This window comes from Actinoplanes subglobosus (genome assembly GCF_042650585.1).
Classification (GTDB): Bacteria; Actinomycetota; Actinomycetes; order Mycobacteriales; family Micromonosporaceae; genus Actinoplanes; species Actinoplanes subglobosus.
On sequence record NZ_JBHSBL010000017.1, the window covers coordinates 64,042 to 402,629 of the forward strand.

299 protein-coding genes, 7 tRNA genes, 1 other RNA gene and 5 pseudogenes are annotated in these 338,588 nt (G+C 69.6%); 162 read left to right on the top strand and 150 right to left on the bottom strand.

The features are described from left to right. Nucleotides 1-22 precede the first annotated feature (22 nt). On the bottom strand, nucleotides 23-1,084 hold the full coding sequence (locus ACFO0C_RS18200) for an iron-containing alcohol dehydrogenase family protein (RefSeq protein ID WP_378067846.1): 1,062 nt from the start codon (nucleotides 1,082-1,084) through the stop codon (nucleotides 23-25). After that, a complete protein-coding gene (locus ACFO0C_RS18205; protein WP_378067847.1) occupies nucleotides 1,072-1,803 on the bottom strand; it encodes a phosphocholine cytidylyltransferase family protein in 732 nt (243 codons plus the stop codon). The genes ACFO0C_RS18200 and ACFO0C_RS18205 overlap by 13 nt, the downstream gene beginning before the upstream one ends. A 122-nt stretch (nucleotides 1,804-1,925) precedes the next feature. Here ACFO0C_RS18205 and ACFO0C_RS18210 point away from each other — a divergent pair, with 122 nt between their 5' ends. From ACFO0C_RS18210 to eccB, 3 genes are all read left to right on the top strand, one after another. Continuing rightward, nucleotides 1,926-3,020 (top strand): aminotransferase-like domain-containing protein, encoded by a 1,095-nt coding sequence (locus ACFO0C_RS18210; protein ID WP_378067848.1) that lies wholly within the window; start codon nucleotides 1,926-1,928, stop codon nucleotides 3,018-3,020. Between the two features lie 82 nt (nucleotides 3,021-3,102). After that, the gene (locus ACFO0C_RS18215; RefSeq protein WP_378067849.1) at nucleotides 3,103-4,218 is read left to right on the top strand and encodes a magnesium and cobalt transport protein CorA; all 1,116 of its coding nucleotides are present in this window, start codon (nucleotides 3,103-3,105) and stop codon (nucleotides 4,216-4,218) included. Nucleotides 4,219-4,256: 38 nt separating this feature from the next. Continuing rightward, nucleotides 4,257-5,573 carry a type VII secretion protein EccB gene (gene eccB, locus ACFO0C_RS18220; protein WP_378067850.1) on the top strand — a complete coding sequence of 439 codons (1,317 nt, stop codon included), beginning with the start codon at nucleotides 4,257-4,259 and terminating at the stop codon, nucleotides 5,571-5,573. 7 nt (nucleotides 5,574-5,580) lie between these two features. Here the strand turns inward: eccB and ACFO0C_RS18225 are convergent, their stop codons facing one another. Further along, nucleotides 5,581-6,120: a hypothetical protein gene (locus tag ACFO0C_RS18225; RefSeq protein ID WP_378067851.1), complete on the bottom strand. Its 540-nt coding sequence runs from the start codon at nucleotides 6,118-6,120 to the stop codon at nucleotides 5,581-5,583. Between the two features lie 167 nt (nucleotides 6,121-6,287). Here ACFO0C_RS18225 and ACFO0C_RS18230 point away from each other — a divergent pair, with 167 nt between their 5' ends. After that, on the top strand, nucleotides 6,288-6,812 hold the full coding sequence (locus tag ACFO0C_RS18230) for a peptidylprolyl isomerase (RefSeq protein ID WP_378067852.1): 525 nt from the start codon (nucleotides 6,288-6,290) through the stop codon (nucleotides 6,810-6,812). Nucleotides 6,813-6,834: 22 nt separating this feature from the next. After that, nucleotides 6,835-7,737, top strand: coding sequence for a rhomboid family intramembrane serine protease (locus ACFO0C_RS18235; protein WP_378067853.1), 903 nt, complete (start codon nucleotides 6,835-6,837; stop codon nucleotides 7,735-7,737). Here ACFO0C_RS18235 and ACFO0C_RS18240 read toward each other — a convergent pair. Beyond that, on the bottom strand, nucleotides 7,730-8,125 hold the full coding sequence (locus ACFO0C_RS18240) for a PH domain-containing protein (RefSeq protein WP_378067854.1): 396 nt from the start codon (nucleotides 8,123-8,125) through the stop codon (nucleotides 7,730-7,732). The genes ACFO0C_RS18235 and ACFO0C_RS18240 overlap by 8 nt on opposite strands. Nucleotides 8,126-8,238: 113 nt before the next feature. Between ACFO0C_RS18240 and ACFO0C_RS18245 the strand changes: the two genes are divergently transcribed. Beyond that, nucleotides 8,239-8,664 (top strand): hypothetical protein, encoded by a 426-nt coding sequence (locus ACFO0C_RS18245; protein WP_378067855.1) that lies wholly within the window; start codon nucleotides 8,239-8,241, stop codon nucleotides 8,662-8,664. Here the strand turns inward: ACFO0C_RS18245 and ACFO0C_RS18250 are convergent. Together ACFO0C_RS18250 and ACFO0C_RS18255 are read right to left on the bottom strand one after the other, a co-directional pair. Then, a complete protein-coding gene (locus tag ACFO0C_RS18250) occupies nucleotides 8,661-9,533 on the bottom strand; it encodes a transketolase family protein (RefSeq protein ID WP_378067856.1) in 873 nt (290 codons plus the stop codon). The genes ACFO0C_RS18245 and ACFO0C_RS18250 overlap by 4 nt on opposite strands. Then, nucleotides 9,530-10,162 carry a transketolase gene (locus ACFO0C_RS18255; RefSeq protein ID WP_378067857.1) on the bottom strand — a complete coding sequence of 211 codons (633 nt, stop codon included), beginning with the start codon at nucleotides 10,160-10,162 and terminating at the stop codon, nucleotides 9,530-9,532. The genes ACFO0C_RS18250 and ACFO0C_RS18255 overlap by 4 nt, the downstream gene beginning before the upstream one ends. 46 nt (nucleotides 10,163-10,208) lie before the next feature. Here ACFO0C_RS18255 and soxR point away from each other — a divergent pair, with 46 nt between their 5' ends. Continuing rightward, complete coding sequence (gene soxR / locus ACFO0C_RS18260; RefSeq protein ID WP_378067858.1) at nucleotides 10,209-10,652, top strand: redox-sensitive transcriptional activator SoxR; 444 nt, start codon at nucleotides 10,209-10,211, stop codon at nucleotides 10,650-10,652. A 28-nt stretch (nucleotides 10,653-10,680) separates the two neighbouring features. Here the strand turns inward: soxR and ACFO0C_RS18265 are convergent, their stop codons facing one another. Continuing rightward, complete coding sequence (locus ACFO0C_RS18265) at nucleotides 10,681-10,824, bottom strand: hypothetical protein (protein ID WP_378067859.1); 144 nt, start codon at nucleotides 10,822-10,824, stop codon at nucleotides 10,681-10,683. 163 nt (nucleotides 10,825-10,987) lie between these two features. Between ACFO0C_RS18265 and ACFO0C_RS18270 the strand changes: the two genes are divergently transcribed. From ACFO0C_RS18270 to ACFO0C_RS18290, 5 genes and pseudogenes are all read left to right on the top strand, one after another. Continuing rightward, entirely contained in the window at nucleotides 10,988-12,331 is a 1,344-nt protein-coding gene (locus ACFO0C_RS18270) for a hypothetical protein (protein WP_378067860.1), read from the top strand. Nucleotides 12,332-12,373: 42 nt separating this feature from the next. Further along, nucleotides 12,374-13,621, top strand: a pseudogene (locus tag ACFO0C_RS18275) (YfjI family protein); the annotation flags it as partial. A 306-nt stretch (nucleotides 13,622-13,927) separates the two neighbouring features. Beyond that, nucleotides 13,928-14,116 carry a helix-turn-helix transcriptional regulator gene (locus tag ACFO0C_RS18280; protein ID WP_208469128.1) on the top strand — a complete coding sequence of 63 codons (189 nt, stop codon included), beginning with the start codon at nucleotides 13,928-13,930 and terminating at the stop codon, nucleotides 14,114-14,116. Continuing rightward, a complete protein-coding gene (locus ACFO0C_RS18285) occupies nucleotides 14,113-15,510 on the top strand; it encodes a tyrosine-type recombinase/integrase (RefSeq protein ID WP_378067861.1) in 1,398 nt (465 codons plus the stop codon). The genes ACFO0C_RS18280 and ACFO0C_RS18285 overlap by 4 nt, the downstream gene beginning before the upstream one ends. 855 nt (nucleotides 15,511-16,365) lie before the next feature. Next, nucleotides 16,366-17,187, top strand: a complete 822-nt coding sequence (locus ACFO0C_RS18290; protein WP_378067862.1) for a hypothetical protein — start codon at nucleotides 16,366-16,368, stop codon at nucleotides 17,185-17,187. A 666-nt stretch (nucleotides 17,188-17,853) separates the two neighbouring features. Here ACFO0C_RS18290 and ACFO0C_RS18295 read toward each other — a convergent pair. Continuing rightward, nucleotides 17,854-17,938 (bottom strand) — tRNA-Ser (locus ACFO0C_RS18295). Nucleotides 17,939-18,005: 67 nt separating this feature from the next. Between ACFO0C_RS18295 and ACFO0C_RS18300 the strand changes: the two genes are divergently transcribed. The 4 genes from ACFO0C_RS18300 (at nucleotide 18,006) to ACFO0C_RS18315 (ending at nucleotide 21,755) form a co-directional block, all read left to right on the top strand. Continuing rightward, on the top strand, nucleotides 18,006-18,968 hold the full coding sequence (locus tag ACFO0C_RS18300) for an NAD(P)H-quinone oxidoreductase (RefSeq protein WP_378067863.1): 963 nt from the start codon (nucleotides 18,006-18,008) through the stop codon (nucleotides 18,966-18,968). Nucleotides 18,969-19,129: 161 nt separating this feature from the next. Further along, complete coding sequence (locus ACFO0C_RS18305; RefSeq protein WP_378067864.1) at nucleotides 19,130-19,738, top strand: DUF4352 domain-containing protein; 609 nt, start codon at nucleotides 19,130-19,132, stop codon at nucleotides 19,736-19,738. A 233-nt stretch (nucleotides 19,739-19,971) separates the two neighbouring features. Further along, nucleotides 19,972-20,916 (top strand): C40 family peptidase, encoded by a 945-nt coding sequence (locus tag ACFO0C_RS18310; protein ID WP_378067865.1) that lies wholly within the window; start codon nucleotides 19,972-19,974, stop codon nucleotides 20,914-20,916. A gap of 308 nt (nucleotides 20,917-21,224) precedes the next feature. After that, nucleotides 21,225-21,755, top strand: coding sequence for a YbhB/YbcL family Raf kinase inhibitor-like protein (locus ACFO0C_RS18315; RefSeq protein WP_378067866.1), 531 nt, complete (start codon nucleotides 21,225-21,227; stop codon nucleotides 21,753-21,755). Nucleotides 21,756-21,810: 55 nt separating this feature from the next. Here the strand turns inward: ACFO0C_RS18315 and ACFO0C_RS18320 are convergent, their stop codons facing one another. Further along, the gene (locus tag ACFO0C_RS18320; protein ID WP_378067867.1) at nucleotides 21,811-22,524 is read right to left on the bottom strand and encodes a class I SAM-dependent methyltransferase; all 714 of its coding nucleotides are present in this window, start codon (nucleotides 22,522-22,524) and stop codon (nucleotides 21,811-21,813) included. A gap of 373 nt (nucleotides 22,525-22,897) precedes the next feature. Between ACFO0C_RS18320 and ACFO0C_RS18325 the strand changes: the two genes are divergently transcribed. Next, nucleotides 22,898-24,778, top strand: a complete 1,881-nt coding sequence (locus ACFO0C_RS18325; RefSeq protein WP_378068501.1) for a hypothetical protein — start codon at nucleotides 22,898-22,900, stop codon at nucleotides 24,776-24,778. 135 nt (nucleotides 24,779-24,913) lie between these two features. Here ACFO0C_RS18325 and ACFO0C_RS18330 read toward each other — a convergent pair whose 3' ends face one another. Beyond that, entirely contained in the window at nucleotides 24,914-25,690 is a 777-nt protein-coding gene (locus ACFO0C_RS18330) for a hypothetical protein (RefSeq protein ID WP_378068502.1), read from the bottom strand. A 335-nt stretch (nucleotides 25,691-26,025) separates the two neighbouring features. Between ACFO0C_RS18330 and ACFO0C_RS18335 the strand changes: the two genes are divergently transcribed. Further along, complete coding sequence (locus ACFO0C_RS18335; RefSeq protein ID WP_378067868.1) at nucleotides 26,026-27,555, top strand: peptide deformylase; 1,530 nt, start codon at nucleotides 26,026-26,028, stop codon at nucleotides 27,553-27,555. Between the two features lie 5 nt (nucleotides 27,556-27,560). Here ACFO0C_RS18335 and ACFO0C_RS18340 read toward each other — a convergent pair whose 3' ends face one another. After that, nucleotides 27,561-28,670, bottom strand: a complete 1,110-nt coding sequence (locus ACFO0C_RS18340) for a globin domain-containing protein (RefSeq protein ID WP_378067869.1) — start codon at nucleotides 28,668-28,670, stop codon at nucleotides 27,561-27,563. Between the two features lie 107 nt (nucleotides 28,671-28,777). Between ACFO0C_RS18340 and ACFO0C_RS18345 the strand changes: the two genes are divergently transcribed. Then, on the top strand, nucleotides 28,778-29,551 hold the full coding sequence (locus ACFO0C_RS18345; RefSeq protein WP_378067870.1) for a CPBP family intramembrane glutamic endopeptidase: 774 nt from the start codon (nucleotides 28,778-28,780) through the stop codon (nucleotides 29,549-29,551). Here ACFO0C_RS18345 and ACFO0C_RS18350 read toward each other — a convergent pair. Then, nucleotides 29,509-30,126 carry a hypothetical protein gene (locus ACFO0C_RS18350; RefSeq protein ID WP_378067871.1) on the bottom strand — a complete coding sequence of 206 codons (618 nt, stop codon included), beginning with the start codon at nucleotides 30,124-30,126 and terminating at the stop codon, nucleotides 29,509-29,511. The genes ACFO0C_RS18345 and ACFO0C_RS18350 overlap by 43 nt on opposite strands. 910 nt (nucleotides 30,127-31,036) lie before the next feature. Between ACFO0C_RS18350 and ACFO0C_RS18355 the strand changes: the two genes are divergently transcribed. After that, a tRNA-Ser gene (locus tag ACFO0C_RS18355) sits at nucleotides 31,037-31,127 on the top strand. A 40-nt stretch (nucleotides 31,128-31,167) separates the two neighbouring features. After that, a tRNA-Arg gene (locus ACFO0C_RS18360) sits at nucleotides 31,168-31,240 on the top strand. A 195-nt stretch (nucleotides 31,241-31,435) separates the two neighbouring features. On the opposite strand, the gene ACFO0C_RS18365 is transcribed toward ACFO0C_RS18360, so the two are convergent. From ACFO0C_RS18365 to ACFO0C_RS18390, 6 genes are all read right to left on the bottom strand, one after another. After that, the gene (locus ACFO0C_RS18365; protein ID WP_378067872.1) at nucleotides 31,436-32,140 is read right to left on the bottom strand and encodes a hypothetical protein; all 705 of its coding nucleotides are present in this window, start codon (nucleotides 32,138-32,140) and stop codon (nucleotides 31,436-31,438) included. Between the two features lie 27 nt (nucleotides 32,141-32,167). Further along, nucleotides 32,168-32,908 carry a phosphotransferase family protein gene (locus ACFO0C_RS18370; protein ID WP_378067873.1) on the bottom strand — a complete coding sequence of 247 codons (741 nt, stop codon included), beginning with the start codon at nucleotides 32,906-32,908 and terminating at the stop codon, nucleotides 32,168-32,170. A 162-nt stretch (nucleotides 32,909-33,070) separates the two neighbouring features. Then, a complete protein-coding gene (locus tag ACFO0C_RS18375) occupies nucleotides 33,071-33,241 on the bottom strand; it encodes a hypothetical protein (protein ID WP_378067874.1) in 171 nt (56 codons plus the stop codon). Further along, complete coding sequence (locus tag ACFO0C_RS18380) at nucleotides 33,238-34,362, bottom strand: radical SAM protein (RefSeq protein ID WP_378067875.1); 1,125 nt, start codon at nucleotides 34,360-34,362, stop codon at nucleotides 33,238-33,240. The genes ACFO0C_RS18375 and ACFO0C_RS18380 overlap by 4 nt, the downstream gene beginning before the upstream one ends. Beyond that, a complete protein-coding gene (locus ACFO0C_RS18385) occupies nucleotides 34,355-34,606 on the bottom strand; it encodes a hypothetical protein (protein ID WP_378067876.1) in 252 nt (83 codons plus the stop codon). The genes ACFO0C_RS18380 and ACFO0C_RS18385 overlap by 8 nt, the downstream gene beginning before the upstream one ends. After that, on the bottom strand, nucleotides 34,603-34,854 hold the full coding sequence (locus ACFO0C_RS18390) for a hypothetical protein (RefSeq protein WP_378067877.1): 252 nt from the start codon (nucleotides 34,852-34,854) through the stop codon (nucleotides 34,603-34,605). The genes ACFO0C_RS18385 and ACFO0C_RS18390 overlap by 4 nt, the downstream gene beginning before the upstream one ends. A 594-nt stretch (nucleotides 34,855-35,448) precedes the next feature. Here ACFO0C_RS18390 and ACFO0C_RS18395 point away from each other — a divergent pair. Continuing rightward, a complete protein-coding gene (locus ACFO0C_RS18395) occupies nucleotides 35,449-36,012 on the top strand; it encodes an NUDIX hydrolase (RefSeq protein WP_378067878.1) in 564 nt (187 codons plus the stop codon). Here the strand turns inward: ACFO0C_RS18395 and ACFO0C_RS18400 are convergent. The 3 genes from ACFO0C_RS18400 to ACFO0C_RS18410 all read right to left on the bottom strand — a co-directional run bounded on the left by ACFO0C_RS18400 (nucleotide 36,009) and on the right by ACFO0C_RS18410 (nucleotide 38,303). Then, nucleotides 36,009-37,385 carry a helix-turn-helix domain-containing protein gene (locus ACFO0C_RS18400; RefSeq protein WP_378067879.1) on the bottom strand — a complete coding sequence of 459 codons (1,377 nt, stop codon included), beginning with the start codon at nucleotides 37,383-37,385 and terminating at the stop codon, nucleotides 36,009-36,011. The genes ACFO0C_RS18395 and ACFO0C_RS18400 overlap by 4 nt on opposite strands. A 163-nt stretch (nucleotides 37,386-37,548) precedes the next feature. Continuing rightward, nucleotides 37,549-37,791, bottom strand: a complete 243-nt coding sequence (locus ACFO0C_RS18405; protein ID WP_378068503.1) for a tyrosine-type recombinase/integrase — start codon at nucleotides 37,789-37,791, stop codon at nucleotides 37,549-37,551. After that, nucleotides 37,680-38,303: a hypothetical protein gene (locus ACFO0C_RS18410; RefSeq protein ID WP_378068531.1), complete on the bottom strand. Its 624-nt coding sequence runs from the start codon at nucleotides 38,301-38,303 to the stop codon at nucleotides 37,680-37,682. The genes ACFO0C_RS18405 and ACFO0C_RS18410 overlap by 112 nt, the downstream gene beginning before the upstream one ends. A 130-nt stretch (nucleotides 38,304-38,433) precedes the next feature. Between ACFO0C_RS18410 and ACFO0C_RS18415 the strand changes: the two genes are divergently transcribed. Further along, nucleotides 38,434-39,366: a pyridoxamine 5'-phosphate oxidase family protein gene (locus tag ACFO0C_RS18415; protein ID WP_378067880.1), complete on the top strand. Its 933-nt coding sequence runs from the start codon at nucleotides 38,434-38,436 to the stop codon at nucleotides 39,364-39,366. An 82-nt stretch (nucleotides 39,367-39,448) separates the two neighbouring features. Here ACFO0C_RS18415 and ACFO0C_RS18420 read toward each other — a convergent pair whose 3' ends face one another. Together ACFO0C_RS18420 and ACFO0C_RS18425 are read right to left on the bottom strand one after the other, a co-directional pair. After that, complete coding sequence (locus ACFO0C_RS18420; RefSeq protein WP_378067881.1) at nucleotides 39,449-40,099, bottom strand: hemerythrin domain-containing protein; 651 nt, start codon at nucleotides 40,097-40,099, stop codon at nucleotides 39,449-39,451. After that, a complete protein-coding gene (locus tag ACFO0C_RS18425; RefSeq protein WP_378067882.1) occupies nucleotides 40,069-41,331 on the bottom strand; it encodes an MFS transporter in 1,263 nt (420 codons plus the stop codon). Before ACFO0C_RS18425 ends, ACFO0C_RS18420 begins: the two co-directional genes overlap by 31 nt. 182 nt (nucleotides 41,332-41,513) lie before the next feature. Between ACFO0C_RS18425 and ACFO0C_RS18430 the strand changes: the two genes are divergently transcribed. After that, nucleotides 41,514-42,371, top strand: coding sequence for an EamA family transporter (locus tag ACFO0C_RS18430; protein ID WP_378067883.1), 858 nt, complete (start codon nucleotides 41,514-41,516; stop codon nucleotides 42,369-42,371). On the opposite strand, the gene ACFO0C_RS18435 is transcribed toward ACFO0C_RS18430, so the two are convergent. Then, nucleotides 42,294-44,516 carry a histidine kinase gene (locus tag ACFO0C_RS18435; RefSeq protein WP_378067884.1) on the bottom strand — a complete coding sequence of 741 codons (2,223 nt, stop codon included), beginning with the start codon at nucleotides 44,514-44,516 and terminating at the stop codon, nucleotides 42,294-42,296. The two genes, ACFO0C_RS18430 and ACFO0C_RS18435, sit on opposite strands and share 78 nt — an antisense overlap. A gap of 68 nt (nucleotides 44,517-44,584) precedes the next feature. Here ACFO0C_RS18435 and ACFO0C_RS18440 point away from each other — a divergent pair, with 68 nt between their 5' ends. From ACFO0C_RS18440 to ACFO0C_RS18455, 4 genes are all read left to right on the top strand, one after another. Beyond that, nucleotides 44,585-45,229: a response regulator gene (locus ACFO0C_RS18440; protein ID WP_378067885.1), complete on the top strand. Its 645-nt coding sequence runs from the start codon at nucleotides 44,585-44,587 to the stop codon at nucleotides 45,227-45,229. 69 nt (nucleotides 45,230-45,298) lie between these two features. Then, nucleotides 45,299-46,054 (top strand): AfsR/SARP family transcriptional regulator, encoded by a 756-nt coding sequence (locus ACFO0C_RS18445; RefSeq protein WP_378067886.1) that lies wholly within the window; start codon nucleotides 45,299-45,301, stop codon nucleotides 46,052-46,054. Beyond that, nucleotides 46,054-47,232, top strand: coding sequence for a cytochrome P450 (locus tag ACFO0C_RS18450; protein ID WP_378067887.1), 1,179 nt, complete (start codon nucleotides 46,054-46,056; stop codon nucleotides 47,230-47,232). Before ACFO0C_RS18445 ends, ACFO0C_RS18450 begins: the two co-directional genes overlap by 1 nt. Nucleotides 47,233-47,326: 94 nt before the next feature. Then, entirely contained in the window at nucleotides 47,327-49,633 is a 2,307-nt protein-coding gene (locus ACFO0C_RS18455; protein WP_378067888.1) for an Ig-like domain-containing protein, read from the top strand. 50 nt (nucleotides 49,634-49,683) lie between these two features. On the opposite strand, the gene ACFO0C_RS18460 is transcribed toward ACFO0C_RS18455, so the two are convergent. Beyond that, a complete protein-coding gene (locus ACFO0C_RS18460) occupies nucleotides 49,684-51,729 on the bottom strand; it encodes an Ig-like domain-containing protein (protein ID WP_378067889.1) in 2,046 nt (681 codons plus the stop codon). Between the two features lie 168 nt (nucleotides 51,730-51,897). Here ACFO0C_RS18460 and ACFO0C_RS18465 point away from each other — a divergent pair, with 168 nt between their 5' ends. Then, complete coding sequence (locus tag ACFO0C_RS18465) at nucleotides 51,898-54,144, top strand: Ig-like domain-containing protein (protein WP_378067890.1); 2,247 nt, start codon at nucleotides 51,898-51,900, stop codon at nucleotides 54,142-54,144. 53 nt (nucleotides 54,145-54,197) lie between these two features. Here ACFO0C_RS18465 and ACFO0C_RS18470 read toward each other — a convergent pair whose 3' ends face one another. Both ACFO0C_RS18470 and ACFO0C_RS18475 read right to left on the bottom strand, forming a co-directional pair. Continuing rightward, nucleotides 54,198-54,938, bottom strand: coding sequence for a hypothetical protein (locus ACFO0C_RS18470; protein WP_378067891.1), 741 nt, complete (start codon nucleotides 54,936-54,938; stop codon nucleotides 54,198-54,200). A gap of 16 nt (nucleotides 54,939-54,954) precedes the next feature. Further along, complete coding sequence (locus tag ACFO0C_RS18475) at nucleotides 54,955-55,200, bottom strand: hypothetical protein (protein ID WP_378067892.1); 246 nt, start codon at nucleotides 55,198-55,200, stop codon at nucleotides 54,955-54,957. 749 nt (nucleotides 55,201-55,949) lie between these two features. Here ACFO0C_RS18475 and ACFO0C_RS18480 point away from each other — a divergent pair. After that, the gene (locus ACFO0C_RS18480) at nucleotides 55,950-56,957 is read left to right on the top strand and encodes a helix-turn-helix transcriptional regulator (protein WP_378067893.1); all 1,008 of its coding nucleotides are present in this window, start codon (nucleotides 55,950-55,952) and stop codon (nucleotides 56,955-56,957) included. Between the two features lie 10 nt (nucleotides 56,958-56,967). On the opposite strand, the gene ACFO0C_RS18485 is transcribed toward ACFO0C_RS18480, so the two are convergent. The 20 genes from ACFO0C_RS18485 to ACFO0C_RS18580 all read right to left on the bottom strand — a co-directional run bounded on the left by ACFO0C_RS18485 (nucleotide 56,968) and on the right by ACFO0C_RS18580 (nucleotide 79,784). Next, nucleotides 56,968-57,990 (bottom strand): hypothetical protein, encoded by a 1,023-nt coding sequence (locus tag ACFO0C_RS18485; protein WP_378067894.1) that lies wholly within the window; start codon nucleotides 57,988-57,990, stop codon nucleotides 56,968-56,970. Nucleotides 57,991-58,011: 21 nt separating this feature from the next. Continuing rightward, nucleotides 58,012-58,143, bottom strand: coding sequence for a hypothetical protein (locus ACFO0C_RS18490; protein ID WP_378067895.1), 132 nt, complete (start codon nucleotides 58,141-58,143; stop codon nucleotides 58,012-58,014). 143 nt (nucleotides 58,144-58,286) lie between these two features. After that, nucleotides 58,287-58,943, bottom strand: coding sequence for a GOLPH3/VPS74 family protein (locus ACFO0C_RS18495; protein WP_378067896.1), 657 nt, complete (start codon nucleotides 58,941-58,943; stop codon nucleotides 58,287-58,289). After that, nucleotides 58,940-61,468 (bottom strand): class III lanthionine synthetase LanKC, encoded by a 2,529-nt coding sequence (lanKC, locus tag ACFO0C_RS18500; protein WP_378067897.1) that lies wholly within the window; start codon nucleotides 61,466-61,468, stop codon nucleotides 58,940-58,942. The genes ACFO0C_RS18495 and lanKC overlap by 4 nt, the downstream gene beginning before the upstream one ends. A gap of 36 nt (nucleotides 61,469-61,504) precedes the next feature. Further along, nucleotides 61,505-63,148, bottom strand: a complete 1,644-nt coding sequence (mpaP, locus tag ACFO0C_RS18505) for a daptide biosynthesis intramembrane metalloprotease (protein WP_378067898.1) — start codon at nucleotides 63,146-63,148, stop codon at nucleotides 61,505-61,507. 2 nt (nucleotides 63,149-63,150) lie between these two features. Further along, complete coding sequence (locus ACFO0C_RS18510) at nucleotides 63,151-63,894, bottom strand: ABC transporter permease (protein WP_378067899.1); 744 nt, start codon at nucleotides 63,892-63,894, stop codon at nucleotides 63,151-63,153. Then, complete coding sequence (locus ACFO0C_RS18515; RefSeq protein ID WP_378067900.1) at nucleotides 63,887-64,618, bottom strand: ABC transporter ATP-binding protein; 732 nt, start codon at nucleotides 64,616-64,618, stop codon at nucleotides 63,887-63,889. Before ACFO0C_RS18515 ends, ACFO0C_RS18510 begins: the two co-directional genes overlap by 8 nt. Continuing rightward, a complete protein-coding gene (locus tag ACFO0C_RS18520) occupies nucleotides 64,615-64,797 on the bottom strand; it encodes a hypothetical protein (protein WP_378067901.1) in 183 nt (60 codons plus the stop codon). The genes ACFO0C_RS18515 and ACFO0C_RS18520 overlap by 4 nt, the downstream gene beginning before the upstream one ends. Nucleotides 64,798-64,926: 129 nt before the next feature. Next, nucleotides 64,927-65,094 carry a daptide-type RiPP gene (locus ACFO0C_RS18525; protein WP_378067902.1) on the bottom strand — a complete coding sequence of 56 codons (168 nt, stop codon included), beginning with the start codon at nucleotides 65,092-65,094 and terminating at the stop codon, nucleotides 64,927-64,929. A 50-nt stretch (nucleotides 65,095-65,144) separates the two neighbouring features. Continuing rightward, nucleotides 65,145-65,330: a daptide-type RiPP gene (locus tag ACFO0C_RS18530; RefSeq protein WP_378067903.1), complete on the bottom strand. Its 186-nt coding sequence runs from the start codon at nucleotides 65,328-65,330 to the stop codon at nucleotides 65,145-65,147. A gap of 49 nt (nucleotides 65,331-65,379) precedes the next feature. Beyond that, on the bottom strand, nucleotides 65,380-65,565 hold the full coding sequence (locus tag ACFO0C_RS18535; protein ID WP_378067903.1) for a daptide-type RiPP: 186 nt from the start codon (nucleotides 65,563-65,565) through the stop codon (nucleotides 65,380-65,382). A gap of 66 nt (nucleotides 65,566-65,631) precedes the next feature. Then, entirely contained in the window at nucleotides 65,632-66,807 is a 1,176-nt protein-coding gene (gene mpaC, locus ACFO0C_RS18540) for a daptide-type RiPP biosynthesis dehydogenase (RefSeq protein ID WP_378067904.1), read from the bottom strand. Further along, entirely contained in the window at nucleotides 66,804-68,054 is a 1,251-nt protein-coding gene (gene mpaD, locus ACFO0C_RS18545; RefSeq protein ID WP_378067905.1) for a daptide-type RiPP biosynthesis aminotransferase, read from the bottom strand. The genes mpaC and mpaD overlap by 4 nt, the downstream gene beginning before the upstream one ends. Next, on the bottom strand, nucleotides 68,051-68,863 hold the full coding sequence (gene mpaM, locus ACFO0C_RS18550; protein ID WP_378067906.1) for a daptide-type RiPP biosynthesis methyltransferase: 813 nt from the start codon (nucleotides 68,861-68,863) through the stop codon (nucleotides 68,051-68,053). Before mpaM ends, mpaD begins: the two co-directional genes overlap by 4 nt. Continuing rightward, nucleotides 68,860-69,867 carry a daptide biosynthesis RiPP recognition protein gene (gene mpaB, locus ACFO0C_RS18555; RefSeq protein WP_378067907.1) on the bottom strand — a complete coding sequence of 336 codons (1,008 nt, stop codon included), beginning with the start codon at nucleotides 69,865-69,867 and terminating at the stop codon, nucleotides 68,860-68,862. Before mpaB ends, mpaM begins: the two co-directional genes overlap by 4 nt. A 93-nt stretch (nucleotides 69,868-69,960) precedes the next feature. Continuing rightward, nucleotides 69,961-70,908, bottom strand: a complete 948-nt coding sequence (locus ACFO0C_RS18560) for an LLM class flavin-dependent oxidoreductase (RefSeq protein WP_378067908.1) — start codon at nucleotides 70,906-70,908, stop codon at nucleotides 69,961-69,963. 210 nt (nucleotides 70,909-71,118) lie between these two features. Continuing rightward, nucleotides 71,119-75,441, bottom strand: a complete 4,323-nt coding sequence (locus tag ACFO0C_RS18565; RefSeq protein WP_378067909.1) for a golvesin C-terminal-like domain-containing protein — start codon at nucleotides 75,439-75,441, stop codon at nucleotides 71,119-71,121. Between the two features lie 304 nt (nucleotides 75,442-75,745). Next, the gene (locus ACFO0C_RS18570; RefSeq protein ID WP_378067910.1) at nucleotides 75,746-76,117 is read right to left on the bottom strand and encodes a hypothetical protein; all 372 of its coding nucleotides are present in this window, start codon (nucleotides 76,115-76,117) and stop codon (nucleotides 75,746-75,748) included. 104 nt (nucleotides 76,118-76,221) lie between these two features. Then, on the bottom strand, nucleotides 76,222-77,448 hold the full coding sequence (locus tag ACFO0C_RS18575) for a calcium-binding protein (RefSeq protein ID WP_378067911.1): 1,227 nt from the start codon (nucleotides 77,446-77,448) through the stop codon (nucleotides 76,222-76,224). An 89-nt stretch (nucleotides 77,449-77,537) separates the two neighbouring features. Beyond that, nucleotides 77,538-79,784 (bottom strand): galactose oxidase-like domain-containing protein, encoded by a 2,247-nt coding sequence (locus ACFO0C_RS18580; protein WP_378067912.1) that lies wholly within the window; start codon nucleotides 79,782-79,784, stop codon nucleotides 77,538-77,540. Between the two features lie 155 nt (nucleotides 79,785-79,939). Here ACFO0C_RS18580 and ACFO0C_RS18585 point away from each other — a divergent pair, with 155 nt between their 5' ends. The 3 genes from ACFO0C_RS18585 (at nucleotide 79,940) to ACFO0C_RS18595 (ending at nucleotide 86,423) form a co-directional block, all read left to right on the top strand. Then, nucleotides 79,940-81,919: a hypothetical protein gene (locus ACFO0C_RS18585; RefSeq protein WP_378067913.1), complete on the top strand. Its 1,980-nt coding sequence runs from the start codon at nucleotides 79,940-79,942 to the stop codon at nucleotides 81,917-81,919. 206 nt (nucleotides 81,920-82,125) lie between these two features. Further along, complete coding sequence (locus ACFO0C_RS18590) at nucleotides 82,126-85,653, top strand: immunoglobulin-like domain-containing protein (RefSeq protein ID WP_378067914.1); 3,528 nt, start codon at nucleotides 82,126-82,128, stop codon at nucleotides 85,651-85,653. 125 nt (nucleotides 85,654-85,778) lie between these two features. Beyond that, complete coding sequence (locus ACFO0C_RS18595) at nucleotides 85,779-86,423, top strand: fasciclin domain-containing protein (RefSeq protein ID WP_378067915.1); 645 nt, start codon at nucleotides 85,779-85,781, stop codon at nucleotides 86,421-86,423. Nucleotides 86,424-86,486: 63 nt separating this feature from the next. On the opposite strand, the gene ACFO0C_RS18600 is transcribed toward ACFO0C_RS18595, so the two are convergent. Then, nucleotides 86,487-87,680 carry a chitinase gene (locus ACFO0C_RS18600; RefSeq protein ID WP_378067916.1) on the bottom strand — a complete coding sequence of 398 codons (1,194 nt, stop codon included), beginning with the start codon at nucleotides 87,678-87,680 and terminating at the stop codon, nucleotides 86,487-86,489. Between the two features lie 11 nt (nucleotides 87,681-87,691). Beyond that, on the bottom strand, nucleotides 87,692-88,978 hold the full coding sequence (locus ACFO0C_RS18605) for a chitinase (protein ID WP_378067917.1): 1,287 nt from the start codon (nucleotides 88,976-88,978) through the stop codon (nucleotides 87,692-87,694). 150 nt (nucleotides 88,979-89,128) lie between these two features. Between ACFO0C_RS18605 and ACFO0C_RS18610 the strand changes: the two genes are divergently transcribed. Next, the gene (locus tag ACFO0C_RS18610; protein ID WP_378067918.1) at nucleotides 89,129-89,782 is read left to right on the top strand and encodes a Bax inhibitor-1/YccA family protein; all 654 of its coding nucleotides are present in this window, start codon (nucleotides 89,129-89,131) and stop codon (nucleotides 89,780-89,782) included. Nucleotides 89,783-89,803: 21 nt separating this feature from the next. On the opposite strand, the gene ACFO0C_RS18615 is transcribed toward ACFO0C_RS18610, so the two are convergent. Continuing rightward, complete coding sequence (locus tag ACFO0C_RS18615) at nucleotides 89,804-90,952, bottom strand: outer membrane protein assembly factor BamB family protein (RefSeq protein ID WP_378067919.1); 1,149 nt, start codon at nucleotides 90,950-90,952, stop codon at nucleotides 89,804-89,806. Nucleotides 90,953-91,049: 97 nt separating this feature from the next. Here ACFO0C_RS18615 and ACFO0C_RS18620 point away from each other — a divergent pair, with 97 nt between their 5' ends. Further along, the gene (locus ACFO0C_RS18620; protein ID WP_378067920.1) at nucleotides 91,050-91,472 is read left to right on the top strand and encodes a hypothetical protein; all 423 of its coding nucleotides are present in this window, start codon (nucleotides 91,050-91,052) and stop codon (nucleotides 91,470-91,472) included. A gap of 53 nt (nucleotides 91,473-91,525) precedes the next feature. Here the strand turns inward: ACFO0C_RS18620 and ACFO0C_RS18625 are convergent, their stop codons facing one another. Together ACFO0C_RS18625 and ACFO0C_RS18630 are read right to left on the bottom strand one after the other, a co-directional pair. Beyond that, the gene (locus tag ACFO0C_RS18625) at nucleotides 91,526-92,347 is read right to left on the bottom strand and encodes a tyrosinase family protein (RefSeq protein WP_378067921.1); all 822 of its coding nucleotides are present in this window, start codon (nucleotides 92,345-92,347) and stop codon (nucleotides 91,526-91,528) included. Nucleotides 92,348-92,350: 3 nt separating this feature from the next. Further along, the gene (locus tag ACFO0C_RS18630; RefSeq protein WP_378067922.1) at nucleotides 92,351-92,758 is read right to left on the bottom strand and encodes a tyrosinase family oxidase copper chaperone; all 408 of its coding nucleotides are present in this window, start codon (nucleotides 92,756-92,758) and stop codon (nucleotides 92,351-92,353) included. Nucleotides 92,759-93,131: 373 nt separating this feature from the next. Here ACFO0C_RS18630 and ACFO0C_RS18635 point away from each other — a divergent pair, with 373 nt between their 5' ends. Further along, a complete protein-coding gene (locus tag ACFO0C_RS18635; RefSeq protein ID WP_378067923.1) occupies nucleotides 93,132-94,379 on the top strand; it encodes a family 16 glycosylhydrolase in 1,248 nt (415 codons plus the stop codon). Between the two features lie 61 nt (nucleotides 94,380-94,440). Here ACFO0C_RS18635 and ACFO0C_RS18640 read toward each other — a convergent pair whose 3' ends face one another. Continuing rightward, on the bottom strand, nucleotides 94,441-95,643 hold the full coding sequence (locus tag ACFO0C_RS18640) for an LCP family protein (protein ID WP_378068504.1): 1,203 nt from the start codon (nucleotides 95,641-95,643) through the stop codon (nucleotides 94,441-94,443). A gap of 128 nt (nucleotides 95,644-95,771) precedes the next feature. Between ACFO0C_RS18640 and ACFO0C_RS18645 the strand changes: the two genes are divergently transcribed. Next, the gene (locus ACFO0C_RS18645) at nucleotides 95,772-97,175 is read left to right on the top strand and encodes a chitinase (protein ID WP_378067924.1); all 1,404 of its coding nucleotides are present in this window, start codon (nucleotides 95,772-95,774) and stop codon (nucleotides 97,173-97,175) included. A gap of 77 nt (nucleotides 97,176-97,252) precedes the next feature. Next, nucleotides 97,253-97,864: a dihydrofolate reductase family protein gene (locus tag ACFO0C_RS18650; protein ID WP_378067925.1), complete on the top strand. Its 612-nt coding sequence runs from the start codon at nucleotides 97,253-97,255 to the stop codon at nucleotides 97,862-97,864. Nucleotide 97,865: 1 nt separating this feature from the next. On the opposite strand, the gene ACFO0C_RS18655 is transcribed toward ACFO0C_RS18650, so the two are convergent. The 4 genes from ACFO0C_RS18655 to ACFO0C_RS18670 form a co-directional block, all read right to left on the bottom strand. Then, on the bottom strand, nucleotides 97,866-99,761 hold the full coding sequence (locus ACFO0C_RS18655) for an Lcl domain-containing protein (protein ID WP_378067926.1): 1,896 nt from the start codon (nucleotides 99,759-99,761) through the stop codon (nucleotides 97,866-97,868). A gap of 86 nt (nucleotides 99,762-99,847) precedes the next feature. After that, nucleotides 99,848-100,252, bottom strand: a complete 405-nt coding sequence (gene sodN / locus ACFO0C_RS18660) for a superoxide dismutase, Ni (protein WP_378067927.1) — start codon at nucleotides 100,250-100,252, stop codon at nucleotides 99,848-99,850. Continuing rightward, on the bottom strand, nucleotides 100,252-100,749 hold the full coding sequence (locus ACFO0C_RS18665) for a flavin reductase family protein (RefSeq protein ID WP_378067928.1): 498 nt from the start codon (nucleotides 100,747-100,749) through the stop codon (nucleotides 100,252-100,254). The genes sodN and ACFO0C_RS18665 overlap by 1 nt, the downstream gene beginning before the upstream one ends. 74 nt (nucleotides 100,750-100,823) lie before the next feature. Then, nucleotides 100,824-101,954, bottom strand: coding sequence for an Ig-like domain-containing protein (locus tag ACFO0C_RS18670; RefSeq protein WP_378067929.1), 1,131 nt, complete (start codon nucleotides 101,952-101,954; stop codon nucleotides 100,824-100,826). A gap of 113 nt (nucleotides 101,955-102,067) precedes the next feature. On the opposite strand from ACFO0C_RS18670, the gene ACFO0C_RS18675 reads away from it, so the two are divergent. From ACFO0C_RS18675 to ACFO0C_RS18705, 7 genes are all read left to right on the top strand, one after another. Next, nucleotides 102,068-103,759, top strand: a complete 1,692-nt coding sequence (locus ACFO0C_RS18675) for an ABC transporter ATP-binding protein (protein ID WP_378067930.1) — start codon at nucleotides 102,068-102,070, stop codon at nucleotides 103,757-103,759. Beyond that, entirely contained in the window at nucleotides 103,756-104,529 is a 774-nt protein-coding gene (locus ACFO0C_RS18680; protein WP_378067931.1) for an energy-coupling factor transporter transmembrane component T, read from the top strand. The genes ACFO0C_RS18675 and ACFO0C_RS18680 overlap by 4 nt, the downstream gene beginning before the upstream one ends. After that, a complete protein-coding gene (locus ACFO0C_RS18685; protein ID WP_378067932.1) occupies nucleotides 104,526-105,086 on the top strand; it encodes an ECF transporter S component in 561 nt (186 codons plus the stop codon). Before ACFO0C_RS18680 ends, ACFO0C_RS18685 begins: the two co-directional genes overlap by 4 nt. A gap of 107 nt (nucleotides 105,087-105,193) precedes the next feature. Next, nucleotides 105,194-107,290, top strand: a complete 2,097-nt coding sequence (locus tag ACFO0C_RS18690; protein ID WP_378067933.1) for an AAA family ATPase — start codon at nucleotides 105,194-105,196, stop codon at nucleotides 107,288-107,290. 154 nt (nucleotides 107,291-107,444) lie between these two features. Continuing rightward, nucleotides 107,445-107,999 (top strand): hypothetical protein, encoded by a 555-nt coding sequence (locus ACFO0C_RS18695; protein WP_378067934.1) that lies wholly within the window; start codon nucleotides 107,445-107,447, stop codon nucleotides 107,997-107,999. Nucleotides 108,000-108,220: 221 nt separating this feature from the next. After that, nucleotides 108,221-110,059, top strand: coding sequence for a site-specific DNA-methyltransferase (locus ACFO0C_RS18700; RefSeq protein WP_378067935.1), 1,839 nt, complete (start codon nucleotides 108,221-108,223; stop codon nucleotides 110,057-110,059). A gap of 3 nt (nucleotides 110,060-110,062) precedes the next feature. Next, the gene (locus ACFO0C_RS18705) at nucleotides 110,063-112,216 is read left to right on the top strand and encodes a DEAD/DEAH box helicase family protein (RefSeq protein WP_378067936.1); all 2,154 of its coding nucleotides are present in this window, start codon (nucleotides 110,063-110,065) and stop codon (nucleotides 112,214-112,216) included. Here the strand turns inward: ACFO0C_RS18705 and ACFO0C_RS18710 are convergent. The 4 genes from ACFO0C_RS18710 to ACFO0C_RS18725 all read right to left on the bottom strand — a co-directional run bounded on the left by ACFO0C_RS18710 (nucleotide 112,122) and on the right by ACFO0C_RS18725 (nucleotide 116,016). Continuing rightward, on the bottom strand, nucleotides 112,122-112,883 hold the full coding sequence (locus ACFO0C_RS18710) for a heme ABC transporter ATP-binding protein (RefSeq protein WP_378067937.1): 762 nt from the start codon (nucleotides 112,881-112,883) through the stop codon (nucleotides 112,122-112,124). The genes ACFO0C_RS18705 and ACFO0C_RS18710 overlap by 95 nt on opposite strands. Continuing rightward, nucleotides 112,880-113,893 (bottom strand): FecCD family ABC transporter permease, encoded by a 1,014-nt coding sequence (locus ACFO0C_RS18715; RefSeq protein ID WP_378067938.1) that lies wholly within the window; start codon nucleotides 113,891-113,893, stop codon nucleotides 112,880-112,882. Before ACFO0C_RS18715 ends, ACFO0C_RS18710 begins: the two co-directional genes overlap by 4 nt. A 140-nt stretch (nucleotides 113,894-114,033) precedes the next feature. Next, nucleotides 114,034-115,119, bottom strand: a complete 1,086-nt coding sequence (locus ACFO0C_RS18720) for a heme/hemin ABC transporter substrate-binding protein (protein ID WP_378067939.1) — start codon at nucleotides 115,117-115,119, stop codon at nucleotides 114,034-114,036. Nucleotides 115,120-115,224: 105 nt separating this feature from the next. Next, entirely contained in the window at nucleotides 115,225-116,016 is a 792-nt protein-coding gene (locus ACFO0C_RS18725) for a hypothetical protein (protein WP_378067940.1), read from the bottom strand. A gap of 142 nt (nucleotides 116,017-116,158) precedes the next feature. Here ACFO0C_RS18725 and ACFO0C_RS18730 point away from each other — a divergent pair, with 142 nt between their 5' ends. The 3 genes from ACFO0C_RS18730 (at nucleotide 116,159) to ACFO0C_RS18740 (ending at nucleotide 119,341) form a co-directional block, all read left to right on the top strand. Next, nucleotides 116,159-117,310: an HtaA domain-containing protein gene (locus tag ACFO0C_RS18730; RefSeq protein WP_378067941.1), complete on the top strand. Its 1,152-nt coding sequence runs from the start codon at nucleotides 116,159-116,161 to the stop codon at nucleotides 117,308-117,310. A 262-nt stretch (nucleotides 117,311-117,572) separates the two neighbouring features. Next, nucleotides 117,573-118,565 carry a WxL protein peptidoglycan domain-containing protein gene (locus ACFO0C_RS18735; RefSeq protein ID WP_378067942.1) on the top strand — a complete coding sequence of 331 codons (993 nt, stop codon included), beginning with the start codon at nucleotides 117,573-117,575 and terminating at the stop codon, nucleotides 118,563-118,565. A gap of 110 nt (nucleotides 118,566-118,675) precedes the next feature. Continuing rightward, nucleotides 118,676-119,341 (top strand): biliverdin-producing heme oxygenase, encoded by a 666-nt coding sequence (locus ACFO0C_RS18740; RefSeq protein WP_378067943.1) that lies wholly within the window; start codon nucleotides 118,676-118,678, stop codon nucleotides 119,339-119,341. A 222-nt stretch (nucleotides 119,342-119,563) separates the two neighbouring features. On the opposite strand, the gene ACFO0C_RS18745 is transcribed toward ACFO0C_RS18740, so the two are convergent. Beyond that, a complete protein-coding gene (locus tag ACFO0C_RS18745; protein WP_378067944.1) occupies nucleotides 119,564-122,938 on the bottom strand; it encodes a DUF4132 domain-containing protein in 3,375 nt (1,124 codons plus the stop codon). 58 nt (nucleotides 122,939-122,996) lie between these two features. Between ACFO0C_RS18745 and ACFO0C_RS18750 the strand changes: the two genes are divergently transcribed. Next, a complete protein-coding gene (locus ACFO0C_RS18750; RefSeq protein ID WP_378067945.1) occupies nucleotides 122,997-124,082 on the top strand; it encodes a threonine aldolase family protein in 1,086 nt (361 codons plus the stop codon). A gap of 10 nt (nucleotides 124,083-124,092) precedes the next feature. On the opposite strand, the gene ACFO0C_RS18755 is transcribed toward ACFO0C_RS18750, so the two are convergent. Continuing rightward, complete coding sequence (locus ACFO0C_RS18755; RefSeq protein WP_378067946.1) at nucleotides 124,093-125,028, bottom strand: Lcl C-terminal domain-containing protein; 936 nt, start codon at nucleotides 125,026-125,028, stop codon at nucleotides 124,093-124,095. 181 nt (nucleotides 125,029-125,209) lie between these two features. Here ACFO0C_RS18755 and ACFO0C_RS18760 point away from each other — a divergent pair, with 181 nt between their 5' ends. From ACFO0C_RS18760 to ACFO0C_RS18775, 4 genes are all read left to right on the top strand, one after another. Further along, a complete protein-coding gene (locus ACFO0C_RS18760; protein ID WP_378067947.1) occupies nucleotides 125,210-125,875 on the top strand; it encodes a hypothetical protein in 666 nt (221 codons plus the stop codon). Nucleotides 125,876-125,975: 100 nt separating this feature from the next. Next, nucleotides 125,976-127,118, top strand: coding sequence for a Gfo/Idh/MocA family protein (locus ACFO0C_RS18765; protein WP_378067948.1), 1,143 nt, complete (start codon nucleotides 125,976-125,978; stop codon nucleotides 127,116-127,118). Next, nucleotides 127,115-128,245: a dihydrodipicolinate synthase family protein gene (locus ACFO0C_RS18770; protein WP_378067949.1), complete on the top strand. Its 1,131-nt coding sequence runs from the start codon at nucleotides 127,115-127,117 to the stop codon at nucleotides 128,243-128,245. Before ACFO0C_RS18765 ends, ACFO0C_RS18770 begins: the two co-directional genes overlap by 4 nt. Beyond that, a complete protein-coding gene (locus ACFO0C_RS18775) occupies nucleotides 128,242-129,033 on the top strand; it encodes a sugar phosphate isomerase/epimerase family protein (protein ID WP_378067950.1) in 792 nt (263 codons plus the stop codon). Before ACFO0C_RS18770 ends, ACFO0C_RS18775 begins: the two co-directional genes overlap by 4 nt. A gap of 70 nt (nucleotides 129,034-129,103) precedes the next feature. Here the strand turns inward: ACFO0C_RS18775 and ACFO0C_RS18780 are convergent, their stop codons facing one another. After that, nucleotides 129,104-129,385, bottom strand: a complete 282-nt coding sequence (locus tag ACFO0C_RS18780) for a hypothetical protein (RefSeq protein ID WP_378067951.1) — start codon at nucleotides 129,383-129,385, stop codon at nucleotides 129,104-129,106. Between the two features lie 198 nt (nucleotides 129,386-129,583). Here ACFO0C_RS18780 and ACFO0C_RS18785 point away from each other — a divergent pair, with 198 nt between their 5' ends. Both ACFO0C_RS18785 and ACFO0C_RS18790 read left to right on the top strand, forming a co-directional pair. After that, the gene (locus ACFO0C_RS18785) at nucleotides 129,584-129,910 is read left to right on the top strand and encodes a TfoX/Sxy family protein (RefSeq protein WP_378067952.1); all 327 of its coding nucleotides are present in this window, start codon (nucleotides 129,584-129,586) and stop codon (nucleotides 129,908-129,910) included. Between the two features lie 97 nt (nucleotides 129,911-130,007). After that, nucleotides 130,008-131,594 carry a LamG-like jellyroll fold domain-containing protein gene (locus ACFO0C_RS18790; RefSeq protein ID WP_378067953.1) on the top strand — a complete coding sequence of 529 codons (1,587 nt, stop codon included), beginning with the start codon at nucleotides 130,008-130,010 and terminating at the stop codon, nucleotides 131,592-131,594. Between the two features lie 4 nt (nucleotides 131,595-131,598). Here the strand turns inward: ACFO0C_RS18790 and ACFO0C_RS18795 are convergent, their stop codons facing one another. Beyond that, the gene (locus ACFO0C_RS18795) at nucleotides 131,599-131,937 is read right to left on the bottom strand and encodes an ArsR/SmtB family transcription factor (protein WP_360322964.1); all 339 of its coding nucleotides are present in this window, start codon (nucleotides 131,935-131,937) and stop codon (nucleotides 131,599-131,601) included. A 243-nt stretch (nucleotides 131,938-132,180) separates the two neighbouring features. Between ACFO0C_RS18795 and ACFO0C_RS18800 the strand changes: the two genes are divergently transcribed. Together ACFO0C_RS18800 and ACFO0C_RS18805 are read left to right on the top strand one after the other, a co-directional pair. Further along, entirely contained in the window at nucleotides 132,181-132,552 is a 372-nt protein-coding gene (locus tag ACFO0C_RS18800) for a hypothetical protein (protein WP_378067954.1), read from the top strand. A gap of 9 nt (nucleotides 132,553-132,561) precedes the next feature. Continuing rightward, nucleotides 132,562-133,281 (top strand): YqjF family protein, encoded by a 720-nt coding sequence (locus ACFO0C_RS18805; protein WP_378067955.1) that lies wholly within the window; start codon nucleotides 132,562-132,564, stop codon nucleotides 133,279-133,281. A gap of 71 nt (nucleotides 133,282-133,352) precedes the next feature. Here the strand turns inward: ACFO0C_RS18805 and ACFO0C_RS18810 are convergent, their stop codons facing one another. The 3 genes from ACFO0C_RS18810 to ACFO0C_RS18820 form a co-directional block, all read right to left on the bottom strand. Continuing rightward, nucleotides 133,353-133,964 (bottom strand): biotin transporter BioY, encoded by a 612-nt coding sequence (locus tag ACFO0C_RS18810; RefSeq protein ID WP_378067956.1) that lies wholly within the window; start codon nucleotides 133,962-133,964, stop codon nucleotides 133,353-133,355. 144 nt (nucleotides 133,965-134,108) lie between these two features. After that, on the bottom strand, nucleotides 134,109-136,085 hold the full coding sequence (locus ACFO0C_RS18815) for a M4 family metallopeptidase (RefSeq protein WP_378067957.1): 1,977 nt from the start codon (nucleotides 136,083-136,085) through the stop codon (nucleotides 134,109-134,111). Nucleotides 136,086-136,253: 168 nt separating this feature from the next. After that, on the bottom strand, nucleotides 136,254-136,850 hold the full coding sequence (locus ACFO0C_RS18820) for a DNA mismatch repair protein MutL (RefSeq protein WP_378067958.1): 597 nt from the start codon (nucleotides 136,848-136,850) through the stop codon (nucleotides 136,254-136,256). Between the two features lie 36 nt (nucleotides 136,851-136,886). Between ACFO0C_RS18820 and ACFO0C_RS18825 the strand changes: the two genes are divergently transcribed. From ACFO0C_RS18825 to ACFO0C_RS18850, 6 genes are all read left to right on the top strand, one after another. Then, entirely contained in the window at nucleotides 136,887-137,573 is a 687-nt protein-coding gene (locus tag ACFO0C_RS18825; protein WP_378067959.1) for a response regulator transcription factor, read from the top strand. Then, nucleotides 137,570-138,874 (top strand): HAMP domain-containing protein, encoded by a 1,305-nt coding sequence (locus tag ACFO0C_RS18830; RefSeq protein ID WP_378067960.1) that lies wholly within the window; start codon nucleotides 137,570-137,572, stop codon nucleotides 138,872-138,874. The genes ACFO0C_RS18825 and ACFO0C_RS18830 overlap by 4 nt, the downstream gene beginning before the upstream one ends. Nucleotides 138,875-138,979: 105 nt before the next feature. Next, nucleotides 138,980-139,783: a lytic polysaccharide monooxygenase gene (locus ACFO0C_RS18835; protein WP_378067961.1), complete on the top strand. Its 804-nt coding sequence runs from the start codon at nucleotides 138,980-138,982 to the stop codon at nucleotides 139,781-139,783. Continuing rightward, entirely contained in the window at nucleotides 139,780-140,397 is a 618-nt protein-coding gene (locus ACFO0C_RS18840) for a DUF305 domain-containing protein (RefSeq protein WP_378067962.1), read from the top strand. Before ACFO0C_RS18835 ends, ACFO0C_RS18840 begins: the two co-directional genes overlap by 4 nt. A gap of 52 nt (nucleotides 140,398-140,449) precedes the next feature. Continuing rightward, nucleotides 140,450-141,535: an outer membrane protein assembly factor BamB family protein gene (locus tag ACFO0C_RS18845; protein WP_378067963.1), complete on the top strand. Its 1,086-nt coding sequence runs from the start codon at nucleotides 140,450-140,452 to the stop codon at nucleotides 141,533-141,535. A 203-nt stretch (nucleotides 141,536-141,738) separates the two neighbouring features. Further along, nucleotides 141,739-142,962 (top strand): MFS transporter, encoded by a 1,224-nt coding sequence (locus tag ACFO0C_RS18850; RefSeq protein WP_378067964.1) that lies wholly within the window; start codon nucleotides 141,739-141,741, stop codon nucleotides 142,960-142,962. Nucleotides 142,963-142,980: 18 nt separating this feature from the next. Here ACFO0C_RS18850 and ACFO0C_RS18855 read toward each other — a convergent pair whose 3' ends face one another. Together ACFO0C_RS18855 and ACFO0C_RS18860 are read right to left on the bottom strand one after the other, a co-directional pair. Then, nucleotides 142,981-143,634, bottom strand: a complete 654-nt coding sequence (locus ACFO0C_RS18855; RefSeq protein ID WP_378067965.1) for a transposase — start codon at nucleotides 143,632-143,634, stop codon at nucleotides 142,981-142,983. Beyond that, nucleotides 143,556-144,203 (bottom strand): winged helix-turn-helix domain-containing protein, encoded by a 648-nt coding sequence (locus ACFO0C_RS18860; RefSeq protein WP_378067966.1) that lies wholly within the window; start codon nucleotides 144,201-144,203, stop codon nucleotides 143,556-143,558. The genes ACFO0C_RS18855 and ACFO0C_RS18860 overlap by 79 nt, the downstream gene beginning before the upstream one ends. Before the next feature lie 29 nt (nucleotides 144,204-144,232). On the opposite strand from ACFO0C_RS18860, the gene ACFO0C_RS18865 reads away from it, so the two are divergent. From ACFO0C_RS18865 to ACFO0C_RS18890, 6 genes are all read left to right on the top strand, one after another. Then, nucleotides 144,233-146,821, top strand: coding sequence for a Z1 domain-containing protein (locus tag ACFO0C_RS18865; protein ID WP_378067967.1), 2,589 nt, complete (start codon nucleotides 144,233-144,235; stop codon nucleotides 146,819-146,821). A gap of 14 nt (nucleotides 146,822-146,835) precedes the next feature. Beyond that, on the top strand, nucleotides 146,836-147,810 hold the full coding sequence (locus ACFO0C_RS18870; protein ID WP_378067968.1) for a PD-(D/E)XK motif protein: 975 nt from the start codon (nucleotides 146,836-146,838) through the stop codon (nucleotides 147,808-147,810). 308 nt (nucleotides 147,811-148,118) lie between these two features. Beyond that, the gene (locus ACFO0C_RS18875) at nucleotides 148,119-149,729 is read left to right on the top strand and encodes a hypothetical protein (protein WP_378067969.1); all 1,611 of its coding nucleotides are present in this window, start codon (nucleotides 148,119-148,121) and stop codon (nucleotides 149,727-149,729) included. A 61-nt stretch (nucleotides 149,730-149,790) separates the two neighbouring features. Then, a complete protein-coding gene (locus ACFO0C_RS18880; RefSeq protein ID WP_378067970.1) occupies nucleotides 149,791-150,633 on the top strand; it encodes a hypothetical protein in 843 nt (280 codons plus the stop codon). After that, entirely contained in the window at nucleotides 150,630-151,436 is an 807-nt protein-coding gene (locus ACFO0C_RS18885) for a DUF6339 family protein (protein ID WP_378067971.1), read from the top strand. Before ACFO0C_RS18880 ends, ACFO0C_RS18885 begins: the two co-directional genes overlap by 4 nt. Before the next feature lie 82 nt (nucleotides 151,437-151,518). Beyond that, entirely contained in the window at nucleotides 151,519-151,965 is a 447-nt protein-coding gene (locus tag ACFO0C_RS18890; RefSeq protein WP_378068505.1) for a very short patch repair endonuclease, read from the top strand. Here the strand turns inward: ACFO0C_RS18890 and ACFO0C_RS18895 are convergent. Further along, on the bottom strand, nucleotides 151,894-152,997 hold the full coding sequence (locus tag ACFO0C_RS18895) for a DNA cytosine methyltransferase (RefSeq protein ID WP_378067972.1): 1,104 nt from the start codon (nucleotides 152,995-152,997) through the stop codon (nucleotides 151,894-151,896). The genes ACFO0C_RS18890 and ACFO0C_RS18895 overlap by 72 nt on opposite strands. Before the next feature lie 452 nt (nucleotides 152,998-153,449). On the opposite strand from ACFO0C_RS18895, the pseudogene ACFO0C_RS18900 reads away from it, so the two are divergent. Beyond that, a pseudogene (locus tag ACFO0C_RS18900) lies at nucleotides 153,450-154,289 on the top strand (phosphoribosylaminoimidazolesuccinocarboxamide synthase); the annotation flags it as partial. Between the two features lie 30 nt (nucleotides 154,290-154,319). Here ACFO0C_RS18900 and ACFO0C_RS18905 read toward each other — a convergent pair. From ACFO0C_RS18905 to ACFO0C_RS18920, 4 genes are all read right to left on the bottom strand, one after another. Then, nucleotides 154,320-154,610: a DUF3040 domain-containing protein gene (locus ACFO0C_RS18905; RefSeq protein WP_378067973.1), complete on the bottom strand. Its 291-nt coding sequence runs from the start codon at nucleotides 154,608-154,610 to the stop codon at nucleotides 154,320-154,322. Between the two features lie 55 nt (nucleotides 154,611-154,665). Continuing rightward, nucleotides 154,666-155,283, bottom strand: a complete 618-nt coding sequence (locus ACFO0C_RS18910; protein WP_378067974.1) for a malonic semialdehyde reductase — start codon at nucleotides 155,281-155,283, stop codon at nucleotides 154,666-154,668. 543 nt (nucleotides 155,284-155,826) lie between these two features. Then, complete coding sequence (locus ACFO0C_RS18915; protein ID WP_378067975.1) at nucleotides 155,827-156,162, bottom strand: winged helix-turn-helix transcriptional regulator; 336 nt, start codon at nucleotides 156,160-156,162, stop codon at nucleotides 155,827-155,829. Between the two features lie 147 nt (nucleotides 156,163-156,309). Next, entirely contained in the window at nucleotides 156,310-156,609 is a 300-nt protein-coding gene (locus ACFO0C_RS18920; protein ID WP_378067976.1) for a hypothetical protein, read from the bottom strand. Nucleotides 156,610-156,883: 274 nt separating this feature from the next. On the opposite strand from ACFO0C_RS18920, the gene ACFO0C_RS18925 reads away from it, so the two are divergent. After that, nucleotides 156,884-157,774, top strand: coding sequence for a helix-turn-helix domain-containing protein (locus ACFO0C_RS18925; RefSeq protein WP_378067977.1), 891 nt, complete (start codon nucleotides 156,884-156,886; stop codon nucleotides 157,772-157,774). A 102-nt stretch (nucleotides 157,775-157,876) separates the two neighbouring features. Here ACFO0C_RS18925 and ACFO0C_RS18930 read toward each other — a convergent pair whose 3' ends face one another. Then, a complete protein-coding gene (locus ACFO0C_RS18930; protein WP_378067978.1) occupies nucleotides 157,877-158,113 on the bottom strand; it encodes a DUF397 domain-containing protein in 237 nt (78 codons plus the stop codon). 266 nt (nucleotides 158,114-158,379) lie between these two features. Between ACFO0C_RS18930 and ACFO0C_RS18935 the strand changes: the two genes are divergently transcribed. Together ACFO0C_RS18935 and ACFO0C_RS18940 are read left to right on the top strand one after the other, a co-directional pair. Beyond that, the gene (locus ACFO0C_RS18935; protein ID WP_378067979.1) at nucleotides 158,380-158,628 is read left to right on the top strand and encodes a hypothetical protein; all 249 of its coding nucleotides are present in this window, start codon (nucleotides 158,380-158,382) and stop codon (nucleotides 158,626-158,628) included. After that, nucleotides 158,621-158,983, top strand: coding sequence for a hypothetical protein (locus ACFO0C_RS18940; RefSeq protein ID WP_378067980.1), 363 nt, complete (start codon nucleotides 158,621-158,623; stop codon nucleotides 158,981-158,983). Before ACFO0C_RS18935 ends, ACFO0C_RS18940 begins: the two co-directional genes overlap by 8 nt. 131 nt (nucleotides 158,984-159,114) lie before the next feature. Here ACFO0C_RS18940 and ACFO0C_RS18945 read toward each other — a convergent pair whose 3' ends face one another. The 4 genes from ACFO0C_RS18945 to ACFO0C_RS18960 all read right to left on the bottom strand — a co-directional run bounded on the left by ACFO0C_RS18945 (nucleotide 159,115) and on the right by ACFO0C_RS18960 (nucleotide 163,756). Further along, nucleotides 159,115-159,936, bottom strand: coding sequence for an SAM-dependent methyltransferase (locus ACFO0C_RS18945; protein ID WP_378067981.1), 822 nt, complete (start codon nucleotides 159,934-159,936; stop codon nucleotides 159,115-159,117). An 81-nt stretch (nucleotides 159,937-160,017) separates the two neighbouring features. Continuing rightward, a complete protein-coding gene (locus ACFO0C_RS18950; protein WP_378067982.1) occupies nucleotides 160,018-161,592 on the bottom strand; it encodes a GGDEF domain-containing protein in 1,575 nt (524 codons plus the stop codon). A 143-nt stretch (nucleotides 161,593-161,735) separates the two neighbouring features. Continuing rightward, a complete protein-coding gene (locus ACFO0C_RS18955; RefSeq protein WP_378067983.1) occupies nucleotides 161,736-163,331 on the bottom strand; it encodes an MDR family MFS transporter in 1,596 nt (531 codons plus the stop codon). Continuing rightward, nucleotides 163,328-163,756 carry a MarR family winged helix-turn-helix transcriptional regulator gene (locus ACFO0C_RS18960; RefSeq protein ID WP_378067984.1) on the bottom strand — a complete coding sequence of 143 codons (429 nt, stop codon included), beginning with the start codon at nucleotides 163,754-163,756 and terminating at the stop codon, nucleotides 163,328-163,330. Before ACFO0C_RS18960 ends, ACFO0C_RS18955 begins: the two co-directional genes overlap by 4 nt. 105 nt (nucleotides 163,757-163,861) lie before the next feature. Between ACFO0C_RS18960 and ACFO0C_RS18965 the strand changes: the two genes are divergently transcribed. Beyond that, on the top strand, nucleotides 163,862-164,470 hold the full coding sequence (locus ACFO0C_RS18965; protein ID WP_378067985.1) for a TetR/AcrR family transcriptional regulator: 609 nt from the start codon (nucleotides 163,862-163,864) through the stop codon (nucleotides 164,468-164,470). Nucleotides 164,471-164,521: 51 nt separating this feature from the next. Here the strand turns inward: ACFO0C_RS18965 and ACFO0C_RS18970 are convergent, their stop codons facing one another. Then, nucleotides 164,522-165,955, bottom strand: a complete 1,434-nt coding sequence (locus ACFO0C_RS18970; protein WP_378067986.1) for a cellulose binding domain-containing protein — start codon at nucleotides 165,953-165,955, stop codon at nucleotides 164,522-164,524. A gap of 142 nt (nucleotides 165,956-166,097) precedes the next feature. Next, nucleotides 166,098-166,655, bottom strand: a complete 558-nt coding sequence (locus ACFO0C_RS18975; protein ID WP_378067987.1) for a TetR/AcrR family transcriptional regulator — start codon at nucleotides 166,653-166,655, stop codon at nucleotides 166,098-166,100. 89 nt (nucleotides 166,656-166,744) lie between these two features. On the opposite strand from ACFO0C_RS18975, the gene ACFO0C_RS18980 reads away from it, so the two are divergent. Next, the gene (locus ACFO0C_RS18980; protein WP_378067988.1) at nucleotides 166,745-167,494 is read left to right on the top strand and encodes a dienelactone hydrolase family protein; all 750 of its coding nucleotides are present in this window, start codon (nucleotides 166,745-166,747) and stop codon (nucleotides 167,492-167,494) included. Here ACFO0C_RS18980 and ACFO0C_RS18985 read toward each other — a convergent pair. The 14 genes from ACFO0C_RS18985 to ACFO0C_RS19050 all read right to left on the bottom strand — a co-directional run bounded on the left by ACFO0C_RS18985 (nucleotide 167,487) and on the right by ACFO0C_RS19050 (nucleotide 183,490). Next, the gene (locus ACFO0C_RS18985) at nucleotides 167,487-167,909 is read right to left on the bottom strand and encodes a VOC family protein (RefSeq protein ID WP_378067989.1); all 423 of its coding nucleotides are present in this window, start codon (nucleotides 167,907-167,909) and stop codon (nucleotides 167,487-167,489) included. The two genes, ACFO0C_RS18980 and ACFO0C_RS18985, sit on opposite strands and share 8 nt — an antisense overlap. Before the next feature lie 38 nt (nucleotides 167,910-167,947). Then, nucleotides 167,948-168,289 carry a hypothetical protein gene (locus ACFO0C_RS18990; protein WP_378067990.1) on the bottom strand — a complete coding sequence of 114 codons (342 nt, stop codon included), beginning with the start codon at nucleotides 168,287-168,289 and terminating at the stop codon, nucleotides 167,948-167,950. Nucleotides 168,290-168,303: 14 nt separating this feature from the next. Then, complete coding sequence (locus ACFO0C_RS18995) at nucleotides 168,304-169,926, bottom strand: DUF2334 domain-containing protein (protein WP_378067991.1); 1,623 nt, start codon at nucleotides 169,924-169,926, stop codon at nucleotides 168,304-168,306. Next, nucleotides 169,926-171,107, bottom strand: coding sequence for a non-hydrolyzing UDP-N-acetylglucosamine 2-epimerase (gene wecB / locus ACFO0C_RS19000; protein WP_378067992.1), 1,182 nt, complete (start codon nucleotides 171,105-171,107; stop codon nucleotides 169,926-169,928). The genes ACFO0C_RS18995 and wecB overlap by 1 nt, the downstream gene beginning before the upstream one ends. Nucleotides 171,108-171,143: 36 nt before the next feature. Further along, nucleotides 171,144-172,472: a glycosyltransferase gene (locus ACFO0C_RS19005; protein WP_378067993.1), complete on the bottom strand. Its 1,329-nt coding sequence runs from the start codon at nucleotides 172,470-172,472 to the stop codon at nucleotides 171,144-171,146. A 278-nt stretch (nucleotides 172,473-172,750) separates the two neighbouring features. Next, the gene (locus ACFO0C_RS19010; protein WP_378067994.1) at nucleotides 172,751-173,584 is read right to left on the bottom strand and encodes a hypothetical protein; all 834 of its coding nucleotides are present in this window, start codon (nucleotides 173,582-173,584) and stop codon (nucleotides 172,751-172,753) included. 122 nt (nucleotides 173,585-173,706) lie between these two features. Then, entirely contained in the window at nucleotides 173,707-174,333 is a 627-nt protein-coding gene (locus ACFO0C_RS19015) for a GTP-binding protein (RefSeq protein ID WP_093622394.1), read from the bottom strand. Then, nucleotides 174,311-174,772: a DUF742 domain-containing protein gene (locus tag ACFO0C_RS19020; RefSeq protein WP_378067995.1), complete on the bottom strand. Its 462-nt coding sequence runs from the start codon at nucleotides 174,770-174,772 to the stop codon at nucleotides 174,311-174,313. Before ACFO0C_RS19020 ends, ACFO0C_RS19015 begins: the two co-directional genes overlap by 23 nt. Beyond that, a complete protein-coding gene (locus ACFO0C_RS19025) occupies nucleotides 174,769-175,215 on the bottom strand; it encodes a roadblock/LC7 domain-containing protein (protein WP_093622396.1) in 447 nt (148 codons plus the stop codon). Before ACFO0C_RS19025 ends, ACFO0C_RS19020 begins: the two co-directional genes overlap by 4 nt. Then, complete coding sequence (locus tag ACFO0C_RS19030) at nucleotides 175,212-178,175, bottom strand: sensor histidine kinase (protein ID WP_378067996.1); 2,964 nt, start codon at nucleotides 178,173-178,175, stop codon at nucleotides 175,212-175,214. The genes ACFO0C_RS19025 and ACFO0C_RS19030 overlap by 4 nt, the downstream gene beginning before the upstream one ends. Then, the gene (locus ACFO0C_RS19035) at nucleotides 178,162-179,277 is read right to left on the bottom strand and encodes a hypothetical protein (protein ID WP_378067997.1); all 1,116 of its coding nucleotides are present in this window, start codon (nucleotides 179,275-179,277) and stop codon (nucleotides 178,162-178,164) included. The genes ACFO0C_RS19030 and ACFO0C_RS19035 overlap by 14 nt, the downstream gene beginning before the upstream one ends. A 498-nt stretch (nucleotides 179,278-179,775) precedes the next feature. Further along, nucleotides 179,776-181,446: a DUF885 domain-containing protein gene (locus ACFO0C_RS19040; protein ID WP_378067998.1), complete on the bottom strand. Its 1,671-nt coding sequence runs from the start codon at nucleotides 181,444-181,446 to the stop codon at nucleotides 179,776-179,778. Nucleotides 181,447-181,467: 21 nt separating this feature from the next. Next, entirely contained in the window at nucleotides 181,468-182,529 is a 1,062-nt protein-coding gene (locus ACFO0C_RS19045) for a PHP domain-containing protein (RefSeq protein ID WP_378067999.1), read from the bottom strand. Between the two features lie 16 nt (nucleotides 182,530-182,545). Beyond that, nucleotides 182,546-183,490 carry a DUF4034 domain-containing protein gene (locus tag ACFO0C_RS19050; RefSeq protein ID WP_378068000.1) on the bottom strand — a complete coding sequence of 315 codons (945 nt, stop codon included), beginning with the start codon at nucleotides 183,488-183,490 and terminating at the stop codon, nucleotides 182,546-182,548. Between the two features lie 96 nt (nucleotides 183,491-183,586). On the opposite strand from ACFO0C_RS19050, the gene mtnA reads away from it, so the two are divergent. Beyond that, complete coding sequence (gene mtnA / locus ACFO0C_RS19055) at nucleotides 183,587-184,549, top strand: S-methyl-5-thioribose-1-phosphate isomerase (RefSeq protein WP_378068001.1); 963 nt, start codon at nucleotides 183,587-183,589, stop codon at nucleotides 184,547-184,549. Here the strand turns inward: mtnA and ACFO0C_RS19060 are convergent. Genes ACFO0C_RS19060 through ACFO0C_RS19070 form a run of 3 tightly spaced genes read right to left on the bottom strand, consistent with a single transcriptional unit; the run spans nucleotide 184,546 to nucleotide 186,872 of the window. Beyond that, entirely contained in the window at nucleotides 184,546-185,118 is a 573-nt protein-coding gene (locus tag ACFO0C_RS19060; protein WP_378068002.1) for a DinB family protein, read from the bottom strand. The two genes, mtnA and ACFO0C_RS19060, sit on opposite strands and share 4 nt — an antisense overlap. A gap of 40 nt (nucleotides 185,119-185,158) precedes the next feature. Continuing rightward, on the bottom strand, nucleotides 185,159-186,103 hold the full coding sequence (locus ACFO0C_RS19065) for a prephenate dehydrogenase (protein WP_378068003.1): 945 nt from the start codon (nucleotides 186,101-186,103) through the stop codon (nucleotides 185,159-185,161). Nucleotides 186,104-186,113: 10 nt separating this feature from the next. After that, a complete protein-coding gene (locus ACFO0C_RS19070) occupies nucleotides 186,114-186,872 on the bottom strand; it encodes a M23 family metallopeptidase (protein ID WP_378068004.1) in 759 nt (252 codons plus the stop codon). 84 nt (nucleotides 186,873-186,956) lie between these two features. On the opposite strand from ACFO0C_RS19070, the gene ACFO0C_RS19075 reads away from it, so the two are divergent. The 4 genes from ACFO0C_RS19075 to ACFO0C_RS19090 all read left to right on the top strand — a co-directional run bounded on the left by ACFO0C_RS19075 (nucleotide 186,957) and on the right by ACFO0C_RS19090 (nucleotide 188,666). Next, on the top strand, nucleotides 186,957-187,355 hold the full coding sequence (locus ACFO0C_RS19075; RefSeq protein ID WP_378068005.1) for a hypothetical protein: 399 nt from the start codon (nucleotides 186,957-186,959) through the stop codon (nucleotides 187,353-187,355). 104 nt (nucleotides 187,356-187,459) lie between these two features. Then, nucleotides 187,460-187,627 carry a hypothetical protein gene (locus ACFO0C_RS19080; protein WP_378068006.1) on the top strand — a complete coding sequence of 56 codons (168 nt, stop codon included), beginning with the start codon at nucleotides 187,460-187,462 and terminating at the stop codon, nucleotides 187,625-187,627. A gap of 92 nt (nucleotides 187,628-187,719) precedes the next feature. Beyond that, nucleotides 187,720-188,223 carry a tRNA adenosine deaminase-associated protein gene (locus tag ACFO0C_RS19085; protein WP_378068007.1) on the top strand — a complete coding sequence of 168 codons (504 nt, stop codon included), beginning with the start codon at nucleotides 187,720-187,722 and terminating at the stop codon, nucleotides 188,221-188,223. Nucleotides 188,224-188,249: 26 nt separating this feature from the next. Beyond that, on the top strand, nucleotides 188,250-188,666 hold the full coding sequence (locus ACFO0C_RS19090) for a nucleoside deaminase (protein ID WP_378068506.1): 417 nt from the start codon (nucleotides 188,250-188,252) through the stop codon (nucleotides 188,664-188,666). A 7-nt stretch (nucleotides 188,667-188,673) separates the two neighbouring features. Here ACFO0C_RS19090 and deoD read toward each other — a convergent pair whose 3' ends face one another. Beyond that, nucleotides 188,674-189,387: a purine-nucleoside phosphorylase gene (gene deoD / locus ACFO0C_RS19095; protein WP_360323075.1), complete on the bottom strand. Its 714-nt coding sequence runs from the start codon at nucleotides 189,385-189,387 to the stop codon at nucleotides 188,674-188,676. A gap of 115 nt (nucleotides 189,388-189,502) precedes the next feature. Here deoD and ACFO0C_RS19100 point away from each other — a divergent pair. The 4 genes from ACFO0C_RS19100 (at nucleotide 189,503) to ACFO0C_RS19115 (ending at nucleotide 193,267) form a co-directional block, all read left to right on the top strand. Then, nucleotides 189,503-189,592, top strand: a tRNA-Ser gene (locus ACFO0C_RS19100). Nucleotides 189,593-189,935: 343 nt separating this feature from the next. After that, nucleotides 189,936-190,145 carry a hypothetical protein gene (locus ACFO0C_RS19105; RefSeq protein ID WP_183224254.1) on the top strand — a complete coding sequence of 70 codons (210 nt, stop codon included), beginning with the start codon at nucleotides 189,936-189,938 and terminating at the stop codon, nucleotides 190,143-190,145. Between the two features lie 185 nt (nucleotides 190,146-190,330). Further along, nucleotides 190,331-190,672, top strand: a complete 342-nt coding sequence (locus tag ACFO0C_RS19110; RefSeq protein ID WP_378068008.1) for an STAS domain-containing protein — start codon at nucleotides 190,331-190,333, stop codon at nucleotides 190,670-190,672. Nucleotides 190,673-190,780: 108 nt separating this feature from the next. Continuing rightward, nucleotides 190,781-193,267: a hypothetical protein gene (locus tag ACFO0C_RS19115; RefSeq protein WP_378068009.1), complete on the top strand. Its 2,487-nt coding sequence runs from the start codon at nucleotides 190,781-190,783 to the stop codon at nucleotides 193,265-193,267. A 189-nt stretch (nucleotides 193,268-193,456) separates the two neighbouring features. Here the strand turns inward: ACFO0C_RS19115 and ACFO0C_RS19120 are convergent, their stop codons facing one another. Together ACFO0C_RS19120 and ACFO0C_RS19125 are read right to left on the bottom strand one after the other, a co-directional pair. After that, a complete protein-coding gene (locus ACFO0C_RS19120; protein ID WP_378068010.1) occupies nucleotides 193,457-195,304 on the bottom strand; it encodes an ATP-binding protein in 1,848 nt (615 codons plus the stop codon). A 98-nt stretch (nucleotides 195,305-195,402) separates the two neighbouring features. Continuing rightward, nucleotides 195,403-195,490: transfer RNA gene (locus ACFO0C_RS19125), tRNA-Ser, on the bottom strand. Nucleotides 195,491-195,574: 84 nt separating this feature from the next. On the opposite strand from ACFO0C_RS19125, the gene ffs reads away from it, so the two are divergent. The 9 genes and pseudogenes from ffs (at nucleotide 195,575) to ACFO0C_RS19170 (ending at nucleotide 206,893) form a co-directional block, all read left to right on the top strand. Next, nucleotides 195,575-195,670: signal recognition particle sRNA small type (gene ffs / locus ACFO0C_RS19130), an RNA gene on the top strand. A gap of 83 nt (nucleotides 195,671-195,753) precedes the next feature. Beyond that, nucleotides 195,754-197,322: pseudogene (locus tag ACFO0C_RS19135) on the top strand (DNA polymerase III subunit gamma and tau); the annotation flags it as partial. Between the two features lie 2,689 nt (nucleotides 197,323-200,011). After that, nucleotides 200,012-200,311 (top strand): YbaB/EbfC family nucleoid-associated protein, encoded by a 300-nt coding sequence (locus ACFO0C_RS19140; protein WP_378068507.1) that lies wholly within the window; start codon nucleotides 200,012-200,014, stop codon nucleotides 200,309-200,311. Nucleotides 200,312-200,315: 4 nt separating this feature from the next. Further along, a complete protein-coding gene (gene recR, locus ACFO0C_RS19145) occupies nucleotides 200,316-200,909 on the top strand; it encodes a recombination mediator RecR (RefSeq protein WP_378068011.1) in 594 nt (197 codons plus the stop codon). Nucleotides 200,910-201,066: 157 nt separating this feature from the next. Beyond that, entirely contained in the window at nucleotides 201,067-202,728 is a 1,662-nt protein-coding gene (locus tag ACFO0C_RS19150; RefSeq protein ID WP_378068012.1) for an ABC transporter substrate-binding protein, read from the top strand. A gap of 100 nt (nucleotides 202,729-202,828) precedes the next feature. Further along, nucleotides 202,829-203,833, top strand: a complete 1,005-nt coding sequence (locus ACFO0C_RS19155) for an ABC transporter permease (RefSeq protein WP_378068013.1) — start codon at nucleotides 202,829-202,831, stop codon at nucleotides 203,831-203,833. Beyond that, complete coding sequence (locus tag ACFO0C_RS19160; protein WP_378068014.1) at nucleotides 203,830-204,783, top strand: ABC transporter permease; 954 nt, start codon at nucleotides 203,830-203,832, stop codon at nucleotides 204,781-204,783. Before ACFO0C_RS19155 ends, ACFO0C_RS19160 begins: the two co-directional genes overlap by 4 nt. An 8-nt stretch (nucleotides 204,784-204,791) precedes the next feature. After that, the gene (locus ACFO0C_RS19165) at nucleotides 204,792-205,784 is read left to right on the top strand and encodes an ABC transporter ATP-binding protein (RefSeq protein ID WP_378068015.1); all 993 of its coding nucleotides are present in this window, start codon (nucleotides 204,792-204,794) and stop codon (nucleotides 205,782-205,784) included. After that, nucleotides 205,781-206,893 carry an ABC transporter ATP-binding protein gene (locus tag ACFO0C_RS19170; protein ID WP_378068016.1) on the top strand — a complete coding sequence of 371 codons (1,113 nt, stop codon included), beginning with the start codon at nucleotides 205,781-205,783 and terminating at the stop codon, nucleotides 206,891-206,893. The genes ACFO0C_RS19165 and ACFO0C_RS19170 overlap by 4 nt, the downstream gene beginning before the upstream one ends. A gap of 55 nt (nucleotides 206,894-206,948) precedes the next feature. On the opposite strand, the gene ACFO0C_RS19175 is transcribed toward ACFO0C_RS19170, so the two are convergent. The 6 genes from ACFO0C_RS19175 to ACFO0C_RS19200 all read right to left on the bottom strand — a co-directional run bounded on the left by ACFO0C_RS19175 (nucleotide 206,949) and on the right by ACFO0C_RS19200 (nucleotide 213,641). Continuing rightward, nucleotides 206,949-208,325: a calcium-binding protein gene (locus ACFO0C_RS19175; protein WP_378068017.1), complete on the bottom strand. Its 1,377-nt coding sequence runs from the start codon at nucleotides 208,323-208,325 to the stop codon at nucleotides 206,949-206,951. A gap of 163 nt (nucleotides 208,326-208,488) precedes the next feature. Then, nucleotides 208,489-210,015 (bottom strand): beta-N-acetylhexosaminidase, encoded by a 1,527-nt coding sequence (locus tag ACFO0C_RS19180; RefSeq protein ID WP_378068018.1) that lies wholly within the window; start codon nucleotides 210,013-210,015, stop codon nucleotides 208,489-208,491. Nucleotides 210,016-210,043: 28 nt separating this feature from the next. Beyond that, a complete protein-coding gene (locus tag ACFO0C_RS19185) occupies nucleotides 210,044-210,292 on the bottom strand; it encodes a hypothetical protein (protein WP_378068019.1) in 249 nt (82 codons plus the stop codon). Further along, nucleotides 210,292-210,894, bottom strand: a complete 603-nt coding sequence (locus ACFO0C_RS19190) for an HNH endonuclease family protein (RefSeq protein ID WP_378068508.1) — start codon at nucleotides 210,892-210,894, stop codon at nucleotides 210,292-210,294. The genes ACFO0C_RS19185 and ACFO0C_RS19190 overlap by 1 nt, the downstream gene beginning before the upstream one ends. A 70-nt stretch (nucleotides 210,895-210,964) precedes the next feature. Then, nucleotides 210,965-212,686, bottom strand: coding sequence for a 2-isopropylmalate synthase (gene leuA / locus ACFO0C_RS19195; protein WP_378068020.1), 1,722 nt, complete (start codon nucleotides 212,684-212,686; stop codon nucleotides 210,965-210,967). A gap of 184 nt (nucleotides 212,687-212,870) precedes the next feature. Next, complete coding sequence (locus tag ACFO0C_RS19200) at nucleotides 212,871-213,641, bottom strand: hypothetical protein (RefSeq protein WP_378068021.1); 771 nt, start codon at nucleotides 213,639-213,641, stop codon at nucleotides 212,871-212,873. 187 nt (nucleotides 213,642-213,828) lie between these two features. On the opposite strand from ACFO0C_RS19200, the gene ACFO0C_RS19205 reads away from it, so the two are divergent. Both ACFO0C_RS19205 and ACFO0C_RS19210 read left to right on the top strand, forming a co-directional pair. Continuing rightward, nucleotides 213,829-215,094 carry an aspartate kinase gene (locus tag ACFO0C_RS19205; RefSeq protein ID WP_378068022.1) on the top strand — a complete coding sequence of 422 codons (1,266 nt, stop codon included), beginning with the start codon at nucleotides 213,829-213,831 and terminating at the stop codon, nucleotides 215,092-215,094. Nucleotides 215,095-215,102: 8 nt separating this feature from the next. Beyond that, on the top strand, nucleotides 215,103-216,167 hold the full coding sequence (locus ACFO0C_RS19210; RefSeq protein ID WP_378068023.1) for an aspartate-semialdehyde dehydrogenase: 1,065 nt from the start codon (nucleotides 215,103-215,105) through the stop codon (nucleotides 216,165-216,167). 1,129 nt (nucleotides 216,168-217,296) lie between these two features. Here the strand turns inward: ACFO0C_RS19210 and pyrE are convergent. Beyond that, nucleotides 217,297-217,824 (bottom strand): orotate phosphoribosyltransferase, encoded by a 528-nt coding sequence (pyrE, locus tag ACFO0C_RS19215; RefSeq protein ID WP_378068024.1) that lies wholly within the window; start codon nucleotides 217,822-217,824, stop codon nucleotides 217,297-217,299. 176 nt (nucleotides 217,825-218,000) lie between these two features. On the opposite strand from pyrE, the gene ACFO0C_RS19220 reads away from it, so the two are divergent. Continuing rightward, nucleotides 218,001-218,291: a hypothetical protein gene (locus ACFO0C_RS19220; RefSeq protein ID WP_378068025.1), complete on the top strand. Its 291-nt coding sequence runs from the start codon at nucleotides 218,001-218,003 to the stop codon at nucleotides 218,289-218,291. 135 nt (nucleotides 218,292-218,426) lie between these two features. Here ACFO0C_RS19220 and ACFO0C_RS19225 read toward each other — a convergent pair whose 3' ends face one another. From ACFO0C_RS19225 to ACFO0C_RS19235, 3 genes are all read right to left on the bottom strand, one after another. After that, complete coding sequence (locus ACFO0C_RS19225; RefSeq protein WP_378068026.1) at nucleotides 218,427-218,894, bottom strand: DUF2690 domain-containing protein; 468 nt, start codon at nucleotides 218,892-218,894, stop codon at nucleotides 218,427-218,429. A gap of 346 nt (nucleotides 218,895-219,240) precedes the next feature. After that, nucleotides 219,241-219,317, bottom strand: a tRNA-Pro gene (locus ACFO0C_RS19230). Nucleotides 219,318-219,391: 74 nt separating this feature from the next. Continuing rightward, nucleotides 219,392-220,285 (bottom strand): metallophosphoesterase, encoded by an 894-nt coding sequence (locus ACFO0C_RS19235; RefSeq protein ID WP_378068027.1) that lies wholly within the window; start codon nucleotides 220,283-220,285, stop codon nucleotides 219,392-219,394. A 24-nt stretch (nucleotides 220,286-220,309) separates the two neighbouring features. Between ACFO0C_RS19235 and ACFO0C_RS19240 the strand changes: the two genes are divergently transcribed. Next, complete coding sequence (locus tag ACFO0C_RS19240; RefSeq protein WP_378068028.1) at nucleotides 220,310-220,762, top strand: GatB/YqeY domain-containing protein; 453 nt, start codon at nucleotides 220,310-220,312, stop codon at nucleotides 220,760-220,762. A 66-nt stretch (nucleotides 220,763-220,828) separates the two neighbouring features. Here ACFO0C_RS19240 and ACFO0C_RS19245 read toward each other — a convergent pair whose 3' ends face one another. Beyond that, on the bottom strand, nucleotides 220,829-223,246 hold the full coding sequence (locus ACFO0C_RS19245; protein WP_378068029.1) for a transglycosylase domain-containing protein: 2,418 nt from the start codon (nucleotides 223,244-223,246) through the stop codon (nucleotides 220,829-220,831). 309 nt (nucleotides 223,247-223,555) lie between these two features. On the opposite strand from ACFO0C_RS19245, the gene ACFO0C_RS19250 reads away from it, so the two are divergent. Further along, on the top strand, nucleotides 223,556-223,858 hold the full coding sequence (locus ACFO0C_RS19250) for a WhiB family transcriptional regulator (RefSeq protein WP_041832981.1): 303 nt from the start codon (nucleotides 223,556-223,558) through the stop codon (nucleotides 223,856-223,858). Nucleotides 223,859-223,895: 37 nt separating this feature from the next. On the opposite strand, the gene ACFO0C_RS19255 is transcribed toward ACFO0C_RS19250, so the two are convergent. The 3 genes from ACFO0C_RS19255 to ACFO0C_RS19265 are packed head-to-tail and all read right to left on the bottom strand — an operon-like array spanning nucleotide 223,896 to nucleotide 226,904. Beyond that, nucleotides 223,896-225,026: an ArsA family ATPase gene (locus ACFO0C_RS19255; RefSeq protein WP_378068509.1), complete on the bottom strand. Its 1,131-nt coding sequence runs from the start codon at nucleotides 225,024-225,026 to the stop codon at nucleotides 223,896-223,898. 48 nt (nucleotides 225,027-225,074) lie between these two features. Beyond that, nucleotides 225,075-226,025, bottom strand: a complete 951-nt coding sequence (locus tag ACFO0C_RS19260) for an ArsA-related P-loop ATPase (RefSeq protein WP_378068030.1) — start codon at nucleotides 226,023-226,025, stop codon at nucleotides 225,075-225,077. Nucleotides 226,026-226,067: 42 nt separating this feature from the next. Further along, nucleotides 226,068-226,904 (bottom strand): Rv0361 family membrane protein, encoded by an 837-nt coding sequence (locus ACFO0C_RS19265; RefSeq protein WP_378068031.1) that lies wholly within the window; start codon nucleotides 226,902-226,904, stop codon nucleotides 226,068-226,070. A gap of 132 nt (nucleotides 226,905-227,036) precedes the next feature. Here ACFO0C_RS19265 and ACFO0C_RS19270 point away from each other — a divergent pair, with 132 nt between their 5' ends. The 5 genes from ACFO0C_RS19270 (at nucleotide 227,037) to ACFO0C_RS19290 (ending at nucleotide 233,214) form a co-directional block, all read left to right on the top strand. Next, entirely contained in the window at nucleotides 227,037-227,192 is a 156-nt protein-coding gene (locus tag ACFO0C_RS19270; protein WP_093619400.1) for a DUF4177 domain-containing protein, read from the top strand. After that, a complete protein-coding gene (locus ACFO0C_RS19275) occupies nucleotides 227,189-227,680 on the top strand; it encodes a RidA family protein (protein ID WP_378068032.1) in 492 nt (163 codons plus the stop codon). Before ACFO0C_RS19270 ends, ACFO0C_RS19275 begins: the two co-directional genes overlap by 4 nt. A gap of 95 nt (nucleotides 227,681-227,775) precedes the next feature. Continuing rightward, nucleotides 227,776-228,588, top strand: a complete 813-nt coding sequence (locus tag ACFO0C_RS19280) for an MBL fold metallo-hydrolase (protein WP_378068033.1) — start codon at nucleotides 227,776-227,778, stop codon at nucleotides 228,586-228,588. Then, nucleotides 228,585-232,187 carry an adenylate/guanylate cyclase domain-containing protein gene (locus ACFO0C_RS19285; protein ID WP_378068034.1) on the top strand — a complete coding sequence of 1,201 codons (3,603 nt, stop codon included), beginning with the start codon at nucleotides 228,585-228,587 and terminating at the stop codon, nucleotides 232,185-232,187. The genes ACFO0C_RS19280 and ACFO0C_RS19285 overlap by 4 nt, the downstream gene beginning before the upstream one ends. A gap of 31 nt (nucleotides 232,188-232,218) precedes the next feature. Then, nucleotides 232,219-233,214, top strand: a complete 996-nt coding sequence (locus ACFO0C_RS19290) for a serine/threonine-protein kinase (RefSeq protein WP_378068035.1) — start codon at nucleotides 232,219-232,221, stop codon at nucleotides 233,212-233,214. Nucleotides 233,215-233,218: 4 nt separating this feature from the next. Here ACFO0C_RS19290 and ACFO0C_RS19295 read toward each other — a convergent pair whose 3' ends face one another. The 3 genes from ACFO0C_RS19295 to ACFO0C_RS19305 form a co-directional block, all read right to left on the bottom strand. After that, on the bottom strand, nucleotides 233,219-235,225 hold the full coding sequence (locus tag ACFO0C_RS19295; RefSeq protein WP_378068036.1) for an ATP-binding protein: 2,007 nt from the start codon (nucleotides 235,223-235,225) through the stop codon (nucleotides 233,219-233,221). An 11-nt stretch (nucleotides 235,226-235,236) separates the two neighbouring features. Beyond that, entirely contained in the window at nucleotides 235,237-236,583 is a 1,347-nt protein-coding gene (locus tag ACFO0C_RS19300; protein ID WP_378068037.1) for a carboxyl transferase domain-containing protein, read from the bottom strand. A gap of 161 nt (nucleotides 236,584-236,744) precedes the next feature. Then, the gene (locus ACFO0C_RS19305; protein ID WP_014447921.1) at nucleotides 236,745-237,422 is read right to left on the bottom strand and encodes a Crp/Fnr family transcriptional regulator; all 678 of its coding nucleotides are present in this window, start codon (nucleotides 237,420-237,422) and stop codon (nucleotides 236,745-236,747) included. 207 nt (nucleotides 237,423-237,629) lie between these two features. Here ACFO0C_RS19305 and ACFO0C_RS19310 point away from each other — a divergent pair, with 207 nt between their 5' ends. The 5 genes and pseudogenes from ACFO0C_RS19310 (at nucleotide 237,630) to ACFO0C_RS19330 (ending at nucleotide 242,216) form a co-directional block, all read left to right on the top strand. Then, entirely contained in the window at nucleotides 237,630-238,796 is a 1,167-nt protein-coding gene (locus ACFO0C_RS19310; RefSeq protein ID WP_378068038.1) for a CapA family protein, read from the top strand. Between the two features lie 46 nt (nucleotides 238,797-238,842). Then, nucleotides 238,843-239,619: pseudogene (gene nth, locus ACFO0C_RS19315) on the top strand (endonuclease III); the annotation flags it as partial. A 134-nt stretch (nucleotides 239,620-239,753) separates the two neighbouring features. Next, nucleotides 239,754-240,293 (top strand): TlpA family protein disulfide reductase, encoded by a 540-nt coding sequence (locus ACFO0C_RS19320; protein WP_378068039.1) that lies wholly within the window; start codon nucleotides 239,754-239,756, stop codon nucleotides 240,291-240,293. Further along, the gene (locus ACFO0C_RS19325) at nucleotides 240,290-241,009 is read left to right on the top strand and encodes an NUDIX hydrolase (RefSeq protein ID WP_378068040.1); all 720 of its coding nucleotides are present in this window, start codon (nucleotides 240,290-240,292) and stop codon (nucleotides 241,007-241,009) included. The genes ACFO0C_RS19320 and ACFO0C_RS19325 overlap by 4 nt, the downstream gene beginning before the upstream one ends. Before the next feature lie 28 nt (nucleotides 241,010-241,037). Further along, the gene (locus tag ACFO0C_RS19330; RefSeq protein ID WP_378068041.1) at nucleotides 241,038-242,216 is read left to right on the top strand and encodes a MarP family serine protease; all 1,179 of its coding nucleotides are present in this window, start codon (nucleotides 241,038-241,040) and stop codon (nucleotides 242,214-242,216) included. A 625-nt stretch (nucleotides 242,217-242,841) separates the two neighbouring features. Here the strand turns inward: ACFO0C_RS19330 and mycP are convergent. Together mycP and eccCa are read right to left on the bottom strand one after the other, a co-directional pair. Further along, a complete protein-coding gene (gene mycP / locus ACFO0C_RS19335) occupies nucleotides 242,842-244,116 on the bottom strand; it encodes a type VII secretion-associated serine protease mycosin (RefSeq protein WP_378068510.1) in 1,275 nt (424 codons plus the stop codon). Between the two features lie 225 nt (nucleotides 244,117-244,341). Next, nucleotides 244,342-248,292 (bottom strand): type VII secretion protein EccCa, encoded by a 3,951-nt coding sequence (gene eccCa, locus ACFO0C_RS19340; RefSeq protein ID WP_378068511.1) that lies wholly within the window; start codon nucleotides 248,290-248,292, stop codon nucleotides 244,342-244,344. Nucleotides 248,293-248,448: 156 nt separating this feature from the next. On the opposite strand from eccCa, the gene eccD reads away from it, so the two are divergent. Further along, nucleotides 248,449-249,864: a type VII secretion integral membrane protein EccD gene (gene eccD, locus ACFO0C_RS19345; protein ID WP_378068042.1), complete on the top strand. Its 1,416-nt coding sequence runs from the start codon at nucleotides 248,449-248,451 to the stop codon at nucleotides 249,862-249,864. 73 nt (nucleotides 249,865-249,937) lie between these two features. On the opposite strand, the gene ACFO0C_RS19350 is transcribed toward eccD, so the two are convergent. Then, the gene (locus ACFO0C_RS19350) at nucleotides 249,938-250,447 is read right to left on the bottom strand and encodes an inorganic diphosphatase (RefSeq protein ID WP_317789739.1); all 510 of its coding nucleotides are present in this window, start codon (nucleotides 250,445-250,447) and stop codon (nucleotides 249,938-249,940) included. Nucleotides 250,448-252,823: 2,376 nt separating this feature from the next. Between ACFO0C_RS19350 and dacB the strand changes: the two genes are divergently transcribed. The 6 genes from dacB to folE all read left to right on the top strand — a co-directional run bounded on the left by dacB (nucleotide 252,824) and on the right by folE (nucleotide 260,306). Then, the gene (dacB, locus tag ACFO0C_RS19355; protein WP_378068043.1) at nucleotides 252,824-254,575 is read left to right on the top strand and encodes a D-alanyl-D-alanine carboxypeptidase/D-alanyl-D-alanine endopeptidase; all 1,752 of its coding nucleotides are present in this window, start codon (nucleotides 252,824-252,826) and stop codon (nucleotides 254,573-254,575) included. A gap of 136 nt (nucleotides 254,576-254,711) precedes the next feature. Then, nucleotides 254,712-255,752, top strand: a complete 1,041-nt coding sequence (locus ACFO0C_RS19360; protein ID WP_378068044.1) for a zinc-dependent metalloprotease — start codon at nucleotides 254,712-254,714, stop codon at nucleotides 255,750-255,752. Nucleotides 255,753-255,754: 2 nt separating this feature from the next. Then, on the top strand, nucleotides 255,755-256,729 hold the full coding sequence (tilS, locus tag ACFO0C_RS19365; protein WP_378068045.1) for a tRNA lysidine(34) synthetase TilS: 975 nt from the start codon (nucleotides 255,755-255,757) through the stop codon (nucleotides 256,727-256,729). A gap of 64 nt (nucleotides 256,730-256,793) precedes the next feature. Then, nucleotides 256,794-257,369, top strand: coding sequence for a hypoxanthine phosphoribosyltransferase (gene hpt / locus ACFO0C_RS19370; protein WP_378068046.1), 576 nt, complete (start codon nucleotides 256,794-256,796; stop codon nucleotides 257,367-257,369). Nucleotides 257,370-257,646: 277 nt separating this feature from the next. Further along, the gene (gene ftsH, locus ACFO0C_RS19375; protein WP_378068047.1) at nucleotides 257,647-259,662 is read left to right on the top strand and encodes an ATP-dependent zinc metalloprotease FtsH; all 2,016 of its coding nucleotides are present in this window, start codon (nucleotides 257,647-257,649) and stop codon (nucleotides 259,660-259,662) included. Continuing rightward, on the top strand, nucleotides 259,662-260,306 hold the full coding sequence (folE, locus tag ACFO0C_RS19380; RefSeq protein WP_378068512.1) for a GTP cyclohydrolase I FolE: 645 nt from the start codon (nucleotides 259,662-259,664) through the stop codon (nucleotides 260,304-260,306). Before ftsH ends, folE begins: the two co-directional genes overlap by 1 nt. 47 nt (nucleotides 260,307-260,353) lie before the next feature. On the opposite strand, the gene ACFO0C_RS19385 is transcribed toward folE, so the two are convergent. The 3 genes from ACFO0C_RS19385 to ACFO0C_RS19395 are packed head-to-tail and all read right to left on the bottom strand — an operon-like array spanning nucleotide 260,354 to nucleotide 263,893. Next, on the bottom strand, nucleotides 260,354-260,614 hold the full coding sequence (locus tag ACFO0C_RS19385) for a hypothetical protein (RefSeq protein WP_378068048.1): 261 nt from the start codon (nucleotides 260,612-260,614) through the stop codon (nucleotides 260,354-260,356). A gap of 10 nt (nucleotides 260,615-260,624) precedes the next feature. Further along, complete coding sequence (locus ACFO0C_RS19390) at nucleotides 260,625-261,299, bottom strand: hypothetical protein (protein ID WP_378068049.1); 675 nt, start codon at nucleotides 261,297-261,299, stop codon at nucleotides 260,625-260,627. Continuing rightward, entirely contained in the window at nucleotides 261,296-263,893 is a 2,598-nt protein-coding gene (locus ACFO0C_RS19395; protein WP_378068050.1) for an FtsK/SpoIIIE domain-containing protein, read from the bottom strand. The genes ACFO0C_RS19390 and ACFO0C_RS19395 overlap by 4 nt, the downstream gene beginning before the upstream one ends. A gap of 191 nt (nucleotides 263,894-264,084) precedes the next feature. Between ACFO0C_RS19395 and ACFO0C_RS19400 the strand changes: the two genes are divergently transcribed. The 5 genes from ACFO0C_RS19400 to ACFO0C_RS19420 all read left to right on the top strand — a co-directional run bounded on the left by ACFO0C_RS19400 (nucleotide 264,085) and on the right by ACFO0C_RS19420 (nucleotide 266,668). After that, nucleotides 264,085-264,417 (top strand): hypothetical protein, encoded by a 333-nt coding sequence (locus ACFO0C_RS19400; protein ID WP_378068051.1) that lies wholly within the window; start codon nucleotides 264,085-264,087, stop codon nucleotides 264,415-264,417. Further along, nucleotides 264,414-264,731, top strand: coding sequence for a hypothetical protein (locus ACFO0C_RS19405; protein WP_378068052.1), 318 nt, complete (start codon nucleotides 264,414-264,416; stop codon nucleotides 264,729-264,731). Before ACFO0C_RS19400 ends, ACFO0C_RS19405 begins: the two co-directional genes overlap by 4 nt. Continuing rightward, a complete protein-coding gene (locus ACFO0C_RS19410; protein ID WP_378068053.1) occupies nucleotides 264,728-265,723 on the top strand; it encodes a WXG100-like domain-containing protein in 996 nt (331 codons plus the stop codon). The genes ACFO0C_RS19405 and ACFO0C_RS19410 overlap by 4 nt, the downstream gene beginning before the upstream one ends. 20 nt (nucleotides 265,724-265,743) lie before the next feature. Then, complete coding sequence (locus ACFO0C_RS19415; RefSeq protein ID WP_378068054.1) at nucleotides 265,744-266,028, top strand: hypothetical protein; 285 nt, start codon at nucleotides 265,744-265,746, stop codon at nucleotides 266,026-266,028. Between the two features lie 130 nt (nucleotides 266,029-266,158). Beyond that, on the top strand, nucleotides 266,159-266,668 hold the full coding sequence (locus ACFO0C_RS19420) for a hypothetical protein (RefSeq protein ID WP_378068055.1): 510 nt from the start codon (nucleotides 266,159-266,161) through the stop codon (nucleotides 266,666-266,668). A 3-nt stretch (nucleotides 266,669-266,671) separates the two neighbouring features. Here the strand turns inward: ACFO0C_RS19420 and ACFO0C_RS19425 are convergent, their stop codons facing one another. Genes ACFO0C_RS19425 through ACFO0C_RS19455 form a run of 7 tightly spaced genes read right to left on the bottom strand, consistent with a single transcriptional unit; the run spans nucleotide 266,672 to nucleotide 274,741 of the window. After that, nucleotides 266,672-267,274 carry a hypothetical protein gene (locus ACFO0C_RS19425; RefSeq protein ID WP_378068056.1) on the bottom strand — a complete coding sequence of 201 codons (603 nt, stop codon included), beginning with the start codon at nucleotides 267,272-267,274 and terminating at the stop codon, nucleotides 266,672-266,674. Then, on the bottom strand, nucleotides 267,271-268,389 hold the full coding sequence (locus ACFO0C_RS19430) for a M23 family metallopeptidase (protein WP_378068057.1): 1,119 nt from the start codon (nucleotides 268,387-268,389) through the stop codon (nucleotides 267,271-267,273). Before ACFO0C_RS19430 ends, ACFO0C_RS19425 begins: the two co-directional genes overlap by 4 nt. Then, a complete protein-coding gene (locus tag ACFO0C_RS19435) occupies nucleotides 268,386-268,928 on the bottom strand; it encodes a hypothetical protein (protein WP_378068058.1) in 543 nt (180 codons plus the stop codon). Before ACFO0C_RS19435 ends, ACFO0C_RS19430 begins: the two co-directional genes overlap by 4 nt. A 5-nt stretch (nucleotides 268,929-268,933) precedes the next feature. After that, nucleotides 268,934-270,862 carry an MFS transporter gene (locus tag ACFO0C_RS19440; protein WP_378068059.1) on the bottom strand — a complete coding sequence of 643 codons (1,929 nt, stop codon included), beginning with the start codon at nucleotides 270,860-270,862 and terminating at the stop codon, nucleotides 268,934-268,936. A 1-nt stretch (nucleotide 270,863) separates the two neighbouring features. Beyond that, entirely contained in the window at nucleotides 270,864-274,076 is a 3,213-nt protein-coding gene (locus tag ACFO0C_RS19445) for an ATP-binding protein (protein WP_378068060.1), read from the bottom strand. A gap of 37 nt (nucleotides 274,077-274,113) precedes the next feature. After that, the gene (locus ACFO0C_RS19450; protein WP_317789765.1) at nucleotides 274,114-274,476 is read right to left on the bottom strand and encodes a hypothetical protein; all 363 of its coding nucleotides are present in this window, start codon (nucleotides 274,474-274,476) and stop codon (nucleotides 274,114-274,116) included. 1 nt (nucleotide 274,477) lies between these two features. Next, complete coding sequence (locus ACFO0C_RS19455) at nucleotides 274,478-274,741, bottom strand: hypothetical protein (protein WP_378068061.1); 264 nt, start codon at nucleotides 274,739-274,741, stop codon at nucleotides 274,478-274,480. Nucleotides 274,742-275,103: 362 nt separating this feature from the next. On the opposite strand from ACFO0C_RS19455, the gene folP reads away from it, so the two are divergent. From folP to ACFO0C_RS19495, 8 genes are all read left to right on the top strand, one after another. Next, complete coding sequence (gene folP, locus ACFO0C_RS19460; RefSeq protein ID WP_378068513.1) at nucleotides 275,104-275,916, top strand: dihydropteroate synthase; 813 nt, start codon at nucleotides 275,104-275,106, stop codon at nucleotides 275,914-275,916. Nucleotides 275,917-276,013: 97 nt separating this feature from the next. Then, a complete protein-coding gene (gene folB / locus ACFO0C_RS19465; protein WP_378068062.1) occupies nucleotides 276,014-276,376 on the top strand; it encodes a dihydroneopterin aldolase in 363 nt (120 codons plus the stop codon). Beyond that, nucleotides 276,373-276,900, top strand: coding sequence for a 2-amino-4-hydroxy-6-hydroxymethyldihydropteridine diphosphokinase (gene folK / locus ACFO0C_RS19470; RefSeq protein WP_378068063.1), 528 nt, complete (start codon nucleotides 276,373-276,375; stop codon nucleotides 276,898-276,900). The genes folB and folK overlap by 4 nt, the downstream gene beginning before the upstream one ends. A 56-nt stretch (nucleotides 276,901-276,956) precedes the next feature. Then, entirely contained in the window at nucleotides 276,957-277,424 is a 468-nt protein-coding gene (locus ACFO0C_RS19475) for a DUF3180 domain-containing protein (RefSeq protein WP_378068514.1), read from the top strand. A gap of 140 nt (nucleotides 277,425-277,564) precedes the next feature. Beyond that, a complete protein-coding gene (locus ACFO0C_RS19480) occupies nucleotides 277,565-278,800 on the top strand; it encodes an ABC transporter permease (RefSeq protein ID WP_378068064.1) in 1,236 nt (411 codons plus the stop codon). Between the two features lie 16 nt (nucleotides 278,801-278,816). Beyond that, a complete protein-coding gene (locus ACFO0C_RS19485) occupies nucleotides 278,817-279,107 on the top strand; it encodes a hypothetical protein (RefSeq protein WP_378068065.1) in 291 nt (96 codons plus the stop codon). 55 nt (nucleotides 279,108-279,162) lie between these two features. Then, nucleotides 279,163-279,654 carry a hypothetical protein gene (locus tag ACFO0C_RS19490; RefSeq protein WP_378068066.1) on the top strand — a complete coding sequence of 164 codons (492 nt, stop codon included), beginning with the start codon at nucleotides 279,163-279,165 and terminating at the stop codon, nucleotides 279,652-279,654. Nucleotides 279,655-279,754: 100 nt separating this feature from the next. Further along, nucleotides 279,755-280,996, top strand: a complete 1,242-nt coding sequence (locus tag ACFO0C_RS19495) for a hypothetical protein (RefSeq protein ID WP_378068067.1) — start codon at nucleotides 279,755-279,757, stop codon at nucleotides 280,994-280,996. A gap of 4 nt (nucleotides 280,997-281,000) precedes the next feature. On the opposite strand, the gene ACFO0C_RS19500 is transcribed toward ACFO0C_RS19495, so the two are convergent. Together ACFO0C_RS19500 and ACFO0C_RS19505 are read right to left on the bottom strand one after the other, a co-directional pair. Next, the gene (locus ACFO0C_RS19500) at nucleotides 281,001-282,140 is read right to left on the bottom strand and encodes an NADH-quinone oxidoreductase subunit D (protein ID WP_378068068.1); all 1,140 of its coding nucleotides are present in this window, start codon (nucleotides 282,138-282,140) and stop codon (nucleotides 281,001-281,003) included. Between the two features lie 44 nt (nucleotides 282,141-282,184). Then, entirely contained in the window at nucleotides 282,185-283,165 is a 981-nt protein-coding gene (locus ACFO0C_RS19505; protein ID WP_378068069.1) for an SAM-dependent methyltransferase, read from the bottom strand. Between the two features lie 150 nt (nucleotides 283,166-283,315). Between ACFO0C_RS19505 and ACFO0C_RS19510 the strand changes: the two genes are divergently transcribed. The 11 genes and pseudogenes from ACFO0C_RS19510 to ACFO0C_RS19560 form a co-directional block, all read left to right on the top strand. Beyond that, the gene (locus tag ACFO0C_RS19510) at nucleotides 283,316-284,209 is read left to right on the top strand and encodes a Rossmann-like and DUF2520 domain-containing protein (RefSeq protein ID WP_378068070.1); all 894 of its coding nucleotides are present in this window, start codon (nucleotides 283,316-283,318) and stop codon (nucleotides 284,207-284,209) included. Next, nucleotides 284,181-285,014: a pantoate--beta-alanine ligase gene (gene panC / locus ACFO0C_RS19515; RefSeq protein WP_378068071.1), complete on the top strand. Its 834-nt coding sequence runs from the start codon at nucleotides 284,181-284,183 to the stop codon at nucleotides 285,012-285,014. Before ACFO0C_RS19510 ends, panC begins: the two co-directional genes overlap by 29 nt. Further along, the gene (gene panD / locus ACFO0C_RS19520; protein ID WP_378068072.1) at nucleotides 285,014-285,445 is read left to right on the top strand and encodes an aspartate 1-decarboxylase; all 432 of its coding nucleotides are present in this window, start codon (nucleotides 285,014-285,016) and stop codon (nucleotides 285,443-285,445) included. Before panC ends, panD begins: the two co-directional genes overlap by 1 nt. Nucleotides 285,446-285,530: 85 nt before the next feature. After that, on the top strand, nucleotides 285,531-286,436 hold the full coding sequence (locus tag ACFO0C_RS19525; protein ID WP_378068073.1) for a septum formation family protein: 906 nt from the start codon (nucleotides 285,531-285,533) through the stop codon (nucleotides 286,434-286,436). Nucleotides 286,437-286,498: 62 nt separating this feature from the next. Further along, the gene (locus ACFO0C_RS19530) at nucleotides 286,499-288,193 is read left to right on the top strand and encodes an L-aspartate oxidase (RefSeq protein WP_378068074.1); all 1,695 of its coding nucleotides are present in this window, start codon (nucleotides 286,499-286,501) and stop codon (nucleotides 288,191-288,193) included. Nucleotides 288,194-288,278: 85 nt separating this feature from the next. Further along, nucleotides 288,279-289,142: a carboxylating nicotinate-nucleotide diphosphorylase gene (nadC, locus tag ACFO0C_RS19535; protein WP_378068515.1), complete on the top strand. Its 864-nt coding sequence runs from the start codon at nucleotides 288,279-288,281 to the stop codon at nucleotides 289,140-289,142. A 138-nt stretch (nucleotides 289,143-289,280) separates the two neighbouring features. Continuing rightward, entirely contained in the window at nucleotides 289,281-290,039 is a 759-nt protein-coding gene (locus tag ACFO0C_RS19540; protein ID WP_378068075.1) for a type III pantothenate kinase, read from the top strand. 51 nt (nucleotides 290,040-290,090) lie between these two features. Beyond that, nucleotides 290,091-291,599, top strand: coding sequence for a lysine--tRNA ligase (gene lysS, locus ACFO0C_RS19545; RefSeq protein ID WP_378068076.1), 1,509 nt, complete (start codon nucleotides 290,091-290,093; stop codon nucleotides 291,597-291,599). A 95-nt stretch (nucleotides 291,600-291,694) separates the two neighbouring features. Then, a complete protein-coding gene (locus tag ACFO0C_RS19550) occupies nucleotides 291,695-292,051 on the top strand; it encodes a histone-like nucleoid-structuring protein Lsr2 (protein WP_378068077.1) in 357 nt (118 codons plus the stop codon). Between the two features lie 348 nt (nucleotides 292,052-292,399). Next, nucleotides 292,400-294,925: an ATP-dependent Clp protease ATP-binding subunit gene (locus ACFO0C_RS19555; protein WP_378068078.1), complete on the top strand. Its 2,526-nt coding sequence runs from the start codon at nucleotides 292,400-292,402 to the stop codon at nucleotides 294,923-294,925. Nucleotides 294,926-295,002: 77 nt separating this feature from the next. Beyond that, nucleotides 295,003-295,137, top strand: a pseudogene (locus ACFO0C_RS19560) (DUF4291 family protein); the annotation flags it as partial. Between the two features lie 137 nt (nucleotides 295,138-295,274). On the opposite strand, the gene ACFO0C_RS19565 reads toward ACFO0C_RS19560, so the two are convergent. Next, nucleotides 295,275-296,171: an A/G-specific adenine glycosylase gene (locus tag ACFO0C_RS19565; protein ID WP_378068079.1), complete on the bottom strand. Its 897-nt coding sequence runs from the start codon at nucleotides 296,169-296,171 to the stop codon at nucleotides 295,275-295,277. 126 nt (nucleotides 296,172-296,297) lie between these two features. Here ACFO0C_RS19565 and ACFO0C_RS19570 point away from each other — a divergent pair, with 126 nt between their 5' ends. Further along, nucleotides 296,298-297,035, top strand: coding sequence for an adhesin (locus ACFO0C_RS19570; RefSeq protein WP_378068080.1), 738 nt, complete (start codon nucleotides 296,298-296,300; stop codon nucleotides 297,033-297,035). Between the two features lie 8 nt (nucleotides 297,036-297,043). Beyond that, nucleotides 297,044-297,553, top strand: a complete 510-nt coding sequence (locus tag ACFO0C_RS19575; protein WP_378068081.1) for a 2'-5' RNA ligase family protein — start codon at nucleotides 297,044-297,046, stop codon at nucleotides 297,551-297,553. Between the two features lie 677 nt (nucleotides 297,554-298,230). Here the strand turns inward: ACFO0C_RS19575 and disA are convergent. The 3 genes from disA to ACFO0C_RS19590 form a co-directional block, all read right to left on the bottom strand. Beyond that, nucleotides 298,231-299,412, bottom strand: coding sequence for a DNA integrity scanning diadenylate cyclase DisA (disA, locus tag ACFO0C_RS19580; RefSeq protein ID WP_378068082.1), 1,182 nt, complete (start codon nucleotides 299,410-299,412; stop codon nucleotides 298,231-298,233). Between the two features lie 83 nt (nucleotides 299,413-299,495). After that, the gene (radA, locus tag ACFO0C_RS19585) at nucleotides 299,496-300,917 is read right to left on the bottom strand and encodes a DNA repair protein RadA (protein ID WP_378068083.1); all 1,422 of its coding nucleotides are present in this window, start codon (nucleotides 300,915-300,917) and stop codon (nucleotides 299,496-299,498) included. 35 nt (nucleotides 300,918-300,952) lie between these two features. Next, on the bottom strand, nucleotides 300,953-301,630 hold the full coding sequence (locus ACFO0C_RS19590) for a hypothetical protein (protein ID WP_378068084.1): 678 nt from the start codon (nucleotides 301,628-301,630) through the stop codon (nucleotides 300,953-300,955). A 670-nt stretch (nucleotides 301,631-302,300) separates the two neighbouring features. On the opposite strand from ACFO0C_RS19590, the gene ACFO0C_RS19595 reads away from it, so the two are divergent. Then, nucleotides 302,301-302,753, top strand: a complete 453-nt coding sequence (locus tag ACFO0C_RS19595; RefSeq protein WP_378068085.1) for a DUF6023 family protein — start codon at nucleotides 302,301-302,303, stop codon at nucleotides 302,751-302,753. A gap of 820 nt (nucleotides 302,754-303,573) precedes the next feature. On the opposite strand, the gene ACFO0C_RS19600 is transcribed toward ACFO0C_RS19595, so the two are convergent. Then, nucleotides 303,574-304,350 (bottom strand): hypothetical protein, encoded by a 777-nt coding sequence (locus tag ACFO0C_RS19600; RefSeq protein WP_378068086.1) that lies wholly within the window; start codon nucleotides 304,348-304,350, stop codon nucleotides 303,574-303,576. 349 nt (nucleotides 304,351-304,699) lie between these two features. On the opposite strand from ACFO0C_RS19600, the gene ACFO0C_RS19605 reads away from it, so the two are divergent. The 8 genes from ACFO0C_RS19605 (at nucleotide 304,700) to ACFO0C_RS19640 (ending at nucleotide 311,455) form a co-directional block, all read left to right on the top strand. After that, nucleotides 304,700-305,185 carry a CarD family transcriptional regulator gene (locus tag ACFO0C_RS19605; protein WP_014447856.1) on the top strand — a complete coding sequence of 162 codons (486 nt, stop codon included), beginning with the start codon at nucleotides 304,700-304,702 and terminating at the stop codon, nucleotides 305,183-305,185. 68 nt (nucleotides 305,186-305,253) lie between these two features. Beyond that, nucleotides 305,254-305,949, top strand: coding sequence for a 2-C-methyl-D-erythritol 4-phosphate cytidylyltransferase (ispD, locus tag ACFO0C_RS19610; RefSeq protein WP_378068516.1), 696 nt, complete (start codon nucleotides 305,254-305,256; stop codon nucleotides 305,947-305,949). Between the two features lie 9 nt (nucleotides 305,950-305,958). Next, nucleotides 305,959-306,450, top strand: coding sequence for a 2-C-methyl-D-erythritol 2,4-cyclodiphosphate synthase (gene ispF, locus ACFO0C_RS19615; RefSeq protein WP_378068087.1), 492 nt, complete (start codon nucleotides 305,959-305,961; stop codon nucleotides 306,448-306,450). A gap of 32 nt (nucleotides 306,451-306,482) precedes the next feature. Continuing rightward, a complete protein-coding gene (locus tag ACFO0C_RS19620; protein ID WP_378068088.1) occupies nucleotides 306,483-306,869 on the top strand; it encodes a PPOX class F420-dependent oxidoreductase in 387 nt (128 codons plus the stop codon). A gap of 18 nt (nucleotides 306,870-306,887) precedes the next feature. After that, complete coding sequence (locus ACFO0C_RS19625; RefSeq protein ID WP_378068089.1) at nucleotides 306,888-308,015, top strand: tetratricopeptide repeat protein; 1,128 nt, start codon at nucleotides 306,888-306,890, stop codon at nucleotides 308,013-308,015. Nucleotides 308,016-308,189: 174 nt separating this feature from the next. Beyond that, nucleotides 308,190-309,032, top strand: a complete 843-nt coding sequence (locus tag ACFO0C_RS19630; RefSeq protein ID WP_378068090.1) for a hypothetical protein — start codon at nucleotides 308,190-308,192, stop codon at nucleotides 309,030-309,032. Nucleotides 309,033-309,260: 228 nt separating this feature from the next. Continuing rightward, nucleotides 309,261-310,640, top strand: a complete 1,380-nt coding sequence (locus tag ACFO0C_RS19635; RefSeq protein ID WP_378068091.1) for an outer membrane protein assembly factor BamB family protein — start codon at nucleotides 309,261-309,263, stop codon at nucleotides 310,638-310,640. A gap of 668 nt (nucleotides 310,641-311,308) precedes the next feature. Continuing rightward, nucleotides 311,309-311,455, top strand: a complete 147-nt coding sequence (locus tag ACFO0C_RS19640; protein ID WP_378068092.1) for a hypothetical protein — start codon at nucleotides 311,309-311,311, stop codon at nucleotides 311,453-311,455. Between the two features lie 165 nt (nucleotides 311,456-311,620). On the opposite strand, the gene ACFO0C_RS19645 is transcribed toward ACFO0C_RS19640, so the two are convergent. Beyond that, the gene (locus ACFO0C_RS19645; protein ID WP_378068093.1) at nucleotides 311,621-312,925 is read right to left on the bottom strand and encodes an ROK family transcriptional regulator; all 1,305 of its coding nucleotides are present in this window, start codon (nucleotides 312,923-312,925) and stop codon (nucleotides 311,621-311,623) included. Nucleotides 312,926-313,060: 135 nt separating this feature from the next. Between ACFO0C_RS19645 and ACFO0C_RS19650 the strand changes: the two genes are divergently transcribed. Next, entirely contained in the window at nucleotides 313,061-314,275 is a 1,215-nt protein-coding gene (locus tag ACFO0C_RS19650) for an MFS transporter (RefSeq protein WP_378068094.1), read from the top strand. Nucleotides 314,276-314,284: 9 nt separating this feature from the next. Here ACFO0C_RS19650 and hisC read toward each other — a convergent pair whose 3' ends face one another. Together hisC and ACFO0C_RS19660 are read right to left on the bottom strand one after the other, a co-directional pair. Continuing rightward, entirely contained in the window at nucleotides 314,285-315,364 is a 1,080-nt protein-coding gene (gene hisC / locus ACFO0C_RS19655) for a histidinol-phosphate transaminase (RefSeq protein WP_378068095.1), read from the bottom strand. Then, nucleotides 315,361-316,359: an RDD family protein gene (locus ACFO0C_RS19660; RefSeq protein WP_378068096.1), complete on the bottom strand. Its 999-nt coding sequence runs from the start codon at nucleotides 316,357-316,359 to the stop codon at nucleotides 315,361-315,363. The genes hisC and ACFO0C_RS19660 overlap by 4 nt, the downstream gene beginning before the upstream one ends. 171 nt (nucleotides 316,360-316,530) lie before the next feature. On the opposite strand from ACFO0C_RS19660, the gene ACFO0C_RS19665 reads away from it, so the two are divergent. From ACFO0C_RS19665 to ACFO0C_RS19675, 3 genes are all read left to right on the top strand, one after another. Next, entirely contained in the window at nucleotides 316,531-317,016 is a 486-nt protein-coding gene (locus ACFO0C_RS19665; protein WP_378068097.1) for an Lrp/AsnC family transcriptional regulator, read from the top strand. 62 nt (nucleotides 317,017-317,078) lie between these two features. Beyond that, the gene (locus ACFO0C_RS19670; RefSeq protein ID WP_378068098.1) at nucleotides 317,079-318,368 is read left to right on the top strand and encodes a hypothetical protein; all 1,290 of its coding nucleotides are present in this window, start codon (nucleotides 317,079-317,081) and stop codon (nucleotides 318,366-318,368) included. Nucleotides 318,369-318,429: 61 nt separating this feature from the next. Next, nucleotides 318,430-320,094, top strand: a complete 1,665-nt coding sequence (locus tag ACFO0C_RS19675) for a fumarate hydratase (RefSeq protein WP_378068099.1) — start codon at nucleotides 318,430-318,432, stop codon at nucleotides 320,092-320,094. A 21-nt stretch (nucleotides 320,095-320,115) separates the two neighbouring features. Here the strand turns inward: ACFO0C_RS19675 and ACFO0C_RS19680 are convergent, their stop codons facing one another. Then, complete coding sequence (locus tag ACFO0C_RS19680; RefSeq protein WP_378068100.1) at nucleotides 320,116-320,715, bottom strand: hypothetical protein; 600 nt, start codon at nucleotides 320,713-320,715, stop codon at nucleotides 320,116-320,118. Nucleotides 320,716-321,053: 338 nt separating this feature from the next. Between ACFO0C_RS19680 and ACFO0C_RS19685 the strand changes: the two genes are divergently transcribed. The 5 genes from ACFO0C_RS19685 to rlmB all read left to right on the top strand — a co-directional run bounded on the left by ACFO0C_RS19685 (nucleotide 321,054) and on the right by rlmB (nucleotide 329,717). Continuing rightward, nucleotides 321,054-324,002 (top strand): AfsR/SARP family transcriptional regulator, encoded by a 2,949-nt coding sequence (locus tag ACFO0C_RS19685; RefSeq protein WP_378068101.1) that lies wholly within the window; start codon nucleotides 321,054-321,056, stop codon nucleotides 324,000-324,002. A gap of 31 nt (nucleotides 324,003-324,033) precedes the next feature. Further along, a complete protein-coding gene (locus ACFO0C_RS19690; protein ID WP_378068517.1) occupies nucleotides 324,034-325,389 on the top strand; it encodes a class II fumarate hydratase in 1,356 nt (451 codons plus the stop codon). A gap of 53 nt (nucleotides 325,390-325,442) precedes the next feature. Beyond that, nucleotides 325,443-327,095 (top strand): S8 family serine peptidase, encoded by a 1,653-nt coding sequence (locus ACFO0C_RS19695; protein WP_378068102.1) that lies wholly within the window; start codon nucleotides 325,443-325,445, stop codon nucleotides 327,093-327,095. Nucleotides 327,096-327,174: 79 nt separating this feature from the next. Then, a complete protein-coding gene (cysS, locus tag ACFO0C_RS19700) occupies nucleotides 327,175-328,590 on the top strand; it encodes a cysteine--tRNA ligase (RefSeq protein ID WP_378068103.1) in 1,416 nt (471 codons plus the stop codon). Beyond that, nucleotides 328,590-329,717 (top strand): 23S rRNA (guanosine(2251)-2'-O)-methyltransferase RlmB, encoded by a 1,128-nt coding sequence (rlmB, locus tag ACFO0C_RS19705; RefSeq protein ID WP_378068104.1) that lies wholly within the window; start codon nucleotides 328,590-328,592, stop codon nucleotides 329,715-329,717. The genes cysS and rlmB overlap by 1 nt, the downstream gene beginning before the upstream one ends. A 4-nt stretch (nucleotides 329,718-329,721) precedes the next feature. Here the strand turns inward: rlmB and ACFO0C_RS19710 are convergent, their stop codons facing one another. The 4 genes from ACFO0C_RS19710 to ACFO0C_RS19725 form a co-directional block, all read right to left on the bottom strand. Further along, on the bottom strand, nucleotides 329,722-330,843 hold the full coding sequence (locus tag ACFO0C_RS19710; protein ID WP_378068105.1) for an outer membrane protein assembly factor BamB family protein: 1,122 nt from the start codon (nucleotides 330,841-330,843) through the stop codon (nucleotides 329,722-329,724). A gap of 202 nt (nucleotides 330,844-331,045) precedes the next feature. Next, entirely contained in the window at nucleotides 331,046-331,483 is a 438-nt protein-coding gene (locus ACFO0C_RS19715) for a hypothetical protein (RefSeq protein ID WP_378068106.1), read from the bottom strand. A gap of 76 nt (nucleotides 331,484-331,559) precedes the next feature. Next, nucleotides 331,560-331,961, bottom strand: a complete 402-nt coding sequence (locus tag ACFO0C_RS19720; protein ID WP_378068107.1) for a hypothetical protein — start codon at nucleotides 331,959-331,961, stop codon at nucleotides 331,560-331,562. Between the two features lie 265 nt (nucleotides 331,962-332,226). Continuing rightward, nucleotides 332,227-332,823, bottom strand: a complete 597-nt coding sequence (locus tag ACFO0C_RS19725; RefSeq protein ID WP_378068108.1) for a TetR/AcrR family transcriptional regulator — start codon at nucleotides 332,821-332,823, stop codon at nucleotides 332,227-332,229. 76 nt (nucleotides 332,824-332,899) lie between these two features. Between ACFO0C_RS19725 and ACFO0C_RS19730 the strand changes: the two genes are divergently transcribed. After that, nucleotides 332,900-333,724 carry an alpha/beta fold hydrolase gene (locus ACFO0C_RS19730; protein WP_378068109.1) on the top strand — a complete coding sequence of 275 codons (825 nt, stop codon included), beginning with the start codon at nucleotides 332,900-332,902 and terminating at the stop codon, nucleotides 333,722-333,724. A gap of 300 nt (nucleotides 333,725-334,024) precedes the next feature. On the opposite strand, the gene ACFO0C_RS19735 is transcribed toward ACFO0C_RS19730, so the two are convergent. Then, nucleotides 334,025-334,101 (bottom strand) — tRNA-Thr (locus tag ACFO0C_RS19735). 137 nt (nucleotides 334,102-334,238) lie between these two features. On the opposite strand from ACFO0C_RS19735, the gene ACFO0C_RS19740 reads away from it, so the two are divergent. Beyond that, a complete protein-coding gene (locus ACFO0C_RS19740) occupies nucleotides 334,239-335,327 on the top strand; it encodes an ABC transporter ATP-binding protein (protein ID WP_378068110.1) in 1,089 nt (362 codons plus the stop codon). A gap of 62 nt (nucleotides 335,328-335,389) precedes the next feature. Here ACFO0C_RS19740 and ACFO0C_RS19745 read toward each other — a convergent pair whose 3' ends face one another. Then, a complete protein-coding gene (locus ACFO0C_RS19745) occupies nucleotides 335,390-336,985 on the bottom strand; it encodes an outer membrane protein assembly factor BamB family protein (RefSeq protein WP_378068111.1) in 1,596 nt (531 codons plus the stop codon). Between the two features lie 111 nt (nucleotides 336,986-337,096). Between ACFO0C_RS19745 and ACFO0C_RS19750 the strand changes: the two genes are divergently transcribed. Then, nucleotides 337,097-337,516, top strand: coding sequence for a GNAT family N-acetyltransferase (locus tag ACFO0C_RS19750; protein ID WP_378068112.1), 420 nt, complete (start codon nucleotides 337,097-337,099; stop codon nucleotides 337,514-337,516). A 131-nt stretch (nucleotides 337,517-337,647) separates the two neighbouring features. Here the strand turns inward: ACFO0C_RS19750 and ACFO0C_RS19755 are convergent, their stop codons facing one another. Beyond that, nucleotides 337,648-338,130 carry an MSMEG_6728 family protein gene (locus ACFO0C_RS19755; RefSeq protein WP_378068113.1) on the bottom strand — a complete coding sequence of 161 codons (483 nt, stop codon included), beginning with the start codon at nucleotides 338,128-338,130 and terminating at the stop codon, nucleotides 337,648-337,650. Nucleotides 338,131-338,588 lie beyond the last annotated feature (458 nt).

The following is a 338,588-nucleotide window of genomic DNA, read 5'->3' on the forward strand; positions in this document are numbered from 1 at the left end:
GGGGGGGCGCCCGGTGCCGTGGTCAGAGGGTCGCGATGACATCGTTGTATTCGGCCAGCTTCTGCCGGGTCTCCTCCGGCGTCAGGGCGAGGTGCTCGAGGATGGTGTACCGGTCCGGGCGGGTCCGCGGCGCGAACTCGATGACCCGCGCGAACTGGTCGGCGTCGAGGCCGACGTCGGACGGCGTACGCGGCAGCTGGTGCCGGGCCAGGCAGTCGGACATCTGCTTGAGCCGGCGCTCGTCGCCCCGCAGGAACGTGCAGAACAGCGCGCCCATGCCGGCCAGTTCGCCGTGTGAGGCGGTGTCGGGGTAGAGCGAGTCGATGGCGTGCATGATCTCGTGGCAGCCGCCGCTGGACGGCCGGCTGCTGCCGCACACCGCCATCGCCAGGCCGCTGGAGATCAGAGCCTCGGCGAGCACCGTGACGAACGCGTCGTCGGACATGTCGCCGGGCATCGTCAGGACCGCCTCGGCACCCATCCGGGCCAGCGAGGCGGCCAGGCCGTCGACCGGTTCGCCGCGGACCTGACGAGCCAGCTCCCAGTCGGCGAGGGCGCTGATGTTGCTGATCACGTCGCCGATGCCGGCCCGGTTGACCAGTTCCGGTCCGTGTTCGACGAAGTCCAGATCGACGATGACGCCGAACGGGATGTGCACCCCGTACGACCCCTTGATGCCGTCGTTGACCAGGCTGGCAACCGGGGAGGCGATGCCGTCGTTGGCGAGGCTCGTCGCGACCGAGACCATCGGCAGGCCCCAGCGGCTCGCCGCGTATTTCGCGGTGTCGACGGTCTTGCCGCCGCCGATGCCGACGACCGCGTCGAAGTGGCCGGAGCGCAGCTTGTTGGAGAGCTCCAGGGCGGCGTCGAGAGTGCCGCCGCCGGTGACGTAGATCTCCGCCGAGTTCAGCGAGGGGCGGAGCAGGTCGACGACCTTCTCGCCGAGGCCCGGCCCGACCACCACGGCGACCTCGCCGCCGGACGAGATGCGCCCGTCCGCGAGGATCTTGCCGAGGTCGGCGACCGCGCCCCGCCGCACCTCGATGTGCAGCGGGGTCTGGACGCTACGGGCTAGTAGCGGCATGCGATGTCCCGAGCCTTCGCCAGGTCCTCGTGGTTGTCGACCTCGACCCAGGAGACCTCGCCGATCTCCGCGGCCCGCACCTCGTTGCCACGGTCGGCGTAGAGCTGGAAGCCGTCCTCGTAGAACTGGTTCGGGTCCTTCTCGAAGGTCGCCTTGAGCGCGTCGGCCAGCTTGCCGGCCGCGGACGCCTCGATGATGTTGGCGCCGATGTACTCGCCGTAGGCCTCGGCCGGGTCCATCAGCTTCGTGATTTTGGTGAGCTGGCCATCTTCATTGAAGACGGTCTTCATCTCCTCGTCAGCAAGCTTCTTCACTGTGTCGACAGCGAGGAGGATGCTCGGCCCGCGCTTGGCGAGCAGGGTGTGCTCGACGCTGACCGGGTGGACGGTGTCGCCGTTCACCATGAGTGCGCCCTGGGCGAAGTGGTCCCGGGCCAGCCACAGGCTGTAGGCGTTGTTCCACTCCTCGGCCTTGTCGTTGTGAACCAGGGAGATCTTCACGCCGTACTTCTGCTCGAAGCCCTCGACGCGCTCCTCCACCGCGCCGGCGCAGTAGCCGACGACGATGGTCACCTCGGACAGGCCCGCGGCCGCGAGGTTGCGGAGCGAGATGTCCATGATCGTGGTTTCCCCGTCCACGGGGACCAGCGCCTTCGGGAGCGTGTCCGTGTACGGGCGCAGCCTGCGGCCGGCGCCGGCGGCGAGTACCAAACCGATCATGGGGGTGGTTCCTTCCAACGCGATGAGGGGTGCCCAGCGAGGATAACGGCATGTGTCCCATCCGTAGGACTCGCAAGGGGCACACAGAAAATGGTATAGACCCGGCTTCTAAGCTGTCGGGTATGACCGCTGAGCAGCTGATCTCCTTTGCCCGTGGCGCTCCGTCGCTGGACATCGTCGACGTCGAGGGCCTCAAGGCCGCCGCCACGCGCGCCTTCGACGCCGATCCCGCCGGGGTCACCGCGTATGGCACCTCCGTCGGATACCTCCCGCTGCGGAAGTGGATCGCCGACAAGCACAATGTCTCCCCCGACCAGGTCATCGTGACCAACGGTTCGCTCCAGGCCGACGCGTTCCTGTTCGGGCACCTGGTCAAGCCCGGTGACGACGTGGTCGTGGAGAAGCCGACCTACGACCGGACGCTGCTCAACCTGCAGAACCTCGGTGCCAAGGTGCACCAGGTCACCGTGCAGCCGGACGGCATCGACACCGACGAGCTGCGGGCGCTGCTCGAGTCCGGGGTGCGGCCGAAGCTGGCGCACATCATTCCGAACTACCAGAACCCGGCGGGTGTGACGCTCTCCGACGAGAAGCGGCGCGCGCTGCTGGCCCTGGCCGAGCAGTACGAGTTCGTCATCTTCGAGGACGACCCGTATGTCGACATCCGGTTCCGTGGCGACGCGCTGCCGTCGATGCTGTCGCTGGACACCAACAGCCTGGTCGTGCACGCCTCCAGCTTCACCAAGACGGTCTGCCCGGGCGTGCGTGTCGGTTACCTGGTCGGCCCGGCCGCGTTGATCGACGCGATCGCGAAGAAGGCGACGAACCTCTACATCTCTCCGGGCATGGTGTCCGAGGCGATCGTGCACCAGTTCTGTGTGTCCGGCGACATCGAGAAGTCGGTCCAGACGGTCAGTGCCGCGCTGGGCGAACGGGCTCGGGTGCTGGCCGAGTCGATCCGCAAGCACATCCCCGGCGCCACCTTCACCGAGCCGGACGGTGGCTACTTCCTCTGGGTCGACCTGCCGTCGGACGTCGACGTCGACAAGCTGTTCCCGGCCGCGATGAAGAAGGGGGTCGCGGTCGTCAAGGGCAGCGACTTCCTGCTGGAGGGCGGCAACAGCTCGCTGCGCCTCGCCTACTCCGCGGTCACCGTCGACCAGATCGACGAGGGTGTGCGGCGGCTGGCCGAGGCGATCGAAGAGGTACGGGGCTGACGTGTTCCGCGCCGGGTGGACTCATGTTCGCCCGGCGCGGGTACCCTCGGCTGGTTTGTCGTCGCACCGGGGGAGGTCGAGCATGACGGAGCGTTCGTGGACTCGTGGCCGGCCCCTGGGCAAGATGTGGGCCGACCGGATGCGGGGCCTGCTCAACAACGGTGACAATCCGGGCCAGGTCAGTTTCGACGGCCAGACCCCGTCCTCGGTGGTGGACTGTGGCGTCTACCTCGACGGCAAGCGCCTGCCCGGCGAGTTCAGCCCGGATCAGGCGCTCGCCGAGGCCGGCCGGCAGGACGGCGCCTTCGTCTGGCTGGGCCTGCACGAGCCGGCGGAGCTGGAGATGAAGGCGATCGCCCAGGTCTACGGTCTGCACGAGCTGGCCGTGGAGGACGCGGTCAAGGCCGAGCAGCGCCCCAAACTGGAGCAGTTCGGTGACGTGCACTTCCTGGTGCTGCGCACGGCACGGTACGTACCGCACCAGGAGCTGACCGAGAGCTCACAGGTGGTCGAGACCGGTCAGATGATGATCTTCATCGGTGAGCGGTTCGTCATCACGGTCCGGCACGGTGACGCCTCCGAGATGGCCCCGGTCCGCGCCGACCTGGAGAAACAGCGGGCCGCGCTGCTGCAGCAGGGTCCGTGGGCGGTCGCCTACGCGGTGACCGACCGGGTGGTCGACCACTATCTCGAGGTGGCCGACGATTTCGAGGCCGACCTCGACCTCATCGAGGAGGGCGTGTTCTCCCGGGACCGCATCGCCCCGATACAGCAGGTCTACCAGCTCAAACGAGAGCTCGTGGAGTTCCGCCGGGCGGTCGTCCCGCTGCAGCGGCCACTCGCGTCGATCACGTCGAGCCAGGGCGTGGTGCCCAAGGAGATCCGGCGGTACTTCCGGGACGTGCAGGACCACCTGACGCGTACGGTCGAGCAGGTCTCCTCCTACGACGACCTGCTCAACTCGATCCTGCAGGCCCGGCTGGCGCAGGTGACCGTCGACCAGAACAACGACATGCGCAAGATCGCGTCCTGGGCCGCCATCGCCACCGTGTGGACCGCGTTCGCCGGCGTCTACGGCATGAACTTCGACTACATGCCGGAAACCGACTGGAAGTACGGATACCCGGCCTTGATCGCGCTGTTGTCGCTGGTCACGGTCGTGCTCTACCGTGCGTTGCGCCGCAACGGGTGGTTGTGACCCCCCACGGGATCGAGAACGGCCGCTAGAGTGCCGTGGTGCCGTCGCGTCAGGATGAGCTGCACTCGTATCAGTACTCGGTGCAGCGTGTGGTCGCGGCGCTGGTCTCGCACGACCCGGATCCACACCGGTCACCGCTGCGCCGGGCCGGCGTCACCGCGCTCGTCGGCCTGCTCGTCGCCGCGCTGACGGTCGGTGGCTTCGCGGTCTACGGGCTCTTCACCGGTCACAGCATGGCCGAGGCGAACGACACGACAGCGGTGCTGGTCGAGAAGAACAGCGGAGCGCGGTACGTCTACCTGAAGTCCGACGGCAAGCTGCACCCGGTGCTGAACTACACGTCCGGCCTGCTGCTGATCGACGGGGACACGCCGTCGCTGAAGACGGTGCCGGCCGACAAGCTGGCCAGGATCCCGCTCGGCGCGACGCTCGGCATCCCGGACGCGCCGGACGCGCTGCCGGCCGCGGTGAACCTGCTCGGCGGGGCCTGGTCGGTGTGCACCGACACGGTCGCTGGACGGCCGCGCAGCACGCTGGTGGTCGGTACCGCGATGTCCGGCGGCAGCGCGCAGGCCGGTGGACTGCTGGTGCGGGACGCGTCCGGGCGTACCCATCTGGTCATCGCGGGTAAGCGGCACCTGCTACCCGCCGCCCGCGTCGACGCGATCGAGCGTGCCCTCGGGTGGTACGGCACACGTCCCTGGCTCGTCTCGACCGCCTGGGCCGACGCGGTGCCGGCCGGTCCGGATCTGGCCGCGCCGGTGATCCCGGCCGGGCGGAAGAGCTCGGTGATCGCCGGCCGCAAGGTCGGTCAGGTGCTGACCGGTGACGGGAAGACGTTCGCCGTGGTGCTGGCCGACGGCATCGCCGCGCTCACCGAGATGCAGGCGAGACTGCTGGCAACCACGCCGATCAAGGTGGGTGCCGAGGTGTTCGTCAAGTTGCCGCCGTCGGACGTGCAGCTGGGCGGTGCGGCCGAGGGCCTGCCCGCCACGGTCCCCACGCTGGCCCAGGCGCCGGCGAGCGCCTGCGTCACCATGCCGGGTGACACGATCACGGTGAACGCCACGATCCCGGCCGGCACCGCCCCGGCCGGCAAGGCCCGGGTCGACCTGGTGCATGTGGCCCGCGGCAAGGGCGCCCTGGTGGAGGCGACCGCCTCACCGGACGCCCCGGAGGGCAGCGGCACGGTCAGCCTGATCACCGACGCGGGTCTGTACCACCCGTTGGCGAGCCGTGACCTGCTGAGCCGGTTCGGGTACGGGAGTGTCCGTCCCGCCCGGATCCCGGCGCAGCTGGTCGCGTACCTACCCGCCGGGCCGGCCCTGGATCCGGTGCGGGCCGGCCGGCGGTAGTCGCCACTTACCGGGGTTCCTGCTTGTTCTTGCTCTGCTCGGTGGCGGTGCCGTTCGCGCTACCGGTGTAGGCGGTCGGCTCCATCGGCTCGAACGCGGCGTCGTCGGCGCCGGAACGGGACGCCGGCTCGTACTCGTCCCACTGCGCCTCACGGCGGCGACGGGCGACATACGCGGCGCCGACACCGATGGCGGTGCCGATCAGCGCCCAGCCGGCGAGGCGGCCGGCCCGGCTCTTCTTGCGGCCCATCGCCTTCGCCGCCTTCTTCTGGAGCTTCTGGGCCTGCTTGCGCTCGGCCTTCAGCTCCTTGCGCGTCGCCTTGCGGGTCGTCTTGCCGGCCTGCCGGACGTTCTCCGACGCGGCGGTCAGTGCGGCGAGCGCACTGTCCCAGCTCTGCGAAGCGGCGTCCCGTGCCGCGCTGGCGGCCGGTTGGACCCGATCCCGTGCGGCATTGATCTTGGGTGCGACGGTCGCGCTGGTCTCGGTTGCCGCGATCGAGGCCGCGCGCTTGAAGTGGTCGACGCTCTGCCCGAGCTCATTGCGCATCCGCGCTTTCCGGCTCCGTCGGCGAATCGTTGCGAACACCAGTGCCCACCTCCTGTGGTTTCTCCCAGCCATGTTGCCTTCTCGGGTACCCCCGCGCGGCCGGATCCCCGACATGGGGGAGGATCCGAATTGCACGAGAACAGCCCATCACGATGACGGGAGTACCCGTGGCCGAGAACCTTTACGCCACCCTGCACACCAATCACGGTGTGATCCGCCTGCAGCTCTTCCCGGACCACGCTCCGGCGACCGTGCGCAACTTCGTCGAGCTCGCCGAGGGCACGAAGGACTACAAGGACCCCCGGACCAACCAGCCGGGCAGCGGGCCGTACTACGACGGCACCATCTCGCACCGGGTCATCGCCGGCTTCATGATCCAGCTGGGCGACCCGACCGGCACCGGCCGCGGCGGCCCGGGCTACCAGTTCGGCGACGAGTTCCACCCGGAGCTCTTCTTCGACCGGCCCTACCTGCTGGCCATGGCCAACGCCGGCCCGGGCACCAACGGCTCGCAGTTCTTCATCACGGTCGCGCCGACCCCGCACCTGAACCGTCGGCACACCATCTTCGGTCAGGTCGCGGACGACCAGTCGGCGAAGGTCGTCGACTCGATCGCCAACACCCCGACCGGCCCGGGCGACCGTCCCCGCGAGGACGTCGTCATCGAGCGAGTGGTGATCGAGCGCTCCTGAGCCTCGGGGTACCTTTGGTGCCATGAGTGAGGCTCCGTCGACGGCTCCGGCGTGCTATCGGCATCCGTCACGCGAGACTCTGCTCCGGTGCAGCCGGTGTGATCGTCCGATCTGCACCAGTTGCATGAATGACGCGGTCGTGGGCCATCACTGTCCCGAGTGCGTCAAGGAGGGCCGTCGCAGCCAGCGACCGGCGCGCACCGCCTTCGGCGGTAGCCGCGCCGGTCAGCTCGGCTACGTCACCACCTCGATCATCGTGATCAACTCGTTGGTGATGATCGTGTCGGCGATCCTGGGTGGTCCGCGCGCCATCGTCGGCGGCGGCACCTGGAACCTGTTCGGCAGCAGCACCCCGTTGACCGAGTGGGGTGCCGTTCTCGGTTACGCCTGGTATGACGAGGCGATCCACGGCGTCGCGGCCGGCGAGTGGTACCGGTTGTTCACCGCGATGTTCGTGCACTACGGCGTGGTGCACCTGCTGCTCAACATGATGCTCGTCGCGCAGGTCGGCCGTTATCTCGAGGTCCAGCTGGGCCCGCTCCGGTTCGCCGCGCTCTACCTGCTCGCCGGTCTCGGCGGCAACGTGGCGGCCTACGTCTTCCAGCCCGGCAACCAGATGTCCGCCGGCGCCTCCACTGCCACATTCGGCCTGATCATCGCCGTCATCGTGGTGAACCGGCGGCTGGTGCGCGACTCCGGGCCGATGATGTCGACCCTGATCATGAATGTGATCTTCACGTTCACCGTGCCGGGCATCTCGATCGCCGGTCACCTCGGTGGTCTCGTCACCGGTGGTCTGGCGACCGCGGCCCTGGTCTACCCGAAACTGCCACACCGGTCGGTCAAGCAACTCGTCGGCTGTGCCGTGCTTCTCGTGATGATCCTGGTGGCGGCCTGGATGCGGACGTCGGCGCTGCTCAACTGACCGGGCGCAGATCGGCCAGCGTCATCGCGACCTCGTGCGGGTCGGCGTTCAATTGCGGCTCACTCAGGACGTATATGGCTTCGCCGGTGTCGATCTCCAAAACGTCGCTGCGGCGGGCGCGCTCCACCCGTACCGCCTCGATTTGATCCCATGGAACATGCCGCCGCCGCCCGAACCCGGTGAGCACGGTGATGCCCGCGTCGTCCGCCGCGAGGCGGACCGGATGGAGCAGATCGCGCGCCGCCCAGACGATGATGCCGGTCGCGACGGCTCCCGCGAGCAGCCAGCGGGCCAGGTCGTCGCGGGCGAAGACGGCGACCAGGGCGGGCAGCGCGGCCGCCCCGATCAGCTTCGCGACCGGAAGCGCCGGTTTCACTCGCCATTGCATCGCATCACTATCGCAGAATGGCACCGACGACTTTCGCGGCGCCGCTGTAATCCGATATTCAGCGGCGACGCCCGCCTCTTCCTCGATTCATACTCCGTTAACACTGCATGGACGTGTTCTTGAGTACGTTCCACCCCGCGGCTGAGGCAGCCGCGGCCTTGCCGGCGGCGAACCGGCATCTGCCGATCTTCCGGAGCTGCGTCGACGCCGACGAACCCGCTCTCTTGGTGGCGCGTTGCGTGCGGCCCGGCGCCCCGCTCTCCGGTGACTGGCTCCTGCTGATGACCGCCCGCCGGCTGGTCGTCACCCAGGACACCCGGCCGCTGCACCGGCTGCGCCTGCACCTCAACGCGAACCTGCGCCACCTGAGCAACGTGACCTGGTGCCTCGATCTGTCCCGGCCGGGTATCGAGCTGTCGGTCACCGCGATCGACGGGGTGCGCGAACGGTTCCGGATGCGGCTGGGCGACTCGGACACCGTGTGGCGGGCCGAGTCGCTGCTGCGTGAGGCGTTCACCGCGAAGCCGGTCTGCGTCTAACCTCGCAGGAACGCCTCGATCGAGCGGCGCAGCCCGGCCGGGTCCAGGCCGTGAGCGCGGGCATGGTCGTGCCGGCTGCCGTACCGTCGCACCTCGGCGCGCCCGACGCCCAGATGCAGTGACCGGTGCGGCAGCCCGCTCAGCGTCTCGCTGACCAGGTGGGCCGAGGTTCCCTTGGCGTAGGGCTCGACGACCACGATCTCACCGGTACGCATGGCCGATCGCAGCCCGGCGGCGTCCAGCGGTCGTGGCGTGCCGGTGTAGGCCACCGTCACGTCCAGGTCACGGGTCGCCTCCAGCACCGGATCGAGCATCGGGCCGACGGCCACCACCAGCGGGCCGCCCTGCCGCAGTACATGCAGGCCGGCTCCGGGGTGGGAACGGCTGTTCTCCTGCGTGGAGAGGCGTACGTAGACCCGGTCGTCGTGCCGGGCCGCGTCGCGCAGGATCGCCGCCACCTCCTCCGGATGCCCCGGCACGTGCACGGTCCAGCCGTCGAGGGTGTCCAGCAGAGCCACGTCGCCCGTTGACTGGTGCGTGTAGCCCTCGGCCGCCGCGTCGTACGAAGCACCGATGCTGACCAGCACCGCACCCACGTCCTGGTGCGCGAAGTCGAGCTTGATCTGCTCGTAGGCCCGGTCGATCAGGAACGGCGCGTACGAGTGCAGGAACGGCCGCATCCCGGTGAGTGCCAGCCCGCCGCCCACCCCGGCCATCAACTGCTCGCGGATGCCCACGTTGAGGACCCGGTCCGGATGGCGCCGCTGCACGCCGTCGAACGAGCCGGCCGAGATGTCCGCGAGCACCAGCGCGGTCCGCGGGTCCTCGTCGAGGATGGCGGTGGTCGTGGCGATGAAGGTGTCTCTCACAGCGCCGCCACCACCAGACGCGGCCGGTCCTCGACGATGCGCAGGGACCGCTCGATCTCGTCGCGGTCACGCCCGTTCACCACGGAGACACCCCAGTTCGGGAACCGTGCCGGGATTCCGCCCGGCCAGCCGTGCGTCGAGCTGCGGTTGTCGATGACGATCGCGGTGAGCGGCAGCCGGATCGCGGCCGCGTAGGCGATCGCCTCGTGGTTCGATCCCTCGTCCAGTTCCGCGTCGCCGAGCAGCACGAACGTCCGGGTGTCGAGGTAGCCCTGGGCCCGCAGGCCGAGCGCGGTTCCGACGGCCAGGCCCAGTCCGTGGCCGAGTGATCCGGTGCCGATCTCGACACCGGGGATCAGCACCCGGTCCGGGTGGTGGCCGAGCGGGCTGTCCCAGCCGCCCATGTCGTCGAGCCACTCCTCGGGGAAGAAGCCTTTTGCGGCGAGGACCGCGTAGTAGGCGGCCGGCCCGTGGCCCTTGGAGAGGAGGAACCGGTCACGGCCCGGATCGTCGGCCGTCTCCGGAGTGATACGTAACACTCGGTCGTAGAGAACCCACAGGACATCCAGCGTGGAGTGGGCGCTGGGGGAGTGTTTGACATCCGCGGTGACTCGGCTCAGCAGCTTCATGAGTCTAGGCTGCAACTTGAAGTTCACTTCAACTCAAGGGAGTCTCATGGAGACGCTGACCATCGGCGAACTCTCCGCCCGCAGCGGCGTCGCGCCGTCGGCCCTGCGCTTCTACGAGCGCGAGGGGCTCATTCACGCGTCACGCACCAGCGGCAACCAGCGACGGTACGACCGGGCCGAGCTGCGCCGGGTGTCGTTCATCAAGATCGCCCAGCAGGTCGGGGTGTCCCTGGACGAGGTCCGCGAGGCCCTCGACTCGCTGCCGGAGAACCGCACCCCGACCAAGGCCGACTGGTCCCGGCTCTCCGCACGCTGGCGTTACCGGCTGCAGGAGCGGATCACCGTTCTCGAACGGCTCCGCGACGAGCTCAGCGGCTGCATCGGGTGCGGCTGCCTCTCCCTCCAGCGGTGCAAGCTGGCCAACCCGGGCGACCGTCTCGCCGCGGGCGGCACCGGCCCGCAGCGCATCCTGAACCCGACGATCTCCTAGACGAATCTGAAGAACCGACCGGTGGTCGTCAGCTCCCGCGGCCGTCCGGCGCGGCTGCCCGGGCCGCAGCCACGTTGCGCTCGTCGGACTCGATGAGCGTCGCACGGACCCGCCCGGCGTCGGCCCGTCGTGACAGCACGCCGAGCACGTCATGCCCCTGACCGGCGCACATGCTGACGACCCTGAGCGACGGCTCGGGCCGTTCGTCGAGCCATCGTGCGACAAGGTCCTGAACCACCCGCAGCCGCCGGGCCAGGGCGGATCCCGGGTCCGCGTAGTCCCGGCGCCGTGATCGATATGATGGCGGTCGATTCATCTACGGGGGAGGAATCCGCGTGTCAAAGCGCATTGGCATCACTGCGCTCGTTTTCACATCACTGCTGCTCGCGCCTACGGCGGCCCACGCCGCGGTGGCTGACGGGCTCTCGCTCGAGCTCTACGACGTGACCGCCGGCATCGGCACCGCCGGCAAGAACTCGACAGTCGTCCTGGTGAACACCGGCGACGAGCCGGTCACCTTTCCTTCGCTGACGCTGACGGCCGACGTCGGTGACCTGCGCGGCAAGGCGGTCCTCTCCGGCGGGCCCCGATGCGGCGCCGAAGGGCCGACCTTGACCTGCGATTTTCCGGCCCTGACCGTTCGTGCCCACGGTTACGAGCCGCTGGACAACCTCATCGTGCGGCCGATCGAGGGCGCGCGGGCCGGTGACACCGGCGCGGTGACGGTCACCGTCGGCGAGCTGACCGGCACGTTCGACGTGGCCCTGGCAGACCTGGTCGGTCTCGCCGCCGAGCCCGAGGTCGGCACCTCCGGCGCGCCGGGCTCGACCGCCACGTTCGCGCCGGGCGTGACCAACACCGGCGACAAACCGGTCCAGGGCGTGGTGTTCAACGCGGGCGCCGGATCGCTGAACGTCGAGTTCGAGCACCGGTTCAGCAACTGTCTGTATGCGCCGGGCGAGTTCTACTGCACCATCGATGACGTGCTGGAGCCCGGCAAGACGTACGTCCCCTCCGAGGGTGTGCCGCTGAAGATCCTTCCGAGCGCCCCAGCGCCGATGCGGACCACGAGCGGGTCTCAGTACCAGACCGCGACCGACGCCGTGAAATGGGTGGAGGAGTTCAAGGTCCGAAACCCGGAGTACATCGCCGGCACGGGCGGCCCGCTGCGACTGGTCGAGAAACCCGCGACGGCGAGGCTGGCCGGCGGCGCTCAGACCGATCCCGAGTGGTCCGACGACTACACCACCGTCAACGTCGACGTCACCGGTGAGAACCTGCCGGATGAGGCCGCAGTTGGAGCGTCGGCGCGCGGCCGGGTCGGCAAGGTCGTCGACGTGCGGGTCGGTCTGCGCAACCGGGGCCCGGCCCGCATCGACACGGCGCGTATGGACGTCCTCGTCAGCTACCCGTCGGTGGAGGTGGCGATCCCGTCCGGGGCGACTGTCGTGTCCTACGATGATCAGCTGTGCCGCCCGTCGAACGGGGCGTATCACTGCCAGTTCGGGGACCTGGAGGCCGGCCAGAAGTCGACCGCGCTGTTCCAGCTCAGCATCGACACCGCGGGGACGTCGACCGGCTCGGTCACGGTCACGACGGCCGACTACTGGGGTGTCCCGGGTCCGGACCGCAACCGTGACAACAACACCGCCACCATCACGGTGACCGGTCGCCCCTGATCAACGAACGGGCCACCTCCCTGTCGAGAGAGGTGGCCCGTTTCCGTGTTCGCTGCCATGGTCGGCCCGATCCTGGTCGCCGAGAAGGCGCTGATCGAGCGGACCGCACCCGCGATCATCGAGGCGGAACTCTCCGCCAAGGTCGCGGGCAAAGCGTCTGAGAAGGCCGCTCTCGCCGCCGCCAACGCCGACCCTTCCGGCCGGGACACGTTGATCGCCGAAGCGACTGCCGCAGCGATGAACGCCGAAGCGATCACCGTTCCGGTGAAGCCGCAGTTGGTTGCCGACGACGTCACCAGCGAAACGGCCCAATCGATCCTCGCCGAGCAGGGCGGCCGGTTGGCCGTCCTGTCCCCGGAGGGCGGCATCTTCGCCACCATCGCGGGCCGGTACTCCGGTACCCCGAACCTGGAGGTGTTCCTCAAAGGACACGCCGGAGACATGATGCGCGTCGACCGGCTCTCCCGCGACGGTGGCCACGTCGACAAACCCGCGTTGACGATGGGACTCGCGGTCCAACCGGAGATCCTTCGCGACATCGCGGGCATGCCCGGCTTCCGGGGACTCGGCCTGCTGGCCCGGATCCTGTTCTCCGTGCCGGAGAACACGGTCGGGTTCCGCAAGATCGGGGCCGACCCGATCCCCACCGAGACCGCCGCCCGCTATCACGCCAACCTTCACGCCCTGGTCCTCACCCTCGCCGAATGGACCGATCCGGCCGTGCTGGTTCTCACCCCGGACGCCAACGACGCCGTTCTCAACATCGAACGGCAGGTAGAGCCACGGCTCGCCCCGGGCGGTGCATGGTCACACGTTGTGGATTGGGGGTCGAAGTACACCGGCGTGGTTGTGCGGATCGCCGGACTGATCCACCTCGCCGAGCACCTGCGCGACCGGTGGGGAAAGCCGGTCGACGTCGACACCATCCGGCGGGCCGCCCTGATCGGCGAGTATTACGCCGCTCACGCCCTGGGCGCGTTCGACGACATGGGTGCCGACGGGGCCACCCGCAACGCCCGAACGATCCTGGCGTGGATCGAGCGCACCGACACCCGGGCGTTCACCAAACGCGAGGTGTTCCGCGCGCTCAAGTCGTCACAGCTCCCTGCGGCTGGTGACTTCGACGCCCCGCTGTCGGTGCTTGAAGCTCACGGCTACGTCCGGTCCCTCGACCCGCCCGCCCCGAAGCGGGCCGGGGGCCGGCCGCCGTCGCCGAGCTTCCTGGTCAATCCCGAGGTTCACCGACCGGCCGCGACCGTGCATCCGCTCACCGCGCGCCGGGCCTCGTAACCCCTCTGCCAGAACTGCCACAACCGCCACAACCCCCACCGCCGAGAGGTTCTGGCAGTTGTGGCAGTTCTGGCACGGCACCTTGGCCCGCACCGCCCACGGCCGACACGCGACCGCGAGAGCCGGACAGCGGCATCGGCGCATCCCTCAATGCCTGGACGCGTAGATCTCGGCTCAACGTGGCTCTCAGGCCGCTTTAGAAGCTTTTGTGTTGCTTCGCGTAGCTGCATTTCACCCCTTGCCGCTGAGCGTCCACATCGGTCGCTGAGTGGGCTGCTCAACACCTCGTCAGGGAGGCCGGAACCCGTGGCCAGCGAATTTCTGACCCTCGACGAATTCCTAGCCCAGATGGCGGTTCCCCGATCGACGTTCTTCCGCTGGAAGGCCATCGGTCAGGCACCGCGCCACTACAAGATGCCCAACCGCCAGATCCGCATCCGCCGCACCGAATTCGAGTCCTGGCTGTCCGCCCGAGAGGAACCGCAAGCAGCATGAAGATCAGCTTTGACGTGAGAGTCTGGAACATTCAGGAACACAAGGGATCGGATCGCAAGACCGGCAAACCGCGGAGCACATACCGCGTTCGATGGACGGTGGCCGGCAAGGTCTTCGGCGACCGTTTCCAGACGAAGGCACACGCGGAGAGCTTCCGCGCAAAGCTGATGAGCAATCAGCGTGAAGGTGTGGGGTTCGACGAGGCCAGCGGACTGCCAGAACCGATGGCGCGCGAACTCAACTCTCGATCGTGGTACGACCACGCGGTCGCGTTCGTCGACATGAAGTGGCCTCGCGCGGCAGCGAAGCAGCGCATGAGTATCGCTGAGGCGCTGGCGAACGTCACGCTTGCCTTGCTTCGAACGGACCGCGGTGCGCCCCCGGACAAGGAAATTCGTCGAGTCCTATATGTCTACTCCTTCAACAAGACTCGACGGGATGCCGGGCCGCCGCCGAACGACCTCGCCCCCACGGTCGGGTGGCTCACCGCCAACACGATCAGCCTGAACGACATGAAGGACGCTGCTGTGGTTCGCAAGGCTCTCGACGTGCTGTCGCTTCGGCTGGACGGAAAGCGGGCTGCGGCAAACACTATCGCTCGGAAACGGGCCGTCTTCTACGGCGCGCTTCGGTATGCCGTCGAGTTGCGCCTACTGGAGGTGCATCCGATGGACAACGTCCAGTGGATCACGCCGAAGTCCGATGATGAGGTGGACCGCCGTTCGGTGGTCAATCCAGGGCAGGCGCTTTCTCTGATCGCCGTAGTGGCGGACCGGCATCCGCACCTAGTGGCGTTCTTCGCTCTGCTCTATTACGCGGCGCTTCGACCGGCTGAAGCGGTGCACCTCCGCATCGAGGACTGCGAGCTACCCGAGGAAGGATGGGGCATGCTCCGCCTTTCCGGATCGACTCAGCACGTCGGGCAGGGATGGGGCGACGACAGCGAAGCGATCCGAGAGGACCGTGAGCTTAAACACCGGGCGAAAACCGCTGTCCGCCCGGTGCCCGCACCGCCGCCGCTGGTTCGCGCGCTTCGATGGCACATCGCCGCCTTCGGGCACGCTCCGGACGGCCGTCTGTTCGTCACCCAGGGGTACGGCCATGGCCCGGTGTCAAGGGAGACGTACTCCCGGGTGTGGCGAGCGGCGCGACGCATCGCGTTGTCACCGGCGCAGCAGAAGACGCCGTTGGCGAAACGGCCGTATGACCTCCGACACGCAGCAGTCTCGTTCTGGCTCAACGAGGGAGTACCCGCTACCCAGGTCGCCGAGTGGGCCGGACACAGCGTGCACGTCTTGCTGAAGGTGTACGCCAAGTGCATCGAGGGCCAAGACGAAGCCGCCCGCCGGCGCATTGAAGCGGCGTTGAACAGGGAGGATTGGCCCGCCGCGTGAGGTGGAAGCGCCTGGATCGTGGTCGCACTCCGATCGGATCGAACGGCCAGGTCGGTTCTGTCCAGCGTGAAGAGCAACGCATCGGGGCTCGGGCGGCGCGAACGGTGCCGGTCGTATGGCTGGTGTGTCGCAGTGAGACTGCGGGCACTACGCGTGGTGAGATGGACCGGTAACTATGGAAGGCGTCATATCGAGGGTCACCCCTCGATCCTCCGTGCGGGCATGGCTATATGGGCCGTAGTCAATGCAACTCCGCCCGATAAGAGGAAGGTTTGTCCATGCCAAAGCAAACCCCCGGTTCCACTCGCCGCAAGGGCCGCCTGTTGGGCTTGACACTCGCTGGGACCGTTGCCGTCGTGGTGGCCGGTGTGGTGGTGACGACATCAGCCCAGGCTGGAGCGGAATCCGCACCGGCTAGCGGAGGCGATGCCGCATATGAATCCGTTCCGTCCGCGGTTGCGGAGCCGGCGGCGACGGCGACGGGCGCGCCTGGTCCCCTTACCGCCGAGCAGGTTGCGGCGGTAAGGGCCGAGACTATTGCGCGGGCCGAGGCGGAGCCTCCGGCCGACGTGCCGGTGCCGATCGTTAAAGAGTGAAGCCCTGCCTAAGGCGCTAAGAAGGTGAGTCTGGCCTGGCGGTTGTCCTGTGGACTGAATCGCCAGTCCGGTTTCCTTGCTAGGCCAATCCGCAAGGTTCCGAGGCAGTTCGATCCGTGGCTGGCCGGAGGGGCGGCGCTTCGCCCCTTCGGCCATGCCTTCTGGTGGGGAGCTCTGCGGCGACCGGGCGACTGTAATGCCAGTATCACACTCGGTGATATCGATGGACCTTAGTGGTGGCCCACCGAAGACTGTGGACATGAAACTGCAAGATCTCCTGGTAAGGGGCTTGTCAACCGTCACCGTGGCGATGATTGCGATCGCCAGTGGTGTTACCTCGGCCCAGGCTCAACCGCAGCCCTCGCCCACCGACAGCGCGAACGTGGCGTACGTATCCCCTCCTCTCGGGGGAGCGTCGACCGGACCGTCGTCACTGCCCTTGTCCACCTCGACGGCGACAGGATCGCCGCGTTCAGGTGTGCGCACGCTCGATACCACATCTGACATCTCGCCCGAGACGATCGCCCGGGTCAGGGCTGCGCCTATTGCGCAGGCCGAGTCTCAGCCCCCGGCTGAAGTGCCCGGGGTCGGGCAGCAGGCGGTGGGCGCGCAGGCGGCAGCAGCGGCGGCGGAATACCCGGCTTATGCGAACGTCTCCCGCGAGTCCAGCACGCCGGCGCCGTCGCGTGCGACTTTCCGCGGGGTGGACACGTGGCGCCTTCCGGGCGAGACCTACCTGTTCGCCGATCTTCCGAACTTGCCCGACAACTACGTCAGCATCGGCAAGTGCGTCCTGGTCATGCAGGATGACGGCAACCTCGTGCTCTACGACACCGGCGGCGCATACAACCCGAGCGCTGCCCGCTGGTCTTCGGGTACCTATGGCAACGCCCACGCCTACGCCAGGTTCCAGTCCGACGGCAACTTCGTCCTCTACGACAACTACAACCGGCCGCTGCGTAACCGGCTCCCGTCGAACACGTACGGCAGTGGTTTCAACCTCCATGTTCAAGCTGACTGCAATGTGGTCGTCTACGCCCCCGTCTGGCTCGCCAAGTGGGCGACTAATACCAGCTTCTGACTCGTCTCGTCTGAGACCACAGCCGAGACTCGACTTCACTGAAAGCTGGCCTAACCGGCCCTGGGAGACGAGGGGCAGTCACCGTCGCGTCAGCGGGCAAGCGACTGCATAGGGCGTGGTCATTAGCGTTAGTGCCGTCAGATACCGGTGTTCTTCTACTCCGGCGGCCGTGGGGCTGAGGTACCCGTGGCCGGAGTGACAGATGCCCTGATCGGGACCGTTGGTTCTGGCCAGGGCATCTGTCTGGAGGGCGGTCGGCAGGCGGGTCCGCTGGCGGCCTGGAAGTCCAGCACGATTCCGCTAGTCAGTCCAGACGAGTTATGTGAGCTGTGTCACCTTTCAATCTCATTGCGACGCAGCAGGGGTGTCTGCCGACCCAACTCGCCGATTGGCCGCACGCGGGTACACGTCTCGTTAAGGATGTTCGCGGAGGTTCATCGAGGGTAGGGCCAAGCGGCCTGCCGTCGCATCGAAGAGACGTTGAGCAGGCAGGACTGGCCCGCTGCGTGACCTGACGCTATCCGACTTCGTGGTCGCACTATGGTCGCGATGAGCGAGATCAAGCGGTCCGGAGTGAGATCGAGTGAGACTCAGCGTCTCACGCAGAGAACCCCGCCTGCCTGCATTCGTGCAGGTGGGCGGGGGTTTTTGCTGCTCAAGATCGAGCGGAGGATGTGGGATTCGAACCCACGAAGAGTTTCCCCTTACCGGTTTTCAAGACCGGCGCCATCGGCCACTAGGCGAATCCTCCCGTAGTGCCGCTCCAGTCTGCCATCCGCGCTTGGATCGTGTCGTACCGGTGGGGCAGAGTCGGCCGTATGCACGCGATCGTGATCGAGGACAAGCAGTTGATCTGGGCCGAGGTTCCGGACCCGGAGGCGGCCGAGGGCGAGGTCGTGGTCGACGTCACGGCGTCGGCGGTCAACCGGGCGGACGTCCTGCAGCGGCAGGGCTTCTACCCACCGCCTCCGGGCGCGCCCGTCTATCCGGGGCTGGAGTGCTCCGGTGTGATCAGCGCGGTCGGGCCGGGCGTGACCGGGCACCACGTGGGTGAGCGGGTGTGCGCGCTGCTCGCCGGCGGTGGCTATGCCGAGCGGGTGGTCGTTCCGGCGGGGCAGATCCTGCCGGTGCCGGCCGGGTTGTCGCTGGTCGAGGCGGCGTCGCTGCCCGAGGTGGCGTGCACGGTCTGGTCCAACGTGGTGGATCGCGATCGGCTGCGTCCGGGCGAGACGCTGCTGGTGCACGGCGGCGGCAGCGGGATCGGCACGTTCGCCGTGCAGCTGGGGGCGGCGATGGGTGCGACGGTCCTGGTCACCGCGAGGCAGGCGAAACACGAGAGGCTGCGCACGCTCGGCGCCGATCTGGCGATCGACTATCAAACCGATGATTTCGTACGGTCGGTGCTGAACCACACCGACGGAAGAGGCGCCGACGTCGTCCTGGACATCATCGGAGCGAAGTACCTGGCCCGCAACGTCGACGTGCTGGCGCCGGAGGGCCGGATCACCGTGATCGGCATGCAGGGTGGGCGTACCGCCGAGCTCGACCTGGGCAAGTTGATGGCCAAGCGTGGCCGGGTGTCGTCGACGTCGCTGCGCGCACGTCCGGCGGCGGACAAGGCACGGATCGTGGCGGGTGTCCGTGACCAGGTGTGGCCGCTGGTGGCGGCCGGCCTGGTGAAGCCGGTCGTGCACAGCACCTTCCCACTGTCGGAGGCGGCCGCGGCGCACGAGCTGATGGAGTCGGGCGACCACTTCGGGAAGATCCTGTTGCAACGTTGACGATGCTTCACTCTTTCGGGGGGATCGCGACGAAGTTATATGCCCGATAAGGTCGGATATGCGGCGAGTCGCGGCCGCATCCGGTCGCCCCGCTCCCAGCATGGACGGACAGCGTGTCCGACTTCCCGGACACGCATCGCATCCGACCGCTGGGGGACACAGTGACGTATGCACCACACCGTTCCGCGCCCGCCCGCGAAACGCGCCGGGCGCCCGCCCGCCGGGTCCTGTCGCACGAGGACGGCGCCGACACACAGCGCCGGCGCGCGAGGGCCTGGATCGCCGGTGGCATGGTGACCTCGGCGGCTCTCGTCGCGTTCGGGGTCTGGGCGGTCGCCACCACCCCGGCCACCGTCGTCGTCACGGTCGCCGACCCGGGTGGGGCGGTGCCGGACGGTTTCGGCTTCGACGTCACCGGACTGCGCTGTGGAGTGCCGTCGATCGGCCCGGAGGGCCAGGAACAGAAGGCAGCCGGACAATTCTGCCTGCTCGACCTCAAGGTGACGAACAACGGCGGGGAGCCGGAACTGTTCGACAGTGGCGCGCAGCGTGTCCATGACACCAACGGGGTAGCCTACGCCGTCGCCGATGAGGCCGCGGAGTTTCTCAACGATGGCAGTCCGTCCCTGCTCTCCGAGGTCGAGCCGGGCGAGACCGTGAACGGCGTTCTGCCCTTCGACGTGCCCTCTGACGTGCAGCTTCGTGAGGCCATGCTCACCAGCGAGGTGTCCACTCCGGGCGTACGCGTGTTGCTGCCGGATCCCCGCTGAACACAGCGTTTATCGGTTCGTGATCGGGGATCAATTATGTGAATCACGCCCCGGCGGATTCGATGTTGTGTTGGCATGGTCCACGGAATAAGCACGGTTGTCCGGGTTCCCATTGCCCACCTTCGACGGCGGCATAAACGTGGCAGGCAGCATCGGTCACGTTCGGATGGGATTCGCGTGAGTGCCCCGGGCCTATTTCGGAGGCAACACTGCACGGTTCGTCCACCCGGCGGGTGCTGACAGCCGGCGCGTTAGCGCTGGCCGTCATCGCACCGGCCCCAGACCAGGCGGAGCACGGCACGGACGCGGTCAGCAAGCCGCTCCAGGCCCTGCCGGCCACACCGGAACTCGCGGACCACCCACTGGGCGCGGAGATCCAGAAGCGACAGCTCAGCGAGTCGGCGCCGGACATCGTGCGGGCCCCGTGGAACCGGATCCGCGAACTCCGGTTCGACGCCGGGCTCACGGCCTTGCCGGTGCGCGACGGGTTGGAGGCCCGCGCCGCGGCCGCCGCACGCGCCTCCCGCGCACTCCCGCGCCGGGCGGTGGCCGCGAGACCGGCGGTGCGGGTACGCGCCGCGGCCGCACCCGTCTCCCGCCGTCCCGCGGTCGCCCGCCGGGCCGCCCGGCCGGTGGAGCGCCCGGCCGCCCGGACCGCAGCCCGGCCCGTGGAGCGTCCGGCCGCCCGTGTCGCGGAGCGTCCGGTCGCCCGGCCCCAGGCGGCGCGACCGGTCCGCAATCGCGTCTACGTCCAGCAGCGGCGGGTCACGATGTCGAACCGCGGTGTCGTCCGCGGGAGCACCCGGAACACCGCGGTGCGCCGGGTGGCCCCAGCCGGCGGCTCACGGGACATGCGAGCGGTCATCGCCTACGCCAAGGCGCAGGTCGGCAAGCGGTACGTTCGCGGCGGTGAGGGGACTAGCGGCTTCGACTGCTCCGGGCTCACCAAACGGGCGTACGCCAAGGCCGGTCTCAGCCTGCCGCACTCGTCCGGCGCACAGGCCCGGCGGGCCAGGTCGGTGTCGCGGTCTCAGGCGCGGCCGGGTGACCTGGTGGTCGGCCGCGGCCACGTGGGCATCTACATGGGCGACGGGATGATGATCGACGCGGGGAACAGCCGTACCGGCGTGGTCTACCGCAAGGTCTACCGAGGGCTGTCCGTCTCCCGGCTCAACTGAAACGGGCCCGGACAGCAGTCAGCACCCGCCAAGACCTGACGGGTGCCGACTCGCTGACCGCCGCGTCTGCAACGCGACGACCGATCGCAACCAGGCGCGGGGATCTCGGCCGCACACACCCGGTCGGATGTCTGACAAAAGGATTACCGAGGATGGGTCAACCCATGCGCACCACCTGTGCGTTTACCCGTTCGAGTGACCACGCACGGCAATGGGGACGAAAGGCGCTCGACACGTCGAACGGTTAGTCTCTGCCCATCGTGGGAAAACCGGATCAGTTTCAGTGACCACGCCGCCGGAGGCCCATCATGAGTCTTGACCGCGCCACGGCGCCCGACCCCTACGATGTCCTGCCACCGGTCCCGTCCTTCACGGTGACCAGCACAGACATGACGGACGGGCAGCCCCTCGACGAGCTCCACGTGCACACCAGCGTCGGCGGGAAGAACCTGTCGCCGCAGCTCTCCTGGTCCGGTTTCCCGGCCGAGACCCGTGGCTTCGTGGTCACCTGCTTCGACCCGGACGCGCCGACGGGCAGCGGCTTCTGGCACTGGGTGCTGGTCAACCTGCCGGTCTCGGTGACGTCACTGGAGCGCGGGGTCGACCCGTTGCCGGAGGGTGCGTTCTGCGTGCGCAGCGACTACGGCGACCGTGCCTACGGCGGTTCGGCGCCGCCGCCCGGCGACCGTCCCCACCGCTACGTCTTCGCGGTCCACGCGATCGACGTCGACCGGCTCGAGGTGACGCCGGACGCCTCGCCCGCCTACGTCGGGTTCAACCTGGCGTTCCACACCCTGGCCCGGGCCACGATCCGCCCGACCTTCCAGGTCCGCGGCTGACGCACACGGATAAGGCCGCCGGCGTGAAGCCGGCGGCCTGGATTGCGTCGCCTGATCAGCGGGGTGAGCGGGCCACGCAGAAGACCGACTGGCCGAACGGCGGCCGGACGAGGCGCTCCGCGGCCTTGGTCACCGGCAGCACCACGCTGTCGTAGACCTTCACCATCGGCCCCTCTTTCGGGGCCAGCTTGAAGATGCTGGTGGCGGTGTAGTAACCGAGCAGACCCAGCGCATTGGCGTAGTGGATCGTCTCGATCTCGAGACCGGCCTCGGTGAAGGCGGCGCCGAGCGTCTTCTTGGTGTAGCGGCGGATGTGCCCGGTGGCGATGTCGACCTGGCTCATCGCGAACATGAACGCCGGCACGATGATGATCACCTTGCCGCCGGGGCGGACCAGTTCCTTCATGCTGCGCAGCGCACCCACGTGGTCCTCGATGTGCTCGAGCACGTTGTAGGAGACGGCGGCGCTGTACTCCCCCGCGGGGTTCTCGACCGGAAGCAGCATCTGCTTCACATCGATGTTCGAGAACTCGGCCATCCGCTCCTTGAGGAGCACGAGACGGTCGGGGTCGGCCTCCGTCGCGGTGAACTTCGGCAGGTGCTCGGCCCACTCGATCGCGTAGTCACCGAGACCGCTACCGATCTCGATGGGGTTGTCCCCCAGGTGCGGGAGAGCGAGCTCGACGAACCACCGGCGGTGGTTCACCGCGGTGGCGAGGCCTTCGAGCACTTCGGACTGGATCCGCTGGTCTCCAGTGATGTCTGCCATAGGTGAGGTTCCCTCATCTTGCCGATCTGAGTGACAGCGGGACCGCTGAAGTTAACCATCTGACGCGCCTATCCGAAAGTTGAGCGCTGGTCACCGCCGATTTTTTGGCCTGATTGAGACATAGGTGGGGCGGGTACTCGGGCGGGTTACCCCGCAGGGAGTTCACAGGTTGGCTACCGGCTTGGACACGCGGAAAACACGCGTACATATCGGCTCTATCACGCCTGGGGCGCACACCGCTGCCTTCTCGTAAACCTCGGTTAGGCTCGCCGATGCTATGACGATTACGGGTTTTGACTCGACAGGCCAGTCGACCGGCGAGAACGTTCTGCCGCCGAGCCAAGTGACCGCCGACGACGACCTGGACGCGGAGCTGATAGCCCTCGGGTCAAGTGTCAGGGTGGCCGCGCCGGTCATTGCGGCGCCCACCATCGAGACCGTCGAAGAGCAGGTCGGACGCCCTTCCTGGCGTCGGTGGCTCACCTGGCGGGACGTTGCTGCGCTCGCAAGTCTCCTTGCCGTGGCGCTCTACCTGACCGCGCCTATGTGGCTCAATCTTGATCATGAACTGCGCGATGATCCGCAGGATCAAGCTTTCTTCGAGTGGATGCTGGCGCACGGTGCACGCGTGCTCACCGATGGCGTCTATCCGTTCTTCTCGGACCGCATGAATTACCCCGACGGGGTGAACATGATGGCCAACACCTCGGTCTTGGCCGTTTCCTTGCCACTGACGCCCATCACTCTTCTGTTCGGTCCACATGTGGCGTTCAACGTATTTCTCACAGGCGCATTGGCATTTACCGGGGCGTCGTGGTATCTGGTGCTCTCGCGCCGGTTCGTCACATCCCGGGCGGCGGCCTGGGTGGGTGCGCTCTTCTGCACCTTCGCGCCGAGCATGGTCTCGCACGCCGGCGGGCACCCGAACATCGTCTCGCAGTTCCTCGTCCCGCTGATCATCTGGCGCACCCTGGAACTCCGGGTCCGCGGCCGGGCGTTGCGCAACGGGCTGATCCTCGCCGGCCTGCTCGTCTGGCAGGCGTTCATCAACCTCGAGATCCTCTTCATGACCGCCGTCGGCCTCGGCTTCTTCTGCCTGGTCATGGCGATCGTCCGGCGCCGCACCCACCGGGGCGAGGTGCTGCCGTTCCTGCGCGCGCTCGGCGTGACCGCGGCCGCCACCCTGGCCGTTCTCGCCTACCCGCTGACCGTCCAGTTCTTCGGCCCGCAGAGCTACCAGGGCCTCTCCGAGTACGTCCGGGCGTTCGGCGCCGACCTCGCGTCGTTCGCCGCCTACTCCCGGCACTCGGTGGCCGGTGACGCCGCGATCGCGAGCCGGCTCACGCAGAACCCGGCGGAGGAGAACGCCTTCTTCGGCTGGGGCCTGATCGTCCTCTTCGCCGGCCTGATGATCTGGCTGCGCCGGTCCGCGGCGGTACTGACCCTCGGCGGTATCGCGCTGCTCTTCGCGGCCATGTCGCTGGGCCCCAACGTCGTGCTCAACGGTGTCGACACCGGCTTCCCCGGCATCTGGGCCGTGCTGCACAGCATCCCGGTGCTCGACTCGGCGGTGCCCACCCGCTGGGCGATGGCGATCGCCCCGATCGTCGGCATCGTGCTGGCGCTCGGCTGCCAGCGCGCCGCCGACATGATCCGCAGCCAGCCGGCGTCCCGTGGCCCGGTCCGGGTCGCGATGATCACCGCGATCGCGATGGCGCTGGTGCCGCTGATCCCGAAGCCGCTGGCCACGGTCCCGATGGACCCGGTGCCCACGTTCGTCACCTCCGGCGCCTGGCGGGCGTATGTCGACGACGCGCACACCCTGGTCGCCCTGCCGCTGCCGGACAGCGCCTACCCCGACCCGCTCCGATGGACCGCCGAGACCGGCCAGGACCTGCGGATCGCCGGGGCGTACGCGCTGCTGCCGGCCCAGAACCCGCAGGACCCGAAGGACCGGACCGCGATGTTCGCGCCGCCGTGGCGTCCGACGAGCGGGCTGATCGCCTCGATCAAGCTGGGCAACCCGATCCCGGAGATCAACGACACCCGCCGTGAGATGGCGCTGGCCGACCTGCGCTTCTGGAAGGCGGCGGTGGTGGTGCTGACCCCGCAGACCCGCGACATCGAGATGCTCCGCACGATGTCCGAGCTGCTCGGTTTCCGCCCCACGTGGACCGGCGGCGCCTGGGTCTGGGATGTCCGCCACCTTGTCGACGACCCGGAGGCGGTCCTCACCGGCGGCGAACCCTACTGATCCGGCCGCCCGAACACGGGCGGCCGGTTCTGCGCGGTGAGGGTCGCATTCGGCCCGGCGGTGCCGGGTCGGTCGTGAGGTGACGCCTGCGTCGCCCGGAGTGCCACGGGACTCGGCGTGGCCGTACCGAATGGGCTATTTGATGCAGCAGCCGGGGCAGACCTTGGGGCGCGGCAGGGTGAAGGCCAGGCAGCAGGTCTTGCGTTGCACTTCGAGTTTGCCCTGGTGGCCCGGGCGCAGCTCGATCAGGTCGCGGACGCCGAGGGTGTCGAGGAGCCGGTCGATCGTCTCGGCGGATGAGCCGGGAACGGCGTCGGCGGAGCGCAGCACGCCGTAGGCGACGCCGGACGCGAGAGAGCCGAGCAGCGTCCGTTTGCCGAGGCGGACCCGGCTGTGGATGGCGTCGAGCAGCGGTGCGAGATGCTCGTCGAGGAGGCTGCGGCGGAATTCGGTCAGGAGCGCGGTCTCGTCGGCGACGACCTTGACCTGCGGGAGGCCGGAGAGTGCCAGCGGGTCGTGCGGCAGGACCGCGACCGGGATGCCGGGTCGCAGACCGATCGTGATCAGCGGCCGCGGGTCGTCGAAACGCATCAGTGTGTCGGTGGCGGTGAGCAGCGGCACGCGTCGTGCGGAGGCCCAGCCGAGGACGGCCGGGAGGGCGAGCCAGTACGTATACGCCTTCCAGGCGAGTGCGGCGGCGGCGTGGGGCTGCGCGTTCCACCGGCGGCGCGCGGCGTCCAGGAGCGTGTCGAGATGCACGTCGGCCAGGCGGGCCGTCGGGGTCCAGCCGGCGAGGTCGCGAACGACCAGGTCGGGGGCGAGACCGGGAACCTCGGTGCTGGTGCCGAACATGGCGCGCAGGGTCGCGGTGACCGGGGCCAGGGGCCGCGGGCGGATCTGCGTCAGCTCCATGGTGATGCTGGTCACGGGCGTCCGCCAACCCGCGGCACTCGTCGCTGAGTCACCGCACAACTCCTCGCGGATGAACCTACTGAAAGCAAGTGGGGGCGAGCCGGCTCTTGTGGAGCGCGGGGGCTCGTCGACGACCCACGGTACCCGGTTAAGGGTAGCCTAACCACACCGGCCAAGGGGATCTTTCGGGCGAATGCCCAAGGTAATGATTACTTTACGTAGCGTGGCTGCGCTGCCGGATTCGTCAAGGTATCTGTCGGCAACGCGCTACTAGCTCCTTGGTGACACAAGATCCCAGCGACACTGAACATGCCGTCGCGAAGGGGACATCCGTGATGACCACCTCGCCCATTGAGAGGGCCGCAGATCAGTTCGTCACGGCGCTCGCGCAATGGCGGGTCGAGCGCGGCATGACCAAGAAGCAGCTTGCCGCGCGCATGGGCTTCGATCCCTCCTACGTCAGCCACGTCGAGGGACGACGACACAAACCCACCGAGGACTTCGCCCGGCGCGCCGAGGCCGTCCTCGGCGCCGGCGGCGCCATCTGGCAGAGATTCCAGGAGTACGACGAGCTCCGTCACGCCCGCACCGCGGGTCTGCACCGTGACCCGCCGGTGCCGGTCCAGTGGCTGCCACCCGGCACCGGGCTGATCGTCGAGCGTGAGGTCGCCGAACTCGCCTACACCGACGGCGCCTACCGCTGCCGCGTCCAGCGCTGGCTCTACAACGCCGGTGTGGAACCGGTCACCCGCTATCTCGCGAAGATCTCGGTGGACCGCTATCCCCACGACCCGGCCGGCTCCAACCGCCACCACCGGGAGAACCCGCTCACCTTCGACGAGATGGACGTGCACGCGTTCGCCGGTGAGAGCGACGCGGCCGAGCCGATGATCTGGCGGGTCAAGCTCGACCGGGACGCGTCGAAGGAGATCTGGCTGATGTTCGCCAACTCCCGCGGCCAGTTCCCGCTCTATCCCGGCGAGCGGACCACCATCGAGTACGCGTACACGGTCGGCGAGGAGAAGTGGGGCCAGTGGTTCCAGCGCGCCGTCCGTCTGCCGACCCGGTCGCTGACCGTGCGACTCAACTTCCCGGAGAGCTTCGAGCCCCAAGTCTGGGGTGTGGAGGCGTCCCTCGCCGCTGAGGTGCCCGTCCGCACCCCGTTGGAACGCCGCACCGAGGGAGGTCGCGCCATTTTCGAGTGGTCTACAGACGCGCCCCTGCTCAACGCGCGGTACCGGCTGGAATGGCGGTACCGCGGCGCCGATGCCCCCGTTTACGAGGAGACCGGTCCGCCGGAGCCGGCCCTGCCCAGGGCCTCGCACCGGATGCGCGGCATCGGCATCATCCAGCGCGGATCCGACCTGCTCCGGCAGCGGGCCCGCCATTTCCAGCTCCCCCGCGAGGGCGCCGCCGCCCGCAACGCCGTCACCCGGCTGCTCACCTCGCTCGGCCGGCTGGAGGACCTGCACGAGTTCAGCAAGGGCGTTGGCCTGGCCGCGCCACAGATCGGCGTGCCGGTGGCGGCCGCCGTGGTCCGGCCGCCGGAACGCGACGTCGATCCGGTCGTCCTGCTCAACCCGCGGGTCGTCGGTGAGTCGGTGGAGTCCGACGAGCAGTACGAGGGCTGTCTGTCCTTCTTCGACTACCGCGGACTGGTGCCACGGCCGTTGCGGATCGATGTGGAACACGCCCGGTTCGACGGGACCCGGGTGGTGACCACCTTCGAGCGGGCGCTGGCCCGGCTGATCAGCCACGAGATCGACCACCTGGAGGGGCGGCTCTACGTGGATCGGATGGAGGCCGACGCCAAGCTGATCCCGGTCGCGCAGTACCAGCAGACCGGACGGCCCTGGGATTACTAGGTTCTTCAGTCCGAGAAGCTGTCGTACTTTATCCGGACCGAAGGAATCTGCAGCTCGGACAGCTTCTTCAGCGTCGACCGCACCATCCGGCCCGAACCGGAGACGAAGAAGTCGTGCTCCTTCCACGGGCCGTACTTCGCCACCACGTCCGAGATGTCACCCTGCTCGCCGGAGAACGTCGGATCGTCGCTGCACGCGGTCACCACCGACAGCCACGGGTAGCGGGCGGCCAGCCGGTTCAGGTCGGCCAGGTCGTACAGGTCCTCACGGTTGCGCGCTCCGAAGAAGACATGCACCCAGCGGGTCCGGTTGTACCGGGTCAACTCCTCGAGCAGCGACTTGATCGGGGCCAGCCCGGTGCCACCGGCCACGAAGACGGCGTCCCGGGTCGATCTTCGATCCAGGGTCATCGTGCCCATCGGCGCGGCCAGTTTGATCATGTCGCCCACCTGGAGCCGCCGGACCAGGGCGCTCGACACCCAGCCCGCCCCGACCGCCCGCACGTGGAACTCCAGGGTGTTGTCCCGCCGGGGCGCGTTCGCCGGCGAGTAGGTGCGCCACAGCCGGGGCTGGTAGCGCGGGCACTCGATGCTCAGGTACTGGCCGGCCCGGTAGTCCAGCGGCTGCAACGGCAGCACGGTGAACACCGCGATGTCCCGGGACCGGCGCTCGTGGGCGACCACCTCGCCGTACCAGTAGGGCGGATTCGGATCGGCGTCGGCTCCGGAGAGCATCTTCGAGGCGATCACCGCGTACGCGTCGGCCCACGCCTGGTCGTACTCGACACCCCACTCCTCGCCGGCGAAGGCCCGCATCGACTCGATCAAAGCCCCGCCCACCACCTCGTAGTGCTCCGGTTCCACGTGGAACTTGCGGTGGTCCCGCCCGAGCGCCCGCAGGTACTCGTCGAACCTCTCCGGGTCCTCCAGCGTCTGCACGGCCTGCACGATGGCACCCAGCAGACGGGCCCGTTGCACATCCATCTGGACCGGGAACAGATCGCGCAGATCCGGGTACGACAGGAAGATGCGCGCGTAGAAGTAGCCGGCAACCTTGTCCTGATGTTCCTCGACGAGGCTCCAGCTCTCCTTGAGCAAGCGTGCGAGGTCTCCCATGCCATTCAGGGTGGTCAGCACAGTCGGGAACACGACGTACCCAAAGTGCGACAGCGGGGTGGCGCATGGCGAAATAGGTGGATTTGTGCCTCGCCTAGAGTGGCGGGGTGACAGTGGAAGAACCTCAGCAGACCACCCGTCCGCGTTATGGCGCCGAGATCGCCATCGTGCTGCTGCTGTCACTCGGACAGTCAGCCGTCTACTCCATCGTGTCGCTGACCGCGAAACTCACCGCGGAGAAGCCACTCGCGCAGCAGACCACCACACTCAACCCGACGGTGTCGCCGCGGCCGTACCTCGACCTCACGTACCAGACCCTCGGGATCTTCTTCGCGCTGATCCCGGTCGCTCTGGCGTTCTTCCTCCTGGCGAAGGACCGCATCGGGCCACGCGAACTCGGGATCGACTACCGCCGGCCGGGCTACGACATCGGCTGGGGCATCTCATTGGCGGCCGGAATCGGTCTGCCCGGCCTTCTTCTCGTCTACGCGGCACTCCAGCTCGGGATCAACGCGCAGATCCGGCCGTCCGGGCTCGAACCGTACTGGTGGTCGGTGCCGATCCTGATCCTCTCCGCGATCCAGAACTCGGTCCTCGAAGAGGTCATCGTCGTCGGATACCTGGTCACCCGGCTACGGACCATGTCGCTGACCCCGGTCTGGATCATCGCGGCGTCCGCCGTCCTGCGCGGCTCCTACCACCTCTACCAGGGCTTCGGCGGCTTCATCGGCAACGCGATCATGGGCGTGGTCTTCGCGGCGTTCTTCCTCAAGACCAAGCGCCTCATGCCGTTGATCGTCGCCCACAGCCTCCTCGACATCGTCGCCTTCGTCGGCTATCAGCTGCTTCCCGACTCCTGGCTGACCTGGCTCTCCGTGTAGAACCGGCGCGCCCGCACCGCCACCATCTCGGTCGTCGTGCGGGCGCTCAGGAACCCGGTCAGCAGCCGCACGGCCGGGCTCGCCAGACTCAGCGCCGCCCAGCCCACGACCGGGCCGGCGCCCGGACTCGCCAGCCGCAACAGGTCCGCGGCACGCTGCGGGTCCGCCGGATCCCGGCCGTAGATCGCGGCCAGGTGCAACACCAGCTCCGCGTGCGTGATCACGGTCGCGGCGCCGAGAGCGATCGGGGCGTACGGGCCGGCCAGCGCCCCGACACTGCCACGCAGTCCCGCCGACCGGGTGAACCGGTGCACGGCAAGCCGCGCGAGTGCCTCCCGCGAGGCGGTCGGGTAGGTCGCGCGGAGGTGGTCGGTCCAGTCCCTGGCGCGGGGGCCGAGAGCTTGGACGAGGGCCTGAGCCAGGATCTCTGGGGTACGGGCGGGTTCGGCCAGCAGTTGCTCCCCGACCGAGTCGAACCGCCGGTGGTCCGGTGCCGCCTCGACAACACGCAGCGGCGCCGCCGTTCCCACCTGCGGTGACACCGGCTCCTCGGCCGTCACCCGTTGCGGTGACACCGGCTTCTCAGCTTTCGGGTCTTGCGGCGGCGTCGGCTCCTCGGCTTTCGGGTCTTGCGGCGGCGTCGGCTCCTCGGCTTTCGGGTCTTGCGGGGGCGCTGGCATCTCGGCTTCGCCACGTTGCGGCGCTGGCTCCGCGGTTTCTCCACGTTGGGGCGGCGCTGGCTTCTCGGTCTTCACCACAGTCAGCGGCCGACCGGTGGCCGGTGTTGCCCGCGGTGCCGCCGGGGGCTCGTCCGCTGCCGGGGCCTTCTTCGCCGGTGTTCGCTTGGTGGCGGCCTTCTTCGCGGGGGCGGCTTTCTTCGCGGCCTTCGCCGGGGCGCTGCGCTTGGCCGGTGCGGTGGCCCCTGTCGACGGTGACGCAGCCGGTATCGGTGTCGGTGTCGCGTCGGCTGCCGGAGGCTCCGCGGGCGCCGGGGCCGGGGCGGCGGGCTCGGCCGGGTTCGGGGAGGCTGCGGGCCGGGTGCGTTTGGCGGCGGGCGGCTGCTCCGGAGCGCGGACCGGCTGCGACGGCACTGTCGGCTGCTCAGCGGGAGGGGCCGCCTTGCGCGGGCTCCGGCGAGGGCGGGCCTCGTCCGTACCCCCTGGTGAGGTGTGACCTTCGGCACCGGAACCTGGCTGCGGAGGCTGGAAGGTGACCGCCGGCGGACTGCCACGACGCCCAGGGCCCGCGGCTGGCCGCTCAGCGGAGGGCGTCTGCTCGGGCGCACTGAACGGGCTTCGCGGATCCCGAGCCCGCGGAGCCTCCCGGCGCGTGTTGTCCTCCATCGCAGCGAGCCTAGCCGCATCCGCCACGTTTCGCCTGTTCGCGCCCTGTCGAGAAGATCTTCGGTGCGCCGGATGGCAACCCCTTTGTGTGTGCGTCACGGGGTCCGGTATTGTCAGGTCTCGGTAGTCCTCGGGCTACCGGGGAGACTTCGCCTAGTCCGGTCTATGGCGCCGCACTGCTAATGCGGTTGGGGTTTTACCGCCCCTCCCGGGTTCGAATCCCGGAGTCTCCGCGCGAAAGTCGGTGTTGTAGGCTGGCTGAGCACTGAGAGAGCGCCCGTAGCTCAATGGATAGAGCATCTGACTACGGATCAGAAGGTTAGGGGTTCGAGTCCCTTCGGGCGCACATTTAAAAATGGCCGTGACCAGCGGAAACGCGGGTCACGGCCATTCTGTTGTCCCAGTTTTGACCTCTGAGATCCCGCTTATTGGGATGTGGTGATCCGGTGGTGATCGGTTGTTTCAGGCTGGTCGATCCGCTTTGGTGTTGACCAGGGATTATGCGTCCGATCTGGTAATCGTTCTTGCGATCGGCCCGCGGTTAGACGGTGACGGGTTGCCACCAAGCGGTGATTGTGACGTCGTGGTGGAGGGTGTCGTCGATGTGGCGGTGCAGGGCGAGGTCGACGATGCGGTCGTCGTTGGGCTGGTAGGGCTTGGCCGGATTCGGCATGCCGAGCATCGGTCCGAGGGCGTCGATCGCGGGTTTCCACAGGGTGGTCCAATTGCGATGCCGCGAGACGCCGAACACGACCTGTAGGGCGACCAGTCCGGGCGGCAGGGGTTCGGCGACGGCGTCGCGACACGCTTGGTGAATGGCCTGTTTCCAGGCGGGGGATCCCGTGGACACCGACGTGCGGACCGTCAGCAGCGCCGGCGTTGCCGCCTCTTCGGCGGGGACGGCGGCGCCGATTGCGATGGTCGAGCCCTGCTGGTGGACCTTACGTCCGAACGCGGCGGCGACGCGGTTCGCTCCAAGGCGCCGGGCCACGGGGAACAGGTAGTTGTCGAGGTCACGGCCGCCGCTGTCGAGGGGCAACGGATCGGGAAGGCCGACGATCAGCTCGATGGTGCGCGGCTCGTCCTCGATCCAGGACTCCACGCCGATCTGGGCAGCGACTTCGTCGAGGTAGGCCCGGAGCCGTGCCTGGTCGGGATGGCTGCCGGCGTTCCAGCTCTCCAGGACCGGTTCCGTGGCGAGGCGTTGGCGCAGGTGCGCCGAGGGCCGGGCGAAGAGCTCCGTCATCTCGCCGATTGTTCCTGACCTAATTGCTCAGGGGGTGGGTTGAAGTCCTCGCCGGTACTGCCACCAGGACTCGGATGCTGACACGATTCTGCGTGTCCATGGGTCGGTGCTTCCGTCGCCGATTTCCGCCCACATTCTCGCGTTGGCCCCAGCGAATGCCGTCAGGGCGTCGATCGGTGCGACCTGCCATGTCGGGACCTGTGCCGCCCATTCCTCGGCCTGTTCGGGGCTGTGACCGGCGGTGACCAGCCAGCTCACCCAGTAGGCGGCGTCGAGCCAGGCCGCGCCTCGGGTGGCCCAGCCCCAGTCGACGATGCGGGCCTCGCCGTCGCTGACCAGCACGTTGGCGGGATTCAGGTCGGTGTGTAGGAGGCGGTCACCGGCGAGGTGGTGGAGCAGGTCTTCGCTGGTGTAGGCGGCGAGTCTCTGCTCGGCCAGCCGTAAGGGCAGGTCCGGGCAGGGCAGCTCGCCGATACGTGCGATGAGCCGGGCGACGCAGTCGAGGTCTGTGGAGTTCGGCGAGTAGTCGGCGTGGTGGCCGTCGAGGGCCTCGAAGAGGAGAGCGTCCCAGCCCTCCTCGACGATCCGTGCGACCAGGCCGGCGCCGACAGTGCCGAGATGGGGTGCCATCTCCGCTTCGCGTTGCTGGGTCCATACCCAGCGGTGATCGACCGGTAGAGCCTTGAGGAAGTAGTGGCCCTCGGCTGTTCGCAGTCGCGCGGCGACAGAGCTGTTGAGCCCTTCGGCCGCGGAGTCAGCGTCGGTCACCGAACCGATGATCTGACCAATGCGGTGACGAACGGAGGTTGGCAACTGCTCGTAGGTGAGGCGTGTCGGAGGCAAGGGCTCAGTCCTCGGCGAACAGGGCTCGGGACCGCTCCTGCCCATGGCGCGAGGAGCGGCCCCGAGCACTCGATCAGTGTCTTACGGTCAGTTGTACGGGTTGTCGTCGCCGCAGCCGCGCTGGTTGCCGGCGGAGACCTGGTCGACGGTGGTGATGACGATGCCGGCCGGTTCCGGCTGGCGGGGCTGCGGCAGGAGCGACGTCGGGGCCGCGGTCGTCTCGGGACGGCGTGTGATCTGAACCGGGGTGGGGCTCATGATTCCTCCTTGTTCCCGTGCTGGCAGTAGTGATTCAGTGGTGCCTTCGCCGCCTGGTAGACCTTGGCCATGGGTCGGCATACCCGGCAGGTGGACGACAGCGTGCAGCCGGAACATCCACCGGCGCGAAGCATTTGGGCGTCTGCGATCGCGGGCAGACGCAGCAGGCCTTGCGGCCCTTCAGTGATGATGTTGATCGGGTTCTCCCGGCCGACTTTGCACATGGTCGCGTTGCCGTGCGGGGCGACGTGGAAGCTGGTGTGCCCGGCCGGGCAGCCCTGGAAGATCGCGGACTTGTCCAGGTATCCGGGCGTCTGCGAGTCGAGGGTCGACCCGTTGCCGGTGTAGGTCGGCGAGATCGACCCGAACTCTTTGAACGCCAGTCCGAGGTCGCGGACCAAGGTGCGCATCTCGTCCAGCTCGTCGATGTTGTGTTTGGTGATGATGATCGTGACCTCGACCGGCAGCCTGGCTTCGGCGGCCGCTACGAGGCCCGCGTAGGTGTTCTTGAACGCGCTCCTGGTCCGGGTCAGGGCGAACGCGGTCTCCGGGCTCGCCCCGTACATCGACACCGTGATCTTGTGTGGCCGGAAGGCCCGGAAGACGTCGAGAATCTCGGGCCGGGCCAGGCGGGAGCCGTTGGTCAGAACCTCGACCATCATTCCGGCATCGTGGGCAGCCTGGTAGGCCGGTGCGAAGTGCGGGTCTATCAGCGGTTCGCCGCCGGTGATCTGGAACCAGAGCACGCCCATGTCACGCAGCGTCTCGATCAGGTGCAGCTTCTGCGGCAGGTCGAGGCCGGCGAACGGGCGGGTTTCCAGGTAGCAGTGCTCGCAGGAGAAGTTGCAGCCCAGGTTGATCTCCCATGAGGCGCGGCAGTATGTCACGGGAAGTGTCGATGGTGGACGGACCAGCAGAACATCGCGGGCCGGCCGGTTCCGTAGGTCGACGGCCCAGGCTTGCTCGGCGGCGTCGGCGAACCAGTCCGGCACGATGCCGTCGTCGTCGGTGAGGTCGGCGAGCGTGGCGTAGAACGCGGATGGCAGTTGCATCGCGGCTGGGTGACCGGGGCGGACGGCGACGAACTGGTCCTCCTGTGGGCTGATGATGGCCTCAAACATCCGATGCCTCCTCCTGACCTTGTGCGGGTACGGTCCAGGGATTGCCGCTGTCGAGCACGAGGTGTTCGACGGCTGTCGCCAAGTCGTCGGGATCGAGTTCCAGGACACAGCGGCCCTCGCTCCTGCTGATCCAGCCGATGCTCACCAGCGTGGTCCCTACCCTGACCACGACCGGCAGGTCGAAGACGTCCAGCAGCAGGGATAGCAGTCCGGTGCGCTTCTCCACCGGCTTGTACCCGTTCACGCGGCGAACCTCGGGCCAGTGATCCAGCTGAGAAACCGCTCGTACAGGTCGACCGGTGGCCCGTTGGTGCCGGCCGACCAGTCGTCGATCGCCTCGACCAGGTAGGAGCCGAGCAGGACTGACAGGCCATGGGGGAAACGCTGGTACTGCTCTGCGAGCTCGACCTTGGCGACGGCACACGGCCACGGCTCGCCACAGACCTTGCAGTCCCAGGTGGGTCGCTCTCCCTGGTGGTCCGTCCGCGGCACTAACACCAGCGGCCTCCCACAGCTCGGTGCCCGCGTGCCAATGGCAGGGTCATTGCTGCCTCGCTGCAAACAGTCCCCGGCCACCGCGTCCAGCCAGGGAAACTCGTCGGGCCGAGATCAGCTCCGGGCGACTTGCCCCCGGCTGGCGAACCGGCAGCCGTAGGCTTCGCGAGAAGATCGTCACCGCCCTCTCCCGCCGCCAGCACGGTCCCGGCGAATCACATGCCAGGCAACGTCCCGTCGCACTCGACGTCACGTGCTCGTCAAGCGTCATCTGGGCCCGGCAGAGCATCTGCTCGGCCGACACCGCGTAGTACATGTTCCCCGCCATGCTGTCCTCCGTGACTCCGAGTTCGGCCGGTCACCCACCGCCACGGAGACGCTGCTCGCGTAGCGGCGGGGAGTCATCGCCGGTGTTGCTCGTGAGGCAGCCGGATCTCGCGGGCCGCCGTCTTTCGCTGTTGGTCGCTGTGCGTTGCGATCGAGCGTGACGGTCCGGTGACCGGGATTGAACGCGACAGCCGTCAGCCGCCGTCAGCCGACGCTGAACAGCAGCGGAGTACGCCCGCGGAAGTCTGCGGATACTGTGCGTTCATGACCGCGGAGCCGAAGCGAGCCAGCGAATGGACCATCCACGGAGAACGCGTCATCGACGACACCCGCCGCGCGGTGCTGAGCATCGCCGACGTGGAACTACCCGACGGCGTGCGGTTCGAGCAGTACGTCCTCCGGATTCCAGGCGCGGCCATGGTCATCGTCGTCGACGACGAGCAGCGCGTTCTGATGATGTGGCGGCACCGTTTCATCCTCGACCGCTGGGTTTGGGAACTGCCTGGCGGCTACCTCGACCCCGCCGAGGAACCGATGGCCTGCGCCGCCCGTGAAGTCGAGGAGGAGACCGGCTGGCGGCCCCGCAGCATGGAGAAGCTGGTGTCCTACCAGCCGATGGTCGGCACCATCGACCAGGACAACGTCGTCTATCTGGCCCGCGGGGCCGACTTCACCGGAGCGGACCCGGATATCAACGAAGCCGAGCGCATCGCCTGGATCCCCCTCGACGAGGTCCAGCGGCACATCGACGACGGCACGATCGTCGGTGCCGGCTCCGTGGCGGGCCTGCTCGCCGTACTCCTACTGAATGCGACCGGCAAGCTCTAAGCGTTCTGCAAGATCGGTGCCGCACGCTCGGTGAACTCCTGGACCGCGGGAAGTCCGGCATGCTTCGAGAGCCGGTCCGCCAGGTCGGCCAGGTAGTCGCGTGCCCGTGAGGAGTGCAGCCCTTCCACCGCGTCGACGGCCTCGACACCGACCCGGGCCGCCTCCTCCACCTCGCCGGTCTGCGCGTGAGCCACCGCCAGCAGAACCAGGTTGAACTGACGCCCCCGGGCGTACTGTCGCCCGTCCATGTCGAGAGAGCGGGAAGCGAAGCGCTGTGCGAGGTCACCGCGGCCCAGAGCTGTGAAGCAGTGCCCGAACTTCGCCGCCAGATACGACTCGTCGAAGTAGCCGATCCACTGCGGCTCGCTGCTCCGGTCGGCCTTGTCGAAGATGCTCTCCGCCTTGTTCAGGGCAGTAGCGCAGGCGGCTTCGTTCCCACCGACCGCATGTCCCTGGGCTTCCAGCACTGCCGACTCCGCCTGGATCGCCGCGATGCCGGCCTCCGTCGCAGCCCGCCCCGCAGCACGGGCGAGATCCACCGCTTCGTCCGAGGCCCGCAAATAGGCCGCCTGGTGACTCATCGCCGCAAGGATCTCCGCGCCCAGCGCTCGGTCACCGGCGCCGGCCGCGAGCCGTAACGCTTGGATGAGATACCGCTGAGCCAGACCATGCATACCAGCGTCGTACGAGGTCCAGCCAGCCAGTTGCGTCATCTCCGCCACCGCGGACAGCAACTGCCGCCCGGTCCCGACGTCGTAGCGTCCACGGACCAACTCGCTGACGTCGTTGTTCAGGAAACGCACCAGGCTGTCCCTGATGTGCCCTCCGCCGAACTGGTTGTCCAACGTCCGATACGTCGAGGTCATCCGGCGCACCGTCTCTACGTCCGGCATCCCGATAAGCCGTTCCCCAGCGCCCGAGGGCTGCTCGTCGAACGACGCCATCAGCCATCGCATGGCAGGCGGAAGAAACGCGGTCGCGCTGAACCCGACACGCTGAAGAAGGTCTCGCCGCTGCATATCGCCTCGCCAAAGATCCACGGCGACATCGATTCCGTGCCGCCAATCCGGCGCGAACTCTAGCCCGGCGGGGACACCGCTTTCCGTTGAATCGACACCGACGGGCTGTAAGCCACTGTCGGCTGACACTTCCGCCACCATGGCGGACAGCTGGCCACACGCCTGGAGCGCGCCATCGAGCAGTACCGCCACCGACAGGCTCGGACGCTTGCTCCCTGTCTCCAGATCCCACAAATAGCCGTGTGAACAATGGATCATGTGGCCGAGTCGCCGCAGCGATAAACCTCGCCGTTCACGCAGTTCCTTGAGCTTCCGCGAGAAATCGGGATCGACGACGACAGTCCGGCGCGGCATGATTCGCTCCCCAGGATCAGCCGAGAAGATCGGCTCAAGGATTTCATTGGTTCGCGTAGCTTGTGCGAACCATACCGGGTTTCTTTCGACTCAACCGTCATCGACAGGCGCGATAGCGAACGGGACCGTTATGTCGGCCGGGCCCCGTTCGCTATCGCCGCCGTTATGCCGCCTCGCGGGGGATGAGATTAGCGGCGGCGTCGGCGTTCGGCCGCCGGAGTTCGAGGATGACGGAGGTGTAGGTGTCGGAGGTGAGGCCGATGGTGGAGTGGCCGAGGACCTCTTGGATCTCTTTCATGTCGGCACCGCCGTGGCGTAGGTAGGTGGCGGCGCAGTGGCGGAGGTCGTGTAGGCATACGGGTGGGAGGCCGCCTCGGGTGACGAGGTGGTCGAAGCGGTCGCTGATGGCTTGTGGGTGCCAGGGCTGTCCGTCGGCCAAGTGTCGCCGCTGACCTGCTGCCATCGGTTGCGCATGTCGAGGTAGGCGGTGAGGCCGGTGACGGTGGTGGGGCCGAGGGGGACGATCCGGTCTCCGGCGTCGCTCTTCACTTTGCGGGTGACCGGTTCGTAGCCGACGGTGGTGATCTGTTGGACGATGCTGAGGTAGGCCTCGTTGAGGTCGACGTCGTGGTCGCGGAGCCCGACGGCTTCGCCTCGTCGCAGGCCGCGGTGCAGGATGAGTTCGAACATCGGGTAGAGCACGGCGTCGTGGCGTTGGGCGTAGTCGAGGAACTGTCCGGCTTGCTCGGGTCGCCACACCATCACCGGGCTGGGCCGTTCACCGGTCGTCTTCCAGAGTTCGATCGCCTTGGGTGTCCAGACGCGTGCCTTCGGGCGGGTGCCGGCTTCGAGTTCGATGCCGAGGGCGGGGTTGGTGGGGATGAGGCGGGCTCGTCGGACGGCGTCGTTGAGTGCCACCCTCCATGATGTGCGCTCGTCCGGAAAGGTCAGGGAGGCGAGCTGTGCCCGGTCAAGAGCAGGCTGAGGCCCTGGACACGTCAATCGAATGTTGTTCCGTTGTCCATCGCCGCGGATTCTGCTGTTCGGCGTGTCTGACTCCACACTGCTGCCCCCGGCGCTCGCTGCGACCGCTCGGGCCTACCGGACCTGCGAGTTCGCGACCCTGACCCGGAGTGGTGCGCCGGTCGCCTGGCCTACATCCGGTCTGGTCCTGGATGACGGGACGGTCCTGTTGACCACGTCGCTGGGCTACCCGCAGAAGGCTTTCAACGTCCGGCGCGACGAGCGGGTGGCACTGTTGTTCTCCGATCCCACGGCGAGCGGTCTGACGCGGCCGGACCAGATTGCGGTACGAGGGACCGCCTGGTGTCCCGAGGAGATTCACGTGGCGCCGGCGGGGGATCTGGAGCGGCTGTGGGCGCTGCTGTTCGAGCGGCAACCGCACTCACAGTCGTACCTGGACTGGCCGATGACGCTGATGACCGACTTCTACTACATGCGTCTGACGATCACCGTCACGGCAACCGAGGTGGTCACCCGGCCGCTGCCTCGGGCGCAGCCGGGTGGTCTGGCCGGTAGCGGGCTGCTCGGCGCCGAGGTGCTGGACTCCTTCGGCTCCGTGGTGCTGACCGCTGTGGATCCGGCCGGTGCTCCGGTGCTGCTGCGGACCACTGTCGGTGCCGAGCCGGGCGGTTATCGGATCACGGTCCCGGACGGTGTGAAACTCGCCGCCGGGCCGGCCGGGCTGCTCGTGCACCGGCACGACGACCGGCTCTGGAACCTCTACAACGCGAATGTGCGCGGTGAACTCACCGCCGACGGCGATGGCTGGCTGCTGAAACCGGACCGGCTGGTGGAGCCCGGTGCCCGGAGCCGGCCGAGCGCTCTCGACCAGTTCCGGATCCTGCGGGAGACCAAAGCCGCCACCCGGCGCTACCTGCAGCGCCGGGGTCTGCCCCGGCCGGTGATCCCGTGGGCCGACTACCGGGCGATCCGGGCCCGGGTCCGCGCCGGATCCTGACCGGGTCCGCGCCGGATCCTGACCGGGTCCGCGCCGGGTCCTGACCGGGGCGGCCGCCGGGTCCTGACCGGGGCGGCCGCCGTCAGTTGCCGTCGCGGAGCAGAGCCATCTGCCGCGCATACTGGCGGCGGCCGACCAGCCGCCACAGCACCCGTCCGGCGAGCGGAACCTTGGCCAGGAAGAAGCGACGCTCCTCGTCGTCGGCCTCCTCGAGGATCGCCCCGAGCGCCACGAGCACCTTCTCCTTCGGCAGGTTCTCCATCCCGGCCCGGCCGACCCGCTCCCACTCCTCGCCGGTCAGGTACTGCTCGACCATCGGCATCACCAGCTGCTCCTCGTCATCGATATGCTCCAGCAGCACCCGGAGGTGCTCCTCGACGCTGTCGGCTGCGGCGTCGCGGTCGGTCGCCTCGGCGGTCAACTCCCAGGCCGACAGCCGTTCCTCGACGGCGGTCAGGGTCACGTCGAGTGCCTCGTGCTGCATCTCCATCCGGTCGACGAGTTCGTGGTGGAGGCGGGCCCGTTCGTGCAGCAGCGGCCAGATCAGCGCATCCTCGGTCGCGTGATGGTGGTGCAAGCCGGCGATGTACTCGCGGCCGTACCGGCTCAGCTGCCGGGCCCGGTCCAGGTTGCCGGGCGCGGTGGCCCGAACGAACCGGTGCAGGTGGGCGGCCTCCCGGCGGAACACCCGGTGAATCATCATCATTTCGCGGGTGTAGGTGGTGCTGTGCACAGTCTCATCTCCTCAGTGGTGGTCTCCCGGCAAACCTCGGGCACCCGGGTCACCGCGGCGACACCGAGCAGCCCGAGGACGCCCAGGAAGGTGAACAGCCCCGGGTAGCCGCCGACAGCGAGCAGTGGCGGGGCGAGGAACGGCACGATCGACTGGGGCAGCGCGTTGGCGATGTTCGCGATCGCCATGTCCCGGCCGGCGTCGGCGCTGCTGGGTAGCAGGCGCACACACATCGCCAGGTCGATGGCGACGAACACGCCGGTGCCCGAGCCGAGTAGCCCGGCCGCAACGAAAACCCAGGTCAGTGACGGAGCGAAGGCCAGCAGGGTCATGCCGGCGGCGGCGGTGAGCCCGCTGAACACGACGAACGGCAGCTGCCGGCCCAGCCGGTCGGACAGGTACCCGGCGACGGTGCTGGCCAACGCGATCAGGACGACGGAGAGCAGCGTCAGCCGCAGCACCAGGTCGCCCAGACTCTCCTCGGGCACGCCGAAGTGCTGGAGCAGATAGAACGAGTAGTAGGTGTTGCCCGCATAGGCGCACGTGACGAGGAAACGGACCAGGCAGGCCCAGCCGAACGCCGGGTACCGGCGCGGGTCGATCCAGAACGTCCGGACCAGCCCGGACAGGTTCCACGGCTCGGCCGTCCCGTCGCCGGGCACGTCCCGCAGCAGCAGGACGGCGATCGCCCCGGCGAACGCCGTCACCACCGCCACCGCGATCCACTGCGCCGGTGATCCGGCCGGGATTTCGTTCACCATCCCCAGCCCGATCAGCGGACCGGCGGCGATCGTTGTCCCGACCAGGCCGGACACCCCGCCCCGGCGCGGCCCGGGCACCTGGTCGGCGACCATCGCGCTGGTGGCGGCCGCCTGAAAGGTCAGCAGGATCTGCGCCACCCCCCAGAGCAGCACCACCTGCCACACCGCGGTCGTGACGCTGAGCAACGCGAGGGTCGCGGCTCCGGCCACCGCACCGAGCAGGATCCAGGTGCGCCGGCGGCCGAACCGCAGCCCGGTCCGGTCACTGATCCGGCCGGCGACCGGGTTGGCCACCAGGGCCACCAGCGCACCGAACCCGGCGACGACTCCGAAAGCCCCGGTGGCGCCGTCCCCGGCGATCGCGGTCAGCCGCAGCGTGAGCAGCAGTTGCACCGGCGTGATGACCGCGACGAAATACCCGGTCTGCGAAATCAGCAGGGCCGGGACGAGCCGCCCGAGCGGTGTCCTCATGCGTGGTGTTCTCCGTCCGGGATCGGTCAGGGCGGCACACATCCGAGCAGCGCGACATTGACGACCGATAGCCAGGTGATGCACGGCCCTCCCGTCATCCGGCTGTCAACCGGATGTGGACAAGCGGGCGCGGCAATGGGGGCGGCTTGTCGACATCGGGGATTGCGGGGCATCACATCTTGTTGAGTTGGACATCGGCACTGGCCGGGATCGCCGCCACCGCCTGGGGCTCCGCCGACTTCCTCGCCGGGGCCGGCACTCGGCGGCTGCCGGTCCGGGTCATCCTGATCGGAGCTCAGCTGACCGGTCTGGTGTTGGCCGCGGCCTATCTGACCGTGCGGGGCGGGCCGCTGCCCACCGATGTGCGGCTGCTGGTGATCAGCGCTGTCGCGGGCACTCTCTCGGTGCCGGGGATGGGCCTGATCTACCGGGCGATGCGGGACGGTTCACTCGCCGTGGTCGCCCCGGTCGCGGCCGGGGCGGCCCTGGTGCCGGTCGGCTGGGGACTGCTGCACGGCGAACGACTCGGCGCGATCGGGATCTTCGGGGCGGCCGCCGCGATGGCCGGCATGACCTGTGCGTCGTGGCCGGCCGGGAACCGTTCGATGCGGCCGGCCCGGTGGCGGCGGGCCGGGTACGCGAGCGGGGCGGCGCTCTGCTTCGGCACGTTCTTCGTGCTGCTGCACGAGGCGGCACCCGATGACCCGTACATCGCCACCGCTTATGTCCGCATTGTCGGTGGGATCGCGGGACTGCTGCTGCTCGGGTGGGCCGTGGCCGGTCGGCGGATCCGGATCAGCCGCGGAATCGGCCCGCTGTGGCTGCTGCCGGTGGCGGTCGGGGTGCTGGAGACCGTGGCGGACGCCGCGTTCGCGGGGGCCGCTGCCGGGCACGCGGTCGGCGCGGTGGCCGTCCTCGCGTCGCTCTACCCGGCTGTCACGGTGCTGCTCAACGCTGTTCTTTTACGAGAGAGACTCCCGGCCGTGCACCTCTGCGGAGTGTTCGCCGCGCTGGTCGGGGTGGCGTGCCTGGCCGGCTGAGCGGGCGGCCGGGTGCGTACGGGCGGCCGTGTTCGTGGGGAACGCGGCCGCCCGGTCCCGTACCGGGAGATCCACCGAGACCAGGGTGCCGCCCTGCGGGGAGGCGCCGATGTGGGTGGTTCCGCCGAGCTCCCCGGCACGCTCCCGGATACCGGTGAGACCGACACCGGCCCGGTACCGCCGCGGCAGCCCGGTCCCGTCGTCGGCGATCTCCAGGTGCAGCGCGTCCGGGGTGCGGTCGAGGCGGACCGTGCAGCGGGTGGCCCCGGCGTGCCGGACCACGTTGGTGATCGATTCGGAGGCGATGTGATAGGCGGCCACCTCGACGGCCGCGGGCAGTGGTTCGATGTCACCACCGGCCGACACGACCACGTCGACGCCGCCGCCACCCAGCTCGCGGGCCCGCTCCTCCAGCGCGGCCACCAGGCCGAACTGGTCGAGCGCCGGCGGGCGCAGCCCGTACACCAGGCGGCGCATGTCGGCGAGGGCCTCCCGGTGGACGCCGGTCAGCCCGGCGAGGATCTGCTGTGCGGTGTCCGGGTCGGACGGCATCAGGGTGTGCGCGAGTTCGACACTCATCCCGGCGGAGGCGAGGGTCGGGCCGAGACTGTCGTGGATGTCACGGCGCAGACGGCGCCGTTCCTCCTCCAGGGCGGTGACGGTGCGTTCCAGGGATCGTTGCAGGCGGGAGGTCAGCAGCAGATTGTGGGCGGTCGAGCCGACCTGCCGGGCGAGCACGTCCAGCAGCCGCGAGTCGCGGGCACCGAACGGTTCCTGCCGCGGACCCGGGTCGAGGACCAGCCGGCCGATCTCCTCGCCCTGGTGCACCAGCGGGACCTCGATCTCCCGCCCCGACGGCCGGCCGTGCGTGAACGACGGCAGGTCCAAGCCGTCCACCTCGACCGCCACGTAGGACAGCCGCAGGGTACGGGCCAGGGTCTCCACCAGCCGGGCCAGCACCGAGTCGACCGAGCCCGCCGACTCCAGGTGTTCCCCGAGCACGGTCAGCACCTCGTACGGGTCGTCACGCGAGCCGTAGACCAGGCGCCCCACCACACGGCGCAGGTACCGCTGGGTGGGCGCGAAGGCGAGCGCGACCACGGCTGCGGTCAGCACACTCTCACTCGCGCCGATCGCGGCGGCCAACGCCAGATAGGCGACCATCAACCCGGCGGTGACCAGGCCGTACACGAGGGGGCGGCGCAGGATCACCTGGATGTCGAAGAGCCGGTAGCGGAGCACGGCCAGGCCGAGCGTGATCGGGAACGGCGCGAAGGCGATGCTGACCAGGACGTCCCACGGCAGCAGCGGTGTGCCGGTGACCGCTTCCGGGATCCGGCCGAGAACCAGGTACAGCACGGCGTCGAAACCGAGCGCGTACAACGGCAACCGCATCCGGCTGCGGGTCTCGGGCCCGTCCGCGAACCGGTAGCCGGCCAGGAACGCGGCGACGATCAGTACCGGGAAGACGTTCGCGGCCGGTGTCGACAGCGAGATCAGCGCCCACCGGGAGACCGATCCGGTGGCGATGGTGAGCACGTAGAGGATCGGTGGCAGCAGGTAGGCCGCGGTGATCACCGCCCGGCGGAGCCGCCGATGTGGCCACGGCTCGGGGAAGACAGCCGCGAAGTGCAACAGTGTCGACCACAGCAGCGCCGACGCCACCTCGCCCAGCATCCCGGGCCAGAATCGGCCGGTGACAACATCGACGACCTGATTGGCGTACGGGTACGACAGGCCGGACAGGAACACCAGCAGACCCAGCGCGTACAGGATCCGGGCGGCTGGATGACGGGGCCGGCGCACCACCACGAACGCGCAGACCGCCCACATGGTGGCCCAGAACGGCGCGGTTCCCAGGTTGTCGCGCAGAATCTCCGGGAACGGGTAGTGGAAGAGCGTGACCGGGATGTCCAGCACCCGCTCGTCCCGCGACACCGTGTAGATCAGGGTGTCCCCGACCGCAAAGCCCGGCTGGACCTGGGTGACCGGGAGCCCGTTGACCGCCGTCACCAGGTCGCCGACGTGCAGTGGCCCGGCCGATTCGGTCACCCGCAGACCGCCCGCGGTCCAGTCCTCGGTGGTCCGCCGGATCAGCGCCCCGTCCGCCGGCGCGAGCATCCGCACCGCGAACACCACAGCCATCGGTACGGTCCACGCCGCGTAGGCTGCCGCCCGGACCCACCCCGCCCGACTTTCAGGGAGCCGAGACAATGGTCGACCTCCGCGTGCTGCTGGCCGACGACCATCCGGTCTTCCTGGCCGGCATGCGCCAGCTCGTGGACGCGATGCCCGGCATGACCGTGGCCGGCGTGGCGGCGACCGGTGCCGATGCGGTCACCGTGGCGGCGTCGACGGTGCCCGACGTCGCCGTCCTGGACCTGCACATGCCCGGCCTCTCCGGTGTCGAAGCCACCCGTGCCATCACCACCCGTAACCCCACGATCGGCGTGATCATCCTGACCATGATGGACGACGACGAATCCCTCTTCGCCGCGATGCGTTCCGGCGCGAAAGGCTACCTGTTGAAGGGCGCCGGCCCGGCGGAGGTGACCCAGGCGATCACCGCGGTCGGCAACGGCGCGGCGGTCTTCGGCCCTGGCATCGCGCACCGGCTGATCGACTACTTCACCACCGCGCCGCGGCTCTCCACCGACGAGATCGCCGGACTGACCGCGCGCGAACGCGAGATCCTGGAACTGGTCGCCGACGGGCACAACAACGCCGCCATTGCACAGCATCTGTTCCTCAGCTCCAAGACGGTCCGCAACCACGTCTCGAACATCTTCGCCAAACTGCACGTCGCCGACCGGGCCCAGGCCATCCTCCGGGCCCGGCGGGCGGGACTCGGCAACTGAGAACCCGGGACACCGATCGGGACTCCAGCACCATCCGCCGGGACGGCCACCGCGCCTAACCTCCCCGCCATGACGACGACGTTCCAACTGCTCGGTCCGGTGCGCGCCTGGCGCGACGGCCGGGAGCTGGCGCTGGGCAGCCCGCAGCAGCGCACCCTCCTGGCTGTCCTGCTGTTGCGGGAGGGCCTGGTCGCGACCGTCGACGAGCTGGTCATGGCGCTCTGGGACACCGAACCGCCGGTCACCGCGGTCGGGATGCTGCGCACCTACGTGTCCCGGCTGCGCCGGGTACTCGGCGATGACGTGGACGTGCACACCTACGGGCCGGGCTACCTGCTGAACACACCGCGCGAGCAGGTGGACGTACGCCGGTTCCGCCATCTCACCGACCGGGCCCGGCAGTCCGTGGGCCGGGGCGATCACCTCGACGCGCTCCGCGACCTGCGGGCCGCCGTCGGACTGCACCGGGGTACAGCGCTGACCGGAGCAGCCGGGCCGTTCGCCGAGCGACAGCGGCACCGCCTGGACGAGCTGGTCGTCACGGCCCGGCTCGACCTGCACGCCGCGGGCATCGCCCTCGGCCGGTACGAGGAGGCGCTGCCCGACCTGGCCGTCCTGGCCGCCGAGCACCCATTCTGGGAACGGGTCCACGAGCTGCGGATGCGGGCGCTGTTCGAAACCGGACGGCCGGCCGAGGCCCTGTTGCAGTACCACGCGCTCCGCAACCGGCTCGCCGAGACGCTCGGCATCGACCCGGGCGCCCGGCTGCAACACCTGTATCGGGAGATCCTGCTCGCCGACCGGCTCGTCAGCGCAGCCGGCTGATGATCACCGAGCTGAGGTCACCGCCATCCTGGCCGTTCCTCGGACATCTGCCCGCGCTGATCCGGGGTGGGCGCCCGCACCGGGTTCTGGAGGACTGGTGCGACCGGTACGGCACGACGTACCGGCTGCGCCTGCCAGGTGGTCCTGCCGTGGTCACCGCCGATCCTGCGATCGTGTCGACCGTGCTCCGCGGCCGGCCCCGGTTGTTCCGCCGGGACCCGCGGATCACCCGGACCATCGAGGCGACCGGGATCCACGGTGTGTTCACCGCCGAGGGAGCCCGCTGGCACGCTGATCGCCGGGCCGCCAACCGGTTGCTCATCGGCGACCCGCAACCGGTGATCGACCGGGCCGTCGATCGGCTGTGCCGCCGCTGGCGGGCACTACTTGCCGACGGTCAGCGTGTTCCCGTTCTCGCCGACCTGACCCGGCTGAGCCTGGAAGTGACCGTCGCCGCAACGACCGGTCGTGACATCGGGGCCATCGACAATCCGGACGGTCCGCTGCAGACTCTGGTGCCGCGTCTCTTCCCGGCCATTCAAAGGCAACTGAACACGCCGTTCCCTCTGCCCCGAGACCGGCGATTGGAACGGTTGCTGCGCACCGCCCGGGATCTGTTGCCCAGCGACGACTTCGGCACCGTGCTTACGCTGCTACTCGCTGGACAGGACACCACGGCGGCTGCGGCCGGCTGGGCGCTGCACTATCTCGCCGGGCATCCTGAGGAACTGGCCGCGGTACGGGCCGAAACGGAACCGGCGAACTATGCGCGGGCAGTCGTCCGGGAGGCGCTACGGCTGCGACCGCCCGCATCCCTGACCGTCGTGGAAGCGATCGAAGAGACGTGGCTCACCGGGGAGGACGGGGTCCGGTTGCGTGCGGTGCCCAGCCTGCCGATCTGGGTGCTGCTGACCTACGGTGCCCGCCGATTCCCGGATGCCGGAGTCTTCCAGCCGTCCCGGTGGCTGACCGACCGGGCACCGCGGGACGCGGTCTACCTGCCGTTCGGCGGTGGGCCCCGGGTCTGCCCGGGGCGAGACCTCGCCCTGCTGGCCGCTGTGGCGGTGGTCGCGGCGGTAACCCGGAACTTCGATTTGCGCAGCGACGGACCGGCCCGGGAGAAGGTCGAGTTCACGGTCCGCCCCAGCAGGCTGCCGTTGGTCATCAGCGCTCGGTGACCGATACCGCGGCTCGGTTCGATGACCGAGATATATAGACGTAGCGGCGATCTTTAATATGTGACGCGATAGATCTTCCGCGGGGGAGGACCCTTTGCGTCATCACTCCATTCCTCGCTGGGTGCTCGGTGGGCTGACCGTGACCGCGTTGTCGGTCGCCGGCCTGAGTGTCCCGGCCTATGCAGCAGATACCCCTGGTCTGATCGTCGGTGGGCCTCAGCAGGTCACCGCCGCGCCGGGGGAACGTTTCGATGTCACCCTGTCGGTCACCAACGACGGTGACGCCGCTGTCGACGGTGTGTCCGTCCTCTTCGACACCCTCTGGGCCCACGAGGACGTCGAGCAGTTCTCCAACTGCGAATACGACGGCGGCCTGGTACGGGCGTGCGTCTTCGATCAGACGCTGGCGGCCGGCGCGTCCTACCGGCTCGTCGTGCCGTTCCGGGTGCGTGCGGACACGTCCGCGCCGGGGCGGCAGGATGCCACCTTCAAGTGGCAGGCCGCGTCCGAGCACGTCAGTGCGGGCACCCCGGGCACCGGTTCCGTTCTCCGGTTGCAGGAGGGGGCACGGATCGGTTCGGGTGAGGACCCGAACTGGCAGGAGTTCACCCTCAACGTGACCGGGAACAACGGCATCGATCTGGTCGCCGTCGGTGGCACGGTCGCCGGTTGGGTCGGTGACGTCGTGGAGACCGAGTTCGGTGTGCGCAACGACGGGCCGGCGACGCTCGACCTCAGCCGGTCCGGTATCGGGGCGGCCCGGGTCGTCCTCACGGCGCCGCAAGGTACGTCCATCGTCAGTGCGGAGGGGTGCTACCGCGTCACCTCGGCGCAGGCTCTGTGCGACACCGAGTACCGGTTCAAGGTGGGCGAGGTCAAGAAGTGGAAGACCACCCTGCGGATCGACAGGTCCGTACCGGATGCCTCGGGTTTGATCGAAGTCAATCCGGACTGCAAGTGCGAGCGTTTCTCCGGTGACATCGACAAGTCGAACAACACCGCGGCGCTCGTCGTGAACGCGTCGGTCGACGACACCAAGCCGGTGGTCGAGGACGCGGGCCTGGTCGCGCACTCGGCCGTCGCCTACACGGCGAACTTCTGGCCCCGGGTGACGGACAACGTCGGGGTGACCCGGCTCGAGGTCACGGGCTCGCCCGCCCGGGTGGTCGCCACCTGCAAGCCGCGGGTCTCGTCGTCCTACTGGGAGTGCAAGCTGAACCAGGAGGTCGAGGACGGCACCGAGGCCGAGAACGTCGTCACCATCACGGCGTACGACGCGGCCGGTAACGCCAGCGAGCCGGTCAGCGTCCCGGTGCTGGTGGACCGCGCGTTGCCCCTGTACACGCTGTCGCCCGCGCCGGAGTCGTCGCTGCGTTCCGGTCCGGTGACCATCGAGCTCAAGGGCGTGCCGGCCGACATGACGGAGGTACGGGTCTTCGACCGCGATGCCGATCGGGTCGTCGCCACACTCACCGCGGCGCCCTGGCGTCACGTCTGGAACGCGACGAACGATGAGGCGCCGCCCATCTTCCTGGCCGTGGACAAGGTCGGTAACCCCTGGTATGTGGACGGCGCCTATGTCGTCGACGACGAGTCGCCGGTGATCAACCAGGTGGCCACCGTCGGCCAGTACCTGCCGAACCGGGTGGACACCGGCACGGGCTGGGTCGGTGCCAGGGCAGACCTGGAGTACTCGGTCACTGACGAGTCGCCGATCGTCCGTACCGAATGGTGGGTCAATGGGGTTTTGGCATCGGCCACCCCTCGCTTCACCTGGGACGTGCGCGCCGTCACCGCACCGACCGCCCGCGTGGAGCTGCGTGTCTGGGATGCCGCGGGCAACGTCGCGTCGAAGTCCTTCACGGTGAACATCGACAAGGTCGTTTCGGCGACGGTCGTCGCGCCGGCGCAGAATACGCTGGTCCGGGGCACCTCGTTCGTCACCTCGGTCACCGTCGGTGACCCGCGTGGGCGGGCGTGGAGCACGCTGCTGTCGCCGGTCCGCTTGTCGGGCTCGCGGACGTCGGCGCGGGTGACGGCCGGGAAGGACGGCGCGAAGACGATCATCTGGGAGGTCGCCGACCGGCTCGGCAACGTCGCTCAGTTCAAGCGGACCGTGATCGTCGACAACACCGCGCCGACCGCGTCGTTCAAGAGTGCGCCGAAGAACAAGGCGAAGGTGACCAGGAAGTTCGGCGTCACCGTGAACGCGAGTGACCGGAACGGCATCGGCCGCGTCGAGCTGCTGGTCAACGGTAGGAAGGTCGCCACCGACTACCGGGCCGGCTGGGGTTTCACCATCAACCCGAAGAAGTACGGCAAGTCGTTCACCGTCCAGGTCCGCGTCTACGACCGGGCGGGTAACCACAAGCTGACGACCAAGCGGACCTACCGCAGGTGAGAGATCCGGGTGACATCGGCGGCGTACGGGCCGCCGATGTCACCCGCGAATCAGCGGCGGTACGTGCGCTTGGCGAGCGTCTTCACGTTGCCCGCCTTGTCGTACGCGCGGAGCTGGACCATGAACTTCTTGCCGTATTTCTTCGGGTTCAGGGTGAAGGTGTAGCCGGCCTTCGTGTCGGTGGCGACCACCTTGCCGTTGACCAGCAGCTGCACCTTCGCGATGCCGTTCCGGTCGCTTGCGGAGGCGGCCAGCGTCGCGTTCTTCGTCAGCTTCGCGTTGTTCTTCGGCGCCTTCGTGAGCTTGAGCGCCGGCGCGACGGTGTCGTTGACGACGACGCGACGGGCGATCGTGGTGTTGCCCAGGCTGTCGGTCACGACCCATTCGATGGTGTGGTCGCCCTGCGCCTTCAGAACCTTCGTCCAGGCCCACAGCGAGCTCGTGGCCTTGCCTCCGGTGACCCGCACCGAGCTGATGCCGCTCGGGTCCGAGGCCTTCGCGGTGGTACGGACACTGCCGCGCACCAAAGCCCGGTTACCGGGGGTGATGGAGCCGACTGCGGGGCCGGCGTTGTCGACGTCGTAGGTGCCGGAGTCGTAGTCGCCGTTCCCGGCGTGGTCGAAGACACGCATCGCCAGGGACTGTGTGCCGTTGAGGCCGCGGGTGTCCCAGGTCATCGTCCACGGCGCCGCGGTGCTGCGGGCGAGGATCTGCCCGCGGGCGTCGAGCAGTTCGATGCGTGCGGTGTCGCTGGAGACCTTCGTGGGCTGGAACGTGACCACGCCGTGGAGGCGCGACCCGAACGCCGGGGTGAGCGTCGCTTCGGGCAGGAGCACGTCCGCTCGTACCCGCGTGGTCTTCTCTCCGGTGTTGCCGGCCGCGTCGAAGGCGCGGATGGTGATCCGCGGCTCCTGCCCGTCCACCGACGTCGGCAGCACGACGCGGACCTCGCGGGGCAGCGGGCTCTCGTAGGTCCTGGTGACCGTGCCGTCCACCAGCACCTGCACCTTCGTCACCGCGACGTCGTCGGACCAGGCCGGGGTGACGTCCTGGTACCAGCCGAGCAGCCGGCCCTCGGTGATCCCGGTCGAGGTGACGACCGGCGGGTTGGTGTCGGTGCCGCCCGGGGCGGTCGGTGACGGGTTGAGGATCAGCGGCGCGGTGTCGTTGGACCTGTCGAGGTCGTCGGCGAAGCGCTCGCACGTGCACGCCGGGTTCACCTCGATCATGCCGGTCGCGTCCTGGACGACCCGATCGATCCGCAGGTTGAACGGCAGGTTCATGGTGTAGAACTCGCCGATCTTGAGAGTCCCGTCGAGCACACACGCGTACTGCACAGCGTCGGTGCGGGTCCGCTGCGCGTCCGTGGCGGGCGCACACCTCGACGGGGCGCTCTGCACCGACGTGCCCGGCGGGATCGTGACGACCACCAGTCCGTGCGGCACGCCGGTGGCGATCCAGTTGAGCGTGGCCGGACCGTCGTTGCGCACCGTCGCTTTGACCTGGACCACGTCGCCGGCCGCGCCGTACACCTTGCTGCCGGTGGCGACGAGGTCAGCGCTCTGCCGGCCGGTGATCGCGAGGTCCACGAACTGCCAGGGGTAGTGGTCCACCGTCTCCGGCGTCACGTCGTCGAGCAGCGCGATGGGCGCGGCGTCACCGGGCGTGCCGTACGGGCGGTAAAACGCCTTCTTCTCCCAGACGAACTGGGTCCTGATGGCGCTCGGCGCGTAGACGTCGGCCGGGGCGCGGAGCGGCAGATCCACCCGGTACGACCGGCCCGGCTCCAGGGTCCGGTCGAAGACGCACCCCTTCACGTCTCCGTAGACGCCGTAGGTGCAGTTCTTGTACCGGCTCTCGGTTGCGAAACCGTCGATCCCGTTGAACGAGACAGCGACGCCCTCGAGCGCCCTGGTGCCGGTGTAGGTGACCGACAACGGCGCCGTGAAGAGGCCGCCCGGTGTGGCGCTGACCTTCAGTGTCGCGCCCGCGTTCAGGGGCATGCTCTCGTCGGCCCGCGCGGGGGCGGCCAGGGCGAGTGGTGCGGTGATGACGGCCAGGGCGGCGAGCAGGCGCCGCGCCATGGTTTTGTGCATGAAATTTTCCTCCCGTGTACCCGGCATCTTAGGGATCGACAGGAGTGGGCGCTGTCCGATGTGGCATTCACCTCGTACGATGCGGGCAATTGATCATTCTCGTCACACGTGAGGATTCCGTTGACGCATTCCCTTCTTCGCTGGGCCGTGGCCGGGACGACCGCTGCCATGGCTTCCGCCGTGCTGGCCGCTCCGGCCGTCGCGGCCGCCGGCCCCGTCCTGCTCGGCGGTGCCGTTCCACGAATCAGCGCGGCGGTGGGCGCTGACTTCGACGTCAACCTGTCGGTCACCAACACCGGCACCGCACCATTGACCGGTGTCGGTGTGGTGCTGTACACCGACTGGGGCTTCGAGCCCTCCGAACAGTTCTCCAACTGCGACTACAGCAACGGAAGGGCGCGACTCTGCGCCTTCAGCGAGACGCTGGAGCCGGGTAGGAGCTACCGGATCGACCTGCCGTACAAGGTCCGGCAGGACACCACCGCTCCGGGTGGGATCTTCGGTGAGTTCGAGTGGCTGACCGCCGGTGAGCTCGCCGCCCACGGCCGGGGCACTCCCGGAGTGGGTGATCCGCTCCGGCTGCGGGCCGACGATCCGCTGCCGACGGACGAGGAGCGCTCGGTCCAGATCGTCGACGTCACGGTGACCGGTGCGAACGGCTCGGACCTCGTCGCGATCGGTGACCAGATCTCCGGCGCGGTCGGTGACGTGGTGCAGGCCACGGTGGGTGTGCGCAACGACGGCCCGGCGACGGTGAACCACGGACGTTCCGGTGAGACACCCGCCGAGGTCGAGGTGGTGCTGCCGGCCGGCACGTCGTTCGTCAGCGCTCCGGGGTGCCACCGCGGGGACGACGCGTCCCGCTATGTCTGTGCGGTGGGCTCGCCGTATGTCTTCAAGACCGGCACGACGTCGACCTGGACGTTCACCTTGCGGATCGACGAGGTCGTCACCGACGCCCTGGGTACGGTCCAGGTCAACCCGCCGTGCGAGTGCGGCCGGCCCAGTGACCTGAACAGGTCGAACGACACGGCGCTGCTGGCTGCCAACCCGGCCACGGGCGACGTCGACCGGCTCCCGCCGGTGATCGTGGGCACCGGCCTTCTCGCCGATCAGCGGGTCCCCGCTGATCTCGTCTTCTACCCGGCCGCCGCCGACAACGTCGGGGTCACCGAGCTGCGGGCGACCGTCAACGGCATCGTCGAGGCGGCCTGCACCCTGACCGGCGGCTGCAGGGTGTCGCTGGCGAGCCTGCCCGACAACACCGTCGCCACCGTCACGGTGCGTGCCACCGACGCCGCCGGCAACCAGGCAGAGAAGTCGGCCAAGGTGCGCGTCGACAACGTGCTGCCCAGCGCGACCCTCACGCCGGCGGCTGGATCGGCGGTGCCGGCCGGACCGGTCACGATCACGCTGACCGGCGTCGCCGCCGACGTCTGGCGCGTCGACGCGTTCGAGGGGGACATCCGGACCTCGCTGGACGGCGCCCCCTGGAGCCACACCTGGAACGCGGTCAAGGGCGCCACCTCACCGAGGTTCGTCCTCCGCGATCTCGCCGGCAACACCACCACCCTGGAGACCGGCTACACCGTGACCGAGCCTCCGGTGGACGGCACTCCGCCGGTCATCGCGCAGGTGGACTTCGTCGGCGCGTACTCGACGAACCGGCTCGACACCGGCACCGGCTGGATCGGCGGCGTCAGCGTCCTGAAGCCGACGATCCAGGACGAGTCGGCGATCGTGCGGACCGAGTGGGCCGTCGACGGTGTGCTCCGGTCGACTGCCTCGACGTTCTCCTGGGACGCGCGCACCTTCGCCGCCTCCACCGCGACCGTGCGGCTCCAGGCCTGGGACGCGGCCGGCAACACGTCGTCCCGGTCGTTCCTCGTGAACATCGACAAGGCCGCCCCCACGATGGTCATCACTCCGGGTCACCGGGCGCTGATCCGGGGTACGTCCTACGTCACCTCGGTCAAGGCCGCCGACCCGCGCGGCGTCGCGGTCACCAACCTGGCCGGCCGGAGCGGCTCGGCGACGTCGGTGCGGGTGTCGGCCGGCAAGGACGGCACCAAGACGATCACCTGGGTGGCCGTCGACAGGCTGGGCAACTCGGCGAGTGCCACGCGGACCGTGATCGTCGACAACACCGCCCCCACGTTCAAGGTCACCAAGGCGCCGAAGAACAGGTCGAAGCTGACCGGGAAGGTGACGTTCAAGGCGTCGGCGAGCGACCGGAACGGTGTGGCCAAGGTGCAGCTGCTGGTCAACGGCAAGGTGGTGGCCACCGACGCGAAGGCCGCCTACAGCTTCACACTGAACCCGAAGAAGTACGGCAAGAAGTTCACGGTCCAGCTGCGCGCCTACGACAAGGCGGGGAACGTCCGGTACTCGGGCAAGCTGAGCTACCGCCGCTGATCGACGACGAGCGGTGCCCGTCCAGGTGTACGCCGGACGGGCACCGCTCGCGGTCACGATTCGTCCTGTAGCCAGTTGAGCAGGATCCGTACCAGGAAGTCCCGGTCGACCGGGTCGCTGCGGGTCAGGACGTGATAGACCGTCGCGGCGGTTCGGCCGGGCTGAGCGGCGGCGGCGTCCGGTGCCGTCGGCGGCCCGGACAACAGCCGCAACAGGTCGAACTGCTCGACGACCCCTTGGGCCACCGCCTCACGGTCGCACCGCTGACAGCCTCGCGGGTCCAGCGGCACCACATGGAACCCGGCGGCCTCCGGATGTGACCTGCCGCGCGACTGCTTGCTGTTGGACAGACTTCTGGCGCGCAGCGGTGCCCCGTGCAGCACCCGGTTGGCGATCGTGTTGCTCTCCTCCGCCGGCCGGTACTCGGCCCGATAGGACCGGGCGCCGTCGTTGCCGGTGCCGGCGGCTTCGACCGGCCTGTGTGGTCCCTGCTGCTGGCGGGCGTTGGCGATCCGCCACAGATGCCGGGCGAAGTGCTCGGCGGTCTCGGCCGGCAACTCCATCGCGATCCCGTGGTGCCGCGTGGCCTGGTAGAACGCCTGTAACCAGGTCTGCGTCGACGGCCAGTGCCGTAGTCGGCCGTCACAATTCTGCGACAGCGACGACGGGCAGACGAATCCCGCTTTACCGATCTTGCGGAAGGTCAGGCCGCTGTCCCGGCGCAGGCTCCGCAGGAAGGCGCCGAGTTCCCGGGCGGGTGCGTCGTCGGCGATGCGTTTGTCATTGCGTCCCATTGTTCGTACGGCCTCATCAAGCGCAGACCGGGCACGTGGATGCAGCTGTGTCGGATAGGCGGGCGGTCCGGCGGCTCAACTCGGCGGTGAGCGCGATGACCGGGGGCACCGACACGACGATGATCTCGGCGGGGATGCCACACAGTTGCCACAGAACCAGCGGGTACGCCAGCACGACGACGTAGAGGACGATGACGACGACGCGCCGTGGGCGCAGCCGTTTCAGCACTCCGTGTAACCAGCACCAGATCATGTTCGACATGTCTTCTCCTGTTACTTCGATGCGGTTCCGGCATCACTGCCGGCGATCCGCACCCCGGGGTAATGGATCTTCGCTAACGCGGCGTTGCGCCACAGAACGAGGCGCAGGGTGGCCTCCGTCAGCACCGAGAGGGAAGTGAATCCGTTTCCCTTTCGCGCGAAGGGATTCTCGGGCCGCCGGTTCCTCAAGCAGTGTGGCATCGCCGATCGCATTCGTGACGGTCTCGGCCGGGCACTAATTGTTCACCGTTTCGCCGCACTGACGGATCACTGTGAGAAGAATTCGATGACCAGCGGTTTCCGATTCCGGTCACTCTTTTGCTCGGCAACGTCCCCGGCCGGTTGCGCAACTCGGTGGAACGGAGTTTGCTGTAACAAGGCGGCCGTTTCCGGCATCTTGTGACAGAACCGGTCGCTGTCGGGGTGACGACGCGGTGTCTGGGTGGCCCCGAGCAGACACGAGGGTCCGCCGCCTCGCGACCGGCAGTCGCCCTCACCGATGTGCGCCGGGGGTCGGCACGACCGCGTGCCGACCCCCGCGTATCCATGATCCAGGGAAGAGGCCGTGACCTGTAGAAACAGGGTCCCGCCGCGTCCGGATAAGAAATGTTCCTTACATATCGCGGCGCGCCCCGCAGGGCCTTTCGTGAATGATCCACGTCACCCTCATGTGCTCTGACGTGCACGAAGGGTTTTCAATGGGGGATTGCAGGTGCTCACGGGGTGCGGTAGGGAAACAGGTGCTGGCGATTGGCCGACGAGACAACCACGAATTCATCGGCGCTGGCGACTGTCTATGAATGGATTCTGCGCTCCGGAAACGCGTCCGAAGAGGACTCCGCGCGGATCGCCGTCGACTCCGGTCTGCCGCCCGAGGTGGTGCGCGAGCAGCTGACCGCGCTGATCGAACTGCGGCTGCTGCGCGAGTCGCCCCAGCAGCCGGGTGAGCTGCTGCCCTGCGGCCCCGACTCCGCGATCGCCGACCTGGTGAACCCGATCGAGATCGCGATCAAGGAGCAGGAGCGGCGGGCCGCGGATCTGCGTTTCCAGCTCACCTCGCTCAGCGCCGTCTACCACGAGAGCCGGCAGGACCGGAACCGCCAGAAGGCGATCGACGTGGTGGCCGACGTGGCGCAGGTCCGGGTGCTGTTGAGCGACATCTCCCGGCAGTGTTCGGTGGAGATCTTCAGCGCCCACCCGGGTGTGCTGTCCGAGGCCGCGATCGCCAGCTCCCAGAACCAGGACCTCGACCTGCTCGGGCGCGGCGTCCGGATGCGGGCGATGTACCAGCATCCGGTGCGGGTCAACCCGCGGATGCGTGAATCGCTGGGCGTCCTGACCGACGCCGGTTGCCAGGTGCGGACGGCCGACGAGATCCCCGACCGGATCGTCATCTTCGACCGGGACGTGGCGGTCATCCCGAACCGGATGGGCAGCGAGGGTGCCGTCGTGATCCGCGAGCCGTCGATCGTCGACCACCTGTACCGGGCACTCGAACGGGTCTGGTCGCTGGCGGTCCCACTGGCCAATGAGGAGGTCGCGGCCGTCGGGTACGGCATGGCCGGTGACGAACTCAAACGGGCCGTGATCCGGCTGCTGGCGGCGGGGGCGAAGGACGACTTCATCGCGCGACGGCTCAGCATCTCGGTGCGCACCTGCCGCCGGCACATCGCCGAGATCCTCGACGAGTTGCAGGCGACCAGCAGGTTTCAGGCCGGAGTGCTGCTGGCCCGCAACGGCATGCTCGACCCGCCCTGAGACGACGACGTCAGGTCCGGCGGAACCAGACCGGCCCCCACGCCACCGGCTGAGCGCCCTGCAAGGCGTCGGCGGCCACGCGTACGCCCATCGTCCGCACGCCCAGCCGGTCGCCGTACCGCAGCAGGTCGCCCACCAGGTTCTCGCGTTCGCCGGCGCTGAGGCCACGGAGCATCGGGTCGGCCGCCGGCCGGGACGCGGTGCCGGCGGCGCACCGCGGAACGCCGACGGCGTGGTCGATCGCCTCCGCCCCGTCCCGCCCCCAGGCGGCGGCCAGCCGGACACCCGATCCGGTCGCGACGACCTCGGCGAAGCGCCAGGCGCCGGGCAGCCCGGGTACCGCGTGCAGGACGGCGACGGCCGGCTCGCCGAGATCGGGAGCCGGTACCGGACCGAGGCTGCGGGCATGACGGGTGAGCAGCGCCAGGGTGCCGTCGATGAGCCAGTGCGACTCGGAGACCCCGGCGGCCCCGGCACACTCGACGCCGGCTGGTCCGCTTCCGGGGAAACCGGCCGAGGCCAGAAGACGCAGGCCTTCCAGTACGGCGTGACGCACCGACCCGGAGGAGCGGGACGCCCATCCGATCGCGTCGGCGCCGGCCGGGGTGGCCCGGACCAGGCAGGACGCGACGGTGACGCCGCGCACCGCCGGGCCGATCACCGGTTTCCGCAGCGGACCGGTCCACGGGTGGAACAGGTGGTGCAGGTCGTCATCCCGGCCGAGCCGCCGGGCCGAGACCTCGGGCAGGGTGCGGATGCCGCTCCACCTGGTCCGGCCGGGACCGAGCCCGGACAGCCGGTCGACCTCACCGGTGACCCGGTGGACCAGGGCCGCCGAGCCGGGCGGGGCCTGTGCGCACCAGTCCGCGGTCTCCCGCAGATCCGGGACCGCCGCCGGCGGTGCCGGCGCGGCCGGCGAGCCCCAGGTGTTCACCCGCCTGACCAGCTCGCGGTGCGTCAGCCCGCGGCCGCCGACCGGCCCGACGACGGCGAACGCGTCGCCGACGGCCAACGGCACGTCGTCAGCGGGCACGGCCCGCCGGCCCCGTGTGCATCAGTCCCAGGCGGTGGAGTTGAGGTGCCCCGTGTGAACGGCCGGCTTCCCGGCCCGGTCCGCGGTCCCGTGCAGGGACGACGCCGACAGCGGCAGTAGGAACAACAGGGCGACAAGCGCGATCTTCTTCACGAGTGACTCGATTCCTGAACCTTGCGGACTCCCCCGTGGAATCTGCTGTGCTCAGTCTTCTCATCCGGTGGGAGCAGCGGAAGATCCACACGGGCGGCAGAAGCTGCATGGCACCTTCCTGGCAGTGCTGGCTCATCCGGTGCTCAGTCCGCCCCGGTGGCGACGGCGACCGCGGTCAACGCGACCATGACCGCCAGGCGCACCTCGGTCAGCGCCTCACCGGCGGCCGTGCCGGCCCACTGGCCGGAGCCGATCTCGCGGAGACGAGCCTCCACAATAGACGGCGGTAGGTCCGGGAAGAGCTGCCGGTGCCAGCCGAGCGCACCGGCCAGGGCGCACAGTGCCGCGGTGCCCGGGACGGCCTCCTCGGTGCCGTCCACCGCGGCGCGCAACCGGTGCCGCAGGCCGGCCCGCAGTGCGGGGGTCGCGCCGATCGCCGGGTAGTGCGTCCGCGAGAAGACACCCAGCACCCGGCTCCGCTCCTCGCCGAGCATCCCGGCGGCCACCATGCGGTCCAGGATCGGCTGCCGGGCGCCGCGGGACAGCACCGGAATCCAGGCACTGGGGGCCCGCCGGCCGGGTTCGGCGGCGATCCGGCCGAGCACGTCGTCGAGAACCGGGTCGCCGGTGGGCGTGCCGTCGGTGACGGTGAGCGTGCCCGCGGCGAACCCGAGCCGGCCGGCCCGGGTCAGTTCGAGCAGCGCGGCCGCCGCGACGCCGTAGTCCAGGTAGTCGCCGATCGTCCAGGTGCCGCCCTCGTCGTCGTAGGCGAGCAGGACGAGATCGTCGAGAAGGTTCATCGATTCCACCCTCCGACCGTAGCCAGCACCGGCGCCTGCGGCCGGGGAGCCGGGGACGACATGAAGGGCAGCAGGGTACGGCCCTGAGCGACCGAGCCGGCGGCGACCAGTGCGCCTGCGGTGCCGGTCGCGAGATCGGTGGAGAGCCGGAGCCCGTGCTCGCCGAGCAGATGCGGACGGCCCTCATAACCGACCGTGTGCCACTGGAAGCAGCGCAGATGCCGGTGCAGGGCCCGCGTCGTCTCGTCCGTGCCGTCGTGGAGGTGCTGCAGTGCCACGATGACGCCGGCCCGGCCCCGGAACAGCCCGGCATTGGCCATGAAGTGCGCGTGGAAGGTTCCGCGGAGGGTGTCGCGGGCGTCGATCAGGTCTGGGTCGTCGGTGTGACCGGCGAGGTCGTGCAGGACCATGGCCAGGCCGGCGCCACCGGAGGACAGCGACGGCACCCGCCAGACCGCCTCGGCCGGCTCGGTGCCGCTGTTCCAGCCGGCCTCGGACAGAGCGGCCCGTGCCGCTCGCCCGGCGGCCCGCAGCAGCTGCTCGTCGCCGTCGAGCTCGTACAGGCGCAGCAGGAAGAGGGCGTCACCGGCCGAACCGTGCAGCAGGCCGGGACGGGACCGGCCGGTGGAGCGTTCCACCAACTGGTCGGCGAGGCGGTAGGCGTACCCCAGAAGGTCTTGATCGTCGGTCTTGGTGGCGAAATGCAGGGCGGTCAGGCCGATCCCGGCGGAGCCGTCCAGGACGGTGCCGTGCGAGGAGTCGGCGGGCAGGCGGAGCGCACGGTCGAACAACTCGCGGGCGGTGTCCGGGCGGCCGAGCCGGTCCACGGCGTACGCCACCCCGCTCAGCCCGTCGTAGAAACCCGGCCGGACGTCGTCCCAGGTCAGAGCCCGTTCGGTGAGCCAGTCGAGATGCTCGCCGGGAACGTCGGCGCCGGCCAGCGCGAGCGCCCACAGGACACCGGCCGCGCCGTACGCGAAGGACAGCCCGCCACCCGGCGTCAGGTACTGGTCGATGTCGCCGGGGAACAGCCGGTCGGCGTGGCCCGGCGTCGCGACCGCCAGGATGCCGGCCTCCAGACCACCGGCGACCGGCTCGGCCACGGCCACCGCCTCCTCGGGAGGTGTCGTGCCCAGGTCGGCGCGGACCTGGTCGGCGAACGACTCCGGCACCCCGAACGTCTCGGTGACCAGGGCGAGCAGTTCCTCCACCTTGTACGCACCCCAGCCGACGGTGACCGTCAACGGGACGAAGACGCCCAGCCGCAGGCAGCCCATGGCGTACCGGTCGGCGTCGCTCCCGACGACCCCGGCCGGGGCACGGAAGCCCGGTGCTCCGATGACCTGCGCGGCCCGCTCCTCGATCGGAGTCGCCGTCTCCAGATCGATGAAGCCCACCGAGCCGTCCGGGCGGATCAGGATGTTGTTCGGATGCAGGTCGCCGAAGACCACCCCGCGCTCGTGCATGGCTCGCAACCCGCTGTCGATCCGGTCCAGGACGGCCAGCGCCCAGTCCCGGTACCCGGCGAAGGCCTCCGGCGAGGCGTCCTCGGTGACCAGCGGGTTCCGGACGTGGATCTCCTTGGCCAGCGGCTCGCCGGCGACGAACTCCCGAGCCAGGAAGTAGTGCTCGCGGCCCCGGCGGAAGTCCACCACACGCGGGATCTCGGGGATCCCGGCCAGATGGGCCAGAGCCCAGTGCTCCCGGCCCAGGCGGGCGACCGCGTCCCGGCCGGTCTCGTCCAGCCCGGCCATCGGACGGGCCTCCTTGAGCAGCACCTCGGTGCCGTCCCGGGTGTCGGTGGCCCGGTAGACGCCACCGCCGTTGGAGAAGTGGAGCGCCTTGTCGGCCCGGAACGGGAAGTCACCCAGGGTGCCACCGCGACGGGCCCGGACCGCTTCGGCCAGCACCTCGGGCAGCGTCACCCAGGGCGGCGGGCGAAAACCGGGACCGCGTACGTCCGGCACCAGGTGACCGTCGGGGTCCCGCAGGCAGAGGACCGATTCACCCGATTCGGTACGGACCAGTTCGGCCACGAAGGCGCCGTACCGGACGTAGAGCGGGCCGGACCGCCAGCGCAGGTCGCTGAGGATGTACGGACCCTCCTCACCCTCCAGCAGGTCACCGAGCTCGCTCAGGATCGTGGCGAGGTGCCGGTCGTCAGCCGGGTAGACGGTGATGAACTTGCCGCTGCTGCCCCGGTCGCCGTACTTGCTGTTGCGCTGCTGGAGGGTCTCCGGGCTCTTCAGGAACTTGAACCAGATCCCGTTGGCCGTGCAGTACCCGGCGACGACGTCGAGGATCCGGGCGGCGTTGTCGAGAGTGCCGGAGACGTGCACCTTCCAGCCCTGGTCGGCCAGCAGCACGTCGGGCGGGGAGAGGATCACCCACTCGGCGTTGAGTGTCCGCGTCCAGCCCGCCGGCAGCGGGGCGTCGGCCAGAGCGAAGCCGGTACTCGTGTAGACGCCCGGCGGCTCGTAGAACGGGCTGTCCGCCCGGCAGTAGGCGAGATGTCGCAGATCCATCGTGTCAATCCAATCCGGGTTCGAAGGAGGGCCGGCTCACCAGCGCCACAGCGGCTCGGCGAACTTGCGGTACAGCCATTCACCGAGGGGGACGTCACCGGCGTGCAGCCGGGCCGTCCCGACGGGCTCGTCCGTCGTGACCCCGGGCAGGGCGGCGGTCAGGACCGGCACCTCGAAGCGGTCGGTCCGGATCGGCAGGAACACCGAGATCGAGGCGGTGTCCGCGGCGAGCGGGACGGAACCGAGGGCGGTCGACGCCACCTCGGTCTGCACCACCACACCGGCGCGGTAGAGGGTGACGGGCGTACCCGGGCGGATGTCGGCGCGGTCGACCGAGGTCGGCAGCACCAGCTCCACCTGGCCGGACGGGCGGGTGACGAAACCACCGGCCACGTTGTACGCGATCGGCAGGAACGCCAGCGTGGCCACCACACCCGCGGCGAACAACGTCAGCGCGGCGGTGATCCGGCCCCGCGCGGCGCCCGCCGCCCGTGCCTCGCGCACCATGCGGACCAGCCCGCGGCCGGCCAGGTGCAGCAGATAGCCGACGGCTGTCAGGGCCAGCGCCGCTCCCGCGCCACCCAGCCGCTGGAGGGTGTCCACCCACAGCGCCATCGCGCCGGCGATGATGTAGAGCGGGAAAGTCATGCAGGCCAGGCCGTACGCCACGGACCAGCGCAGTTCGGGCAGCTCACGCCCGTAGGTGCCGCCGAAGAGCCGCCGTGCCAGCCACCGTCGCGCGTCGGTCATGGCCCGGTCCCGCAGGTGTGGGACGTCCAGGTGGCTCATCAGCGCGATGTAGCCGTCGAGCTTCACGAACGGCGCCAGGTTGAGCACGCCGGAGACGTACGTGGTGACCGCGAAGATCAGCAGACCGGAACGCACGCTCGGCTCGGTGACGAACAGGGCGCTCAGTGCGGCCGCTCCGGCGACGACGACCTGGGTCGCGATGCCGGCCAGCGCCACCCGGACCCGCTGGCGGTTCTTCGGCAGTCGCCAGCCGTCCGAGACGTCACAGAAGAAGGCGGGGGACAGGTAGAACAGCATGAATCCCATGCGGGTCGGCCGGCCGCCGTAATAGGTGAGCACGGCGCCGTGCCCGAGTTCGTGGACCGCCGTCGTGAGCAGCACGGCCAGGGCCAGCCCGAGGTACGCCGGAAGTGGCAGTGGGCTACCGAGGGCCACGCTGACCTGGGGCGAGAGCAGGGCGAGAGCCAGCAGGCCACCGGCGGCGACGAGACCCGCGACCGCGGTGCCGGCCCGGCCCGCGATCAACCTGATCACCGGGCGCAGCCGGGCGAGCAGGCGTTCCGGCCGCAGGACCGTGAACTGGAAGGTCAGCGGGGGGACGAACCGGACCCAGGTGCCGCGCCGTCGCCGGGCGGTTACGGTGCCGTCGTCGAGCAGGGAGCTGCCGGCCAGGGTCCGGACCGCGGTTCCGACGGCTCCGGTGGTCCACGGCGGGCCGAGCTCGGCGACCAGCTGGTCGTGGTCCCGGTTGCCGTCGATCGCCTGGATGAGCTGGGCGAGGTCACGTTGCACCCGGAAGTGGCGGTGCTCGCCACGCTGGATCACCCAGGGTTCGCCCAGGCCGGCCGGCTCGTGCACCACGACGTCGTCGGCGATCCGTGGAACCGTCAGCCGGTCCGGGTCGATCGGGGTGAGCGTCTTCGCGGACATGGCTACAGCACGTCCCGGGACAGCAGTGCCTTACGGGCCAGCAGACCGGCGGCGCCGAGCCAGGCGGCGATCACCAGACACGCCAGCGGCACCGTGAGCAGCTCCGGCTTGCCGTCCCGGTAGACCGAGCTCATCGCGATGGTGAGCAGGAACTTCGCCGCGTCGGGCACCAGCCTCTGCAACGCCGGATCGACGACGAGGGTGAGGCCCATCAATGTGACGACGGCGCCGATCTGATTGCGGATCAGCCAGCCGACCAGCACGCCCCACGGCGCCGCGGCCACCGTCACCGCGAAGACCCCGGCGGCGACCAGGGTGGTCTCCGAGGTCCAGGTGAACGGCACTCCGGCCGAAGCCGTGGCGCCCCAGGTCGAGATCGCGCCGAGGGCCACGGCGAGCGCGCCGGAGATCGCTCCCATCGCGGCGGCGACCAGGATCTTGGCGGAGAACAGGCGGTTGCGGCCGCCGCCGAGCAGCACCGACCGGCCGATCGCGCCGGAGGCGTACTCCCGGGTGACCGACACCGCTCCGAACAGCGACGAGAACAGGAACATCATCATCCAGGCGCGTACGCCCTCGTCGGTCACCGCCGCGGCAGTGGTCAGCCCGCCGGTGATCTGCTCGGCACCGTCGGTCGCGTACCCGAGGGTGGTGGTGAGGCTCATCAGGGCGCCGATGGCGGTCAGCAGCAGCCAGCTACGGCCGGTCCAGACCTTCAGCCATTCGGCGCGCAACGAATCAGACATGGGTTCCCCCAACTCCGGAGCCGGCCAGCTCGAAGAAGCGATCCTCGAGGCGTTCCGTCCCTCCACCGGTCAGCTCCGCCAGGGAGCCCGAGAAGCGCAGCGACTGCTGCAGGATCACGATGTCGTCCACCGTCTGTTCGAGCTCGGCGAGCAGGTGGCTGGAGACCACCACGGTGCGGCCGCGGTCGGCCAGGCCCCGCAGCAGGTCGCGCAGCCAGCGGATGCCGTCCGGGTCGAGGCCGTTGGCGGGTTCGTCGAGGATGAGCAGGTCCGGGTCGGCGAGCAGAGCGGTCGCCAGCGAGAGGCGCTGGCGCATGCCGGTGGAGTAACCCTTGGCCTTACGGCCGGCGTGCTCGGACAGCCCGACGATCTCCAGGACCTCGTCGGCCCGGCTCGCCGGCAGACCCAGGCTGCTCGCCCAGATCCGCAGCTCACGGCGGGCACTGGCGCCGGGTAGCGGGCCGATGCCGTCCATGCTGACGCCGATGCGCCGGCCGGCGTCGGGCAGATCGGCGTAGCGGTGCCCGAAGACGAGAGCCTCGCCGGCGCTCGGGCGGGTCAGGCCGACGAGCATGCGCAGCGAGGTGGTCTTGCCGGCCCCGTTACGGCCGAGCAACCCGACGATGCGGCCCGGCCGCACGTCGAAGGTCAGGTCGTCGACGACGGTCCGGCCGCCGAAACGTTTGCCGACGCCGCGGAAGCTGACGGCCGGCGCCGCGCTCATCGCCGCACCGTCCGGGTCCAGACCCGTACCGCGGTGACGAGCAGTGCCACGAAAAGCACCACCGTTCCGGCGATCAGGAGCGGGCCGGTGACGTTGGCGGCGACCAGGGCGATCGCCAGGGCGAGGAAGGCGCACAGGATGACCAGGTTCGAGGTGCTGGTCGTGGAGTTCTTGCTCACGGTTGGTCTCCTTACTGGTTGAGCGGCCGGGCGCCGGTTCCGCAGCGGTGGGATCACCGCCGCGGAACCGACAGCGGACTGCGCTCAGGCGCCGTCATTCGCGCCCGAGGAATCGACCCGGAAAGCGGATCAGGTGGCGATGGCGGCGCTGGCGATCACCGCGGTGCTGATCGGGATGCCGGTCTTGAAGCCGCTCCAGAAGCCGGGGGCCTCCATCTCCTCGAGCTCCTGCATTCCCAGCTCCAGGTCGGCGCCGGCGTCCTGCGGCTCGACGGCCGAGGTCAGTTCGTCCTGCATGTGGTGCTCCTTCATGAATCAGAAAGGGGTGACGAGAGGTGCGGGGTGGATCAGGTGAGGATCGCGACGGAGGCGATGTAGCCGCCGTAGCCGGCCGCCGAGGTGACGACGACGCCCGCGCTGACGCCGGCGGCGGTCCACCAGCCCGGGGCCTCCATGGCCTCGAGCTCCTGGAGGCCCAGCTCCAGGTCGGGGGTGACGGTGTCGTTGTGCTCGACGTTCTCGATGTCGGACATGCGGTGCTCCTTGGGTGAGAGGTGGATCAGGACGGGACGGAAGGGTGGATCAGGTGAGGATGGCGACGGAGGCGATGTAGCCGCCGTAGCCGGCCGCCGAGGTGACGACGACGCCCGCGCTGACGCCGGCGGCGGTCCACCAGCCCGGGGCCTCCATGGCCTCGAGCTCCTGGAGGCCCAGCTCCAGGTCGGGGGTGACGGTGTCGTTGTGCTCGACGTTCTCGATGTCGGACATGCGGTGCTCCTTTGTGGATGTTCGTTGGATCCGCCGCCTCCGCCGTCGACCGGCGGGGCGGAAGCTTCAGGCCGGTGTCGGCAGCAGTGCCCGGAGTTCGGCGGCACCGAGGCCGCCCAGCATCGGCAGGCCCGCTCCCCAGCGGCGTACGGTCTGCCGCGCCACCGTGGCCAGCAGGGTGTCGTCGGCCTCGATCGCGTGGGCGATGCGCCACCGGCCGATGAGCGCGGTGACACCGTCCGCCGGGTCGAGAGGCAGGTCGTGGCAGCTCGCCGAGCGCACGACGGTCCACATCCGGTCCAGACGTGTCGCGGAACCCAGCCGCGTCTCGCCCGCACCGATCGCCCGCCACAGCCGTGGCAGGGTCGCCGCGACGGCGGTCATCTTGCGGATGCCCAGTGCCGAGGACAGCTCGTTGGCGACGAGCCAGCCCTTGACCGCGTACGGGTCACGCCCGCGCTGCAGGTCCGGGGAGTGGCCCCAGCCGCTGAGCACCGCGATCCGCTGCCGGTCGGCGTCGGTGGCGGCCCGGCCGGCGGCCAGGTCACCGGTCACCCGGTCGCCCAGCCGCACCAGTTGCGCGGCCAATACCTCCGACGCGGCGTCCGCCTCCGGGAGATCCCGGTGGTCGCCGACGTAGGGACTGACCGCCCGGAAGAGTGCCTCCAGCACTCCCTCGGCGAGCAGGTGCGACGGCAGGCCGGTGGTGGCGAGCGGGTCCAGGACGGCCGCTGCCGGACGGAGCGCCGGGCTGATCACCAGGCGTTTGGCGTCGGTGTAGCGCAGGCAGGCGACGGCGCTGACCTCGGCGCCCGTCCCCACCGTCGTGGGTACCGCCACGACGGGGATGCTGTGTCCCTCCTCGAACGGCAGGACGGTCAGTCCGCTGCGCTGGGGGACGGTCAGCCGGGCGGCCACCTTCGGGTCGGCGGCCACCAACGCGGCCAGTTTGGCCTGGTCGAGCAAGGATCCGCCGCCCACTCCGACCACCAGGCCGGTGTGTCGCAGCCGGCTGCCGAGCGCCAGCACACTGTCGATGTCACCGCCGTCCGGCAGCGTCACCCGGTGCACCCGGCGGCCCGTGGCCGACAATTGCTCCGCGACCTCGGCCGCTATCGGCCCGCCGGCGATACCGGCGTCGATGAGCAGTGTCGTGTCGCGTACCGATCGATCGTCGAGCCAGCCACCGAGCCGGTGGAGGCCGTGCAGCACCGGCCTCGTGCCGGTGGTGGCGGTGATCATGCGGGGATCTCCTGGTGCGCCGTCGAGTAGGCGTCCAGCCCGGCCCGGATCGCGGTCATCAACTCGTCGAGTTCCGCACGGGTGTAGGTGAGCGCCGGGATGAGCTGGATGCCGTTGAGCCCGGGGTGAACGATGGCGCCGGCCGCGCGGATCGCCGCGGTCAGTTGCGGGACGTGTGCCTGCGGGAAGGACGCGACCAGGCGGACCGAACGGAAGCAGCCGGCCCCGGTGGTGGCGTCCACCAGCGGATGTTCCGCCACCAGCGTGTCCAGCTCGATGTCGAGCAGTGCGGACAGCCGGCTCGCCCGGGCGACCGCTTCCAGCCGCCGCATCTCGCTGATGGTTGCGAGGATCGTGGCGCAGGCGACGGGTGTCCCGGCCTGGGTCTCGGCGTGACTGAGCACGGCCCCGGCGTCGTGGAACGTCGCGGCGACCGGTCGGGAGACGACCACCGCCGCGGCGGCGCTGGTGCCGTTGGTCAGGCCCTTCGAGGCGATCAGCAGGTCCGGCGGCCGGCGCCAGGTCTGCGAGGCGAAATATGTCCCGGTACGCCCGAAGCCCGTCGCCACCTCGTCGGCGACAAGCAGGAAGCCGTACTCGTCACGTAACTCCAGCAGGGCCGACAGGTACTCGTCGGTGAGGGGCACCGCGCCGGTGCCGAGCACCGGCTCGACCACGACCGCGGCGACCTGGTCACCCTGCCGTCGCAGCAGCGCGGCGATCTCGGCCGGATCGTTCGGGGCGACGTGGCGTACGAGACGCTGGTCCACGCCGTACACCTGCTGCCCGAGGTCCTCGCCGGTCAGCGCGAAACCGCCGAAGGTCAGACCGTGGTAGCCGCCGCGCAGCCCGACGATCAGCTTGCGCCGTCCGGCACCGCGGATCGCGTGGTACTGCCGTGCCAGCTTCATGACCATGTCGTTGGCGGCACCGCCGGAGGTGGAGAACAGGACCCGGCCGTAGTGGTCGGCTCCGCACACCTCCACCAGGGCTTGCGCCGCCTGACGGGCGTAGACGTTCTCGTACCGGAAGACGCTCAGGTAGGACGCCTTCTCCAGGGCTTCGGCGGCGGCCCGGGCGATGGCCCGGTTGCCGTAGCCGAGGTTGGTGTTCCACAGACCGCTGGAGGCGTCGAGCAGCTCGCGGCCGTCGGCGAAACGCACTCGCACGCCGTCGGCCGAGACCGCGCAGAGCTCGTCACGACCCTGCATCCCGGGGGCGAGCAGGGAGGGCCACAGCGCGGTCATGACCGCACCGCCGTCTCCAGCAGCACATCGCTGTGCCGTTCCCCGGGCGCCGGCAGAACCTGACGGGTGATCACGCCGATGCCCTCCTCGGCCAGTTCGGCGGTGATCCGGTCGGCGGACAGCACGCCGATGCTGGTGGTGCACACGGTCACCGGGCCGGTGGCGGGCTGCACCGACTCGGCCGGGAAGACCGTCACCGTGCGGAGCCCGGACACCGGGACCCAGTGCTCGTACAGGTCGTAGACCCGGTCCGGGGCGGCGACCACCTCGATCCGGCTCTCGATCGGGTCCGGGCCGGTGCCGTCGAGGTCGACTGTGGAGAGGACGAACCGGCCACCGGGCGCCAGATGGCGGCGGACGGCCCGGTAGAGGCCGGTACGCCCGGCCCGGTCCAGCAGAGAGATGGAGGTCGTGCCCAGCACGATCACACCGAACCGCCGGTCCAGCGCGAAGTCGCTCATGTCGGCCCGCACCGGGATGCAGAGGTCCCGGAGCCGGGCCGGAACGGTCGCCAGCCGGTCATCGAGCCGGCGCAGCATGCTGGCGGAGAGTTCGAGCGCGGTCAGTTGCCGGCCGAGGGTGAGCAGGGGCAGCGTGAGCCGTCCCGACCCGGCGGCCAGTTCGAGGATCGGGCCCGGTGCACGCCGCACCATGGCGACGAGTTCGCGCACCTCGTGGGTGCCGCGCCCGGCCACGTCGTCGTAGACGGGGGCACCGCGGTCGTCGTAGAGATCGCCGAGCACGGCACGGTCGCCGAGCCGTTCCAGGCGTGCGCCGGCCAGGCCGGGAACCAGGGTCCGCGTGCTCATCGAGCCACCGCCGTGAGGACGCCCACGCCGTCGAAGTCGGCGATGATCCGGTCCACCCGCTCGCGGCCGACATGCCCGGCCGCCTCCGTGACACTGCCGCAGGCGACGAACGCCTCGACGGTCTGGGCGGCGGAGTGGCCGACCGCGAAGGTACGGCCGGTCAACGGCGAGTGCACATAGGCGGACGTGGCCGTCCACAGCACCAGTGGCAGGTCCGGATCGGTCCGGTCGGCCACCCCGTCCATGGACGGCAGGAGCCGGCCACCGAAGCCGGACACGCGTACCGGCGACACGCCACGGGCCCGCATCGCACGGATCGCGTCCACGGCGGCCAGGTATCGGCCCAGCCAGGGACGGTCGGCCAGGGCGTTCCGCCGTACGTCCTCCGGCACCGCGGCGCCCAGGCACGACACTCCGGTCTCGGCGAAGGCGGCTTCGAGCCGGGTGAGCGGGTCACCGAGCCTGCCCAGCGGCGACCCGCCGGGAGAGACGGACACCGTGCCGTCCGCGGCGACGTACAGCCGCTGTCGCGGGCCGTCGGCCAGGCCGGTCGCGCCGAGACCGGGCAGGTCGGCGAGCTGGATGATCGGATTGGTGAGGAAGTCCGGGAACTCGCCGGTGGCCAGAGCCCGGTCGGCGTCGTGCAGGAAGACCTCGAAGTCGGACTCGTCGGCGATCCGGATCATCGTCGGACCGGCCACGGACATGTACTCGCTCAGGCCGTAGCTCTGGATCTGCAGGTAGAACGCCTCGTCCAGGACGGCTTCGGCACCGGCCTCGCTCAGCGACCCGCCATAGTTGACGACCTGCGGGCCGGTGTCCTCGTCCGGATCGCCCGGGACGAAGACGACGGTGTGCGGACCGACCAGGCCGGCCGCACGGACCGCGGCGAGATGAGCGGCGTCCGCCAGGACGATCCGCGCGGTGCCCGGAAGCTCGGCGTCACTGCCGTATCGCAGTCCGGCGGTGCCCCACAGCATCAGGTGACGCTTTTTCGAGATCACTTTCTTCCCCTTTGCTGCCCGGCGTCGAAAAGAGGGCGCAATTCATCGCCGACGGTTCATCCGCCGGTCAGTAATGGTCGGTAATGCAGATGTTCAGTTGCCGGTGAGCGCGTCCAGCACCGTTCTCGTCTCGGTCAGTGCGGCGCGCAGTCCATGGAGGGCGGCCACTCCGGTGAGGTTGAGGACGACTTCGTCGACACCGGCGTCGCGGTACTCGTGGACCTGCTGGACGATCTCGGCGACGTCCCCGAAGAGGAAGGCCCGTCCCTCGACCAGTGCCTTCGCGTCGGTCTCGGCACCGGTGACGTCGATCCCGGACCGGCGAAGCATGTCCTGGTAGTGCGGCATCCGCAGATGGGCGGCGTTGCTGGCCAGGGCCAGGCGGGCCGGGTCGCGGTCCGGGCCGGTCAGCGCCAGCGGGACCATGGCCGTCAGCCGGGGTCGTGGGCGGCCGGCCGTCGCGGCGCCGCGGCTCATCGCCGGCAGCACCGTGTCACGGAGATAGCCGGCCGGCGTCAGCCAGGTGATCGCGACGTCGGCGACCTCCCCGGCCAGGGCGGCCATCCTGGGGCGCAGCACACCGACGCCGACGTCCACACGGGGTGCCGGAAAGGGCGCCAGCGCTGACTCCCCGCCCTGGTGACCGGCCGTCTCGCCGTCGAGCAGCGCCCGGACCGCGGTCAGGTAATCCCGGGTGGCGGCCAGCGGGCTGCGGTACGGCTCGCCGAGCAGGCCGGCCTGGAACGGCCGGGCACCCGGGCCGTAGCCCGCCACCACGGACTGCCCGGTGGTCAGGGCCAGCGAACGCGCCTGGAGGGCGGCCTCGTACGGGTGGCGCAGCGGGGTGAGCGTGACGCCCAGCCCGGCCGGCACCCGGAATCCCGCACCGGCCGCGTAGACGAATCCCTGGTGCGTCTCGACGAGCAGGGACTGTCCCTGCCACAACCGGTCGGCCCGGGAATGGCACACCGTCGCGGCGAACGGAAGAATCTGTTCCGGCCGGGTCGGTGTAAACGGAACGAGAACCGAATATGCGGTCATGAGTCACCCCCTTCGTCGACATCACCTTCGTGTTGTCCGGCGTTCCGTGCGGCCCGCCGTGACACCAATACTGGGCGACGCGAGGGCGGCGGAAAAGATGTCAGCACCGCCATCAAATTGCATGTCATCAAGTTCCCCGGCACCAGGGCGGCCAGACGGAAAGGCCGCGCCGTCCCGGAGGGGACGACGCGGCCGGTCACCTACCTGCGCTTACCGGCTGCTGTAGTCCGGGTCGCTGGCCAGATTGGCGTCCACGCAGAAGTGCGCTGTTCTCGGATTGACGTTCGGGTCGGCCGGTGGGACCGCGGTCATGTCCCACGGGTTGCCGCTCTTGTCGGTCGCGGGGCCGCACGGGCCGTAGCCGTTCTTCCAGAGCGGAGCGTCGACGTTCGGGTCGGGGAAGTTGCTGAAGCTGCTGAAGTCGCCGGTCCACACCGGACTCGCACTGCCGGTCATGGCGCCGTCGGCGTTCATCGCCTTGCCGTCGACGTACAGGTACTGGCTGGGCATGAGGCTGGCCCGCAGGACCGGCCGGTTGCTGTTCTTCCGGATGGTGCCGTCGGCGCATGCCCGGAAGTTCAGTTCCTGCCAGATCGGTGTCGCCTGGCCCATGAGAGAGCCGTCGACCCCGGGTTTGAAGAACAGGTTGAAGATCTCCGCCGCCAGGGTGTGCACCTCCGTCGGTACTCGCGGGTCGCTCTTGAGCCGCTGGACCCAAGCCTCGTAGCCCTTCGTCACCGACGAGACGCCCAGCATGGGCCGGTAGCCGATCGAGCCACCCGAGGTGAACAGCGCCGCCACACAGCTGCCGTCGGCCGTCGCGTTGCCGTCGAGGTCGGTGATCACGGGCGTGTGACCGGCGTACGCGTACGACCGGCCGGGGAGAACACCGTCGATCTGTGGGCTGGCGGTCTGGACCAGGCCGTCGTGCGCGTTCAGGTCGGCCAGGCTGTAGGTGAGGTCCGGCGGCGCGATGCCGTAGTCCTTGGTGATCGCGTGGAAGGTCTCCAGGATGAACGCCGGCAGGTGGGTGTCGGCGGTGCGGTGGTCGTACTCCACACTCTCGCTCCCGGAGACGATCTTCCCGTCGGCGGTCTTGATGAACGACACCTGAGCCTGGGCCCGAATCTTGTACGAGGCGTCGTCGGTCATGAAGTACGCCGGCATGTTCTCGCTGGTCGGCCGGTAGGTGTACTTGTTCGAGAAGCCGAGCCAGGCGGGGATCGACGTGCCCGGCGGGGAGTTCGCCGGATCCGTGCCACCCTGCACGATCGTGTCGTACCACTTCTGCATGGCCGCCTCCATCGCCGGATTCATACAGGCGGCGGTGGTCGCGCCCCGGCAGGACGGGATCGCGGCCAGCGGTGAGGCCATCCGCATCGCCCAGTCACGCATGGTCTGGTGCGAGGTCAGCGGCGTGTTCACCGGCGGCGCGAACGGACCCATGTTGATGTTCTGGCGTTCGTCGAAGAACGCGACGGCGTCGACCGTACGGTCGACGTAGGTGCCGTTGATCGGCACCACCGCGACCGCGTCCCAGGCGACGGCCCCGTCACCGTTGCCGCCGTTGACCAGGTTGCTCAGCGAGATCTCCGGTGCGGCGTCGAACATGAACGCACCCAGCGGCACCCAGCGGTTCGTCTCGCTTTCCTGGCTGATCGTGCGGGTCCGGACACCCTTCGCCGTCTTGATGTCGTAACGGACCCGTGCACTCGAACCTGTGTCCGGGATGTGCACCAGGATCTGCGCCGGCCCGGAGATGCTCTTGTTCAGCTTCCAGGTGCCCGTGACGCCGAACTTCTGCCCGTCCGCGTCCGGTGCATGCGTGAAGCCGTACCAGATGTGGCCGCCGAAGCCCGCGCCGCGCTGATGGAAGTCGACCTTGGAGACGTAGGCGCCCCTGCTGTCGGTGGCGAACTGCAGGCCGAACGTGCCGGCGGAGGCGGGACGGTTGCAGACGGATCCGTTGTTCAACCGGCGCACCGACGGCACCGAGTCCGGCAGGTTGTCGATCACCATCGCTCCGGCCGGCAGTCCCGCGGTGGAACAGTTGGGCTCGTTGTGCGTGCCGTCGGGCTGCTCCGGGTACGTCGTGTCGAAGCGCAACAGCTCGTTGCCGCAGGACACCTGGCCGCACGAGCGGTAGCTCGGACCGACCTCGTGCCACCAGCAGTGCAGGTCGTACTGGCCGGCGGCGTTGGTGTTGAGGCAGGGGCCGGCCGGATCTCCGCTGACTGCCGGATCGGTCGGCTTGACCTTCTGCGACAGGTCACAGCGGTTGGCGCTCGGCATGCAGAACCAGCTGCGCTCAGGCTTGGCGGCGAGACGGTCGGCCTCGGTCATCCACCAGGACGGGCGGAATCCCGGTCCGTCGACGGTCGCGATGGAGAAGGCCGCCCAGCCGATGACCTTCTCCGGGTACGGCCAGTCCTGGGGGTGTGAGGCGTCGCGCGGGTTGGCGTTGAAGAACTTGCGTCCCGGGTCGTAGTTGGGGTTCGCCGGGTTGTTGCCCCAGCCGAGCCCCCAATTGCCCTTCGCGTCGGTGCACGTCGGGCCCGGGTCGCATCCGGAGGTGTTGCCGGTGGTCGCACTGGGCTGGAGGCCCGAGTTGTACGCCCACACCGGCATGAACCAGCTCTCCAGCCACTTCGGATCGAAGTTGCCCTTGGGCAGCAGACCCTTCGCCTTGAGGATGTTCCACTTTGATTGCAGGATCCGCAGGCCGCCGGCGAGGTTGGCGGTGTAGTCGAGTGCGGCGGCGCGCTGCTGCGTCGACGTCAGGATCTTCTCGCCGGGCTTGGGGTGCTCGGCCTTGCGCATGCCGTCGGTGATCTGGGTCAGACCGTAACCGCAGTCGCTGTCCTCGAAATTGATGATCCAGTCGTCGCTGGTGTCCGCGTTGGCGGTCTTGCGGCCGTAGTAGTTACCGATCAGCGGGTTGCCGGTGCTGCCGGGGAGCACCTGCCCGGAGGCCTGCCACAGATTCGACTCCTGGGCGAGGATGCCGAGGAAGATCTGTACCGGTACACGGCCACCGTCGGTCAGTTGCAGTGGCGGGAACAGGCCCTGCGGGCTGTAGGAAGGCAGGCCGGACCCCTTCCAGTTCGCCGGGCGGCTGGTCGTCAGGTTGCCGACGACGGCCTGGTCAGCGGCCCATTCCACCTGTCGTCCGGTGGGCTGGTAAGCCTGAGTCATCGGGTCGTTGCGAGGAACCGAACACCATGCCTCCGCATCCACGGTGTTCGTCGCCGCTGAACCCGCTGCGGCCGCGACACGCTGCTGGACGGCCGCGGGGGCGTCGTTCAGCGGATGTGCCTCGGCACCGTCGGCGATCTTCGCAGCGGGGCGTACGCCCGGCTGCACCTCGAACGAGGTCGTCCGGCCGGTCGTCACGATCTTGGTGGAGAGATCCACCTGGTCCGCTGCATCGGGGCCGGACGTGTCGGGTTCGGTCATCGAGTCGGCGTACGCCTTCGACATCTGGCCCTGAGGTCCGGCGACGGCCGGGCGATCCGCGTGCATGATCGCCAGCTCACCGTTCGTCGACAGTTCGGACGACGACGGTACGTTCACGCGCCGCACGCCGGACGGGAGCGCCTTCGTGGTGCTGACCTGCCCGACGATGAACGCCCGGCGTCCGGTGCCGGCCCGCAGGTCGAAGCGGGTCAACGGGCCCGAGGCGACGTCCGTCGGGCGGCCGGCCGCGGTGGCGCTGGGCAGCCGCCGTACCGTGCTGGTCTGCTCCGCGGAAGCCTTCCCGCCGGCCTCGAGATAGAGGAGGCCGCCGGTGGAGTCGAGCGTCAACCGGTAGGGCACGGTCGCCGTACGGGTCAGGGTCCGTCGTTTGCCCTTGGCGTCGACCGCGATGAGGCTCTTGCCCGCGGCGGCGACGATGGTGCCCGGCGCGGCGGGGATCGCCGAAGTCACCTGACCGGAGAACTCCCGGAATCCACCGACCTTCCCGGTCGCCGCGTCGACCTGGACCAGGCGGGTCGCCGGATCGCCGGCGGGATCCGCCGCGCCACGAGCCTGCGTGATCACTGCCTGCTCACCGGCGCCGCAGCCGGGATCGAAGTACGCGATGGACGCGCGCACCGGCAGCTTGGTGACCGCACCCGTCCGGGTGTCGACGACCGCGGTGAAAGCGCCGCGGTCGAAGAGCTGCTCCTTGTTCGTGAAGGCACGTGGCGCGTAGACGACCACCGCCTTCCGGCCCGACTGGGTGAGGCACACGTTGCCGATCCACCGGTCGGTCTCGATCCCGGGTTCACGCAGGGTGGCCACGGTTCGCCACTCGTATCCGCTGGCTGCGGTCGCCATCAGCAGATGGAATCCGGTCTCGTCGCCGCTGGTGGTCCAGGCCTCGTCGGTGGACTTCCGCCAGTTTCCGGCGAGAAGCTCGGAGCGGCGCTCGGTGGGGATCTTCGACTTGGCGAGCGCCGCGGCGTCACCGTCGTCCGGGGTGGATTCCGCGGTGGGCTGGGGCGCCGGTGCGGGAGTCGGAGCCTGAGCCTGAGCGGGGACCGCCGTCAAGGATCCGAAGAGTGATGCAGTGGCGACGATCACCCCCCATCGACTCGGGCGATTTGCCGTCTGCCATTGTTTCATCAAGGTGTTGCTGACTTTCTGGTGAGAATGCGAACTCGGCGCAGCCTCTGCGGGACACACGTCACCGGTCCGACCGGAAGTCGGACGAGTGGCATTACAAAGAGTTGTGCGCAGGGGGCGTCGAAATCCGCTGGACGTCCATGATCATACATATGCAATGACTAATGGACTGCCCCTGCATATCGGTCATGGGCGAATTCTCGGGGAGCATCCAGAAGGACGTCAGGTGTCAGCCGGCACTCGGGGCGCGGTGCAGCAGAACTCTCGCCGTGCTGTGTCGCCGCAGGAGGCGTGCCGCCGCGACACCGACACCGGGGAGCAGCATCCACAAGGGAATGAACAGGCTGGACGCCGTGAAGGAGCCGCCCCATCGGGCCGGCTGGGCCCACCAGGTCGTGAATGTCACAGCCGCCACCACCAGAATGCCGAGCCATGCCATCCCGGCCCAGAACCAGACGGTGCGAACTTTACTCGTGATCGTTGTCACTCGAAGCGGAAATGGGGCGGCGGCGAAGGCGAGAAAAATGATAGGGCCGTAGACAATCGCGTAAACGGTGGCTGCATTCGTCACCGGCCAACGGTATCGGATCAGGATGCTCAATGCGGTTCAGCATCGACCGGGATCCGTTGACCGAGGTGGGCGCGCCCGAAGCAGCGGAGGTCGCCGCCGGGCTCGCCCACCTCGAACCGTGATCGAATCCGATATCAGGTCAGGATGGTCTCGCAGTCATAGGCGTAGTCGCCGTCGCCGGGCCGGCACCTGTCAGTCCCGGATCCGCCGTTGAGCGAGTCGTACGCCTTGTCGTCGTCGGCGGCGCTGAGGTTGTCGTCGCCCTCGTCGCCGACGAGGTGGTCGGAGCCGCCTCCGCCGAAGATCGTGTCGTTGCCCGGGCCGCCGCTCAGGAAGTCGTCGCCGGGCCGGCCGCGGAGCACGTCGTCGCCGTCGCCGCCGGTGATGGACTCGATGTCGGTGGCCACGGTGTCCCGCTCGCCCGCGGCGCCGTCGTCGCCGGTGACGCCGTCCGCGTCCACGGTGACGGCCTTCGTGAAGTACGAGCCGTAGGTCAGCCAGTCGTGGCCGGTGCCGCCGGAGTAGTAGTCCGCTCCGAAACCCTCACCGTTGGTGGCGAAGGTGTAGATGAAGTCGCCGCCCGGCCCGCCGTACACCCGGTCGTCGCCGTCGTCGCCGTGCAGCTCGTCCATGCCGTTGCCGCCGGAGATCACATCGTTGCCGGCCCGGCCGTCGAGGTAGTCGTCGCCGTCGTCACCCCAGATGGAGTCGTTGCCGTCCTCGCCGATGATCCAGTCACGCTCGGCGCCGCCGTGGAGACGGTCGTTGCCGGCGTCACCGAAGATCTCGTCCTTGCCACCCTCGCCGTAGATGGTGTCGACCTGGGGGCCACCCCAGATGGTGTCCTTCGCGGCGCCGCCGTAGATCGTGTTGGTGCCGGTCCAGCCCCAGATGTGGTCCTCGCCGCCGCGGCCGTAGATCTTGTCGGCGCCGGTCCAGCCGTGCAGCGTGTCGTTGCCGGAGCCACCGATGACCACGTCGTTGCCGGTGCCGCCGTCGGCGTACACCGGAACGCTGGTGTCGTTGCGGATGTAGTCGGCCCGGTCATATGTATAGATCTGCACCGCCGTGGGTGCTTTTCCGGTCGTGCACTTGACCTTGGTCTTGTCGCCCTTGACGGCCTTGCAGCCCTTGCCCGCCTTGATCGCGACCCGGTCGTCGATGGTGAACGTGTTCCCCGTCCGGGTCACGACGACCCGGTTCTGCGTGCCGCTCGCTGCCTTGAAGCGGACCTTCGTCGTCGACACGACCGAGGCGACCCCGGTGGTGGCGGCCTGCGCGGGCGCCGCGGCGAGCGTCCCGGCGGCGACGGTCGCGAGCAGCGGCAGCGCGACACGAGGCAGCCAGATGAAACCAGCCATTGTGGATCCTCCACTGGAACCGGCGGCGACATGCCGCACGGTCCCAGGATCGTAAGATCCGCTGTCGAGTCGCGCTGCCCCGTTTCCGATCAGCGGCGGTACGTACGTTTCGCGCTGTACACGACATTGCCCGAGCGGTCGTACGCCCGGAGCTGCACCGTGAACTTCTTGCCGTACTTCGCCGGGTTCAGGACCAGCCGGTAGGCGGTCTTCTTGTCGACCGCCACCACCTTGCCGTCGACCAGCAACTCGACCCGCTTGACGCCGACCTTGTCCGTCGCCGTGGCGGCGATCGTCACCTTGGCGCGCAGCCTGCTGTTGTTCGCCGGAGCACTGGTGATCCGCAGTTTCGGCTTGGTGTTGTCGACGACCACCTTGCGGGAGATCACCGTGACGTTGTTCAGCTTGTCGTAGACGCGGACGGTCATCGTGGCCGTGCCGTTCTTGGCCGCCGGGTCCCAGCGCAGCGACGACTGGCGCTTGCCGTTGATCAGCAGCTCGATGCCGGCGATCCCGTGCGGGTCGGTGGCGTCGACGCGGAGGCTCGCGCCGGCCTTGAGGTAGCCGTCGGTGAACGGGAACCGTACCTTCGCGGTCGGTCCGGTGAGGTCGGCGGCGGTACGGTCCTTCGCGTACACGGTGACCGTCCCCGCGCCGGACTTTTTGATCGTGACCATCTGCGCGGGCGTGGGCACGCCGTTGGTGTCGACGCCGGACAGCAGGTAGGAGCCGGGCGGCAGCAGGTTCGCGTTGGCCGGCATCGTCGCGGTGACGGTGTTGCCGCTCTGGCGGAACGACAGCGGCACCCGGCGCTGGTCGGTGTTGTAGGAGTGGGTGACGCTGGTGGCCCGGGTCAGCGACAGCGACGACAGCTTGCGGGTGTCGGAGAGCCCGAGCGACACCGTGCCGCCGTACTTCAGCGAGCCACTGATGCCGGTGATCTGCGGCCGGTTCGCCCAGCGCACCCGCCCGTCGGTGCCCTTGGTGAACAGGTACGGCGGGTAGTAGATCTCGGCGTTGAGGTTGTCCTCCGGGCCGGGCACGCCACCGGCCGCGGTCAGCACCGAGCCGCTGGGCATCAGCACCGCCGTGGAGTGGTAGCTGCGGATCCGCTGCGCCTTGGCGGCGTCCCGCCACTTGCCGGTGACCGGGTTCCAGATCTCCGAGTCGTAGGTCGAGTTGGCCGCGCCCGGCTGGGTGCCGACCCGGGTGCCGCCGTTGGCCAGCACCTCGCCGTTGGGCAGGACGGTCAGGTTGAGCCAGTTCCGGGCGAGCCGCATCGAGCTGGTCTCGGCGGTCTTCGGGGTGGTGCCGTTGATGTCGACGGCGGTGGCCCGGTTGGTGGCGACCTCGCTGCTCCCGTTGTTGTACTGGCCGCCGCCGGCGAACAGCAGCTTGCCGGGTGCGTACATCACCGAGGAGCCGGAGACGCCGATCCCCACCGGCAGCGTGCCCAGCGAGGTGACCTTGCCGGTGCCCGACGGGTCGAGTTTCCACATCTGGTCGTCCGAGACACCGAAGACCTTGCCGTCGGGTGCGACGTACGCCCGCGGGTACCACCAGCGGTTGTCGCGTGCACCGAACGCCACGGTGCTGTCCGCGCCGGTCAGCTTGGTCCACGCCCCGGTCCCGTTGCTGATCTCGGGGGTGGTGGCGACGGTCGTGTTGTCGTCCGGTCTCTGCCACGCGTCGACGTTGTAGGAGTTGCCACCACCGAGCGTCAGCATCCGGTCGTCCGGCAGGCGCAGCACCGTGGCGTACCACCGCTGGCGGTTGAGCTGCCCACCCATCGTCTGCGCGCCGGTGGCCGGGTCGTAGATCATGGTCGCGGTGACGGAGTTGCCGCCGACCATCAGCAGCCGGCCGTCGGGCAGCCGTTCCAGTGAGTTGCAGAACGCGTCGTACGAGTGCATCGACGCCGTCTGCAGGTGCGCGTCGGTGCCGACACCGATGGCCGGGTCCCAGTCGTCGTAGGAGAAGCCGCCCTGTCTCGCCTCGCCGGGCGGGGTCCCGTAGCTGACCACGTGGCCGTTGGGCAGCAGCGCCATGTGGATGCCGACCAGGGGCCATGCCACCTGCGCCGAATACATGCCGGTGAGGTGCGCGTTCGCGTCCGGAAAGACCTTGCCGATGTAGGGGTCGGCGGGCTGGTTGAGGGCGACCCGGCTGGAGCCGACGGTCACCTGCCCGGACCCGGCGAGTGCCTGGGTCGTCGCGTGCTCGTGCTCCGCGGACTGCGCGGTGCCCGCCGACAGTGCCATGCCTCCCACGACGGCGGCCGTCACGGTGGCCCCGGCCATCAATCGCCGGCCGAGGCCCGGCAATCCACGAACCATCCCTGCTCCCATCCCCACAGCATTGGCGGGGGCCGATCCTACGGCAGACCGCACCCGAATCGTCGTTACGGTCTAGTCACGTCGGACGCTATGATCACCGCCCGGCCGCGAACGATCGTGGCCGATACCTCCTTTGCAAGGAATGCGGAAGCCACATGAATATGCGGTTCGCGGGGGCTGCGACCACCGCGTTCTCGGTCCTGCTCGGATCCGTCGCCATGGCGCCGGCTCCGGCGCTGGCCGACTCGGGCAAGAACCTCTCCATCAAGTCGGTCGGTGACCTGGTCGTCGACGGTGCCCGCCAGCGGGTCTTCGTCAGCGACCCGGACAGCGGCAAGATCGTCGAAACCACCTATGACGGCACGATCGTCGCCACCGCGACCGGCCTGCCACGGGTCACCGGCCTGGCGCTCTCCGCCGACGGCACCAAGCTCTATGGCGCCCTGGAGTCGGAGCGGGCGATCGTCGCCCTCTCGGCTGCCGGCCTGACCGATCCCGTCCGGTACGACCTCGGCACCAAGGTCTTCCCGCTGTCGCTGGAGAGTGCGGCCGGCAAGCTCTGGTTCACCTACGACAACTTCGGCGCGTACCCGTACACCGGCTCCGACGGCAACATCGGCTCCCTGGACCTCAGCGGTGTGGACCCGGTGGTGCAGGTCGAGCTCGACACCACCGGCGCCTACGGCATCTGGCACGGCGCGCCCGAGTTGAGGGCCGCACCGGGGGACAGCGGGCTGCTCGCCGGCTTCGAGCCGGGCATCTCCAGCGGAACCGTCGCCGTCTACAACGTCTCCGGCGGCACCTTCACCCGGACCGGGGCCAAGAGCATCACCGGCGGTTACACCCGGGACGTGGCGTTCACCCCGGACGCGACCCAGGTCGTGGCGGCCGACGCGAACGCGGTCACCGTGGCCGGTACGGCCGACCTGGCCAAGGCCGGTGACTATCCGGTCAACGGCTGGTCCCGGGCGGTGGCCGTCGCCTCGGACGGCACCGTGGCGATCGGCGGGACGTCCCTGCGGGTGTTCGCGCCCGGCGGCACCGCGCCGATCCGTGAGTACTCGCTCCCGCACACCGACCCGGTCTCCAGCGGGTACGACGAGGTGGCCGAGCGCGCCCTCGCCTGGGAGCCGGGCGGCGACCGGCTCTTCGCGGTCACCGAGAACTACTCGGACATCCACTACCTGCGCGTCTACACCGAGCCGAAGAAGTCGCTGCCGGTCCTGAAGCTGGCCGGCCCGTCGTCGGCGACCCGGGCGAAGCCGGTCACCATCACCGGCACGCTCACCGCCTCGCTCCCGCTGCCGGCCGGCACGCCGGTCACCGTCACCCGCACCGACCTGGAGTACCCGTCCGGCAAGGCGCTCGGGACCAGGACGATCGCCGCCAACGGCTCGTTCTCGTTCACCGACACCACGTCGGCCGGCGGCACCGTCACCTACCGCGTCTCCTACGCCGGCGACGCGACCCACGCGGCGGTCTCGGCGACCAAGGCGGTCGCGGTCTCCCGGACCACACCGTCACTGACGATCAACAACAACGGCAAGGTGTACGGCTACGGCGCCACCGCCACGTTCACCGCCCACCTCGGTGCCACCTACAAGAACCGCACCGTGGAGATCTGGGCCGACCCGTACGGCGGAGACCAGGGCCGGCGCCTGCTCAAGCGGGCCGGTGTGAACAGCAAGGGCAACGTCGCGGTGAGCCTGAAGCTGTACCGCAACGCCTCGGTGACGGCGGTCTTCACCGGTGACGCCCGGACCGCCCCGAAGACGGTCGGCGCGACGGTCTACACCAAGGTCCCGGTGTCGCTGAAGCTGTCGAAGCAGTACAAGACGTCGGGCGGCTACAAGCTCTACCACAAGAAGACCGCGGCCCAGTTCACCGTGAAGATGCCCGCCTACTCCGGGCGCGACGCGTACCTGCAGGTCCAGATCTACTACAAGGGCCGCTGGCAGAACCTGGCCTACCAGTACTTCCCGACCACGAACGGCAAGGCGGTGGCCCTGTTCAGCGGCGGCAGCCTGGTCGGCTACAAGCTGCGGGTGCGGGCGGCCTACCGCAAGGGCGGCTCGGGCGACAACCTGAACTACACGAGCTACACCGGCTACTCCTACTTCAGGTACACCAAGTAGAAGTGCCAGCGCACGGGCCGGTATCCGATCAGGATGCCGGCCCGCGCGTTTCTGTACTGGTAGCCGGGCAGATAGATGGGCTTAACCGTTAAGTTGACCAACAGTGTGTTAGCGCTCACACTGCTGCCAGCCACGGCTGCACACGGGATTCGTCCTCCCGCCCGCCGTGCCGTTCCCCCTTCTGCCCGCTCGAAGGAACTCCCCAGATGCGTAGATCTCTCGGGAGTCTGGCGTCCGTCGCTGCGACTCTCCTGCTGTTCCCCCTGATAGCCCCGTCTCCCGCCCGCGCCGCGGAGGCCGCGGCGAGCGCCGACGGTCTGGTCCTCTGGTACAAGATGGACGAGCGGTCCGGCGCGCTGGCCACCGACTCGTCCGGCAACGGCCGGGACGGCACGGTCGCCGGCGCGGCGTCCTGGACCGGCGACGGCCTGACCTTCGACGGGTCGAGCACCTACGTGAAGGCGCCCGACAACGTGCTGGCCGGTCTCGATTCGATCTCGGTGTCGTTCGACGTCCTGATGGACTCGCAGCAGGTCACGCCGTACTTCCTCTACGGATTCGGCAACACCAGCAGCTCCACCGGCTACGGCGACGGGTACCTCTTCACCACCGGCAACAACCTCCGGACCGCGATCGCCACCGGCAACTGGTCGACCGAGCAGAGCACCGGCCCGTCGCCGGCGAAGACGCTCGACCGCGGCACCTGGAAGCACATCGCGTACACGCAGACCGGCAGCACCGGGATCCTCTACGAGGACGGGACGCCGATCGCCACGAACACCGCGATCACCATCAAACCGAGCGCGATCGGTGCCGGGAAGACGACCGCGAACTACATCGGCAAGTCCAACTACAGCGGTGACCGGCTCTTCAAGGGCAAGATCAAAGACTTCCGGTTGTACGACCGCGCGCTCGACGGGTCCGAGCTGAGGACCCTCGCCGAACCGGTGGTGACCACCGAGCTCGCCGCCGACCGGGCCGCTCTCGACCTCGGTGACACCACCGCGGTCGCCTCCGACCTGACGTTGCCGGCTTCCGCCCCGTACGGCTCGAAGATCACCTGGACCACCAGCGACCCTGCCGTGATCACCTCCGCCGGTGTGGTGACCAGGCCGGAGGCCGGTCAGCCGGACGCGACCGCGACGCTGACCGCCACCCTGAGCCGCGGTGCCCTGACCGCCGTGAAGACCTTCACGATCACCGTGCGGCCGGATCTCACCGCCGCCGAAGCGGTCCAGGTCGCGGCGGCCGGGCTGGTCGTGCACGACGTCGACGACGTCCGCGGCAACCTGACGCTGCCGTCGGCCGGTGTCCACGGCACGACGGTGACCTGGTCCTCGGACCGGCCCGAGATCATCGACGGCACCGGCGTCGTGCACCGCCCGGCCGCCGGTCAGGGGAGCGCGACCGTCGCCCTGACCGCGACGGTGACCACCGGCGGAGCCTCGGCCACCCGCACGCTCACGGCCACCGTGCCGGAGCTGCCCCCGGCGCGTGCCAAGGCCGGCTACCTGTTCAGCTATTTCACCGGTGAGGGCACCGCCGACGGCGAGCAGATCTACCTCGCGGTGAGCAAGGCCAACGATCCGCTCTCCTACCGCGAGGTGAACAACGCCAAGCCGGTGCTGACCTCGTCGCTGGGCACCAAGGGCCTGCGTGACCCGTTCATCATCCGCTCGCCGGAGGGTGACAAGTTCTACCAGATCGCCACCGACCTGAAGATCTACGGCAACGGCGACTGGGACGCCTCGCAGCGCACCGGCAGCAAGTCGATCATGGTGTGGGAGTCCACCGACCTGGTCAACTGGACTGACCAGCGCCTGGTCAAGGTCTCTCCGGACACCGCCGGCAACACCTGGGCGCCAGAGGCCTACTACGACTCCGGCCTCGGTGCCTACGTGGTGTTCTGGGCGTCGAAGCTGTACGCCGAGAACGACCCGAACCACACCGGCGGCACCTACAACAAGATGATGTACGCGACGACCCGCGACTTCCACACGTTCAGTGCGGCGAAGGTGTGGGTCGACCCGGGGTACTCGGTGATCGACTCCACGATGATCGACCACAACGGGACCTACTACCGGTTCACCAAGGACGAGCGGAACAACTCGTCCACCTCGCCGTGCAGCAAGTTCATCATCGAGGAGAAGTCGACCGAACTGCGCAGCACCGCGTACGACTTCGTCAAGGACTGCATCGGCTCCGGCGGGGTCAGCGCCGGTGAGGGCCCGCTGGTGTTCAAATCCAACACCGAGGACCGTTGGTACCTGTTCGTCGACGAGTACGGCGGCCAGGGCTACGTGCCGTTCACCTCGACCGACCTCGACTCGGGCATCTGGACAAAGGCCACCTCGTACTCGCTGCCCAAGCGTCCCCGGCACGGCACCGTCCTGCCGGTGACGCAGGAGGAGTACGACCGCCTGCTCACCACCTACCAGCCGAACCTGCTGGTCAAGGGCGTCGACGAGGTCCCGCTGACCACGAAGGCCGGCACCGCGCCGACCCTGCCCGCCCAGGTCACCGCTCGGTACGCGGACGGTTCGTCATCGAGTGTCGCGGTCACCTGGGACACGGTGCCCGCCTCGGCGTACGCCCGGCCCGGCCGTTTCTCGGTCTCCGGCACCATCACCGAGAGCCAGAACGTCAAGGCCACCGCGGTCGTGACCGTTCCCGACGAGGGTGCGCCCACGGTGACCGCCACCGCCGCACCCGGCTGGCTCACCGGCCCCGCCACGGTGACCATCACCGCCGTGGACGAGGTGGACGGCGAACTCGTACCGAAGGTCCGCGTCACCCGCTCCGGCGAACCGGCCGGTGCCTGGACCGATCAGGCCGGGCCGCTCACCATCGATCGGGACGGCATCCACCTGGTCGAATACCTGGCCGTCGACGCGGCCGGCAACAGCTCCGGAATCGGCTCGGTCACCGTGCGGATCGACCGGACCGCCCCGGTCTCGCAGGCGACCGTCGACGTCAAGGGCCGCACCGTCACCCTGCGCGCGGCCGACGACACCTCCGGCGTCGCCCGCGTGGAGTACTCGACGAACGGCGGCGCGACCTGGCAGCCGTACACCGTGCCGCTGACCTCGACGGTCCTCTACCGGGCCGTCGACGTGGTCGGCAACGTCGAGACGACCAACCAGGCGGTCCTCCCGCCGGCCGGTGTGGTCCTCGCGCCGAGCACCACGAAGGCGGTGCTGAACTCGGCGAAGGTCGCCTACGGCTCGGCTCCGTCGGTCCAGGTGACGGTCGGCGGCAAGCTGCAGACCAAACCCTCGGGCACGGTACGGGTGCTGCTCGGCTCCACCGCGGTCGGCACCGGCACACTGTCCGCCGGTAAGGCCACGGTCAAGCTCTCCCGCACCATCGGTGTCGGCACCCGGAAGCTGAGAGTGGTCTACCTGGGTGACAGCCGGTACGCCGGTTCCGCCGCCGACCTGACGCTGAAGGTCGTCCCGGCCGCGTCCAAGACCAAACTGACGGCGAAGAAGGCGCAGGTCACGGTGAAGGTCACCACCGCGACCGGGGTCACCCCGTCCGGCACGGTCCGGATCGTCGCGGTCCGCGGCAACACCAAGGTCGTCCGCACGGTCCGCCTGAACAGCAAGGGTGTTGCGGTCCTCGACCTCAGCCGACTGCCGAAGGGCACCTACCGGGTCACGGCTGCCTACAGCGGCTCGACCACGGCCACGAAGTCGACCGGTTCAACGATCACGGTCAAGGTGACGCGATGACCGGTTAGGCCCAGCGAAGATTTCCGGAAAAACTTCGGATCGATCGCATCCATCGGCTTCGGGCCGAGCGAAGTACGGGGTGGCGGCAACAAAGCCGCCATCCCGTACCGGAAGGACGTCTGAAGATGAGGATCACCCGAGTGGGCGCCCGGGCCATCGCCGTCGCGACCGCCGCCGTCGTCGCCACCGCCCTGTCCGCCGCTCCGGCCGCCGCGCACAGCAAGAAGCTCGGCACCAAGTCGCTCGCCGCTGTACTGACCGCTGACAAGAGCGGCTTCGACCACAATGGCCACGACTACGACATCCTGGCCGCCGCGGTGGGTGCGGTGCTCAAGGCCAAGCCGTCCAGCCCGGTCAAGGTCCTCGCCGACGGCAAGACCAAGCTGACCGCGTTCCTGCCCAACGACCGCGCGTTCCAGCTGCTGGTCAAGGACATCACCAAGTCGAAGAAGCTCCCGAGCGAGAAGAAGGCGTTCACCGCGGTGGCCGGCCTCGGCATCGACACCGTCGAGTCGGTGCTGCTCTACCACGTCGTGCCGGGCGCCCGGATCCCCGCCAAGACGGCGCTGAAGTCCGACAACGCCAAGCTGAAGACCGCCGCCGGCGCGTCGATCAAGGTCAACGTCTGGGGCCACGGCCGGAAGATCTCGATCATCGACCTCGACTACAGCGACCGCAACGCCCGCGTGGTCCGCGTCGACATCAACAAGAACAACCGGCAGATCGCCCACGGCGTCGACCGCGTGCTGCGCCCGATCGACCTGCCCTGATCTCCACCGGAGAGACAGCGACGCGCGGCCGCCCGGCAGGGGCGACCGCGCGTCGGTGCTTTCTCAGAAGCCGGCGCTCACCCGGGTGAACGCCCAGTCGGCCTGCGCGATGCCGGAGCAGTTGCTGACCACGCCGCCGCCGGCGCAGCCGCGGTCGCGGTTGACCGCCCAGAAGGCGAACCGGGCCAGGCCCTTGCTCTTCGCGTAGTCACGGATCCGGGTCCAGGTGTCGACCGAGGTGACCTCCTGCTGGTCGGAGAGACCGTTCATGCCGGAGATGCCGATCCGGGAGTACGCCTGCGCGTCGGTGTATCCGAACGTCGACTTGAGCACGTTCTTCAGACCCTCGGTGGCGCCGACGGTGGAGGCGTACATGTCCGCGCCGCCGCTGAAGTCGAACGGCATCTGGGTGAAGATGTCGATGTTCGCGCCCTTCGCCTTGGCCTGCTGGATCAGCCGGACACCGTGGGCGTTCGGGCCGGTCGTGGTGGTGCCGAAGGTCAGGATGGTCTTCACGTTCGGGTTGCGCTGCTTGACGATCTTCAGCGCGTCGACGATCCGGTCGGCGACGACGTAGTTCTCGAACTCGTCGGTGTTCTCGATGTCGATGTCGATCGCCTTGAGCTGGAAGGTGTCGATCACCTTCTGGTACGCCCCGGCCAGCGCCTCAGCGGTCGCGCAGTTCGGGCCGAGCTTGTTGCCGCTCCAGCCGCCGATCGACGGGACCACGTCGGCGCCGGCCGCCCGGATCGCCGCGATGGTGCTCGCGTGCGCGCCGCCGGTGAGACCGGACGAGCCGTCCCACGCCGGGTTGCAGCCGTTGCTGGCCAGCACGAACGAGATGGTGAAGGCCTTGATGCCGGTGGCCTGCACGACCGTCGCCGGGGCGGGCGGGTTGCCCCATCCCGGGTAGAGGTACGGCGCGGCCGCCATCTTGGTGCCGGTGGCCGGCGGCGGGGTGGTCGGCCCCGTGGTCGGCGGGGTGGTGGGCGGAGTCGTACCGCCGCAGGCGCCGTTGTTGATCCAGACGTCCCACTGGCCGCTCTTCAGGACCGGGTCCTCGCCCTGGGTCCACCACTTGGCGGTGTAGTTGTTGCCGCCCTTGGAGGCGACGTTGTCCTTGACGTAGACGGCGGACGAACTCCAGGCCGGGGCACACGCGGCGGCCGCGCTGGAGGTGGCCATCGGCAGGATCGCGGCGGCTGCGGCGACCGCGCCGACCGACGCCACGAGGGCGATTTTTCTGCTCAGCTTCATGAGAACCCCAGTCAGGGAAGAGTCGCGAGGTGCGGGTCGATGGTGTTGGCCCAGGCGTTGCCGTTTGTCACATCCCAGTTGATGGACCAGGTCATCGCGCCCCGAATGCCGGGATAGGTGGCCGGCGGCTTGAACGTGCCGCAGTTGGTGCCCTTGGCCAGGCAGTCGAGGGCGGCGTTGACCACGGACGGGGCGACGTAACCGCCACCGGCGGCGCGGGTGCTGGCCGGCAGGCCGAGCGCGATCTGGTCGGGGCGGAGCCCGTTCTGCAGCGGGATGCAGGAGAGCGCGGTCAGGAAGTTGATGTTGCCCTGGCCGTACGCCGCGTTGTTGTCACAGCCGAGCATCGCGCCGGAGTTGTAGTACTGCGTGAAGACGACGGTGAGGATGTCCTTGATGTCGAGCGCGAGCTTGAAGTACGAGGACTGCGGGTTCTGCATGTCGATGGTCTGCGGCGCCATCGTGATGATCAGGCTGCTGCCGACCTTGGTCCGCAGGCTGCGCAGCGCCTGCGCCATGTAGGTCGGGTTGAGCCCGTTCTCCAGGTCGATGTCGACGCCGTCGAAACCGTAGGTCTGGATCAGCCGGTGCACCGAATCGGCGAACGCGGTGGCGGCGGTCGCGCTGTTGACGGCGACCGTGCCCTTCTCGCCACCGACCGAGATGACCACCTTCTTGCCGCGCTGGTGCAGCGTGGCGATGTCGGCCTTGAACTGGGCATCGGTGTAACCGCCGACCGCCGTGGCCAGGCCCGGGTCGAGGTTGAAGGTGACCGCACCGGCCGTGCTGGTGGCGTCGGCGAACGCGACCGCGATCAGGTCGTAGGTGGCCGGGACGGCGGCGAGCTTGAGCGGGGCGGCGCCGTTGTCGAAGTTCTGCCAGTAGCCGGTGAGGAAGTGCTTCGGCAGCGACCCGGCCGGGGTGCTGGGCGAGGTCGACGGCGACGAGCTGGGCGAGGTCGACGGCGAGGTGGAAGGTGACGAGGAGGGGGAGGACGAGGGCGAGGGCGAGGTGGACGGCGAGGGGGAGGGGTTGGTGCCGCCCTCACAGACGCCGTTGTCGGCCCACACGTCCCACTGGCCACTGCGGACCGCCGGGGACTCGTTCTGCGTCCACCACTTGGCGGTGTAGTTGTGCCCGTTCTGTGAGGCGGTGTTGCCGCCGACGTAGACCGCGGACGCGCTCCACGCGGGTGCGCAGGCCACGGCGGCCGCCGCGTTCCCCGCGAAGTAGGTCGCCGCGCCACCGGCGGCCAGCGCGGTGACGGTGGCGAGTATTACCGATCTGGAACGCCGCATCGGAGTCCTTCCATGGATGACCTGGGGATGGCATCAATGTTTAGGACTGTTAACAGTGAATGTAAAGGGGCCGAACCTTAAACTTCCTGAAATCGAGGCTCATCCCTGGCGGAGGGTGTCCCGCCGGTCGTGCGGGCTCATCGTCAGGAGATGGACGAAACCTATGCGTACCGCCAGGCAGCGGTCGCCGCCCGCGACCGTGGCCACATCCTGTTCGCCCGGACCATGGGCTACGTCGCGGGCACCACCGCCCTGTTCGCCCTCGGCGCGTACCTCGGCCGGAACCTTCCCGCCGGCTTCGCGTTCCTGGCCTACCTCGCCTCGTTCGCCGCCCTGATCGCCATGTACTTCACCGTCCGGAAGTCGCAGTCCACGACGGTCGCACTGCTCGGGGCGTTCGGCCTGCTCACCGGGGTCGCGCTGGCGCCGACGCTGGTCTACTACGCGAGCACCGACCCGCAGGCACTGTGGCAGGCCGGTGCGGCGACGGCGATGTTCGTGGCCGGTTTCGGCGCGGCCGGGTGGGCCACCCGCCGGGACCTGTCGGCGCTGGCCCGGATCTGTTTCTGGGCACTGGTGGCACTGCTGCTCTTCGGCATCGTGCTGATCTTCGTCAACATCCCGAACGGCGCGCTGATCTACTCCGTGCTCGGCCTGGTGATCTTCGCGGGCTTCATCATGTTCGACTTCCAGCGGCTGCGCCGGTCCCGCGACATCGACTCCGCGCCGCTGCTGGCCGCCTCGATCTTCCTCGACATCCTCAACGTCTTCCTGTTCTTCCTGAGGATCTTCCGGAGCCGCTGACGGAGCCGGCCGCTGACGGAGCTAGCCGTTGACGGTGTACGCGGTCAAAGTGCCGTTGTCCGAGTCGTAGAGCACGCCACCGGTCACGATTGACCGGAAGGAGAGCCGTGGCGTGCCGGTGATCACCCTGCCCGTGGTGGCGTCCAGGGCGATGCCGGCGGTGTAGACGACCCCGCCGGCCACCGTCGCCGCGAGAGCGCCGTGATCCGGCAGGTCGCTGCGCCACAACTGTTTCCCCGTGCGGCTGTCGAGGGCGACGATCCCGTTGTCGTCGGAGCAGTAGACCCGGGTGCCGTCGACGGCGACCACCCCGTCGTTGTCCGGCGCCGTCCAGAGGACCCTGCCGTCCCTGACCGATACCGCCTCCAGATCGTCCCCGTCGCCACTGCTGCCGTAGAAGACGTCGCCGGCCGGTGACGCGGTCCCGGTGGACAGGTTCCGGGTGACGGTCCATCGTGTCGCACCGGTGGTGACGTCGAACGCCACCGTGCCCGTGCCGTTCACGTCGCGCCCGGTGACGGTGCCGTTCGCGGATGTCACGTCGATCCTCCGGCCTTCCTTCCGCCACGCCTCCTTACCGTCGCTCACCCGGACGGCGACGGTTGCGGTGTCGTTGTAGATGTCGCTTCCGGCGGTGACGACCACGCCCTTGTCGATGACGATCTCAATGATCAGCGGAGCGGTGGCCCCGCTCCAGAGTTCCTTGCCGGTGCGTACGTCCAGTCCGATCAGCCCGCTGTTGGGGTCGCTCATCGATTCGCAGTCGGTGTAGCCGGCGACGAGCACCCCGTCAGCGACCGCCATCGACGGCGGGGAGTTGGAGGAACCCACCCAGTCGTGGCTCCACAACTTGGCTCCGTTGCCGGTGGCGTAAGCCGAGATCCCCAGGTAGTCACTGATGAACACACGGCCGTCGGCGACGATCGGGTCGCCGTAGGAAGAGCATGACTGGTCCGAGCGCAGTTCCACCGACCACTTCTTCTTGAGCCGGCCCACGGTGGCCGGCGTGATCACGGTCTCGTGCGGGTTGAACGAACTGTTCTCGGCGTCGTAGCCGAAGTGATCCCAGCGGGGCGTCGCCGGCGCAGCGCCGGCCGGGGTGGCTGCCGCGGCGACAGCGAGGACGAGGGCTGCGACAACCGCGGCGGGGGTACGGACGAAATCGTGCACGAAAGTAAGTAAAAACCGTAAGACGGCGCTGAAGCGGACTTTTACCCGAACGGCGACGGGGCGGCGGCGAGCCCAGAGATCGATTAGGGTCTCCGCGGTGATCGGCAGACTACTCAACAATCGATATGGGGCGGCGCTCAGCGGCATCGCCATCTTCTGTTTCGGCATGTTCGGCCTCGGCGGTGACGAGGTGAAGTGCGGCGACTCGGTGATGAGGCCGGGCGACGAGTGTGTCGAGACCCGCAAGGGCAACTCGACGACGCGCACCTTCGAGGAGCAGAAGTCGCACGACGAGCTGTTCCGCTACGGCGCGATCGGGGTGGGCGCCCTGATGTTCGTGGTCGGCACCGGCCTGATCGTCAAGCGGCACTTCCTGGACGGCCGTGGTGACCAGCCCGTTGCGGCGGGCGACGGATACCCGCCGGTCCCGCCGCAGCCCCAGCAGGGCCACCCCCAGCAGGGCTATCTCCAGCAGGGCTACCCCCAGCAGGCCCAGCAGTCCGGCGCGCCCCCGCAGTGACCTGACCCCCCGGATCCGTCACCCCGCACGGGGTGACGGATCCGGTGCCTTCATCAGGCGTAGGTGTACGTGTTCCGGTGATCGAGAACGGCGGCCGGCGTGACACCGGGCCACGGCTGCATCGTCTCGTTCAGGTCGATGACGCCGGACGTGTTCGCACCCGGCACGTAGTGGCCGTTGTCGAAGCCCCACCGGGTCTGCCACCGCGACCACAGCCGGTCGATGTTGCAGTGGTGCAGCCAGAACACCGGGTCGTTCGGTGAGTCCTGCTGGCCCATGTGCCCGCCGACCCAGACGTGCACCGTGTTGTGCAGGTTGGGTGTCTGCCAGCCCTCCATCCGGTTGCGCATGCCACCGGTGGCCGAGCTGTTCCACGGCGCGGCGTCGTAGGCCGCGATGTTGAGCACCGAGTTGACCTGGGCCGACGTGGGCAGGGTGTTGGTGCCCATGGCCCGGCGCAGCGACGTCGACGACGACGGGCTGACGGTGATGCGCCAGTTCGACGCGCCGGCGAACGGGCCGGTGGCGACCGCGCCGTTGCCGCCGGAGCCGTTGCCGCCCATGAAGTCGGCGGTGAACGGGGCGCCGGTGGTGGTCCGGTCGGTGGTCCAGTCCCAGTACGGGACGTTGACCGCCGGGTCGATCGCCTGGAGCGCCTTCTCGAATTCGATCAGGTACTGCCGGTGCCAGGGCAGGAACGACGGGGACTGGTGGGCGTACCGGATCCCGCCGACCGCGGCGAAGTAGTTGATGTGCGTGGTGACGAACCAGTCGTAGTTGCGGCCGGTGGTCTGCGCCTTCAACTGTTTGACGGCGGCGACGAACGCCGACTTCTCGGTGGTGGTCAGGTCGCGCGCGTTCTTGCGGATACCCACCGGTCAGCTCCCGTGCTCGTGGCCGACGCCGGCCATGGCGGTCAGTTCGGTGTCGCCGAGGACGTCGACGGCGCGTTTGGTGAGCTCGAGCAGGCCACCCCGGTTGCGGCCGGTGTCGATCAGGACCGGCTGGTAGTGGTTGATCGCGCTGATGAAGCCGACCGTCGCGCCGGGCAGGTCGACCTCCATGACGGCCAGTCGCCGGTCGTTGATCCAGACCTCGTGCGATCGGGACCGGCCACGGGCGAGCGACCGGACCTCCTGGGCCCCGACGTGCACGCCCCGGATCCGCTTGCCGCGGTAGTCGATTTCGAAGTCGCGCGGGTCCGCTCCGGCCGCCGGTGTGGCGAGCATTTGTGCGCCGGCGACTCCACTGGCGACGGCCGCGGTGGCGGCGCCGTATCGGAGCACGTCTCGTCTATTGACAGACATTGATGGCGTCATTGTGTGAGCCCCTGAAGATTTGTTTCTAATTGCCTTTTGGGCAGCTCGGAGCGGGTCCCCCTCCGCTCGGCGGAACCGAACATACATGAGTGTCGCAACGTTCCCAGGAATGGTGGCGCAGCACACAGGAGCCCGTTCTTAATGCCTTAACGATTGTTTAACCGTGGGCATATTTCGGCGCTGAAATCGTCGGTCCACAAAGGTCTGTGCCAGGTGTGCCCGGGATCGAGCCGGAAGAAGCTGTTATCGACGGTTCCGGAACCCGTCGCCATTGACTGACGACCATCGAACTCTTAACAATGTTTGCAAAATTTGGCACCTCTCCCCCAGGAGGATCCCCATGCGTGGGATACGCACTCTGCTGGGCGCCGCCGTCGTCGCGGTAACGCTGGCCGGCAGCCTGACGATCGCCTCCCAGAACGACACGGCGGACGCCGCCGTCGGGCCGGTGACCTGGTCCGACGAGTTCAACGGGGCGGCCGGCGCGGCGATCGACGGTGCGAAGTGGAACTTCGACGTCGGCGGTGGCGGCTACGGCAACAGCGAGCTCCAGTACTACACGAACTCCACGAACAACGTCCGTCAGGACGGGCAGGGCCACCTCGCGATCACCGCCCGCAAGGAGAACCCGTCCAACTTCCAGTGCTGGTACGGCACGTGCCAGTACACCTCCGGCCGGATCCTCACCTCCGGCAAGTTCACCCAGCGCTACGGCCGGTTCGAGGCCAGCATCAAGGTGCCGAAGGGGCAGGGCATCTGGCCGGCGTTCTGGATGCTCGGCGACAACCTGGGCAGCGTCGGCTGGCCGCAGTCCGGCGAGATCGACATCATGGAGAACGTCGGCAAGGAGCCGAACAAGCTGTACGGCACAGTGCACGGCCCCGGCTACTCGGGCGGCAGCGCGATCGGCGGCAACCGGACCCTCTCCGCGCCGCTCGGGGACGCCTTCCACTCGTACGCCGTCGAATGGTCTCCGAATCTGATCGTCTGGTACCTCGACGGCAGTGAGTACTTCCGGGTCACCCCGGCCTCGCTCGGCGGCCGCCAGTGGGTCTTCGACCACCCGTTCTTCCTGATCCTGAACGTCGCCGTCGGCGGCAACTGGCCGGGCAGCCCGGACGCCTCCACCTCGTTCCCGCAGACCATGCTGGTCGACTGGGTGCGCGTCTCGGCCTGGAACGACTCGACCACCCCGCCCCCGTCCGGCGGCAACGCCCTGAAGAGCAACCTCAACGGCAAGTGCATCGACATCCCCGGTGGTACGCCCAACGACGGCGCCCGCCTGCAGATGTACGACTGCAACGGCACCGGCGCGCAGCAGTGGGCGTTCAACGGTGACGGGACCCTGCGGGCGCTCGGCAAGTGCATGGATCCGGCCGGTGGCGCGCTGACCAACGGCACCCCGATCCAGCTGGTCACCTGCAACGGCAACCCGGTGCAGCGGTTCACCCTTTCCGGCGCCGGCGACCTGGTGAACATCTCCGCCAACAAGTGCGTCGACATCGGCGCCTGGAACCCCGACAACGGCGCCCAGCTCGTCCTCTGGGACTGCACCGGCGGCGCCAACCAGAAGTGGACCCGGGCCTGACCCGATCCGTGAACGACGAAGGGGCGCCGCGATCCGCGGCGCCCCTTCGGTTCGTCCAGGCCTAGCTGTTCATGTTCACGATGCTCGGGTTGTCGATGAGGAACTGGGCGACCCGGTCCTCCCTGACCGACTTGAAGAAGTCCTCCGCGGTGGACAGCGGAAGGAACTCCTCACCGAGGTAGCCCTGCTGGCCCGGGCCGGTGAACTTGCCGCCGCCGGGCAGCTTGATCGTGACCATGTCGTCGACGTTCACGTCCTTGAGCGCCAGCGCCCACTCGATCGGGCTGTTGCCGCCACCGGCGAAGGTCAGCGACTTGCCGGCCGCCTCCAGGATCTTCGTCATCTTGCCGACGTCGGTGACGACGCCGCTGCTCATCGCCTCCTTGGCCATGGCCTTGATGAACTGCTGCTGGTGCCGCTGCCGGTCGTAGTCGCTCATCGGGACACCGGCGTTCGGGTAGCGCTGGCGGACGTAGTCGAGCGCCTGCCACGGCTCGAGCCGGACCGCCTTGCTGCTCTTCTTGTAGAACGCCTGGGGCCCCGTGTACGGGTGGTCGCAGTTGGAGGTGACCGGGCAGCTCGCCTTGCGCGGCCGCTGCTTGCCCTCCGGCGTCAGGTGCTCCGACTTCACGTCCATGTCGATGACCATGGACACGCCGCCCAGGGCCTCGACCATGTCCTTGAATCCGCCGAAGTTGATGATCGCCGCGGCGTCGAACTGCTCGATCCCGGTGAAGTTGCGGACCGTCTTGGAGAGCAGCTTGAAGCCGTTGGTGACGTCGATCTTCCCGTCGACCTGGCTGCCCAGCGCCATCGCGGAGTTGATTTTCCCGCGGTGGGCACGGACCCCGGACTTCGAGTCGGCCGGAATATCCACATAAAGGTCTCGTGGCATGGAGAAGAGATACGCCGTACTCATATCGGCCGGGATGTGCGCGATGAGGATCGAGTCGGACAGCGGCGGCGTCTCCGGCTTGCGCGGGTCGATGCCGACCAGCAGGAGCGTCAGCGGGCCCTTGATCTCGGTCTTCTTCGTCGCGGCCTGGGCGGCGTCGCCCTCCAGCAGGCCCTCGTCGGTGATCCCGCTGGTGTATTTCGCGATCAGGGTCTGGCCGGTGACCAGTGTCCCGCCGCTCACGATGAGGAGCACGGCGCCGAAGGCGGCGCAGAGGCGGGCCCACAGCGGTGTGCGGCGTTTCGTCGACTTGCGCAACCGGTCTCCTAGCCCCACTCCGACATCGAACACGCATGATCCCACGGTCAGGCAACACCGAGGCAACCGTCTCTGGGGCCGACGTGACCGGTGCCACCTTAGTTGCAGTACGGCTCGAAGCCCCACCGGGTTCGATCGGCGGTATTTACTTATACAGTTAACAGTCCTAATAATTAGCCATGCGTCGATCCGTTCTCCTCGCGTCGGCGGCAACCCTGGCCGCCGCATGCTCACTCGTATATGTCGCCTCCACCGCGAGCGCCGCCGTGGCATGCGCCCCGGCCTGGAGTTCCTCCGCCGTCTACGTCAAGGACAACGTCGCCTCCAAGGGCGGCAACAACTACACCGCCAAGTGGTGGACCCAGGGCGAGGACCCGGTCCTGAAGAGCGGCCAGTGGGACGTCTGGATCAACAACGGCGCCTGCGGCGGCACCACCAACCCGTCGCCGTCGACATCGCCCTCCACCAGTCCCTCCACCAGCCCGTCGCCGTCGACGTCCCCGTCGGCCAGCCCGAGCCCGTCGACCTCGCCGAGCACCCCGATCCCGGTCGGTGGCCTGCCGAAGCACGCGCTCATCGGCTACCTGCACGCCAGCTTCGCCAACGGCGCCGGCTATCTGAAGATGGCCGATGTCCCGGCCGAGTGGGACATCATCAACCTCTCCTTCGGCGAGCCCACGAGCGTCACCTCCGGCGACATCCGGTTCACCCTCTGCCCGGCCACCGAGTGTCCCGGTGTGGAGACCGAGGCCCAGTTCATCGCCGCGATCAAGGCGAAACGCCAGGCCGGCAAGAAGGTGCTGCTCTCCATCGGTGGCCAGAACGGCCAGGTGCAGCTCACCACCACCGCGGCACGCGACAAGTTCGTCAGCTCGGTCAGCGCGATCATCGACAAGTACGGGCTGGACGGCGTCGACGTCGACTTCGAGGGCCACTCGCTGTCGCTGAACACCGGTGACACCGACTTCAAGAACCCGACCACCCCGGTCATCGTCAACCTGATCAGCGCGTTGAAGTCGCTGAAGACCCGCTACGGTGCCGGATTCGTCCTGACGATGGCCCCGGAGACGTTCTTCGTCCAGCTCGGTTACCAGTACTACGGCTCCGGCCCGTGGGGCGGACAGGACCCGCGCGCCGGGTCGTACCTGCCGGTCATCCACGCCCTGCGCAACGACATCACCGTGCTGCACGTCCAGGACTACAACTCCGGCTCGATCATGGGCCTGGACAACCAGTACCACTCGATGGGCGGCGCCGACTTCCACATCGCGATGACCGACATGCTGCTGGCCGGCTTCCCGGTCGCGGGCAACACCGCCAACGTGTTCCCGGGGCTGCGTGAGGACCAGATCGCGTTCGGGGCACCCAGCTCGGTCAGCGCGGGCAACGGCTACGTCGCGCCGGCCGCCATCCAGCAGGCGGTGAACTGCCTGGTCAAGGGGCAGACCTGTGGTGGCTACACGCCGCGTAGCGGTCTCAACCCGGACTTCCGTGGCCTGATGACCTGGTCGATCAACTGGGACCGGTTCTACAGCTGGGAGTTCAAGAACAGCCACGAGCCGTTCCTCAACGCTCTGCCCTGATTTTCGGCGGACCGATGAGTTCGTGTCGGTGGCCCGGTCTACTTGACCGAGACCACCGACACGAAGGGGCCGCCACCATGGCAAAGGTCATCTCCACCCTGTTCATCTCCGCCGACGGCGTCGCCGAGATCGACCCGGCCTGGCACTTTCCGTACTTCGACGAGAACATGGGCCGCGCGGTCACCGAGGACTACGAGACCTCCGACGTGCTGCTGATCGGGCGGAACACGTACGACAGCTTCGCCGGAGCCTGGCCCGACCGGGAGGCCGCCGGGGGCGACGACGCGCCGTTCGCCAAGCAGCTCGGCGACACCCGCAAGGTGGTCGCCTCCCGTCAGGACCTGACGTTCACCTGGCGCAACTCGGAGCTCATCGACGGCGACCTGCTCGACGCCGTGCGCGGGCTGAAGGCGGACGAGAGCATCAAGGGCATCCTGATCCCGGGCTCGCTCGACGTGGTGCACCAGCTGCTCGCCGCCGGCCTGATCGACGAGCTGCGACTGCTCATCCACCCGGTCGCGGCCGGCAAGGGCGACAAGCTGTTCGTCGACGGCGCCGCCGTCCAGCACCTGAAGGTGCTCGCCACCGAGTCCTTCCCGACCGGGGTGATCCGGGTGATCTACGCGCCCGTCGAGCCGCCGGCTCCGGCCGGATACGAGGACGTCAAGGACTTCCCCGAGGGGAAATAGATCAGCGCACGCAGCGGGCGTACCCGGCGCTGATGTCGCGGTAGTTGGTGTAACCGTCGTCATAGTTGAGCGCCCACCGGCGGTCCGGTTCCGGCTCCGACCGGTCCGACGTCCAGTACCAGCCCTTCTTCAGGGTGTCCGGGAATGCTCCGGTGTCGATCGCCGGAGCCACCCGGGAGTCGTCGACGGTGGTCGCCAGCTCCCGCAGCGTCGGGAGCCGCCACGCGCCGCCGCCCAGTTCCAGAGCGTCGCAGTACGCGGTGGCCTGCGCCGCGGTCATCTCCTTCGAGGTGGCGCGCTGCCAGGTCAGGCCGGTCTCCGGGTCGGTGACCTGGCCCGCCGCGACCCGGTAGCCGGGTCGTCCGGAGCCGCCCGCGGACCGTACGCACCGGGCGTTGAACTCGCCGGTCTGGAAGGCGCCGTTGCTGGCCAGGCCCTCGTAGAAGTTGATGATCCAGGCGCGCAGCGGGGTCTTCGTGACCGCCCACGGCGTCGAGGTCCAGAAGAACCGCGCCGGCGTGCCGGGGAAGGCCTTCGTGTCGATCGCCGGCCCGGAGCGCGAGACGTCGACGATCGACATCAGCTCCACCCGGGTCGGCAGATGCCAGCCACCGCCGCCCAGCTTCGCGCAGTAGGCCTTGGCCTCGGCGAACGTGTAGACACCGGGCGCCGGCGTGCCCTGCCACTCCAGGCAGGTGACCTGGTCACGGACCGTGCCGTTGGCCAGTTTGCGGTAACTCGCCGTCTTCACGCTCGGCATCGGCCAGCTCGCCCACCGGCTCGCCCGGCCTTCGCCGCCGCATCCGGTTGTGGTGCTGCTCTGGCTCGGCGTCACGACCGCCTTCGGCTTCGCCTTCGATGGCGAGGGCGCGGGGGAGGCGCTGGTCACCGCGGGCGAGGCGATCACGCTCGGTGCGACACTCGCGGTCACTTCAAGTTCCGACCTGGAGGAGTACGCGAAAACGCCGCCGACAACCACAGCGACGGCCGCCGCCGAGGCGACCAGTGCCTTCACACCGCTCCGACCCGCTGTCCCGGCACCGGATCCCGCCGCGCCGCCCGCGCTCTCCGCTCCGCCCCCGCCGTTCGTGCCGCCCGTGCTCTCTGTGCCGCCCGTGCCTTCCGTGCCGCGCAACGCTCCGCCGGCCGTGGCGGTCGGGATCGGCACCAAGGCGCAGCCGACCAGTAGTTGCTCCACTGCGATCCCGCCGCGTGCCTCTTCCGGACATTTCTGGCATTCCCGAAGGTGGCGATCGATCCGTTTGCGCCACAGTGGACCGGGCCGCTCGTCCCAACCGGCGATCGTGGCGTCCAGCTCCGGGCAGCGGGTCCGGGCTTCGAGCGCTGCGACCAGCATCCGGCACCTGTCGAGCTGCGCCCGCATCCGCTGGATCCGGACCGCCGCATAGGCCGTGGTGGTGTCGAGAGCCGCCGCCACCTCGCCGCGGTCGAGTTCGCCGGCCGCCTCCTGCCACCAGAGCGCGAGCACCCCGCGGTCCTCGTCGTCGAGCCAGCGCGACGCCTCGGCGACCTGTCGGCGCTCCCCGGTGAGCCGCAGGCGCAGGATGGCGAGTTCCTCGAAGTCGGCGGCCGGCCCGGGCACCGTGGGCAGCACCGCCACGTGCGCGGCGGCCGCGGCCCGCTCCCGATGGGCGTGGATCTGCCGCATCGCGATCGTCAGCACCCAGGCCCGGATGTTCTGCGGTTGCCGCAGGCCGGGCAGATCACGCAGCACCAGGAGCATGGTCTCCTGCACGACGTCCTCGACGTCGGGGTGCCCGTTCAATGCCCGGCCCACCACGTTGTGGACCAGCGGCAGGTAGCCCTCGGCGACCTGCTCCCGGGCCGGCCCGTCGCCGCGCTGGGCGGCCGCCACGACGCGGTGACTGATCCTCATGACGGGGCAGCGTATTTATCCCGCAATGTCATGGTCAACGTTTTCGCAGCTCCGAGAAGTGCGGGTGCTTTCCACCCGTACGCATATCAGTTTTGCTTGGTCTCCCAGAAGATCTTGGTGATCTCCTCGATCTTCCCGAGCAGCTGGTCGGCGACCGCCGGGTCGATCGAACCCTTCGCTCCGCCGGCCCCGGCCAGCTTGGTCGCCTCGTTGAAGAGCTGGTGGAGCTGCGGGTACTTCTCGAAGTGCGGGGCCTTGAAGTAGTCGGTCCAGAGCACCCACAGGTGGTGCTTGACCAGCTCGGCCCGCTGCTCCTTGATGAGGATGGCCCGGGTGCGGAACTCGGGGTCGGTGTTCGCCTGGTACTTCTCGGCGATGGCCTTGATCGACTCGGCCTCGATCCGGGCCTGGGCCGGGTCGTAGACGCCGCACGGCAGGTCGCAGTGGGCGCTCACGACGGTGCGCGGGGTGAACAGTCGGGGCAGTCGCATCAGAATCCGTCTCCGTGGTGGGTGTGGAACTCGCGGTCGTGGTGCACGAGCCGTCCGTGGGCCGAGCCGAGCAGCACCTCGAGCACCGTGGCGACGACCACCGTCGAGTCGCCGACCGGGACGAGGTGCAGCGGCGCGACCCGGAGGCTCGCCTGGGCGCCGGGCAGGAACGGCTCACCGGTCGGCCACACGTCCCATCCCTGCTCACGAGTGAAACGTGGCCCGTCCGGGCGGGCGAAGTCCCGCGCCAGGCCGGTGTGCTCCGGCCCGAGCAGGTTGACGGTGAGGCTCGGCGCGGTCAGGATCGCCCGCGCCGAACGTGATCCCATCACCGAGAACGACAGAGCCGGCGGACTCAGCGACACCGAGGCCACGCTGGACGCGGTCAGCCCGGCCGGCCCCCGTGACCCGCCCGCGGCGATCACCGCGACCCCGGTCGGATAGCGGCGGAAGGCGTCCTTCAGCCGCTGCCCGACTTCGGTATCGATGCTGCTCAACACGGTATCCCTCGTCCCTGCCCACCCGACGGCAACGACGTTAGAACCTCAACCTGAATTGAGGTCAACCCACCTCAGCGGTGATAGGTGAGCTCCGCGCCGGTGGTGACGTTGCCGGCCCGGTCGTGGGCGCGCAGCTGGACGGTGAAGGTCGTCCCGAATTCCTCCGGGGTCACCGTGAAGTCGTAACCGGCCTCCGTGTCGGTGGCCACCACCGCGCCGTCGACCAGCAACTCCACCCGGTCGATGCCGTTGAGGTCGGAGGCGTCGGCGGTGATCTGCACCGGACCGGTCAGCGTCGACCCGTCCTCCGGTGCCGCCGTGATCTGGAGGTCGGCGGCGACCGTGTCGTTGATCACGACGCGTTCGGCGACCGTGGTGAGGCCGCGCCGGTCGGAAAGGCTCCACACGATGGTGTACGGGCCCTGCTCGGTCGGGTTGACGATCCAGCTCAGCGGCGAGTCGGTGGGAGTGCCGTCCTTGACCGAGATGTTGAAGAGCCCACTCTCGTCGCTGGCGAAGATCCGGGTGACCGTGCTGCCACGGATCAGGGTCTGATCCGCCGGGAGGAGCAGGTTGACGAACGGAGGGGCGTTGTCGATCAGGAACTTCCGGGTCTGGTCCCAGTTGTTGTCCGCGTGGTCCCGGATGATCAGCTGGACCTGTGTGATGCCGTGCAGCGGGCGGGTGTCCCAGGACAGCACCCACGGGGCCTGGGTCGTCTTCGCGAGAGTGTTGCCGGCCATGTCCTGGATCTCGACTCGGGCCAGATCGTCGTCCCGTGGGCGGAACTCGACGGTCGTGATCCCGCCGATGTTCGTCATCGCGGCGGGGTAGACGATCGTCGACGGGGCCCTCAGGTCGACCCGGATCGGGGTGCTCGCCTCCCCGACGTTGCCGTCGACGTCGTAGGCCCGGACCGTGAAGGTCACGTTCCTGTCGTGGAAGCCGTTCACCCAGAAGGTCAGCGCCTCAGGCACCGGCGCCGTGAACGTCGCCATGACGGTGGTCTCGTAGATGACCTCGACCTTCGCGAGCTCCGCGCCGTCGGCGTAGACCGGGTGGATCGTCGGGTGGTTGCCGACGAGTTGGCCCGCCGTCAGGCCGGTGCCCACCACCAGCGGATCGGCCGGCACGGCGTGCGCCGGTGAGGCGCTGAGCAGGAGAGCCGCGGTCGCCGCGGCCAGGGCAGAGAGCAGTTTCACTTCGGATACCCCCGTCGTCTGAAGTGGACACTCCTACGCTATCGACCGACCGTGATGCGCGCGACCCGCTCCGTGACGTAACCGGGAAATGAGGTATGCCTATCCTTATCCGCATGTCCGAGGTGCTGCTGCGGCTCACCGGCGTGTCCGTTCGGCACGAGGTGTACGACGAATCCGGTGCGGTGAGCCACGGCGAGCCCCGTCCCCGGGACGTGACCGCAGAGGTCCGCGCCGGCGAGGTCGTGCTGCTGCTCGGGCCGTCCGGCTGCGGCAAGTCCACGCTCACACTCACCGCGAACGGCCTGATCCCGCTCGTCGTCGGCTCCCGCCTGGACGGGACCGTCACCGTCGCCGGCAGGGACACCACCACGACCACCGTGCCGGTCCTGGCCCGCGACGTCGCCATGGTCTTCCAGGACCCGGACGCACAGATCATCACTTCGAGCGTGCTCGACGAGGTCTGCTTCGGGCCGGAGAACCTGCTGCTCCCGGCGCCTGAGGTGCTCGAACGGGCCGAGGAGGCACTGCGCCGGGTCGGCCTCTGGGAACGCCGCGACGACGACCCGGAGCAGCTGTCCGGCGGTGGCCGCCAGCGCCTCGCCGTCGCCTGCGCGCTCGCCCTGCGTACTCCGATACTGGTCCTGGACGAACCCACCGCCAACCTCGACCCGGCCGGAGTCGAGGAGGTCTACCGGACGCTGCGGGAGATCGCCGCCGACCGGGACCGGGCGGTTCTGCTGGTCGAGCACGATCTGGACGCCGCGATCGGCTTCGTCGACCGGGTGCTCGTGCTCGACGCCGACGGGCGGGTGGTCCTCGACGGCCCGGCCCGCGCCACCCTCACCGAGCACGTCGACGAGCTGGTCGCGCTCGGTGTGTGGCTGCCGGTGGCGACTCTGGCCGCGCTGCGCCTGCGGGCCGCCGGGATCACGCTCGACCCGCTGCCGCTGACACCGGGGGAGCTGGCCGCCGCCCTCGACACCGTGCCCGCGCTCCCGGCTCCCCGGGACCGGCGGGCCGACGACGTCGCCGCCGAGACCGCGATTCTGGTACGGGACCTCACCGTCACCCGCGGCGACCGGCCCGTCCTGCACAGCGTGTCCCTGCGTGTCGCCGCCGGCGAGTTCGTGGCGGTGGCCGGGGCCAACGGGGCCGGCAAGACGACGCTGGCCCAGGCGATCGCCGGGGTGGCCGGCACCCGGCCCGGGACGGTCGAGGTGACCGGGCCGGCCGGGTTCGTCTTCCAGAACCCGGAGCACCAGTTCCTCACCAACCGGGTCGACGACGAGTTGGCGTACGGCCTCAGAGTCTTGAAACTGCCGCAAGCCGAGATCGACGCCCGCGTCGGCGCACTGCTGGACCGGCTGGGGTTGCGCGAGTTGCGGGCCGTGCATCCGTTCCTGCTGTCCGGCGGCCAGAAACGCCGCCTGTCGGTCGGGACCGCGCTCGTGACCAGGCCGAAGGTGCTGGTTCTGGACGAGCCGACGTTCGGGCAGGACCGGCAGCGCGCCGCCGAACTGCTCGACCTGCTCGACGCCCTGCACCGTGACGGCACCACCGTGGTCGTGGTCAGTCACGACATGCACCTGGTCGCCGAGTACGCGACCCGCCTGATCGTGCTCGCCGACGGCCGGGTGATCGCCGACGGGACCCCGTGCGACGTCTACGCCGACGACACGGTGCTGGCCGCCGCCGGGCTGCGGCCACCGCCGATCGCGCAGGCCGCCCGGGCGCTCACCCGTCATCCCGGCTGGCACGGTGTGACCCGGCTGGCCGACCTGCCCGCACTGGAGCCGACCCGATGAGCGACTCGGTCCTGTCGTTGCGCTCCTACAACCCGGTGGTCAAGGTGCTCGCCCCGGTGCCCGCGATGATCGTCACGGCCCTGTCGCGGGACCTGTGGACACCGGCCGTGTTCGCCGTGATCGCGCTGGCCATGCTGCTGATCGGTGGTGGGCTGCGTGGCCGTACCCTGCTCGCGGTCGTCGGCGGCCCGCCGCTGCTGGTGGCGCTGCTGACCCTGTCGTTCGGCGTGTGGACCGACCCGGACCTGGTCGACCACACCAGCGCGCTGCTGACGATCGGGCCGTTCACGCTCTGGTCGGGTGCGCTGGAGACCGGGCTCGCGACCGGCCTCCGGGTGGCCGCCGTGATGCTGCTCGCCCTGCTCGCCGGGCTCACCACCGACGGGACCGACCTGGTCCGCTCGATGATCACGCACCTGCGGATGCCCTACCGGATCGGGTATGCGGGGCTCGCGGCGATGCGGTTCGTGCCCCGGTTCCGGCGTGACCTGGAGATCATCCGGCTGGCGCACCGGGTTCGCGGCGTGGACGGCGGGCGCGGGCCGGTGCCCACACTGCGGCGGTACAACGGGTACGCCGTACCCCTGCTGGCCGGGGCGATGCGGCACGGCGACCGTGTCTCGCTCGCGATGGAGGCGCGTGGGTTCGGGGCCTTTCCGGTCCGGACCGAACGCCGCCACGTCCCGCTCCGCCCCCGCGACGCCGTCCTGGCGCTCTGGCTGTTCTTCGTGTGTCTCGTTCCCCACCTGCTGTCTGGAGTCCTCGGATGAAGTCGTTGACCACCCGCTATCTGATGGCGTGCGCGGCGATCGGCGCCGCCACCGGCATCCTGCTGATACCCGCGTTCTTCGTGTCGTTCGCGATCGCCGCGACCGTCCCGCTGGCCTACGCCGCGATGGCCGGCGTCTGGTTCCTCGGTCCGGTCGTCGCGCTCGCGGTGCTGCGGCGACCCGGCGCGGCGGTGCTGACCATGCTTCTCGCCGGGATCATCAACGTGGCCACCCCGGCCGGACCGGGCGCCGTCCTCACCAACCTGATGGTCGGCGCCGCGCTGGAGCTGGGCTTCCTGGTCACCCTCTACCGGGTGTGGCGGCCCTGGCTGTTCTTCGTGACCGGCGCCCTGTTCCAGGTCTACTACGCGATCAGCGCCTACACGTACTTCAACATCGACGACATGACGACGGTGGCGCAGGCGACCTTCTTCGTCCTGCTGTTCGCCAGCACGACGGCGTTCATCCAGATCGGACTCGTCATCGCGAAGCGCCTGATCGCCGCCGGTGTCGGCCGCGGCGTCGCGCCGGTGCCGGCCGCCCGGCCGACGGTGTGACGCAGGTCAGGCCAGGTCACCCGCCGGTCGGCAGTTGCGGATCATGTTGGTAACGGCACGGAGAGCCAGCCGGGCGAACCGGCCCGGTGCTCGGTATCTTCCTGCGCGTGTTCATCGGACGCCAGGACGAACTGCGGGAACTGCGAACCGCTCTCACCGAGAGCGGGATGTGCGTGCTGACCGGCCCACCCGGGATCGGCAAGTCAGCTCTCGCGGCCGCGCTCGCGCTGCCGGGCACCTGGTGGGTCAGCCTGGCCGGCAGCAGCGCCGACCCGGGTGAACTGGCCGCCACCCTCGCCGCCGGACTGCGTGCCCGGATGGGAAACCCGCAGGTCACCGACATCATCGAGCTGTTCGCTGAGCGGATCGCCGGTGAGCCGGAGCCGAGCCTGCTGATCGTCGACGACATCCCGGCGCTGACCGAGGAGATCATCGACCACCTCATCGTGCGTACGGCCGGGCGGCGGCTGCGTACCGTGTTGATCACCAACCGGGTGCCGGGAGTGCCGGCGCCGGTCCTCGAACTCGGGCCGATGGCCGCCGCCGACGCCGCCGAACTGCTCGGCAGCGACGACGCGGACCTGCTCGACGTCCTCGGCGGCCACCCGATGGCGCTCCGGCTCGCCGGTCTGGCCCTGCGCAAACACAGCCCCGCCGACCTGGCCGACCGGCTCTCCGGCGTCGCGTCACCGATCACCGTGCTCCTGCGTGACCGGTTCGACGGGCTCGGCGAGTCGTCGTTGCGGGTGTTGCGGTTCTCCGCGCTCAGCTCGCCCGCGGCACTCCCTCCGGGTGTGTTGCGCCTGCTGCTCGGCCGACCCGGCGCTGAGGAGGCGGTCGAGGAACTGCATCGGGAGCTGCTCGCCGACGGCGCCCTCCGGGTGCACCCGGTGGTCCGTGACACGGCCCGCCGGCATCTGCCGCCGGTGGACTGGACCGCGCTGGCCCGCCGTCTCGCCGACGCCGTCATCGACCACCCGTGGTCCGACCCGGATGAATCCTTCCTGGTCAGCCGCCATGCGGCCCGTCTCGCCGGCCGGCCCGACCTGCCACTGGCCATCGTGGACCGGCTGCACCGGCGGGTGATCACCCTGCGCGAGCCGGTCCTCACTGTTCCGCATCATCGGGAGCTGGCCGAACGCCACTTCGACGACCCGGAGGTGCTGGTCGAGGCGGCCGAGCGGATGCGGGACGTGGGCCAGATCGACGAGGCACGCGACTACGCCGACCGGGCCGGTCCGCTCGCCACCGATCCGGCGTTGCGGCACCGGGCGCGGCTCCTGCTCGCCGAACTCCTCGACGAACTCGGGGACACCGCCCGCGCCGACCACCTGTGGACGCTGCTCACCGGCTCCACCGATACCCAGCTGCGGTTTCTGCGGTCGCGGCGGCTGCGTGGCCGGTACGACGAGGCCCGGCGAGGGCTGGCCGAGTTCATCGACCGGTACGAGATCCGGCACGCCATGTTCGACCAGGTTCAGCTCGCCCATCTGGAACTGGCCCGCAACGAGATCGAGGTCGGCGCCCAGCCGGAGGCACGCCGCCGGGCCGCCCGGGTGATCGCCGCGCACGCCCATCCCGACCTCCAGGGGCACACGACGGTGGCCGAGGCGGTCCGGGTGCTCACCGACGCCCGGCTCACGCCGCCGCTCACCGACCCGCGCGACGACCGGCCGGTCTGGGAGGAGACCGAGTCCGAGCTGCGCGAACTCCGCGCCCGATACACCGGGTCCTACGGACCTCGGCACACCCTGACCCTGTCTCTGGCGGTCGCTCATGGCGAGACGCTCACCGCTCTCGGCCGGTTGGGGGACACCCTTCAGCGTGTACGCGAAGACGTGCTCGACCGTTTCGTCCCGGAGCACCCGGTGCGGTTCCGGGCGGAGATGGTGCTCGGTTTCGCCGCCGCCCGCAGTCACCGCAACGCCGACGCGGCCGAACACTTCGCCGGGGCCTTCCACGGGTTCCGGGCCGTCCTCGGCGACGTCCACCCGAACACGCTCCGCGCCGAACTCGCTCTCGGCGTCGCCCTCAAACTGACCGGCCGGCGGGGCGGGGCGCGGCACATGCTGCACGTGGTGCGGCACGCGCCCGGCAGCGTGGGTATCGGCACCGACCTGTTCCTGCAGAGCGCCTTCGGCTCCGGGTTGAGTGTGTTCCCGTCCTGGTTGTGGCGCCGGTTGACCCCACCGGCACGCGAGTAGGCATCGCTTACTCTCCGCCAGTGTTCTCGTGTGGCCCGAGTGTCGGGAACGAGACGACCTCAACCGCGGAGACATGTCGTCCGTAACCATTCGTAATAATCGCTGGATCGCCCGACGGGTGGTCACTACGGGGGCTGTGGAAGGAGAAGCACTGGTGACGGCATTGGCGGATGCTCGGCGGCGGGCCGGGCTCACGGCGCTGTACCTCGGCATCTTCGCGACTGTCTGGCTCAGCGTGCCGGAGAACGAGCCACCCTGGGATGCGCTGCTGGTGACTGGCAGTATTGCTGCTCTGCTCACGGCGGGTGCGGGTGGTGCGCTGGCGGTCCGGTCCCGTGCGGAGGGGCCACTGTCGCGGGATGCCCTCACCGACCGGAAGTATCTGGTGATCTTCGCGGCTGAGCTGGCGGCTGCCGGGTTCGGCGCGGTGCTGCTCGCGGTGACGGGGCGGTCCGAGGACATTCCGGTGCTCATCGGTGCGGTCGTCGGCATCCACTTCTGGCCGCTCGCTCCGGTGCTGCGCGACCCGGCTCTGCGGGTCCTCGCCGCCCTCGTCTGCACCGCGGCCCTGGCCGGGCTCGTCACCGGCATGGTCTCGTCGGTTCCCCCGGGCGCGGTGGTCGGCACCGGTGTCGGCGTTCTGCTGCTCGGCTACGCCATCGGCGCCCTGATCCGCGGCGGCATGACCCTGAGGGCGTCGCACCCCTGACATCCGGGGCGGCATTGCCGGTGACCACCGCATTCAGCCCGGCGGTCGCGTTTCGGTCCGGTGCCGGGGTCGCGTCGCGGTGTAGCCACGGTGCCCAGCGTGGCCGTACCGAAAAAGGGTTTTAAGGCCTTTCGGTTGTAGGAAAGGGGTTTTTGTCGCCGAAGCCGGTAGGGTACGGGTTTCCAGCACCTAGGACGCGTAGGACCACCTAGGACGGCTCCGTGGAGAAACTGACGAGTTCCGATCCGGCGATGCACGACGTCGACCGGCTCGCCGACTTGTTTCCGGCTGTGGTGACCGAGGTGGCGGACGCGTCCGGGAGACCGACCCGGGTGATCGACTTCGACCTGCTCAGGCAGCGTCTCGGTGATCATGCGGCGGAGGGTGCACCGGAGCGATATCAGCTGGATTGGCCGGGAAAGCGCAGGGCGCAGCGGGCGGCGCGGGAGCCGGCGGCGGGGACGCTGCGGCCGTGGCGGGAGCGGTCCGAGGATTTCGACGGTACGCGGAACCTGTTCATCGAGGGCGACAACCTCGACGTGCTGAAGTTGTTGCAGGAGTCGTTCCTCGGGCGGATCAAGGTGATCTACATCGATCCGCCGTACAACACCGGCAACGACTTCCTCTACGACGACGACTTCTCGCAGTCCAGGGCCGGTTATCTGGCCGGTTCGGGGCAGGTCGACGCGGCCGGGGTCCCGCTGGTGGCGAACCCGGAGTCGGGTGGCCGGTTCCATTCGAACTGGTTGAGCATGATGTATCCGCGTCTGGCCCTGGCGCGGAATCTGCTCACCGACGACGGGGTCATCTTCATCTCGATCGACGACCACGAGATCGACAACCTGCGGAAGATCTGCACGGAGATCTTCGGCGAGCGGAACTTCGTCGCCCAGATCATCTGGCAGAAGGTGTACGCGCCGAAGAACACCGCCCGGTGGTTCTCCGAGGACCACGACTACATCCTGGTCTTCGCCCGGAACCGGGACCGCTGGCATCCGCGCCCGCTCGCCCGCACCGCCGAGATGGAGGCCCGTTACCGCAATCCGGACGGTGATCCGCGCGGGCCGTGGAAGCCGGAGAACATGTCGGCCCGCAACCGGTACGACGCCGGCGTCTACCCGATCACCACACCGTCCGGGCGGCTGATCGACGGGCCACCGCGCGGCAGCTACTGGCGGATCTCCCGGCAGCGGTTCGACGAGCTGAACGCCGACGGCCGGATCTGGTGGGGCAGCGGCGGCGACAACTCGCCGGCGGTGAAACGGTTCCTGTCCGAGGTGTCGTCCGGGCGTACCCCGCAGACGCTGTGGTTCTACGGCGAGGTCGGGCACACCCAGGACGCCAAGCGCAGCCTGCTGCGATATGTCCCGTTCGAGCACACCGCCAACGTGCTGAACTCGGTGAAGCCGGTCGAGCTGATGCAGCGCATCCTGCAGCTGGCCGGCCGGCCCGGTGACGGCGACATCGTCCTGGACTTCTTCGGTGGCAGCGCGACCACCGCGCACGCCGTGCTGGCGCAGAACCAGGCGGACGGCGGCAACCGGCGGTTCATCAGCGTGCAGATCCCGGAGCCGCTGCCGGTCGCCGAGGACGGCCTGGAGTCGATCTTCGAGATCGGGCTGACCAGGGTGCGGAACGTGGCCGCCGAGATGCGGGCGGCCGGGGTCTCGGGCGATCTCGGTTTCCGGGTGCTGCGGTTCGATTCGCCGAACCTCGCCGATCCGCCCGAGGATCTCGACCAGAGCGGTCTGGCGTCGCTGGTGGACCGGGTGAAGCCGGACCGGACCGGCGAGGATCTGCTGTTCCAGGTGCTGCTGGACGCCGGCCTCGACCCGGGTCTGCCGATCGCTGTCACCGACGGGGTGTTCGTCGCCGGTGCCGACGAGCTGATCGCCTGCTTCCGGGACGTGATCACCGAGGACCTGGTCCGGGAGATCGCCGCCCGCCGTCCGCGACGTGCCGTCTTCCGGGATTCGGCCTTCGCCGACGACGCGGCACGGATCAACGCCGACCAGATCTTCGCCGAGCTGTCGCCGTCGACCGACGTGAAGGTCTTGTGACGGGTGCGGCTCCAGTTCACGGTCCAGGAGTTCCAGAGCGAGGCGGTGGCGGCGGTCGCCGACTGTTTCGCCGGGCAGCCGTACTCGCCGCCCGGGCCGGACAACGCCCTTCTGGTAAGCGGGTGCCTGTTGGAGAACGTACGGGCGGTGCAGCGCCGGGCCGGACTGCCGCTCTCCACCCGGCTCGCGACCAGCGAGGCGGCACCGGACGCGCCGAACCTCGACGTCGAGATGGAGACCGGTACCGGCAAGACCTACGTCTACATCCGCACGATCATGGAACTGCACCGGCGTTACGGCTGGTCACGGTTCATCGTCGTGGTGCCGGGGGTGGCGATCCGGGAGGGCGTCCGCAAAGCGTTCGACACGACGGCGGAGCATTTCCAGCAGCTGTACGGCACCCGAGCCCGCCCGTTCACCTATGACTCCTCGGAGCTCCACGAACTGGAACGGTTCCGCTCCGGCGCCGGGGTGCAGGTCATGATCATCAACTTGCAGGCGTTCAACTCGGCGTCGCGTGAGAACCGGCGCATCTACGAGGAGCAGGACGGGTTCGGGTCGCGCCGGCCGATCGACGTGGTCCGCGCATCCCGTCCGATCGTGATCATCGACGAGCCCCAGCGGATCGGGTCGGCCCGTTCCCAGGAGTCGTTGAGCCGGTTCGACCCGCTCATGGTGCTGCGGTACTCGGCCACCCATCGGGTGCGCCACGATCTCGTGCATCGATTGGACGCGCTGGAGGCGTACCGCCGGAAGTTGGTCAAGAGAATCGCCGTGGTGGGGATCGAAGGGGAGCCCGGCCCGGCGAAACGGCGCATCCAGATCCGCGAGGTGATCCGTACCCATCTGGAGAAGGAGCGCGGTCTCCACGCCCGGGGCGTCAAGGTCCTGTCACTGCTCTTCATCGACCAGGTCATCAAATATCGGGATTACTCGCGACCTGATCAGCTCGGTGACTACGCGCGGATCTTCGTCGAGGAGTACCGGGAACTGACCGCGGGCGAACCGGACGGACCCTACCGGCGCTATCTCGACGGCATCCCGGTCGAGCGCACCCACCAGGGATATTTCGCGATCGACCGGCGGACCGGGCGCATGATCGACGGGAACGCCTCCGACGCCGACGCCTACGACCTGATCCTGCGCGACCGGGAACGCCTGCTCTCCCTGGGCGAGCCGGTCCGGTTCGTGTTCAGCCACTCGGCGCTGCGGGAGGGCTGGGACAACCCGAACGTCTTCGTCATGGGCATGCTCAAATGCAGCGACAACACGGTGTCCCGCCGGCAGGAGATCGGTCGGGGGCTGCGGCTCGCGGTCGACCAGCGCGGCGAGCGGATCGACGGTCCGGCCAACGAGCTGACCGTGGTTGCCGACGAGTCGTACGCGTCGTTCGTCGCGGGGCTCCAGGCCGAGGGTGATCCGCGAACAGTCGTCGACGGGCGGCGGGGGCGGCGCACTGTGGACTTCGCGCGGCCGGAGTTCCGGGAGGTGGTCGCGCTGCTCCGGCGGAAGGCCTTCTACCGGGTACGGTTCGATTCGTCGGAGTTGGTGAGGCGGTGTGTGGCGGCGCTCGCGTCCGGCTTGGTGGCGCGTCACTTCACGGTGCAGACAGCTTCAGCCACGCAAACTTATCCGAAAAATCCGGATAAAGCGCAGGATCTCATTGGCCTGATCGCTGACCGTGTCCGGCTGACCCGGCGAACAGTCGGGACGATTCTCGCCACCCTGAGCCCACCGGCCTTCGCCCTCTGCCGCAGCGACCCACAGGCAGCCGCGGAGATTATCCACCGCGAGAAGGCCACCCTGATCACCGAGCGAGTCCGTTACCAGATCCTCCCCGGGACCCGCGAGATCGTCACCGGCCCGTTCCCGTCGAAGGACCGCCGCGTGCGGATCCCCGACGACTTCACCATCCCCACCCCGCTCGGCGACTACCACCCCGGCTGGCTCATCGTGCGGGCCGGCCGGATCATCGTGACGGCCGAGGGCGGCGACGACGACCCGGCCCGCATCGAGTGCGCCCGCCGCTGGTTCGAGGCGCTCGGCGACGACCGGGTGACCTTCAGCGTCGCGGCACCACCATCGGCCTCCCGGTCCGCGGGTGATCGAACACCTCGACCTCGTGCTGGTAGACGTCGCTCAGCAACTCCCCGGTGAAGACCTCCCGCGGCGGGCCCTCCGCCCGCACCCGGCCCGCGGCCAGGACATAGGCGCGATCGGCGTACGCCGCGGCCAGCCCCAGATCGTGCAGGACCACCACGACGGCCGCCCCGCCCGCGGCCCGCTCCCGGACCGCCCGCAGCACCAGCTCCTGATGCCGCAGGTCGAGCGCGGCCGTCGGTTCGTCGAGCAGGAGCACCGGTGTGCGCTGCGCCAGCACCCGGGCCAGCGCCACCCGGGCCTGCTCCCCGCCGGACAGCGCCGGGAACGGCCGCGCCGCGAACCCGGTCGTCTCGGTGAGCCGCATCGCCTCGGCCACCGCGTCCTCGTCGTCGGCGGCCTCGGGCCGGCCGGTCCACGGTGCCCGCCCCATCGCGACCACCTCACCGACAGTGAACGGGAACGACAGCATCGCCTTCTGCGGCAGCACGGAACGCTGCCGGGCGAGCTCCACCGGTTTCCAGGCGCGCACCTCCCGTCCGCCGATCTCGACCCGTCCGCCGGCCGGGACGTCACCGGCCAGAGCGGCGAGCAGAGTGGACTTCCCAGCACCGTTCGGCCCGGCCAGCGCGACGACCTCACCCGCGTCGACGTGCAGGTGCACACCGTCGACGACCCGCCGGCCGCCGAGACTCACCTCGATGGCGTGCGCTTGCAGGATCATCCCCAACCCCCGGCCCGTGCTCGGGTGCGCCGCAGCAGCCAGAAGAACGCGGGCCCGCCGACCACCGCCGTCAGCACCCCCAGCGGTAACTCCTGGTAGTCGATCGCGGTCCGGGCGATCAGGTCACCGGTCACCACGACCACCGCGCCGCCGAGCGCGCTCGCCGGGATCAGTACCCGATGCCCCGGCCCGGCGACCATCCGGATCAGGTGCGGCACCACCAGCCCGACGAAGCTGATGATCCCGGTGAACGCCACCGCCGAGGCTGTGAGCAGCGCCGTCGTGACGATCGCGGTGATCCGCAGCCGCTCGGTGTCGACGCCGAGATGCCGGGCCGGGCGTTCGCCGAGGGCCAGCAGATCGAGGCGGCGGGCCAGCACCACGGCCACGGTCAGCCCGACCACCGCGCACGGGCCGGCCACCGCGACTGCCGCCCAGGTGGCCTGCGCCAGGCTGCCGAGCTGCCAGAACGCGATCGCGCGGACCCCGTCGTCATCGGTCACGAACATCAGCAGGCCCAGCAGGGCTCCGGCCGTCGCGTTGACGGCGACACCGGTCAGGACCAGCGTGACCACCTCGGTCCGGCCCTGGGCGCGCGACATCGCGTACACGATCAGAGTCGTCAGAACGCCCCCGATGAACGCTGCCGCCGCGGTGGTCCAGATCCCGGCCACGGTGATCCCGCTGACGATCGCCGCGGCCGCGCCGACCGCCGCTCCCGACGAGACGCCCACCACACCGGGTTCGGCGAGCGGGTTGCCGAACACGCCCTGCATCAGCGCGCCGGCACAGCCCAGCGCCGCGCCGACGATCATCGCGAGCAGCACCCGCGGGAACCTGACCAGCCACAATGCGTTCTCGCCCTGCACTGCCGACGGCAGCGGGCCCAGCTCGATCCCGAGCCGGTGCAACACCGAACCGGCCACCTCGGCCGGCGAGATCGGCACCTGACCCCTCCCGGCGGCAAGCAGGCTCACGGCCACCAGCCCGATCGCCAACCCCAGGATCAAACCCCTCCTCCGGTACGGCCACGGGGTGCCCCGGCCGGAGCTGAGGTCGTCACCCTGTTCCTTTTCGGACGTCGGACCTTCTCTCCCGCTCCGACCCTTTTCGGCCGCCGAGCTACCTTCGGCATCCTGATCTTTTTCGGTCAGCACGATCCGTAGACCGCCTTCGCGAGCGCCTCGACCGCCTTGCCCGTCCGCGCCCCGAAGTTCAGCAGCACGCCGTCCTCCATGTCGACGATCCGCCGGTTGATCCCGGCCGGGGTCTGTGCCACCCCCGGCAGCTTGAGCAGCCCGTCCACACCGCCGACCGAGGTGAGTCCCTCGGTCATCACGAGAATCACATCGGGTGCCGCGTTGATCAGTCCTTCGCTGGTCAACGGCCGGAACTTCCGCAGCCCCGCCTCGGTCCCCGCATCGACCGCCCCGATCGCCTCGATCATCGCATCCGACCCGGCACCGTCCCCGCCGATGAGATACACCCCCGCCGTGCCCCGCACGTAGAGGAACGCGATCCGGGGTGGCGTACCGTCCTTCGGTGCCGACGCCCGTGCCGCATCGATCTCCGACTGCACCCGCGTGACCAGACGTTCCCCGGCCTCGGCCACACCGAGTGCCCCGGCGACGGCCCGGATGTGCGCGGGAATCGCCTCCAGCGTCTGCTCGTCGTCGACGATGACCACGGCGATCCCGGCGTCACGGATCTGCTGGAGCACGGTGGCCGGGCCGATGCTGTCGTCGGCGATCAGCACGGTCGGGTCCAGGTCGAGGATCGCCTCCGCCGACAGGTCGTGCCCCTGTGGTGTGACCAGCGGAAGCTTGGCCGCCGCCGGGAACGCCGTCGACGTGTCCCGCCCGATCACCCGGTCACCGAGCCCGAGGCTGAAGACGATCTCGGCCAGCGACCCGTACAGGTTGACGGCCAGAATCCGGTCCGCCGACTTCACCGTGACGTCCCGCCCGTCCGCCGACTTCACGGTGACCGGAAGTTGCGGCGCCGGCCGGGGGTCCAGCGGCGTGACGTCCTCGGACGCCAGTGCCGCGGTGGCGACCCCGCAGATCGTCGCGGCCTGCTCCGGGCCGACCTCGCTGACGGTCGTGCACCCCGCTCCGGCGAGCACCGCGACCACCGTCAGCGCGATCGTGAGCGCTTGACCACCGGATACGGTGGGGAAACGTCCAAGATCGCGGAGGTTGGAGCGGGCAGCGGGCGGGCGCGTAATGGATCGCATCGGGGGCTCCCGTCAGGCGGAGGGGGTGCGGCGGCGGTTACGGATTCGGCCGACGAGACCGGTCGCGGTGGTTACGGATTCGGCGGATGAGGCCGGTCGCGGCGGTTACGGATTCGGCGGATGAGGCCGGTCGCGGCGGTTACGGATTCGGCCGATGAGGCCGGTCAGCAGGGCCCCGACCAGGAACGCGCCACCGATCGCCCACCAGTGGCCGAGCGGTGTGGCGCTGCTGGTGCGGCTCAGTGCCGGCTCGGCCGCTTCCAGAGCGAGCGCCGCGGCGGTGGTCGGCGGCCCGGCGGTGGCGAGTTTTCCGGTCGGCGGTCCGACCGGCGCACTCTGCTTCCCGGCCGGTTTTCCGGTCGCGGCGCCGGTCACAGGTGCCGCCGCGGGTGTGGGGTTGGTCACTTTGGAGCCGTTGTCCGGTGCCGCGAACCGCACCGGAATCCGGACATCCTGCGACCGGTCGCCGGTCCGCGTGTGGTCGTTGCGGGTCACCACGGCACACCCGCGGACCGCGCAGTCGACGTCCCCGATCATCTGGCTGACCCGGATGGAGACCCGGAAACTGCCCCCTTTTCCGTACGGAGTGGTCAGCCCCTCGGCATAGGACGGCGGGTTCGACGATATCCACACGGACGCTCCAGAACTGCCCGACATGTCCGCTCCGCCACCGCACGGTGACGGCATCACGCCAGGTCCGTTGTCCAGGCAGAACGCGACGTAGATGCCTTTGGTCTCGTCGTATCCGCGGCCGGTGACGGTGAGGGTCTCCCCGGCGCGCTGGATGCCCTTGGTCTTGGAGACCGTGAGCCGCTTCGCGGCGACCGCGGGTGTGCCCGTGACGGCGACGATCAACAGAGCCATGGCAGCGACCGCCGCCCGCGACCCGATGCGCATCGCGGCCTCCTCCAGCGAACTCGATCTCACATGACCTTGATTGATCATGAGAGTTAGGTGAGGCTACCCTAACTGAACCGCAATCGCGGGTCACTGCCCTCTTCGGACCTCATCGTTTCGAAGCTCATCGGAAGGAAAGAGCGTGGGCACATTGAAGGGCTCGCATCGGGCCGCCCTGTTCGCGAGCGCCATCGCCCTCGGCGCCTCCACGGCACTCACCGGAGTCACGCCGGCGTTCGCCGCACCGGTCAATGTGGCCGGTGGCAGCCTGGACTGGGGTTTCAAAGCCTCGTTCCGGGCCTACGTCGGAGCCGGCAACGGCAACCCGCCGATCGCCACCAGCAACGGGGCGAGCCGCAACACGGACGGCACCTTCGACTTCCCGGCCACCGGGGGCACCTACGACGCCGCAGCTGGCACCGCAACTGTCAGCTACGGCGGAACGGTCGTCTTCTCGTACCCCCTGCACATGTTCGAGATCACGGTCTCCAACCCGACCCTGGTCGTGGACGGGGACGGCACCGGATCGCTGCTGGCCGACGTGGACCTCGTCGCCAACAACGGCACCACCGAGAGCCACCTCGACCAGACGGAGGTCGCCACCCTGGTGACCACCGCACCGACCGTGACCGGCGGCGACGTCTCGTTCAACGCGCTCGCCGCAACGCTCACCGCGTCCGGGGCCTCCGCGTTCGCCGGCTTCTACCAGGCGGGCACCGCGCTCGACCCGGTGACGGCCTCGGCCTCTGCTGAGGAGACGACCGACCCGACGGATCCCACGGACCCGACCGACCCCACGGACCCGGGCACGGGCAACGGTTCCGCCGCGCAGACGATCAAGGCGGCTGTCAGTGGCGGTGCTCTGACGCTGACATCCGCGGGAGCGGCCGTCACCCTGTCGGCGGCGTCGCCCGGCCAGACCGCGACCGGCGCCCTCAACGCCGTCACTGTCAGCGACCTGCGCGGCACCAACGCCGGCTGGGACCTGGTCGGTCAGGTCACCGAGTTCACGTCGACCGGAGGCGGGGTCATCCCGGCGGCCAACCTGGGCTGGACCCCGACCGCCAAGGTCGCGGCCACCAGCCTGGTCTCGGCGAAGGGCGCGGCCAACGCGGTCGCCCCCGGCGGACCGGTCGCCCCCGGCGTCGGCCTCGGCACCAGCCGCACCCTGTGCAGCGCCGAGACCGGCGGCAGCCTGGGCAGCGCCACCTGCGGCGCGACCCTCGACCTGGGCATTCCCGAGTCGAGCGCCGCCGGTGAGTACAGCGCCGTCCTCACCCTGACGCTCGCCTGATCCAGGGCCCAAGACCCGGGCCTCGGCCCCCTGGGCCCGGGTCCGTCCGGAACCCGCGGCCGTCCGAGCCCGGGTTCCGGGTCCAGGGAAAGGCCCGGGTCCGTCCGGAACCCGCAGCCGTCCGAGCCCGGGTTCCGGGTCCAGGGAAAGGCTCGGGTCCGTCCGGGACCCGCGGCCGTCCGAGCCCGGGTTCCGGGTCCAGGGAACCGGCCGGGAATTCCGCAACAATTCCCGGCCGGCCCGCCCCATCGTAAGGAGCAACATGTCCGTCCGAGGCGCTCTGGCCGCGGTTCTTCTGCTGATCCTCGTCCCCGCACCGGCGCAGGCCGCCCCGGCCGCGTCGGATGTGCGCTGGTCGGTGCAGCCGTCGAGCGCCAAGGGCCCGGACGGGCGCGACTTCATCATCCGGCGTGCGGCGCCGGGCGAGACACTCACCGACTACGTCGGCATCACCAACCTGACCACCCGGCCACTGACCTTCAGCGTGTACGGGACCGACGCCTACAACACCGAGGACGGGTCGTTCGCGCTGCTGCCGGCCGCGCAGAAGGCCACCGACATCGGGTCGTGGATCGGGCTCGGTGCCAAGGAGTACACGGTTCCGGCCAACACCCGGCTGGATGTGCCGTTCTCGATCGTCGTACCCGCCGACGCCACACCGGGCGACCACGCGGGCGGCGTGATCACGTCGATCGCCGAGGAGACAGTCGACGCGCGGGGGCAGAAGGTCCTGGTGGATCGCCGGGTCGCGGCCCGCGTCTACCTCACCGTCGCCGGTGCTGTCGCGCCCACTCTGACGATCGACACGGTACGGCTGGAGTACACCCAGTCGGCGAATCCAGCCGATGGTGGCGAGATGACCGTCCGTTACCTGGTTCGCAACACCGGCAACCTGCGCCTCAGTGGTGCCGGCGCGGTGCGGGTGACCGGTCCGTTCGGGTGGGAACTGGCCCGTACCGAAGTCATGGAAATCCCCGAACTGCTGCCCGGCGGCTCGGTGTCCGTGACCGAGAAGATCGTCGGAGTCCAGCCGACCGTCCGCCTCAACGCGGAGGTGACCGTCGAGCCGGCGAACTTCGACCAGAGACTCCCCGTCGTCACCCGCGGCACCACGGTCTGGGCCTGGCCCTGGGCCCTGGTGATCCTGTTCGCCGTGGCAGCCTTGTACTGCGTTTTCCGATTCGTCCGACGCAGGTTCTCCCGGCGGCAGCCGAAGAACCTGTCGGCAACTCTGGACCAGGGCCCCGCGCAATGAGGATGATCAGTAGGACATCGACGTCGTGTCGCCACCCGGTGACAACCCGTTCCATCGGGCACCGACCCGAGCCGCGCCACCACTTCGATGATCAGGAAGGACGAGCCGACATGACCGACTTCTCCACCCGCCTCCGCCGCGCCACCATGGTCGAGCACCGCGAGGCCGAGACCCGCAGCTTCATCTCCCGGCTGATGGCCGGCGCCGTCCCGATGGCCGGTTTCGCCGCCCTGACCGCGCAGTACCTGGCGGTATATCGGGAACTCGAAGCAGCCGCCGCCCGGATGCGAGCCGAGGACGGCCCAGCCGCCGGTTTCGCAGACCCGGCTCTGCTCAGGGTCCCGTCGCTGGAGGCCGACCTGGCTCACCTCTACGGCGCGGGCTGGGAGTCGACCGTCACCGTCCTGGATTCGACCCGTGCCTACGCCGACCGTCTCCGCGACCTGGCGGCCACGTCGCCCACACACTTCATCGCCCACCACTACGTCCGCTACCTGGGCGACCTCAGCGGTGGCCAGATGATCGGCCGTACTCTTGCCAACCTCTACGGCCTGGGCGAGGCCGGCACGTCGTTCTACCGTTTCGAGCAGATCCCCGACGCCCGCGCCTACAAGATCGCCTACCGCGAGCGGCTGGACGCCCTGGACCTGTCCGAAGACCAGGCCACCACCACGATCGACGAGGCCCAGCTGGCGTTCCGCCACAACGCGGCCGTCTTCGTGGAGCTGGGCACCCTGTACCCGGAGAACCCGGAGGACTTGGCCCCCGCCGCCTGACCGCCCCGCCGCTGGACCGCCCGCCGCTGGACCGCCCGCCGCTGGACCGCCCGCCGCTGGACCGCCCGCCGCCGGACCGCCCCGCCGCTGGACCGCCCCGCCGCCGGACCGCCCCGCCGCCCCGCCCCGCCGCTGGACCGCCCCCGCCAGCGGACCGCCCCCGCCAGCGGACCGCCCCCGCCAGCGGACCGCCCCCGCCGCCGGACCGCTCCGCCGCCTGGATCAGGACGTCAGGTCGGTCAGGTCGCGGAGGATCTCGGAGACCGTGATCGGGTCGAGGCTGCCCAGCGCGACATGCCCCTGATCCCCCCGGCTCCACCGACTGGTGACACCCCGCTGGAGCCAGATGTCCTTGAGCTCCTGCTCGGGGAAGTAGTCGATCCCTCCGACGGCGATGCCCGGCTCGAAGTCGACGATGACCTCCATGTCGTCGCCGAGACCGAACTCCAGGCGGCTCTGCACCCCGGCGTCCTGTGGCGCCTCCCGATGCCAGCCGCGACGCTCCATGCCGAGCAGCTTGGTCGCCGCCACCTTCACACCCTGGAAGCGAATCAGCCGGCTGCCCCGCAGATCGCCCTCGGCCAGGGTGAACACCGGACGGCCCAGCTGCGGGAACGGTTGCAGGATCTCGTAGTCGGCGAACACCTCGCCCCAGGCTGCGACGTCCTCGCCGAGGTGCAGCGGGTGAGCGACGCCGACCACGGCGTCGTCGGCGAGCCTGGTCTCCTCGTCGTCCACCGTGGAGAGTGTGCGGTCCTCGGCGACCCGGAACGCCCCGGCCGGCGCGCCGGCGGCGTCGAACGTGACCCAGACCAGGCGGCGCACGATGTGCCACAGCAGTGGATGACCGGCGAACAGCTGGTGGAACTCGGCCCCGCTCCATCGGCGGTTGGTGACCATCGCCCGCTCCAGACGCCGCACCTGGTCGGTCGCGACCGTGCGGACGTCTTTCTTCAGGCCGGTGAAACGCTGGTACGCCACCGGGGCGAGCACCTCGTCGTCACGGACACCGGGTTTGGGTAGCGACTTGAGCGCCTTGCCGGTGGCATCGGTGACGAACGGGCGGAGCTGCTCGTCGAACCCGACCACGAACTGCCGGGGCCCGTAGTCGAGCCGCAGGCTGCCCTCGCTGTCGAGCCCGAAGTCGGGGACGAGACGGTCGGCCAGCTGATCGGAGGTGAGCCCGAGTCTGTCGGCGACCGCTTTCATCATCTGCTGCGCCGCGTATTTCAGTGCGCTGAATTTCGACCGCTGGGCGATGTTGTGCAGGTGCATGAGGGCGACGTCGCTGCCGATGGCGGCCAGCACGTCCAGCCCGGTGACGGCCTTGGCGTGCCCGCCCTCGCCGGGCCAGGCGAGGACCAGCGGGGACAGGCGGCGGACCGTGTCGTCGTCGCCGAGCAGGCCGAGCGCGTCCAGGGCCCAGTTGTCCCTCGACGGGGCGCCGGCCGCCTGCCACTGCTCGAACAGGCTCCAGACGAACGCGGCGAGACTGCCCGGCTCGCACGCGGCCCGCACCTCGCCGAGGCCCTCGTGCGGCGCGCCCAGCCGGGACATCGCCAGCATGGTGATCAGGCTCGCCACCGGCTCGGCCGGCAGCGAACCGGCCCCGTCGCGCAGCAGCACCGGCCGGAGCGCCCCCAGAGCGGCCCAGGCCGGGACCGGCGGGATCTTGACCGGGACGAGGGCGGCCGGGTCGGTGGCGAGCAGGACCTCGACGGCGGCCGCGGCCTTCTCCCCGTAGCCCCGGGCGGCCTCGCGCACGGCGTCGGCATGGCGGTTGTCGCGCAAGGCGAGCAGCGCGGTCTCGGCCTGTCGCCGGGCCACGCCGGCCCGGCCGAGCGCCGCGGGGATCAGCGCCCGGGACGCCGCGGCGGGATGCCGGCACAGCCAGTCGAGGGCCTCCTCGCGAACCGTCTTCAGCCGGGCCAGCCAGTCCGCCATCATGGTGGCGACCTGCGGTGACGTGAACGGCCGGAAGAGCACGGCGGTGTCACCGGGTGAGCTCTTGCCCATCGCCAGGATCGCGGGAAGCGCATCGGTCCCGAACCGGGCCGCCACCGGGCGCAGGTAGCTCTCGGCGGCCCACGCGTCGTCGGGCCGCCACTGGGCCAGAACGTCGCGGGCCTGATCGTCGGGCAGTTCGAGCAGGTAGACGACCGCCTCGCGCAGGGACACCTGATTGTCGAGCACGACTTTGCGCCGGATCGCCGGATCCCACGCCTTGTCACCGGAGTAGCGGTGCACCGACAGCGCGCCCCAGCGCTCGCGCTCGCCCTCGAACCACTCGGCGGCGGGCTGGTCGTCGCAGGTCAGACCGGTGACGAGGATCGGCTTGGCACGTGGGACGGTCTTCTTCCACGGCGGGTCGGCGAGAACCCCCGGCACCGCCGAGAGCGGGGCGGGGGCGACCGCGGACACGTCGGTGAGGATCTCCCGGACCCGGGCCGCGGCCTCCGGGCCGAGCTGCGGGAGGACCGGCTCGGCGAGGTTGCGATGTTTCAGCAGGTGGGCGCGGAGCAGGGCGGCCGTGGCGCCGCGACGGCCGGGGACACCGGCGAGCAGCCGCAGCGTGCGGGCCGGGAAACGGTCGCCGTGTGCCACCAGGACGGGCCCGACATATTTCGTCTCGGCGCGCTCGATCAGGCCGGCGGTGACCTGGTCTCCGGGGAGGGCGGTCAGTGCGGAGAGCAGACGTTTCCTGGTGTCGGCCTCCCAGGCCTCGTCGAGCCAGTGGAACAGGGCCGGGGCCGCGGCCGCGCCGGTGCCGTCGATCAGGGTGGCGAGCATGACGACCGAGTTGGTCATGACGTCGGAGTCGGCGGGCGGGTGGAGCAGCCGCACATCCTCAGCGGTGGCCGCTGCGGTCAGCAGCAGCGCCGCCAGGTAGGGGTCGGCCGCCAGGACCGTGTCGGCCCGGTCCTGCTCGAACCAGTCACGTCGCGCCGGGACCAGCACGGATGTGGCCGCGCGGGCGAACAGGCCGGCCGCCCGGTGACCCTCCAGTGTGGCCACCACCGCGTCGTGCTCATCCTCGGAAGCGACAGCGAGCGCCTGCCGGACCCGGAGCAGCGTCTGCATCGCGGGATCCGCACACCACCCCGGACGGGTCTCGCCGGAACGCAGTGGGCGGACGCCCGGGGAGCCGCTGGACCGGTGGGCCCGGCCGGGTGGCACCGCGTCGTCGATGACGGTGAGCGTCACCTGGATGACCGCGGCCTCGGCGGCGAAGCCCAGGCCATGCTCGGCGATCCACACGTCGGCGAACGGGTTGGCCCAGTCGTCGCCGACCCAGCGGTAGGAGTAGGTGGCGGCCGCGACGGCGGCGGCACCGAGCGGGGTGGCCTCGGGCGAGCCGGTCAACCACTGTTTCGCCAGGTGGCTGGTGGACTCGCCGGTCGTCGGCGCGTCGAGGACCTGGTCGATGTGTGACCGGACGCCGGCCACCTTGGCGTCGACGGCACTGCGCGCCCTCGGGTCCGGCGCATACTTACCGGCCCGGTTGCCGCCCCGGCGTGGCGACCGGTGCCGCAGCCAGGCCGACGGGAAGACGAACGTGTCCTCATCGGGGAGGGCAGGCGCCTCGAAACTCCGCATGGCGCGCACAGTAGCGGCAGGGTCCGACAAGAACTGAAGATCATGCGATCATCCGCAGATGTCCGACGAGAGACGCCGACTCGATGCGATGCGTGGCTGTGACCGGATCCTGTCCGGGATTCGCCCGAAGACGATGCGGGACCGGATCGCCGACCTGGAGGCCGGTGGTGACCTGGACGGATGGCCGGACTTCTACGGCGACGGGCCGGTCGAGGCGCTGGAGGAGCGGGTCGCCGGGCTGCTCGGCACCCAGGCCGCGGTCTTCTTCCCGACCGGGACGATGGCCCAGCAGGTGGCGCTGCGGTACGGCGCCGACCGGTCCGGTGTCCCGGCCGCCGCACTGCACCCGCTCGGCCATCAGGAGATGCATGAGCGGCATGCGTACGCCGAGCTCACCGGCCTGCGTGGGGTGAGTTCGACGACCGAGCGGCGCAATCCGACAGCGGCTGAGATCGCGCGGCTGGGCGAGCCGGTGAGCACCGTCGTCGTCGAGCTGCCGCTGCGGGACGCCGGTTTCGTGCTGCCGTCGTGGGACGAGCTGGTGGCGGTGGCCAAGGCGGCCCGTGCGATCGGTGCCCGGGTGCACTTCGACGGCGCCCGGATCTGGGAGTCGACACCGCATCTGGGCCGCTCGCTGCGGGAGGTGGCGGCGCTCGCGGACAGCGTCTACGTCTCGTTCTACAAGTCGCTCGGCGGGATCAGCGGTGCGGTGCTCGCCGGGACGGCCGACCTGGGCGACTACGCACGAGCGTGGCGTCACCGGTACGGCGGGATGATCTTCCAGCAGTGGCCGGCCGTGCTCACCGCGCTGGCCGGGCTCGACCGGGAGTTGCCGCGGCTGCCGGATTATGTTCGGCACGCCCGTACCATCGCTGAGGCTTTGTCTCTTCTGCCGGGAGCCAAGGTCTTCCCGCAGCCGCCGCACACCCATCAGTTCCGCCTATGGCTGCCGTTTCCGGCCACTGCGCTCGGCGAGGCCGTCCTCGCGATGGCCGAGCGGGATGGGATCTGGTTCGCCGGCGGCTGGCGTGACGCGGACGTTCCCGGCTACGCGATGACCGAGGTCACGGTAGTCGGCAACGCTCTGGAGTGGACCGCGGACGACGTCGCCGAGATCGGCGCGCGCCTGCTGGGGCAGCTCTAGTCGATGCTGATCATTTACGGACGCAGCGCACCCGGATCCGGCTCGACCGCGCGGTGTCGCCGGCGGCTTCCCCGGTGGCGAAGTCGATCGCCCAGGCCTGCGTCGCGGTGACTTTCGTCGACGTCCAGAACGCCGCCTCGGGAGTGCCCGGGAACGCCTTCCGGTCGATCGTGGGCACCGGGCCGGCGACGGTCACGATCCCGGCGAGCTCGTTCCGCGTCGGCACCCGCCAGCCACCGCCGAGCTCGGCGCAGTAGGTCCTGGCGCCGGCGAACGTGTAGGTGGCCGGGGCGATCCTCCGCTGCCACACCAGGCACGTCGCGCCGTCCCGGACCTCGTCGGCACTGAGCGCGCGGAGGCCCGCGCCGCACGACGGCGAGGGAGAGGCGGCGGTGGTCACCGAGGGCGACACCGCGACCGGCTTGGCGACGGGTTGCGATCGTTTCGGCATCTGTGTGTACGCCGTGAGCCCGCCCGCCACCACGACGAGGACGACGACCACCGACACGAGCACCTCGGAGAGCCGGATCCCGCGCCGGGACGCGGGTGCAGCGGCGGGGACGGGCGCGACGGCCGCCGCCCGGACCGGCGCCGGCTTGTCCCGGGCCAGTACCCGGTCGACCGGTGTCTCTCCGCGCAACCGGTTCAGGCAGGTGCGGCAGTCGCGGACGTGTGGCTCGATCCGCCCGCGCCACTCCGCCGACGGTTCCCCGTCCCAGAGGCTGACGGTGTGGCCGAGAACCGGGCACCGGGGCTCCGCGTCCAGCGCCGCCACCAGCGATCGGCAGCGATCGAGCCGGGTGCGCATACGCTGAACGGCGCCGGCACCCACGTCGGCCCGGTCGATCTCCCCGGTGATCTCCCGGCGCCAGAGGGCGAAGACGGCCCGGTCGTCCTCGTCGAGCCAGCGGGCCGCTTCGGTGACCTGTCGCAGTTCCTCGGTCAACGGTCGGCCTTTCACTCGGAGTCACCGGTAGTCGAGGCTAAAGATCCACTCGAATGGCTGTCAATGCGGCTTGGAACAGTGGCTTTCGATTGGCTGGCAATTTCCGTCGAGTTGGCCACCCATTCGCCTCCGCCTACGTTTAGTAACCGGAGTGTTGATCCGATCTGGAGAGTGATGCCTCGTGGGCAGGTGGCTGGCGACGGTCCGATTCCCTGACGGTACCGAGCGGTACGCCGAGTACAGCACCGTGGTCGAGGCTCTCGTCGGCCCGCTGCGTCCCCAGGCGTGCCGGATCGGCGGGACCCTGCCCAGCGGGAACCAGTGCTACCGGGACGAGGCGGTCGGGGAGCCGCTGCCCCATGACCGTGACGCTCCGCTGTCGCCGACGGGCGAGCTGATGCTCGTCACGGTGACGACCCAGCCGGACGACGACGTGTGGCACGCGCTGTACTGCCCGAGTCGTGCGCTCGTGGTCGGCCCGAACTCCGGCTTCTACCGGTACGCGCTGCAGGAGGACTACGACCTGATCCGGGACGACGACGGTGTCCGGCACCTGTGCCGCTGGGCGTCCACTCCGGCGGTCTGTGGCGCGGAACCGGCCGGTGAGCCGCTCGGGCTCCACTTCCCGTCGCCCGGGATGCACTGGAACGAGGAGACCGACGGGCCGTACCCGACGTCGCCGCCGGCCGCCGACCTGTACGCCGAGTGGGGTGCCGGCGACCTCTGCCGTACCTGCTTGGTGACCTGGGTGGTCGAACCCGAGCCCGCGGCATGGACGCCGGAACCGGAGCCGGTGGCCCCGAAATCCACATGGTGGACCCGCCTCAGACGGGCCTGGCAGGGCTGACCGCCGTACGAGATCAACAGGACTTGTCCGGAGCGCGGAAGACGCCTAGGCTGCCAGCAGCAGGAAAGCGCTTTCCTAATAATCTCCGGAGGGATACCGAATGGCAGCGCGTAGATCGATCGGCATCGTCGTCAATGGTGTCACCGGCCGGATGGGCTACCGCCAGCACCTGGTTCGCTCCCTTCTCGCCATCCGTGAGCAGGGCGGCGTGCCGCTCGCCGGTGGTGGCCACATCTGGCCCGAGCCGATCCTGGTCGGCCGTGACCCCGACAAACTGGCCGCCATCGCCGCCCAGCACGGCCTCACCGAGTGGACCACCGACCTCGACGCGGCCCTGGCCCGTCCGGACGCGGAGATCTACTTCGACTCCCAGGTGACCTCCCAGCGGGAGAAGGCGATCCGTCAGGCGATCGCCGCCGGCAAGCACGTCTACACCGAGAAGCCGCTGGCCGAGAGCTCGGCGGCGTCGATCGAGCTGGCCGAGCTGGCCGAGTCCGCGGGCGTCCGCAACGGCGTCGTCCAGGACAAGCTGTTCCTCCCCGGCCTGCGCAAGCTCAAGCGGCTGATCGACGGCGGCTTCTTCGGGCAGATCCTCTCGGTCCGCGGCGAGTTCGGCTACTGGGTGTTCGAGGGCGACTGGCAGGTCGCGCAGCGTCCTTCGTGGAACTACCGGCTCGCCGACGGCGGTGGCATCGTGATGGACATGTTCCCGCACTGGAACTACGTGCTCGAAGAGCTGTTCGGCAACGTCCGTACGGTCCAGGCGACCACCGCCACGCACATCACCGAGCGGGTCGACGAGCGCGGCGAGACCTACACCGCCGACGCCGACGACGCCGCGTACGCGATCTTCGAGCTGGAGGGCGGCATCGTCGCCCAGCTCAACTCCTCCTGGACGGTCCGGGTCAACCGGGACGAGCTGGTCGAGTTCCAGGTCGACGGCACCCACGGCAGCGCCGTGGCCGGCCTGCGCGGCTGCAAGATCCAGCACCGCGCCACCACGCCCAAGCCGGTGTGGAATCCGGACCTGCCGCTCACCGGCAAGTCGTTCCGCGACGAGTGGACCGAGGTGCCGGACAACGAGGAGTTCGACAACGGCTTCAAGGTCCAGTGGGAGGCGTTCCTGCGGCATGTCGTCGCCGGCGAGACGTTCCACTGGGACTTCCGCTCCGGCGCCCGCGGCGTCCGGCTGGCCGAGGCCGGCCTGCAGTCGGCTCGCGAGGGCAAGCGGATCGAGCTATGAGCACCGTCAACCTGCCCGGCGGGCGGCGGCTGACCCTCTCGGCGACCGACTGGGCCAAGCCGGACAGCGCCCCGGCCAGCCGGATCGCGTACGCCGCGGCGCACGTCGTCGCCGACCCGCGGGCCGACAACTCTCCGGGGGCGCCGGCGGCTCTCGACTGGGAGCGGACCCTCGCCTTCCGGCACCACCTGTGGTCGCACGGCCTGGGCGTGGCCGAGGCGATGGACACCGCGCAGCGCGGCATGGGCCTGGACTACGCGGCCACCAAGGAGCTGATCCGCCGGAGCGCGGCCGAGGGCGGCGGGCGGATCGTCGCCGGCGTGGCCACCGACCAGCTCGCTCCCGGTCAGGTCACCCTCGACCAGGTGCGGGGGGCCTACTCCGAGCAACTCGCCGACGTGCTCACCGCGGGTGCCGCCCCGGTCCTGATGTGCAGCCGCCACCTCGCCGCCACCGCCCGGGACGCCGACGACTACCTCGGCATCTACCGCGAGCTGCTGGACGAGTCGGACAAGCCGGTGGTCCTGCACTGGCTGGGCACCGCGTTCGACCCGGCGCTGGAGGGCTATTGGGGTTCGTCCGACGTGGACAAGGCCACCGAGACCGTGCTGGAGCTGATCAACAGCAACCCGGCGAAGGTCGACGGCATCAAGATCTCGCTGCTCGACGCCGACCACGAGATCGGCCTGCGCCGCCGGCTGCCCGAGGGCGTCCGCCTCTACACCGGCGACGACTTCAACTACCCGCAGCTGATCCGCGGCGACGAGCAGGGTTACTCGGACGCGCTGCTCGGCATCTTCGCGGCGATCGCCCCGGCCGCCGCGGCCGCCTTCGCCGCACTGGACCGCGGTGACCTGGACGAGTACGACCGGATCTTCGCCCCCACGGTCCCGCTCTCCCGGCACATCTTCCAGAAGCCGACGTTCTACTACAAGACCGGCATCGTCTTCCTGGCCTGGCTCAACGGCCACCAGGACCACTTCACCATGGTCGGCGGCCTGCAGTCGGGCCGCTCGGTGCCGCACTTCGCCGAGCTGATCGAGCTGGCCGCCACGGCCGGCCTGCTCACCGACCCGGACCTGGCCGCCCACCGGGCGAACCGGTTCTTCGAGGTGATGGTGGGATGAGCCGCTTCTCGTTCAACCAGATCACCGCGAAGCACTGGGAACTGACCGAGATGGTCAAGGGCCTGGTCGACGCCGGTGTCGACAAGGTCGCGCTGTGGCGTGAGCCGGTCGCCGAGTACGGCCTGGAGCGCTCCGCCGCCCTGGTCCGCGACGCCGGCCTGTCCGTCACGACGCTCTGCCGCAGCGGGTTCTTCCAGCTCGACGGCTGGTTCGACGACAACCGCCGGGCCATCGACGAGACCGCTGCACTGGGTGCACCGGTTCTGGTCCTGGTCTCCGGTGGCCTGCCGGAGGGCTCCCGGGACATCGCCGGCGCCCGTGCCCACGTCGCCGACGCGATCGCCCAGCTGGTCCCGCACGCCGCGGCCGCCGGGGTCACCCTGGCGATCGAACCACTGCACCCGATGTACGCCGCCGACCGTTGCGTCATCAGCACCTGGGACCAGGCCATGGCGATCGCCGAACAGCACCCGGCGGCCCATGTCGGTGTCACCGTCGACACCTACCACCTGTGGTGGGACGACACCGTGCTGCCGAAGATCGAGGCGGCCGGCGACCGGATCGCGATCTACCAGCTCGCCGACTGGATCACCCCGCTGCCGGCCGGCGTCCTCACCGGCCGCGGCCTGCCCGGCGCCGGCTGCGTCGACATGCGGGCCTTCCACGACGCGGTCGAGAAGGCTGGTTACACCGGCCCGATCGAGGTCGAGGTGATGAACGAGGAGCTTTGGCAGCGCCCCGGCCCCGAGATCCTGGCCGACACCCTCGCCGGTTACCAGAGCATCTGAACTGCCGGTTCGCGGTCAACGACGCCCGCGAACCGGTCTCACACCGCCCGGCTCACCGGAGACGGCGACGTCACGGTGGATCGTCTGCAGTCGTCGGCCACGGGTTCGGCCCGTCGAGCATCGTGCGCAGCTCGTTTCGGATCCGGGGCGACGTTACCTCCGCATAACCTCGCCGGGCGTGAAGCTCCTGTGTCACGCCCTCCTCGGCGGCCTTGGCGATCGCTCGCTCCCAGATGCTCTCGGCGTCTTCCAGGTATCCGGACCGTCCCAGGGCGAAAGCGAGAGCACGGAGCTCGGTGCTGGTCACCTCACGGGCGAAGGCGGGCAGCAGGGCCAAGGCTTGGGCGGACATCAACCCTCGCAGGCTGCTCGTCGCAGCGCGTTTCGGCGCTCAACGGCGCTGTAGATCGAGATGGTCAGCGCCAGAGCGCTGATGATCAGGGCGAGGTAGTTGCCGCCACTCATAGGTCAACGTTAATTAATGCTGCCAACCGGACACGCGGGCCGGGAAGTTGTGAAGGGCGCCGGGGCGGCGGCTAAGTTTGCGGGTATGGCGTTTGATCAGGCGCTGGCGGAGCGGATCCGTGACGGGCTCGGTGCGGTCGACGGGGTCACCGATCGGAAGATGTTCGGCGGGATCACGTTCATGGTGCACGGCAATCTCGCCGTCGGGGTGATGGGTGACGACCTGATCGTGCGGCTCGGGGCGGAGGCCGCCGAGAGGGCGCTCGCCGAGCCGGGGACGAGGGTTTTCGACTTCACCGGCCGGCCCATGCGCAACTGGATCGTCGTCGACGGTGAGCGTCTGGACGACGACGGCCTGACCCGGTGGCTGCGTGCCGGTGTCGACTTCGCGAGCGATCTACCACCCAAATGAGCCCGAGTGGAACGCCGATGGGCGTTGCCGGTGCCGGACCGGTCGGGTGAACTCCGTAGTCCACACTCTTGAAGGACGCGGCGAAGGGAGGGGATACGTGGCGGGGATCGACACCCCGGCCGGCTATACCCGCCTGGAGCGGGTGCGCACCGGTGCCGACGCCGACGTCTACCGGGCGTGGGACGAGCGGGCCGGTCGGTGGGCCACACTGCGGCTCTTTCACCGGTTCGTCGCCGGGCGTACCGAGGAGGTCGCCTTCGCGACCCACATCGCCGCCTCGGTCGGGCTGGGGCGCAACGCCTCGATCGTGCCGGTCCGGGCCGGTGGGATCACCGCGACCGGCCGCCCGTGGCTGGCGCTGGACCGGGTCGAGGGTCCGCTCCTGGCCGAGGTGCTGCGGGACGATCCGCCGTCGCGGTCCGAGGCCCTGCGTCTGGTGATCACCCTGGCCGACGCGCTGGCCTGGGCGCATTCGATGCGGCCGCCGATGGTGCACGGGCAGATCCGGGCCGAGCACGTCATCGTCGGGCCGTCCGGTATCCCGCTGATCACCGATTTCTCCGCCCCGCGGCCGCGGGGCACGCCCGCGGCGACGCCGGGCGGTGACGTGACCGACCTGGCGGCGCTGCTGTTCCGGGCGTTCACCGGTAATTCCTGGCCGGGCCGGGGCGAGCCCGACGATCTGCTGATCGCCGCCTGGCCGGGCCTGACGGGCCTGCTCGACGAGGTGCTGACCCCGGCTCCGGCGATCGAGTCGATGGCGGTCTTCGCGGCACGGTTGCGGCAGGTGCGGTCCGACGCGGAGGTGATGCTTCCGGCGGCGGCGCCGAGCGAGATCACACCGGCTCCGCCGGCCGAGATCCACAAACCTGCGGGGTACGGCGGAAGGCGCCCCCTGTCCGTGCTGGCGCTGGTGGCGTTGCTCCCGCTCGGGTACGGCGCGGCCCAGCTGCTGCCGGAGAAGCCGGTCGTCCCACCGCTGTGCGCGGTCTCGACCCCGGCCGGTGACGCGGGCTCGCCGGTCCTGTGGTGGCCGGCCGACGAGGGCGTGGGGGCGACGGTGTGCGACTTCTCCGGGAGCGGTAACCGGGCGACGCTGAGCCCGGAGGCCGGTTGGTCGTCGGCGGGTCCGGCGATGCGGTTCACGGCGGCGACGGCGGGCAGTCATGCGAGCGCGCTGGCTCCGGCGGTCCGCACCGACGGCAGTTTCACCGTGATGGCCTGGGTGAACCTCGCCGACACCGATGGCTCGCGCGGGGTCCTGTCCCAGCCGGGCCGGGTGGCGAGCGGTTTCGTGCTGGGCTACGAGAAGTTGTCCGACTCGTGGCGGATGACGATGCCGCAGACCGACAGCAGTGTGCCGGTGGTGGACGGGCCGTCGTCGACGACGCGGCCACGGATCGGCACGTGGACCCATCTGGCGGCCAGTTTCGACACCATCACCCGGAAGATCACGATCTTCGTGGACGGCGTGGCGGAGGGCAGCGTCGACCATCCGGTGAGCTGGAACGCGACGGAGCCGGTGCAGGTGGCCCGCTCGTGGTGGGACGGCGCGTGGACGGACCGGTTCCACGGTTCGATCGACGACGTGCGGGCGTACCGGTCGGCGTTGCCGGAGGCCGGGATCGCGGAGATCGCCACGACCGGCCGCGCTGATCATCCGGCGAGCCCCGACGGGCACTGACCGGTCAGCGGCGTTTGCCCTGGGCGCGTAACTCGACGAGCAGGCCGTCCCGGTCGGTGAGGACGGCGCCGAGGATGCGCCGGCCGGCGGCGAGCAGGTCGGCGACGTCGGTGGTGCTCAACGCGTACATGACCAGGGCGCCGTCGCGGAACGAGGTGACGATGCCGGCCCGGCGCAGGACGGCGAGCTGCTGTGACAGGTTGGACGCCTCGACGTCGATCTCTGCGAGCAGGTCACGGACCGGCTTCGGCCCGTCCTGGAGCAGTTCCAGCACCCGGATCCGGACCGGATGACCGAGTGTCCGGAACATCTCGGCCTTTGCCTGGTACAGCGGCACTGACACGTTCCGTCCCCTCCGCCGAGAATCCAGCTCTACCGGCATCCAACCGCGAAGGTTCGGGCTCGGTTACGGCGTACCCATGAAGTGAAGTGATGTGCAGTTTCGTAGTTGAAGAAACCTTCAAGTGATCGGTTGCACGGTCAATGGACCCACGATCCCCGGTGCCGCAGGCGGACATCGTGTGCGACCGGTTCGGGCCGGTGTCGTACACGCTCGGCGCAGACCCGGACCGAGTGGAGGATCGATATGCCGGACATGGACGTAGCCCTGAAGGACGCGATGCAGATCGACGGGGCCATCGGCGTCGCTCTCGTCGACCGCGCCAGCGGTATGGCGCTGGGCATCGCCGGTGGGGGCAGGGAGTTCGATCTCCAGGTGGCGGCTGCGGCCAACACCGAGGTGGTCCGGGCGAAGCTGCGCACGATGGAGATGCTGAGCCTGCACGAGAAGATCGAGGACATCCTGATCACGCTGGACTCGCAGTACCACCTGATCCGGCCGCTGACCGGGCGCTCCGGGCAGGGCCTGTTCCTCTATCTGGCGCTGAACAAGGACCGGGCGAACCTGGCCCTGGCCCGGCACCAGCTGAAGCGGATCGAGGGCAGTCTCGACATCTAGAGTGGGGGCATGCTCGCGCCCCCGATGGCGGAGGTCCGCACCGCCATGATGATCCAGCAGTGGCGGCGGATGACCTTCCTGCACTGGCGCTACCCCGTCGACGAGGTCCGTCCGCTGCTCCCGGACGGCCTCACGCCGGACACCGACGACGACCGGGTCTGGGTGGGCCTGCTCCCGTTCCTGATGGACGAGGTGCGCCCACCCTGGCTCCCGCCGGTCCCGTGGCTGTCCACCTTCCCGGAGACGAACCTGCGGACCTATGTCCGCGGACCGGACGGCGGCGCCGGCATCTTCTTCTTCTCGCTGGACGCGGCCCGGCTGCCCGCCGTCGCGGTGGCGCGGGCCGGGCTCAATCTGCCGTACCGCTGGTCGCGGATGTCGCTGCGGGCGAGCGGTGCCCTGACCGAGTACCGGGGTAGCCGGTTCGCGGAGCCGCGCGGTGCCGGTTACCGGCTGCGGGTCCGTCACGGCGAGCGGTTCCCGGTGGCCGAGCTGGGGCAGATCGACCACTATCTGACCACCCAGTACCGCCTCTACACCGTCGTGGCCGGGCGGCTGGTGAGCGTCGACGTGTTCCACCCGTCGTGGGTGCTGCACCGGGCCGAGGTGCTGGAACTGGAGCAGGACCTGACGACGGCGGCCGGTCTGCCCGCCCCGCACGGTGGCCCGCTGGTGCACTCGTCACCGGGTGTCCGCACCCGGATCGGCCTGCCGCGCCTCGTCCGTTGACCGGATTAGCACATCTGTTCGAGTTATCCACAGGCTGTGCACACAGCCTGTGGGTTCAGGCCGGGCGGTGATCAGTAACGGTCATGAGCGTCGGCGCGGCGATTGACCAGGATCCACGTGGCCGGGAGCAGTGCGGCCGCGAAGAGCGTCTTGAGCACGTCACCGAACAGATAGGGCCACAGCCCGGCCGCGACCGCGGAGGTCAGGCCGATGCCGGTGGAGAACGCCAGCCACGGCACCCCGACCAGGTAGATCAGCGCGTTGCCGGCGGCCATCAGGCCGATCGTGCGTGCCGGGCGGCGGTCCGCGCCGAGGGCCGCGAGCTGGCCGGTCAGGGCGGCCGCGAGCACGAAACCGACCAGGTAGCCGGCGGTCGCGGTGGGCCAGCCGGAGGCGCCGGCGGCGAACCACGGGACGCCGAGCGCGCCGGCCAGCACGTAGATCAGCATGCCGGCGGCCCCGCGCGCGGCACCGAGTGTCGCGCCGGCGAGCAGGACGGCGAAGGTCTGCCCGGTGATCGGCACGGGCGAACCGGGGACCGGGACGGCGATCTGTGCGGCGAGCCCGACGGCGCCGGCGGCGCCCAGGGTCAGGAGCACATCGCGTACGGCGGACCGCCCCCAAACATCGGCCAGGACTCCGGTGGGTCTCCCGGGGTTCACGGCGAACGCGCTGTAAGTCACCGGGGAGCCTCCTGTCCGTACATGTAGGAGGAACCTTAGGTCCCTCCCGGCCCGGGTGGCAGTCACGAGGAACGAACTGTGATGCGGAAGTGATCGTTTCGGGACGCCGCAGCCGCTGCGACGTCCCGAAACGATCAGTGGTGATCAGACGGTGAGGGTCCAGGTGTTGATGTACCCGGTGTCGGACGAGTAGACGTCCTGGGCCTTCAGGCGCCAGGTGCCGTTCGCCGCCTCGGTGGAGAGGTTGACGGTGTAGGTGGTGACGATGTTGTCCGTGCTGTCGGAGCTGGACGTCGCCTTCAGGGCGTAGGTGCTGCCGTCCGGCGCCACCAGGTCGAGCTTCACGTCACCCCGGTAGGTGTGGACGACGTTCACCGCGACGGTCGAGGTGGACGACGCGCTGCGGGCGCAGCCGCTGATCACGATGTCGCTGTAGACGGCGCTGCCGGCGTCCGGGATCGACACGTCGGTGGCGTTGGTGCCGGTGCAGCCGGTCGGGGCGGTCGTCGGCGAGGTGGTGGGCGACGCGGTCGGCGACGTGGTCGGCGTGCTGGTGGTGCACGTCGGGTCGGCGGTCTGGGCCGGCACGCTCACCGCGTCCCAGGCGGCCTTCGTCTTGTTGAACAGGCCACAGGTGCTGTCCAGGGCCTTGGCCGAGGTCAGCGTCCAGGTGCGGTACTTCAGGTACGACGAGCTGCTGGTCTTCATCAGCATCGCGTTGTACATGATCTTGGTGGCGGTCTGGATGCCGACGCCGGTCAGAGCGCCGGTGCCGGTGCACCGGGTGCTGGCGGGCTGCCCGTTGGTCGGGTTGGTGCCCTCGGCGAGCAGGTAGAACCAGTGGTTGCCGGGGCCGGCCGCGGCGTGCACCTCCTGGCTCGGGGTGCTGCTGGAGTAGCAGTTGTCGTCACCGGCGAGCGACGGGTTGTACATGTACCGGATCGGGCCGCTGCCGACCAGGTTGACCTCTTCGCCGACCTGGTAGTCGGCCGGGTCGTTGGCGTTGGCGGCGTAGGCCTCGGTGGCCGCGCCGAACACGTCGCCGACGAACTCCTGGGTGCCGTTGCCGGAGATGCCACCGGGGGTGTTGTCGTCGATGCCGTGGCCGATCTCGTGGCCGACGACGTCGAGCGAGGAGATCCACTGGCCGGCGCTGTTCTTGCCGATCTGGACCTGGGTGCCGTCGTAGTAGGCGTTGGTCTCGTTCAGGCCGACGCGGATCGGCCAGGCGCCGCCGCTGCTGGTGAAGCCGGTGCGGCCGAGCCAGCTGGAGAGCATGGCCTTCTGCTTCTGCGCGGCGTAGAACGCGTCGACGCAGCCGGTCTCCTTGTTGGTGCCGGTGCCGTTGCCCCACACGTTGTCGGTGCCGCTGAAGGTCGTGTTCGTCGACGAGTCCTGGCAGGTCAGGGTCGCGATCGACGGGTCCTTCAGGCTGTACGTGCTGCCGGAGAGCGTGGTGTCCAGGGCGACCGAGCCGGTGATCCAGCCGGTGCCGGTGCCGCTCACGTGGCTGATCTTGTCCTGGGTCCGCAGCACCTTGCCGGTCAGCGCGTCGACGTCGACGGTGAGGCGGCTCGCGCCCTCGTTGCCGTGCTCGTCGATCTTGGTGCCGTTGACGATCGACTCCCAGGCCAGGGCCGGGGTGCCGGTCGTGGTGAGCACGACCAGCTTGGTGCTCTCGACGTTCTTCACGGTCTTGAGCTCGGCCTTGGCGAACGGGATCGACTCGGCCGCGGACAGCTTCGGGGTGACCGAGAGCTGTCCGATCGGCCGGTCCTGCGCCACCGACGTGAACTGGGTCTGACCGGCGCGGTCGGTGACGACCACGAGGTCACCACCGACGACCGACAGACCCTTGTAGGTGCGCTCGTAGGGGACGTACTGAAGGTTGTCGGTCGAGATCACCGGGCGCTGCACGAACACCTCGTCGGCGCTGGCCTGCAGCACCGCGGGGCGATCGGCGATGAGGGCCGCCGCCGAGCCCTTCGCGAGCGCCGCCACCGCGGCGGGATCGGTGGGGATCGGTGCCTGGGCGGTCGCCGGTCCGGAGACCGCCACCATCGCCGCAGCCGCCGCGGTCGCGGCGGACAGAGCGATGACGACTGGGGTACGGGATTTCACGCCTACTCCTCTCCCGCCCGGGGGATTGGCGGGCGGGCCTCAACCGTCCGTGGACGGCGGGTCACACCGGGGTGACTTGAGGTGAGACGTTATGTATAGACAGGCTTCACCGAATCGGGGAAAACCCTTGCGCTTCCCAGCAAGTACTCAGGAACTCCCAGCAAGTACTCAGGAACCGACTTCGCTGACCTCGACGAAGGGTGCGTCGTTCCACCATTGAGCGTGGACGATGAAGCTCTTCGCAGGCCCGATGAAGTAGACCGCGAGGTTGACGTCGGAACCCTGCTTCTCCACCCGGAAGCCGTCGGCCGGCGTGGCAGTGACAAGCGACACTGTGCCCTTGCTCGTCATCCGGATGACCGCCACACCGCCCCCGGTCGTGAACGACCGCACATACGTCTTCACGCCGTCACTGGCAGTGACGGTCCAGCCGTTCTCGGTAGTCGTCGCCGGCGGCGCGGTCGTCTCCGACGTCGACTCGGACGTGGACGGTGACTTGGATGACGGCTTCGGATCAGCTGACGCCGAGCGGCTGCGCGACGGTGCGGGCTTCGTCGTCCGGGTCGGATCGGCGGTCGCCGGCGGTGGGGCGGCGGTCGTCTCGGAGACCGCGGCCGGTGCGGGGAGCTGATCGATGTCCGGCAGCTCACCCGAGTCGGCGCTGGCCGCGTTGAGCACCGGCGACAGCGCCACCGAGGAGAGCACGATGCTGGTCGCGGTGGCCACGCACCACCCGGCTATCGGCACCCACCTGGAAGATCGCACGCGGCCATTCTCGCACCTGGTCCTATGGTTATCGCCATGGCGATGATCCTGTTGGTCGAGGACGACCGCATCATCACGGCCGCTCTGACCAGGGCGCTGACCGATGCCGGGCACGTGGTGCGCCCGGTCGGTCAGGCTGCCCAGGCGTTGAAGATCGTCACCCAGGAGCGGCCCGACCTGGTGATTCTCGACCTCGGACTGCCCGACATCGACGGCACCGACGCGCTACGGATGATGCGTACCGTCTCCGACGTCCCGGTGATCGTGGCGACCGCCCGCCGGTCCGAGGCGGACATCATCGCGCTGCTGAGCGCCGGCGCCGACGACTACGTGACCAAGCCCTTCTCCGGCGGGCACATCCTCGCCCGTATCTCCGCGGTGCTGCGCCGGGCCCGGACCACCATCGAGCAGCAGCCCAACGCGATCACTGTCGGTGAGCTGGTGATCAAGCCGCGGCAGCGCCGGGTGGAGCTGCGTGGCGAGCCGTTGCAGCTGACCCGGCGCGAGTTCGACGTGCTCGCTTATCTTGCCGAGCGGGTCGGCCAGGTGATCAGCCGGCGCGAGCTGATGAACCAGGTGTGGCAGCAGGCCCGGATCGGCGAGGAACAGACCATCGACGTCCACATCTCCTGGTTGCGCCGCAAACTCGGCGAGACCGCCGCGAAACCGTGTTACCTGCACACCGTCCGGGGAGTGGGCGTCATGATGGTCGATCCGCAATGAGGTGGGCACTCAACCGCCTGGCACTGGCCATCACCTCGATGGTGGCGCTCGCCTTCCTCGTGCCGCTGGCCGTCGCCACCCGGCAGATCGCCTACGACCGGGCCATCTCCGACGCGCGCCAGCAGGCCACCTCGATGGTCACGGTGCTCGGTGTCGACAGTGACCTGGTCACCCTGACCAACGCGGTGGCCAGCACCGCCGCCGGCAGCGACGGCCGGCTCGCCCTGCACCTTCCCGGCCTCGACGCGATCGGCACTTCGCACCTCAGCAAGGCGACGGTGCGGCGTGCCGCCGAGGAACGCCGGGCAGCCACCGCCGAGGCCGGGGGCGGGGTCGCCTATCTCCAGCCGACCGTGCTCACCGATGGCCGTACCGTCGTGGTCGAGGTCTTCGTCCCCGGTGAGGAGACGCGGCGCGGCGTCGGATTCGCCTGGCTCGCCCTCGGTGGCCTCGCTGTTCTGCTGGTCGGCGGCTCGATCCTGCTCGCCGACCGCCTCGGCAGCCAGCTGGTCCGATCCACCCGCCAGCTCGCGGCGGCCAGCCGCCGCCTCGGCGGCGGTGAACTCAACGAACGGATCACCCCCACCGGCCCGCGCGAGCTGCGCGACGCGGCCAGCGCCTTCAACACCATGGCCGACGACCTGCGGCGATTGCTGGACCGCGAGCGCGAGCTGGCCGCAGACCTTTCACACCGATTGCGTACGCCGCTGACGGGCCTTCGTCTCGATGTGGAGGCGATGCCGCCCGGCCCGATCGCCGAACGGATGCGCCAGGCCTGCGACCTGCTCGACGAGGAGCTCGAAGCGATCATCACCGGGGCCCGGCTGGGCAGCATCGAGAAACGCGGCTCGCAGCAGTGCGACCTGGTCGAGGTGCTCGCCGACCGGCTGGCGTTCTGGTCGGTGCTCGCCGAGGACCAGGAGCGGCCGTGGGAGGTGGTCGGCGGCAACGAGCCGGTGTTCGTCCCGATGCCGGCGAGCGAGGTGATCCTGGTGGTGGACGCGCTGCTCGGCAACGTCTTCTCGCACACCCCGGACGGCACCGCCTTCCGGGTCAGCGTCTCGGCCAGCGGCCTGCTCGTCGACGACGCCGGCCCCGGCATCCCCGACCCGGAGCGGGCGGTGACCCGTGGCTTCAGCGGTGCCGGCTCGACCGGTCTGGGTCTCGACATCGTCCGCCGGGCCGCCGAGACCGTGCGTGGCCAGCTCGTCATCGACCGTAGTCCGCTGGGTGGCGCCCGGATCGGCATCCTGCTCCACGCACCCGCCCTGGAGCCCGCTGAACAGCGCAAACGTCGCTGATAACGGCTTTAAAAGCGGTTTCCGGTTCCTTTAAGGCTCCGTTATGGCGGCCACTCCTAACGTTCCGTCCTGTAACTGCCAGGTCGAAATCACTGGAGAGCTGACATGCGCAGGAAGATCGCCTACCCGCTGGCCACCCTCGGGATGGTCGCCTCCTCCCTGGCGGTCGCGTCGTCGCCCGCCGTGGCGCACGGCTACGTCTCCTCGCCGCCCAGCCGCCAGGCGCAGTGCGCCGCCGGACTGGTCGCGAACTGTGGCGCCATCCAGTTCGAGCCGCAGAGCGCGGAGGCCCCGAAGGGGTCGAAGGAGTGCAACGGCGGGGTCGCCGCCTTCTCGGAACTCAACAACGACTCCCTGCCCTGGCGGGCCACCAACGTCGGGAAGTCGGCGACCTTCAACTGGGTCCTGACCGCCCGGCACCGGACCGCCACCTGGGTGTACTACGTGGACGGTACCGAGGTCGCCACGTTCAACGACAACAACGCCATCCCCTCGGCCACCGTCTCGCACACCGTCGACCTGAGCAGGTTCTCGGGGAGGAAGACGGTCCTCGCGGTGTGGAACATCGGAGACACCCCGATGGCGTTCTACAACTGCGTGGACGTCAACATCGGCGGCACCGGCTCGACGACGCCTACCACCGCGCCGACCACCGCGCCCACCACCGCTGCTCCGACGGCCCCGCCGGCCACCACCGCGCCGACGGCCGCCCCGACCACGGCGGCTCCCACTGCCACCAGGACCTCGTCGTCCTCCGCGTCGGGCACGGCTTGGGCGCCGGGCGTTTCTTACAAGATCAACGACGTGGTGACGTACGAGGGGGTCTCCTACCAGTGCCGCCAGGCCCACCAGTCGATCCGCAGCTGGGAGCCCTCCATCTGGACGCTCGCCCTCTGGCTGCCGCTGTGAACCGCCGGGTAGCCGCCGCACTGGCCATTGCCGCCGCCCCGCTGCTGCTGGGCGCCTGTGGGACCGCCGTCGACAAGCCGGCCACGCCGTCGAGCGCCACCGCACAGACCCAGGACGTCAAGAACGTCGCCGCGATCACCGCGGGCTCGACCTTCAACGAGACCGACGTGATGTTCCTGCAGATGCTGATCGACAACCTCGAACAGGGTCAGGAGATGGCGCAGACAGCGGCCAAGCGGGCCACCCGCCCCGAGGTCGCCCAACTCGCCGAGGCTGTGCAGGTCACCCAGGCCGACGAGATCAAGCTGATGAAGGGCTGGCTCACCGAATGGGACAAGCCGGCCACCCTCGACGAGCGGGTCAGCCTGCACGCCGACCACGGCGGCATGCCGAGTACCGGTGACAAGGAGATCAAGGCGCTCACCACGGTGAAGAAGGCGCAGTTCGAAACGGCCTTCCTCAACCTCTTCCTGGCGCATCAGCACAATGCTGTCGAGTTCGCTCAACTGGAACTCGACAAGGGCGGCAACGAGCTGGCCAAGTCCTTCGCGGAGCGGGTCAAGCAGTCCCGTACCGATCAGGTCCAGCAGATGCTGAGACTGCTCGCCGGTTGACGTTTTCGGGCAGTCCGTCACGGGCTGCCCGATTTTCCTGTTTTCTTACAGCATGCTGGCTGTTCTCCTGTCGCTCGTCATGGCTACCACGCCCCTCTGGGACCACCCCGGCTACGACGCCGAGGACAGCCACCACAACCCCGGTGAAACCGTGATCACCAGCGGGAAGATCCGGCACGTCGTCACAAAATGGCAGGTCAGCCTGAGGACCAGCGGGTCGAGCTGCTCCGGGTTCTCGGATCCGGTGCTGTCCGGCGGGAGGGTCTACGTCAGCGACCAGCTCGGGATCTCCGCCTACACCGCGGCCACCGGAGCGGTGGCCTGGCGATACGACTGGGACGACCCCGGCGACAGTGAGACGCCGAGGCTCGCCGTCAGCGACGGCCTGCTCATCGTGGCCGGTGGCGACTGCAACTCGCAGAGCGACCCGGACGGGCAGTTGATCGCACTGGACGCCGGGACCGGGCTACCCCGATGGAAGCAGCGGGTCGACATCCCGGTGTACGCGGCCGTCGTCGACAAGAGCGTGCTGGTGGTGTCCGGCGGATCACCGTCGGACGAGGACGCGATCATGGCCTACCACGTCCGTGACGGGCGGCCGGCCTGGCAGAAGACCGGCTATCGGGCCGGCGGCGTGTCGGCGAACGGTACGATCCTGGCCCGCGCCACCGATGGAACCGACGTCAGCGCGGCCGTCGAGATCACGACCGGGACGGTGCGGTGGACCCGGAAGGCGGCGTGGACCGCGGAGGCGGCGTCGCCCGCGAGCGACCGGTTCCTCGTCACCGGTGCCGGCGGGGTGCTGAGCTCGGTCCGGGTCTCCGACGGGCAGCTCGAGTGGAGCGCGTCGACCTTCCCCTCCTCGGAAGCGATCGCGGTGGACCGGGCGCGGGTCTATCGCGTCGCGGGACGTGACGTCGAAGCGCTGAACGTGGCCGACGGGAAACGGGCCTGGACCGCCCGGCAGAAGGCTGACGGGGTGCAGCCGGTCACGGCGGCCGGACTGATCTATGCCGGGGCGGCGGTGCTGAACGCCTCCGACGGGAAGGTGGCCGGGCCGGATGTCGCCGGCCGGGTGATCGTTGCGGGCGGGCGGATCCACCAGGTGGTGAGCGGACAGCTCAGGACTCTCGGCTGAAAGGCCGGCCGCGGACAGTCCTCCGGAAGATCGCGGGCGTGCGTGGGTGCGGTTGGGGGAGCGGTGGCCGTACCGCTGCCGAGGTTGCCGTTGGGTTGTTCTCGGCTTTTCGAACTTCTCGGCCCTTCTCCTGATCCGAAGGGGGAGGTGGCGCCGAGAGACGGTGCCATTTTCCCTGTGGGGGTGCCGCCGCTTTGGCTCCGATGTTCGCGCCGCTCCGAGAACGCAACTACCGCCTGTGGGCGGCCGCCGACCTGATCTCGGTCAGCGGTACGTGGATGCAGGTGCTGGCGTTGAACTGGCTGATCCTGTCGGCCACCGGCTCGGCCACCGCCATGGGCGCGGTCGTCATGTTGCAGGCGGTGCCGGTGCTGCTGCTCGGAAGCTGGGGCGGCGCCCTGGCCGACCGTCTGCCGGCACGTCCGATACTGATCGCCTTCCAGGCGGTGCGCGCGCTGCTCGCCCTGGCGCTCCTCCTCCCCGGCGGAAACTGGACGATCTACGCGATCGCTCTCGCCTCGGGCGTGATCGCCTCCTTCGAGGGCCCGATCCTGGGCCGCTTCGGCTCCGCTCTCGTGCCCCGCGAGTCCCTGGCCTCGGCGCTGGCGCTGGGATCGGTGCTGAGCTCAGCCGGCCGCATCGGCGGCATGGCCCTCGGCGGCATGCTGATCGGCGTCACCGGCCCGTCCGCACTGTTCGTGATCAACGCAGTGTCGTACCTGGCCGTCATCGTCGCCCTGCTGGCCATGCGCCTGACCGACATGCGCCCCCTCGCGGTGGCCACCCCGGCCGACGGCGGCGTGATCGCCGGATTCCGTTATCTGCTGGGCCGGCCGGTGATCCTGGTCGTTCTCGCGTTGTCGTTCGTGCTGGGCTCGCTGGGCCGCAACTACCAGGTCTCGATGGCCGCCATGGTGTCCGGCCCGCTGGGGGGAACGTCCGGTTCATACGGTCTGTTGTCGACAGTCTTCGCCGTGGGAGCCGTGGCGGGCGGCCTGCTGCTGGCCGGCACCGGCCGCTCGACGCTGCGGGTCCTCCTGGGTACGGGATTCCTGATCAGCGCTTTGCAGTTCTGCTCAGGCCTGGCCCCCGACATCCTCGGCTTCGCCGCCCTGATCCTCCCGATCGCGGCCGGCGCCGTCGTCTTCGACACTGTCATAGCCACAAGGATCCAGTTGGACACGGCCGAGGAGATGCGAGGCCGGGTCCTCGCCACGGTAGGGATCGTGTCCTCGCTGTCCGGCATCGCCGGTGCCCCGGCAATCGGTTGGCTCTGCGATTCGATGGGCCCCCGAGGGGCCCTGCTGACCGCAGGAGCCATCACCACCATCGCCGCGGTGGCGGGCGGAGCGATCCTGATCCGCTTGAAGGGCCGAGCCCTGAACTGGTCCTTCCTCCTGGGCCGCCCCACCGAACAGCCCGCCTGACCCCGATGTGCTGACCTGTCAACCAGACAGGTCAGCACATCGGTTCATGGCACCTACTGAGCTTTTTGGGTCGGGGTCATGCTGGTGCCAGGCCGCTGGTGGCGAGGAATCCGAAGGCGAGGGCGGGTCGGTACTGCATCCGTTTGAGGCTGTTCTTGGCGATGCGGAACAGGTCGTCGATGCGGCAGGGGCGAGGTTGGCCATGCTGCGTTTGAGGCTGGACCACATGTTCTCGACCGGGTTGAGTTCGGGTGCGTAGCCGGGTAGCCGGTAGACGCGTAGCCATGGCCGGGCGGCGATCAGAGCGCGCGTCTTGGCGGACTTGTGGGCGGTTAGCCCGTTCCGGACCAGCACGATCGGTGCCCGGAGTTGCTGGTGGGCGGCGTCGAGCAGAGCGGCGGAGTGGTCATCGCCGAAGCCTTTCGGGTCGCCTTTGCGTCCTTGATGGAGCATGGTGCGGTAGATGATGCGCGGCCGGTCTCCGGCGCGGTAGGCGACGAGTCCGGCCAGCGACAGTTTGCGGCCGCCGCGTCCGGCGACCTTGACGATCGGTGTGGTGCCTCGCCGGGCCCAGGTCCGGGCCCGGGCTGGTCTCAGCGAGATGCCGGACTCGTCGACGAAACAGATCCACGCGCCCAGCCTGCGCGCGACCCTAATTTCACCGCGGGCCATTGGTAGCGCCTGAAGTGTTCGATGGCGGCTTGGTCGCGTTCGGTGGCGCGGGAGATCGGTTGCTGCGGGGTGTAGCCGACGCGGCGCAGGGTCTCCCAGTCGGTGGCGATGCTGACGGTGAGGTGGAACATCCGGCCGACCATCGTGCGGACCCGGGCAAGGGTCCAGCGCTGGTCTTCGTCCCAGCCGGCGGCGGCTGGGCCCTCGTCCAGCTTGGCGATCAGCTTCTGCACCTGAGCTGCGGACAACACCGGATCGGGTCCGGGCGCTCCGCGCGAGGCTAGGGCCTGTTCACCACGGGCTTTCCACGCCCGTCGCCACGCGTACGCCGACTTCGTCGAGATCTCCAACTCGGCGGCCACCTGCGGCGCGCTGACCCCGGCGGCGAACATCCGGGCCGCTTGCCGACGTATCTGTTCCCGGCGGGCGCGTTGCTGCGGGCCAAGCTCACCGCGCCCCAGCAGCTCAGTAAAATCCGACGTTCGTGCCGTATGGCCTCGCTGCCCGGCCGCCGGCATCGGCCGATCGGTGAAGGAGACGGATCGAAAGTTGGCGTCTACCTGCCCCACTGCGTGCAGCGACTGCAAACATATTCGGCATGACCGACGAGGATCTGGACGAGAACTACGAGACCTTCCAAGCCATCGCGGATCGCAGCACGCCAGATAAAGCGGTGCAGAGGCTCCGTCGGCTCGGTGTCACTGACGACGTGATCGAGAGAATTCGTGAACGACACGAGGCCGAGGTCATCAAAATCCGGGAGATGGGCGAGCCGAAGGTCGTCTACAAGTCCGGACGTCTCACGTGGTATACGGGCCCGCGGTACGACGACAGGTTCTGGCCGGCGCTGAAGGCGAAGCTTGCGAGTGGCCCCCGTCCCTGGGACGAGGACTCGATCGATGTCCTCGATGAGGAGTCGACAAAGGTTGTAGGGCTTCTCGACCATCCTGGGACCGAGGAGTTCCGGAGCATGGGCCTCGTTCTCGGTTACGTCCAGTCCGGCAAGACGGCAAACTTCACCGCTGTCATGGCTAAAGCGGCCGATCGCGGCTATCGGCTTTTCATCGTTCTCTCCGGCATCCACAACGGACTTCGTAGGCAGACACAGGCCCGCCTTGCCCGTGAGTTGGTGCAGCTGAATCCCGGGCAATGGCACGAGGTCACGACAGTGGACGCGGACTTTCACCCCAAAGGGAACGCTGCCGCCTACTTTGCAGCCAGGAACCAACAGGTCCTCCTGGTGGTCAAGAAGAACGCGAAGGTCTTGGAGAAGCTCAACACGTGGCTGGCCTCCGCCAAGGACTACCTGAGAGACTGTCCGACTCTGGTCATCGACGACGAAGCCGACCAGGCCACCGTCGGCGGCAAGGTGATTAATCCCCTGATGAGCAAACTGCTCAAGTCCTTCACGAAGGTGGACTATGTCGGCTATACGGCGACGCCCTTTGCGAACCTGCTCATCGACCCCGCGGAGAAGGACGACTTCTACCCTCGGGACTTCATCGTCAGCCTGAAAGCCCCCGAGGGATATCAGGGTCCTGCGCTCCTTTTCGGCCGCGATCCCCTTGATGGAGAGGACCCTGGCGAGGTCCCGGGTGGGGAAGACATGATTCGTGAGGTCCCGGAGGAGGATGTCGAACTGGTCCGCCCCATCAACAGGGCCGCAGCCGCCGACTTCGTTCCGGAGATGACACTCTCATTACGCGATGCTGTCACGTATTTCTGGCTGGCCACCGCAGCACGCCGTCACCGTGGTACTGGAGTTCCGCATTCCACGATGCTGGTGCACACCACCCTTCAGACCGGTATCCATGAGGACTTCCGCGTACCACTTGAAGACCTTCGACAGGAGGTGCTCAACGGTCTTCGCCGTGACGACCATGACCTGTTCCAGGAGCTCGAGGGACGCTGGGCGAGCGAAACCGTCCGGGTCAACGCCGAGGATTTCAGTGAAACGTCCGTTCCGTTCGATGCCCTCCTCAAGCATCTTCCCTCGGTACTGGAGGAGAGCCGTGTCGTCATCGACAACTACCGCAGTAGCGACCGTCTCGACTACGAAGCCGGTCCGGTTGTCGCCATTGCAGTCGGCGGTAACACGCTCAGTCGTGGTCTAACTCTGGAAGGGCTGGTCAGCAGCTACTTTGTACGGGCATCCTCGGCATACGACACCCTGCTTCAGATGGGTCGATGGTTCGGGCACCGAGCGGGCTACGGAGATTTGCCCCGGATCTGGATGACTGTGGAGCTCGCCAGCTGGTTTCGCCATCTCGCTGTCGTCGAGGCCGAGATTCGGAAGGACATCGACCGGTACCTCGTCGAGGACAAGAATCCACTGACCTTCGCAGTCCGGATCCGTACGCACCCCAAAATGCTGGTAACCGCTCCGGCGCGGATGAAGAGCGCGGTCACCGCGCACGCGGCTTATGGTGGCGACCTGGTGGAGAGCCGATACTTCGCCACCGACGAGGGTGCGATCGACTGGCTCAGAACCAACGAGGAGGCGGCCATCAAGCTGGTGCAGGCAGCTCGACAGCATGGCCGCTCCGAACTGTCACCCAGCGTTGGACGTTGGCTGTGGCGTGACGTCTCGTTTCGGGACGTCATCAAGTTCATCGATCAATACCGCTTCCATGAGCGGTCCGAGGAGGCCCGACCCGAACTGCTCAAGAGGTACATCCAGAAGCGCGTGGAGAACAACGCGCTGACTGCTTGGGACATCGCTGTCATCGGGAATTCCAGGAAGAACGCCAACGTCTGGAAATTTCCGGACGGTACCGCCGTGGGTTTGAACCGTCGAAGTCGGATCAACCTGGTCGGGGATCCTCTTGCCGATATCAAAACTCTCTCAGGCCCCAGGGACGCGGCGGTCAATCTACGTGTTCCCGACGGAGTCGACGTGACGCGCCGATCTGAGATCGACGCCTTGAGGCGGGTGCAGCGGCCCGACCACGGACTTCTGCTCATCTATCCAATCGATCCAGTTTCGGAGACCACGCAGAAGAATCGCCACCCCTTGAACGCGCCTTACGAAGTCGTGATGGGTGCCGCCTTCGTCTTCCCGACACCCACGTCGGCGGACAGCCAGGTCGAACACGACTACGTCGCCGCGGACATCCGTGACGGAAAGTACTGGGAGAGCGAAGACCCCGAGATCCTGCAGCAGGAATTCGAGGGGGATGCGGAATGACGGACCTTCGGTCAGTGATCAGCGACCACTGGGCTGCCCTCTGCAGCGCACGGCATAACTCGGGATGGCTCACGTCGGAAGTGCCGGTGCTTGTCGCTGGCATGCCATTGCTCTGCGCGCTGAGTCCGGAGAGAAGGCGACATCTGCTGGTCCCTGTGCCGCCGGCAGACTATGCCCGTGCGGACACTCGCGCCGCGGCTGTCCATCTGCTGCCGTTGACTCTGGAAGCGGCGGGCGTGCGGGTTGAATATGCGAGCCTCGTTCTGCTGCGGGACGACCTCCTCGAGATCTTCACCGGCCTCTGCGCCGATGTCGTGGCAGCGCTCGCTGTGGGTCCTGCAGAACCAATTGTCGTGGTTGCGCAGGTGCTCGACGGATGGCGCGAACTGTTCCGCAGCGGCTCACAGCTGGGGGTGGAGCAACTGGCAGGGCTGTTCGGTGAACTACGTCTGCTCAACGCGCTTCTCGACCGCGATGCGAGCCTGCTGGGCGCCTGGCGGGGGCCGTTACGTTCGCCGCACGATTTCGTGGCGAACAGGAAGGCCGTGGAGGTCAAGGCGACTACGGCCCCGGAAGGTCGATCGGTGCGGATTCATGGTCTCGATCAACTCGCTGCGCCCGAGAACGGCGATCTCATGTTGCAGTGGATGCGCCTGGATACCTCAGACCCTGCAGGAATTTCGCTGCCCGAGATAGTCGATTCGACTGTGCGTCGTGTCGGACGGCCACAGGAGTTGCTGCAGTTGCTCGCCCGAGTGGGCTACTTCACGGCGGATCGCCATATATACGACGGTGTCCGTTTTGCCGTTGTGGAGGAGGCTTGTTATCTGGTGGTCGAAAGCTTCCCTCGTATTGTGACCTCGGCTTTCGTCGACGGGGTGCCGGTTGGAATCTCGGGTGTTCGTTACACCCTCGATCTCGATGTCGGTCCCGCCCCCATGCAGAAGGAAGACATCGAGCAGTTTTTGCAAGTCATGGCGGAGAGATGACACAACCACGTTGGTACTCGCAACCGTTTCCGCCCGCCGGTTCGATCAGCGCGGAAGGTATCAAGCGAACATTGGGTAAACCCCCGATGCCGTGGCCGGCCATCTTGGTGCGTGAGTCTGCGCAGAACAGTTGGGATGCCCGAATCGGTGATCGCCCGGTCGGATTCACCCTCGACCTCGGCGTGGTGCCTCCACAGAATGCGAATGCCTGGCGGTCTCTGCTGCTCGAAGGCGCTCCGCACAGTGACAAGTTCCCGTTGCGTCAGATCCTGCGTGGAAGGGAGTGGCATTCGACCCTGGTGCGTACCTTGACCATCAGCGATCGAGGTACGAAGGGACTCGGCGGTCCCACTCGCGCCGATGTTGCACGGGGGGATGAGCCCAGGGACTGGGTGTCGTTTGTCCTGAACGTTGGCGACCCACCTGATACGCGACGTGGAGGCGGAACGTACGGCTACGGAAAGGGAGTTCTGTACCAGATCTCTCGGGCCGGCACCGTCATCGTGCACACCCGGACGATGACCGCGAGCGGCCCGGAGAGTCGCTTCATCGGCATCTGCCTCGGCGAATCGATGGAATTGGCGGATCCGCAGGGACGGGGCCGGCCATACACTGGGCGTCACTGGTGGGGTGATGTCGGCGTCGAGCATGTGGAACCGCTTGTGGGCGTACGTGCCACCGAGGTCGCTGAGTCGTTGGGCTTGCCAGCCTTTACCGGTGACGACACCGGTACCGATGTGGTCATCGTCGAGCCGGACTTCGGTGACGAGAGTGACGAGGAAACCGCGCAGTATCTTGCCGACGCCATAGCGTGGAATCTTTGGCCGATCATGTTGGAGCGACGGGGGATGGTGCGCCTTGTCCCTCGAGTCCGGAACCGGGGGGTTGACATCGCGGTTCCGATGCCGGAGAAGACCCGTGGGCTACGAACGTTCGTTGCTGCCTACGGTCGTCTGGAGGGTGAGGACAATGCCGAGATCCTCATGTGCGGCAGTCCCAGGAAGGCTCTAGGGCGCCTGGCCCTTGAACGTCAGTTGATTCCTCCGTACGAGCCGCCCCCAGCGGCACAGGATCTCGGTATCACCACAGCACCCCACCATGTGTGTCTTATGCGCGCGCCTGAGCTTGTCGTCAAATACCACCCCGGGCCGGAGCCAGCCGGCTCGAACCTGGCATACGCCGGAGTCTTCCGTGCTTTTGACGAGATGGATCGGACGTATGCTGCAGCTGAGCCACCTACCCACGACGACTGGGTGTTCGCTCAACTCGAAGGGCGTGAACGGACTTTCGTCCGGACCACGTTCACGAGGATCAGGGAACGACTCGGTGGGTTCGCCCGCCCGGCCGAGGTTCGATCCAACAGCGTGAACGCGCCGCTCGGGGCCGTGAGCAACTTCCTGGGGCCTCTCGTAGCGGCGGCGACGGGGTCCGGTGCGGCCTCTGTTCCTGCTCTGGGAGGTTCACACGATCCCTTCGAACAAGACCGCGAATCCCAATCCGGTTCGGTCGCCAAAGGTGCTGTTGGACAAGGCGTGGCGCTGCCGGCCTCAGGACGCCCTTCGCGGAGAAGCGCATCCGTCCGGATCGAGGGGGAGCCATATTTCGAGGAGTCCGAGATCGGCCTGTTGCTGATCCAGGATGTCGTGGTGATCGGTGACGGTCCTCTCGCGGTCCACGGCTTGGTCGGAGTTACGGTGGCCGACGGCAGTCGGGAGCAGGAGCCTCCTGAGGGATCCGAGCAGCCTGTCGTCATGGGTTGGCGCTTGGGTTCGGAGGAGCAGCAGGGTGATCTGTTGAGTCTGAAAGCCGCCACGGCGGGCCAACGAATCTCACTGGTGGTGAAGCCGGTTCCGGACACCATCACGCAGTTGGACGTGGCGGTTGCCCGAGAGGGAAGGACAGCTTCTCATGGCGGGTAGAGGTACACGGGCTTGGCCGTATCGCCGGCTGACCAACGGATCGGTCAAGGCTTCTGGTTGGATGATCGATCCGGACACTCTCGGGGAGCGTGGCGTCCCGGACAGCTTGCCTGAGTGGGACTACCAGACCGATCTCAAGCTCAGACGCAGGCTGTCGATCGATGCGGCGGCTTGCCGTAGTGCCGTGGGTCTGGACACTGACACGCCTCTGGCAGTCAGCGTGCGGTGGAGCGTGATCCCGTCGCTGCTCCGTGGAGCGGCCGCCTGGGTACCGCTGATGGACAACGTCCAGGAATACGTCATCGATGTCGAGATCGCCGGGGAACGTCTGGGCGGGGTTGTCCGGGTGGAGACGATCCTGGTGCTTGCCGGAGAGGGGCCTGAACGACCGGCCGTGGCTCGGCTCGTGGGGAGCGATCTTTGGAATGACACCATCGAGATCCGGCTGCAGGGTGACGCGCCTCTGTTTCCGATGGCCCTTGTCCCCTTCTCCGCTTCCGGACTGCCTCACAAGGCTGCATGGTTCCTTGAGATTGGTGATGATCTTCATGCCACAGCAATGGGCGCGATCCAACTCCTGATCAATCAGGAGCATGCCCCGATCGTTGCGGCGCTCGGCCGAGTCAGCACACCCACTGACCTGGACCGTGTGATCCTGTCGGCTATGAGATCCGACATCACTCGGACAATGCTGGAGAGGGCGCTCGAAAACGACGCCTTCAACATGTCTGAAAAGTTCGGAAAGGAAACCCTCGGAGCTGTGCTGCAAGGCCTGATGAGGACCTACATGGCATGCCATGTAGACGACGACCTTCTAGACATCCGGCGTATTCGGGCGAACGACGCTCCACTCTTCGCTGCGACGGTCCAGGCCGCCACTGATTTTTTGGCGATCGACCGATGAGCACGCTTTACCCCCGCCTGCCCGAGAGCGCAGCCAAGGATCTCTACAAGGAGATCAGGGAGTGTGAGGTGGGAACGCGTTTCCCTGCTTCTGCGACAACGCACCTGGCGCAGTACTTCGCTCCGACCGGCGGAGGCCGCGCAACACCGGAGCGGTTGAAGGTGCTTCGCGATCTGATCGTAGATGCTGCGCGGCGACACGGGTTTCCGGACCTTCCGCTCGGGCGTTCGGTGCATAATTTCGATACCGAACTGGCTCGGTCGTTGCACGTCGAGATGGACCTCGTCCCGGCTGAGGCGGCGGCTCGACCGATCTGGGCTTTCCTGGCATTGGTCGTTATTCCGGACGTTGCCGTCTGGCGTTTCCCGCGGCCACCGGTGGATCGGGTGTCAGCCACAGACATCACAAGGCACGTGTTCGGTCGGCTCTGGTGGCGGGCCGAGTTGCTTCATGACAACAGTCGGCCTGATGATCCGTACCATCTGCTGAACGTCTTCCCGGAACGGAACTTCGACCAGATTCTCGCCCGGCGGCGGTCCATCGGCGGTTCTCCGGAACTCATCCGTGCTCTGGCCAAGGAATGGCCGACAGTGTGGAGTGGTCTGGACGAGACCGAATCTCTACGTGACGTCCTCAAGCATCTGATGCGGCGAGGTGCTTTCCAGGATCTGTTCGGGCTGCCCGAGGACCTTCTTCGTGTCGAAGTGGCTCGGACGATCATCGAGGTGCGCCGCATCCGTGAACGGCCTCGCACCGAAGCGCCGGTCACTGGTACGGGAATCGGCCGGCACACTCGTCTGTGAACGGTAGAGGTTTCCCGGTAGCGTCTACATCATGGCGGTCGACCTCCCTCCGATCCCGAGTTCAGTGTCCGTCTCCGGCAGAATGAGCAAGCAGCGGAGACGTGACACCGAGCCCGAGGTAGCTCTTCGTAGAATCTTGCATGCCCGAGGGCTGCGCTTCCGGGTCAATTTCCCCATTCCTGGAATGCCCCGTCGATCGATGGACATCGCCTTCACCAGAGCACGCGTGGCCGTATTCGTCGACGGATGTTTCTGGCATGTCTGTCCCGAACATGCAACCGCTCCCACGGCCAACTCTGATTGGTGGTCACGAAAGCTGTCCACCAATCAGGCTCGGGATGCGGCCACCAATGAGCACCTCGTCGGGATAGGTTGGCACGTCGTCCGGATCTGGGAGCACGAAGATCCGGACGACGCCGCTGACCTGGTGATGGCAGCAGTTCGGGGCGAGGGTGGATCAGGAACTCGGGGAAAGGGGGCGGAGTCGCTTGTCGAGGCTCGAGGCGAGGTGCTCGGCCAGTGCCTGTGACAGCTCCACCGGCACGGCGTTCCCGATTTGACGGGCGATCTGTACCTTTGACCCACACCATTTGAACTCGTCGCTGAAGCCTTGCAGACGTGCGGCTTCAAGATGAGTGATCGCGCGGTGTTCGGTCGGGTGAAGGTAGCGTCCCTTCTCGGGCTTGAAGAATTCCGTTCGAATGGTGACCGATGGACGCTCCCAGCGAAGGCGTCCCATCACGTCACCTGATCCGGAAGTATGCTTCACCCAGCAGGGGCTCTTGAGGTGGTCCGGAAGGTTGAACCTGTTTCCGCCTTCCGGAATCCACTTGAAGCGCTCTCGAGAGGTATCGCGGTACTCGCGCGTGATATGCAGCGCGAGGCCGCTGAAGGCGCCTGGGACATGGGCTCCGTGATGGGAGACCGTGCGACTTGGAAGGAACTGGTCAGATTCCGGGACGTAGGACGGAAGGCTTCCGATGCGATCGAAGACTGTTTGCCACGAATCCCGAGGAACCTTGCCCTCGGGGATGCCGATGGCTTCGATGTCCTTAATGGTTCCGATAGCAATGGCTCGACGTCTCATCTGCGCGGAGCCGAAATTGGCCGCGTTGACGATGTCAAACTTCAGTGCGTAATCCTCGAGCATTCCGCCCCGTTCTGTCTCCTGGGTGAGGGTGCGGAATTCGTCGCTGCGCAGGAATCGGTCGACGTTCTCGATGACGAAGACCCGAGGCCTGATCTCCGTCAACACACGGACGTACTCCCGCCAGAGCTGGTTACGGGGATCGTCCAGTTTCTTCGAACCGAGATTGGAGAAACCTTGACAAGGCGGACCGCCGACAACGACGTCGGCCTTCCGTGCGGCATCGCTGATCTCCCAGGAAGCAATGTCTCCATGGTGCACAATCCCGCTACCGAAGTTCTCGGCGTAGGTGGTTGCGGCGGCTAGGTCGATCTCGACTGCACCGACGGTGCGATACCGACCAGTCCGGTGGAAGCCATCAGTGATGCCGCCGCAGCCCGCAAAGAGGTCGACCACCTGGAACGTATGTGCCATGGTAATACCTTAGCCGGCCGATTGTGATCTCTGGATCGGCTGCGGTGACGTGTTTTGCAACCCACCGCCCATGCAGTGCTCCGAGTCCATCGACAAGGTGTGGTTCGTCACCGCTCAGGGGTCTTGGCCGGTGTTCCTCCAACTGCCGGAATTCAACGCTCGGTGGCGTCTCGTCGATCCAACGGCTGCGACTTTCACCGACACCCCAGGCACGGGCCTGTCGGCCGGGTCGTCAGCGGCGGCTCGGACCTTGGGAGCAGAGGTCTCGGCGTGCTCGCCTTTGAGCGGTGCGAGGTTCTGAGCCACACCCTCCAAGATTCTCTGGCGGATCTCCTCCATCGCGGTTTGAGGCCTGCCAGTGCTGCGTCGAAAAGGCGCCCGTGGCGGCTGAGTTGCCCTGTGCCGGTTCGGTAGCGTGAAGGCGCACGCCACTCCGCCAGCATCGAGGGGAACACGTGGAGCTCCTGCACTCCGGCAAGGTCCGGGACGTCTATGCCGATGGGGATGACCTCGTCCTGGTCGCCTCGGATCGGATCTCGATCTATGACGTCATCCTGCCGACTCCGATTCCGGACAAAGGGAAGATCCTCACCCAGCTGTCGCTCTGGTGGTTCGAGCAGCTCAGCGATGTCATCCCCAACCACGTCATCTCCGCCACCGATGTGCCGGCCGAGTTCGCTGGGCGGGCCATCCGGTGTGAGCGGCTCGAGATGGTCATGGTCGAGTGCATCGCGCGGGGCTACCTCGCCGGGTCCGGGCTCAAGGACTACGAGCGGGAGCGGATGATCTCCGGGAACGCGCTGCCCGACGGGCTCATCGAGTCGTCGAAGCTTCCGGAGCCGATCTTCACGCCCAGCACCAAGGAGCCGGTCGGTGGGGGGCATGACGCGCCGCTGACGTTCGACGAGACGGTCGATCGGGTCGGCAAGGAGCTGGCTGAGGAGCTGCGCCGGGTCACGCTCGAGGTCTACCGGCGCGGATCGGAGATCGCGGCGGCCAAGGGGATCATCATTGCGGACACCAAGATCGAGGTGGGGTACGCGAAGGGTGTCCTCAAGATCGGCGATGAGCTCCTGACGCCGGACTCGTCACGGTTCTGGGAAGCCAGTGAATGGCAGCCGGGTACGGCGCCGCGCTACCTGGACAAGCAGTTCCTTCGTGACTGGTCGACGAAGCACACCGACTGGGACCGCACCGAGCCCGGCCCGGAGATCCCGGACGAGATCGCTGAAGCAACCCGTGCCCGGTATGTCGAGGTCTACGAGCGCCTCACCGGCGACCGCTGGCGCTGAGCGGGACGATTCGGTGACCGTTGGCGCTGATCAAGACGATTCGGTCCGGCGGGCGCTGGTCAGCGTGATCCAGCGTTGCCGGCGGCGCATCAGGTACGTGCCGTAACCGCCGGCCAGGAACGCCTCGATCAGGCCGGTCCATCCGCCGTACACGATGCAGATCGGGGCGATCGTCCACAACAGAACGGCGACGATCGCCCACCATCGCGGTGGGCGGGCGGCCCGGGTGGCACGTCGAGTGAAACCCGGGTCGTCCGCTTCGATCCCGGCCACCAGACCGGCGAATGACTGCTGTTCCTCCGGCTTGAGCACGGCGGTCACCTACTTTCCGAAAGTGCGGCGACCGCGTACCCACAAGCGCGTGACGTGAAACAGCTCAAGCCCACTGGACGGTGGTCTCCGGCGACAACCGCGGCAGACGGTCCCGCCACGGGGTCTCACCGGGGTGACCGAGGTTCACCACGACCAGCGACTTGAACCGCCCGTCCGGGAAGAACTCGGCATCCACGGCAGCCTTGTCGAAGCCGGTCATCGGTCCGGCGACCAGGCCGATCGAGCGGGCCGCGAGAATGAAATAGCCGGCCTGGAGCGCGGCGCTGAACGTGCCGTTGGTCAGGCGCAGCGGCTTGTTCGCCTCGTAGACGTCCTTCAGCCCGGGGTTGTGCGGGAACACCTCGGGCACGTACTCGTGGAACGACGTGTCCAGGGCGAGCACCGCCACGACGGGCGCGCTCTGCGACTTGGCCCGGTTGCCCTCGGCCAGGAGCGGGACGAGTCGTTTCTTGCCCTCCTCCGTGCGCACGTAGAGGACCCGGAGCGGCTGAGTGTTCGCCGCGGTCGGCGGCCACTTCGCGAGGTCCCAGATCTCGGCGAGTTCCGCGTCGGAGACCGGCGTCGCCGAGAACGACGATGCGGTCCGCGCCTCGGTGAACAACAGAGCCCGCCCCTCATCGCCGAGCCGGGGCCTCAGATCCGCTTCAGAAAGAGTATCCACTTCTAAAAAGCTAGCGACTAACTGACAGAAAGCCACTGCTGGTCCGGTGAACTCGATCACCACCCCTCCGTCAACCGAGCGAGGTCAGGAGGCCGAGCCTGGGCGCGGGAGGCGGAGGGCGGCAGGCGCGGGGGTGGAGGGCGGTGAGCGCGGGGGTGGAGGGCGGCAGACGCGGGAGGGCGAGGGCGAAGCGGAAGCTCGCAGGCGAGGAAATGTGAACAGGACCGAGGCCGAGCTGAGGTGGAGCTACGGGGCGCGGCACGACGCCGGGTGGCTCGGCTGTGAAGCGCGGACAAGAGGGAGCAGGGAAGGAAGGGCCCGACTGAAGGCGGAAGGGGCGGGGCGGTGAGGGGAGGCTTCCGCCCGAAAGACGCGCTGATGGGCGGGACGGGCCCCCTGCGTCGCGCGATAGCCGCGGGACTGGGGGTTTTTGCGGGGGCGACATGGCCGTACCACCGCGGGGTGGAAGTCCGGAAGGCAGGAAACTGCCGGAGGTGAATGGGGCGCCGGACGGATCGGAAGGCGAAGACCGGCGGGTCGCCGTCAGGGGATGTGGGCGTCGGCCCAGTCGGCGATCTCGTCGAGAGCCGGCATCAAAGCGCGGCCGGCCGGTGTGAGGCCGTAGGAGACCGAGACCGGTGGGCCCTCCTCGACCGCCCGGACGATCAACCCGGCCGTCACCAGACTGGACAACCGGTTGGAGAGGACCGAATCACTGATGCCGTCGATGCTCCGGGAGAGGTCACGGAAACCGGCCGGGCCGTCGCGGAGTTTGCCGAGGACCGCGGCATTCCACCGGCGGCCCAGGAACTCGAAGGCCCTGGACAATGCGGCATCGCGGCGAACGCACGTCTCGTGCTGCTCGTCGACCGCTGTCATGGATGTAAAGCTACACGCCGCGGCGCAAGGAATCCTGTCGCGCGCAGTCGGCGCACCAGTCGTTCGTGCTCCGCAAATACCACCCGAGGGCGACGCCGGCGAAGAGGCTGAGCAGGCCGACGATGGCTGCGACGGTGACCGCGCCGGTCATCGCAGCGGCCGCCGGCGGACGAGCCTCAGGCCGCGCTGGTCGAGATCGGGGGCGCTGTCGGCGCGAAACGTCACATACGGCGCGGTGAACGTGTCGACGCCGGTGCCGCGATGGTTTCCCGGCTGGTAGGTGACGGTGACCGCCCTGGGTGAGGCCGCCTCGATGATGCCGGCCCGCCAGCCGTCCCGATACACCCACACCGGATCCGACGGGCGGTAGCTCTCGGCGGGAGCGACCTCAGCCGGATCGCGATGCACCGGAGTCACGGTGGGCGTGGACGCCGTCAGGTTCGGCATGGAAATGCCTCCAAAGGCTTGAGGCGGGCTCTTGCCGGGACGCGACGCAACATCTGAGCAGGCGAAGATTTCGGCACGCTGTGTCAGCGGTCGGATCGTGTCTGTCAGCTATCATGCTCGTCATCAAGTGCGTTCGCAAGGCCGTCTGCACGTGCATCCGCAAAGACCGGACGGCGCGGAGACTCGTTCCGGACTGGTTTCGTGGTTGACGATCTCCGTTCTAGGATGCGTAGTTACTGCGCCGGGCAGTCACAGAGCAGCAACAAGGAGTCAGGTGAGCGCGGGTTCGCAGGAGGAGGCGCCGGGTGGCGGCCCCACCGTGCTGCGCATTCTGCTCGGCTCTCAGCTTCGTAAGCTGCGGGAGTCGAAAGGGATCACCCGGGAGGCGGCCGGATATGAGATCCGGGCCTCCGGTTCCAAGATCAGCCGCATGGAGCTCGGTCGCGTCAGTTTCAAGGAACGCGACGTCGCAGACCTGTTGACCATGTATGGCGTGTCCGACTCCGCCGAGCGGGACGCTCTGATCGGTCTCGCCCGCCAGGCCAACAACCCCGGCTGGTGGCAGCACTTCGGTGACGTTCTCCCGACCTGGTTCCAGGCCTATCTGGGTCTCGAGGCGGCTGCCTCGCTGATCCGGACCTACGAGATCCAGTTCGTTCCCGGTCTCCTGCAGACACCCGACTACGCGCGGGCCGTGATCATGCTCGGCCACGCCGGTGCCAGCTCCGAGGAGATCAACCGCCGGGTTGATGTACGGCTACAGCGCCAGCAGATACTCACCCGTTCGGGTGGCCCCCAGCTGTGGGCGGTGATCGACGAGGCGGTGCTGCGGCGCCCGATCGGCGGCATCGACGTGATGCGCGCACAGATCGAGTCGCTGATCGAGGCGTCGAAGCTCCCGGGCGTCCGGCTGCAGATCATCCCGTTCCTGGCCGGCGGGCATGCCGCGGCGGGCGGGCCGTTCGCGATCCTGCGGTTCCCCGAGCCGGAGTTGCCGGACGTGGTCTATGTGGAGCAGCTGACCAGCGCCATCTATCTGGACAAGCGCGAGGACGTCGACCACTACGCGATGGCGATGGAGCGCGTCTGCATCGATGCCGAGCCGCCGAACCACACACCCGAGATCCTCGGCAAACTGCTGAACGAGGTCGGCCGCCCGGTCTGAGCCGGCGAGGTGAGTAAGGCCGGTGGAAGGACCTACGAGATCGGCCGCCCGGTCCGGAGACCGAGCGGCCGATCTTTCACATCGCCTGGGTGAGGGTGGGGATCAGGCGATCAGGTTGTCGAAGTCTCCGTCGCGGACGCCGCCGAGGAAGGCCTCGATCTCGGCGCGCGTGTAGATCAGTGCGGCACCCTCGGGATCCCGGGAGTTACGCACAGCGACGTCGCCACTGGGCAGGACGGCGGCCTCAACGCAGTTGCCGCTCGGGTTGCTGCGGCCGCTCTTCTGCCAGGTGACTCCCGACAGCTCGCCGGCAGGCATGCCGTTGACCACTTTGGTCATTCCAAGCTCCCTAGATTTGCCCCCGGATCGCCCATCGATCCGGAGTCGGTGGTGTCCGCGTGCCTAAATCAGGTCGGCGATGCAAATGCACGTGCATCTGGCCTTGCGTAGTCACGGGATTCTGAGCATGATAACGCACGTACTACTCCCTATGGGTGTCACTTAGGGTGACATCTTTGGGTGATGGGTCGGTCGCGGAGCGACAGTCTGCGGCCTCGGCGCGAGGCTCCCTGGCGGGGGCGTCCTTAGCGAGAGGTGACAAGCACATGTCGATACCAAACACCGGCCCCGAACTCCCTGAACCGGGTGACTCCGGCGCGGTCGACGGTCCGCGCTGGGGTAACTCGTTGGTCCACCGGGACGCGCCGTTCGCCGACGAGGTGTTCGCGGCGTCGACCCGAGCGACCATGGTGACGCACCGGTTCGGCGGCGTCAGGTATGCGTTGAGCCGGCCCGGCGGGACCACTGTCCGCAGGCCGCCTGCCGAGGAGGATGAGTCCGACGCGCGTGACTGAGCTCGTTCGTTGCCACCGCCAGCAGCGACCTGCCCGGCCCCCGCAGACGCGAGGGCCGCACGTCCGCGGCAACCGGCTACGGCCCAGTGGGCCGTCCTGGCCGGTCTACGAGTTCGCCGAGTCGGACTACTGCTATGGGATCGGTCCGATCCGCCTTCGCCTCGAGTGGGTCAACTGGGCCAAGCCCATCCCGCACGAGGGTGACTACTGGCTCGGCGTGCGCGGAGTCGTGATCGATCGTTACGGACGTGAGGGCGCCGTCCGGGAGATGCTCGTCCGCGCGGCACGGATCCCCGTGCCGCCGGCTTGCAAGCGGCCACGCTTGAGGGTGTTGCGGAGCAGCACACCCGTGTGAAACGCCGGGTGGGCGGCGCGGTTCCCCGTGCTGGGCCGCCCACCCGGTCTTTAAAAGCCTGCGAGATCAGGGCCCGCACACCCGGCGCGGCGAATAACGCCCGGACAGGGCGCCCGGGCGTTACGAGGTGCTCAAGGCTTACGAGCGACGCCGGCCCAGTAGTAGGCCGCCTCAGGATCGGCCACCGGCTCATCCGGCCGCCACGCCGACACCGGCGACACACCCGGCTCCAGGATCTCCCAGTCGCCGAAGAAACGCTCGACAGCCTCACGGGTCCGCGCGACGAGCGTCATGCCCGCCCCGGTCGCGGCGGCCACAGCGGCATTGACTTCGTCGGGGTTGAAGTCGGCGGTCGGGTGGGTGATCGCGAGGCAACTGCCGGAGGGCAGGGCGTCACGCAGCTCCGCGACCTTGCCCCACGGGTCGTCCTCGTCGGAGAGCAGCATGAGGATCGCGATCAGGGTGAGACCGACCGGCTGCTTCAGGTCGAGGGTGTCGCGCAGCGCCGGATCGTCAAGGATGGACGTGGGCCGGCGGATGTCGGCGGCGATGTACTCACTGCGGCCCTCGGGGCGGCTGATCATCAGCGCCCGGGCGTGCACCAGCACGATCGGATCATTGTCCACATAGACCACATGGGTCGTGGGATCCAGGCTCTGGGCGACCTCGTGCAGGTTGGGCCGCGTCGGGATGCCGGTGCCGATGTCGAGGAACTGGCGGATGCCCTCTTTCTCCACCAGGTCGCGGGCGACCCGGTGAACGAACTTCCGATTCTCCTTGGCCATGTAGCGCATGCCGGGGATGGCCTGGATCATCGCCTCGCCGACGGCCCGGTCGACGGCGAAGTTGTCCTTGCCGCCGAGCCAGTAGTCGTAGATGCGGGCGGAGTGGGGCACGTTGATGTTGACCCCGGGCGGGGCGACCTCGGTAGGTGCGGAACTGCCCTCTGCCACGACCGCCTCCAAATGCACCGCGTTACGACCCCGCCAGCCTAGCCGGAACGATCGACCGACTTAACCCCCGGAATCCGTTTTTCAGGCGGCGGAGGCATAGCCACGGGAGGTGGCGGCGACGACGCGATCACGGCCGGCGTGCTTCGCAGCGTACAGGTGACTGTCCGCAGTGGACAGAAGGGCCGGCTGGGTGGGCACCTGCACCTCGGCACTGGTGGCGACACCGATGCTGATGGTCACGGGCAGGCCCCGGGTGATCCCGTGCCAGTCGTGGTCGCGGACCGCACGCCGGATGCCGTCGAGCAGGGCGACCGCGCGGCCGGTGGTGGTGCCGGGCAGCACGATGAGGAACTCCTCGCCACCCATCCGCGCGGCGAACCCGCCGGGGCAGCCGGCGGCAACTCCCTCGGCCAGCATCGCGGCCACCCGGACCAGAACCTGGTCGCCCACGTTGTGGGAGAGCCGATCGTTGATCTGCTTGAAGTGGTCGAGGTCGACGAGGGCGATGGTCAGTGCGGGGTCGGAGTCGATCAGGGTCGGCAGGTTCTCGTCGATGTGCCGGCGGTTGTGCAGGCCGGTGAGGGGGTCACGGCGGGCCTGCTCGCGGAAGCGCTCGGCCTCCTGGCGGGCCTCGACCGTCTCGAACATCGCCTGCCGGGTCCGGGCCCGCGCTTCGCGCTGGAGCGAGTGCAGGTTCTGGTACGCCGTGAAGAACGTCTTGTGCGCGGTGAAGGCGGCCTCGAAGTCACCGCTGGCCGCGTAGAGCTCGGCCTGCTCCTGGTGCATGCGGACCAGTGCCTCGCCGAGATCACGCTCGACGCACTGCTGACGCGCCTCGTCGAGACTCGCCTGAGCCATCGCGAACTTGCCGAGGCCGCGCTGGGCCTGCGCCAGGGTCACCAGGTATTGCGCCATGTCGTTGGCGTCGTCCCACTTGCCCTCGGCGTGCCGCTCCAGGCAGAGCTCGAGGATGCCCTCGGCCTCGGCGTAACGCCCGTTGCCGATCTGGATCGAGCCGATCGTGTCGAGGTAGGCCGGCTCGAGTGGCATCTCCCACTCGTCGGCGAGCCGGAGCAGCCGGTCGGCCACCGCCTCGGCGCGCTGCTGGTTGCCCGAGCTGTACTCCGCGTAGGCGTGGTTGTTGAGCAGGCACAGCAGCGCCGGGTGCTCACTGAGCACGGCCAGCTCCTCGGCCTGCGCATATCGGATGCGAGCCGCGTCCATCGAGTCGGCCGCCCAGAACGCGTCGGCCAGCTTGGTGCGGTGCCAGATGTGCATGTGGGTGGTGCAGTCGTCGTCGAGCAGCTCGACCGCGAGCAGCGCATGCTCCAGGCCCTGCTCGGCGTCGCCGAGGTGCTGGTGGATGTAGGCCCAGAGCATGTGCATGCGGGCCATCAGGACGCGGGCGTCGTTGGCCACCGCCCACTCGTGAACCTGCCAGATCTGCTCGGTGGCCGCGCTGATGTCGCCGAGACGCATCCGCATGTTGGCCTGGCAGAGCCGTGCCCGGGCGATCAGGTGCGGATCGCCGAGCAGATGAGCCACCTCTTCCAGACCGATGGCCCGCGCCAGCTCGGCACGGGCATCCCAGGAGCGTTTGTCCTCGATGTCGAGAAGGGCAGCCGAAAGCATGTCGGCGTCGATCGGGTAATCCATCAATCGCCTCCCTCCTCCGGCGCGTGCATTTCCTCAGCGAGGCCATCGGCGCGCGAGAGCCGAGGATGAGGGAAATCACCGGTCTCCCCGAGGCTAGCGCTGAGTGAGCGCCCGACCTCGGGGAGTGCGGAGTGATCTGCGACCTATTGCGCCGAAGCCGAAGATGGGGCGGAAGTGGACGCGAGCGGCCGGGACGGGGCCAGATCGACCGTCGACCGCAGCTTCGTCGGCTTCATCGCGACCGCCGCGATCACACCGACCACGGCGACCGCGGCCGAGATCAGGAAGATGTGCCCGGTGGCGTCGCCGTACGCGACCCGGACCACGTGCTGGATCTGCTCCGGCAGGCCGCTCAGGTTGAGGCTGCCGCCCCCGCTGGAGGCCGCGCTCGCCGGCACGCCCATCGCGGTGAGCTGCTCGGTCATCGAGTCGGCCACGTGCCGGGCGAGGACCGCGCCGAGCACCGAGACGCCGATCGTGCCGCCGAGCGACCGGAAGAAGGCGACGGTCGAGCTGGCCGCGCCGATGTCCTTGAGCGAGACGGTGTTCTGCACGGCGAGGACCAGGTTCTGCATCGACATGCCGACCCCGATGCCGACGACCGCCATCGCGGTGCCGATGTACCAGAGCGGGGTGTCGTGGTCCAGGAACGAGAGCGCGGCAAACCCGGCGACCAGGGTGATCGTGCCGGCCACCACGTACGGCTTGATCCGCCCACTCCTGGTGATGGCCCGCCCGGCGAGGGTCGAGGAGACGAGCACGCCACCCATCATCGGGATCATCAGCAGGCCGGCCTCGGTCGGGCTGTAGCCGCGGCCGATCTGGAAGTACTGCCCGAGGAAGACCGAGCCGCCGAACATCGCCATGCCGACCGCGAGGCTGCCGATGATCGCCAGCGTGGTGGTGCGCTCCCGGACGATGGGCAGCGGCACGACCGGCTCGGCGACCCGCGACTCGACCCAGACGGCCAGGGCTAGCAGCAGCACACCGCCACCGACCATGGCGCCGGTCTGCCAGGAGATCCAGGCGAAGGCGTCATCCACGAAGGACACCCAGATCAGGATGATGCTGACGCCGGCGGCGATCAGGGACGCACCCAGGTAGTCGATCTTCACGTTCTCCCGGCGCATGACCGGCAGGTGCAGGGTCTTCTGCAGGACGATCAGGGCGATCACGGCGAACGGCGCACCGATGAAGAAGCACCAGCGCCAGCCGAGCGCGTCGGTGTCGACGATCAGGCCGCCGAGCAGCGGGCCGCCGACCGTGGCCAGCGCCATCACGCCACCGAGATAGCCGTTGTAGCGGCCGCGCTCGCGAGGCGGGATCATCGCGGCGATGGCGACCTGCACCAGTGCCTGCACACCGCCCATGCCGAGGCCCTGGAAGGCGCGGGCGGCGATGAGCTGCTCGGTGTTCTGCGTGAAGCCGGCGATCAGCGAACCCAGGATGAAGATCACGATCGAGGCCTGGACCAGGACCTTCTTGCTGTAGAGGTCGGCCAGTTTGCCCCAGATCGGGGTGGATGCGGTGGCGGTCAGCAGGGTTGCGGTGACCACCCAGGTGTACTGCGTCTGGGTGCCCTCGAGGTCCCCGATGATCTTCGGAAGTGCGGTGGAGACGATGGTGGAGCTGGCCATCGCCACGAAGAGCACGAGCAGAAGGCCGGACAGTGCCTCCATGATCTCGCGGTGGCTCATCGGGCCCTGCTGCTCCACCCGATCGACTTTGGTAGCGCTCATCGTGAGGCCTCCAGGATCAGGTCGTTGGCGAATCGGTTGAGTGATGTGGTGAGCGTGGTGATCTCCTCGGGCGTCCAGTCCCGCAGCGCCGCGGTGATCTGCTGCTCGTAGCGGCCACGCACCTCGTCGAGGACGGTGTTGCCGCGGTCGGTGAGCCGTAACGTGCTGGCCCGGCCGTCGGCGGGGTCGGCGATCCGGATCACCAGGCCGTCGCGGACCAGGCCGGCGACCGCGCGGCTGACTGTCGACGGGTCGAGCGCGTGGTCGGCGGCCAGCTCCTTCATGTGGCAGTTGCCGGCCGGCTCGTGGCGGCGGATCGCGGCCAGCATGCCGAGCGGCGCGATCGTGGGCTGCTGCTGTTTGAGGAGGCGGACGGCCTTGAGGAGGTCATGGAACGCATCCATCAGCCCGCGCCGTTCATTCATGACCGCCTCCTCGGATTGCTTGCTGCATACAACTATCTGCCTAAAGTTGCCTGGTGTGCAAGTTTGCTCATTGGGAACTGAGTCACACGCCGGTACGCTCAGATCATGAGTGCGGCGACCGAGCAGGGCCTTCGCGAGCGCAAGAAGGAGGCCACCCGGCAGGCCCTCTACGAGGCGGCGTTGCGGCTGGCTCTGGAGCTGGGGCCGGACCGGATCACCGTGGACGCCATCGCCGACCGGGCCGGCGTCTCCCGGCGGACCTTCTCCAACTACTTCGCCAACAAGGAGGAGGCGCTCTTCCACGCCGACCGGCGCCGGATGCTCCTGCTCTCCGGCCTGGTCCAGGCCCGCCCGGCGGCCGAGCCGCCGTGGACCGCGCTGACCGCTGCCGCCGCCGAGTTCTATGCCGAGCTGGGTGACCTCGACCCGGAGTGGATCGCGCAGAGCCGAATGGTCCGGCAGCATCCGTCGCTCGCCGCAGCGCAGGTGCAGACCTTCGCCGCGCTGGAGCGCGAGCTGAGCGACCAGGTTGCGGTCCGATTCAAAGATCAAGACCCGTCGGGGGTACGGGCGAAGCTCGTCGCCGCGACATTCCTGGCCGTGCTGCGGGTCTCCCTGAACGTCTGGCTGGAGCATCCGGCTGAGCGGAAGTTCTGGGATGTCGCCCATGACGCCCTGGAGCTGGCAGGCCAGGGTTTCGCCGACCGGACATGACGGAAGCGCGGCCCCGGGGTGAGGTCACCCGGAGCCGCGCTCGATGAGACGTCAGCCCTTGAAGCCGGCCAGGATCCTGGTGAACTCGAAGGACGTCTGGCTCACGTTGGTGCATTGGAACAGCGCGCCGGAGCAGGCGTTCTTGTCGCGGTGCGCCTCCCACAGCGAGACGAAGCCGATGTGCTTGGCGTTGGCGTGGGCGACCAGGTCACGGGCGTCGGCCTGGGTGAAGACACCGTTGTCGTCGTTCACGCCGATCATCGGGGTGACGCCGACCATCCGGTAGGCGGCCGCGTCGCTGTTGCCGTAGATCGACTTGATCTGCGCCTGGGTCGAGTCGACGGCCTGGATGGCGAGGTTGCCGTAGTCCTGCCCGGCCCGGCCGTAGTCCATCGCCATGATGTTGACCAGGTCGAGGTCGACACCGGCATTCCTGGCCGACTTCACCACGTTGAGGCCGTCCGCGGTCAGACCCTCGGGCAGCACCGGCAGGGTCAGCGAGATCTTCAGGCCCGGGTTGGCCTTCTGCAGTGCGGCCAGAGCGGTCGAGCGGCGGGCCACCGAGGCGGGGTCGGCCACTGCCGCACCCTCGATGTCCAGGTCGATGTACTTCAGCTGGTACGCGTCGACGACAGCCTGGTACTCGGCCTGCAACGCGGACACGCTGGTGCACGCCTGGGCCAGCTCGACACCGGTCGCGCCGCCGAACGACACCTTCACGTCGCCGCCGGCCGAGCGGATCGCCCCGATCTGGTCGGCGAACTGCTTCTGCCGCGGGTCGAACGCCGCGAACCAGCTCGCCTTGCAACCGGCGCTGGTGACGAAGGCGAGGCTGAACGACTTCACGCCACCGCCGGACGCCAGCGACGACAGAGTGGTCGCGCCGTTGGAGAGCAGGCCCATGTCCACATAGGGCGCGACCAGCACGCCGCTGCCCGCCGGAGTGGTGGCGGTTGCGGTGGCGGTTGCCGTCTTCGTGGGTGTGGCCGTGGGGGTCCTGGTCGGGGTGGGCGTCGCGGTGGCCGTCTTCGTCGGGGTGGCGGTCGCGGTGGCCGTCGGCGGGGTGACCACGCCGCCGGAGCAGGACGCGCCGTTGATCGTGCAGCTCGTCGGATCGCCGCTGCCGGTCACGATGAAGCCGAACGACACCGTCGCCCCGGCCGGGATCGTGCCGTTCCAGCTGGCGTTGCTCGCCGTCTTCGAGGTGCCCGAGTTGGTGATGTTGGTGTCCCAGTAGCTGGTCACCTTGGCCGACGACGGCAGGCCGAAGACCAGCTTCCAGCCCTCGACGGCGGTCCCGCCGCCGTTGCGGATCGTGTACTGGGCCTGGTAGCCGGTGCCCCAGTCGCTGTCCTTGGCGAAGGACGCGGTGAGCGAGGCCGGGCTGGCGGGCGTGGTCGCGGCGACCGCAGCGCCGATGCCGCCGCCGACGGCCAGCACCGCGGCCGACGAGTAGACGACGAACCGCAGACGACTGCGTTGCATGGGGGACTCCGATCGATCGAGGACGGAGTCGATTCTTCGACCGCACGGCTTAAGAGCGCTCCGGTCGTACCCTTAAGGATCTTTAAATGCCGGCCGGAGGCGACGGCTGCCGGGAGAGCGGCAGCGGTCGGGAGGGGTGGGGTCAGCGGGCGCCGAGGCCGCTGATGACCAGGGTGAGGGCGCGGCGCCAGGCCTGCGGGTCGGCCGAGTGCTGGGCCACGCCGGCGTTCGCCATCATCAGCAGCGCGAAGTCGCGGCCGGTGAAATCGGAGCGCAACCGGCCGGCCCGCTGGGCCCGGGTCAGTACGTCGACGGCCCGCTGGTAGGCGGTGGACCGCAGCTCGGCCAGCCGCTCGTCGTCGTCGAAGGCCGAGGTGACCAGCAGCTCGGCCAGGCCGCGGTCGGTGGCCTGCAGCTCGCAGACCCGGGTCAGGTAGCCGACGAACGCGGCCCACGGATCCGGATGGTCGAGCGCCTGCTCGGCGAGCTGGACCGCGGAGGTCATATGACTGGCGAAGACCTCGGCGATCAGATGGCGCCGGCTGGGGAAGCGCCGGTAGAGGGTGGCGTTGCCGACGCCGGCCCGCCGGGCGATCTCGTCCAGCGAGGCATCGAGACCCTGCTCGGCGAAGACGTCCCGTGCCGCGGCGAGCAGGGCCGCGCGATTGCGCCGGGCGTCCGCGCGCAGCCGGGTGGCCATGCGCCACAGGATACGACGTTCCGACGGAAAGACAGAGATCCGATGTTACCGTCCGCATGATCAGCGTGAATGGTGCAGGAGGTGCGGGAATGCCACAGATAGAGACAGAGGTGCCGGCCGCGGACGGTTCGGCCGAGGCGTATTTCGTCACGCCGGAGAGGTCAGGGCCGTTCCCGGCGGTGCTGATGTTCATGGATGCGTTCGGGTTGCGGCCGCGGCTCATGGAGATGGCCACCCGGATCGCCCAGCAGGGGTACGCCGTCCTCGTGCCGAATCTCTTCTACCGCGACGCCGGCGGCCAACTGGCCACGCCGGACGAGCTGACCGACGGGGAGAAGCGGGCCGCCGCGTTCGGCCGGCTGATGCCGATGATCCGGAACCTCACGCGCGAGCGGATCAGCGCCGACACCGCTGCCTACCTGGACTTCCTCGCCGGGCGCGACGAGGTGGCGGACGGGCCGGCCGGAATCGTCGGTTACTGCATGGGCGGCCGGAACGCGCTGGTCGCGGCGTCGGAGCACCCCAACCGGTTCGCCGCTCTCGCCAGTTTCCACGCCGGCGGGGTGGTCACCGACGGGCCGGACAGCCCGCACCTGGGCGTGCCGAACGTGACCGCCGAGGTCTATTTCGGACACGCCGACAACGACGGCTCGATGACTCCGGAGCAGATCAAGGCTCTGGAGATCACCCTCGCGGAGGCCGGGGTCGAATACACCTCGGAGCTCTACGAGGGTGCCCCGCACGGTTTCACCATGAGCGACACGTCGATGTACGTCGAGGCGGCCGAACAGCGGCACTGGGAGGCCCTGCTGCCGCTCCTGGCGCGTGCTCTCAGCTGATGCAGAACTCGTTGCCCTCCGGGTCGGCCATCGTGAACCACGCGTGCGGTCCCTGACTGGCCTCCCAGAGGTAGGTGGCGCCGCGTGCGACGAGCTTGTCGCGCTCGGCGTCACGGTTCTCCGCGCCGACCCGGACGTCGACGTGCCAGCGGTTCTTCACCGTCTTGGCGGCCTCGTCGAACTGGAAGAGCAATCGCCGGCCGGTCTCCGGGTGCAGGATCGCGGCCCCGGTCCGCCACACGAGCCTGCCCTTGTGGTGGGTGGTCTCGTCGTCGGTGGCATACCCCTTGGCGATCATGTCCTTGATGAACGCCTCGTCCTGGGGCTCCACGTCCCACCCGAGCGTCTCGGCCCACCAGTCGGCGAGGGTGTGCGGTTCGGTGCAGTCCACGGTGACCTGGAAGTCGTAAGCCATGAACCGAACGCTACCGACGATTCAGGACAGCATCCGGCCTAATTGGCGTAGAGGCCCGGGAAGTACCGGTCGATCGCGGTCACGTCGTACACGTGCCGCACCTCATTGATCCTGTCATTCTCCACCCCGAGGAACTCGACCAGGCGGGCCGTGCCGAACGGCGCCACCAGGTCGTAGATCAGCGCCGCACCGTCCACCGCGTCGGTCCGCGTCACGACGGTGACGCTGTCCGCGAACGCGGCGATCCGGTGCAGCACCTGGAGCAGCTCCTCCTCGTCCACCGGTGCGTCGAGGTTCCACTCGGCCTCGACGTCCGGGGTGAGGAGCTTGCGAGCCCCGGTCAGGTCGTCGCTGGTCCACGACCTGACCCAGAAATCCACTACGTCCAAGATCCTCAGCCGTTCAGCATGGTTTCAGCGCTCACGAAGGTGTACCCGGCCTTGATGATGCCCGGAACCAGCTGCTTGAGGTAGTCGGTGCCGAGATAGCCGTGGTAGAAGAGGCTGGCCACGCCGTCCCGGATCACCAGGTTCCGCTCGGCGCTCGCGACCAGGTCGGCGGGCAGACGCGGCGGGTGGCCGTTGTAGGCGTCCGGCTCCACGTTGCCGATGTTCTCCGGCACCACGACCGAGCCGTACACGTCCCGGACGGTGTAGGGGAAGAACTGGCCGAACTGCCGGGGGTAGTCGTACTTCGCGCCGGTCAGCACGCCGGGGAAGTACAGGCCACGGTCGTACCGCTTGCCGAACAGCGTGTTCGCCGCCTGGTAGTCGGCCGGGCTGGCCGCGTAGTGCGGGAACTCGAAGATCTTCGGAGTGCCCAGGCCGGTGGCCGCGAAGACCGCGCCGGAGGCGACCATCCGCGCGGTGGCCCAGGCGACCGAGTCCTCCTTGACCGGGCCGTCGTAGATCACCCGGTCGTTGGCGTCGACGTGCGCCATGAAGAACTCGAAGTCGTTGGCGCTGACCCCGTCGTACGGGTTGGCCACCGAGCCGTACTGGTGGGTGTAGCCGTGCATCAGCAGCGTGCCGCCCTTGGCCTGCATGTACTTCAGGGCGGCCACCACCAGCGGCTTCTTCGCCAGCGTGTAGTCCTCGGCCTTGCCGTCGTTGAGGGCGCCCTTCGGGTCCCGGTACCGCGGGTAGACGGCGACGCTGAACGGCACCTTCTGCGACGACAGGTAGTCGGCGATCGCCTTCAGCTCGTCCGGGTCCGAGTCCGGTCCGATGTCCTCGATCCGGATCAGGGCACGGTGCCGCTCGGCGGTCTTCGGGGCGAGGGCGTCGAAGAGCAGATCCGCGAAGATCAGGTAGCGGTCGTCGTGGGTGACGTACGAGAACGGGATCTCACCGACGTAGGTGAGGTTGCCCGACCGCACCGCCCAGGGCAGCGTGGTCCCGTCGGCCCGCTTCGCGGCGGCCAGCGTGGTCACCTTGGCGGCGTCGGTGACCGACAGGTTCATCAGGCCCGACTTGTTGTCCGCGCCACGGGTCAGCGTGCGGTCCTTGTAGGTCACCTCGGCCACGTCGGCGAAGTCGTAAAGGCCGCTGGTGAAACCGAACTTCGCGGCGAAACCGTCCAGCTTGGTCAGCTGCCAGACGTTGTCGCGGACCCAGATCACCGGCTTCGTCGTGGCGGCCACATCGGTCAGGAACGCGGCCGGCAGCGGCTCGTCGTAGGTCGAGCCCAGGTAGATCAGCGCCGTGTGGTTGTTCAGGTCTCCGGACTTGTACGCCGTCACGGGCGCGGCCGTCCACGAGCCGAAGTGTGAGCTCAGGTTCGCGACCTGGGTGGCGTAGACCTCGCCCAGCCAGCCGTAGTCGCCCGTGGTGTCGTACAGGACGAGGGTCTTGGCGGTGCCCCCACCGGGAGCCGCCTTGCCGGTCTTGACCGCCGCGGTGGTGGCGGTCGCGGTGGCGGCGTCCGCCTCCATGGTGCTGAGGCCGACCGCGGCGACCGCGGCGGCGGCCGCACCGGCGACGAGAACGTTACGGCGGGAGACGATGGTGTTCAGCATCAGGCGACAGCTCCGGTCGTGAGGGCGGTCCGGGAGACGGGCATGGCCTCGGGGAATCCGGCGAGGCCGAGAAGGGCGGCGGTGGCCTGGGCAGTGCGCTGCGCGGCGAGACCATCGCCGTACGGGTTACCGCCGGCCGTCATCGAGTCACGGCGCACCCGGCTGTCCAGCAGCAGCGACGCCTCCGACACGATCAGCTCGGGGTCCGAGCCGACCAGCTTGGCGCAGCCCGCGTGCAGCGACTCGACCCGCTCGGTCACGTCCCGCAGCACCAGCGCCGGAACACCGAACGACGGGGCCTCCTCCTGGATGCCGCCCGAGTCGGTGAGCACCAGGTAGGCCTCGGAGAGCAGGCGGGCCAGATCCGGGTAGGGCAGCGGGTCCGTGACGGTCACCCGCTCGACGCCCCGCAGCGCGGCGTCCACCTGCTCGCGGACCGCCGGGTTGGGGTGGCTCGGCAGGATCACGTCGATGTCGTCGTAGCGGGCGATCAGCTCCTTGACCGCCGACAGGATCCGGTCCAGCGGCTCGCCCCACGACTCGCGGCGGTGCGCGGTCACCAGGACCAGGCGGTTCGTACTGCCGGCCCGGGCCGCGGCGACGTCGGCGTTCTCGAACGGCAGCTTGCGGGCGGCCACCGCGAGGGTCGCGTCGACCACCGTGTTGCCGGTGATCAGCACGTCGGTGACCGGGATCTTCTCGTCCAACAGGTTCATCGCGGCCAGCGGCGTCGGCGCCAGGTGCAGGGCGGCGACCTGGGCGACCAGGCGGCGGTTGCCCTCCTCCGGGAACGGCGACTCCAGATCGCCGGAGCGCAGGCCGGCCTCCAGGTGGACGACCGGGATGCGCCGCCAGAACGCGGCCAGGGCACCGGCCAGGCTGGTCGTGGTGTCGCCCTGCACGATCACGGCGGCGGGGGTGCGTACCGACCAGAGTTCGTCCAGCTCGCGGATCATCGCGGTGAGCAGCTCGGCCTGGCTGCCGGTCTCCCGCTCGACCTGGAGGGTGATGTCCGGCTCCAGGTCGAAGGCGGCGAGAGCCTGGGTGACCATCGTGGGGTGCTGACCGCTGGCCAGCAGGATCGGGGTGAGCAGGCCGGCCTCACGCATGGCGATCGCGACGGGGGCGAGCTTGACGGCTTCGGGGCGGGTGCCGCCGACGAGGTGGACTTCACGAGACACGGGGGGAGCCTTTTCTCGAGTTTGCTGAAGGGTGGGTCAGGCGGGGAGAGCCAGGGGTTCTTCGGCGAGGCGTTCGGTCTTGGCCCAGGCCTGCCGGCCGCTGGCCTGCCGGCCCAGAGCGCGATAGGTGGCGGCGAGACCGAGGACCAGGAAGGCGGGGTACGCGAGAGCGGCGGTCAGCATCCGGGGCATGCCCTCGTCGCCGTGCTTGCGTCTGTGGACCAGCGCCCAGAGCAGACCGGGGAAGGTGGTGACCCCGAGCCAGACACCCAGGCTCTCGGCCAGCGCGGCCCAGGTCGGGATGAAGACGATCGGGTGACCGACGAGCAGGCCGCCCAGTCCGGCGATCCCGGTGCCGATGAGCAGTACCGTGACGATCGCGTTGGCCCACGGCGAGAGCAGGTAGTGCAGCATCTCGGCCAGGGCGATCCGGGCCACCCGCGGCGACTCGAAGAGCCGGCCGAGGTAGCGGGCGCACTGCATGTTGCCCTGCGCCCAGCGGGTCCGCTGCCGGGTCAGGCGGCGCACGTCGACGACCGCCTGCTGGGTCACCGAGGCACGGGAGGTGTAACGGATCCCGACGCCGTTGAGGTGCATCCGCAGGCCCAGTTCCATGTCCTCGACGAGGCAGCTGGACCAGGGGGCGGCACCGAGGGTCTGCAGGGTGGACAAGCGGCTGAACTGGCCGTTGCCGCCGAGACCGACGGTGTCCAGGGCGTCACGCATGTTCTGGCAGGCGTCGACGATCGCGCCGAACTCCAGGTCCTGAACGGCGCCGAGGAGACGGTTGCGGTTGCGGATGCGGACCTGCACCTGCGCCGCGCCGACCCTCTCGTCACGCATCAGCCGGGAGACCTCGACCAGGATGTTCTCGCTGCCCTGGCCGTCGCCGTCGATGATGCCGACGACCACCTTCTCGGGGGCCATGCCGGCCTGGGCGGTGAGCATCGAGATGTGCCGGTAGGCGGCGTTCAGTGCCTCGCCCTTGCCCTGCCGGGCCTCCGGCAGGTCGCGCCGCATGATGTGCAGCCGCGGGTGGTCGATCGCGGCCAGTACCTCGGGGGTGCGGTCGTCCGAGCCGTCGTCGACGACCAGGACCCGGGACAGGGTTCCGGCCGGGCCGCGCAGATTGAGGGCCGCGCCGACCGTGTTGGCGACGACCGCCTCCTCGTTCAGGGCCGGGACGATGATCCAGAAGTGTTCGGGACGACCGTTGCCGCCGGCAACCGAGCGGTTGACGACCTTGGCGCGGTGCGTGCCGTGGTAGCGGAGTGCGAACCAGACCAGGACCACCGTGGTGATCGGCCAGGCCAGCAGGACCGCGTAGCCGGCGACGGCGAACTGCCAGCTGTCCGACGCGGTCATCGGAACCTCCCCCGTTGTCGTTACTGTCCGTGCATTTGCCCTGGACGTAATAGGACATTAGGGAACTACCGAGCGTCACTCAAGAGCGATCATCGGAACGACGGAGGAGACCGGCTAAAAGGGCGAACCCAGACATCTCAGACTGCGCTCAGCAGGCGAAACCGGGCGCGTTCAGCGCCATTTCCGGCATATGGGGCCAGCTTCGGCACGGAGTCGCTCAATTGCGGAGAGTAATCAGGGGGCCCGCGTCGAAATGACTACGCTGAGTGAGCGAAATGCTACTGCGGGCCGTCGAGCAGGGTGGGATCGCTGCGCAGCATCGCCGCCAGGCGGCGGGCCGCCATCTCCGTCTCCTCCGGGCGCTCCACCTGCAACGGGATGGGCTCGGGAAGGGGCTCCGGGAAACCGGGCTGCTGCTGCGGCTCGGCGTGCTGGGCGGGGTACGCGTTGGCGTACGGATGCGGCTCGGTGTACTGCTGCTCGCTGTAGTGCGGCTCGTTGTACTGCGGTTCCTTGTACTGCGGCTCCGCGTACTGCGCCTGCGCGGCCGCATACGGGTGCGGCGGGACCTGCGGCGGAGGAGTCGCCGCGAACGGGTGCGGCGTGATGTTGCCCTGATCGGCGTAACCGGCCTGCTCGTAACCGTAGGCCTGCTCGTGCCGGTTGGTGACGAACGGCTGCTCGGCGGTCGTCGGCTCGACGTAGTCGAAGTCGGTCGTGGGCCCGAACCGGTCCTGGTCGTCGCGGCTCGCCCGGGGCGGCGCGGTCGCCGGTGCCGGCGGCGGGGGTGGTGGCTCCTCGGCCGGCTCCTCGACGTCGATCTCGAAGTCGGCGTGCCTCGGCCCGGCCTCGGTGGCCCGGGTCGCGACCGCATTGTCGGCGGTCACCTGGACCACGCCGTCGGCCATCGCGAAATGAAGCAGCACCGGATCGCCGGCGCCCTCGACGCCGACCGTGACCGTCATCTGGGGATTGCGGGACACGACGCCCGCGATCGCCTCGACCAGCTCGGTCACCGCCGGCGGAGTGCCGCCGCTCTCTCCGGCGGCGCGGCGCCTCAACTCGTCCCGGCGGGCGAGCTTGTCGAGCGCGTCGTCCAGTCCGCCTCGCACGTCACGTCCTCTTTCCTACGCGGTCGCCCGGTACCCCAACTGTGCCCCTCCGCGGGCCGGTTTGGGAACCGCCCTGCTCCGGGTTCCGTGGGAAACCGTTACCGGGCGACCCGGACCACACCCTACGACTTCATCCGAATGGCCTTGTCGAGAGCCTGGTCCAGTACCACGAGCAGAGCGTCCCGCACGGAAGCACGGAATCGTGCATCGAAGGATATGACCGGCACGTCTTCACGCACCGCGAGGGCCCACCGGACCTCTTCGACGCTGTAGCTCATCTGCCCGTTGAAGGTGTTGATGCCGACCACGAACGGCAGGCCGGCCCGCTCGAAGTAGTCGACCGCCGGGTAGCAGTCGTCTATTCGGTTGGTGTCGACCACGACCAGCGCACCCAGCGCGCCCTTGACCAGGTCGTCCCACATGAAGGCGAAACGCGTCTGGCCCGGGGTGCCGAAGATGTACAGCTTGAGGGTCTGGTCGATGGTGAGGACGCCGAAGTCCATCGCGACCGTGGTACCGGTCTTCATCGTGGCCTGGCCGGGATTGTCGATGCCGACGGACTCCGACGTCATCTCGGCCTCGGTGGTCAGAGGTGAGATCTCGGAGATGGCACCCACGGTGGTCGTCTTGCCGACCCCGAAGCCGCCGGCCACGATGATCTTTACCGGGACCGGCGCCTTCTTCGGCGCCGGGGCCCCCGGTATACGCGCGGTACCGACGACTCGGTTAGCTGATGGATCGAAGTCCACGGATCACTCGCATGATGGTGTCGGGGTCAGGTGTGTCGTTGTCCAGCACATGGACGTCGAGCTGGCCGGCGGCGCGGAGGTCACCGACCAGGATGCGTGCGACGCCCAGGTGCAGGCGCAAGCGTGCGGAGATCTCAGCCACCGAGATCGGGCTCTCCTCGCAGAGAGACACGATCGCCCTGGTTTCCGGAGAGAGCCGGGACGGCGGTGCACCGGGCACCAGCGTCACCTGAGTCTCCATACCGATGTCGGGGTCGCCTCCATCGGTCCGCCCGGACGTGATGACGAACGGGCGCAGCTTGTTGGTCGATGCCTCGACCGGCGCTTGCTCCCCGGTAGGGGTGTAGCCGCCGGTCGAGTGCTGAGGACCGGATTGCAGGAAGGGCCGGACTCCGGTTCGCGCCGGAGGTACCGGTTCGTCGGGGTCCGGGTAGGTCACTGCTGGACTGCGTTCTTAAGCTCGGCGATGAGGCGCGGGCTCAGGGCGCCGCCGGCACGGGTCGCGAAGAGCGTCATCTCGTACGCCAGCGTGCCCAGGTTGGCCGAGCGGTCCGCGATGACCCCGAGGACCGAGCCGGCGCTGATCGCGGTGACCAGCAGGTAGCCGTCCGCCATGTCGATGATGACACGGTTCAGGGCGCCGAGGCGGTACCAGCTCGCGGCACCACCGGCGAGGCTGGTCAGTCCGGAGACCACGGCCGCGAGGCGCTCGGCGTTGGGCCGGTCCTTGATCGCCGACATGGCCATCAGCAGACCGTCCGAGGAGACGGCGATGGCTTCGATCACACCCGCGGTGCCGGAGGTGAACGAGTCAAGCAGCCAGTTGAAGGTTTTGGCTTCAGCGCTGAGCTGGCTTTGCGCGGGGGAGTATGGGGAAGTCATCGCGGTTGTCCCTCGTGTTGTGGCTGAGTTTCATTCAGTGCGAGTGCGACTCCGTACTCGAACTGATCCATGAGAGCCCGCGCGGCCTCGGGGTCGAGCGTGCTCGGGGCCGGCGGAGTGATCGGTTGATGCATCTCGTCGCGCGGGAGGGTCGCCCCCGGCACTCGACGGGTCAGCGGCGAGCCACCGTTCGAGGACGGGGGCGCGGGCGGAGCGGGCGGTGCGACGGGTGCGGGCGTCTCCCACTGGGGGGCGGGAGGCGGCGACACCGGGGCGGGTGAGTCCCAGGTGGGGGCCGAGAAGTCCGGAACCGGGATCGACACGCTCGTGTCGTGGGCGCGGATGACACCGGCCTCGAAGGCGTCGAACGCGGCCCGGGCGGCCAGGGCGTCGTCCTGCGACTTCGGAGCGGCCAGCTGGTGCGGCGCGCTCTCGGCCGGGAGCTGGCTGCCGGGGACCCGGCGGCGCAGCGGAGCACCGTTGCCGTTCCCGTTGCGCTGCGGTTCCGGCGCTGCCGGGGCAGGCGGGGCGACCGGGATCTCCGGGGCGGCCGGAGCCGGGACGTTCCAGCTCGGCTGAACCGCGACCTCGGCGCTCCAGCTGGGCTGGGCCGGGGGCAGTTCGGGCAGCGCGGCCGGGACGCGACCGGCGACCGGGGTGCCCATGTCGTACGACTGGACCGGCTCCGGGTAGCTACCGGCCGACGGGTATGCCGGCTCCTGGTAGGCCGGGCCCGGCGAGTACACCGGCTCGGCGTCGTAGACGGGCTGGCCCGCGTAGGGGTCGGCAGCCGCCGGAGCGCCGCCCAGAGCCGGCATCGCCGGTCCGAACGCGTTCCAGGAGGCGCCGGCCTCGACGACCTGGGTGGCCCGGCTGAGCTTCGCCGGGTCGAACGGCTGCTGGCTGCCCGGGACCGACCGGACCGCTGAGCTGGCGATCGCGACCTCGGTGGTGTTGCCGCGCAGCGCACCCGAGTAGGCGGGCGCCATCGGCATCTCGGCCGACTGGATCTGCGGCGGCACCGGAGCGGCCGGGAAGGCGGCGACCGGAACCGTGACCGGGTAGGCCGCCGGGGCCATCGGAGAGAGGTTCTCCACCCGGGCGATCAGGTGCGACGGGCTCAGGTCGATCCAGGCGGTCAGACCACCGTCGGGGGTGTCGGTCAGGGTCACCTCGATGCCGTGCCGGCGGGCGAGCCGGCCGACCACGAAGAGACCCAGAACCTCGGTGGGCGCCAGGTCGAGGCGCTCACGGCGGGTCAGTCGCGCATTTTCCTCGGCCAGACGCTCGGGCGCGAGGCCCAGCCCGTGGTCGATGATCGCGAGGCGGGCACCGCCGCGGAGCTCGTCCGCGCTGACCGTGACGTTGGTGTGCGGCGGGGAGAACGTGGTGGCGTTCTCCAGCAGCTCGGCCAGGAGCAGCGTCAGGTCGGCCAGGACGGCCGGGACCACGACGATGTCCTCGGGGATGTCCACCTCGACACGGGTGTAGTCCTCGATCTCACCGAGGGCGAGACGGACGACGTCGGAGAGACCCAGCGGCGCCATGTGCTCGTTCGCGCCGGCGCCACCGGAGAGCACGACCAGCGCGGACGCGTTCCGGCGCAGACGGCTGGACATGTGGTCCAGACGGTAGAGCTCGCGCAGGCGGTCGCTGTCGGTCTCCTTGCGCTCCAGCGTGTCGATCAGGGACAGCTGACGACCGACCAGGTTCTGCGTACGCCGGCCGACGTGCCCGAACATCTGGGCGACGTTACGGCGGCCGAGCACCTGACGTTCCACCAGCCGGGCGGCGGTGGTCTGCACGCGGTCGAACGCCCGGGCCAGGTCACCGATCTCGTCCTGGGCCTCGACGTCGACCGGGTCCAGCCGGATCGGGCGGACCTGGGCCTCGGCCTCGTCGTCGGCCACACGCTCGAGCTCGGCCTCGGCGGCGCGGGCGATGCGGTCGGCCGAGACGGTCAGACGCCGCAGCGGCCGGGCGACCGCGCGGGCCATGAAGATCGACAGCGTGATCACGATGACCAGCAGCAGCAGCGCGCCGCCACCGATGAGCGCCGACTGCTGGATGGCGCTCGACCGGTTGTTGGCCACGGTCAAGCCCACGTCCTGGGCCACGCGCTTCTCGACGAAGCTACCGAGGATGGTCACCGACTGGAGCGACGGGAACAGCAGCTTGATCTTCAGGTCTTTCAGCGCCAGCGTCGGGTTGGTCTCCAGCGCGTCGGTGAACTTGGGGCCCACGCGCGCGGTGAATGCCTGCTGGGTGCTCAGGTAGAGCTTGTACTGCGTGTCGGTGAAGTACACCTTCGACGACGTGATGATCGACTGGATCTGCGCGAAGGTCGAGGTGAACTGGCTCAGCAGCAGCGCCGCGTCCTGCGGGTTGCGGCCGGAGACCACCGCGGCGGCCAGCCAGCACGACGCCTGGCTGATCAGGTCGTCGGAGCGCATGGCGCGGTCCAGGGCGTAGACCTGCTGGCCGACACCGGTCGACAGGTCGGCGCTGGTGGCCAGGCCGAGGCCCTCGATCAGCGGGTTGATCGCGCTGGTGAAGTCGGTGATGACCGTCGGCGGCTTGATCGACCGGTTCAGCACGTTCTGCCGGGTGCTGTTGAGCTTGGCGGCGCCGGCGATGGCCCGCCGCAGCGCGATCGGGGCGTCCTCGTCCTCGGCGAGGTGGGCGACCGAGTCGGCCGCCTCGGCACTCTGCACCACCAGGGCCGGCCGCTCGACCAGGCCGAGGAGGTAACCGACGGAGAGGAGCCGCTCCTCCTGGAGCTCGATCAGGGCCGCGCTGACCGCGGTGGCCCGCTGAACGGTGTCCGAGGTCTCCTGGGCCACCTGGGCCGCGTCGATGCGCTCGTAGATGACCGGGATGGCCAGACCGACGACGCCGAGCAGCGGCACCAGGATGAGCAGGGCGAGCTTGCCCAGGATGCGGAACTTACCGAAGAGCACCGGAACGCTCCCGACCGGCACCGTTGCCGTAGTTGGGCATGTCGCCGTAGCCGGGTGACGGCTCGTACGGGTTGCCGCCGTAGGTGCCGGGCGCCGGCGTGCCGTTCGAGCCGTCGCTGTGCACCGAGACGTCCCGGCTGGAGTCGCCACCGGCGGCACGGCTGCCGCGGACGGAGCGGCCACGGGTCCAGAACGCGGCGACGATCAGCAGCACGATCGAGACGACGAGCATCACCCAGGCCTCGGCCCGGCCGTAGTTCAGGTCGTCCTCGCGCTCCTCGAGCAGCGTCGACATCTCCTTGAGCAGGACCGTGGCCAGCGCCTTGAGGGCGTTGGTCAGGGTGCTCTGCGCGGTCACCAGGATGGAGACGTCGGGGGTGCTGCCGAGGTTGGCGCCACGGTTGGCGGCCTCGACACCACGGCGGAACGCGTCCAGGTTGTTGACCGTGTTGCTGGCGAGGGTCGAGCTCTGGGTGTCCTCGGCGGCGGCCTGGAGGTTGTCGGTCAGCTCCGCGACGGTCTCCTCGACGGCCATGATCTCGGCGCCGAACTGGACCTCGAGGGCGGCACGCTGCTGGTTCTTGGCGGCGGCGAGCATGTTCGCCAGGTCGCCCATCCGGCTGACGTGGGTGACGGCCTCCGGCATGTCGACCGTGACGGTCTCCTGGAGGTACCAGATGTCGCTCTGCTGGTCCTGGTTGAGCTTCGAGTTCTCGCGGACCTCGTTGTAGAGCTCCAGCGCGAGGTCGCCGACCTCGACGTGGGCCTCGTAGACCTCCTCGGCGGTGCCGGACACACCGGGCAGGCGGCCGATCTTCTCCTTCAGCCCGGACCAGCGGCTGGTGGTGTCGAGGTCGCCACCGAGGTTCTCGTCGACTCCCTGCACGCGCGCGACGGCGGCGGTCAGCGAGGCCGGCTCCTGCGTGACGCCCTGGAGCGCCGACGACTGGGACTCGGCCAGCGCGCTGATCAGCGGGGCCAGCTCAGCGAGGTACTCGATGCCCTTCTGCTTGAGGGCCGTGTCATCCCGCTGAGTGGTGTTCTCATTCAGGACGCGCAGAAACAGGACTGCGGTCGGCAGCACGACGAGAACCGTCAGCACCACCGCGAGGGAGGAGCGTAAACGGGATCGCCGGCTGTTCACCGAGACTGACATTGCTTTAGTCCTCCGCCATGCACACGCGATGGGCCAGTGGGGGGCTACGGACAGTAGCCATGCGGGCGCACCGATCCGGGTCAATCTATCCGAGAAATCCTCAGAAAACCCCTTTCCAAGGGTCAGAGTTCGCTCGGCTGATCGGGGGATACGCGGCACTCGAAACTTCGCTGTACGAACGCCTTCGCTGCGGGCCGACCAGGGAAGGCCCTGTCCACGCGGCTTTCGGGAACTAGGTGATGAGCGCCGCGGGAGATCGTATCCGCCGCCCCGGTGGGACGTGAATATGAGTTCTACTTCGGATTTGTTACGTCTCGGCGACTATGGATTTACGCACCGTGGCCACAAGGTCGCTCTATGCATCAAATCTACAGAGGGTAAACGGCCGAACACAAGAAAGCGGGTCTCTCCGTCCCGATTTCGGTACGGAGAGACCCGAATGACTCAAATCCTGGCCAGTGCCTTACGAAGCGGGTCGAGGCCGAGCGAGCCGAGGTTCAGGGCGTCGCGGTGGAAGGCCTTGAGGTCGAAATCACTTCCTTTGCGGGCCTTTGCATCCTCGCGGGCCTGGAGCCAGATGCGCTCACCGATCTTGTATGACGGCGCCTGACCGGGCCACCCCAGGTAGCGCTTCCACTCGAACCGGAGGACGTCCTCCTGCATCCGGGTGTGCGCCCGCAGGAACTCCCAGCCGAGTTCCGGTGTCCACCGCTCACCCGGGTGGAAACCGAACGGATTGTCACGAGGGATCTCCAGCTCCAGGTGCATGCCGATGTCGACGATCACCCGAGCCGCCCGCAACGCCTGGCCGTCGAGCATGCCCAGCCGGTCACCGGGATCACCCAGGTAGCCGAGCTCGTCCATCAGGCGTTCGGCGTACAGCGCCCAGCCCTCGCCGTGCCCGGAGGACCAGCAGAGCAGCCGCTGCCACCGGTTCAGCGTGTCCGCCCGGAGCAGAGCCTGGCTGACCTGGAGGTGATGGCCCGGCACCCCCTCGTGGTAGACCGTGGTGACCTCGCGCCACGTCGAGAAGTTCTGCTGACCCTCCGGCACCGCCCACCACATCCGGCCGGGACGGGAGAAGTCCTCACTCGGGCCGGTGTAGTAGATGCCGCCGTCGCTGGTCGGGGTGAGGCAGCACTCCAGCTTCTGCGCCGGGGCCTCGATGTCGAAGTGCGTGCCGTTCAGCTCGGTGATCGCCCGGTCGGAGAGGGCCTGCATCCAGTCGCGGAACGCCTCCTTGCCGGCGATCGTGCGGGCCGGGTCGGCGTCCAGCGCGGCCACCGCCTCGTCGATCGAGGCGCCGGAACCGGCGATCCGGGCCGACACGGCACGCATCTCCCGCTCCAGCCGGTCCAGCTCTGCGAAGCCCCAGAGGTAAGTCTCCTGCAGGTCCACCTTGGCGCCGAGGAAGTACTGGGAGGCCAGAGCGTACCGCTCCAGCCCGGCGGCCTCCTTGTCCCGGCCCTTCGGCGCCAGCTCCTCGCGCAGGAACACGCCGAAAGCGGCGGTCGCGGCGGTGGCCGCCTCGGCCCCGCGCCGCAGCTCGGCCCCGAGAGCACCGGAGGCAGCGAGCCGGCCGGCGAGCCCGTTGAAGAAGTCGTCGCGGGCCGGGTCGGTCCACGCCTCACACTGCTCGGCCACCGCCAGCAACTGCTGACGGGCGCTGACCCGGCCGTCGGCGGCGCCCTCCAGCAGGGTCCGCCGGTACTGGTCGAGAGCGTGCGGGAACGCCTTCAGCCGGGTGGTGATGTTGGCGATCGCCTCCTCACCCTCGGACGGCATCACGTCGAACACCATGCGCAGCTCGTGCAGGCCGCTGGTGATGACGCTGACGTCGGTGCTGACGTAGCCCGCGTCGTACCGCGCCAGCTGGAGCCCCAGGCGCTCCATCATGGCGTCCTTGGCGACCTGCTCGGACTCGTGCTCGGGCTCGGTGACGTCGAGCTCGTTGACGGTCCGGCGGATCAGCTCGGCCTGTGCCTCGAAGCCCTCCGGCGAGAGGTCGTCGGTCTTGTCGTCATAGCCGGTTATGCCGGCTCCGGTGGCGCCCGTCGGATTGAGGGCGGCCCACTCGTCGACGTAACGGTTCGCGAGTTCGTCAATTCGTCCCACGAGCGCTGACCCTACGGGACGTCAGGCGTGTGACGCGGTCCACCGGGTGAGACGTTCGGCGGTCCATGTGTTCACGATCCGGTCGGCCGGTACACCGCACAGCGCGGCCCGCTCACACCCGAAGTCCAGCCAGTCCAACTGGCCCGGCGCGTGCGCGTCGGTGTCGACGGTGAACAGGCAGCCGGCCTCCCGCGCGACGGTCAGCATCCGTTTCGGCGGGTCGAGCCGGTCCGGCCGCGAGTTGATCTCGATGGCCTTGCCGTGCTCCAGGACCGCGCCGATCACCCGCTCCAGATCGAAGTCGCTGGGCGGCCGGGTCCGCGCCTTGCGGTGTGCGGCGTCGCCCTCGCCGGCCGCCGCCACCTTCCGGCCGGTCATGTGCCCGAGCACGTCCAGATGCGGGTTGGCGATCGCGGTCACCATCCGCCGGGTCATCCGCGCCGCGTCGTCACGCAGCTTGCTGTGCACCGAGCCGACCACCAGATCCAGCCGGGCCAGCAACTCGTCCTCCTGGTCCAGGCCACCGTCCTCCAGGATGTCCACCTCGATGCCGGTGAGGATGCGGAACCCCTCGGGCAGTGCCGCGTTCAGCCGGTCCACGTGGTCCAGCTGCTTGCGCAACCGGTCGGCGGTCAGCCCGCGGGCCACGGTGAGGCGCGGCGAGTGGTCGGTGAGCACGAAGTACTCGTGGCCGAGGTCGGCCGCGGCCAGCGCCATCTCCTCGATCGGCGAACCGCCGTCGGACCAGTCGGAGTGCACGTGACAGTCCCCGCGCAGCGCCGACCGCAGCTCGGCGGCCGCGGCCGGCAGGTCGGTCCCCTCGGTGGCGGCGATCCGCCGCAGATAGACCGGCTCCTCGCCGGCCAGCGACTCGGTCACGCAGCGGGCCGTGACATCACCGACGCCGGCCAGTTTCGCCAGCGTGCCCGCCTCGGCCCGGGCGACCAGCTCGTCGTGCGGCGTCTTCGCGACCACCGCGGCCGCCGACCGGAACGCCCGCACCCGGTAGGTCGCCTCGTTGGCCCGCTCCAGCAGGAACGCGATGCGCCGCAGGTCGGCGACCGGGTCACGGGGGGAAGCCATGACGTCAGCCTAGGGGTCAGCGGCCGAAGGCGTACGCATCCTTGCGGGCCGAGGCGAACTTGCGGGCCGCGTCGCCCCGGTACTGCCACGGCCACTCGGTGACGTGGTCGCCGATCACGTCGAAGACCCGGGCGGCGTGCCCGTACTCCCCGCTCAGGTGCAGCGCCATCGCGAACGTGTTGGCCCGCGACGGCCAGCCGGGGATCCGCTGGAACCCCGGGTGCAGCACCGAGTGGTACGCCCCCGCGATCAGCTCGTGCCGCACCTGCGGGTTGCGCATGTGCTCCTGGTCCTGCCCCGACGGCAGGCTCAGCCAGTACTCGATGTGGGCGGCGGCCAGGACGTTGTGCACCAGGCTGCCGGGAACGGCCCTGGTGGCGGCCGAGCGGGCGAAGTGGAACATCTCGGCGTGGCTGCCCGACCACTTCGCGCAGAGGAACTGCAGCCGCTCCTCGTGCGCCATCACGTGAGCCGGCGCGTACTTCATCACCGCGTCGAAGCGGGCGGCGGCCTCGTCCGTGCCGACCTGGCTGCCCCGGGCCGACAGCGTGAGCCAGGCCCACGCCGTGGTGTCCTCGGGAGTCCGCTCGACGACCTCCTTCAGGGAGCTCTCGGCCAGCCGGAGCCGCTCGAAGAAACCCTCGAACTGCTGGTGCGAGGTGTATTTGGCGTACGCCGCACCGCGTGCCTCCCAGGCCCAGGAGACCGCATGGCAGCCGCGGATCAGCAGCGGCAGCGTCGCGTCGGGCTCGTCGGCGATCCACCCGCCGATCCAGTCCTGCACGCCGGAGACGTCCGAGGCCAGCGACATCAGATAGGCGCGGGCGTCCGGGTCGTACACGTCGGAGAAGACCGCCCGCACGGTGTCGCGGTCCCGCACGGTCAACGCCGTGACGAGTGCACGCGCCCGCGGGTCGCCGTGCGTCGGATCGATGGCCGGTCCCCGGCTGAAAAGCCCCATGTCGCATTCCTCCCCGTGATGGTCGCTGATCTTATGGTCTTGCCTGCTACATATCGAGGTCGGTACCTTCCAGATCAACGAACGGGCGGAACAGGTTTGCGGACCATCGATTGGGTCAACGGGGCCGTCGAGATCATCGATCAGACGGCCCTGCCGGGCGAGGAACGGGTGCTGCGGCTGCACACCGTCGGGGAGCTGATCGCGGCGATCCAGTCGCTGGCGGTGCGCGGCGCGCCGGCACTGGGTGTGGCCGGGGCGTTCGGGGTGGCGCTGGCGGCCCGGATCCATGTCGACGATCCGGTGGCGCTGGCGGTGGCCGTACAACGCGTCGAGACCGCACGCCCGACGGCGGTGAACCTGGCTCGCGGCGCGCAACGGGCCGCGGCGCTGATCCCGCACGGGCCGGAGGCCGTCCTCGCCGAGGCCTGCGCCGTGCGGGACGAGGAGATCGCCGCGTCGGCGGCGATGGCGCGGCTCGGCGCCGACCTGGTCGTCGAGCTGTGCGGGGCCCGGCCGCGCCTGCTCACCCACTGCAACACCGGGGCGCTGGCCGCGGTTACCGTCGGCACCGCCCTCGGTGTGGTCGGCGAGTTGCACCAGCGCGGCCGGCTGGCCGGGGTGATCGCCAGCGAGACCCGGCCGCTGCTGCAGGGCGCCCGGCTCACCTCGTGGGAGCTGACCCGCTGGGGCATCGAGCACCGGGTCGCCGTCGACTCGGCCGGGCCGTTCCTGATGGCCCGCGGCGAGGTCGACGCGGTGATCCTCGGCGCCGACCGGATCTGCGCCAACGGCGATGTGATCAACAAGATCGGGACGTATTCGCACGCGCTCGGCGCGCGGCGGGCCGGCATCCCGTTCCTGGTGGTGGCGCCGGAGTCCACAGTCGATCACGCGACGCCGTCCGGTGCGCAGGTGGAGATCGAGGACCGCGGTTCGGCCGAGGTCACCGCCTGGAGCGAGGCGGTGAACCCGGCCTTCGACATCACCCCGTTCGACCTGGTCACCGCGATCGTCACGGACCGCCGGGTGATCCGGGTGGACCGGGGCGAGAAGCCCTAGACCGCGGGCTTCCAGGGCTTCATCCAAGGGCTCTCCGGCCAGCCTTCGGCGGCGGCCATCAGCGGGTACGCGGTGGCGCCGTCGACGGTCTCCCGGATGACGTCGGCGTGCCCCGTGTGCCGCGCGGTCTCCTGGATCAGGTGCAGGAGCACCCAGCGCAGCGACCAGAAGTCGTACTCCTTGGGGTTCCACGGCACCGAGTGGTCGATCGGCACCCGGTGGTCGAGGTCGGCGATGTCCCGGACCGTCTTCTCGGTCGCCTCGGCCACCCGGTCGTACATCGCGAAGATCTCCTCGATGGTCTCGTCGTCGGCCATCGAGAAGTTGCGCTCGTAGGCGCCGTAGTCGATCGGCTGCTGCTCGCCGCGCACCGTCGTCATCCAGCCCTCCTCGGTGGTCGCGACGTGCTTGATCAGGCCGGCGACGCTGAGGGCGCTGGCACTCGGCGTGGCCCGCAACTGCTCGGGGGTGAGCCCGTACGCGGTCAGCTTGATCACGTAACGCATCTGGGCGAGGTAGGCGAGCAGACCGTCCTGCTCGTCGGTGACGGGGCGGACCTGACCGGGCATCGGAGACTCCCTGCGGCTGGTGTCGTGAACACCCCTAACGCTAGAGAAGAAAGCGGTCAGGTCCTGGCCGCTTTCCGACAACCTCGGTGCCATTCACGGAAGTCACCCATCCGCCTGAGCGGCCCAGCGCCAGCAGAGCCTGGATGTCCGCCGTTAGCGTGTCCGTCCGGCCCTCCGCCGACGGCCACGCGCGCCGCGCCTCGGAGGCCCGCCGCAGGTGGAAGGTCAAGGCCTCGATCGGATCGGGCAGGGTCAGATCGGCCGCCAGCTGTTCCAACTCGCCGATGAGCAGGTGCAACTCCCGATGGACCGAGCTCCAGTTGCCGCCGCACATCGCCGCGATCAACTCCGGTCGGGTGGCGGCCACCCGGGTGCCGTCCCGGAACGACCCGGCCGCCAGAGTCCCGGCCAGCGGATTCGACAGCAGCTGATCGGCCAGGACGGCTGCGAACAGATGTGGCACATGACTGATCTGCGCCACCGTGGTGTCGTGTTCGGCCGCCGTCACCGGCACCACCCGCGCGCCCATCGCGGTGAACAATCCGGCCAGCAGCAGCCAGTCGTCCAGATCCGTCCCGTGCGGCTCCAGGCACAACACCCAGGCACAACCCTCGAACAACCCGGCCTCGGACGCCGCGAAACCGGACGTCTCCTTCCCCGCCATCGGATGCCCGCCGACGAACCGCCGACCCTCCAACAGGTCCCTGACGGGACCCTTCACCGACGTCACATCGGTGATCAGACCGCCATATCCGTCCAGGTCGGCGACGACTTCCGGCAAAATCGGCAGGGGTACGGCCAGAACTGCCACATCACTCTCGAAGGCAGCCTCGCGAACCGAACCGGCGACCTGGAACCCGCTCTCCCGGGCCAGCTCCCGCGTGGCCGGGTCGGCGTCGAAACCCACCACGTCGTGCCCGGCCCCGCCGAGCGCCCGCAGCAACGATCCGCCGATCAGCCCCAGGCCGATGACCGCAATACGCACGCCAGAGACTCTAGGCCTTGCAGTCGTGGTCCTTCTCCCAGGTGGCGACCGTGGCGACCGGGCTCTTCTGCCCACCCTTACGCCACGAGGCCAGGTAGGTGTAGGGCCAGACGACGCCGCGCCGCACCTTCCAGTCGCCCGTCTTCGCACACGCCGGCGAGATGCCGTAGTGCAGGTGGCAGACACCACTGGAGTTGCCGGTCTTGCCGGTCAGGCCGAGCAACTGCCCCGCCTTGACCCGAACCCCGGCCTTGATGCCGGACTGGACCTTGCTCAGGTGCGACCCGTAGTAGCGCACCCCGTCGTCACCCTCGATCGACACCGACAGCCCGCCGTTGTACGGCCCGTCCGGGTTGCCCTCCACGTAGCGGTCGGTGAGGCTGATCTCCAGAACCGTGCCGCTCGTGGTGGCCACGAAATCCTCGCCACAGTTCACGAAGATGTCGGTCGCCGGGTATTTCGAGTGCGTGTTGCTCCAGTCCACGTTCGACGCGTCGACCGGGAACACGTACTTCACCGAGGCCGTCGTGGCGGTCTCGGACGCGCTCGGCTTCGGTTTCGCCTTGGCCGGCGCGCTGACGCTCGGGCTCGCCGGCACGGAGGCTTGCGGCACGGCGCTCGCCGCAGCCGACTCGGCGCTCGACGCCTGCGCGGCCGGATCCACGAACTGCGGGGTCGCGGCCGGCGAGGACACCCCACCGGCGCCGCCGCAGCCGGCGAGGCAGACGGCCGCGATCGTCAGACCGGAGAGGGTACGGAGTGAACGCACCGCGCCATCCTGGCAGAAGACCGCAGATCGTGCCGACCCGACGATGGCTAGGCTGGCATCAGGTGCGCAGAGGAGGAGTGTGAGATGGCAGACCGCCAGGTTTCCTGGCCCGCGGCCGCACCACCGCCGCCGGGCTACATGCCGCCCCGTGATCTCCCCCCGCCGCCGATGTTCACCGGGCTGCCGCCCCGCCCCGTCTACCGGGAGCCGCATCCGGTCACTGCCGGGCCGGTGATCAGCGGTCTGTCGGCGACGACGGTGTGGTTCGTCCTGTTCGGCAGCCTCGGCGACGGTCTCGGGTCCTACGCGTGGTGGACCATCGGTGCCGCGCTCGCCGCCTGGGCCGTCTCGGTGGTCCTGGCGGTGCTCGGCGACCGCGGTGTGGCGGTCGGCGTGGCCGTGGCGAGCGGGTTGGCGCTGTCGATCGCGATGTTCTTCGTCACGACCCACTGGATCACCACGCTGGACTGGCCGTTGTGGTGATTTCCGCCACCCGACGTGCCCTTTCGGTAGCCCTGAGCAGTGGGTCTGCCGACATGCCCATCGACCCTTGACTAACGCCGCGCGGCTGCCGCACTCTCGGTCGCATGGCCCCCTCGCCACAACGGCTGGACCCCGATCGCAGCCGTCGCCGCCTCGAGCTGCTCGCCGCTCTGGCCCAGGCGAAATCGACACGTGAGTCGATACCGTCGTCGCGCCTGCGTGGCCTCCGGCTCCGCGAGCTGATCGCCACCCGTCGCCGCCCGGCGAACTGAGTTCGGTCCCGCCAAGGGCGTGGCGCGATGCGCCCGCCGTCCCACCAGCTACCGTCAGGCGCTGAGAGTTAACAGTCGTGTTGGGGGAAATCGTGTCGATTTTCGCTGCCGCCGTCGCCCGCAGTAAGAACGGTTGGACGGCGTCGGAGCTGGACCTTTCGGGCCTGGCCGACATCGACGAGGTGGTGGACGCGCTCCGGGATACCGAGCCGGACGCCGACCTCGCGGTGTTGTTCGTCGAGAGCGACGACGAGTACCTCGCCATCCTGCGCCTGGACGAGGGTGAGGACCTGCGGGTCTTCGGCTCGGACTCGGGCTTCGCCGAGGAGTCGCGGATCGGTTCCGTGCTGCTCGGTGAGATCGAGACGCCGGCCCTCGGGCTGGACGATCTGGCCGCGGGGGACGACGAGGAGAAGCCGGTGGATACGGACGCCGACCCGATCGGTGATGCCGAACTGCTCGGCGACCTGGGCCTCAACGCCCAGAGGCTGCTCGCCCTCTGCGGTATGGAGGGGATGCTGCCGTCCGACGTCACCGCCGAGATCTGTCAGAAGATCGGGTGCGGGGACGAGATGGAGGAGCTGCGCGAGGCGTGATACGCCGCAGGCAGCACGAGGAGTGGATGCGGCGGGCCCTGGCCGTCGCGTCCACCTCGCCCGAGGACGTCCCGGTCGGGGCGATCATCCTCGGTCCCGACGGCGCCGAACTGGCGGCCGCCGGGAACGAACGGGAACTGACCGGCGACCCGACCGGGCACGCCGAGGTGCTGGCGATCCGGCGGGCCGCCGCCCGGCTCGGGGAGTGGCGGCTGGCCGGCTGCACCCTCGTGGTGACCCTGGAGCCGTGCACCATGTGCGCCGGGGCGCTGGTCCTGGCCCGGGTCTCGACGCTGGTCTTCGGCGCCTGGGAGCCGAAGACGGGCGCCGTCGGCTCCCTCTGGGACGTGGTCCGCGACAGCCGTCTCAACCATCGCCCCGAGGTCTACGGCGGCGTCCTCGAAGCCGAGTGTGCCGACCTGATGCGCGGCTTCTTCCGCTGACCGGGCGTCAGGCGTCGGCGATCGCCGTGTTCAGGCCGATCTTCACCATGTTGCTGAAGCCCTGCTCGCGCTGCGCCGAGTCCATCGCCTCGCCGCGCTTGATGTGGTCGCTGACCGTCAGGATGGTCAGGGCCTTGGCCTTGTAACGGGCGGCGATCGTGTAGATGGCCGCGGACTCCATCTCGACCGCGAGGACGCCGTAGTCGGCGAGGCTGTCGTAGAGGTCCGGGCGGTCGGTGTAGAAGGCGTCGGCGGCCAGGATCGGGCCGACCCGGATCGGGGTGCCCAGCGCCTCGGCGGCCTCCACGGCGGTCCGCAGCAGACCGAAGTCGGCGACCGGCGCGTAGTCGACCAGACCGTCGAATCGGGTCCGGTTCATGTTGGAGTCGGTGGCCGAGCCGATCGCAGCGATCACGTCGCCCAGGTTCAGGTCCATGGCGAGGGCGCCACACGATCCGATGCGGATCACCGACTTCACGCCGTACTCGTTGATCAGCTCGTGGGTGTAGATGGACGCCGACGGCATGCCCATGCCGGAGCCCTGCACCGAGACCCGCACACCCTGCCAGGTGCCGGTGAAGCCGAGCATCCCGCGGACCTGGGTGTAGCAGACCGCGTCCTCGAGGAACGTCTCGGCGATCCACTTGGCCCGCATCGGGTCGCCGGGCAGCAGCACCCGCTCGGCGATGTCGCCCGGCTTGCCGCCGATGTGCACGCTCATCTCAATCCTCCGTATTCCGTTGCCAGAGCGTCGATCTTGCCAGGTCAGCGACGTCGCGCTGGGTTATGGGTGACCCCAAGACAGGGCGCCTGAGGCGTCCGGTAACGTACTTCCCGGTGGTGTGTCCGAGTGGCCTAAGGAGCACGCCTCGAAAGCGTGTGAGGGTTTACGCCCTCCGCGGGTTCAAATCCCGCCGCCACCGCCATGAGAGAGCCCGATCCAATGGATCGGGCTCTCTGGTTTTCTACCCCCGTGACTGTTACTGTCCGTGCCCGTCGGCCGGGTCCACCGAGTGCCGGAGCGGCGGCTCGTCCGTTCGGGTGTTCTCCATGATCAGCGCTCCGGATGTAACGGTGGTGTTTCGTCCCAGGTCACGGCCAGGAATTACACTGTGTAGTTGAATGCGGACGGCCCTAATACGTAGGGTGTTGCGCAAGTCACGCGAGCCAAATACACCGGATCAGACAATGTGGTTCCGACCGGGCGTCGAGAAACTTTCGCAGAATCGCCCTACGCAGGTCTGTCGATGTCTGTCCTAGATTTGTCATGTGAGAGTTGAGCATCACTGGTGGAATGGCGACGTCCGGCTCGCGCGCCGGGACGTCTACGTCCGCACCGACGGCGCGCTCTGGGAGGTCGAGGCTCAGATGGGCGGCCCCGAGGGCAAGTCGAAGGTGCAGCAGTGTCCCGGCAAGGCGTCAGCGATGATCCTGGCCGACGCGTGGCGTGGTCCACGCTGGCGGTGGCGCGAACTCTGAGGTCGCGCCAGGAGCCCCCCACAGGCTGCGCCGCAAATGCTTGACCTGTCTTGGCCAGCCTCGAACGGGCCGGACCCCTCGCGGGTCCGGCCCGTTCGTGTCAGCTGACACACGCGCTGTCCGATGTGCGGAGATGGTCGGGATCTAGGCTGAATATCCATCGCACGGGTAGGAAGCCGATCATCATGCATGCAACAGTCACCGACCACCGGGCCGAAGTCACGGTGCTGCACCTCGGCGGTGAGCTCGACGCCGACACCGCGGGTCAGTTGCATACCACCCTCGCCGGCCTCCTGGAGAGACCGGTCCCGCGGATCGTGGTCGATCTGACCGGCCTCAAGTTCTGCGACTCGATCGGGCTCAGCGCCTTCATCGTCAGCAAGCAGGTGATTTCGTCGCGTGGTGGGTGGCTGAGCTTCGCCGGCGCCAACCCCTTCCTGGCCCAGCTGCTGGAGACGGTCGGCCTGGGACGCTACTTCGCCATCTTCCCCGAGGTCGACGACGCGATCGCGGCCGCACGGATGTAGCGACGGGACGGCATCGTCCGTTCCTCGGGACTGATCTTTCGGCTGACCGGCGCGGATGTCATGATCGCCCGCGTGAATCGATGGCGCGGTAGCCGTACGGCCAAATTCTTGATCGCAGCCGGAATGGCGGTGGTCGTCGCCGTGCCCAGCTTCCTCCTCACCCGCGACGCCGATGCCGCGACAGCGGCGCCGGCCCGGATGCCGGTCGCCGCCGCCGACTGCACGGCGGTCGGGCTGACCGGATTCGATCAGCCCTCGGCCGGGTCCCTGGAGGAGGGCAGCTGCCGGACGTTCACCGTCGCCCGATACCAGGCCTACCTCGCCCGGGCCTCGGACGCCGACAACCGGACCCTGGCGAGCGCCGTCTACAGCAGCAGCGGCAACCTGGCCTGCGCCGTCATCTGGTGCGACCTCGGCGCCGGCACCTACCACCTGGTCGCCGACCCCGGTGAGCCCGAGACGCACACCGCGCCGTTCCGCGCGACGGTCGTCGACCTCTTCGGGACCGGCTGCGGGAGCACGGCCGCCCAGGGGTTCAGCACCCCCTACCGCGGCACCTTCGCCGGTCAGGGTCAGGTCAGCTGCCAGGCCCTGCGCGAGACGTCCGGCCGCTACCAGGCGACACTGCCGCCCACCGCTAACCAGCCGCTCGTGCAGCTCGTCCAGCCGCAGAACGCCCGCATGTGCGGCAGCACGCCCGTCACCAGCGTCTACGGCTGCGCGATCACCATCCCGCAGGAGACCCGGATGATCGTGGTCTCCGAGGACCCGCGGGACAGTGGCGAATACCAGGTCGCCCTCCAGCGGACCACCGGGCCGACCGAATGCGCCGACCTGGCCGCCGGCGTGCCCGGAGCCCCCGGCAGCGTGACCGCCGCGCTCTCCGGCACCGACTTCGTCACCTGCCTCGACCTGCCGCGGGGCGGCTCGGAAAGTCAGGAGATCCTCACCCTCGACCGGATCGAGGGCGACGGGACGGCATCCCTCTCCGTCTACGACAGTCTCGGCAACCTGGCCTGCCAGGACGCGAACGCCACCGCCTACCAGCAGATCGGCTGCCGGCTCGGCAACGACCGGCACCTGGTCGTCGTGCGGTCGGCCACCGGCTCCGGGACCTACCGCATCAGCCAGGTCACCGGCATCAGCGCGAACTGTGCCACGCCGTCCTCGGTCGCCTTCGGCGGTGCCGCGACGGCCGGCTCGGTTGGCGGCTCCGGCGACCTGCGGTGCTACCGGGTGCCGGCCAACACGTGGGTGAACCTCTCCTCGGCCGGTACCGCGCCGGCCGTCCGCTGGTTCGACAACGAGGGCGGACTGCACACCTGCTCGGCCGTCCCCTGCCTGGTGCGGTCCACCGAGGCTGTCGTGACCAGTGCACAGCCCGCCACGTACGAGGTGGACACCTGGGCGGTCGGCTTCTACTACGACGCCCCGGCCGACTGCGGGCAGATCACCGACAGCACGGCGTACGGCTTCGGGCCGCTGACCGGGACCTTCACCGCCGACGACCGTGCGCACTGCCTGTCCGTGCCGGTCGGATTCGACGACGACTTCACGGTGACCACGCAGAACGCCGTGCCCTGGGTGATCAACGCGGACGGTTCAGTCGTCGAGTGCGCCGCAGCCGGTGACAGCTGGACCTGCTCGCCCACCCCGCAGCAGGTCAACAGCCGGCGCGCGCTGTTCGCCTTCGTCGCCGAGAGCACCGGGCCGTACCGGGTCCAGGCCGACTGCGCCACGCTCCTCTGCGACGAGGTCAACTACTGGATCGCGAACAGCCCCACCACCGAGGGGCGGTACACCGTGACCACCGGCGCCACCGCGACCCTCGCCATCGCAGGCGCCGGACTGCACCAGCAGGACACCGTCTGGCTGAGCCAGGGCGGCACGAAGGTCGCCCCGATCGTGATCCGGTCCGTCAACGCGGCCCGCAACCTCTACACCGCCGACATCGACTTCACCACCGTCGCGCCCGGCGACTACGACATCGTCGGAACGTCGTACAGCGAACCGAACCGGACCTTCACCGCCGCGAATCAGATCGTCGTCCAGGCGCCGCAACTGGCCGTCACCACCAAACCGGTGATCATCGGCCAGGCCATCACCGGCAACAAACTGACGATCAACGCCGGCGTCTGGAGCCCGGCGGTGGACTGGTACGGCTACCAGTGGTTCGCCAACGGTGTGGCGATTCAGGGAGCGGTCGGTGGGTCGTACACCGTGCCCCTGTCCATGCTGGGCAAACGCCTCACCGTGACGCTGACCGGCCACCGCGCCGGCCATCGCGACAACACCGCGACATCCGCGGCCGTCACCGTCGTGCGAGGCCCGGCACCGAAGGCGACCACCCGGCCGAAGATCACCGGAACGGTGAAGGCACTGAAGACCGTCCGGGCCTCGGTCGGCGTCTGGTCACCCAAGGCAACCGCTTATCGGTACGAGTGGCGCGTCAACGGCACGCTCGTCGCCACCACGACCTCGCTGAAACTGAAGAAGGCGTGGGCCGGAAAGAAGCTGGTCCTGACCGTGATCGCCAAGCGGTCCGGCCACTACGACGGCCGTGCCACCAGCGTCACCGTGAAGATCAAGAAGTGAAAGAGGCGAGGGCCGACTCCGATCGGGAGCCGGCCCTCGCCCGCACTGTTTTCAATGCCGAGGATAGACCCACCTCACCGGCGGTCGATCGGCGGGGCACAACGAGTGAAAGCCGGACTTGCATGCCCGTTGCGGAGGCGTATCTCTGCGAACGCGGGCGAACGAGACGTTCTCCCGGAGCTTGACCTATCAGGTCGCGGACCACGTCGTCGAGCGCGAACGGTGTTTGCCGTTCATCTGTACAAGATTCTTGTCGCGAAGGCTCTGGAGTGCTCTGACGACCTGGTGATACGGGAGTCCGGTAGCTGCTTCGACGCTGGCTCTTGAGGTTTCAGCTCGGCGGACAAATTCCAGCACCGCGCGCTCGTTCGAGGTCAGGTCGGTGGGCGACGACATCGCTTTGCCCGGCGATGGTCGGTCGAAGAGGCCGGCTTCTTCAGCCTGGTTCCCGATCAGGCGGTCGACGGTCGTCCCTCGTGTACCAGACTGCTCGATCAACCTGCGGTCGACTAGGTCCCGGAGATCACGGCTTGCCGTCCGGCTGTCCCGAACACTGGTCGCCGCGCGATAGCTGCTGTTGTTGAGAGCGATGCCGTTGCGCATCATCACCAGTGCGGTCATCTGGGCTCTCGTCAGGGGATGCCTGTCGAGGGACCCGAGCCAGTTCAGAGCCTCTTCGTCCAGCAACGTGTGGTTGGGAAACTCAGCGGAGAAGGAGGCTATGTCATCGGCGAAACCAGGCGGCTCCATCCCAGCGTCAGTCAACGCCAAAAGCATTCGGGCGATGCCGGTTCCGCGGTTTTCGCAGACCATGTGACCGTCTCCGAAGGGGGTGTCCTCCAGAATCTTCAAAAGTGCCTTGTTGCGAGACGACGTGACGGTGGTGACGCCCAGGGACCGGACATCGACGGGACCGTAAAGGCCACCGGGATTTCGGATTAGGAGGCGGTCAGGGTACATCTCGACCTGGACCTGAGTGCCCCTGGCAAATTCTGAGTAATCCCGGTGGACGATCGCGTTGACCAGGGCTTCTCGGAGAACCTCTTCGGGATACTCCCATTCTTCGGTGCGGAAGATGCCAGATACGATGCTGCGTCTTCGCATGTTGCGTTTCAGAAGTCGGATGCATTCGGCGACCATGAAGGGGATGGAGCCGTCAATCGATCTGTTCTCCGTGAAGCGCTCGCCGGAGTTGCCCAGAAGCCCGGCTTCGGAGGATGGGTAGACCACGAAGGTGATGTCGAGCTGAGGCTCGAAGGTTTGTGGGTACAGACCGAAAACGAGCAAGCCCGCGAGGGTGGGAACGGCCTGATCCCCCTGCCTGGTCAGAACGTTGAGCATCGTCAGGGCACGCTCGTCGTCGACTTTGCGGAAGATGTCACTCCTGGTATCGCGGATCCGCCGGAGGAACGCGCTGACCAGTTCTGAGTCCAGATCGCCGACTTTTGCGCCCGGGACGGGCGACAGGTCGTGCTTCTGCTCGCGTCGGTTGGACAGCAGCACACCAACCTCGTAGTCGGTGAGCTTCCTGTCGCCGTCGCTTACCCGGATGCGGGACCCTGCCCATGGGCCGAGGGAGCGCTTGTGACAAGGTCGCTGATCTTTGGGCAGTTGCGGTACCTCGCAGACGACCACGATCTCGTCATCGATGGTGACGGAGTAGATCTGTGCTCGGACCGGAGGCTCCATCTCGGAGCAAATTGCGGACAACTGCGATTCCTGGGCACCGGCGTCTGCCACGCCGCTGATCCGGAAGTCGTCCTTCTCATCGATCCCCAGCAGGATGCAACCGCCGTCCGCGTTCGCGAAGGCGCTGATCGTCTCCCAGATGCTTGCAGGGAGCCCTCCGCGGGGGACCTCCGAGTGCTCATCGACCAGCCAGCTTGGCGCTGATCGCCCAGCGTTCCTGTACCACTCCTGTTGTACAGGAGTGGTACAGCGTGCTACGGAGAAGCTGAGCTCTACACGTTGGCGGGACGAGGTACGCATTCGCGGGCCAGAAACTGCGGCTGGTCGGCCGGGCCCGCATCGATGCATGTGAGGTTCGAGCCGCAGGCGAGGATCAGCTGAGGCGGCGACAGCAAGAAGGCCGGACCCAGCGGGTCCGGCCTTGTCGCGTCTGCCCTGGTGAGGGCTGGCGGAGGATACGAGATTCGAACTCGTGAGGGGTTTCCCCCAACACGCTTTCCAAGCGTGCGCCCTAGGCCACTAGGCGAATCCTCCGTGCGCCAGAATACAGACCCTTTCGGTGGGCTCGCCGCGGGGAGGGGGTCCGCACGCGGCTGGGCGCGGCCAGGTAGGCTCTCGGGTAGCCCCTCGTGCGGCGTCATCCTGTGAACCTCCCCAGGGCCGGAAGGCAGCAAGGATAAGCGGGCTCTGGCGGGTGCACGAGGGGTCCTTCAGTTTCCGGTCACTTCCGGGGCACGTCGTTTGTTCTTGTCAGACCCTCGACGGAGAATGACGCGGTCGTTCAGGAGGTGGCAGGAGTGGCACTCGCCCTCTATCGGAAGTATCGGCCGCGCACCTTCGCCGAGGTCATCGGCCAGGAGCACGTCACCGAGCCGCTGTCGCAGGCGTTGCGCAGCGGGCGTCTCAACCACGCCTATCTCTTCTCCGGCCCACGGGGCTGCGGCAAGACCTCCAGCGCCCGCATCCTGGCCCGGTCGCTCAACTGCGAGCAGGGCCCCACACCGGAGCCGTGCGGGGTGTGCGCGTCCTGCAAGTCGCTGGCCAACGACGGCGCCGGCTCGATCGACGTCATCGAGATCGACGCGGCCAGCCACGGTGGTGTCGACGACGCCCGCGAGCTCCGGGAGAAGGCGTTCTTCGCCCCCGCCAGCAGCCGCTTCAAGATCTATGTGATCGACGAGGCGCACATGGTCTCGTCGGCCGGCTTCAATGCGCTGCTCAAACTCGTCGAGGAGCCTCCGGACTATGTGAAGTTCATCTTCGCCACGACCGAGCCCGACAAGGTGCTCGGCACGATCCGGTCCCGGACCCACCACTACCCGTTCCGGCTCATCCCGCCGGCCGTGCTCCGGCCCTACCTGCAGCAGCTCACCGACGCCGAGGGCGTCGCCGTCGAGCCGTCGGTGTTCCCGCTCATCGTGCGGGCCGGCGGCGGCAGCGCCCGGGATTCGCTGTCGATCCTCGACCAGCTGATCGCCGGCTCCGGCCCCGACGGCGTCACCTACGCGCGTGCGGTCGGCCTGCTCGGCGTCACCGACGTCGCCCTGATCGACGAGATGTGCGACGCCATCGCCACCGGTGACGGCGCCGCCGCCTACGCCACCATCGACCGGGTCGCCGAGGCCGGCCACGAGCCCCGCCGTTTCGCCTCCGACCTGCTCGAGCGGTTCCGTGACCTGATCGTTCTGCAGCAGGTGCCGGACGCGGTCGCCAAGGGCCTGATCGACGGTCCCGCCGACCAGCTGGACATGATGGCCGGGCAGGCCGGGCGGCTCGGTGCCGCGACTCTGTCCCGCTGCGCGGACATCCTGCACAACGGCCTCGTCGAGATGCGCGGCACGACCGCGCCGCGCCTGCTGCTCGAGCTGGTCACGGCCCGCATGCTGCTGCCGGGTGCGGACGCTTCGGCGTCCGCCCTGCTCCAGCGGCTGGAGAGGCTGGAGCAGGGAGGGGTACGAGGCGGGCGCCCCGTCGCGGACGCCGCCGTCGAGGGGCCCCGTGCCGACAACGTCTCCGCTGATAACGGTGATGGTGGCGCCGGTGCCCCTGCTGGTGGCGGGGGCGGCAGTGCCGCTGGCGGTGTCGGCGGCGGTGCCGCTGGCGGTGTCGGCGGCGGTGCCGGCCCCGGTGGAAAGGCGGCCGCCATGGCTGCTGCCGCCGCTGCGGCGCGTAGTGCCTCCAGCCGTCCGGGCGGCGCCGCCCGCCCTGTTTCGCCGGCTGCTCCGAGCCCGACCGCTGCTCCGAGCCCGACTGCTGCTCCGAGCCCGACTGCTGCTCCGAGCCCGACTGCTGCTCCGAGCCCGACTGCTGCTTCCCCTGCTGCGGCTTCCCCAGCTGGTGCGGCCGGCCCCGTGGGGGCTCTCGCCGGGCCGGGCTCCTCGGCCACGACTTCCGCTGGTCGGGATTCGTCGGCCGTCTCCGGCGTTGTGCCTTCGCCAGTTCTTTCTGCCGGCTCGCCGTCGCCTTCTGCCGCCTCGCCGTCGTCTTCTCCCGGCTCGCCGTCGTCGGTGCCTGCCGGGCCATCCGCAGGAGGGCCGGGTTCCGCGTCCCCGGCGCGGGTTGGCGACGCGGCCGGCGAGCCCGATTGGAACCAGGTTGCCGACGGCGGCCACCCCGAGCCGGTCGACACCGGCTACTACGACGAAGAACCGCCCTGGGACGACGAACCGGTCGGCGAGGCTCCGTCCGCACCGGCCCGGCCGTCGGCGGAAAACCGTCCCGCCGCCCAAGCCGAGCCCCCACATCCCGCCATCGATGATCACCGGGACGAGCGCTCCGAGCGGGTCCGTGCCGCTTGGCACACGCTCGGCCAGCAGCAGCCCAAGGTCCGGGCCATGCAGGAGTACGGCATCGGCATCCGCGACGTCGAAGGCGACACGGTCGTGTTCGCCGCGCCGACGCAGGCGCTCGTGGACCGCTTCCTGAACTGGCGCGAGGCGATCGCCACGGAATTCCGGAAAGCCCCCGGTGGGGACTGGCGGATCCGTTGCGAGGTCGGCGAGGCCACTCCGGCCCGTGGATCATCGAGGCCCGGAGACGGTCGCGACCAGTCGGCTGGACGTCGACCCAGCGGTCCCGGACGACCGGCCGCCCAGTCGGGCGCTTCCGCCTCGGCGCCGGAACGCAACACAGGCCGTACCGAGTCACGCCCTTCCCGGCCACAGCGGGCCCCGGCGGCCGACGCCGACGAGGATTGGCCTGCGGCCGCGCGCCCTCACGCCCCTTCTTCGGACACCACCGATCTCAACCAGCCACGGCCGATGGGACCCTCGGCCGGCACACCGTCGTCCGATCGGCACGGCGATGCCGGTCGGCCCGCGCCGATGCGCTCGGCCGAACCAGAGACAGCGGCTGGCAGCGGTCGGTCTGGACCGATCCGCTCGGCCGAACCGGAAACAGCGGCTGGCAGCGGTCGGTCTGGACCGATCCGCTCGGCCGAACCGGAAACAGCGGCTGGCAGCGGTCGGTCTGGACCGATCCGCTCGGCCGAACCGGGAACAGCCGCCGACGGCGGTTGGCCCGAGCCGGCACGGCCTGGTGGGGCGGGAGTGTCGTCCAGCGGCGCTGATGGTGGTTGGCCCGAGCCGGTGAAGCCTGGCGGTGCGGGAGCAGCGATCGGCGGCACCGATAACGGCTGGCCCGAACCGGCGCGGCCTGGCGGTGCAGGTATGACGGCTGCCGGTGCCGACGCCGGCTGGCCTGAGGCCGCACAGCCTGGCGATGCGGGTCCGGCAACCGGCGGTGCTGAGGGCGGGTGGCCTGCGGCTGCACAGCCTGGTGCGGCCGGTGGTGCTGAGGGCGGGTGGCCTGAGCCTGCGCGGCCTGGTGCGGCGGCCACGAGTGGCGCGACGAGTGGAGACGCTTCTGGCGGTGCGTCGGCGTCCGGGTGGCCGGAGCCGGCTCGGCCCGGTGCCGGGGCGGTGGGCGCGGGTGGCAGCGAGGTAGGGGCCTCCGGGGCCGGTTCGCTGGCGTCTGTTCCAGGGGCGGCGGGTTCCGGTTCGGTGCCTGGGGCGTCTGCTCCCGGGTCCGTGGCGGGTGGCCCCGGATCGCCGGTGCCGGGTTCCGGTGGGGTCGGTGGCGGATCGGCGTTCGGTGGGGCGGCGGTTTCGGCTGCTCCCCGGGGTGCGGCCGCGCCGGCGGCGCCGCCACGGAACACGGCTCCCGCGGCTCCGGCCCGATCGGCGGCCATGGAGGCTGCCCGGGCGGCCGCGCGTACCGGAGTCGAGGGCGCCGGTGGCGCGGCGGCGGCGCGGGCCGCGGTGGCCAACGCCCGCAGCGGTGCCGCCGCTGCTCCGGCGGGTCGTGCGGCGCCGGGCCGTCCGGCTGCCGCGGCCGGGGGTGGTGGCTCGCGGAACTGGTCCGACGCCCCGACGGCTGAGGAAGCGCCATTCGACCCGGAATATGACGGTCCTGCGACCGCCTATGAGGGTTTCGACCCGGGAGACGAACCACTCGACGAGGTGATCGACGAGAAGACCGCGCGCCAGAGCAGCGAGGAGCAGGCCATCCAGCTGCTCCGGGAGGCGTTCGGCGCCGAGAAGATCGCCGAACTCTGAGCCGCCCGCACCCCCGCTTCCAGCGTGGTGTGGGCGGTCCGAACCGAGCCGTGAGTGGCCACGTGGGTGGGTGCTGCGGTGGTGAGTGCGCTCTGCGGTGAGCCGTGAGTGGCCACGTCGGTGGGTGCTGCGGTGGTGAGTGCGCTCTGCGGTGAGCCGTGAGTGGCCACGTCGGTGGGTGCTGCGGTGGTGAGTGCGGTCGGCAGTGAGCCGTCAGGGGCCACGTCGGTGGTGGGTGGGTGCTGTGTGGTGAGTTGCGGTCCGATTCGCACCACGGGTCACCACCTGGTGGTGGGCCGGCCCGCGGTGGCTGTGCGGGGCCGGGTGTCACGGTGGAGGTCCGCGCGACGGGCGTGCGGTTGTTGTGGCGTCTCCGTGGGCATGGTGGGGGCGGCGGCTACGCTGGCGGCGGTAACTTCGACCGCCGCCCCGTATCGACGGTGGACAGCGAACCGATTAGATGAGGAGCGGTGCCATGCGGCCCGGTGCACAGCCGAACATGCAGCAGCTCATGAAGCAGGCGCAGAAGATGCAGGCGCAGGTCGCCCAGGCGCAGGCCGAGCTGGCCGAGGCCGAGTTGACCGCGAGTGCCGGCAACGGGCTGGTGACCGTGGTGATCACCGGTCTGGGTGAGTTCAAGTCGGTGAAGATCGACCCGAAGGTGGTCGATTCCGACGACGTGGAGACGCTGGAGGATCTGGTTCTCGCCGCGATCCACAGTGCGGCCGAGGCGCAGCGTGAGCTGGCCGAGACGAAGATGGGTCCGGCGACCGGCGGCTTCTCCCTGCCGGGGTTCTGATCCCGTGTATGAAGGTGCCATCCAGGACCTGATCGATGAGCTGGGCCGGCTGCCGGGCGTGGGCCCGAAGTCGGCGCAGCGCATCGCTTTTCATGTCCTCTCCGCGGATCCGGCCGACGTCAACCGGCTGGCCACCGCGTTGCGCAAGGTCAAGGACCTGGTGCGTTTCTGTACGACCTGCTTCAACGTGGCCGAGTCGGAGCAGTGCCGCGTCTGCCGGGATCCGCGCCGCAGCAACGAGGTGTTGTGTGTGGTGGAGGAGCCGAAGGATGTCGTGGCGATCGAGCGCACCGGTGAGTTCCGGGGGCGATATCACGTGCTCGGCGGGGCGATCAACCCGCTGGAGGGCATCGGGCCGGACAATCTGAAGATCCGTGAGCTGCTGTTCCGGGTGGGGACGGGCGAGGTCAAGGAGCTGATCCTGGCCACCGACCCGAATACGGAGGGTGAGGCCACGGCGACCTATCTGGCGTTGCTCATCAAGCCGATGGGCCTCGCGGTGACACGTCTGGCGAGTGGCCTGCCGGTCGGCGGTGACTTGGAGTATGCGGACGAGATCACGCTGGGTCGCGCATTCGAGGGGCGGCGCGCCGTCTGAGCGCTCTGTGTTGGGGTGGTTGCGTTACGAAGCAGCCTTGTAACAACACGATTGGATACCAACGGGTCCCCGGAAACTTACCGGGCCGTTAATGTCCGTCGCATCGGTGGCACACTCCACCGCGTTGACCACCCCCACAAGGCAGAGGTGAAGCACGATGCGTCCATCGAGGCGGAGGGCCGCGATCGCGGTTGCCGCAGTCGCCGTTCTGGCAGCTTCCGGCTGCGCCGAGAGTGAGCGTGACGAGGGTGGCAACGCCGCCGTCAAGGACTCGCTGGTCTTCGGTGTTGCCGGCGACCCGAAGGTTCTCGACCCGAGCTTCGCCAGCGACGGTGAGTCGCTGCGTGTCGCCCGGCAGATCTTCGAGACCCTGGTGCGCCCGGAGGAGGGCGGCACCAAGCCGTCGCCCGGTCTGGCCGAGAGCTGGACTCCGGATGCGGCCGGCACGACCTGGACGTTCAAGCTCCGGTCCGGCGTGAAGTTCCACGACGGCACCGACTTCAACGCCGAGGCCGTCTGTGTCAACTTCGACCGCTGGTACAACTCGGCCGGTCTGATGCAGAGCCCCGACGTCACGCCGTACTGGCAGGACGTCATGGGCGGCTTCGCGAAGAACGAGAGCGCGGAGCTCCCGCCGAGCCTGTTCAAGTCCTGTGCGGCGAAGGACGCGACGACGGTCGACCTGACCTTCACCCGCGTCTCCAGCAAGATCCCGTCGGCGCTGATGCTGCCGTCGTTCTCGATCCACAGCCCGGCCGCCCTCAAGCAGTACGAGGCGTCGACCGTGGCCGGCACCGCCGACGACATCAAGTACCCGTCGTACGCGCTGGAGCACCCGACCGGCACGGGCCCGTTCAAGTTCAAGACCTGGGACCTGCCGAACAAGTCGCTGACGATCGAGCGCAACGACGCCTACTGGGGCGACAAGGCGAAGCTGAAGACGGTCATCTTCAAGACCATCTCGGACGAGAATGCCCGTAAGCAGGCGCTGCGTTCCGGTGACATCCAGGGCTACGACCTGGTGGGCCCGGCGGACGTCGAGCCGCTGAAGACGGAGGGCTTCAACGTCCTGACCCGTCCGGCGTTCAACATCCTCTACCTGGCGATCAACCAGAAGGGCAACCCGGCGCTGGCCAAGCCCGAGGTGCGCCAGGCGATCTCCTACGCGATCAACCGGCAGGCCCTGGTCGACTCGAAGCTGCCCCCGGGCGCCAAGGTCGCCAGCCAGTTCCTTCCGGACACGGTCGAGGGCTGGAACGCCGACGTCAAGAAGTACGACTACAACGTCGAGGAAGCCAAGAAGCTGCTGGCCGCGGCCGGCGCGAGCAACCTGAAGCTGAAGTTCCACTACCCGACCGAGGTCACCCGGCCGTACATGCCGAACCCGAAGGACCTGTTCGAGCTGGTCTCGGCGGACCTGAAGGCGGTCGGCATCGAGGTCGAGGCGATTCCGCTGAAGTGGAGCCCCGACTACCTCAACGCCGTCACCTCGGGCAGCGCGCACGACCTGCACTTCCTCGGCTGGACCGGTGACTACGGCGACGCGTACAACTTCATCGGCACCATGTTCGACCGGCAGAAGGACGAGTGGGGCTTCAACAACCCGGCTCTCTTCGCCCAGTTCAAGGACGCCGACACCACGGCCGACCAGGCCGCCCGGGTGGAGAAGTACAAGGCGCTGAACGCCGCGATCGCGGAGTTCGCTCCGGGTGTGCCGATCTCGCACTCGCCGCCGGCCATCGTCTTCGGCAAGGGCCTCACCGGCATCACGCCGAGCCCGCTGACCGACGAGCGGTTCGTCGGGGCCACCTTCTCGTAAGTAAGTAGCCGTTACCCGGCATCTCCTATTGCTCTACCGGCGGGCGGGCGTCATACCCTGACGCTCGCCCGCTGTCGACCTCCCACCTTACGAGGCGGCCTTGATTCGGTTCATCGTGCGACGCCTGCTACAGCTGATTCCGACGCTGTTCGGCCTGTCGATTCTTCTGTTCATCTGGTTGCGCCGCCTGCCCGGCGGCCCCGAGACCGCGATCCTCGGTGAACGCGGAACCCCGGAACTGCGTGCGCAGATCCGGCGGAACCTGGGCTTGGACGAGCCTCTGCTGATCCAGTACGGGCGCTTCATGCAGCGCATGATCCGGCTCGACCTGGGTACCTCGATCTCGACCAAGCGCGAGGTCATGACTGAGTTCCTGGAGCGTTTCCCGGGGACCGTCGAGCTCACCATCACCGCGATGATCATCGCGATCGGTGTCGGCATCCCGCTGGGCTATCTCGCCGCCCGTCGTCGCGGCAGCTTCCTGGACAGCGCCGCGGTGGGTGGTTCGCTGATCGGCATCTGTGTGCCGGTGTTCTTCCTGGCGTACGTGCTGAAGGCGATCTTCTCGGAGAACCTGCAGCTGTTCCCGTCGAGTGGACGGCAGGACCCGACCCTCGGCGCCACGCGCATCACCAATTTCTTCGTCCTCGACGGGTTGATGACCCGCGAGTGGGACGCCGCCCTGGATGCCCTCTGGCACCTGATCCTGCCCGGCATCGCGCTGGCCAGCATCCCGCTGGCGATCATCGTCCGGATCACCCGGGCGAGCGTGCTCGAGGTGCTGAGCGAGGACTACGTGCGGACCGCGCAGTCGAAGGGCCTGACCGAGCGTACGGTCCGCGGCCGGCACATCCTGCGCAACGCGATGCTGCCGATCGTCACGGTGATCGGCCTGCTCACCGGTGGTCTGCTCTCCGGTGCGGTGCTGACCGAGACGGTGTTCGCGTTCAGCGGCATCGGTGCGTTCCTCTACGAGGCCATCAGTAACCGTGACTATCCGGTTCTGATGGGCTTCATCATGATCATTGCCGTCTTCTACGTCTTGGTGAATCTGCTGGTCGACGTGTCGTACAGCCTGATCGACCCGAGGGTGAGGGTCCGATGAGCACCAAGACTGAAAAGATCGACCAGCTCAGCGAGCTGTCCGCGGTCAAGCAGGACGAGCACGGCGTCAGCCTGTGGACCGAGGCCTTCCGGCGGGTGCGCCGGAACCCGAGCGCTCTCGTCGGTATCGCCATTCTGGTGCTCTTCGTCCTGATCGCGATCATCGGGCCGTGGCTGGCGCCGTACTCGCCGACCGACACCATGGGCATCCGTGAGGGCGTGATCCGGCCCGGCTCCATCCCGGGTCCGTCGGCCGAACACCTGCTCGGTTACGACCACCAGGGCCGTGACGAGTTCAGCCGGCTGCTCGTCGGCGCGCGTCAGACGCTGCTGGTCGGCATCATCTCCACGCTGATCGGCCTCACCGTCGGTGCGCTCGTCGGCGGTGTCGCCGGTGCCGCCGCCGGTCTCGGTGGCCGGGTCGGCCGGGCTGTCGACTCGGTGCTGATGCGCATCGTCGACATGCTGCTCGCGCTGCCCAGCCTGCTTCTGGCGGTGAGTATCGCGGCTCTTCTCGGTGCGAGTCTGACCACCGTGATGATCGCGGTCGGTGTGGTTTCGGTGCCGATCTTCGCGCGGCTCCTGCGTGGCGCCATGGTCGCGCAGTCCGGTGGCGACTACGTGCTCGCGGCCACCTCCCTGGGTGTGAAGAAGCGTCGGATCGCGCTCACCCACATCGTGCCGAACTCGCTGGCCCCGGTCATCGTGCAGGCGACGCTGACGCTGGCCACGGCGATCATCGAGGCGGCCGCCCTGTCGTTCCTCGGTCTGGGCAACCCGGACTCCTCGACCCCGGAGTGGGGCCTGATGCTCGCCGACGCGCAGCCGTACCTGGACGCGCGGCCCGGTCTGGCCATCTACCCGGCGGTGGGCATCATCATCACCGCGCTCGGCTTCACCCTGCTCGGTGAGGCGATGCGCGAGGCCCTCGACCCGAAACTGCGGAAGTGAGGCCCGCGATGCCACTGTTGGACGTCAAGGATCTGTCCGTCACCTTCGAGCGGCGCGGTCAGCGCACCGTCCGGGCGGTCGACGGTGTGTCGTTCTCGGTCGAGGCCGGCGAGGTCGTCGGCCTGGTCGGCGAGTCGGGCTGCGGCAAGAGTGTCACGTCGCTGGCCCTGATGGGCCTGCTGCCGAAGCAGCGCGGTGTGAAGATCGGCGGCACCGCGATGTTCGGTGACACCGATCTGCTCAAGACCGACGAGCGGACGATGCGGGACATCCGGGGCCGGGACATCGCGATGATCTTCCAGGACCCGCTGTCCTCGCTGAACCCGGTCGTGCCGATCGGTGTCCAGGTGACCGAGGTCCTCACCCGGCACCGCGGACTGACCGGTGCCAAGGCCACGGCGGAGGCCACCGACCTGCTGAACCGGGTCGGCATCCCGGACCCGACGCGGCGCCTCAAGGAGTATCCGCACCAGCTCTCCGGCGGCATGCGGCAGCGGGCGCTGATCGCGATGGCGGTCGCCTGCGCGCCGAAGCTGCTGATCGCCGACGAGCCGACCACCGCGCTCGACGTGACCATCCAGGCGCAGATCCTGGAGCTGCTGCGGGGCCTGGTCCGTGACTCCGGCACCGCGCTCGTCATGATCACGCACGACCTCGGTGTGGTGGCCGGCATGTGCGACACGGTCAACGTGCTCTACGCCGGCCGGGTCGTCGAATCGGCCCGGCGCAAGCCGCTGTTCGCCGAGCCCCGGCACCCGTACACCACGGGCCTGCTCGGTTCGGTTCCCCGCCTCGACTCCGGCAAGGGCGAGCGGCTGCACGCGATCCGCGGGTCGGTGCGTGACGTCCTGCCGTGGCCGGACGGGTGCGCCTTCGCCCCGCGGTGCGACCGCCGTGTCGACGCCTGTGTCGGGCAGCCTCCGGCACTGGTCGAGGGCATGCACCGGCACGCGTACCGCTGTGTCAACCCCGAGTCGCGGACCGTGGAGGTGTCGTCGTGACCGAGTTCCTTGTCGAGGTCGACGACCTCAAGGTGCATTTCCCGATCCGGCGGGGCGTGCTGCTGGACCGGGTGGTCGGGCACGTCAAGGCGGTCGACGGTGTCGACCTGAGGATCGAGAAGGGCCGGACGTACGGCCTGGTCGGCGAGTCCGGATGCGGCAAGTCGACGCTGGGCCGTGCGTTGCTCCAGCTGACGCCGCCGACCGGGGGCACGGTGAACTTCGACGGCACCGAGCTGACCACACTGCCGGCCAAGCAGCTGCGGTCGATGCGCCGGCGTATGCAGATGATCTTCCAGGACCCGATGTCCAGCCTGGACCCCCGGCAGAACGTCGAGTCGATCCTCACCGAGGGCCTGCACGCGCACGGGCTGGGCGGCAACCGGACCGAGCGGCGGAAGATCATCGCGAAGTCGCTGGACGCGGTCGGCCTGCCGCAGTGGGCGCTGTCCCGCTATCCGCACGAGTTCTCCGGCGGTCAGCGGCAGCGCATCGGCATCGCCCGGGCCGTGGTGCTCAACCCCGACCTGATCGTCGCCGACGAGCCGGTCTCGGCCCTCGACGTCTCGATCCAGGCGCAGGTCATCAACCTGCTGGAGGAGCTGCAGGAGGAGCTGGGTCTCACCTACCTGGTGATCGCCCACGACCTCGCGGTGGTCCGGCACATCTCCGACACGGTCGGCGTCATGTACCTGGGCGCGCTCGTCGAGGAGGCCCCCAGCGACGACCTGTACCGCCAGCCGCTGCACCCGTACACGCGGGCGTTGATGTCGGCCGTTCCGGTGCCCGACCCCGAGGTCGAGGACCGGCGTGAGCGCATCCTGCTCGCCGGCGACCTGCCGTCACCGGCGAACCCGCCGGCCGGCTGCCGGTTCCACACCCGGTGCCCGTGGGCGCAGCCGACCAAGTGCCGCGACGAGCGGCCCGGCCTGCGGATCATCGGCACCGGCACGCACCGCGTGGCCTGCCACTGGGCGGAGCAGATCGAGTCCGGCGAGATCCGGCCGCACGCGGTGAAGGCCGAGGTCGTCGCGGACGGTGCGGGAGCCAAGGACGCGCACGGCGCCCTGGAGACGGCGCTGGAGACCCCCGGCGGGCCGGGAATCTGATCTAGAGCAAAAAAGGGCCGGTTCGTCGTACGTACGACGAACCGGCCCTTTTCTTTCAGAGGGTCGACTCGCAGTTGATCGCGGTGTCCTCGGTGTCGAACCCGCAGGTGTCGCCCTTGACGTGCGAACCGCCGTCGAGGGTGTCGGCCGCACTGTCGGAGACGCCGAGCCGCTCGCGGTCGCTGCGCAGCGTGTCGTCGCCGCCCCGGCCGCGCAGCACGTCGGCGCCCGCCCATCCGCCGTTGAGCACGTTGTTCGCGGCGTTGCCGGTGAGGACGTCGTCGCCGTACCCACCCATGATGTTCTCCACGTCGCTGCCGACGGTGTCCTTCTCGCCGCGAGCGCCGTCGTCGCCCTTCGCGCCGTCCAGATCCACGACGACCGCCTGGTCATAGCTGCCGTAGTCGACGGTGTCGATACCGCTGCCACCGACGATGACGTCGGCGTAGACGACGGGGGACTCGGAGTTGAGGGCCGGGTCGCCGTACAGGAGGTCGTTGCCGGCGCCGCCGTCCAGGTGGTCCCGGCCGACGTCGCCGATCAGAACGTCCCGGCCGCCTCGCCCGTAGATCCGGTCATCGCCCGGGCCGCCTTCCAGCAGGTTGGCTCCGTTGGTGCCGTAGATCCGGTCGTTGCCCTTGCCGCCGGTGAGGTTCTCGACGTCGGTGCCGATGTTGTCCTTCTCGCCCTTACGGCCGTCGTCGGACTTCCCGTCGGCGTCGAGGGTGACCCCCTCGGTACGTTCGTAGTAGGCGACGAGATCGGTGCCGGAACCACCGTGGTAGCGGTCGGCGGCCGTCGAAGCACCCGCCAGGAACCCGTCGTCACCGGTACCGCCGTGGAAGACGTCCTTACCGGGGCCGTCGAAGAAGCTGTCGTTGCCGGAGTCGCCGTACACCCGGTCGGCGCCGCTGCCGTCGTGCAGGCTGTCCCGGCCGCCGTTGCCGTGGAGCACGTCGGCACCACTGCCGCCCCACAGCTCGTCGGCGCCGCCTCCGCCGTTGATCCGGTCCCGGCCGGAGTTGCCGTACAGGGACTCGCTGCCGGACCCGCCGGTGAGGGTGTCGGCGCCGGAGCCTCCGTAGACGTTGCCGTACAGGCTGGTGCGGTTGACGAACACGTCGTCACGGTCGCCGAGGTCGATGCTTCGCAGGTAGGTCACGCCGGTGCAGACGACCCGGGTCCGGTCGCCGCCGACCGCGGCGCAGCCGGCACCGGCCCGCACCGCGACACGGTCGTCGAGCGTGATCCGGCCACCGGATCCGGTGAGCGTGACCCGGTTGGTCTTGCCGCCACCGGCGGTGAAGAGCAGTTCGCCGCGAGCGTTGACCGAGGCGACGCCGGTGGAGGCGGCCTGGGCGGGGACGCCGAACGCGAAGGTCGCGGTCAGAGCGGCGGTGCCCGCGACGATTATTCGAGAGGTACGAGCCACAGTGGATTCCCCCGTATGTGGAAGCGGTGACCGCAGATCTTAATGGCGGTGACCCTCGGATTCAGCCCGGCGGCCGCGTCGCGGTCGTGCGCCGTCGCGGCGTCGCGTCGTAGGCCCGGGAGGTGTGGCTTCCGCCGGCGGCGCACGGCGTACCGGACAAGGGTTATGACCAGCGGATCTCGGGAGATCGGTGGAAACGTACGCCATCGCGGACCCATCGCGGGCCGTAGGCCCCCAAGCGTGCGCGGAACGAGTCCCAGTCGTGGGTGGCGCGGGGTGACCAGCCGATCTCGGCGATCGCGACCAGACGCGGGAAGGCGAGGAATTCGATGTCGGCGAGGGAGCGCAGCGTCTCCGACCACAGTGGTGCCTCGACGCCGATGACGCTCGACTCGGGGATGCCGCCGAGTTGCGTCGCCGGATCCCAGCCGTAGGCGGTGCTGACCTCGATCGCTCCGGCCCAGTCCAGGCCGCCGGGCGTGAAATTGTCGTACTTCATGTCGAGGTAGGTGTGTTCCGACGGCGACATGATCACTTTTGCTCCGGCGGCGACGGCGCTGGTCACCGACGGGTTGTTGCGTTCCCGGCCCCAGAACTGGAGTCGCGCGTCACCGGCCGCGGGGGACTGGCCGATCTCGTGCCAGCCGTAGGGGATCTTGCCGTGTTTCCGGACCAGCGGGAGCAGCCGGCGCTGGAACGCGAGGTAACTGCCGTGCGGCGTGGCGAACGTCTCGTCGCCGCCGATGTGCAGGTACGGGCCGGGGGTCATCTCGGCCAGTTCCCGGAGGACGTCGTCGAGGAACCGGTAGGTGATCTCCGCACGGACGCAGAGGGTGCTGTAACCGACCCGCATGTCCGTCCGTGCCCGCGGTGCCACGCCGTCGCAGGTCAGCTCGGGATAGGCGACCTGGGCCGCGTTCACGTGGCCGGGCATGTCGATCTCGGGAACGATCGTGACGAACCGCTCGGCCGCGTAACGGACCAGCCCTCGGTAGTCGTCCTTGGTCAGGAAGCCGCCACCGTCACCGCCCACCCCGGTGCCGGGCCCGCCGCCGACGGTGGTCAGTCTCGGCCACGCGTCGATCTCGATGCGCCAGCCCTGGTCGTCGCCGAGATGCAGGTGCAGGTAGTTGATTTTGAAGCGGCTGATCTGATCGATGTACCTCCGGATCTCGTCCGGGGTGTGGAAGTGCCGGGCCAGATCGAGCATCGTGCCGCGGTAGGCGTATCGCGGCCGGTCGTCGATGGTCCCGCCGGGAATGATCGGTGCGCCCGCCTCAGCCGCCGCGGGCAACAGCTGCCGCAGCGTCTGCACCCCGTTGAAGAGGCCGGCCGGCGCGGTCGCCCGCAGGTCGACACCGCTCTTGCGAACCGTCAGACGGTAGCCCTCGTCACCGTGACCCGGTTCCAGGGCAAGGTCGATGTCGCCCCCGGCCGGGACCAGCGGAAGGTCGAAACCGGTCGCCGGGCGGAGGGCGTCGGCGAGTTGCCCGGCGACACTGTCCGGCGCGCTGACCGTGGTGCGCCCGGTGATCCGGAAGTCGTCGCCCGGGGACGGGACGGCCTCGGCCACGGCCGGGAGGACGCTGGTCAGCGTGATCGGCATGCGGCTCGTCGACGCGGCCGACGCCGTCGTGGCGACCAGCGGCAGTGCCAGGACCAAGGTCATGACCAGACGGGAGAGACGCACCCGCCCGACCATATCCACAGTCGGCCAGTCAGCCCTCCGGTCGGTGGAGCAGGCCGACGGCGATCGCGTGCACGGCGTCCAGGTCGGCGGGGTCGGTCAGTTTCGCCCGGCCGCCGGTCACCGCATACCACTCCTCGGCGTCCTTGTACTGCACGGACAGCACCGCCTCCCCGGCCTCGGAGAGCTCGGTGCGCAACGTGAGGTCACCGGTCACGACGCCGACCTCGTCGGTCATCACGCCACCCGGCCCCGGCACGATGTCGGTGGTCTTGCTCATCAGCAGGTCCCCAGCATCTCGGTGAGAGCGTCCTTCTCCTTCTCCGTGACCGTCAGTTTCCAGAAGCTCTTCACCTCAATCCAGTCCTTGGCATAGGTGCACCAGGCGTCCTTCGCCGGCGGCTTCCAGGTCGACGGGTCCTGGTCGCCCTTCGACCGGTTCGAGGACGCCGAGACGGCGAACAGCTGGGGCCGGTCCAGGTCGTTGGCGAAGTCGCCGCGCTTGTCGTTGTCCCACTCGTCGGCGCCGGAACGCCAGGCGGCCGCCAGCGGAACCATGTGGTCGATGTCGACCTGGGTGGGCGAGTCGATCTTCTTGCCGTCGTACCAGCTGTCCCAGCTGCCGGCGACGACGTTACAGCCGGAGAACTTGACCTGCTCACCGTCGCGTTTGAGCACGGTGTCACGGACGTCGCAGTTCGAGCCGGCGGTCCGCCAGTGCGGGAACTTCTCCCGGCTGTAGCCCTTCATCGAACCGGACTCGGCCACGGTCAGGGCGTCGAGGGTGGTCTGATCGCCGCCACCCGCGCTCGGCGGGTTGACGGGACCACCGGGGTCACCGGCGGAGGTCACCTCACAGCCGGAGGCGACGACGAGGGTCATGAGGAGCGCGAGAACTGAGCTACGTGGGGCCACGTAGCTCAGTCTCGTACCGGATCTTGCAGTGCGCCAATCAGCGGGCGCGGTTGATCGCGCTCGTCACCGCTTTGATGGACGCGCTGACGATGTTGGCGTCGATGCCGACACCCCACACGGTGACGTCACCGACCTCGACCTCCACATAGGCCGCCGCCTGCGCGTCGCCACCGGAGGTGAGGGCGTGCTCGTTGTAGTCCAGCACCCGGGCGGTGATCCCCAGCGGGGCGATGGCCTGCACGAACGCGTCGATCGGGCCGTTACCGACGCCGATCAGCGGCCGCCGCACGCCGCGGTGGAACACCTGCGCGTCGATCTCCACCTTGCCGTCGACCGTGGCCGTGCTGTACGTCTCCAGCTTGAACGCGGTCGCCACCTGGTGCTCGACCAGGTACTCGTTGGCGAAGTAGTCCCACATCTGCTGCGGGGAGACCTCGCCGCCGTCCTCGTCGGTGTGCTGCTGCACCACGCCGGAGAACTCGATCTGCAGCCGCCGCGGCAGATCCAGCTTGTGCTCCTCCTTCATGATGTACGCCACGCCGCCCTTACCGGACTGCGAATTGACCCGGATGACCGCCTCGTAGGTCCGGCCCACGTCCTTCGGGTCGATCGGCAGGTACGGCACGCCCCAGGTGAAGGAGTCGATCTCGGTGCCCGCGGCGTCGGCGTCGGCCTGCAGCGCCACGAAACCCTTCTTGATCGCGTCCTGGTGCGAGCCGGAGAACGCGGTGTAGACCAGATCGCCCGCGTACGGGTGGCGCTCGTGCACCGGCAGCTGGTTGCAGTACTCCACGGTGCGCTTGATCTCGTCGATGTTCGAGAAGTCCACCTGCGGGTCGATGCCCTGGGAGAACAGGTTCAGCCCCAGCGTCACCAGGTCGACGTTGCCGGTCCGCTCGCCGTTGCCGAACAGGCAGCCCTCGATCCGGTCGGCGCCGGCCAGCAGGCCCAGCTCGGCGGCCGCGACCGCGGTGCCCCGGTCGTTGTGCGGGTGCAGGCTCAGGATGACGCTCTCGCGCCGCGGCAGATTGCGGTGCATCCACTCGATCGAGTCGGCATAAACGTTCGGGGTGGCCATCTCGACCGTCGCCGGCAGGTTGATGATCAGCGGCCGGTCCGGCGTCGGGTCGATCACGTCGATCACGGCCGAGCAGATCTCCAGCGCATAATCCAGCTCGGTGCCCGTGTAGGACTCCGGCGAGTACTCGTAGAAGATCTCGGTGTCCGGGGTGTGGATCTCCGCATACTTCTGGCAGAGCCGCGCGCCGGTCGTCGCGATGTCGGTGATGCCGTCCTTGTCCAGGCCGAACACCACACGCCGCTGCAGCGTCGACGTCGAGTTGTAGAAGTGCACGATGGCGCGCTTGGCACCGCGGATCGACTCGAAGGTGCGGTCGATCAGGTGCTCCCGGCACTGCACCAGCACCTGGATGGTGACGTCGTCGGGGATCAGATCCTGCTCGATCAGCTGCCGGACGAAGTCGAAGTCGGTCTGGCTGGCCGCCGGGAAGCCGACCTCGATCTCCTTGTAGCCCATCTTCACCAGCAGCATGAACATCCGCCGCTTGCGCTCGGGCGACATCGGGTCGATCAGGGCCTGGTTGCCGTCACGCAGGTCGACGGCACACCAGCGGGGGGCCGTCTCGGTCACGCGGGAGGGCCACTGGCGGTCGGGCAGATTTACCGCGAACTGTTTCTGGAACGACTCGTAGCGCTGGAACGGCATGGCGCTCGGACGCTGAGTATCAAAAACGGACATGTGGGACTGCTCCAGTCAAGAGAAAGACGAGCAGGCGGCGCGCGTCACCTCCGCGACGAGGTGCCGGCCTGGGATGGGGCCTCGTCGCGGCAGCGAAGGAGAAGAGTCACCTGCCACATGTCGCCAGCCACGTTACGTCATCGAAATCGGATCGGCGAACCGAACGCCCGGATCGTGGGAAGCCTCAGGACGGGGCGACCAGGCTCGGCTGCGGGGCGGGAACGGGCGCCGTCATCCCCATCGGCTCACCGGCCACCTCGGGCCCCGGCAGCTGCACCGACTTCGGCCCGGCCACCTGACGGACCAGCTTGAGCAGCCCGAAGTCGACCCGGGCGCCGGTCAGCAGGCCGTCGGCGGAGTAGCAGTAGATGCCGACGTCGACCGGCTGGTCCAGGGTGGCGGTCACCGAGTCGACCGCGTAACAGGAACCCTCCACACCGGCCAGCTGCCGCACCGGGGAGACCGCCAGCGGGGCCTTGCGGTCGGTGAAGACCGGCAGCCATTGGCGGAACAGGCGCTGGACGCGGGGATCGTACCGCCGGGGGACCTTGTCGCCGCGCTCGGCGACGCGGACGCATGTCGGACTGACCGGGGCGGTCGCGGTGTTGAGCGTGCACTGATAGAGGCCGGCCGGTACCCGGATCACGGTGACCCCCGCCGTGCCGCCGAGCGCACCGCCCGGGATGTCCACCCGCCACGTCCCGTCGTCGGCGACCGCGGCCACGATCTCCCGGCTCGAACCGCCGGACTCCAGGGTGTAGAGCGCCGCATACCTACGGTCCAGGGCCAGCGCGGCCAGGCCCGCGAACTCGCTGCGGGCCTCCGGCACCAGGGCCGGGTCGGACGCGGAGGCGGACGGCGTGCCGGGAGTGGGCTCCGGCGTGGCGTCGCTGACGCCGCAGCCGGACAGGCCGGCAGTCAGCAGCGCGACGGTCAACGCGGAGGGAAGGCGCATCGCGACATTCTCACCCCACTCGGCGTGCCGTCCGCGACACGGCCGCCTGTGAGTCACCGGCGTGTCGCGCGTGACGCCACCCGGATTCTGGGATCGCGTGTCGAGGGCGCGCCGTCGCGCGGCTAGTGTGGTGGCGACTGCCCTGACCGGCGTCGTTGTTCCGTATCGCCGAAGGAATGGTTTCGCCGTGGCTCTAGTGGTGCAGAAGTACGGTGGTTCGTCGGTAGCGAACGCTGAGCGCATCAAGCGGGTGGCCGAGCGCATCGTGGCCGCACGCAAGGCCGGCGACGACGTGGTCGTCGTCGTCTCCGCCATGGGCGACACCACCGACGAGCTGATGGACCTGGCCAATCAGGTCAGCCCGCTGCCACCCGGCCGCGAGCTCGACATGCTGCTCACCTCGGGCGAGCGGATCTCGATGGCGCTGCTCGCCATGGCGATCCACAACCTGGGGTATGAGGCGCGGTCGTACACGGGCTCACAGGCCGGCGTGCTCACCACCTCGGTGCACGGCAAGGCCCGGATCATCGACGTCACCCCCGGCCGCCTGCGGACCGCGCTGGACGAGGGCGCCATCGCCATCGTCGCCGGCTTCCAGGGCGTGTCGCAGGACACCAAGGACATCACCACCCTCGGCCGCGGCGGCTCGGACACCACGGCCGTCGCCCTGGCCGCGGCCCTGCACGCGGACGTCTGCGAGATCTACACCGACGTGGACGGCGTCTTCACCGCGGACCCGCGGATCGTGCCGGACGCCAAGCACATCAAGAAGATCACGTATGAGGAGATGCTCGACCTCGCGGCCGGCGGGGCGAAGGTGCTGATGTTGCGATGCGTGGAGTATGCGCGGCGTTTCAACGTGCCGATCCACGTACGCTCTTCGTACTCGAACAAAGAAGGCACGCTAGTCACCGGCTCGATGGAGGACCCTGACGTGGAGAACGCACTGATCACCGGGGTCGCGCACGAGCGCAGCGATGCCAAGATCACGATTGTCGGCGTGCCCGACGAGCCCGGCGCGGCCGGCCGCATCTTCGAGACGGTCGCCAAGGCGGAGATCAACATCGACATGATCGTGCAGAACGTGTCGACCGAGGGCACCGGCCGGACCGACATCTCGTTCACCCTCCCCAAGGCCGACGGCACGACCGCGATGAACGCGCTCGACAAGATCAAGGACCAGGTCAAGTTCAAGGGCCTGCTCTTCGACGACCACATCGGCAAGGTGTCGCTGGTCGGCGCGGGCATGCGCTCGCACCCCGGTGTCGCCGCGTCGTTCTTCGCCTGCATCGGCGAGGCCGGCGTCAACATCGAGATGATCTCCACCTCGGAGATCCGGGTCTCGGTCGTCTGCCGCGACACCGACCTCGACACCGCGGTCCGCGCCGTGCACGACCAGTTCGAGCTCGGCGGCAGCGAGGAAGCCGTCGTCTACGGCGGCACAGGCCGGTAATCCAGGCGATGGCGCAGCCCACGCTCGCCGTCGTCGGAGCCACCGGCTCCGTCGGGTCCGTCATGCTCGAGTTGCTCTCGTCCCGGCGCAACGTCTGGGGCGAGATCCGCCTGCTCGCCTCGGCGCGCTCCGCCGGCAAGTCGCTGACCTGCCGCGGAGAGCGCCTCGAGGTGCGCGAGATGACCGCCGAGTCCTTCGACGGCGTCGACGTGGCGATGTTCGACGTGCCCGACACGGTGTCCGAGCAGTGGGCACCGATCGCCGTCGCCCACGGTGCCGTCGTCGTCGACAACTCATCGGCCTTCCGCATGCACCCCCAGGTGCCTCTCGTGGTGCCCGAGGTCAACCGCGAGGACGCCGAGCACCGCCCGATCGGCATCGTGTCGAGCGCCAACTGCACCGTCGCTGCCATGATCATCACGGTGGCGCCGCTGCACTACGAGTACGGCCTCCGCGAACTCGTCCTGGCCTCCTACCAGTCCGCGTCCGGCGCCGGCCAGATCGGCGTCGACACACTGCACGACCAGCTCACCAAGGTTGCCGGCGACCGTCTGCTCGGTTCCCGCCCCGGCAACGTGCGCCAGGCGATCGGCGACGATCTCGGCCCGTTCCCGGCACCGCTCGCGCTCAACGTGGTGCCCTGGTCCGGCGATCCCGCGGACAACGGCTGGTCCTCCGAGGAGCTGAAACTCCGCAACGAGTCCCGCAAGATCCTCGGCCTGCAGGCTCTCAAGGTCTCCGCCACCTGCGTCCGCGTCCCGGTCGTCACCGGCCACTCGGTCGCCGTGCACGCGGTCTTCGCCTCCGAGGTGACAGCGGCCGGCGCCCGCCAGGTCCTCCGCAACGCCCCCGGCGTCATCCTCGTCGACGACCCCGAAGCAGGCGAGTTCCCGATGCCGATCGACGCCGTCGGCACCGACCCGTCCTGGGTCGGCCGGATCCGCCGGGCCATGGACGACCCGCGGGCCCTCTCGCTCTTCATCACCGGCGACAACATGCGCAAGGGCGCGGCCCTCAACACGGTCCAGATCGCCGAGCTGATCGCCACCGAATTGACCAGGCGCAACCCATAGCCCGGCGCCGTCCGGTCGTCGTTCACGGTCCGGTGGTCGTCACTTTTGCTTCGGGCGCCGCGCCTTCCGGTTGTCGTTCACGGTCCGGTGGGCGGTGCCTTTCGCATCGCGACGCCTATCTTGTACGGCCAGACCGCCCCGCCGGACCACGCCGTCCCGCACTACAACGCGACGTCTCCACCGGGCCCGGACCGAAGCGCGACCGCCGGGCTGAATCCGGTGGTCACCAAGCCAGATCTTGACCGATTGACCACCGCTCTCGGTGGCTAATCGGTCAACTTCGGTCGGGCACCCCTCGATCATCGCCGATGGATACCTTTTCGGGGTCGACGTCCGGTTCCATGAGTGATGGGCATGGGTGCGCGCTCGGCTACGTGTGAGTGGGCCCGGTGTGAAGGCTGGCTGGCCGTCGCCGGCCACTGCGGCAACCATGATCGTCGCCGGCCACCGCGGCAGCCATGATCGTTGTCGGACGCCCATGGCGGCAGTGATCGTCACCGGGCACCATGTCGGACGCCCATGGCAGCCGTGATCGTCACCGGGCACCATGTCGGACGTCCATGGCAGTCGTGTTCGTCACCGGGGACCATGTCGGACGCCTTTGGCAGCCATGTTCGTCACCGGACACCTATGGCAGCCGTGATCGTCGGCGGGTGCTGCGGTCAGTTCATCGCTGATCGGGCCCGCAGTCAGTAGCGGCTATCGGTCGGTGTCATGCCGTCCAGGGGCGGCGGCAGCGTGGGTCAGCGCACCGCATCAGCCCGGCGGTCGCGCAGCGGTCCGGACCCGCGGGGACGTCGCGTTGTAGTGCGGGACGGCGTGGTCCGGCGGGGCGGGCTGGCCGTACAAGGTAGGCGTCGCGATGCGGAACGGGTCGCGGGCCGGGCCGTGAGTGGGGCCGCAAGGCGCGATTGTGTTGAGGGTTGCTGGCTGGGCCGTGAGTGGGGCCGCAAGGCGGGATTGTGTTGAGGGTTGCCGGCTGGGCCGTGAGGTGGGGTGCGGTGTTGAGGGGGTGCTGATCGGGCCGTGAGTGCGGGTGTTGAGGGGCGCTCGCCGGCTGTGAGCGGCAAGGCCGCGCAGTTGAGATTTCGGGGGCCCACCGGGCGGGTGCCCGGTGGGGAGGCCGTCGTCAGGCTGCGGCGTCGAGGTCGGCTCGGGTGAGGAGGGCGCGCAGCGTGATGCCCTCGGTGGCGAGGGCCTGGGCGCCGCCCTCCTGGCGGTCGATGACGCACAGCGCGTGGTCGACGTGGGCGCCGAGTTTGCGCAGGTCGTTCGTGGACAGGACGACCTGGCCGCCGGAGGTGACGACGTCTTCGACGATCAGCACGCGGCGGCCGGCGACCTCGGCACCCTCGGCGAGGCGGGCGGTGCCGTACTGCTTGGCCTGCTTGCGGACGAATGCGGTCGGCAGTTTCGCGTGGCGGGCGAGCGCGGTCACCACGGCGATCCCGCCCATCTCCAGGCCGGCGAGGACCTCGGTGCCCTCGGGGATGAGGACGGCGAGACGTTCGGCGAGCTGGTCGAGCAGGACCGGGTCGGCCTCGAACTGGTACTTGTCGAAGTATTCGGTGGCGGTCCGCCCGGAGCGGAGCGTGAACTCGCCGGTGAGGCGGCTTACGCCGCGGACCTGGCGGGCGAGGTCGATGGAGTCAGTCACAAGGTCTCAGCTTGTCAGGTTGGCCGGACCCGGTGGACGGCACCCCTGGCTTCCGTCTCGTGAAGGCCTCGAAACGGTCACCCATTGGCGTACTGGATCTCCACCGTAGCGCAAAGTAAGCCTTTTTAGGGTAATTTTCGCCTAATTAGTGGCTTGTGCCCCGGAAGGATAGTTCTGTGACACCGTTCGCGATGCTCTTCCTGCTCGCCCTTGCCGGATCGTCCTGCTTCGCTCTCGGTCGTGCCCTCGGCCGTGGTGAGCGTTACGAACGCGGCTATCGCGAGGGATTCCGCGACGGCGAGACCGGCTCCCTGGCCCGCGCCACCCGGCTCATGCAGCTGAGTGAACGCCCGTCGATCGCTCCGGTGGTCGAGTCGATGATCGGGCCGTATGCGGTGCCGCAGCAGGTGACCCCGCGCATGGTCGGCCCGATCGGCGTTCCGGGATCGGCCCAGCTCGTTCTCTGAACCAGACGATCCGTGCTCCTCCGGGCCGTCAACGTCTCGCACCCCAGCCGGCAGGCGCCGGAATCCACCAGATAATGCGAGTCAGGGTCGATCTCCGAAACCGGGGATCGACCCTGACCGAATCATTTACTTATCTCACTGCCAACCGGTGCAGGTGAAATTGCTGGTGGTGCGGAACGACCAGCACGCCTTGGTCCGGTCGCCACTGGAATAGTCACCGACCATCGTGGTCCACGTGGTTCCGGTGGTCGAGTTGAACGTCTTGGTGTGGACGCCGCTGTTCTGCCAGGCGAGCGCCTGGTTGTTCCATTCCTGCCGGTGCACGCGGACGTAGATCGGCCCGCGGGTCGGGTCGTAGCTGTAGTCGACGGTGAGCCGGGTCCACATCGCACGGCAGGTCGGCGAGTAGCGGAGCTCGAGGCCGGCACCCAGGTTGGCGCTCTCGACCCAGATCGCCTCCGGCATCGAGCGGGCACCCGAGGAACAGCCCTGGGCCTGCGGGTCCAGGTTGTCGCAGCCCTCCTGGCTGCAGGCGGCGAGAGCCGGCGACGTCGGCCCCGCCACGACCATGATCCCGGTGACGGCACTGATGGCCATCGCCATGTGTGCGAGCCAACGCACCATGGACGACTTGACTGAAAGCATTTAGTTTTCCCCCGTATTACATACTGCTTCAGTAGGCGCTGGCTTTCGGCGACCACGGTAAATCATGCCCAGCGTCCGAAACGGAGGGCGCGGATGGTGAAAGAGTTGCGAGCGGCACCGAATGCCGAGCGTCATCGACGGTTGATCGACATCGATAACCTAGGTTCAGGGATGGCCCTTGTCAATGTCGTCATCCCGCATTTCAGACGCCCATTGTGGGGCTGACGGTGACGGTGGGAGGCGGTGAAACAAAGCAGGGCCGGCTCCCCGTTTCCGGAGACCGGCCCTGACCTGCTGCAACTGCTGGTCGGGGTGGCGGGATTTGAACCCACGGCCTCTTCGTCCCGAACGAAGCGCGCTACCAAGCTGCGCCACACCCCGCTGCTGCGAGGTAAATACTAGCGGAGGCCCTGGGGGCCTCCACAACCGGTATCCCTAAAAGGCGAAACCGCAGGTCAGCGGGGGATCAGCGTGAGCAGCGAAGCCTCCGGGCGGCAGGCGAATCGGATCGGCGCGGTGGGGTGGGTGCCCAGACCGGCCGACACGTGCAGCCACGCGTCCGAGCCGGGCCAGCGGTGCAGACCCTTCGCCATCGACGTCGGCAGGTCGCAGTTGGTGGTGAGAGCGCCCACGCCGGGCACGCACACCTGACCGCCGTGGGTGTGACCGGCGAGCAACAGGGCGAACCCGTCGGCGGCCATCGCGTCCAGGACGTGCGAGGCGGGGGTGTGGGTGACGCCCAGGTGCAGATCGGCGCCGGAGCTGATCGGCCCGGCCACCGACGGGTAGTCGTCCCGCTCGATGTGGGGGTCGTCGACGCCGGCCAGCTCGATGGAGCGGCCACCGGCCTTGAGGACGGTGCGGGCGTTGTTGAGATCGGCCCAGCCGGCATCGGTGAAGGCGGCGCGCAGCTCGTCGGCGGGCAGGTCGACACCCTGCACGTACTCCCGGTCGGGCATCAGGTACTGCAACGGGTTCTTCCAGACCGGGCCGCGGTAGTCGTTGGACCCGAAGACGAACGCGCCGGGCACGCCGAGCAGCGGGTCGAGGGCCCGCAGCACTCCGGGGACCGACTCCGGGTCGGCCATGTTGTCGCCGGTGACGATCACCAGGTCCGGGTCGGTGCCGCCGAGCGCGGCCACCCACTCCTGCTTGCGGCGCTGCTCAGGCATCATGTGCAGGTCCGAGATGTGCAGGATGCGCAGCGGTTCCGCGTCCGGTTCGAGCACCGGGACGTCGAAGCGCCGGAGGGTGAACATGTTGCGCTCGACGAGGGCGGCATAGGCGAGCGTCGCGGCGCCGGCAGCGGACAGAGCGGCGAAGGCCGAAATAAGGGAGCGCTTACGCATGCCCGCAAGGGTAGTTTCTCCGCCATGGGAACGCTGAAAGACCGCCTGAACGAGGACCTGCACACGGCCATGAAGGCCCGGGACGAGCTGATCACGTCGACGCTGCGGATGGCCCTGTCCGCCATCCGGACCGCTGAGGTCGCCGGCGACGAGGCCCGTGAGCTGTCCGACGACGAGGTGCTGGCCGTCCTGACCAAGGAGGCGAAGAAGCGTCGCGAGGCGGCTGCCGCCTTCTCCGGTGCGGGCCGGGCCGAGCAGGCGGCCAAGGAGACGTCGGAGGGCGAGGTCCTCGACCGCTACCTGCCGAAGCAGCTCACCGACGACGAGATCGCCGAGATCGTGACGGACGCGCTGACGGCCGGCGGTTTCAGCGGCAAGGCGCAGATGGGTCCGGCGATGAAGGCGGCCCAGGCCGCCGTGGCGGGGCGTGCGGAGGGCGGCCGGGTCGCCGCTGAGGTGCGGCGCCAGCTTTCCTGAAAAACCTCTGCGGGGTACGGAAAACGGGCGGGAGATTCGATCTCCCGCCCGTTTCCGGTGCTGTGGCTAGTTGGGCCTGCCTGGCCCACCCGGTTGGCCGCTGGTGCCCGGTGTGGGCACCTGTGTCGTCGGTTTCCCGTTACTGATCTGGAGGACGACCGCACCGTTCTTGATCGTCCGACCGGACGGGTCGGTGCCCGCGACGGTGCCCTTCGGGCAGTCGGAGTCGATCTCGGAACCGCGGGAGACGGCGAAGCCCAGGTCTTCGAGGCGGTTGGTGGCCGACGAGACCGAGTCGCACTCCACGTTCGGGATCGAGCGCTGCTCACCGAACACGATCTTGGAGCTGCCCGGCTTCTTGAACTGCTCCTTCTCCCTGCCCTCCATGTACTCCTTGACGGTGTACTGGACGGCCGGGTTGATGACGCCGTGCTTCATCTGGTCGCGGTGGTCGGGCCAGTCCGGGTTGGCCATGTAGCCCGCGACGACGATCTTCGTGGTGCCGACGATCAGCGAGGCGGTCTTCTCCGCGTCGGTGGTACCGGACTTGCCGAAGACCGGGTGGCCCACGATGCCGCGGGTGTCCGGGGCGGTGGCGCCGTTGCAGGAACCGAGCTGAGCCGAGTCACCGACCGGGCAGCGTGCCGCGTCGAGGGCGGCCCGGGCCACGTCCTTCGTGGTGGCCTGGTTGCAGAACGGCTTGCCGACGTCGATCTTCTGCCCGTCCTGCGTGCTGATCTGCTCGATCGGCGTGGGCGAGCAGTACTTGCCGTCGCCGGCGAGGGTCGCGTACGCGTTCGCCATGTCCAGCGGGGTGGAGGCGGTGACGCCGAGGGAGAACGCGCCGAACTGGTTGGCGCCGCCCTCCTCGGTGGTCATCTCGGCCTCACGCGGCTGACGGAACTGCACGCCGAACCGCTTGGCCACCGCGATGACCTTCGCCGCGCCGACCCGCTCCTGGAGCGGGATGAAGTATGTGTTGATCGACTTCGCGAAGGCCGACCACATCGTGTAGACGCCGGCGCTACCACCGCCCGCGTTCTTCGGGCAGTAGAAGTGCCCGCCACAGGTCGCCGGGCCGGGCGCCACGATGTAACCGGACTTGTACTGTTTCTCCGCCTTGATGGTGTAGCTCAGCGGATAGCCGTTCTCCAGGGCCGCGATGATCGGGAAGATCTTGAACACCGAGCCGGCCTGGTAACCGGCGATGTCGCCACCGCCGCTGAGCAGCGGGTTCGTCGTGTTCGGTGCGGTGCCCCGGATCTTCGCCTTCGCCTTCGCAGGGTCGGACGAGATCTTGTTCTGCGGGTTCTCCGGGTCGTCGAGCTTGAACTTACGGTTCGTCGCGAGCAGGCGGACCTTGCCGGTGGCCGGCTCGATGCCGGCCAGCAACAGCGCGTTCTGGCTGTTGTCGGACTGGCGCTCGGTGATCTCCCGGCGCGCGCCGGCCTGGCCCTTGAGGTCCAGCGTGGTGACCACCCGGTAGCCACCGCTCTTGAGGCGCCGCTCCCGGTCGTAGCTGGTCGCGCCGAACGACTCCTGGTCCAGCCACCAGCGGTAGAAGAAGTCGCAGAAGAAGCCCCAGTTGTTCTTCGCCACCCAGGCGCAGCCCCGGCCGACCTGCTTGACCTTGGTCGGGACCGCTTCTTTCTTGGCCTTCTCGGCGTCCGCCGCGGTCACCACGCCCATCTCGACCATGGCCGGGATGATGTAGTTGTTGCGGCGGTCGGTGATGAGGTCGTGGCCGTCCGGCGTGGTGGGGTTGAAGCTGCTCGGCGCCTTCACCATGCCGGCGAGCATCGCCGACTCGGCGACGGTGAGGTCCTTCGGCTTCTTGTTGAAGTAGACGTGGCTCGCCGCGAAGATGCCGTAGGTCTGGTTACCGAACGGCGCGATGTTGAGGTAGCGCTCCAGGATCTGGTCCTTGGAGAGCTGCTTCGAGATCTGCAGCGCGTACTTCATTTCGGTGATCTTGCGCTTCGGGCTGTCCTCCGTGGCGGCGATCACCTCCTGCGGGTTGGTGGCCGAGTAGGCCAGCGACATCCGCACATACTGCATGGTGAGCGTCGAGGCGCCCTGCTGTGCGCCACCCTGGTTGTTGCTCACGAACGCACGGGCCACACCCTTGAGGTCGACGCCGTTGTGCTCGTAGAACTTGCGGTCCTCCGCGGCCAGGATCGCGGCCTGCATGTTCTTCGAGATGTCCTTCAGCGGGACGTCGCTGCGGAACTCGTCGTAGAACACCGCGATCTGGGTCTTGCCGTCGGAGGCGTAGACCCGGGTGATCTGTGGGGAGCTGAACTCCTTGAGCTCACTGGGCAGGCCCGCGAACGTCTGACCGCCGGCCTTGGCGGCCAGGCCGGTCATCGCCGCGGCGGGGAAGGCGGCGGCGGCCACGACCACCCCTGCCAGCAGGCCACAGACCAGCAGCGAGGTCGCGTTCGTGAAAATGTTGTGATCGCGTCTGCGAAACCAGGAGCTCACGCGAAGCAGGGTACGCGAAGGACGCACGCGACCGCCTGCCGAGAACACCCACTCCGCCCGATACGAGTGTGGCCTGTCACCCATCCCGGCGGAGCGTTTTCCCGTTTCTGCACCAAAGGTACCCCCGTTCGGCCACCCCTCCCTGGTCGCTATGCCCGGAACTACCGGCCTATACGTATTTGAGGGACAACGTTGCGTAATCACCCAACTACAGAGCATGATGGTGCGGCGAGACACGGACGCCGATGCGGCACGGGGGAACAGGGGCCGCCGAGGCGTCAGGGGGTGAAACAAGGGGGGACGTTTACCGTGGGGATGATCAGCGACTGGCCCAGCATGGCGGCGTGTCAGAGTGGCGACCCTGACGCGCTGTTCGTGCAGGGCGCCGAGCAGAACGTGGCGAAGAGGATCTGCCGCAGCTGCCCGGTCCGCTACGAATGCCTCGCCGACGCCCTGGACAACCGCATCGAGTTCGGCGTCTGGGGAGGCATGACGGAACGGGAGCGGCGGGCACTGCTCCGCCGGCACCCGCATGTGGCGAGCTGGCGGAAGATGTTCGAGGCCGCACTGCGGGAGAAGGGCGCCGACAAGGTGCTCGTCTCCACCCGCTGATCAGGCGTGGCCCGTCGGACCGGCGAGACATCGCCGGTCAGGCGAGCAGCGCTCCGATCGTTCGCAGCCCGTCGACGTCGTGGACGTCGGCGGGCTGCGCCGTGATCGACGTCGTCGGCACCGCCGGGAACTGGCCGGTGAACCCGGCCGCGACCCCGGCCTCGCGCTCGGCCTGGCGCAGCAGCGCGGCGTGGATCCGCAGCACGTCAGCGGTCATCTGATGCCCGCCGGCCTCGTCCAGCCGGCCGGCCGCGGCCTCGCTGTCGGCGGCGCTCAGCCCGGCCAGCTCGGTGTGATGCATCCGGTTCAGCACCAGCCCGGCCAGCGGCATCCGCTCGGCCACCAGCCGCTCGGCGAAATAGGCCGCCTCCCGGATCGCGTCCCGCTCCGGCGCGGCGACCAGCAGGAACGCGGTCTGCGGGTCCTGCAGGATCCGGTACGTCTGGTCGGCCCGCTGCCGGAAGCCGCCGAACATCGAGTCGAGGGCCGCGACGAAGCCGGACAGGTCGGTCAGCAGCTGCGCGCCGAGGATCTTCTGAACGGTTTTGGCGAACAGTCCGAACGATGCGGTGACCAGGCTGAACACGCTGCGCCCACCGGTACGCGCGGGCGCCAGCAGCATCCGCAGCATGCGACCGTCGAGGAAGCGGGACAGCCGGGCCGGCGCGTCCAGGAAGTCCAGCGCCGACCGGGACGGCGGAGTGTCCACCACGATCAGGTCCCACTCGTCGCCGGCCCGCAGCTGTCCCAGCTTCTCCATCGCCATGTACTCCTGCGTGCCGGCGAAGGTCGAGCTCATGGCCTGGTAGAACGGGTTGGCGAAGATCTCCTGAGCACGCTGCGGCGTGGTGTGCTGCTCGACCACCTCGTCGAAGGTGCGCTTCATGTCGAGCATCATGGCGTGCAGCTCGCCGCCGGCCCGCTCCGCGACGATGCCCTTGACCTGCCGGGGAGTGTTGTCCAGCTCGGTGAGACCCATCGACTGGGCGAGCCGCCGGGCCGGGTCGATGGTGAGCACCACCGTGCGGCGGCCGTGCACCTCGGCGGCCCGCAGGCCGAGAGCCGCGGCCGTGGTCGTCTTGCCCACCCCGCCGGCCCCGCAGCAGACCACGATGCGGATGGACGGGTCGGACAGCAGACCGTCGACGTCGAGCCGTGGAGCCGTCAATTCAGCCACCGTTTCAGGGTAGTGCGTCTCGATCGGACGTTCCGCTGATCACGCTCGCATCAGGAGTGCCGCCAGGTCGCCGAGTGCGGCCCGGTCGACCCCGTCCGGGAGCAGCGGCAGCTCGACCATCGGACGGTGCAGCTCGGCCAGCTCCATCCGCAGCGACTCCTCCAGCTCCCGCCGGGTCAGGTGCGCCTGGGCCTCGGTGGCCAGCTGGCTCACCGTCGCCGGGGCCGCGGCCAGCCCGGCCGCGGTCAGGCCCCGCTTGATCTCCGCTTTGGTCACCTTGCCGCCGGCCAGCAGTGGCGGCCGTGCGCCGTTGACCACGATCCGGCCCACCGGGATGTGCAGCGCGGAGAGCTCGGCGATCGCGTCGAGTGTCTCCTGGACCGGCATCTCCTCGAGCAGCGTGACCACGTGCACCGCGGTCATCGGCGAGCGCAGCAGCGACGCCACGCCCTCGCTCTGCGTCTTGATCGGACCCACCTTGACCAGCCGGGCCGTCTCCTCCGTCACGTTGAGGAAGCGGCCCACCCGGCCGGTCGGCGGCGCGTCCAGCACGACCGCGTCGTACACCCGGCTGCCGTCCCGGGAGCGGGTGGTGGCCTCTTTCACCTTGCCGGTGAGAAGAACGTCACGCAGGCCCGGGGCGATCGTGGTCGCGAAGTCGATGGCGCCGACCTTGCGCAGCGCCCGCCCGGCCGCGCCGAGCTTGTAGAACATGGCGAGGTACTCGAGGAGGGCCTCCTCGGGGTCCACGGCCAGCGCACGGACCTCGCCGCCACCGGTCGTCGTCGCGACCCGGCGCTCCGCGTAGGGCAGTGGCTCCAGACCGAACAACTGGGCGATGCCCTGCCGGCCCTCCACCTCGACGAGTAGGGTGCGCCGGCCACCGGCCGCCAGGCCCAGTGCCAGGGCCGCTGCCACGGTGCTCTTGCCGGTGCCGCCCTTGCCGGTCACCACGTGCAGCCGCTCCGGCCAGTTGCGGTGTTCGCCCATGCGTTCCACGTTACGGGCACGTGTCAGCCGGACGGGCACGTGTCAGCCTGCGACCTCGCACACCAGCCAGCCGGTCTTGCGGACGACGGTGAAACGCAGATCCTGGGTGGCGGCCTTCTCGTCCTCGGTCGACATCACCACGCGGACGTCGACCCGGGCCTGCTCCCGGTCCTGCTCGGCCACGGCCGGATCGTCCCAGCGGAAGACCGGGCCCGCGTAACCGTCCGCGTACGAGCTGATCTGCTCCACCCGGGTGGTGAGTTTCGCCTCGTCGCGGGACTTGCCGCAGACCAGGTCACGTGCGGCCGCCGCGTCCTGCTGGGTGTAGACCGCGGTGAGGAACCGGTTGACCGCCGTGACCGGGTCCGACGAGCCGGGATTGTCGGCGTCCCTGAGCAGGTAGAACGCCGAGACGGCTCCGCCGCCGCAGAGCGCCAGCGTGGCCACGAACGCCATCGAGAGGAACATCGTCGAGCGCCGCCGCGGGTCGATCCCCGGTGGCAGGCGGCCGATCGCCGGGCCCACCCAGATCGGCTCCGGCTGCGGCTGGATCTCGGCCGGCGGCGAGTGCTGGTAGGCCAGGTGCTCCGGCGGCGGGTGACGCCACTCGCCGGGTTTCTCGTGCTGGGCGTGCCACGGACCGGTCGGTGGTGGCTGATGCCACACCGGGGCCGGCACCACCGGATGCTCGGCGGTGTCGACCTCCAGTGGTGACCCGCCGGTGACCGGTGTCATCTCGGCGGTGTGGTCCAGCGCGGCCGCGTGCGGTGGCTCCGGCGGGATCGGGTCCTCCGGTGGGATCGGCGCCGGAGGCTCCGGGTCGGGTGACGGCGGCGGTTCCGGATGTCCGCCGGGCTCGTTCCGAGCGTCGTGCGTCATGTCATCCTCCGCTCATTGCACTCAGTGATGGCATGTGCGCGTTGTGTACACAACTCCCGTCAGCCTAACCAACCGGCTGGTCGCACGCGCCCTAAGCTGTCCCGGTATCCGACGAACAGGAGAGCGCAAGCCATGCAGAAGTGGGAGTACGTGACCGTGCCCCTGCTGGTCCACGCGACCAAGCAGATCCTCGACAACTGGGGCGAGGACGGCTGGGAGCTCGTCCAGGTCGTCCCGGGGCCCAACCCGGAGCAGTTGGTCGCCTATCTGAAGCGGCCCAAGTCATGACCACTCCCGCCCCGATCGCGGGCGAGGGCGGGGTCGACGCCTACGCCAGGCTCGCCGAGCTGGGCCTCACCCTGCCGGCCGTGGTCGCGCCGGTCGGGTCCTATGTCCCGGCCGTCCAGTCCGGCAACTACGTCTACACCTCCGGGCAGCTGCCGTTCGTCGACGGCAAGCTGCCGCAGACCGGCAAGGTCGGTGACGACGTCACCGTCGAGGAGGCCGCCGCACTGGCCCGGCTGTGCGCCGTCAACGCGCTCGCCGCGATTGACGCGCTGGTCGGTCTCGGCCGGGTCGTGAAGATCGTCAAGGTGGTCGGTTTCGTCGCGTCGGCACCCGGGTTCACCGCCCAGCCGGCCGTGGTCAACGGGGCTTCCGACCTGTTCGGCGCGGTCCTCGGTGAGCAGGGCCGGCACGCCCGCAGCGCGGTCGGAGTGGCCGAGCTGCCGCTCGGTGCCCCGGTCGAGGTCGAGGTAATCGCAGAAGTGGCGTGATCTTGCGGTGATTCGGGCGCATTTGCTCACCGATGGTGACCGGATCGGACATCGTGTCTCGGTCATGGTCGCCGGACCGACGTACGATTCGGGTCATGGGGGCTGCTGAGCCCGAGTCGGCCGAGGTCGACCGGCTGCCGGGTTGGGTGACGCTGCTGCTGGCGCCCAACCCGGGGCCGATGACGCTGGACGGCACCAACACCTGGATCCTGCGGGCGCCCGGCGCCGAGCGGGCCACCGTCGTCGATCCCGGTCCGCTCGACGAGGGGCATCTGCGCCGGATCGCCGAGCACGGTCCGATCGAGCGCATTCTGATCACACACGGTCATCACGATCATGTGGAGGGCGCGGCCCGTCTCTCCGAGATGCTCGGCGGGGCCCCGGTGCGGGCCGGCTCACCGGTCCACTGCCTGGGCGGTGAGCCTTTCGACCCGAGCGAGTCCATCGACGGGAACGGGCTGGAAATACGGGTGATGGAGACTCCGGGTCACACCAGCGACTCGGTGTCCTTTCTCGTCATTTGTGGAACGGATCTCGCCGGATGTGGGACTGATCGCGCGATGTTCACCGGTGACACCATGCTCGGCCGCGGGACCACGGTGGTGGCCCCGCCCGACGGCGATCTGGGTGCCTACCTGGGTAGTTTGGAGCTGCTCAGCGCGTACCCCGAGGTGTTGATGTTGCCCGGCCACGGACCGGCCCGGGGCGACACCGCCGAGCGTGCCCGCTTCTATCTCGGTCATCGCCGGGAGCGGCTGGCGCAGGTCGCCGCCGCCATGGCGGCCGGCGCGGAGACACCCGGCGCCGTCGTCGACCTGGTCTACCCCGACCTCGACCCGGGCCTGCGGTTCGCCGCCGAGTGGTCCGCGGCGGCGCAGCTCGCGTATCTGCGCCGGGAGCAGTCGTGACCTGCCCGGTCTGCGGGACCGTCCCGGTCCCCGGCGCCCGTTTCTGCCACCACTGCGGCGCCGGTCTGCCGGCCGCCGCGCTGCTGCCGGCCGCCGAGCGCCGCATCGTCACGGTGCTCTTCGGCGACCTCTCCGACTTCACGTCGTTCTCCGAGGACCTCGATCCCGAGCGGGTCGGCGCGGTGACCGATCGGGTGCTGGCCTCGCTGGCCGGCGCGGTGAAGACGTTCGGCGGGCACGTCGACAAGCTGACCGGCGACGGGATCATGGCTGTCTTCGGTGCGCCGGTGGCCCACGAGGACGACGCCGAGCGCGCGGTCCGGGCCGCCCTGAGCATGCAGCGCGCGGTCCGCCGGGTGCTCGACGACGAGCGTGGCGGCGGCGCGCCCCTCGGTCTGCGCGTCGGGCTGAACACCGGTGAGGTGGTCGCCGGAGTGCAGGCCGGTATCGAGTACACGGTGATCGGCGACACGGTTAACACCGCGGCCCGGCTGGCCGACGCCGCCGCGGTCGGCACCGTCTACGCCGGCGAGCGGACCAGCGCGGGGACACGGCACGTCGCCTCCTGGCGCCAGTTGCGGCCGCTGCGCCTCAAGGGCAAGCGGGAGCCGGTTCCGACGTACGAGCTGCTCGGTCTGCACGATGCCCCCGGCACCCGCTCCGGCCTGGGCGACGAGGCACCGTTCGTCGGCCGTGAGGCCGAGCTGGGCCGGGTCTCCGGCCGGCTGGCCGAGGCGATCGACACCGGCCACCCGCGAATCCTGGTGATGACGGCCGAGGCGGGCATCGGCAAGTCCCGGTTCGCCGGTGAGGTCAAACGCCTGGCCACCGGCTATTCCGGGCATGCGGCGCGGGTGCTGCGGGTGCGGTGCCGGGCCTTCGGCGAGCGCCGGAGGTACGCGCCACTCGCCGACCTGGTCCGCAAGGCGGCCGGCCTGCCCAAGGACGTCGCCACCACGGTCGCCCGCTCGGTCGTCGAGGAGCGGCTGCGCAAACTCGCCGGCCGGCTGAACGCGACGCTCGACAGCGACCGTCTGCTGGTGCTGCTCGGTTACGGCGAGGCACCGGACCGCACGGTCGGCCCGACAGCGCCCGCCGACCGCCCGGCCAGCGCCCGCCGGATCGACGCCGAGGCGATCTCGATCGCCGTCGCGGACCTGCTCAACGCGCTCGCCGCAGAGGAGCCGCTGGTGGTGATCGTGGACGACCTGCACGACGCCACCGACACCACGCTCGATGCGATCGGTCTCACCCTCAACCAGCTGGAGGGTCCGGTCGTGGCGTTGCTGCTGGGCCGCCCCGAGCTGGTGCGGACGGCCGGCGCGATGACCCGGCTCGCCGACGCCGAGGTGCACAGCCTGCCCCCGCTTCGCGGCGCCGACGCGTCCCGGCTGCTCACGTCCTATCTGCACGGCGGCAAGCTGCCCCCGGCCGACGGTGACCGGCTCCTCGCCACCGCCCAGGGCAACCCGTTCTACCTGGCCGAGATGGTCACCCTGCTGATGGAGCGGGGCGCGCTCACCCCGGCGGTCGGGGCCGACGCGGCCGGTCGCTGGCAGCTGGCCGCGGGATCGCTCGGCAGTCGGCTGCTCTCCCGTGACCTGGCCGCTGTCCTGGCGGCCCGTATCGACGCGCTCACCCCGGAACCACGGTCGGTGCTGCGGGACGCCTCGGTGGCCGGGACGACGGTGCCCAGCGGCGTGCTGGAGGCCTTGCAGGAGCGGCGGGCGGTCGCCGACACCCGGCCCGGCGTCGTCGTCGCGGTCGAGCTCGAGCGGGCTGTGGACGAGCTGCTCCAGCGCCGGATGCTGCACCGGTCGCGGTCCGGCGGTTACCAGTTCAGCACCCCGTTGATGCGCGAGGCGGCGTACGCCGGGATCGGCAAGGGCGACCTGGCCGAGCGGCACGCCTATCTGGCCTCCTGGGCGGCACCGGAGAGTGTGACCGAGCCCGGCAACGACGGCGCGGTCCGGCTCAACCTGACCGGCGGCGAGCGGGACGCGTTCATCGCCGTGCACGCCGAGCACGCGCTGGAGCTGGCCGACGCGGTGCGGCTGCGGCCGGACGCCGCGGCCCGCGAGGTCGCCCCGCTCGGCGTCGCGGCGCTCGGCCGGCTGGCCCGGCGGGCACTGGCCGACATCGAGCCGGCCGCCGCCATCGAGTATGCGGACCGAGCCACCGCCCTGGCCAAGGGCGACCTGCCGCTCCCCGACCAGCTCGTGCTCGCCCGCGCCCAGCTGCGCCTGGGCCGCGCCGAGCTGGCACTGGCCCTCGGCGAGAAGATCGCGGTCGCGGCTGCCGACGAGCCGGTCTGCCGTGCCGAGGCGATGATCGTGGTGGGCCGTGCCTACGAGGCGCTCGGTGATACCGGCCGGGCGGTCGTCTCCTGGCAGGAGGCCCTCGACGTGGCCACCGAGGCCCAGTTGCTGCCGGAGCGGGCCAACGCGATGCGCCGGCTCGGGATGGCCGACTTCCTCAACGGGCGGCTCAGTCAGGCGAGCAGCCGGTTCGCGGCGGCCTACCAGGTGACGCTCGCGGCCGGGGACCGGCACGGGCAGGCCTGGGCGCTGCAGAGCCTTGCCTGGGTGACCACCACCCGGGGCGACTTCGCCGGCACCGACGCGGTGCTGGGCCGGGCCGCACGGCTCTTCGCCGAGCTCGGTGACCCGGTCGGGCGGGCCTGGCTGCGCGGCACCACGGCGTTCGCCCGTCTGCTGGCTGGCCGGCTGCACGAGGCGCGGCGGCTGGCCCGGTTGTTCCTGCCGTTCGGTGACCGGGTCGGTGAGGGCTGGGCGGTCGGCACGCTGCGGGTCGTCGAGGCCTATGCGGCGGCCGAGCTCGGTGACCTCGGGCCGGCCGACGGGCAGGCGCGCCGGGCGTATCGGGAGTTCCTGGAGGTCTCCGACGACTGGGGCTGCGGGCTCGCTCTCGTGGTGCGTGGCGCGATCGCCCGCGGGCTGGGCGAGCTGGATCACGCCTCCGACCTGCTCACCGACGCGATGGGTTACGCCGACCGCACCGGGCATCCGCTGCTGCTCGGCATGGCCGGGACACTGCGCGGGTTCGTCGCCCTGCAGCGCGGTGATCTGGAGGCGGCCGAGGCCGACGCGCGCCGGGTGATGACCGCCGTCGAGCCGCACAATCCGCTGGCACCGGCCCAGGTGGGCCCGCGGGTGCTGCTGGCCGAGGCACGGACCAGGTCGGGGGACGCGGCGACCGCGGTGGGGCTCCTCGCGCCGATCGCCAGTGACACGTCGACGCCGTCGCTGCTCTTCTCGCGGCGGCACGCGCTGGCGTCGTATGCTTCGGCGCTCCTCGCCGAGGGCCGGGTGGACACCGCTGTCACGTGGATCGAGCGGGCCGCCGCCGCGCCGGCCGAGGATGTGCGCAGTGGTGTGATCTCCGCCATGGTCCGGGCCCGGGTGCTCGCGGCCGCCGATCGTTGCGATGAGGCAAGGACCGCTGCGGACGAAGCGGTGCGATTGGCGCACTCCACCGAGCAGTCGAGCGAGCGGGCGGCCGCCGAGGAGCTGCGGAAAACCCTGGCGATGACGGTTGTCGAGGAAACTGTCGCGTACGCGTCTGACGTGCCCGGATGATCTTCCGGGTGGCTGGCGTATTTTCTATTCCGTGACGGAGACTCCGCCTGGTGCCCTGCCCGTACCATACGTACCAGGCATGTCCGGATTGTCGGTCATGGCGAGGGGTGGTTACGCCACCGTGTATCGCGCCACCCAGGACTCCGTCGGGCGCGACGTCGCCATCAAGATGGAGAACCGGACCCTCGACAACGCCCGCGACCAGGCCCGGTTCCTGCGTGAGGCACGGGCGGCCGGGCGTATGTCGTCCCACCCGCACGTGGTCGACCTGTTCGACGTGGGCGTCACCGTCGACCAGCACCCCTACCTGATCATGGAGTTGTGCGACGGGTCGTATCTGGATCGCATGCGCGTCGCCCCGCTCAACGCCGTCGAGGCCCGCGACGTCGGCATCAAGATCGCTGACGCGCTGGTGCACTCGCACGCCAACGGGGTGCTGCACCGTGACGTCAAGCCGGCCAACATCCTGTACTCGGAGTTCAACGCGGCGGTGCTCGCCGACTTCGGCCTCGCCGTGCTCGGGGAGATGCGCGACTCGTCGGTGACCCTCGAGGTGCTCACGCCGGCCTACGCGCCGCCGGAGATGTTCCGCCACGACACCCCGTCCGGCGCGGCCGACGTCTACGCGCTCTGCGCCACCCTCTACGCCGTGATGAGCGGCCGACCACCGCGCTGGGCCACCGACCGCAGCCCCAGCCTGCTCACCCTGATGGACCTCTTCCACCAGCCGATCCCCGACCTGCCGTCGGCGCCGCGGGCGCTCACCGACGTGCTGCGGTATGGGATGAACAACGACCCCGGTTCGCGGCCGACCGCCGAGCAGCTCCGTGACCTGCTCAACAACCTGCACCTGGACCCGAGCACGCCTCAGCCGCCGCCGACCGTCTACCGCTCGGCCTCGACCAGCCACGTGCCGCCGCCCCGGCCCCGGCCGATCCCGCCGAGCACGCCGACGCTCGACGAGACACCGACGGTCCACCATCACACCGAGCGCAAGGGCTTCTTCCAGAAGTGGTTCGGTAACTGACCGTCTACTCCGGATCGAGGACGGCCAGGAGTTCGCCGGTGTCCACTTCGACTCCAGGTTGGACCGGAAGCGACGAGACCACGCCGGCCGACGGCGCGTGCACCGGATGCTCCAGTTTCATCGCCTCCAGGGTGAGCAGCAGCTCACCGGCCCGGACCCGTTGCCCGGGAACGACCAGGATGCGGCGGACCGCCCCGGGTAGCGGCGCGATCAGCGAGCTCTCGGCGGCCTCCGGGGCGGGCAGCGGGAAACGGGAGATCTCCCGGAGCGCGACCGACCCCTCTGGACTGTCTACATACGAGACGTCGCCGACCCGGTGGACGTGCACTCCCATCCGGATGCCCTGCACGTTGAGGACCACCCGGTCGCTGTCGGCCTGCACCACGACGACCGCGGGGTGCTCGTCGGCGACCGGCGCCTGTCCCAGCCCGGCCAGATCCAGTTCCTCCGGGTCGACGGCCCGGACCCACCAGCCGGCCAGGTCGCCGCGACGGTTCATCCGGTAACCGACCTCGACCGGGCCGGTCGGGCCGTCGTACACCGCCGTCTGTGAACCCGAGGGAACGTTGCGCCAGCCGGACGGCAGCGAGCCGAGGACCGGTGCCGCCGCACGCCGCGCCGCGGCGCCGGCGAGGGCGGCCGCGAGGCAGGAGAGACGCACGGCGTCGACCGAGGAGAGCAGCGGGGCGAAGACCTCCGGATGCCGGTCCAGGAATCCGGTGTCCAGATCCCCGGCGCGGAACGCGTGGTGCCGCAACACCCGGACCAGCAGGTCGCGGTTGGAGACGACACCATGCAGATGGGTACGGGCCAGAGCCGACGCGATCATCCGGGCGGCCTCCTGGCGGCTCGGTGCCCAGGCCACGAGTTTGGCCAGCATCGGATCGTGGTGCATCCCGATCACCGATCCGTCCGCGACCCCGGCGTCCAGGCGCAGGCCCGGCTGGGGGAGCGGACGGAACCATCCGGCGATGTCCGGCACCGCGAACCGGTGCAGCGTGCCGGCCGCCGGGAGCCACGCGTACGCCGGGTCCTCGGCGCAGATCCGCACCTCGATGGCGTGGCCGCGGATCGGCGGCGGCCCGGGCATCGGCACACTGCCGCCCTCGGCCACCAGCAGCTGGAGCCGCACCAGGTCGTAACCGGAGACGCACTCGGTGACCGCGTGATCGGCCTGCAGGGTGGGGGTGAGTTCGAGGAACCAGAAGTCGCCCTGGGCGTCGAGGAGGAACTCGACGGCACCCGCGCCGACGTAGCCCAGCGCCCGGACCGCGATGATCGCCGCGCGGCACAGGTCCTCGCGCAGCGCCGGATCGACGGCCGGGGACGGCGTCTCCTCGATGATCTTCTGGTAGCGGCGCTGGACCGAGCACTCCCGCTCGCCGAACGGCACGACCGAACCGTGGGCGTCGGCCAGGATCGGCACCTCGATGTGGCGGGCGTTGCCGACGTACGGCTCGCAGAACACCTCGCCGCCGACCTCGCGCCGGGTGGAGGCGATCGCCTCGGCCAGCGTGCCCGCGTCCCGGACCACCCGGATGCCCAGGCCGCCGGTGCCGCTCGCCGGTTTGATCAACACGGGGAAGCCGGGCACCTGGTCCGGGTCGGTGAAGGTCGGCAGGACCGGCACCTGCGCCTCCGCCACCAGCTTCTTCGTCTCGATCTTGTCAGCCAGGGTGCGCAGCGTGGCCGGTGGCGGCCCGGCCCAGATCATCCCGGCATCGACGACCGCGGCGGCGAAGTCCGGGTCCTCGGCGAGCTTGCCGATCCCCGGATGTACGGCGTTGGCGCCGGCCCGCTGGGCGGCCGCGATCAGTGCCTCGGTCTGCAGGTAGGTCGCCGACGGGGTGTTGCCCGGCAGATGAACCGCGTAGTCCGCCTCGATCACGTGCGGCGCGTCGGTGTCGACGTCGGAGTAGACGGCCACCGTCTCGATGCCGACCAGCCTGCACGTGGCGAACACCCGGCGGGCGACCTCTCCACGGTCGGCCACCAGAAGTCGTCGGATCACTGGTCTACCTTTCAAGATCGGAACACACCGACGTGTCCGGCGCCCTCCACGGCCGCGCTGTGCACGGCGGAGAGGCAGAAGCCGAGGACCGTACGGGTGTCGCGTGGGTCGAGGACGCCGTCATCGGCTCTACTCGTGTCGGCCGACGGCCAGCTGAACCGGAACCGTGGCTCGTCGGTGCGTTCACCGGTGACGTCGCCGACCGTGAGGACCAGGTGCGGCACCGTCGACCGGGCTATCGCGTGCGCCATCGGGGCGTCGTGCCGGGTGTCCTGCTCCTCCTCGGCGGGCGAGCCGACATGCCGGAGGAACAGCACCGGCGTGGCCGTGGTGTTCGCCAGGTGCAGGAAGTGGACGACCTTCTGCGCCTCGGCCGCCGAACACGACCGGACCGGGGAGGCGAGCACACCCAGGGGATATCCGTGCAGCTCCCCCCAGCCGGCCACCATCGCGGTGCCGTGGCCGGGCTTGAACTCGTCGAAGTCGCTGTCGTCCAGGATCCGGGCGAACACCTCGCGCGGCTCGAACACGGCCGGATCGGCGGCGGCCAGCGTGAGCAGGCCCTCGGGATCGTGCCGGGGCGGGAGCGGGCGGCGGATCCGGGGCGGGGGGCCGAGCTTGCGCCAGTTGAGACGCCGGACGCACTGCCGGGCCAGGCGCAGCCCGTCCCGCTCGTCCTCGGCGAGCTGGTCGGCCGGACCGGTCGGGCCGGCCGGCACCACCGGGGTTGCGCGCACGTCGACGCTCGCGTGACCGTTTATCGGCTGCGGGTGGATCGTCAGCACCTTCGCGTGCCCGCGCACCCGGATCGTGTAGTCGGAGAGGGCCGGCAGGTAGGCGGCGTCGCCGGTGGTGGCGCCGAAGACCACGCAGATCGACGGGACCAGGTCCGGTGGGAACAGGCCGCCGGCCGAACCACTGTCACCGGCCGACTCGACCAGGTTGATCAGCGGCAGCCGGTTCGTCGTGGCGATCGCGGTGGCCCGCCGGATCTTCTCGGCCGTGTACGGGTTGACCGCGCCCTCGTCCACCGTCGGATCGTTCGCGACCACGACACACTCGACGCCCTCGACCACACCGACCCCGGTGACCACGCTGGCGCCGACCGGGAACTCCGAGCCCCACGCCGCGACCGGGCACAACTCCAGGAACGGGCTGTCCTGGTCGAGCAGCATCTCGATGCGTTCCCGGGGCAGCAGCTTGCCGCGTGCGTGATGCCGGGTCACATATTTCTCGCCACCGCCGGCCCGGGCCTCGTCGAGGGCGGACTCCAGCGCGGCGAGGCGTTCCAGGGTGGTCCCGCGCCCCTCCAGATAGGCGGGGTCACGCGGGTCCAGCGTGGTGTCGAGCACGGTCATCTCGCCACACCCCTGCCTGCCTTCAATGCCGCGCCCTCTCCTGTCCGTACCGATGCCTCTCGGCCACCTCCGTAACGAGTGGCCGAGGTGATGCGACACGGACAGGTGGAACAGCACGATTAAGGGGCTGTCCCGACGGGACAGCCCCTTATAAGCGGGGATCAGACGCGGGCGCGGCGGGCCAGACGCTCCGGGTCCAGGATGATCACGCTCTTGCCGTCGAGGCGGAGCCAGGCGCGCGAGGCGAAGTCGGCGAGCGCCTTGTTGACCGTCTCGCGGGAGGCGCCGACCAGCTGGGCCAGCTCCTCCTGGGTGAGGTCGTGGGTCACCCGCAGGACGCCGCCGTCACGGGTGCCGAAACGGCCCGCCATCTGCAGCAGGTTCTTCGCGACGCGACCGGGCACGTCGGTGAAGATCAGGTCGGCGAGCGCGTCGTTGGTCCGGCGCAGGCGGCGGGCCAGGACGCGGAGCAGCTGCTCGGCGATCTCGGGCCGGTTGTTCAGCCACGGGCGCAGCGACGACTTCTTCAACCGGGCCAGGCGGCTGTCGGTCACCGCGGTGGCGGTCGCCGTACGCGGCCCGGGGTCGAAGAGGGAGAGCTCGCCCAGCATGTCGGACGGCCCCATGATGGAGACGAGGTTCTGCCGGCCGTCAGCCGCTCGGCGACCGAGCTTGATCTTTCCGGACAGAACGATATACAGGCTGTCGCCGGCCTCGCCCTCATTGAAGACCACGTCGCCCTTGCGGACTTCGATCGTGTCCATCTCCTTGGCGAGCGCCTCGGCGGCTTCCGGGTCTACACCCTGAAAGATTCCGCTCCGGGCCAGTACCTCATCCATCGCCGCACCTTTCGAAAACGCGCAACGTCTGCGCTCGATCAGTCTAGGCGCACGCGGGCGAGAAACGGGCGGCCACCCCTTGATCCAGATACTGGACGGTAACAGGAAATGCCCTGACCGCTTGTGGCAATTCAGCGGTCCGGGCATATCAGGACAGGCCTTTCGTCCGTCGATCCCGCTTGCCGGGCGACGGTATCGTCCTTGTCGATGAATTCGCACCCCCGGACCCGCTGCACGAGCCAGTCCTTCCGAGCAGTCACTATTGCTTCTCTTGTCCTGTTTGGGGCGGCTTTGGGGGGTTGTGGCCTTGTGGGCGGTGATGCCGACCCGGTTTGGAACGCGCCATCCGGATCCGCACCGGCCACGGCAGTCAGCGGGAAACCGGTGAAGGAGTCGGCGCAGGCCGAGTCGATCAGCCTCTCCGCGACCGGCGACATCATCATGGGCGACGCGCCCAACAAGCTCCCGGCGAACGACGGCGAGGGCTTCTTCGACTCGGTGACCGAGGCGCTCGAGTCCGATTTCGTCATGGGCAACCTGGAGCAGCCGCTCACCGGCGACACCGGCACCTCCAAGTGCGGCACGCCGAAACGGCCCAACTGCTTCGCCTTCCGGTCGCCGCCGGCCTACGCCGAGCACCTCAAGGACGCCGGGTTCCAGCTGCTCAACACGGCCAACAACCACTCCAAGGACTACGGGTCGCAGGGCTACCAGAACACGGTGGAGGCGCTGGAGAGCGCCGGCCTGGAGCACACCGGCGCGGAGGACCAGATCACCGTCGTCGACGTCAAGGGCGTCAAGGTCGCGGTGGTCGGCTTCTCGCCGTACGCCGGAGCCAACAACCTGAACGACCTGGACGCCGCCGAGGCCGTCGTCGCCTCCGCCAAGGAGAAGGCCGACCTCGTCGTGGTCCAGGTGCACATGGGCGCCGAGGGCTCCGACAAGACGCACGTGAAACCGGGCAACGAGCTGTTCTTCGGCGAGAACCGGGGCGACCCGATCAAGTTCAGTCATACCGTCATCGACGCCGGGGCCGACCTGGTCGTCGGGCACGGACCGCACGTGCTCCGGGGCATGGAGTTCTACAAGGGCAAGCTGATCGCGTACAGCCTCGGCAACTTCGCCGGTGGCGGCCGGACCCTGTCCCGCAACGGCGTCCTCAAGTACTCCGGCGTCCTGCATGTGTCGCTCACCAAGGAGGGTGAGTATGTGGAGGGGAAGTTCGTCTCCACGTACCTCAACGATGCCGGCGTCCCGACCAGGGACAAGGCCGACGATCGCGGCCGCAAGATGGTCGCCGAGCTGTCGGAGGCCGACTTCGACGAGACCGCCGCCGTCATCGGGGCCGACGGGAGCATCAAGCCGTCCGCATGACCGGCCGACGTACTCTTTACCGGTGACCCGACCCCGCGCCGCGACCATCCCTCCCCGGCGCTTCGCGGGTGAGACGGAGCTGGGCCGTAAACGCCGGGCCCGCAAGATGGCCCGCGTGCTCGCCGAGACCCATCCCGACGCGCACTGTGAGCTCGACTTCACCAATCCGCTCGAGCTCGCGGTCGCGACGATCCTGTCCGCCCAGACCACCGACGTCCGGGTCAATCAGGTCACTCCCGAGCTGTTCCGGCGCTACCGCACGGCCGCCGACTACGCCGGTGCCGACCGGGCCGCGATGGAGACGCTGCTGCGGCCCACCGGCTTCTTCCGGGCCAAGACCAACTCGCTGATCGGGCTCGGCCAGGCGCTGCTGGAGCGGCATGACGGTCAGGTCCCGCGCAAGCTGGAGCAGCTGGTGAAACTGCCCGGCATCGGCCGTAAGACGGCCAACGTGGTGCTCGGCAACGCGTTCGGCGTCCCCGGCATCACCGTCGACACCCACTTCCGGCGGCTCACCAACCGGTTCGGCTGGGTCGACGAGCAGGACGAGGTGAAGATCGAGTTCGCCGTCGCCGAGATGATCGAGAAACGCGACTGGACGATGCTGTCGCATCGGGTGATCTTCCACGGGCGGCGGGTCTGCCATGCGCGGACGCCTGCTTGCGGGGCGTGCACCCTGGCGAGCATGTGCCCGGCTTATGGGACCGGGCCGACCGAGGCCGCGCCGGCGGCGAAGCTGCTCAAGGGGCCGCGGGCACGCGATCTGGCGGCGGCCGCGGGCGTCGATCCGGACCTGGTCCCGGCCTCCGCTCTGGCCGCCGATCCGGACCTGGTCCCGGCCGCCGATCCGGACCTGGTCCCGGCCTCCTCCCCGACCGCCGATCCCGCCGCCACCCCGGCCGACCCTGATGCCTCGGGTCTCGCCGGTGAAGACGTCTTCGTCGAGCCGGAGGCGTTGTGAGGCGGATTCTTGCGGGGCTGGCCGCCGCAACCGTGCTCTCCGGGTGCACCGCCTCCGTCGAGGAGCCGGAGATTCCGTCACCGTTCGCGGCGTGCGACGCCCTCACCGGGGGGACCGTTTCCGAAATTCCCGACATCTCGCTCCCGTGCTTCACCGGCAGCGCCGACGTGCGGCTGCGCGACCTGCGCGGCCCCGCGGTGATCAACTTGTGGGGCTCCTGGTGCGGCCCGTGTCGCGAGGAGCTACCGGTCTTCCAGGGGCTCGCCGACCGGGCCGACGGCCGGTTCGCCGTCATCGGGGTCGACACCCGCGACACGCGCGAGCGGGGCGCAGACTTCGCCACCGATCGGAGTGTCAGCTTTCCGACCCTCTTCGATCAGGAGATGCGGTTCGCCGGCGAGCTCGGGGTCACGATGCTCCCCGCCACCGTCTTCATCAACGCCGACGGGGGGATGTACGTGCATCGCAACGCCATGGACGTCGACCAATTGATCGAGCAGGTCCGGAAACAGTTCGGCGTTACGGTGGCCCGATGAGCCGGGGCGAGGTACTGGGGCGGCCCGACGGTCTGCCCGACTGGTTCGAGCCACTGCTCACCAGGGTCGGCGAGTGCCGGACCGAGGATTTCACCACCCTGCGCCGCCCGGTCGGCACCGGCGGCCGGTCCAGCGCGGTCCTGGTCCTGATCGGCGAGGACGATGACCATCCCGGCCGCCCTGACCTGCTGATCCTGCAGCGGGCGGCGACCATGCGCAACCACGCCGGCCAGCCCGCCTTCCCCGGCGGCGCCACCGACCCGGACGACGCCGACGCCCCGGCCACCGCCCTGCGCGAAGCCAACGAGGAGGTCGGTCTCGACCCTTCGTCGGCCGAGGTCCTGGCACTCCTGCCGGACCTGTGGATCCCGGTCAGCGGCTTCGTGGTCAGCCCGGTTCTCGCCTGGTGGCGAAAGCCACATCCGGTGCATCCGTTGCAGCCGGCCGAGGTCGCACATGTCGCCCGGCTGCCGATCAGTGAACTCGCGGACCCCGCGAACCGTATCCGGGTGCGACATCCGAGCGGCTGGATCGGGCCCGCGTTCCAGGTCCGGGGGCTGCTCGTCTGGGGTTTCACGGCGGGAGTGATCGCTGCGTTGCTGGACATGGCCGGTTGGGCGCTCCCCTGGGAGCCGGGCCGCATCGTCGAACTTCCGGACGCCACCGCCCCCGTTCCGGCCGCTCGCGGCGGTGCGCCGGATGAGGTGGTGCCGTGAGATGGCCTGCGACTTCTACGCTGAGTGAGTGCCCGTGGTCGATATTTTCCTGATCGTGGTCATGGTGCTGTTCGCGATCAGCGGATACCGCCAGGGCTTCGTCATCGGCGCGCTGTCGCTCGGTGGCTTCTTCAGTGGCGTGCTCATCGGTCTGCAGCTCGGTCCGCTGCTGGCCCGCCAGTTCGAGAACGGCACGGTGCGGCTCGTCGTCGCGCTCGGCGTCATCCTCGTCCTCGCGGTCCTCGGCCAGACCCTGGCCGGCTGGCTCGGCACGAACCTGCGCCAGGTCATTCAGAGCAAACCGGTGCAGTACCTGGACGACGCCGGTGGCGCGCTCGTCTCGGTGGTCGCGGTCCTCTTCGCGGCGTGGCTGGTCGCCGTCCCGTTCGGCTCGACGCCGTTCCCCGCGATCAACGCGGCGGTCCGGGACAGCGCGATCCTCGGCGGTGTCACCGAGCTCGTCCCCGAGGAGGTGCGGGCCCTCTCCTCCGGGCTGCGCGACACCCTCGACACCAACGGCTTCCCCGACGTCTTCGGCGGACTCGCCCGCACGCAGGCCCGTGAGGTCGCCGCCCCCGACCCGGCACTGGCCGGTTCGAAGGTCGTCAAGGACTCGAAGAGCTCGGTCCTGAAGATCCTCGGTTCGGCGCCGAGCTGCTCCCGCCGTATCGAAGGCACCGGCTTCGTCTACGCCACCGAGCGCGTCATGACCAACGCGCACGTGGTCGCCGGCACCCGCGAGGTCGTCGTCGAGAGCGGCGGCCGCCAGATCGAGGGCAAGGTCGTCGTCTACGACCCCAAACGCGATCTGGCCGTCATCTACGTGCCCGGCCTCGATGCCCCGGTGATGAAGTTCGTCAACAAGGAGGCCGCGACCGGCGCCAGCGCCATCGTCCTCGGTTATCCACAGGACGGGCCGTACAACGCGCAGTCCGCCCGTGTCCGTGACGTCGGCGACATCACCGGTCCCGACATCTACGAGTCCGGCGACGTGACCCGGGAGATCTACACGATCAAGTCGCTGGTCCGCAGCGGCAACTCGGGCGGCCCGCTGATCGACCCCAACGGCGACGTCCTCGGCGTCATCTTCGCGGCGGCCGCCGACGACAAGAACGTCGGTTTCGCCCTCACCGCCGACGAGGCGGCCCCGGTCGCTCAGAGCGGGCGAGCGAACACGCGCGAGGTCCGCACGGGCGAGTGCGCCTGACATTTCTCGTACGGTCGCCGCTCTCCCGGACCGCAGCCACCCCTCCCGTGGCATCCACGCGGCCGCTGCGTTCCCGCATGGCCGAAACGCGCCCATCCGGGCTGAGGCGGTCCCTCCCCAGCCGTCCACGTCCCGCACCCTGCACACTTTCCCGCCAATCGCCGTTTCATGCGGCCGCGCCCTGATCGAGACGCCGCATTCCGCGAGGTGACGCCAGTCGCCCAGGGCGAGACGTCGCCTTGACGTGCATCCGACCGAAGATGCGCCTCCCCTGTCAGACCGCGAACGGACCCGACGAGGCTCGCCCACACGCGCCAACCGCGGTTAACCGGCCCGGGGCATGATCCGTCAGCGGCCGCTTCAGTGAGATGTGATGGCGCTGTGGCCGTGTTCGCCGACCCGCAGATCGTCAGCTCAGCGGCACCTCGATGGCGGCGCCGCACGTCCGGGCTGAGGCGTTTCCTTCGAGCTGCCGAGGTCCGCGGGCCTGGGGGCTTCGGTCGTCCGAGGGCTCAGCGTTTCTCTCTCGGCCACCCCCCACGTCTCTCTCGGCCACCCCCAACGTCTCTCTCGGCCCCCCACGTGCGGTGGTGGCGGCGCGCTTCGGGCGTACCGAAGGAGGGATTTAGCCTGTCGTGGCCGCGAAGCGGCGGATCGTGATCGCGGCGGCGACCGCGGACAGCAGGAACAGGGCGATCGCTATCCAGCGGCCCGTCGACGAACCGGCCGGCTCCGGTGCGGCCGGCGCGGCCCAGCCACCGGTGTTGCCGCCCGGGACCGCGGTGGTGGGACCCTGCGCCTGAACACTCGCCTGCGGCGCCGACTGGGCCTGCCCGGAGGACGGCGCACTGCCGAACCGGGCCACCCCGGCCGGCGGCGTGGTGTCGAGCGGGTTGCCGGTGACGAACGGTACGTCGGCGGTGAGTGCCTTGACCGGGTCGATGAGGCCGAAACCGAACTCGGGGTCACGCCCGGGTGCACCACGGTCCGACGCGGTCCGGATGATCCGGTTGACGACCTCGGCGGCTGACATGTCCGGCCAGCGGGAGCGGATCAGCGCCGCCGTCGCCGCGACCATCGGCGCCGCGAAACTGGTGCCCTGGACCCGCCAATACCCAACGGGGCCGGGACGGGCACCGACCAGGTCGGTCGCGGGTGCCGTGACCACTGTCTCCTTGCCGCGGATCGAGCCGCTCCAGAGACTCTCGCCGTCACGGTCGGTACCGCCGACCGCGATCACGCCGGGCTCGCGAGCCGGATACCAGACGCCGTAATTCGACGATTTCGACGTGCTCGTGCCGGTAGCGTTCCCAGTACAGGCGATCACCACGACGTCCTTGGCGAACGCGTAGTCGATGGCGGCGGCCAGGGTGGGGCTGGAACCACTGCCGCCGAGCGACATGTTCACCACCTTGGCGCCGTTGTCGACCGCCCATCGCAGTCCCTTCGCCACGATCAGGGCGTCGTCGTAGCGGTTGTCCTCGTCGAGCACCCGGACCGGCAGGATCTTGGCTTTCGGGGCGATGCCGACGACACCGGCCTGGTCGTCGTTGCGGCCCGCGATGATCGCCGACACCGTGGTGCCGTGACCGACCGGGTCGCTCTCGCCGTCGCCCTTACCGGCGACCAGGTCGACGCCGGGCAGCACCTGACCCTCCAGGTCGGCGTGGTGGGCGTCGACGCCCGAGTCGAGGACCGCAACCGTGACGCCGGCGCCGTCCGAGTAATTCCAGGCGTCGGTCAGGTTGAGCGCACTCAGCTGCCACTGGTCGGCCCGGACGGTGTCGCTGTTGACGACCGGCTCGGTCAGCGGTGGCGCGGCGCTCGCGGCAGCCGGCGCGCCGAACGCGATGAGGCCGGCCAGCGCGGCCGCGCCGAGCCGCTGCCCGCCGCGGCTCACCGCCGCGGACCGCCGGAGGGTGCCACGCAACGCGGCCGGTGCGGCCGGGTTTCGATGCTCACTGGTCACGGGTCGGCGTCGCCATTCTTAGACGGTCGGTCGTGGCTTCGGTCAATCGCTACGGAGTCGGTCGTCAATCGATGTCGTCAGTCGATGGAGGGAGATTACTCCCTCGTACCGGCGTGTCGCTCCGGTCGGTGGCGTCCAATCGCACCGGATGTCTGTTCAGCGACCTTGATCGCGGAACGGCGGCACGTGCGCGACCTGGATCAGGCGCGTGCCCTCACGACGGGTGACGAGGCGGCCCCGGCCGGGTGGCAGAGGGTACGGCTTCACATTCCCGACCAGCGCGCCCTCCTCCGGCGACCCGGACATCACCAGGCCGGGCGCCGACAACTCGCGCAGCCGCTGGATCACCGGCTCGTAGAGCGCCCGTCCGGCCCCGCCGGAGCGCCGCGTCAGGACCAGGTGCAGGCCGATGTCCCGGGCCTGTGGCAGGTACTCCACGAGCGGGGTGATCGGGTTCGTCGGTCCGGCCACGACCAGGTCGTAGTCGTCGACCAGGACGAACAGCTCCGGCCCGGTCCACCAGGAGCGCTCCTGCAGCTCGCGGGCGGTGACCTCGGGGCCGGGCAGGCGCCTCTGCATGTACCCGGCGGCGGACAGGATCAGGTCCTGTGTCTGCTGGGCCTGCATGCCGTACCCGATGCGGTGTTCCGATTCGGGCAGGTCGATCAGACTGCGCCGGTAGTCGACCAGGATGATCCGGCACTCCTCCGGCCGGAACCGGCGGGTCAGCGTCGTCGCGATCGACCGCAGGAACGACGTCTTACCGGACTCGGCGTCACCGAAGAGCAGGAAGTGCGGGTCGGACGCGAAGTCGATCTCGACGGGCCGCAGGTCGGCCTCGGCGATACCGATCGGGATCCGCAGGCCGCTGCCCCGGTCCACGTCGAGCGCCGTGTACGGCACCGAGGCGGGCAGCAGGCGCACCCGCGGGGCGGGCTGCCCGTCCCAGGCTGCCGCGATCGACTTGATCAGCGCCGCGGTGTCGCCGATCGAGCTGACCTCGGGCCGGACCGTGAGCAGGTGCAGGCCCTTTGCCCGGTCGGCCGGATGCGGGATCATGCCGCGGCCGGGCGCCTCGTCCGGTACCGACTCGGCCGCGCGCCGGGCGATGATCGAGTCCGACGGGTCACCGAGGCGCAGCTCGAGCCGGGAGCCGAAGAGGTCACGGACCGCGGGCCGGAAGTCCATCCAGCGGGAGGTCGCGGCCACCAGGTGGATGCCGTAGGACAGGCCGCGGGTCGCCAGGTCGGTGAGGACCGGCTCCAGCTCCTCGAACTCCTTGCGGATCGTGCTCCAGCCGTCGACCACCAGGAACACGTCGCCGAACGGATCGTTGCCGCCGCCCGCACGCCGGCTGCGGTAGGCCGCCATCGACTCGACGCCCAGCTCGGTGAACCGGGCCTCCCGCTCGGCGAGCAGGGTCACCATCTCGCCGACGGTCCGCCGCACCCCCTCCGCCTCGAGCCGCGCGAAAACCCCGCCCACATGCGGAAGGTCACGCAGTGTCCCCAGACCGCCGCCACCGAAGTCCATGCAGTAGATCTGCACCTCGGCCGGGGTGTGGGTGAGCGCCAGCCCGCACACCAGGGTCCGCAGCGCCGTCGACTTGCCGCTCTGCGTGCCACCGACCACGGCGATGTGCCCGGCCGCGCCGGCCAACTGGAGCCACATGACGTCGCGGACCTGCTCGCGCGGCTTGTCGATGACCGCGATCGGTACCTGGAGCCGGTTGTGCAGCGCCGGGTTGGTGAAGGTCAGCCCACGGCCGGGCGTGACACCGACCGGGCCGAGCAACTCGTCGAGCAGCGCCGACTCGTCCAGCGGCGGCAGCCACACCTGGTGTGCCGGTGGTCCCTGGCCGATCAGCCGCTCGATCATCACGTCGGCCAGCTTCGGACCGTCGTCGTCGGTGGTCTGCACCGGTTTCGGAGCGGCCGCGGGCAGCGCCACGTGCTGGGTGGTCCACGGCAGCACCTGGACGCCGCCGTGGTCGGCGCGCCCGCTGGACCGGCCACCCCGCCGGACCGGGCCACCCACGTAGGCCGCCTTGAACCGGATGAGCGGCTCGGTGCCGAACTTCATGTATCCGTTGCCGGGGGAGCGGGGCAGCTCGTACGCGTCGGGCACACCGAGGACCGCCCGCGACTCCAGTGCCGAGAACGTCCGCAGACCGATCCGGTACGACAGGTGGGTGTCCAGACCGCGCAGCCGGCCGTCCTCCAGCCGCTGGCTGGCCAGCAGCAGGTGCACGCCGAGCGACCGGCCGAGCCGGCCGATCTGCAGGAAGATGTCGATGAAGTGCGGACGCTTCTCCAGCATCTCGGTGAACTCGTCACAGACCACGAAGAGCGTCGGCAGCGGCGCCAGCGGCGCACCACCGGCCCGCGCCTTCTCGTAGTCGAACTGTCCCGCGTAGTTGCCGGCCTTGCGCAGCAGCTCCTGCCGCCGGCTCAGCTCGCCCTCCAGCGCGTCGGCCATCCGGTCGACCAGGGGCAGCGCGTCCTCCAGGTTGGTGACCAGCGCGGCGGTGTGCGGCAGCCGGTCACAGGCGGCGAACGCGGCGCCGCCCTTGAAGTCGATCAGGACGAAGTTGAGGATCTCCGACGAGTGGGTCGCCGCCAGCGCCAGCACCAGCGTGCGCAGCAGCTCCGACTTGCCGGAGCCGGTCGCGCCGACGAGCAGGCCGTGCGGGCCCATACCGTCCTGTGCCGACTCCTTCAGGTCCAGCTCGACCGGCATGCCGTCGTCACTCACGCCGATCGGCACCCGCAACCTGTCCCGGTGCGGGCGGGCCGGCCAGCCACGGCTCACCGAGAAGTTCTCCGGGTCGGGGATGCCCAGCAGCTCCGGCAGGCCGGTCTCGGCCGCGGCCGGGGTGCCGCCACCGGGGTCGGCCGCGGTCGCAAGGCGCAGCGGCGCCAGCCGCCGGGCCACCGACTCGGCCTCGTCGACGGTCAGCCCGTCCGCACGGCCCGCCTCACTCTCGTGATCCATCGTCCAGGTACCGAGGATGCCGTCGGTGCGCACCTCCAGGACCAGCGACGACCGGTCCAGCAGCCGGGGCGGCATGGTGTCCAGGTCGAGGACGGTCAGACCGTCGAGCGCGTCGTCGAGCCGGGTGGTGGCCGGCTCGGCGCCGTCGACGACGACCAGCACGTGCGGGGTGCTCCCGCCGGCGCCGCCCGGATGGAACCGCGGCCGTGAGCCGATCACCCGCTCCAGCACCTCGGCCAGCCGTGGCTCGTCACCGGCGACCAACCGGATCGGGCCCAGCGCGTCGCTCAGCGACGGGTGCTGGGCGTGCGGCAGCCATTTGATCCACTCCCAGTGCTGCCGCGCCTCCCGGCCCGCGCACACCGCGATCACCAGGTCCTCCGGCGCGTGGAAGACGGCCAGCTGGGTCAGCACCGCCCGGACCAGCGCCCGCGGCCCCTCGGCGCCCGGGGCGTCACCGCGCACGAACACCCGGGCGAACCCGCGCAGCGACATCGCCACAGGCAGGTCCGGCACCACCGAATAGGCGTCGAGGAACCGGCGCAGCGCACCGGCGGTCATCGGCTCCAGCTCGTCCAGCGGCCGGGTCACCGGCGGGATCAAGGGTGTCGCCAGCGTCTGCGGGCCCAGACCGACCCGCACCACGCCGAAATCGGGGTCACCGGGACGGCGCTCCCACACCCGGTGGCTGTCGGCCGTCGACCACAGCCGCTCCGGATCGGGATGCCGGTAGAGAAGGCCGAGCCGCTGCATCCGCGCGGTCTCCCGGACCCGTTTGCGCAGCGAGGCGAGATGCCGCAGATACTCCCGGCGGGCGGCCATCATCTCGGCCTTGCGCGGCGCCCCCGAGGCACCGAACGAGGTCATCATCATGGCCAGCGAGGAGACCCCGAAAAGACCACCGATCACGTACGAGTACGCGCCCCCGCGCCCCTGGCCCATCATCATCGCCATGGCCATCGTGCCGCCCAGCATCGGCAACGCCATCAGCCACTGCTGCCAGCGCGAACCCGTGGCCTCCGGAATCTCCGGCGGCGCCTCGACGGTCAGCTGCCCCTCGGGGATCTCCGGAGCCGGTCGACGGGCCGCCCGCTTGATCATCACGGTGCCCATCCCCGCCCCCTTGAACTCCGGCTCCGGCAGCCCCGTCCGATCTCGGGACTTCACGACCGGCCCACTCTAGGTAAAGTTCCGTCGATCCCGCAGCCTCGTCCCGGTCGATGTGGATAACCCCCGTAACTGGCTGTGGACGAACGGAAGGACTACCAGGTGAGCGTCGGTCTGGCCCGCGTGACCATCAGCGCGCCGCAACGGCGGGTCGACGTGGCCCTCCCCGAGCAGGTGCCCCTGGCCGAGCTGCTGCCCGAGGTCCTGCGGCACGCCGGCGAGGGCCTCGCCGACGAGGGCGAGCGGCACGGCGGGTGGGTGCTGCGGCGCGGCGACGGCGTCGCCCTGGCGACCGCTCAAGGTCTTCACCCCCAGGGTGTACGGGACGGCGAAGTGCTCCACCTCGTGCCGGCCGGTGAGGAGTGGCCGGAACTCGAATACGACGACGTGGTCGAGGCCATCGCCGAGGGAGCCCGCCGTCGCGGAGGTGTGTGGACCCCGGCCGCCAGCCGTACGGCCACCCTGGCGGCCGCCGCGGTGCCCCTCGGACTGGGCATTCCCGCACTGCTCGGCAACGGCACCGGCGGGGTGCCCGGTGTGGTCGGGCTCGGCGTCGCGATCCTGCTCACCCTCGTCGCGACGGTCGCCTCCCGTGCCTACGGTGACGCCCGTGCCGGTGTGGCCCTCGGCGGTTACGCGCTGCCCTACGCCTTCGCCGGTGGTGCACTTCTGATCACCGCGTACGACGGTGGTGGCGCCCTCTCCCCGGTGCCCTGGCTGGGTGGGCCGGAACTGCTCGCCGGGTCGGTCGCGGTGCTCCTCGTCTCGGCGCTGGCCGGCGCCGGAGTGGCCGCGGGAGCCCGGTTCTTCACCGCCGGCGTCGTGGTCGGGCTGCTCGGGGCACTGACCGCCGCCACCGGGCTGTTCACCGCCGCAGCCGGCGGAGCGGCGATCCTGATCTCGTTACTGGTCTGCGGCATCGGGATGCTTCCGCTGCTCGCGGTCCGGTTCGGGCGGACCCCGCTGCCGCCGGTCACCCTGCCGCCGGGCGCCGAGTCGATCACCGACGAGGCGGCCCGGAACTCTGCCGACCCGGTGCGCAGACTGCCGGAGCGGGGAGTGGTCTTCGCGTCGGTCGCCCGTACCGATGAGCTTCTGTCGGGCCTGCTCCTCGGCCACGCCGCGCTGGCCGTCGGCGCTTTCGCCGTGCTCGCCACCGCCGGGACGCTCGCGTCCCGCGCCCTGATCGCGGTGAGCTCGCTCGCCCTGCTGCTACGGTCGCGGCTCTTCGTCACCAGCCGGCACCGGGTGCCGGTGCTCGCCGCCGGTCTGGCCGGCGGTGCGGCCCTCGGCATCGACCTGCTCAACGGCGCGGGTGACGCCCTGCCCGCGGTGATCGCCGGCGCGGTGCTGGTGGCACTGGTCACGGTGATCGCCGGCGCGCGCTATGCGGACCGGCCGGCCTCGCCCTACCTGGGCCGGGCCGCCGACATCGTCGACGCCCTGATCGTGATCTCGGTGATCCCGGTCGCCTGCGCCGTGACCGGCCTGTACAGCGCGGTTTCCGGCCTGACCTGATCGTGATACGACCGCACCTGCGGGGCCGGAGCCTCGCAGGTGCGGTCGTTCAGCGGTTCGCGGGAGCGTGCGGTCAGTGCTCTCCGTGCTCGCCCTCGGCCTGGGCGGCTTCCTCACGCTTGAAGGAGGCGCGGATCTCGGCCTCGGCCTCGATCCGGCCGACCCAGGTCGCGCCCTCGACCGACTTGCCCGGCTCCAGGTCCTTGTAGACCTGGAAGAAGTGCTGGATCTCCAGGCGGTCGAACTCACCCAGGTGGTGGATGTCGCGCAGGTGCTCCTGACGCGGGTCCTCGAACGGGACGCAGATGACCTTGTCGTCGCGGCCCTTCTCGTCGGTCATCCGGTACATGCCGATCGCGCGAGCCCGGACCAGGCAACCGGGGAACGTCGGCTCCTGGATCAGGACCAGCGCGTCCAGGGGGTCGCCGTCCTGGCCCAGGGTGCCCTCGATGTAGCCGTAGTCCGCGGGATACTGTGTCGCGGTGAAGAGGGTCCGGTCCAGCCGGATACGTCCGGTCTTGTGGTCCACCTCGTACTTGTTGCGCTGCCCCTTGGGGATCTCAACCAAGACGTCGAAATCCATTATTCGCTCCCCTTTTGCTTGCCCGCTTGAATAGACCGGTGGTCCGCCGGGCGGGGAAGCGGGGCATGGAAGCAGGGCCCGCAGGATCCGCGCGCAACGGTGTGCCGGATGTCGCTAGTCTCCCCTAAGTCTGACGCCACGGGCGAGGAGGGGCGTGTGACGAGGCAAGATTCACATGACGGTCCGGACGAGAACGGCGTGTCGAGTTCGCAACCTGGCCCTGTAGAGGGTAAGAGAACGACCGATTCGTCACCCTCAACTTCGACAATATCGGACAATTTGGACGACCTGGATTCGTCGCGAGCCGATGCGGGGGTGTCGCCCGCTCGGGCAGGCGATACTCCGTCGATGGGTGACAGCGGCCAGGAGCGTCCATCGCGGCCGGAGTCCACGGCCTCGCCGGTCCCCTCTGCTGAGGCCGTTCCGGGGTCCGCTGATGCCGAACCGGCCCCTTCGGCACCCGTTTCATCCCCTTCCGAGTCATCTGCGCAGTTTGATCCTCCGGTGGCGGCTTCACCTGCGCCGGTTTCGCCCGCGCCGGTTTCGCCCACGGCGGCATCGCTCCCGTCTGCTTCGCCAGATCCGGATGCCGAGCCGCAGGTTCCTTCAGCGGGTCAGTCCGCCGCTGGGAACAGGCCGGCTCAGGGGCGGCTTCCGCTGACCTTCGTCCCGGGGTCGGAGGCTGTCTCCCGCGAATCCGCCGCCGGACCGGGCGCGGTGCCGGAGACCCCAGCTTCGGCACCGGGTCGTGCGGCGGTGCCGAATCAGTCCACGTCCAGCGAATCGTCGGCAGCGGACCCGCGGCCGGGCGCCGGTCAGGCGGGATCGGTTCAGGCGCCCTCGGGGCAGGGCGCTACGCCGAGATTGATCCCGGTGCAGCGGTCTCCGGAAAGCGAGTCGCTCCACACGGCTGGTGTGCCGGCGCACGGTCCGGACCAAGCAGCGACCGCGTCGGATCGTGGTCAGACTCCGCAGGTGGGAGGTGCGGCCCCTACGCTGGCGAATCGTCCGGGGCAGGGTTCCGTGTCGCCGGCGGCGGGAGGAAGCGGACACTATCCGCCGAGTGGGCCGGGGCCGTCGGGCAACTGGCCCGGTGGCCGCCCGGCGCAGGGCACGGCGCTCGGCGCGTGGGCTTCCGGACCGGCCAAGCCTTCGGTTTCCGGGTCGGCTGGGCCTTCGGTTTCCGGGTCGGCTGGGCCTTCGGTTTCCGGGTCGGCTGGGCCTTCGGCTTCCGGGTCGGCTGGGCCTTCGGTTTCCGGGTCGGCCGGGCCAGCGGCTTCCGGTGCGGATCCGGGGCGGCCCACCGAATCCGCTGCATCCGGCGAACCGGGAGGCGGCACTGCCCCGCGGCGTCCCAAGGATCTCGGTGAGAGTGCCGGTCCCGGTCGTGCGGTGAAGTCCAGCCAGGGTTCGGGCGGCAGTTCTGCAACAGGCTCGAATCAGGCTGCCGGGGCCGGGTCGGGCGCTGGTGAGGGCGACGGTTCAGATCAAGGCAGTCGCGGTGCCTCCCCGGGGGAGAGCGGCACGCCAGCCAGCCAGAACGCAAATTCCGGCCAAAGCGACAAATCAGGCCAAGGTAATGAGGCCAGTCAGGGTGGCCAGGTCGGTCAAGGTCGACCAGCCGATCCTGACCAGACCGCCGTCATCAAACCGGGCGTTGACCCGGACCGGACGGTGAGCATCGGCGCTTCCTCCGATCCGGATCGCACCGCGGCGCTACAACGTCCGGTCGATCCGGATCGCACCGCGGCGCTACAACGTCCGGTCGATCCGGATCGCACCGCGGCGCTACAACGTCCGGTCGACCCGGATCGCATCGCGGCACTACAACCTCCGGCCGACCCGGAACGCACCGCGGCGCTACAACCTCCGGCCGATCCGGATCGCACCGCCGCGCTGCCGCGTCCGGTCGACCCGGATCGGACAGCTCTACTCGGCCAGGTTGCCGGGGGTGGCAAGCAGAGCGCCGGCCGATCCGCGCCGCACGGTGCGGCGGGTGCCGAGACGAAGGCGGCCGGACAGACGCCGACCAAGGAGTCCTCGCAGGGCAGTGGCCCGGCCGCGAAGGGTGGGGCACCGGTCAGCGGTGCGCCAGGGACAGCGGACGGTGGGGCATCCGCGAAGGGTGCGGCACCGGTCAGCGGTGCGCCAGGGACAGCGGACGGTGGGGCATCCGCGAAGGGTGCTGCTCAGGTCGGCGGTCCGCCTGCGAAGGGTGCCGCGCAGGTCGGCGGTCCGCCGGTGAAGGGTGCTGCTCAGGTTGGGGGTTCGGCTGCGGCCACGGGATCTGCGGCCAAGGGATCTGCGCAAGTCGGCGGGGCGGCGAGCGTGGCCGGGGCGGCTGCGGCGAAGGCGGCTGTGCCGGGAGCCGGGCCGGTGGCCGGTCAAGCGACCGTGGCCGGGTCGGCCGGAGTTGTGGACGGTGCGCGGGCCACGGGGTCGGCCGGGGCTCTCGACCGGGCGCGGGCCGGCGAACTGTCCGGACCCCCCGCGGCCCTGGACCGGGCGCGAGCCGGTGGACTCACCGCGCCGGCCGGTGCTCTCGGCAAAGCGAGGGCCGGGGAACTGGCCGATGCCGGGAAGGCGGGGCGGGCGGCCGTACCGCTGAATGTTGCCCGGGCCAGCGTGCCGACCGCGCCGCCCGCGACCGAAACCGGAGCCGGGGCTGGTGACAGCGTCGGTGTGGGTTCGGGGCGCGGGTCGCGTACCAAATGGGTCGCGGCTTTGATCTTGATTGTCGTGGTCGGCGCAGCCGGCCTGATCGTGCGGCCCGGACCGGTCGACGGATGGCTGGACGCGTTGAGCGGTGAACCTGCCGCGACCACGCCTGCGCCCGCACCGACCACGCCCGAACCGACGCCGACACCCGTCCTGGTGGCCGCGGAGGCCGACGGCACCGCGCCCGACCTGGCGGCGGTCAAAGCGGCCCTGGACCCGCTGGTGAACGCGAAGGCCCTCGGCCCGACCGTGCACATCCAGGTGCTCGATGTGGCGAGCGACACTGTTCTCTACGAGCGCAACGCCGGGAAGCAGACGACGCCCGCCTCGACGACGAAGGTGCTGACCGCGGCGACCGTGCTGGCCGCGCGGGGCGCCGCCTACCGCCTGGAGACCCGGGTGGTTGCCGGTGCCACCCCGGGTGAGGTGGTGATCATCGGTGGCGGCGACGCGACGCTGGCCGTCCGGGAGGCCGACAAGGACCTGTTCCCGGGGGCGGCGCGGCTGGACGACCTGGCCGCGCAGGTGAAGAAGGCGCTCGGCGACGTCAAGCCGACCCGGGTGCTGGTGGACACCTCGCTGTTCGACGGGCCGGAGACGGCTCCGGGCTGGAGCTCGTGGGACGTCTCGCCGGGTGGCCAGGTGGCCCGCATCCAGTCGCTGATGACGAACGCGGGCCGGATCGCACCGGTGCACAACGAGTTCGGTGGGGATCCGCGGTTCGACGATCCGGCGCTGTCGGCGGGGAAGCTGTTCGCCAAGATGATCGGCGCTCCGCAGACGAAGAAGGGCAACGCCGGGAAGGTGGAGTCGGCGGAGCAGGCCTCGACCTGGACGCCCGGCGCCGAGCTGGGCAAGGTCCAGTCGCCGCCGCTGGTGCAGGTCGTCGACTGGATGCTGCAGCAGAGCGACAACGTGCTGGCCGAGGTCCTGGGCCGGCAGGTGGCGCTGGCGGCCGGCAAGGAGGCGAGCTTCGCCGGTGCGGCCGAGGCGATGGGCGACAAGCTGCTCGAGCTGGGGCTGCCGGCGGATCAGGCGAAGTTGTACGACGCCAGCGGCCTCTCCAACCGCAACGGCATCACCCCGACGCTGCTGGTGGAGACGCTGACGCTGGCGGCCGGCGGCTCGGAGCCAGCGCTCGGCAATATCTTCAACGGACTGCCGGTGGCCGGATGGTCCGGAACCCTGGAGACGCGGTTCGCCACACCCAGCGACAATGCCACGGCGCAGGGCGTCGTACGGGCCAAGACCGGCTCGCTGAGCGGTGTGAACACGCTGGCCGGAGTGCTGGTGACCAAGGAGCGGCGAGTGCTCGCCTTCGCGATCATGGCGAAGGGCGGCCCCGATGCGACGGCGGCTCGGGCGGCACTCGACAAGGTGGCGGCCAGATTGGTGGCGTGCGGCTGCTGATCGGGGCACCACCCTCGCTGGTCGGGGCATCACCCTCGCTGGTCGGGGCTCCACCCTCGTTGGTCGGGGCTCCACCCTTGCTGATCCGGGGTTTCACCTGAGTGCGGTCTGGAACCGCGCGGGTACGGTGGGCTGCATGGCGCAGTTCGTTGACTGGGATCTGGCCGCCGCTACCGCGGGCGCGCTGTCCAAATCGGGGCCCGCGGTCTCCTTCGAGGAGGCCACTCAGGTGGTGTCCGAGCTGCGGGCGCTCACCGAGGAGGCCGCGGTGCACGTGGCGGCCTACACGGGGCTGACCTCACAGACCGAGGTTCCGCCGGTCCGTGTGGTGGACCGTCGTGACTGGGCGAAGGTGAATATCGCCGGCCTGCAGAAGGTGATCGGTCCCCTGGTCACCCGCCTGTCGGGTGACAAGGAGCCGGGCCCGCTGGCCGACGCGATCGGTTCCCGGGTGACCGGCGTGCAGGCAGGGACGGTGCTGGCCTACCTGTCCGGCCGTGTCCTCGGGCAATATGAGGTGTTCTCCGGCGACCCGGGCCAGCTCCTGCTCAACGCACCGAACATCGTCGAGGTCGAGCGCAAGATCGACGCCGACCCGCGTGACTTCCGGCTCTGGGTCTGCCTGCACGAGGTGACCCACCGCACCCAGTTCACCGCCGTCCCGTGGATGCGGGGCTACTTCCTCGGCGAGGTGCAGGCCTTCGTCGACGCCTCGCAGGGCAGTGACCACATCCTGGAGCGGCTGCGCCGGGGCGTGGCCACGCTCTCCGAGGCGCTGCGCGACGAGGACAGCCGGGTCTCGGTGCTCGACATCGTGCAGACCCCGGCCCAGCGTGCCGTCCTCGACCGGCTGACCGCCCTGATGACGCTGCTGGAGGGGCACGCCGAGTTCGTCATGGACGGGGTGGGCCCCGAGGTGATCCCGTCGGTCGAGTCGATCCGGGCCAAGTTCAACCGGCGCCGCGAGGGCGGCAATCCGCTGGAGAAGGCGTTGCGCCGGGTCCTCGGCATCGAGGTGAAGATGCGGCAGTATGCGGAGGGCCGCAAGTTCGTCCACGGTGTGCACGAGCGGGTCGGCATGGCCGGTTTCAACAAGATCTTCGAGTCCCCGCTGACGCTGCCCCGCCTGGAGGAGCTCGGCGACCCGGACGCCTGGGTGGCGAGAGTGCACAACTGACCATGGCCAGGATCCCGCCGCCGGTGGCGGCAGTGCGCATGGCGGTGCGCCGGGGCCTGGCCGACCTTCCCGGGGATGCCCTGATCCTGGTGGCGTGCTCGGGCGGAGCCGATTCTCTGGCACTCGCTTCGGCGGCCCGGTTCTCCGGCCGCCATGTCGGCCTGGTCACCGTCGATCACGGTCTGCAGGAGGGCTCCGACCGGCGTGCCCGGTCGGTGGCGGCGTGGGCGCGTGACTCCGGGTTCGACCCGGTGCGGATCGAGACGGTCTCGGTGGCCGGCCTGCCCGGCGGCCCGGAGGCGGCCGCCCGTACCGCGCGTTACGAGGCGCTGGGCGCCGCCGCCGCCGAGCTGGGCGCGGTCGCGGTGCTGCTCGGGCACACCCGCGACGACCAGGCCGAGACGGTTTTGCTGGCGATGGCCCGGGGCGCCGGCCCGCGCGGGCTGTCCGGGATGCCGGCGCGGCGCGGGATCTTCCGGCGGCCGCTGCTCGAGGTGGCCCGGGCGGACACCAGGAAGGCGTGTGCCGCCCTGGGCCTGGCGCCCTGGGAGGACCCGCACAACACCGATCCGGCGTACGCACGGTCGCGTGTCCGTGCCTCGGCGTTGCCGGCCCTCGTCGACGCTCTGGGCCCGGCGGTGCTGCCCAACCTGGCCCGGACGGCGGCGCTGGTGGCGGCGGACAACGCGGCGTTGGACGAGTTGTCCGGGCTGGCGCTGGAGTCGGCCCGCTCCTCGGCGGGCCTGTCGGTGACGGCACTGGCCGGGATGCTGCCGGCGATCCGGGGTCGGGCGCTGCACCGGTGGGCGCGTGAGCTGGGCGCGCCGGGCGGGGCCCTGGCCTACGGTCACGTGGTCGCCCTGGACGCACTGGTGACCGACTGGCACGGTCAGGGGCCGGTGTTCCTGCCGGCCGGGATCGGGGTGGCACGCCGTTCGGATGACCTCGTCCGGGTGGTTCCCTCCAATATCAGCTGAGGCATCCGTATCGGAAAGTGGCCCCGTTCGCCGAACGGTAACCTCCATACGGCAGGCTAGGCCCATGGCTGATGGCTCTTGGTACGACGCCGACATCGACCACGTGATCATCTCGGAGCAACAGATCCGGGAGAAGATCGACGAACTGGCCAAGCAGGTGTCCGTGGACCACACCGACGCCGATGGCGGCATCCTGCTCGTCTGTGTGCTGAAGGGCGCGGTCATGTTCATGGCCGATTTCGCCCGGGCGCTGGGCAAGCACGGCCCCTCGACCGAGATGGAGTTCATGGCCGTCTCGTCGTATGGGCAGGGGACGACCTCCTCGGGCGTGGTGCGCATCCTGAAGGATCTGGACCGGGACATCACCGGTCGGCACGTGCTGGTCGTCGAGGACATCGTGGATTCCGGTCTGACCCTCTCCTGGCTGATGAAGTACCTGGAGTCGCGCCAGCCGGCCAGCGTCGAGGTGGTGGCCCTGTTCCGCAAGCCGGACGCGGTCAAGGTGCAGGTCCCGGTGCGTTACGTGGGCTTCGACATCCCGAACGAGTTCGTGGTCGGCTACGGCCTGGACTTCGCCGAGAGGTACCGGGAGCTGCCTTACGTGGGCGTTCTCAAGCCCGAGGTGTACGCCCGTAGCTGAACCGCTTTCTCAGCGTGTTCTCAGTAATGCTTCATTATGGGCGTTTTTGCACCTGAACCGCCCTTATTTAACCGCGCGTACGCGTAGTTCGCCCTGCGGGCTCACGGGTTCGTAATCGGCACCTACGGTGTACGGTCGAGTGACCGATGGCGTGGTGTCACAGACGCCGGAGGGGCTGGGGCCGGAAACGGCCTCGGCAGCCGCCGGTGGGCGGCAACGTTGAGGTGACCAGGACGGCCGATCAGGAGGGTCCGGGCGCTTGGCGCCCGACAACAGTATGGAACGTACGCGTTTCTTCCGCCGCCCGGTGGTCTGGATCATTCTGGTGATCATCGGCGTACTCGGGCTGAGCATGCTCTTCACCAGTGGTCCGAGCTACCAGAGGGTCGAGACATCGGTCGCACTTGACCGGTTGAACCAACCCGGTATCGAGAAGATCGTCCAGAAGGACAAGGAGCAGACGCTCCAGATCGACCTCGCTCAGTCGGAGACGTTCGACGGCAAGTCCACGAACAAGATCGAAGCTCAGTATCCCTACGAGCTCACCGACGAGATCTACGCCAAGGCCGAGCAGGCCCGGGCGCAGAAGTTCGTCGCCAAGACCGTCGACACGTCTGTCTCCGGCGACAACATTCTGCTCAGCATTCTGATCAACCTGCTGCCGATCGCGATTCTCGTGGTCCTGCTGCTGCTGTTCATGTCGCAGATGCAGGGCGGCGGCTCCCGGGTGCTCAACTTCGGCAAGTCCAAGGCGAAGATGATCACCAAGGACACGCCGAAGACCACGTTCGCCGACGTGGCGGGCGCCGACGAGGCCGTCGAGGAGCTCCAGGAGATCAAGGACTTCCTGCAGAACCCGACGAAGTACCAGGCGCTCGGCGCCAAGATCCCGAAGGGTGTGCTGCTCTTCGGTTCCCCCGGTACCGGTAAGACGCTGCTGGCCCGTGCCGTGGCGGGCGAGGCCGGCGTGCCGTTCTACTCGATCTCCGGCTCCGACTTCGTCGAGATGTTCGTCGGTGTCGGCGCGAGCCGGGTCCGCGACCTCTTCGAGCAGGCCAAGTCGAACGCTCCGGCGATCGTCTTCGTCGACGAGATCGACGCCGTCGGCCGGCACCGTGGTGCCGGCATGGGCGGTGGCCACGACGAGCGTGAGCAGACCCTCAACCAGCTGCTCGTCGAGATGGACGGCTTCGACACCAAGGGCGGCGTGATCCTGATCGCGGCCACCAACCGGCCCGACATCCTCGACCCGGCGCTGCTGCGCCCGGGCCGTTTCGACCGGCAGATCCCGGTGGACAACCCCGACATGGAGGGCCGCAAGGCGATCCTGCGGGTGCACGCCAAGGGCAAGCCGTTCACGCCCGACGTCGACCTCGACTCGGTGGCCCGCCGCACGCCCGGCTTCTCCGGCGCCGACCTGGCCAACGTGATCAACGAGGCCGCGCTGCTGACCGCCCGGCACGAGAAGCGGGCGATCTCCAACGACTACCTCGAAGAGGCGATCGACCGGGTCATCGCCGGCCCCGAGCGCCGCACCCGGGCGATGAGCGACAAGGAAAAGAAGATCACGGCGTACCACGAGGGTGGACACGCTCTGGTCGCCTACGCCCTGCCGCACTCCGCCCCCGTGCACAAGGTGACGATCCTGCCGCGTGGCCGTTCGCTCGGTCACACGCTGGTCCTGCCGACCGAGGACAAGTACACCCAGACCCGGGCCGAGATGATCGACACCCTGGCGTACGCGCTGGGTGGCCGGGCCGCCGAGGAGCTCGTCTTCCACGAGCCCACCACCGGCGCCGGCAACGACATCGAGAAGGCGACGAACCTGGCGAAGGCCATGGTCACGCAGTACGGCATGAGCTCCAAGCTGGGCGCCGTGAAGTACGGCACCACCGGCGACGAGCCGTTCATGGGCCGCAGCATGGGCCATGACAAGGCGTACTCGGACTCGGTCGCCGCGGACATCGACGCCGAGGTCCGGGCCCTGATCGAGCTGGCGCACGACGAAGCCTGGGAGATCCTCGTCGAGTACCGCGACGTCCTCGACAACATGGTCCTCGAGCTGATGGAGAAGGAGACCATCACGCAGGAGGACATGAACCGGATCTGTGCCCGGGTGGCCAAGCGCCCGCCCATGGCCCCGTTCAACGGCTTCGGCAAGCGGCTCCCGTCCGAGGCCCCGCCGGTCGTCACTCCCGCCGAGCGGGAGAAGCTCAAGGCGCAGGCCGAGGCTGACGGACAGATCGCGGTCGGGCACAGCCCGAACGCGAACGGTGCGGAAGGCAGCAACTAATCAGCTCGCACGACGAACTCGACTACCTCGCCGCCCGGCTGGTCGACGGCAAGCTCACCGGTACCCCGGTCGAGCAGGCCGTCGACCTCGGGCGGATCGAGAAAGCGGTCCGGGAGATCCTCATCGCCGTCGGTGAGGACCCGGACCGTGACGGTCTCCAGCGCACCCCGGCCCGGGTCGCCCGGGCCTACGCCGAGCTCTTCGCCGGGCTCCGCGTCGACCCGGCCACCGTGCTCACCACCAGCTTCGAGGCGGACCACGAGGAACTCGTCCTGGTCCGCGACATCGAGGTGCAGAGCATGTGCGAGCACCACCTGCTGCCGTTCAAGGGCGTGGCACACATCGGCTACATCCCGGGCACCGACGGGCGCATCACCGGGCTGTCCAAACTGGCCCGGCTCGTCGAGGTCTACGGCCGGCGGCCGCAGGTCCAGGAGCGTCTCACGTCACAGATCGCCGACCTGCTGATGCAGCAGCTCGGTGCCCGCGGCGCGATCGTCGTCCTGGAGTGCGAGCACCTCTGCATGGAGATGCGGGGTATCCGTAAGGCCGGAGCACGTACCGTGACCAGCGCGGTCCGCGGCGCCTTCCAGACCGACGGCAAGGTCCGCGCCGAGGCCATGGCGTTGATAAACGCCCGCTGAGCTGCTGCTCCAAGGCCGGCCCCCGGGCCGGCCTTTTTGCATCCCCGCTAGATCGTGCTGCGGAACTGGTTGGCCGAGTCGACCGCCGCATGCGTGAGCTGCACCGCCTCGTCCAACCGGGTCCGCGCCTGCTCCAGCTGCGCGATCGCGGCCACCGCGGCCGGATGGAACGAACCCACGGCGGTCACCCGCAACCGGGCCAGCGCCTCGTCCAGCTGGTCCGAGACGACCCGGATCCCGGCGACGGCCCGCTGCGCCCCGTCCACCGTGGCCGCCACGTTGACCTTGACTTCTTCGACGTTCGCCACCGCGTCCCCCTCAGAAAAGCGCCCCGCCACCGTAGCCCGCGCACGTCAGCAGCACCGGCGTCAAACAGGTGACCAGGCCCAGCATCGGCGTCCGGTCGACCCGCGCGCCGTCGCCGCCGTAGACGAAACCGATCGTTGCCCACCCCAGCCCGAACGCCAGCAGCGGCATGCTCAACCCACACACCAGCGCCGGCATCGACGGGCCCGAACCCACGAGGAACAGCAGCACCTGCACCAGCAGCACCGCGGCCGCGAAAGGCCCATACACCAGCAGGTTGCGCACCCTCGGCCGCTCCGGACCGGCCGGACCGGGCCCGATGAAGGCGTTGTCCGCGGCGTCCGCCGTGGCCCGGGCCTCCCGCAGCGCCGACAGCACGGCCGGCGGGCCACCGGCCACCCGCTCCATCGCCGCCGCCTGGTCCGCCGGATGCGGCGTCAGATCATTTTCCGGTACGCGGAAATCGCGCGCCAGCCTCGCTCGTTGCGGGGACAACCGCGCCCGTACCGACGTCAGCTCCTGCCTCGCGGCCGCGACCGTCGCGGCATGCTCGCCGGCCACCGAACTCGCCGCGCGCCGCACCGAGTCGAGCTCCTGCGCGGCGGCGAGATAGTCCTCCCACGGACCCGGCGTCGGCGGCCCCGGCTGCACGGGGATCACACCGTGCTGTTCGGCCTGATCGGTCACGGCTCGTCACTCTCCGGGTCTACGAACGGGACCACGGTCACCGTGCGGTCGGCATGCCGATCGTGCAGCAACGCCCTGTTCGCCCGCGGCTGCCAGTCGACCGGGCGGCCCAGCAGCAGCGACACGTCGGACTGCGGCACGTTCAGGAAGAACAGCCCGGCCACGTCCTCCCGTCCCATGCTGCCGCCGATCTCCTCACTGAACCGGCGCACCCCACGCCACCACGACAGCAGATGCGCCCCGCGGCTCGGACCCTCCCGCAACAGCTGCCGCAGGCCGCCCAGCGTGCCCGGAGGCGCCGCGTCCATCCCGAACACCACCCGGTAGCCGGGGCGCTCGGCGTCGAGCTCAGCGGCCAGCCCCGCGGCGTCGACGACCTCGACGTCCTGCCGGTGCGCCACCTCGGCGGCCAGGGCCGCCGCCCGCGCGTCACCCTCGGCGACCAGCGACGCGATCACGAACCGAGCCGTCCGCGGCGGATGGCACGCGGCCAGGCTGCGGGCCGCCGCGTCCAGAGCCTCCGCACCGGCCGTCTGCGACCCCAGGATCGCCAGATGCCGGCCGGGCGACGAATCGAGCGGGAACGCCGCCGTCGACAGGGCCACGTCGATCACCCGGCCCAGCATGGCGGCCGGCCGGGCCACCCGGCCCGCCAGCGCTGCCCGATAGGTCGGGTCGTCGGCCAGATGCTGCTGCGCGTAACCCGCGAAGATCTTCGGCGGCTGCGACTCCGGGTCGCGGGCACCCCACAACCGGTGCCGCAGGTCGCTGAGCAGCTCCTGATCGGCATGCGGGTCGGGGAAGCGGACCACCCGCTCGTGACCGCGGGTGGCGCCCCGCGGGCCGCCCAGACCACCCGCCGTGTTCACCACCGCACTGCCCATCGGCAGACCCGCCGCCGAATCGTTCGTCGGCTCCAGCACGTCACCGCCGCCCGGAAGGGCGATCCGCACCGGGAACTGGCCGAAGATCGAGTCACGTTTCGCGTACAGCGCCTCGACGCCCAGCACCGTCTGGCTGGCCAGGACCAGATGGATCCCGTAGGACCGGCCCTTGCGGGCCAGCGACTCCAGCAGCGCCACCGCCTCGGCGGCCATCGGGTCGTTGCCGGCCAGCAGCACCTGGAACTCGTCGATCACACACAGGACGCGGGGCAGCGGACGGCCGCGACCCTCCTCCTCGGCGACCGCGCGCAGATCCGCGAAACGCGAGACACCTGCCCTCTTGTACGCCAGCGAGCGACGGCCCATCTCGGCGTCGAGCTCGCGCAGGACGGCCAAGCCGTACTCCCGATCGGACTCGACACCGACGGCCCGCGCGTGCGGCAGCCACGTCCGGTCCCGCTGGGTCGGCACGAACTCGGAGAACGACACGCCCTCCTTGAAGTCCAGCAGGTAGAACGCCAGCTGGTCGGGGCTGTAGCGGGCGCCCAGCCCATACAGCACGTTGATCAGGAAAGCCGTCTTGCCGGCACCCGACCGGCCGCCCAGCATCCAGTGCGGGGTCAGGTCGTTGAAGCGCAGCACCAGCGGCACATCACCGTGATGGCCCACCACCGTCTCCACACCGGCCGCCGCGTCCTGTGACCACGGCTCCTCGCCCGGCTCCGGCAGCAGATCGGCCAGCGTCACCCGGGACGCCTCCGCCGAATCGGCCGCCAACTCCCGGCAGACCGCGTCGATCAGATGCGGCGGGGGATCCTCGTCCAGGAACACCGGCGCGTTCAGCCAGGCGGTCTCCGGCGCCGAACCGAACGACGCACCCGGCGGGTCGCCGACGATCGCATACGGATTACGCACCGAGATGGCGGTCGTCCGCGGCAGCGGCGCCTGCGTCGTCTCGGCGGTCAGCGGAGGCGGCGGCCAGCCCGCCACGATCAGGTGCAGCCCCGAATCGGGGCCCTGCTGGGCCAACGCCGCGATGCGCCGCAGCTCCTCGCCCTCGGTCATCTCCGGCAGACTCGCGATCACCACGAGCAGGACCCGGTCACGCCGGGCCCGGCGGCCCGCACCGGCCCGCGCCGGGCGCAGCCATTTCTCCGCCTCGGACAACACGTCCCGCAGGCCCTGCCGATCGGTGGCCGGTGGCGCCATCAGGCCGGCGTCGGCCAGCTCCTCGAACGGCTCGAACACGGCCCCGCCGCCCACCCCGTCGACCGCGCGCACCAGCAGCGAACCCGCCGGAGCGGCCGCCAGCAGGCGCAGCAGCAGCGACCGCAGCAGGCCGAACACCCGCGGATCGGTGGCCGTCGCGTCGACCGTCAGATGGCCCGTCCCGAGCAGTGGCACCACCGCCGGGAACCGCACATCGTCCAGCGGCTGCGCCAGACCCACCCGCACGAACTGCGGGATCGCCGGACCACCGAGCGGCGCCACCGCCGACAACGCGCTCAGCGTCGAACCGAGCCAGCCCGGCGCCAGGTGCGCCGCCGCCGCCCGCAACCGATCGGCGAGACGATGCTGCTCACGCGGGTCGGCAGCGGCCGGCGCGAACGCCTCCAGAGCGACCGCGGCAGCATCCGCCGTCGCCACCGCCTGCCGGTGCAGAGCAGCGGCCTGCCGGACCCGCAGAGTCGAATCCGCCACTGCCGTCACCTCCTGTCCGCGGAATAAAACCTATCCCAGACCCATCCGGTCACCGCGTTGCGTACCCGGTGCGACTTTCGTGCCGGACCCGGCCGCATCCGTCCAATCTCGACCTCCGGAGAAACGGTGCGTGCCGGTTTGAACTCGAAGCGTGCAACAGCGGTATGCGCTGGTACAGGAACCGTGCGAGGGAGGCTGAGGTGAACGTCACCCGGGAGTACGACGAGCCGGCCCGATCCACCCGAGAGACGGACTACATCGCCTCCACCGGGGAGGGAGCCGACGGACTCGTCCGGATCGAACTCGACGGCGCCGGACGCCTCTGGGACGTCGTCCTCGCCCCGCAGGTCACCGAACTCACCGTCGACGAGCTCCGGACCGCCCTCTTCGACGCGATCACCGGGGCACAGGCCGCCATGCCGGCAACGGCCTTCGACACGGCCGTCGCCGACGTCAACACCACCGCCGAACGCCGCTTCGCGGAGATCTCCGAAGCCCTGCACGACCTCTCCCGGCGGGCGGCACGCCGATGAACGTACGCGTGAAGGTCGACCCGCAGACCGTCGCCGCCGCCGGAAGCGCCCTCGCCGGGATCGCCCAGCGGATGGCCGACGACCTCGCCACCCTGGAGACCACCGTCACCGGCCCGGCCACACCGTGGGGCGAGGACGAGAACGGCAGCGTGTTCGCCCTCGCCTACCGATCCGTCCTCGGTCACGCCCTCAGCGCCCTCGGCAGCCACGTCCAGCAGATCGGTGAGGCCGCCGTCGGCCTGCACGCCCAGGCCCGGGCCATCGCCGCCACCGACGACGAGGCCGCGGCCGGACTGTCCGGGAGCCGGTCATGACCATCGAGCTGCCCGCTGAACTCACCGAGCCGCTGTCCTGGCTCGGTCTCAGCTGGCCCGAAGCCGACGAGGACCGCCTGCACGCCGACGGTCTGGCCTGGATCGAACACGCCACCCGGCTGCGCCGGCACGCCGCCGAGGCCGACACCGCCGCCCGCCGGGTGTGGCTGGAGAACGAGGGCGCCTCCGTCGACGCCTTCGAACAGTGGTGGAACGGTGACGACGGCCCCGGACGGCACCTCGACGACGCCGCCACCGCCGTCGAACTCATCGGCGCCGGCCTCATCGCGATGGCCGGCCTCACCACCGCGCTCAAAACCGCCTACATCGCCCAGCTCACCCTCCTGGCCTTCCAGGTCGGCCAGGCCGTCGCCACCTCCGTCGTGTCCGCCGGAGCCACACTCGCCGAGATCCCGGTCTTCGTCGCGGCCAGCCGCCTCGCCTGCCGCCAGCTGCTGCACCGGGCGCTCCAGGTCGTCGAGGGCGAGATCGCCGACGTGTTCCTCCAGGCGGCCACCCTGCTACGCACCGCCGGCACCAGGGCCGCCGCACAGCACGCCGGACAGCTCGCCCGGCACTTCGGCCAGAACTCCGAGTTCCACCGGCTCATGCGCGAGGTCGAACGGGCCGACGTCCGCAGCCCGGTCAACGGCGCCAACTTCTACTCCGGCAAGCTCGAGGACGGAACCCGGATGCGGGAGATCGCTGAGAAAAACACCGACGGCGTCACCAGCGTCACGCTGGAACAGACGCCCGGCGGCGCCAGGTTCGACGACATGCTTCTCTTCGAGAACCACTCGCCGATCCGGTCCAAGCAGGCCGAGGACATCTGGGGACGGCTTTCCGAGAGGTACGCCGAAGGCGCTCAGGGCGACGTGACAGCGTGGTCGCACAACCCACGGGTCAACAGCATCTGGAATACCGTCGAGAAACCGGCCCTGGATCGGAATCCGGCAGTGACGAATATTAGTGTCATCGATCCCGAAGCGTGACGTCGTCGAATGGAGACGGAATGGGCGTCGAGGACATCCGCAGCCAGGAGGCAAGGACCGACACGGGCGTGGTCCTGCGCAGCGTCGACCGGGAGACACTGCGGGCCGACTACCGGGGCCGGAGCATCGTCCTGCCGGTGGACCGCGGCGCCGGCAGTCACGGCATCTACCTGCCGGCGGTCCCGGCCTGGGACGACGGCGAGCCGGTCGAGGCGGCGGACCTCTCGGTCGTCAAGGAGGCGGTGGTCGAGGTGCTCCGGCACTGGGGGGCGGACACCGAGTTCATCACGCTGAGACGAGCCTGACGATGTCCGGTCCGACATGTCGATCATGGACTGGGGCGATGGACGAACTAATGTCGTACACATGGGACCGCGAGAGCCTGAGACCGAAGCCGGCTTCACGCCACCGGCGCCCCGGGCCGACGGTGAGGCCGTGACAGCGCCCGCAACGCCACTGGGCGGTCGGCCCGGCGCGGGCCGCGGTCGCTTCCAGAGCCGGCGGGCGCGCTTGGCGCTGGCCCTGACCGGTGGTTTCCTGGCCCTGCTGTGTGTGGGCGGGGTGGGAGCCTTCTACGTCCTCTACGACGAGGCCACCGAGATCAAAAGGACCGAGCCGGACGCCGTCGTCGACAGCTTCCTGGCGGCGACACTGGTCAACCGAGACGACCAGGAGGCGTTGCTCTACCAGTGCAAATCGGGCGGCGACTTTCAGCAGTTGGTGGAGTTCCGAGACGACACGGAGAAGCGAGAGAAGGACTTCTCGGTCGGCATCGCCGTCACCTGGGCGAGTCTGGAGGTCAACATCGCTGGCACGAATGGCACGGTGAGCACCGATCTGACGCGGACGATCTCGGGCCAGGCCGGCCGGGACAGCACTGCCTGGCAGTTCGCGGTGGTGGACGAGGACGGCTGGCGGGTCTGCGGAGCCACCAAGATCGGCTGAGTGTTACTCGACCCAGATCAGATGCGCCGGCACTTCGAGGGTGCGGGGTAGTTTGCCGCTCCACCCCCATCTGTACCAGTCGAGTTCCTGAGCGACACGCACGCTGACGGTTCCGTCGTCACTTATGTGCGATTCGGTCACCGCCCGGAGGTCGCGCCGTTCGTTCCCGTCGTCGAGAATCTGCGTCACCCGTCGCCCAGTCAGGGTGTCGGCGTCGATGGCGGACACCGGCGGCCGGCGAGGGGGCTCGTCGAGCGAGACCAGGTGATTCACCTTCGCCCCGGGTGTCGTCGTGCCGGAGAAACCCAGCTCCTCGACCCAGACGCGCTCGACCGGTACGAGGGCGGCGAAAACCTCGGTGCGCTCGGCCTCGGCGCGGTACCACTCCGCCTCGGGCATCACCGGGACGTAGGTGCGGCTGCCCTGTATCACCTTCTTATCGGCGCGGAGGTCGCCTCGCCAGCCGTGGCCCGGCAGCCCGACGAGCACGCGGCGGCCACGGAGCTCTCCGGCCATGGTCGCCGGAGTGGGCACTATCGGACGTGGCGAATCCAGCGCTCCGTCACGCCGGCCACTGAAGGGGTCCGGCATAGATCCGCTGCTCATCCCTCGTTCCCCAACGGGGCGCCCTGCCCCTGCATGAACCGGACCGGATCGACCGCTCCGGCGCTCGACCGGTCGTTGCCGAGGTGGACCTCGAAGTGCAGGTGCGGGCCGGACGAGTTGCCGCTGCTGCCGACACGCCCGATCTGCTCGCCTGCCACGACCTGCTGATTCTTCCGCACGAAGGGCTGCTGCACCATGTGACAGTAACGCGTCATCACGTTGCCCGCATGGACGATCTCGACCATCCACCCGCAGCCGCCCTTGCCCGGATAGCCGTCCACATTGCAGCTCTTGCGGCCGCGGAAGTCCTCGTCACACTTGACCACCGACACCGTGCCGCTGGCCACCGCGTAGATCGGCCGGTACTTGTCCACGCTGATGTCGACACCCTGGTGGGTGGGCCGGGACGCGCTGCGGAAGCCGGAGCCGACCGGCCCCTTCAGCGGGATGGTCCAGCCTGACGCCGCGATCGCCCCGGACACCGAGCATTGGAGCGTCACCGAATCGCCGATGGCGTTGGCGGCCCCGTTGGCGAGCAGGTTGACGATCTGCGTCGCCAGCGGTTCGTGCTTCGCGTAGGCGTCGGGATAGGCGCTGATCTGCACCGCCTGGGCGGCCCTGGTCAGGGCCATCTTCTCCCAGCCTTTGATCGACTTGAGCTTCGTGTAGAACTTGGTGCTCGCGTAGACCGGGTCCCGGACCTGTTTCGGCGTTCCCCAGCCGGAACTCGGCCGTTGCTGGAAGAGACCGAGTGAGTCGTGGTCGTTCCGGTCGCCGAGATCACCGAGGTTGTTCAGGCCCGACTCCTGCATGGCGGTCGCCACCGCGATGACCCACGCGCGCGGAGGCAGGCTCATGTCCGCGCCGACGTTGATGATGATCGCTGCGTTGCGGATCTGGCCGGCGTCGTAGGGACTGATACCGGGCAGCTGCGAATCCGGATCCAGAGCCCCACCCTTACCGCAGGCCAGCGAGGCGTTGAGGAAACGGTCGCTGCTGTCGTTGCGCAGACCGCTCCACACGAGGATGGTGACGCTGCCGCCGCAGCACAACAGAGCGAGGGTGACGACCAGGGCGACCATGAAGACCGCCTTGCGCGGGCGCCGGAGGCTCATGCCGGTTCCCAGTCGATGCCGTCGACCAGCCAGGCGCCGTCCGGTGCGATCATCCGGAGCCCCAGTTTGCCGTTGTCCATGGTGACGGTCGCGTTGACCAGGCTGTCGCTGACCGCGACCAGGCTGGGCCTACCGACCACTCGCTCGGCCGGCACTGCGGCCGGGTCCACGCCACGCAACTGCTCGGTGAGGCTCTGGGTGGCGTTCGGCTGGAGGCGGCTCAACCACTTCTTCGCGGTCACGTCGCTGTGGTCGACCCAGGCGGAGGCGAACGCGTAGGCCACCGCCTCCGGCTGCGCCCGCCCCGGCGCGGTCTTCGGCGAGGGCGGTGGGTCGGACGAGGCGACGCTGTCGTCATCCGACGGGTCGATGCTGATCGCCGGTAGCGGACTGCTTCTGCCCAACGGGGCGGTGGCCTGGCCGTCGGAGAAGAGCCGCCCGATCCCGACGACTGCCAGCACGATGGCGCCGAGGACGATGGCGACGCCCCAGCGGGACCGGAAGATGCCGTTGAGAGTGCGTGTGATCAGCCCGGACATGCCACTCACCGTGCCTCGGAGCGCACCCGCGGGCTGGCCGGCTCCTCACTCGTCGCCCCGGTTTCGGGCCGGTAGATCGCGTAGGAGGCCGGCCGCTCGGACACATCCGGTTCGGTCCAGTCGGAGGTACCACGTGTGCGTACCGGAGTAGCGCGATCTTTTTCGGACGCGACAGGTACTGGGCGGTCGTCCCGCACGGTCTCGTTGCCGTCCGGACGAGTGGCCGGACCGGCGGGGACGATCTCCGCCTCCCGCCGGGGGGTGGTCGAGGAGTCTTCGAGACGGGCCTCCGGGCGGAGGTTGCGCTGCTCGAACTGGCCCTTGCCGAAGGTCGGCTCACGGGTGCCACCGGGCTCGGCGACCTCCAGTTTCGCGGCCTCGCGCATGTCACGGAAGAACCGCCGGTGCCACGAGCCGCCGGAGGCGATGGCGGCGGCACTGTCCTTGCCGCCGAGCTGGGTGATCCGGCGGTACGGCCGGAGCAACAGCCAGCCGACCACGCCGCAGAGCCAGACAAGCACGACCTGCAGCCAGCCGGCCAAGCCGACGGTGTTCATGATCAGGTCCACGGCGAACAGGTAGATGGCCGCGCCGGTGCCGAAGATGGCGATGTTGAAGAGCGCGGCGACCACGGCGTTGCCCAGCCGGCGGACGCCGCCGCTGGCGGGCCGGAGAAGGCCGATCGTGCCGAGGATGGGCGCAGCGATGACAGCCCAGCGGAAGATCAGGAAGCCGAGAAGGACGAGGATCGACGCGGTGATGTCGAACATCGCGTACATGAACGCCGCCAGCATCGCGATGAAACCGGCACCGACTCGCTCCATGCCCTTGGCACCCTGGAGATACTCGTAAGCCTCGGGGTCCTCGGTCCGGATCTGCTCCGCGACCTTCATCCACTGGGTCTGCTTCCGATCCAACGTGGGCTCGCGGGTCGCCGGGTTGGAACGGATCTTCTCGACCTCGTCCCAGCGAAGCGATCGCGCGTCGTACAGCGCGGGGCCGTACTTCTTCGCCGTCTCGGTGTCGGCCGAGCCGAGAACCCCACGCAGCCAGTTCCGGTAGAGCATGGTCTCGGTCGCGGTGTCACTGGCGCGAACCGCGGGTGGGCGATTGTCCTGGCAGGCCTCGGGTCCGAGCGGGCACTCGCCGGCCGTCTCCTTGGGCTGCGGGCCGACGGCTTCGTGGACGACGCTGAGCGAGGTGATCAGACTCTCGTCGGCGATCCGGGCCGATTGGACCGGCCATGCGGCGATGGCGGTGACCACGACCATGATGAAGATCGCCCAACCGGCAGTCGTCGTCGCCGCTCCCATCTCCGCCTGCCGGGATCGCCAGAGCAGGTAGAGACCGACGACGGCGAGAGTGACGACACCGAAGACGGTGAAGACCTTCTGGTAAACGGCCTTGGTGGCCTGGTCGACCAGTGGATCGGCCCAGCCCCACAGGGTCTCCGGGTTCCAGGCACGCTCGCGTAGCGCGTTCGAGGCACCGATCACCGCAGTGGCGATCATGAATTCACCGTTGGCGATGGTGGTCTCGAACTTCTGATCCGCGTCGACAATCGTCGACGCGCAGCCGCCCTCCAGGTCATAGGTGACGAAGGTGTACCCGGCGTAGCCGTAGTCGCTGTAGAGGCCGGGGAAGCTGTTGCTGGTGGAGGACGCGGGCCGCTCGGCGAACCAGCCGGCGAGGCCCGAGTCCGGAGTGCTCGGCGTCGGCGGGTTGAGGCACCCGGCACGGGTGTCCACGACCTCGGCGAGGCGATCGACGCAGGCCTTGAAGTCCTGCTGCCACTCCTCGACGCTGCACGCGCCACCGGGAACCTGAGCCGGCACAGCAGCCGAAGCCGCCCCCGGTGTCGCGACCGCCCACGCTATCGACGCCACCGCCAGCACGAGCAACGCCGTGAGAAACGCCAGCCCCCGCCGCACCATCTCAAACCTCCAGGTCGGACGGAAGTGACACAGCCGTCGTCGGCGGTGTCACGCCCGGTGTCGTGTCCAGGTGTTCGAGCAGTCCGTCGACGTACGAGACGTCGACGCGCACCTTCTGGACCCGGCCGTCCACGTCCCGCATCACGAACTCTCGGAAGCCGAGCCGGTGCTGGGAGGCGGAGTCGACCTGGGAGAGGGACGCCAGCGTCGCCTCGTACCCGTCGTGGACGGGGACCCGCAGCAGTCGCAGGGCCTCGGAGGCGATCTCCTGGTCCTCGGCGATCCGGCCGACGAAGACCGTGGAGACGAGGTTTTGCACGTCGAGGCCGAGGATGTCGCGCGGGTTCTGGGAGGCCACGAAGGCGGCCAGGTTCCATTTACGGGAGTCGCGGGCGAGACGGACCAGGAACGACCGGCCGGATCGCCAGCCCTCCATGAAGTGGGCCTCGTCCAGGCCGACCATCTTGCGGGACGACATCGAGCCGCCGTAGCAGCGCCGGACCGCGAGCCGGTGGGCGGTGTGCAGCATCGGCAGGGCCAGGGACTCCTCGGCCGACCAGTACTCCCGCTCGATTTTGAGGTCGGGCAGGCGCAGACCGGCCATGGTGATGACGGTGAGGGCCGCGTCGGCGCCGAGCAGGTGCTGCGGCGGGTGCCCGAAGAAGAGCAGCGCGAGCGGCATCTCGGCGGTGTCGAGGAGCAGGTTGGCGAGTTCCTTGCCTTCGTCGTCGTCGAGGCCCTGGAGGGTACGCACCACGTCGTCCAGGGTGGACGTCTCCTCGGCGGGCACCTGCCGGACCGCGTGGCGCAGCAGGGTGGCGGTGGACGCCTCCTTGGCGACCTGGGGCGGCACCAGCATCGAGCAGATGTCCTGCACGAGCATGCGGCGTTCGGCCCGGGCGTTGGAGACCGCGATCTCGTACTCCCGGTCGCCGGCCGGACCGGTCGGGAACTCGGACCGGACCGGGGTGGGGATGAGCGAGTACGGCGCGAGCGTCCCCTGCTCGGAGCCGGTCAGGTTGAGCACCCGGCTGTACGGCCGCAGCTCGGGCATCTGGCAGAGCCGGGCGAGCGGGCCGGACGGGTCGAGCAGGGTCACCTGGACGCCGCGGCGGGCGTTGAGGTAGCCGAGAGCGCCCATCAGCGTCGACTTGCCACCACCAGGCTCGGCCACGAGCACACCGAGCCCGGAGCGTTCGCGCACCTCCATCGGGAAGTGCAGGTCGAGGAAGACCGGCCGGCGGCAGGTGCCCGCGGTCCGCCCGATCAGGTCGCCACGCCGGTCACCGACGGTGGATGCCGCCTGGGGCAGTGCCGCGGCGAGCAGTTTGACCGGCATCCGGCGGACGTAGCCGGTGTTGGCGATCGGCTCACCCGGGATGAACTCGCGGGCCAGCTGGTCCTGGTTCTTCGGGTGCTGGAGGGAGATCCGCAGCTCACGGGAGTAGAGCTGGATGAGCCGCCGGGCCCGCTCGAGACATTCCTCGCGGGTGGCGCCGCCGACCGCGATCCGGTGCCAGCCGTGCGCGCGGGCCGAGTCGGTCGGCAGGCCGGTGGTCATCTCGTCGCCGATCACGAGCGCCCGCTTGGCGAGCCGCTCCAGCTCGGGCGGGGCGTCGATGCCGTGCTCGGCGTAGTCGAGCTGCTGGGACCGGATCATCCGGAGCCGGTGCTCGAGGTTCTTGAACGAGCCGGTGGCGCCGAGGATGTCGATGCGCGACGACAGCTCCATCGGCCACGGGAGCCGCTCGTGGAAGTGCATCCACGGCTCGTGTTTCTCCGGGATCTCCAGCGGCTCCATCCGGCCGACGGAGAGGACGGCGACGTGCCGTTCCTCACCGGACATCCGGTTGACGAGCTTGACGGTCGACCCGTACGGCGTCCGGTAGCGCTCGACCGCCTCGGTGAGCGCGAGCAGGTCACCGGTCTCCCAGTGCCCGTTGCTGACCGGGGAGAGCAGGCCGGGCGGGGCCATGCCGAGCGCCACCGACCGGTACAGGAGCCATTCGAGTTCCTGCGGGGTGACCCGTCGCCCGCGCATGCCGAACGCGTTGAGCACCTCGTCGAACTGTTCGACGGTGCGTCCGAGTTTGCGGCGCTCGCCGTCGGAGGTGCCCTTGCCGAAGGCTCGCAGGATCCGCTCGGTGAAGGTGTCGCCGAGCGACCGCCGGGCGAACGTCACGCCGAGGAACGTCTGTCCCTCCGCGTGGTTGACCGACAGCAGGTGCCGCTGTGCGGCGACGAGATGGTCGGACCAGGAGGTGGAGCCGTGCACGTCGGGCAGCGGCCGGGTGGTGAACGAGTCGACGGTGCGGGCCCACTCGTCGGCCGGGAACGGCCGGGTGGTGCGCCGCAGGTGCAGCCGGAATCCGGCGAGCCCCGCGTACTGCTCGGAGATGGCGCTGAGCAGCGCCTCCCGCTCGGCGTCGGGCCGGAACGCCCAGCGCACCTCGGGCAGGTAGTACCACGCCGTGACGGTGCTCTGGGTGAAGGTCAGGTGCCCGGCGATCTCGCTGATGGCCAGCTCGACGGAGGGGTCGCGGTCGTTGAACTTGAGCTTCTGCGGCCGCAGCGGAGCCGGTTTCGGCTCCTTCTTCTCCTTGCGCTTGGCCGGCGCCTTCTCGGAGCGGCGGGCCGGGGCCTTCTCCGGGGGCGCGACCGGCAGCGGCGGGGGAGGCGCGGGCACCGGGAGCGGCACCGGCGACTGGATCGGCGCGGGCTGCTGCCACAGCGCCGGCGGCTGGGCGACCGGCGCCGGCGGCCAGTCCTCGAAGTCGTTCCACTCGTCGTCGTCGAGTTGATCAGGAGCGACGACGGGATCCGGGGGGACGATCGGCTCCGGGGCGACGATCGGTTCCGCGCCGGCGACGAGATCAGGGGCGACGACCGGCTCCGGGGCGACGGTGTGCCCGTTCAGGGCGGCGAGGGCGGCCGGTGGTTGAGGATCACTCGAACGGGGAACCGCTGCTCCACCGAACAGGTCCAGGAACGGGGAGTCGATGTCCATACTGGTGTCGACGGCGGTGGCGCGCGGCCGGACCGGTTGCGGCGCCTGGAAGACGCCCACTCCACCATGACCCGGCGTCGCGACGAGTTCGTCGGCTTCGCCGAGCGAATCAGGCGAGGAGTAGTGGTTCGAACGCACACCGTTACTCTGCCTGCCCGGGGACGAGGCGTCCGCCGGGGGATGCCCGTGCGGATACGTTCCGGTCATGCGTGGACCTCACGTGCGCGGACGACCTGGCAACTGGTCATACCAACTCCTCCCGGACCCGGATGCGAGTGGCGACAAGCCTTGGATCGCGCTGCTCAACGGCGGGTTCGCGGGTGCGGCGCCAGTCGGTGAGCGCGGTGCGGATGACGACACGGGCCGGACGGTCCGGGTCGACATGGCGGAACACGTACGACGTACTGACCATGGCCAGGGCGATCTCCCAGGCCGGGAACGGGTCGAAGTCGAGCGTGAGCGCGTAGTGGATGGCCATGAAGAGCGGCACCAGGACCACGAACATCCCGTACTGCGCGTACGGCAGGTGGACGGGCAGTGTGTAACCGGGCGGGCCGAGATAGACCAGGCGCGCCCGGTAGATGTCGTCGTCGGTCCGGAGCCGCATCTCAGTTGAAGATCAGGTCGATGATCGACTCGCCGACGAAGAACAGCGTCGCGGCACCGGCGATGAACGCCAGGCCCACGATCGCGATCGCCGAGCTGGTGAGGACCTTCGAGATCTCGCCCTTGCTGGCCCGGCCGATGAAGATGACGCCGAGCACCGCGAGCAGGATCGGAGCGATGTTGCTCGCGAAGAAGGTGACGATGCCTTCGGTGTTGATTCGGCCGGCTGGCTCGGCCGCCAGGATCAGGAACTCGGTGGCGATCATCGGTAAACCTCCCGGTGTCCGTGGGGGGTACGGACACGCTGCAGTTGTAAAGCCGTACGGCAACGCCCATATGGTGCTACCTCTGACTCACCGCGTCGAGTGAGCCGTTCGGGCACTGCCATGCTCGTCTCTGCTCTCTTCGGTCACTTCATGATGCCCAGATCCGAAGAGTACGGCCCGTACTTGCGAGCAACAAGCGTCCGTTTCGTTACCCAAGGTGAAGGAGTGCGTGAATCACAGTTACCAGGCATCGTACGCCTGTTCGAATCACCGCTGCCCCGTACCCTGCACCTGTGTCCAATTCGCCGACAGACGCGCAGCTCACGGGGGCTGAACTGCTACGTGTGGATCACCCGGTCGTGATGGGTGTCCTCAACGTGACGCCGGACTCCTTCTCTGACGGTGGTAGATACACCGACGTCGACGCCGCGGTTCAGCACGGCGTCAGTCTTTTTCGCGAGGGCGCGCACGTCATCGACGTGGGTGGGGAGTCGACCCGTCCCGGCGCGGATCGCGTCGACGCGGAGACCGAGATCGCGCGGGTCGTTCCGGTGATCGAGCGGTTGTTCGCCCAGGGCGTACCGGTCAGCATCGACACCACCCGTGCGGCGGTCGCCGAGGCGGCTCTGGCGGCCGGTGCCGCGGTGATCAACGACGTCTCCGGTGGCCTGGCCGACCCCGCGATGGCCTCGGTCGCCGCCGCGGCCGGCTGCCCGTGGATCCTCATGCACTGGCGCGGCCACTCCCGCGACATGCAGAAACTGGCCGCCTACCAGGACGTGGTCGCCGAGGTCCGGGACGAGCTGCGGGCCCGCGCCGACGCGGCGATCGCGGCCGGCGTCGATCCGTCCATGATCGTCCTCGATCCGGGTCTCGGATTCGCCAAACAGGCGGAGCACAACTGGGCGCTCAGCGCACACCTCGGCGTACTCGTCGCTCTCGGTTTCCCGGTCCTCTTCGGTGCGAGCCGCAAGACCTATCTCGGGCGGCTGCTGGCCGGTCCGGACGGCACGCCGCGGCCGGTGGACGGCCGCGAGGCGGCCACCCTCGCCACCTCTCTTCTCGCTGTCGCCTCCGGCGCCTGGGGCGTCCGCGTCCACGAGGTCGGTGCGACAGCCGACGCCCTCGCGGTCTGGCGGGCGACAGGTTCACCCCATTTCCGGGGTACGCCGTGAGCCGCCCCCGACCGCAACCCACCACTCCCGCCCGGCCGGGTCCGTCACGCGCGGCCACGACCCTCGGCGGGACGACGCACTCCACGGGGGAGACACGATGACCGGACGGATCACGCTGACCGGCCTGCGGGCCCGGGGCAATCACGGCGTCTACGACTTCGAGCGGGAGCAGGGCCAGGACTTCGTCGTCGACGTGACCCTCGATCTCGATCTGGGCCCGGCGGCGGCCAGTGACGACGTCGCCGACACCGTTCACTACGGCGAACTGGCCACCGCCCTGGTCGGCGTGCTCACCGGTGAGCCGGTCAACCTGCTGGAGCGCCTGGCCGACCGACTGCTCGACGTCTGCCTGGCCGACGCCCGGGTCTCGTCGGCCGAGGTCACCGTGCACAAGCCGCAGGCCCCGATCCCGCACGAGTTCGCCGACGTGGCCGTCACCGTGCGCCGGAGCAGGTCGTGACCGCGGCTGTCCTGTCGATCGGGAGCAACCTGGGTGACTCCCTCGCCCACCTGCGGGCCGCCGTCGGGCAACTGGGCGCGGCGGTCGTCCGGGTGTCCGGGGTCTATCAGACGCCGCCCTGGGGGGACAGCGCGCAGCCGCCGTACCTCAATGCCGTGCTCCTGGTCGACGATCGGACCGCGACCGCCCGGGATTGGCTGACCCGCGCCCAGGCCTGCGAGGCGGCCCGGGGGCGCGTCCGCGACCCGGACCGCCGTTTCGGGCCGCGCACCCTGGACGTGGACGTCATCGCCGTCCGGGAGGACGACGGCACACCGGTCGTCGACGCCGATCCCGAGCTCACCCTGCCGCATCCGCGCGCCCACCTGCGGGCGTTCGTGCTGGTGCCGTGGCATGCCGTGCAGCCGGAGGCGGAACTGCCCGGGCACGGCCCGATCGCCGCGCTCCTGGACACGCCGGAGGTCGCGGCCGACGTCGCCGGTGTCACGCACCGCCCGGACCTGTCGTTAGAGTCGATGGAGTGAGCGTCAACCCCGACCACGGCTCCCACCACAACGATCCCTCGCTGCGGCCCACGAGCATGTCGACGCTGGTGGTGGCCGCCCTCGCCGCCGCCGCGGTGGCCTGGCTGCTGATCTCCACCAGCGACCTCTTCTACCGCATCACCCCGCTGCCGTGGACCGGCGCGGGCGTGCTCGGCGTGCTGGCCATCGCCGAGGCCTACCTGGCGCAGAACACCGCGGCCCGGATCCAGCGCAAACCGGGCGCGCTGCCGGTCCAGCCGTTGGCGGTCGCCCGGTTCGCCGCACTGGCCAAGGCGTCCTCACTGGTCGGCGCCCTGTCCGCCGGGTTCTCCGCCGGGCTGCTCGTCTGGCTGTTGCTGGAGCCGACCAAGGAGGCCGGGTCCAACGTGCCGACCGCGGCGACCACTCTGGTCACCGCGATCGGTCTGATCGCCGCCGCGCTCTGGCTGGAGCGGGCCTGCCGGGTGCCGGACCGTCCGGACCGGGAGGACGACGACTCGGACCGGCGGACGCCCCGGCGCTGACATGATCTGTTGACGATCGTCGAACAGATTGCCGCGCTGAACTGAGGCGGTCTCGTTTCCGTATGCTTTCCGGTGGGCGGGTCATGCCCGGAGTAGCGTGCGCCTCGGACCGCTCGTGGAGGCGTAAGGAGGCGCGGACCATGGCGTACGACGACACCACCTTCCGCCGGCCCGGTGACGAGACGACCGAGAGCGACCCGGCCGCCTACCGGCGCAGGGTGCAGTACGACGACACCGCCGGCACCACACTCGACCAGTCGCAGCGCAACCCGGCCGTCACGACCGGGGCGATCCCGGTGGTGGAGGAGGACGGGCGGGACCGGCTCGGCATCCATCTCGGCTGGGAGGTCATCCTCCTGGTCGTCGCCGCGGTCCTCGGCTTCCTGCTCCAGCGTGAGGATTCGGCCGCCCTCCAGCGCCCGGCCCTCGACGCCCTGCTCGTCACCGGCGCCGCGATCGGCCTGCTCACCCTCGGTGCGGGCCTCACCCTGCGGGCCGGTGTGCCCAACCTCGCGATCGGCTCGATCGCCCTGGCCGCCGCCATGCAGTACGCGGAGAACAGTGACAAGGGCCTGGTCCAGGCCGTGGCCCCGGCGCTGATCCTGGCCGCCGCCGGCGGTCTCGCGGTCGGACTGATCGTCGCCGTCCTGCACGTGCCCGCGTGGGCCGCCACCCTGGCCGCCAGCTGCGGTGTCATCGTCTACATCCAGTTGCGGCCCGCCCCGGTCGAGGTCCAGGGCGACTGGGACCCGACGAGCCAGGCGTTCGTGCTGTTCGGTGCGTTCGCGGCGCTCGCCGTGCTGGGCGCGGCGCTCGGCGCGATCGGCCCGGTCCGCCGTTTCCTCGGCAGGATGCGCCCGACCGGCGACCCGGCCCAGCGCCGTGGCGCCGCCGCCGCTGTCCCGGTGCTGCTCACCATCATGCTGTCGTCGCTGTTCGCGACCGTCGCCGGCGTGCTGATCGCGGCCCGGGCGGACGGCCCGATCGCCCCGGCGACCGGCTTCGAGTGGACCGGCATCGCGTTCGGTCTGGCCCTGCTCGCCGGGACCAGCGCCTACGGCCGTCGTGGCGGCATCTTCGGCACCCTGTTCGCGGTCACCGCGCTCACCATCTTCCTGCGCTACCAGGAGCTCCGCGATCTGGACATCGCGCTGTTCGCGATCGCCGGGTCGGTCTTCGCCGCCGGTCTGGTGGTGACCCGTTTCGTGGAGTCGTACGGGAGCCCCTACGCGTCCCGCACCGGTGACGACTGGAACGCGGCACCCTCCGGCGGCACCAACTGGTCGCCGACCCTGCCGGAGACCTGGAACACCCCGGCCACCCCGGCTCCGCGCAGCGACCGATGGGACGACGGCCCGTGGGGCGCCACCCGCTGAACGTATGCTTTCGGACATGACCACCTCGCCCAGCTTCGCCGAACTGGACGCCCTGCCCACCGAGACGCTGCGTGAGCAGGCCTTCGCCAAGGCCCGCGCCAAGCACGACGTCGCGTTCTTCTGGTCGGTGTTCAAGAGTCTGCCGGACGCCGGTGACGCCGCCTCCCTCGACGGCGCTCCGAACTCGATCGGTCCGACCGTCGACGAGGCGGTCGCGCTGTGGCGTGAGTTCGAGGGCCGTGACCTCGGCGACCGGGAGCCGTTGCTGCGAGCCGCTTTCATCGACTATCTGAGCCGGGAGAATTGAGCAGATAGCGACAGCCGTCGTTTGAGAGCCGTGCCCGGCTGGGAAAAAGCTGGGAATGGCTCTCGGAAACAGATACAAGACCGCACCCGGTGCGGGCACCCTCGCCGCGCTCATACTCGTCCTGGTCTTCGGTAGCCCCTGGTACCGGGACTGGGCACAGGACAACACGAACCCGGACACCGCCGGCGGCTGGTGGCTGCGGCTGCTCGGCTGGCCCGCCTGGAGTTTCGACACCGACGACTCGCTGCGTGACGTGATCGTCGGCGATCTCAAGGCGATCCTGCTGGTCGTCCTGACCTTCATCTTCCTCTACCTGCTGCCCGGCTCACAGCTGGCCCGGGCGCGCGGCACGATCAGCCAGTTCCTGGCCGGGTGGGCGGCGTACATCTTCGCCGGAGCGTTCGCGGCACTGCTGGCGACCCTGTTCCTCACCAACCCGTCGCTGCTCGGAGCGTTCAACGCGGCCGGTTCCGGAGCCGGTTACGGCTTCTTCGTCGGCTGGATCGTCGGCCTCGCCTCCCTCGGCGGCTGGCGGGGTACCCGCTGACCCGTGGGGATCCCCCGGGGATCCCCACGTCACCGCCTGAATGTGCCGTACCGCGTTCGGCTGTTTTGTCACGGACGTGGTCTCGGTAACATCTGCGGCCATGCCGGAACGGGACACCCAATCGGGACACAGCGCGCGACTGCTCCGTGGCCTCGTCTGGGCGGGCGTGGTCCTCGCCCCGATCGCGGCCGCCGTCGTGCTGATCGGTGGCGACTCCAGCACGGTCCGGTTCGCGGTCCTGCTGATGGCCGTCAGCGTCGTGCTGATCGGCGCGTCGGTGCTGATCAGGGCCGATCCGGTGCTGCTCCGGATGGATGTCGAGGATCGGGTCGCCGAGGAGGTCGAGGGGCTGCGCAAGCAGTTGCGGGCCGAGTTCGCCGCCGCCGTCCCGGCCGCTCCGCCCGTCCCCGTCCCCGTCCCCGTCCCCGTCCCCGTCCCCGAGGCCGACCCGAGGCCGCCGCTGCCGGTGCGCAACACCGGTGGGCGGGCCCAGGTCGCCCCGAAGCCGGCCTTCACACCGCCGCCCGGCCGTCCCACCTTCGTGCACCAGCCGGAGCCGGTGGTCCAGCACGAGCCGGAGCCGGAGTACCAGTACGACGAGTCCGGGTACGGCTACGACGACCAGACCACCGGCTACCAGCAGGACGGGTACCAGGACGGTTACGCGCAGGACGGGTACCAGCAGGACGGCTACCAGCAGGACGGGTATCCGCAGGACGGCTACCAGCAGGACGGGTATCCGCAGGACGGCTACGCCGACGACGGCTACCAGGAGGAGACCTACCAGCAGCCGGCCCGGGCGACCGGTGGCCGCGCCTCGGTGCCCGGCATCGTCCAGCCCGTCTCGCCGGCGCAGTCGCAGGGCTTCCCGGCGCAGGGGACCGTCTCGCAGGGTTTCCCGGCGCAAGGCACCGTCTCGCAGGGCTTCCCCGCGCAGGGCGGGCCCGCCGGCCGGGCCACCGCCGCCGTGCCGCCGCGGGTCCCGGTCGCCCGCGCCTCCGCGGCAGCCTCGGTTCCGTCGCCTCCGATCGGCCAGCCGGTGCCCCGCCCCCGCGCCGCCGCCTCCGTCCCCGGCGTCATGCCGCCCGGCCCGAACGGCATGATGGCGCCGCCGCAGGCACGGGCGGCCGCCGCGGTCCGTCCCGGCGTCCAGTACGGCCGCCCCGAGTCGCCGGACGGCGACTTCGGTGCGAGCAACGGTTACGCCGGGGCCGACGACCCGGAGACGAGCGCCGATTACAAGGCCCGCCGCCACCGCCCGTCGGCGAACGACACCAATGTGGGCACGCTCGCCGAGTTCGCCAACTACCCCGGTTACGACAGCGGCCAGCAGAACTGGTGACCGGTCACTTGTCGATGTCGCCGACGACGAAGAACATCGACCCGAGGATCGCGATCAGGTCCGGCACCAGGCAGCCAGGGATGAGGGTGGCCAGCGCCTGCACGTTGGCGTAGGAGGCGGTCCGCAGCTTGAGCCGCCACGGTGTCTTCTCACCCCGCGACACCAGGTAGTAGCCGTTGACGCCGAGCGGGTTCTCGGTCCACGCGTAGGTGTGCCCCTCCGGCGCCTTCACCACCTTGGGCAGCCGCACGTTCACCGGGCCGCCGGTGCGGTCCACCCGGTCCAGGCACTCGTCGATCAGGTCGAGGGAGACGAGGACCTGCTCCAGCAGCACCTCGAAACGGGCGTGGCAGTCACCGGACGTCCGTGTCACCACCGGCACGTCGATCTGGTCGTAGAAGAGGTAGGGCTCGTCCCGCCGTACATCGAAATCCAGACCGCTCGCCCGGGCCACCGGACCGGAGGCGCCGTAGGCCGCCGCGTCGGCCGCGCTGAGCACGCCGACGCCGACCGTGCGGGCCATGAAGATGTCGTTGCGCCGGATCACGTTGTCGATGTCGGGCATCCGCCGCCGGACCGCGGCGACTGCCTGGCGGGCCCGCTTGGTCCAACCGGCCGGGATCTCCTCCTTCAGGCCGCCGACCCGGTTGAACATGTAGTGGATCCGGCCGCCGGAGACCTCCTCCATCACCGCCTGGAGGGTCTCGCGCTCACGGAACGCGTAGAACATCGGCGTGATCGCACCGATCTCCAGCGGGTAGGAGCCGAGGAACATCAGGTGGTTGAGAACCCGGTTGAGCTCGGCCAGGGCCATCCGCAGCCAGGTCGCCCGCTCCGGCACCTCGATGCCCATCAGCCGCTCGACGGCGAGGACGACGCCGAGCTCGTTGGAGAACGCGGACAGCCAGTCGTGCCGGTTGGCCAGCATGATGATCTGCCGGTAGTCGCGCACCTCGAACAGTTTCTCGGCGCCGCGGTGCATGTAGCCGACGATCGGCTCGCACGAGACCACGCGCTCGCCGTCGAGGGTGAGCTTGAGCCGGAGCACGCCGTGTGTGGACGGGTGCTGCGGGCCGATGTTGAGCACCATGTCGGCCGTGTCCAGCCCGGCCCCGGTGCCGACGGTCATCTCCCGCAAAGACATGTCGTCAGTCCGCTTTCCGGGTGGTGGGTGGGGCGGTCGGAGGGTCACCACAGCATCGTGCCACGGTCGGTGAGACCGATGGTGTGGCAGAGCCACCAGTGGCTGCCGAGTCCGTTCGGATCGGTCAGTTCGGCCGCCGCACCGGCCGCCCCGAGCGCCCGCAGGTAGCCGGCCGGATCGGTACGGGCCAGGTCCAGCGGCGGCCGTGAACCGTCCACACCGAGCGCCCGCAGCGCCTCCCACTGCCGCACCATCCGATGGGGAACCCCGGCCGCGGCCGCCACCGCGTCCATCGCCACGTGTGCCGTGACGTCACAGCCGCCGTCCGGCACCGGGATCACCTGCCGGCCGTGCCGGAACCCGGTGAGCGTCCCGAGTACCGGCCGCTCCGCCTTCACGTGCCCGTAGTCCACACAGAGCGCCGCACCGCGCCGGATCGAGCCGACCGCGTCGGCCCAGGCCGCGTCCCGGGGCCAGCCGACCTCGATCCGTCCCGGGCCCGGCCACCACCGGCTGGTCCAGAACCGGTCGGCCGGGTCGGCCTCGGCGCCCAGCGTCTCGGTCCCGGTGGCCCGGTCCACCAGCACCTTCCGCAGCCGCCCGTGCTCGTCGGTCTCGACGATGTCGAGCGGCACGTTGTCCAGCCACTCGGTCGCGATCAGCAGCCCGGTGATCTCCGCGGGGACGTCCGGCCGCCAGTGCACCGCCGGATCCAGCCCGGCCGGGCGCGGCGCGACCTCGACCGCTGTGGCACGGACCCGCCCCGCCAGGGCCACCGGCAGCGATGCCAGCAGTGCGGTGATCAACTCGCCGCGCCCGGCTCCGACGTCGACCAGATCGAAGACCCGTGGACGGCCGAGTGCGGCGTCGACCCGCTCGGCCACCCGCGCGAGCGCCCCGGCGAACAGCGGTGACGCGTGCACGCTGGTGCGGAAATGATCAGCCGGCCCGTCGTGCTGCCGCACGAAGAACCCGTCGCGGCCGTACAGCGCCGTCTGCATGGCCAGTCGCCACCCGACACCCATCCCGTCACCCTAGGTGCGGTCTCAGGCCGGTGGGTGGACGGCCGAACGGGAGATGTCCGGTGCGGTACTTCACACGTGCTTGTCACGGGCGTGTTAAAACGGCGCATACTGGCGCTCGACCGGTACCCCTGCAACGAGGACTGGATCCTGATGAACGCTTTGACTGTCGGCGTCGTGGGCGCCGGCCGGGTCGGTGCCGTGCTGGGCGCGGCGCTGCGAGCGGCCGGGCATCACGTGGTCGCCACCGCGGCCGTCTCCGCCGCCTCCCGTGAACGCGCCGCCCGCCTGCTGCCGGACGCCGCGATCCTCCCGGCCGACGAGGTGGCCCGGGCGGCCACCGATCTGCTGCTGCTCGCCGTTCCCGATGACACCCTGGCCGCCGTGGTCGCCGGGCTGGACCGGACCGGCGCGCTGCGCCACGGCCAGGTGGTGGCGCACACCTCCGGGGCTCACGGATTGGCCGTCCTGGGCGATGTGAACGGCATGGCCCTGCACCCCGCGATGACCTTCACCGGCGCGGACACCGACCTGGCCCGGCTGCCCGGCATCGCCTGGGGCGTGACCGCTCCGGACCGGGTGTTCGCCACCCGGCTCGTCGCCGACCTGGGTGGGGTGCCGGAGTGGGTGGCCGAGGAGTCCCGGCCGGTCTACCACGCGGCCCTGGCGCACGGCGCCAACCATCTGGTCACGCTGGTCAACGAGGCGGCCGACCTGCTGCGTGCGGCCGGTGTCGGCGAGCCCGGCCGGGTGCTGACCCCGCTGCTGACCGCGGCGCTGGACAACGCGCTGCGGATGGGCGACGCCGCCCTGACCGGCCCGGTGTCGCGTGGCGACGCCGGCACGGTCGCCAAGCACCTGGACCGGATGCCGGCCGACGCGGTGCCGGCCTACCTGGCGATGGCGCGGCGCACCGCGGACCGGGCGATCGCCTCCGGGCGGCTGCGGCCGCAGGACGCCACCGCGCTGCTGGACGTCCTGTCCCGGGTCGCGGCACACGAGGAGAAGGGAACGACGCGTGACCGTTCTGGTGCACACCCGCGCTGACCTGGCCACCGCGCTGGACGCGGCGACCGGTGAGATCGCCGTCGTGATGACGATGGGCGCGCTGCACGAGGGGCACCGGCGGCTGATGCGGGTGGCCCGGGAGCGGTCCGCGTTCGTGCTGGTCACGATCTTCGTGAACCCGTTGCAGTTCGGGCCGGGCGAGGACTACGAGAAGTATCCGCGGACCCTCGACGACGATCTGGCGGCCTGCCGGGCCGAGGGCGTGTCGGTGGTGTTCGCGCCGGCCCGCGACGACGTCTATCCGGACGGGGCGCCGTCGATCACGATGCAGCCGGGGCCGCTCGGCGAGATCCTCGAGGGCGCCAGCCGGCCGGGGCACTTCTCCGGGATGCTCACGGTGGTCGAGAAACTGCTCATGCTGACCCGGGCCGACGTGGCCTACTTCGGGGAGAAGGACTACCAGCAGCTGGCGCTGATCCGGCGGATGGTGCGCGACCTGGAGTTGCCCGCCGAGATCGTGGGCGTTGCGACCGTACGCGAAGAGGACGGTCTCGCCCTGTCCAGCCGCAACCGCTTTCTGTCGCCGGAGGAGCGCAAGGCCGCGCTGGCTCTCTCCCGCGCTCTGCGCGAGGGCGCGGCGCATGCCGGGCCCGAGGCGGTCCTGGCGGCCGCCCAAAAGATCCTTTCCGAGGAGCCGGGGGTACGGCCGGACTATCTCGCCCTGACCGGGGCGGATCTGGGCCCGGCCCCGGACGAGGGCCCGGCGCGCCTGCTGGTGGCCGCCCGGGTCGGCAGCACCCGTCTCATCGACAACGTTCCGCTGACTCTGCTGAAGGGCGCCTGATGCTCCGGACCATGCTCAAGTCCAAGATCCACCGGGCCACCGTGACGCAGGCGGACCTGCACTACGTCGGTTCGGTCACCGTCGATCTGGACCTGCTGGAGGCGGCTGATCTGATCCCGGGCGAGCAGGTCGCGATCGTCGACGTGACCAACGGCGCGCGCCTGGAGACCTACGTGATCCCGGGCGAGCGGGGTTCCGGCGTGATCGGCATCAACGGTGCGGCGGCCCACCTGGTGCACCCGGGCGACCTGGTCATCCTGATCTCCTACGGGCAGATGGAGGACGCCGAGGCCCGGTCCTACCGCCCGCGGATCGTGCACGTGAACGCGGCCAACGAGATCATCGAGCTGGGCGCCGATTCGGCCGCCGCGGTGGCGGGGATGGTCGATGACCTGGTGCGCGGTGACCTCACGGTGTCTTCCGCCGGGTAGTTCCGGCATTCCTCCTCCGAGCCTCAGATATGCCCATACAGTGGGCGAATCGGATACAGGTGCCGAGGCTCGGGAGGCACGGTTCATGCGATTCCGATGGGGGGCGGTCGCTGCTGCGGCTCTTCTCGCCGTCGCCGGCTGCGGTAGTGGTGGCGATGTCGACGGGGACCTCACCAACGACTGGGGTGCGATGGCGCCGGCGATCGGCTTCGTGCCGGTCGCCGAGACCTGCCACCTCTCCAACTTCGCCGTCACCGGGCCGCGCGTCACCTACGAGGAGACGGACTGCGCCGTCCTGCATCGCACCGAGACCGTCTTCGTCGGTGAGTACCCCGCTCCGGCCTCGGACGCCGCCGAACCGCCGGCCGGTGCCTCGGCCGGGGCCCGTGCCGCCTATCAGGTCTGCGATCAGAAGACGACCACGTACGTCGGTGGCCCGTGGCGCAACGCCCGGCTGTGGATCGGCGTCACCCACCCGTCGCCGGCCGCATGGGGTGGTGGCAGCCGCTGGTTCCGCTGCGAGGTGGTGGAACTCGACTCGATCGAGAACGACGGCGCCCTGATCCAGCGGTCCGGCAGCCTGCGCAACGCGCTCGCCGACCCGGCCAACCCGCTGGCCCTGACCTGTTACGCCATCGAACTCGACAAGGCCGGGGCGATCACCCGGATGCCGCCGGTCGGGTGCGCCACCAAGCACAACGCCGAGTTCGTCGGGGTGTGGACCGCCGGTGCGAAGACCGCCTACCCGAAGGGCGACGCCGCCTGGGAGGAGTTCCACAGCGGCTGCCGCGAACTGACCGCGACGTACGTCGGGGTACCCAACGACGGCAACCTCCAGTACCGCACCGGTGTCGTCTCGCTGCCGGGCAACGCCGACGTCTGGGCGCAGGGCGACCACGGGGTGCGCTGCTATCTGTGGCTGGACGGGGCCGAACTGACCGGCTCCCTCAAGGGCAAGGGGACGAAGGCCCTTCCGGTCCAGTACAAGTAACGGTGACCACTGATGGCGGCCCCGGCGTGACGGGACCGCGGGCGCGGAGTGTACTGAACCCCATGTCACCTCTCGCGGATCTACCGGCACTGCCACGCCGGCTTGCCGCCGCCGAGCCCGGCTGGACCGAGACCACCGACGTCGTCGTGGTCGGCTCCGGCATCGCCGGTCTCACCGCGGCCCTCTACCTGCGGGAACAGGGTCTGCACGTCACCGTCGTCACCAAGGTCAACATTGATGACGGCTCCACCCGGTGGGCACAGGGCGGGATCGCGGCGGTGCTCGACCCGCTGGACACGCCGCAGGCCCATGCGTACGACACCGAGATCGCCGGCGTCGGGCTCTGCGACCCGGCCGCGGTGCGGGTGCTCGTCGAGGAGGGCCCGGCCCGGATCCGCGAGCTGATCCGCCGCGGCGCCGAGTTCGACCGCAACCCGGACGGCTCGCTGATGCTGACCCGCGAGGGAGGCCACCGTGCCGACCGGATCGTGCACGCCGGTGGTGACGCGACCGGGGCCGAGGTGCAGCGCGCCCTGCACGAGGCGGTCCGCCGCGACCCGTGGATCCGCCTGGTCGAGCACGCGCTCGTGCTGGACCTGCTGCGCGCCGCCGACGGCCGCGCCTGCGGGCTCACCCTGCACGTGCTCGGGGAGGGCTCCGAGGACGGCGTGGGCGCGATCCTGGCCCGGGCCGTGGTGCTGGCCACCGGCGGGATGGGCCAGATCTTCTCGTCCACCACGAACCCGTCGGTCTCCACCGGCGACGGGGTCGCGCTGGCACTGCGGGCCGGCGCCGAGGTGACCGACGTCGAGTTCGTCCAGTTCCACCCCACGTCATTCGTGACGGCCGGCATTTCAGGAGTGGGGTCTTCCCGGGACTCCGTTGAGGTTCCGCTGGTAGACGCAGTGCAACGGCCTCTCATCTCGGAGGCGCTGCGGGGGGAGGGCGCCCACCTGGTCGACGAGAGCGGCACGCGGTTCATGGTCGGGCAGCACGAGCTGGCCGAGCTGGCGCCCCGCGACGTGGTCGCCAAGGGCATCTACCGGGTGCTGCGGGCCACCGGCGCCGACCAGGTCTACCTCGACGCGCGGCACCTGGGGAAGGAGTTCCTGGAGGGCCGCTTCCCGACCATCATGGCGTCCACCCGGGCGGCCGGTGTCGACCCGGCCACCGACCTGATCCCGGTCGCCCCGGCCGCCCATTACGCGTCCGGTGGCGTCCGCACCGACCTGCACGGGCGCACCAGCATTCCCGGGCTGTACGCGTGCGGCGAGGTCGCCTGCACCGGTGTGCACGGCGCGAACCGTCTGGCCAGCAACTCGCTGCTGGAGGGCCTGGTCTTCGCCCGCCGGATCGCCGACGACATCGCCCGCGAGCTGCCCGGGCAGGCCGAACCGGCCCGTGACACGGCGCCCGGGCCGGCCTGGGTCGCCGACCCGGCGATCCGCGCCGAGCTGCAGCGGGCGATGACCCGCGGCGCCGGGGTGCTGCGCTCGGCCGACTCGCTGGACACCGCGGCCAAGGAGCTGGCCCGCCTGGCCGAGCAGCGGTCCCGGCCGAACACCGCGGCGTGGGAGGTCACCAACCTGCTGACGGTGGCGTCGACGCTGGTGGCGTCGGCCCGCAGCCGCCGGGAGACCCGTGGCTGCCACTGGCGCGAGGACCACCCGAACGCGGCCGACGAATGGCGCGGCCACCTGCGCAACGCCGTCGGATCCGACGGACACCTCACCCAGGACTTCCAGGAGATGGCGTGATCGACCGCAGCGAAGCAGGGAGCCCAGCGTGACCATCATCGACGGCGGCACTCTCTCCCCCGACGAGGACCTTCCCGGCGACGAGGTGCCGGTCGCCGACCTCGGCCTCGACCTGGGCGAGGTGCAGCGGATCGTGCTGACCGCGCTGGCCGAGGACCTCGGTGACCCGCCGCGGGACGTGACCAGCGAGTCCACCATCCCGGCCGCGCAGACCGACACCGCCGAGCTGGTGGCCCGCGCCGACGGTGTGGTGGCCGGCCTGCTGGTGGCGGCCGAGGTCTTCGCGGCCACCAGCGCCGGCACGGCGACCTTCGACGCCCGGGTGAGCGACGGCGACCGGGTGCGCCGCGGTGACGTCCTCGCCGTGATCACCGGCCCGACCCGGGCGCTGCTGACCGCCGAGCGCACCGCGCTGAACCTGCTGTGCCGGATGTCCGGGGTGGCCACGCACACCCGCCGGTGGGCCGACATCCTGGACGGCACCAGCGCCACGGTGCTGGACACCCGCAAGACCACGCCGGGCCTGCGGGTGCTGGAGAAGTACGCGGTACGGGCCGGCGGCGGCACCAACAAGCGCATGGGCCTCTACGACGTCGCCATGATCAAGGACAACCACAAGCTGGCGGCGGGCAGTATCACCGCGGCCTACGAGCTGGTCCGGGTCACCTTCCCGGACGTGACGGTGCAGGTCGAGGTGACCACGCTCGCCGAGGCGGAGGAGGCGGTCGCGGCCGGCGCGGACTTCCTGCTCTGCGACAACATGACACCGGAGCTGCTGGCCGAGGTGGTGCGCGCGGTCGGTGACCGGGTCGAGCTGGAGGCCACCGGCAACCTGACCCTGGAGACGGCGGCCGCCTACGCGGCGACCGGGGTGGACTACCTGTCGGTGGGCGGGCTGACCCATTCGTCGCCGATCCTGGACATCGCGCTGGATCTGCGGGGCCGCTGACCGCCCGTGGCGGGGTGCCCGGTCGCGAGGGTCGTGGCCGGGCGTGGCGGGCTTCGGGCCGCGGGACGGTCCCGGTGCGTTCGGGGGAGTCGTGGCCGTACAAGATAAGGGTCTTGATTTTGATTCTTAGGGGCCTTCGTGCTGCTCTGTATTGACATCGGTAACACCAACACCGTGCTGGCGACCTTCGACGGCGACAAGCTGGTGCACAACTGGCGGATCAAGACCGATGCCGCCTCGACCGCCGACGAGCTGGGCCTGAAATTCCGGGGCCTGCTCGCCGGCGACGCCGTGGAGATCACCGGCGTGGCGGCGTGCTCGACCGTCCCGGCGGCGCTGCGCAACCTGCGCACCATGCTGAAGCGCTACTACGACGACGTGCCCAGCGTGATCGTCGAGCCGGGTGTGAAGACCGGGGTCCAGCTCGCCATCGACAACCCCAAGGAGGTCGGCGCCGACCGGGTGGTCAACACCCTGGCCGCGCACACCCTCTACGGCGGACCGTCGATCGTGGTCGACTTCGGCACCACCACCAACTTCGACCTGATCAGCGCGAAGGGCGAGTTCCTCGGCGGGGCGTTCGCGCCGGGTATCGAGATCTCCTTCGACGCGCTCGCGGCCCGTGCCGCCCAGCTGCGCAAGGTCGAGCCGACCAAGCCGCGTTCGGTGATCGGCAAGAACACCGTCGAGTGCCTGCAGGCCGGTCTCTACTTCGGGTTCGCCGGCCAGGTCGACCGGATCGTCGAGCGGATGATCGAGGAGATCGGCCCGGTCCGCGCGGTGATCGCCACCGGTGGGCTGGCCTGGCTCGTGAAGGACGAGTGCCGCACGATCACCGCCCACGAGCCGATGATCACGCTGATCGGCCTGCGGATGGTATATGAGCGGAACGTCTGAGCCCGCCTGAGTAGGCTTTCGAGGTCCCAGCACCGAGAAGGAAGTCTTGCCGTGACCGAGCAGAACACGCCAGCGATCGACCCCGCCGAGGACCTCCCCGAGCAGATGCGGGTCCGCCGGTCGAAGCGGGACCGGTTGCTCGCCGAGGGCGTGCCGCCCTACCCGGTCGAGGTCCCGCGGACCGCCGAGATCGCCGAGATCCGCGCCCGTTACGCGGACCTGCCCACCGACACCGCCTCCGGCGACACGGTGTCGATCACCGGCCGGGTGATCTTCGTCCGTAACGGCGGCAAGCTCTGCTTCGCCACGCTGCGCGCCGGCGACGGCACCGAGATCCAGGCGATGCTCTCGCTCGACAAGGTGGGTGAGAAGTCGCTGGCCGACTGGAAAGGCGTGGTCGACCTCGGCGACCTGGTCGCGGTCACCGGTGAGGTGATCACCAGCCGGCGTGGTGAACTCTCCGTTCTGGCCGATTCCTGGGCGATGAGCGCGAAGGCTCTGCGTCCTCTTCCGGTCGCGCACAAGCCGCTTTCCGAGGAGACCCGGGTCCGGCAGCGTTACGTCGATCTGATCGTCCGTCCGCAGGCCCGTGACGTCGTGCGTACCCGGGCGACCGTGGTCCGCAGCCTGCGTGAGTCGCTGTTCCGCCGGAATTTCCTCGAGGTGGAAACTCCGATGCTCCAGTTGCTGCACGGCGGCGCTGCGGCACGGCCGTTTGTGACGCACAGCAACGCACTCGACACCGATCTTTATCTCCGCATCGCCCCGGAACTGTTTTTGAAGCGTGCCGTGGTCGGTGGCATCGATCGGGTCTTCGAGATCAACCGCAACTTCAGGAATGAGGGCATGGACTCCACGCACTCGCCGGAGTTCGCCATGCTCGAGGCCTATCAGGCCTATGCCGACTACAACGTCATGCAGGCGCAGGTGCGGCAGTGGATTCAGGAGGCCGCGGTTGCCGTCTCCGGTTCGCATGTGGTCACCCACATGGACGGCACCGAGGTCGACCTCGGCGGTGAGTGGGCGGAGATCACCCTGTTCGGCGCGATCTCCGAGGCGCTCGGCGAGGAGGTCACCATCGACACCGACCTCGCCCAGCTGCAGCGCTACGCGGACAAGGTGCAGCTCTCGGCCGACCCGAAGTGGAGCGCCGGCAAGCTGGCCGAGGAGCTGTTCGAGCACCTGGTGACCGACAGCCTGGTCCAGCCGACGTTCGTCCGGGACTTCCCGGAGGAGACCGCCCCGCTGACCGCGCCGCACCGGACCACCCCCGGCCTGACCGAGAAGTGGGACCTCTACGTCAGCGGATTCGAACTCGCGACCGCCTATTCCGAGTTGGTCGACCCGGTGATCCAGCGCGAGCGGTTCCACGCCCAGTCGCTGCTCGCGGCCGGTGGCGACCCCGAGGCGATGCAGCTCGACGAGGATTTCCTGCGTGCCATGGAGTACGGAATGCCGCCGTCCGGTGGCATGGGAATGGGAATCGACCGGCTGTTGATGGCGCTCACCGGCCTCGGCATTCGGGAAACGATCCTCTTCCCCTTGGTCCGCCCGGAGTAACAATTACCCACCCGCCATTGACGGGTGATGCGCCCCTGGCGTTATTGTCTTCCCATTGCTGGGGAGAGAACCTGTGTTCGGGAGGATAACGGCGCGTGGCCAAGCAGATCATTCACAAGCTGGTCGATGACATCGACGGTGTCGACGCCGACGAGACCGTGAAGTTTGCGCTCGACGGCATTCAGTACGAGATCGACCTCTCGGAGAAGAACGCCGCGAAATTGCGGGAGGTCTTCGAGCCCTACCTGACGCACGGTACGAAGGTCGCCCGCGGCGGCGTCGTGGTCGGCGGCCGGGCGGCGCGTGGCCGTGGCGGCGCGACCGCGGACCGGGAGCAGAACAAGGCGATCCGGGAGTGGGCCAAGAAGTCGGGCAAGGAGATCTCCGACCGCGGCCGCATCCCGCAGGAGATCGTGGACGAGTTCCACGCGAAGGGCCCGGGCCGGGCCTGATACACGGCACGACCTCGGAGAGGGCGCCCCGACGACGACGTCGGCGCGCCCTCTCCGCGTTTACCCGCCGGGCGGACCCGCCGGTCACTACGGTTATCCACAGGGGTGGACAGAGTTGTCCACAGGCTGTGGATCGGCAGGATTTCGCTGTACGCGTACACGTTCGGGTGGGGGAACAGCCGCTGAGCGTGCGAAGTTGGCTAAATCAACGTTGCGGATCGCTTCGAGGGGCTGCGGAGGCCCAGCGGAGACCGTCAGCGGCGATAGAGTTACAGCACGGGCATCACCGATGCCCGTGCGCTGGCCCCGCCAGTTCATGGGCGCACGGCACGTGAGGAGCACGAGGGCATGTTCGAGCGGTTCACCGACCGAGCGCGACGGGTTGTCGTCCTGGCCCAAGAAGAGGCCCGGATGCTCAACCACAACTACATCGGGACAGAGCACATCCTGCTCGGCCTGATCCACGAGGGCGAGGGCGTCGCCGCCAAGGCCCTGGAGAGCCTGGGCATCTCCCTCGAGGGGGTCCGGCAGCAGGTCGAGGAGATCATCGGCCAGGGGCAGCAGGCGCCGAGCGGGCACATCCCGTTCACGCCGCGCGCCAAGAAGGTTCTGGAGCTCTCCCTGCGGGAGGCCCTCCAGCTCGGCCACAACTACATCGGCACCGAGCACATCCTGCTCGGCCTGATCCGTGAGGGCGAGGGCGTCGCCGCCCAGGTGCTGGTCAAGCTCGGCGCCGACCTCAACCGGGTCCGCCAGCAGGTCATCCAGCTGCTCTCCGGCTACCAGGGCAAGGAGCCGGCCGCCGCGGGCACCGCCACCGGCGAGGCCGCGCCGTCCACCTCGCTCGTGCTCGACCAGTTCGGCCGCAACCTGACGCAGGCCGCCCGCGAGGGCAAGCTCGACCCGGTCATCGGCCGGGAGAAGGAAATCGAGCGGGTCATGCAGGTGCTGTCGCGGCGCACCAAGAACAACCCGGTGCTGATCGGCGAGCCCGGCGTCGGCAAGACCGCCGTCGTCGAGGGCCTGTCGCAGTCCATCGTCAAGGGCGAGGTTCCCGAGACGCTCAAGGACAAGCAGCTCTACACCCTCGACCTGGGTGCCCTGGTCGCCGGTTCCCGCTACCGCGGTGACTTCGAGGAGCGCCTGAAGAAGGTGCTCAAGGAGATCCGCACCCGCGGCGACATCATCCTGTTCATCGACGAGATCCACACCCTGGTCGGCGCCGGCGCCGCCGAGGGCGCGATCGACGCGGCCAGCATCCTCAAGCCGATGCTCGCCCGTGGTGAGCTCCAGACCATCGGCGCCACCACCCTCGACGAGTATCGGAAGCACCTGGAGAAGGACGCGGCCCTCGAGCGCCGCTTCCAGCCGATCCAGGTCGGCGAGCCGTCGCTGGCGCACACCATCGAGATCCTCAAGGGTCTGCGTGACCGTTACGAGGCGCACCACCGGATCAGCATCACCGACGCCGCCCTGGTGGCCGCGGCGACGCTGGCCGACCGGTACATCTCGGACCGCTTCCTCCCGGACAAGGCGATCGACCTGATCGACGAGGCCGGCGCACGGATGCGTATTCGCCGGATGACCGCGCCGCCGGACCTCCGCGACTTCGACGAGCGCATCGCCCAGGTGCGCCGCGACAAGGAGTCCGCGATCGACGCTCAGGACTTCGAGCGTGCCGCCCAGCTGCGCGACAAGGAGAAGACCCTCCTCGGCCAGAAGGCGCAGCGGGAGAAGGAGTGGAAGGCCGGCGACCTGGACGTGGTGTCCGAGGTCGACGACGAGCAGATCGCCGAGGTCCTGGGCAACTGGACCGGCATCCCGGTCTACAAGCTCACCGAGGAGGAGACCTCCCGCCTGCTGCGCATGGAGGACGAGCTGCACAAGCGCGTCATCGGCCAGGAGGACGCGGTCCAGGCCGTCTCCAAGGCGATCCGGCGGACCCGTGCGGGTCTGAAGGACCCGAAGCGCCCGTCCGGCTCGTTCATCTTCGCCGGCCCGTCCGGTGTCGGTAAGACCGAGCTGTCCAAGGCCCTCGCGGAGTTCCTGTTCGGCTCCGAGGACGCGCTGATCCAGCTCGACATGTCGGAGTTCCACGACCGCTACACGGTGTCCCGTCTCGTCGGTGCCCCTCCCGGTTACGTCGGCTACGACGAGGGCGGCCAGCTGACCGAGAAGGTGCGTCGCAAGCCGTTCTCCGTGGTGCTCTTCGACGAGATCGAGAAGGCCCACCCCGACGTGTTCAACACGCTCCTCCAGATCCTGGAGGACGGCCGTCTCACCGACGGTCAGGGCCGGATCGTCGACTTCAAGAACACGGTCATCATCCTCACCACCAACCTGGGCACGCGTGACGTGGCCAAGGCGGTGTCGCTGGGCTTCCAGGCCTCCGAGGCCGAGGAGTCGAGCTACGAGCGGATGAAGATCAAGGTCAACGACGAGCTGAAGCAGCACTTCCGCCCCGAGTTCCTCAACCGCATCGACGACACGATCGTCTTCCACCAGCTGCGTGAGAAGGAGATCCTCCAGATCGTCGACATCTTCACCTCCCGCATCGAGGGGCAGCTGAAGAACAAGGACATGGGCCTGGAGCTGACCGACAACGCCAAGCGTTACCTGGCGGCCAAGGGCTTCGACCCGGTCCTCGGCGCCCGGCCGCTGCGCCGGACCATCCAGCGCGAGCTGGAGGACACCCTGTCCGAGCAGATCCTCTTCAACGAGCTGCGCCCCGGCCAGATCGTCGTCGTGGACTGCGAGGGCGACCCGGCCAAGTTCGAGAAGGCGAAGCTGGTCTTCCGCGGCGCCGAGAAGGGCGTGACCGTGCCCGACGCGGTTCCGGCCGACCTCGGGACGGCGACCACCACCGAGGAGTGAGCAGGTTCTGACGGAAACCCGGCCGCGGCGACGCGGCCGGGTTTTTCGTTTTACGCGGGCGTGCGGCCGGCGCGATCATGCGGGGCATGAAGCGTCAGATCCGCGCCGTGTACGACGACCGCACCATCACCGTCTACCAGGCCTACTCGCCGGCGATCGCGGTGCCGGCCGCGCGTGCCGGGCGGTTCGTGCCACCGTTCCGCCGCTGCCGGTCCCGATAGCCGGCCACCTCGGCGCCGACTGACCCGGCTCTGACGGTGACCACCGGATTCAGCCCGGCGGCCGCTCGTCGGCCCGGACCACCGCCGGACGTCGCGGTGTGGCCACGGGACCGGAGCACGGCGTACCCCTAAAGGGTTTGAACTTCGCCCGCCGGAGCGTCGCCTGCCAGGACGAAATCGCCGGCACCGAGCGTCTCGACGAGCCCGTCCTCGACGAGCCCGGCCAGGGCCCGGGCCCGCTGGACCTCGTCGGTCCAGACGGCGTCCAGGCGCTGCTGCGGCACCGGTCCGGTGGCGTGCCGCAGGACCTCCAGGAGCAGGCCGCGGACCTGCCGGTCGGTGCCGGCGTAGCGTTGCGGCTTGCGGCTGGGCCCCTCGGGCAGCGGCTGCCCGGTGAGCCGCCAGGCGCAGACGTCGTGGAACGGGCAGTCGACGCATTTCGGCGACCGTGCCGTGCAGACGATCGCGCCGAGTTCCATGAACGCGATGCTGGCCTTCGCCGCCCGCGCCGTGTCCCGCGGGAGCAGCGCCTCCATGGCGGTCAGGTCGGCGGCGGTGGTGGCCTGGCCCGCGTCGGGTTTGCCCTCGACGGCGCGACAGACGACCCGCCGCACGTTGGTGTCGACGACCGGATGCCGCTGGCCGTAGGCGAACGTCGCCACCGCCCGCCCCGTGTACGTCCCCACACCCGGCAGTGCGAGCAGCTCGTCCAGGTCGTCGGGCACGCGGCCGCCGTGCCGCTCCACGATCGCGACGGCGCAGGCGTGCAGCCGCATCGCCCGCCGCGGATAGCCGAGCCGCCCCCACATGCGGATCGCCTCCGACGGCGGGTCGTCAGCGAGCGCCGCCGGAACGGGCCAGCGGGTCATCCAGGACCGCCACGCGGGCTCGACCCGCACCACCGGGGTCTGCTGGAGCATCACCTCGCTGACCAGCACCCCCCACGGGGTGGTGTCGGGCTGCCGCCAGGGCAGATCACGGGCGTTCACGGAATACCAGGCGATGGCGTCGTCAGCGAGTGTCATAGCCCGTCAACTGTAGGCGGCACCCGCGCAAGGTCCATCTTTAACGACCCGTGAGCGAGTTGGTGTCGTACACCCGGCGCGTCATGCACATAGTGACGGTCGTCCGGGTTTACGGTGGGCGGCATCATGCGTGCGACGGTCGGTCCCCTCCCACCCGCGGTCTACTGGCGGCGGCGTGCAGTCGTGCTGGGCGCGTTGCTGCTCGGCGTCATCGTGGTGTTCGTGTCCTGCGGCGGTGGGGACGAATCGGACCCGAAGAAGGCGTCGTCGGAGGCCTCGCAGTTCCCGACACCGGCCGCCAAGAACCCGAGCGCGTCACCGACCCCGTCCCTCGAGGACAGCGCCGACCCCGGAGTCGGGCCGGCCTACCCGGATCCCGCCGACCTGCTGTCCCAGGACCCCGACGACGGCGAGACCCTGCCGGCCCCGGCGAACACGACCGCCGCCGTCAACCCGCCGGCCGCCGGAGCCGCCTGCACCGACGCCGAGATGCAGCTCACCCCGATCCCGTCGGACACGTCACCGCAGCGGGGCTCGTCCACCCAGATCAAGCTGAAGATCAAGAACATCGGCAACCGCACCTGCACCCGTGACCTTGGCGCCAGCGCCCAGGAGCTCTACATCGCCGACGGAGCCCAGCACATCTGGTCCTCCGACCAGTGCGCGGCCCTCAAGGGCAACGACGTGCAGACCCTCACCGCCGGTGCCGAGAAGGTCTTCGAGGTCACCTGGAACGGCAAGCAGTCCAACCAGTGCACCGGCAGCTCCTCGTCCGGCCCGATCCCGCCGACCGGTGCCTACCAGCTGCTCGGCCGCCTCGACACGATCCTCAGCGCCCCGGTCGTCCTGACCGTCGTCAACTGAACCCTGTCTTGGTCGCTGCACTCGAGCTCTACCTGGACGTCGACACGACACGCCGGGTCCGTACCCTGTGGCGTGCCCTGGAAGCCGAGGGCATCCCGTCGCTCGGCTCCCTGCACCAGCGGCACCGCCCGCACCTCTCCCTCGCCGCCGCCCACCGCATCGACCCGCAGGCGGTGACCGCCGCCCTCGACGGCTTCCCCGTCGGCCGTGGTCTCACCGTCGGCATCGACTTCGTCGGCCAGTTCGTCGGCCGGGTCCTCTGGCTCGGTGTCACCGTCACCGAAGAGCTGCTCGCCCACCATCGGGCCGTCCACGAACGTCTCACCGCCGGCGGCGTCGAGGTCTGGGACCACTATCGGCCGGGCCTCTGGGTGCCGCACTGCACCATCTCGATGCGGGTGCCCAACCCGATGATGGCGCCGGCGATCCGACGCTGCCTCGAATACCTGCCGATGCGCGCCACCGTTGTCGGCGCCGGGGTCGCCGACCATGCCAACGACATAAATCAACCCCTTTGATCTTGTACGGCCACCCGGACGCCCGTGGCTCCCACCGCGAGGCGGCTGCCCGCTCCCGGCCGACCAGGCGACCGCCGGGCTGCGAACCCGCCCCACCGGCTACATCACGTATCCGGTCCTCTCGCGCAGTCTTCGAGGTTCCACCCGAGCCGCAGCGCGCATTTTGGTGCTGTCCGATCGGCAGGGACCGCAGCGCCTTCGATTCCTCGAGGATGCGGGGCGCATCCTATTCACAGATTTCGATCATTGGCTACGAGCGGAGACGCGGATTCCGCGGGTCGATTAACGGCAGAGCGGGAAAGTTGCCGGCCGCCCGATTATCAGTCGTCTGACCGTTTTATCAGTGGCGGATTTCACTCCGCCGTCGTCAGATGTCCGCAATTCATCCCCGGTGATCTGGCAGGCCAATCTTCCGGTTCGTGCGGCACGAACTTCGTGCGGCGACAGATTCGTGCGGGCCAGGGTTCGCGCGGGCCTTGGCCGATCTTGACCGGCTTACCACCGGAAGCGGTGGCAAGCCGGTCAAGATCCGGCGGGGTACGGGCGCACCGCTGTTCGAGCCGCCAGCTGAGGTCAACTGGCGTCGGGGCGAGATCGCCGCTGTGAACTCGGCCGGCTTCCGGGCGACACCGCTGGGGGAAATAGGTGGGTGGCGAGGTGAAGCGGGCCGGCCGGGGTCAGACATAACGTTCGAGGATCGACGCCTCGGCCAGACGGGACAGGCCCTCCCGGACACCGCGGGCGCGGGCATCGCCGACACCCTCGACGGCCTGCAAATCCTCGACGGTGGCGCCCAGAAGACGCTGGAGGCTGCCGAAGTGGTCGACGAGACGGTCGACGATCTGGGCGGGAAGCCGCGGCACCTTGGCGAGCAGGCGGAAACCTCGCGGGGACACGGCCGCGTCGAGGGAGTCGGAGGCGCCGGGGTAGCCGATTGCCTTCGCCACGGCGACGAGGTCGATCATCTCGGTGGCGGTGAGCAGATCGAGCTCGACCAGAGCCTCGTCGAGGGTGCGCGCCTTGCGGCCGGACGGCAGGTAGTCGCGGATGACCAGGGTGCGGTCGGCGTCGACACCGGCCATCAACTCGTCGAGCTGGAGCGCCAGGAGCCGGCCGTCGGTGCCGAGCTCCACCACATAGCCGGAGATCTCGTCGGCGATGCGGCGGACCATCTCGAGACGCTGGACCACGGCGACCGCGTCGCGGACCGTCACCAGATCCTCGATCTCCAGGGCCGACAGGGTGCCGGACACCTCGTCGAGGCGCAGCTTGTAACGCTCCAGCGTGGCGAGGGCCTGGTTGGCGCGCGACAGGATGGCGGCCGAGTCGTCGAGGACGTGGCGCTGCCCGTTCACATAAAGGCCGATGATCCGCATCGACTGGCTGACCGAGATCACCGGATAGCCCGACTGCTTCGCCACCCGCTCGGCGGTGCGGTGGCGGGTGCCGGACTCCTCCGACGGGATCGACGGATCGGGCATCAGGTGGACGGCAGCCCGGACGATGCGCGTGCCGTCACTGGAGAGGACGACCGCGCCGTCCATCTTGCACAGCTCACGCAGCCGGGTCGCGGAGAACTCCACATCGAGCGGAAAACCACCGGTGCACAGGGTCTCGACGACAGCGTCGTAACCGAGAACGATCAGCGCGCCCGTCCGCCCCCGCAGGATGCGCTCCAAACCGTCGCGCAATGCGGTGCCAGGCGCCATGAGGGCCAGGTTGGCACGGATCGGATCACTGGCACCGCCGGTCAGGCCCGAGCCTGCTGACGGCGTCATCGCGCGATGCCCCGCGCCGTTGACGCCGGGGCGCGGCGTTGAACTGGCGGCGGGCTTGGAAGCATCGCGGTCGAGCGGCACCCGGACATTCTACGGACTGTCATCCAGGCCAACGAGTCGTGGTTTGATGAATGCTCCGTAGCGTGATGAAACGTGACCCTGCGTCATCGATTACCGTGCTCGGCCGAGGCTCGCGCTGCGCTCTGCAACGCCGACTGCAGATTGTTGACCTCGATCACCTGCATGCTCTTGGGCATGCCCGCTGTCCCGTCGGGGCCACAGCCGGGCGGGACCAGCGCGACGGTGAAACCGAGCCGGGCCGCCTCGGCCAGCCGCCGGCCCACCGCGCCGACCCGGCGGATCTCCCCCGTCAGGCCGACCTCACCGATCGCCACCAGGGTCGGGGCCATCGCCAGATCGAGACCACCGGAGGCGACCGCCAGAGCCATCGCCAGGTCGGCCGACGGCTCGATCAGACGGATGCCGCCCACAGTGGCCGCGAACACCTCACGGTTGTAGAGCTTGAGCTGCTTGGTGCGGCGCTCCAGCACGGCCAGCACCATGGCGAGCCGGGCATGGTCGAGACCGGACACCGTGCGCCGCGGTGAACCCTGCACCTCGGCACCGATCAGCGCCTGCACCTCGGTGACTAGCGCCCGCCGGCCCTCCATCGCCACGGTGACACACGTGCCCGGCACCGGCTCCTGATAGCGCGTGAGGAACAACCCGGACGGGTCGGGCAGGCTGGTGATGCCGCCCTCGTGCATCTCGAAACAGCCCACCTCGTCGGCGGCACCGAACCTGTTCTTCACCCCGCGGACCAGGCGCAGCGACGAATGCTTGTCGCCCTCGAAATGGAGCACCACGTCGACCAGGTGCTCCAGCACCCGGGGACCGGCGACCTGACCGTCCTTGGTCACGTGACCCACCAGGACGGTGGCGATGCCCCGCTCCTTGGCGATCGCGACGAGCGCCGCCGTGACCGCGCGCACCTGCGTGACACCGCCGGGAACCCCCTCGGTGCCGGGCGCCGAGACGGTCTGCACCGAGTCGAGGACCAGCAGACCCGGCTTGACCGCGTCGAGGTGGCCGATGACGGTGCCGAGATCGTTCTCCGAAGCCAGATAGAGCCGCTCGTGGAGGGCACCCAGCCGCTCCGCCCGCAGCCGCACCTGGCTGACCGACTCCTCACCGCTGACCACCAGCGACGGCGTGCCGGCACCGGCCGCCCACTGCTGGGCGACGTCGAGCAGGAGTGTGGACTTGCCGACACCGGGCTCGCCGGCCAGCAGCACCACCGCACCGGGCACCAGACCGCCGCCGAGAACCCGGTCGAGCTCTCCCACACCGGTGGCGACGGCCCGCGCCGGGGCCGCACTGATCTGCGCGATCGGGCGGGCCGGCTCGGACGGCATGCGGGAACTGACCACCCGGCCGGAGACCGGAACGGTCACCGTGGACTCGATGATCGAACCCCACTCGCCGCACTCCGGGCAGCGCCCCAGCCACTTGGGTGGCTGGTGGCCACACGCGTCACAGACGTAGGCGGCCTTGGGAACCTTCGCAGCCGAACGGGAGGTCGTCACCCCGACACGCTAGCGCGGGGGTCCGACAAACCCGGTCAGTGACCGCCCTCGGCCTCTTCCGCCTCGTGGATCTCGGCGGACCCGCGCGGGGCCGGAGTCAGCGGCGAGGCGACCGGGGCCTGCACGACCAGCGGCGTCGCGTCGTTGCTGAACTCGAAGACCAGGTTGACGGTCATGCCCGGCTTGAGCTCACCACTCAGGCCGACGACCTGGAGCGACGCCGCGTCGGTCGGGCGGAAGATCGCCGTACCCTGCGGGTCGATCTTGATCTGGGCCGGCCGCACCGAGCTGGCGGGCTCGGCGGGCGCCGACGGCTCGGCGGACTCACCCGGCTCGGCCGAGGCGCCGACCTCGCCCGGCGTGGTCACCGTCGCCGTGCTGACGAACCCGACCTGCGTGCCGCTGACCACCGTCTTCCGCTCGACCGGCTGGCTGCTGATCGTGACCGTGACCGTCTCGTTGGTCTCGTTGAACAGACTCAGCTCGAGCGGCGCACTCTCACCGGCCTCGTAACCTTCGATCCCGTTGTACTCCACCTGGAGGTTGCGGACCAGCACCTTGCCGTCGCCGGACGCCGCGTTGACGCCGGCGATCGGCGTGTCCAGGATGGCGGTCTCGGCGACCTGGCCGGCAGAGCAACCGCCCAGAGCCAGGGCGGCGACCGTGGCGGCACCCGCGACCAGAGCGGCGCGACGGGTTCCCAGGGAGCGCATCACGATCCTCCAAATAGAGACACCAAGGTGTTAGATCAGCGTAGTGGGCGACGATCGCCCGCGTGCGGGGACCCATCCATCAGGTCACGCGGCCGCTGACAACCAGCGGCAGGACGTCGATCAGAGCGACCACGACCATCGTCCGGAGCAAGCGGCAAGGACGGAGATCAAACCCGCGATCGCCGGGGTACGGCCGGAGGGTGCCCCCGCTGTCGGGGGTTCGTCACGCCGCCCGGCGACCGGTCACGCCCCACGGCCCGGCCGCGTTCGGCGGCCCGGTCACGGTTCGGCGGTGCGGTCACGGTTCGGCGGTGCGGCCGCGTTCGGCGGCCCGGTCGCAGCTCGGCGGTGCGGCCCGCGTTCGGCGGCCCGGTCACAGTTCGGCGGCCCGGTCGCAGCTCGGCGGTGCGGCCGCGTTAGGCGGTGCGGCGGCGTTGGGCGGCACGGCGACGTTCGGCGGTGCGGCGGCGTTGGGCGGTGCGGCGGCGTTCGGCGGTCCGGCCGCGTTCGGCGGTCGTCGTGCCTGTGGCGGTCGCTCGTCACGGACTGTGCTGACGATGATCGATACGCGCCGCCGCCGACGACGCCTTTCGGGATTGACGGGGATGCCCGCCCTCGAGTGCGGACTCACTCACTATGTCACTCTTCTGGAGGGCTCTACTCTCACAGAGTGAGCGGCGAACGGGGACGCGGTGTCGTGCTGCACGCACTGGCCGCATTGATCTTGGTGGTGGGTGTCGGGTGGTGGTGGCGCGCCGCACCACGCGACACCGTCGAGGACCCGCTGATGGGCTGGCGGCACAGCGCCGAGCAGTTGCTGCCCGACGTGGGTGACCAGGAACTCGCCAACACCCTCGCCCTGGAGGGGGACGCCGGCCACGAGGAGGTCGTCGACGTCGAACAGGGCGACTTCCTGATCTCCGTGGTCTGCGCCGGCGACGACGGCAGCCGGGTCCGGGTCAGCCTCGGCACCGGGGACTCCGGTCGCGGCCTGCGCTGTTCCGGCTCCCGGACCCCGGAGATCTTCTCCGTGGGCCTCTTCGACGAACTGCACCTGAGGGTGGCCGTCGAATCCCCCGGCCCGGTCGTCTTCCGCTACGCCCTCCAGCGCTCAAACGGGTGATTCCGGCCCTTCCCGCACCCCGTCCCGCATGACCCCTCCGCTGTCCTCGCCGCCTTCCGCCCTCGTGCCCGTGCCGAGCCCGTGCCCCCTTCTGCATCCGTGCGGCCTTCTGACCACGCTGTTGTGCCCACGCTGTTCTGCCTGCGCTGCCTGCCTGCGCTGCGCTCGTGCCCGCGCCGCTTTGCCGACCTGTTTCGGGTTTGGCGCTGGTTCGGGAGCGGGAGAAGACGCAGCTGGTCCGCACCTTCTGGGTGACCGGTGAAGGGCAGAGGAGTGGGCGAGGGCCCGGTAATCGGCGTTCGGGCGGCGGTGGGTGGCGGTCCGCGGGTTCGGATGGCGGTGGGTGGCGGTCCGCGGGTTCGGGTGGCGGTGGCTGGCGGTCCGCGGGTTCGAGTGGCGGTGGCTGGCGGCCCGCCGGTTCGGGCCGGAAAGGGCGCGGACCCCGGAGTCGAAGTGAGAAGGGTGGCGAAGCTGGAGACCTGGCGGCACGGCCCGCGAATCCGAAGGAAGGGGGAATCCGGAGTTCGGGATGTGAAGGACGGCGGGCCTGGGTTCAGGCGCGGCGGCTGGCCTGGGTTCAGGCGCGGCGGCTGGCCTGGGTTCAGGGCGGGGCGGCTGGCCTGGGTTCAGGGCGGGGCGGCTGGCCTGGGTTCGGGGCGCGGCGGCGGGCCTGAGTTTGGGGCGGCGTGGGGTGGTGAGGGGGCAACCAGCCCGGAGGCGGCTTCACGGCCGGGAGTGTCGCGGGCGTCGCGTTGGCGCTACGGGACGGGGTGGTTGTGGTGGGTTCGGGCCACGCCGTACCGAATAAGGGGGTTGGTCGTTATAGGCGGAGCAGATCTGGACGGATCGTCTCGATGGAGGCCGTGCGGGGGTGGATTCGGACGATCTTGCCGAGGTTGTCGACCAGGATCACGGCGGCGGTGCCGTCCGGAGTGCTGAGGCCGACATGGTTACGGAGAGTGTCGGTCGGGTCGCGGAGTAGGGCGAAATTCTTGCCGTCCGCGGCCGGGGTCCGGGCGGTCGGGAGCGTGCCCGGCGCGGTGGCGCTCACCGATGGGCGGAGTTTCGTGATCGCGAGGACCGTGATGCCGGGGCGGGCGGCCGCGATCGTGTCGGCGATCAGTTTCGCGCAGTCGCAGCCCTCGGTCAGCAGCAGGACGGCCGGCAGGCGGCCGCGGATCGGAACGGCCTCGCCCTCGCTGTCGAGCAGATCGAGAGCCGGCAGTGTGTCGGTGTGTGTCTCGGTGGTGCCGGAGGTCCGCTGGGTGGCCGGCTGCCGCGGCGGGCCGGGCCACGCCGAGGCGAACAGGCTGGCCACCGTGACCAGGATCGCCATCGAGACGATCAGCGCGGGAGTACGCACCAGCAGGGCGCCGGCCTTGCGCAGGCGGCGCACCGTGGGCCGGCGGACGAACCGCTGCCAACCGGTCAGTGGCGGGCCGGTGTGCAGCTCGGCGCGCACCGCCTCGACCTCTTCGGCGAGCTCGGAGAGATCGTCGGGGATGACGATGACGCCCCACTCCTCGGGGAAGTCCGGGAGGTCGTCGGGGGACCCGCCGCCGGGCGGCAAGCCGCCGTTGTCACTCGCGCCAGCCATGACTCACCTCCCCCCTGGCCGACCAGATCTTGCTTCGGTCGGGGAACTTCCGTCCAGCCTCTCGCACGGCGGCCCGCATCGCCAGTGCTGCACTGATGCGGACCTTAGCGATAAGCTTGATCTCACAAAGCCATCAGGTCCGGAATTCCCGACTTGGAAAGTGCGGGTTCCCTGGTGGCAGTCGTGACAGTGATGTCACTTTGCGTTACTTAGGCAGCTTCCGGCTTCGCTGTCAAGCGGTAGAAAGCCCCATCACAGGGCCTCTGAGCTGCACTAACAGTGACCGTCAGGGCGAGACACGGCCGCTTGAGCGTGTTACCCTAGACACAGCGAAAGGGGTTTCGAACCTATGGTTTTCAGTGTCGGCGAGACCGTTGTTTACCCCCACCACGGGGCCGCACTCATCGAGGCAATCGAGACTAGGGTCATCAAGGGCGTTGAAAGGCAGTATCTCGTTCTGCGTGTCGCCCAGGGCGATCTGACTGTTCGGGTGCCCGCTGAGAACGCCGAAGAAGTCGGCGTGCGCGAAGTGGTTGGCGAGGAAGGCCTCGGCAAGGTCTTCGACGTCCTCCGCGCACCGCACACCGAGGAACCGACCAACTGGTCGCGGCGCTACAAGGCCAACCTGGAGAAGCTCGCTTCCGGTAACCCGCTCAAGGTCGCGGAAGTTGTTCGTGACCTTTGGCGTCGTGAGCGTGAGCGTGGTCTGTCGGCGGGTGAGAAGCGGATGCTCGCCAAGGCTCGTGACATTCTGGTCGGCGAGGTGGCCCTCGCTGAGAAGAGCACCAAGGATGAGGCCGAGGTCCTGCTCGACAAGGTCCTCACCGAGGCCTGATCCGATCAACGCCATCCCTCTTCACTGTGTCTGACTCACCTCGTGTGTCCGACGACAACGACGGCGACGTGACCGCGCAGCTCAATGCTCGCGGTGACGTCGCCGTCGTCGTTCCGGCCGCAGGCGCCGGAGTGCGTCTCGGCCCCGGCGCCCCCAAAGCACTTCGCCTGCTCGACGGCGAATCACTCCTCGTCCACGCCATCCGCCGGACGGCCGCTGCCCCCTCGGTCCGCATGATCGTGGTGGCGGCCCCGCCCGCCGACGTCGATGCCGTGCACGCCCTGCTCAGCCCGATCGCACCCGTCGTCGTCGTGGCCGGTGGAGCCGAACGGCAGGACTCCGTCTCCGCCGCGCTCGCCGTCGTCCCCGACGACATCGGCATCGTCCTCGTGCACGACGCCGCCCGCTGCCTGGCCCCCGCCGACCTCTTCGAGCGCGTCGCCGCCGCCGTCCGCGACGGAGCCGACGCCGTCATCCCGGCACAGCCGGTGGTCGACACGATCAAAGAGGTCGACGTCGACGGTGTGGTGCTCGGCACCGTCGACCGGTCGGTGCTGCGCGCCGTCCAGACGCCGCAGGGCTTCCGGGCCTCCGTGCTCCGGGCCGCCCACGCCGCGGCCGCCGACCTGTACACCGACGACGCCGGAGCGGTCGAGAAACTGGGACGCCCGGTGATCTGCGTGCCCGGATCCGACTTCGCGCTCAAGGTCACCCGGCCACTCGACCTGGCCCTGGCCGCCCACCTGCTGACCCTGGAGGCCTAGGCTGCCAGGGTGATCATTCCGCGGGTGGGGATCGGCACCGACGTTCATGCCTTCGATCCGGAACGGCCCTGCTGGGTCGCCGGCCTGCACTGGCCCGACGAACCAGGCCTCGCCGGACACTCCGACGCCGACGTCGCCGCCCACGCCGCCTGCGACGCCCTGCTCTCCGCCGCCGGCCTCGGCGACCTCGGCAGCAACTACGGCACCAGCCGCCCCGAGTGGGCCGGAGCGGCCGGCACCACCCTGCTCGCCGAGACCGCCCGCCGCGTCCGGGCCGCCGGCTACGCAATCGGGAACATCTCGATCCAGGTCATCGGCAACCGCCCCAAGATCGGCAAACGCCGGGCCGAGGCCGAGAAGATCCTCACCGAAGCGGCCGGCGCACCCGTCACCGTCGCCGGCACCACCACCGACGGACTCGGCCTCACCGGCCGTGGCGAAGGACTCGCCGGGACCGCCGTCGCGATCGTCTACCCCATCGGTGGCGAGAGTCACGGTTAGGGCCGTCGGCGGCATCGGGCATGATCACTGACATGACCGTCGTGCTGCCCGGAGCCGTCCGGACACTGATCGACAATCCCACCTACGCGGTGCTGACCACGATCAACCAGGACGGCAGCCCACAGTCGACCGTGATCTGGGTCAAACGCGACGGCGACGACGTCCTGTTCTCCACCACACGCGGCCGGGTCAAGACGCGCAACATGGAACGCGACCCGCGCGTGTCGATCTGCGCCTTCGACCCGGCGCAGCCCTACGCGTACATCGCCGTCGAGGGAACCGTCGGTCTCACCGACGACGACGGCGACCTGATCGGCGAACTCAGCTACAAGTACGCCAACGAGCCGTGGACCTCCGACGAACCCGGCACCGTCCGTGTCGTGTGCCGGGTCACCCCGACTCGGGTGATTTCCAGGTAGACGGCCTACGCTCGGCACGTGCCCGCCCCCTTGGAGCCCGACACCACCCCGGAAGAGCACCGCCAGCGTGCCCTCCTCCTCGCCGACCTCGGCCGCTACGACGAAGCCGCCGACGAGATCGCGGCTGGCCTGACCGCCGAACCGCAAGAGGTCAACCTCCTCGCCACCCTCGCCCGCATCCACCTCATCGCCGACCAGCCCAGCGAGGCCCTCGCCGCCGCCGACCGTGCCGCCACCACCGACCCGCGGGCCCTGGCCGTCCTCGTGGTCCGCGCCATGGCACTCACCGACAGCCGCCGCTACGCCGACGCCGCCCGGATCGCCGCCGAGATCCTCAACGACTGGCCCGACGACCCCTACGCGCAGCGCACCGGCGCGGCCCTGCTCAGCGAATCCCGCAACGGGCAGGAAGCACTCAACGCCGCCTGGAACGGCGTCCGCGTCGCACCGACCGACGCCGAGGCACATCTGGTGCTAGCCGTCGTCGCCGCCCGGCTACGCCTGTTCGACCTGGCCCAGCGGGCCTACGGGGAGGCCCTCGACCTCGACTCGACGATCGGCGACGCCGGCCGTGAGACCGGCATCGTTCGATTCGAGCGACGCCGGTGGGCCCGCGCCATCGAAGGACTCGCCGAAGAAGCGTCGCTCAGCGCCCCAGCCCCGGCCGCCGCCGACGATGCGGACACCCCCGCAGTTTCCGCTGCTCCCGCTGCCAAGGTCGCACCCCCTGTGCCGGAGGTCAGCGTGCCGACCCGGCCGGTCCTCGACACCTCCGAAGAGTCCGCCGAAGCGGTGCGGGAAACCGTCCGGTTCGGCGCCGGCGGTGCCGTGATCGCCGCCGTCCTGGCCGCCGCGATGACACTGATCAGCGCCGGTATCTCCCGGGCCTGGGCCGGCCTCATCGGGGCGCTCGTCTTCGGGGCGGTCGTCTTCTGGTTCCGCGGGCGGCTACCCGAACCGGCCGGCATCGTCCTCGGGCGGCTACGGGACCACGACCGGCGGCTCGCCGTGGCGGTCTACCTGACCTTCGCCGCGCCACTGTTCCTGCTGGCGTACGCGGTGGTCGGCGGCCCGGTGCCGCTGATCGCCGGAATGCTCACCGCGGCGGTGGCCGAAATCCTGGCGGTGCTCCAGCGGCGTCGCTGACCGCTGCACTGCTGTCGCCACGTCCGGTCGGCTGCGGCGTTGCCCGGTCGGCTGTCGCGTTGCCTGGCCGGCTGTCGCGTTGCCCGGCTGGCTGTCGCGTTGCCCGGCCGGTCTGGGAAGTCACATAACGGACTTGGTTGTCCGTATCTCGCGGCGTCTATTAGGTTCGGATTCGTGTCAACGATGGTGCCTCCGCTCTACGCCGGGCTGGTCGATGACGCTTCCCTGCTCCCACCCAGCCCGATCGGGCTCGCCGACGCCGTCGCCAAACACCACGAACACGCCACCGCCTGGTACCGCGACCTGGTCGGATCACTGCTCGTACCCGCGTCGACGGTCGGCATCGAGCAGATCCCCCGCCTCACCGCCGGCCTCGTCGGTGACATCCCGGCCGCGGCGCTCCCCGCCACCGTCGAGAAACTCCGCGCCACCGGCGTCGAGGTCGAACACGTCGAAGCCGCTGTCGCCCGGCGCGGCGAAGACCCGCAACCCGGGGTCGCCACCCTCTGCACCTTCGCCGCCGCGCAGAACGGCCTGCCGCTGTACGCCGAGATCCCGCTCAGCTGGGGCCTGCTCGCTGCCCTCGACTCCGTCGCCGAGGCTCGCGCCGGCGGACTGTCGATCGCGCCGAAATTCCGGGTCGGCGGGCTGGCCGCGGAACTCTTCCCCACCCCGGTCGAGCTGGCGGCGGTGATCTGCGCCTGCCGTGACAGGCAACTGCCGTTCAAACTCGCCGCCGGGCTGCGGCACGCCACCCGGCACACCGATCCGGAGACCGGGTTCACCCATCACGGGTTCCTCAACGTGCTCGTCGCCACTGTCATCGCCGCTGGTGGCGGCGAGGTCGCCGAGGTGGCGGAGGCGCTGGCGGCCACCCATCCGGTACCACTGGTCGAACCGGCCCGTGCCCATCGGGACGGTCCACGTCCGCTGTTCGTCGGGTTCGGGGCCGCGAACGTGGTCGAGCCCCTTACCGAGCTCGTCCGTCTTGGCCTCATCAACGGTGGCTACGAGTAGTCGTGTCGGTGTCTCGGTCGTGGCCGTGATCACTACTTGCCTTGCTGTCCTGTGGTGCTCCGCTTTCCCGCATTTCCCGTGATCTCGGCTGTTCTCGCGTCGCTCTCCGCGGATCTCGGTTGCTTGGGGACCCACCCCCTCCCCTCCCACCGCCTTTAGCTGGGCCTTTTGGGGCCCGCTCGTGCCCAGGGGTCAGGCCGTCCTGCGCGACCTGGAATACTCTCGGCCGTGACCCGGGTGCTGCTGCGAATCATGGCGGCCGCGCTCCTGCTGGTGGTGAGCGGCCTGATCTGCTGGCGTGTGCTGGCTCCCGCTGAGCTGTCGGCGAGCGCCAGGACGCCGACCCCACCGACACCCTCGACGATGTTGCACGGCGTGACCAGCCGTCTCAACGTGGCGCCGCTGGTGGTCGACGGGACGGTGCGCGTCTACGCGGCGAAGCACCAGGTGCGGGCGGACGGGCCCGTCACGGCACGTGCCGTCTACACGGCGCGGTGGTCCTTCCGCCGGTGGCCCGAGCAGCTCAGCGCCGTGGTGGCCAGTGGCACGACGGTCGTCACCCGGTGGTCCGACGGGAAGCTGGTGGCGATCGACGCGCGGAACGGGACGGAGATCTGGCGCGCGGACGGGCCGGATGCGCCCGGCTATGCCGGACACCGGACCGGCGCCACGGCCGTCTGGAACCCGCCTGGTCTGCGTGCCGCTGCCGGCACCGTCGTGGTCACCGAGGGGCAGACCCTTTCGGGGTACGCCGTGAGCACCGGCCAGTCGATCTGGACGACGACAGTCCCTCCCGGGTGTGTGGATGGCTTCACGACCGGCACCGGCGCCTATCTGTGCGCCACCGGTGCCTATGACACGTCGACGGGTGCCGCGCTCACCGGCTGGCCTGCAGCCCCCTACACCCCCGTGGGCTGCGAGACCGAGGGCTGTGCGGCCTTCCGTGACGCGGCCGGGCAGGGGTGGCTCGTCACCCCGGCCGAGCCCCGCCGGGTCCCCGCTCTCGACGACCCGCTGGCCACGCTCGTCGCTGGTACCGTCATCACGGCCTCCTCGTCGCAATCCGACCTCCCCTCTCCGTCCGGCTCGCCCATGGTGACGCCCGGTCCCGATGCCTCGGCGGCCACGCCTCCCGCATCGGGCGCGTCAGAGGCCACGCTCAGCCCGGGCGCGTCAGAGGCCACGCTCAGCCCGGGCGCGTCAGCGGCGACTGCCTCCACGACTGTGGTGCCTCCGATGTTGCCTGCCGGGGACTCACCCTCCTCCTTCTTCGCGGCGGTTGCCGGGCGGACTGTGGATGGAGCCGCATTGTGGACAACTCCGGGGCCCGCGCGGGTGCTCGGTGGGGACGCGGGCGTGGTGCTGCTGCTGCGACCGGACAACACCCTTGACGGTGTGGATGCGCTGACCGGGGCGCTGCGGTTCTCGTATCCGCTGCTCTACGGGCCGGACAAGGAGGACACGCTTGACTGGAAGCCGGGTCTCTACCACGTGACCGACGGTTTCCTGGCTGTCGAGCGCCTCAACCGGGACGCGCCGGACGACCCGGAGTCCCCGATCTACTATCTGACGCTCGACACGGTCCTGCTCGTCGCGCTGCCCGGCTGACACCCAAAAGAGAGCGGCGGGCTCAGAGAGGGCCGAGCGTGGCGGGCTCAGAGAGGGCCGAGCGTGGCGGGCTGAACGGGCACCGACCCTGACTGTGGACACAGGAAACTGCCCGGCGGACCGGACCCGGGTCGGGGCGGCGATGCTGCGGATGGGTCGTCGGTGAAGGGGGACGTCCCGGCAGCCGCACTCGCCATCGCCGATGGTGGGGCGTCGTGACGTGCCCGGCTGTCCTCGTCACGCCGACCGGCGGCAACCGCGGTTATGACACGGGGGTTCCACGGCCCCGCGTGATCAGCCCCCGGGTGGTGAAGACTCAGAGGCCGGGGCGGGGGTTCAGCGGCGAATCTCGCATCCTGTCTGTTCAGGTCGACTCGTTAAGGATCGCCCCCGTGACGAGGACCGTCGGGCGCACCCAGCGCCGGGCCGGATGCGCATGCCGTCCTTCGATAGGGCGTCGGGCGCATCCAACGCCGGGCCGGGTGCGCGGGCGGCCCTTCGGTGGGGCGTCGGGCGGGCCCAATGCCGGACCGGGTGCGCGTGCCGTCCTTCGACAGGGCGCGGGGCGCACCCAAGGCCGGGCCGGGTGCGCGTGCCGTCCTTCGACAGGGCGTCGGATGTACCCGTCGTCGGGTCTGGGTGCGATCACCGCCCCCAGGAGGGCGGCGATGGCACCCGCATCCGGCTCCGGGTGCCGACAGGACACCGGCCCCGAGAAGTCGTTCGCACACCAGGCCATTCTCGTCACCCTGACCGGCGACAACCGCGACCGGACCGCAGGTTTCACGCCCCGCGTGATCAACCCCTGGTGGTGAAGACCCAGAGAGGGGCGAGCATGGCGGGCCCGAACAGGGTTGAGGGCGGCGGAGGGGTGGCTGGGTTGAGGGCGGCGGAGGGGTGGCTGGGCTGGGCGCGGTGGAGGGGTGGCTGGGCTGAGGGCGGCGGAGGGGTGGCTGGGCTGGGCGCGGCGGAGGGGTGGGTCAGGTCAGCTGGGGGAGCAGGGCTGACCAGGCCTCCTCGGCGGCACCGGCGATGGGGCCCTCGTCGTCGGGGAGTGCTGCCGCCCTGACCGGGGGCGGGGCCGTCCGGTGGATCAGCATGAGGCCGGAGCGGTAGGCGGTGTCGATGGCCTCGGGGACCGCGGCGAGCAGGTCGACGCCCAGGCCGCCGAGGGTCACGAGGTCCGGGTCGAGTGCGTTGACCAGACCGGCGATGCCTCGGCCGAGGGCGGTGCCGACGGTGCGGACGGCGTCGGCGGCGGCGGCCGGGTCGATGGCGGGGCCGGATTCGCCGGAGCTGTAGGCGCTGGTGGGCGGTGGCAGGCCGGCGAGGTCCTTGGTGGGCGGTGGCAGGCCGGCCAGGTCCCTGGTGGGCGGTGGCAGGCCGGCGAGGTCCTTGGTGGGTGGTGGCAGGCCGGCCAGGTCCTGGCGGGCGCGCTGGGACGGCAGGGCGCGGGTCGCGGTGGCAATCACCCGGCGGGCGTAGGTGACCGGGTCGCGGGGTGGCGGGTCGCCGAGGAGCCGGGCCAGGGCGGTGCCGTCGACGGCGGTTCCCCAGCAGCCGTGTGCGCCGCAGCCGCAGCGGACCGCGGGGTCGCCGAACGGCATGTGCCCGAACTCGCCTGCGGCGCCGTGTGCGCCGATCACCGGGTGGCCGTCGTCGATGACGGCGCCGCCGAGGCCGGCTTCGATGCGCAGGTGCAGGGCGACGGCTGCTCCGGTGGCGGCGCCGCGACGGTGTTCGGCGGTGGCGGCGAGGGTGGCGTCGTTGCCGGCGACGAGGAGTCCGGCCTCGGGCCACAGGTCGGTGAGGTCGATGCCGTGCCAGTCGGAGTTGAACGCGTCCAGGCGCAGGTTGCGGGACACGGGACCGGGGACGGAGATGCCGATGGCGCGGAGGCGGTCGCCGTACCGCGAGAGGAAGTCTTTGATCGCGACGGTGACCGCCGCGCGGACCTCGGCCCAGGGGGCGCCGCCGTGTCGCTCGGACAGGGAGGCGAGGGTGGCGCCGCCGAGGGCGACGACGTCGAGCCGCCAGGCCTCGTGGGTGATCGCGAGGGCCAGCACGAGCGGGCCGTCGGGGTGTGGCAGCAGGAGTGTGGTGGGCCGGCCGCGGGTGCCGCTGGGGGCGGCGGGCGCCTGGGTGAGGAGGGCGGCGCGGCTGAGCCTGGTGACGAGTTCGGTGGCCGCTCCGGTGCCGACGCCGAGGAGGCGGGCCGCGTCGGCGCGGGTCACGCCGGGGTTCCGGTGGACCATGCGGAGCAGTGCGGTGGTGCGGGTCGTCATGTCGGCGCCCTTTCCCAAGGGTTCGTCACACCAGCTCTCCTTCCCAAGGGTTCGTCACACCGGCTCTCCTTCCCCAGGGTTCGTCACACCGGTTCTCCCTTTTTAAGCTCTGTCTCGGAGTTTATTGTGCGAAGGGTGAAGCTCAACCGCCCGGCGCTCGTCGTCCTCGGCATCTCCACCTTCTGCTACGTCACCGCCGAAACCCTGCCAGTCGGCCTCCTCCCGCAGATCTCGGCCGGTCTCGACGTCACCGAGGCGCAGGTCGGGCTGTTGCTCACCAGTTATGCCGTGGTCGCGGCGGTCAGCACCATCCCGCTCACGGCGCTCACCATGCGGCTGCCCCGGCACAGTCTGCTCGCCGCCACCGTAGCCGTCTTCGTCGTCTCCCAGGCGGCCGCGGCGCTCGCACCCACTTTCCTGGTGCTGGTGTTGTCCCGGCTGATCTGCGCACTCGCCCACGGGGTGTTCTGGTCGGTGATCGGGCCGATCACGGCACGGCTCGCACCGCCCGGCCAGGTGGGGCGGGCGACGTCGCTGGTCTTCATCGGCAATTCGCTGGCCATCGTGCTCGGCGTGCCGCTCGGCACCGCGCTCGGGCAGTGGCTGGGCTGGCGGCTGTCGATCGGGTTGATGGCGGCGGCCGGGGCGATCTGCCTGGTCGCGTTGATCCTGATCCTGCCGGCGATGCAGCCGCTGCCCCGCGACCGGGACGCGGCACTGGGCCGGCAGCTGCGGGACGCGGTGCTGATCCTGCGCAACGGCCGGGTCACCGGGCTCTGCGTGATCACCGTGGTGCTGGTGGTGGGGCACTTCGCGGCGTACACCTATATCGCGCCGCTGGTCCGCCGGGACGCCGGGCTGGACGGTGCGGCACTCAGCGCGCTGCTGCTCGGGTACGGCGCGGTCGGTCTGGTGGCGAACTTCGTGGTGGGCCGGTTCGTGGACCGGCGGCCGGGGCCGTTCGTGATCGCGCTGACCGCTGTCGCCGCCGGCTCGATGGTGCTGCTCGCGCCGGTGCTCGGGCCGGCCGCGACGATCGCCGCGGTGCTGGTCTGGGGCGGGGCGTTCAACGCGATCCCGGTGTTCCTCGGGTCGGCGGCGCTGCGGGTCGCGCCGGCCGCCCGGGACGCGGCCTCGGCGGTCTACGTCGTGGCCTTCCAGATCGGGATCGGCAGCGGCGCGTTCGTCGGTGAGCGGTTCGTCAGCGCCGGGCAGCTGGGCACGCTGCCGGTGCTCGGAGCCGGGTTCGTCCTGGTGGCGTGTGTCCTGGTGGTGCTGTGGCGGGGCGTCTTCCCGGCCCGGATCAGCTCCGAGGAGCATCACCGGACCGAGGCGGCGGCCCTGCATTAGAGCTGGTGGTCAGCCGAGGGCGACCTCGGCGGTCGCCAGGAACAGGTCGTTCTCCTCCGGGGTGCCGATGGTGACGCGGACGCCCTCGGGGTGGAAACCGCGCACGATCACGCCGCGGCTCTCACAGGCCGCGGTGAAACCGGCGGTCCGGTCGCCGAGCGGCAGCCAGACGAAGTTGGCCTGGCTGTCCGGCACGTCGAGGGAGAGCTTGCGCAGCGCCTCGGTGACCCGGGTCCGCTCCGACACGACCTCGGCGCAGCGGCGGCGGACCTCCTCCTCCTGGTCGAGGGCGGCCAGGGCCGCGGCCTGGGCGACCAGGCTGGTGGAGAACGGGGTGACGACCTTGCGGACGGCGGCGGCGACCTCGGGCCGGGCGACCAGGTAGCCCATCCGCAGGCCGGCCAGGCCCCACGCCTTGCTCATCGTCCGCAGGACCACGATGTTGGCCCGGTCGCCGTAGGTGGCGAGGCCGTCCGGCACGTCCGGGTCGGTGACGAATTCCCGGTACGCCTCGTCGAGCACCACGAGCACGTCGGACGGCACGTCGGCAAGGAACCGGTCGAGCTCGGCCTGGCGCAGGAACGTGCCGGTCGGGTTGTTCGGATTGCAGACGAAGACGAGCCGGGTCTGGTCGGTGATCGCGGCGGCGATGGCGGCCAGGTCGTGACCGTGCTCCGCCGTGTTCGCCACACGCACGCTGGTGGCACCGGCCCCGGCGGCGATGATCGGATACGCCTCGAAGGACCGCCACGAGTAGACGACCTCGTCGCCGGGCAGGCAGGTGGCCTTGACCAGGATCTCGGCCAGCGCCACCGAGCCGCAGCCGGTGATCACCCGGGCCGGGTCGACGCCGAGCCAGGCGCCGATGCGGTCGCGCAGCTCGACGACACCCATGTCGGGGTAGCGGTGGACGGACCGGACCGCCTCGGTGACCGCCTCGACCACGCCGGGCAGCGGACCGTACGGCACCTCGTTGCTGGCCAGCTTGACCGCCTCGGCGATGCCCAGCTCACGGGCCAGGTCGGCGACGCTGCGGCCGGGCACATAGGCGGGTAGCGCGTCCAGGTCGGCGCGGGTGAGGCGGGTCATCGGGATCCTCCGGGTTCGATGGTCGACGGGACGCCGCCCGGCGGCACGTCGACGACGACGGTGGCCGCCGCCTTGTCGTGCCAACCCTGACGCAGGCGAGGGTCGAAGGCGGGCGACAACGAATACAGGAACTGGATGAGCAGGCCGAGGCCGCACCACCAGAAGAGTGTCCACATGCCGAGGCGGGCCCAGCGGGTGAACGCGCGCGTGAAACCGAGCGGCCCGACCTTCTCCACCGGGACGACCCGGATGCCCATGATCCGTTTGCCGAGGGTCTGGCCGCTGCCGCTGAGCGCCGGCGCCTCGTAGGCCAGCCAGAGCAGGGTGCACAGGAGCACGATGGCGATGTTGAGGGTCTGCATCCGGTCGGTCGGCACGACCGTCGGCGAAGTGACGCCGGCCGCCCTCTGCTCCATGTAGTCGCGGAAGATCGGCATGAAGTCCTGGAGGTACAGGTAGCCGAAGTAGCCGTTCACCACGACGCTGAGCATCAGCACGGCGACGATGTCGATGAGCCGGGCGGTGAGGCGCTTGCCGAGCCCGGCCAGCGCCATGCCGTGCGGCCGGGCCTCGGGCATCGGGAACGGATACGGATAGGGGTAGGCGGGCATCGCCTGCGGGGAACCGGGCGGGGGCTGCTGGAAGCCGGGCGGGGGCTGCTGGAAACCGGCTGGTGGCTGCATGCCGGGCGGGGGCTGCCAGCCCGGCGGGGGCGGGGGCTGCGGCGCCCAGCCGGGCGGAGGCGGCGGCGGGGGCTGCATCCAGCCGGGCGGCGGACCGGGCGGAGCGGCCGGCTGGACGGTGACCGGCGACACGGGGGAGGCCGCTGGTGCGGGCGTCGTCTCGGCGACGGGTTCGGGCTCGACCGCGGGCGGGCCGTCCGGTGGCACGGCGTCCGCCGGGATGGCCTTGCCCAGCCAGCCCTCACCGTCCCAATAGCGCTGGGTACTGGGGTCGGCGGGGTCCTTGTACCAACCCGCGGGAACGGAACTCATGCGCAAACCTTTACCACGACAGCCTGACACTTCCCTGCGCAGCGGTCGCCCGCAGCGAGGGCCTGCTCACAGTGTCACAGGTGGCCCCGACAGTGACGGAGAGCACGGTCATGAGCAACCCTTCGGGTCATCGATGGTCAAGGTGTGCAATCGGTGCGGTAGGTTCCCAGCGTGGGTGAGCAGACTGTCCAGCTCGACGCGCTGGACGCGCGCCTGATCGCGATGCTCGCGGCCGAGCCGCGGATCGGTGTGCTGGAGCTCTCCCGGCGGCTCGCGGTGGCGCGTGGCACGGTGCAGGCACGGCTCGACAAGCTGATCGCGCGGGGCGCGATCAAGGGCTTCGGTCCCGAGGTGGCACCCGAGGCGATCGGGTTCGGCGTGATGAGTTTCGTGACGCTGGAGATCAGTCAGCGGTACGGCCACGACGCCGTCGCCGAGCACCTGGCGGAGATTCCCGAGGTCCTGGAGGCGCACACGATCACCGGCAGCGGGGACATCCTGTGCCGGATCGTGGCCCGGTCGAACGCCGACCTGCAGCGGGTGATCGACCAGATCGTGGGCTACGAGGGCATCGTGCGGGCGCATACGATCATCGCGCTGGCGGAGCTGATCCCGTACCGGACGGTGCCCCTGGTCAGAGCGGCAAGCCACGCATAGTGTGACGACACGGACTTACCACGCTCGACCCTTCCTGGATCGAAGGTCATTACCCTGCCCTGATGGCCTCGGGAGGCGGTTGGAAGGGACTCTGGGTGGTCACCGTCGCCGCGGTGGCTCTCACCGTCCTGGCCACGACCCATGTGTGGAACCCGTTCCCGCAGATCTGGTCCTGGATCACCACGAGCGGGCCGGTCGCACCGGGCACCCGCTGGCAGCAGTCCCTCGGCGGCACCCCGCAGAGCGTCGCCATCGCCGGTGACGCGGTGATCGTCGAGTACCGGACCTCGGTCGAGGCGTACGGCATGACCGCCGCCGTGAAGCTGTGGTCGTCGGACGCCGACTGGGCCGCCGTCGCCGGCAAGGGCCCGAACGCGGTCGTCGTGACCGGCCGGCTGCTGACCAAGGGCTATCAGGTTCTCGATCCGTCGACCGGCGCGGTACGGCGTGCCGACACCGTGGCGTCGGCGGTCTGGACCTACCAGGACGCGATCGTCGACCTGAGCTGCTCCGGCGGCGACGACTGCCGGCTCACCGCCTGGGACCCGCGGGCCGGCACCCAGCTGTGGAGCGTCGGCACCGGGAGCATCGGCTTCGTCCTGGACGCGGCCAACCCCGACCTGCCGGACACCCGGCGGCTGGTGTCCGGGTCGGTGGACGACGACGTCGCCGGGCCACCGGTGCTGCCCGGACTGATCGGGCTGCCGCACGACGGCGAGATCCGGGTCATCGACACCGCCACCGGGCGGCTGGTGCAGACCGTGCGGCCGGCGAAGGACCAGCGGGTCGCGGTGGTCGGCGGGCGGGTTCTCACGGTCACCGGCACGGCACGCGACGGCACCTGCTACTACGGCGTGGTGGGCGGGAGCCCCAGTGGTGAGGTGGTGTGGCAGCGGGACGGGCTGAACCTGCGGACCGCGGACAACGGCTCCGCCTGCGAGCAGGACCAGGATCCGGCGGGTGGCTACAACGTGGTGCTCGGCGTCGACCCGTACGGGCGTGAGGTCCTGATCAACGGCTATGACGGGCGGAACCTCTGGTACGGCGACAAGGAGTCGACGGTGCTGGCCGTCAACGACACCTACGCCGTGATCCGCAAGGGTCAGTCGATCCGGGGATTCTCGTTCGCCAAGGACAAGAACGTGTGGCGCCAGGACGACCGTGCCGATGCCGGTGCGGCGCTCACCCCGTACGCCGCGGTCGTGGCTTCGAAGGGCCGGGTCACGGCACTCGGCCTCACCAGTGGGTCGGTTCGTGCCGATGTGCGTACCGATGCGAAGGTTTTCGCTGTCGGCCCGGACGGCATGATCCTCGTCGCCGGCCGGGACATGGCATATCTGCCGTTCGCGTGAAACGCGGAGCGCCGGGTCCGGGTTCGCATCCCGCCGCCTCGCTGGCCTAGGCTTTCCGGTCATGAGCAAAGGCGCCGATTTCAGCTACTCGCCGCTCCTCCCGACCGGGGAGGATCTGACCGAGTACCGCCTGGTCACGGACGAGGGCGTGGATGTCGTCGAGGGCCCCGGCGGGCGACGGTTCCTGACCGTCGAGCCGTCCGCGCTCACCCAGCTCACCGCGGAGGCGATGCACGACATCGCCCACTACCTGCGACCGGCTCACCTGACGCAGCTGCGCGCCATCATCGACGACCCGAAGGCGTCGGCCAACGACCGGTTCGTCGCGCTCGACCTGCTGCGCAACGCCAACATCGCGGCCGGTGGAGTGCTGCCGATGTGCCAGGACACCGGCACCGCGATCGTGATGGGCAAGCGCGGGCGTCACGTGCTGACCGACGGGACCGACGAGGCGGCCATCGCGCTCGGCGTCTACCAGGCCTACACGCGGCTCAACCTGCGCTATTCGCAGCTCGCTCCGATCACCATGTGGGACGAGAAGAACACCGGGACCAACCTGCCGGCCCAGATCGAGCTGTATGCGGAGGATCCGGGCGGCCACCCCGACGCGTACAAGTTCCTCTTCATGGCCAAGGGCGGCGGCTCGGCCAACAAGTCGTACCTCTACCAGGAGACGAAGGCGCTGCTCAACCCGCAGCGCATGATGCAGTTCCTGGACGAGAAACTGCGCCTGATCGGCACGTCGGCCTGTCCGCCGTACCACCTGGCCGTGGTGATCGGTGGCACCAGCGCCGAGCACGCGCTGAAGACGGCGAAACTCGCCTCCGCGAAGTACCTGGACAACCTGCCCACCTCCGGCACCATGCTGGCGCACGGCTTCCGTGACGTGGAGCTGGAGGCCGCGGTCCTGGAGCTGACCCGCGACTTCGGCATCGGCGCCCAGTTCGGCGGGCGGTACTTCTGTCACGACGTCCGGGTGGTCCGGCTGCCCCGGCACGGCGCGTCCTGCCCGGTCGCGATCGCGGTGTCCTGCTCCGCCGACCGGCAGGCGGTCGCCAAGATCACCCCGTCGGGCGTCTGGCTGGAGCGGCTGGAGACCGACCCGGCCCGCTACCTGCCCGACGTCGACCTGGAGTCGTCGCCGGTCGTCAACATCGACCTGAACCGGCCGATGGCGGAGATCCGCGCCGAGCTCAGCAAGTACCCGGTGAAGACCCGGCTGTCGCTGACCGGCCCGCTCGTGGTCGCCCGCGACATCGCCCACGCCAAGATCGCCGAGCGGCTCGACGCCGGCCAGCCGATGCCGCAGTACCTGCGTGACCACGCCGTCTACTACGCGGGCCCGGCCAAGACCCCCGAGGGGTACGCGTCCGGCTCCTTCGGCCCGACCACCGCCGGCCGGATGGACTCCTACGTGGAGAAGTTCCAGGCGGCCGGCGGCTCGATGGTCATGCTGGCCAAGGGCAACCGGTCCAAGCAGGTCACCGACGCCTGCCAGACCTACGGCGGCTTCTACCTCGGCTCGATCGGCGGCCCGGCCGCGCGCCTGGCGCAGGACTGCATCCGCCACGTCGAGGTGCTGGAGTTCCCGGAGCTCGGCATGGAGGCGGTCTGGAAGATCGAGGTCGAGGACTTCCCCGCCTTCATCGTCGTCGACGACAAGGGCAACGACTTCTTCGCCGCCGTCACCCGGCCCAACCCGGTCTTCAGCATCGGCCGCCGCTGAGGGATCGACGGCCGATGACGGTCAGGACGCTGACGGGGCCGCTGAGACGGGCGGCTCCGACGGTGCGGTGGACGGGGTCTCGACCGCCCGCTTCACACCGCAGTAACCGGCGACCGGGCTGATCCACTCGGCGATCTGCTTCTGGAGCGAGCCGTCCAGGTCCTTGGTGCTCTTGATGTCCTCGATGTAGCCGAGGTCCTTGGCGCTCGCCTCGATCCGCTGCGCCGAGGTGGCGGCCACCGACTGGAGCTCGGGGTCGGGCGCGTCCGCGGTCTCCTTGCGGATCTGGGTGCCGATCACCTTCAGCTCGGCGGCGGCCTGCTTCTCCGCCTTGTCGGCGCTGGCCGTCTCCTTCGCCTCCTTGTGGGCGATCATCTTGCCCAGCGCCTCGCCGAAGTCGCCGAACTCGGTGGTGAACACCTTGTCGAGGCGCTCGCACACCTTGACGGTGTCCGCGGTGAAGTCCGGGGCCGAGGCCGACACAGCGGGCGCCGCCGCCGTGGTCGCGGCGGGGGTGGTGACGGCCGGCGCGGCGGTGTCCTCGTTCTTCGCATCGTCGCCGCAGGCGGCGCTGGTGACCAGCACACCGCCCGCGATCACGGCCAGAATGGCGCGTCGCATCGGAGATTCCTCATCGTCGGGGTCATCCAAACTCAGCCGACGGTACGTAACGAAGCCGAGGACGTCCAACTCTGAGTGATCGCTGAGACACGAACAGCCCGCTCGCGGCGGACCGCGAGCGGGCTGTACCTCCCCCGTTGAAGGCTGGGCCGCCCCGCCACACACTGGGGGCGCTCTTTGGAAGCATCGGTGGCGAAGCGGCGCTGGGGACAGGTTGCCCGAGACCGCTATCGATTCACTGTCGATCCGCTCTTGGGGCTCTCGGTAGGCTTCGGTCGCGAGCGCACAGGACGGGGATGACTACGTTGCGCTACCACATACTAGGAACACTCTCCGTGATGGGGGATGAGCGTCCGGTAGCTGTCACGGCCGGGCGTGACCGTGTCGTGCTGGCGATGATGCTCCTTCACCCGGGGCGCATCGTCAGCCTGGGCGAGCTGACCGAGGCCGTCTGGGGCGCCGACCCACCGGCCACCGCGCGGGGCCAGGTGCAGACCTGCGTGTCCCGGCTGCGGCGCGGCCTTCCGGCCGAGGCGATCATGACCGACCCGGCGGGGTACGGGATCCGGGTCGGGCCCGGCGAACTCGACTCGGAACGGTTCCTCACGCTCGTCGACATGGCCCGGACGGCCTCTGACCCGCAGGTCGCGCGGGCGGCGTACCGGGAGGCTCTGGATCTCTGGCGTGGCCCGGCGTGCGCCGAGATCGACGCGTCGGCCGTCCGGCAGGCGGCGGCCATGCTCGACCAGCGCCGGGCGATCGCCCTCGAGGACGCGATGGACCTGGAGCTGGCCGCCGGCCGGGCCCGGGAGCTGCTGGGCGAGCTGGCCGCGCAGGTCGACCGGTTCCCGCTGCGGGAGCGGCTGCGCGGGCAGCTGATGCTGGCGCTGTTCCGGTCCGGGCGGCGGGCCGACGCGCTGGCCGAGTTCCGCCGGGCCCGCGACGTGCTGCGGGACGAGCTGGGCATCGAACCCGGCCGGGAGCTGCAGGATCTGCACCGCGACATCCTGGCCGGGTCGGTGCCCGAGGTCCCGGTGGCGACGCCGGCGACGCCGGCGATGCCGGCCAACGGTCCGATCCGATGCCTTCCGCGTACGGTTACCGACTTCACCGGCCGGACCGAGCAGGTCGACCGGCTGATCGCCGGAATCAAGGCCGCCGAGCCGGTGGGGCCGGTGGTGGCCGTTCTCGACGGGATGGCCGGCAGCGGCAAGACCACCCTGGCACTGCACGTCGCCACCCTGATCGGCGACCGCTTCCCCGACGCGCACCTCTTCGTCGATCTGCAGGGCCACAGCGAGCTGGACCCGGTCGACCCGTCGGCGGCTCTGCTCGTCCTGCTCCGGCAGCTCGGGCACAGCGCCGAGGAGATCCCGTCCGAGCCGGTCCAGCGGGTCGGGTTCTGGCGTTCCCAGGTGGCCGGCCGGCGGCTGCTGATCGTCCTGGACAACGTGGCCACCAGCGCACAGATCGCCGATCTGCTGCCGACCACCCCGGGCAGCATGGCCCTGGTCACCGGTCGCCGGCGGCTCGCCGGGCTGGACGGCATCCAGCTGGAGTCCCTGCCGGTGCTGACCCACGACGAGGCGATGGCGCTGCTGGAGCGGATCGTCGGGGAGCGGGTGCGCGAGGAGCCGCGGGCGGCCGCCGAGGTGGTGCGGCGCTGCGGCGCGCTGCCGCTGGCGGTCCGGCTGGCCGGCGCCCGGCTCGCCCACCGGCCCCGCTGGCGGGTGACCGACCTGCTGCGCCGGCTCGGCGAGTCGGCGCTGCCCGAGCTGGCGGCCGAGGACCGTACCGTCACCGGCGCCTTCACCCTCACCTACCGGCAGCTGCCGCCGCGTCTGCAACGGGTGTTCCGGCTGCTCGGTGTGCATCCGGGCGCCACCGTCGACGACCTCGCGGTGGCCGCCCTGACCGGGCTGTCCCTGGACGAGGCCCGGGACGCGCTCGACGAGCTGGTCGACGTGCACCTGCTGGAGGAGCCGGAACGCGGCGTCTACCGGATGCACGACCTGATCCGGGAGTACGCCGGGATGCTCGCCGCCGACCTGCCCGCGCCCGACCGGCACGCGGCCCTGACCGGCGTGCTCGACCTGGAACTGCACACCCTGATCGCGGCGGTCGCGTCCAGCCACCACGACGTGCTGCACCGCGACCTCGGCTGGCCGCGGCCGGACCGGCCGGACCTGGTGGCGGCGCTGGAGGACCCGTACGCCAGGCTGGAGCGTGAGCGACCCGGCCTGGCCGCCTTCGTCGATGCCGCCGCGGACGCCGGCCAGCCCGGATATGTCTGGCGGATCCCGCGGGCCGCCTGGCAGCCGCTGTTCTTCCGCGGCTACATGGACGACATCCGGGAGCTGCACCAGCGGGCCATGGACCGGATCGGGAAGTCCGGCGACAAGGCCGCGATCGCCACCATCGCCAACTACCTGGCCTCCGCCTACTCCCGCGGTGGAGAGCACGGCCCGGCCGAGGAGTATCTGCTGCTCGCCATCCGGCTGCGCCGGGAACTCGGCGAACACGGCGCCCTCGCCACCAGCTACGGCAACCTCGGCACCATCTACCAGTCGCAGGGCCGGTTCGCCGAGGCCATCGAGGCGGTGCACACCTCCCGCCGGATCGTGGCCCGCCGGCGGATGCAGTCGTCGACGGCCGGGCCGCTGGGCACCCTCGCCGAGGTGCTCGGCCTGCTCGGCCGCTACGACGAGGCGCTGCACTACGCCGGTCTGCGGCTGCTCGCCGTCGTCGAACACGACGAGGACGGCCCGATCGCCCTGGCCCTGCTGCTGCTCCAGCGCCTCAAGTACGCCCACGGGCGGATCGGCGTGGACACCGCGCACCGGTACGTCGACGCGGTGCAGCGGCTCGCGGTCCGCAGCGACTCCCGGTCGATCCTGGCCGACGTGCACAACGACCGGGCCCGGCTGTTCCGTGACGCCGGCCGGTACGCCGAGGCGTGTGCCGAGCACCGCCGGGCGCTGGACCTCGCGGTCCGGATGCGCGACACCCGGCACGAGTCCGAATTCGCCCACGGCCTGGCCACCACGCTGTACCGGACCGGGGACACGGCCGGTGCCCGGGCGATGTTCGAACGGTCGCTGCGGCTGGCCACGGCGGGGCAGATGGCGTACTCGATCGCCCGTGCCCAGGCCGGGCTGGCCGCCTGCCTGGAACCGGGCGATCCGGAGGCGGCGGGCCTGCGGGCGCGGGCCGCCGAGCTGTTCCGCCGGATCGGTATCGACTGCGGCGAGGCGGAGGTCGAGAGAGGATGGTCCGGTGACGACTGACGAGAACGGTTTCCGGATCGAGCGCGACACGATGGGCGAGGTGCGGGTGCCGGCCGCCGCACTGTGGCGTGCGCAGACGCAGCGGGCGGTGGAGAACTTCCCGATCTCCGGCCGCGGCCTGGAGCCGTCCCACATCCGGGCGCTGGCCCGGATCAAGGGTGCCGCCGCCCGGGTCAACGCGACTCTCGGCGTGCTGGAGAAGGACCTGGCCGAGTCGATCGCGACCGCCGCCGCGCACGTGGCCGACGGCGGCTACGACGACCAGTTCCCGGTCGACGTCTTCCAGACCGGTTCCGGCACCTCGTCGAACATGAACGCCAACGAGGTCATCGCCACCCTGGCCGGCCGGGATCTGGGCCGCCCGGTGCACCCGAACGACCACGTCAACGCCTCGCAGTCGTCCAACGACGTCTTCCCGTCCTCGATCCACCTGGCCGCGACCGAGGCGGTCAGCGCCGATCTGATCCCGGCGCTCGGCCACCTGGCGGTGGCGCTCAGCGCCAAGGCGGAGACCTTCCGGACCGTCGTCAAGAGCGGCCGCACCCACCTCATGGACGCCACGCCGGTCACCCTGGGCCAGGAGTTCTCCGGGTACGCACGACAGGTCACCAACGGCGTCGAACGACTCCGGGACACCCTGCCCCGGCTCGGTGAGCTGCCGCTGGGTGGCACCGCGGTCGGCACCGGGGTGAACACGCCGCCCGGGTTCGCCCCCGCGGTGATCCGCCTGCTGGCCGACGAGACCGGCCTGCCGCTGACCGAGGCCCGCGACCACTTCGAGGCGCAGGGCGCCCGGGACGCACTGGTCGAGACGTCCGGCCAGCTCCGGGTGATCGCCGCCGGCCTCTACAAGATCGCCAACGACATCCGCTGGATGGGCTCGGGCCCCCGGGCCGGTCTGCGTGAGCTGCGCCTGCCCGACCTGCAGCCCGGCTCGTCGATCATGCCGGGCAAGGTGAATCCGGTGGTGCCGGAGGCGGTCCGCCAGGTCGCCGCCCAGGTGATCGGCAACGACGCGACGGTCGCCTTCGCCGGCACCCAGGGCGACTTCGAGCTCAACGTGATGCTGCCGGTGATGGCCCGCAACGTGCTGGAGTCGATCCGGCTGCTGGCCGCGGTGGCCCGGCTGTTCGCCGACCGCTGCGTCGACGGCCTGGAGGCCGACGAGGAGATCACCCGGGCGTACGCGGAGGGCTCACCGTCGATCGTCACGCCGCTCAACCGCTACCTCGGGTACGACGAGGCGGCCGCGATCGCCAAGCAGGCGCTGGCCTCCGGCCGGACGATCCGCGAAGTGGTGATCGAGCGCGGGCACGTCGGCGACGGCAAGCTGACCGAGGCTCAGCTGGACGAAGCGCTCGATGTTCTCCGGATGACAAGGCCGTAAAAAGGAGCCGCCAGGAGCTTGTGCAAGGCGATCTTTGTCGATGGAGTGCATCCATGAGAAGACGCCTAGTCGCCGGCGCCGTCACCACAGTGACCGGCCTCGCGTTCCTGACTACCATTCCCGGTTCGGCGACTGCCGCACCGACCGTTTCCCGCGACTACACGGTGGTGGCCGCCGACGGCGTGTCCGCGGCTGACGCTGCCGCCGCCATCCAGGCCGCCGGCGGCACCATCGTCAGCCGCAACGACGCCGTCGGGGTCTTCCGGGTCTCCTCCGCCGACGCCGCTTTCCAGAGCCGGGCCACCGCGACCGCCGCCCTGATCGGGGCGTCCGAGCGCAAAGCCATCGGTCAGGCCCCGAACAAGGTCGAGCGGGTGGAGTCCGCACTGCGCGGCCGCGAAGGCAAGGGACACGGCCCGGCCAAGGCCGACCCGCTCGACGACAAGCTGTGGGGCCTGACCATGGTCAAGGCCGACAAGGCCCGCAAGATCGAGAAGGGTGACCGGGAGGTGACCGTCGGTGTCCTGGACACCGGGCTGGACGCCTCCAACCCCGACCTGAAGCCGAACTTCAGCGCCAAGCTGTCGCGCAACTTCGCGCCCGACATGGTGGACATCGACGGCGAGTGCGAGGTGGCCGGCTGCCTCGACCCGGTCGGCACCGACGACGGCGGTCATGGGACACACGTGGCCGGCACGATCGGTGCCGCGCTCAACGGCAGCGGCCTGTCCGGTGTCGCACCCGGCGTCACCCTGGTCGAGCTCAAGGGCGGCCAGGACTCCGGCTACTTCTTCCTCGACCCGGTGGTCAACGCGCTCACCTACGCCGGTGACGCCGGCCTCGACGTGGTGAACATGTCGTTCTACGTCGACCCGTGGCTCTACAACTGCACGGCCAACCCGGCCGACAGCCCCGCCGACCAGGCCGCCCAGCAGGCCATCATCACCGCCGTGAAGCGGGCCCTGAACTACGCGCACAAGCGTGGGGTCACCCTCGTCGGGTCGCTCGGCAACAACCACGAGGACCTCGGCAAGCCGCGGACCGACGTCTCCAGCCCGGACTACGGCGGTACGCCGTACCCGCGCACCATCGACAACAGCACCTGCTGGGACCTCCCGGTCGAGGGCCCGCACGTCATCGGGGTGTCCTCGGTCGGCCCGACCGGCCGCAAGTCGGACTTCTCCAACTACGGCACCGAGCAGATCTCGGTGGCCGCTCCGGGCGGCTGGTTCCGTGACGGGTTCGGCACCGACACCTACCGCACCAACGGCAACATGATCCTGTCCAGCTACCCGCTCAAGGTCCTCCAGGAGGAGGGTCTGGTCGACGCGGCCGGCGAGATCACCGCGGACGGTGAGGGCGTGGCGTTCAAGGACTGCACCAAGGCCGGCGCCTGCGGCTACTACACCTACCTCCAGGGCACCTCGATGGCCTCGCCGCACGTGTCCGGGGTCAGCGCGCTGATCGTGAGCCGTTACGGCGTGCGGGACTTCTGGCGAGGTGGCAAGACCCTGGCGCCGAGCATCGTCGAGCAGGTCCTCTACCGGACGGCCGAGGAGCACGCCTGCCCGGAGCCGCGCCTGGAGACCTACACGAATGAGGGGCGCCCGGCCGAGTTCGACGCCCTCTGCGAGGGCGGGAAGAACTTCAACGGTTTCTACGGCTACGGCATCGTCGACGCCTACGCGGCGGTCGGCGGACGCTGATCCGTCACCGATCGAGTCGCCCCGCCCGTGCCGCACGGGCGGGGCGTTCGTCGCTCCAGCAGGCCGGTACCCTTGTACGGTGACTCTGCGCTTGTACGACACCGCGACCCGATCGGTCCGGGACTTCGTCCCGTTGACGCCCGGTCAGGTGGGGATCTACCTGTGTGGCGTCACCGTGCAGTCCTCACCCCACATCGGTCACCTTCGTTCCGCCGTCAACTACGACGTGCTGCGCCGATGGCTGCTGCACACCGGCCTGGAGGTGACGTTCATCCGCAACGTCACCGACGTGGACGACAAGATCCTGGAGAAGGCGGGCGAGCAGGGCCGCCCGTTCTGGGCCATCGCCTTCGAGAACCGTCTACGCCTGGACCGTGACTACTCCGCGCTCAACGTGCTGGCGCCCACCTACGAGCCGCTGGCCACCGGGCACATCACCGAGATGCACGAGCTGATCGAGACGCTGATCGAGCGCGGCCACGCCTACCCGGCCGGTGGCGACTGCGCCGACGTCTACTTCGACGTGTTGTCGTACAGGGAGTACGGCGCTCTCTCCGGCCAGAAGCCGGAGGACATGCGTGACCCCGGCGACGCCCCGCCGCGTGACAAGCGCGACCACCGCGACTTCGCCTTGTGGAAAGGTGTGAAGGCGGACGAGCCGCGCGACGCCTACTGGCCGTCCCCGTGGGGCAAGGGCCGTCCCGGCTGGCACATCGAGTGCTCGGCGATGGCCCGGCGCTACCTCGGCGACGAGTTCGACATCCACGGCGGCGGCCTGGACCTGACGTTCCCGCACCACGAGAACGAGGTGGCCCAGTCCAAGGCGGCCGGCCTCGGCTTCTCCCGCTACTGGGTGCACCACGCCCTGCTCAACCTGGGTGACTCCAAGATGAGCAAGTCGCTGGGCAACGTGATCGACCTGGACTCCGTGGTCGAGGGCGGGGTCCGGCCGGTCGAGCTGCGCTACTACCTGGGCAGCCCGCACTACCGCTCCCGGATCGACTACTCCGACGAGGCGCTGAAGGAGGCCGCGGTCGCCTACCGGCGCATCGAGGGCTTCGTGCAGCGGGCTGCCGAGATCGTCGGCCCGGGCCGTCCCAAGCAGGTGCCGCCGGCCTTCGCCGACGCGATGAACGACGACTTGAACACGTCGGCCGCGCTGGCGATCGTGCACGACACCGTGCGCGAGGGCAACACCGCGCTGGCCGCCGGCGACGAGGCCGCCATCCGGGGCGCACTGACCGCGGTCCGGGCCATGCTCGGCGTCCTCGGCCTCGACCCGTTCGACGCCAAGTGGGACGGCGGCGAGGGCGGCAACGACCTCAAGCCGGTGGTCGACTCCCTGGTCGCGCTGGCATTGGAACAGCGGGCCCAGGCCCGCACACGTAAGGACTGGGCGGCCGCCGACTCGGTGCGCGACCAGCTCAAGAACGCGGGTATTCAGGTGGAGGACACTCCGGCCGGGCCGCGATGGACGGTAGGAGAGCAGCACTGATGGCGGGCAATTCGTTCAACGCCAGCAAACGCACCACCTCGAAGAAGGGCGCCTCGGTCGGCTCGGGCGGTAAGAACCGCGCCGGGCTCAAGGGCCGGGGCAAGACCCTGCCCGCCGACGAGCGCCCGTGGCACAAGGGCTACTCGGGCACCGAGAAGCTGCCCGAGAAGACCGCGCGCAAGCAGGACAAGGAGCGCCGTGCCGCGGCCGCCGAGGGCCGCGCGCCCAAGGTCGGCCAGCCCGGTACCAAGGACACCACCTGGGGTCGTGGCGGCGGCCGTGCCACCGGCATCACCCGGGCCCAGTCGACCCGTGGTGGCGTGCGTGGCGGTGGTCCCCGTGGTCCCCGGATCGCGCCGGGCCGCCGCTCCAACCCCACCAAAGAGGGCCCCGAGCTGCTGCTCGGCCGCAACCCGGTGGTCGAGGCGCTCCGGGCGCTGGTTCCGGCCACCGCGCTCTACGTGGCGCAGGGCATCGACATCGACGACCGGGTGACCGAGATCGTCCGGACCGCCGGTGACCGAGGCATCCCGATCCTGGAGATCAGCCGCAACGAGCTGGACCGGATGACCGGTGGCGTGCTGCACCAGGGCATCGGGCTCCAGGTGCCGCCGTTCGCGTACGAGGACTTCGACGATCTGGTCAACGCGGCGCTGGAGCAGACCGCTCCGCTGCTGGTCGCGTTGGACGGCATCACCGACCCGCGCAACGTGGGCGCGGTGATCCGGTCGGTGGCCGCGTTCGGCGGGCACGGCGTCTTCATGACCGAGCGGCGGGCCGCCGGCATCACCGCGACCGCCTGGCGCACCAGCGCCGGCGCGGCCGCCCGCGTCCCGGTGTCCCAGGTGGTCAACCTGACCCGGGCGATCAAGTCGGCGCAGAAGGCGGGCTTCACCGCGATCGGCCTCGACGCCGACGGTGAGACCGGCCTCTACGAGCTGGAGGCCGCCGTCGGGCCGCTGATCGTGGTGGTCGGCTCCGAGGGCCGCGGTCTTTCCCGCCTGGTCGGCGAGACGTGTGACCTGCGGGTGAGCATCCCGATGGCCTCCGACGTGGAGTCGCTGAACGCCAGCGTGGCGGCAGCGGTCACTCTCGCCGAGGTGAGTCGCCGCCGCCAGCAGGGCTGATCGTTCAGAAATAGGCGCGCAGGCGGTTGCCGTCCGTGAGGAAGAGGCGGCCGCCTGCCACCGCCGGTGTGTAGTTCTGACTGCTGGGCATGCCGCCCTTCAGCTCCCGGCCGGTGCGCGCGTCGGCGATCGACAGCGCGGCGTCCAGGCCGGACGAGCTGTAGAGCAGTGCACCGGCCCGGACCGGCTGTCCCGCGCCGTCCGGCAGGTGCACCGACCAGAGCCGCCGGCCGTTCCTGGCGTCCAGGCAGATGACACTGCGATGCCGCGGGAGGTAGACGCGTTCGTCGTCGGCGGTCACCGACGGCGACGGCCAGGTCGACTCCCAGATCTTGTTGCCGTTCGCCGAGTCGATCGCGGTGAGCCCGCCGTTCCGCCCGCCGATGTAGAACCGTGAACCGGTCGGGTTGCTGCCCACGGCGTACCAATCCTCGGGTGTTCGCCAGATCGTCGCCCCGTTCCTGACGTCGACCGCCCGGGACCCCTCGCCCTCGGTGCGCAGCAGGATCCGCCCCTGCGCCGACAGCAGGCCGTCGCCGCGGGTGCCGAACAGCTTCCACAGGCGGGCGCCGGTCGCCAGCCGGTGGGCGACCGTCGACGCCTCGAAGTCGGGGCGGGTGTCGACCACCACCACACCCCGGTCCACGATCATGTCCTGGGTGGGCGCGCCGAGCGGGATCTCCCAGATCCGCGCGCCGGTGGTGGCGCGGAACGCGGTCAGGAAGCTCAGCTGGTTGTCGCACGCGTAGGTGAGGGTGGTCAGGATGCCCGCGGACAGGGCCATCCGGGTGACGCCGCGGCGCTCCAGGCCGACATGCCAGCGCCGGGAACCGGTCGCCGGATCGTAGGCGCCGATGCCGCCCGGATCACTGGTGTAGATGTTGCCGTAACCGGCCAGCGGCTCCCGGCCGACCTCGCACTCCGGGGCGCCGTGGGTGGCGATCTCCCAGCGTTTGGTGATCGTGCCCACCGATGCCGGGGTCAGCCCGTTCTCGTGCGGGTTGTAGAAGGTCAGGCCCGGGCCGTACCCGCTCTGGGTCCATTCCGAGGCGGGGGCCGGAGCGGGGGCGGGCGGGGTGGGCAGACTGAGTGCCGCGGTGAATGCGGCTATCAGGAAGAGGTTCACACAAGATCAACGAGCGGGGGCGGGATCGATGATGGGGCTCGCCCGGACCCTGGACCCGCTCGCCACCGGCGCTCGGCCGGTATCGGCGTTCTCCCGTCACCGGCGCTCGGCCGGTATCCGGCGTTCTCCTGTCACCGGCGCTCGGCCGTCACCCGGCGTTCTCCCGCCGCCCGGACCGTCCCGGGCGGCGGGAGAGCGGGGCTCAGCGGTTCGCGGCCGGGCTGAAGGAGCCGCAGGAGCGGCCCTGTTCGGCGCGCTTCACCGTGTTGCCGGAGCACAGGCGCAGCTCCGGCTGCCCGCCACCCCACAGAAGCTCCGAGCGCGCGGCGAAGTTGGTCTTCCCGGGACGGCACAGGCTGTTCAGGGTGCGCCACTCGATACCGTCGGCCGGCCCGTTGTACGAGATCTGCACGACGGCGCACTGGTTGCGCCCGTTCATGGCGAGCGTGCCGTTGACGGCGACCGGCGGCACCGGCCGCTCCGGGATGCTCATCATCCGGTCATAGGTGCCATAGGCGGTCGCTTTTCCGGCGGCCAGCGAGAAGGTGTTGTCCGCGGCGAGAGCCGGACCCGCGGTCAGTGCGAGAAGAGCGCCGGTGCCGGCGAGAATGCCGAGAGCGCGGCGAAAGAATGAATTCATGGAGAATCCTCAATCGTGTCGAGGGTGCGTTCGTCGATATATCAACGAATGAAATGAAGAAATGGTGCGCGAATGGTCAGCGCACGAGCAGGGTGTAACTCGGCACGAATCCGGTCCGGCAGCGGAACGACACCCAGACCCGGTTGGCGACACCGGCCGCACCGACCTTGCGGCACTCGCCCTGCGGGTCGGCCACCTCGTTGAAGGCGGCGGTGTAGACGACGGTCTCGGCGGCCAGTGGCGAGGTGCGCACCGGGTGGCCGACGAGCAGGTCGTCACCGGTGTAACCGGAGCGCACCGAGTAGGCCTGCCAGGCGCCGGACCGCAGGCCGGCCTCGCCGATGACCTCGGCCCGGCCGAAGCCGTAGGTGCCCAGGAGGCCGACGGAGTCCGTTACCGGGGCGGCCTGGGCAGCGGCCGGGGCGAGCACGGTCGCGACGGCGGCGGCCACGACGGCGCCACGTGTGATGGAACGCATTTGTTCGGTGTCCCTTCCATGGAAGTCCGGGGATCTCCCGCGACATGATGGACGGCCGTGCGGAAAGGAGTGTGTCTCTCCGCAGGCATTACCGAACATACATGAATCCCGCCGCCGGTAAAGGGTGGGGTCGATGGTCATATTCGCGCGTTCGCATTGTTTTCGGATCTGTTGTTTTCGACGCCGATTTCAGCGCCGAAAGATGAAATACCCCCGCCGGATGGCAGGGGTGCGGTGGACGCCGGGTGGCGGGTCCGGGCGAGGATCACACGCGGAGGCCGTCGAGCATCCGGCCGAGGGCCTGTACGCACTCGTCCGTGGCGATGCCCGGGTCGCCGGACGCGGCCACGTGGCGGGCGGCCTCGTTGAGCGCCCCGAGCAGCAGGCGGGCCAGGGGCGGGGCCGGTTGGGGCGCGAACGTGCCGCTGTCGATCAGGTGCCGCACGGCGGTCTCGATGAGTCCCAGTCCATACCGCTCGTTGAGTTCCTGCCAGCGGGCCGCTCCGAGCACCGCCGGGGCGTCGCGGAGCAGCACCCGGTCGATGCCCGGGTCGGCGCAGGCGGTGAGGAAGACCCGGGCGCCCCGCAGCAGTCCGGCCACCGGGTCGGCGGCGGGCTCGGCGAGTGCGGCGGTCACCTGGGCGACGATCTCCGTCTCGACGGCCTCCACCACCGCGCCGAAGAGCGCGGCCTTGTCGCGGAACTGGTGGTAGAGGGCTCCACGGGTGACACCGGCGGCATGCACGATCTCCTCGGTGCCGACGGCGGCGTACCCCCGCTGCTCGAACAGCGCCCGGGCGACCGCGATCAGCCGCTCGCGGGTCGCGGCGGATCGCTGATCATGTTTCGTCTCCCGCTTCATCGCACCCCTGGCCTTGATTGCGTACAGCCTGTATGTAATTTTACGTACAGCCTGTATGTCTTCTGGGGAGCATCGTATGCCGCACGCCACCCTGCCCGCCGGAACCATCCACTACCGCGACAGCGGATCCGGCCGGCCACTCGTCTTCCTGCACGGTCTGCTCCAGGACGGCCGCGTGTGGAGCGACGTCGCCGGCCGGCTCGCCGACCAGGTCCGGTGTATCGTCCCCGACCTGCCGCTCGGCGCCCACCGAACGGCGATGGACCCCGGCGCCGACCTGAGCATCACCGGGGTCGCCGACATCGTGGCCGATTTGATCGAGCACCTGGATCTGCGGGACGTCACTCTCGTCGGCAACGACACCGGCGGAGCCGTCGCCCAGGTCCTCGCCGCCTGCCGCCCCGAGGCGCTGGGATCGCTGGTGCTGACCAGCTGCGAAGCCTTCGACAATGTGCCCCCGGCTGTCTTTCGCGCGCTTCCGGCTGCCGCCCGCCTCGGGTTGCTGCCCGCGGTGCTGTGGGCGCTCCGGTTCCGCGCGCCCCGGTCAATGCCGACCGGGTACGGCTGGCTGACCAGCGGCCCGCTGCCGCACGACCTGATCGACGACTGGATCGCCGCCTACTACAGCGACCCCGGCATTCGCCGTGACGCCCGCCGGTTCGTCATGTCCCTCGGCGATCGGCGGCTGCTGACCAGGCTCGCCGAACCACTCGCCGCATTCCGGAAACCGGCACTGATCCTGTGGGCGGGCGACGACAGACTGTTCCCGGTCGAACATGCCACCCTGCTCGGCAATCTTCTGCACGACGCACGCGTCGAGATCGTCGAGGACGCGCGGACCTGGGTGATGCTCGACCAGCCGGACCACACGACCGCCGCGATCCGCGGATTCCTCGATTAGCGGGCGCTCTTTCTTTCCGCGGCCCATGGGCAGAGGGCCGGCCGCTTGTCAGCTGATCCACAGCGAATCGATGGCGGGCGACCCGCGAACCGAGCGTCGTCCCCCACGCCGGCAGTCTCTGGAGGAGGAAGACCGCCTCCAGAAGTCTTATGTAGTTCTCCGCGCTGCTCTTCTCATGCCCACCGCCTCGGCCGCGGCGGCGATGTTGAGCACCTGTCCCGACCGCGCGGACTGAGTGGCAGGGATCGGGCACGGCTGAGACGCCAGGCACCGGCACGTCGATCGGTGCAGCGAAGGAAGTGGAGCCCCCGGTCGGGATCGAACCGACGACCTCCCGTTTACAAGACGGGTGCTCTGGCCATCTGAGCTACAGGGGCAGTGGCCATCAGCATAACGTCCTGTGATGCGGTCGCCATCTTGGCAGGTCGGAAAGAAACGAATACGGTGGCGGGGCTGTTCCTTCTACTCGGATCGTCCGGCACGTTCCTGCCGGTGGAAAGGAAGTCGCTTCACCATGGCTACAGTTACCTATGACAAGGCCTCCCGGATCTACCCGGGCTCCGAGCGCCCCGCGGTCAACGAGCTGAACCTCGAGATCGGCGACGGAGAGTTCCTCGTCCTGGTCGGCCCCTCCGGTTGTGGTAAGTCCACCAGCCTGCGCATGCTCGCCGGCCTGGAGGACGTGGACCGCGGTCGCATCCTCATCAACGACAAGGACGTCACGCACCTCCCGCCGAAGTCGCGGGACATCGCGATGGTGTTCCAGAACTACGCTCTCTACCCGCACATGACGGTGTACGAGAACATGGCGTTCGCCCTGAAGCTGCGCAAGACCCCGAAGGCGGAGATCGACCGCGCCGTCAAGGAGGCCGCGGCCCTGCTCCAGCTCGAGGAGTACCTGTCGCGTAAGCCGAAGGCGCTCTCCGGTGGTCAGCGTCAGCGTGTCGCCATGGGCCGCGCGATCGTGCGTCAGCCGCAGGTGTTCCTCATGGACGAGCCGCTGTCGAACCTCGACGCCAAGCTCCGTGTGCAGACCCGTTCGCAGATCGCCTCGCTGCAGGCGAAGCTCGGTGTCACCACCGTTTACGTCACCCACGACCAGGTCGAGGCCATGACCATGGGTCACCGGGTCGCGGTCATGCTGGACGGTGTGCTCCAGCAGGTGGACACCCCGCGGGCGCTCTACGACACCCCCGGCAACGTCTTCGTCGCCGGCTTCATGGGCTCCCCGGCCATGAACATCAAGACCGTTCCGCTGAACGAGACCGGTGCCCACTTCGGCTCGCTGAACATCCCGCTCACCCGTGAGCAGGTGGCCGCGGCCCGTGAGGGTGGCGACGGCAAGGTGACCGTCGGCTTCCGCCCGGAGGCGGCCGAGGTCGTCGGCGAGTCCGCCGAAGCTCTGGCGATCGTCGTGGACCTGGTCGAGGACCTCGGCTCGGACGCCAACGTCTACGGCCACGCCGACCTGCCGGGTGGTTCGGAGCGGTTCGTGGTCCGGACCGAGCGTCGCAACATGCCGCACATGGGCGAGACGGTCTACATCCGTCCGCAGACCAACGCGCTGCACGTCTTCAACGCGGGCTCCGGCTTCCGCATCTGAGACTGATCGGCGACGAAGCGGCCTCCCTCGGTGACGAGGGGGGCCGCTTCTGCGTGGGGGACTCAGCCCGCGAAACTGTGGACGACGTAGTCCTTCTCGTCGGCGCAGGCGATCACCGAGGTGTTCCACGAGCAGGTGTCCGGGCGGACCTTGGACAGCACACCGAGGTTGACCGATTCCTCGCCGAGGTGTGTGCCGGAGAGTTCCCGGTTGCCGATCGAGGTGCCGAGGCCGTCGGAGAAGCTCAGCACGTTACGGGCGTCGAGCCGCACGGTGACACCGAGCCGATACCACGCCTCCTTGCCGCCGACGAACAGTGTCGTGCCCTCGTCGCCGATCGCCAGCAGGCCGTTGGTCCCGACCGCGACCAGTTCCTCGACCTGGGCCAGGCCTTTCTCCCAGGCGCCTTCGCCGCCGACCGCCCGGACCACGTCGGCCTTCCGGTCGTATCCGGTCCGCACCACGAAGCAGAGCAGTTTGCCGCAGGGTGTCAGCTCGTCGACGGTCTCGTCGGGCCCGACCGTGTATCGGGGGACCGGTTCGGTGGATTCGAGTTTCGTCAGGTCGTACTCGAAGACGCGGGTGGTGGTGCCGGGCTCCAGCACGTACAGCCGGCCGTCGTGGGCCGCGATCCTGTCGCTGGTCGACGCCACCTCGGCCCGTCTCTGCACGACGTCGCCACTGTGCACGTCGCGGACCGTCACGGTGCGGTCGGCGTCGATCTGCAGGAACCGCTGCCGGTCCGGAGTGGCCGGGACGAACGCGCGCCCGTCGGCCCGGGCCGGCCCGGTCAGGTCCTCCGGCGCGGTGACCAGTTCCACGGCGGTGCCGTCCGGGTCGTCGACCGACCACTCGACGGTCCCGTCGGCCATGTCGAGGCCGGTCAGTCTCTTGGCTTCCCGGTCGACCCAGAGCACGACGTCCGACGCGAGGACGACCTCGTCGTAGGAGCCGAGCTCCTGCACCCAGGCCGGTGCGCCGTCCCTGCCGTTCAGCGCGGTCAGGCGGGCCTTGCCGGTGGACGAGTCGACGGCCGAGAGGAACACCACGACCGACTCCCGGGCCTGCATCCACTTCCACGTGTAGGCCTGACCGGCGTTGTCGGTCTCCCAGAGCCGCTCGCCGGTCGTGGTGTCGGCGGCCACCGTGTGCATGGTGCCCGACTCGGTCGTTCCGGCGAAGTAGACGCGGTCCCCGTACATCTCGCTGTCGGTGAATGTCGAGGTGAACGCCGGGACCGGCGTGATCCGGCCGACCTCCCGCAGGGTGTGGTAGTCGAGTGCCGGGAACTTCGGCCAGAGCAGGAAGGCCGCTGCGGCGGTCGCGATCACGGTCACGCCGGCGACGGCCCCGCCGATGATCAACGCGAGTCTGCGGCGCGACCGTTTCCCGACGGTCGGCTCGGTGGCGCCCGGGACGGTCCAGGTGCCCTCCGGATGCGGGTGCGGGGTGTAACCGCCGGGAGTTCCGCCGGCGGCGATCGCGGCGGCCTCGGCGGTGGCCCACGGGTCGACCGGATCGGCGTACTTGATCTCCGCCTCGACCGGGCTGGTGGCCGGAGTGGGCGTCGGCGTGGCAGCCTCGGAGACACCCTGCGAGAAACGCACCTGCGTGGCCTCCGCCTCGGCCGGCTGCGTCTCGTCCCCCGGACCTGCCATGATCCCGCCCCTCATCCGCCTACCGGCCCGTCATGGTACCGAGCACGGCATCGATGATCAGTCCGGCGAACAGGTGCTGAGTCGTGATTTATCCGTGGCTATCGTGGCGTCATGCGCATCGAACGAGTCACCACCGAGGCCGACGTCCATCGTGCGGCCGACCTCTTCGACGCGCCACCCATCGACTCGGTGACCCGCCGCTTCCTCAGCGAGCCGACGCATCATCTGCTGCTCGCGTACGACGACGCGGACCGCCCGGTCGGCATGATCACCGGCGTCGAGACGACACATCCCGACAAGGGCACCGAGATGCTGATCTACGAGCTCGGCGTCGCCCCGGTCGCACGGTTGCAAGGCGTCGGCACGGCCCTGGTCGACGCGCTGGCCGCGATCGCCCGCAAGAACGGCTGCTACGGCATGTGGGTGGCCGCCGAGTCCGACAACAAGGCCGCCCTGGCGACCTACCGCCGGGCCGGCGCCGACGAGGAGATGACGTTCACGCTCCTGAGCTGGGACCTTTCCCAAGACTAAGACCCTGATCCGGTACGGCCAGCCGGCCCCCGACCGCAACCGTCCCGTCCCGGGGCTACCCCGCGAGGCAGGCGGCCCGTCCCGGCCGAAGCGCGTCCGGCGGGCTGAAGCGGTCCCGCCCGCGCAGCTCACTACGGAACGAGGGTCGGCGGGCGGTCCGAGGACGGCCAGACATACGGCAGGTCGCCGGGGATCCCGGCACCGAAGACGGGACGGTAGAAGGCGGCGTCCTTGCGGATCAGCGCCGAGCGGTGGCTCCGGTGCAGGTCCTCGTCGCCGAGCCAGGGCGGGAGTTCCCCTGCCGTGGCCAGGGACGGCTGGTCCCGTACCCCGGTGATGCCGGTCGTGGCCCGCAGATCGGTGACCATGGTCGCCGCGCAGGTGTCCGCATTGCCGCCGGCGACCCAGACCGCGCACATGTCGAGTCCGTAGCGGACTACGCCTTCCTCGTAGCCGTGCCACATCTTGACCGCCGGATGGTGCCGCCAGCCGTATCCCGGCTGGATCAACCCGCGCAGCACCTGGATCGCCTCGACCCGCTGCTTTCCGAGCCGCCGGGGGTCGAGAGCCCGCGCGCTGGCCAGAAAGTTCGGAAATGGCAGAAAAGTCTGCATAGTTCAGGGGATTACCCGCGGAGCCGGCCGGGCATGCGAGAGCGCGCGCCGCCCGGACGTGCGAGAGCGCGCGCCGCCCGGACGTGCGAGAGCGCGCGCCGCGTGGACGTCGCGGGCGCGCGCTCTTCGCCGGGGGAGCGGGTAGGTCAGCGCTTCCACTTCTCGCGGTTGACGAAACCGTCGACCGGCTCTTCCAGCAGGCGGGGGTCGTCGACGGCCGGGAGGGCGGGAGTCCTCGGCTTCTGCCCGGCGGCGAAGGCGGGCGCGCCGGTCGTGCCGGACGCGCCGGCCGTGCCAGATGTGCCGGCCGTGCCAGATGTGCCGGTTGTGCCAGATGTGCCGGCCGTGCCAGATGTGCCGCTTGTGCCGGGCTTGGCGGGCGTGGGTGGCGTGGCGGACGCCGGCGTGGACGCGTCCGTGGTGTCGGCCGACGGCGGGGCGGAGACCGAGGCCGGGCC

Bases quoted from the DNA above. Each gene is read 5' to 3' on its own strand.
- ACFO0C_RS18200 (WP_378067846.1), bottom strand. From the start codon at position 1,084: ATGCCGCTACTAGCCCGTAGCGTCCAGACCCCGCTGCACATCGAGGTG.
- ACFO0C_RS18205 (WP_378067847.1), bottom strand. From the start codon at position 1,803: ATGATCGGTTTGGTACTCGCCGCCGGCGCCGGCCGCAGGCTGCGCCCG.
- ACFO0C_RS18210 (WP_378067848.1), top strand. From the start codon at position 1,926: ATGACCGCTGAGCAGCTGATCTCCTTTGCCCGTGGCGCTCCGTCGCTG.
- ACFO0C_RS18215 (WP_378067849.1), top strand. From the start codon at position 3,103: ATGACGGAGCGTTCGTGGACTCGTGGCCGGCCCCTGGGCAAGATGTGG.
- ACFO0C_RS18225 (WP_378067851.1), bottom strand. From the start codon at position 6,120: ATGCGCAATGAGCTCGGGCAGAGCGTCGACCACTTCAAGCGCGCGGCC.
- ACFO0C_RS18235 (WP_378067853.1), top strand. From the start codon at position 6,835: ATGAGTGAGGCTCCGTCGACGGCTCCGGCGTGCTATCGGCATCCGTCA.
- ACFO0C_RS18240 (WP_378067854.1), bottom strand. From the start codon at position 8,125: ATGCAATGGCGAGTGAAACCGGCGCTTCCGGTCGCGAAGCTGATCGGG.
- ACFO0C_RS18255 (WP_378067857.1), bottom strand. From the start codon at position 10,162: ATGAAGCTGCTGAGCCGAGTCACCGCGGATGTCAAACACTCCCCCAGC.
- soxR (WP_378067858.1), top strand. From the start codon at position 10,209: ATGGAGACGCTGACCATCGGCGAACTCTCCGCCCGCAGCGGCGTCGCG.
- ACFO0C_RS18265 (WP_378067859.1), bottom strand. From the start codon at position 10,824: ATGTGCGCCGGTCAGGGGCATGACGTGCTCGGCGTGCTGTCACGACGG.
- ACFO0C_RS18285 (WP_378067861.1), top strand. From the start codon at position 14,113: ATGAAGATCAGCTTTGACGTGAGAGTCTGGAACATTCAGGAACACAAG.
- ACFO0C_RS18290 (WP_378067862.1), top strand. From the start codon at position 16,366: ATGAAACTGCAAGATCTCCTGGTAAGGGGCTTGTCAACCGTCACCGTG.
- ACFO0C_RS18300 (WP_378067863.1), top strand. From the start codon at position 18,006: ATGCACGCGATCGTGATCGAGGACAAGCAGTTGATCTGGGCCGAGGTT.
- ACFO0C_RS18315 (WP_378067866.1), top strand. From the start codon at position 21,225: ATGAGTCTTGACCGCGCCACGGCGCCCGACCCCTACGATGTCCTGCCA.
- ACFO0C_RS18320 (WP_378067867.1), bottom strand. From the start codon at position 22,524: ATGGCAGACATCACTGGAGACCAGCGGATCCAGTCCGAAGTGCTCGAA.
- ACFO0C_RS18330 (WP_378068502.1), bottom strand. From the start codon at position 25,690: ATGGAGCTGACGCAGATCCGCCCGCGGCCCCTGGCCCCGGTCACCGCG.
- ACFO0C_RS18335 (WP_378067868.1), top strand. From the start codon at position 26,026: ATGACCACCTCGCCCATTGAGAGGGCCGCAGATCAGTTCGTCACGGCG.
- ACFO0C_RS18340 (WP_378067869.1), bottom strand. From the start codon at position 28,670: ATGGGAGACCTCGCACGCTTGCTCAAGGAGAGCTGGAGCCTCGTCGAG.
- ACFO0C_RS18365 (WP_378067872.1), bottom strand. From the start codon at position 32,140: ATGACGGAGCTCTTCGCCCGGCCCTCGGCGCACCTGCGCCAACGCCTC.
- ACFO0C_RS18375 (WP_378067874.1), bottom strand. From the start codon at position 33,241: ATGAGCCCCACCCCGGTTCAGATCACACGCCGTCCCGAGACGACCGCG.
- ACFO0C_RS18380 (WP_378067875.1), bottom strand. From the start codon at position 34,362: ATGTTTGAGGCCATCATCAGCCCACAGGAGGACCAGTTCGTCGCCGTC.
- ACFO0C_RS18395 (WP_378067878.1), top strand. From the start codon at position 35,449: ATGACCGCGGAGCCGAAGCGAGCCAGCGAATGGACCATCCACGGAGAA.
- ACFO0C_RS18400 (WP_378067879.1), bottom strand. From the start codon at position 37,385: ATGCCGCGCCGGACTGTCGTCGTCGATCCCGATTTCTCGCGGAAGCTC.
- ACFO0C_RS18425 (WP_378067882.1), bottom strand. From the start codon at position 41,331: ATGAGGACACCGCTCGGGCGGCTCGTCCCGGCCCTGCTGATTTCGCAG.
- ACFO0C_RS18435 (WP_378067884.1), bottom strand. From the start codon at position 44,516: ATGGCTGTGGTGTTCGCGGTGCGGATGCTCGCGCCGGCGGACGGGGCG.
- ACFO0C_RS18440 (WP_378067885.1), top strand. From the start codon at position 44,585: ATGGTCGACCTCCGCGTGCTGCTGGCCGACGACCATCCGGTCTTCCTG.
- ACFO0C_RS18445 (WP_378067886.1), top strand. From the start codon at position 45,299: ATGACGACGACGTTCCAACTGCTCGGTCCGGTGCGCGCCTGGCGCGAC.
- ACFO0C_RS18450 (WP_378067887.1), top strand. From the start codon at position 46,054: ATGATCACCGAGCTGAGGTCACCGCCATCCTGGCCGTTCCTCGGACAT.
- ACFO0C_RS18460 (WP_378067889.1), bottom strand. From the start codon at position 51,729: ATGCACAAAACCATGGCGCGGCGCCTGCTCGCCGCCCTGGCCGTCATC.
- ACFO0C_RS18465 (WP_378067890.1), top strand. From the start codon at position 51,898: ATGGCTTCCGCCGTGCTGGCCGCTCCGGCCGTCGCGGCCGCCGGCCCC.
- ACFO0C_RS18470 (WP_378067891.1), bottom strand. From the start codon at position 54,938: ATGGGACGCAATGACAAACGCATCGCCGACGACGCACCCGCCCGGGAA.
- ACFO0C_RS18475 (WP_378067892.1), bottom strand. From the start codon at position 55,200: ATGTCGAACATGATCTGGTGCTGGTTACACGGAGTGCTGAAACGGCTG.
- ACFO0C_RS18495 (WP_378067896.1), bottom strand. From the start codon at position 58,943: ATGAACCTTCTCGACGATCTCGTCCTGCTCGCCTACGACGACGAGGGC.
- lanKC (WP_378067897.1), bottom strand. From the start codon at position 61,468: ATGGATCTGCGACATCTCGCCTACTGCCGGGCGGACAGCCCGTTCTAC.
- mpaP (WP_378067898.1), bottom strand. From the start codon at position 63,148: ATGTCCGCGAAGACGCTCACCCCGATCGACCCGGACCGGCTGACGGTT.
- ACFO0C_RS18510 (WP_378067899.1), bottom strand. From the start codon at position 63,894: ATGTCTGATTCGTTGCGCGCCGAATGGCTGAAGGTCTGGACCGGCCGT.
- ACFO0C_RS18515 (WP_378067900.1), bottom strand. From the start codon at position 64,618: ATGAGCGCGGCGCCGGCCGTCAGCTTCCGCGGCGTCGGCAAACGTTTC.
- ACFO0C_RS18525 (WP_378067902.1), bottom strand. From the start codon at position 65,094: ATGCAGGACGAACTGACCTCGGCCGTCGAGCCGCAGGACGCCGGCGCC.
- ACFO0C_RS18530 (WP_378067903.1), bottom strand. From the start codon at position 65,330: ATGTCCGACATCGAGAACGTCGAGCACAACGACACCGTCACCCCCGAC.
- ACFO0C_RS18535 (WP_378067903.1), bottom strand. From the start codon at position 65,565: ATGTCCGACATCGAGAACGTCGAGCACAACGACACCGTCACCCCCGAC.
- mpaC (WP_378067904.1), bottom strand. From the start codon at position 66,807: ATGATCACCGCCACCACCGGCACGAGGCCGGTGCTGCACGGCCTCCAC.
- mpaD (WP_378067905.1), bottom strand. From the start codon at position 68,054: ATGACCGCGCTGTGGCCCTCCCTGCTCGCCCCCGGGATGCAGGGTCGT.
- mpaM (WP_378067906.1), bottom strand. From the start codon at position 68,863: ATGAGCACGCGGACCCTGGTTCCCGGCCTGGCCGGCGCACGCCTGGAA.
- ACFO0C_RS18560 (WP_378067908.1), bottom strand. From the start codon at position 70,908: ATGACCGCATATTCGGTTCTCGTTCCGTTTACACCGACCCGGCCGGAA.
- ACFO0C_RS18575 (WP_378067911.1), bottom strand. From the start codon at position 77,448: ATGGCTGGTTTCATCTGGCTGCCTCGTGTCGCGCTGCCGCTGCTCGCG.
- ACFO0C_RS18580 (WP_378067912.1), bottom strand. From the start codon at position 79,784: ATGGTTCGTGGATTGCCGGGCCTCGGCCGGCGATTGATGGCCGGGGCC.
- ACFO0C_RS18585 (WP_378067913.1), top strand. From the start codon at position 79,940: ATGAATATGCGGTTCGCGGGGGCTGCGACCACCGCGTTCTCGGTCCTG.
- ACFO0C_RS18590 (WP_378067914.1), top strand. From the start codon at position 82,126: ATGCGTAGATCTCTCGGGAGTCTGGCGTCCGTCGCTGCGACTCTCCTG.
- ACFO0C_RS18595 (WP_378067915.1), top strand. From the start codon at position 85,779: ATGAGGATCACCCGAGTGGGCGCCCGGGCCATCGCCGTCGCGACCGCC.
- ACFO0C_RS18600 (WP_378067916.1), bottom strand. From the start codon at position 87,680: ATGAAGCTGAGCAGAAAAATCGCCCTCGTGGCGTCGGTCGGCGCGGTC.
- ACFO0C_RS18605 (WP_378067917.1), bottom strand. From the start codon at position 88,978: ATGCGGCGTTCCAGATCGGTAATACTCGCCACCGTCACCGCGCTGGCC.
- ACFO0C_RS18610 (WP_378067918.1), top strand. From the start codon at position 89,129: ATGGACGAAACCTATGCGTACCGCCAGGCAGCGGTCGCCGCCCGCGAC.
- ACFO0C_RS18635 (WP_378067923.1), top strand. From the start codon at position 93,132: ATGCGTGGGATACGCACTCTGCTGGGCGCCGCCGTCGTCGCGGTAACG.
- ACFO0C_RS18645 (WP_378067924.1), top strand. From the start codon at position 95,772: ATGCGTCGATCCGTTCTCCTCGCGTCGGCGGCAACCCTGGCCGCCGCA.
- ACFO0C_RS18650 (WP_378067925.1), top strand. From the start codon at position 97,253: ATGGCAAAGGTCATCTCCACCCTGTTCATCTCCGCCGACGGCGTCGCC.
- ACFO0C_RS18655 (WP_378067926.1), bottom strand. From the start codon at position 99,761: ATGAGGATCAGTCACCGCGTCGTGGCGGCCGCCCAGCGCGGCGACGGG.
- sodN (WP_378067927.1), bottom strand. From the start codon at position 100,252: ATGCGACTGCCCCGACTGTTCACCCCGCGCACCGTCGTGAGCGCCCAC.
- ACFO0C_RS18675 (WP_378067930.1), top strand. From the start codon at position 102,068: ATGTCCGAGGTGCTGCTGCGGCTCACCGGCGTGTCCGTTCGGCACGAG.
- ACFO0C_RS18680 (WP_378067931.1), top strand. From the start codon at position 103,756: ATGAGCGACTCGGTCCTGTCGTTGCGCTCCTACAACCCGGTGGTCAAG.
- ACFO0C_RS18685 (WP_378067932.1), top strand. From the start codon at position 104,526: ATGAAGTCGTTGACCACCCGCTATCTGATGGCGTGCGCGGCGATCGGC.
- ACFO0C_RS18710 (WP_378067937.1), bottom strand. From the start codon at position 112,883: ATGATCCTGCAAGCGCACGCCATCGAGGTGAGTCTCGGCGGCCGGCGG.
- ACFO0C_RS18720 (WP_378067939.1), bottom strand. From the start codon at position 115,119: ATGCGATCCATTACGCGCCCGCCCGCTGCCCGCTCCAACCTCCGCGAT.
- ACFO0C_RS18725 (WP_378067940.1), bottom strand. From the start codon at position 116,016: ATGCGCATCGGGTCGCGGGCGGCGGTCGCTGCCATGGCTCTGTTGATC.
- ACFO0C_RS18735 (WP_378067942.1), top strand. From the start codon at position 117,573: ATGTCCGTCCGAGGCGCTCTGGCCGCGGTTCTTCTGCTGATCCTCGTC.
- ACFO0C_RS18740 (WP_378067943.1), top strand. From the start codon at position 118,676: ATGACCGACTTCTCCACCCGCCTCCGCCGCGCCACCATGGTCGAGCAC.
- ACFO0C_RS18745 (WP_378067944.1), bottom strand. From the start codon at position 122,938: ATGCGGAGTTTCGAGGCGCCTGCCCTCCCCGATGAGGACACGTTCGTC.
- ACFO0C_RS18750 (WP_378067945.1), top strand. From the start codon at position 122,997: ATGTCCGACGAGAGACGCCGACTCGATGCGATGCGTGGCTGTGACCGG.
- ACFO0C_RS18765 (WP_378067948.1), top strand. From the start codon at position 125,976: ATGGCAGCGCGTAGATCGATCGGCATCGTCGTCAATGGTGTCACCGGC.
- ACFO0C_RS18770 (WP_378067949.1), top strand. From the start codon at position 127,115: ATGAGCACCGTCAACCTGCCCGGCGGGCGGCGGCTGACCCTCTCGGCG.
- ACFO0C_RS18775 (WP_378067950.1), top strand. From the start codon at position 128,242: ATGAGCCGCTTCTCGTTCAACCAGATCACCGCGAAGCACTGGGAACTG.
- ACFO0C_RS18780 (WP_378067951.1), bottom strand. From the start codon at position 129,385: ATGTCCGCCCAAGCCTTGGCCCTGCTGCCCGCCTTCGCCCGTGAGGTG.
- ACFO0C_RS18785 (WP_378067952.1), top strand. From the start codon at position 129,584: ATGGCGTTTGATCAGGCGCTGGCGGAGCGGATCCGTGACGGGCTCGGT.
- ACFO0C_RS18800 (WP_378067954.1), top strand. From the start codon at position 132,181: ATGCCGGACATGGACGTAGCCCTGAAGGACGCGATGCAGATCGACGGG.
- ACFO0C_RS18805 (WP_378067955.1), top strand. From the start codon at position 132,562: ATGCTCGCGCCCCCGATGGCGGAGGTCCGCACCGCCATGATGATCCAG.
- ACFO0C_RS18825 (WP_378067959.1), top strand. From the start codon at position 136,887: ATGGCGATGATCCTGTTGGTCGAGGACGACCGCATCATCACGGCCGCT.
- ACFO0C_RS18830 (WP_378067960.1), top strand. From the start codon at position 137,570: ATGAGGTGGGCACTCAACCGCCTGGCACTGGCCATCACCTCGATGGTG.
- ACFO0C_RS18835 (WP_378067961.1), top strand. From the start codon at position 138,980: ATGCGCAGGAAGATCGCCTACCCGCTGGCCACCCTCGGGATGGTCGCC.
- ACFO0C_RS18845 (WP_378067963.1), top strand. From the start codon at position 140,450: ATGCTGGCTGTTCTCCTGTCGCTCGTCATGGCTACCACGCCCCTCTGG.
- ACFO0C_RS18850 (WP_378067964.1), top strand. From the start codon at position 141,739: ATGTTCGCGCCGCTCCGAGAACGCAACTACCGCCTGTGGGCGGCCGCC.
- ACFO0C_RS18855 (WP_378067965.1), bottom strand. From the start codon at position 143,634: ATGGCCCGCGGTGAAATTAGGGTCGCGCGCAGGCTGGGCGCGTGGATC.
- ACFO0C_RS18865 (WP_378067967.1), top strand. From the start codon at position 144,233: ATGACCGACGAGGATCTGGACGAGAACTACGAGACCTTCCAAGCCATC.
- ACFO0C_RS18880 (WP_378067970.1), top strand. From the start codon at position 149,791: ATGATCGATCCGGACACTCTCGGGGAGCGTGGCGTCCCGGACAGCTTG.
- ACFO0C_RS18885 (WP_378067971.1), top strand. From the start codon at position 150,630: ATGAGCACGCTTTACCCCCGCCTGCCCGAGAGCGCAGCCAAGGATCTC.
- ACFO0C_RS18890 (WP_378068505.1), top strand. From the start codon at position 151,519: ATGAGCAAGCAGCGGAGACGTGACACCGAGCCCGAGGTAGCTCTTCGT.
- ACFO0C_RS18895 (WP_378067972.1), bottom strand. From the start codon at position 152,997: ATGGCACATACGTTCCAGGTGGTCGACCTCTTTGCGGGCTGCGGCGGC.
- ACFO0C_RS18915 (WP_378067975.1), bottom strand. From the start codon at position 156,162: ATGACAGCGGTCGACGAGCAGCACGAGACGTGCGTTCGCCGCGATGCC.
- ACFO0C_RS18920 (WP_378067976.1), bottom strand. From the start codon at position 156,609: ATGCCGAACCTGACGGCGTCCACGCCCACCGTGACTCCGGTGCATCGC.
- ACFO0C_RS18930 (WP_378067978.1), bottom strand. From the start codon at position 158,113: ATGACCAAAGTGGTCAACGGCATGCCTGCCGGCGAGCTGTCGGGAGTC.
- ACFO0C_RS18935 (WP_378067979.1), top strand. From the start codon at position 158,380: ATGTCGATACCAAACACCGGCCCCGAACTCCCTGAACCGGGTGACTCC.
- ACFO0C_RS18950 (WP_378067982.1), bottom strand. From the start codon at position 161,592: ATGGATTACCCGATCGACGCCGACATGCTTTCGGCTGCCCTTCTCGAC.
- ACFO0C_RS18955 (WP_378067983.1), bottom strand. From the start codon at position 163,331: ATGAGCGCTACCAAAGTCGATCGGGTGGAGCAGCAGGGCCCGATGAGC.
- ACFO0C_RS18960 (WP_378067984.1), bottom strand. From the start codon at position 163,756: ATGAATGAACGGCGCGGGCTGATGGATGCGTTCCATGACCTCCTCAAG.
- ACFO0C_RS18965 (WP_378067985.1), top strand. From the start codon at position 163,862: ATGAGTGCGGCGACCGAGCAGGGCCTTCGCGAGCGCAAGAAGGAGGCC.
- ACFO0C_RS18970 (WP_378067986.1), bottom strand. From the start codon at position 165,955: ATGCAACGCAGTCGTCTGCGGTTCGTCGTCTACTCGTCGGCCGCGGTG.
- ACFO0C_RS18975 (WP_378067987.1), bottom strand. From the start codon at position 166,655: ATGGCCACCCGGCTGCGCGCGGACGCCCGGCGCAATCGCGCGGCCCTG.
- ACFO0C_RS18980 (WP_378067988.1), top strand. From the start codon at position 166,745: ATGCCACAGATAGAGACAGAGGTGCCGGCCGCGGACGGTTCGGCCGAG.
- ACFO0C_RS18985 (WP_378067989.1), bottom strand. From the start codon at position 167,909: ATGGCTTACGACTTCCAGGTCACCGTGGACTGCACCGAACCGCACACC.
- ACFO0C_RS18995 (WP_378067991.1), bottom strand. From the start codon at position 169,926: ATGCTGAACACCATCGTCTCCCGCCGTAACGTTCTCGTCGCCGGTGCG.
- ACFO0C_RS19005 (WP_378067993.1), bottom strand. From the start codon at position 172,472: ATGACCGCGTCGGACAGCTGGCAGTTCGCCGTCGCCGGCTACGCGGTC.
- ACFO0C_RS19025 (WP_093622396.1), bottom strand. From the start codon at position 175,215: ATGACTTCCCCATACTCCCCCGCGCAAAGCCAGCTCAGCGCTGAAGCC.
- ACFO0C_RS19045 (WP_378067999.1), bottom strand. From the start codon at position 182,529: ATGGCTTCCCCCCGTGACCCGGTCGCCGACCTGCGGCGCATCGCGTTC.
- ACFO0C_RS19050 (WP_378068000.1), bottom strand. From the start codon at position 183,490: ATGGGGCTTTTCAGCCGGGGACCGGCCATCGATCCGACGCACGGCGAC.
- ACFO0C_RS19060 (WP_378068002.1), bottom strand. From the start codon at position 185,118: ATGCCCGGTCAGGTCCGCCCCGTCACCGACGAGCAGGACGGTCTGCTC.
- ACFO0C_RS19075 (WP_378068005.1), top strand. From the start codon at position 186,957: ATGGCAGACCGCCAGGTTTCCTGGCCCGCGGCCGCACCACCGCCGCCG.
- ACFO0C_RS19080 (WP_378068006.1), top strand. From the start codon at position 187,460: ATGGCCCCCTCGCCACAACGGCTGGACCCCGATCGCAGCCGTCGCCGC.
- ACFO0C_RS19090 (WP_378068506.1), top strand. From the start codon at position 188,250: ATGCGGCGGGCCCTGGCCGTCGCGTCCACCTCGCCCGAGGACGTCCCG.
- deoD (WP_360323075.1), bottom strand. From the start codon at position 189,387: ATGAGCGTGCACATCGGCGGCAAGCCGGGCGACATCGCCGAGCGGGTG.
- ACFO0C_RS19110 (WP_378068008.1), top strand. From the start codon at position 190,331: ATGCATGCAACAGTCACCGACCACCGGGCCGAAGTCACGGTGCTGCAC.
- ACFO0C_RS19120 (WP_378068010.1), bottom strand. From the start codon at position 195,304: ATGCATCGATGCGGGCCCGGCCGACCAGCCGCAGTTTCTGGCCCGCGA.
- ACFO0C_RS19140 (WP_378068507.1), top strand. From the start codon at position 200,012: ATGCAGCAGCTCATGAAGCAGGCGCAGAAGATGCAGGCGCAGGTCGCC.
- ACFO0C_RS19150 (WP_378068012.1), top strand. From the start codon at position 201,067: ATGCGTCCATCGAGGCGGAGGGCCGCGATCGCGGTTGCCGCAGTCGCC.
- ACFO0C_RS19160 (WP_378068014.1), top strand. From the start codon at position 203,830: ATGAGCACCAAGACTGAAAAGATCGACCAGCTCAGCGAGCTGTCCGCG.
- ACFO0C_RS19165 (WP_378068015.1), top strand. From the start codon at position 204,792: ATGCCACTGTTGGACGTCAAGGATCTGTCCGTCACCTTCGAGCGGCGC.
- ACFO0C_RS19185 (WP_378068019.1), bottom strand. From the start codon at position 210,292: ATGAGCAAGACCACCGACATCGTGCCGGGGCCGGGTGGCGTGATGACC.
- ACFO0C_RS19190 (WP_378068508.1), bottom strand. From the start codon at position 210,894: ATGACCCTCGTCGTCGCCTCCGGCTGTGAGGTGACCTCCGCCGGTGAC.
- leuA (WP_378068020.1), bottom strand. From the start codon at position 212,686: ATGTCCGTTTTTGATACTCAGCGTCCGAGCGCCATGCCGTTCCAGCGC.
- ACFO0C_RS19200 (WP_378068021.1), bottom strand. From the start codon at position 213,641: ATGCGCCTTCCCTCCGCGTTGACCGTCGCGCTGCTGACTGCCGGCCTG.
- ACFO0C_RS19210 (WP_378068023.1), top strand. From the start codon at position 215,103: ATGGCGCAGCCCACGCTCGCCGTCGTCGGAGCCACCGGCTCCGTCGGG.
- ACFO0C_RS19225 (WP_378068026.1), bottom strand. From the start codon at position 218,894: ATGGCGATGGCCATCAGTGCCGTCACCGGGATCATGGTCGTGGCGGGG.
- ACFO0C_RS19235 (WP_378068027.1), bottom strand. From the start codon at position 220,285: ATGCGTAAGCGCTCCCTTATTTCGGCCTTCGCCGCTCTGTCCGCTGCC.
- ACFO0C_RS19240 (WP_378068028.1), top strand. From the start codon at position 220,310: ATGGGAACGCTGAAAGACCGCCTGAACGAGGACCTGCACACGGCCATG.
- ACFO0C_RS19260 (WP_378068030.1), bottom strand. From the start codon at position 226,025: ATGGGCGAACACCGCAACTGGCCGGAGCGGCTGCACGTGGTGACCGGC.
- ACFO0C_RS19265 (WP_378068031.1), bottom strand. From the start codon at position 226,904: ATGACGCACGACGCTCGGAACGAGCCCGGCGGACATCCGGAACCGCCG.
- ACFO0C_RS19270 (WP_093619400.1), top strand. From the start codon at position 227,037: ATGCAGAAGTGGGAGTACGTGACCGTGCCCCTGCTGGTCCACGCGACC.
- ACFO0C_RS19275 (WP_378068032.1), top strand. From the start codon at position 227,189: ATGACCACTCCCGCCCCGATCGCGGGCGAGGGCGGGGTCGACGCCTAC.
- ACFO0C_RS19280 (WP_378068033.1), top strand. From the start codon at position 227,776: ATGGGGGCTGCTGAGCCCGAGTCGGCCGAGGTCGACCGGCTGCCGGGT.
- ACFO0C_RS19300 (WP_378068037.1), bottom strand. From the start codon at position 236,583: ATGACCGTGCTCGACACCACGCTGGACCCGCGTGACCCCGCCTATCTG.
- ACFO0C_RS19305 (WP_014447921.1), bottom strand. From the start codon at position 237,422: ATGGATGAGGTACTGGCCCGGAGCGGAATCTTTCAGGGTGTAGACCCG.
- ACFO0C_RS19310 (WP_378068038.1), top strand. From the start codon at position 237,630: ATGAATTCGCACCCCCGGACCCGCTGCACGAGCCAGTCCTTCCGAGCA.
- ACFO0C_RS19325 (WP_378068040.1), top strand. From the start codon at position 240,290: ATGAGCCGGGGCGAGGTACTGGGGCGGCCCGACGGTCTGCCCGACTGG.
- eccCa (WP_378068511.1), bottom strand. From the start codon at position 248,292: ATGGGCACCGTGATGATCAAGCGGGCGGCCCGTCGACCGGCTCCGGAG.
- ACFO0C_RS19350 (WP_317789739.1), bottom strand. From the start codon at position 250,447: ATGGATTTCGACGTCTTGGTTGAGATCCCCAAGGGGCAGCGCAACAAG.
- ACFO0C_RS19360 (WP_378068044.1), top strand. From the start codon at position 254,712: ATGGCGCAGTTCGTTGACTGGGATCTGGCCGCCGCTACCGCGGGCGCG.
- tilS (WP_378068045.1), top strand. From the start codon at position 255,755: ATGGCCAGGATCCCGCCGCCGGTGGCGGCAGTGCGCATGGCGGTGCGC.
- hpt (WP_378068046.1), top strand. From the start codon at position 256,794: ATGGCTGATGGCTCTTGGTACGACGCCGACATCGACCACGTGATCATC.
- ftsH (WP_378068047.1), top strand. From the start codon at position 257,647: ATGGAACGTACGCGTTTCTTCCGCCGCCCGGTGGTCTGGATCATTCTG.
- ACFO0C_RS19405 (WP_378068052.1), top strand. From the start codon at position 264,414: ATGAACGTACGCGTGAAGGTCGACCCGCAGACCGTCGCCGCCGCCGGA.
- ACFO0C_RS19410 (WP_378068053.1), top strand. From the start codon at position 264,728: ATGACCATCGAGCTGCCCGCTGAACTCACCGAGCCGCTGTCCTGGCTC.
- ACFO0C_RS19415 (WP_378068054.1), top strand. From the start codon at position 265,744: ATGGGCGTCGAGGACATCCGCAGCCAGGAGGCAAGGACCGACACGGGC.
- ACFO0C_RS19425 (WP_378068056.1), bottom strand. From the start codon at position 267,274: ATGAGCAGCGGATCTATGCCGGACCCCTTCAGTGGCCGGCGTGACGGA.
- ACFO0C_RS19430 (WP_378068057.1), bottom strand. From the start codon at position 268,389: ATGAGCCTCCGGCGCCCGCGCAAGGCGGTCTTCATGGTCGCCCTGGTC.
- ACFO0C_RS19435 (WP_378068058.1), bottom strand. From the start codon at position 268,928: ATGTCCGGGCTGATCACACGCACTCTCAACGGCATCTTCCGGTCCCGC.
- ACFO0C_RS19440 (WP_378068059.1), bottom strand. From the start codon at position 270,862: ATGGTGCGGCGGGGGCTGGCGTTTCTCACGGCGTTGCTCGTGCTGGCG.
- ACFO0C_RS19445 (WP_378068060.1), bottom strand. From the start codon at position 274,076: ATGACCGGAACGTATCCGCACGGGCATCCCCCGGCGGACGCCTCGTCC.
- ACFO0C_RS19450 (WP_317789765.1), bottom strand. From the start codon at position 274,476: ATGCGGCTCCGGACCGACGACGACATCTACCGGGCGCGCCTGGTCTAT.
- ACFO0C_RS19455 (WP_378068061.1), bottom strand. From the start codon at position 274,741: ATGATCGCCACCGAGTTCCTGATCCTGGCGGCCGAGCCAGCCGGCCGA.
- folP (WP_378068513.1), top strand. From the start codon at position 275,104: ATGGGTGTCCTCAACGTGACGCCGGACTCCTTCTCTGACGGTGGTAGA.
- folB (WP_378068062.1), top strand. From the start codon at position 276,014: ATGACCGGACGGATCACGCTGACCGGCCTGCGGGCCCGGGGCAATCAC.
- ACFO0C_RS19475 (WP_378068514.1), top strand. From the start codon at position 276,957: ATGTCGACGCTGGTGGTGGCCGCCCTCGCCGCCGCCGCGGTGGCCTGG.
- ACFO0C_RS19480 (WP_378068064.1), top strand. From the start codon at position 277,565: ATGGCGTACGACGACACCACCTTCCGCCGGCCCGGTGACGAGACGACC.
- ACFO0C_RS19485 (WP_378068065.1), top strand. From the start codon at position 278,817: ATGACCACCTCGCCCAGCTTCGCCGAACTGGACGCCCTGCCCACCGAG.
- ACFO0C_RS19490 (WP_378068066.1), top strand. From the start codon at position 279,163: ATGGCTCTCGGAAACAGATACAAGACCGCACCCGGTGCGGGCACCCTC.
- ACFO0C_RS19495 (WP_378068067.1), top strand. From the start codon at position 279,755: ATGCCGGAACGGGACACCCAATCGGGACACAGCGCGCGACTGCTCCGT.
- ACFO0C_RS19500 (WP_378068068.1), bottom strand. From the start codon at position 282,140: ATGTCTTTGCGGGAGATGACCGTCGGCACCGGGGCCGGGCTGGACACG.
- ACFO0C_RS19505 (WP_378068069.1), bottom strand. From the start codon at position 283,165: ATGGGTGTCGGGTGGCGACTGGCCATGCAGACGGCGCTGTACGGCCGC.
- ACFO0C_RS19510 (WP_378068070.1), top strand. From the start codon at position 283,316: ATGAACGCTTTGACTGTCGGCGTCGTGGGCGCCGGCCGGGTCGGTGCC.
- panD (WP_378068072.1), top strand. From the start codon at position 285,014: ATGCTCCGGACCATGCTCAAGTCCAAGATCCACCGGGCCACCGTGACG.
- ACFO0C_RS19525 (WP_378068073.1), top strand. From the start codon at position 285,531: ATGCGATTCCGATGGGGGGCGGTCGCTGCTGCGGCTCTTCTCGCCGTC.
- ACFO0C_RS19530 (WP_378068074.1), top strand. From the start codon at position 286,499: ATGTCACCTCTCGCGGATCTACCGGCACTGCCACGCCGGCTTGCCGCC.
- ACFO0C_RS19555 (WP_378068078.1), top strand. From the start codon at position 292,400: ATGTTCGAGCGGTTCACCGACCGAGCGCGACGGGTTGTCGTCCTGGCC.
- ACFO0C_RS19565 (WP_378068079.1), bottom strand. From the start codon at position 296,171: ATGACACTCGCTGACGACGCCATCGCCTGGTATTCCGTGAACGCCCGT.
- ACFO0C_RS19570 (WP_378068080.1), top strand. From the start codon at position 296,298: ATGCGTGCGACGGTCGGTCCCCTCCCACCCGCGGTCTACTGGCGGCGG.
- ACFO0C_RS19590 (WP_378068084.1), bottom strand. From the start codon at position 301,630: ATGCGCTCCCTGGGAACCCGTCGCGCCGCTCTGGTCGCGGGTGCCGCC.
- ACFO0C_RS19600 (WP_378068086.1), bottom strand. From the start codon at position 304,350: ATGGCTGGCGCGAGTGACAACGGCGGCTTGCCGCCCGGCGGCGGGTCC.
- ACFO0C_RS19605 (WP_014447856.1), top strand. From the start codon at position 304,700: ATGGTTTTCAGTGTCGGCGAGACCGTTGTTTACCCCCACCACGGGGCC.
- ACFO0C_RS19620 (WP_378068088.1), top strand. From the start codon at position 306,483: ATGACCGTCGTGCTGCCCGGAGCCGTCCGGACACTGATCGACAATCCC.
- ACFO0C_RS19640 (WP_378068092.1), top strand. From the start codon at position 311,309: ATGGCACCCGCATCCGGCTCCGGGTGCCGACAGGACACCGGCCCCGAG.
- ACFO0C_RS19645 (WP_378068093.1), bottom strand. From the start codon at position 312,925: ATGACGACCCGCACCACCGCACTGCTCCGCATGGTCCACCGGAACCCC.
- hisC (WP_378068095.1), bottom strand. From the start codon at position 315,364: ATGACCCGCCTCACCCGCGCCGACCTGGACGCGCTACCCGCCTATGTG.
- ACFO0C_RS19660 (WP_378068096.1), bottom strand. From the start codon at position 316,359: ATGAGTTCCGTTCCCGCGGGTTGGTACAAGGACCCCGCCGACCCCAGT.
- ACFO0C_RS19670 (WP_378068098.1), top strand. From the start codon at position 317,079: ATGGCCTCGGGAGGCGGTTGGAAGGGACTCTGGGTGGTCACCGTCGCC.
- ACFO0C_RS19675 (WP_378068099.1), top strand. From the start codon at position 318,430: ATGAGCAAAGGCGCCGATTTCAGCTACTCGCCGCTCCTCCCGACCGGG.
- ACFO0C_RS19680 (WP_378068100.1), bottom strand. From the start codon at position 320,715: ATGCGACGCGCCATTCTGGCCGTGATCGCGGGCGGTGTGCTGGTCACC.
- ACFO0C_RS19685 (WP_378068101.1), top strand. From the start codon at position 321,054: ATGGGGGATGAGCGTCCGGTAGCTGTCACGGCCGGGCGTGACCGTGTC.
- ACFO0C_RS19690 (WP_378068517.1), top strand. From the start codon at position 324,034: ATGGGCGAGGTGCGGGTGCCGGCCGCCGCACTGTGGCGTGCGCAGACG.
- ACFO0C_RS19695 (WP_378068102.1), top strand. From the start codon at position 325,443: ATGAGAAGACGCCTAGTCGCCGGCGCCGTCACCACAGTGACCGGCCTC.
- rlmB (WP_378068104.1), top strand. From the start codon at position 328,590: ATGGCGGGCAATTCGTTCAACGCCAGCAAACGCACCACCTCGAAGAAG.
- ACFO0C_RS19715 (WP_378068106.1), bottom strand. From the start codon at position 331,483: ATGAATTCATTCTTTCGCCGCGCTCTCGGCATTCTCGCCGGCACCGGC.
- ACFO0C_RS19720 (WP_378068107.1), bottom strand. From the start codon at position 331,961: ATGCGTTCCATCACACGTGGCGCCGTCGTGGCCGCCGCCGTCGCGACC.
- ACFO0C_RS19725 (WP_378068108.1), bottom strand. From the start codon at position 332,823: ATGAAGCGGGAGACGAAACATGATCAGCGATCCGCCGCGACCCGCGAG.
- ACFO0C_RS19730 (WP_378068109.1), top strand. From the start codon at position 332,900: ATGCCGCACGCCACCCTGCCCGCCGGAACCATCCACTACCGCGACAGC.
- ACFO0C_RS19740 (WP_378068110.1), top strand. From the start codon at position 334,239: ATGGCTACAGTTACCTATGACAAGGCCTCCCGGATCTACCCGGGCTCC.
- ACFO0C_RS19745 (WP_378068111.1), bottom strand. From the start codon at position 336,985: ATGGCAGGTCCGGGGGACGAGACGCAGCCGGCCGAGGCGGAGGCCACG.
- ACFO0C_RS19750 (WP_378068112.1), top strand. From the start codon at position 337,097: ATGCGCATCGAACGAGTCACCACCGAGGCCGACGTCCATCGTGCGGCC.
- ACFO0C_RS19755 (WP_378068113.1), bottom strand. From the start codon at position 338,130: ATGCAGACTTTTCTGCCATTTCCGAACTTTCTGGCCAGCGCGCGGGCT.